Consider the following 454,268-nt stretch of genomic DNA (forward strand, 5'->3'; position numbering starts at 1 on the left):
CACATCGCAGGGGTGTATGCCCGCCATTTTGTAGAAATCAATTTCAGAATGACTCAGTTTGTTCATCTGCCCCAGCGAATCGAAATCGATAGCCGGCATGAATATGGCTTTCACTCCGGCTTCTGCTGCTCGCCGGTTTACTTCAGCACGGTCTTCATCAAATTTAGGGAGGTATATATGGGAATGGGTGTCTATCACGTGGTTGGTACTTGTTTAATTAAAATGCCACTAAAGATCCCGAATCCATTTCATGATGACAACCAAATATCCGGATCCATTCCGAGCGAGGAAGTATACCAAATTCAGCATCCTCAAAATCACCAGGCGCCTCATCTATACATAAGGGACACATTATGTTAACAAATTGTTGCTTTAGGTAAAACTGCCCAACATCGTATTGAATTAATCATTTTAAGCGTTATTTTGCGGGTTCTATCTTTTTCAGACCTGCTGTCTTTAAGCGGGCTTTGCATCGAAATTAACATCTAATCAATTATTGTTTATGTCTTCCAGTCCACTCATCCGCCCTGAGTTTGAAAAGTATGAGAAAGTGCCTGCCAATGTTTTTGATACGGCCAAAATCGCTTCTAAATATGCCGCTGATGAAATTGCTTCACTGATCCGAGATAAAGCGGCCAAAGGTGAGCAAGCGGTACTGGGACTTGCAACCGGTTCCACTCCAACCCAGCTGTATGATGAGCTGGTGCGGATGCATAAAGAGGAAGGGCTGAGTTTCGAGAATGTAGTCACCTTCAACCTGGACGAATACTACCCGATGGAGCCGGACTCCATTCACAGTTATGTCCATTTTATGCACGAGTATCTCTTCGACCATGTAGACATCAAAGAAGAAAATATCCACATCCCCGATGGCACACTGGATCGGGAAGACGTGTACGATTTTTGCCAAAAATACGAAGAGAAAATTGATGCCCTTGGCGGACTGGATATCCAGATTCTGGGTATCGGGCGAACCGGTCACGTTGGTTTTAATGAGCCCGGTTCATCCATCAATTCTAAAACCCGCCTCATTGCTTTAGACAGCCTGACGATATTAGATGCCGCCAGCGGTTTCTTTGGGGTGGAAAATGTTCCCCGCCGCGCCATCACCATGGGGGTTGGAACTATTATGAAAGCCGACCGCATCTTCCTGATGGCCTGGGGCGAAGGCAAAGCCAAGATTGTACAAAAGGCTATTGAAGGGGACATCACCAGCCAGATTCCGGCTACCTTCCTGCAGAAGCACGAGAATGTAGAATTCCTCCTCGATGATGCTTCTTCGGCAGAACTTACACGAACCAAAACTCCGTGGCTGGTCGGCCCTATTGACTGGACAGACGAGCTGCTTAGAAAAGCGGTGGTATGGTTAAGCCTCTATCTGGAGAAACCAATCCTCAAGCTTACGGACGAAGATTACAGTGAGCATGGCATGAACGATGTACTGATTGACATTGGCCGCGCTTATAATGTAAACATCCGCATTTTTAACGAGATTCAGCACACCATTACCGGATGGCCCGGTGGTAAACCTAACGAAGACGACACCTACCGTCCGGAAAGAAAATCACCCGGCAAAAAGCGCGTACTTATTTTCAGTCCCCACCCGGATGACGACGTAATTTCCATGGGCGGTACCTTTATCCGCCTGGTAGATCAGGGACATGAAGTTCATGTAGCCTACCAGACGTCCGGTAACATCGCCGTTTTTGATGATGAAGCCATTCGTTTTGCCGATTTCGTTACCGATTACCACGAAAGTTTTGGATTGGAGAATGAAGAATCAGCTGAGCTTTTTGAGGAAGTAAGAGCTTCCATCAAGAATAAGAAACCCGGCGAAGTGGATTCCGATGAAGTGAAAACCATTAAGGGAATGATTCGCCGCGGAGAAGCCAAAGCTGCCTGCCGGTATGTGGGCATCCCCGATGAGAATATGCACTTTCTGGATCTTCCGTTTTATGAAACCGGGAAAGTCCGTAAGAAGCCTATTGGCCCTGAAGACATTGAGATCACCAAAAATATTATACAGCAGGTGAAGCCCCATCAGATTTATGCAGCGGGTGACTTATCTGATCCACACGGCACGCACCGGGTGTGTCTGGATGCTGTTTTCACCGCTTTGCGTGAACTGAAGGATGAGCCTTGGATGCAAGAGTGCTGGACATGGCTATACCGCGGTGCCTGGCAGGAATGGGATATTGAGGACATCGAAATGGCGGTGCCACTCAGCCCCGAAGAAACAGACCGCAAGCGTAAAGCCATCTTCAAGCATCAGTCGCAGAAAGACCGACCTCTGTTCCCCGGAACCGACAAGCGGGAATTCTGGCAGCGTGCCGACGACCGTACCCGCGGAACCGCCGAACTCTACGACAAGCTGGGGCTGGCCGAGTACGAAGCGATGGAAGCCTTCGTGCGCTGGAAAGAGCTGGATTGACATTTTTAAACATTTAAAAGCGAAAGAGATATTTCTTTCGCTTTTTTTTTACCTATAATTCCGACTTCGACATTTTGAAGCTTAACCATGAAATCAACATCGGCATATGAATTTAATAGCTAAGCTAAAAAAGAATCCATGGTTTTGGATTCCTTCTCTCTACTACGCTCAAGGGCTCCCCTACATCATGGTGGTAGAGGTTTCGGTAATCATGTATCAAAACCTGGACATCTCTAATGCCGAGATTGGTTTATACACCAGTTTGCTCTACCTGCCGTGGATTATTAAGCCATTCTGGAGTCCACTGGTGGAGAACACCAAAACCAAGCGCTGGTGGACCATAGGCATGCAGTTTGTGATGGGAGCCGCCTTTGCCGGTGTGGCTCTTGTATTGCTCACTCCTTCATTCTTTGCCTTCAGCCTTATCGTGCTTTATCTACTGGCCCTGGCTTCCGCAACACATGATATAGCCGCAGACGGTTTTTATATGATTGCGCTTAATGAAGAGAAGCAATCCTTTTTTGTAGGGATCCGATCTACCTTCTATCGCATTGCCATTATAAGCGGTAAAGGGGCGCTGGTTATTTTAGCCGGTTACCTTATTGAAAGCGGAACCGATGTGGATTATGCCTGGGCCGTCACCTTTGGTATCCTGGCTGTGGTTATGACGGTTTTTGCCCTCTACCACACCCTTTCTATTCCCAAGCCGGCCGGTGACTATGCCGAAGAATATGACAGCCCCAAAGAACAACTGGCAGCTTTTTTCAAGGTATTCATCGATTTCTTTAAGAAGAAACAAATCTGGGTAGCACTTGCTTTTATCCTGTTTTACCGGTTTGCGGAAGGTCAGCTCGTGAAAATGGGGCCTCCTTTCTTTTTGGATGAAATTAAAGCCGGCGGACTTGGCCTTTCCACTTCTGATTTGGGATTCATCTACGGTACCATAGGCGTGATTGCCCTGACCATAGGTGGCATTATCGGTGGGGTGGTTATTTCAAGAAAAGGACTTAAATACTGGCTCTGGCCTATGCTTATTGCTATGAACGTGCCCAACCTGGTGTATGTAATTTTGGCCTACTTCCAGCCGGAATCCTATACTTTAATCAGTGCTTTTGTAGCCATTGAACAATTTGGATATGGGTTTGGCTTTGCCGCCTTCCTGATGTTCCTGATTTATGTAGCTCAGGGCGAGAACAAAACGGCTCACTATGCATTCGGAACCGGATTTATGGCCCTGGGGATGTTAATTCCCGGATCTATAAGCGGTTTTATGCAGGAATGGCTGGGCTACCTCAACTTCTTTATCTGGGTGATGATTGCCACCATCCCCATCTTTATTGTAACAAAGTTTGTGGATATCGATCCTGACTTTGGAAAGAAAAAAGACAAGCAGGAAGCAGAGAATAATTAATCATCGAAACCTATTTTTATTACAAGATAGTTTTACAAAGAATAAAACCTTTAAGGCGCTCCCTTGTAGCATCTTACAGCTAATTCCATCATTTTTACCTACTCCACTATGATCTGTAAATCGTTTAAAATTCAAAATATGAACTCTTCTATCTCATCTATAATCACCACCCTTCTGTTGGTGATTTCTTTATCCATAACAGCTATTGCTCAACCAGCTACAAACGGAGATCCCCAAAAATTGATAAGTGTGGAAGGATCTGATTTTATGAACCCGGTTTGGTCACCTGACGGAACCCAAATAGCTTTCACTTCATCCCGGCAGCAGGGACTTTGGATAGCAGATGCAGATGGTTCAAATATGGAGCAGATTACAGATGAATCGGCCGGATATGGCTTCTCCTGGTCATCTGATTCTGAATCTATTTTAACCCGGGTTTCAGAGTTTCAGAATAAAAGAAGGAAACTCGCTGTTAAGATTTACCACACCAACGGTAACGAACCTGAACAGCTGACGGAGTTCAGAGATCAAATGCCAACCATTCCAAAGTGGGCCAATTATGACCGACAGGTAGTGCTTATTTCTGATAATGATATTGAATCGTTCGACTCTGGCAAAGAAGTTTCTACTCAGCAAAAAGCTTCGGTCACCAAACCTTTTTATGTGTTGAAGTCGAACCAGATTGCTAAAGGTAAAGTCCCGGAAAACAGCACTGAGAATATCTCCCCTTTTGATGATGCCCAATACCTGAACCTGGAAGTATCGCCGGATGGTAAAAAACTGGCCTTTGAAGTGTACGGCGGTAACTTATTCGTAATGAATATTGACGGAACCAACCTTATGGATCTGGGTAAAGCCAACCGGGCAAAATGGTCGCCCGACAGCCAATACCTGGTGGCGATGGTAGCCGAGGATGACGGACACAATTACACCAAATCAGACCTATATGCTTTGAGCATTGATGGAGAAGAGCGGATTAACCTGACTTCATCAACGGATATAATAGCTATGAACCCTGACTGGTCTCCTCAAGGTGACCAAGTAGCCTTCGACAGCCCCGGTGATGGAAGTATTTATATCCTGAACATCAGCTATTAATTCGTCCCGTATAATCAATCAGCAACCATCCACACACGGCATTATGAAGTATTTTCTATCCCTTTTAGCATTTGCAACACTTATTAGTACGGCCCCGGTTAAAGCCCAGACCGTAACCGGACTTGAAGGCTTTTCTATTTTTCTTGATCCGGGGCACAGTCAAACCGAAAACATGGGTCTTTACAATTATTCGGAAGCTGAGAAAGTACTTCGTGTAGGACTGGCACTGCGTGAAATGCTGCTCACCCAAACCGACATCGACACCGTGTACATTAGCCGGACAAGTGATTCTCAGCAAGTTCCTCTGTCTCAGAGAGATGATCTTGCCAATGCTACCGGTGCCGATTTCTTTCACTCCATTCACAGTAACGCAGGCTCAAACACTGCAAACAACACATTGTTTCTACATGGCGGTTGGCGTTCAAATGGGCAAACCGTGGAGAAAACTCCGAACGGCGGAAAAGAAATGGGCGATATCATGGAAATTGAGCTCACCGATGCCATGAGAATACCTACCATCGGGAATTGGGCCGACCGTAATTTCTATCAGGGCAGCTCTGTTGATAATCACAGCAATCAGTTCCCTTACCTGTTTGTAAACAGAACAACCAACATGGCTTCTGTATTGAGTGAAGCCGGTTTTCATACCAATCCAACCCAGCAAAAACGAAATTTAAATGCGGACTGGAAACGACTGGAAGCACAATCCTTTTTCTGGTCTATTCTGGAATACCTGGATGTGGAACGACCTCCCGTAGGCATTGCTACCGGGTACATCACCGATACTGATGGCGGGCTTCCAATTAATGGGGCCGTTGTAACGGTTGGCGACTCTACCTATACCACCGATACTTTTGAATCCCTGTTTAACAATTACGCTGCAAACCCCGGCGATCTGCAAAACGGTTTTTACTATATAGAAGACCTTCAAAACGGGCCCGCTCAAATCATCGTTGAAGCGGAAGGATTTTACACCGATACCGTTGATACCAACATCATTTCTACCGATTTCACCTTTACCGATGTGGCATTGGTTTCCAATATCCCTCCCTTTGTGGCCTCTACTTCCATAGGGGATGACGATGAGATTAATCCCGGGGAAGCACTTCTGCTGAATTTCAGCCGGTCTATGGATCGAACTGCCGTAGAAAACGCATTATCCCTCACGCCTGATGTTGACTATACCCTCACGTGGAATTCAGATAAAAAGCTGAGTATATCCACGGCTAATTTTGACTTTGAAAGCAGTTACACCCTTACAATTGATTCTACGGCTACCGACAAATCATCCTATGCTCATAACATTGACGGCGATGCTGATGGTACGGAGGGTGATTCTTACATCGTTACCTTCGAGACCGGTCCGGTCGATATTATTCCTCCGGCTATTTCTGATATTCGCCCAACCAATACACAGCTGAACGAACTCCGGCCTATCATAAGCGCCACTTTTGATGAGCCACTGGATACCGCACTTTTTGATAACAAAACCATCGAAGTGAGCAAAAGCGACTACACCGTTCCCGGTGAAACCGTTTATTATACCATAGGCAATCGAAGTGTACTTAACTTTTTCCCTTCCGAGCGTCTCGATAAATCTCGGAATTACACCCTCACGTTCTCCAAATCGATCAGTGATACGGTTGGAAACAGTCTCGGATCTGATGTAGTACGAACCTTCCCTACCGGAGATCAGGACATTATAAATGAAACCGTTGTTGATGATTTTGAAGATGGAATTTCAGCCTGGTGGGAGCCCTCTCAAAGCGGAAGCACGGACGGTTATATCCCCGAAGAAACAAGCCTGGAAATCAGCACCACTGAAGTCAATCTTTTGACAAATAGTAGCCAGTCTATGAGGGTGAATTACGGCTGGGATACTACCAGCACTGCAAACCTGATTCGTCAATATCGAGGCAGTGTAACCACTCCTAAGTTTGCCAACGATCTTATACTTCAAACCTATGTATTCGGTGATGGGAATGGCAATAAATTCAGGTTCATGCTTCGCGACGGCAACGGAGAGCTCGAAGGGAGTTCCTGGTACACCGTTGACTGGCTGGGCTGGAAATTAGTCTCCTGGGATTTAAGTCAGGATAGCGTGGTTGCATGGGTAAATGGGAACGGAACGCTGAACGGCGACCTGTATCTGGACAGTTTCCAGATGACTTATACCGAAGGACAGCCCACAACCGGTTTTATCGTATTTGATGATCTCAGAGCAGTTGAAATGGGACTCGCTACTTCAAATGAACCCAACGATGAGCTTCTTTCAGATGTACCCAACCAAATTGAGCTGAAGCAGAATTACCCCAACCCATTTAATCCTTCCACTAACATCAGTTTTGGATTGCCCCAACAGAGTGACGTTAACCTGAAGATCTACGACATGTTGGGACGGGAAGTAGCCACCGTTTACTCCGGGGTCAAATCAAAAGGGTTTCATACTATTCAGTTTGACGCTTCAAGACTATCAAGTGGAGTGTATATCTATCGATTGGTTACGAAGTCCGGTACCATTTCCAAGAAAATGACTTTGCTGAAGTAAAAATCCCCGCTCACAAAATACTTAAAACTGGTGCCGCCGCTCTGCTGCGGCACCCGGTTGTGAGGCTCAGTCTCAGATATTAAGTAATTGTTAAGAATGAATTTAAGATAGAAACGCACTTATTTTGAGACAGAGCATCGTGACGAGATTAAGTTTTAACTTATGCCTGTTCTAATCTTCAGACCGCCAAACCTTGTATTGCTAATTTAAACCCTTTCCTAAAGCGGTCGGACGAAAGCAGAAGCTTATTCTTACTCATCTAACTATCATTATTTAAGGACTCTCTTACTTATTACCAAGCATCTCTTCTATTTATCAGGCATATCTGACACCGTTTCAAGGTATCCGTGCTGCAGGTAAAACTCTTCGAGTCCCTTCACAATTTGCTCGGCTATCTTTCGCTGGAAGTCTGGATCAGTCAATAGTATCTCCTCTTCCGGGTTTGAAATAAAAGCTGTTTCTACCAATACGTTCGGAAACTCAATGGGCGCATTCAGGGAGAAGTTAAAACTACCGGTCAGCCCGTAGTCTTTAAAGCCCAGCTCCATCATCTTATCATACATAATAGCGGCAAGCGGCTTAAAGGCGATATGCTTATAGAAAGAGCCGGTTCCCCTTACGTCAAGCGGATCACTTCCATACCCAATTGAATTGGTATGAATACTGACCAGCAGATCAGCATCTTCATCAAGAGTAATTTCTTTTCTCTCACTCATATACACGTAGCTGTCATCGGTTCGAGGCAAGACGACAGTAGCTCCACTTTCCTCGAGCAGCTCTTTCACCAGGTAAGACAGCTGCAGGGTAACATCTTTCTCCAGGTTACCGGCAGCTCCTAACGATCCGCGATTGTCACCGCCATGACCCGCATCAACCGAAATAGTTCTGCCATCCAGCGGACTATTGAAATTGGTGACAACCGGAGGCCTCTTTACTTCCACATTCAGTTGAGAACCCCAGCCATAGCCAACAGTATATCCCCAGTTCTGGCTGTGATTCAGCTCAATCTCCAGCCGGAAGCGGTCATCCTCAACCTGATTCCAGGTTACATTTCTGATGCCTTGTGAACTGTTGTGCTTAATCTTCCAATTGGTGTTGGAAGTGGCACCAAATACATCCACTATAATCACATTAGGGTCCAATTCCTGATATGTGATATACGGTAGCTTTTCAGAGAGCGTGAGCGTAATCATATCTGATTCATCTCTGCCCGACACCCTGATATTTCCTGTAAGGGATGTGGCCGGGGATGTGTACTCATTCTGAAGTTCAACAAACCGAACCGGTATCCAGGCGCTCAGGCTTTTGGATAACTGTACCCGGTAATTATCAGCTTTACGACCGGTGATATTGAGTTTTACTCCCGGTTCAAGAGAGCCATAACGAGCTCCCCCGAGGCGGTCGGTACCCATGCCAATGTTCAGGTAGGCATTTTCATCCATCACTTCCGCAACGCGGGGGAAGTTGTTAAAACTGACGGTATATTCACTTTTTTTCTTCTCATATCCGAACAAACCCTTTTTCATCTTAAAGGTGATATGTTTGTCCTTTACCTTATCACCGGGTTTTATGGTGTAGCTTCCTTTGTAAAGTCCTTCAATACCGGCAATTTCTTCGGGTACCTCCTTCATGGGGATATTATTCTTGAAGTAATCAATATTGAAGACCACTTCTTTTCCGGGCGTACCCAGAAATTGTACATCCAGTGTTTCTCCGGTTACCAGCCAAAGCTCGCTGGTTGGTTTCATCATCCGGTCTGAAATCACATTTCCCTTGGTATCTATTGGTTCCGGAGCTTCCGGGCGCACCAGGTACATGGTTTTAGTCAGCTCCTCGCCGTTCAGTTCTACTCTGAATTCTATTTGAGTGGTATCCGACCTGTGCTCCATCATATGTATGAATGCACCGCTTTCGTAAACCTTCACCGGCTTTCCGTTTATATATGCATTTGCAGCGGGGTTCGTGTTAGCTGCAACACGATATCGCGAAAAACTGTAGGTAACCGTATCGGTTTCCGGAATTACAATATTCAGGTAAAGGGAATCACTGACTGCAATGGTAGTGTCGGCCTGAACCGTATCAACCCTGACAGAATCGACCTGAGCTTGCAGGCATTGTGGAGTAAAATGTACAACCAGAAAAGCGGCTAATAAACTTAAATACTTCATGAATTACTTGTATAGATAATAGTTTTGTGATTTCTCTTTGAAGGAGGCTACATCTTTGGAAAGGTATTCCGAGATGTCTGAAACTTTATAGTTTTGGCTGAAGAGCATCCTAATTTGATCGGTTCCGGTAACTTTCTCAAACATACTCCATCGGTTTTTGCCCATTTCAAAAACATCCTTATCCGGATACATTTCTTTGTGAACCTGCATAAACCAAAACTGCAGCTTCATTAAATGAGCCTGCGTGTAGTCGCTGAAATGAATCTGAACACCATGTAAAGTCTTGCCCTGATCCCTTCCATAAAAAGGCTTAAATACAATGGGGCGAAATACCACTCCCGGTATATCCAGGGCATTCATGCGGTCGGCAAGCTCACCTTCATCAATCCACTCAGCGGCAAACACCTGGAAAGGAAGCGTATATCCAACACCTTCCGAGAATACTCCCAACTCTCCCATAATACCTGTGGCCACATAAAAGTAAGCGGAATACTCATGCGGAATATGCGGTGATGTGGGCACCCAGGGCAATCCCGTTTCATCAAAGGTCATAGAGCGGTTCCAGTCTTCCATTTCCACAACGGTAAGACTACATTGTTTGCCATCAGCCAGCCAGCCTTCTTTGTTGATCATTTTGGCTACTTCACCCGGAGTAAGCCCATAGATATAGGGAACCGGAAACTGACTCACAAAAGAAAAATATCCTTCTTCCACAATATTGCCTTCCACCTTTTCCCCACCCAGTGGATTGGGACGGTCGAGCACCACAAACTCAAGGTCATGCTCTGCGGCAGCTTCCATGGCCAGCCCCATTGTACTGATGTAGGTGTACGAACGAACGCCGATGTCCTGAATATCATAAACCAGCACATCCACATTCTCCAGCATTTCCGGAGTTGGCTTGCGGGTTGCCCCATATAGTGAAAACACGGTTACACCGGTTGCTTCATCCACATAGGTATCAACCTTGTCACCGGCGGCGAACTCTCCTCTTACCCCGTGTTCCGGCCCGTATAAAGCCGTGAGCTCCACACCCGGAGCGTTGTAAATAAGATCCACAGTAGATACAAGATCAGCATTGACTCCGGTGGCGTTAGTGATAACTCCAACTCTTTTTCCTTTCAATAATTCGAAGTTGTTTTCAGCCAACACTTCAATTCCGGTTTTAACTTGGTTAGTATGCTGAGTGAAGCCGTTTGAATATCCCAAAAAACTTACCAGCAGAACGAGCAGAGCTTTTTTCATCATAATAAGAGTGATCTTTTTTTCATTTTAAGCTGTTGAAGTTATACATTCTCAACCTGAACTTCAGGCACGAATGATTACTACTTGTAAAAAATAGAAACCCCTTCAAGCACATGCCCAACAGCAACCTAAGTACCGTAAGCGAACTAAGTCTTAAAGAAAAAATTGGCCAGCTTTTTTTAATGGGATTCAGGGGGAATGACATCTCTGAAGATTCGGAAGTTCTGAACATGATTAAAGAACACAAACCGGGCGGAGTTATTCTCTTTGATAAAGATATGGTTCATGACCAACCGGTTCATAATATCAAGTCGCCTGAACAGGTTCGAAGCCTTACAAAAGCATTACAAGCTTCTTCCGAAACCCCTCTTTTAATTGGTATTGACCAGGAAGGCGGACTTATAAACCGGCTGAAGCCCGAGTACGGATTTCCCGAAACCATCTCTCATCAGAAGTTAGGTGAGAAAGACGATGAAGAATACACTGAATTGCATTCCCGGCATATCGCCAAAACACTATCTGAAGCCGGTATTAACCTCAATTTTGCCCCGGTGCTTGATTTAAGCTCCAACCCCGACAGCTCCATCATTGCAAAGAGAGAACGATCGTTTGGAACTTCGCCGGAAAAAGTAACACGGCATGCACAAGCTTACATCAAAGGACATCGGCAGGAAAACATACAAACCTGTTGCAAACATTTCCCCGGACATGGCAGCGCAGAAGGTGATACGCACGCCGGTTTCGTTGACATCACAGACACATGGGAGGAAAATGAACTGGACCCATATGAGACCCTGATCAATGAAGGGCTTTGCACTATGATTATGACCGCACACATCTTCCATAATGATATGGATGAAGTTGTGCCCGCCACCCTTTCGAGAAATGTGTTAAAGAATCTGTTAAGAAAAAACCTGGGTTTCAGCGGAGTGATCATCTCTGACGATATGCAGATGAGGGCCATTTCCGATCATTATTCCCTCAAAGAATCACTGTTAGAAGGATTAAAAGCAGGCCTCGATATCTTCTGCTTTGGCAACAACCTGCTTAAAGAACAGGTGGAACTCAAGGATTGCATTTCTGCCGTGGAGCAACTTGTTGAGGAAGGAGAAATTTCGGAGGAAAGAATTGATGAATCTGTGTCCCGGATTTTGAAGCTGAAGGAAAGCCTCTAAGAACAAGCCCAAAAGTATGTTTCATGATAAAAATAGCTTCGTCCTTCAGGACGGGGATTATGAAATTTGAAGATAACCCAAGCATCTATAGGTATTAAGTTTAGATGCTTATCGCAGGGTTGGGCTTTCCACTTTAAAGGCATATAGCCAAAGCTTCGAACACCTATTTTACTTAATCTACATCAGGGCGAAGCTTTTCATTTTACTTTTTCTACCCCGCCCTGAAGGGCGGAGCTATTGCCGATTACTTCTCCTTGATCATCTGTCTTATGCCACTCAAAAAACCAAATTTAGAAAGGCAAAGCCATCACAGTCGGAGCAACCTTTCAGCGTCCGCAGGTCCTGAAAGCGTTGCGGGGATACGACCGTGTAGATATCGGATTGCTTAATTTACCGCCGAACGCTCCAAGGTCCTGCGGACGCTTGGAGGTTCTTCTTTCCTTTAAGCCTTGGATTCTTTCAGATGGTTCTCCACCAAACGTTCAATTGGTTTTCGGACAATGACGCTTAAATTCAGCCCTCTTTCTGATAAAACGCTTTCAAGGGTTTCACGGTGAATGGCGGCAATAGATCCTACAAAGCCGATTTCTTTTCCGGACAGGTCCCCGAAGTAGGCCAGCTGCTTATCGGCAAAATCTTCGAAACCGCTCCGCACAATATTCTTGATGAAATCATGATCAGCAAAATTACCCAGCAGATGAGAAAAGGACGCCACAAACCGATTTCCTTTCGGCTTTTTATACACCATTTCCAGGATGTTATCCAGCCTCATGTCGTGCCGTTGCTCCAGTTCATTCCTCAAATCTTCCGGCATAATGTTATAGTAGTAACTTCTCAAAATGCGTTTCCCAAAATATCCGCCCGAGCCTTCATCACCCAGCGTAAAACCCAGCGAAGGTATCTTGTTTACTATCTTTTCCCCGTCATAGATGCACGAGTTGGACCCGGTTCCCAAGATACAAGCCACTCCCGGCTTATCCCAGAAACAGGCTTTTGCAGCTGCCAACAGATCGGTATCTACCTGAATCTCGGCATTACTGAAACAGGCAGCGATTCCTTTTCTGACGACTTCCTTGCTCTTCTCTGTCCCACAGCCGGCTCCGTAAAAAAAGATTTTATCAACAGGCTTACTCTCCAAAACCTGTGCCAGTCCCTCGTCAATGGCATGGATGAGTTGCTCAAGCGACATGAAATACGGGTTCAGTCCGTCCGTATGGAAATACTCCTTATGCCCTTCATCATCTATTAAAATCCATTCCGTTTTGGTGGAGCCACTATCTGCTATCAGTATGTTCATGCATCTATTTTAATTGATTGGAGCGAAGATACTTAACACATTATTCCATTACCACTTTGGTTTCTTTTTTTATACTATTGGCGTTCACTAAATATTCTTTATGACTACTCTCAGCGGAATTTCATCAGGCAAACGGCTCGTTTCACTCGATTTCTTCAGAGGTGCTACCGTTGCCGCCATGATTTTGGTCAACAATCCCGGATCATGGTCACACATATACGGACCTTTAAAACATGCGGCCTGGCATGGATGGACGCCAACCGATCTCATATTCCCGTTTTTCTTATTCATTGTTGGCGTTTCCATTGTGCTGGCTTTTACCAAAGCAAAGGCAAAAGGTGCCGATGATTCTGATTTGTTGAAGAAGACGCTCATCCGGGCCGCAAAAATATTCGTCCTCGGACTGGCCCTTTCCGCTTTTCCCTATCTTACATTTATCCCGGATTTCGGACTCCACCAGAACCTGATTGATATTCGCATCCCCGGAGTTCTGCAACGAATTGCTATCTGCTATGCCGTGGGAGCTTTCCTGTTCCTTTACACCAAACCCAGAACCCAAATGCTTACGCTGGGCGGACTCCTTATCGGTTACTGGATTTTGATGATGGCCATTCCTGTTCCCGGTTATGGAGCCGGAGCCATTGATACCGCAGAAGGAAATCTTGCAGCCTATATCGATCAGTTGCTACTCTCCGGCCATATGTGGAAGGAAAACTGGGATCCCGAAGGCTTGCTTAGTACGCTTCCGGCTATTGGAACAACCCTGATTGGAATCTGGACGGGACGAATGTTGATGAGTGATAAAGAATCCGAATCTTCGCGAACCATACAGTTTTTCATTTGGGGCTTCATACTCATCATTCTTGGATATGCCTGGAGCTGGATTTTCCCTGTCAACAAGAATATATGGACCAGCTCTTACACCTTATTTACCGGCGGACAGGCCATGTGTATTTTCGGATTATGCTACTGGTTTATTGATGTAAAAAGTAAGCAGCGATTTACTGACTGGGGCGTGGCTTATGGAATTAATGCCATCACCGTCTTTTTCCTGAGTGGAGTTATTGCCCGAGTATTTAACATGATCCGGTTTTCATATGGCGGTGAATCTTATACCCTCAAAGGCTGGATTTACGAAGTGGTTCTCAGCTCTATAGCTTCGCCTATTAACGCTTCCCTGCTTTATGCAATCATGTGGATCGTGCTCTTTTACCTGCTCGCCGCCTGGATGAAAAAGAAGAATATCATCATCAAGGTGTAGCTTAAGATTCTTTTTGAGCCAATTTGAATCTCGCACTGCTGTGGATGTGGTTGGTTGTAAAACCCGGTCATCGCGAGGAGTTGTACGGTGAAACAGGACTCCCTTGCCTGGCGACGACGCGATCTCCATAAGCCACTTGGAATGTAGGTACAGGGAGATTGCCGCGTCGTTATGCATCCAGCCCGACATTCGGATTTATGGGCTCCTCGCAATGACGTCAGAGTTTTTACTTCTTCTTATCCCGAATTCGCTTTACTTAATGAGCATCATTTTCCGGGAAATGCTTACCTCGCTGGTTGAAAGCCGGTAGAGATATAATCCGGAGGATAGTGTTCCGGCGTCAAAACTAACGGTGTGATTCCCTGCGCTAAGCCTTCGATCCACTAAAGAAGCTACCTTTCTGCCAAGTACATCATACACATCAAGATCTACCTGGCTTGCATTCGGAATGCGGAAGGAAATATTGGTGGTAGGATTAAAAGGATTTGGATAATTCTGGTTCAAAGAAACATCATTCGGAACCTCAGAATCTCCGGTTTTTTCATTAGAAACTACCGTTCGGTTGGGATATACTACTTCAAGATTATCCAGGAAAATGGCTCCGGAATATCTTTCACCGCTTTGCTGATCGGAGGCCAGTTTGATGCCAATCTTTTTAATGGTGATCGGATAGTAGAAACTGCTGAATGGATCAACCGGGGTAATATCACTTGTTAGTGCCGGATAGATGTCAAACTGGGTGTTTTCGGCCCATTTTTTAACCCGGACGGTATATAATTCATCGTTGTTATCTGCCAGTTCCAGTTCAATTAAATGCCTTTTACCATCGGATCTTGCATCAAGGTTGATGGAATCTGGCACCCCAAATACCGGAATATCCGTTTCAAGGTATGCCCATATATTTGGATCGTTGTCATATACAAATTCATAATCCAGACGAACGGAGTGGGATCCTTCGGTAAACGTGCTGTCAACCACGGTGAGTTCAGAGTTTTGAAGATCTAAATTTTCTCCGCTCAGCGACCAGCCTTCAAGATCCTCAAACCCGCTGACGGTTTCAATTCCTCCCCCGATCTGCACCTCAACTTCAACCGTATCAGAAATACCATCATAGGTTCCGATTACGGGCGTGGTACCTTCTGTTTTACCAATAAACGTTCCATCAATCACCTCCCCTACTTCCTCGCTACCCACTTGCCAGCTGATGTCTGTATTACTTACCCCACGTTTTTGTCCGTCAAAATCAAAGGACTCATTAAAAAAGCTGAACTCATAGGAACTGTCAGTAGCCGCATATTTGGGGAAAAGAGAGAACTCGGTAATTCCTTTCACAATAACCATCGCTGTGTCTTTCATTCCCTCATAATCGACATAAACATAACCGGTATCCGGAGCATCGCCGGCTGTAAAATTGCCTTCACTATCAATGGTCGCAGTAAAGTTCTCGCTCAGGCTAAAGCTCAGTTTTTGAGGGTCGAGCTCAACCGGATAGTAGTTCTCATCGCTTCCCCGGGCTGTAAACGTAAACGTATTGCCCCTGTATAATTTTTTGAATGTGGGATCAAGCTTTAAATGCTCCAGTACTCCCGTTTTCTGCTTTAATGAAACCACCATCAGTGCATTCGCCACCGCGCGTTCTCCGCTTCCGTCAGAGGGATCATTGACTACCTGATTATGAACAACCATAGTTGTAGAACCGCCGCCATCAAGATTCAAAGCATTTTGCACTCCGAATCTTTTCATGAACTCACCCATTTCGGTCAGCGTCATACCGGCACTGGTACTTTGCCGGCCATCAACCGTTAGTAAATACAGTTTTGTTGAATCAGCATTAAAACCTACTGCCGTACGGGGATGTCGTTCCGGCCAGTCGCCCTCATTATTTCCATCATTCAGAAATTTCCCGCGTCCGCCTACAACTTCTTTGATATCATCGAAACCGGGCATCAGTTGGTGATGCACAACTACGGTATCTCCCGCTTCAAAGCCGTCCAGTATAGTTTTAGAAGTTCCGTGACCGGATAAAACAAAGGTTGAATCTGAAAGTGCAGCATCTCCCGAGGTTGTTTTCTCTTTCACCACCGCTTTTACTACCCCATTAACTACCCATTCATCCAGAGCGGTTAGAATAAGCTCTGTTCCAAACTCATTGGTTCCAGTCGAAGCTCCGTAATAGTGATTGTAATAGACTAAAGCGTCCGCTGTTCTGCTCTGATTTACACCCGTGATATCATATTCATTTCCATCCTGAGAAAGCTTTCCGGTGTAAGTGGTAGGATTTATGAACACCTTTTTTCCTTTAGTATATCCAAATACATCTCTGCTAATGGGCTTTTTTATGATCTCGCCTTTTATAACCTGTGCATTGGTCGGATTCCCTCCGCCATAAAAGTCACCATTCACCGCAGCAATAACCTGATGGCCTTCATAGGATTTTCGCTGTGCCATGGAGCTGGTTCGTTCATAACCTCCGAAGGTATCCTGAGCTTTAACGGTCTCCAGTTTGGTATCCGGCCGGGTCAAATCCACTTCAACCACATCAAAAGTCCAAGGAACGGAAGGAGCTTCAATGGTATAATGATACATGCCATCCCCGATTTGCTGAACACTCAGGGTGTCATACTTGATCTGGGCAAATCCGGTGAAGGAACAAAGGAGGAAGGTCAGAGATAGTATCGTTTTCTTCATAGCTGATAGATGTTAAATTGAATAATAAAGCAGGAAATAAACTTTCAGGAATTCCGAAATTTAAAGCGAATCGGGTTCCCCATAAAAAACCGTCATTGCGAGGAGCTCGTCAATAAGAATGTAAAGCCGTGATGCATAACGACGCGGCAATCTCCCTTAACCGATATCCCAAATAAATCAAGGAGATCGCTTCGTCGTCAAACAATAGAGTCCTGCTTCATCATATGCTTCTCCTCGCGATGACAGTCATTCTTCTTTTCCAATAATTAAAACTCACCTTAGTTCTCAATTTCGGCGCGGTAAAGGCTATCCTGCCTTTGCTCCAGTTGTTGTCTGGTCTGTATTCTTTCTCTTTCCACGGTATCCTCAGGCTCAAGCTGATGCTCCCATTCGTACTCCACGGGATACCACTTCAAAATGTCTTTATTACCAAGTTCAAACACCGTATATCCGGGTTTAAATCCTAACCAGTTTCCACCCCACCATGCGGCAGAAGCAGACTGAGACGTTGTGTACCACACATCATTAAATCTAAAATCCTCGTTGATATGAGTATGTCCCTGAAGCAACATTTTTACATTATGCCTCTCTAAAACATACCGCAGATCAATATTATCCTGCAAGATGAAAGGACTCATGGCCATCATCTCAAAATCGCTGTTGATTTGCCCTTTATGAGAAAAAGCAGGCATATGCGAAACAAGAATAGCCGGCATGTCTTTATGATCGCCAAGGTCGTGGCGGAGCCAGTCCATTTGTTCTTCCCCGATCATGGGTTTATAGGCCGGGCCGTTCTCCCCTTCAAACTCAAAAATGGAATTCAACACTACAAAGTGCCAACCTTTATGATTAAAGCTGTAGTAATCTTTCTCCATCCCCAGCTCCTCCATAATCATTTTCCGGCCTATGCCTGGATGATCTTTCGGAACTTTTCGTCGGGAAGAAAGCCCGAGCACATCATGGTTTCCAAGGCAATGATAATAAGGTACATTAAGCTCTTCCGTGATACTTCGATAAAGTCGTATAGATTCCTGATAAGTCTCAAGTTCGGTGTACAAACCGTCAAACACCATATCTCCGCCCATCAACACTAAATCAGGGGCAGGATCAAGCGCATTAATGGATTGGATACACTTTTTATATCCCTCATGTCCTTGCCTGCGAGAGGTGACGTGCTGGTCGGTCAGGTGGACAATTCGAAAGCTTTCTTCATCGGAATGTTTACCGTTGAACAAAGTGCCCATTCCCAGGGCACTCAGTCCTACGTTTTTTAAGAAAGATCTGCGGGTGGTCATTATTTAATCAGCGTCATTTTTCGGGTCAGGGAAACATCACCCATGTTAAGCTGATAGATATAAATGCCTGACGACAATTCGGAGGCATCAAAATTAACGGTATGTTCTCCGGCCGTCATATTTCGGCTGACCAGCTCGGTAACCTGCCTGCCAAGCATGTCAAAAACTTTCAACGTGGTGAAGCCACTATTGGGCAAATCGAAGGTAATTCGCGTTACCGGGTTAAAAGGATTCGGATAGTTTTGAGACAGGGAAATTTGCTCCGGTGTCTCCTCAACCTCCTCGTTTGAAACCACGATTCCACCTTCGGCAGCGGCTGTAGGTTCACTTTCTACATTGTTTCGGCTCACAGCTGTAACAAAGTACCAGTGACTTTCTTCGGATGGAGGAGCGATATCGGTATATGACGTCTCCCCGGTTACGGCAACCAGGTTATAAGGGCTTTCCATCTCTTCAACAGTATTTGGAGACGAACCGGCATCTACCCGGTAAACCGCATATTTAATCAGCGTGTCAACATGACCGGTAGCAGATGCTTTAGTCTGCATGTCAACTTCCGGCTTATCCCAGCTCAGCTCAAATACATATTCCTTTTCGGAATCCCGGTTTACCACCAAGTTTTGAGGGCTGTTCGGGGCCGTTGTATCTTTCCAGGCCATGGTGGGCTGCAGGGCTGCATACTTGTAGAAGTTCGTTTTCAGGGAATCCGCAAATCCTTTGGAAGAATAGGTGGTAATGTTGCTGGATCTGAAAAACACACTTCCGCTTATGTTTTCATTATTCCTGTTATGGCGAATTTGACGGGGTATTTCATCGGCATCAAACAAGGTATTGGAAAAGGTACTGCTGCTGGAACGATAAAGTCCATGCCCCGGATAGATATGGCGATCATTAGCCACGGCCTGTTCCGCCCACCAGTCTGCAAGCTTGCCATAATCCTGGGCCGTCCCGAATCGGGTAAATGCCCAGTACAACTGAGGGGTTATATAATCAATTGTTCGTTGTTCCAGCCATGCGATACCATCACCGTAGATTACGCTGTAGGCATCCATACCACTCGTGCCCTGAGGTATTCCGCTTTTCCAAATTCCAAAGGGACTGATACCGAATTTAACCCAGGGTTTTACCACCTGGATGCTGTCATGGAGCATTTCCACAAAGAGATCGATGTTATTCCTTCTCCAGTCGTCTTTGTCATCAAAGCCCCGCGGGTATTGGGCGAATGTACTATCATCAAGAGCTTCATTTTTATTTGAACTGCCCATGTGATTGGGAGGATATGGATAGAAATAATCGTCAAAGTGGATTCCATCCACATCGTAGCGGTTTACTACATCCATCACCACTTTTACATTGTATTCCATTACCTCCGGCAGGCCGGGATTCATAATGGCAATTTTGTCATTCATTACAAACAGCCACTCCGGATGCTTATTTGCTACATGCAGAGAATCGCGTGCGGTAGTTCCGGGAAGCTTATTTTTTGAGTTCGCATCGTAGTATCTGCCGAGAATAGGTTTCAGGCTTTCGTCGATGTTTTCATTGTTGAAAATCTTTTGTGAGAAATCATCAGGAATTGTACGCATCGCGCGGTAAGGGTTCAGCCATGCATGAAGCTCCATTCCTCTTTTATGAGCTTCTTCAATTACAAATTCTAAAGGATCCCAATATGGATCCGGAGCAACGCCTTCTTCTCCTGTCAAATACTTCGACCATGGTTCAGTATCTGAATCATACAGAGCGTCTCCTTCAGTTCTTATCTGAAAATACAAGGTGTTTATTCCCGCTGCTTTAAGGTCATCCAGGCGGTCAGTCAAACTTTCTTTTTGAAAACGTACGGGTAGATTTCCTGAGGCGGGCCAATCCAGGTTTATTACCGTTGCCATCCATGTGGCTCTGAATTCTTTTTTAGGGGGCTCATTTTGTTGAGCAAGCGTACTGCCGGCAAGTAAACTTACAATTAGCAGTAGTATTGATTTTTTAAACGACATGATATTCATTTTTCATAGGTGTAAAAAAAAAGGCAGCACAAGGCTGCCTTTTATCGGCTTATTGCCTGTTACTTAATCAGAGTCATTTTGTTCGTTAGTCGAACGCCATTAGCCTGCAGCGAATAAATGTAAACGCCGGAAGACAGGTTAGAAGCATCGAAAGAAACTACGTGCTCTCCTGCATTCATTCGGGTATTTACAAGAGTTGCCACTTCACGACCTGTCATGTCATATACTTTCAGAGTTACAGGACCTGCCTGGTTGATCGTATATTCAATGTTAGTCGTTGGGTTAAATGGATTCGGATAGTTCTGGCTTAAGCTATAGCCTTCCGGAATCTCATTCTTGTTCTCATCTTCGTTAGAAGTATAAACCTGATCGGTGGTAAACTTCTGAAGATCCACATCTGTTTCACCAGCACTGAATGAACCAATGTATGCAATGGTACCATCAGGCGAGAAGTCAAGAGCACGAGGACGTGCGTTGTCATAACCGGATGTTACATCAGCACCAGCTGCCCATTGGATACTGTCCAATCTTGTTTCGTCAGAACCCAATGTAGAATAGTCAAAGGCATACCAGGTTTGTGGTTGAATACCTTCAGCTGGTACATCATTCAATGAACCTGAACCAATCCACAGGTTATAGGTTTGTGGATGTAGATCGAAGCTTTCCGCTTTATAACCTCTTAAAACAGTATCTGGTACAGCACCAAAGCTACTGAATTCGTCGGGACGTGAGTATTCCAGCACAGCACCTAAGGTATATCCAGCCCACCAGACTTTGTTTCCATCAGGGGAAACCTGGAAGTCACGTGAAAAGCTTGAAGTAAGAGTTATGATCTCTTCAGGATTCTCGAGATTAGGATCGTACTTAACGATAGGAGCATCTGTTGCTACTACAGCAGAAACGTAAACATTACCATCACGGTCAGTAGAAGCTTCTGTAAGTGAACCAATTTCTGGAGCAACTTTAGCTAATACTTTACCATCTGAGTTCAGTTTGAATAATACGTTCCACTGAGAAATAATGATATTACCATCATAATCAGCTTCAATACCTCGACCGGATCGGGTATCATATCCTCCCGCTCCATCGTTTAATGAAGGATCCCAGTATCTACCCAGGGTATCGTTAGGTGTTTCTCCATCTTCCCATTCTAATACGGTAAGTGGCGAGAAATCAGCAGGTGTACCATCCGCATTGTAAACGTAAATGGCACGGGTACTTAATGTATCTGGCACCCCGTCATCCCCGAGATCTCTGTTAACAACTATAGTTTCAGTCGAATAAAATGACTGAACCCAAACTTTGCCTTCATTATCTACGGCTACACCATGTACCTCGAAGAAGAGATCATCTCCATCAGGGACAAATGTTGTGTCCTGCGTCCACTGTGCAAAAGCCAATGCCGGTAACAGCATAAAACTTAGCACCATTAATAGTTTATTCGTTTTCATCATATATCTCCTTTGTATCTTTTTATCGATAGGTCTTATTAGGTTATTGTTTTGGTTATCGTTTTAGTTAAAATCCGAAAATCCCGGCTCTTCTTCGGTCATTCATATCCAGGAAGTTAATGCTGTTTTCATCTCCACGAACCGTTACTACAGCAAATTCATCATCCCTCCAGGTTATGCTTGTGGCACCGGGCTTTAGCATTCCTTCGTAGAAAGCTTCATGTCGCCCATCAGGGAATACCCTTACCATACTTGGCTTCGATACATCATTTATTTCTCTACCCGTTGTTATAATTAATTCACCATTCGAAGCAAATATCATATCTGAAACAGAACCTCCGTAATGCTGTCCGTAGTCAAAATAGAGACCTCCCTGTGTCAGGTTTCCTCCTCCATCAATGGTAAATTTCCAAACTTTTTGTCCGCCATCAATTTCTCCACCTACAAATAGCTCGTTGTTATTGCTATAAAATGCAACCGAAGACAGCGCTCCTGCAAAGGGAGTCTTGGACTCATTTTTATTAGCCGTGTTGAATCTGTGAATTTGATCACTGTCTGCTCCTACAACCCACAGGTACCCGTTGTTATCAAATACAATATCACGAATCTTTAGGTTACCGGACGAAGAAGCCGCCCAAACACCTTCCTGCAGGTCATCACCGAATGTTTTACTGAAAATAGCTCTCAGGTTCTGCTGAGCCATAAATAAATCACCATTCGGCCCCACTTCCATCGTGCTGTAAGCAGTAAAGCGCATACTACTGTCAGCCGGATAGGGGTTATCATTGTCATCTAACTCTGTTGGATACCTGGTCATATCAGTAGTAACAGTTCCATCGGGAGAAATTCTCGTGTACCTGATAATCCCATTCGTGTTAATAATGGTATATATATTGTTCTGAGCGTCAACTGCTACGGGAGATGTTGGCGTGTTGCTGTCATCAACCCCCGGATATAAACCAAAGGGCTGGAACAGATCATATTGATACGCTTCGCTAAAAAATTCTGCTCCACGCACACCTACTCGAACATCCAAATCATCACCCCAAATAGTGCCCGGGCGAACCACCAATCGTGTTTTAGTCGCGCTTTTAACCACTCCTGCAGAACCGCCAAAGTTGATTACTACACTATCAACATCGGTTGCAAAATTTTCGCCTGTCACTATTACCGAATCTACCCCGGCCAGATATCCGTCCTCTGGGGTAATATTGGTTACAACGGGATTGGGTCGGGAAGGCTCATAGCCCGGATCGTACACACTATTGCCTTCTTTACAGGAGATCAATCCGGTAGCTAAAACTGCTAATAATACGAGATGATTTATTTTTCTGAACTTCATGCTTACTAATGTCATTTAAAATCCTATTTGAGCACTAAACCTGTTTACCTCTCCAAAAACACCGAACTGAGTATATGAGTAATCAACACTCAGCACTAATGGACCGATAGGCTGTTTGATACCGGCACCGAAAGTAAGCTGCTCTTCATCTTTCGGGAAACCATATCCTCCGCGAAGTACGAACCGATCAATAAACGTGTATTCCAGACCGAACAGAAGTTGTTCATCATAGTCTCTGGGGCGATTCGCATCTATACTTACCAATAATGAATGAACATCCGGGTCAAGATTCGTCAAGTCCAGCACATCCATGGAAACCCCAATCTTAAACGTAAGCGGAAGCTCAGCTCCTTCATCATCATAACTTACTTCCGGAGAGAAATTCCTAAGCGCCATTCCAAAATTCAAACTTCTGAACCCTGTTTTATAGAGCACTCCGAAATCCAGCACCCCGGTTCCCGCCGAAAATGATTGGGTCTCGTAGTTCCCTGCCCCATCCGTGCTAATTGCAGCACTTCCTAAGTTTTGATTACTGTATCTGAAGTTTGCACCAACTGAAAACTGGTCGGTCACCGCATTTGCATAAGAAAGGCCTACCGCAAAGGCTGTTGGATTGATGGTTCCAAGGTCAATATAGCCCTGCTCGTTGTCGGCTCTTGCCGTGGATAGGATGTCTCCGTAATCCACCGAAATAGCGTTTAACCCTATAACCCCGAATTTACCATCGGCCGGCTGATAAACCAGCGTGGCTGAATTGTGGTTGATGTCCGCTATCCATTGCACAGCCCCTACGCTTGCGGTGTACGTACCGTTTATATAGGCCATGGTTGCCGGGTTGTATAAGGCAGAGTAGGCTCCCATTTCAACCGAAGTAACGGCTCCGGATAGGGCAGAAGCTCTGGCAGAGGGCGATACACTTAAGAATTTCATACTTGTTTGCGCTCTTTTCTTTTGCCCGTATATATCTGAGGTACAAAGAAGCGCTAAAATACAGAGGAATATTGCTTTGGTTAATCTCACTTTTACACCTATAGTATGATTACAATTTTTCTTGTAGCTACTCTGCCGAATTCATCACTGTTGGGATCTTCGTTGATAATTCGGGCAATGTAAATGCCACTGGCTACTCTTTGACGGTAGTCGGTCTTTACATCCCAGTAAATGTCACCGCTGCCATTTGTGTTAGTCAAAGTCCTTATTTTTTCTCCCAGCTCGGTGTAGATTTCAATAGTACAGACACTCGGTACCTCAAAAAAGGCAACCCGGTCTTCACTGGCTACACTTCCAAATTTCAATTCAACGGGGGAATTGGCCCGATACGGGTTCGGAACTACTCGTATATCTGCCATCGCTTCACCGGCAGGTCGCAGCAAGCGCGCAGGGTCGTAGCTTTGCATGTAGTATCGGTTACTGACCAACTCTGTATTCGTTGGCGTTTGCCCGGTTCCATCGTTGTTCACGTTGCCGACACTTACTATATAGTAGTAGTAGTCGAGCCCGCGAATAGGGGGATCCAATAAATATTCAGGTCCGCGATCCACATCCCCGTCTTTAATAAAATTCTCACTCGGATCAGCTTCATACAACAGCCGGTATGTACTGTCTAACCGGCCGGAAGCACGGTAAATTCTAAATCCTGATAGGTTCGATGTATTTCCGGTGTATTCCCATTCCAGGTCAATTCCGTTACCTGCAGAGGTTACCGTAAATATACTTGGAGGCTCAGGCGCTTCGGGGATGGCATATCCGGATTCGTAATTCGCAATGGCCCGTTCAAATGTTTGAAACAAAGAGTCTCTTCCCTGGAAAACCACCCTGTTCTTTTCTTCAGCTGTGATATCGCCTCTCTTAAAAGCGGCACCTGTTTCATTGGCTACCTCCCGTGAAATACCTGATGAGGCTTCAGCTATGACGATAGTCACACTGTCTCCGAATGCAATGTCATAAGGTCCATATCCATAGGTATAAGCCTGCCCTCCACCTTCACCCAAAGAAGGATCGTTTGAAGGGTTCACAAAACCATCAAAACCACTTGGCTCTACCACGTAGGCATGTCGGGGTGAAACCCTGCCACGATTCATCATCTCGTACTCATCTTCCATTTTAGTAACGTTAAAAGCATCGTTGTTACTGTATAATGGATCATCATTATGCTCATACGACATGGTAAAAGGCTGACCTGGATCATCGGTAGGATCCGTTGAGGAGGCATCCGCATGCAGCGTTACGGTTCCTACAAAGTGATAGGCTGCCAGCCTTCCTGTGGTATCATCGGCTGATAAATAACCACCGGTGGTATTTGGTACAAAAATCGGGGCTCCGATATTGTCATAATTTGGATTGGCAAAACTTGGGAAATAGCCATGCCATGCAAAAGAAGCCCTGAAGTCTTCCGGTTCACCGGGTCGGGCACCGTCCCCTCGCTGATCATTCATGGTATTAATACCCCAGCCTGTTGCGTTACCGATGGTATATCGGGAAGCTTTAACCGGTGCCATTCGGTTCAGAAAGTAGGGTACAAAACCTGTGATATCCTGCCCCTGCATTTCAATCTCAGGGTCATCATCAGTGTTGCCTGTGTTTACAAAGGTATATTCAATAATGTGATAGTTATCGTGGTACTGCTGGCTAAACTGCTTGATGGTTCTTTTTACCGTAACACCAATCAGGGTGTTTGTAACCACGCGTATTTCACGGTCAGCTTCCAGGTTTGGATCTATACGATCGTTTTGTACACTTTTTGAAAATGAATCCAAACCATCTACAGTAACTGATGGTGGCTGAAACTTACTTACCGTTTCCATGCTCACAGGGTAAAATTCTCCAAGCCCGGTTACACGAGGGCCCACATGGACTACCCGGCTGCTGAAGGTAGTTCCGTTTTCGTCCGTATAGTCTGTTACTCCAAGCCAAAGTGCTTTCATGGCCTGGGCATCCTGACCTCTGTAAATAGCAGGCCATTGCCATCCGCCCTGCTGTTCCTTGATAAAGCCTTCTTCAATTTCAGAGCCAATACTGGAATAAAAATTGTGAAAAGACCCCGCCGATAACCATCTGTTTTCTACTTGCGAATAGGCATTAGCAGACAACCCAAAGGCTATTAGTAGCGAAGCACAGATACTCTTATACAAATTCTTTCTACTCATTACGCTTGTTTAATTATTACTGCTCTGTTATTTAAAACGAAAATCTTACACCAAAACGGATCGTCCTTGGATCAAGGAAATTGAAAAACCGTTGATTAGGCATATTGATATATGCTTTGTCGTCTAACACTTTATTGACAAAGCCCTTATCTGCTTCAACAAAAGATCCGTTTTCAAACTGGTAATACTTTCCTTCCTGGGTATTGTAGTACAAGGCCCGCCCGTTCGGGTTACTTATGGTTCCCAAATCAGTAGTAGCTTCAATCGGTACATACTCAACACTTGCAGGACGGTAGTCGCCTGGTTGATCGTTACCGGGAACACGCGAGCTCAATAAATTTATCTCTTCAAGCTTTCCTTTTGGCAGGTGAAGTGAAGCCATATAATCCAGGTAATCGTTACCGTCAATCAGGCCGGAATTGAAAATGCTGAAGTTTCTTCGGTTGATCACATTACTCACATCAGCAAAGAATCGAAGGTTAGATCCGTCCCCGAGGTCCACGCGTTTTGTCAATCGCAGGCTGGTTCCCCAGAAATCTCTGTATTGCAGGTTATCCACTATACCGGGAATTGAACCTCCTCCTGTATAAGTAAACTTATCCCCTGCCCTCCAGGTAACTAATGGCACAACCTGCCAGCTACCTAAGGGGTGGCCACCAAGAAATTCAGGTCCAACATCAGATGGTGTCTGGAAATACAATTGCAAGCGGGCATAAGGACGTGGTGTTGATCTGTTTATGTCATTATCAGCTGTTAAGCGCTCGTATTGACGTTGCTCAAATGGGTTTTCATAGTTTTCAAGCGTTCCAAAAAACCCAGTCGTTTGCACATCATAGGTGTAATTAATTTCACCCCAGAAAAATCTTCCTCTTTGTTTTCTGAGAGTAAATTCTATACCGCGGATATCTTCATATGAAAATGGCCGGCTAACCGTGTAGTTGCTGTTATCACGTCCTGTAAATGAAACCTGAATAGGCTGGTTGGTCAAATCTTTATAGTAACCGCTTATTCGTATCAAATAATTATCGAATAAGTTTTGCTCATATCCGAGTTCATAAGCAACGGTTTTAGGTAAACTATTACCCGGAGCAGCAATACGTGTTACGGTATTCGTAAAAGGCTCAACTCGGACCAGATACAGGTTTTCTGGATCCGGTAGCTGAACGAAATGTCCGTAATTAAAGAACAGCTTACTGCTTTCGGTGATTGGGAAAGAAACCCCTAAGCGTGGCTGCAGTACAACCTGAGGATCAACATCTGAAGTAGCTGCCGTGTCCAGCGCGGAAGCGTTTCCACTCGAAAATAAATCAGTAAAAGGCTCATAATCATACCACTCAACATTCGGGTCATTGTAGGTCAGGCGAAGCCCCAGGTTAGCTATCATACCACGGAACTCTAACTTATCCTGAACATATGCTCCTATTCGGTACGGAGTTGTATTCCAAACGGAGCGGGTACGGCCTGAAGGTAGCACCTTATCAAAAGAACCGTAGTTTACCCGGCTGTTGGTCCTGTTAAAATCAATTCCCGCCTTGATCAAGTTAAAGCGATCGACCTGGCTGGTGATGGCGAAATTCACATTCAGGTCAGAAACCTCACTACTATCCCGGGAGGTACTCATTCCAACTCCCATTCGCATACCGGACGCTAAGCCAAATGAGGTCTCATCAAAGAATCCAAATGGAGCTGCAGAAAAACCAACTCCTCCAAAACTAACAACATCGGAAGTATCGCGAAATCCACCGGGATTCGTGCTGTTACTTGAATAATAGTTGCTAACCTTTACTTCGTAAAATGTATTGTTGTTGATGGAGTGAGTAAACTGTGCCCCGAGATTTGCACTTACTCTTTCAGATGGCGCCCAGTAATCGGTAGCATATAATCTGGACTCAATGAAACTTACCCGTTCAATACTACCTGCAATACCGGACGGGGATACAAAGAAGCCCGGATTACCTGACTGACTGGCACCTGTACCTGTTTCCTTACTGTACAGTCCGTCAATCGACAATTTCATACCCGTTCCCACATTACTCGTTACTTTGGTCTGGAAAGTAGTTTGCTGATACCGGTCTCTTGAAAGCGGTACCATGTACATGGTCTGGGTTTGGCGAAGAGATGATGAAAACCGCAAGTCTCCTAACTTTTCACTTACAAACGGAACCGGGCCACCTACCGTCAAATCAATTTCATAATCAGGCTCGGTGATGGCAAAATCTTTTCTGTGCTGCCATAGAAAAGCCTGCTGAGCTGCCTCAGGTGTCAAATCATTTGTTGGATCGTCGTCAGCGAGAAGGTTCTGTGAAAAAGCATTCCACCCAATAAATGATGGATAATTCTGCTGGGTGTATCGGTCCCAGGTTCCGTTGTCTGTACCGGTCCAGGCCACTTCATCATCCATATAAGGACGAAGCCAGTATGAATTAGGACTGTTTATATCCTGCCCTACATTTTTCTTTTGTGGAGGGGTAATACGAATCAGCCCATCTACCGTATAACGATCAGGATTACCTTCTTTACTGGTAACATTAATCAAACCGGACCTGAGGTTACCGTACTCAGCATTAAAACCACCGGTTTGCAGCTGTACATTTTCAACTGAAGTAACACTTACTCCGGTAAACGGGCTGTTATCTCGCCCGGAACGAAGAGTAAATCCATTCAGGTTGAACGAAATCTCATCAGAGCCACTACCCCGAACGCTTAAACCTTCAACACCGGCTTGCAGACCAACCACATCAGAAACACTGGCTACCGGAAGCGCATCAATATTTTCTTTACTAATATTAGCCTGACTGGAAGAAACATCTTTCTTCACAACAGGTTGTTCAGCCACAACCACAACTTCTTCCCCTTCAAAGGTTTGTTCCGACATTTCGATATCAACCTCAGTAGTCAGGTTGATGTTTACTTCCACCTCTTCAATAACAACCGGAGTAAACCCCACAAATGAGGCTCTAAGGGTGTAAGTGCCCGGCTTCACGTTTAATATTTGATAATATCCATCCGGTTGAGTAGCTGTTCCCTGGGTTGTTCCTGCAATAATTACGTTCACCCCCGGAAGCGGTTCCCCTTCCATGTCAGTTACAAATCCGGTTATCTTACCGGTTTGCGCGAGAAGGGATTGAGAGATAAGCAAAAAGAAGAAGAATGATAGTAGCTTTTTAACATCCATAGACTGAAAAATTATTTTTAACAGTAGAAATCCCAAACAGGATTTTTCAGTGTTGACTGAAACCGCATAGTATAAAATTCCAATTAAGAAATAAACTTTTGTTGAAGGTTTTTTAGCAAACAGTGAAACTCACTGAATTTCGTTAATTCCTTTGCCTCGAAGCTGCTTCATTTAGTTACTTCTCTCTCTTACCTATATCCCTGATATCCCCACCACCCTTATAAAAAATTTTCTTCTATATAACTTCCAATCCTTGCTTATGCTTTAACCATCTGAATTTTAATTGACTTGCCATGAAAAATTTTTTCACCAATTACCGTTTATTAAACACTCAGCATTTCCCTAAAAGTTTAAATGAACAGCCAAATTTAAGCCCTTTATACTATTCGTTGTGCGCCGGTTCGATATCTTAAATTCCGTGTGGTTCCAAGGTTTTCTTCATAGAAAAAATTCTCAAAACCATACCAAGTAACATTTTTTAAATATTTCGCACATAAATTTTGAGCGTGCATGGTTAAAACCTATCCCGGATTTCAAGAAATCTCAGCTATTTTTGACGAAATGGATCACCTGATTCTATCTTGCAAATTGAGTTTTAGCATCAATCCGCTGATCTGGCTATCATTCGGCTCAATCAAATTCGAGCTATGAGCCTTACATATACCAACTACCTGAAAATCGACGAACTGCTTGAACTACAGCAGCTTAAATCAGACCCACCTGAACATGATGAAACCCTGTTCATCATTATCCATCAAACCTATGAGTTGTGGTTCAAACAGATATTGCATGAATTTGGGAAGCTCCGCAATAACCTGGAAGACGGAAACACCTGGGCTTCTCTTAAAACCATGCGGCGGGTTCTTACCATATTAAAAACCATGGTCTCCCAAATTGATATCCTGGAAACCATGACCCCTCTTGAGTTCAATAGCTTTCGAAAATTCCTGGGCCAGTCGAGCGGGTTTCAATCCCTGCAGTTCCGGGAAATGGAAATCGTTTGTGGACTCCGCTTCCCCTTAATGAAAGAAGCCCATAAAGATCAGCCCACACATATAAAGGTATTGGAGCAGCGGATGGAGGAATCTACGCTGTGGGAAAGTTTTTGTGCCTACCTGAGAACGCGGGGATATGACATCCATCCCGAACGGGAAAATGAAAAGGGATTGGTTCATGAACCTTCCGAAGAAATTCAGGATATGTTGGTTAAAGCCATGAAAAACGACCCCGAGGCGGCTGTAATCGCAGAGCTGTTTGTGGATTATGATGAAGGGCTGCAGGAGTGGCGCTACCGGCACGTTAAAATGGTGGAACGAACCATCGGCACCAAAAAAGGAACCGGTGGATCGGACGGTGCCAAATACCTGCATAAAACATTGAACAACCCCATTTTTCCTGACCTTTGGGCTATCCGTTCAAAATTTTGATTTATGCGAACATTTGGCATTTAAAAACAGTTAACTTAGCACCTTTATCTTCACGTACATCCCTTATTTTTTATGTCTGATATTGATTTTTTAGCCAATAAGCTCTCCCCTCATTATTCTCACTTCGATGTAGCAAACCGACTTCTTTTTACCGGTCACTCCCACCAGGCCTGGCCGGATGTAGCGCGGGAAGGACAAACCGAATATTTCGATGTGTGCGCAAAACATGTAGACAACAAATGGGACATCGCTTTTGAAAAGACGGAAATCCTCAGAAATTACCTGCGTGATTTTTATGATGACCCTGAAGGATTCTATTGTCGTGAAGAAAGCACTCATGTGCTATTCGTAAGCTGGATGAGCAGTCTGGATCTTAAAAATAAGCCCAAAATTATATCCACCGATGGTGAATTTCATTCGTTGTTTCGTCAGCTGCACCGGCTGGAAGAAGAAGGCCTGGAGTTTATTCGCGTAGCAACTGAACCCGATGAAAATTTTGCAGAACGTATTATTGATGAAATGGATGACCGGACATCGGCCATCATGCTTTCCCGCGTGTATTTTGAGACTTGTCTTATTAATACACACCTCACCGAAATTGCTGCAGCGGCCAGAGAAAAAGACATCCCCGTTTTAATTGATGATTATCACGGAACCAATGTTGTTCCTCTGTCTATCCGGGAAGCCGGGCTGGAAGACTGTTTTATCCTGATTGGAGGCTACAAATATTTGCAGTGGGGAGAAGCAAATTGCTTTCTTCGTTTTCCAAAAGATTGTGACTATCGTCCTGCTATTACAGGATGGTTCGCAGCGTTCAGCTCTCTCGACAAACCCCGAACCGATGCCCCGGTGGAATATGATAATGGCAACCAACGTTTTGCCAGCGGAACTTATGACCCTTCCTCCCAATTTCGAGCTGCCCGGGTGGTTGAGTTTTTCCGGGAACACGGATTATCTCCAACTGTTTTGCGCGAACAATACCTGGCGCAAGTCGGAATGTTAAGAGAACGATTTCTTGCCCATCAGTTTGACAAATCCGTGATTCGCCTCACCCACGAAGAGCCTCTGGAACGGAACGGCGGATTCCTTTCACTCACCTCTCCCCACGCCCGGGAAATAAGAGCTGCTCTTCTTGAAAAAGGTGTCTTCACCGATGCCCGTGGTGAAATTCTACGGTTTGGGCCTGCCCCCTATATATCCACTTCTCAGATTAATGAAGCCATAAATGAGCTTAGAACTGTTGTGAAAAATCTGCCCTGAAAATTTTTTTTGTAAGGAATCCCTTTTTAGTTGCTCTAACATGTATCACACATAAACAACTTTTGGGGGAAATATTTTAAATGAGTACATCTGAAATTTGTCTATCACATATATTGAACATATATTCAAATTGTTTGTTCAGAGGGTGACATGTTCTGTCATTCAGGCTTTGTAAGTTTGTTCCCGGGAAAAATTCCAAGCACCAAATTTCAAATTACAAAATTGATGGGTACAGCCAAGACATATGATTTACATCAACGGACATATAGCTTTGCTCATTCGATAAGAGATTTTGCTCGTAATGTTCCAAAAGATATCTGCAATATTGAAGATCTTAAGCAATTAGTAAGAAGTTCCGGTTCAGTTGGGGCTAATTACATTGAAGCTAATGAATCTCTGAGTGATAAAGACTTTATTTACAGAATTAAGATTTGCAGAAAAGAAGCAAAAGAGTCAGCCTATTGGCTAAGATTAATACATTTGTTTAATGATGCAGAACTTGAGCATAGAAGAAAGAAACTTACAGTAGAGGCTTCAGAGTTTGTAAAAATATTCTCGACAATCATTCAAAACCGAAGAACAAAATCATCTTAACGAAACGTATATTTTAAAACTTGGAACTTGAGATTTGGAATTTGGAGCTTGGGATTTGAAACTTGAACCACCCAAGCCATTAACACCACGGATTTTTATTAATAAAACAGGATACAATTATGTCTAAAGACGATCGAATGAAAGCCCTCGATATTGCCGTAGGGCAAATAGAAAAACAACACGGCAAGGGAACCATCATGAAGCTGGGTTCTGAAGCTATTCAGGATATTGATGTAATATCCACCGGCTCCATCATGGTTGATTATGCACTTGGGGTGCAGGGAATTCCACGTGGACGTGTAACTGAAATTTACGGGCCGGAAGCGAGTGGTAAAACCACCCTCGCCCTTCAGGTAATTGCGGAAGCACAAAAAGCCGGCGGATATGCCGCTTTTATTGACGCTGAACACGCCTTTGATCCACGCTATGCTAAAGCTCTGGGGATTAATGTAGAAGAGCTATTGGTCTCCCAACCCGATAACGGAGAACAGGCACTCGAAATCACCGAAACTTTGATTCGGTCAGGCGCACTCGATGTAGTTGTGGTTGACTCCGTAGCCGCGCTTGTGCCACGGGCCGAACTGGAAGGTGAAATGGGAGATTCTCACATGGGGCTACAAGCTCGGCTGATGTCGCAGGCGATGAGAAAGATTACCGGAATCATCAACAAGAGCCGGACGTCCTGCATTTTCATTAACCAGGTTCGGGAGAAAATCGGGGTAATGTTTGGTAACCCGGAAACCACCACCGGTGGTCGAGCCCTTAAATTCTACTCTTCTGTTCGTATTGATATTCGCAGAATTGGCTCCATCAAAAGTGGCGACGAAGTAATCGGTAACCGAACCAAAGTCAAAATAGCTAAGAACAAAGTGGCCCCTCCTTTTAAAGTGGTCGAATTTAATATCATGTATGGAAAAGGGATTTCCCGCATTTCCGAAATTCTTGACCTTGCCGTAGAGTACGACATTATCGAGAAGCGAGGCAGCTGGTTCCGTCATGGCGGTGAACCGATCGGTCAGGGTTCCGATGCAGCAATGCAGTTCCTGGAAGAAGATCCTGAATTAGCTGATAAAATTGAGCAGCAGGTTCGCGCTAAACTCCGCGGTGAAGAATTAGAGGAAGTTGAGGAGGAAAAGGGTAAGAAAAAAGACAAAGAAGCCGTTGAAGAAGAAGGATAAATATCAACGGTATTCGGAAGAAGCATTCAAGCTTCTTCCGGCCCCTGTTTCCGAAATTCAGGTTCAAAAGAAAAATAGCAGCCGGTACTCTATTTTCGTCAAGAACCAATTTCTGATTGGGGTTTCCGACTCTACTCTTACAAAACTAAATCTAAAGAAGGGCGTTGAAATAACGCCTTCTTTTTTGCAGCAAATTGAGAAGCAGGAAGACCAATGGGCTGCCCGTGAATACATGTTTCGAATTCTCTCACGGCGCGACCACTCCCGCAAAGAGTTAAAAGACAAAGCCTATAAAAAAGGCTACTCGGGCAGCTTCATCGATGAAATTCTGGATGAGTTCGAACAAAAGGAATACATCAACGATCGGAAGTTTGCAGAAAAGTATGCTGCTGATAAGTTTGAGTTCAACGACTGGGGTCCCTATAAAATCAGAACTCAGTTATTTAAAAAGGGTATTTCAAAATCAATAGCCGAACAGGTAATTAATACTACTTTTGGAGATCAGGCGATCAAAGAAAGCATGATGACTTTAATCACCAAAAGGAAAAAGAGATACCTAAGAGAGCCGGAAGAAAAACGCCGGAAGAAAGTTTTCGACTATTTAATGAGAAAAGGGTATGATTCAGAAAATATTTTAAAGCATCTGGACGAACTTCTCTCTCTCATTTCAGGAGAATAAGTTTTTTGGTAATCGAGTCTCCCCTTTCCATTTCCAACCGGTAGAAATATACACCACTGGCAAAGTCGGTGGCGTTCCACTCAACGTTATGTGTACCGGCATTTTTTAAACCATCAACTAATGTTGCCACACTTTGCCCTGTTAAATTAAAAATCTGGATTTTAATTTTTTCAGAACGGTCGAGACGAAAAGATATAGTTGTAGATGGATTAAATGGATTTGGATAATTTTGGTACAACTCTATCCCAGTAACTCTCCCTACTTCTCTTTCGTTACTAACCGGCTGAAAAGTACGTGAAAAGTTATATGTTTGAGTGTAATATCGGCTGCTTTTTAAACGACTGCCTATAGGAGTATTCCCAGTACTATCAACATTGGTTTCGCCAACAGCTACAATATAATAGTAGTAATTTGTACCACGAACGGGACTGTCTAAAAGAAAATAGCCCGGATAGTTTCTCCGGGATGATGGCTCGCCGTCAACAATCAAACGCTCATCATTGTCCGCTTTATAAAGTAGGCGATAAGTACTATCTACTTTCTCTGATGCCCGATAGATTTCAAAACGCTCAATATTATTGATCAAACTTTGGTCATATTCCCACTCCAAAACAATTCCAGTATCAGTTGAAGCAATCTCGAACTTTGATGGAGGTTTTGGTGCGGATGGTATTTGGTAGCCAGATTTAAAATTGGCTAAAGCCCGCTCAAAAGTTTGAAAAAGAGAATCCCTTCCTTGAAATACTACTTCGTTCTTTTCTACATCCGTTATTTCACCATTCTTAAATTTTAATCCTGTTTCATAGGCTAACTTTCTTGATATCCCGGCTGAAGCCTCGGCTACAACAATACGCACACTATCTCCCGGTTCCAGGGAATATGGACCATAACCCGATGTATACGAAAATCCTCCACCCTGCCCTAAAGATGGATCTGATCCCGGATCAGTAAATCCCTCATAGCCTTCCGATTCTACTTGAAATGCGTGTCGGGGTGAAGTCCTGCCCACGCTCATCATTTCATATTCCGAGTTCATTTTTTCAATATTAAATGCATCGTTGTTACTAAACAGAGGATGATCATTATGCTCTTCAGACATTGTAAAAGGTTGTTCTGGATCATCATCAGGATTAGAAGATGATGCATCGGCATGTAATGTTACTGTTCCAACAAAGTGATAAGCTGCAAGTCTGCCTGTGGTATCATCAGAAGCTAAATATCCCCCGGCCGTGTTCGGAGTAATGATCGGAGCTCCTATATTATCATAATTTGGGTACGCGAAATTAGGGAAGTAGCCATGCCAGGCAAAAGAAGCCCTGAAATCTTCTTTCTCTTCAGGATGTAGGCCATCTCCCCGGCGATCATACATTGTATTTATTCCCCAACCTGTGGCATTTCCGATAGTATATCTTGATTGTTTTACAGGAGCCATTTGGTTTTTAAAGAAAGGAATAAATCCTTCAATACTTTGATTTGGAAGTTCAATTTCGGAATCAGCATCTGTATTACCGGTATTGGTGAATATATATTCTATAATGTGATAGTTATCATGATACTGCTGACTGAACTGCATAACTTTACGCTCTACTGTCACTCCTATAAGTGTATTGGTTTTACTATAGAGTACGCGATCTGCTTCTAAATTTGGATCTACATCATCTATAACTGAATCATTTTTATCTTCCAGCTCATCAAAAAGATATACTTCCGGTTTAGGAAACTTTGAAATCAATTTAATCTCAACTGGAAAAAACTCACCTTCTCCTGATACTCGTGGTCCCACATGGACCACCCTGTTCTCATATTGTGTTCCTGCACTATCTGTAAAGTTTGTTACTCCTAACCAAAGAGCTTTAGATGCCTGGGCATCCTGTGCTTTATAAATCGCGGGCCACTGCCAACCAGCCTGTTGATTTGGAATGAAGCCTTCCTCTCTTTCAGAACCCATATTTGAATAGAAGTTGTGAAAACTCCCTACATCTAACCATTTATATTGAACCTGACCAAAAATTTCACCTGTCAATAAAGAAAAAAATATGACTGAAAAAGTAACTGCTTTTTTCACTATGTTTTGTTTAGTTGAAATGATACTCATTAAGTTTATTAATTTAATAGCACAACTTCTTTGGGAAATATCACATTAGAACGGGTAGTAAAATTTATTCTCGGGGCAGCGGCAGTAGCTGTGGCACTGCTCATTCTATACAACTACTCTACCCTTGTTGTGTTCCTGATCCTGGCAATGATACTCAGTTATATCCTGGATCCGTTTGCCAATCGGTTGCAATCAGCAGGGCTGAACCGGACGTTTGGAATTACACTGATACTGGCCACCGTAATCCTGATCCTTGTTTTTATTTCCACCAGCGTTATCCCGATTATCGCTAACCAAATGGCGGAACTGACCGCACAACTCAGTATTGAAAACATCCGGCGAATTGCGGTACAGGTTGAAAATCAGCTTACCAATAAATTTGAGTTTCTGCCGGACGGATTCCTGGAAGAAAATATTACCGCAGTACTTAATGAGCTGTTTAACGTAAACCAGATTTCGACCATTGTAAGCGACGCCCTCAGTATTTTCACCAACATTTTTTCGGCTGTATTAGTAGTACCTTTTGCTGCTTTCTTTTTTCTTAAAGACGGAAGTAAAATCCGCCGTGACCTCCTTCAGTTGGTTCCGAACAAGTATTTCGAGACCACACTCACCGTTATAGACAAAATTGAAAAGCGTCTTGGCCTTTATTTTAGAAGCGTGCTTTTCCAAAGTTTTCTGGTCGCCCTGTCTTCTTGGACCACACTGAGCGTAGCCGGACTGGATAACGCTATGTCGGTGGGGATCGCGGTCGGGCTGGCAAATACCATCCCGTACTTCGGACCTATCCTGGGATATTTTCTTTCCATCATCGTATCCATAATTGAAACCGGCAACTTCTCATTAGTGGCAGCTTGTATCCTGGCCATATTTGTAGTTCAGATGTTGGACAACATTGTATTTCAACCCATGCTCTTCTCACGATCGGCCGACATGCATCCGGTCGCGATCCTGTTTATTATTCTGATTGGTGCTGAAACGGCAGGAATTATCGGGATGCTGGTTGCCATACCTATAGCTACAGTTGTAAAAATCACCATTACCCAGGTAAGCTGGAGCTTCAACAATTACCAGGTATTCAGGCGCGATATTTCTCAATCAACCGGTCCGCCGGGTTAGCAAGAAAGTCCTTCATTACACCCAAACATTTACTATCTTCAACGCCCAATCAGGCACTGCAAAATCCATCACTACTTTCTTGAAGAATATTGTTGTTTTTGCCTCCGGTTCGGGCACCAATTTCCAGTCAATAATTGAAGCTGTTCAGCGTGGTGAGCTTTCTGCCCGCATCAGCGGCCTGATAACCAACAAACCCGGAATAGGCGCCATTGAACGGGCCGAAAAAAACGACATTCCCGTAAAGGTTATCAATCCTGAAGAACCTGGTTCTGAGCAGGATTTTGAAGAAGCACTTTTGCGACAATTAGAAGCCTGGGATGCAGACCTGATAGCTTTAGCCGGTTATTTGAAGAAAATTCCTTCCTCTGTCATCAGGAAGTATTCCAACCGAATTCTGAATATTCACCCATCCTTACTTCCAAAGTTTGGAGGTAAAGGGTTTTATGGTTCCAATGTACATAAAGCAGTACTTGAAGCCGGGGAAACTGAATCGGGTTGCACCGTCCATATTGTCACTGAAGAATTTGATGAAGGGCCCATCCTTGCCCAAATCAAAGTTCCGGTTCATGAAAACGATACTCCGGAAGATTTAGCTAAGCGAATATTAAAGGAAGAGCATCGGCTCTATCCCCAAACCATACAGAAGCACTTACAAAACTTATAAATTTCAAAACCCAAAACCGTGGCTCTTAAACCTCTCTCATCCCTTCCTAAAACACCTCTTAAAATCAACCGCGCACTGCTTTCTGTTTCTGATAAAACCGGTTTATCAGAACTTGCCAAAGCCCTTCATAACGCCGGCGTGGAAATTATATCAACAGGTGGCACAGCCAAAGCTATTGAAGCAGAAGGAATTCCGGTTAAAGATGTTTCCGAGGTTACCGGGTTTCAGGAGTGCCTGGATGGCCGGGTAAAAACTCTGCACCCTATGGTTCACGGCGGAATTTTAGCCCGTACTTCTCACGAGCCTGATGTGAATGAAATCAAAGACCTGGGAATCACTCCCATCGAATTGGTAGTTGTGAACCTTTATCCCTTCAAAGATAAAGTTGCTGAACCTGATGTTACTGCTGCCGATGCAACAGAATTTATTGACATCGGTGGACCAACCATGATCCGGGCGGCAGCCAAAAACTTTGCCCATGTTTCTATTCTGAGTTCTCCTGATCATTACGCTGATTTTATCGAGGAGCTGGAAGAAAAGATGGCGATTTCTTTTGAGACGCGTCAGAAACTGGCCAAAACTGCTTTTGCTCACACGGCTGATTATGACAGTGCTATTGCCAATTATTTTACGAGTTTGATTGAGGAAGAGCCTGCCCGTCAATTCAATACCTCCCTCCCGCTTTCACAGGAACTCAGGTATGGAGAAAACCCCCATCAAAAAGCGGCCGTTTATGGAAGTCAGGATGATTTTATTGATTGTTTTCATGGCAAGCAGCTCAGTTACAACAATTACCTGGATGTAGATGCCGCACTTAACATCATTTCCGATTTCGATAAGGATGAGCCCGCCTGCGCCATCATCAAGCATACCATTCCAAGTGGCGTGGGCGTGGCCGACAACCTGACCGAAGCTTATAAGAAAGCCTTCAGCACCGATAGGGTTTCTCCTTTCGGAGGCATCGTTGTTGTAAACCAGCAAATGGATATTGATACAGTAAAAGCCATTGATGAGATTTTTACTGAAATCATCATAGCACCCGACTATTCGGATGAAGCCCTGGAATTGCTACAACAGAAAAAAAACAGGCGATTAGTCAGGATCAAAAAGTCGGTTCGTGAAGTACAAGCTTCATCATTCCGGTCAATTTTTGGAGGATTGCTGAATCAGGATGCTGACTTGGCCCCTGCAAATCCGGATGATTTTGAAATTGTGAGTAAGCGAAAACCAACGGACCAGGAAATGAAAGACCTGCTTTTTTCGTGGAAAGTAGTTCGTCATATCAAGTCTAACGCCATCGTATATGCTAAGAACAGTCGCACTTTGGGAATCGGCTCCGGACAAACAAGTCGGGTGGATTCTTCGGAAATTGCTGTTGCCAAAGCCAATAAAGAAGGACTGGATTTAAGCGGATCGGCCATAGCCTCGGATGCTTTTTTCCCTTTTGCAGATGGTGTTGAAGCTGCAGCTAAAGCCGGGGCTAAAGCGGTGATTCAACCGGGAGGCAGTATCCGAGATGAAGAAGTAATTGCCAAAGCAGATGAATACGACATGGCTATGATCTTCACCGGAAAACGTCACTTTAAGCACTGATATTTACCGCTTAAAACTGACCTTACATTTCGGTTTCATAAATTTCCTAATATTCGTTGCTTATACATTCGCAAATACAATTTCAATATTGTATTTTCTCATGATTATATCATCCCATTAAAGTTCAATTCACTTAATCAGCGCAAATGTCAGATTCCAGCGGAGCAAACCCTTCACAGTCTTCAAAAAAACAAGCTCAGAAGGGCTTTTTAGATTTTCTTTACACCGATATAGCTATTGACTTAGGAACCGCAAACACGTTGATCTACTCTCGGGGAGAAGGTATTGTCTTAAATGAGCCTTCTATTGTTGCTCTCAATCAACAGAATGTTCCCGTTGCTACCGGCCACCAGGCGCGGTTGATGCACGAGAAAACGCACAACAAAATCAGAACTGTACGCCCGTTAAGAGATGGCGTTATTGCTGATTTTGAAGTTGCCGAGCAGATGATCCGCGGGATGATCAAGAAAGTGAAGATGAAGTGGTACTCCACCACCCGACAAATGGTTATTTGTGTACCCAGCGGAATTACGGAAGTTGAACGCCGTGCCGTACGTGACAGTGCCGAACATGCCGGAGCTAAAGAAGTTTACCTTGTGGATGAACCCATGGCCGCTGCAATCGGAATCGGGCTGGATGTTCACGAGCCGGTGGGAAGCATGATCGTGGATATTGGCGGTGGTACTACAGAAATTGCCGTAATTGCGCTATCAGGAATTGTTTATGCGCAGTCGGTTCGTTTAGGCGGTGATGAGCTCAACGAAGACATCATCAACTACTTTCGAAGAAATCATAACCTGTTGATCGGTGAGCGAACGGCAGAAAAAATTAAATGTGAAATCGGTTCAGCCGCCCCTCTTGATGAAGAGCTGGAGATGATTACCAAAGGGCGTGATCTTGTAAACGGTGTTCCAAGAACACGTCATATTACTTCCAAAGATGCACGCGAAGCCATTGCGGAATCGGTAAACACCATTGTTGAGTCGATCACGAAATCCCTGGAGCAAACGCCTCCTGAACTGTCGGCCGATATTCTGGATCGCGGAATTATGCTGACCGGAGGCGGAGCCTTGTTAAAGAATCTGGATAAGCTGATCATGGAAACAACCGATCTCCCTGTCCACATTGCAGAAGATCCATTAACAGCCGTAGTTCGTGGAACCGGTGCCATACTTGAAAATCTCGAATATTACCGTCCGGTAATTTCCTAATCCCCTGGAAATGAATGCGATTTAGATCATTCAATTTAAGTGATGCTAAAGATTACATAGTTACCGCTCTTATCCTGGTTTTTGCCTTAGCTATAATGATTGGCAGGCATCAGGGCGGCATTGACACCCTGCGAAAAATTTCCGTCACGGGCTTGAGTCTGCTCGAAGAACCTTTGGCTAACATCAGGGTTTACCGCCAAGCCCTCAACACTAATACCTACCTGCAGCGCCAGAATATTTTATTGCAGGATGAGCTCAGTCGGCTCCGGTCCATTGAGCAAGAGAATCGTGAGCTTCGACGTCTTCTGGGATACAGAGAGCGCAGTCAGTTTGAATTAGCACCTGTTTCTATTGTCGGGAAGCAGTTAACAGGATCAAATAATATCCTGACCATTGATGCCGGAAAATCTGACGGATTAGAAGACGGAATGCCCCTTGTTACTTCTGATGGATTGATCGGAAAAATTGTACTCACCGGAACTTACTACTCCCAGGTGATGCCCTATTATAATTCTCTGTTCAGGGTAAGCGCCCGCATTCAGGAGAATCAGGCTCATGGCATTGTGAGCTGGCCGGGTGATATTTATGGTGAACTTGTGATGGACTTTGTACCCAAGACTATTCCTATTGACAGTGGCTTTGTGGTGGAAACATCAGGAAACAGCAACCAATTTCCGGGCGGTATTCCTATTGGAAAGGTAATCCGGTCTGAACCGGAACCGGGACGTGAAACCCAACGTATTTATTTAGAACCCTTTGTGATGCTGGCTGATATTGCACAAGGCTTTGTCATCGAGTTTCAGCCTGATACGAGTATCGTAAACCTTCAACAAGATTATAATCAGCTTTTTGAATGAGTGCAGAAACCCTAAAAGACTTTTTTATTGGCTTATGTTTCATTCTGGCTGAAGTACTTATTTTTCAGCACTTGAGCTTATTTGGAACCACTCCCGACCCGCTGATTCTTTACCTGCTTTGGCTGGCCATGAAATATGATCGTATTAAGCTGGTGTTATTTGCTGCCTCACTTGGCCTGGTACAGGATGCCCTTTTTGACTTTTGGGGATTACACATGTTTGCCAAAACGCTGATGTGTTTTGCTTTCTTTAATTTCGTGAACCAAAGAAAAGAAGGGCGTTTATTATTGTGGCAGATTTTCCTTGTTATCACTGCGGCGGCTGTTTTCCATAACCTGATTTTCCTTGGATTAAGCAGTTTCATAGAAGCTTATACAACCGGATTTAGTCCTATAATTTTTACCCTTGGAAACAGTTTATATACTGCACTGCTGGGAGCCATGCTTTTCATTTTTAAAGGAAATTAGACACAGATGTCCACCGGTCAAACAAATCGAACAAGAACTTCTATCCGGGCGCTTCAGGTTATCATACTTGGGCTTACTCTGATTGTACTGGGGCGGATTTTCTACCTGCAGATTGTGGAGTACGAAGTGTACGCTGCACTGGGTCAGGAAAACTCCGTTCGGCAGGAATATGTAGATCCTGCCCGCGGTTTGATTTATGACCGGAATGGAAATCTTATTGTCGATAATGAACCAATATTTTCGATCACCATCACCCCTTCCCTTTTCGATAAAAGTAACATTCCACTGCTCGCTGATTTACTTGGTGTCTCTGACTCCCTCTTAACCACCAAGGTTCAGGAAGCTCAACAGTATTCCTGGCATCGTACTTCCCGGTTGTTTACAGAGATAGATTTCCCCACGTTCTCGGCTGTTCAGGAAAACCTGTGGCAGCTGCCCGGAATTGGTCATCAGATAGAGAGTAAACGTCACTATCCCACCGAGATGAAAGCCTCGCACCTCCTTGGATATTTACGGGAAGCCAATGAAAACGAATATCGGCAATCTGAGACCATCCGTCTTGGCGACAAAATTGGCAAAAGCGGCCTTGAGATGATCTATGAAGACTCATTGCGCGGAGAACTGGGCATCAGGTACCTCAAAGTAAATGCTTTTGGACAAGCTCTTGGAGAGTTTGAAGGGAATGAAATTGGCCGCAATCCCGAGCAGGGGAGCAATATCATCACCACTATTGATACGGAGCTACAGATATTTGCTGAAAAGCTGATGGAAGGTAAACGCGGAGCTGTGGTTGCTATGAACCCAAATACCGGAGCCATTCTTGCCATGGTCAGCTCTCCTACTTACGACCTTAGCAAACTCGCCGGACGGCTGGATCAGGATTACTGGCAGGCAATTAATGCGGATTCAACAACTCCCCTGTATAACCGGGCCATTTCAAGCCGTCAACCCCCGGGCTCTACCTTTAAGCCGTTAATGGGAATCATCGGTTTGCACATGGGAATCATCACCCCGCAAACAAAAATTTATAACAGCGGAGCTTATGTGCGCGGGCGGGCCTACCGAGATTTAGCTCCCGTTGGCGAGTATGACCTGAAAAAAGCCATCACTTTTTCCAGTAACACCTATTTCTTTTCGCTGATGGATAAGATCGCTTCTCAGGGTAAGCTTAATGAATGGAGCAGCTTGGTTAAAGATTTCGGTTTGGGTGTAGCCAGTAATGTGGATCTGCCTAACGCCAATTCGGGCCTCATCCCGGACAGCACGTACCTGAACAGACGGCTTGGGGAGCGCAGATGGGGTCTCGGAGACCTTATCAACTTTGGAGTTGGGCAGGGAATGGTTTCTGTCTCCCCTATTCAAATTGCTCAAATGACCAGCATCTTTGCCAACGGAGGGTATCGGGTAAAACCTCATTTAGTGCAGGTTTTCAAGCACCCGGACGGATCCATAAGCCGCTTACGTACCGAAAGCACAAGAATTGACTGGCTGCGAGATGAGTATCTTGAAGTGGTTAAAGCCGGGATGCGTGGTGTTGTTACAGAAGGAAGCGGACGCTGGTATGCCAATCATCCGAATATTGAAATTGCCGGGAAAACCGGGACGGCTCAAAATCCACATGGCATGGATCACGGATGGTTTACCTCCTACGCTCCGCTTGACAATCCTGAAATTGTCGTTACCGCATTTGTTGAGAACGCCGGCTTTGCTTCCACATCGGCAGCCCCCATTGCCTCTCTGGTAATTGAGAAGTATCTGCAGGGCGAAATAACCCGGCCTTACGTGTATGATTACGTACTTAACTTTGAGCCCAAAGAAGAGGAAGACGAACAACCTGCCCCACAACTAAATCAGCCCGCACAAAATGAATAACATCAGAGAATTTAGCTGGTCTGTGGTTTTCGCCTGGGTGGTGCTGTTCACCATTGGTATTGTAGCCATTTACAGTGCTACACAGGGCCCGGTGTCTCAGTTTTTACCGGAATACATCCAGGATAATTTTTATAAGCAACTCATTTTCGTTTCCCTGTCCGTTTTTATGCTGGCAGCGGTTCAGCTAATATCACCGAGAAACTTCATTCAGCTTTCTTATGCCTTTTATGCCATCTGCCTCGTGCTAATGGTGATAACCCTCTATTTTGGTACCGAAGTAAATGGTGCCAAAAGCTGGCTGCGTTTTGGGCCATTTAACCTGCAAACCAGTGAGTTAATGAAGATTGCCACGATCCTGGCTACGGCAAATTATCTTACAAGTCGCCGGGATATTTCTGCAGAGAATGTTCGTTACGCTGTTATTTCCGTGATCATAATTTTGATACCCACCATTCTCGTTTTCATGCAAAACGATCTTGGAACGGCATTGATTTTTCTGACACTGATTCCCGTCATGCTGTTCTGGTCCGGTTTACCGTACGGAGTTTCGCTCTTCATCATATCTCCGGCCATCATCGCTTATTTATCGGTTATAGAATGGTATTATGGTGTGATTGCAGCCGTAATTTTGACGGCCGCCATCTTCTTTATTCAGCGAAGAGTCTGGTTATCCATCACATCCCTCATCACTGGCTTGCTCACTACCTCAGGCGTACAGCTGGCACTTACGCAGCTGCTGCAACCTCATCAAATTGCCCGCATTGCCGCATTTACAAATCCTGCTTACGACCCTACCGGAGCTGGATGGAATGTAATTCAGGCGAAAACAGCCATTGGCTCAGGCGGATTAACCGGCAAAGGATTTTTAGAGGGAACCCAAACTCAGCTTAAATTTTTACCGGAGCAGTGGACTGACTTTATTTTTTGTGTGATTGGAGAAGAATTTGGCTTTGTAGGTGCCGCTATTGTAATCATCACTTTTTTGTTCTTATTCATACGCTTGTTGAACATGGCAGGAAGCCATAAGCACCCTTTTGCTCAGTTGGTAACGGTGAGTGTTGCCTCTGTCTTTTTTGTACATTTCTTTATCAATGTGGGGAGTGCCTCCGCCCTTCTCCCGGTAATCGGTTTGCCGCTTCCGTTTGTAAGCTATGGCGGGTCAGCATTTATCACCAACACCCTTATGCTGGCCATATGTTTAAATATGGATTTCTATAAACGGGATTTCAGCATCTACCGCTAAAGCAGATTTACTTTGAAGGTCGCTTTTTTGAAGTGCCTAACTTGAAGGAGGCCCGGTGATGTACGGTATAGCCAAATTCTTTCAATCCTTTTTTATGAGTGGCTGTAGGATAACCGACATTTGTATCCCAACCATATTCCGGAAATTCTTCGTGGAGTTTTCGCATCAAATCATCCCTGTAAACCTTTGCCAGAATGGATGCAGCCGCAATACTCATCGACCGGTCGTCCCCTTTTACCAAACATGTGTAAGGTATCAGCGAGCTAACGTATCGATTGCCATCCACCAGCAAATAATCCGGGGTGATTTTGGTGGAATCGACGCATTTCTGCATGGTGTGAAGTGAAGCCCAGAGAATATTCAACTTGTCAATTTCAGCAATACTTCCTTCCTGAACTGTCCACAGCAAGGCTTCCTCTTTTATTTGCTTTGCCAACCTGTTTCGCTCTTCTTCTCCAATCCCTTTACTGTCTCTTATCTCCGGTATGTCTGTATCAGGATGAAATACTACTCCGGCGGCTACAACCGGACCTGCCAGGCATCCGCGGCCTACTTCATCCAGTCCCATTACATGCGTGTAGCCTTCTGCCCACAACTGTCGTTCAAATTTTAACCGGTCGATGATATGCTTTTCTTCGTTCCTGATTTCGCATTGAATATATTCATGTATTCTATTCTTTTCTGAATTAATGGAACTCATTTGCTCCACTTAGTATTTGATATGAAAAAGGGATCTGATTATGCACTTTAAATATTTCGAGTGGGATGAGCGATTTGCAAAGACAAATGGGAAATCTCCGTTCGATACTTTGTGGGACTTGTTTCAACAGCTGCTAACTATATCCAGCGGGGAAGTGAAACAAGCCCTGAAATGGCTTACCGATCTCGATAATGAATATGACATTACCGGACAGTTTGATGACGGCTATTCTCTGGGTGATTTCATTGAAGAACTGAAGGAAAGAGGCTATATCGAAAATGATGATGGTGGTGCCGGTTTCATCATGACCAAAAAAACGGAGCGCAGCCTCAGAAAACGTTCACTGGAAGAAATATTTAAGGACCTTGAGAAAGGTGGTGTGGGCTCGCACAAAACGCCCCACACCGGTAAAGGATTGGAACGCCAGCCAGAGACCCGAAAATGGACGCAGGGCGATGACATCGGGCAAATAGACAGTGTGGGCACTATGTTGAACATGCTGAACCACAGCAGTATTGATGCCTTCAACCTACAGGAAGATGATCTGGAAGTTTATGAAACCGATCACTACACATCTAATGCTACGGTTCTGCTGATCGATTTGAGTCACTCTATGATACTTTATGGTGAAGACCGCATCACACCGGCCAAAAAAGTGGCTATGGCCCTTTCAGAACTTATCATGAATAACTATGCCAAGGATTCCCTCGACATTGTAGCGTTTGGCAATGAAGCCTGGAAAATTTCCGTGGATGATCTGCCTTATTTAAAAGTGGGGCCGTATCACACCAACACCAAGCAAGGTCTTGAAGTGGCACGTCATATTCTTCAGCGTAAAAAGTACGCCAACAAGCAGATCTTTATGATTACAGACGGTAAGCCGTCCTGTATGATTGAAAACGGAAAACTTTATAAGAACAGCTTTGGGCTGGATCGTAAAATCGTCAATAAGGTACTTGACGAAGCCGTGAAATGCCGCAGAGATCAAATTACCATCACCACCTTCATGATTGCGCAAGATCCTTATCTGCAAAGTTTTGTGCGGGAAATGACGGAAGCCAACAAAGGAAAAGCCTACTTTGCCTCTCTTGATAATTTAGGCGGATATATTTTTGAAGATTATATCCGGAACCGGAAAAAGAATGTGAAATAAAAAAAGCCGTCCAGAATTGAACGGCTTTCAAAGTATTGTTAGATACGTATTCGCTTAGTTGAATACACCCAGTTCCTGCATTACCGCATCGGTAATATCATATTTAGACTGGTATTCATCAGAAGCATAAAGAATAATCAGGTCACCGCTTGAGGTGGTTGTATTCAATACATAAGTCAGGCCTTTTTCTTTTGCTACCGCATCAATGGCTGTACCAATTTGTGTAAACATAGGGCCTAACAGTTCCTGACGGCGCTGCTGAAGTGCTTGCTCCGCTTCACGCTGAGCTGTGCTTAAATCCTGTTGCAGCTGAGCCAGACGCTCTTGTTCTCTTTGGTTAGCTTCTTGCGTTCTTACACCGGCTTTTTGCTCATACTCAGCAACCTGCTGTTGAAAATCCTGCTCTTTCTGAAGCAACTCCTGCTGCTTCTGCTCTGCAAAATTTTGCAGTCTTTTCTGGATCGCAGCCATTTCCGGCATTTTAGCAAGCACAGCTTGCGGATTTACGTAACCGATTTTCATTTCTGCTTCCTGTGCCTTAGCAACATCCATGGATGAAAAGGCAATCAAAAAGGAAACAAGTAATAAGCTTAATTTCTTCATTTGTATCGTTTTATTGGCTTTGATTATTTTAATTTTGCTATAATTTTGTCGGTGATGTCGAGCCCTTCATTTTCTGCGAAAAAGATAATGGCGTCTCCGTAGGAAGTACCTTCATTCAATACCAGATCAAGGTCCATCTCCTGCGCAACTTCTTCCATTGCTGCATTCATCTTTTCGATGATGGGGGCCATTAATTCATTTCGCTTTTGACGAATTTCATTCATCATGGTCTCTCGATCCTGCTCAAACTCCTGGTTCATTTCCATCAGCTCCTGCTCTTTAACCGCTCTTTCCTGCTGAGAAAGATTGGCCATAGAAGACTCATAGTTAGAGAAAATTTGTTGTAGATCGGTGGCTTTTGCAGCCAGTTCCTCATCTCTTTGATCAATCAGGGTATTAATTTGTTCGTCAACCTCTTCTACTTCAGGAAGTTGGCTAAGTACACGGGCGGGATTGGTGTAACCGATTTTCACCTGTGCCATAGCATCCTGGAGCGCAAAAACGCTCAGGAAAAGGATAATTGCGGTAATTCTTTTACTCATGTTTGTGGATCTGTCGTTTTTTCTAATTTAAAAGTTTTTTCAGTCAATTGTCGTTACTGTTCTTCTACCTCGATTCCCAGTTCCAACAAAATATCATCATTTAAATTGTATTCATTATTGGCATACACCATATAGATGTCGCCTGAACGGTCGAACACAAAATCAAAACTCTGCTGCTGAGCCACTGCTCGTACTGCTGTAAAAACCTGGCGTTGTATAGGCTCTAACAATTCACGCTGCCGGGAAAAATACTCTCCCTCCGGTCCAAATTTCTGGGCAAGGTATTGCTCTTTTTGTTTCTTCTTTTGAGCTATTTCCTGCTTTTTTTGATTACGAATTTCATCGGTATATAGTATTTCTTTGGCTTCATAGTCTTCCTGAAGCTGCTGAATCTCATTCTCCATCTCTTCTACCTGCTCCTTCCACTGGGTGCTCAGTAAATCCAGCTGCTGCTGAATTCCTTCATACTCCGGTATTTGCTGAAGGATGTAATCGGACTCATAAAATCCAATTTTTTGCTCCTGCGCCCATATAGACTGAGATAGTCCCGAAACCAGAGCAGCAATAAATAAATACTTATACAATCGCATTAGAACGGTGCTCCTATGTTAAATAAGAATTCCCAGTTCCCCGGCTGTACGTCAGCACTGTTTGGAACCGTCACGCCATCAAGTCGGTAACCGTAACTCAGGTCAACCAAGCCCAGCACGGGAAGGTATAATCGAACTCCCAAACCGGCCGATCTTTTTACACGGAAGGGATCGAAATCATTGAAGTCAAGATATGAATTACCTGCGTCGGTGAAAACGTAAGGAATAATCTGAACCTGTTCGTTGGAAACGGCCGGATATCTCATTTCCAGAGAGTATTTGCTATACATGGTTCCTGCCACTTTCTGGCCATCTACAATGGGTGAAATACTGGTTGTGGTACCACCGGGGTAACCACGCAGATCAATGTTATCATACAAAAAGCTTTGACGTTGTTGTAACTGCGTACCGCCCACTAAAAACTTATTCAGCTCACTTCGCTTGTCATCGGTAAAGTATCCGATGTATCCGTATTGCACCTGACTGGTTAACACCAGCTTTTCAACAATTGGGACGTGATGCTGATAGGCCGATGTCAATTTATAATACTCGGAGAATCCCGGCAGTGGAGGAGCCGCTTCAAACGAAAGCGTAAATTTAGAACCCGTCATCGGTGAAATAGGGTTATCAACAGAGTTTCTTTCCAGCACCTGCTCAAAAGTTAACAGGCTGGAAGTTCCGTCAGCGAGGAAAGAAGAGTTCCCTTCAATATTATATAACTGATAGCCGATAATTGACTGTGTAGAGAAATAATCATCCGGCCACTTCAAACGTTTACCCATAGATACGGAGCTTGAAAACAGCTCATTTCTTTCGGTGGAACCTCTGTAGTTCAGCAAGTTGTAGGATACATTCACCCCTACTGAAGTTGGTTTACCTTTGAACCACGGCTCCTGGAAACCGAAGCTGTAGCTCTGATAACCGGTTCCGGTAACCTGAACACCCAACGATAATTTTTGTCCATCACCGGAAGGGATTGGAGTCCAGCCGCCATCTTCAAAAGCACGTTTTAATGAGAAGTTATTGAAGTTAACCCGGGCAGAGAGAATCACACCAATACTCGGGCCACCGTAACCACCGGAAAACTCAAAGTTACTGGTACTCTGGCTGTCATCTAAGCGATAATTGATGTCAACGGTTTTATCTTCGCGGTTCGGCAGAATATCGGGTTGAATGTTTTGCGGATCAAAAAAGCCAAGGGTTCCGAGTTCTCGAATGGTTCGGATAACGGCATCTCTGCTATAGCGATTTCCGGGAGTGGTTCTCAACGTACGGCGTACTACGTCATCGTGAGTTCGTGTATTTCCGGAGAAACTGACGTGGCGAATATTGGCAATTTCATCCTCATAAATATCAAAGTGGATATCGAGAGAGTCTTCAGCAACCTTCGTTACATTTGGAACTGCCTGAAAAAATAAATATCCATTGTTCTGATAAAGACTGCTTACGCTGCTTTCGCCAAAGCTGTAATTTTCTTCAAATTTGTTCTGGTTGAAAATGTCCCCTTTCTCAAAACCCAGTACCTGTGTAAGCGTTTCATTGGAGTAAACCGTATTTCCGTCCCAGGTGATATCACGGACTTTATATTGCGGGCCTTCTTCAATAGTCACCACTACCTTGAGTCCGGTTTTATCTTTGAACAATCCGTCATGCTCGTACGTGTACACCGAATCTTTTAAAATTCGGGCATCGGTGAATCCATTTTCACGGTAGAAGGTTAACACACTTTCCTTACCCTCTTCAAATTCTTCTTCTTTAAATACCTTTTTGCCAAAAATTTTCCACCAGGCATCTTCCTTAAGTGGCTTTATTTGACGACGCAGCTTTCGGTCTTTGAACTCATCAGCACCTTTAAAAACAATGTCCTTAACCTCTAATCGTTCTCCCGGCTTGATGTCAAAAATGAGTCGAACACGGTCTTCCACCCCTTCCACTTCTTTTGTGCTGGTTTCAATTTCGGTGTACCAGTATCCTTTATCTTCGTAAAAACGTCGGATCGTGTTCTTGGCTTGACCAATAGCGGATTCAGTAATTACCGTTCCGGGGGTTAAGACCAGTAAATCTTCCAAATCACGTCGCTCTGAACGCTTAATGCCCTTCAACTTATACTCCAGGATGCGTGCCTGCTCCTCTACTTTAATAAGAAAACTGATTCCGGTAGAAGTTCGATCTGTAACAAAAATCTTGATATCTGAAAAGAGTCCTGACCGGTAGAGTCGGCTGATGGCTCTTGTCAGTTTATCGCCACCCGGGTAGGTAATGGAACTTCCCTCAACCAGCGTACTCGCATTTTTGATGAATTGCTCGCGGGTGTTTTTATTCCCTTCAACCGTTACCTCCATAATTTGATATTCGGCCGGGGTGAGTGTAGTGGGGTCGGTTAATTCAATATCCTGAGCCTGTAAAAGATGAGAAGTGAAGCCGAACGTCAATAAGGTTGCAAAAAGTAATCTTTTCAAAAGTAACAACACGCCTTTTGGTTAATGCTTATGATTTTTTGTTAACTAAACGAGATGAATATGAGTTTTCGTCTTTGGATGATGGAATTTTTCCAAACCTTCGGTCTCTTTGCTGATAGGAACGAATGGCTTCGTATAATTCATCTCTTCTGAAATCCGGCCAGTAGGTTTCCGTAATGTAGAGTTCGGAGTATGCCAGCTGCCATAATAAAAAGTTACTGATGCGATACTCCCCACTGGTACGGATTATTAAATCCGGATCGGGAACATCTGCAGTCGAAAGGTGATCACTTATCATTTGATCGTTGATAAGGTCGGGGTCTAAACGTCCTTCCTTTACATGATGGGCTATTTTCTTAACTGCCTCGGTGATATCCCATCGTCCGGAGTAACTCAGTGCCAGGCACAATTCCAGCAGCTTATTATCTTTGGTGAGCTCAATAGCCTCCTGAAGCTCATTCTGGCAATTTTTTGGAAAGCGGTCCATCTGGCCAATGGTTGCCAGCCTGATATCGTTTTTATTCAGGTTTTCAGCCTCTTTACGGAGCGAGGAAACCAGCAATCTCATCAAGCCCTGTACCTCTGCGGATGGACGTCCCCAGTTTTCTGTTGAAAAAGCATACAGGGTTAAATATTTAACACCCAGCTGAGCACACGATTCTGTTATGTCCCGAACCGAATCAACTCCAACTTTGTGGCCATGCAGCCTGATACTTCCCTTACTCTTAGCCCACCGACCGTTGCCATCCATAATTATGGCAATATGAAGAGGAATCTCGCCTGAATTCTTCAGGATTTCCTGATTCTTCTTATCGTCTTCAGTCTGTACGGTGTTTGTTAAAGTAAGCTCTTTCAAGTGATTTTTTGGGCTGTTTTTGAAGCTTTGAAAATTAGAGCTTTGCTTGTCCTTTATCAAGGTAAATAATCTTTTCAGGAAGTTAGTTTTTGTTCCATTGATATCATCTCTAAAAGGGCCAGAGCGGCTTCTCCGCCTTTGTTCCCTTTCTCACCGGCTCTTTCCATTGCCTGTTTAACATCATCGGTAGTTAAAACTCCAAACGCCACGGGTTTATTATGTTTTAAAATTAAATCGGTGATACCTCGGTTTACAGCATCACAAACGTAGTCAAAATGCGGTGTTCCTCCTCTTATCACAACTCCAAGGGCAATCACACCAGCTACGTCTCGGTTCTCCAGCACCTTTTGCACGGTTAACGGTATTTCATAGGAGCCGGGACATTTTACTACCGTGATGTCCGCTTCCTCTATCCCATTACCTTTAAGCGCTTTTAAAGCCCCGTCCAGCATCTTATCGGTAATCATGGAATTCCACTTTGATACCACGATGCCAATTTTCACTTTTCCGGGATTTGTGTCTCCTTCTATTAACTCTGCTGCCATACTAACTCTTAATTTCCGTAATGTTTTTTCGTTGTTCCGTCATTTTCTTCATTTTCTCAATATGCTTGTAGGCAATCGTAACCACACCCAAATTGGTATATCCGGTATCAACACCTTCATGGGTATCACTGCCTCCGGTCATCAATAATCCGTGCTCCTCACAAAATTCGGTGTACTTTTTCTGCAGCTTGAAATTATGGCTTGGGTGAATACACTCAACACCGTCAATGCCTGCATCTACAAAGGCCTGCATTTCATCAGTAGAATAAAACCTGCCGGGATGAGCAACCACACTGGCTCCGCCCACATTTTTGATGATCTCAATCACTTCCCGGTAATCAGGATAAGTGCTTTCAATAGAGCCCAGCTTTTGATTGCTCAGGTACCTAATAAAAGCCTCTTTAGGGCTGCTTACATATCCTTTCTGGGTAAGCACCCGGGCCAGGTGTGGCCGGCCGATATTCGCTCCGTTTGCTTCTGCCCAAACCTCATCATACTCAACATCAATTCCCGACTTCTTCACCGTTTTGATAATCCCTTTAATCCGATTTTTACGAGCTTTTTTCTGCTCTTTCAGAAATTCTTCCAGATAATTGGTATCGGGATCAAAATAGTAGGCAAGTATGTGAACTTCTTTTCCTCCCAGTACGGATGTAATCTCCACACCGGGAATGAGCTCAATATCCAACTCATTTGCTTTATCAACAGCTTTGAAATACCCCTGACAGGTATCGTGATCCGTTATCGCCAGGCTTGCCAGATTTTTATCCTTGGCCACTTGCACGGCTTCTTCAGGTAATAAACGGCCATCAGAGCAGGTGGTATGGATATGTAAATCTGCTTTGAGAGGCATTCTTTATTCCCCTGAAAGCAGCTTATTCATTTCCGTTTCGTTGGCAATAAACTCAAGTGCTTTGAGTACGTCCGGGTCGGATTTAAGCCCGGCCTCCACCCTTCCGGTTTGTCCCTCATATCGGGAAACTAACTCAAGATATAGGTTTCTGCGAATTTCGGCTTCATCTTCTGTAAACTGATTCTCCTTTTCTTGGGAAATAGCCGTTCTCAGTCCGTTTAATTGATTTTCGGCTCCTTCCACTCCCGCAAGCTGTGCAGACAATTCGTTTAGTAGTTTCTCGGAATCAGTGGTGAAATCAAAGCCATTCTCGGTAAGATAATTTCTGAATTCCTCAAAACCATCATCAGGTAATGCATCATAGTCAAAGGAATCATGCGTGGCTTCATATTCTGTGGCAAAATCGAAATACATTCCTTTTTGGAGCAAGGCTACCTCCAGAATACTCAGGTCGCCTTTTCCAGATTCCACATCGGGCTCAATGCCTCTTCCTTCATACACCGTTCTGCCGTTGCGGGTCTTGAATTCTCTTTTGGATGAGTCCTGATTCATAACCGCAGAATTTCGCCCCTGATGCGTGTACTGAATAGACTGAATACTTCTGCCACTTGGAATGTAATAACGCGAAACAGTGATCTTCAGGGATGTGTTATACGGCAATGGCTTAACCACCTGCACCAATCCTTTTCCAAAACTCTGTTCTCCGACTATCAATGCCCTGTCCAAATCCTGAAGAGCGCCGGCAACTACTTCTGATGCACTGGCACTTCCTTCATTCATCAGAACTACCACCGGTTTGTCGAACATAACAGGCTCTCGTGTTGCAAAGGTCTGATTATACTCAGCTACACGTCCGCGTATATCCACCACGGTAATGCCGGGCTCAATAAACTTGTCGATAATACCTACAGCTTCCTGTAAAATGCCACCGGGATTGTCGCGCAAGTCGATCACCAAACCATTCAGCTCCGTGCTTTCCGTTAAGGTAATCATGGCCTGTCTGACTTCCTCAGCAGAGTTACTGCCAAACTGAGTGAGTCTCACATACCCGGTGTTTTCTTCGTCCCCTATCAAACCAGAATAAGAAATATTGCTTACCTCAATGCGCTGGCGGGTAAGGGTGAAATCCAGCGTTTGATCAAGTCCAAAACGTTCTATGGAAATGGTAACATCTGAACCGACCTCTCCGCTTGTCAGCGCATTTACTTCTTCGGGTTGAAGTCCTTCGGTTGAAACTCCATCAACGGCAACAATCACATCTCCGGCCCTGATGCCAACTTGTTCGGCCGGTCCGCCTTCCGTAGGTGCAATCACAACCACTTCCCCATCACGATAACCGGCTTCAATACCGATGCCTGCATAATTGCCTCGCGACATGATTTCAGCCTGCTCGTTTTGGGATTCATTGAACATGACGGTGTAGGGGTCCAATGTTTCGAGCATGGCATCAATACCATTTCGCATAAGAATCTCGGGATCTACCTCATCCACATACTCCAGGGCCACATTTTCATAGGCATTACTGAAAATGCTAAAGTTCTTTTTGATCAGGAAATAGATGTCTGTCTGCTGTGCAGCAATCCCCGCCGAAGCAAGTATAATCAGTGCTGTGGCTAAGGTTGCTTTATATTTCCCTTTCCTGGTCATAAAATCAGTTGGCAGAAATTCTAAGAGTCTGGCCTACATAAATCCTGTTTCCAGAGATATTATTCAGGCTTCTCAATTGACTTAAGCCAACGCCAAAGCTTTCTGCTATTTCGCTAAGGGTGTCGTTTTGCTTAACGGTATAGGTGGTATAATTATCGCTATCGGTGGATGTTGCGGATGCGATAAAAATGTCTTCTCCACGGCGCTGCTTGCGTTCAATAGCCTGCTTCTCGGCGTAGCTCATTTCGTTTACTTTTTCATAATGGCTCTTCCGGCTGTTAGGCACATGAATGGTAAGCGACTGCCCCACCCGGATGGTATTCCCAATTCCATTCCATGTACGGATATTCCACGCTCTCACATCATACCACTCAGCAATATGCCCAACCGTATCACCTGTTTTCACTTTATAGGTCACGGCTGTTGAATTTGCAGGGGCGCTAACCTGAGATGAGGACGACCGTCTGGTAGTCACACTTCGCTGCTGGTTTGTGGGTTTGTTGGCCGAAATCTGTGTAGCACTTCCCTGAGGAAGAGGCACTACAATTTTCTGCCCCGGATAGATAGTACTGGAGAGGTTTTCATTGGAGCCATACAAACCGGCTACAGTAGTTCCATATTTACGGGCAATGATTCCCAGTGACTCTCCTCTTTGAACCGTGTGCATGGTTATGTTCTGGCTTCGGCTTTCTTTAGGAATCTCATTGTACTCAGCCAGAAATTCTTCCCTGTCCGTTTCAACAGGCAGTTTCAGTGGATACTTCCCTCCCGGAGGGGTTGCCCAGCGAAGCAGTTCAGGATTGTATTCTTTCAGTTCTTCAGTGGTGATACCTGCGGCAGCTGCTAAATCGGCTAATTCCATTAACCCATCAACTTCTACTACTTTGTAGGAATAGGGCTCACCGGGATAGCTTTTCTGGAATCCAAATTCTTCCGGGTTCATCCCAATTAGGGTTGTGGCAATAAAGCCGGGAACATACCCGCGGGTTTCTCTTGGCAGATATGGATAAGCTGCCCAGTAATCTTCAACTCCACCCGCTCTGTTGATGGCTCGTTTCAGCCCGCGCGGACTAATATTGTAGTTCGCCATTGCAAGGTGCCAGTCACCCCAAATATTGTACAAGTCTCTTAAGTGACGTGCTGCTGCACGTGTTGCTTTTTCGGGATCGCGACGCTCATCAATCCACCAGTTTGCTTCCAGTCCATAAACGGAGCCGGTTGCCCGGATAAACTGCCACATTCCGACAGCAGCAGCCCAACTTCGTGCACTTGGGTTCAACCCACTTTCAATAAAAGCCAGATATGTGAGTTCTTCGGGTACGCCCTCTTCTCTGAAAATCTTGCGCATCATGGGCTGGTACTTAACCGCTCGTTGTAACCACGTTTCCATTACTTCGGGCCTGCGAAGCGTGTAATAAACAAGGTGTCGGTTAACTTTGTCATTCTGAATAAGCGGAACATCCGTTTTATTCAGTGGAAGGTCTTCCGGGAAGTCATAATCTTCGTTCATCCAGCTGTCATCTTCGGAAAACAGTTCTTCCTGAATAGCAAAAATCTCTCCTTCAGGCTCATTAGCAACTTCCGTGATACCATAAAACTGCCGGTATTCTGAAATTACGGACCGGTACAGTTCGGTAAATCGCCGGTCGCCCCGGATTTCAGGATAATCATCCAACAGCCCCTGAGTGGCAGCTACGGCATCATTTATCTGAGCTTCTGCTTCCAGAGGATCGTTGCCGACCTGTGCTTCCATCGCTTTAATGTGTATGCGATAGATATCCGAAATGCGACTCATGATATCTTTCTGGAAGTTGTCCAGTTCCTGCATGGCTGGTTGCTGGGTTATTCCATCACCTTCCTGCAAACCTTGCATAGGGCTTTTATAATCCAAAAGCCGCAGGGGCATTTCTTTTAAATCGAGTGTTGCAGTGGTGTCCTGGGCAGAAATGCCGGGAGCAATAAACATACAACAGGTTATGGCAATAGCCGTTTTTCGTAACTTCTTAAGCATGTATTAGAGATGATTTTAAAATGATTGTATAAAGTACTAATTATTGTATAGAATTGGGAGAGTAGAACTCATGGCAACATCAACGTAAAAAACACCAAATTAGCGCCCTTCTTTATTAATTTTTCCGGATTGAATGATTTGCTTCTCCTGCCCGGTCCATTGTTGCGCCAATGGCCATCTGCGTCCTGTTCCAAAAGCTTTTGCGGACACTTTTAGCCCGGGTGGTGCCTGGAACCGCTTGTGTTCGTTCAAATCTACCAATCGGAGGGTTTTATCTACGGTGTGCTCGTCTAAGCCGCTGCTGATGATTTCTTCTCTTGATCGCTGCTCCTCCAGGTAGTATCTCAAAATGGTATCTAAAGTTCCGTAGTCGGGCAAAGAATCTGAATCTTTTTGATCCGGGCGTAATTCCGCACTTGGGGCTTTGGTAAGAATGGCCTCAGGAATTACTTCCTCCCCGTAATATTCTTCATTCAGCCAGCGGCAAATATCATAAACTTCGGTTTTGTAAACATCGGAAATGACGGATAATCCCCCGGCCATATCACCATACAGTGTGCAGTAACCGACGGCCATTTCGGATTTATTTCCTGTATTCAGCAGCATATATCCAAACTTATTCGCAATGGCCATGAGTAGATCACCACGGGTCCGGCTTTGTAGGTTTTCTTCTGCTACATTGAATTCAGTTCCCTCAAATACCGGAGCCAGCGCGTTCAGATATTCTTCGTAAATATTTTTGATGGGGATTTCGAGGAGTTCAACACCCAGATTCTCCGCCAGCCTTTCGGAATCGGATACACTTCCTTCCGATGAAAACTTCGATGGCATCGTCACAGCTTTTACATTCTCTGCCCCGAGTGCTTCTTTCGCAATCGTACAAACCAAGGCAGAATCAATTCCCCCGCTCAGGCCTAATATCACTTTATCGGCAGCCTTAGATTTCTTCAAATAATCCCGAACCCCCATCACAAGTCCTTCAAACATTACCTGCTCTTTGGCCGGTGTTTCAAAGTTTGCTTCCAAATCCGTTATAGCTTCAACCGACTGATCTTCTTCGTTGAAGATAATATCCATGTAGTCCGGTTCGAATCTCTTGGAGCGAGCTTTCATCTCTCCGGATCCGTCAAAAGTAAGGGAATCACCGTCAAACAGGAGTTCGGTTTGCGCCCCCACCTGATTCACATAAAAAAGTGGTGTTCCCAACTTCCGGGCGTGATTTTGAAGCATCCTTTTCCGGGACACCGGTTTATCCTTATTAAAGGGAGATGCCGAGATGTTGATAATGGCTTTTGCCCCTTTATTTGCCAGTACTTCGGCAGGATTTACATCGTAAATGTGGTACTGAATATCATTATCGTTAAACCAGATATCTTCGCAAACGGTAATCCCGAATGGGAATCCTTTAATAACAACCGGCTCGAATTCATTACCCGGCTCAAAATACCGCAGATCGTCAAATACATCATACGTCGGGAGCAGTGCCTTGTGAACCCGTGTCTTCTCTTCCCCATGCTGGGCTACAATAGCTGAATTGTAGCAAGACCGGCCTTTCCCCGTCAGGTTTTCTGTAATTGAGCCAAATATAACCGTTGTTTCTCCCGTACAATCAATGATTTCGCGATTCACCTTGTAAAGCAATTCGCGAAATACACGGCGCTCCATTAAATCCATAGGCGGGTAGCCGCACGTCACCAATTCGGGTAGCAATAACAGTTCTATTCCATCTTTCTCAGCTTCACGAATAGCTGACAGAATCAGTTCCTGATTTCCGGTTAAATCCCCGATTATCGGGTTCAATTGTTGAAGTCGTATGCGCACAGTCTCTTAATTAATTCGATTCAAGATAAGGAGTTTGGTGGTTAAGTGATAAGGTCATGAAATGATTAAGTGATTAGGCGATAAAGTGATATAGGTTGATGGATCTACTTACTCATCAATTCATCAATATTTACTTTTCACTTAACGTACACTGTTTTGGTGTTTACGAATTCGTGGATGCCATATAATCCTAATTCTCGTCCATAGCCGGAATTTTTAATACCACCAAATGGCAGGCGGGGATCGGATTTAACAAGTTCATTTACAAAGCAGCAACCGGCTTCCAGTTTTGTGGCTGCAATTTCTTCGGCATGTTTTACATCCTGAGAATATACCGAAGCACCTAAGCCATAATTTGTGTCATTGGCTACCTGAATGGCTTCTTCTTCATCCTTCACTTTAATGATACTTGCCACCGGACCGAACAACTCCTCCGAATAGGCCGGCATTCCGGGTTTTACATTCTTAAGGATAGTTACAGGATAAAAAGCTCCATCCCCTTCCGGTTTTTCTCCTCCCATAACCAGTTCAGCTCCATTCTTTATACTTTCGTTAACCTGTTCATGAAGCTGATCTCTGAGATCAACCCTTGCCTGTGGACCAACATCGGTGTTATCATCAAATGGATTTCCCACTTTTCTCGCTTCCATAAGCGCAGTGAATTCTGCCAGAAATTCATCATACACATCTTCCACTACCACAAAGCGTTTGGCAGCAATGCAACTTTGCCCGCTGTTCAGCAGCCTTGAGTTTACGCAGGTCTCAGCGCTGGCTTTAATATCTGCATCTTTAAGAATGAGGGATGGATCACTGCCACCCAATTCAAGTACGGTTTTCTTGAGCATTTCTCCGGCCTGGGCTGCCACCGCCTTTCCTGCCCGAGTGCTTCCGGTAAGGGTTACGGCAGCAATACCTTGATGCTGAATAACCTCCTTCATGTTGGATTTATCACGCACAATCGTTCGAAATAAATCCTTGGGAATTCCAGCTTCATGGATGAGTTCTTCAATCTTTAAGGCACATCCGGTTGTATTCTCAGAATGTTTAAGAACAGCACCATTTCCGGCCATGAGTGCAGGGGCCGCAAACCGAAATAACTGCCAGAAGGGGAAATTCCACGGCATGATGGCCAAAACCACTCCCAACGGATTGAAGGTAACATAGCTTTTGGAAGCATCTGTTTGAACCGGGTCATCCTTCAAAAATTCCCCGGCGTGTTCAGCATAATATTCACAAACCCAGGCACATTTCTCGGCCTCTCCGATTCCCTGCTCCAGAGGCTTCCCCATCTCTTCTGCCATCAGCCTACCCAACTTCTCCTTCTGCTCCCTCAGAATTCCGGCAATTTCATTGAGGGAAGATCCTCTTTCTTCAAAACCGGTTTTTTTCCAGTCAGCCTGAGCTGTATTCGCTTTTTGAATAATCTCATCCACTTCATCAAAGCCCATCTCATCATATTCTTTGATGACTTTTCCGGTGGCAGGATTTATAGTTTTCATGTAACTATTCTTTTGTTGAGTTTCTTAATAGGTAAAACAGCGTAGCGATAGTTTCAATTCCGTTTCTTCAAAAGATAAGGATTGAACCACGATTTTCAGGATTTCCGGATTACCAAGATTCAGGCGCATTTCAAAATCCATGATCATCCGCCAAACCCGCTTTATCCGCGTTCCATCACGAATGCTTTTCTACAGATTCCAAAATCTTATCCAGCACTTCATGCAGTAAATCGTCTTCGATAATTAATGGCGGTGCCAGGCGAATCAGGGTATTGGAGTGAAGGGTCCAACCCAGCAAAATTCCCATCTCAAAACAATCTTCAACAACCTTTTTGGTTAAATCCCAGTTTTTCAGCTGAAGGCCGAGCATGGCGCCTTTTCCACGTACTTCAACAATCCCCGGACCCCTCAATTTTTCTTTGGTGATTTGCTCTATTTGCTTCGCTCGCTGTAAATAATTGCCCGATAGCAGTTCTTTGAGGTTGGCATATGCGGCAGCAGCAGAAACCGGGTGTCCTCCAAAAGTCGTTACGTGATTCAGCGGTGGGTCATACTTAAAAGTTTGAAAAATTTCGGCGGATGAAACGAAGGCTCCCATCGGCATTCCTCCGGCCATAGCTTTAGCCAGACAAAGGATATCAGGAGTAACTTCGTATTCCTCAAAAGCAAACAAGCTTCCGGTCCGGCCAAAACCCGATTGAATTTCATCAAAGATAAGCAGTGCGCCGGCTTCATCACATCTTCGGCGGACTTCCTGCAGCCACTGCTTATCAGCGGGAATAATTCCGCCCTCTCCCTGAATGGGCTCCATGATTACAGCTGCGGTCTTATCATCGATCAGATCCAGATTATCTTCCGAGTTAAATGAAAGAAAATGGACATCCGGCAGGAGCGGCAGATAGGGATCCCTGTACACATCCCGGCCGGTGACACTCAGTGAGCCATGGGTATCACCATGATAGCTGTTCTTAAAACCAATAAGCTTTGTTCGCCCGGTGTATTTTTTTGCCAGCTTCAGAGCGCCTTCGGTAGCCTCTGTTCCGCTGTTTACAAAATAAACCTGATTCAACTGTTCAGAGAGATTTGAGGTTAGCAAATCCGCAAAATCAACCTGCGGTTTTTGCACAAATTCTCCATACACCATTACATGAAGGTGTTTATCCACCTGTTCGTGGATAGCATGAATTACTTTTGGATAGCGATGTCCCAGGCTGCTTACGGCAATGCCGGAAATAAAGTCCACGTACCGTTTATTGTCTGTGGTAAAAATGAAGGGGCCTTCGGCATGAGAAATTTCCAGCCCTATGGGAGCATCACTAGTCTGAGCTATGTACTTGAGGAATTTCTTTAACACTTCTGAATTTTAGCTAAGATTTTCCCTAAGATAGCTAAGTAATTCAAAATAAATGTAGTGGCTTACCGATTTCCGGTTTTGGGTTCATTCTTCTTCCACTCATCGAGTAGCTGCATAAATTCTTCCTGCATAGCTTTCCCTTTGTTGCGGGCATACCATAAATGCAGATTTTCAGAAGCAACCTTATTCTCGATTTCAGGGTTTGCCCTTTCGCTCATATATACTTCCTGAATTTCCTTTGGTCGTGGACCCCAGGTTCCCAAAACCTCCAGCGTTTCACTGTCCAGAGCAATCAGCTTGGGGATAGAGCGGGAGCCATTGGTCAGAAATTCATCCATTACTTCCGGATACTGGTCTCTCAGAATAAGTTTAAGCTCAATGTTATCCGACAATCCGGCCATTTTGTGTATGAAAGGCAACGACTGAGCCGCATCCCCGCACCAGCCTTCGGTAATAACCAGCCACGTCATCCGGTTTGGAAAGTTCTTAAGCTCCTGTGCAAGCTCTTCAGAGATTCTTGCTCTCTTATTCCATTTGGAGGTCCGGTGTATATTCAACTTGGTATATTCCAGCATATCAGGACGGTTATCCTCATTGGTTGTCCGGTCCTCATCAAATAATTGCTGTACCAGGTCAGTGTATTCCTCAAAAGAAATGGTGTTCTCAATGAGCTCTCTCGTTATTATCGAATCTACTGTTGTTTCCATACTTATTGTTAGTCGTCCTTCTTTAGATGTATTTGTTCTGTTGCTTCGCTTCCATAACTAATCGATTGTATAGAAGCTTCCACAAGCTGTTTTCTTACTTCAATCGTAATCAATGAAAACGAATCTATTTGGAGATTATATGAAGAAGAAAAAATCTGCTTATTCCCCATAACCCTTCCAGAGTTAAGCCCATTCGCTTGAATCAATCCAATTGCCATAACTCTGGAAGGGTTAGATAGGGCTGGGGATAAATCAACTGCAGGCTTCCAATATCAATTGAACTCAATTTTGAAAAAGAATTTGTAGCAACAACGTTCCACCTATAAAAGCGACAAAGCTGAAAGAAGCAAAGAACTTCATTTTCATCACGGTATCATATTCATCCTGATTTCCTTTCAACTTCCACACAAAGGTACTGAGCACGGTATAGGCTGTAAAAGTCACGCCTCCGAATATCATTCCCAATTGCTCATTTTGGTGATAAAGCATTACAGAAAGCAAGGTTGCTCCAAGTAAGAAAAGGATGGCAAAGAACCATTTCACCCCTTTCAACCCAAACCGAATCGCAAAGGTGCGATCTCCCCTTCCCCCATCTTCTTCTGTCTGATAAATCTGGGAAACCGGGTACAAACTCAATATTATCGCGGCCACTCCTAAAGCAATGATATCTTCCGAGAAGCTAATCGGGTAAGCTCCCGCAGCCAGATATCCCAGAAAGAAGGAGTTGGTTCCGGTGCTGACCCCAATGGCAACTATGCTAAGGATCGGTTTCCCTTTCCACCGGGCAAGCGGGGTTGAATACAGCCAAAAAAACAACATGCTGACTGCATAAATGATGGCATAATTCCATCCGACAGTAATTGCCCAGCCTAAACCGGCATATTGCATGATCAATGAAGCCGGCCACATCCATACATTCATTTTTGGAGGTGACTTTAGCCCGCCAATAGGACCTTCATCTTTATCCCACCAGGAGTTATAGGCCGTAGCCCCGCCAAATAAGAGCACATGCACGTTTAAAAACTGAAGCCAAAATTGGTCCCATGCTACTGCATCCACAAAGAGCGCTGCCATTAAGTATCCTCCGGAAAGGATAAAAAACTGGTAGTGCAGCCGAAGGTGAATGATAAAATTCAGAAGTTGCTTCAAATGTTTGATCTTTGATAATTCAGATAGAAAACTTCTCTGTTGCTCAATTTAACCTATTGAGTTTTTAATTCCTGAATAATCATTCCTTATCTTTCTGATATGTTAGCAGAGACAAAACAAATTGAGAATCAAAAACTGATTGCTGAGCCTGAGTGGCTGCAGGAAAAGGAAGCTCACGAACATCGTGTGGATGAGTTACTTAACAATTACCTGGAAGCGCGGTCTCGTCAGGAAAAGAATCCCGTCATGGATTTTCTTTTCGAATACTACGCCTTTCGTCCTTCGGGGTTGAGAAGATGGTCGCCCGGAATGGGAATATCGCTTTCCTTTTCAAATTTCGATTTGTTACCTGAAGTAAGTGAGCTTACTGTTGAAGGCGACATCGCTTTTATAGACCCCTCCCTGTTTCCTGAAAAACGTATCTCCTCTTTGAAATGGATGCTGCAGATGCTGGAGAACACGCAGAACAGCCGACCCTCATTTGGCTGTTTTGGAATGCACGAATGGGCTATGGTTTATAAAACGGATAATCCAAGGCATGATCAGGTTCCCATGCGTATGGAACCGGATGAGCTGGCCGAATTTGTGGAATCACGACCGTTGCTTTGCACCCATTTTGATGCCTTCCGCTTTTTCACCCAACCGGCAAAACCCATGAATCGCTTTGAGTTATCACGGGAGAAATTTCACGAGACCGAACAACCGGGGTGCATTCATTCCAATATGGATTTGTATAAATGGGCTTTCAAGATGTATCCATGGATTTCCAGTTCACTCATCCTGGATGCCTTCGAACTGGCGGTTGAGGCCCGACATATAGATATGCAAGCCAGCCCTTACGATTTACGAGATCAAGGGCTGGAGCCCATCAAAATTGAGACGGAAGCCGGCAGAAAGGAATACAAACAAAAGCAGGAAATGATCTTCCGAAAAGGACTCCCCATCCGCGAGAAAATCATTGAGAAGATGAGGGAAGTTTTAAAGAAAGTGGAATGATTAAGTGATATGGTGATGATCGAGCGATCACTCAATCACCATATTACCATGTCACTACCACCTATTGATGCCTGTGATACACTTTAGCGACCACTTTCCAACCGCTTTCAAATTTCAGCAAAGACAGGTAGTCCGTAAATACATGCTTCCCTTTATGATGTAATTCCAGTTCTACAGAAGCAGCATTTCCGGTCACGCTGATGTTTGTGAATTCCGGTTCCCAGACGTTATTCTCAGGATCGAATTCCGTACTTTCTTTTCGTTTCTTTGTGCTTTCAATCCATTTGGAGATTGGATACCTGCCAATTTCTTCCCCATTTACAGAAAAGATGGCAAAGTCTTTATGAAAGGTTTCCGCCATTGCTTCAGGATTTAATTCATTGAATGCCCCGTGGGCATAGCCGTTCAGAATTACTTCCTTAACAGCTTCTTCTTCCTTGGCAATATATTCGGTGGCGTTTATACCTACCAGCAGCAGAGCAAACACAAAAACAGAACTTAACAGTACAGACTTTCTCATGGTAATATAGATTTGGTGAGGGTTAACAATCTTTTATCACGTTCAACGAAGAAAATAGTTACAGGGTGTGGTGATGTGGTGATTTTTTGTATTCATCTCGCAACGAATGCCCGAGATCTTCATGCTTTAAAAGAAAATCGGATTCCACCTGCATAGTTGAAACTTAGACCCACTTCATCACTCATCACCCTATCACTCTCACTCCTCCCCCTTCATCTTGTACTGAAAAACCTTGTCGTTAACCTGGTGATCAATATCAGAATCCGGATCGGGGTATAAGTCATCAGGGTCGGTTGTTTCCCGGCGGGTAAGTTTTGATTTAATATCTTTCTGTCGCTCCATCAGTTCCAGCTTTTCCTCTCCGTTAGCGGCAGCGATTTTATCAGCCAGCTCATTTTGTTTATGCCGGTAAAAGTTTATCTGTGACGCTCTGATTGAGCTTTTCGCAGTTTTATAAGGATTCTTATCCTTCTCGTACTTCAGTCCTACTTTCTCTTCATGGCGATCACTGGCCGTATGCTGCTCCAAAAGAACATCTCCCACCAAACGAGGGAAAGGGTCATCCATACCGGAATAGGTATTTACAGAAATCTCTTTTTCTTCTTTGTATCGCTCAATGATATCCTCATAAAACGTCCGAAGTTCATCATCCTCAAAGAGCTTGGAATTCGTAAACGAACAAATGTATTCCACCATACTGCGTCCATAAGTAATCATCAGACGAATGAGCTCTTTCTCAAAGTGAGGTTTTTTCCTGGAGCGAGGTTGAGGCCTTCCTGAAAAAGGCTCGCCGGATGGATGCGGAGGTTCATCCATTGGCCCACCGTCCATTCCCTGATCCTGGGTTACACGATCATCCTGAAAACGCTGTCGGGCTTCTTCCCTTCGCTGTGAGCGCTTTTCTTCCCAGCGCTTGTCGTTCATCACCCGCTCCAGCTGCTCGTATAAATCGCTCTCCTTCACCTTCTGGAACTTCTGCATCTTCTGATGCAGGTACTGCACGTACACTTGTCGCTGAATGGAATCTTTGATGTTGGCAATCGACTCCAGTATCTCAGCGATCACCTTGGGTATTTCAGTAGGCTTTTCGAGTCGACCTTCTTCACCGGCCTTCAGCAACAGAAAATCTACAAAATCGCCGGATTCCTCTTTCTTCAGCTCTTCAAATGATTCCTTGCCGAACTGCTTCACAAAAGAATCAGGGTCCTGATCTTCAGGCAGCTCCAGCAGTTGTACTTCCATCCCCTCGGCCAGGGCGATATTGATACCCCGCTTCATCGCCGTTTGCCCCGCATCATCGGAGTCATAAATCATGACAATGCGTTCACCATAGCGATGCAAAATCTTCATTTGTCCGGATGTGAGCGACGTTCCACTGCTGGCCACCACATTCTTGATGCCATGCTCATGAAGGGTGATTACATCCGTGTAGCCTTCCACCAGAATCACTTCTTTATTCTTGCGGATCTCATTCCTGGCAAAATTGACCCCGTAAACAACCTCGCTCTTGTTATAGACTTTGGTTTGGGATGAGTTGATGTATTTCGCCGTTTTTTCATTGCCCAGAACCCGTCCCGCAAAGGCAATTACTTTTCCGGTAGGGTTGAATATGGGAAACATCAGTCTTCCACGAAAAGTATCGTAAAAGCCACTGCCGCGGTTACTTGGCTTAATCAGGTCTGCTTCCACTAAGTAATTCTCGTCAATGCCCGCATTCTTTGCTGCTTTCCATAGTTCCTCTCCTCCCGATGGAGAAAAACCCAGCCCGAACTTTTTATACACTTCCCGGTTATATCCCCGGTTTTCAAGGTACTTGATAGCCTTTTCAGCTTCCGGGTTCTCAATCAGGTTTCGATAATAAAACACACCCGCGAACTTGAGTGCATGGTAAATACCTTCCCGAAGCTGGGTATTCTCGCTGGGCTCTTCGTTATCTTCTTCGGGGATGAAGACTCCGTACCGCTCGGCGAGCTGACGAACGGCCTCATTGAAGCCAACCCCTTCCTGATCCATCACAAACTTAAATACATCCCCTGATTCACCACAGCCAAAGCATTTAAAAATCTCAAGGCGTGGAGTGACGTTAAAGGAGGGTGTTTTTTCATCATGATAAGGACAGAGCCCCACAAATCCACTGCCCGACCGCTTCAGCTTTACATAGTCTGAAACCACCTCCACGATATCTGCGGCTGCCCGTACTTCTTCTTTTTTCTCGTCACTTATCATAGTCAATGATGAGCATTTTCAAGCTGTAAATAAAGTGAAAATGTGTATTCATAGAGAAAATTTATTCCATCGGAATTTAAGTGAACCAAAATTCAGTTTAGAAGTAGTAATAGCACGGTCATTGGGAAGTTTTCCTCTGAAAAGCTAAAAAATAAAGCGTTGGCGTAGTCTGTTACTAACACGTACATTTAGAGCATAATTAGGTCAAAAATCATCTACAAATCGTTTTTATGAAAAGCAGGTTTTCCACAGCTTTTTTTATCGTGATCGGTTTTCTTCTGATTAATACTACAGCAGGGAATGCCCAAAGTTTGTCCGAGTTTCTTTTTGGGCAAACCGTTCAAAACTTCCCCGAAAAAACGATCGATAAATCTTCAGAAGAATATCTCGACTCCCTGATTGTACATACCACTTTGAAAGAAAAAATCGGGCAGCTCTTTTTTATTCCGGCCGAAGGTGAGTTTACAAACCGGGAAGACCGTAATTATAAACTGCTGGAAGAGATGGTGCAAAAACATCATGTGGGTGGCATCATCTTTATGCACGGTGATATATACGGGCAGGCCATCATGACCAACAAATTGCAGCGGATGGCCAAATTCCCCCTTTGGGTATCGCAGGATATGGAATTCGGAGCTGCGATGCGGGTGTCGGGTACAACCCGGTTCACCCCTGCCATGGGCGTTGCTGCCACCGGCGACAAGCGCAATGCCTTTATGATGGGAAAGATAACCGCTATTGAAGCCAAGGCATTGGGTGTTCACCAGATTTATGCTCCTGTTCTGGATGTAAACAACAATCCGGATAACCCGGTCATCAATGTGCGCTCTTTTTCAGGAGATCCTCAGATTGTATCTGAATTCGGTACTGCGTTTATGCAAGGCGTGCAAAGTGAGCGCTTGGTTGCCACCGCCAAACATTTTCCCGGCCATGGAGATACCGATGTTGATTCGCACAGCGACCTTCCCGTTGTCAATTATGACTACAACCGCCTTGATTCCCTGGAATTGATCCCATTCCGTGCTGCTATTGATGGTGGTATCGGAAGCGTGATGAGTGCTCATATCGCCTTTCCGAACCTGAACCCAACTGAATTCCTCCCCGCCACTCTCGATTCGGTTATCCTGGGAAGTTTGCTCATGGATTCTCTTAAGTTTGATGGCATGGTAGTGACCGATGGACTGGAAATGAAAGGCATCAGTTCCAAATTTTCACCCGGGCGGGCTGTTGTACAGGCTTTGAATGCCGGTGCCGACATTATGCTCATCAGCCCGGATGTTTATACCGCCATCAACGAAGTACATCAAGCCGTTGAAGATGGTGAAATCACTGAAGAGCGAATTAACAAATCGTTTGCCAAGCTGATGCTCTGGAAGCAGCAATACGGACTATTTGATTCGGAGAACCAGGCAGATGTCAATGAGCTGGATACCAAGATAAACACGGCATTTCATGAAGCTGAAGCCCGTCGCATTGCCCGGGAGTCTATCACGCTGCTGAAGAATGAGAATAATATCTTGCCTCTGCTCCCATCTGAATATCCGGAGATCATGGTGGTTTCGGTTGCCGATGACCGGTCCGGCCGAACGGGATCTGACTTTGTGAGAGAACTCCGCGACTATCACCCCGATGTTACTTTCCATATCTACGATGAAAGAACGAGTGAGCAGGATAAAAAAAGGATTTTGAATAAAGCCGGTGAAGTGGACCTGATCATCATCGGTTCATTTTTACACCTTAAAAACGGTCAAACCGTTCACCTGAATTCCGAGCAGCAGTATTTCCTGAACAACCTGGTAAAAAGCCGGAAACCCACCGTACTGGTTTCATTTGGAAACCCATATGTACTTTCAGATTTAAAGGATACCGATGCCCATGTATTAGGCTGGTACCATTCATCCCAACAGGTTCATGGTGTGGTTCCAGCCCTGTTTGGAGCCAGTAAAATCAGTGCCAGGCTCCCCATCGAAATACCAGGGCTTTACCCCTTGGGAGCCGGACTGGAAATGGAGCATACCACCCTGCGGTTTGGGGAACCGGAAGAAGTTAACCTGGATCATGAAAAGCTGTTTGAAGTGGACCGAATTATTAACCAGGCCATCAGAGATTCTGTGTTTCCGGGAGCCGTAGTTGGTATAGTAAAAGATGGTGTGCTGGCTTACAATCGCGGATATGGTTACCAGGATTACGAAAAAACAGAGGCCGTAAGAGATACGGATGTATTTGATTTGGCATCCATCACGAAAGTAATGGCTACCACAACCGCTATTATGAAACTGGTTGATGAAGGTGAACTTACCCTCGATGACCCTATTGCCAACTACATTGAAGAATTCAACACTGACAAGAAGAAGAACATTACCATCCGCGACCTCCTGCTCCATCAAAGCGGACTTCCGGCTTTCCGCGTGTATGTGGATTCACTTACGGAAAGAAGCCAAATTGTGGAGGCAATTAAGAATGAGCCTTTGGTTTTCGAACCCGGCTCTGATTATGTGTACAGTGACTTGGGGATGATTCTTCTGGGTGAAATTGTTTATGAAGTAAGCGGCAGCCGGCTCGACCGGTTCATGAGAAATGAATTTTATTTCCCGATGAATATGTATAGCACTTTTTTCAATCCGGCTTCAACCAGTCGCTGGCTGGTACCCAGAATATCACCCACTGAAATTGATACCGTTTTTGATCGCGGAAAAGTACGAGGCAGGGTGCATGACGAACGCGCCTACTTCATGGATGGCGTGGCCGGTCATGCCGGGTTGTTTTCATCTTCCATCGACATGGCCAAATACAGCAACATGCTGCTGAATGAAGGCGTGTATTCCGGCAAAAGATATCTGAAAGCTGAAACCATCCGCGAGTTTACCTCCAAACAATCGGAGCACAGTGGGCGCGGTTTAGGTTTTGACCGAAAAAGTCCGGGCGGTTTTTCAACTGCGGGGATGCTTGCCGGTGAGGATACTTTTGGTCATTTAGGCTTTACGGGCACCAGCCTTTGGATTGACAGAGAGAAAAATATGGCCGTTATTCTGTTAACCAATCGAACATTTCCGTACCGGTCGTATGGAAAGCGAATTAGTGAAATCAGGGCTAAAGTTGCAGATGCAGCCTTTTCCGCAATAACCAATTAGTATGAGCTGGAATCCACTTTACGAACAATCTTATGTACCCTACTCTTCGAACAAACACGCATGTGTGGTAGAAAGCAAATCCGGGAAATGTTACGCCGGGGTGAGAATTGAGAATATTTCATACCCACTCACTATTCCGGCAGCCCAGGCTGCTTGTGCCATCTGCCTTAGTGAAGGTGAGATTCCTGCTAAAATCTATACTGAAGATCCTTCATCTGAACAGCTGGATTACTGGGGCAAAGAGTTTGAGCTGGAAGTCATAGAAACCAACAACCCATCACAGGATAAACTGGAAGATCTCTTCCATCCCTCAAAAAAAGATTTTGAAGTACTGCCCAGATTAAAAACACTGCTGGACAATGCCGTTACTCCCAACTCCGACTTCCCGGTTTCTGCGATTTTATTTACAGAAGATGGATATTTCGAAGGCGTGAACGTGGAAGTAAGTGCATGGACACACGGCATCTGCGCAGAAAGAGTAGCTATTTCCAAGGCTTTTGCTGCAGGACGTACCGAGTTTACCCGTCTGGAAGTGCACACCCGAAAGGGAGAAATCAGCAGTCCATGTGGGGCCTGCCGCCAGGTAATCTCCGAGCTGCTTCCCTATCATGACATCGTTCTTCATCATTCTGATGGAACACAGTCGGAGCACCTTTCCCTCGACCTTCTACCCTTTAGCTTCAAGTCTTCTGCTCTCAAGAAATAACGGCAGTCCGTAAATGGAAATCAGATGAAATAGGTTAGTCATCAACAGAATGAATAGCTAATTTCAAGCTTTTATAATCAATCGCATATATGTCCATAAACTTTATCGCTGTACTCGACCACGAACATTTGGAGAATTCTGTTTTCCTGACGGCTTTTGCCAAGTCGCTGGCCAAGCTTGGCGACCGTAAGGGGCTCGTAGTACATGGTGACAGCCCCTACACCGACCGGCTCATACAAACAGGCATGATGAGAGAGGACGCCCGGCTCAGAGCCATTAAAGACCTCAACAAACGGCTGGTGGGATTATTTGCAGACCAGGGAATTCCCACTATAGGTATTCATGGATTTCAAAAGGGATTAATCACCAAACAGGAAGATGCAATCAGCCTGAACAAGAAAGCATTAGATGCTCATCATGCAGCCCCCAATTTGTTGATTTCAAGTCTTGTAGAGCAAAACGGAGGTCCTCAGCATGTTCCATTACCTCAATTCAGCCGGTCTTTATCCATTGAACTGAATAATGCAGATATCCTTTTGTTTTCAAAAAACGAGAAAGATGAAATCCTGATTTCAGAATCCAAAGAAAAGCTCTCATGGGGCAATTTACCGGCCGGATTCGCAGAAACCACCCTTCCCGATGAGTTTCGGAATTTTGATTATCCTGTAAAACTGACCACCGCTACTGATTTTACCAACTGGCCATCACTGAATAAAGTGACAAAAATCGAGTGACACGAAAAAAGTTTAAAATTTATACTAAAAAAGCACTTTTTAATTTGACTCAATATCCCCGATTGAATAGCTTCAACGCACTTTCTGAAAACAGAAAATTTTAACTAATTAATAATTTAACGGAGCTACATAATGAGTAGAGTTGAAGAAATCAAAAATCTCGTAGAAGAAACCACAGTAGAAATGGAAAAATTCTACGACAAGGGCAACAAAGCAGCGGGTACACGTGCGCGTAAGGGCCTTCAGGAATTAAAAAAATTAGCTCAGGAGATCCGTCTTGAGATTCAGGACATCAAAAACAAAGACTGATTTTTTACAGCTCTAAGTTTTTACAAAAGCCGCTTACACAAGCGGCTTTTTTTATATCCGAACATTCTGTATCTACCTCCTTATCATTAAAAATAAACGCCTAAAATGCGATCTCTGTCTTTCTTACTGCTTTTTTGTTTCCTCATTTCCTGTTCCTCCCCTCAACATCCTGAAACCCTCCCCGAACTGGAAAACCTCATTAACTCAAGGGTTTCTGAAATTGAAGGTACCTTCGGGATATCCTTTAAAAGTCTTCAGGATCCTGATTTTGTGATTAGCATCAATGAAGATGAACGCTTTCATGCCGCAAGTACCATGAAAACACCGGTTATTATGGAGTTGTACCGCCAGGCTGAGCAAGGACGGTTCTCGGTACAAGATTCAATCACCGTGCAAAATGAATTTGTAAGCATTGTTGATAGTTCCACTTTCACGATGTCTGTTTCGGAAGACAGCGAGCAGGATTTGTACTCCCTTTTGGGTAAAAAAACTTCCCTCTATCATCTCGCATATGAAATGATTACCCGAAGCAGTAATCTTGCCACCAACATTTTAATCGATTTTCTGGATGCTAAAAAAGTGACCGCCGCCATGCGTGAAATCGGGGCCGACAGTATTGAAGTTCTTCGCGGGGTTGAAGATATCAAAGCCTATGAGGCTGGCTTGAGCAACACGACCACCCCAAAAGATCTTCGAATTATGTTTGAGGAGCTTGCCAAAGGAGACTTACTGACGAAAGAATCTAAGCAAGAGATACTTTCCATACTGAAGCAGCAAAAGTATAACGACATGTTCCCAGTAAAGCTTCCTGAAGACACACCGATAGCGCATAAAACCGGATGGATTACCAATGTTCATCACGACTCGGGTATAATCTACATGCCGGATGGAGATGCATTCGTTCTCGTTTTCCTCTCAAAAAATGCCCCTGATCGAGAGGCGGTACTCGAAGCCTCCGCTGATATTGCCCGTTACTGCTACGATTTTATGAACAACCGGTGAGTATGAGTTCGATTAATAATGAGTCGAAAAGTAACGTACTTATGCTTTGCTTGAGTTCTTCAACATAATAATTCTATTAGCAAGCTTTGAGTGTCGGTCTGACGACTTAAAGTCCGTCTGACCGTTGTGATTTAGATTATCAGGCTCATTCGGGCCATCCATCAGACGGGCAACCCGTCAGATGGATCTCATAACCTGGTGAGTTTACGGTTTGAGGCTTTCCTTATCTCGAAATCAGGTTAATTAAGATTTCCACTTCGAAACATTCTTTGGGTTAAGCTTGTTGAAAGAATGAATATGAACAACTAATCCGGATATGTACAACGATTTAGCCGACGCGGTAGAATCACTGAAAGAAAAAGGATTTGATCATACCTTTGAACTTGGAAACGACTGCATTACCTGTAAAGAACTGGATGTAGAATACTCCACCGATGATCTCTCCATTAATGAAACCCACAAATTTGATCAGGGAACCGATCCCGGCAGCGAATCCACCGTTTATGCTATCGAATCTGACAGCGGCGTTAAAGGCACGCTTATCATGTCGTACGGTAAATATGTGGACCCGGAGAAAGCCGAACTTATCGACCGGCTTCTCAAATCTCATGAAGCCTGATTACATACCGCTGTACTTTTCGGGGATGGGATTGAACTCCGATTCGTGCGCCCAATAAATAGTAACCACCCACCAGCGATCTCCGTCATCAAAAAGCTGAATGCTGTTTATACCTTTGTTAAAAGGCTCAGCATCCGACTCACTGCGCTTAGATCCGTAGGTGCTAAACAGGTGCACTACTCGCCCATAATGGTGCTCTTCCCGATGGATTTCATATTCATAAAATCCATTCTCCACAAAATAAGGGTCCGTATTTTCGATGAATTCTTCAGGCGTCATCACCTGGTATACGTTTTTACCCTGCTGATTTCTTCCGGTGGGAATAAGTCTTGCCTCCGGAATCACTAAATTCCTGAAACGGTCCCAGTCTCTGGGTTCCCCCTTCTCCCCGGAAATAGATGCATACAGAGCTACCACAAGGTTATCGATGCTTTCCACATCTTTAGCGCGCTGCTCTTCACTTACCTGTGCAACAGCAAATTGCACTCCAAACAGTACTATGAGTAGTATGGTATATAGTTTTTTCATGATGTTTTTTTTAAAGTGTTCAGGCGTCAGCTTTCAGATCTTAGAATCTGACAGCTATTATGATTCTACACAATTTGACTGACGGCTGGTATCAACAATAAAGAATATTTTCCAGTCCCCTTCTTTCTTCACGAGCTGAAATGAATTCACCCCGCAGTGCGAGAACTTATCTCCTATATAAAATTCGAAAGGCGTCCATACCGTTGCAAGGTTTCCGTCAATATTAATATCGTAGCTGCCAATTCGTTCGTCCCATACCTGTTCTTTTGGGGAACCGATAGCATTTAAAAATGAGTCGAGATTGCCGGTGTTCACCATCACCTCTCCTTCCTGATTAGTTGCCACCCTCTTCATAATTGCATCTTTAGTGAAAGCATCGGCCACCATTGCGCTGTCACTTGCTCTCATTCCATCAAAAAGTTGTTCAATGGTCGCCCGGACATCTTTCACATCTTGGGTTTGGGCATTCACTGATTCAGGGACAGTAAACAGAAGGGCTGCAGCTATTAAAAGTAAAAAGTGCTTCATCGTAAATCGGTTTGGTTAAGGGTTGAACCGAATTACGGAATAATTTCTGACAAGTTTGTATAAAAATGTAATTCCCGGATAGAGCGAAAACAAAAAAGCCTTGATCTCACGACCAAGGCTTTCTCTTCTAAATATAAAATTTAAAACTTACTTACAGCAGCATGGAGAGTGGATTCTCCAACAGATTCTTCACTGTATTCAGGAATTCCGCTGCTTTAGCTCCATCCACAATTCGGTGATCACTGGAAAGTGTCACTTTCATACGCTTACCGGGAACTACTTCTCCATTTTCAACCACAGGTACATCACGGATAGCACCCACAGCTAAAATACAGGCATTTGGCGGGTTGATGATTGCGGTGAATTCCTCAATCCCAAACATGCCCAAATTACTGATGGTGAAGGTACTGCCTTCCATTTGCTCAGGCTGTAGCTTACGTTCGCGTGCCAGTCCGGCCAGTTCTTTGGTTTCTGATGAAATTTGTGCCAGACCTTTTTGGTCGGTATGACGGATAACCGGAGTCATCAATCCTTCATCAATAGCTACGGCAACGGCTACGTGAACATCACCGTGTTCTTTGATTACATCGCCATGCCATGAGCTGTTTACCGCCTGGTGACGTGTAAGAGCAATTGAGCAAGCTTTAACCACAATATCATTGAAGCTGATTTTAACTTCATTTGCTTCATTCATGGATGAACGAGCAGCCATTGCTGCCTTCATATCAATGTCGATAGTCTCGTAGAAATGCGGGTTGCTGAACTTGCTTTCGGACAAGCGGCGGGCAATGGTTTTTCTCATTTGAGATACCTTCACTTCACGGCTTTCAAGGCTCTTGAATGATGGAGCCGATGCGGATGCAGCAGCAGGCTGTGCAGATTCTTTAAAGTTCTCAATATCAGCCTTGATAATTCTGCCACCGGGACCGGAACCATCCACTCTGCCTAAATCAATTCCCCGGTCTTCAGCCATATTCCGGGCCAAAGGAGATGCCTTAATTCTTCCGTTATCGGAAGTTGAGTCTGTTGCAGGCTCAGATTTTGGCGAAGTCAAACCGGATGAACTTTCCGATGTAGTTTCTTTTTTCTCTTCAGAGGCCGTTTCTTTTACCTCCTCTTTGGAAGATGAAGAATCACTTCCTGCACCGTCAAGGATGTCTGAAATGTCTTCTCCTTCCTCACCCAGAACAGCCATCAGTCCACCCAGTGGAACGGCATCGCCTTCACCAACCAGAATTTTGAGAACGGTACCTTCATCAAAGGCTTCCACTTCCATGGTGGCTTTGTCGGTTTCTACTTCAGCAATAATATCGCCGGCCTGTACTTTATCTCCTTCGCTTACATTCCACGAGGCGATCACCCCTTCTTCCATGGTATCGCTGAGCTTCGGCATTTCAATCTTAATCGCCATAATTCTTCTAATCTAAACTGTTGAGTGAGTTGTTATTCGTATTTAAGCTTAATTCAATGTAATGGGTGTAAAAGTAAAAAGGCAAAAGGGAAAGGTGAAAAGTAAGTTGTATCCACTTTTCATCTTTCACTTTTTACTTTTGCCTAATTCCTGTAAGTAACCTGATTCACTGCCTCAATAACCTGCTTCGCATCCGGCAGCCACGCATCAAACAAAGGCTTGGAGAACGGAGCATTCACATCCGGCAGGGTAACACGCTGAACCGGAGCGTCTAAATAATCAAATGCCTCGCGCTGAATCAAGAAACCAATTTCGGCTGCAAATCCAGCAAACGGATGGGCTTCATCCACAACCACACATCGGTTGGTTTTTTTGATGGATTCAATAATCAAAGGCAGATCGAGTGGTTTAACGGTACGCGGATCTATGATTTCTACTTCCACTCCGTCTTTCTCAAGCTGGGCGGCTGCCTGTTTGGCTACGTGATACATCTTTCCGTGAGCCACAACCGTCACATCGCTTCCTTCTCGCTTAATTTTTCCTTTTCCAATGGGAATGGTGAAGTCGTCTTCATCAGAAACTTCTCCCTTCAGTCCATACATCTGCTCTGATTCCATGAACAATACCGGATTGTCATCACGGATCGCAGATTTAAGCAGCCCCTTGGCATCACCCGGCTCGGAAGTATAAATAACTTTCAACCCCGGGAAGTGGGCGTACATTGAATCGTAAGCCACAGAGTGTGTTGCACCTAACTGACCGGCAGAGGCGTTAGGACCACGGAATACAATCGGCATGGAAATCTGCCCACCCGTCATATACCCTGCTTTGGAAGCATGGTTTATGATTTGGTCAGCAGCAAGCACTGCGAAGTTAAAGGTCATGAACTCCACAATCGGGCGAAGGCCGTTCATTGCCGCGCCCACTCCAATCCCCGCAAAACCAAGCTCTGAGATAGGAGTATCGATAACCCTTTTGTAGCCGTATTTATCTAAAAGTCCTTCGGTAGCTTTGTAGGCTCCGTTGTATTCGGCAACTTCCTCACCCATAATGAAGACTTTCTCTTCACGGGCCATTTCCTCGTCAATTGCCTCTTTTATTGCTTCTCTAAATTGTAATTCAGCCATTACTTTATGTAGTCAGTTTTTAAAATTATTTGTGGAAATAAGGATCGTCTTCAGCAAACATGTCGTCGTAGAGTTCAGACTCTTCCGGGAAATCGGCATTGTCCGCAAAATCAACAGCTTCCAATACCTCGTCTTCCACTTTGTCCTCTATTTCCTGAATCTCATCATCACTCAGAATTTTTTCATCCTTCAGGTACGTCTTCAAACGCTCGATGGGATCCACCTTTTGATATTCTTCCAGCTCTTCCTTGGTTCGGTACTTCTGTGGATCCGACATGGAATGTCCGCGGTAGCGATACGTTCGAATTTCAAGGAAATAAGGCTCTGAAGTCTCGCGTACTTCTTCAGCAACCTCTTTCATGGCTTCATACACAGAAAATACATCCATGCCATTTACCACTTTCGCTTTCATTCCGTAGGCTTTGGCCCGGTCCACAATTTCAGTAACTGTATGACGGCGGGCCGCAGTACCCATGGAGTACCCGTTATTCTCTACCGCAAAAATGGCCGGCAGCTTCCACAGATTGGCAATATTAAAAGTCTCGTGCAGCGCCCCTTGATCTACAGCACCATCCCCAAAAAAGGTCGCAGAAATACGCCCATTCTGATTGTACTTGTTGGCGAATGCAAGTCCGCCACCAATTGGGATATGACCACCTACAATTCCGTAGCCACCCCAAAAGTGATTTTCTGTTTTGGCAAAGTGCATGGATCCGCCTTTTCCTTTGGAGCATCCTGCAGCTTTACCGAATAGTTCTGCCATGCCTTCTTTAGGAGTGATTCCCCGGCACAGTCCCCAGCCGTGATCACGATAGGCTGTTATAATATCGTCGTCATCATTCAGCGCATAAACCGTTCCGGTAGAGATGGCTTCCTGACCTATGTACAGGTGAAGAAATCCACCAAATTTTCCTTTCTGATACTGCTGCATGGCACGCTCTTCAAATCGTCGCTGAAGATACATTTGCTCATACATGGCCTTGAGGTTGTCTTCGCTCAAGCCAAGGGATTTGTGTTTCTTTTTAGTCGGGGATGGAAGGTCTACGCCTTTTTGGACGGCACCGTCTTTTTCATCTCCAATCCCCCGCGGGGCAAAATTTACTTCGTCTGTTTTCTTCTTAGCCATAATTAGTTTTAGTGATAACAGGATTCTTCAAAAGGTTGGAAATATATCCAATTTTTATGAAGATTTCGTGATTTGATTCTGCTTGAATAATTACATTCTGATTGAACGCGGATAACACTGATGTTTGGGATAATCACTGATCTGTAACTTGCACCTTAAAAATAGTTCAAGCGTCCGCTTGCACTTTGTAAACAACATCAATACTTAAATACAACACCGCACCAGCGTCTCGTTTGTAAGATAATCATGAAAACATATCCGCGATGATCCGTCCAATCCAACTCATCCGTGTTCCATTTCTTTGCACGTAATACAGATAACCAATCAGGAAATGGAATCGGTGATTATTTCATTCACTTTTTCCAAAGCTTCGCCCAATTTTTCAGGCTGGCGGCCTCCGGCTGTTGCCAGGTTAGGCTGACCACCACCACCTCCGCCTACGAGCCTTCCAAGCTGACCCACAATTGCGCCTGCTTTCAGACCTTTTTCCTTAATGAGATCTTCTGAAAGTGCTACCATCAGGTACACCTTCCCTTCTTCATCATCTTTTGATCCCAATACGATTGCGGTGTTTTTCTTTGTTTTCTGAAGACCATCGTACCCAAGCTGCTTGAGGACGTCCATATCGGCGCCGGCAATTTCACCTTTCACAAGTTTAATATCTGAATCCAGAGAACCGGCATTTTGAATCAGCTCGTCCAGTTTAGCTCCGGTATTCTGGAGCTGCATTTGTTCGAGCTCTTTTTCCAGCGATTTCTTTTCTTCGATGAGCTTCATTACATCAGCTGCCAGATCCTGTGATTGGCCAATCGCTCCTTTAACCTGCTTAAGCAGTCGTTTTTCATCACGGAGCAGACTATCTGCCCGCGTTCCGCAAACAGCCTCAATTCGACGGATGCCGGCGGCAACAGAAGTTTCCTGTGTAAACCGAAAATAGCCGATTTCACCGGTGGCACCCACATGCGTTCCACCGCAAAGCTCGACCGAATAATTTTCATCAAAGGTGATCACCCGAACGGTTTCTCCATACTTCTCACCGAACAACATCATCGCACCGCGATCTTTGGCCTCTTCAATCGGAACGTTTCGTTCTTCCTGCAACGGGATGTTTTCCTGAATTTTCTCATTCACCAACTGTTCAACTTCATCCAGCTGTTCATCCGTCATCGCCTCAAAATGGGAGAAGTCGAACCGAAGGTGGTTTTCATCCACCAACGATCCCTTCTGAGCCACATGATCGCCCAGAATTCCGCGTAGCGCAGCATGAACCAAATGGGTTGCTGAGTGATGTTTTTGAATTTCAATCCGGCGGTCTAAATCTATGCTTGCCTTCCAGCTTCCGCTCAGGTCTTCAGGAAGTTTATCTACATAGTGAATAAATTGTCCGTTCGACTTCTGCACATCCAGCACCTTGAGGTACTCATCGCCATTGGTGATGAGCCCCGTATCAGCAACCTGACCACCGCTTTCGGCATAAAAAGGAGTTTTATTCAACTGAATGGCAAACCGATCTCCCTCCTTGCGATAGGCAATAATATTCACTTCCGCTTCCGCATCGTCATATCCCACAAACTCAAATTCATCGGTTTCTTCAACCACATTCCATGATTTCGAGTCAGATTGATCCACCGAAAATTTCCCGGCAGCACGAGCACGTTCTTTCTGCTCTTTCATATGCTTGTTGAAGCCTTCCACATCCACTTCAACACCTTGTTCTCTGGCCATCAGTTCTGTAAGGTCGATCGGAAAACCATAAGTGTCGTGCAGCTTGAAAGCATCCCCACCGGAAAGCTTGTCTTTCCCTTCCACCATTTCGTTGAACAGCTCGATGCCTTGTCCCAATGTTTTCAGAAAGCTCTTTTCTTCCGAGCGTATCACATTCACGATGTATTCTTTTTGAGCCAGAATTTCCGGGAACACATCCTTGAATTGCTCCGCCAATACATCTACTAATTTGTAGAAAAACGGTTCTTTGAAATCCAATACATCCCAGCCGTAACGGATTGCACGACGCAAAATCCGGCGGATGACATACCCCCGGCCATCATTACCCGGAGAAGCTCCGTCAGCTATCGAGAAAGTTACCGCCCGGATGTGATCAGCTATCACACGCATGGCAATGTCTTTCTCTTCATCGTTGCCGTATTTCAGTCCGGCCATGTCTGCAATTTCATTAATAATCGGGGTGAAGACATCGGTGTCGTAGTTGGATGTCTTGCCCTGCAAAACGGCACAAATTCGCTCAAAACCCATTCCGGTATCCACATGCTGGGCAGGGAGTTTTTCAAGGGAGGCATCCGGCTTCCGGTTAAATTGAATGAATACCAAATTCCAGATCTCCATCACTCTTGGGTCATCCATATTCACCAAATCACGACCGGGCTTATTCTTTCGTTCTTCATCTGAACGCAGATCGATATGAACTTCCGAGCACGGGCCACAGGGACCTGTTTCCCCCATCTCCCAGAAATTGTCTTTTTTGCCGCACTTCAGAATGTGATCGTGATCTATGCTTGTCTCGCTTTTCCAAAGCTCGATGGCTTCATCATCAACAGGGAGTCCGTCTTCTTCGTCACCACCAAATACGGTAGCGTATAAACGATCGGGTTCCAGTCCCCACTCATCCACCAACAGCTCCCAGGCCCAGGCAATAGCTTCTTTCTTGAAATAATCGCCAAACGACCAGTTCCCCAGCATCTCAAATAGCGTGTGATGATAGGTGTCGTGACCTACTTCCTCCAGGTCGTTGTGCTTTCCGCTCACACGAATACATTTCTGGGTGTCGGCTGCGCGATTCCAGGTTTTCCCTTCATGCTTAAGGACTTCCTCTTCCCCAAGAAAAATGGCTTTAAACTGGTTCATCCCCGCATTAGTGAACAACAGGGTTGGGTCGTTTTTAGGTACAACAGGAGCACTATCAACAATAGCGTGATCTTTTTCAGCAAAGAAATCAAAAAATTCCTGACGAATCTGGGCAGAAGTCTTGTGCGACATTAATTTTGATGTGTGAGTGTTGGATTTTACAGAGCCTTGAAGATAGGAAAAATATGATTTGAACTCATGTGTGGTTTGAGATTCGTTATTCTGTTCATGGCTGATCAAAACTTCTGCATTGAATGTTCTTTATTCAATGTTCCTCTCCGGTTCTGCACATCTTTCGGGATTTACCGTTAGATTCAGGAAAAGCTAATATTATCTGCCGATTATGAAAACAATCCTGAATTACTTCTTCCGCGGAATGCTGGTCATTTTGCCCGTTAGCGCAACTGCCTATTTGGTTTACGCAACCCTGGTCTGGATTAATGATATTTTCAACAACCTGTTCTACAGCTGGTTTGATCTGGAGATACCCGGCTTAGGAATCGTTACCGGCTTCATTGCCATCACCCTTATTGGATTTGTACTTACCCAGACTTTTGTGAGACCCATCCTTCACCTGTTTGAAAAACTGCTCACAAAAACTCCTTTCGTCAACATTGTATATAATTCACTGAAGGATCTCACGGAAGCTTTTGTAGGAGATAAAAAGAAGTTTACCAAGCCGGTGAGTGTGGAATTCAGTGAACCGGTTGGCATGAAGCGATTTGGGTTCATCACCGAAGAGTCCCTGATACACTTTGGACTGGAAGATGAAGTGGCTGTCTATTGTCCTCACTCCTATAATTTCTCAGGTAATCTATATATCGTACCGAAAGATAAAGTCACCCCAATTAAAACCGACCCAACCAACTTTATGCGGTTTATCGTATCAGGCGGGGTGACTAAAATTCATTCTTAATCGACCGACCTTGTCAGTTTCAGAATGGCTACAACCAAATTTATGCCTGTAATTAATATACTTCTTCGAAGGTGCGGTCGCCGGGTTTAACGTTACGCTTCATTTCATCCCAGTCCCAATCGGCAGGATCCATATCGGCGTAGTCGCCCTTTAATACGAGGTAATCTTTAAAGCCTTTCTTGGCCAGCATCTTGTAGATTCCGGCTTCCATACCCTTGATTCCACAAATATAAATCAATGTGTTTTCTTGGCTTAGGATGGGATCCAGAATCTTTTCCTCATCTTCGATGGCTGTTTGTACATAATACTTCGAGCCGTCCGGGCGGCGGTCTTCCCGCGAAATTTTAGCGATATAGTGGAAATTATCGTTCTCCTTTTCCGTCTCCATAAAGTAATCGGGGTAAATCAGGTCGGTCCGATAAGCTGCACCGAAAACAAGGGCAATTTGATTCTGCATCCCCGCTTCCAGCATTTCCATAATCATCCCCCTGAATGGAGCGATGCCGGTTCCCGTAGCAAAAAATACATAATTGAAATCCTCCGGATTATCAGGCAGTAAAAAACGCTTTCCGGATGGACCGGTTGCTTTTACTTTATCTCCGGGCTTTAAGTCAGCCAGGTAATTGGAGCAAATTCCGGTATAGAGTTTTCCATCCAGTTCTTCGATTGTTCGCTTTACCGTTGTGGAAACCAGGTTAGATTTACCACCCTCTCCTTTTGTAGGAGAAGAAACCGAATATAGACGAAGCTTATGCGGGCGCCCTTTCTCATTTTCTCCCGGTGGCAGAATACCAATCGACTGTCCGATCCGAACCCGGCCTTCCAGTTCCGTGCCTGACACGTCAAAGGTGATATGCCTTACAAAATTCGGGCTGCTCTCTTTGGTACATACATAGTTCTCAACTACGGTAATCTCGGTGGGATCTTTGGGTGAGTAAATGTTTAATTCAACTTCAGGTAGTACGATTTCCGGCATATTTCTGATTTCGGTAAGAGTAAGTAAGGTTCATTATGGATTAAACAAAAAAATCCCGCACCGGTTAAGTGCGGGATTCGTAAAATAGGACTTTTTTAGATTAGAAATAAAACGTGAGTCCTGCTGAAATCACATTACCGCTGAATTCTTTATTAGACAAATCATCGCTTCCATCTAAGAACAGATAACGGTAATCAACATTCAATGCTGCCGATTCGGAAAGTGCTACATCAGCACCAAAGCCCAAATGATATCCTATTTTCACTTCAGCATCATCACCCGGGTTTACAAAACCACCGTCATAATCATAGAAGGTGTAGTAAGCACCCAGTCCGGCTAATCCATAAGGAGCCAAGTTCTCTGCCAATGGGGCAAATACTAATAAAGAACCGGTTACCGGTACCTGGCGAACGGTTAGCTCGCTTCCGCCTGTGGTTGTATAGCTTTGCTCTCCTCTGTACTCCAGAGAAAATTCAGCACCTACATATTTCCCTTTTGTTCGGGACTGAAGGCCGATAAACATAGTTCCGTCTTCAGCATCAGGGGCTTTATAAAAACCAATCTTGGGTCCAATACCGGAAGAGTTTTCGATTAGATATTGCTGAGCCGTAGCTTGTGTAAGCAGTGTTGAAATTATTATTAAAGAAAAAAGTGATAGTAATTTTTTCATTACAAGTTGTTTAGTTGTTTCTATTCACTACCTGTAAAGAAAATTAAGAAGAAAATGTTCCCTTAAAACCTTCTTACTTATTGATTACTAATGCGATAGCGGATCAGTTCATCAACGGTGGGTAGAGCTCCCCGTTCTTCCGTCAATCTCTCAGCGAGTGTGTGGGTGACCCCGATGTTTCTCATCCGGATCAGGTTTTCCTGGGTAAGTTCTTCCATCGTATATCCTAAATCCATCATGTTGCTGGTAAAGAATGCTGTTACATCAGCACGACGCAGATCTATTAAATCCTGAACCGTGAGTTCATAACCCAGCTCGGCCATCATACTGGTAAAGGTGCTGCTTACATCAGCATCTTGTAGTTCCACCAACTGCTCCAGCGTTACCTCAGGATAACCGGCATCTCTGATTTGCGAAGTATAGGTAGCCGTAACTCCTTCAGCCCTCAGGGCGATGAGTTCCTCATGCGTAAGGGTTCCGTAGCCCATTTCCTCCATCCAGGCCCCCATTCTATTCAATAAATCTTCATTGGGCTGGTTAAATTCCTGAACAATATTATCCAGCGGATTTAAATCTATGCCTGAAGAATTAAACTGCGAGCCGGCATAAAAAGTGAGGGTCGCTATAAATGCGAAAAGCAGTATATAATTGGCAATTTTTGAACTTGATTTGCTGCCGGATGAAGAGGAGGTTTCATCAATATCAAATTGCCCGTCTTGTTCCAGATCTTCTAAATCGTTTCGAAGGTTTTTGAATTTTGTACTCATAGTATTTGCCCATCTTTATTTCGGAATAACCTACGATAAAATCCCCGAAAAGATGCACAAAAAAGTTATCAGGGAACCAACTCTAAAGACCGGGTCAATTCACCAATCGTAAAGGGCTTGGAGATAAGATCCACACATTCGGTTGCTTTGGCGCGCTCGTAATTTACCTTATCGGAGTTTCCGGTCAGGTAGATCACTTCCGTGGTGATGTGCTCTTTGATTTGAGTGACGGCTTCAATGCCATCCATTTCTCCTTTAAGGCGAATGTCCATCAACACAATATCCGGTTGATGCTCTTTGGCTAACTCAATGGCTTCATCTCCGGAGGCAGCCTTGCCCACCAACGTATGGCCAAGTTTCTTGATCATGTTCTCAACGACCAATGAGATAATCATGTCGTCTTCTACAATAAGTATTTTCTTATTTGCCGATTCAGTCAATGTTTCGTCCTTTGTGCTTTTTGTATAGTCATTGCTCATAAAGTTAAGAGTAATGAGATTAACAAATGTTACTAATCTTAATAATCCGATATCGTAAAGAAATTTATATCCTTCGTGATACCAAATTTCTGAACTAACGGGCTCTCATATCTACCAGGAATCCTTCTTCTATATCCACATACGCTATCCAGCCGTTAAAGGCTGAATTTCCGCTGTATGAAACAGGGATTGCCCAGCATGTACGAATTTCCAGTTGTTGTTCACTCTCATTTTCTATCGGCAGGTACACCCGCTCGGGCTTCCCGCTGATATCATTTTCCTGCACTGTATAAATTGCTTCCTCTCCGGTAAAACGACGCATATCAATCTGCCATCCTACCATTCCGGATTGTACTTCTTCATATCCAAAGTTCACAAAATCAGGGCTTTCAAAATCGGAATACCAATTTCCCCAAATTCTGCTTACTCCCTCTGCATCTGTAACAACCGTGATATCGGTTCCAACTACTTTATTTGAATCTATCGTCTGCTCAGCAAAAGTGATTTTCAACTCTATCGGTACATTGTTAAGACCGGGGCCTTCACAGATGGTACATCCACTTATCGGCAATAATTCTGTAATCATAAGTTTTGAGGTATCATTTACCCCGGTATAAGTGCTATTTTTTAGCAAAGCTGCTTTTGCCGCCGCAATAAGGGAGTCAGTTTGATGAATTTCAACCCGCACAACATCCCGGTTTGCACACGGACTTTCTCCATTCTCAAAAAATATTTCACTATATCCGGTGAACCCATACTTGTTGAGCGTTGAACAAATGTGGCCGTCATTAGCGGCTTGGTATTCCTGATTCATCTTGTCAAGTTCAGAAAACTCAATAGCCGGAAAGGTGGTGGGATAGTCGGAAGCTTCTTCATCCACGGTGAGCAAATTGCAGGACACCATGCTCATAAAAAGAACAGTGAATAAAACTGATGATATTGTTTTTTGCACGTAAAAAGCCTGTCTGTTGATAATTAAAATTACCAAAATTAGATACTTGAAACAACATATTAGCCGGGCTGAAAATTAATTTATTCCAACTTTAAAGCCTTTATATTTTGGCATGAGTAAAAAAAGAAACGTCTGTATTATTGGTTGTGGAGTAAGCGGATTAAGCGTTGCCAAACTTCTGCAACAACACAATTGGAAGGTCACAATACTATCTGAATCTGATCCAAGAATAGCCCGGAACGACCCTACCTTCAGCAGCCTGTTTCCGGCTGCTTCGGTGATTCCACGCAGCGTCAATTCCGGAGAAATTGATTCCATATTCAAAGAAAGCCTCTCCCATTTTGATGTACTATATGAACGGCAATTCCCCGGGTTGAAAGTTCACGAACACTTCGAGCTTTTTGCTTTCGGGAAAGACTGCCCCGGCTACGCCCAACACATGGACGGCTTCTCTTCTCTTGAAGAATTTCGGGATTCTTTTCACCCTACACATTCCGGAATTACCATTCAGGCCGGCTGGAAATTCAACTGCTATTTCTGCGATTGGTCGCTCTACTACCCGGCCCTTTTGAATTCGGTACTTAAGGCCGGAGCCGAGCTTCAAATTCAATCACTGGGAAAAGAAGATTTAAAGGATCTTCCTTTCGATATCGTTATAAATTGTTCCGGGCTTGGGTCTGTAGAACTTTTTGATGACCCCAATGGACTTCTATATCGCGGGCATCTTCTTCAAATTTTAGACGCTCCCATTTTGAAGAATCCCAATGGAGATATCGTTTCGTATAACTTTTCTCCTGGAACAGAAATCTACCATACGGAATCAGGGAATGCGCAGGATGTTTACTTCTATCCCAGAAGCGATGGTTGGATTTTGGGGGGAAGTCGACAGGAAGGACGGTTGGACGAACATGGAAAATGGATCGGAGAACAAACCATCACCCCAAATAAGAGAATTGACGGCACCGTAATTCCCGAACAGATGTACACTCTTCATAAAGATATTTTGCAGGAAAGCTTTGGGATGGAAATCGACCGATTCACCAAAAGAAAGGTAAAGATTGGCTACCGGTATCTTCGCAAAAATGAAGATGGATTACGACTTGAAGCCGAACAAATGCACAACAGGCTTTTTATCCATAACTACGGGCATGGAGGCGCCGGGGTAACCCTAAGCTGGGGGTGTGCAGAAAAAGTTCTGAAATTGCTTCTGGAGCATGTCAGCTGATACTTTTGGTTTTATAATTCATCCAATGTCCTCGTATCAACAGCAAGCTGCCCACCAATGTAACTGCGGCTTCACCGTAATCTCCAAGCTGGTGATTAAAAAACCAGGCTACAAATATGATGGCAAGCCCCACGAATAAATATCCGGAGATAGATTTAAGGTTCTTACGGTTTTTGACAGACAAAATGACCGCCGGAGCTATTGCCAGAAAAAACACCAGGTGCGTGTATTCGTGAAAGTTATCCAGGGTAGGCCACAGAGGAATCAGCGAAACGAAAACCGGCACCAGCAAGCAATGAATGGCACATAAACCGGACAAACCTATACCTAACCGATCCCAGAACCCTTTTGATAAATTTATGATTTTCTTCTGCATGAAATACTTTTCCTGAGTCACATTAGGCACAACCAGAACAATAGCCGGAAACCATTCCGTTGAAATTTTCGGCCCTGTAACCCTCGGGCAGCTTAATCTGAATTTCCCGGGTCAGGCATTCTACCTTCCCACAGTTCTTGCACCGAAAATGGAAATGATCGTGGCTGTGATCGTTCACCTCACAGTTTTCACATAAAGCGAAATACTGTTTCCCGTTTTCCCCAATTACACGGTGTACCAACCCGTCTTCATAAAACCGGTTTAATACACGGTATATCGTAGCCCGGTCCACGTCGATGCTCAGTGCTTCTTCGATCATTTGATGACTCATGGCCGAATCGGCTGCCTTCAACGTTGATAAGATTTCCGTACTTGATTGTGTTTTTCTTCTCGGCATATTTCTTTATTGCGACTAAGTTGCAATAATACGGTTTATTCCACTTCCAGGCAACAGAACAGTTTGTGCCTCTTCAGGTTATTTGAATATGAACGAGCAATCATTCATACTTTCATGGTGATAAATGAAGTAAAAGAATGTTTGTGCTTCTTCCTATCATCCCTTTGATGTAATACCATCCAAATTCAATGTTAGCTGATAACAATACCTCCAAGCTATGAAGACCTCCCTATTTTCTGCTTTTTTACTCACATTCATTTTACTGAATGCCTGCACTTCTAAAAACCAATCCGAACAGCTTCTTCTAACCGGCCTCCATGTTATTGATATTGAAACCGGTGATATCGCTGAAAATCATTCCATACTTATTGAAGGAAACACCATTAAGGACATTTTTGAAGATGGAAGTAAAAATACGGAGGGTGCGAGATCGGTCTCCATGAAAGGTAAATTTGCCATTCCGGGCTTGTGGGATATGCACATTCATTTACGCGGTGGGCAGGACCTTATCGGTTCAAACAAAAAAATGCTGCCTCTTTACATTGCCAACGGAGTAACTACTGTTCGGGATGCCGGTGGTGACTTAACCTCCACTATTTTTGGATGGCGATCTGAAATTAAGACTGATTCACTGACCGGTCCCTATATCTATACATCCGGGCCAAAAATTGACGGCCCCGATCCAACCTGGGAAGGCTCTATTGAAGTGCAGAGTAGTGAGGATATCACCCAAGCTCTCGACTCTCTCCAATCCATAGGTGTCGATTATGTAAAGATTTATGAGAGCACGTTAAGCGGGGAGGCTTACCTGGAAATTATTCGTCAGGCTGAAGAACGCGGGCTTACCGTTACCGGACACATGCCTATGAGCATTTTTATTGATGATGCTATTACAGCTGGGTTGGATGGAATTGAACACCTCTATTATGTCTTAAAGGGTACTTCGGATCGGGAAGGAGAAATCACCAGTAAGGTGTATAATGGTCAGCTTGGGTTTTGGGATGCCGTAGCTGAATTGAATGACAGTTATAATGAAGATACCGCCCGTGTTTTTTATCAGACATTAGCCGATGAAAATGTATATGTGGTACCTACACTTCATATTGATGATGTTCTGAGCTTTCTTCATGAAGAAGATCACTCGGGGGATGAGTACTTGCAATATATTCCTGACGACATCCGACAAACGTATCAGCGCCGGGTTCGCTCAGCGCAGCGTAGAGATGCGGATGCCATTCAGTTTGAGAAAGAGCTGAATGATCTTTTCAAAAAAGTAACCCGCGATATGCAACAAGCAGGCGTGAAGTTATTGGCAGGCTCGGATGCGGGAGCTTATAATTCGTATGTATATCCGGGAATATCGCTCCACCGTGAATTGGCAGCTTTTGTGAAATCAGGAATAACTCCGTTGCAAGCCCTTCAGGCCTCTTCATATAATGGTGCTCATTTCTTTGGGGATTACAGCCGGGTTGGAAGTATCGATGCCGGCAAAAAAGCAGATTTGGTTATTCTGAATTCTAATCCATTATCCGATATACGCAACACTGTGAATATTCACGCTGTTATTGCCAATGGAGAGCTGTTGACATCCGAATCTTTGAACGAGTTGCCTCAAACTCAAGACTAACCATCACCTTTTACTAATACTGATTGGGGCTCACGAACCGATTAACATCCTCTTTGCGTTTTTTGCGGTGTTTGGTATCTCTACCGGAGACTCGTTCTCTCCACATTTTAAAGCTGGAGCGCTTCATTTCGGAGCGCATCAGCTCAATGGTTTCATCTTCGGTAAGCCCAAACTGAAACTCGATAGCATCAAAGGGAGTTCGGTCTTCCCATGCCATTTCTATTATTCTGCTTTTGTCGGATTGAGATAGGTTGCTGAAGTTTGCCATGGTTTATGCTTTTGTCAGCAATACAATTTAGCTGGTCATTTCAATCCATATTTAAGCAAGATATTCTCTGGGTTAAGAAATCGACTTCGTGGTTTCCAATATCAACTGCTGTTCCATACTTTTGAGCTCAACGTTCTGCGATTAACAATGTAACCCTTACTCCTTATTAAAGATGATCAGACCATACATTTTAGCTGAGACCAACTGGAAGAACCTGAAAGATGCCGACTTCGAGCTCGCTATCCTTCCCTGGGGCGCAACCGAGGCACATAATTACCATCTACCCTACGCTACTGATGTCATTGAAGCAGATCATATCGCTGCAGAATCAGCCCGAATCGCCTGGGAAGAGGGTTCCAAAGTCATCGTTCTGCCAACTATCCCTTTTGGGGTGAATACCGGGCAACCCGATATTTACCTTGATATGAACCTAAACCCAAGCACCCAGTTTGCCATTCTTAAAGATGTGATCACGGTATTAAACCGTCAGGGAATTCATAAACTTCTGATCTTCAACAGCCATGGAGGAAATAACTTCAAACCGATAGTAAGGGAACTTGGGCTGGAATTTCCCGACATGTTTCTTTGCGTAGCCGATTGGTTTAAATCGCTCGACAAAAAGCAGTTTTTTGATGAAGATGGAGATCATGCGGATGAACTTGAAACCAGTTTACTCTTACATCTAAGGCCCGATTTGGTTTTACCACTCGATGAAGCAGGTCCGGGCAGTGAACGAAAGAGCAAAATAAAAGCACTGACAGAAGACTGGGCATGGGCTGAACGGCCATGGTCTCAGGTAACCGACGATACCGGAATAGGTAATCCAAAAAAAGCTTCTGCCGAAAAGGGCGAAAAGTATTTCAAAGCGGTGACCCAAAAAATGGCCAGGTTCATGATTGAGCTCGCCCGGGCAGATAAAGACGATTTATATGAATAAAATTACCGCCGGTCTCCGAAAATTCGCAACAAGAAAATAAACATGTTAATGAAGTCGAGGTATAAGGCAAGGGCTCCCATAATAGCGCCTTTGCTTCCCTCCTCGGATTCTACATCCACTTCCAGGCTCATCTTTTTCATCTTCTGTGTATCGTAGGCAGTCAATCCCACAAAAACCAGCACACCTATGTAGGTTATGCCCCAGTAGAGCATTTCACTATGAACGAATATATTCACAACGGTGGCAATGATAATCCCAATCAGCCCCATAAAGGCAATGTTACCAATGCTGGAAAGGTCCTTTTTGGTGAAATACCCGTAGGCGCTCGTCACCCCGAATGTACCGGCCGTTATAAAAAACGTTGAAGCAATAGAAGCCGAGGTATAAACCAGAAATAAAATAGAGAATGTGAGCCCATTTAGTGCCGAGTACAACAAGAAAAGCCCGATGGCCATGCTTGCATTCATGCTGTTGATTCTTCCTGACAGCCAAACTACCAGACCGAGTTCAGCTATAATAATGCCAAAAAATAAAATCTGGTTTTGAGCCATAGTCTCCACAAAACCGGAATCGACCACACGCAGAGCCACAAAGCCGGTAATGGCAAGGGCAAGGGCCATCCAGCCATAAACTTTATTGATGAAACCGGACTGTATTGATTTTACCTGTTCTGCTGTAAGATGCTGTGTATTCATTGCTGCTTTTAATAAAGAATTAGTTCAGTTACTATTCACCTGTGATAACAAGTTCACAAAACCTTCAAAAATAAATTTTATTGTGCGGTTGAAAATACTAAAACTTCTTGCCGTTTGTGTACTCTGTATACTAATAATTGCAGGTTTAGTTTTTCTATTTGAATGGATTATCTAACAAAAAAAACTGAGGTTACTATGAAAAAGAATATGGGTTCTGCTGATAAAATTATACGCTTTGTTTTAGCGATTATATTTGTTGCTCTTTACTTCACAGGAACGGTTACCGGTACATTAGGCATCGTATTATTGGTACTGGCCGGAGTATTTGTGCTTACAAGCCTGGTAAGCTTCTGCCCCCTGTATGCACCATTTGGGCTGAAGACATGTAAGACATCGGTGGAGTAAAACAATTACGATCACCTGAACTGATTTTAATCAGTATAAAAAAGGGCGCACTATTGCGCCCTTTCTGATATATCTATGTATACATGAATAAGGTTATCAGGTACCGAACCAGTAGCTCAGTTTCACGAGAAATACATTGGTTGGTTTGGCACTGAAGAGGCCATCCAGATCTCTGCCGAGATCGAAATTACCCATTCTAACAAAGTCATCCCGTTGTTGCTGCCACACAAGAAACAGAGTCGATCCCGGGGCATATTCCCATCGGAATACCGCGTTACCTTGTACTGAACGGAAGTTAAAATCCGGATCACGGAAATTAAAAGCCGGCGAACCTCCTGCTCCATCGGGATCTACGGAGTACTCGTCTCCTGCTTTGCTGATGGTTCCCTTATCTTCCCCGTATCGGTCAAAATTATAAGTTCGCGGTTCAGCAAATTCCTTAAAGTGCGTGTATTCACCGCTGGCTATAAACGGACGCACATAAGTTTGCAAACTCATGGTTGGTGAGAAGGTCCAGTTTACCCTTACGCTGGTCATAAACCTTCGCTGCTTTATATCCGCAAATACATACCGGTTGCCATAGGTGTCGGTAGCGTTGGCATCTTGAACTTTGGTCACGTACTGATCCGTGTCCCGCTGATAACCAAACTCCGGGGAAACTGATATTTGAATAAATGTGGTAGGCAGAAAGGTAACCCCCATCCAAATATTATTATCAAATTCACCGGAAACATCCTGTCGCTGAAAAGTGCCAAAATGAAACGACACATCTTTATTTTGATTGGTACTCAGGTTCAGATTAAAATTCCAGTCCCTCGGCCGCTCCATTACAGGGCCACCACGGGTGGTGCGATCCATTAACTGATCACCGGATACATTTGCGTTGTAGTTGAAAGTCCAGAGGTTATCAAAGCGCATGAAGCCACCGGTTCCATACCAGTTGTTGATCATATCTCCATCATAATTCCATGCATTCCCTTTAAATAACCATGTCTCAAAGTATTGTAACAGCTTAGGGTCAGTCTCCCGGAAAATCAGCCCTCCGTTTATAGATCTGTAATCGGCTCTGTTTTGGAAGCCGATGTCATTCGTCTCATATCCGGGAGAAACATCCGAATAGGTTAAAGAAGTCATCCAGTTATCATCTCCCCCTCTTTTCTGGATACTTATTTCTGTCGCAAAACCGGACAAGCTTGTTTTATTTGGATTTACCGAAAGCTGATCCGAATCTACGCGGTCATAATGCCTGACCGGTGAAGTTTGGGCTCGCTGAATAGCTTCTTTTGAACCGTTTATCACACTATAGGAAAAAGCACCGCTTGTAATCCAGTTGCGGTCGTTGAAACTATGTTCAAAATCCACACCACCCAGATAGGCGGATGAGCGAAGGAAGTCCTCGAAGTAGGTTCCATCAATACTGCGGTTTACAGCGCTGGCGAAACCCCCGAAGTAGGTGTTGCCTGAATTAAAATCTTTCTTGGTTCGTGCCACCATATAGTTGGTGGCCGGTTCAACAGCAAAAGAGCTTTCATTTCCGGAAGGTGCCGTATATAGGGCTTCCTCTTCTAAAGTATAAGCGTCAAGAAAACCAATAGACCATCCGTTTTGGGTTTTTCCGCTCACTTTGGCGGCCGCTGCAATGGTCGTCAAATCCGGACGATCTACATAATCCGCATTAACTCCTGCCCTGTTTGGTGTCCCCTGGGGTGCTCTTCCAATCCTCCTGGAATAAAAGGTAACGGGATTTCCAAAGCGGCTGAATGTCTTGGTATTGCCGAATTGAAAGATATCATTCCCTTCAAGGAAAAAAGGCCTGCGTTCGGAGAAAAAGTTTTCGTTGGCCGTTAAATTAATCACTGCCGGATCAGCCTCAACTTGTCCAAAATCCGGGTTTATTGTCGCTGTCAGGGTGAGATCGGAGGTAAGGCCGTACTTAATATCGCCTCCGACTCCCGCTCCCAATTCATTCCGGCTGTAATAAGGATTATCTGTACTTATAGATGGAACACGGGTTAAATCAGCCGACACATAAGGAATAACTTCCAATCGGCGTGGCTCTTTCAGGTTCTGAATTCCATTAAGTCTTCCAAACTTGGAAACAATACCGGTTTCGTTCTGTGAGGTAGGTGCCCAAAAGGATATTTCGCCATTACGGGCAATCCTTCTCTGAAAATTAACCCCCCACGATTGCTCTTCATCATTGGAGCTGAAGCGCAACTGTGAAAGGGGAATTTTCATCTCTGCTGACCAGCCGTTTTCTAAAATTTTTGTTTCTGCCTGCCAAACAGCATCCCAAAGCTGATCTTCATCAGTATCATCATAAAGCAGGATATCTTTTTGCACACCCCGTGGATTTATTGCAAAGGTAAAAGCCGTTCTTTTGTCGTTGTAGCTGTCAAACAGTACATACACCCAGTCGCTGGCCTCATCACCATCACGCCGAAAAAGTGGGGCATTAATGGAATCCGGAGCCGAGTCGTAGGCCATTATTCCTACAAATATATATTCATTGGTATATAGCAGCTGAACCTCTGTATTTTCAGAAGCCGCACTGCCATCGTCCGGCGCGCGCTGCGTGAATTGAGTTGCAATCGGGACGTTCTTCCAAATAGACTCATTTAAAAGTCCGTCTAACACAATTTCATTTTCACCATCAATCCTGATGGCCTGCATGGCGGGATTATCCGCCGTTCCTCTTCTTACATCATCTGTTTTAATGGCAATAGTGTCTGTTTGTTTTTGATAGGAAGTCTGTGCAAACAAGTTGACACAAAGACATACCATTGCCATAGTAGTATATACGCGCTTCATAGTTTTGGGGATTTTTAAAGAGGAGTCCTATCCCTGCAAGCCTCTTGGCTTAAATGGCTTACAGCTCCAGTTATGGTTTCAACCTTTAGACGATTTGATTCTAAAAAGGTTGCTGTAAAAAATTATTTTTTACGAATTGAAATATCTCCATGCAATGTTTTGAACAGAAATTCGGGTCCGCCTCCATTCACTTTTCCAAATATCCATTTGTTCACGGCCACACGGTACTCTCCATCTTTGGTATTCACTTCCGGTTTAGAAGAAGTCCGGTCGATCTCCATATCGAAATTGGTGTACACATCGCCCCACTCCGTTTTCATTTTTGCGGTGAATTTGGCATCCGCCGGAAAGGATACTTCGATATCTCCATTCACCCCGGTAAAAGACATGGGTGCGTTTGCGGTAATCTCATTGAAATCAATTTCAATATCTCCGTTTACACTATTAACCAACACCGTACCGGAGATATCACTTAGCTCTACATCACCATTTACAGCACTAATTTCCAACTCACCCGAAAGGCCGGATACCGTTACATCACCCTGTACCGTGTTCAGCTTAAGAGAGAAGTTTCGTGGAACGTAGATAATCATTTCCAGGTCATCGTTCGGCATGGGGCCGGTGTTTACCCGTACCTCGTTATTGTCTTCGGTTACCTCAATACCTACGCCTCCGCCTGAAATTCGACGCATACCGTTTCTTATGGAATCTCTTTCGTCATCGGCATTATCACTGTCATAATTCACAATTACATTATTCTTGTCGTGTGCTCTGATCTCAACTTCATCGGAGAAGTTCGCCGCCACAATCAGTTTTCCGGGTTCACCGGGATTCGATAGCGGTATTTCCAGGTTATTCTGAGCAAGGGCCGGGATGGAAATCAGGCCAACAGTAAGGATGAAAAGCAATTTTTTAAATGATCTATACATGATTTTTCTCTTTATGATTTTCTTTGTTTGATATAAGCGTTTCCATTTAAAAGGCGGAACCGCAGTTCAGGACCGCCTTCGCCAATTTGAATAGGAGATGTTTGCTCGATGCTGTACCGGATTGTCCCATCCTGACTTTTATTTACCCGGTTAGGCAAGTATTCAATATTGTTGAAGTCGGTATATAGTTCACCGTGTAAACTTTTGAAGGTTACAACAGCAGACAAATTTTTTGGTGCGTACACTTCGATGGTACCATTCACTGTATGAAATTCAGAATCTTGTTCGGGGGCCTCAGCAAATTCAACCCGGATATTACCGTTCACGGTGTTGGCATCCACTTTTCCGGCCGCATCATTCACAAAAACACTTCCGTTTACATTATTCGCTTTTACCCCCGTAGTCATACCGGAAACTACAACCTCCCCGCCGTTGATGGTTGAAATCTCTGACATGAGATAATGCGGAATTTTAAGCTGAAGATTGAATTCAAAATTCAGCCGATCATCATCTCCATACCTGTTTTTCTTTCTTCTTTGGTAATTGTAATGGAGTTTATCCCCCTCGATTTTTACTTCCATTCCGGGCTGACGTACAAATATGAAAATACTGTTGTTCCCATCAAGCCGGTCCAGGTAAATCTCATCCGGATTAAAATCACCGATTAACCTCGGCTTACTTGTAACTATTTTTGTTCCTGTGATAATGATTTCATCTCCATCATACCCTTCGGCATTTAAATCCCCGTTAATATTCTTCATATGAAAGAAGGTCTCTGCATTAAACTCTGAGGCCGGTATTCTGATTTCAACATCCTCCTGCGCCCGTTGGGATGAAACCGATGTCTGGGCTTCAGCTGAAGTGCTCACCAAAAATATCCCAAGTAACAATATTGTCTTCATAATCTCTCTCACATCAGTGCAGCAATGCTGCTTTCCAGTTTTTGTTGAACCGTAAAATCAAGGTCACGTTCTTCGATCAGGCGTCTGAATTCAGGGGCGGAATTTCTCAGTTCCAGCTCCAGCATAGCATCGGCGAGTTCTGTAATCACAATGGGTGATTGTTGTTTAGCTATGGCCTTCACCAATCCTTCCCTCACCCGTTCATTACCACCCCATCTCTTTAAAGCTTCAATAGCCTGAACCCGAACATTAATGCTTGGGTCGTTATTCAGCGTAAATAGCAATGCATGAATAGCCTCTGTATCAACAGAAGTCATTTCACTGCTGATGGAAACCGCTTTAAGCCGGTCGGCAGCCGAAGCTCCTTCCAGCATATTCACCATCATCATTTCGCGCATATCCTCCACCTGCTGGCTGAGCTGTTCAATTTCAGAGTCACTGCTATTGAGTTGTGAACCGATGAAACCGCCCATAATCAGCAACACTACCCCGTACGCCAGTCGTGGCATGGTAAGCTCTGCGATAAATTGCTGAATCTGATTCTGTGCCATCTTCAACCAGGGCTCTTTAACGGATTGCTTTTCCTTCTCCAACATTGCGTAGAACTTCGAGCTCATTTCTTTTCCGGGAGCCGGAGCCGATATAGAACCCAGATCTTCGTGCAGTTTCTCGAGCTCACGAAACTCCATAAAGTCGATAGTGCCGTTGGCAATCAGCTCTTCCACCTGTGTCTTGCCGGCATCATCCAGATTCCCGGCCAGGTAGTCGGCTATTAATTGTTCGTGTTGTTCATTCATGGCTGCATTCCTCATTTAAGGTATTTACCAAATCTTTTAATTCTTTCATGGCCCTAAACATTTTTACTTTAATCGCCCCTTCGGTAGTATCCAGAATATCGGCGATTTCTTTGTACTTCAAGCCTTCAAAACGGCTCAATACAATAATCTCTCTTTTATCTTCATCAAGCCGGCTCAGTGCAATTTCAAGCAGTTCCTTTTTCTCTTTTTTATTGACCACTGCCTTCGCTTCTTCCTCATCCACTTCCAGTCGTTCTTCATCAATTTCTACCGGAATTCCTTCCCGCTGCTGCTTTCTGTAATGATCGATGTGAGCGTTCCGGGCAATACTGAACATCCAGGTGGTGAACTTACCGTCGCCGGTATAAGTGTCCCGATATTTTAACATGCGCTCAAAAACAGACTGAACCAGGTCTTCACAAAGCTCCGCTTCTTTACACATCCGGTAGAAAAAACTGAATAGCGGTCGATTATATCGCTCAAACAACAGACCCAACTTATCCAGGTCGCCGTTCTTTACTTTCATCATCAATGCCTTATCCGAAGTTGAATCCACCGTGTAAATTTCCCGAGCTTTATGTTTTCAACCTTATACACTGATGATAATAGAAAAGGTTACATATTTATTTTCGTTATTCGGAAATCGTTATTCGTTCTTGGTCGCTCTCTCGATTGGAAGTTTGGATATAGATTCAGCAAATAACGATTGACGAAAATTTCATCATTTAAAATTCATAATTCTAAAGCCGAGTTCTTATTTTCAGCTTCCTAATTTTGAAACGAATATCATCAATGAGCGATACTTCTATTTTTAGTTTTTTAGCGAAGCAACTGAATTTTTCACCTAAGCAAATCAGTACTGTAGCCAAGTTTTTGGATGAAGGAGCTACGGTTCCTTTTCTGGCTCGTTACCGTAAAGAAGCCACCGATGGACTGGATGAGGAACAAATCCGCGCTATCCGAGATGGCTTAGAAACCCAGCGGACCTTGGAAGCCCGTAAAGAAACGGTTCTTAAATCTATCAAAGAGCAGGATAAACTAACGCCTGAGCTGGAAGAGCAAATTAAGGCCTGTACGGATTTGACTACTCTGGAAGACATCTACCTTCCCTATAAACAAAAGCGTAAAACCCGGGGCGATAAAGCCAAGGAAAAAGGATTAGAGCCATTGGCTCAGCTTATCTGGGATCAGAAAATTGAGAAAGGTGATCCGGTTGAATACGCCAGGGAATACATCGATAAAGAAAAAGAAGTAGAGACAGTTGAAGATGCCTTCGGCGGAGCTACCGACATCGTAGCGGAATGGATCAACGAAAGCCTGGAAGTGCGGGAAATGCTGCGAAAGGTATTCGCCGAGCATGCTAATATCGTGACTAAGAAAAACCCGGCCGTCAAAGACCGAACGAATTACGAAGATTATTACGAGTTCTCTTACCGTGCCAGCAAAATGAAGCCTTACCAGATTCTGGCTATCAACCGCGGCGAAAAGGAAAATGTCCTGTTCGTAAACGTGGAACTTTGGGAAGAACGAACGCTCGAGAATATTGACGACCTGGTGATCAACAACGACCTGAGTATTTTCACGGAATACCTGCAGGATGCTGTAGAAGATGCTTACAAACGCCTGTTGTTCCCATCACTGGAACGGGAACTCAGAAGTGACCTTACCGACAAAGCCGATGAACATGCTATCGAAACCTTTGCGACCAACCTCGGCAACCTGCTTATGCAGCCCCCACTCGACAAAAAAGTAGTAATGGGCATTGATCCCGCTTTCCGAAGCGGTTGTAAAGTCGCTGTAGTGGATGAGCATGGAAAATACATGGAAGGAACCACCACCTACCCAACTCCTCCACAGAAAAAAGTAGCAGAAGCAGAAGCTGTTTTCGAAAAGCTGATTGATAAGTACGGGGTGAGCCTGATCGCCATCGGTAATGGAACTGCCAGTCGTGAGACCGAGCAGATTGTGGCCGACTTCCTCCAAAAACGAAAAGAGAAACACCCTGATGAAGAACTTCACTACCTGATTGTGAATGAAGCGGGAGCATCGGTCTATTCGGCCTCTAAAGTTGCCCGGGAGGAATTCCCCGAGCTGGATGCTGCACAACGTGGAAACATCTCCATTGCCCGACGGGTTCAGGATCCATTGGCGGAGTTGGTAAAAATTGATCCAAAATCGATTGGGGTCGGTTTATACCAGCATGATGTGAATCAGAATCAGCTGGCAGGTAAACTGGACGATGTGGTTGAAAGCTGTGTGAATGAAGTTGGGGTGAACCTGAACACGGCATCTGCTCCTTTGCTGTCTCACATCTCCGGATTAAGCAAACGGGTGGCTACCAACATCGTGAAACATCGGGAGGAAACGGGGATTTTTATGGACCGCGAGCAAATTCGTAGTATTGACGGTGTGGGCGATTTCCGTTTCCAGCAGGCGGCCGGATTCATGCGTATTCCTGAATCCAAGAACCCATTGGACAACACCGCCATTCACCCCGAAAGTTATGAGGCTGCTGAGAAGCTTTGTAATCTGTTTGGCATCAATCTCGAAAACCTTTCTTCAGAGAAGGATAAGATTGCATCCAAATTCAAAAATGTGAACCTCGGAGAAACAGCTGAACAAATCGGCGTTGGGGTTCCTACCCTGGAGCTGATTATAGAAAACTTACAGAAACCGGGACGTGACCCTCGTGAAAACCTTCAAAAGCCGTTACTTCGCACCGATGTGATGAAGATGGAAGACCTTAAAGCAGGTCAGAAACTGGAAGGTACCGTTCGGAACGTAGTTGATTTCGGAGCGTTTGTAGATATCGGAGTTAAACAAGACGGACTGCTTCACATCTCCAACATGGCCGAAAACAAGAAGATTGAAGACCCTCATGATGTGGTAAGTGTTGGAGATATTCTGAGTCTTGAAATCATTACTTTGGACCTGGAACGAGGTCGGATTGGGCTAAAACTCGTTAATGGTTAAATCGTTAGTAGAACCGGAGGTTCAGGCAGGTGTTCCAAACCAGAGGTTGGGAACGAGAATATTGTATCACTCTCGTTCCGAACGTTCCGTTCGGAATGCATGCCGGTACCTCTGGTTCCAAATAGCGAATTAAAGCTACCCCGCATAAATGGTTACAGGAATTAACCCCGTTTGCCCCAAATAATTTCTGGCTGATGAATACCGCCAATATTCAGGTCTGTCAATGAAACCACGCTTTACCGGATTGAAATGAATGTAATCCAATTTCTGAGCTACCATTTCATTATTCAATAGCTGCTTCGGATGAAACCCTTCTTCCCATACTTGGTAATCAGATTTAAGCTTATGCTTTAGTTTTCTGAATTCTATTTGAGCCAATAACTTAGAATTCCCATCTGCTTTCAAACAATCAATCATTCGTCTTGCCATAAATGACTTTGCGAGTCTTAATTTTTTAGCCAAATCTTCTCCCTCAACAATAGCATGAAAATGATTTTCCATGATTACGTATCCGTAAATAATTACCTTTCTTTCACTCTGAAGGAAAAGAAAGCCATCTAAAACAATCTGAGATAATTTAGGTTTTGAGAGCAATGGCAATCCATCTTTTATCATGCTGGTAATAAAGTATGGATAATGTTCTTCGTATATTTTGTATCGGCTTCGCCCCATGATTTTCTCTTTACTTTTTTCCAGTAAGAGTAATTTCGGGACGATTCCTTACAGAATTTTTAATGAGCCCTTATTAATCATGTTGAACCAGAGGTTCTGGCATGCATTCCCAACCGCCGGTTGGGAACGAGAATTCTCATTTGAGAATTCTTTTTTAGTAGTTGTTACTCATGACACTCGTTACGAACGGCCCGTTCGTAACACATGGCGGAACCACTGGTTCCATTCTGTTGACATTAATAACAAATAAAAATAAATCATCACCTCACGCATGGACAAAGCACAGCAGCTCGAAAAACAATACCACTTCCAGGTGTACAACCGCCTGCCGGTTACCCTCTCTCATGGAAAAGGAGCATTACTTTGGGATACCGAGGGAAACGAATACCTGGATGCTTTTGGCGGATTGGCTGTGAATAACCTCGGGCATGCTCACCCCAAAATAGTTGCTGCCATTAAAGAACAGGCTGACAAGCTGCTGCACGCCTCCAATTTCTTTTACAATGAGCCTCAGAGTCTGTTGGCTGAAAAACTGGCAACATTGTCCGGTTTAGACCGGGTTTTCTTTTGTAACAGTGGTGTAGAAGCCATGGAAGCCTGTGTAAAAATGGCTCGAAAGTGGGGTAAGAAAAACGGAAAGTCCGGAAATGTAATCACACTCAGTGAAGGATTTCATGGACGATCAGTAACAACCATTGCAATGGGCATGCCGAGCTATCGGGAGGGATTTGACCCCATGCCCACCGGATTTGATCAGGTTCCATTTAATGATTTTGAAGCCCTGAAAGCAAAAGTAGATGAAGATACCATTGCTATAGGATTTGAAACCATACAAGGCTCCGGCGGGGTAAATGTAATTGACGGTGAATTCCTAAAAAAAACCCGGCAGCTTTGCGATGAACTTAACATCCTTATGATTATAGATGAGGTACAATGTGGGATCGGTCGCTCCGGGAAGTTTTACGCCTACCAGCATTTTGATGTAATGCCTGATATTGTTGCTACTGCAAAAGCATTGGCAGGTGGAATTCCCATCGGAGCCGTTTTGGCAAAAGAAGAAGTGGCTTCAGCACTGGGATTCAGTGATCATGGCACCACATTTGGTGGAAATCCATTTGCCTGTCATGTCGCCAATGCAGCACTGGATGCCATTGAAGAAGAAGGACTCACCGAACAAGCAGCAGAAAAAGGAGCATTTATGATGAAGCTGCTCAGAGAAAGGTTATCCGGTTATCCCTCTGTTAAAGATATACGCGGACTCGGGCTTATGTTAGGGGTGGAACTCGATCGCCCCGCCCGGCCTGTAATAGATAAAATGTTTGAGCATAATATTCTGGGCAATGCCGCTCATGGAACCGTTGTAAGGTTCCTTCCTCCTTTGGTCATCACCAAAGAACAAATTGAGCGTATTGTGGATGAACTGGTTTGGGCATTGAATCAAACTGAATAATAGAACACGGATTAAGCGGAAAGAAGTTATTAATGGGTTTCCCTTTTCTTGCAAATATGTACCCGCCTGGTACTACCATCTAATAACATTTGTGTCGTAAAAGCTGTTAATGAATTTCAGCCCTTATTTTTGTACTATTATTCAGATCATTTCAGGAGATTGTCATGAAAGAAATTCAATCCAATCCTAATATTTTAGGCGGAACACCGGTTTTTAAAGGCACACGCGTTCCTATAGAAATCCTTTTTGATTACCTCGAAGAAGGCGCTTCCATTGATACCTTTCTGAACGACTATCCTACAGTGGAAAAGAAACAAGCTATCGCTGTTTTAGATATTGCCGGCAAAGTAGTTTCCTCTCAGGATTTTAAGTCAAAGTATGAAGCTACTTCTTGACGAAAATATCCCTCACCCTTTAAAGAAAGACCTTTCACAGCATGAGGTATTCACCGTGCAGGATATGGGCTGGCAGGGAAAAGAAAATGGGGCATTGTTAAAATTGATGCTGGCTAATGGTTTTGATGCTTTCATAACAGCGGATAAAAATCTTCAGAATCAACAAAACTTTATTAACTACTCTATCCCGGTTTTAGTTTTGAGCGTAAATCGTTTAACCTATCAGAACATTTCTAAGTTGCTAAAAAAGCTGATTGCTATCCTGAATTCCAAATTACCTAAGGGAGCAACTATAATTGAGCTTGAATAGTATTGTTTCAGCGAATCATGTACACCTAAATCCGGGTAATCCGAAAATCATGCAAATCAGGGTTCTCAAAACAATGATTTTCACCCCGGCAGACTAATCTTCCCTAAATGAATTTTTTCTTCCGTAACCCCCGGAATAGAAAATCCTTCCCCGGTCACTAACTCATTGGCAAAAAAGGCCATCATGGCAGCTTCTTTGGCATCGGCTGAAATTCCCAGATCTTCTATATCTTTGTATGTGGCATTGGGGTTTCGCTCTTTCAGATCATTCATCAACGTTCTGTTGTGAATGCCACCGCCACTTACAAAACACTCAAACTCCTGATCACCGACTATCTCATCAAAAGCCCGGCTGATACTTTGCGATGTAACCGCCGTTAGTGAAGCCACAAGGTCTTCCTTCTTCGCAAGCTCAATGCCATGCCCTTCCATCAGATTTTCGATGAATTCCAGCCTGAAATCTTCCTGACCTGTTGTCTTTGAAAATGCTTTTCTAAAATAAGGTTCAAGCAAAATATACCTAACCAGTTCAGAGTGAACCGTTCCTGAAGCCGCTACTTCGCCCTGATCGTCAAAAGGCTGATCGAAATATTTTTGCATGGCCTCATTGATGAGTGTGTTGGCCGGGCCGGTATCGCTGGTCAAAATTGGTTCTCCGGTTTTATGGGACGGCAACCAGGTAAAATTGGCGATTCCACCCAAATTCAGCAAAAGCCGGTGCTTCTCCTGATGTCGAAAAAGCACTTCATCAAATATTCCGGCCAGTGGTGCGCCTTCTCCCCCAACAGCAGTATGTTTTTGCCGGAAATCAAAAATAGTGATAATTCCTGACTTTTGAGCAATATGATCTCCATCTACAATCTGAAGGGTGGCGTGCTCTTCTTCCTCAAGTTGAGCAGGAGCATGGTAGATGGTTTGGCCGTGGCTGGCTATCAGGTCAACTTTGTCGGGATCAATACCCCAGTCATTCAGAGAGTCCAAAATCCAGGAAGCATATCTCCCGGCAAGTTCCGTATGCAGAATGGTTAATTCCCGGGCACGTACCTGTTCCTTTGATTGAATAGCACGAATTCGATCTCGCAAAGGGGTTGAATATTCCTTCGTTGTGAACTTTATCACTTCAATCTTTGAGTTATTTCCCGATCCGGACACCTTACACAAGCATATATCCAGTCCGTCCAGTGAAGTGCCGGACATCAACCCTACAATAAGCCGTTCCGGTTTCCGGGAAATTTCCCACAGTTTTGCCAAATAATTATTCATAGATTTAGGCTGAATTTATAAGCAAGAACCTACGGAAAATGAGCGAACCTACCGAAGACGAAATTAAAGCTTTTATTGAGGATGTGGAATTCCTTATTCAAACCCTGAAAGACAGTTTTGAGTCGACCGATTCACAGTTTTTCATCGACGAGCACAACGATATTCTATATGTGAAGCTGGAAGGATTGAATGACTACGAAGAGCATGAAATTGAAGAAATTGCAGCTCCGGTTTTAAGTGAATTGGACCTGGATTTTGAAGAAATTATTATACTGCCATTGTAATCAGAACGGCTGAAAAAGCGCTTTTTTCTTAATTTTTTGATACCTTCCAAAACAGTTTATTTGCGACAATCCCAATAGCATTATCCCATGAAATCAAGCAATTCTGGATATACCATGAGCTGCATTATGTGTGGCCGTGAAAATGACGAGAGAGAAACCAGCACCTATTGCACGTATTGCGGAGGAGTTCTGGATATTGAGTACAACAAATCCGAGAAGCACATTCAGTATCCGCTGAAAGAGATTTTACCAGATCCTCTCAAAAATCATTATTCATCGCTGAAGAAGCTCGATCGTCTTTCCGAGAAATATGATGCTGAACTGTACGCCAAGCTTGAATTTGAACATCCCACCGGATGCTTTAAGGACCGGGGAAGTTATATAGAAGTGCAAAAAGCCCTGGAACTGGGTGCTGATGCTATTTGCCTGGCTTCTACCGGAAATATGGCTGCATCAGTGGCTGCCTATGCCTGTTATTTTAAAATTCCTTGTTTCGTGTTTGTGCCGGAAAAAACACCGGAAGTAAAACTGGCACAGGCTACCATTTATGATGCCACCATCATAAAGATTAAAGGTGATTTTATGGCATGTGAGAAACTGTGTCGTGAGTTTGCCAAATCCGGAAATTACTACCTTGCCGGAGATTATGTTTTCCGTCAGGAAGGACAAAAATCATTCTCCTATGAGTTATATGAGCAGGGTGACACCGAATTCGATTACATCTTTGTACCCATTGGTGCCGGAACCAACTTCGCTGCCATCTATAAAGGCTACAAAGAGATGAAGGCAGCCGGGATGATTGATAAGATCCCAAGCTTTGTAGCAGTTCAACCCGAACAAAGTTCACCGGTGGTGGAAGGGATTTTTAAGAAGGATAAAATCGTCAAAGAGCAGGTAAATACCATGGCGGATGCGGTTGCCGTAGCCGATCCGCTTGATTTCTATAAAGTATTCCGCGGAATTGAGGAAACGGACGGACTTGCCTTTACCGCAACCGAGAATGAATTGCTCGAATCGATGCAGGAAATGACCGTTGAGGAAGGTTATTTCACTGAACCGGCTTGTGCCATTCCGCTTGCCACCTTCAAAAACAACCTGGATCAATTTAAAGGAAAGAAATGCCTGTTCGTGCTCACAGGTACCGGGCTCAAGAGTTCACATATCGTGGCCAAATACTCTCTCTCCTCTCCGGTACTCCCACCAAACCTCGAACGCATTCAGCAATATATTGAGTCCGGATTTATTGACATGCAAAAGAACAGCTGGGGTCAATCACGTAACACCGGCTTTGAGAACGTCAATATGGACGAGGGACATACCAAGCTGTATGATGAGTATGTGAATAACATCAACCGAAAAGGGAAAACCCTAAAAGAGGAAGAGATTAAGGTACTTCGTTCATTGGTTTATAATGAGGATGCAGATCTCGAATACCCTGTTGAGGTAGTGGATTACAAGCTTACCATGCGTAAACACGGACTGGTAAGTGCAGCCGTGAAGCTGAAAATTGAAGACAAAGACGAAATCATCTCCCTCGATCAGGGTGTTGGACCCATTGATGCCATTCTTACTGCTATCAAATCAGAAACGGATGGCTTCCTCCCGCTTGAAGTCATAAATCACGAAGTGGAAATCCTGAGTCCCGATACCGACTCATTGGTTATTGTAACCCTAACCCTTGAGAAAGAGGGACATCGCTTTACCTCTAAGGGCGCTTCACCTGACACCCTTGAGGCCGTAATTCAGGCGTTTGTGAAAGGATTGGCAATAGCTAACAAGGCTCTGGCAGTCTGAAAAGTGTTAAAGTGTTTACGTGTTAAAGTGCTGGGTTTTAAAGTAATTGGGTGTTTATCTATAAACGTTAACACGTAAACACGTTATCACATGACTACCGAAGAGCTTCTTCTAATTCCAGCGAAGCATTACTTCCTTCATCTCTGTATTTCACAATAATCGGGCAGGACATGCTGAGTCCATTTTCTTTAGCCCAATCGTTACTCACAGGACGGGTTCCGGGAATAACTACTGCATTTTCAGGAATAGCTGAACCGCGCTCCAGAACTTTCTCATTCACCGTATCATAAACAGGAACGGCTTTGGAAAGCGTAACTCCGGGTGCAATAACAGCTCCTTTCTTCACAAGAATTCCTTCCACAATTACAGATCCGGCCCCGATAAAGCAATCGTCCTCGATGATCACCGGATTCATCCCAACAGGCTCTAATACTCCACCTATCTGCACTCCGGCTGAAAGGTGTACATTCTTCCCAATCTGGGCACAAGAACCCACGAGAGCATGGCTATCAACCATTGAACCTTCATCCACATAAGCACCAACATTGATATAAGCCGGCGGCATAATGATTACACCGGATGAAACAAAAGCCCCTCTGCGAACGGATGAACCACCCGGAACCAAACGCACACCGTCCTCAGGACCAAAATACCGGGGAGGCAGGTTGTGTTTATCTACGAAACCCTCATAAATGCCTTCATAGGAAGTATTTTCACCATCTTTAAAGGAGGCCAGAATAGCTTCTTTCACTTCTACATTTGCCTCCCAGCCATTTTCGGTTTTGTTGGCTGCTCTTACGGTTCCTTCTTCCAGTTGATCTAAAATATCTTCGTAACTCATTCTATAGTTTTGTTTATTGAATTCATTGATTGTGACATTCCAAGCAGTCTTTAAGATCTTCGCTAACCAAACTTTTGAAGATTCTTCACTTGGCTCAGAATGACTAAATACTAATTTTATTGCTTAGCAAGCCACGCTGCTATATCCTCATCCGCTTGCGCCAGGTTGGCTTCCACTTCTTCAGAAATATCACCCAGCGACAATGGCAACCTAACAGTATCAGTAGCTATCCAGTTCTTTTTGCCAAGCAGAACTTTTACCGGAACCGGATTCGGGGCTTTAAATAAGGCGTCCGTTGCATTCTTCCATAAAGGGAATAATCCTTCCGTTTCTCCTTTCAGGCAAAGTTCCACATATTTGTGAGTAGCTTTAGGCCATACATTTGAAGCTACGGAAACCAAGCCTATACCGCCTTCTTTACTAAAAGCCGGAGTCATGCCGTCATCACCGCTGTAGAATTTAACATCGGGTGCTTCGCGGCGGAAAGCCTTGAACTCTTCTACACTTCCGCTGGCTTCTTTCACTCCCATCAGGTGATCAAATTCTTTACTGAGGCGGGCGGGAACACTCGGATGCATTTTTACCCCCGTTCGGGAAGGTACATTGTAAAGCATACAGGGAACATCCGTCTCAGCCATCAATTCACTGAACCACTCAAACTGACCTTCAGCTCCCGGTTTTGCATAAAGAGGTGTTACCAATAGTAATGCATCAGGTTTTATTTCATTGCAAAAGTGGATGAAATCGACCTGAGCAGGAAGGTTAAAGCCACCAACTCCAATCATAACCGGAACATCCAGATTCAGATCCTTGGTGAACTCGACAACCTCTCTTTTTTCTTCTTCATTCAGGTTCAGCCCTTCTCCGGTACTGCCCAAAATCAATACGCCATTGCCGGCCTCCTCCTGTTTTCTGAGAAGCTGTTCAAAGCTGTCATAGTCCACACTCCCGTCTGTGTTCATCGGAGTGACAATAGCCGTCCACAGTGGAAAATTTTCCATTATTTTTGTTCCTCCATTACTTGATCAAATAACTGCCCAAAGGTACGAATTCCTGCTTCCATCTTCGAATGGTTAACCAGTTGCTTTGCGGCCCAAATCGCCCCTTCTGCAAATAAAGCACGGTCTAAGGCCTTATGTTTTAGGGTGATTTCTTCTGTTTCTGTTTTCAGGGTCAGTTCATGAATTCCTTTAACATCACCTTCCCGGGCTGAGGTTACTTCTGCTTCCTTATCCAACCACTCCTTCCAGGACAGTGCCGTTCCGCTGGGGGCATCTTTTTTATGAACGTGATGCACTTCGTGAATATAAAATTCCGGGTCTTTCAAAATGTTTGATCCCGCCGAAATAGCCTCGATGCTTTTACGGATTACATTCATTCCCAGGCTAAAATTGGAAGCCATAATCCATTTCGCATTCTTGGCTTTTACCTGCTCCTCCAAATCGTTTGGCCACTCACAACCGGTACTTCCCCATGCGGCCGGGATGCCGGCCTCAATCACTGTGTCCAGTACATCGGGTACGGCATCTCCCGGCACAAAAATGATAACCGCATCTGCTACTTGAAGTTTCTCTACGGTGGGGGGATTCGATGAGTCAAAAGCTTCGGATAGTTCATCTCCCAAAAGCTCCACCACTTTTCCACCGGTCTTTCCTGTTCCAATAACTGCAATTTTCATAAATCTGATTCTTATTCAGTGATAAATTTCCCGTGCAACATCCGCACGATATCTTCAGCTTGTTTCTGCTCAACCAAAAAACAAAGATTATTCGGGCTGGCCCCATGACAAATTAACCGGACGTTATACTCTTCCAGGGCAGTAAATAGCGGGCCGCCAATTCCGGAGGTTTTCTGTAAGTCATTCCCTATCAGAGCAATCAATGCAAGCTCCTCTTCCACGATGACTTCCGCAAACCGGCCGAGTTCTTCCAGCACATCCTCATTTAACTCTACCTTGTTGGCCGCATTTACAGCCGTATCCAGGGTGAGCGCCACGCTTACCTCACTGGTACTTACCAGGTCAACCGAAATTTTATGCTCTGCCAGCACCTTAAACAAATGTGCCAGAAATCCATGCTGGTGAAGCATCTCCAAACTGTTTACCGTCAGTAAGGTCTGATCTTTACGAAGAGAAATTGCCCGAATAGGTGGCTTTTTCTCCGCATCTTTAACGATGTATGTACCGGGATTTTCGGGATCGGAGCTGGAAGCTACCCGCACGTTTACCCCTGCTCTCATTGCCGGTTTTAAGGTTGCCGGGTGCAGCACTTTCCCGCCAAAAACCGAAAGCTCAGCTGCCTCATCAAACGTGATCTCGTTAATCGGAAAGGCATCGGGCACAATGCGGGGGTCGGTGGTGAATACGCCGGCTACATCTGTCCAGATCTCCAAGGTGTCGGCACCTACGGTTTCGGCAAACAAAGAGGCTGAAAAATCGCTCCCGCCCCGGCCAAGTGTGGTTGTATTCCCAAATACATCCGAACCAATAAAGCCTTGGGTCAGATAAGTTTTCCCTACCTGAATATGTTTATCGGCCTTCTTTTTAATGGATGCGAGAATGGGCTCTGCATTCCCAAAGGTGGAATCGGTTTTCATCACATTGCGGGCATCCAGCCACTTGGCATCCACTCCGTTTTCTCTAAGTACTTCAACAAAAATCCGTGTGGACATCAACTCACCGAAAGCGTACAAGGCATCTTTCCAGCGCTTATCACGTCCTACAAAATCAAGATGTTCGCGCAGCCCGGAAAACTCGGTATAAAATGCATCTCTGAGCTTCTCTTCCTCTTTACATTGCTCAATAATGGCAAGATGGCGCTTCTCTATACTGCCAAGAAGTTCTTCCCGCTGGGTAGAATCTAACTGGCTTGCTGAAAGGGCTACTAAGTCGTTGGTGGTGCCGGAAGTCGCACTAATTACAATAAGCCGGCGGTCCGGATCAGACGCAACGATTTTGGCACTGCGCTGCATGGCATCGAACGTGCCTACACTGGTGCCTCCGAATTTGGATACAATCATTAATTCTAGAAAGTTTATTGATGAATGAGTGAGCGCAGAAAATAAAGACTCTTTACCCCAATCCCCTATAGAAAAGCTCTATTTAACCATTTTTTTACGGTTTTTAAGGGATGAATGAGTACATGCCTCATTCCCAAGAATTTTGTATCCTCACTCGACATTAAATTCAGAACAAATTTTACTTCATGGATTCAGCACTAATCACCAGCGATGCGGTTACCTTTGGACTATTGATGGCTATACTGGCCGGAATTTTCATTACCTCTCACAGTGATAATCCCAAATGGCAGAAATTCTACAAGTTTGTGCCTTCGCTGCTCTTGTGCTACTTCATCCCTTCGCTGCTGACTACTTTTGGGGTAGTTTCTGAAGCCGATTCCAATCTCTATTATGTAGCTTCCCGATATCTACTGCCGGCAAGTTTGGTACTGCTCACCCTGAGTATAGATCTCAAAGGAATTATGAACCTTGGGCCAAAAGCAGTCATTATGTTTTTGGCTGGAACCGGAAGTATCATGATTGGCGGCCCCATTGCCCTGCTTATTGTGGGAACCATCAGTCCTGAAATTGTAGGCGGAACCGGGCCTGATGCCGTTTGGCGCGGACTTGCAACCGTGGCCGGAAGCTGGATTGGCGGCGGGGCGAACCAAACCGCCATGCTGGAAGTGTTTGAGCCGAGTACCGATCTTTTCGGCGCTATGGTTACGGTGGATATCATCGTAGCCAACATCTGGATGGCTTTTCTGCTCTACGGTGCCGGCATATCCGAGCAGGTGGATAAGTGGTTTAAAGCCGATGCTTCTGCTATCGATGAACTGAAACACAACATCGCTGAATATCAGGCCAACATTGCCCGGGTTCCAACCCTGGTGGATTTCACTAAAATAATTGCAGTGGCTTTCGTGATCGTGGCTCTTGGCCACCTTGCAGGTGACACCATCGCTCCTTGGATTGATGAAAATGCACCGGCTCTGGCTGATTTAAGCCTGAACTCTTCCTTCTTTTGGATTGTAGTAGTAGCTACTACCGGCGGACTTATCCTGTCGTTTACCAAAGTTCGAAATCTTGAAGGTGCGGGAGCTTCTAAACTGGGAAGCCTGTTTCTGTACATCCTGGTAATGACCATCGGGATGAAAATGAACATTGCATCCATGCTGGATGCACCCGGTTTCTTTGTAATCGGTGCCGTGTGGATCCTGATCCACGTAGCCGTATTGTTGACGGTTGGAAAGCTCATTAAAGCGCCTTTCTTCTTTGTTGCCGTTGGAAGTCAGGCTAACGTAGGGGGAGCAGCATCCGCTCCTATTGTAGCTTCGGCCTTCCATTCAGCGTTAGCCCCGGTTGGTGTATTACTCGCCGTTCTGGGTTATGCTTTAGGTACCTATGGAGCTTACTTGTGTGCCATTATGATGCAGGCTATTGCGGGAATGTGATTCAGGAATTTCAGGACTGAACCTGGATTAGAAGTCCTTCTCCTTAATAAGAAGAAGACAGAAGAGGTCCGTTTTTGTTGATATACGCCGAATCGATCCTGTCCCAGAGTATGTAAATCTGATACACCACCGCACAAGTGGACACTTGCCCTATTGCGGGCTATTGCAGTTGAATGAGGTGGGAGGTTTTGGAAGGCTAATTCCAGGTTTTCTAATCCATAATAATCCGCTTCATCCGTGTTCGGTTTGGTAGTTTGAACAAGAAAGAATTCCTTTCAAAATTCAAGATAAGCTTTACTCTTCTTCGTATCTTTAGAGCTAATATTAATCCGACTAAATACCCTGTTTCTTGAAGAGAGCACTTAAGTTCCTGTTCACCTTTCTGGCTGCGGCCGCCTTAGTATTTGCTTTGGTCATAGGCCTCAATTATTCCGGCTTTGAAACCCTTTTTGAAAACGAAGAAGGAATGGCTGAAGGCAGCCAGTATATCGAGAATACCTACTCCCTTGCCGGTTTGGCAGAGTTTATAGGCGAGCATCCGGAGTGGGTTTCCATTACTTCATACAATGTTAACGACCCCGATTCCGGGATTTTTTATCAGGAGGATATTCCCCGCGCCCTTGGTGCCACCTCGAACCTGTTCCTGCTAATGGAATACGAACGGCAGGTTGCTGAAGGACTTCTGGATCCTGATGAAACCATAAGCCTGAAAGAAATTGAGAAATTTGCCCTGCCCGAGATCAGTGAGAACAATCACAATAAGCTAATTGAAGAATTTGAAGGCGGTACGGCCCCACTTGATGATGTGGTTCTGGCCATGCTCCAAAACAGCGACCTGGTTTCAGCGGATTATCTTTGGTTCCGACTCGGTGAAGAAAATATCAGAACCCTGATTGACACAGTAGGAATGCCTGAAACGACGCTGCCTCTTCCCTTCAGTGGTATGTATATGCGCATCAACCCGTCTCTGAATGATACAGCAGCATTGAGCAGCATGAGCTTTTCAGATTTTGCTGAACAATCCATTTCTGAAGCTAAAAAATTAAGGGATGATGAAGAATATAATCAGCAGGTGAAAAATCAGTTTAATGATGACCGGCTTTCTCTCACCTTTATGCAGGAACGGGATGCACTGGCATACTTTCCGCAGGCTACCACCAGGCAACTGGCGGATTTGATGACCCGACTCATAGAGAACCGGGTTCTATCTGAAGAAGTGTCTGAAGCCGTTAAAGAGAAACTCCGCTGGCCGATGGGGTCCGAACCTATTTCCCGCAGTTTCGAAGACTATGGCGCTATTTACGACAACCGGATGGGTCTGCTGGGAGGTATCGATTTTGGAACCTCAATTTATGATGGGCACACCTCGGTACAAGCGGTATTTTTTGATCAGCTTCCTGTTGGGTTCTGGGTGCATATGAGCGCCAACCACATGCAGGAAGATTACCAGCAAAGGCTGATTTGGGACCCTGCTCTCTACGAAACTACACAAAATGAAATGGCCGCAAACGATGAATAATTACCGACTCCTGTACTTCTTTTGGGCTGTTCCGGCTTATCTTTTATTTCTGGTTATTCAGCAAGGGCTGGTTTACCAAAGCTCCATTGATACCTATGAAAATGGAACCACCTATCTTGCCGAAGTCACTGACTTTGATATCAAACAGATTGCGGCTCAAAGTAATGGGTATGTTGATATTCGCTTCGAAACCGAGGATGAGTTGATTGAGCGGCGGCTTTCTCTGTCTGTACAAATGGCGCAGGAACTCATGAAGACCAATAACATCCCTATCCGTTATCAAAAAGGAGCCTTCCAGGAAATTGTGCTTTATCCCACTTTCAATATTCAAAAAAGCACATCACTTTTTAATATGAGTGTTGCATTCATCGGTTTGGTAGTGACGGTTATTTCCGGTTTTTTTGTAAACCGATATGTGCGCAGAAAAGTCGCAGACGAAAATGATGAGAAATTTGAAATCGAACGGGTAGATTAATGAATACCGGCACGCTTTATCTGATCCCTTCCACCTTAGGCAAAACTCCGGGAAACAATACCATCCCAGAGTACACGCTGGAGGTCTTAAGAAAACTCGATGTATTGATGGTGGAAAACCTGAAAACCGCCACTTCTTTCCTTCAATGGGTTGGAGATACCGTTCCGGAGTACGAGATAGATTTCTATCCCCTCAATAAAAACACACCCGAACAAGAAATACACTCGTTTCTAAAACCTCTGCTCAATGGCCGGGATGCCGGAATTCTTTCCGAAGCCGGAGCACCCGGAGTTGCTGACCCCGGAGCGCGATTGGTGAAACTGGCACATCAGTATCAGATAAATGTGGTTCCTCTTGTGGGGCCTTCTTCTATCCTGCTTGCCCTTATGGCTTCGGGATTCAACGGCCAGCAATTCTCCTTTCACGGTTACCTGCCAATGGATCAGAAAAAAAGGAAGTCGATGATTACCCAGCTGGAAGGTGAATCCAGGCGGCACGACCGCACCCAGATTTTTATGGAAGCTCCTTACCGAAATAACGAGCTTCTTAAAGATGCTATTTCCGTTTGTTCACCGGCCACCCGGCTTTGCACTGCCACTGATATCACACTTCCTTCGGAGGAAATTATTTCGAAGCATATTTCTGAGTGGGAATCTATGAAGCTACCGGATCTGGATAAGCGGCCAACTATCTTTTTGCTTTACGCTAAAGAATAAAATAAAAGCTCCAACGAATTTCGATGGAGCTTTTAATAATGATTGCTACTGTTCGTTTTCCGGTTAATGAGCTCCGGCTTCATTTAATAAATTTACAACGCCATCATGGTGATGCGTTATAGCTTGGTCTTTAGCTGACCATCCGCGGTCATCGTGAACATCCACATCTCCGCTGTTCTCAATTAATAATTGTACAATATCATAATGTCCGTTCGTCGAAGCCCAATACAAAGCCGACGTTCCCCTGTTGTCACGGTGATCGATTTCAGCACCGTTCTTAATTAAAAGCTCAACTATATTCATATGCCCGTGCTTGGCGGCTTTCAACAGGGCGGTTCGTTCATGGTTGTCTTTAGTGTTCACGTTTATACCATCTTGAAGAAGTGATTGGATGGTTTTAATATCGCCGCTTTCTGCGGCATCGAGAAATGCTGTCTCTTCATTCATAACGTATCCTCCTCTTATGAGAGTTTTAGATTGGCTCCTGAATTGTAATTTCCAGGTAGTCAAATGTCAAATTAGAAATACGGTACAAATTTAAAGATTGGATGAATTACCGCTTTATCAGGAAAGAAAAAAACCCGATATCTGTTTTGAGGGCTAATATGTTGAAAAAGCTACTTTTCTAAAGGTTTCGCTCTCGTTATTAAGATATCGGGCTTATAAAAAGCTACTTAACACAGTATTAAGACGAAGAAAATTCCTAATAGTTTCTTTTTTTCTGTTAAATAATTGTAATGCTACTTAAAACAACTTCAGTTGTGTGCCTGTGCTTTTTTTAAAATGATCTGTGGAGAGATATCGTTTCTTCTCATTGAGCCCCAACCTTTTAGTCTGCACTTTAAACAGATCGGAAATTTGTTTTGAAAAATTCCCCTTCCCTTTCATTCGTTCTTTCCATTCATAGCTGTTTAGTTTTCCATCGCGAATATCCAAAATCTTGCGCAGCACCTTCCTCTTTCTCTCCGGATAGTGCTGCCCCAACCATTCCTGGAACATGTCCTTCACTTTGTAGGGCAGCCGTAGAATGATATAATTTGCAAATGATGCCCCTGCTGCCGATGCTTTTTCCAGAATCTCCGCACACTCGTGATCGGTTAGTCCCGGGATGATCGGAGCCACGTTTACGCCAACAGGTATCCCCGCATCCGCCAGCTGACGAATGGCATCCAACCGGCGGTTCGGTCGTGAAGTCCTTGGCTCCATCACACCGGTCAAATCTTTATCCAGCGTAGTAACTGATATCGTCACGCTCACGCAGTTGTAATCATTCAACTCACAAAGAATATCGATGTCGCGGGTTATCAAATGATTTTTGGTGATTAGTCCTGCCGGATTTCGAAACTCAGCCATTACTTCCAGACAACCTCTTGTCAATTCCAGCTTTCGTTCCAAAGGTTGATATACATCCGTTACACCGCTCATAGCAATTACCTGGGGATTCCATTTTGGGGAACTCAGTTCTTTTCTGAGTAACTCGGGAGCGTCGTACTTCACCACAATCTTGGATTCAAAATCCAACCCGGATGAATACCCCAAGTATTCGTGAAAAGGCCGCGCATAACAATAGATACACCCATGCTCACACCCGCGATAGGGATTAATGCTGGCATTGAAACTGATGTCTTCACTCTTGTTGTAGGTGATTATAGTTTTAGTGTCATCCCTGATGAGCTGTGTTTTTGGGGATGGCTTTTCGCCCGTTTCTTCATCCACATCATAATCAATATAATTTCCTTCAAAACGATTGACGGGATTGTCGGATGCTCCTCTCCCCCTTAACGGATTTTGTTTGCCTTCCATAAATGCCTCCTGAATAATTATTACATATATTGTACATATAATATATGGTTTCAGAAGTTCTTATAAAACAAAAAGCCTCGTCCAATTAAAGACGAGGCTTAAACTATTTCTTTGAAGATCTATAAACGGCTGTTAACTGCTACAGGTTGTGTTGTTGAGATTCTCATCCCAGCAAGATTTCGCGCCTTCATTATAATTAGGTGAAATAATGAAACCGGTCATAGTTTCAGTGTTGTAGCTGATGGTTGTGGTTTCATCTTCTGAAACGTCCACAAACACAACGGTCTTTACGGTTCCGTCAAACTCATAGCTGATGGAATCGCCAAGGTTATCATTGCGGTCGCTTTTAACTTCCAGTTCAACCGAAGTTTCACTTTCAGTGCGCTCCCATGTTACTACCGATACTTCCCGACCCGATTCCAAATCGAAATAAGTCCAGCTGCCTGAAGTGGCATCAAAATCTGAAGTTCCGGTAAAGAACAACTGATTGTCGTATCCCAGTTCAGAATTGGTAACATAGAAATTCCACGTTACTTCTTCGGTAGATTCCACACTGGCTGTTAACCGAACTCCGTAATTCTCACCGTTGGCAGCCGTGGTGTAGCTCCACTCCCACTCATTGCCATTTACGGCTTCAGCTGATTTGTTTTGAGCGGCTGTCATCAAAGCCCTCGGAACGGCCAGGTTCGCTTCTAAAATAACTTTAGCTACTCCGGCGGCAAATAGTGCTGTATTGAAATTAGATTCAGCCGCTTTTGAAACTGCTTTGTTAGAAGCCGATTCCATCTCTGACATATCAACTTTCATTGACTCAGGCGGTGGCATTTCCGGTGGGTTTTTGTCGCTGTTGGTGGTATTACACGAAAACAGAAACAGGGAAACAGAAAGCAACAAACAAGTAAATGTGGTTATTCTATACTTCATAAATATTGATTTTTTAGATGTTCATTACCTTAAACCGGCTTCTAAAACTGATGTTCCCAATTTAATCAATCTGCTTGGAATATACCTTTTCGCCGGCAACCCAGGTCTCCAGAACATCTACCTTGTAAATATCCCTCGCCGGTACCTCAAAGTAATCCTGATCGATAACTACAAAATCGGCCCACTTTCCCTCTTCAATGGAGCCAAGTACTTCTTCCTGGTGAGCTGCATAGGCTGCATCAATAGTAAAAGCTTTGAGAGCTTGCGCTCTGCTCAGAGATTCATCCGGATACCAGCCGCCCGGAGGGTTCCCGTCATGATCCATTCTCGTTACAGATGAATAAAGGCCCCAAAATGGGTTAGATGGCTCAACGGGAAAGTCAGAACCGGCAGCTACAATAGTGCCCTGATCCAGAAATGTCTGCCAGGCATATCCGCCTTCAATACGTTCTTCACCCACACGATCAACAGCCATGTTCTTGTCGCTGGTGGCATGGCGGGGTTGCATGGAAGCTATGATATCCAACTCTGCAAATCGCGGAATGTCTTCAAGTGCTACAATTTGTGCATGTTCAATTCTGTGACGAAGTCCCTGGTTGCCAAGCTCATCGCGTACATGTTCAAAAGCATTCAGAATCACACGATTTGCCCGGTCCCCAATGGCATGTACGTTGGTTTGAAATCCGGCTGAAGCCGTGGTCATCATGGTTTCGTTAAATTCTTGTTGATCAGCAAAGAGCAAGCCCCGATTTCCGGGATCATCGGAATAAGGTTCAATCATGGCAGCTCCACGACTTCCGAGGGCACCGTCCGAATAGAGCTTCACGCTTCTGAGGGCTAACCGGTCGTTCGCATACGAATCAACCGGCCCGTTTTGAGAAAGCTCTTCAAAAGCGGTCATCCCACCAATCATGGCATAAATACGGGTTGTCATTTTTCCCTGACCGGCAAACTCTTTATAAATCTCCCAGTTCGTTGCGCTTACTCCGGCATCATGAACAGAGGTTAATCCCATGCTGGCCATTTGTTCCAAAGCCTCCTCCAGCGCACGCTTTCTTTCAACTTCAGTGGGGTCGGGAATAATTTCCATGATGTAGTTTTCAGCCGCATCCACAAAAACACCGGTTGCTTCCCCGTTTCCATCCCGAATGATTTTACCGCCCTGTGGATCCGGAGTGTCTTTACTTATTTGAGCCAGTTCCAAGGCTTTGCTGTTCACCCAACCTGCATGACCATCCACTCTGGAAAGGTACACCGGTCGGTCTGGAACTACGCGATCCAGATCTTCAGCGGTTGGAAATTCATTTTCCTCCCACAGAGTTTGATTCCAGCCACGTCCCTGAATCCAGTCCAGCTCCGGGTTTGCCTCTGCATATGCTTTGATGGTATCAAGTGTAGCTTCCAGTGACTCAATTCCGGCTACATTCACATTCAGCTCCTGAAACCCAAGCCCCATTACGTGTCCATGGGCGTCAATCAAACCGGGCAGTACCGTCTTTCCGGCTAAATCAATAATCTCTCCGCTGGCACCATCTGACAATTCTTGTCCACCCACCTTTTTAATTTTTCCGTCTTCGATAATCATGGTTGTGAAGGTGACCAGAGAATCATCGGAGAATGTGTAACCGTTGGCATTTACAAAAGTTTTTACATCCCCCGTATTTGTACAGGCACTGATTGAAATTCCGAGAGCAAAAAGTAGAATGAATAGCTTCTTCATGTTTATATGTTGGTTAGAATTTCTTGAATATAAGGAAAGAAGCGGGCTTTGATAAGCGTTTTGCAAGCTTTGATGTTTTTCGGATTAAGGTTGTATAATTTTCGTTATTAGCTGTTGATAATCATTTTGAATAGAATTATTTAGGTCACAACTAATGAGACGTAGTTCTATTGAATCATCTGCAACTTACATATGGCTTTTTCTTCTGGCTGATACTTTGTGCCACCGATTTAGGGTTTGCTCAATCCGACCGGGCAGACAGTCTCCGAAATGTTGTTAATGCCTCATTGGAAGATACCACCCTGGTTAATTCACTCATAGAGTTAGCTACTTTCTATCGTTTTTCGGATATGGATAGCACGCTGAAGTATGCTGACCAAGCAGCAATGAAAGCCGAAGAGGCTGATTTCGTCAAGGGTAAATTAAATGCCCGGTATTTACAGGCTATCGTTCATTACAACCGCGGCGATTACCAGAGAACGGCAGAGATAGCCCGTCAGTCATTACAAGAAGCGGGTAACGAAAAATTTCAACGCGAACGAGCTCAGCTCAACCAGCTTATTGGAATTTCATATTCCGCACGAGGAAGTTATCAGCCCGGACTCAGTTATTTCCTTGAAGCCTACAACCTTTTTAAGGAACTGGGAAATGATTTGGGCATCTTTCAGAACCTGAACAATATTGGAGTAAGTTACCTTAAACTGGAAGACTACCGGGAGGCTCTGAAGATCTTTTCTGAACTTGATTCCCTTCGTGCACTGGAGTCTTCCACCATTTCCATTCCTGTAAATCTTGGCTTCATCTATTATGAGCTGGATCAATTAGAGGAGGCTGAGCAGCAACTTATGCGGGTTATACTTTTTGAGGGTGCAGACTTTGACCAGCGTGCGATTGGCCTGTCTACTTTTAAGCTGGGTGAAATTCATCTTAGGTGGGGAAATTATTCCACAGCTCTGGATTATTTCAACCGGTCGATAAACAAATATGAAGAACTGGGAAATGAACTCGAAAAGGTTCAATCATTAAATGGTATTGCCAAAACCTATTTACAGCAAAGTGAATTTGATAAAGCTTTACGCTTTGGAAAGCAAGCCTTTGATATTGCCAGCGAACAAGGCGGACTTCCTGAAAAAAACATATCGGCCGAAACACTGTACCAAATTCATAACGCTGCAGGCAACTACCAAGATGCCCTTCATTTCCATGAAATGCACAAGAATCTTTCCGACAGCCTGAATAATGATGAGATAAACCGCGAGGTTGGTCGACTGGAAGCGGAATACGAATTCCGTGAAAAAGAACTTCAAATGAGAGAAGCGCAGCAGCTGCAAAACATAGAGAATGCAAGCCAGGTAGCAAACAGAAATACATTGATTCGTATTAGCCTGTCGCTTTTATTTATTGCTGTTGTTGTTGCTTACGCACAGTATCGAAACTCCCGGCTTCGTAAAAAAGCGAATGACTTACTCAGGGTAAAAAACGATCAGATTGAACTTCAGTCTAAACGCCTGGAGGAAATGAACGACATAAAGATGCATCTTTTCTCCATTATAGCGCATGATCTAAGAGTCCCGCTAAGTTCGCTTTATGGTTTTATCACCCTAAACCAAATGGATGAACTTTCTAAAGAAAGGATACAAGAGCTAATCCCCGAACTGGATGACAAATTCCGATATACTTCCAACCTGCTCAACAATTTATTGAACTGGGCAAGAAGTCAGCTCGAAGGTTACAAAGTTATTCCTGAGCCATTCAACCTAAAAGAACTGGTAGTAGAAAACGAGAAACTGCTGGCATCACAAGCCGAAGAAAAGCAGATTGGGATTCAAAATAATCTTAAAGATATCAGCGTATTTGCAGATAAGAATATGATTGGACTGGTGGTGTTAAACCTGCTCTCAAATGCCATAAAATTTACCGCGGAAAAAGGGAAAATTACCCTTTGGGCAGAACAGAACGACACTTTCATTCAATTTAACATCAAAGATTCCGGAATAGGCATTCCTGAAGATAAGCTTAACCTGCTGTTTGAAGAATCAAGTTTTTATACCACGGATGGGACTAATGCAGAGAAAGGTACCGGCCTTGGGCTGATGCTATGCAAAGACTTTATCAGAAAAAATAATGGAGCGTTTTGGGCTGTCAGTCAGGTTGGAGAAGGCAGCACATTCAGCTTTACAGTCCCCAAGAATAAACCCGCTTAGAGATTCCGCTCTTCCCAGAAAGCTGATTTAATATAATCCGGAGCCATGGTCATCTCTTCAATTTCCTGCCGGTCAAAAAACCCGATATTCCTTATTATCTGCTTTTCAGGATCCAGTTCAGGGTCATTACCAAGTACCAGCTCACCGCCCTTCTGATTCACTCTATGGTAGAACTCAATGGCGTGAATAGATCCGTGGATTACTTCATTGACATGAACCTGCTTACCAACAGATATTTGGATTCCGGTCTCTTCCTCAAATTCGCGGATAAGAGCATCTTCAAGCGACTCTCCAAATTCAACTCCGCCACCCGGTGGAATCCAGGTCCATTCGTTGGTAACCGGAGACATCAGTTCTACGAGCAGCAGTTTTTCGTCTTTCAGCAATAACCCACAAGATCGTACGCGCACCCGATTCGTGTAGGAAGCAGACATTATCAATTTTCAGCTACGGCTTTTTTAGCCTTGCGGGGCTTATATAACTTCGAAGATTTTGCATACTTGAGACTGGCTTTCACAAAATCCACGAAAAGCGGCTGCGGGTTGTTCACCGTACTTCTTAATTCGGGGTGAAATTGCACGCCAACAAACCATGGATGATCCGGTATCTCGACAATTTCCACCAAATCACGCTCAGGGTTCATACCCGCCAGAACCATTCCATTTTCCGTTAGTTTGTACCGGAGGTTATTATTTACCTCGTACCGGTGTCGGTGGCGTTCTTCAACCACTTCCTCTCCATACGCTTCATACGACTTGGTTCCTTTCTTAAGCTTGCAGGTATATTTACCCAGCCGCATGGTTCCGCCCATATTCTCGATATTCTTTTGATCGTGCATGATATCGATGATGGGGTATTCGGTGTCTTCATCAAACTCGGTACTGTTGGAATCTTCCCAACCACACACGTCCCGGGCATATTCGATAACCGCACACTGCATTCCCAGGCATATCCCAAAAAACGGAATATCGTTTGTTCGGGCGTACTCAACAGCAGCTAACTTTCCGGAGATGCCCCGCCCTCCAAAACCGGGAGCCACCAAAACACCGGATATATCCTTAAACTCTTTTTCAACATTCTCACGGGTCAGGTTGTCGGACTGAATCCACCTAATATTCACTTTACAGTCGTTGACCGCACCGGCATGAATGAAGGCCTCAACAATGGATTTGTAAGAATCATGGTGCTCAACATATTTTCCAACCAGTGCAATATTTATGTCGCCTGAAGGATTACAAACTGCTTCCACAAAACCAATCCAGTTATCCAGGTTTGGCTCTTCTGTTTTCAGCTTCAGCTTTTCGATCACCCTTTTATCGAGGCCTTCTTCCTGCATCAACAGGGGCACTTCATAAATACTACGGGCATCACGCGACTCAATCACATCTTCCAGATCTACATTACAGAACTGAGCTACTTTCCGGCGAATGGTTTCGTCGAGGTGGTGCTCGGTTCGACAGACCAGGATGTCGGGTTGAAGTCCGCTTTCAGACAACGTTTTAACCGAATGCTGGGTTGGCTTGGTTTTCAACTCTCCGGCGGCAGCCAGGTATGGAACCAGTGTCAGATGAATGGAAAGGGTGTTTTGGCGCCCGACATTATATCGTAACTGACGAACAGCTTCGATGTAGGGCAAGCTCTCAATATCACCGACGGTTCCGCCAATCTCTATAATCACAACGTCATAATTCCCCGACTGCCCAAGTTTGAGCACATGAGACTGAATCTCATCGGTGATATGAGGAATCACCTGAACCGTTTTACCGAGATAAGCTCCCTGTCGTTCTTTTGTAATCACATCATAATAAATACGACCGGTGGTCACATTATTACTTTGTGAAGTTTTGATATCCAGAAATCGCTCGTAGTGTCCAAGGTCCAGATCGGTTTCAGCACCGTCATCGGTTACGTACACCTCTCCGTGTTCGTAGGGATTCATAGTTCCCGGATCCACATTGATATAGGGATCCAGTTTTTGGACGGTTACTTTGAGGCCTTGCGCAACCAACAGACGACCGAGAGATGCACAAATGATTCCTTTTCCGAGCGAAGATGTAACTCCTCCGGTTACAAAAATATATTTGGTGGACATGCGGGAAATGAGTGTAGTTGATGGATATAAAATATAGGAGGTTCCCTACCCCCATTCAATGCAGAATGGCAAGAAAAGCTACTTTGTTTTCCACATGTTATCCACAACCCGCCTCAACAGGTCCGGCTTATCGGAGAAAATACCGCTTACTCCCCGTTTAATCATTTTTTCCATCTGCCTTTCTTTATTCACGGTATACACAAAAACAGGAATATTATGCCTTTGGGTATCTTCTGCCCATCTTTTTGTGAACTGACGCCTGCTGCAATTAAAAGCATCGGCCGTATAATCCTCAACCAATTCGGAAGGAAGCCGGCGAGTCGATTGCTTCTTTTCGTAGAGCAATGCTACTGAGATGTCCACATCCAGCTGTTTAAGGTGACTTATAGCCCGGTAATCAAAACTGGAGTACAAAACATAGTCCTCCATTTCATATTTCTTAACCAGATTCAGCGCCTTCTCTTCAATGCCCTCAAGGTAATCATCCGTCACGGCTTCGGTTTTAATTTCGATGTTGAGCGCTATTTTACCTTTGGCAAATTGAAGCACTTCTTCAAGGGTGGGAATGTGCTCGCCGGCATGTTCTCTACCAAACCAAAGTCCGGCGTCAAGTTTTCGTAGCTCTGTCAATGTATAGTCTGCTACAAGTCCGGTACCGTTTGTAGTACGGTCTAAGGTTTCATCATGAATAACAACCGGAACACTATCCTTGCTCAGCAAAATATCGAGCTCTATCATTTCGGCTCCCATCTCATACGCAGCACGAAAAGCAGCCATGGTATTCTCCGGGTAATAAGCGCTGGCTCCCCGATGGCCGATGATCACAAAATTGTCTTCGGAGCCGGAGTATAATTTCACAGGTAAGTTCACTGATGAGGGCTGGGAATTGATGGTTGTATGTACCAGCAATAATAAGGGGATTAAAGAAAAAAGAAATCTCAAATTAACAGAGGGTTTTTGAAATGCGCAGATTACCCCATGATAACAAGGTGAGTTGTTACTATCGTTAAAAAATTATTAACAATGAATTAATTTTGCGAGCTTATTACACGCTTTATGGCTTTATGCAAAAGCGAATCGAATGCACCTGAGTGAGTAATAATACTATACATGAAATATAAACCTACCATGGTGGTAATACTTCCAAACACCGTCATAATGGTAGCTAACCAAAATGGCTGAATACTATTGATTAATGAAAGCGCTACCACAGACGTCCCTAAAAAAATCTGAGTTATGGCCGACACAAAATGCAGTCCGTTTATGGAATGCACACGATCCATGAAATCAGAGATGCCTGTAGCTTTACGGTTGGTTATATTTAACTGTTCTAAACCATCGCTAACTAATGGGTTTTTATGTTTCTCTTCTTCAAACATGTCCTTTATTTTTTAGCTAACCTGTCTTCTGACACTCATTTATTATAATGAAACTAAAACGACTTTAAAATTTTTTATGGCGAAATCAGAAAACTTTTTCATCTATGGGCGCAACCCGGTAGAGGAAGCACTCCAAAATCAACCAGCAGAAATTGATAAAATTTACGTCAAGAATAATATCAAGCCTTCTTCCTATCAAAATATATCTGAGCTTGCAAGTACCAACGATGTCCCTTTGGTGAAGGTTCCCGGCCCGAAAATTTTCAGCCTTGTTGGCAAGGTAAACGATCAGGGCTTTGTTGCTCAAATGAGTACCGTAGCTTACACCCCTTTCTTCGACTGGGTGGAAACACTGATCATGTCGAACAACCCGGCCGTTTTACTTTTACACGGAATTGAAGACCCGCACAACTTTGGGGCTATATTACGCTCCGCTGCTGCTTCCGGGATGGATGCTGTCATCATTCCGATGCAAAATCAGGCGCCGGTTAATGCCACCGTGTTTAAAACGTCAGCCGGTACTGCGGGAAGAATTCCCGTCATCCGAATTCACGACATCAACCAGGGCATTAAAGATCTTACCGCAACCGGCTTTTCTATTGTTGGGCTGGATGGGTCAGGCAAGAAATCATTGTGGGAAGCCGACTTTCATAAACCCGTGGCTTTTTTGGTGGGAAGTGAGGGCGAAGGAATTCACCCCGAAAACTTAAAGCGATGCGATGAGGTGATACACATCCCCATGCAAAATAATGTCGAATCGCTGAACGCCTCGGTGAGTGCTGCTCTTGTCAGTTACGAATGGATGCGCCAAAACCCTGCAACTGATTCATAACATCAGTACAACAGGTATGGGGTCCGTTGCTCTTTGAATGCTTCGACCTCGGCTTGCCAGGAAGGGATCTCTTCCTTGTTTTCGATGATTGATTTCAGATCAATGCCATAGAGTTTATTGGCAAAGGCCTTCATCTCAAAGTTGGGGGTGTGAGCCTGAGCAAACTTCAGCAAGTCCAGCCCTAATCGTACCGGGTCTGTTTTATCGTAATTCCCCTGAAATGAAATCCGAATTCCGGTGCACTCCTGCCCTTCATGCTTGGGGTGTATAGCTTTTCCGGGAATGGATTGAGGTGTGAAAGTTACCGGGTCTAACCCTACAGAATGTTTTACCTCCAGCTCTTCGAGTTCCTCCGGCTTGAAACCAAAACCGGGGGCTCCGATGGTGAGAAACGGGTCTGCTGTTCCCCGCCCTTCCGAAAGGTTTGTTCCTTCAAAAATTACCGTGCCGGGGTAAACAAATGCATGTTCAAAAGCAGGCAGGTTTGGAGAAGGAGCAAACCACGGCAGTCCGGTATCGGGCCAACGCATGTCGCGCTTCCAGCCGGATGTTTTTATTACTTTGTAGTTTGGCTCGGCAGGTAAATCCAGCCACTGCTCTCCCACTGCCATTCGGGCTATTTCCCCCATCGTCATCCCATAGGCAATAGGCATAGGATATGAGCCCACGAAAGATTTATACTCCTCCCGAAGAATCCATCCGGCCACATAATTTCCTCCCAGCGGATTCGGACGGTCCAGAATCCACAGCTCTTTATCGTTTTCCGCTATGGACTCCATCACCAAGCCCATCGTAGAGTTGTAGGTGTAAAACCGAACGCCCATGTCGGGCAAATCAAACAACAAAAGATCGACACCTTGCAGCATTTCAAGGGTTGGTTTTTTGGTGGAACCATACAGCGAAAATACCGGCAACCCGGTTTCCTGATCTACTCCGTCCCTAATTTGTTCACCCGCACCGGCTTCTCCACGAAAACCATGTTCGGCCGCAAACAAAGCGGTGACATTCACCCCAAGGCTCAACAGGGTATCCACCATATGAACCCCATCAACCCGGGAAGTCGGGTTCATCACCAACCCGATTCTCTTCCCCGCTAACTCAGTCAGGTGTTCATCCAGTAACACTTCGGCACCGGTTTTCACGGTTCTGACCGTTTGCGGCTGTTGGGAATAACAACCGAGCAAAATCAGGCTTAGGAAAATCAAAAAGTAGTTATTCTTCATTGGTAGAATGTACTTGGAAATAAAAAAGCCTCTCAGAAAATCTGAGAGGCTTGAATGTAGTATGAATGCAGGAATTAATTAAGCTTGATTTGCCACTACTTCAGATTCCGCGAAGAAGTAAGCGCCTTCAATTTTTCCGTTTTCTACAGAGTCGGAACCGTGAATGATATTTTCTCCAACGCTGTCGGCGAAGTCGGCACGAATGGTACCTTCATCAGCTTCAGCAGGGTTAGTAGCACCTATCAATTCACGGAAGTCAGCAATTGCGTTTTCTTTTTCGAGGATCATTGGCACACAAGCGCCGCTGCTCATGAATTCGCAAAGCTCATCATAAAAAGGTCGCTCTTTGTGAACCGCGTAGAAACCGCCGGCTGTGTCTTTGGTAAGCCGTGTCATTTTCATTGCCAGGATAGAAAATCCGGCCTCTTGAATTCGTTTTGTTACTTCTCCGATCAGTCCTTTTCGTACGCAATCGGGTTTGAGAATAGTCAGTGTTCGTTCTTTTGCCATTATTATTGTCTATTAAAATTTTGTAACATTTAACTTTACAGAAACTCTATTTAGTAACGATAAAGATACGGGTTCATCCATCAAGTTTCGAACCTTTATATTAATAGAGTTATTCGGTTAGTTAAATGAAAGAAGGACAACAGCAATTTTATCACTGGCAATTTAGCCTGTCGGCGTCACCGGCAAAGCTGTGGCCTTACGTTTCGGATACCAACCGGATATTCCGAATATTAGGTGCCACCCCCGTCAGCGAAACCTCTCTTTCCCGAAGCACCCCCAAAGGTTCGTTAGAACTCAGTCACAACAAGCTCAAATCGTATGTAAGCTGGCGTCAAACTCCTTATATCTGGGAGTACCCTTACCGTTTTGGGGTGAGCCGTCACTATAAACTTGGAATCCTGAAAGAGCTCCGGTTTTCAACTGAATTTATTTCTTTGGATCATGAAACCCGGGTCAGTATCAAGATTTGGATACAGCCTACCAATCCCCTGTTTTCCTTCATCATAAAAGCATACGTCGAATATATAATTAAGCGACGGTTAGCCAAGTATCTGCAGCAGGTTGACGAAAGCATTTCCAAAAATCTGAGGCCCTACGAAATTTCAAAACCCAAAAAACTGGTCCGTGGTGCTGAGCGTAAAATTAAAACGATTAAAGCACAGCTAATTGAAAACAGCAAACGAAAACGTATTGTAAACCGGCTGTTTGATCTCATTCAACTTGCCGATGATGAAGAGCTGGAACGCATTCACCCCTATTCCCTTGCCGAGTATTGGGGAGAGAAAAAATACTCCGTGCTGAATGTTTTCCTTCATGCCGCTAAGCTGGACTTATTGGATTTCAGCTGGGATGTATGCTGCCCAAAATGTAAATCGCCCAAGCATACCTTTCGTAAGATGCGGGAAGCCCGGGTTCATCTGTATTGCAACGACTGTGAATCCGATTACATGATGGACTTCAACCGGAACACCCACCTGGTGTTCACTCCTCATCCGCTGATCCGTAAAATCACCGATAAAAAGTATTCTCTGGGTGGACCTCAATCCAAACCGCACCGTGTAACCCAGCAAAGTATTGATATAGGGAGCGAAAGGTATCCGCAAATACAACTGGAAGAAGGCACCTACCTGTTCCGGACCCATAATCATGAAGGCCACCTGATTTTGCACGTGCGGGAAGAAGGAGCCGACAATATCACCGTTTTTATTACGGATGAGGAACTGGACGGACAGGAAATCACCATTTCTACCAATCCCAACCTGATTATCAGTAACCGTTCTTCCAAGAAAGCCGTCTGTTTTATTGATAAACTGAATTGGAAAGAAGAAGCCATTTACGCCAGCGAGGTCAGTTCTTCGCACGATTTCAGAGAGTTATTCTCCCGCGAAACCCTGAAAGAAACGAGCAAGGTGAAGGCTTCGGAAGTAACCATGTTGTTCACGGATTTAATGAATTCTACCGAACTCTACGTTCAGGAAGGCGATGAATCAGCTATTGGCCGCGTGATGGGGCATTTTAAGATTATACAACAGATTGTAGCTGAGGAACGCGGGGGTATTGTAAAGACCATCGGGGATTCGGTGATGGCTGTTTTTTGGGAGCCGGTTTCAGCTCTTAAAGCCGTACAGCGCATCCAGCAGATATTTACGACCTCCACCTCTATGGGCGATGCCTTCAAAATCAAGGCCGGTGTCCATTTTGGGGATTGTACCGCTGTAAACCTGAACGGACGCATCGACTATTTTGGAACTACGGTCAACATTGCCTCCCGCCTGGTCGATATTGCCTCTGAAAAAGAAATCATGGTTTCGGAAGCGGTCTTCAATCACCCCGATGTGCAGCTGTATCTCGACAAACACTCCGACACCTTCTTCGTGAAAGAAAGCATGAAAGAGCTCAAAGGCTTTGACGACGAAGAATTCAAGGTGAAGCAGATCCGCCTGGAGCGCCCGCCGATGCGACTGGTTATTTAGGTTTGAGGCGGAGTTTCGTTGATATAATTATATGTTAGGTAAACGAAGCTATTTTCTTTCTTTCGCATTCTCCTCTAAGAATTTTACTAACTCTTCTTTTTCGAGATTCCCATTTGCTAAATCAATCATTACAGCATACAACCCCTTTTTCTCAGCTTGCAGGCGATAGCCATTAACGTACAGAAAAGTATAAATCGCCACCAAAGCTGTTCTCTTGTTTCCATCGAAGAATGGGTGATTCTTACAAATGTGAAATCCATAGGCAGCTGCCATCTCAAAAATGTTGCTATGAACATACTCCCCTCCATAACTTGCTTGTGGTTGGGCGAGTGCAGATTCCAACAAACCTTCATCTCGAATCCCCTGCTTGCCGCCGTATGTTTTAACCAGATCACTATGAAAAGCCAGAATAGTTTCTTTATCCAAGAATTTTATCATTTCGCCAGTTCTTTCAACACTTCTTTATAATCAGTGTTTGCCTGGCGATAGGCTTCTGCCCACTCTTCAAACTCGGGGTCTATTGGTTTGAGTTCTAAATTAGCACCTTTTTTTTCTATGGTTAATTTGTCACCACTTTTGAGATGAAGTTCATCTATCAATTGCTTTGGAAGCGTTACTCCTAAGCTATTTCCAATTTTTCTGATCTTTGTTTCCATAATTATAACCGTTAACCATTAATTGTTATAACAATGTTATAATTTATTTCGTAATAATTCAACGCCAAAGTTCATTAAATAGTAACGTTTCGGACTCGCTTAAGGTACGGAACTTTAATAATTAAACGCAGATTCACCACTTAAACGCTGAGACGTTATACCGGGCGCAATGGAACTTGATTGCCAGGAATTAATTTTGCTACTTCAACCAATTAATAATCCCTAGGCCGTTTAAACGCTAGGTCGTTAGGTGTATTTAACCATAGTTACATGAATAAACTCATCCTTATCATTTTGTTTTTTTTACCACAAGCTCTATTAGCTCAAGAGCTATCCAGAAAAGATTATCAAGCAGGAGAATATAGAACTGGCTTAACACTTGATTCTATTCTAGTACTTAAAGGTGAACCATTAGATCTAAAAGAATCTGATTGTAAACGATGCTATGAACCAGCAAAGAATACTATCGTACGATACGATGGAATGGAGCTTTGGTTCTCACAATCCGGGAAATCTGATAAGGCTTACTTGTATCTGTTTTCACTTACTAAAGATTCGCTATCAACACCCAGGAATATCTCGATTGGAAGTACAAAGGAAGAGATTGTTGCTGCTTATGGTGAACCTATTGATGAACTCTGGCATTGGTTTAAATTAAGTTGTGACAACATAGTCTCATATTACGAATCAGGTAAATTTGGGGATTATACGACAACAGGTATTTCTTTCTGTTTACAAAGAAATAAGGTCGTAGAAATTATGCTGGGGCAAGGCAGTCCTTAGTACACCTAACCGCAGGCCGTTATTCCTTTACAAAACAATTTCGTTGCATGGATACCGTTAATCCATTAATTTAAAGAATGATCAAATCATTTGGAGATAAAGCAACATCAGATCTGTTTCATGGAAATTCGAGCAGTAAAGTTCGAAAGTTACCTACTCAAATCCTTGATTCAGCCATTTACAAACTGGATATACTGAATGCGGCTACCTCTTTAGATGATTTAAGATCACCTCCGGGTAACAGATTAGAAGCATTACGCGGAGAGTATAAAGGATATTACAGTATTCGAATTAATGCCCAATGGAGAATCGTTTTTCGTTGGGAAGATTCCAGTGCTTTTGATGTAGCCATTATCGATTATCATTAGAAAAAGGTGAAGCCCATGATTCCACAAAACAGAACAACTACACATCCCGGTACAATTTTACTGAGAGAGTACTTGGAACCAATGGAATTAACGCAGAAGGAATTAGCTGACCATCTGGGTGTTCCCATCCAACGAATTAATGAAATTGTTCGGGGAAAAAGAGGCATATCTTCGGATACAGCTTGGCTGCTATCAAAAGCGTTAAATACCTCCCCTGAATTTTGGTTAAATCTACAAGCTATGCATGATTTATCCTCACACCGTCCAAGCAAAGAAATTACTCCAATTAAGGCTGCTCAGGCATAAAAAGGTGTTTTGAATCGGGCGCACCGAATAATCGGAACATATGGACGAGGTATTATGGAAACTTGATTGCAAAAAATTAATTTTGCTACTTCAATCATATCATAATCCCCGTGCCGTTTAAGTGCTGGGGTATTAGTGCAACAAAATAAATAGAATATGCCCAACGGATTTTTAAAGAAGAACATGAAAGAAAAAAATGACGAGCAATTACGTCATGTACTTCAAAATCCAAATCAATTCAGTTCTGAAGAAATAACTAATGCCGAAGAAATTTTAGAAGAGCGAACAGCCCATCCTGTTTCCTTGAATATAACCAACAAAGAAAACGGTAAGCCCTCCAGGTCCTATCGGGAAAAACCAATAAGTCCTAATTTTTCACTCAGAGCAATAGCAGTCTATCAATTATTGTCTTCCATTCTAATTTTGCCTCAAATGTTTTCAGTGACATTGGAACTTAATATTATTCAATGGGGAGTATTCATAGTAATTGTTCTTCTTTACCTGGCAACTTTGGTTTCTGCAATATTAATTTTTCAAAAAAAGCAATTAGGACTTTTGATAGGGTTAGTTACTGCTCTGCTCCAATCGCTCCAAATACATATTGGGGGCTTTATTTATTATGCAACTGGATTTATCTATGTATTCTTTTCAATTGGTAATTATACCGGATTTTCAGCAGGTATTATCCCTTCCTTTCTTGCCAGTTTTGAAGCCCAAACAGAATTAGCATTTGTTGGAATTAATATAGTTTCTGTAGTCGCATTTTACTTGCTTTACAAAGCATCAACATATTGTGATGAAAACGATGAATTTCCATTGCATTTGTATTAGGTGCACTAACAAGACGTTTTACGCTAAAACCAATAGTCATGAAGAGAATTACAACAGCTTTATTAATTTTATTTCTAACAACCGCACAATTTAGTTGTTCAGACAATCCAGCTGATTCTTCCGAGAATGAATTTTATACAAAAACCATTGAAAGAATTGCTGAGAATGAATTTGAAGAAGAACTTATTGAAAAAGCGGAAACAGAATACCCTCCCCGAGATAGTGTATTAGCCGCTGTTTCTCCCTGGCAACAAGAGTTGGTTCCTGAAACAGAGTATTGGTGGTATTCAAGATATGAGGGTGTGTATTTACCCTTTGCCTTAACTATTGATGCAATTGAATACTATGAAAGTTTTATTGATTCCCTTGCTGCTGAAGAACAAGACGATTATTATAAAACAGCAGAATTAGAATATGAAGCCAAAGTTAGTTTTCATGATTCTTTTAAGATTTATGAACAAGGATATACGAATCCAACACCTGACCAATTACTTGGTTCTTTTGAGGAAGTCTATGTTGTGGAAATGACTTTGGGATTTCGTTTTGAATGTTTTGTTCATTGTCTATTGGGTGCCAGTAAAAGTCGAGTTGCTGTATTCAATAAAGAAGGAAATCTGCTTGAAATATTTCATGATGGTGCGACCCCACAAATTGTAGCATAAATTCCAAAATACATTAGCATATATCGAAGGCGTTTTAAATCGGGACGGGGTGTGATAGAAACTGGAACTTAGCAGAGAGATTCAAAAAATTAAAAGCGTTTCCAACCTCCTTTCCCTCCTAAACCGTTTTTATAATTGCCCATCACTTCGCATCTTTGAGTAATACATACTCACTCAACTCAACATCTTCTTATGTCTGCAAAGCAATTACATCCATCCATTGCGGATAGTGTTCAGCCCATGAAACCCAAAAAGAATATTGCGCTGATTGCCCACGATCACCGTAAAGCGGATTTACTGGACTGGGCCGAATACAACCGCGATCACCTTTCCGAACATAACCTGTTTGGTACCGGAACTACCGGTTCACTGGTCTCTGATAAATTAGACCTGCCGGTTTTTACTTTTAAAAGTGGCCCTCTCGGGGGCGACCTTCAGATTGGTACTGCTATCGTTCAGAATGAAATTGATGTCATGATCTTTTTCTGGGACCCGCTGCAGGCCCAACCGCACGATGTGGATGTAAAGGCCCTCCAGCGTATCAGTATTGTGTATAACATCCCGATGGCCTGTAACCGGTCTTCGGCCGACTTCCTTATCACTTCACCCCTAATGAAAACGAAATACGATCGATTTATCGTTGACTACAGTCAGCGATTCAAAAAAGATTATCATGCCGAATAAACTCAAAGACGAGAAAAGCCCGTACCTTAAACAACATGCTGACAATCCTGTGGATTGGTATCCCTGGGGTGAGGAAGCCTTCCAAAAAGCCAAAGAAGAGAATAAGCCCGTCTTTCTTTCCATCGGGTATGCCACCTGCCACTGGTGCCACGTAATGGCTCACGAGAGTTTTGAAGACCCGGACATTGCCGAGCTCATGAACGAGGCGTTCATCAATGTGAAAGTGGACCGGGAAGAACGGCCGGATATTGACAGCACCTATATGACGGTGTGCCAGATGCTTACCGGACAAGGCGGCTGGCCTTTGACTATTATTATGACGCCGGATAAAGAACCGTTTTTTGCCGGCACCTACATCCCAAAAGAAGCACGGTACGACAGAATTGGCCTCCGACAGCTTATTCCCGGAGTGAAGGGTATGTGGAAGAACGAGCCCAAAAGAGTGGAGAAAGCCACGGCTAAAATCCGGGAAGGATTTACCCGATCTCAGGAGTTTGAAAGTGGAAAATTCCCCGGAACCGAAGCTGCCGACTTTGCGGCCGAGCAGTTAGCCCAACGATATGATGGCGAACATGGCGGCTTTGGATCGGCCCCGAAATTTCCCAGTCCCCACAACCTGATGTTTATGCTTCGGCAGTGGAAGCTGACCGGAAAAGACCGGTTCCTGGATATGGTAACGGATACACTGGAGAAAATGCGCCTGGGCGGAATCTGGGATCATATCGGTTTTGGCTTCCACCGTTACTCCACCGATCAGAAATGGCTGCTCCCCCACTTTGAGAAAATGCTGTACGATCAGGCACTTCTGATGATGGCTTATACGGAAGGGTGGCAAGCCACTCAAAACCCGCTTTTCAAACAAACGGTTTATGAGATTGCCGAATACGTGGAACGCGACTTGCTCCATCCCAAAGGCGGGTTTTACTCCGCCGAAGATGCCGACAGTGAAGGTGAAGAAGGGAAATTTTATGTGTGGGAAAAAAGTGAAATCGAATCCCTGCTTTCTGATGACGCCTCGCTGTTTACTGACCTTTTCAATATCACCGAAGAAGGAAACTTTGAGGATGAAGCCACCAGACAGCAAACCGGCAAGAATATCCCTCACCTGAATGCAGTACTAACTGCTGAACAGCTTTCCTGGTTTGAAGAAATAAGAACCACGCTTTTTGAGCAGCGGGATGAACGGGTACATCCCCTGCTGGATGATAAAATCCTTACTGACTGGAATGGGCTAATGATAGCCGCTTTGGCAAAGGCCGGTTTCGCTTTTGGTGAAGAACGATTTACCCGCCTCGCCGAAAATGCCTTTCAGTTCATCAAAGAAAATCTTAAAGAAAGTGACAAACTGCTGCATCGTTACAATGACGGCGACGCCGCTATTGATGCTATGGGCGATGATTACGCCTTTCTGACCTGGGGGCTGATTGAGCTGTACGAATCTACCGGAAGGCCGGAATACCTCAAAAAAGCCGTGCAGCTGAATGATCAATTCATTGAGCAGTTCTGGGATGAGGACAAAGGCGGATTCTATTTTAGCATTGCGGATGAGGACCAGGTTTATGGGCGCCAGAAACAAATTTTCGATGGTGCTATGCCTTCCTCTAACTCAGTAGCCATGACGAACCTGATCCGTTTAAGCAGGCTTACCGGAAACACTACGCTGGAAGATTATGCAGATAAGATCGGCCGGACTTTCTCTGCTGATTTAATCCGATCGGGCGCAAGTATTTGTCACAGCATGCAGGCCATTCAGTTCTTACATGCAGAAGCAAAAGAGATAACACTGCGTGGCGAGTTTTCAGAATTACAGGAAGTATTTGAGCTGCTCAGAAACCGGTTCACCCCTTTCAAAGTACTGCATTGGATTACTGATGAGCATCAGGAATCGGTGGCTGAAATTGCGGACTATGTGGCTGCCCAAAAAAGACTGGATGATGAGCCTACGTTATATATATGCAGGAATTTCGCCTGCGATCAACCCATTAATAATCCGAAAAAAATGAAGAAAGCTTTGGGTTAATGATCAGTTTTTCCTTTTATTTACGTCATAATTTTATCAGGATGTCAATCCAATGTTGAACGGCCTGCGTATATAATCACATCAGACATTTATGCTATTTTTTATTTTATCTACGATTGGTAAAGTCCTGACAAAGGACGAGGAAAGGGACCGGGACATTATGGCTCGCATTAAGGCGCGGGACGCTTCTGCCCTCTCCGAATTGTATGATCAATATAACAGACTGTTGTTTGGCCTGATTCTATCCATCCTCAAAAAAAGAGAGGAAGCGGAAGATACGCTTCAGGAAGTGTTTACACAGATCTGGGAAAAAGCTGAACAGTTTGATTTGGAACGAGGAACTGTGTACACCTGGATTGTTTCCTTAACCCGAAATAAATCGATTGACCGGTTACGGTCCAAGGTTTATAAGGAACAGAAGAAACAATCAACCAGCCTGGATAATGAGGACGTTTTTTATCCGCTGTATTCAGATGAAACAGATCCGTTGGAAAACACCATATTAACCGATCGCGCAAAAAAATTGCGGGATGCGTTGGACCAAATATCTGACAAACAAAGGAAGGTATTACAAGTGGCTTATTTTAACGGGATGAGCCAAAGTGAAATCGCAGACGAATACGACATCCCTCTCGGCACTGTTAAAACACGAATGAGAGACGGTATGATAAAATTAAGAGAGCTTTTAGCGAAGGAAATAGAATTATGAGCAACGACAATAACAGATTTACCGAGCTTTGTACGGGGCACGTGCTCAATGCGTTGAGCGATAGTGAAGAAAAGGAATTTCAGCGCTTGTTGGCTGAAGCCGATGAAGCCCAACTTACCCTTTATGATGAATTAAAAGCAGTAGCTGCCGAAATGGCTACGCTTGCCCCGGCTGAGCAGCCTTCCCTCTCCGTAAAAGAGAGCATTATGCAAATGGCAACCGGAGTGGCTGACAATCAATCGTCAAAGAGAACACAAGCCCCTGTCCATATTATGAGATGGTACCGGGCAGCTGTAGCAGCTTCCTTCATCTTTATCTTTACGTCTATTGGATTGTTGTTTTACTCGCAATCTCTGGAAGAAGACATGCGGGGCCAGTCTCAAACTATAGCTCAGCAAGAAACTACTATAGAGTTACTTGAAAGCGAAGTACAGCGGAAAGAAGAGCTGCTTACTATCCTTGAAGCCCGCGAAGTGGACCTCGTAATGATGGCCGGCATGGAAAACACCAACCCAAATGGTTATGGAAAAGTAGTTTGGGATAAACAAGGCGGCCGTGCCCTGCTTCAGGTAGCCAACATGCCGGTGGTTCCCAGCGATAAGGATTATCAGCTATGGTTTATCGTGAACGGCCAGCCTATCAGTGCCGGAGTATTTGCGGTTGATGACCCGCAACGGGATAACTTCTTCAAGATCGAGCAGCTGCAAAGCGATGCCCGAGAAGGTGCCTTTGCCATTACCATGGAACCTAAAGGTGGTGTACCACAGCCTACCGGCGATATGTACCTGCTTGGCAATATGTAATCCACCACAGCATATTAGAATAATTTTATCCGCGGATAAATCCGAAACATTATCCGCTTACACTTCTTTGATTTAGTACAAAACAATCTGTGCGGCGATTTATCTCGTACAGATTAGTCAAGAGACCGAATATCCTTATGGGTATTTCTTAATTCTAATAAAAACTAAATCAAATGAAGACGCTAAAACAGTTACCATCTTTTTTAACTGCTTTGTGTTTACTGATGTTTGGATTTACCTCCTTCTCAAACGCACAAACAGTATTTGAAGCACAACTAAGCGGAAGTAACGAAGCCACCCCTATTACTTCCACGGCCAGCGGTTCTGTAACCGCAACGCTGAACGGGAATGAACTGGTTGTAGAAGGCTCGTTCGATAACCTGAGCAGTGCCATAGCAACCGAAATTGCCGGTGGAGCTCATATCCATACCGGAATGGCGGGAGAAAGCGGCGCAGTACTTTTCCCACTAACTATAAACGCTGACGGAGACAGCCAGGGCGGAGCTTTTGTAGGTTCTGAAAACACCTTTACATTGACTTCCGGACAGGTTGATACCCTGATGATGCGTGGATTGTACATCAACATTCACTCCGAGAATTATGCCGCCGGAGAACTACGCGGACAACTTGTACCCGAAGCCGATGCTTACTATCGGTCTAATCTCTCCGGTGCTTTTGAAGTACCGGCTGCCAAAACTATGGCCAGCGGTTCCTTAGTATTTGAACTGGTTGAAGATTCTTTATTCGTATCCGGTTCTTTCTCCGACCTTGAAGGAGATTTTGATGCTACTGTTGCCGGAGGTTCTCACCTTCACATTGCCCCCGCAGGGTCTAATGGCAGCATTGCTCTTACACTGGATGCAGAGTTAGCCACGGATAATCGTTCCGGTGTTTACCTGGCTTCCGACAACCGGTTTGAACTTACCGCTAAGCAAAAAACAGCACTGATGAACCGTAGTTTCTACACCAACATCCATACCACAGCGTATGCAGGTGGAGAATTACGCGGTCAAGTAGTTCCGGTTGCTTCCACTACCTTTTTTGCACAGCTTTCAGGAAGTGCGGAGGTTCCATCAGCTACTACTGATGCTGCCGGATCTGCCGTATTGGAAGTACATAACGATACGCTAATTGTAACCGGTTCTTTTGCCGGATTGGAATCCTCCTTTAATGCACAAGTGGGATCTCATCTTCATGTAGGCCATGCCGGAGAAAATGGCGGCGTAGCCATCACCCTGGATGCGGACGTAAATACAGAACTTACGGCAGCTACCTATTCTGCAACGAACAACGAATACACTTTGACTGCTGAGCAGAAAACAGCTTTATTTGCACGCAATATGTATGTAAATGTGCATAGCGTTGAGAATCCTGCCGGAGAAATCCGCGGACAAGTGATGGGAGATGCAGCTGCATACTTTCATACCAATCTGTCCGGCGTACATGAAGTTCAGCCTATTATGAGTGATGCTTTCGGCGCTGCCGCTGTAGAGTACATGAGCAATGGCAACATCATGGTTAGTGGTGGATTTGAAGGATTAAGCAGCTCAGCTATTGAAATTGCCGGTACCAGTGGTCACTTACACTCAGGCAGTGTTGACGCCAACGGTGGAGTAGCTTTTGGATTGGATATTACCCTGAGTGAAAATGATACCGCAGGAACCATAATTCCCTCCGACAACATGTTTTCGTTGTCTTCCGAGCAACAAACCACACTTTTTGAAGAAGGCATATACGTAAATGTACACTCCGAAAATTTCAATGGTGGAGAGTTAAGAGGACAAGTTCTGTTTTCTTCCAACTTCACTCCATCGGCTCCGATGCTTACCGGACCCGCGGATGATGTAACGCTTTCTCTTGATGGTGAAGCATCCACCGCTTTTGAAGCCACCTGGGAAGCTGCTACCGATAGTAACGGAAATGAGCTGGCTTACATCTGGCAGCTATCTACGGATGCGGCATTCAGCAATGTTGTTGTAAACGCCAATGTTGGTGCTTCTACAACTTTTGAAACCACATTCGGCGCTCTGGATACGCTTCTTGCCGATCTTGGAATTGATGTAGGTGCTTCAACAACCGTGTACCACCGCGTGATTGCCACCGATGGCAGCGACGAAGCGACCAGTGAACCACGTTCTGCAAATGTTGAACGAGGAACGGTAACGTCCAATGAAGATACATTCTCCGGAACCCCCGAGCAGTTTGAACTGGGACAAAACTACCCGAATCCGTTCAACCCAACTACAAGCATTAACTTCTCCCTTGCTGAAGCAGGCCAGGCTTCCCTGACTGTTTATAACATGCTGGGACAAGAAGTAGCCGTAGTTGCCAATGAACGCTTCACTGCCGGTGAGCATTCCGTGAACTTTGATGCCAGTGCATTAGCATCCGGTATTTACATTTACCGCTTACAGGCAAATGGACAGACACTGACCAAGCAAATGACACTTATTAAATAAGCCCAACAGCTTATACCTCAACAAAAAAGGCGCTGTTCTTAACTGAACAGCGCCTTTCTTTTTCTCTTTACTTTCGGGGAAAATTTATTCCATCATCATGCTGAAAATGTATTCCTGCAGGCTTATTAGCTGAACGCCGGATGGAACTTCCACCATGGCTTTGGCAATGCTCGATCGGTTTACATTTTTCACATCCATTACAACCTTACGCTCATCTCCTTCAACCACTTCAATCATCAGGGGGAAGTTTTTGCCTTTAAAGATCACATCCTGAGACATGCCATTTAGTTCTTTGTCAATGTCTTTCGGCATTCCTTTCCACGGCTCAGCAAGCATTCCCCAGTTGATGTCGATTCCGGGAGTCAGCCACACGGAAAGGTAGTTTTCAGGGTCATCTGTACTTCTGATGATCAGTTCTGTTGTTTCGTACCCCAGAATAGTTTTGGTACGGTCAGTGTACTCATATTCGGCTTCAGGGGTATCCGATGAAGAGCTTTCCGATTCTCCGGACCAGCTGAACAGCATTTCAACAAGAGATTCTATTCCGGTTTTAGTTGCCTGCAGGGCTTTATCTTTCTCCGTCATGATGATAAAGTCTTTCATATCATTTCTGATCAGCAATCCGCCGGCACTTACTTTGCCCATCACTTCCAGGCTTTCCTCTCCTTTAATCATGATGCGATCAGCAGTAGCGTAAAGATTCAGTTCACTCACCTCTTTCTGTCCGTTGTCCTCCCCATAAAGGTTCATGGTAATATGCCCTTCAAACTGAGCATAAGCAGCTGAGGAGAAAAGAATGGCAAATAAAAATAATGCAGTAACAAATAGTCGTCTTGTTTTCATAGTGATATTTTTTGGTTAGATAGACGGATTGTTAAACGCCTCAGGATAAGAGTTGTTTCGCGGGAATATATCAGGCGGGAATTAAATCATCCATGCCTACACTCACTTTTTTGATCCAGCCGCCGGCTACCACATCATCCCCTTCGTAGCACACAATAGCTTGACCGGGAGTGATTGCTTCCCTTCCGGCCGGAAAGTGAACTTTCATTTCATTGTCGCTGATTTGGGTAAGCTGACCAATCGCACCGTCATCATTGTAGCGGATGGCGCCCGTAATCTCCATGTTGTCTTCAGGAATTTTGTCATACTTGATCAGATTCATTTCCCCGGCAATAAGCGTAGAGCTTACCAGGTCTTCCTTTTCACCGATGGTAATGGTATTGGTGGCCGGATCGATGTGCGTAACATACACCGGTTTGCCCATGGCTAAATCCAGCCCACGCCGCTGCCCGATGGTATAAAACGGATAACCTTCATGCTCGCCAACGATGTTTCCGTCCTTATCTACAAACTTGCCGCCGGACACCCGCTCTTCGAGTCCATCCACACGGTCTCTGAGGAAGCGACGGTAATCATCATCCGGTACAAAGCAGATTTCATACGAATCCGGCTTGTTAGCTACATTCAACAGTCCGTGGTCTTCAGCAATCTGCCGGATTTCAGTTTTGGGATAGTTTCCAAGTGGGAAAATAGTTCGTGCCAAATGTTTTTGAGCCACTCCCCATAAAGCGTACGACTGATCTTTTTTGGGATCGTGTCCCCGTGAAATTACATAGCGGCCATTTTCTTCCCGAACTTTAGCATAGTGCCCGGTTGCGATAAAATCACAGCCCAGGTTATCCGCTCTTTTAAGCAAAGCCGCCCATTTAATGTGCGTGTTACAAAGCACGCATGGGTTTGGTGTTCTCCCACCCAGGTAATCATCCACAAAACGGTCGATAACCCAGTCGCCAAACTCCTCGCGGATATCAACGATAAAATGTTTGAACCCATGATTCACCGCAATGTGTCGCGCATCATTCATAGACTCCACCGTACAACAGCCGGTTTCTTTGTCAGAATTTCCGCCGCTCCGGTGATAATCCCAGGTTTTCATGGTGATGCCGATTACTTCATAACCTTGTTCCTGCAACATCACAGCTGCTACAGATGAATCGACTCCGCCACTCATGGCTACTAATACTCTGCCTTTTTTACTCATAGAAAGGAAGTTTAAAAACACTTCTTGACGTTAAATGAACTCTAAAGATAAGGCTTTTTCAGGACGGTTGACAGAGGCCCATGAACATTGAACAAGGAATATCGAACATTCAACTTTGAACTTATACGTTCAGTGTTGGGTGTTCTTTGTTCGATGTTTGTTATGTCATATACAAATAGGGTTTCCAGGGCTCTTGAACGCCGCCGTTGGAGTCGCGGAAGAAGGTGATTGGGATCGGGCGGTACGGTTTCTTCTTCAGCGGCATACGGGCTTCTTTCGGCGTGCGGTTTCCTTTATGTACGTTACATTTATCACAGGCGGTGGTCAGGTTTTCCCAGGTATCTTTACCACCCCGGCTTTTCGGGATGATATGATCGATGGTAAGATCTGACTTTTTCCCGCAGTACTGACAGGTGAAATCATCCCTGCGCATTACATTTCTTCTGGAAAGCACAATTTTAGTGTAAGGAACCCGGATATAGTTTCGCAATCTGATTACAGAAGGGAACTGGAAAGACTCGCGGGGAGTACGCACCTCTTTCTCCGGATCGTCATGAAGCAGTTCCGCTTTTTCAAGGAAGATCAGTTTCATGGACCGCTGTACAGAACAAATACTAAGCGGTTGGTAGTCTTGATTTAAAACTAACACGTTGGCGTTCATAGTGCATCCGGTTTACGTTCTGTTGATGATATTTCAGTTGTTTACTTTCATGAAGAATGCAGAGTATGAAACAAAAAAAAGGCGTACTCACCAATGTGAGCACGCCTTAGTATGAGGTATTTGCCTTTAAATATCAATAGCCAATCAATCCCAACAACTGCTCTCGCACTTCATCGTTAATAGAAATTGCCAGTACGATAGATACAGCCAGACCAATCAATGCATAGGTCAGGTCTTTGAATGCCATCCCAAGCACTTTGCCCATAGGCCGCCCTTTCTCCTTTCCGTCCATAATGCTCATTCCGATTTCACGGCCGGCAAGCAGCCCCAGGAATACCCAGGTGGTACTCATAGGCACTGTACTAATTGTCAGTTTGTACACAAGCAAGATAGCGTACACAAAGTCGATGATGGTCGCAGAACGGACATCGGTAACCCGGGATTTCTCGGTCACGATCTCCTGAATCTTATCCCCTCTCAGGTAGAACAGCAGTCCAAGGCCGAAGAAAATGAAGAGTGCAAATCCAAGGAATTGAGAAAACTCTAACGACCGTGGTAAGTACACCGCGATGTTGGCAGCATCCTGCATAACCCAGACAGCCCAAAGCGTACCGGAAATAATCCACTGCAGCGGAAGCCAGAATTTTTTAGGCTCTCCTTTAAATCTTTTCTCAATAGTATTTGTAACTAATAACCATACTAAAAGTCCGGTTACAAGGGCAATTCCATATCCCTGTAAACTCTTGCCGAGCACCGAGGTAATACCCTCAGCAGAAGTAGCGAAACAGCTTAACAATAAGAAGGTAGTTGAAACCGGCATCCGCATACGGGTCAGTATCAACAAGAATACAGGCGCGGCTACCTGAAGAAATGAAAACTCAGTGGGTGCTTCCGAAAACCCTTTGGATGACAGCCGCTGGTACGTTACATCCCCGTCAAATATATACCAGCTTACAGAAACAGTGACCAGGAAAATTCCCCCGATCCACAACCAAAGCATCCACCATTTTTTGTCCATGTTGGAAGCCAGAAAGGTACCGATGGTTTGAATACTGTCGTTGGCAATGGCAGAGTATCCGGCAAAAATGAAACCGACCCACATGGCCAGTTCTGCATAAGGGAAAACCACACCGGAGATAAAAAAGAAAAGACCAATCAGGCCTATAAAAATTCGTTCCTGTTTAATTACATCATAAAAACCCGTTGGGATTAACCGTTCTATCGGACTTTGTTCACTTTCGTTCGGTTGTGTATTAGACATTGATATGAGTTAGTGTGCTGAATTTTGCCCAAGGGTACTAAGCTCATGTTAAGACAGTGTTACGAGAAGCCGATTTGCCCGATACTTAACAATTTTATAACAATGGCGATTTTCACCTAAAGTATTGGCTGGCTTTAAAACACATCATGAGCCAAATGGTCGATTATTTATCTTGACAAAAACTGAAAAGGCTTTCTGAAGACAGATTAACATTTCGATACTGAACTGCGCTGGTTTCTGCCAAAATTTCATCGTCTTTTTTCTATAAAGTTATACTTGTTTTCCATATTCCTTTTATATTTGGAACCGCTTTTTTGAGCGATTCAAGCTACAAAACCATCAAATACAGACGATGTCCACAAAAGACTCTATTGCCAGCGGTTATTACAAAGAACCGGTTCCTCATATTGCACACGACTCCCCCTTTGCTTCCATGATGGAGCGCTTTCGGTTCGCAGCGGAAATTCTCGATTTAGATGAGGGTGTTTTTAAATATTTATCCAGTCCCGAAAAGGTGGTCATGGTTTCCATCCCGGTAACCATGGACGACGGGCGCATCGAAGTGTTTGAAGGGTACCGCGTAATTCATAACAGTATTCTTGGCCCATCCAAAGGTGGAATCCGGTATTCTGAAGACGTCACCATTGATGAGGTAAAAGCTCTCGCAGCCTGGATGACCTGGAAATGTGCCGTCGTCAATGTTCCCTTTGGCGGAGCAAAAGGCGGCGTTCGGGTAAACCCAAAGAACTTATCCCAGGCTGAACTGGAGCGACTTACCCGACGGTACACCGCCAACATGCTGGATGTTTTTGGACCCGATCGTGACATCCCCGCCCCGGATATGAACACCAATGAGCAGGTGATGGCGTGGATCATGGACACCTACAGCATGAAACAAAAGAAAACAGAAAATGCTGTTGTTACCGGAAAGCCCATTATTCTCGGGGGCTCAAAAGGGCGAAAAGAAGCAACCGGCCGCGGGGTGGTAACCTGTACACTTGCGGCTTTAGGTAAACTTCGCATTTCCCCAAGCAACACAACCGTTGTAGTTCAGGGATTCGGAAATGTGGGTTCTGTTTCTGCACAGCTTATGTATGAGCAAGGAGCTGAAGTAATTGCTATCAGCGATATCAGCGGCGGTTATTACAACAAGAATGGTATCGACATTGAAGAAGCTATTCGCTATTCCCAAACGCACGGAAATTCGCTGGAAGGTTTTGACGGAGCTGAGCCCATCAGCAATCAGGATCTGCTTGAACTTGAATGTGATGTATTGATTCCTGCTGCTAAAGAAGATCAGATTAACAAAGAAAATGCTTCCAGGATCAAAGCCAAGATAATAGCAGAAGGCGCTAACGGTCCTGTTACCGCCAATGCCGATAAATTACTGGAAGAGAATGGGATTATGGTCATTCCTGACATCCTTGCAAATGCAGGCGGTGTAACGGTTTCCTATTTTGAATGGGTGCAGGATCGGCACGGTTATTTCTGGACGGAAGAGCGCGTAAACCGCCGCCTGAATCGCATGATGAGAGAATCGTTTGACAACTTGTTTATGGTGAGTGAAAAGTATAGTATTACGCTCCGTCAAGCGGCTTACGTGTATGCCATCGACCGGGTGGCCACGACGCTGAAACTGCGTGGTATATATGCTTAATAAATGAAATTACTACAGACCCTTACCCTACAGTCAACGTACGAGGAAGTTGAAAGAGTGGAGCATATGCTTGCTGCTCTTCAGGAAGAACTCGGCTTTAATGATGAATTTTATGCCCGCCTGATGCTTACCGTTTCGGAAGCAGCCACCAATGGTATTCTGCACGGTAACAAATTGGATGAATCCAAGATCGTGACCATTAAGGCCTACAAGGACGATAGTAAGCTTATCTTTGATTCAAAAGATCAAGGGGAAGGTTTTGATCCGGAATCTATTCCCGATCCCCTGGCTGAGGAAAATTTACTAAAAACCAGCGGCCGTGGTGTTTTCCTGATGGAAGAATATGCCGATGAAGTTTCCTATTCCGAGAATGGAACACGGTTGAAACTGGTCTTTACTTTGCCGGAGTGAATGTAACTAAGCGGGATTTTTTTGAGCTACTCTTCCAGCCCCTAAAGTTATTCAGAGCGATAGCACCTGTCTGCAGATAATCATTAATAGGTACAGATCCTTTTCCAAATGTGATGCTTTGAGGTAATCAAGAAAATCCAAAAATCCCATAAATCAAGGTTCAAAACTATGGAACCTTGATTAGCTTGATTATAGGATTACCGGGATTTTCATTCAGAATCCCGAGAATCAAAATAATGAATATTTACCATTAATTAGTTCTCAAGCTTCCTACATAGACCTAAAGAAGAAACCTATTTTTCCCCCGCGGAAAGTAACCGGCCGCTTAATCTAAGTAGCTGAGTTTCCGCAGACTTCGCTTCAATTTGGGCGGCAATTAACCGGTTTTCAGCATCGAGTAAACTCTGCTGAGCTTCCCGTAATTCAACCGAGTTGATGGTTCCCAACCGGAAACGCTCCAGGGCTATCTCCTGGCTTTGTTGAGCATATTGCAGGTTTTCTTTCTCCAGCTCAATCAGGGAAAGGGCATCGCTGTACTGAGCATAAATCTGACGAACCTGGGATGTAACCTGAAAGCGTACATCCTGCAGACGAAGCTCCTGGTTTTTCTCAGCAATCTTAGCGTTTTGTCTGCGCCGGTTTTTATTCATTCCGTCAAAAAGATTGATCCGAGCCGTTACGCCATAGGTAAATCCACTGGTTTCAGTAAAATCCGCAAAGCCGCTACTGGTTTCCGTCCGCTGGTAACCATAGCCTCCGTTTAAACTAATCTGCGGGAAAAACTCGCCGGAAATCTCACGGATTTCAGCTTCGGCAGCATTTTGATTCAAACGTGCAATTTGTAATTCACTATTCTGTTGCAGCGCCTCCTCAATGAGTGGCTCAAGCCTCAACTTCTCCCCCAAAACGATATTGCTACTTACATCATAACCGGATAAAGACGTGTCAGCTAAAACCTGCGTGAGTAAAATCTTGGCTTGCTTCAGGCCGGTTCCGGATCTGATGAGAGCGGCACGGTCAGCATTGAGATCAGCCCGGGATTGTATGAGGTCATATTCTGAACCTGACCCCAAATCAAGCCGTGTCTCGGCTATACGAATTCGTTCTCTGGATACCTCAACGGTATTCTCCAGCACATGATAGGCATTCTGCTGGCCTACAATCTGGTAGTAAGTGCTGATGATATCGGCCAGCACCTGCTCAAGCTGAAGCCGGGCTTCTGTTTCATCAATTTCCTCTTCCAGTGAGAGCCGGTCGGAAGTGGCAAACATGGTTAAACCGTCAAAAATGGTCCAGTTTGCATTCAACCCATAACTGAATATGGTAGTCCGGGCATTCTGGTCGTTTCGGTCTGGAATGGCATTGGTTGAATATTCGGCCTTATTATCTTCAACGCTTTCATTGAACGTACCATCGGCTGAGATCACCGGCAGAAAACCGGCATTACCCGGTGAATTATTGTTGGCCGAAATCCGCGCTTCGTTTTCAGCTATCCGGATGGCAAAATTATTCTCGAGTCCGGTACGGATTACCTTTTCAATGCTTAATGTATCCTGGGCCATCAACGGCTTTTGGAGGAGGCAAGCGGTACCAATAATCAGTATAAACAGGGACAGTCTTTTCATTTTAAACAGGAGCAGTATCTAATTCTTTTTCAGCTTTCTTGATCGTCTCTTCGTCAATTATATCATCATCGGATTTCACCGGCGAGAGGTAGGAGTACATGGCGGGAATCACATACAGGGTAAGTAAACTACCGATAATCAATCCCCCAATTACAGCAATACCCATTGAGGTTCGGCTTTCGGCGCCGGCACCAAGGGCCAGAGCAATAGGTAAAATTCCCAGTACTGTAGAGATACTGGTCATCAAAATCGGGCGGAAACGGGCGGCAGAAGCATCCAGAATAGCGTCCATAATGGAAAGTCCTTGTCGTTGTCGCTGGTTTGCAAACTCCACGATCAGGATTCCATTCTTGGTCACCAGCCCAATCAGCATAATCATCCCGATCTGACTAAAGATGTTCAGCGTCTCATTAAAATACCACATACTCAACAGTGCCCCGGCCAACGCCAGCGGTACGGTTAACATAATGGTAAACGGGTCACGGAAGCTTTCAAACTGTGCCGAAAGTACCAGGTAAACCAACGCCAGCGCGAGCAGAAAAATGAAGCCAAGGCTGGAGGAACTGTCAACAAAATCACGGGAAGGGCCGGCAAGGCTGGTTACGAACGTGTCATCCAAAACCCCTTCTGCTATTTCATCCATGGTTTCAATACCGTCGGCGATGGTGTTTCCGGGTGCCAAACTCGCTGATATAGTAGCAGAGGCGTACCGGTTAAAGCGATATAGCTGAGGCGGACTGCTTTGCTCAGCAACCGTTACCAGGTTATCCAGCTGAATGAGGCGGCCCGAGTTATTTCGAACATACAGACTCTTTAAATCCACCGGTTCATTACGGTTTGCCCGGCTTACCTGACCGATGACCTGGTACTGCTTTCCATTCATGATAAAAAAGTCGAATCGCTGACCACTCAAAGAAAGCTGCAAAGTCTCGGCAATATCCCGTACGGAAACGCCTAAATCCTGAGCACGTTCACGGTCAATAGAAACCTGAAGTTCCGGCTTGTTGAATTTCAGGTCCACATCCTGATAGGTAAACATCGGGTTGTTCCTCACTTCTTCCAGAAATTCGGGTATCACTTCTTTAAGCTTTTCGAAATTCTGGTTTTGCAGCACATACTGAACAGGTAAACCTCCCCTGCTGCTGCCAATCGTTTGTTCCTGAGATACAAAAGTTTGGGCTCCGCTGAGATTCGTTACCAGCTGAGATAAATCATTGGCAACATCGTCCTGTGAACGCTCTCTGTTTTCGGGCTCTTTAAGGATGGCAAAGGCAAAACCGGAATTCACCGAACTGGAAGCCCCAAAACCCGGAGAGGTTACCGAGATCACAGATTTAGCCTCAGGAACACTGTCCTGAACCAAAGTAATAAGCCGGTCCATATAATTATCCATATACTCGTAGGAAGCTCCCTCCGGGGCTTGGGCAAACATCCGCACTCTGCTTCGATCTTCAAGTGGAGCGATTTCCTGCGGAAGGGTCATCATAAAGAGATAAATCAAGCCGCCGGAAGCTGCAATCACCAGGAATGAAACCCAGCGGTTATTCATGAAGGTCTGTAGCGAATTCTTGTACGCCTTATTCATCGCAATGAAAAACGGCTCGGTCATTTCATAAAACTTGTTATGCCGCTCTCTCTTCTTAAGCAGTTTTGTGGAAAGCATGGGCGTAAGCGTAAGAGCCACAAATGAGGAAATAATCACAGCTCCGGCTATCACAACCCCGAATTCTCTGAATAACCGTCCGGTGATACCACCTAAAAACAGAATAGGCATAAACACCGAAACCAATGCAGCCGATGTTGCAATAACCGCAAAGAAAATCTCTTTGGAACCTAATATTCCGGCGATGGTAGGTTCCAGTCCTTGCTCAATTTTGGCGTAGATATTTTCCAGAACCACAATAGCATCATCTACCACCAAACCAATAGCTAACACGATAGCGAGCAATGTTAAAACGTTAATGGAAAAGCCAGCCATATACATCACAAAGAAGGCTCCAATTAATGCAATGGGGATTACAACGACCGGGATAATAGTGGTTCGCCAATCTCTCAGAAACAGGAAGATAATGGCGATTACCAGTAGAAAAGCGATAAATATAGTCTGCTGCACTTCATCAATGGATGCCCGAACATATTCTGTGGTATCAAAGCCGATGGCTGTTTCGATGTCGGCGGGCAGATCTTCTTCGATGGCATCTGCCCGCTTGTAAAACTCGTCAGCTATCTCAATTTGATTGGCTCCGGGCTGTGGGATCAACACCACTCCTACCATCGGTACACCATCCCGTTTCAGGATGGTTCGTTCGTTTTGAGGGCCTAATTCGGCATACCCCAAATCACGAAGCTTGATGTTGCTTCCGTTACGCTGACTAATGATCAGGTCGTTGAATTCTTCTACGGTAGTCATTCTACCCATCGTCCGAACCGTTAGTTCAGTCAGGTCACCCTCAATACGGCCTGAGGGTAGTTCCACATTCTCGCTGGACAGTGCATTTCGTACATCAAGGGGGGTTAAGTCGTAGGCTGCCAGTTTCATTGGGTCCAGCCAGAGGCGCATCGAGTAGGTTTTATCTCCCCAAATTTGCACGCTACTTACACCATCAATGGTTTGAACGCGCTCTTTAAAATAGTTAATGGCCACATCGGTAAGCTGAAGCAGGTTTCGTGAATCACTCTTTATGTTGAAAAAGAGAATTGGACGGGCGTCGGCATCCGCTTTTGAAACCACGGGGGGATCGGCATCGGGCGGTAAACTTCCCACAGCTCTTGATACTCTTGCCCGTACATCATTGGCTGCCGTTTCGAGATCCACATCCAGGTTAAATTCTACGGTTACCGTACTTCTTCCTTCCCTGCTTACAGATGTCAGGTTTTTGATACCGGCAATCCCGTTAATTTCTTCTTCCAGCGGTTCGGTGATCTGCGATTCAATAGCCTCTGCATTCGCCCCAATGTACGAGGTACTCACCGTAACAATGGGCGGGTCAACAGCCGGGTACTCCCTTACGGGCAGGTAGTTGAAGGATATAATCCCAAACAAAACAATTACGATGGAAAAAACGGTAGCTAATACCGGGCGACGAATACTCAGTGATGATAAACTCATGCTACTCCGTTTCTACATTACCAATATTAACCGGCATCCCGGGACGAACCTGTAATAATCCGCTTGTAAGCACCGAATCCCCTTCTGCAATACCCTCGGTAATTTGAACTTTAGCTTCATTCCTAAGTCCGGTTGAGACCGTTTGAGGCTGAACCACCCCGTTTTTCACCACAAATACTTTTTGTCCCTGAAGTTCAGGGACGATGGAGATGGATGGAACCATCAGGGCATTGTTAATAGTCGAAAGCGTAAGTTCCAGGTCTGCAAAAGCGCCGGGTAATAATGCACCATCTTGATTCGGACTTTTAGCCCGAACTTGCAAGGAACGAGTTTCGGTATCAATTCTTGGTTCTTTGGCATATACATTCGCCGTAAGTGTTTTATCCAAACCGGAAACCGTGAATGCTACTTTATTTCCAACTTCTACCATTGCCGCATATCGCTCGGGAATGGAGAAATCAATTTTAATGGGATCAATATCCTGCAAAGTGGCAATTCTTGTACTTGGGGTGATGTAGCTTCCGTCACTTACATACTTAAGGCCAATTTGCCCGGAAAACGGAGCGCGAATTTCAGTCTTGGCAATTTGTGCTTCAATCAGGGCAACTTCTGAACGCATTACGTTTACTTCGTTCAGCGTAGCATCATACTCTTCCTGGCTAATCCCACCCTTGTCAAGCAACTGGGTCTGGCGTTTTTCACGGTCTTCGGCAAGGTTTAACCTGAATTCAGCCCGGTTCAGTTGCGCCTGCAATTCACTGTCGTTGATTTTGATGAGCAACTCTCCTTTTTCTACATACTCACCTTCTTCCAAGTAAATCTCTTCAATCAGACCGGAGCTTTCACTGGCCAGTTCCACCTCTTCATTGGCAAGCAAAGTACCGGTGGTAAAAATATTGTTTTCAATGGTATCGGGCTTGGTAACATATACATCCACTGAAAGGGTATTATTGTCTGAATTGTTGGCTGCCGTATTATTTGCTGACCCTGTTAATCCCTCTAATTTGGGAATGGCCAACAGGCCCAGAGCGATCAATACGCCTGTAACTATAAGTATGCGTTTCATTTATACTGTTTAAGAATTCGAAAGTGTTGCTAAAGGTAACCTTTGTGCAGGTTCCAGCATTCTTAAATCATGAAAAGCCTTGTAAAAGATTGTTTGTAATCCAGAGCCTGATATCTGATCAGTGCAACAAAAAAAGCGATGCAGGAATATCCTACATCGCTTTTATAATCGTAAAACTACTTGCTTAAGCTACCTGAGCTTCAAGCTGTTTGCTGAGCTGTGATTTTGGAACAGCTCCAACTATTTGGTCTACTACTTCACCATTCTTGAAAATCAACAGGGAAGGGATGCTACGGATACCATATTTAACGGATACTTCCGGATTGCTATCCACATCTACTTTTCCAATTTTTGCTTTTCCTTCGTATTCACCGGCCAATTCTTCAACAATCGGACCTATCATTCGGCAAGGTCCACACCATTCAGCCCAAAAATCAACTAATACAGGTTTGTCTGAATTCAGTACTTCATCATCAAAATTGGAGTCGGTTAACTCGATTGGTTTTGACATATCTTTTATTTCTTTATTGAGTGTTCATCAATTCTGAACAAATATCGGAATAATTCATTCAACATTACACATTCTTTTAAATTATTGGGGTAATAGCGGGGGTTTATGAGTTGGAGGGGTGAGGATTTGAGTTACGAGTTGCTGAGTACATATTGGTCATTGGAATTTGGTGCTTGGCACTTAACCAACTTAACTCCCATGCACCAGCTGCACCGCCTCTTCACCCAACACATCGCGTAAACCCCGCAGTAAATCATCATTCGGTTCAACCACAAAATTTCGAACGTTCATTTTGATCGGCGCATTCGCCTCTTCACTGTGAACGGCCAGTTTAACCTGGGTGCTTCCCTTATTAATGGAAAACAGAGTTTCGATCTGCTTAAGATGGTCTTTCTCCAGGTCAGAGGTCTTCAAGCTTATTCTAAGATTCAACTGCTCCTGGAATTTCTCACGCAGATTTTCAACACGTTCAAATGAGTTTGCTATTACTTTGGGCTGACCGCTTCGTGTATCCACGGTTCCATCGATAAACAACACATTATCGGTTTGAAGAAGCCCCATGTACTTATCATAGGTTGAACTAAAAGCGATAACCTCGGTGGAATTATTAAGGTCTTCAACTTGAAGGAAAGCAAACGGACGGCCTTTCTTATCGGTAACCCTTTTTACACCTGTTATAATGGCGATGAACCGAATATCCTGCCGGTCGTTCATCTGACCAAAAACCTCATCACTGAGGTTCTGTTTTCCAAACAATCGAATTTCTTCTTTGAACCGGCTTAACGGGTGTCCACTCAGGTAAAACCCGATAAGATCCCGTTCCTTATTAAGCCGTTCAATTTGAGTCCATGGGTGAACTTCCTGCAGCTTCGGCTCCTGTAAAGCCGCGCTTCCGCTTTCCCCGCCAAACAGGTTCCCCTGATTCAGGCGAATCTCCTCTTGCTTGCGCACAGCATAAGCCAGAATGTCCTCCAGCGAATGATGCAACTGCGCCCGGTTTGGATTCAGCGTATCGAAAGCGCCGGCTATAATTAAACTCTCCAGCGTTTTCCGGTTGCAGACTTTGAGGTCAACCCGCGTTGCAAAATCAAAAATGGAGGTGAAATCCCCGTTTTCTTCCCGTTCTTCCACAATATGCTGTATGGCTGAAGAACCCACTCCTTTGATAGCCGACATTCCGTACTGTACGCGTCCTTCTTTCGGACGGAATTTACCCCATGCCGTATTGATATTCGGCGGGTCCACCGGAATATTCATACGCTGACATTCCTCAATAAAAGCCGACACCTTATCGATGTTGCTCATATTGTGAGTCATAACCGCTGCCATGTACTCAGCCGGGTAATTGGCTTTAAAATACATGGTGTGGTAGGCTACTACCGAGTAAGCCGCCGAGTGAGATTTGTTAAATCCATAACCCGCAAACATGGCCATCTTATCAAAGACCTGCTTGGCGGTTTTCTCATCATATCCTTTCTCAACCGCCTGTTTGACAAACTTCTCTTCTTCCGGCGGAAGGAGTTCCGGCTTCTTCTTACCCATGATTCGGCGGAGTACATCCGCTTCACCGAGTGAGTAGCCACCCATTCGCTGTGCCACCTTCATGATCTGCTCCTGGTAGATCATAATTCCGTAAGTTGGTTCCAGCAGCTCGATTAAATCCTCGTGATCGTATTCTACTTTCTCCCGTCCGTGCTTACGCTCGATATAATCCGGAATGAACTGCATAGGACCCGGTCGGTACAAGGCGTTCATGGCAATCAAGTCGTTGATGCTGGTCGGCTTCAGGTTCTTGAGGTGCTTGCGCATCCCGTCACTCTCAAACTGGAAAATTCCGGCCGTTCCACCCTGCTGGAATACTTTATAGGTAGCTTCATCATCCAGGGGAATATCATCCAGGTTATACTCCTTACCGTAATTTTCTTTCACATAACCGATGGCTGTTTTCAGGATAGACAGGGTTTTCAGCCCCAAAAAGTCCATCTTCAGCATACCGGCATTTTCAATTACACTACCGTCAAACTGCGTTACATAGAGATCTGCATCTTTGGCCGTACTGACTGGAATGTATTCGGTGAGTTTATCGGGGGCAATGATAACACCAGCAGCATGAATCCCTGTATTCCGTACCGACCCTTCAAGAACGTAAGCCATTCGCAAGGTTTCGGCTTCCAGCCCTTCCCCATCCCGAATATCGCGGAGTTCTTTTACCTCAGCAAAAGCATCATCAAGAGAAGTTCCGGGGCGTTCCGGCACCAATTTAGCGATACGGTCAGCATCGGCCAGCGGAAGGTCGAGCACCCGGGCAACATCCCGAACTGACGAACGAGCTGCCATCGACCCAAAGGTGATGATATGCGCCACCTGATCTTTGCCGTATTTATTCACCACATATTCGATAACCCGTTGTCGCCCGTCATCATCAAAGTCAATATCGATATCGGGCATAGACACACGCTCCGGGTTCAGGAAACGCTCAAAAAGCAGGTCATACTCCAGTGGATCGATATTGGTAATCCCGGTGCAATAGGCTACTACCGAACCCGCGGCAGAACCCCTTCCCGGACCTACGTAAACGCCCATATCGCGGGCAGCAGCAATAAAATCCTGTACAATAAGGAAGTATCCGGCGAAACCCATTTCCTGAATAATACCGAGCTCCAGTTCAATACGTTCTTCCACCTCATCGGTCATTTCCTCGTAGCGTGGCTTGGCTCCTTCATACGTTAGGTGACGCAGGTAGGCATCTTCGGTATCAAAACCTTCGGGAAGCTCAAAGTTGGGCAGAATCACATCCCGCTCCAGCTTAATAGGCTCAATTTTATCAACAATATCCTGCGTGCTCTCGATGGCGGAAGGCATGTCCACAAAGAGCTCCTTCATCTGGTCCTGTGTCTTGAAGTAGAACTCATCATTCGGGAATCCATAACGGTAACCACGGCCTCTCCCTTTGGGTGTGCTCATCAGTTCGCCATCATCAATACAAATCAGGGCATCATGGGCTTTGGCGTCTTCCTCTTCAAGGTAAAACACGTTGTTCGTGGCAACCAGCTTCACCCCATACTTTTCAGAATAGCTTTTGAATACTTCATTCACCCGTTTTTCTTCTTCCAGACCGTGATTCAATACTTCCAGGTAAAAATCATCCCCGAAGGTATCCATCCACCACTGCAATTCTTCTTCGGCAAACTCTTCTCCTTTGTTCAGAATCAGGTCGGCCAGCCAGCCCCGCACTCCTCCACTAAGGCAGATGATATCTTCCGAATACTCAGCAATTACCTCTTTATCGATTCGGGGATACTTATAGTAATACCCTTCCGTAAAACCGATAGAGCTAAGTTTGGAGAGATTTTTATACCCATTCATGTTCTTGGCAAACATCGGGATTTGATAGCGCCTGTCTTTATTATCACGGGTGAATTTCTTCTGAAGCCGGTCCTCAACCACATAAAACTCACAACCAATAATCGGTTTGATATCCGCAGCATGGGCCGCTGCCGCAAAGGCAAAAGCACCGTACATATTTCCGAGGTCGGCGAGTCCCACTGCCGACATTCCCTCAGCCTTAGCTTTGGCTACTAATTCTTTAATTCCGGCCGTTGCCTGAAGTACTGAAAACTTGGAGTGATTGTGAAGATGGGTAAAAGTCGCCTTCTCAATCAGCTCAGCATCAACCCCGTCTTGATCTCCACTTTTTTTTTGAGCCGCTTTTTCTTCGTCGGTTTGCTTGGTCTTGAAGCGGGACGGGGAAACCAGATCAATATACTCTTCCCGTTTTATATAACTTTGCGACGACTCATACAGCTTCGCATCCATCGGGAAATTGACCTTGGTCGCCCCAATTCTGACCATTTCCAGGAAACAACGGGCGGTAGCCTCTACATCAGCGGCGGCATCGTGAGCGTCTTCAAAGCCTTTATCAAATAAAGCATGGTGTAATTCTCCCAACGACGGCCATTTGTAATTACCACCGCGTCCGCCTTCGATTTTAGCTACATCCGTACCGTCATCTTTAGTATCAATCTTGGGCTTGTCGATAATGGCGGAGGGTATCTTCTTTCGAAGATATTCTGCCCCCATGATCTTTTCATCAAAACTGACATTATGCCCGATCAGGAAATGTGCCCTGTCTATATCCTTTGAAAATTCCTTCAGAACAAACTCAAGATCTACCCCTTCTTCATTTGCCCTTTCGGTAGAAATACCATGAATTTTTTCCGAGTTGAAAGGAATAGTAAACCCTTCCGGCTTCACGATATAGTTACCACTGTTGATAAGCTTTCCGGTATGATCGTGAAGTTGCCATGCAAGCTGAACCAACCGGGGCCAGTTATCCAAATCGGTGATGGGAGCAGAAAAGTCGTTCGGTAAACCGGTGGTCTCGGTATCAAATATCAGATACATATACTATAGGCTTGCACAAATTTAGATTAATTTTCTGGTAAATATAGTAAGTCCACAACCCGATTGTAATTAGTTTCCGGGTTTTGCAAAAATATCTGCGGTGGTTTCAAGTTATAGCTAAAGAAATCAAAGACAACCTACTGGTATTCTGTCTTATAATTCATAACATACTTTTCTAAAAATCTTTTGTAAGATTAGAAAAGTAAGATAATTTACAACCACAGTTACTCATAGCAGCACCAATCAAAAATTTAAAGACATGAAGACGCTCAATTATATTTTATTTACTCTGCTTGTCGCCTCATTTACATCAGTTGCTCACGGACAAGTTGAAGACCCTGTCGATTATCAAACGGTACCAATAACCAATCAGGCCGGAACACAAATTTACACTGAAGATTCCAAGGATGTTGTTGGTAGTCCACTTATAAAAGATTCTTTCAAAAACGGGCGCATTCTTTTCGACTCTAATAAGGCTTCGGAGATAATGCCCTTAAACTTCGATGCCTATCGAAATCAGGTTCTGTTTATTAAAGATGATCAAATTCGGGTACTGAACACCAATAATGTCAGAGGTTTTGTATTTGAAAAACCGGCCGACTTCGCTTCGTCTGATAAAGTTCAGGAAGTATTTACTCTGCAGCTTAGAAATGAGGAATTCGGTTTTAGGGAACCTACACCTGTACAGGTATTATACAATCAAAAAACAGGACTTAAACTTCTGGCTTTGCATAGATCAAACCTGATGAAAGGGAATAATAAAGATCCATTTACAGGAAAAGTTACTGACCGTTACATAAGTGATACAGAGTACTTTCTTCAGACCAGAGATGGTAAAATTACAGAACTTCGTCGCCTCCGCGACAAAGACATTATGAATGTACTGGGTAAGAAGTACAAAAAAGAGCTCAAATCGTTTATCAAAAAGAATGACCTTGACGGAAAGTCCCAAAAAGATCTGGTGAAATTACTTGCTTACTATGACACCAATATTGCGCAGAGTTCTTAACCTATTTTGGAAGGTGCATTAAAACCGAACCTTGAATTCGGTAAATGCATCTTTTTCTTCTTCCTCTTCCACATCAATGCTTTGAACATACGCTGAGCGTGGGCCTTTCTTGCACTTTTCGATGAGCTGATCTACAAGCTTCTCATCTCCTTCGAACACGGCTTCCACGCGACCGTCCGGCAGGTTCCTGACCCAGCCTTTTACCCCAAGCGAACGGGCTTTGGTTTTTGTGAAATGCCGAAAGCCTACCCCCTGAACGCGCCCGGATAAGAAAATATGTTTCTTCACAAATCTACCTTTTTGTATTTAATGTTCTATTTTAGGTCTGCTAATATTATAAAAAGGTTTCTTTACCTTAGAGTTCAATTATTATACAAAGAATATGACCTTAACCCAGCTCTCATACATCGTTGCTGTTGACAAACACCGGCACTTTGCCACTGCAGCTCAGAAAATCTATATCACCCAGCCGACCCTCAGCATGCAAATTCAAAAGCTGGAGGATGAATTAGGTGTACTTATTTTTGACCGCTCAAAAACACCGGTAGTTCCTACCGCAATGGGGGAAGAAATTATTGAGCAGGCCAAGCTGATCTTAAGCGGTGCCAAACATATTGAAGATATGGTTGCCGTTCAGGGAGATAACCTGAAAGGCACATTTCGGGTAGGTATAATCCCAACCATAGCTCCCTATTTGGTTCCCCTTTTTCTGAAATCTTTTGTGGATACCTATCCTGAAGTTGAACTTATTTTTGAAGAAGCGTTGACCGCTGAAGTCCTGAAAGGCCTCAATGAAGACTATTTTGATGTGGGTATCATAGCCACGCCTACCGACAAGCATATGTACGAGAAAGATCTGTTTCTGGAGCCTTTTCTGGGTTATGTAAGTGTGGATCATGAATTAGCCAAAAAAGACAAGCTATGCATTGATGACCTGTATAAAGAAGATCTTTGGTTGCTGAACGAAGGACATTGCTTTCGGGATCAGACCATCAAAATTTGCAAGCAGAACAACGAGAAGCTCAATAAAGCGCCGATTATTTTTGAAAGCGGCAACCTGGAAACACTCAAGCGACTGGTAGAACAAAACTTTGGGATTACCCTGATGCCCTACCTGGCTATGGATGATTACGACACAAAGTGTGCGAACGGGGTGGTTAAGCAATTTGAAGACCCAATCCCTTCCCGAAAAATAAGATTGGTGTACAGCCGCGAGTTTTTAAAGAAGAACCTGATCGAAGCTTTTGCCGACCTTATCAAGCAATCCATCCCCGAAGAACTCGAATCTCAGGAAGAAGCGATGGTTATTGAATAATGGAACATAGCTTAACGCTCTGGATCATTTTCAACATTTTTATAGTAGCCATGCTGATCGTGGACCTGATGGTCTTCAATCGCAATGAACACGAGATCACTATTAAGGAATCACTGATCTGGACGGGAGTCTGGATTTTCCTGGCGTGTGTTTTCGGAGTTGGGATTTACTTCTATATGGATCCGGCCAGCTCCCTCGACTACTTCACCGGCTACCTGATTGAAAAATCCCTCAGCGTGGATAACATATTCGTGTTTATCCTTGTGTTCTCCTATTTCGGCGTGCCGGCTAAATACCAGCATAAAGTACTTTTTTGGGGGATTTTCGGGGCACTAGTGCTTCGCTTTCTGTTCATCTTTTTAGGTGTGGCTCTTATAGAACGCTTTGAGTGGATCGTCTATATTTTTGGAGCTTTCCTGGTGTACACCGGAATCAAAATGGCATTTGAGATGGAGAAGGAAGTGCATCCCGAGCGCAATCCATTGTTAAAACTGACCCGCAAGTTCATTCCTGTTACCAATAAATTTGACGGCCCTCATTTCCTCACCCGTGTTGATGGAAAGCTGATGGCTACCCCGCTTTTTGTAGTGCTTATTGTGATTGAAACCACCGATGTGGTTTTTGCCATCGACTCCATCCCGGCCATCCTCGCCATCACTACCGACGAGTTTTTGGTTTACAGCTCCAACGCCTTCGCCATTTTAGGATTGCGTGCCCTCTACTTTGCCTTAAACGGAGTGATGAAGCTTTTCCATTACCTGCACTACGGGTTGGCGGCCATACTATCTTTTGTAGGAATAAAAATGCTGATCGCCGAATTCTACCACGTTCCCACTCCCTGGGCATTAGGTTTTGTTGGCTTGGCTCTGATCGCTTCTATTTCCGCTTCCATATTCTTCCCCAAAGAAGACAAGGAAATGCCCAAGGCTCCGGAAGAAGAATAAATTCAAATCACTTCAAAAATCGATAATTCGGTCGATCGTTAGTCGCAATTCATTAGATTTATGAATGATCGATCGACCGATTAGCGATTGGCGAAGTGGACAACATCATGGCAAGTATGAATACCCGTGTCGCAGTTTCCAGAGGAAATATTTTTCCAGGAATACTTTGGTGAAATCGAAAAGGACATTCGGGATCATGATGGCAATTTTGCGTGGTTTGAACAGCGTGTTGCTGAAAATCAGCACTTCTTTCTCACCGGCATCCATTACGCATAAGCCTGCAATTTTGCCCCATGGCTTTTCTTCCTGTTCATCGATACCACGGATCACATTCACCACATTGTTAGCTACTATTTTCCCGGTCACATCACTCGGATATCCGGTTTTTGGTACACCAAATGGCACTTTTCCAGGTTGGAAAGGCGGGGCAACATTTACGGCTAATCCGGCTGCCCATACATTCTCAATGGTTTCGTGCCTGTAAGTAGACAAAGTTGGGACGAATCCATTTTCGCCGGCATTCAGGCTCTTTGAATTCTCAATTAGGTCAACTCCGGTAAACGGAGGCATGAGCATGGTAAAGCGAGACTCAATTCTTGTGCCATCCGTTAGTTCAACGGCATCTTCAAATACCTCTTTGACGCCAACTTCAGTATGATAAGTAATGTGAAACATGTCCATGAACTTGCGCAGCATGGTTTCGCCTCCCGGCATTCCGTCAATACCAAAATGGCCAAGGAATGGCTCCGGTGTAATCCAGTGCAGATCTACTTTCTTTCTGATTTTTTTATCCCGCAACCATTTTTCAAGGTTGAATAGAAATTCATAGGCGGCTCCCATACAACCGGCTCCCTGTGTTGCCCCAACTACAATCGGACCGGGATTCTTCACAAACTCTTCCAGCTTTTCGCGGGTCTTCATGGCTCCCGTTGGAGTTCCAATGTACAAGCCGTGCTCTTTTAGTCCGGGTACGGCATCGAAACGAACTTTTGGTCCGGTAGCTATAATCAGGTGATCATAGGGGAACTCTCCGTGTTCTGTGTACACCACTTCTGCTTCTGTATCAATTTTTGTGGCGGTATCCAGGACAAATTTCACCCCTTTCTTTTCCAAAACTTCTTTTCTGGAAATAGAAATGTCTGAAATCTCTCTACGGCCTGTTGGTACCCAGATCAATGATGGGATATATAGGAAATCGGGATTGCGATCAATCAGCGTGACCTCAACTTCACCCCCAAGTTTCCGTTTGATTTCAAGTGCTGCAGTTGAACCGGCAAAATTACCGCCTACGACTAAAACTTTCATGACGACCTCCTGTACTTATAAAAGATTGGTTACCTATAAAAATAACCCAATTTGTGAATTTTAGATGAAGGTCAGGCTGGCAAGAAGGTCTTAACTCATACTCTTGTTTACGACATCAAAAAACTGACTGACCTAATAGAATTCGAAGGGATACTCTCCAACCCCATGAACATCTTTAAGGACACCGGGCTTCAGCTCAATAGCCATGCAATTTTCGAGTGGTATGTCGAAAAGAAGGCTGATATCATAATCAGAACAGGGGCGATAGCCGAATCTTGGATAGTATCCGGAATGACCTACTAAAACTACGGAAGTAAATCCCGCCTCCCGTGCTGCCTTATGCCCGGCTTTGATCAGCTGACCGCCAATCCCTTTGCCCTGATTGTTCGGCAGAACGGTAACCGGGGCCAGAGCCAATGACTCCCACTCCTCTTTTTCACTTTTGATTAGAATTCGTGTAAACAAGATATGACCAACAACTTCATTCTCCCATTCAGCCACCAGAGATAACTCCGGAATGAATGCCTCTGAGTTCCGAAGCCGCTCCACCAACAGGTGTTCGGTTTGATCGCTGTACTCCTCTCCTTCGAAAGCCTTTTTGATAAGCTGAAATACATCAGAATGATCAGCTTTGGTTTCTCTTCGGATGGTAATATTCATATAATTTTTTGCTGAAGATAATAGAAAAATGAGGTCACCTCCGAAAAGAGACTTCAACATCATAACTAAGTCATGCGTCCTCTTTCCCTGGCGCATGCCTTCCGTTTCAGCAAAGACACTGATTGAAATCTTAGGCAGTGACCAGCCAACATCTTTTTCACAAAGTGCGTTAGGGAAAGAGACAGAGATAGGGTCAGGCGGTTGCAGAAAGGTCCCATGAAGTTCTTTTCAGCTACTTCTTCTTTACCAGCCTGGATCCGCCCAGGATAACGGCGACAACTCCAACCACCAGCATAATAATGGCATTGGTAGAACCAGACCCGCCAAAGGCCTGATCAAGTTCTGAACCGAACGAGTTGTATTCCTGATATCCAAAATAAAGAAGAAGTCCGCCGGCGATAAGAAGTGCAGTAGCAACAATACGATTCATAAAAGAAGTATTTATTAAAGTTGTGCCCTATCTAAGAATTCCGGGAAACAACCGCAATAATGATTTAACTGATGGGATTGTTTTTTACCTATCTCAATACTCACCCATCACAATCCCTGACAAATAACAGAAAGCACCCTGCCACGAACTGTCACCCGCTCTTCTTAGTTTAGTGTGAAGGAACTGAAACTGCCAAACTGTGGGATTGTTATCCTGAGCGAAGTTGTATTCAATACGTTTGATTGTTTGCCGCGAAGGATCTCAAAATTTAACCTATCGAGTTGTTCAGAATTTGAGATCCTTCATGTTAACCATTTCAGCCCTAGTTGCCTTACGATGTACTCAGGATGACAATAGCCGAAAAATTATCACACAACCACGTCCTTGTCTGCACAGGGAGGACCATTATGCTCAAAATCATCAAAGGCGGAAATCATGGAATACTGCTGCCCCAGCTGGGAATCGGGCTGGACTATCGCGGTAAGCAGGCTGAATATGTCTTTGTTTCTCACGGTCACGCCGATCACATTCCGTGGAGCTCCAATGCCGAAGCGGTGTATGCCACTCAGCCTACTAAAAAGTTCATGAAACTTCGGGGCGCCAAGTACGAGGTGCAGGAACTCCCATTTAAGCAATCTATAAAAACCGAGAACGCCAGAATCACTTTCTATCCGGCCGGACATATACTGGGCTCCGCCATGACCTTCGTGGAAAGCGACTTTGGCAACCTGCTCTACACCGGCGATTACCGCACTCCACCCTCTCCCGCCACCGAAGGTTTCGAACTCCCTGATGCGCAAATCGACAGCTTTATAACCGAGGCGACCTTCAGTCTGCCCGTGTACCGCTGGGCTGATTATGAAGAGCTGAAGGCTGAAATCACCGGCTTTGCGAAGTCCGCTTTGGATGAAGGTTATACTCCGGTCTTTCTGGCATATAATCTTGGCAAGGCGCAGGAAATCATGCATTTGGTGAAGGATTTGAATCATCCCGTGCAAATACATGGCGCCGGGTTTAAACTCTGTGATGTGTATGAGGAGGAAGGCATCGATCTGGGTAATTATGAAACCTATGACCGGGAGACTTGTGAGGGAAAAATCCTGATTTGTCCGAGTTCGGCTATCAATAACGGTTTTGCATCCAACGTCCGTAAGAAGCGAATTGCCTACTGCAGTGGATGGGCAGCGATGGAGTCGAGACGCAGTCAGCTTACGGTAGATAAATTAATCCCTATTTCCGATCATCTCGACTTTTTTGAACTGATTTCTCTTTGCGAACAGCTTCAGCCCAAAATGACCTATATCACTCACACGCCCAATCCGGATGTAGTAAAGCATTATCTGGACCAGCGAAATATTCCGTCACAGTTTTTAGATATGGAGGGAGAACAGGATGATTAGGGGAATTCAAAATTTGAAATTTAAAATGAAAAATGAGTTAACATCTGTAGTTGTAGAGCCATCTGAAATTTGGGAAACGAACTCACATACATTAACCACTCCATCCTCAATTTTGAATTTTGAATTTTGAATTTTACAAGATCATAAACTCGTGGCAAACTCAAACATCCATACCTTCCACGCTTTGGCTGACATCGCCCAGCAGATCAATGAGACGCGGGGGAGTAATGCCAAGATTAAAATCTGTTCGGAATATTTTAAGTCGCTGGATGATGAAGGTTTGAGACGGGCTGCCCGGTTTTTAGGGGAAGGGGCTTTTTCGGATGTATCAGGGAAACGGGCTTCGGTGGGAAGCCGCACCTACTCTACCCTGGCTGCTGAAATTTGTGAAATTGATTACGAGAAGGTGTTCAAGCCTTCCAAAACGGCCACCGGTAGTTCTTCCGAAACCATCGAGAAGTTATTGTACAACATCCCGGAAGCTCGGGCAAAATGGACGGCCGAAAACCTGTCCCTGGAACAAGTGGAAGATCTGTTTAACCGGCTCTATGAAGTTTCATCCCGGGCCGATAAGCAGGAAATCCTGAAGGAAGCCTGGTTCCAAATGACACCGCTTGAGGTGAAGTATTTTCTGCGAATTATGGGTCGGGGTTCGTTGCGTATTGGATTTGAATCCAAGAGTATTGTTTCTGCTATTGCCAAAGCTTTCGGCCACAAAGTGGATGAAGTACGTTATGTCCATATGATTACCGGAAGCATCGGAAAAACGGCCGTACTTGCTAAAAACGACCGGCTTGATGAGGCAAAGTTCACGCTTTTCCAGCCCATTGCCTTTATGCTGGCCTCCCCGATTGAAAGCAGGGCTGTAGAGGATTACAGCACCTATATCGCTGAAGAAAAATTTGACGGCATGCGCTGCCAGCTGCATGTATCCGGAGACAAAGTTCAGATTTACTCCCGTGACCTGAATGAAATCACCCATTCCTTCCCGGAAATTGTGGAATTCTTTTCGGAAAGAGAATTACCGGAGCTGGTGCTGGATGGAGAAATCTGTGTATTCAAAGATGACACCATCCTTCCCTTCCAGCTGCTTCAAAAGCGCATGGGGCTGAAAAAGCCTTCAAAGAAAATCCTGGAACAGTATCCCTGCCTGCTTATTTCTTATGATGTGTTATTCTACGATGGAAATCCCATCTTCGACCTTACCCTCACAGAGCGTCGAACATTGCTGCAAGACCTTTCCGAAAAACATAATCTTCCCATCACCACGCAACAGGAAATAGAATCCAAGGCACACATTGAAGAACTTTTTGAGCTGGCCCTCGCCCATGGCAATGAAGGGTTGATGCTGAAGCAAAAGGATTCCAGCTATGAGTACGGGCAGCGAAGAAAGTCATGGCTTAAGGTGAAAAAGCCCGGCGGTTCCATCGATACCATCATGATGTACGCCCACGCCGGAAGCGGAAAAAGAGGCGGTACTTATTCTGATTTCACCCTCGGAGTTTCGGTTCGGGACGACGAGCGGTACGAAGAAGAGTTCATCCCTATTGGTAAAGCCTATGGTGGATACAGCGATGATGAACTAAAAAGAATGAACGATCGCATCAAAAAAATCACCGCAGAGAAATACGGGCCAACCCTGGGTTTGTATCCGGATATTGTGGTGGAACTGGAATTTGATGACATTCAGGAAAACAAGAGAACCAAAGCCAATTACACGCTTCGGTTTCCAAGGTTCAAGGCCATCCGTTGGGACTTATCTCCCGATGATGTAGATACCCTCAAAGATGTGGAGCGGCTGTATCAGGAAAAGATAAATCAGGAACGACTGAAACAGGATCAAAATCCTTCCTTCACAATTAACCGCGAAGGCTAATACTCAATTACATCACTTTCTTTGACAGCAATAACCGTCAAAAAAGATTTATGCGTGGTGTATCTCCTGACATTATAGATACCGTTGTAAATCAGGTTGGATTTGAAATAGGTAATTCCACCCGACTGAGTGTAGTCGCCTTCCTCAAGCTGTCGTTCAATGGATTGAACCGAAATACGAAGGGCTTTAGTCAGATCCTGAAGAGCGTTGTTCTTAGCTTTCATCCATGCCAGGCTTGGGTTGTAGGAAGTTGCGCGGGTTTTACCAACGGCGAACCAGGTATCTCCTACTTTTTGAGGACCTACAAACAATTTGGCCAGAGCAGGTACTTCAACATTAATATCGGAGGATTTATTTGCCGGTGCAGCTACACAAACCGCCTGCTCATCGATAATTACGGAATCCTGCTTTACTATATTCTCACCAAAAGTAAGAACGGTATCTCTGATGCTTAATTCCGGAAAGTTATATGTAGAATAGTCATTAGCTTGAAATTCTTCGATGTACACCGACATAAACAAGTTGCTATTCAACTCTTCGAGTGCCTTTTGGCAGGCATCTTCGAATTCTTCTTCCGCCGAATAGGAATAGACCGGTTCAATTCCAAAACCATGAACGGAGTCTGATTGGTAGATCAGAACGGGCTGTTCGTCTTCATCCAAAAAAAAAGTACTCTGCGAAAACACGTTTCCACAGAGTACTAAATTTATAAGAAGGGTCTGAATTAAAAGTAGGTGACTAAACTTCACGAAAGCTGCGTTTCTAATTTAGTCTTCTAATTCATGAAGTTTGTTTTGCAGTTCTTCAAACGCTTTGGAAGCCTTAAACTTGGTGTAAAGCTCTTCGTCTTTAGAAAGTGCATTTTCAAGTACGGAACGAGCCTGACCTACCGGCATACGAACCAGTACATAGCAACGCTGGTTTACGTTACCACCGGTTACTTCCGGATTCAGTTGCTCACACTCGGCACGGTCGCGGGTAACACCATTCATCGTGTTGTTCACGAGCTGCTCGCTGGCACTTGAGAAAGTAGCCGCGTAGTTAGCATTGGGTCCGCTTTGCACTTCTTCTTCAAAAGATTTTTGAAGGGCAGAAACTTTTACTTCCAGTTTCTGAGCCATTGCAGTGGTTGCGTTGTTCTGAGCCATTCTCAGCGCTGTTCCCTGACGGCTGCTTTCAGCCTGTCCCGGAGCGTAAAAGAATTCTTCAGTATCTGTTGGAGGAACCATGATCCAGTTAGGCATAGAGCTCTGGCTGGTTACGGCTTTTTCGCCCCCGCAAGAAACCATGAATGTAAATGCGAATAATGTTAAAAGAATAGATTTCATTTTCATATCAATTACCCCTTTGTGGTATTATTTGGTTTCGGGAATAATAAAATGAAATATCAACCAACACAAATCTTTTTAATTTGACTATCACACTATTTTGTCCAATTTTTGTCGTATATACTATTAAAAGTAACGTTGAGGTTTAAAGATGGGGTTTTTCGATTGCAATAATACAGGGAAAAAATATTTTCCCGCTTTTCTGATTTTATTCTTCTCCCTTTCACTGATTCCGGCCCTGGTTTCTGCTCAGGATACCGAGTACGAAAAATGGAAGAAACAGCAAGAAGCTGAATTCAAAGAGTATCAGGATAAATTCGATAAAGAGTTTATTGAGATGCTGGAAAAAACCTGGGAAGAAGTAGGTATCAACCAGGGGTCTGATTTCTACAAAGAAAGAAAGCCCATCACCATCCCAAAGGCTCCGCCTAAGCCGACCGTTGAGAATACCGCTCCCAAGGACGATACCCCGGTTCGCGAACGTATTAATATTGATATTCCCGATGCTCCCGAGCCTGAGCCTATTAAAATAGAAATGCCGCCCAAGGAGTCGATGTTTGGGGATATTGAAACCCGATCTACCAACATCAATTACTTCTCCTCTACCATTCCTTTTGAATACCCGACTCAACTCAGAGCTCTGTATTCTCCACGCGAATTTTCCATGAAAAAAACCGATAACAAGCGTATTGCCGAGTTTTGGGATAAAGTGAGCCGGATTAATCACGATCCCATTATATCCTACTCCAATAAAGTACGTGAGGAATTAAAGCTGAACGACTGGGGCTACGTGCTGCTGATCAACGATTTTGCCAATACGGTTTATGAAGGCTATGACAAGAAGCTGGTCAACCTTTACAATTGGTTTTTGCTAACCCGCGCAGGATATAAAGTGCGCATAGGGTACGACCAAAACGACGTTTACATCCTTTTTGCGGTAGAATACAACGTATTTAACACCAAGTACTACACGCTGGATGGCGAGCAATACTATGTGATTGACCTGAATGAAGACAAGCAGACACCAAGCTCTATCTTCACTTACACAGGTTCGCACCAAAGCCAGAGTAAAAAACTGGATCTGACCATTAAAGAATTTCCGAATTTGGGCGATACCAAGAATGTTGAGTCCCGAACTCTCGAATTTTCCTTTAATGATAAAGACTACAGTATCCCGGTTTCCATCAACAAGAATTTGATTACCTATTTCGAATATTTCCCGCTAACCGAGCTACCCGTATTCTTTACGGCTTCCCTTTCTGAATCGTCCAAAAAATCGATTTATGAGAAACTTGCTCCTGCCATCGCAGATATGAGCGAAGAAGAGGCGGTGAACTTCCTCCTCCGTTTTGTGCAAACAGCCTTTGATTACAAAACGGACCAGGACCAGTTTGATCGTGAGAAATACATGATTCCGGAAGAAACCCTTTTCTATCCTTATTCTGATTGTGATGACCGCTCTATCCTGTTTGCCAACCTGGTTCAGGAACTGGTGGGATTAGAAGTCGTTGGGCTGAGATACAGTAAGCATCTTGCTACCGCCGTTTCCTTCACCGGCAATAATGTGGAAGGCGACAGCCATTATCATTCAGGGAAAAAGTATATCGTTGCAGATCCGACCTACATAAATGCATCTGTTGGAATGACCATGACTCAATACAAAAACGAAAAACCAGAAATTGTAAGCTTACAATAACCACAATGCACTATTCAAAGAAAAATTCCATCAGTCAACTGATTCTACCGCTGCTCTTCGCTGTTTTTATTTCATCGAACGCATTTGCCCAAACTCCGGATATCGAAGCCATTAAAACCGGAGACGAGCATTACTGGGGTGAATTCTGTTCTCAAAATCAGAGTGAAAGCGAGTCTGCTGCTATCGATCAGCTGCTGTCAAAGATTGCCGTAAATATTGAGTCATCTTTCACTAATAAAGTATCCGAAAGTATCACCGACAATCAGGGTGAGTACAAGCAGGAAGTGGAAGGGATCGTTAAAACCTATTCATCGGCTCAGCTAAAAAACCTTAAAACCTTTAAGGAACCCCGTGATTGCGGAATCTATGTGTTCAGATACATTCAAAAATCATCGGTAAATGAGATTTTTGAAAACCGGAAACAGCTGGTAAAAGATATTTTTGATAAAGCCGAGGAGTTTGAAGAAGAAGGTAATTTTGCCAATGCGCTGAAATACTATTACTTCAGCATCGTGCTGTTGAATTCCATCCCGGAATCTACCCTGATGCATAATGGTGATAACTTGTACACCGAGCCGGGCTTCCGCATTCCCGACATCATTCAGTCGGTTCGGTTTGAAATCATTTCTGATGAGATGCTTACCAGTAAGGAGCGGGAAATCACCTTAGCCGTTTTAGTGGATGGGGAGAAAGCCGAGACGCTTGATTTCAGCTTTTGGGATGGCAGTAATTCCGTTTCAGCTAAATCTATTGATGGAACGGCTACTTTAAATCTGTACGGTTCCAGCACGCAGTTTAATTCGCTGAGAATCAATGTTAAATATTCTTATTACGAGAATAAGGATGAAATCAAAGAAGTGGGTGACCTGTGGGAGCTGGTGCGCCGCCCTCCTTTCAACTATCCGAAAGAGCTGGATCTTGATCAGCCAATCACTCAGCAGCAAAAAGAAGAGATTAAACAAAAAGTGGCTCTTGAGCCTATGAATGAAAGCTTTACGCTAAATACCTTTATGGAAGAGTTTGCCCAGACCGATGCGGTTGAGGAAGTTGAAGCTGTTGACGTTGAAGAACTGAAAGAAATTGTGCCTGACCATCTTAAAAATCTACAAGCCTACTTCAATGAAGAAAAAGAAACCGAGGAATGGAAGGAAGATGAGTTTCTGGATAACAAGCTGGCCAGTCTGGAAAAATTCAACAATCTGAGTATTTCCAATAACACCTCCAAGTCAGACATTAATAAGACGATGGAAGGCTGGGAATTCCGCCAGCTTTCATCTACCGCCCGCTACCCTTCTGTTAATATGCAGAGCAAAGAGTATCTGGTACCTGATTTTGACAGTACCGGGACTATGACTGACATCAACTTTGGAATTATGGACGGGATGTATGAAGAGTTCCGCCGGGCTTCAAAGTTTGGAAAAGATTGGGACAAGCGACAGGTAATGATCAAGTTTGTAGAAAAATACAGAACCGCTTACATGACCCGTGACCTGAACCAGCTTGGAACCATGTTTGCCGAACAAGCCGTAATTATCACCGGCCGGGTACTTAAGGTGGATGAAAGTGCCAGCAACAATTTTGCGTATGAGCAGAATCAACCTTCTCAGCCCGATGTGGAATACCTCCGCCAGACAAAGCAAGAGTTTTTAGAGCGTCAGAAAGTGTTATTCGCATCCAAGCCTGATATCCATCTTGGTTTTTCCACCTTCAATATTATCCGGAAAAATAACCAGGAAGGTATTTATGGAATCAGCATGCGCCAAAGTTATACCTCCACTAACTACTCGGATGAAGGATATTTATTCCTGCTGATCGACTTCAATGATGAAGAGCCTAAAATTTATGTTCGGGCATGGCAACCGAAGGAATGGTCGGAAGCAGCTCTGGTGGAATTAGGTAATTTTAACGTGAATTTTTAACTTAATTACTGGTGATTTAATCGTTTTTGGGGAGGGGAAGCCAAGGGCATTGCAATGATGCTTTAGGCAATTTAAGATTTTCAGGAATTTGGGGATTTCTGTTAATCAATTCTTCTCTATCTATAAAAGTATTGTGATATGGTTTTACCTGCTTGCGTTGGCTAAGCTATATCTAATCAATACTACATATATATGTAGTTATTGTTTTCATAAATGTTTGTAATGTCTTTGGCAAGGTGCTCCGGGGGACTGCTATGCCAGAGGCTTACCTGTGACTTTAATCTTAAGAAGTATCAAAAAAGTGCATACACAAAGATCTAAACTGTTATTTGTACCCATTATCTTATCTCTGTTATTTGGGGCAGCCTCGCTAAATAATCTATACGCTCAGGATGACAACGAAGAGATGTCATCACTTAGAATTGTAGGTGAAGCCAAGCGACTACCCAGCGAAATTATTGCCGACAGGGACGATAACCGTGATATAAACGGTAACCTCACGGCCGGGCTTCGCATTATTTCAGACCTCACAGGTTTAACATTCCGTTCTAATAACGGAATCCATAAGGTACAGCAGTTACCGGGATACAATCTTTTATATCTCTCTACCAATGAGCGTGTGGTTAGTATTTATAAAGACGGCTACCCTCCTTTTCAGTTGGTTTTAAACGATGAGGGAATCAGCCTGGAAGCCGGAGAAGTTTGGGAAATTCAGGTAACCGGTGATCAGAAGTCAACGATGGAGCCTGTTCAGTTTAGTATTACTCCTGAGAACAGTACGATTTTCATTGATGGTGAAGAATTTGAAGTACCCGGCACTGTGTTTGATACCGAGCTTACCACCGGCGATCACTTTGTGCAGATTCGTAAAGACCGCCACGAGTTTATTGATGACTCTATTTCTGTTTCTGCAGATCGGGTAAACACTTTCAGATATACCATGGACGAGATTAATCCGGTCACCGTTTTAATTAACTCAACACCCGAAGGCGCCTCCATTTATTTAAATGATGAGCCAGGAGCACGAGGCGTTACACCACTCAGAGTTAACATCTATCCCGGAAATTTAAAGATCCGCCTTACCTACCCCGGGTACTCCAATGTGGAGGATGAGCTCGAATTCACCGGAGAAAACAGAGAGCTTAACTACAACCTCCAGCGTTATATCGGGTATCTCACAGTTAATACCACACCCGAAAATGCTACTTTACTTATTGATGATCAGCCCCAAAGCCAGCGGGAAAACATCGAGCTGGTACCCGGAGCCCATATCCTTGAAGTGCGTTCTTCCGGGTTCGACCCCGTTCGGCGAACAGTTGATGTAGCCCAGGGTGATTCACTGGTTGAAAATATTACACTTGGGCAGATCACAGGTAACCTGTTCGTTATTGCTCAACAAGAGAATACAGAATTTACACTCCGAAAAGACGGACAGGTACAGGAAGAATGGGTGGGCTCAAAGACATTCAGGAACATACCCGTAGGTAACTATCAGCTAACCGCGGAACTGCTGAATTTTGACACTCAAACCCGGGAATTTGAAATTCGTCGAAATTCTGATGAAGAGATCAGTATTGATTTAAATCAAATTCAGGGACGTGGCACCCTCACCATAAACAGTGTATTCCCGGATGCTGAAATAGAGCTTAAGGGTCCCGGATTCTCACGAACTTATGATGAGGCTCCTATTCAACTCCCCTCCCTTCAGTTTGGCAGGTACCAGATTACGATTGAAAAAGATGGCTTTGACGATGTAGAAAAAGAGGTTCAGGTTAACTCGTTGAGCCAGGAAGTTACTTTTGTAGATGAATTTCAACCCCGCAGCAAAGGCAAGGCTGTATTTCGATCTATTCTTCCGGGTGCAGTAATTCCCGGTGTGGGTCATGGGTATTTAGGTAAAGGCAGGGGATTTCTCTACTTCCTGGCCGGTGGCGGTGCGCTCGCCTATAGTATTAAGTCGTATGTGGATTACAATAATGCATACAACAAATATCAAACAGCATTGGACTTATATAACAGCGCAGGATCAACTGCAGACTTTGCTAAGCTCAGATCAGATTATCGCGGTCATTATGCCACTGCCAATGATGCTCTTGATCAGATGAAGCTGGGCATCACAGCTTATGTGGCTGTGAAGGGTATAGAAATTGTGGACTTACTGCTCCAAAAGTCAAACAAGAAAAAACTTGAAGAAGCCAAGCTTCAGTTTAGTGCCCGAAATAACGGCATCAGCATGAGGGTAAATTTTTAAGACTATGGAAAACAGACTAATGAATTTTATTAAGAAGCATAAATCACTCCTACTCTTACTCCTGATATCAGGAGTAATGATTTCCTGCGATTCCATTATTAGTTCAATTAGTGAGCTGCCTGAAACGCCAGATGGTGGGGCGTTTAATGATAAAGATCCCTGTAGTGATAATTTTAAACTGCCAAACTTACGTTTTACAAATTCGGCCTATTCTTTTGACACCTCCTTCGAGGTAAATCAGCGGGACGTAACCCTGGAATGGGACGTAGTGAACGATCAGGGAACCACCCTCGAATTCGACTATAACTTTGAATACAGATATGCAGCGCCCGGGGAAAGTATTGCAAGTCAAAACTGGCAGGCGATTTCCTCTGGTCAGTCATCTTTTTCTATACCTGTATTAAATGAGACTTTCGGCGGAGAGCAGTATACGTATGAAATTTTTGCCGAATATATTCCCAATGACAGTAATTGCCAGCGAAAAGACACAACCTTCACCGGGCAATTTTCGGTAAACGCTATTCAAAGCCGCGGCTTCCTGTTTAACCCTTATCAAATCAGCAGTAACAATGACGGTACCTACACCGCGGAAATTTATTTGGATGAAATCCAGGAAAGTGATGACCTGACCGCTTTTTCATTGGTGCTTAACTATAGCGAGGCACTCCTGACCGTTACCAATGTACAGGTTTTTGGGGAAACCGGAAGCTTTTTAAATCCGGATGGCAGTAATACGCTTGTGTATGTGCAGCCGGAGATCACATCGAATTTTATAACTATAGAAGCAGGCATAGCCGGTAACAATGCTTCTATCTCAGGAGGCGGTGCCATTTGTGAAATCACCTTCACACCAACCGGAAGTTTCCAGGGAAATACCAGTTTAACCATCCATAACACTTCTGTGCTGAAGTCCTCCCAGGGCTTTGACATAGACATTCTGCAGTTCGATCAGGCAGAGGTAATTCAATAAGCTCAGGAGAAATATGGATTCAAGAAAATTAACTCACTCTACGTTTATCAACCGCGCAGTAACACGTTGTATTATGAAAAAAGGCCTTCTATTATTTGGGATCTTCACCTTTGGTGCTCTCACTTCTCCCACTGCTTTTGCACAGGATAAGGAAGCAGTTCCACAAACGATTTCCGCAACAACTTTATCCGGCAATACAGACATACTTTTAAATAGTCCGGTAGTACCGGAATCTCCTGACAGAGATTTGGTTGCTGAGAGCGAAGTATTCCCAACTACTGACACTGTATATACCTTCTCTGACGGCACCCTGCCTAAAAACTTCATTGCTTTTACGGGCGGTACTATGTTTGGGCGTGAAACCTCCACTCCATGGGCCTTAGAACAATCAGCCAATACCTTTGAAGCAGGGTATAGCTTGAAAAGTGGCGCCATCGACAGTTCCCAAAATTCAAACATGGGAATGTTTGTAGTTATCGGTGATGGCGGCGGCACCCTTCAGTTTAAATACCGTACAAGCACCGAAGCTAATTTTGATTACTTCTACCTTGAGATTTTCAACACGGTGGTTGACTCAGCTTCCGGTGATACAAGCTGGACAGACAGCCCTGTTTATGATCTCCCGGCCGGTCAGTATTATATTGATTTCTGGTTCTCAAAAGATGAATCCGTTGATGATCCCAATGGCATTGATGCTGTTTTTCTGGATAATATCGCCCTTACCGGCCTCGATGCTACCCCGGTCAGAATATCCAACGTACAGCCTGCTGCCGCTGCTCCTTTTTCAGAAGTATCCATTTATGGAAGTGGATTTTTTAACAGTTCAGGACACACTGTTAGATTTGGAGATACAGAAGCAAACATACTTTCCAAAACCGAGAATAAAATTGTCGTTCAAGTTCCTAACACCTCTGTTGGCATTCAGGACCTTGCCGTTACCAATTTCTTTGGCGGGGATACTTTAGCAAGTGGTTTTTCAGTATTGAATGCTGTTGATGCCAGTTTTGGTGCCCAGAATATTATTTCTACCCTTGCTGATGGAGCACAAGATATATATGCAGCAGATCTGGATGGCGATGGGGATCTGGATGTAGTATCTGCTTCTGAAACAGATGACACAATCGCATGGTATCCCAACAATGGTGATGGGACCTTTGCAGCTCAAAGTATAATATCAACTCTTGCTGATGGGCCTCAAGGTGTATTCGTTTCAGATATAGATGGAGATGGAGATCAGGACGTACTCTCTGCTTCTAAAGCTGACGACAAAATCGCATGGTATCCGAATAATGGAGATGGAACTTTCGCCCCCCAAATCGTCATTTCTACTCTCGCTGATGGAGCGAATAATGTTTATGCCACAGATCTCGATTCAGATGGTGATCAGGATGTAATCTCTACTTCAATTTTTGATAATGAAATTGCTTGGTACCAAAATAATGGAGATGGTACATTTACTACTCAATCCATTATCTCAACTTCAGTTGATGGAATTATTAGCTTAAATGCTACTGATATTGATGGGGACGGCGATCAAGATTTAATTTCAGGCTCTCTAAATGATGGTAAAACTGCATGGTACCCTAATAATGGAGATGGAACTTTCGCCTCCCAAATCGTCATTGGAACTAATGATGGCAACATTAGGAGTGTGTACTCAGGAGACATGGATGGAGACGGAGATCAAGATGTAATAAATGCTTCTGGTTCTGATGATGAAATATTTTGGTATGAAAATGATGGCAATGGCAATTTTGTTGCATTTTATGTTGTCTCAGGACTTGCTGATGGTCCGAACGATATATATGCTGTCGATATGGATGGGGATGGAGATCAGGATATAGTTTCTTCTTCTTTAAATGATAATAAGGTTGCATGGTATTCTAACAATGGAGATGGTTCATTTGATATCCAAACAGTTATTTCAACTCAGGCCAATCTACCTAGTAGCATACTTGCTGTAGACCTTGATAATGACGGAGATCAGGATGCGCTCTCTGCAAGTTTTACCGACAACAAAATCGCCTGGTACGAAAACACCGGTACCGAAATTGTTTCTTATGTAACTAAAGTTTCTAAAGAGGCAGCCGCTCCGGGTTCTTCCATTCAGGTGTATGGCTCCGGTTTTAATAGTTCCAGTTCAGTTTATATCGATGGCGTTCAGGCTACGGTGGAGTCCTCTCAATCCACCAAACTGACTGTTACTGTTCCCTCCATGAATACCGGTATTCATGACCTGATTGTCCAAACAGACGGAGATGTAGCGGAGTATTCAGGTAAGTTCACGGTCATAAAAGAGCAACCTGCATATTTCGAATTTGCGGAATCCTTCGATAATGGAAACAGCAGTTCAAATATTTCAGTTAGCCTGGATCTCGACGGGGACAGTGACTATGACGTGCTTGAAAATTATAGTTTAGGGGGGGGCGTTTACGAACTTATTCCTTTAATAAATGATGGTACCGGTTCATTCACCTATGGTACTTCTATTGCTAATACTTCTATTGTAGAACAGACAGCAGGAGATTTTAATGGAGATGGGCTTGAAGATCTTGTCTATTTCACAAGTCTTGGTACCGATTCCCTCATATTTTTACCGAGTAACGGCGATGGTTCATTCGGAACTAAAATCCACCTAACCGGATTTACCACTTCTTTCTTTAACTATCATATGGAAGCCGCTGATGTAAATTCAGATGGCAATTTAGATTTATTAGGCGGTAATTTAGGAAGTGGAGCACTTAGCTGGTTTGCCGGCAATGGGGATGGCACCTTCGGTACAGAACAAACTATTATCACTGGGTCAAGCCTGATCTATGATTTTACCCTATCAGATTTAGATTTAGACGGAGATTTAGATATTGTAACCGGCCAAAATGGTATCCTGAACTGGTTCGAAAATGACGGAACCGGTTCATTTACCCTTGTAGCCAGTCTGGGTTCATCTTCCTATCGAACGATAGCAACCTCCTACGTTAATCAAGATGCATATCCTGATATCATCACAGCAACATCCAGCGCAACGTACTATTTGATAAATAACGGAAACAGCACCTTTGGGTCACAAATTGCGATCAGCTCTCAATCCGGCAATGGAATTACTGATGAGCTGGAAGTTTTCGATTTTGATGGTGATGGTGATGAGGATATCCTGGGAAGTAATAGCAGCAACCTGTTCTGGATAGAAAAAACAGGTACCTTTGATTATTCTGAAATACAACCTATCCGAACCCCAGACGGTCTTCGACGAAAAACCGATATTAGAGATTTTGATAATGATGGTGATTTAGACATTATCGGAAGCCCTACTTCTAATGGTACACTGGAGTTTTATAGAAATATCGTTCCTGACCTGAAAATCACGGATGTAATCCCTTTGGGTGCTGCTCCCGGAGCAGAGGTCGAAATATTCGGTAATTCATTTAGCAAAGATCTTTCCGAACTAAGTATATCTGTAAATGGTGTTTCAGCTAATGTACTTAGTTCAGATGGAGAAGCTTCCTATGCGAAAAAAGTTGTAATCGAAATTCCAGTGACATCCGCAGGTCCGGCTGATCTTACTATTAACAGTGGTAGCCGAAGTACAACTGTATCAAATGCATTTACCGTTCTTAAAAGCGAAGGTGCTTATTTCGACGGACAAAATATTATCTACAACCAACCGGAACAACCTTATATTTCTGTGTTTGGTGACCTTAACGGAGATGGCTACAAAGATGTGGTAACATGGTCTAATACCAACGACAATCTGGATTGGTTTGAAAATGATCAGTCAGGCGGCTTCGGAAGCCGAACTCCTATAGGAAGCGGTACTTTTGTTTACAATATTGTAATCACTGATGTTGACGAGGATGGCGATAATGATATTGTTACTTTAGACGGAACCAACCGATCCGTACGAGTGTATCCCAATTCAGGATCCGGATTATTCAGCACTCCATATGATCTCTACGATTATCCTACCCAAAGCGGTTATACACCTACTTTAAAAGATTTCACCATGGTTGACATGGATGGTGATGGATTAAAGGATCCGGTTGTTAGTCTCTATTACACTGCTTCATCTGGCTTCAGCCCTTATTACACCAAAGTATTGTGGCATAAGAATAACGGGGATGGCACAGCTGAACTACCTAATGATATATTCAGTTTCAACAGCAGTTCCTTCTCATCAACTTACATTTCTGACTTTCATATCACTGACTTTGATGGAGATGGTGACCAGGATGCATTAATAGCATATGATAGTGGAAAAGGTATACGTGCTTTAATAAACGAGGGTAATAATAACTTTAGCAACACCGGAGCTGAAAACCGATATTATTATTCCAATGACCTGATTTCGGATATGAAATCAGTTGACCTCAACAAGGATGGCATTAAAGACATTGTTTTTGGTCGCCGTTATATTGGCACCTCCTTTTCCAATAACATTACGGTAACCCAAGGCACCGGATCCTCGAATCCACCACTTACTGTACTGCATGAAAGCTCAGGTTATCCGGATGAAATAGAAGTGCTTGATTTCAATGGTGACGGTTTTTACGACATTCTGTTTTCATCATTAGGTGGAGATGAAATTACACTTCTGATCACAGACGGAAGCTCGGTCACCGATACCGTAAACATAGCCACTTCTGCTACCATTAACGGACCACGATATATCGATGCAGCAGATATGGATAATGACGGAGATTTGGATGTGGTTTCCGCTTCCAGCTTAGACGACAAAATTGCCTGGTACGAAAATGAGATGCCTCCGGTTAACCTCTCGACCATAGCCGAAGCTCGGCAAACAGCTAATGGAGAAACCGTAAGGGTTCAGGGAATCATCACCCGAAAACATCAAAATGTATTTAAGATTCAGCAGAATGGTGCAGGATTACATCTGTATGCCACGGCCGATTTCAATGCTCCCCTCTTCAACGCAGGAGTCCAAATTGGTGACCTGGTAGAAATTACCGGTACGGTAGGTGAAGTGAATTCCATGAAGGAATTGATCAACATTTCTTCCGTTAACGTTATTTCAGCTGAAAATCCTCTTCCGGCACCGGTTGATATTGTACTTTCCCAGGTTTCCGACTTTGAACAGTATGAATCTGTACTGGTTACAGTCAATAATCTCTCGGTAAATGAAGCCGGACAAAACTTCGTAAATGAAACCGATTATGATATTTTTGAAAGCGGTCAGCTAAGTCCAATTCGCATGACAGTAGGCCCTGATTACACCACTGAAATTGCCGGACAGCTTATTCCCGATGATTTCGAATTCACGGGTATTATTTACCAGAGTTCTTCAAATGGAACTGACGGTTATGCTTTATACCCGATTAACAATAGTGATGTCAGGTACTATACTCCGGATAATGAATTTATTTCTATTGAAACCGCCAAGAACCTAACCGACAGTTCTTTTGCCAGAGTACGTGGAGTGGTAACCTCACCTAACTTCCAGGCATCTGCCAATAATACCGCTTTTTATGTTCAGGACGGTGACTTTGGGATTGTTGTCTTTAACGATGATATAGCAGTTTCCGGAATCGCCCCCGGGGATAGCGTGGAAGTGGAAGGCGAACTCGCTACCTTCAGCGGCCTTCGTGAAATTGTAGTCGGCGATGTAAATAATAACATCTCTGTTCTAAACAGTGGAAACGCATTACCTGACCCGATAACTATAACGTACAATGATTTTGTAAATGCCGGTGATCCATCTACAGATCTGCAAAACCTTCAGGGAAGATTGGTAAGAATTAATGACCTGATTACCGATCCCGGCACGTGGCCTTCCAACGCTTCGGCAACCAACACCAACGTCTCCGCAGAGACATTCGGTGGAAATACCATTGCGATTCGACTTTGGGCTCAAACCGAAGTAATTGGAGATACTCCTCCTGCCTACCTCGACCTCGTGGGTATTCTGGGTTCATTCAATGGAGCACAAATCGCTCCCCGTTTCTCCAGTGATATCATTCCGATTGAAACACCGGGCCCTTTGAATATGACGGCTACTGCCGGAGCTTCATCCATTGCTCTTGACTGGAGTCCAAGTCCGGCCCCAAATATCGGCGGATATAATGTGTACCGATCAACATCTTCATTCTCAGATTCAACCGCTGCAACACGTTTGAATACATCGGTAATTGGTGATACCACCTTTACGGATTCAACCCCGGTTGAGAATACCACCTATTACTACCGTGCTGCAGCCTACGATACCGTAACAGGCGCCTTATCGCAGTTAAGTGATGAAGTAGTTGTACCATTCAAAATTAAGAGCCTTTATGCACTGTCTGCAACTGCCGGTGACGCCGGAAGTTCACTCACCATTTATGGAGCGAACCTCACCAACAGTTCTCTCGATGTACAGGTTGGCGGACAAAGTGCCACCATTACCTCATCAGATTCAATTAAGATCTCCGTCACCATACCGGCTGTATCTCCGGGCACATATCAGGTTACGGTAGTCATAGACGGGAATACTTTCCTTAATGCGCCGGATATGTACACCGTGTTGGAAGATACTCCGGGGGAAAGCGGCTTTTTCCAGGATCCTACAACCCTTGCTACCCTGTCGGGCATACTTGAAGTGAAGATTGCCAATCTGGATAACGACCAGGATCTCGATATCCTAACCGCTTCGTACAATGAGAATTCATCTAACAATGTAGAGTACCTGGAAAACCTCGGTGGCCTGACTTTTTCCGCTCCTGAGGCCTTGGGAGAAACGGGTGACGCACGTGCTCGCAGCCTTACCTACGCTGATTTTGATGGGGACGGTATTTTAGATGTCGCCGCGGCATATAACAATGTGCTTGCCTGGTATCAAAATGATGGATCATTTAATTTCAGCAACGTTGACGGCTCGGTAATCGAGACCTTCCCGGTTATCTCTAACTATAACTCCCAGGACGTGATAGCTTTTGATGTCAACCTCGATGGGGATACAGATATCATTCATGTACATACCATTTCTGACGATATCTCGTACTATGAGAATAACGGCACCGGTACTTTTGTGCTTCAGCAATTGATAGACGGCAATGCACCTCTGGCTAATGATGTAAAAGCCGCCGATTTTGATGGGGATGGGGATTTTGACCTTGTTGCCTCGATTGAAGCTTCAAATCAAATTGTGCAGTATGTTAACAACGCCGGCACCTTTGCTGCTGCTTCGGTAATTAGCTCTTCAGTTGATAATCCACAAAACGTTATCACTGCCGATCTGGATAACGACGGTTTTATTGATGTGCTTTCAATTTCACAAACCGATTCTAAAGTGGCTTGGTACTCTAACAGTTCCGGTAACGGCACCTTTGGAGCTCAAAGTGTTATTTCCAGCGACCTGACTGATCCTTTTAATGCTACGGCTGCCGACTTAAACGGTGATGACCTCAAAGACGTCATCGTTTCTACCTTAAATGGTTACCTGGTTTGGTATAAAAACCTCGGGTCCGGCAGCTTTGATACTGCCGATACTCTGCTATCCGGTGCCGGAGAATTGCGATCTGTGGCTGCTGCAGACTTAACGGAAGCAGGTTTACTTGATTTAGTTGTTGGAGATTACACAGCTAATCAATTGCTCTTATTGAAAAATGTGGACACCCCTCCTGCCCCTCCAACCGGCGTAACGGTTTCCGGAAATATTGGCTCGGCCTCATTAAGCTGGAATGCCAATACTGAAACAGATCTCCTGGGCTATGATGTAGTTCGCAGTACCAATCCTGATGTTGATGGATTCACCTCGCTGCTCGGTACACCACAAACCGGAACTACCTACGAAGATACCGGCCTGAATAACGGCGTAACCTATTACTATCGAGTAGTTGCTATCGATTCAAGTAACACCCGTGTCGCTTCAGATACCGTAAGCATCAAAGCTATATCTACCCAGATTTCCGGAATTTACCCTACTTCCGGTATTGAAGGAACTCAGGTTACCTTATCAGGTATTGGGTTTTCTAACGTATCCTCTGAAAATCAGGTGCAGTTTAGCGGTACTAACGCTAATGTTATCAGCGCTGACTCTGCCTCAATTGTTGTAGAAGCCCCTGCTGGTTTATCCGGTTTTGTAAATGTTTCGGTAACAACCAATGGAATTGGATACACGTATCCTCAGAAGTATCTCTACCTCAATGAAAGTGAAGGAACCTTTGGTCTGTTCGAAACTCAAGGTGGGTTCTCAGGCAGAGGTAACATAGCTTCAGCTGATATTAACGGAGATGGTTTTGAAGATTTGATTGCCACCCGACCCGCAGACAATCTAATTTCATTACTTTTCTCTGATGGTGACAATCCTTTCAATAACGTACTAAGTTTGAATTATCCAGGATCGGTATCTCCGGGAATAATCCGGACGATGAATGTATATGGAAGTGATTTCCCGGATCTTGTATTTACTTCTAATGTGAACAATGAGTTCAGAGTTTTGAAAAATAACGGAGGAAGTACTTCTACTACCGGATTCCTGGATGAAACTACAGTTACCGTTAATCATACCGGCATTTCTGATATTTTCCCTGCAGATATGAACAACGACGGGTTTACCGATGTTGTCATTGCTTCTTCCGGAGATGGTAAAATCAGCTGGTACGAAAACCAAAGCTTCCAGTCAGCAGTCGCATTTGGCCCGGAGAACTCAGTGGTTGATAACAGCAATCTGATCAATTCTGTTTTTGCCGGAGACTTTAACGGTGACAACCTCACCGATATCGTTTCAGGTGAGAATGGCGGCCATGAAGTAGCTTATTATCAAAATAATGGAAACGGTTCATTTACCCGAACCGTAATCGGGTCCAACATCACCAATCCCGAAAAAGTAACAGCAGCCGATCTCGATAATGATGGCAATCTCGATGTGGTTTATGCTTCATCGGGAGATAGCGAGGTTGGGGCGTTTATCAACAATGGAGACGGCACCTTCGGAAGTAAGTCGGTAATAGGCACCGGTATTACCCAGGCTGTTGATGTTTCGGTTGGTGATCTTAACGGAGATGGACTGACGGATATACTCGCAACCTCACCGGACGACGGTCAGGGAATGTGGTTCCAAAACAATGGAGGCAACTCCTTCTCTTCAGCAATAGTGCTTACCAGCGATTTCAATGGAGCCGTCAGCATCCATCCTTACGACATGGATGGAAACGGTAACCTTGATATTGCCATTCGAGGTCAGTTCAGTGGCACATTGGGAGTTAGCCAGAACTTCCTGATTACTCCTCTGAGTGTCAACGATTTCAACCCAAATGGAAATGTACTGTATGTAAATAATGGCATAGAAATCGTTTTTGATACCGACATTAATACACTTAATAACTTCTCAACGGTATTTTCCGGTGCTGTAACCTTTATCAATGACGATGGCCAGACTATTACTCCGGGTGCTCTGAACGCAGAAGGTAACAGCCTGATTCTGGATAACAACAACTTCTACAGTCTGGACACTCTTACTGTCCGGATTTCATCACAAAACATGCAGGATAACAGCGGCGGTCAGTATTTTGTTGATGTTGATGGAGACGGACAATTTACATCAGCTGATGACACCTATTCCTCCTCTGAATTTTACGTCACCATGATCGGTGATTTTAACAATGACTTTGCGGTTGATTTCGATGACCTGAATTCCTTCAGCAATGGCTGGAGAGATAATGACTTTGGATTTGAAACTGCTCCGCTTGATTTCAGTGGTGGCTTAACCTTCCCGAATGCCCGTCTAAATACTGATAACGACTTCAACATCGAGGATATCGTCGCTTTTATTCGATTCTGGAACTTAACTCAGGACAGAAACAAAGCTGCCAAAGCACAGCACATAGCTGCTCTGATTTCCGGAATGGATAACGGTTCTGTAAGAGATGCGGCTTCTGCTCTGCGCTCCGGAGCTAAGCAAGCACTAAATTCGGGAACTGAGATTACAGTCGGTAATGACAATACTATTCAGCCGGCTTCACAGCAAAAATCCGCACTGTCCATTTCTGACACCCTGCAACATATCAGCTATACCAAAGTACAGCAGGCTCAGGAATACAGCAGTAACCCTGATGCTCCGCGTGAAGTCACCTACGCCTTTGCCCTCTCCCACCCCGACAGCGTGACTGCGCTTTCATTGGTGATCGATTACGATGAGGAGAAGCTCAGCGTTGCTGATATTACCGATCAGGAATTGTTCAACATGCACAGCAGCAGCGCCAATGTATTCCTCTCCCATGTGGATAGCGTCAACGGGATTATTACGCTGAACGTGGCCAACTTCGGAGCCCTTTCACCGGTTCAGGAAAGAGAAATTGCAACCCTGACCTTCCACTCCCTTAACGATCAGGATGCGGAACTGATCATTGCCTCCGACCTGAGAGCGAAAGGAAAACCAGCTCAGCAGCAAATTGCCCGAAAAGCGGTTAAAGTTGTAGAAGAACTGCCGGAAAGTTTCACTATGTCACAAAACTATCCGAACCCGTTCAACCCAACAACAACCATTCATTACGAATTAGCTGAGCAGGCAAAGGTAAGTATCACCGTGTTTGACATCCTTGGTCGAAAGGTGGAAACGCTGATCAACGAAAACGGCGTACGCCCGGGATACTACAAGCTGAACTGGGATGCCTCCCGGTATGCTTCGGGAATGTATATCTACGTCCTTAACGTGGAATCCGCTTCTGGTAAAGCCTACTCGCTATCGAAGAAAATGGTGCTGGTGAAGTAAGCTTAAAGCCCCTCGTATTCAAAACTCCTTAGAAATCTTTCGGGAATTCTAAGGGGTTTTTCTTTTGTCAGATATAAAACTTCAGTCTCCGAATAAATAATGAGTGGAAAAGTAACCAACTCATATCCTAAGATTGGTAAAATGGATTTATGAAAATCAAGGGAATCCGGTAATCCTGCAAATCATGGTTCAAAAAATGGATGAAATGTTATTCCCTTTCAAAAAGTTGATTTGATGTGTGCTTAATCGTACTCTCACTTTACTGAATTTCATTTTATCCATCACTTCATCCTTCATCCATTCCCTATGAGCTCCTGGACCCTAAAATCCATCCCTCCCCACGATTGGTTTCTCTGTCTCGATATCGAGTCTTACTTTGATCACGAACACGAACCTGAAAAAATATTTGAGGAAGGATTCACCCGTCCTATCCCCATTGGTGAAACCGATGCTATCGTAACGGTCTTTTTTAATGGCGATCCGGAAAGCCCGGAATTTCACATTGAAACGCAAGAGTCATTGTCGAAAGAGGAAATTGCAGAAGCCAATAAGAGCCTGACTAAGATCTTCGGTACCGATATGGATCTTCGTCCTCTTTATGATCAGGCTGAAAATGACCCGGTTCTCGGCGACAAACTTTCTAACCTGTACGGGTTAAAGCGCATGACCCGCGCCAATTTGTTCGAGGATATCCTGTACCGGATTGTGCAAATGCAGATGAACCATAAACCCACGGCCAAGAAAATGATGTACAGGATCCGGGAGACTTATGGAACGGCCCTGATGCTTGGGAAGAAATCGCTGCCGGCCTGGCCCCGCCCCCACCAACTGATGAAAGCCGATCCTGCCAACATTCGGAAATTAGGCCCCACTCTTCGCAAGGGACAGTATCTGGTTGGCCTTGCAAACGATATTGTTGCCGGAGAAGTGGATATGGAGCACCTGAGCACCTGCGATCCACAAACCTGCTACGATGAACTCACAAGTATTAAGGGAATTGGTCCCACCTCGGGGCAGGATTTAATGATGATGCGTGGACGCACCGATGCCGTTTTCCCATCCAACAAAAAAAGCGGTGAAGAAAAAGGATTGCGCCGCTGGATTATCTGGAGCTATGGAGAAGACCCGCATAACACTTCGGAAAAAAGATTTCAGGAACTCATACAAAACTGGAAAGGCTTTGAAGCCTCGGCCTTGGAGTTTTTGTACGCAAATTACATCCTCAAAGAAAAAGAGGAGCAAGCCAAAAAATAAAAAGTCTATAAATGCTATCTTGTCGGTCAAAATTACTGAACACAGACCTGACAGATTATGAAAAAGGCATTAATTGGCGCTCTTCTCCTATTTACCGTTCAATCCTTATACGGGTTCCAGGCAGAGCCAACCGTTTCCATCATCCCCAAACCTGTTTCAGTGGAATACGGAGACGGACTTTTTGAACTGGACAGACTTACCACCATTCATCTCTCCGAAGACACCGAAGAAATGCATTTTCTGGGCGAGTATCTGGCTGATTTACTTTACTCGGCTACCTGGATGGATCATTCCATCTCTTTTGAGGAAACCCGAACCGATACGAATACGGCTGTTTTCCTGATCATCGATAAAGATAACCAAGTTGAACACCCGGAAGGTTACACGCTGTCGGTTACGGAAGATGAAGTCAGAATTTCAGCTCGGGAAACCGCTGGTCTTTTTTATGGCATACAGACTATTCGCCAGCTTTTTGATCCGGTTATAGAACATAAACTCCCTTCGCTGGCTCCTAACAATCAGGAGTGGACACTGCCGGTTGTTACCATTAAAGATTATCCCCGGTTTCAGTATAGAGGTATGCACCTGGATGTAGCCCGCCACTTCTTCCCCACCGATTTTGTAAAGAAATACATCGATCTGCTGGCCATGCATAAAATGAACCGTTTTCACTGGCACCTGACCGAGGACCAGGGCTGGCGGATCGAAATCAAGAAATATCCCAAGCTGACCGAAGTTGGGGCCTGGAGGGATTCAACCCTGATTGGCCGATACGGAACGGGTATTTATGATAATGTGCGATATGGTGGATTTTATACCCAGGAAGAAATCAGGGAAGTAGTTGCCTACGCTGAGAAACGAAATATCACCATTATCCCGGAGATAGAAATGCCGGGACATTCTTCAGCGGCATTAGCAGCTTATCCTCAGTTTGGGTGTTTTGAAAAAGAATATCACGTGCAGCCTACATGGGGAATTTTTGAAGATATTTACTGCCCCAAAGAAGAAACATTTGAATTCCTGGAGTACGTATTAGCTGAAGTGATGGAGTTATTCCCGAGCACTTATATTCACATTGGCGGAGATGAAGCTCCCAAAAAACAATGGGAAGAAAGCCCGATTGCACAGGAAGTAATAAAGCGGGAAGGCCTGAAAGACGAACATGAACTTCAGAGTTATTTCATCAGCCGTATTGAGAAGTTTTTAAATGAACACGGCCGGCAGATTATTGGATGGGATGAAATACTGGAAGGTGGTTTAGCTCCCCGGGCCACCGTTATGAGCTGGCGGGGTGAAAAAGGCGGTATCGAAGCGGCTAAAATGAATCACGATGTCATCATGACTCCCTGGGACTCCAACTATTATGATCATTACCAAGCCGAACCAGAAACAGAGCCCTTGGCCATTGGCGGATTTACTACCCTGAAGGATGTTTATTTCTATGAACCTATTCCTGAAGAACTCTCTGCTGAAGAAGCCAAGTATGTGTTAGGGGCACAGGGGAATGTATGGACGGAATACATGCATTCCGGAGACAAGGTAGAATACATGGCTTATCCAAGGGCTACTGCTTTATCAGAAGTGCTATGGACTCCCGTAGAAAATAAAAACTGGCTGGAATTCTGGTCGCGATTACAAACCCACTTTGAGCGGCTGGATATTTTGGAAGTTAATTATGCGCCGCATTACAAGAAGTAGCATATATAACTTAGAGCCTTTTTATCCAGAACTCTGAGTTCAGGTTTCTTTTCCCAAAAAGTATTCTCCTTGAGTTATAAACCAGTACATCACCGTTTGAAAACGTCTCAATTTCTCCATAGGGAAAGGGTGAGTCGTAGTCATACCCCTCCGGCCCTGCATTATAGAACTTAGTCATAGAATCCGGATGTGCAATATTAACTCCAAAACTTGAGGCATAATACAAATATCCATTCGACATGATATCCATATTTGTTGGATACACACCCTCAAATGTTTTTATTCTACCATCCTGTAAATTATTATAACTATCAAGTTCTCTTAATTTTTCCCAGGTTTGCCCATCGTCATTAGAGATTAAAAGCCTCCGAACCGCAATTGAAATAATTCGGTCTTGCTCATCAACCTCCAAAAAATTGATGTCATCGTAATCTTTACCAATTGAGTTGGTTATTTTGTTCCAAGTCTCTCCTCTGTCACTGGACTTAAACATACCTCCCCGACAACCTGCGAAAATGTCACCTTTACTATTTGTAGCGACAACGTCAACAATACTTCCCCACCAACTGTTGCGATAAAAATTGGAATGATATTTGGATTTATCCGTCAGGTTAACCGTAACCACTCCTTCTAATTTGGATATGTACATATAATTATCATTATCAAAAGCGATATCATACATTTTAAAGGGCCCGATTACTTTCTCCCAATTTTTTCCATCTTTTGACCTATAGATTTCCTGTTTAGCTACCGTTATAGGAGACCCCCAAAAAACATCTTCAACATCTACTTCACCTATTGCATAATAGGTATCATTTCTTCTTTCTATTCTGCTAAAATAGGTTGAATCAGGTTTTCGAAACCGTTGAAACGTTCTTCCTGTATCAGTTGAGACATACCAGGTTCGTTTCAGCCCCACGTATAAATCACCGTTGCTGTCAGTATTTACTGTAGTGATTGAATCTGAAGTAAAATAATTTATTTCTCTCCATTCAAATGCTGGTATTTTCTTTTTTGAGGAATCCCCGCTGTTAAATAAGTCACAACCGGACACCAAAAGTGCAGAAAAAAAGGATATTAGAAGTAGTTTTTTCATGACCCGAAATATTCTCTCTAACCAAATATAGCAATCGGGGGATGAAAAGCAACAGAATTAGCTCAATTCAGGTTGTAAAACTCAACTACGTTCAAGACCCCTTTTTCTCTTCCTATAATCAGTTATGAACTTAATAACTATCAACAGAACTGTAAGCGGGATGATAATCCAGATCATCGCCCACTCCATTGTTTCTTTATATGGATTCTGCATAGCTATAAGTACAAGGTAGGCCATATACGCAGCGTAATAAAAGAGGAATCCGACGGCTTCCGGCCTTCCCAATTCCTTAGCCGGCCAAAAAAGCGGTAAACAGGCCACAGCAACAATCACCATAAACGGTAAGTCGAGCCTGATGGCATCCATGGATACGTCTAAAGCTCCGGGAGCAACAATAATGGTCAGGCTCAGGGTAAGCAGGATATTGTACAGGTTACTCCCCATCACGTTGGCAACGGCCGTATCAGAATCACCCCGCCGAACAGCCGAAAGAGAAGTAGCTACTTCGGGCAGTGATGTACCAATGGAAACGATGGTAAGCCCTATAATAAGCTCGGAAATACCAAGGATACCGGCAATTTCTACGGCTGATTCCACCATCCATCGGGAGCCCATCACTATAAGTACCAATCCTGCCAAAAGCAGAAAAATATACTTCCCATAAAAAAGTGTGGTTAACGGCTCGTCCAACTCCGGCTGTTCTTCTTTCTTTAGTTTATTATCCCGGCGATCTTTTTTGATTTGGCTGTACATGAATATAGAATAGGCAACCAAAGCCCCGAAAATAATGAATCCATCCACCGGGGTAAGTAAACCATCCATAGCCAAAACATAGAGCAGAATGCTGGCTCCAATAACTACAGGGACATCAATTTTGATAATCCGATTCGTTATACGAAGTGGCTTTACTAATCCCGCAATACCAAGAATCAATAGGATGTTCGCAATGTTACTGCCCAGAATATTCCCCAAAACAAGGTCCGGTTTACCTTCGGCAGCGGCCTGTAAACTGATAGCCAGCTCAGGAGCGCCGGTTGCAAAAGCTACGACCGTCAACCCCATTACAACCGGAGATACACTCCAGGCCAAGCCAAACTTATCTACCGATTTCAGGAACAATTCTGCTCCCACAATCAGCGTAACTAACCCTATGATGAATAATAAAACCGTCATTGTTGATGAATTTTCTTTTTTCTGAAACCGACTAAAACTACCACAAAAAACACTCTAAAACGTATGATGAACCGCTAAAATTTGTTTCAACCTTACACATGTCTCTAACTCTTTTCTTTAGGTTCATTTACCTATATTGCGCCACACTACCTAACCAAATATACTTCCTATGAAATTCCGCCATATTATTTTCACATTCTTCATTTCACTTCTGATTTCTTCTTCTGGATTTGCTCAACGAACTATCATCCATGCGGGTACACTCATAGACGGAGTTTCGGATGAAGCCCGGAGTGAGGTCAGCATCATTGTTGAAGACAACAAGATTATTGCGGTTGAAAACGGATATGTTTCCGGGAACAGAAATGATGAGGTGGTGGACCTGAAATCCAAAACCGTAATGCCGGGACTCATCGACCTTCACGTTCACCTTGAAAGTGAAACCAGCCCCCAAAAGTATTTAGAACCCTTCACCTTCGATGATGCCGATAAAGCCTTCCGCTCGGTCCAATACGCAAAAAGAACGCTAATGGCAGGATTCACGACCGTACGGGAACTCGGTGGATCGGGCGTAAACATTGCGCTTCGGGATGCCATTAAAGGCGGATTTGTGGATGGGCCGCGTATCATCACCGTAGGAAAATCACTGGCAACTACCGGGGGGCATGCCGACCCAACCAACGGCTGGAAAAAAGACCTGATGGGAAGTCCGGACCCGATTGATGGAGTACTGAATGGGGTGGCAGAAGCCCGTGAAGCCGTTCGTCAGCGATACAAGAACGGTGCGGATCATATCAAGATTACGGCGACCGGAGGAGTCTTGAGTGTGGCTAAATCCGGAGATGCTCCTCAGTTTTTCATGGACGAACTTACTGCTATTGTTGAAACAGCTAACGAGTATGGTATGCACGTGGCTGCCCATGCCCATGGAGCTGAAGGTATGAAACGAGCTGTTGAAGCCGGAGTACGTACTATAGAGCACGGAACCAAGATGACTCCCGAAGTCATGGATTTGATGATTGAAAAAGGAACCTATTACGTCCCCACTATTTCAGCCGGAAAATGGGTCGCCGAGAAAGCAAAGGTTGATGGATACTATCCTGAATTGGTAGTGCCCAAAGCCCTTGAAATCGGCCCGATGATACAAAACACCTTCGCTGATGCCTACAAACGCGGGGTGAAAATTGCTTTCGGTACCGATGCCGGAGTTTTCCCACACGGACTGAATGGAAAAGAATTCAAATACATGACCGAGGTTGGGATGCCCGCTATGGAAGCCATTCAAAGTGCTACTATGACAGCGGCTACCGTTCTGGGAATGGAAGCTGAAATCGGCTCTATTGAAACCGGTAAACTGGCTGATATTTTTGCTACCGATAAAAATCCACTCGAAGATGTAACAACCATGGAGCGAGTTTCTTTTGTGATGAAAGATGGTGTGATTTATAAATGAGTAATTAGCAGCACCATGTAGTCTTTTATTTTTTATGATCAATAAAAATTTCAAAAAACGACTCATCAACCGACTTCAATGGACTTTCCAGGTCGAGGGAATGAATGTAGTTATGTTTTTTGGAATTATGATCTTTCTCAACTTCCAGTACTCTCTGTACGACATCCTTTTCTTGTCTTATGGATTATTTGTGATGTGCTTTATCCTGTTCCAGGGCACCTATTATTGGTGGATAAAGTATTCCGTATTAACAGAACGGCCGGTTTTTAAAAGTACAGCCCTCTCCCGGTTCCGTAGTTTCAAGAGACAGAACCAACTTATGATAGCGCTGATACCCGTAGTTCTGGTCATTCAATGGTTTGTCTCAGGTAAAACTCTCTCGACCGATAACCTCATAGGCTGGGCGGTTTTCGCAAACCTGTTTGGCGTGTGTGAATACATCAACTATTACCACAAACAACTGATGTACGATAACCGAAATGACCTGAAATACCTTGTACAACACCGGAAGCTAAAAGAAGCTTCACTCCATAAAGATCTCAGGGAAAATAAGATCTGATCCTATAGCCAATTGATGTCAGGACCTCTAAACCGGGAGTTTAAATCGATTATGAATAATCGGATGATTTCGCAAAAGTCCGCCCAATTTTGTAAGATGTTTAAGCACATTCACTTAACCATGGAGTTATGACGGTAGAAGCCATTAAAGAACAGCTTAAGACAGCCAAAAACCCGGTAGCCAAATCTTTTCATATCGGAGATCACTTTAAAGTTCTCCTATTTGGCTTTAATAAGGGAATGAAGCTGGAAGACCACAAAGCCCATCACCCTACCAAATTGCTTGTTTTGGAAGGTGAAGTGATTTACCACCAGGAAAAGAAAGACATTCGCCTTAAAAAGCATCAGGAAGTGGACATACCGGCTGAAGTGTCTCACTCCGTAGCCGCCCTTGATGATGCCATAGTGCTACTGACCCAAGGTTAATTTACTGGCTTTACCCGTCCTTCGCCCCTATACCATTCTGAAATAATTCACGACTGTAAATTTAATTTGCGTAACCAATTAGTTACACATATATTCGTGTAACCAATCAGTTACTTAAATTAATTTCTATGTCTAAGGATGTTTTCCAGGCCATTGCTGACCCAACCCGCAGACAAATCATAGACTTGCTTGCCGGTCAATCGCTCCCCGTAAACGATGTAGCCGAGAAGTTTGACATGAGTCGCCCTGCTGTATCCAAACATTTGAAAATTTTGAATGAATGCGGTTTAGTGATAATCAAGCAACAGGGTCGCAAACGTTTTTGCAGAGCCGACACCCGAAAGCTTCAGGATGTAATGGAATGGACACAACGCTACCGCAAGTTCTGGAATGAAAAACTGGATACCCTGGAAGTCCTGCTGAACGACATCGATGAAACCTCAAGTTAATGGAGCAGCTATGAACAATAAGAAAGGTGTATTTACCGAACCGGGAACTGTACGTTTTGAACGGTTGCTGCCCGGCCCTGCTGAACGAGTTTGGGAATATCTCACCAGATCTGAATTGAAAGCAAAGTGGTTGTCGGCCGGTGATGTGGAGACAGAAGTAGGTGGGAAAGTTACCCATGAATTCAATCATACACGGTTATCTCCGGAGGAAGATCCGTGGCCGGAAAAGTATAAAGATCTCAAAGAAGGAGATACTTCTCATGGTGTGGTTATACAGTGTGAGCCACCTCATTTACTGAGTTATACCTGGGCTGAGGGTGATGGTACCGGCTCTGAGGTTACTTTTGAGCTTTTCCCCGAAGGCGAAAAAGTGAGGCTGGTTTTGACGCACCGACAATTACCGGATGAAAAAGAAGTACAACTCGGCGTGGGTGCAGGCTGGCATACACACCTTGGAATTTTGATCGATCTGATGGAGGGAAATACCCCTCAGGGATTTTGGAAAGTCCACATGCCTTTGGAAAAAGAGTATGAAAAATTGTTGTCCTGAAAGAAGTATTATCTAATGATGTGGAAGGTAGTAGCACTGGAGTCCGGAGAAAACAATCAACGATTCAGTATTTCAAAGGACGGAGCTAAGATTTCAAATCAGCAATTTCTCATGCTGTTAAAGAATGAAGCACCCTTTCGATCTTTCTATACTGAATACCTGATCAGCTTGGGTTACGAGGCCTTTTTCTGGGAGAACACGCCCATGATGACTGCCAACCTGCAGCAGGATTACCAATGCAATGTACTTAACAGTGAATTTCTCGCTAAAAAATCACCGGACTTTCACACCTTCAGCTCCTATTTCAAAAGAGACCGGGACGTGGTGAGCTTCAGGAATTTAGGGAATGATGCTCAACTCATTGCCCCCTGCCCTGTTGATGAGCATCCGGGATATGCTCATATCGGTACTTTTATCCGTGAAGCGCCGGAATCACAAGTCCATAAGCTTTGGCAATGTACCGGCACGGAGATGTTGGATATCATCGGAGAAGAACCGCGATGGCTAAGCACCTCAGGACTGGGAGTATTCTGGCTGCACGTTCGAATCGATTCGGTTCCAAAATATTATCAAACCGAAGAGTACAAATCTGTTGGCTAAATTAAATCGGCCCTCGCCAATTCTTTTCATCCCATTTGTATATTATCTGTGATGGAACCCAAAGAACTTTCGGAACAACTAAAGAAACCAACCGGCAAGAACGGACTCGAAGTTGCCAGGGCTTTAAACGAATCGAATCAGGGACTCTACGATCTGGCTTTTAAACTTCTTGAGCTGAAACCCAACCAAAACATTCTCGAAATCGGCTTTGGGAACGGAAAACACTTTTCTCAATATATTCAAAAGGAACCTGAGCTAACCCTGACCGGCGTTGATTATTCTGCCGACATGTGTGAAGAAGCCAAAGCAAGCAACACCACTCTGATTGATGAAGATAAGCTCACCATCCAATGCGCCGAGACATCTGCTCTCCCCTTCAGTAATGACGAATTTGATGTAATTATAGCGCATAACGTTATTTATTTCCTCAATCCACCTGAACCGCATCTTCAGGAAATTAAGCGGGTACTGAAACCGGGAGGCCTCTTCCTGATTGGACACCGGCCCCGGCATTCTATTGAACATCTTGAATTTACACGACACCATTTTGTACTGTATGAGGCAGATGAACTCGTCGAACTGATGAAGACAAACGGTTTTATGATTGCAGATCAACATTCCAACAGCTATCAAAAGTCGGCGGTGGATGGGACTTCATTTCAGGTAACTGACGCTTGCCTACTGGTGAAAAAGAAAACGCCTTCGTCCACTACAGACAAAGGCGTTTAAATTTCTAATCCGCTTTATGATCAGCTTATTTGATAAGCATCATCTTCCTGGTAAGCTGCTTGCCACCCGCGGTTGATAACCTGTAAATATACACCCCGCTCGAAAGGTTGGAGGCATCAAAGCTAACCGTTTTTTCACCGGCCGACTGATTCTTTCTCACAAGTGTAGCTACCTTTCGCCCCATTACATCAAATACCTCTAACTGCACAAAACCGCTTTCGGCTAAGCGATAACTGATCTGTGTAGTTGGGTTGAATGGGTTAGGGTAGTTCTGTTCCAGTGAGAAGTTTACGGGCTGCTCAGTGAGATCTTCCTCGTTGCTTACCAGTGTTGTGAACTGAAACCGTGTCCAGATTGGATAATGATCCGACGTTGAACTCAGGTAACTTCCGATGTACGTGGTATTCTCCACGCGTTCAGTTGCCACAATGTATTCATCCGTAAGTTCTGAGGTAATTGTTATATGGTCGATGAAAGAACCGGATGCCTGGGAAGCAAATCCCCGTTCTTCAAGACTTTTGGTAAGGATGGTATATTCTTCATCCTCATCAAAATTATCATAGGGGGAGTCCTGACCCGATGTAATAGATCCCTCAATAGTATCATTGTAATCACCTAAAAAGATGACATTCTCAGCTTCTCTTTCACTGTCAAGGTACTGCTTAAGTTCGGCTGATGCATTTTCTCTTTGGTTATAGGAATTGAAATCATCAAATGCTTTTGCGTGAATATTGAAAGCATAAATCTCCCGTGTTTCTCCTTCTACAGTGGCATTGAACCGGAAGAATAACGGATAGCGTCCATTTGCCCAGTTTGATTGGGTCATGCCGGAGGTTATCATCCCCGAGTCGAGCGAATCAATAGTGGCTCGTTTAAAGACAAAAGCTGTTTTTTGGGATTGGGAGAAATCTGCCATAAAACCACCATAACCTTCCAGCCCGGCAATCAGGTCAGCAAAGGCCGTGGAACTGGAAATTTCCTGAAAAGCATATAAATCGGCATCCACCTCCGTAATCACCGTAGCTACATTCGCCATTTGCTCTGCTTCATCATCAGGGCCTTGTCCTTGACCGGTGGCCCCAAACCATTCAATATTCCAGGTTGCCACTTCAAATGTCTGGTCTTTGGAAACTTCTTCTCCCGGATATTCAAATGGATCCGCATTTAAATCTTCCGTATCGCGTGGTAGCAACTGAAATGTGTCTCTGAACCTTCCTACAACACCCACAATGGTGGTAACGCCTTCAGGCGCCTCAGCTCCAACCAGATTGGTAAAACGGTCGATACGCAGCTCCCCGGTTCCACTGTTATCGGAAATGTCGTAATTCGTGTTCCCCTGTAAAGACCCGGTGTGATCAATATCCACAATCATGGAAACCAGCTGACTTTCAAAGTCACCGGAATTCATTTCTTCAACGGTAATCTCTGCAGGAGTGGTTTTATGAGTAGAGTCGGGGAAAAATTCCCAGGAGGTAGCATTTACCACCTGCAGCAGATCATTAAAAAAACCGATCTCTCCGGTTACTACGATGGAATCTCCGCGTTGGACATCCAGCGTAAATTCTTCCCGCATGTTGTCAAAATCGAACCAGGCAATGGCCCCGGTTTCATCCTGAAAATAAACGGGGCCTGAAAATTCATCGGTTACCGTCACATGCCCCGAAACGGTTACGGTAGTCCCTTCCGCCTGTTCACGGGCTTCAGAAATCGGAATGGGATCTTGGGCAAAAAGAGAGTTTACTGAAAAAAGAAGAGCAAAAAGAGTTAAAAGCGTATACCGTGTTTTCTTCATTGGGAACAGGATGGTTTGATGAATATTTAATCCTTAAAGATAGGACTTTTCAAAACCGAGTGCATATTGTAAGAGGCTTCACTTTGTAAATCCTTAGATCTTCTATCTCAAAATAGCCGGGACCATCCCCTAAAGGAATACCTATTGTTTATTCGGTGCAAAATTAGTAACTATAAACAACTGTTTATCAACCTTTAAGCATATGCGTATTCAGCTTCTTTCCCTAGCTCTAATTAGTGTTTTCAGCTTTGTCTCTTGTAACATTATCAGTGATGCTCCACAACTTTCCGGCTCAGAAGAAGTAGTGTATTTCTCTTCTTTTGAAAGTAAAGCAGAGCTGTCCGGCTGGAAAGGAGGCTATAAGGTAATAGAAGACTCTCCGAATGGCGGTGGCATTAAATCTGCTCATATTTCCGGTGGATGCGTTTACCCTCACTTTTACCGCACTCTCTACCCCACCCAAGCCGAACAATGGGGTATAAATGCCTGGGCTAAAAACTTATCGAATGGTGGCAGCATAACCCTTGAAAACCGCACGACAGATCAATCCATATATCTGAGCATTCAGGATGATGAATGGAAACAGCTCAGTTCCGATGATTTGTTAGCGGTTAAAGATGGGGATGAAGTTATACTCACCCTAAATGCCGGTGGATTTGTGTCGAGTTCTATGCTCGTAACCTCCGTCGAGGTAACAAAGGGATACTAATTTTATAAGAGTGCATTATTCCCAACAGCTTACTGATACACTTCCAGGTTCTCCATTGCCTTTAATAGGGCTTTGTACTCTTCTCTGCATTCTCCGCATTTCTCCAAGTGCTCTTTAACCAGTGGCTTGGCTTTTTCGGGAGATTTCCCCAACAGCTCCATCTCGGCAAACTCGTGAATCTCATCAAAGCATTCCCCACATCCCAGCTCATGCTCATGCGTAGCCTTTACGCTGCTTACTAATATTTTTATGATCTGTTTATTCAATTTCATTTTTATATATCTCTTGCCTTATCCTGATGAGTTGTCGCTTCCATTTCTTACATCTCCTCCAAAAGTTTTTCCGGATCAATACCTTCCAACTCCAGGCTGTTTTTCAACTTCAGGCGGGCATCGTGCACCAGCTTATAAATCGCATTTCGGTTCGTATCCATTTTATCCGCCACAACCGTTAACGGTATCTGATCTATAATTAAATACTGAAGCACCGTTTTCTGTTTTTCAGTGAGTTGCTCGTTCATCACTTTCATCACTTTCTCAACGGCCATCGACTCATGCGCAATCTGATCGGGCAAAGCTTCTTTCTCTTCAATCTCAACCGCATGCTCTTTCTCTCCTTTTGGATTCACGTAATCTTGCAGGGAAATATCATCGTATCGTTTCCTCCTGAGCTCGGTATAGCCTTCTCTCACTGCTATTTTCATGGCCCAGGTTGTGAATTTACTCTCTCCGCGAAAGGTATCCAGCTTGTCGAGAATTTTCAGAACGGAATCCTGGGCTATGTCTTCCACAAAATCGCCCAGATTTTTATCAACGTACTTATACAGAGAGGCTTTCAATCCCCTCACTAGGTAGGCTCTCAGCTTTGAGATGGCGGCATCTTCCGGCGGTGGAGACAGCGCTTCAATCCATTCTTCGTTTGTAAAAGAAGAAGCTGATTTCTTTTTAAACCAATTGAACATCCGGTAAAATCTTAATGACTAAGCACACAAAAGCCGCAGCCTGATGAAAATTCAAGATCAATTTACTGGATGTCTATATCATTTCACAACCCAATATTTGTTCGTCAAGCTACCGGTATTCCGGGTTTTCAAAGTTCCACCGAGTGCCATCATCCCACTCTTTTCGCGAGTTTCCATAAGCGGGATACCCGCCGTGTTCCTTGAGCATTTTTGCCAAATGAAGCAGGTTATAGGTCATAAAAGTGGTGTTTCTCTGGGTAAACTCGTTATCAAACCCAACCGGCCCGTTTTTACTTTCATCTCCATAGCTTGGTCCGGGTCCTGCTTCTCCGATCCAGCCTGCATCCGCCTGTGGGGGAATACTGTACCCGATATGCTGAAGGGCATACAATACACCCATTGCACAATGCTTTATTCCGTCTTCATTACCCGTTACAATACAACCTCCGGCTTTTCCGTAAAAGAGATATTGTCCCCTTTCATTCTGGAGTCCACTCATAGCATACAGCCGTTCAATAAGCTTGGTTGCTACCGACGACTTCTCCCCCAGCCAAATCGGCGTTCCGACTACAAGTATATCTGCAGCCTCCACTTTCTTCCAAAGCTCCGGCCATTCATCGGTATCTACTCCCTGCTCTTTCATATCAGGATACACACCATAGGCTACATCATGATCAACCAGACGGATACATTCAGCTTCCACGCCCTCTTTCTCCATGATGTTCATTGACACTTCAATCAGCTTTCGGGTATGACTTTCCCTGGGTGATTTTTTCAACGTGCAGTTAATATATAAGGCCTTCAGACTGGAAAAATCAGGATTTGCCATTGTTATTGATTTGATTGGAGTTGATACTTGGGATTTGATGGGCTATAAATTGAAAACCTTACCTGATTTTCATAAAAAAACCCCGCTCTTTATGGAGCGAGGCTTAGTTTAACAAAACAACTCCGGTTATCTCAAACCATTCGGGAGTCCTTTACAAATTCTGCTTACCGCATCATGGCTGTGCAAGCTTTCCATGTGTACACATCGGACTACAAAATCACGGATGCTGTTGTAGCTGTCCAATTCATCATAAAGAAGACGAGCGGCATCTTCCACGAATTTTTGATAAGCTCCGTTCAGTTCTGCAAACGCCTGTTCGTCTTCCCTTTTCACCATAACCTGTGTTTCAGTTTGAAGGGCTGTTCGACAGATATTGACCAAATCCTCTACGAAAAACTCATCCTTCAGCGCTACCGTCACATTAGCCACGCTTCGCTGGCTGTGAGGTATGGCAGCTACTTCACGGGTTTCACGAGCATGTTCAGACAACTCGTACGAGCACGGACATGCACTGCTGTATTCAAAATCGAGGTGCATGTATTTCTGAAACTGATTGTAATTGTCCAGCCGTCCCTCAAAGGAAACCTTGTAGTACTGGTACCCTTTCATGTCGGAACGCAGACTGTCTTTGAGCAGCGGATAGTTGAAACTGACTCTCAAAAAAGATTCCTGGCTATCTAAATCATCTTTGTATGCCCGTAAAATTTCTTCAAGTCGGTCGAGATGAAAAACCTTATCCTGGAACTTATAAAAGGTGCGCATGATCCGACTCATGTTAATCCCCTTCTTATCCATTTCAAGACTTACATATCCATCTACAGAAGCCTCAAGCGTAATGGGGTCGCCTTCTCTTCGTCTGAACTTCAGCGGAAGCTTGAAATTGGAAATGCCCACCTGCTGGATAGGGACATTTGCCCCTTCTATAAGAGAAGCCGGCCCATTCTGTAAATCAGGCAGGGATTCTTTGTATTCTTCCGTTACCGTGAAGGTAGGGTCATAAAATCGTTGTATTTCATTCTTAATCATATCTCTAACTGCTAATGATGAATAGTCTGTTATAGTCCTCTGTACGGACAATATTCGGCAATATTTCGTTCGGTTTCGTACAGCTTAACCTTGTACAACTTTCCGTCTTTGGAACAGGCGGCTTCCACATCAGGGCGCAATTCGTCGAAAAAAGCACGAACCAGGTTTTCCGTTGTGGGAATGATTCCCTGCAAAAAATCTACATCCAGATTCAGGTTTTTATGATCGCAGGGATCCAGAACCTTCTCTTTGATAATGGATTTTAATTTACCAAGATCAATGGTATACCCCGTCTCCGGATCAGGCTCACCGGTTACGGTAACTTCAATTATATAGTTATGGCCGTGCCAGTTTGGAAGGTTGCACTTACCAAACGTTTCCCGATTCCACTCCTCACTCTTATCGGGATTATGAAGGCGGTGGGCGGCATTAAAATGGGCTCTGCGTGTTACAAACGTCAATGTTCTGTACCTAAAATTTCATGTTGTTTGGTTAGCTAACATTTGGAAATTAGAAACAGTTCTGCAAGTAGAAATTTTTTTGCGAACCGATTTCTCTAACAACCCATCCGCTCCGACGCAGGGCATCAGAGTGAGTAATTACCAAAACTTCAGAGTAAATACTATTCAGGGGATTCGTTAATCCTGTAAATCATAGTTCAGAACCCGGGCAAGAGCTCTGTTTACAAGGCAAACAAGGCACAGGCCCACATTAACCTCAATGTATTATTTAGAGTACATTTTATGCAATAATTTTATATATACATCAAATATTGACGGTTTTCTGGGTGGTATAACACTGACTTCTCTGCTTATGAAAATTACGGGTACTTTTAAACGGGATGTTGATGAATTACAGAACATATTCGACTTCCTTAAAAAAAATTGGGCGGGTTATGAGGTCAATGAAAATGATCAACGAAAGATTGAATTATCCGTTGAAGAAATTTTCATGAACATGGTTCGGCATAATCCGAATGCAGAGTTTGATATTAAACTAATAGTTGAAAAAAAGAATCGTAAGATTATATTAAGCCTGAGTGATTTTGAAGAAAAGCCATTTGATATAACTCAAGCGAGAGATGTTAACTTTGAGGAATATTTCAGGCAAAAAAAATCCGGGGGATTGGGTATTCACCTGGTTAAAGAAATTATGGATGATATCAAGTTTGTTCATCGGAACGGGATATCGACCATAACAATCACAAAATTGATTTAGGGTTTTTACATGCTGAAGATTGAAGAAGTAAGTGAAAACGAGTTAAAGTTTATTGGTGAGTTTAGTGCAAGTCAGGAAAGCATTGCTTCTGATAAGCTTTCTGAGCATGAAGAGACTTTGACCATTGATATGGGGGAATTAAAATACATTTCAAGCATGGGGTTAGGGGTGTTGGTAAAAACAAACCACAGGCTGAATGAAAACGGGCACTCGCTCAGGTTAAAAAACCTGAACAGTCATATTAAAGATATTTTCAAATTTACCCGCCTTGACCAGGTATTTGATTTAATCGATTAGGTAAGGCGCGGCCTGTAAAGCAGGCCTTTATTACAGCTTTCAACGACTGAAAGCATTTTCCTAACTAATACATGTTATGGCTGATGTAGGTGACTATGATCTTATCAAACGTTGTCTGAATGGGGACAATAGTGCTTTTGACCTTTTGGTAAAGCGATATGAGCGCCAGATGTACAGAACAGCATGGGGTATTGTTAAAAACTCAGATACAGCCAAAGATATAACCCAAACTGGATTTCTGAAGTGCTGGAAAAAGCTGCATACCTACAACCCTGATTTTAAATTTTACAGCTGGCTGTATCGAATAATGGTAAATGAGTCTCTTAATCACCTAAGAAACAAAAAAACACATTCCAGCCTGTCACTGTATCATAGTAGCGGAGAAAACCCTTATTTAAAATTATTAAAAAAAGAGGAAAACAGAATTCTGGCGAAATGTATTGGTGAGCTGCCTACAGATTATCGGGTTGTAATCCAATTAAGACATTTCGAAGAACTAAGCTATAAAGAAATTGCAGGCATTTTGGACATAGAACCCAGAACAGTAAAATCGCGATTATACACGGCAAGAATTCAATTGCGTGAAAAACTGCTTTAGCTACTTTTTATATCATTTTTATCGGGATACAAAAACTTACCAACTTTTTCCAATTTGTGGTGTACTTAAAGTAAACAATACCAATTCGACAGTAGATATTAGATGGAACAGGAGCTTATATACTTAATTCAGGCTGAAATTGACGGGGAAAACTCAGCAGCACAAAGCCTGAAAGTGAAAAAAATTCTGGAAGAAGACCAGGAAGCAAAAGCTCTTTATGACGATCTATTAAAAATTTCAAAAAACATTAAAAAACTTGGATCGGAAATCGATCCTTCTGAGTCCATCTCAGCCCGGGTACAACAAGAAATAGTAAATGAATCATGGGTTTACGGGGTACAATCTAATTCTAACATCAATCATAAACATAATAATGGGGACACTATGTCTGAATCAAACAAACTATTTTCGGGTCAAAATATAGCCTCTGCGCTTGTAGGAGCAGCCGTTGCTCTTTTGGTAGTTTTTATTACCGGAATGCCACAACCAAATCAAAGTGATGTAAGCGGGACAATCGGAGGAGACCCGGTTGAACGTGCCGAAAGGTATCGGGGAACACAAATGACGCATGCAGATATTTCTCTGGATGACGAAGAATTTCAGCAGGTTTTACAAAGCGATGTTTTTATCGACTTGGTAGAATCGGGTGAGTTAAAGAAGCTCTCTCAAAATGAAGCTTTTGTCCAGCTAATGGCCAGTCCTGACTTTAACCAGCTGTTTGCAAGTCCGGAATTCAATCAACTGATAGCAAGTCCTGATTTTTCTCAGCTTATGTCAGAAGCCTCTTTCAATAAACTGATGGCAAGTCAAAGCTTTAATCAATTAATTGCAAGCGCAGCTTTCAATGAGTTAATGGCAAGCCCGGATTTCAGTCGTCTTGCAGCAAGCGCGGAGTTTAATGGGTTAATGGAATCACCTGAGTTTATACTGCTCACAGCCAGTCCCGATTTTAACCGGTTGGCAGAGAACCCCTCTTTCAACTCATTAATGGCAAGCCCTGACTTTAGTCAGCTTTTAGCAGTACCTGATTTCAGTCGCCTAATTGCGAACCCAAATTTTAGCCGCTTAATGGCAAATCCTGACTTTAACCAGCTTACTGCTGCTGCGGAATTTAATCAACTTGCAGCAAGTGCTGAATTTAACCGTTTGATGGCAAGCCCAAATTTCAGCAGCCTGATGGCTAACCCAACATTCACCCAGTTAATGGCGAATCCAGACTTCAACAGATTAGTTTCCAGTCCTGGTTTTAACAATTTAATGTCCAGCGCCAGCTTTAGCAGACTGATCGCCAGTCCTGATTTTAGTCGCCTGGTTGCCAGTCCTGAATTTAGCCAATTAATGGCAAACCAGGGTTTCAGCCGATTGGTTGCAAGTCCTGAATTCAGCCGATTAATGGCCATTCCCAGCTTTAACAGTTTGATGGCCAGCCCAGATTTCAGCCGACTCATGGCAATTCCGAATTTTAGCCAGCTCATGGCAAGTCCCGACTTCAACCGGCTTGTATCAAGTCGGGAATTTAATCAGCTCTTGGCTAGTCCTAATTTTAGTATGCTGATGGCCAGTCAAAACTTCAGACAGCTAATGGCGATGCCGAACTTCAGCCAATTGCTGGCAAGTCCGAACTTCAACCAGCTGATGGCAAGCCCTAATTTCAGCCGGTTAATGGCCAATCCTAATTTCCATAGAATGGTTGCAAGCCCTGAGTTTGATCAAAGGCTATAAAATTCATCCATTTATTCAAACATAGAAGCTAACTGCTGCGGCAAATCAAGAATGGCCCTTTAATCGGGGTCATTCTTTTGTTTTTTAAGTCAGGGTTGATTAAATAGGTGCGGGGTTAACAAAAAAATTAACGGAGTACATTTTGGGTTATGCAAGCAAATTTATTTTGGGAGGTCTCATACTCTTATTATTTCAATCCTTTGCCTTCGGGCAGTACAAAACGGTAAAAACGGAAGATCTGAACCTTGTTTATTATAATTTCGGGCATGAATACCTCATCAACCACACAATCCGAAGCTACACCAACGCACTCGATTTCCATAAAGATAAGTTTAACTACCAGGTTACTGAGCCGGTAACGGTGATAATGTCCGATTTTGGTGACTTTGCGCAGGGTGGTGCCTCAGCCGTACCTAATAATGTGATTTTGATGGGAATAGCTCCCTTCCATTATGCATACGAGACCAACCCCGCTAATGAACGAATAGGTGTGCTGATGAAGCACGAGTTGGTTCATATAATCGCTCAGGAGAAATCATCTTCAGCTGATCGTTTTTATCGTAAACTGTTTGCCGGTAAAGTTTTCCCTGATCGGGACAACCCCGTTTCTATGCTATACAGCTACCTGACGGTGCCCCGGATTTTTTCCCCAAGATGGTACCATGAAGGTATTGCTGAGTATATGACCACGTGGATGTCGGGCGGCATCGGACGAGTAATGGGCGCATATGACGAAATGATGTTCCGGACTATGGTGCGCGACTCTTCCTATATTTATGATGCCGTTGGGCTGGAGTCAGAAGGCACCACTACCGACTTTGAAGCCGGTGCAAATTCCTACATGTATGGCACCCGCTTTATGGCTTACCTGTCTTACCAATATGGACCGGAATCTTTACTTGAGTGGGTTTCCCGGGATGACGACAGTAAAAGATTTTATGCCCGACAATTTGAGCAGGTTTACGGAAATTCATTAGATGATGAATGGTCTGAATGGATAGAATGGGAAAAAGAATGGCAACAAAATAATCTGGCTAACATCAGAAGGAATCCGGTTACAGAGAGAACCTTACTCTCAGAAACACCCATTGGAGGTGTTTCTTCAGCTATCTATGCAAAAGAATTGAATAAAATTATTTTTGCAGCTGATCTCCCGGGCCAGATTGCACATATCGCTTTGTTAGATCCAAGAACGGGGGGAATGGAGCGTGTTGCAGATATTAATGGATCTGCTCTCTACTTCGTTAGTTCATTAGCCTATAATGCTGACGGCCAAACGATATTCTATACCAATGATAATAACGGCTGGCGTGATTTATTTGCCGTAAACATAGAAACCGGCAACTCAAGGCAATTGATAAAAGATCTGCGCGCCGGAGATCTGGTGTTCAATCCCAATGACCGATCTCTTTGGGGAGTCAGGCATTTAAATGGCATTGTATCCTTAATTCGCATCCCGGAGCCATATACAGAATGGAACCGAATCCATTCCATGCCTTATGGTGAAGATCTCTTTGATATCGATATCTCTCCCGACGGCAAATATTTGAGTGCTGCTATCGGTGATGTGCAAGGCCTGCAAAAGCTGGTCATGATGAGTACCGACTCTTTAATGCAGGGGAAATTTGAGCCTAAGGAAATCTATGATTTCGAAGTGAGTTCCCCCGCCAGTTTTAAGTTTTCTAAAGATGGAAAGTTCTTGTTTGGTTCCAGCTATTACTCCGGTGTATCAAATATTACCAGATATGACATCGAAAACGATCAAATGGAATGGCTTACCAATGTAGAAACCGGTTATTTCAAACCTATTCCCATTACGGATGACACCCTCATGGCGTTCGAATATACGGGAAAAGGATTCTTACCTGTACTCATTGAGAACAAGCCTGCGGAAAGAGTAAGTGCCATTAATTTTCTTGGGCAAGAAATAGTTGAAAAGCACCCCGTTGTTATAGACTGGATGCTTCCCCCGCCTTCTCCCGAAAAGTATAACGTGGATGAATTACGGACGGGACAATCCGATTATACACCTTTCTCAAACATGGCTTTAACCTCGGCCTACCCTATTATTCAGGGATTCAAAGACTATGCCGCAGCCGGAATGCGATTCAATTTCAACGACCCACTCAGGTTTCACAATTTGGGCATTGCACTATCTTATTCCCCCTATTCCAGTCTGGCCGGTGATGAAAGATTCCATGCTTCTTTTTCCTATGAAGCTCAAAAGTGGAGATATTTCGGTAACTATAACGGAGCTGATTTCTATGACCTTTTTGGCCCTACCAAACAGTCACGTAAAGGGTATTCCATTGGATTGGGAAGAAATTTTCAACTGATGGACGAGGTTGATAAAACGCTTACGGCTGATTTAAGTACCGCTTACTATGGTGGGATGGAACGACTGCCAAGTTTCCAGAATGTAATTACCTCTTTTTCTGAATTCGTTTCTCTTTCGGGCAGTTTATCTTATAAAGCCATGTTGGCATCATTAGGAGCAGTGGATTATGAAAAAGGATGGGGTTGGGAGCTGCAGACCTATCACAATTATGTTGAGGGCACTTTATTTCCGAGGGTAAATCAAAATTTGGACTATGGAATTGCATTGCCTATTCACCACTCTTCCATTTGGCTAAGGTCTTCGGCAGGCATTTCATTCTCCCCCAGAAGAGAGCCTCTTGGCAACTTCTATTTTGGAGGATTTGGTAACAACTGGATTGATTACAAACCCAGTAAAAGATACCGATCGCCACAGGCTTTTCCCGGTGCGGATCTAAACCAGGTTGGCGGTACCAATTATGGAAAACTGATGGTGGAATGGTCCCTCCCACCTGTGCGATTTAAAAGGGCCGGTTTTATGAACCTATATGCTAACTGGGCACAACTTAATCTATTCACCACAGGATTACTCACCAACATAGATGATGATACCTTTTTGCAACGATATTACAATGCCGGGGCACAGTTAGACTTCAGGTTATCCGTCATTTCCATCTTGGAATCTACCTTTTCAGTAGGTTATGCCTCTGCCTGGAACGATATTGCAGGCACCCGCAGTGATGAACTGATGATTTCATTAAGATTGATGAGATAAAATAAAATTTGCGAGCATGATCCAGGTTTTAGAGTTTAGTTTTGCCCTTTTGCCCATAGTCATTTTTCTGATTGGCATGTGGATGCTTGACAGCTTTCAGCTTATAAAAACAAGAGAAGTGATAATCACCATTCTCTTTGGATTCTTAATAGCCGGTATAGCTGTACTGTTTCATGGAACCATTCTGAATAATACAGGTATTGACAGAGCGGCGTTATCCAGGTATATAGCACCGGTTAGTGAAGAGTTTTTAAAATTTCTCCCTGTTATTTTTCTGATTGTGACTCGTAGGGTCGGGTTTATGGTAGATGCTGCAATTTTTGGCCTGGCTGTAGGAGCCGGATTCGCCATTATTGAAAACCTGTATTACCTTAGAGCATTAGAAGAAGCTACTTTGATCACCTGGTTTGTACGGGGATTCGGCACAGCTATAATGCATGGTTGTACAACAGCCATCGCAGCTATCATCAGTAAGGATTTATTCGATACTAAAGACTGGCCGGCTATGCTTTCATTTGTCCCCGGTTTCCTGCTCGCTGTGGTACTGCATGCTTTATTTAACATGTTTCTGCTGCCACCTACTACTTCAGCCTTACTCATCACCATTTCTTTACCGCCTGTTTTATACCTCGTATTCAAGAAAAGTGAGGCTCACACCCGCTCCTGGCTCGGCACCGGGCTCGACAGTGACATGGAGCTGTTACAAATCTTATTAGCCGGCAATATCTCACAGACAAGAATTGGAGGATATATTCAATCTATACGTGATAAGTTTCCGCCGGCAGTAGTAGGCGATATTATTTGCTACTTACGCGTTTACCTGGAGCTATCCATTAAAGCAAAAGGCATTCTGATTATGAAAGACAGTGGTGTGGAGTTACCTCCCGATCCAGATGTTGAAGCTCAGTTTGAAGAACTTGAATACCTGGAATCACAAATTGGAAAAATTGGGCTTCTTGCCATCCAGCCTCTTTTAAAGATTGACAACACGGATCTATGGCAGCTATCTCTAATGCGTTAGACTATTATTTGGGCCTCCTTGCGGATGCGAACTGTACAATACTTACAAACTAATATCCGCTCCGACGCAGAGCATCAGAGCCAGTACTAATCATTGCAATCCTATCATCCTACAAATCATGGTTCAAAACCCGAAATCCACAATTAGCAGAAATCAGATAAACTACCCTCGTTACGTGTATCAGTAGCTTGCTCGCTTGCTGTTAGCAAATCTTACCAGCGATAGCATCACAGGCACTTCAATCAAAACACCAACAACGGTTACTAAAGCTGCACCAGACTGCAGTCCGAATAAAGCGATAGCCACGGCAACTGCAAGCTCAAAAAAGTTACTGGCCCCGATCATAGATCCCGGTGCACAAACCTGATACGGCAACCCGATCCACTTTCCCCCAAACCATGCGATTCCAAAGATGAAATATGTCTGGATGATCAGAGGGATGGCAATGAAGATGATATCCAAAGGCTGTGATATAATGCGTTCTCCCTGGTAAGCAAACAGCAGAATCAATGTGATCAATAATGCTGAAATGGAAACAGGTTTGAACTTTGGCAGGAAGGTTTCGGTGTACCACTGCTTCCCTTTTTTAGCGATGGCCACTTTGTGTGTCAGATAACCCGCTACTAATGGAATCACCACAAAAACGATAATGGAGGCTGCCAATGTATTCCACGGAATGATAATATCCGTAATACCCAGCAACAGACCAACAATAGGAATGAACAATACCAATATCAGCAAGTCATTTACCGAGACTTGCACCAGGGTATAATTAGGATCTCCGTCCGATAAATAGGACCATACAAACACCATAGCCGTACAAGGAGCGGCTCCCAGCAGGATTGCCCCGGCAATATATTGGTCAGCCAGCTCAGGACTCAGCCATGCAGAATACAGCTGATCAAAGAATATCCAGGCAAAGAATGCCATGGTAAAGGGTTTTATAGCCCAGTTGATGATAACAGTCCACACTACTCCTTTCGGTGACTTTCCGATCTCTTTGAGCGAAGCAAAATCAACCTGTAGCATCATGGGGTAAATCATCAGCCAGATCAAAACAGCTACGGGTATGTTGACTTTGTAAATCTCCCATCGGCTGATGACTTCGATGGAATCCCCGGCCAGATATCCTACCCCAATTCCAATTCCGATACACAGCAATACCCAAACTGTCAGGTATCGCTCAAAAAAGTCCATGCTCTTTTCCGAATTTGACATCTTAACAACAAGCCCCCGCTTTCACTTCTCTGTTTAAACTTGGTTTGCATACAGTGGGTTTTACCGACAATGCCATAATAAGCATTTCTGAATTTTCCTTTACATCTTGTATAGAATATCGAATAGTGGGATGAGCGGAATCGCCGAACTCAATAAACAATTCAGCTTCATCACGGTATTCTTGTTTTTCCCCCACAAGCCCGATGATCTTAAGTGCCTTGTCGGTTGTCCATTCAGCCTTATTTTCAGAGTTCTCATTCACCCAAAGCTGAATTACCGTTTCATTGTATGAGTGCTCGTTTCCGCCACAATCCACTGAATCTACCGAATGGTGTTGTATTTCGGTGATGTGAAGATCACCGGATATTACCGTTGAGTCCGGAAGACTGAATTGCAGCTCTTTTCCTGTGTTATTTACCAAAGTGGTTATAAAAGTTGAAGTATTCATTTTATCGTATTTTTGCGATTAATATGGATAAATTTTTTTAGACGTTGCTCATCATATAAAACATCTCTTTAGCAATCTGAAAACATCGTTCATCATAGGTTTCTTTCTCTTTATCGGTGCCGTCTGATTCTTTTGGATCACGATAGGTAACAGCAATCCTGAATTCGGTACCGGGCACAAACGGGCAATTTTCATCTGCATCGGAACAGGTCATTACAGCCGCAAAAGATGCATCCGGGTTGACATCATCATCGAATTTCTTGGAAAAACAAGTAAGCGATTCTGCCTCATCACTAAATGTGACCTGATACCGGGGATTGTCTCCACCGGGATTTTCAACCTCAAAACCGGCTCTTTCAATAGCTGCCACCGCCCTCGGATTAAAGGCTATTGCTTCTGTCCCGCCTGAATAGGTTTCAATATTATCGATCCCATAATAATGCGCAGCCGCTGCAGTCCAGATCTGGGCGAGGTGACTCCGCCGGCTGTTATGCGTACAAATGAAGTTCAGTTTGGCTACCCGGTCATTCTCTGTTTTTTTCCTGATATAATCAGACAGTTTCTTCAGGTTTTCCTTTCTTTTGTCAGGAATGGAATCGTAACCGGGTTCCAGCTTTTGAATGTATTCTTTCAGTTTATGATACATCAGTTAACAAACTTAGCAGCATCCCGAACCGGGCTCACAAGCATTTGCATTGGCATTTCCGAGCATCGTCACGGCTTCCTTTTTCGCAGATTTACCTTCCCCGGCTTTCCGGGCAAATACAGTGATGCTGTAAATACCGGTTCCGCCTGAGTTAAATTCGGCTATTTCGTCCTCAGCTAAATATTGACTTAGAATATCCTCGGGAATCTCAATCGGTTTTTCTTTCTGGATGGTGATGTCTTCAAATCCGGCTTCTTTGATATAGCCCAGATAGGTTTCTTTTTGGATGGCGCCGGCTACACATCCTGCATACATTTCGGCATCTTCCCGAAGGGCTTCCGGGAGATCTCCCTCCAATACAATATCAGAAATACTGAAATGTCCGCCGGGTTTAAGCACCCTGTGAATTTCGGTAAAAACTTTTTCTTTGTCGGGAACCAGGTTCAATACACAGTTGCTGACCACTACATCGGCTACATCATCAGAAGCCGGCAGTTCTTCTATATCCCCATATCGAAATTCCACATTATTAAACCCGAGCTTGTCTGCATTTTGCCGTGCTTTAGCAATCATCGGTTCTGCAAAGTCAATTCCCAACACCTTCCCTTCTGCCCCTGCCTCATGCCTTGCTACAAAACAATCATTTCCAGCCCCGGAACCCAGGTCAATTACATAGTCCCCTTTCTTGATTTGCGCGAATTGTGTTGGCAGCCCGCAACCCAAACCTAAATCTGCATCAGCATTATACCCCTCCAGTTCACTGTAATCATCCGTCATGATGTTATATACTTTGGTAGATTCTCCCCCTGCACCACAACATGAACGAGCGTTATAATCTTTAGCCTGCTCACTGATCTGGCTGTACTTCTGGCGAACTGTTTCTTTTAGCTCTTCGGGTGATTTTTGATGTGATTTCATAATTGGGAAATTTTGAATTGGGGGATTATGAATACTTTTTCAACAGCAATTTGGGTTTTGGGTCGTCAGATCTTTTAACAGTGATTCCATCACGGTTTTCAATTCAGCTACATTTTCTTCATCCAGGCAATAACAGGTTCGGACTCCGTCGATCTCACCTTTTATAATTCCCGCAGACTTCAATGCTTTCAAATGCTGGGAAACGGTGGATTGAGCCAGGGGCAGCTCTTCGGTGATATCTCCACATATACAGGTATTTCGTTTTGCCAGTATTTCCAGAATAGCTATACGTGCGGGATGAGCCAGAGCCTTTGCAAACTCAGCAGCTTTCACCTGTTTTTCGTCGAATAATTGTGCTTTTGTGAGTGCCATAATCGTATATCGTAATTATACGATTAATGGTACGGGAATATCTGCTGAGTGTCAACAACTTTGTTACCAAGATTGATACCGAAAATGTCATTTCACTGTAAATGTCCGAGAACCAGACTCCTGCCTCCGCAGGAATGACAAAGAGGTTAAGTAATCCCAGTAATCCTTAAATCCAATATCTGTAGTCAAAAAAAAGAGAGCCCCGGTTCCCCGGAGCTCTCTCTGATCAGCACACCTCACAGTGATGTGAGACGTTTATGTGAGTAGGAATAGGTTAATTACTTAATCAGTGTCATCTTACGCGTTATAGCCACATTTCCACTGGTTAAGCGATAGATGTATAAACCACTTGAGAGATTGCTTGCATTAAAGTTCAGGGTATTCATACCTGAAGAGAACATTTCTCTGTTTGCAAGCGTAGCAACTTCACGTCCCAGCATGTCATACACCTTCAGTGTTACCTGCTGCGCTTTTGGCAGTGTAAAGCTGATTTGTGTAGTTGGGTTGAATGGGTTCGGATAGTTTTGGTTCAGAGAAACCGCATTTGGCACTTCGGCAACCGGTTCTTCTGTATCCGTAACCACGCCGTCTCCCAGGAAGCCGTAAGCATCCAGAGCAGTCCATCCTGCTGCCCAGTTAGTACCATCGAAGGCACCAACGTAATTTGTGCTGTAGAACCAGCTGTCTCCCATCGAGCCGGCTGCACCATAGACAGGGCTTGTTGGAACAGGACGAGGATCCAAACCTCCGTCAGTAGTTCGGCTGATACCAATCAGTTGTGGGTCGGTCACTGAGTTTCCGTTTTCATTCAGCATGGTGGCTTCGTAATCGTTGGTGGCAATTTCAGCAATAGTTGAACCTGTACCGAAGTCGAAAAAGAAGCTGTTGTTGATGTTGAGTGAGTCTGCTTCCAGTCGGGCACGTGAATCGAAGTCATCTACGCCATCTACATCTTCCACGCGAAGAGCATTGCCCGGGTGGTCGGTGAATACAGAGTTGGCGTAAAGAGCACCGGTGTTATCACGAAATTCCAGCATTTGTCCCGGATCTCCGGATGGTGTTGAGGATGAACCCGGTCCAATATAGGTAGCATTTGCAATTACAGGGTAAGCAAATGGCGTACCGGTTTCATCTCCGCCGGCTCCGTCCATTTCAGCTGAACGACCTGCTTGGTCACTATCCTGAATTACAAACCAGAACTGACCTTTTCCACGGAAGCCCTGATCCCAGTCAAAAGCGTCATCATTGTTGAAAGCGGAAATCAGGTAACGGGTGTTTACCGTTCCACCGAACCACTCGTATCCGTCATCACCTGAGGCAAATGACTCAACATACTCGATAGTTGTACCGGCACCTACTCCACCTAAAGTCAGTCCCTGAATCTCATTACCTGAACTTGATCCAATGTTGATCCCTGTGTGTCGGATCGATACATAACGAAGTACACCGGAATCATCCATGTCGTCTGTACCGCCATATCCTACCAGTGCAGGATCAGACTCAATCTCATTCACACCTTCGATGGTCGCTTCAACAGTATTATTGGTTGATGCTCGGCCAAGAATTACAATACCACCCCATTCTCCAACATCATCTTTGGTTAAGTTGGCATCCTCTTCAGCTGTAAATACAATAGGGTTGCTTGGAGAACCTTCAGCAAAAATTCTGGAATCGCGAGTAATTACTAATCCGGAAGCATCAAGGTCCTGACCGGCTGCTCCTCGAACAGTGGTTCCGGCTTCGATATAAAGATCCGCACCATTGGTTACGAAGATCATCCCGTCCAGAAGATATTCATTGTCTGCGGTCCAGTATGTATCCTCGGTAATATTGGCTGAAACAGTTACCGTTCCAGCTGTCCCTTCAGCTGCCAGATATCCGTATTGATCCAGGGCAGTCCATCCGGCTAACCAGTTGTTACCGCCAAAAGCACCTTTGTAAGCTACATTACTGAAGAAAGCATCATTTGGAATTTCTGCTCCCTCAAGAACATCAGCATTACCCGGACGCGGGTCTAAACCTGCATCATCGGTTCGGCTAATTCCCCCTAACTGAGGATCTGTAACGCTATTGCCGTTTTCATTCAGCATGGTGGCTTCGTAATCGTTGGTAGCCATGTCGGCCAGGGTGTTTCCTGTACCAAAGCTGAAGAATACACTATTATTGATGTTCAAAGAATCTGCTTCGAGACGAGCTCTTGAATCGAATTCATCAACTCCGTCCACATCTTCCACACGAAGGGCGTTACCCGGGTGGTCGGTAAAGATAGAGTTAGTATAAAGAGCACCGGTGTTGTCACGGAACTCAAGCATTTGTCCAGGATCTCCGGATGGAGTGGAAGAAACTCCCGGCCCTACATAGGTAGCGTTGGAGATAACAGGATAGGCGAATGGAGTACCTGTTTCATCTCCTCCGGCTCCGTCCATTTCAGCAGAACGTCCGGCCTGATCACTGTCCTGAATCACAAACCAGAACTGACCTTTTCCACGAAAGCCCTGGTCCCAGTCAAAGGCATCATCATTATTAAAAGCAGACACCAAATATTTGGTATTTACTGTTCCACCGAACCACTCGTATCCGTCATCACCTGAGGCAAATGACTCAACGTATTCGATGGTAGTACCGGCACCTACTGCACCTAAAGTCAGTCCTTGAATTTCATTACCTGAACTGGAACCAATGTTGATTCCTGTATGTCGAATAGATACATAACGAAGAACACCCGAATTGTCCATGTCGTTATCTCCACCGTAGCCTACAAGAGCAGGATCAGATTCGATCTCATTCACACCTTCGATGGTCGCTTCAACTGTATTATTTGTTGATGCGCGACCAAGAATTACAATACCACCCCACTCACCAACATCATCTTTGGTTAAGTTGGCATCATCTTCTGCTGTGAAGATAATTGGGGAATCTGCAGTGCCTTCAGCGAAGATTCTGGAACCGCGGGTAATTACCAGCCCGGAAGCATCAAGGTCTTGCCCTGCCGCTCCGCGAACAGTGGTTCCGGCTTCGATATAAAGATCCGCACCGTCGGTTACGAAAATCATACCATCGAGCAGGTATTCGTTGTCAGAAGTCCATTCGGTGTCTTCCGTTATGTTAGAACTGACAGTCACTGTTGTTTGCGCCATCGCAAGAGCGGGAACAATCATCAGTGCTGCAATAAGTAGCGTTACTTTTTTCATTTGTACGTTTTGGTTATTTGGGATTTAAGTTAAAGCCTCTTTAAATCTTGTATTTAATGCCCAGAGAAAATGTACGTCCACGCTTATATCGCTGATAGAAATATTCGTCACCATTAAAGGATTGTGACTGAATGATATACGGGTCCAGAATATTGCCCACCTTAAAGCTGAGCTCGAAATGATCAGCAATGGTTTTGTTGGCGGTGAAGTTGAGAGAGCCATATCCTCGTTCATAAATATCCGGGGTGGCGCCCTCAGAGATAATCCCCAATCGGTCTCCAAAGTAGTTGTAGCTCACCGAGGAGTTGAACTCGATGTCAGGGTTTGAGTACCCCAAATCAAAATTGAAGAGGAAAGGAGATTGGCCCTGCAGTTCCCTGGTATCTTCTGCATCAGGTTTTGCATTTCGAATTACAAGCAGTTCTAATTCAGGAATATCCACATAAGAGCGTACAAGCGTATAGTTGGTAGCTAATGAAAAGTGACGCAGATTCTCGGTAAGGAAGCCCAGGTTCTTGCGGATTTCAAGTTCGAGCCCGTACACACGACCTTCTTCTACGTTCTGAATGGAAAGTGCATCATTCCCGATATCTGTTCTGATTACCCGCTCTAAAGGATTTTTCAGTTCTTTATAGAACCCACTTACAGCCAGTATTTCACCCGGACCAGTGAATAATTCCCAGCGAATATCATAATTGGTAATCAGCGTGCGCTTCAGGTTTTCATTCCCCTGAAATAATAATCCTCCTACAAAGTCGAAGGTGATATAAGGTGCAAGCTCTCTGAATGTCGGGCGTGCTACCGTTTTGGTATAAGCTGCCCGGATGTTCATATTATCGGTGAGGCTGAAAATACCGTTCACAGAAGGCAGATAATCGGTATTGGAGATTGAACCAACAGCGAGCGATGTATCCTGACTTACCACTTCAATATCAGCCTGCTCAAGCCGCACTCCCCCAATTAGCCTGAACCAATCGGTAACGGGCAATTCGGCCATGAGGTAAGCAGCAGAAACGGTTCGAGTGGCGTCATAATTACTTCTTGGGGTGGAAGCATTCTGCACATAGTTTCCGAATTGTGGCCGGCCACTGTTGCTGTATCTTAAGATTCCCAGTGAATCAAAAAACGCATCCACATTCCCTTCCACATCGTTCAGGGTGAAGTTCTGTGTGTCGGTATAGAAGTCAAATCGTTGTTCTCTGAAATCACGATCAACATCAACAAGGTTACCACCAAACTTGATGTTACCTGCCACTCCGTTGAAGGAATTAAAAGGAATGGTTACATCCACACCAACTGAACGGTTTGACTCTTCCAGATTTCGGTAGAAACGTCCTGGTCGCTGGAAGTTATTGGTTGGGCTTGAATGGAGAATTGCCCCTGATGGAAAAGTATCCACCTGGGTAGTGAAGTAACGCAAATCAGGTTCATCCTGAATATTTGTTGCGCTTGCGGCTTTCCACTCCACCGTAGTTTTGAGAAAGTTCTCGAAATAGCTCTTCCCGCTTAACTGGAATGAAGACAGACTTCGCTCCGTATATTGAACCACACGCGTTTGGAAAAGAGCATTGGGGATGTCGTACTGAAAACCTTCTAAATAGCGGCCTTCGCCGGTACCGCTTTGAGTTCTCAGGAAACGTGCGGAAACTTTATGCGCATCAGACAGTCGATACGATAGTGTTGCCATTCCACCCCAGTCCACATTGCGCTGGCCTTTGATGTCAGTCACATCAAGCCGGCGAAACAGCTGCTCAGAATCGTCGAAATTACCAACCAGGTCGTATCTTGATACCACTCCGTCATCATAACCTGAATACCCCTGGCTGTATGAAAAGCTGGCCGTGTATCCCAGGTCGTTTCCTAAAAAGGGAACCTGATTCCCTACGGAAATACCATAACTCTGGTCCATCACCCCATACTGCTCACGGGGACGAAATTCGTTGTTGAAAGCATTTGATAAACGATCGAGCGTTTCTGCAGCTTCCGGATCATTGCGGGTATCACGCAGGGTTGGAAATTCCTGTCCGCTTTTTATAAAGTCCCGGACTTCCTGAGGGACTCCTCTTCTTCCTCCGTCAAAACCCAAATAATCGGTGCTGCTTGCATCTCCTACAACAAGGTCTGTAAATGTAGATTTGGTATTAAACCCTGTTGAGGCAGAAGCCTGGAATGAGAATTGCTCCGGAAAATCCTTGGTTGCAATATCTACCAACCCCCCACTGAAGTTACCCGGCTTATCGGGTGTAAATGTTTTCAGGGTTACGATATTCTCCAGAAGATTGCTTGGGAATATATCGAGCTGAAAAGATTTCCTGTTAGGATCTGCAGAAGGCAGTTCTGATCCATTCAGGTGGGTACTGGTGTATCGGTCTCCCAATCCCCGGATGAATACATATTTACCATCCACTACAGAAGCCCCAACAACTTTCTTTAGGGCTCCGGCTGCATCTCCGCTACCGCTGCTGGAGATACTTTCAGCAGAAATAGCATCGCTGAATGAAATGGCTTTTTGGCGCTGCCTGAGCAACCCGGCTTCATTATCCAAAATAGCTTCGGCCGTAATAATTACGTCGTCAAGCTTTTCGGTTTCGGGTTGAAGGGTAATATCCAGCTTGGTTACTTCGCCGGAATTTACCTCTACGCCGGTAATGGTTTGTTTTTGAAAAGAAATATAACTGACTTCAAGGGTATAACTGCCCGGCTCAATATTCTTGATGGTATATTGGCCATCAAGGTTTGTGGAAGTACCAATGGTAGTTCCCTGAAGTACTACATTAACTCCGATAAGAGTTTCGCCGCTTTCGGCATCTACTACGGTACCGGTGATGGTACCTGCATCCTGCGCTTTTAGGTTAAACGAAAAAGAAAGCGCAAAACAAACGAGTGCTGATATTATGTGTGTTTTCACGTGTGCTGATATGTTTTAGTTTTGCTTTCATAATGCACTGCAAAACTAAACCTCAGCCTTTGCGCTACTGTTAAGGAGGCGTTATCCTTTGTTTACCTGTAGATTATCTCAATGTTAATAGCCAATCTTTCAGGCCTTGGACTCTTCACTCTCTTTTTTGTCTGAAGAATCTTCTGTGTCGTTTTTTGTCTCTTCTTTTGCCTCTTGAGTATCCTCAGATTCAACTATCTCAGCATCAGCCACATCAGATTTTTCTTCGTCCTCTTTCTGAACTCCATTTTTCTTGGAATCAGAGCGTGGCTCGAAAATTCCATCCGGATATTTTCCGTGCGGACGATCACCCAGCAAGTCCCTCAGGGCGTGGTGGTCAAGAACTTCTCTTTCAAGAAGTGCTTCAGCCAGTTTCTCGAGCTCATCCTTATGCTTCTTGAGCAACTCGATGGTTCGGTCATGATTCAGGTCAATAATTCTGCGGACCTCTTTATCGATTTGCTCACTGGTCTGCTCTGAATACTTTTTATTGAATCCGTAGCTGTTTTCAGGGTTCTGGGAATCTTTCAGAGAAATATATCCAAGTTTCTCACTCATACCGTATTCGGCAACCATAGCAAACGCCATTGTTGTGATACGCTCAAGGTCGTTTTGTGCACCGGTTGAGATTCGGCCAAAGATAATTTCTTCAGCTACTCGTCCACCAAGCAACGCACAGATTTTATCATTCAATTCCTCGGTTGTCATGAGGAATCGTTCTTCCAGAGGAGTCTGTAAAGTATAACCCAATGCGGCTAAGCCACGTGGTACAATACTTACTTTCAATACCGGATCGGTATGCTCCAGGAACCAGCCTACAACAGCATGACCGGCCTCGTGATATGCCACAATCTTTCGCTCGTCTGGACTAATCAACTTATTCTTACGCTCTAATCCGGCAATTACTTTCTCAATAGAATCCTGGAAGTCTTCCATCTCAATGCTGCTCTTCTCTCGTCGTGCAGCCAAAAGGGCAGCCTCATTACAGAGGTTGGCCAAATCAGCACCGGCAAAACCCGGAGTTTGAGATGCTAACACTCTCAAGTCAATATTATCCGACAGCTTCAATTTTTTGGTGTGAACCCTCAGGATTTCGACCCGACCGTTTAAGTCCGGCTTGTCAATCATAATCTGACGATCAAAACGACCGGGGCGTAACAAGGCTGAATCCAGAATATCCGGACGGTTCGTGGCCGCCATCAGAATTACTCCTTTGTCAGAGTTAAATCCATCCATTTCACTGAGCAGCTGATTCAACGTGTTTTCCCGCTCATCATTGGAACCCATTGCCATTCCTCTTCCACGGGTACGACCAATGGAATCAATTTCATCAATAAATATAATACATGGGGCTTTTTCCTTGGCTTGCTTGAACAAGTCACGAACTCGGGCTGCTCCCACTCCAACAAACATTTCCACGAAGTCTGACCCACTTAAGCTAAAGAATGGCACGCTGGCTTCTCCAGCAGTTGCTTTTGCAAGCAATGTTTTACCGGTTCCGGGAGGGCCCACCAACAGCACGCCTTTAGGGAGTACACCGCCAAGCTTGGTAAACTTCTGAGGGTTTTTCAGGAATTCTACAACCTCTTCAACTTCAGCTTTTGCTTCCTGAAGTCCGGCCACATCTTCAAACGTAACTTTGGTTTCTTTTTGCTGATCGTAGAGAGAGGCTTTGTTCTTTCCAATGTTGAGAACTTGTTGTCCGGGATTCATTTTTCTGAAAATGAATATCCAGATTACAATCAATAGCGCAATTGGGATCAGCCAAACGAAAATACCGCTAAACCAGTCTTCTTCAATCCGAACGTCATACTCAACAGCATTGGCGTCCAGTACAGGGCGAATTTCATCCCCGCGCAGCATGGTGGTTCTGAATTTTCTAAAATCTTCAACGCTTTCTGTTGAAAACGGAAGATTGTTATTGTCTTCCTGAGCCGGCCGGTTTATAATTCCATCGGATATGGCTTTATCAGAATAGACCCCGGTTACATCCACTCCATTGGTGATTGTTATTTCATTTACATATCCATTTTCAACATGTTCGAGAAACTTGCTGTATTTAATTCTGTTTCCGGTGTCGGGAGAAAAGAAAAGTATTTGTGCAAGTAGAAGTACGAAGAATAATACAAATATGCTCCAGGTGGGAAATTTAGGGGAGTTACCGCCTTTTTTGCCGTCTGGCTTTACTGATTTTTTTTGATTTTGGTCTTTCTGCGCCATTAAAACAAGCTTATAAAATTATCTTAGACTATAATATAACGAACCTTACACTCAGATGAGTTTACCAGATCGAATTATCTTTATTGAACCGAACTAACTCTTGGCAAAAAACGTGCCACTGAGTTTATTATGACAAATCATCAAATGAGACCACGTCGCCCTCTGCCGTCTGCATTTTCATGCCCTCTTCTTTAGGAACCATGCGCCCTATTACTACAAAATCATTAAAATGATTAACGAACTCTTCCACTTTCTCTTCCGACAAAGTGAACATAAGTTCCAAATCCTCTCCGCCAAACAGCGCGTAGCGATCTACGTCTTCTTGCATTTCGTCGGCTACCTGACGGGTTTCGATTGCTATAGGCAATGCCGCCTGATAAATGTAGGCTCCGAGATCAGATGCCTCGGAAATGGAATTTACTTCACTAACCAACCCTTTGGTGATATCAATCATGGAGGTGGGTATAAAGTTCTGCTCTCTTAACGTATCCACAAGATCTTTTCTTGCTTCAGGTACCAATTGTCTCTTTACCACAAACTGATAATCTCCCAGCTCGGGCTGAATAGATTCATCGCCATGCTCCTCCCAGAATTTCTTTTCACGCATTAGAATCCGTAGTCCGGCAAGGGCTCCGCCAAGATCTCCGGTTATACAAATGGCATCGCCTTCATTGGCACCTTTACGATATGTGATGTGTTCTTCATCTACTTTACCATACACGCTAATGGAAACCACCAGGTTGGCGTGATTGGCTTTCAGGTCGCCACCAACAACTTCAACCTCATGGAGCTTACCGGCTGCATAAATTCCCTGATATAAATCTTCAACCATTTGGACAGACATTCGGTTGGGTACGGCAAGATTTACCAGAACTGCCTCCGGTTTGCCATTCATGGCATAGATATCACTTACGCCCGCTGAAAGTATTTTATAGCCAAGGTGATTAAAAGGAGTATAAGTAGGATCAAAATCTACGCCCTCAACGTAGGTATCGCTGGAAAGAAGGGTCAGGTTTCCGCCATCTTCTTTGATAACGGCAGCATCATCTCCAATAGATTGCGTTACCTTTTCGTTTTTGAAAGCATCATAGTTTGAAATCTTTTCAAGAAGCCCTTTGCTTCCTATGCTTTGTATCGTTTGAAATTCTTCAGACATAAAGAGAGGGGTTAAAATAAAAAAAGGCACCTGCACCATTGGGTACAGCTGCCTTAATCTTTAAAAAATATAATTAAGGTTCGCGACGTGTAGAGTAGTTTATACGAAACGTGCTGGCCTGCTTCAATTCTTCCTGAACGTCGGTGAGAAGTCCGAACTCGGAGTTCTCATCCACACGTAAAGACACAATCAATTTAGGCTGTTCGCGAAGCTTGTCGTACATCAGCGTTCTTATTCCGCCAATATCTTCAACGATAGCATCATCAATCTGAACCTTATCTTCACCAAGTTTATTACCCGGAAGTCGTTCCGGTCCGATGTATACATAAGAAAGAAGTCGCTTTTGCTCAATCTTTTCAATGTTTTCGGCCTGGGTGAGGTTAACGCGAACCTTTAATGTTACTTCTCTCAATACGGTGGTTACCATAAAGAAGAAGAGTAACATAAATACAACATCCGGCATGGCGGAAGTTGGCACTTCCTGCTTACTGCCTGCATTTTTCTTTTTAAAATGAGCCATGATAGATTATTCGTTAGGTTCTGCTATTGAGATTTTCTTCGGATACATATCCTTTACCTGCTCTTGCTGAGGACTGTCTTCTGTGAGTGCTCCATACGGCACACCATAGTTTGCCCTTGAAGCTTCGTCTCTGAGATCCTTGTAAGCGCCCATTACCTCATCTAACATATCAACATAAATGCGGTAAGGAGTTTCGCGTTGGGTTCTGATAGAAACAATCGCCAAATCGGGAGTCTCTGCCAGATTCGGATCTTGTGTTGGATTCTTAATGAACTCAATCAACCGGGCTTTTACTTCACCAAGCTGATAGAATTCTTCATCCATCACAATTCGTCCTTCCTGATTTACAAGAATGTTCATCAGGTTTCTTTCTTTAATGGGTGGTGGTTCCACATCATCTTCTAATGGTGGAGGTAGCACCAACCCGATTCCGGTATCAACGTTAATCGTTGTTGTTACCAGAAAGAAGATCAGCAAGAGAAAGGCGATATCGGCCATGGAAGATCCATTGATCTCCGCACTTTCTCTTTTTCTTTTTTTAAGTAGCATATTGCGTTCCTACTAAAACTTAAATGTTCCGCGAAGTCCGGTAAGGACTATCGCTGCAACCATACCAAGCATCATTAGAGCTGCTGTCATCACTCCGGCATCAGAAAACTCGCCGGATATTGCATATGCAATTCCGAAGACAACAAATGGGATGGCCATCATTCCAATCTTTTTGTAGTCCTGCTTGCCCATTACCAGGCTTCGTACTCCGGCACCGGCCATAGTGACCACGCCGAGAACGATTAACCCGAGAGCAAGTCCGACACTAATTGCAACCATATCTATATCCTTTTTATTGTTTGGATTCTAATTATGCGTCAGTGTCGCTGGTAGATGGAGGAACTAAATCTTTTCCTTCATTCAGCATAATAATGGAGTCAATCAGGGTGATTGAACTTTCTTCCATTTCTGCAATCAGTCGGTCAATTTTAGACACGCAATAGTTGTATCCAATTTGAAGAATAATACCCGCAATCAAACCTCCGGCGGTTGTCAAAAGAGCTGTCTTAATACCACCGGCAACAATACTTGGTGAAATATCAGCAGCAGCTTCAATATCATCGAAAGCCTCAATCATACCTACTACGGTACCAAGGAATCCGAATAGCGGAGCAATTGCAATGAAAAGTGATAACCATACAAGGCCGCGCTCGAGGAAGCTCATTTCAATAGAGCCGTAGGCTGAAATTGCTTTTTCGGCGGCTTCAATACCTTCGTGAGAACGCATTAAACCAGCTTGAAAAACTGACGCTACAGGACCTCGGGTTTGTGCACAAAGTTCTTCAGCAGCTTCGATACCACCGTCTTGAAGAGCTTCTTGTACGTTAACGATAAATTTACGTGTGTTGATGTCAGCAAGGTTGAGAGTAATGATCCGCTCAAGAAAAATGGCGAGACCGAGGATCAATGTAACCAATACAGGCCACATCCATCCACCTTCATTACCTTCGTTAAATTTTGCTACTACAACATTAAAAAACCCTTCGTCAGCAGGGGCTTGTAAGAGAAAAAGAGCAATCGACGATATCATGTCTACTCCACTAATAGTTTAATTGTTAAAGGCTAAGATTAATGAAGCGAAAGAATAGTTCATTTTATACTAAATGTCAAAGTAACATCCGTCATAAAAAGTCATTTTTACGTAATGTTACCCACTTTCCGATTCACTCCTTTAACTTACAGATTTTTAAGGAGTTTTATCAAAAAGTTGCACTCATAACTAATTTTATAGTATGTATGGCAGCACGGTCTGAGACGGTTCTCCCGTCATAATTAAAACTTATTCGAATTAAATTACTTGCACGGTATGTACTATTGAGCGACCATATCAGATTTGCCCCCTCCCCGGTTCCCTCCGTCAGCTCATAGTTTCCGTAGGATGATGAGCTTCCATTCACTGTCGTATTTCGTAATTCCAACCTGATATTAGATTGTAGTTTCCTCCATAAAAAAGTCCGGTGGGTTGTAGAAATCTTGAGCAGATCTGCCGTCACATTTTCGATTGGAAACCGATCTTCTTTTCGGGCATAAGAAATCTCCAGTCCTGCGTTCCATGATCGATTGATGGTCCCGTTTACCCCCGGTTTGAGAGAAAGCGTTCTGATATCATAATTCCTGTTTTGAAGCCGGCTGCTTTCGCTTCGGTTTGTACTTCCCAAAGCATCAAGGGAAATCCGAATGCGATCGGTAATATCTAATGCCGTATTCAGGTATGTCAAGTCCATGTAGCTTTCAATCGACTCGGTACTTCTCTGATTCAGGCTCCGGTTTTGTGAATATCCCAGGCGCAGGTCGGCTCGATTCACTCCATTCAATAGATTTAATTCTTTTTCCCAAAGCAGCCTGCCCTGCACGGTGTTGGAGTCATTTCGGAACGAGCTCAGCTTCAGCAAATAAACATCGGCCAAATCACGGGTTGTAGAATTTTCGGTAATGTCTATTCTCGATCTTAACCTGATTTCACGAAGCCAGCTTCCTTCCTCCAAAAAGACTAAAGGCTGAATAGTATTAAGCAACCGGGCATTCAAGTCTATGACCGGCAACAACTCATCGGAGGGTAAAAACTGGCGAATGAACGTTCCTTCATTAGGGCTCACTTCCAGGAAAAACTCATCCACCTGTTGAGTGCCGTCTCCGTTCAGATCATCCCATACATACTGCCCAATTTCAGGACCTACTTCGATATAGGTTTCCTGTAATAAAGCACGCCGCTGAGTGTTAGCCTCGTAGAAAAACTCCCCATCCAGCAACTCATTATTGGTTGAATAGTTTGTAACCGATTTAATAAGTAAACCCTGCCGGTTTCTCCCACCTTCTGCTTCAAAAGCGTCGGTAAACTGTTTATCCCTCAGGCGCACTTCGTTGGTAGTCCCAAAATTACTGCCGGGCCGGTAGCTTACCCGGTATCGCTGCTCAATGGCTCTGGCTTCATCCTGCAGCCGGTTATCAAGCACGCCCTCCTCTTCGCGATATGCTACAGATGCATCCAGTTCCAGATCTGAAAATGTCACCCGTAATCCCGGCCCCACATCGTAGAAGTTCCGGGAAAGTTGAGTGAGTGAATCTGTTTGGGGGGTACGTTGTTCCCTGTTCTCTTGTTCAAAGGATACGTAAGGAGTAATAAGGGTTGAACCAGCATCAAATCCTTTACTTACTGACCCGTTTTGCCTGAACCAGTTACCATTCTGATTCAAAACTTCATCTTCACTTTGCACCCAATCCTGATTGTAAATCAAATCCAATATTCCTTCTTCCGAACTTGAGATAGCGGAAGCCTGACGAATCCCATAAAACCGATCCCTTTCAACAATTCCCAGCTCACCCCCAATTGTTGTTTGCCCCGTTGGACTCACACTCAAACTCGCCTGATTGATCACTTCCTTACTTTCTCCGGTTCGGGTGATATTCCATTTGCGGTCAAACTCAACGTCACGGGTGCGTTCAAAAAACTGAAATCTCCTGCCTGAATATCTTCTGCTCACGGAGGCATTAATTTTGCCAATAGCTGAATTTGCTTCCGAAATCCTCAAACCGGATTCATAAGCCATATCAGTATTTTTGGCGTCATCAAGAGAGGAAAAACGGTTTGCATCAAAATCACTGGCCGCCCATTCCCCGAATAACTGAATGTTATCGCTGATATTGAAGCTCCCATAAATAGCCGCCATTTGTTGTTTTTGGGGAGCCGGAAGCTGGCGAAAAGGTTCATAACTGCCAAGCCCGGGGCCAACCCATTCATATAATAAGCCATTAACCTGACTGCTCACCCGGCGGTAGCTGCCCTCTCCTTCTCCTACATTGGTAAACTGTACTCTGTAAATTGCATCCTCCGAGCCGGGCTGATTTTGATAGATCGTGTAGCTTTGTCCATCCAAAACAGTATCCACCTCTACATACATAACGAACCGATCCCGTTCTTCTTCGGTAGCAACTCGAGCTCCACTTACTACCGCGTCATCAAGGTCATCTCCAACATCCTGAAGTAATTCAATATCATTTTGGGTGAGCACTTGTTGAGACAACAGGTCATCACCATCTGCCTGGCGAATAACCGATGCCCCGATGCTCATTCTCCCATCTAAAAAACTCCCGCCACCTTCTGCAGCTACCATCGTTCGGTTGAAATCCTGATCTACATACTCATACTCAATCACAATTCGGGTTTCATCTTTGATAAGCAGGTTGTTGGTGAAGGTGACTTCCCCTAAGCCATAGTCGATAATATAGTCATGCTCTGCTCCCCGCTGCACCTGTTGTCCGTTTACATAAACCCGCTCGGTTCCGGCAAGGATAATCACAAACTCCTGATCGTTACGGCCGGTTAGCCGATAAGGTCCCTGAAACCCATCTTGTCCTGAAAAACTCATGGATTTATAAGTACCCCTCACCACCGAAGCCGCACCGCTATAATCGCCATAGTCCGAATTCACATATCCGGTGGCTCCCTGAAGCCTTCTGTTGAGTCGGGCAAACGTACTTTGTTCCAGGCTGATGTCCACATCCCCCATTTCCACTGTTGTGTTCGGGGCTTCCACCTGAATAAACACCTTATCAAATTCCCGGAGGTTTTGCGTGGTACCATCGGGCTGAATGGGAATGCTTTGATCGGTTAAAGAGGCGTTGATGTTTATATTCTCGGTCAGGGCTCCGCTGAGTTCAAAATTCAATCCGCTCTCGAGCGCAAAATCCTGATTGGAACCTACAATAATGCCTCTGCTCAAGCTTCCCGATTGCCTTAGATTGGATTCGGCTAAAGCGGGTTGTTGTTGCCGGCTTGCAATTTCTTCATCCAGAGAATCCGGATCAGCAAATAACTTACTATCCAGTTCTATCGGTTTTCTGGGTTGATAGGTTCTGGAAATAGTAAAAGGATATTCCTGATAGCGAACTACTACCTGCCTGTAATCGGGAAGATCATTTTCCGGAAAAGAAAGCAATCCTGATTGTTCATCGAAAGTCCATTTTTCTGAGCTAAGCTCCATTCCATCGCCAGTGATATTTATGCTTGATGGAATCACCCATTCTCCTAAAAAATAGGAGGAATCCGGGTCAAAGGGTTGCAGTAATTTTTGCTTATCGATGGGATTTTGTGCCTGTACGGAACCCAAACTTGCGAAGCACAACAACAGTGTGCAGGCCAGATAGTGAACGAATGTTTGGGTCGCAGGGGCAGCCAGGGGAATCTACATTTATTTGGGTGTGATTAAGGCTAAAGCTTTCCGTGGAAAGGGTCAACAATCAGCGATTATTAAATGCCTGAAGTCCACGATCCAGAAATGCCACAAACTCATCTTTCTTGCTGTACCCTAAACTTTGGGTAATTACCCGCCCCGATTCAGGATCAACAATAGCGTAAGTTGGAAGGGCTACGTTTCCGGTCAGCTCAAACTGGAACATCTGATTTTCTGGCCCGTCCGGACCGCCATCGGTGTATAGTTTAACCAGCTCCATCTGATCGAAGCGCTGTACAACCTCATCCAGCGGAAAAATATTTGATTCCATAGCGCGGCAATTAGTACAGGTATATCCCGTGAAGTCGATAAAGATGGGTATCCCTTCTTCTTTGGCTGCCTCCCGGGAGGCTTCATAATCTTTTGACCAGCCTTCATCGGCACTGGTAGCTGCTCCCGTGCCCGGAGTTGTTCCGATTGATGCCACTAAACTTACATCCGTAGCTTGTTTTGGTGGAAGGAATGCATCCCAGATGCCCAGTGAAGAACCCAACAGTCCCGGAATTAAGTAGAAACTGAACAGCAGAAAAGGAATCGAAAGCAGCATTCTTCCGGTAGAAATACTTTCGGGCTTTTGCTCATGCTTTAGCGAATATGTGCCCAACAGGTATAAGCCAGTGAGTAAGAAAATGGCAATCCACGCGGCGATGGTCAGCGGGCGGGAAACGACTCCCCATTCCCAAACCAAATCTACATTAGAAAGGAATTTAAAAGCCGCTGCAAGTTCTATAAAACCCAGGAGTACTTTCACAATATTCATCCATGAACCGCTTTTGGGTAACGATTCCATCCATTTGGGGAAAATGGCCAGGATCACAAAAGGACTGGCAAATGCGGCTGAAAACCCAATCATCCCAATGATGGGATAAAACCACTCTCCGCCGGTAGTGGCAGCAAACACACCGCCCACAAAGGGTGCAGTACATGAAAATGAAACGGCACTGATAGTTAGTGCCATAAATAATATCCCGGCAATGCCGGAGCTCTCATTACTTTGCCGGTTCAGCCAGTTTGTTAACTGATGAGGCAGCCGGAGTTCATACATCCCCAGCAAACTGAAGGCAAAAGCGACCAGCACAAAAGCAATAAACAGGTTCACCCATGGGTTGGAAGCAAAATTCTGCGCACCGGATACTCCAAAAATAGCCGCAAGCAAAACACCCAGAATCGTGAAAGTGATGACTATTGCAATCCCGAATAAAACAGCACCTCCAATTCCCTTACCTGAACCTTCCTGTTTAGAGAAATATGAAACCGTCAATGGAATCATTGGAAAGACACACGGCGTAAGCAAGGCTGCAAACCCGGCCAGAATAGCCACCCAAATAAAGGAGAAAATCCCGTCTCCACCCAACGAAGACTCTTTAATTTCACTCCCGGATGAACCTGACTCTTCTTTATAAACAGCTTGTTCAACAGGACTTTCTGAAATCCCGGTTACCGTTACTCCCGCAATAATCGATTTTGATTTGGGCGGAAGACAGACCCGGTCGTCACATACCTGGTAAAAAACTTCGATATCCAGGTTTTGTGATCCTGTCTGATTGGTTTTGATAGCAACGGGAACGGTAAAACTGGCGAAACTACTGTGCCAGCCTAATTCAGCCTCAAAGTTGGGGTCGAACTCAATATCGGCCTTTGACTCTACTACATCACCGGTGATTACGAAATTGGTGGACTTAGCCGAAAACTCCGTTGGGAAAGGGCCGGCGTCTTTGTCGTTTAGAATAGAATATAGGTGCCAGTCACCTTCGATAGAGGCATCAATTTTTATCTCAAAAACTTCACCGGCCAGCACTTCTTCCGGGGCTTCCGAAACGCTGAATTTAACAGGGTCAGGAATTTGGGCATGAATAAAAAATGGGGATAACATCATGATGATGATCCCCATTAATAGTGTTTGAGTTGATTTCATTAAACCTAATTTCTTTGAGTTAGCCGTCACGGTTATTATCTGCAATCTGTATGTTCAATCAATTCCGGCATCACTACGTTTCCTTGTAATAAATGCGTTTGTTCTTGGATGACTGCGCAACCGTTTATCTTACGAATGCTAACTCAATTTATCCGAAATTAGTGTGTCGAAATCGAGTCAGTAAGTTATCACTCGTCTTTAACAACCCAGAACTTAACCTGTGGATTTAGATCTCCAACAAGGTTTACAGTGGCTGTGTATTCACCAAGTGCTTTCACGTCCTGATCAAGCGAGATGTCTTTCTTGTCAACAAGAATTTCACGCTCTTCCAGAGCCGCTGCAATGTCAGCATTGGTTACGGTTCCGTGAATTTTGTCTTCTTCACCGGTTGTTACAGGGATAGTAAGTGAAGTTACTTCCAGCTGCTTAGCCAGTTCTTTAGCTTCCTTAACGGTAAACTCAGCCTGACGAGCTGCTTCCTTCTTCAGTCTTTCAAGTTCCTGAATCGCTCCTTTGGTTGCCATAACGGCTTTTCCTTGAGGAATCAGGTAATTACGTCCGTAGCCGTCTTTTACATCAACAACTTCGCCGGACTGTCCTAATTTTTCTACGTCTTCTCTAAGTATGATTTTCATAATTCTGTCAACTTAAAATTTTATCTAAGGTTTTCAGCTACGTATGGCATAAGAGCTAAAAATCGGGCTCTTTTCACGGCCGTTGTTAACTGTCGCTGGTGCTTTGCACTGGTACCGGTAACACGACGAGGGAGAATTTTACCCTGGTCGTTAGTAAAACGCTGGAGAGTATCTACGTCTTTGTAATCAATGTACTCAACTCCGGCACGTGTAAATTTGCACTGTTTTACCTTACGTTGACCTTTCTTTGGATGTGATGGATTCTTAATCATAATTCAAAATCTTTAGGTGTGGGTTCTCTTTAATTAATCGTCGTCTTCTTCCGATTCGTCTTCATCTTCAATCGCGAAGATATCCGGCACTTCATTTTTCTTTTGAAGTTCACGGTGACGTAGCATTTTGGCGTCATATTTCAGCGTCAGGTATCGAAGAATGTCATCATCGATTCTTAATTGACGTTCAACGCTGGCAATAGCTTCAGCGGGTGCTGTGAAATACATATTCACATAATAACCACTGCCTTTTTTATCGATGTTGTATGCGAACTGACGTAAGCCCCACTCATCTACTTCATCAATTTCTCCGCCGTTCTTTTCGATCAGATTGGTAACTTTATCGACGGTTTCTTTGAACTTATCCTCTTCGAGAACAGGATTTATGATATAGGTAAACTCGTAATAGTTTTTGCTCATTTTGATATGTTTTTCTTTGGTTGCTTCCTAAGGTGAAAGCAGTCGCTCTGGCACTTTGCCGAGCAACAGAAGACTCTTAAGATACGCTTTTTTTGTTGTCTATTCCAACCTCTCAAAAAGGTTTATTTTACTGATCCAATAGGTTTGACAGGTATTGGCCGTTACTCAATTTATATACTTCAAAATCACTGTCCAGTGTAATAATTGATTCAAGGTCGCGAGCCTCAGCTGTAACAATCAGGGATGCATCCGCGAAATCTGCTTGTAAATCAGCATACCTCTCCATCACTTCTCTTACTTTTATGAGCTGCCACTGTTCAAGGTTTACAACTTCGATACCTCCTTCCGCTACCCAATCCAAAAAGTTCAACTGTGTTTCTTTGTTAAAATCGAGCATGTAGGATACTTCCGTTAAAACCGGCCACGTAGAAATCAGCCTCCCCCTGAAATCTCTCATAAATTCCAATACTCTGGAATGATGCTGATCATCGCGATCAAACAGAGCAATTACAGGACCCGCATCAATCATTGTGCTTATCACGGATCTTATCTTTTATGCGGGATTTATAGGTTACGGATCGGTTTGCTTCACCGCTCCCATGCTTTCCAAAGTAGGCTGCGCCCGCTTCATAGGGTTTGTTATATTTCTTCTCTTTTGCCATATACTCCACCAAGGCTTCTTTTATAATATTGGAGCGGGATACATTTTTTTGATCGGCCAACATCTCCAGCTCTTTCTCTAAATCTTCCGGCAAACGAACTGATCTCATGACATTATATTAATTGTTTTACAAAATGTATTACAATTTTCGATTATGCACAAATCTCTCGCAGATAAATTAACACAGTTCGATTAGCTCCACCGGCCCGATGTGTCAGTACATCAGCTTGGCGGGTGGGGTTAGTTACTGAATGAAAAGCGACTGATTATCAGGGAGCGACTGAAATGGCAGGTGTCGAATAGCCACCGAAAGTGTTCAGCAGATCCATTAACCCGCCGGTAGGCAGCAGCGGCTCCACTCCATAATAAAGTGTCAAAATAGCGAGAATAGCGATGGTTCCCTTATAAAGCAGTGTGGGCTTGAATAGCTCAACTGGCTGATGTTCTTCACGGAAGTACAAGTAAACCATAACGCGAAGATAATAATACACACTGGCTGCACTGGCCAACACACCTACAATTGCTAACCCAACCATCTCGGCATTAATAGCTGCAGCAAATACATAATACTTTCCTACAAAACCCACCAGTGGTGGAATACCGGCCAGAGAGAATAGGAATACGGAAAGAGAAATTCCCATCATTGGTTCTTTGTAGCCCAATCCGGCAAGGTTTTGAACCTGGTTGAAATCAAGGCCTTTGTTGCGCTCGTAATAAGCAATCACTCCAAAAGCTCCCACATTCATCAGGGTATAGGCGAACAGGTAAAAGAGCACGGCGCTGTACCCCTCAAATGTGCCGGCAGCTAAGCCAACCAGTGCATAACCGGCATGTGCCACACTTGAATAGGCAAGCATGCGTTTTACATTATCCTGCACAAGGGCAATGATGTTACCAAATATCATAGTTACAATTGCGATAAGGCTGAGCACCGATTGCCAGTCCAATCCTTCCATAATCGGAAGTGCTCTTGCAAGCACCAAAATAAAAGCTACAAACGTACCCGCTTTAGAGGCCGTAGCCATGTAAGCTGTTAAAGTAGTTGGCGTTCCCTGATAAACATCGGGAGTCCACATATGGAATGGCACCGCTGACACTTTGAATAAAAATCCTACTAAAAGAAGTCCGGTTCCGGCAAGGAATAATAAATCGGTACTTGCAGCTGCGCCTATTTCAGGAATGTTTGTTGTACCGGTAGCTCCATAGAGTAGAGCCATTCCATATAAAAGGAACCCTGTTGAGAAGGCACCGAGTAAGAAATACTTCAGAGCTGATTCGGCTCCGGCTTTTTCGTCTTTAATCAAACCGGCCATCACATATAAACAAATAGACATGGTTTCCAGGCCTACAAATAGCGTAATCAGGTCGTTGGAACCGGCAAGGGCAAGCATACCGGATGTAGCAAATAACATCAGTGCATAAATTTCACCGTAGTAATGTCCGATGCCTCTCAGGTAGTCTTCACTAATGAAAACACAAAACACAGCACCGGTGAGAATAACCATATTCCCGAATGCTACCGGTCCACCGTAAACCAACATCCCGGAAAAAGCCGTATCCAGGTTGGTGCCTAATGATTGCACACTTACAATGAGTGCAGCAATCAGGGAAAGTGAGGTAATCCAGAAATTTAACGGGCTGTCTTTTTTGAGTGATTCAACCACGATTACTACTAAACCGGCTACAGCAGTAATTACACCGGGTAGAAAAGCTTGTATGTCGCCTAAATAATCCATTCGCTAATTTTATAAAACGCTTTCAATTGCTTTGGCAAGATCCACATCTTTCTGTGTGACCTTATCACCCGCATCATGTGTATTCAAACTGATATTTACTGTGTTATACACATTAAATAGTTGCGGATGATGTACCTGTTTTTCAGCTTCTACTCCAACACGGACAATAAATCCGAGTGCTTCGCTGAAGTCTTTAAATGAAAATTCTTTTTTTATAACGTCATCGCCAAACTCCCACCCTTCTAAGGAATTCAGAGCTTCGCGAATGTCCTGTTCTGAAAGTGGTTGTGCCATTTTACTTGGATGCCATTTGTGATTCAACTTGATCTACGTCATAGAATCTTGCAGTCCAGTCAGGAAGGTCTTCATCAAGTTTGGACTGCTCTATTACAGCCATACTTTTTTCCTGAGATGCTTCAATTAATTCCTCAACCTGAGCTTCTGAATATTTTGTGAAATCAACAGGGTGGATTCCAATCCAAAACATGAAAATAACTAAAGGAACCAAAAGCCCGATTTCACGACCATTCAGATCTACTAATTTCTCATTTTCTTCATTGGTGATTGGGCCAAACATCACGCGCTGGAACATCCATAACATGTAAACGGCCGCTAAAATCACACCGGTTGCAGCCAGTATTGCAAATACTTTATTGTTATAGAGCTCAGAGAAAAACGAGCCGTTCAGTATCAAAAATTCACCTACAAATCCATTCAGTCCCGGAAGCCCGATGGATGCCAGCGTTGCAATCATAAACATTACGGTAAATACCGGAACCTTCTTCGCGATGCCTCCGAAATCTTTAATCATTCGGGTGTGTCGGCGATCATATATCATCCCAACAATAAGGAAGAGCGCGCCGGTTGAAAGTCCGTGATTAATCATCTGAATGATGGCTCCCTGAACAGCAACAGTGTTCAGAGCAAAAATTCCCAATACAACAAAACCTAAGTGACTAACCGATGAGTAGGCCACCAATTTCTTCACATCTTTCTGAACCATGGCCACCAGTGCACCATAAATGATTCCGATCACGGCAAGGGTAGCCATCCATGGGGCAAATTCCATAAAAGCATTCGGGAAAATCGGCAGACAAACGCGGATCAATCCATAAGTACCCATCTTAAGCATAATGGCAGCAAGCACAACTGATCCTGCTGTTGGTGCCTCGGTGTGTGCATATGGTAACCAGGTATGGAAAGGAAACAGCGGTACTTTAATACAAAACGCCAATGCAAAGGCCAGGAATAAATACGTCTGCTCAACCAGACCAATGGTGTACATATCACCGGACAGAAATCTCCAGTCGGTAGTAAAGGTGGTTCCGCCTCCCATTGCAGCACCGGCATCGTAACCCAGGTAAATCAACCCAACCAACATGATCAATGAACCAACCAGCGTATAGATAAAAAACTTAACCGTGGCTTGTATTCTTCCGGCTCCACCCCAGATTCCAATCAGAAAGTACATGGGAATGAGTGAAAGCTCGAAGAAAACGTAGAATACCATCAGGTCGAGAGAAGCAAAAACACCGAGTGAAGCCGTTTGAAGCAATAATAACATGCTCAGGTACCCGGCCAGGTGCTTTTTAACTGAATTCCATGAAGAAAGAATTACGATTGGCCCCATGAAAGTAGTCAGCATAAATAAGAGCAGACTCAATCCATCTAATCCTACCAGGTATTTAATATCCAGAGTTTCCATCAGTCGCCCGCCCTCAGTCAAGAACTGAGGAGTTCCCGAAGCAGCCACGTCAAAACTTAACATTAATGGCAATGAAGCCACAAAAGTAAGGACTGTCACTAACAGGGCAATCCACTTACGGGAGGTTTCATTCCTGATCAGTAAAATCAGCGGAATGCCTAACAGCGGTAAATAAATAACGATATTTAAAAGAGTTTCCATCTACTAATCAGTGACAATTACATTATCATTAAATAAAGGATCACAATTACGCCAATCACAAATGCCAGCGCATAACTTGAAACCACCCCGGTTTGAACGTATCGGAATAAGCTACCAAACAGACGAACCGTTCCGGCTGTGGCGTTTACAATTCCGTCCACTACTTTCATGTCGAACACGGCTAATACTTTATCCGAAAATTTCACAATAGGATCTGAAATTAATCCTTCATACACCTCATCGAGGTTGTACTTGTCTTTCCAGGTTTGGTAAAGCCCGCCAAATCGATCGGCGAGTTTTGCGTCCGATTCAAGCTGCTGATTGTTGTTGTACATTCTGAAGGCTGTCCAGGTACCGGCAATGGCAATCACGATAGAAAACGCCATGATACCCCATTTGATCGGCTTGCCAAGAATCAGTTCATAATCAGCATTAATATTGTACAGCCAGTTATGCAGTAAATTTATATGTGCAGTTTCTCCGGTGAAAGTTTCTACAACAAAATTAGGTACACCTAAGAATCCACCTACAGCTGCCAGGCCTGCCAAAGTCCAAAGAGGAATGGTCATGGTTGCAGGACTTTCGTGCAGATATTTTTCAGCTCCGATAGCTTCTTTAAAACGCTGCCCCAGTTTGAACTCCCCATGGAAGGTTGTAAGTGTAAGTCGGAACATATAAAAAGCGGTAAGGAACGCGGTAATCATTCCAACACCCCACAGTGCCATGTACATATAGCTTCCAAATTCACCGGCTCCGGCGTTGGCGGTCATCGCTAAAATTTCATCTTTCGAAAAGAACCCGGCCAATGGGGGAATACCGGCAATAGCAATAGTTGAAATCAGAAAAGTCTTGTAGGTAGATGGCATGTATTTTCGAAGGCCACCCATATTTCTCATATCCTGCGGGTCGAAATGCACATCTTTGCCTTCGTGCTCAAGTTCATGCTCTACATGGTGCATGGCATGGATAACAGATCCTGAACCGAGGAACAGGCAAGCTTTAAAGAAAGCGTGGGTTACTACATGGAACATTGCAGCAGTAAAAGCTCCGGAACCTAACGCCAGGAACATATACCCCAACTGTGAAACCGTAGAGTAAGCAAGCACACTTTTAATATCGTTTTGAGTAATGGCAATGGTTGCAGCAACAATAGCTGTTAATGCACCAATAACGGCAACAATCAGCATTACTTCCGGTGACATCACAAACATAGGCGACATACGGGAAATCAGGTAAATCCCTGAAGTTACCATGGTAGCCGCATGGATTAATGCAGAAACCGGAGTCGGACCAGCCATCGCATCGGGCAGCCAAACAAACAATGGAATCTGAGCAGATTTACCGGTTGCACCGATAAACATCAACAGACCAATGGTGAATACATATTCACCGGAAAAAGCATCAAGGTTACCCAGTATCACATCAAAATTCAGGCTTCCCACTGTTTGGAAAACCATAAACATGGCAATCAAAAAGGCAAAATCACCGATACGATTGTATATAAAAGCTTTTTTGGCAGCATCGGATTTAGCCATATCGGTGTACCAGAAGCCAATCAAAAGGTAAGAACAAACACCTACACCCTCCCATCCAAGAAACAGCAACAATAAGTTATTACCCAGAACCAGGTTCAACATCGCAAAGATGAAGAGGTTCAGGTAAGCAAAAAACTTCCAGTAACCTTCATCATCCGCCATATACCCCATTGAGTACAGGTGAATAAGAAAGCCGACACCGGTTACCACCAATGTCATAAGTATAGAAAGCTGGTCGAGGCGATAAGCAATATCAACGCTGAAGCTACCCACTTCCATCCAGGTAAACAGCTTATACACTACTGCTTCGGAGTCAGCATTAATATTAAGGAAGAAATAAACCGCAATAGCAAAAGGTACAAATACGGCCAGATTAGCAATCAATCCAATGAGTTGCTTCTTATTTCTATAGTTCTCTGCGAACAGGCCGATAATTCCGTTGATCAGAAAACCAGCTAATGGAAGAGCAATTATGAGTGAAAACAGCGCCGTAGCGGATTCCATTTATTAAACTTTGTTTTGATTTCAGTAAAAACAAAGCCGCGACAGGCACGGCTCCGAAATGGATGGCAAAGATACAAAAAACTATAGGAAGGTAAAGACAGATTTAGGGGATTTTTCTGAAATTTAAATTAGTTCTGCCTTTGGCCGATAAACAAAAAATTGAATGAATCGCGGTGGCTCGAACCAAGCATTAGTTTGCTTATTTGAATTTGTGGATGCCCGACAACCAACTCTTAATATATAACCCAAAACAAACATCAAATTTACCCAATTTAAATTTCAGGTAATTATCAGAATTTGTATGTTTGGAGCCATTAAAAATTCCCAAAATCCTAATTCATCAGAATCTTGAAGTCTTTTTCAATTCAAAGCCCGATTGTATCTTTTCTGACCCTGATGGGGTTTTGGTATGTCATGAGCGGTTTTTTTGATATCACGCACACCATTATGGGTGTTATCAGCGTGACTATTGTAATGGCATTCAACTATAAGTTAAAAGCACATTCTTTTTACGATAACGAGAGTGATGTAATTAAAGATCTTCGGTTTTTATATCTGCCCTGGTATTTTATTTGGTTATTCTGGCAGATCATCGTTTCCGGAATTCATGTTGCAAAAATTTTACTGAGCCCTTCGCTGCCTATTAAATCATCCGTGGTTCGTTTTAAGGTGAATTATCCCAACCCTCATGCTAAAATGATTTTGGGTAATTCTATTACACTCACCCCGGGAACGCTAACGGTAGACATTAACGACGACGAATTTATAGTACACGCAATTTCCCCGGTTTCCTTTGAGGGAATTGCCAACGATAAAATGCCCCAACAGGTACTCAAATTATTTACTACAGAAATGCACGATGTGGTGTCAGACTTTGAAGTGATTCACAGCAAGGAGGACTTATAATGGATTCCTTCTTTCTATATAGCGCCGTTATTTTGACCGCTATTATTGTTGTTCCCGCCTATCGGGTAATGAAAGGCCCAACCGTTTTTGACCGGTTGGTAGGTACCAATGCCATTGCCACAAAAACAATTGTTCTTATTTGCCTGATTGGATACGTATTCGGCCGCATCGATATGTTTATAGATATAACTCTGGCCTATGCCATTCTTGGATTCATCGGCTCGCTGACGATTGCAAAATATTTCTCATCCGAAAAAGTAGATGTCCGATTTGATGATTGATTTCACTTCCATATTAACCATTGTATTTGTTGTAGCAGGCATCTTCTTTTTGTTGGTGGGAAGTATCGGCATCATCCGACTGCCGGATTTTTACTCCCGTACGCACGCCACCAGTAAAAGTGATACCCTTGGAATGATTCTCATTATTATAGGCCTCATTATTTTTGAAGGACTCACGATCAACAGTGGGAAATTAGTTCTGGTGCTCTTATTTATTTTGCTTGCCAACCCTGTTGGAGCCCATGCACTGGCCCGGGCAGCTTATAATTCGGGACTCAAACCCCTGTTCCCCGATAACAAAAAAGACAAAACGGAAGGCTAATGTACTGGGAACTTGAACTCATATTATTCATCTTTTTGTTAATAACCGGCTATATAGCGCTGGAAGCGAATGATTTACTTATATCCGTAGTCATGCTTACTGCATTCAGCTTTCTAATGGCTCTTTTATTCACCACCATGGGAGCTGTAGATGTTGGATTTACCGAAGCAGTGGTCGGCGCCGGGGTTACAGGAATTCTATTAATTGTTGCCATTTATCAAACCACATTTAAAACAGAAGATTGAAGTATCTGAAGCTACTTATAATTATGGCATTTACTACCGTGCTGCTCTTTGCAGCATCGGACTTGCCCTATCGTGGAAACCCTGACAACCAGATGAACCAGGAAGTCAGCATGACCGGCACTGAAGTTCCGGGCAACTATTACATTCAGGAAGCTTACAATGATGCCCACACCCCAAACATCGTAACCGTAATATTGGGCGACTATCGTAGCATTGATACTCTGGGTGAGCAAATTGTAATCTTCACAGCTGGGCTCATTACTTTTTTGCTGCTTAGAAACCGAAAAGAAGAAGCAGAGGGAGAAAACGATGACGAATAAAGAACACAGCCCCATTATTTTGTTGGGTTCCCGTTTTTTGAGTCCTTATATCATGCTCTTCGGTTTTTATGTGATCTTTCATGGTCACTATTCTCCCGGAGGAGGATTTCAGGGTGGAACACTGCTTGCCGCTTCTCTTTTATTGATTCGCATTGCCAGTGGCACCGAAATTGCCGCCCTTCAGTTTAAGGACTATTTAGCCACCCCCTATGCTGCACTTGGTGTACTCATTTATTTCGGAACCGGGTTAGTAGCCATTTTCACCGGCGGGTATTTTCTGGATTATGAACAACTACCTATTCCCGGCCTCGAAGCTGCAGACCTGCGCTATTGGGGGATCCTGATTATTGAATTAGGCATTGGGTTAACGGTAATGACCGTGCTTGTACTTATTTACGATAATATGGTAAAAGGAGAAGATTATGCTTGAATTCTTTTTAGGCCACTATGCTTATTGGTTTACCATTATTCTGTTGGCTTTGGGCTTATATGGAATGCTCCTGAAAAAGAACCTGGTAAAGAAAACCATTGGGCTTTCCATTTTCCAGGCCGGTGTCATCCTGTTTTTTGTTTCTGTAGCCATGAAAGAAGGCGCAACGGTGCCAGTTAAAGCTTATGATTTACCCGTTAGTGAAGTCTCAAATTACATGAATGCGCTTCCCCACACGTTAATGCTGACTGCCATTGTAGTTGGTGTGGCAACTTTGGGAGTCGCCTTTGCTCTGTTGATCAACATTTACAATCGCTACGGCACCCTCAACGAAGAAGAACTTTTAGATAAGATTCAATGATTGGATCCGAAATACCGGCGTTAATACCCGTTACATACATCTTTTTTGCGATTCTGATTCCTGTCGTCGGACTCTGGAGGCGTGAAATTACCTGGCATTTGAGTCTGCTGGGAACAGGAATAGCTACCTTCTTTTCCGCATGGGGATTTTGGCACCTCATACAAACCGGTGAAACAATTCGCTACTTTTTTGGAGGTTGGGCGCCTCCCATAGGTATTGAGTTTGTGTATGATGGCCTTGCGGCTTTCATAGTTCTGGTAATCAATGCCATTGCCTTTTTTGTACTCATTCACTCCAAAGAAATCAGCAAGGTTGAATTTCCCGGCAAAAAGATGGCCTATTACACCGTTTCTATGCTGCTGATGCTGGGCTTCAACGGAATGGTGCTTACCGGAGACCTCTTTAACCTTTATGTATTCCTTGAGATTTCCTCTCTTTCCAGTTATGCCCTGATTGCCATTGGTGAGAAACGAGCTCCCTTTTCAGCTTTCCGCTATTTGATTATTGGTACCGTTGGCGGATCACTCTATTTATTGGGGGTTGGATTTTTATATACCGTAACCGGCACGCTGAATATTATTGACATGCACGCCATGCTTCCGCAAGTGATTGGTCATTCTTCAGTAATCGCTGCATTGATTCTGATGATCATTGGTGTTGGGGTGAAAGCCGCATTGTTCCCGCTTCATGGCTGGTTGCCGGATTCTTATACCTTTGCCTCTTCCACCTCTTCTGCTTTGATTGCTCCCATCGGAACTAAAGTTGCAGCTTATATTCTATTCAGGATTGTACTGTTTTTATTCGGAGTTGAACTGATCGACGATCAACTTCCGGTTACCACTATTATCGGGATTTTTGCAGGGATCGGCATTCTCTACGGTTCCATCATGGCTATTGCCCAAAGCGAATTAAAGAAAATGCTGGCATACAGCTCGGTTTCACAAATCGGGTATATCATCATGGGGATAAGCCTTGCTAATCCGTTTGGATTTATAGGAGCCGTGCTTCATATCCTCAATCACGCCATGATGAAAGCCCTTCTCTTTCTTGTTTCAGGAAGTATGAGACTCAAAGAAGGGCATTCACTCATTACAAAATTTGACAATTCATACCGAAAGAAATACCCATGGACGATGGCTGCTTTTACAACAGCTGCTATTTCTATGGTAGGACTTCCCCCACTCGCAGGATTTTTCTCAAAATGGTACCTGGCATTGGGAACCATTGAGAACAGCGATTGGCTGTTACTCGCAGTAATACTGATCAGTTCGCTGCTAAACGCGGTGTATTTCTTCCGGATTTTGGAAAAAATATATCTCAATAATCCCGACGCGGAAGAAGCCACCGAAACGGAAGCCGTTCAGAATAACGAAGTAAGCTTCAGCATGATGTTTCCTATGGCCGTAATGGCGATCGGGCTACTACTGGTTGGTATTTTCAACGTGTATATCGTAAATGTAATTTTCACCATGTTTCCGGCAGGATTTTAAATAGATAAATAAACGATGGATCTTACGTACATCCCTTTATATGCTGTTCTTGTATCGCTGGCTGCGGTGCCGTTCATCTTGCTGAGTTCGAAGAAACCGAACCTTCGCGAGTTCTGGACCATCCTGGCCGGGGTCATCAAATTCCTGTTGGTACTCACGTTACTTCCCTCAGCCCTTCAGGGAAATACCATAGAGCTGGAGCTGCTTGAGATCGCCCCGAATCTCCCTCTCGTGCTCAAAGCCGATACCTTCGGAGTATTCTTTGCGCTCATTGCATCTGGATTATGGATCTTTACCTCCTTCTATTCCATCGGCTACATGCGCGGTCATCATGAGAAAAAACAGACCCGCTATTTCGCCAGTTTTGCCATATGTCTGAGCTCTACCATCGGTATTGCCTTTTCCGGCAATCTGTTGACCTTCATCATTTTTTATGAGATGCTGACGCTGGCGACCTATCCCCTGGTTATTCACAGTGAGACCAAGAAAGGAATTGCTGCCGGCCGCAAGTATCTGACCTATACGTTAACCGCCGGATTACTTTTGATTGCTGCAGCCGGGATCACCTATTCCCTCACAGGGACACTTGATTTTCAGGCCGGCGGAATCTTTGAAGGCGTTGAGCTTTCTCAAACCATGGCAGTGACTATTTTCATCCTTTTTCTCGGAGGTGTTGGGGTGAAAGCAGGTATTATGCCGTTGCATAGCTGGCTTCCATCCGCGATGGCGGCTCCAACCCCCGTTAGTGCTTTATTGCATGCCGTAGCCGTGGTAAAATCCGGTGTATTTGGGGTGATCCGTGTAGTCGGATTTATATTCGGCCCGGAAGTTATGGCTGAATTCGGCCTGAATGAAATTCTGATGGTACTGGCCGGAATCACCGTATTGGTGGCTTCCCTCCTCGCTTTTGCCCAAGATAATTTAAAACGACGACTGGCATATTCTACCGTAGGGCACCTTTCCTACATCGTACTGGGAGTTGCTCTGCTAACCGAGACAGGCTTGATCGGTAGTATTATGCATATTTCCTTTCATGCCACCATGAAGATCACCCTCTTTTTCTGTGCAGGGGCCATCATGGTGAATCTCCATAAAAAGAATATCAGCGACCTGAACGGAATCGCCAAAGTAATGCCGTGGACCATGGCCGCGTTTGTAATTGGGTCGATGGGCCTGGCAGGAATTCCCCCTGTAAACGGTTTTGTAAGTAAATGGTACCTCGCCTCCGGAGCATTGGAAGGCGGAATGCTTATCCCTGTCATTATATTAGTAGTCAGTGGTTTATTAAATGTGGGATATTTCTTCCCGATCATTCACCGTGCATATTTCCGAAAAGGAGGCCCTGAGTTGGAAGGCCATACGGAAGCTTCACCATTTATGGTGGTTCCGTTGTTTGGTACAGCCGTTCTCTCCATCTTATTCGGTTTGAACCCTGACCTCTTCTTTAACTTTTTTGATATGGCCACTTCGGTAGCATCCACAATTTTTAATCCACTGTAATTATGAAAAACTGGCACTGGATAGCACTTGGTATTTTACTCATTACGAGCTTAATCCTCGAGTTTACGTATCTCGCGGATTACGCTTCTCATTGGTGGAACCATGTCCCGGCATTTTATGCACTTTGGGGCGGACTTGGATGTGCAGCTTTGATTTTCATTTCCAAAGGATTAGGTAAAATTTTCATCTTAAGCGACGAAGACTACTATGATGCTTGAGCTTCTTTCTGTACCTGCTGTGATACTTATTTTAGGAGCTTTTGTGCTTCCACTGATACCGGAGCGTTTCCGAAGTATAGCCTTTATCACTTTCCCATTGGTTGCACTCGTAATGGTCTGGACCATGCCGGAAGGGAATCTTCTTCAAGTGCCTTTTGCAAGTTATGAATTAGATCTTTTAGCCGTTGACGGCCTGAGCCGAATATTCGGAATTATCTTTGCATTAATAACTGTAATCGGTGGAGTATATGCGTTCCACATTAAAGATCTTGGACAACAGAGTTCAGCCCTTGCCTATGCCGGGGGTGCTTTAGGGGTTACTTTTGCCGGAGATTTCTTCACTCTTTTTATTTTTTGGGAAATCATGGCCGCGGCTTCCTCTTACCTGATTTGGGCCAGAGAAACCAAAGAATCTGCCAAAGCAGGAATGCGCTACCTGTTGGTTCACATTTTTGGCGGGGGACTATTATTCACCGGAATTTTATTGCACCTGAGCAGCGGTGGCTCTTTATACATAGAAAGTATTGAACCTGCTTACACTGCAGCAAACATTTTTATGTTACTGGGTGTGGCTTTGAACACAGCCGTTCCCCCACTTCATGCATGGCTTGCAGATGCATATCCCAAAGCGACTATAACCGGTGCAGTATTTATGTGTGCACTTACCACCAAGTCTGCCGTTTACGTTATGATCCGCCTTTTTCCCGGCTGGGAGATCCTGATCTGGGTTGGTGTGATTATGGCCATCTATGGTACTATTTATGCCCTACTCGCTAATGATATCCGCGAGATTCTGGCCTACAGTATTATAAGTCAGATAGGGTATATGGTAACGGCAATAGGGATTGGAACAGAATTGGCGCTGAATGGAGCAACGGCTCACGCCTTCAATCACATCATTTATAAGTCTCTGCTTTTCATGGCGGCCGGAGCTGTTATTCATGCTACCGGAACCAGTAAGCTGAGCGAAATGGGTGGATTTGCCAAAAAAATGCCATTGATCGTTGGGCTTTATATGATTGGAGCGCTATCTATTTCAGGGATGCCCTTCCTGAACGGTTTTGTAAGTAAAACCATGATCTCAGGAGCACTTGGAGATGCACATTTAGAATGGCCTATTTTACTCTTACTTATAGCTACCATTGGAACCTTCCTTCATACCGGACTTAAACTTCCATACTTCACCTGGTTTGCTGAAAAGAAAACTGATTTTGAAGTTTCATCCATCCCAACCAATATGAAAGTAGCTATGGGACTGGGCGCTTTATTTTGCATTCTGTTTGGCGTGGCTCCACAGCTACTATACAGCCAGCTTCCATATCCAACCGACTTCCAGCCATTTTCTATCTATAACTTTGTAGAGATGACACAAATACTTGTTTTAGCATTTGTTGGATTCTGGTTCCTGAAAAACCACCTCAATATATCTTCTACCATTTCACTCGATACCGATTGGTTTTATCGCCGACCTGCAGGTGTAGTTCGTACGGTCTTTGTTGAGTTTCCTAATAATCTTTTTGGCCTTGCTGAAACATTTTCCCTGCAAATTGCTGACAGGCTTTCAGGTCTTTCCGAAAACCCAATCAAGGTGCTGCTTCCCTCATTTGTCTTTAGTGGCAGAGAGATCAAATCAGACGGTTTTACTGCATCTATGAGTGCTGCTCTTGCTTTTATTTTGTTTGGATTTATTGTAGCTGCATTATTTGTATTACTTTGAGGTTAATACCTGCCGTTTGCCTTTATCCTCGCAATTCTTTTTCGGTATAATCTCTGCTTTCTTTTTTCATCATTAAAACTGGTTGTACAATAGTTGAACATTTCCATCAAACATAAATTCTACCTTTGCCTGTTGCTTTTTTTTGTTGGTTTGATCCCAAACTCACTCCTTCAGGCTCAGGCTCCAAGTCCGTCTGCACAAATTGCCGCACAGCAAGATAGTATCGAGTTCGCCTTTTTGCCCGCCATCGCTTACGACAGTGACCTTGGGGTGATTGCCGGAGGAATAGCCAGCCGGTACCATTATCGCGGAGATATGAAGCCCTTCTATTCTTTTTTGAACATGTATGGCCTCATCACCACCAAAGGATTGATCTCGGTATTCGTGGAATACGACAAGCCCCACATCTTCGGCTCTGATAAACGGTTTTATACCGAGACTTTTGTATCGCGGTTTACCGGTAATCAGTATTACGGGATTGGGAATTATGGCAAACTACCTGATGCGTTAAAAGACAGTAGCGACTATTACTTCTATAACTCCTTCTCCCTCGGCTTTGATATCATGTTGCGGAAGCCATGGCTGCAAAAAGCGAGTGGCAAACAGCTGGATGTATATGGAAAAGCCGTATTTGAATATGAAACTCCGTGGGGTAATGATGATGCTCAGTTATTGGTCGCAGACCAACCCAAGGGCATCAACGGCTCCCATATTTCGGCGCTGGGCGGAGGTGTTGTCTGGGAAGGACGCAATAATGAATTCAACCCCACAACCGGAACCTATGCCCGCGCAGGAGCTGAGATTGGAAGTAAACTAATTGCCAGCTCCTACAATTACCTGCTGCTTGAAACGGACACCCGTGCTTACACTTCATTCACCCTTCTGCGTGAAATCACCTTTGCAAACCGGCTCTCATTTAAACACACCTCCGGAACGGTACCCTACTGGAAAATGCCGGCCTTGGGTGGCGGAGATATGATGCGTGGATATCCCGAGTACCGATTCCGGGATGACAACTCTGTCCTGCTGAATTCAGAATTAAGAACCTGGCTTTTTGAAATTCCGTCTATCACCTCGAAGTTCGGTGTATCCTTATTCACCGACATCGGCCGGACGTTCCCGAATGGCGAATCTGTTGATACCATCGTAAACGACCTAAAATATACATACGGTTTCGGTATTACTGCATCCTTCTTCACGGAAGACTTCATACTCAGAACAGATGTCGGATTCTCAGAAGAAGAGTATGGAATCTATGTCACCGCCGGATATTTATTCTGATTGAGTTTTTTTTTGGAGAGTCTCTAAGTTCGATACTTTAGTATTCACACCCAGTATGAGTTAAAAAAGAAAGAACCTCCAAGCGTCCGTAGGACCTTGGAGTGTTCGCCGGTCGTTTAAGCTCACCGATATCCAGCCAAGCCAACGCAACGCTTCCAGGACCTGCGGACGCTGAAAGGTTGTTTTTAATGAGTACCAAGATGATTCGCGTATCCATCACAAATGGTTCAATTGTCGCCCGACTGGTCCAACTGGTTCAAACGTCCGCTTGGACCAATTAGCAATTTCCTTCCCCTGCCTTCAGTAACTCTTCCATCTTTCTACAAACTTATCTACATAAAAAAGCCCTCCTGAAATCAGGAAGGCTTTAACCAAAACAACACAAAAGGTTGTTGTGTCGTATAAAATCGGTTTACTACCAGCGCAGTAAGTTAATCTTGCCAACATCCACCGTAAGGTTATTCCGGAAAATGGCAATGATAATAGCTAACCCTACCACAGCTTCAGCAGCTGCTACAGCCAGGGCAAAAAATACAAGCACCTGACCGTCAATATTTCCATGGTGGCTGGCAAAAGAAACCAGCGATAAGTTCACGGCATTCAACATCAGTTCCACACACATAAAAATTACAATGGCATTACGCCGAACCAGTACACCAATAATACCAATGGTGAACATGATCGCACTTAATCCTAAAAACCAGTCAATTCCAACCATAATTAAATCTCGTCTGTTCTTTTAATTTTATGCTGTGCAATCATCAATGCCCCAACTACGGCTGCGGTAAGTAAAACGGCCGTCAGTTCGAATGGCAGCAGGTAATCGGTGTAGAGCACATCACCAACAGCTTCCACCGTTCCTATAGTAGCCATCTGCTCGGAAATTTGTGGGAGCATGTCTGTAACTCCGGCAAGGCTGTAAAAAATTTGCCCCATCACTACCATTGCTAATAAAAACGTCAGCAAATATTTCACGCGGAATTTGTCAAATAACTTCTCTTCATCTTCCACATTCAGTAACATGATTACGAACAGGAACAATACCATGATGGCTCCGGCATATACCAGAATTTGAATAACCGCCAGGAACTGAGCATTCAGTATCAGAAAGATTCCGGCCAGTGAAACCATGTTCAAAACAAGGAACAAGGCACTGTTTACGACATTTTTGTTGATGACCATAGCCAGGGCAGAACCAATGGCTAAGACTGCTAACATGATGAAAAAATAAACGATCATAAATAATCTGTTTTGTGAGCGCCAAAGGTAGCCATATTTGCTTCCGGCTTCAAGAACTGACGGCGCTATTTTTTCGATTTAATGAATTTTATTCCAAAAAACATCAGATAATGAAGTAGATGAGTCCGGCACCGCCTACCAACCAGCAGTAATATGAAAAATAATGAAATCCTTTTTTCTTGAGTATCATGATCAGGTACTTCAATGCAAAATACCCGGAAATAAATGAGGTCAGGAATCCAACCACCAGGCTTATCATTTGGGCGTCACTCACACCTACTTCCATCATCTCCTTGAACTGAAGCAGCATGGCTCCGGCTATTACCGGAATCACCATCAGGAATGAAAAGTTGGCGGCTTCTTCCCTCTTCACTCCTAAATACAAAGAGACTGAAATGGTTGAGCCGGCTCTGCTCACACCGGGAATCATGGCAAAGGCCTGTGCCAATCCAATTATAAAGCTTTTGGGAAGATTAATGTTTTTCGTAGTGTCTCCGGCAAATCGGGTTAGAAACAAAATCAAGCCGGTTACCATTAACATGATTGAAACCAGCAAGGGATCCATAAATATTTCTTCGATATAATCTTTCATAGTGAATCCAATTACCATGGCAGGAATCATACTCACCAAAATGAAACCGATCAGTTTTACCTGAGGATCTTCCTTCTTCTGAGTCGGTGCTTTCAGAAATCCTACTCCCGACATCAGTAAATCTCCCAATAGTTTCCGGTAGTAGAGCAGAATGGCGCACAAGCTCCCAAAGTGAACTACGACCTCGTAGGTAATGCCGGCTTCAAGGTCACCGCCCAAAATGTATTTACCTAATACTAGATGCCCCGAGCTGCTGATAGGAAGAAATTCTGTGATTCCCTGGATGAGTCCTAATAAAAAAGATTGTAAAACGTCCATTTATTATATTTGTTCACTTTTTGAAGGCGAGAAAATAATCATATCATCAGCTAATACTAAAAAAAGAATTTACGAAATGAGCGAATACGCAATTGACATGGAAGCGCTGGGCGAGAAAATCGAAAAGAACAGCGCCTTTATTGAAGACATTCGAAAAGAGTTAGACAAAGTTATTATCGGGCAGCGGTATATGATTGACCGGTTGTTGGTGGGGTTATTGACCAACGGACACGTACTGCTTGAAGGAGTTCCCGGCCTGGCCAAGACCCTGACGGTCTCCAGCCTGGCTACGGTTTTGGATACCGCTTTCCAGCGCATTCAGTTTACGCCCGACCTTCTCCCTGCCGACCTGATCGGTACGCTCATTTACAATCAAAAAGAAGCGGAGTTCCTGGTTAAAAAAGGCCCGATTTTCGCGAACATCATTCTGGCGGATGAGATTAACCGTTCTCCGGCTAAAGTACAAAGTGCACTCCTCGAAGCCATGCAGGAAAAGCAGGTTACCATTGGTGAGAATACTTTTAAGCTGGATGAACCTTTCCTGGTACTGGCTACTCAAAACCCTGTGGAACAGGAAGGAACGTATCCGCTGCCGGAAGCACAGGTCGACCGTTTTATGCTGAAGCTGAAAATTGACTACCCGACCGAAAAAGAGGAAATGTTGATTATGCGTCAGCAGGCCAAAACCGGCAAAAAGGAAGAACTAAATAAAGTGGTGAGTCCTGCCAAAATCTTAGAGGCTCGTGCTACCATCAACGAAATTTATATGGATGAGAAGGTGGAACAATATATCGTTGACCTGGTTTTTGCCACCCGTAAACCAAAAAACTACAACCTGGATGATCTTGAGGATTTAATAAGCTTTGGAGCCTCTCCGCGAGCCACTATCAACCTGAACCTTGCCTCCCGGGCGCAAGCTTTTATGGAGCACCGTGCGTACGTTACACCGGAAGATGTGCGGACTATAGCGATGGATGTATTAAGGCACCGCATTATCCCTACTTTTGAAGCGGAAGCCGAGGACATCACTCCGGAAGATATTGTGACGAAGATCATGAACAACGTTCAGGTTCCGTAGGAATATTGAACATTCAACATTGAATTCAGAACATTGAATTTTAAGGGCGCCGGTTGGCGCCTTTTTTTATTCAATGAGTCATCGCGAGGAGCCCACATGCCTACCTTAAATCTCTTAGTATTTCGACGTGGCGATCTCCCTGTTCTATTTCTGACACTTTTTTAATTAACTAACCCGTTCTACTCCCCGAAAAATTCAAAAATCGGACGTTCGGTCCATCAGTTAATCGCAGTTCTTGTTGATTTGTGAAAGATCGAACGACCGATTTGCGAAGGACGATATTAGCTAGTTTCAAAGGTTCATCGTCCTAACTCAGTTCGGAAAGCATAAATTTCGATACGAGTATTAAATCAATCCCTAATATTGAATCGTAATATCTAAGTTTGGCAAATAAACTAAACTTTCATTCTTGTCCCAGATCATTTTTTCATAACTATGACCATAAAATTTTGACGGTACTTCAATAGTATATTCTTTAAGTATCGTAAACTTTGAAACATCAACTGAAAAACCTTCATCCCAACTGTTTTTACTTATGACGCTTAAACTTTCGGCATCACCTTCAACAGCTAACCTCATTAACGAGTCCCTCTGTAAATAGATCTTACTAAGAGAATCTGGAATACTATATAATTGGAAGTGAACTTTATTTAAATCCTCTCCTATGTTTTCTCCAAAAGTAGCATAATTCTTAAAATCTTGTGAAAAAGAGGCAACAACACCACCATTAAAAACATCATTTCTACTACATGAAGACAGTAAAATTATTAGTAATACTCTCAATATAATTTTCATAGTACCAATTTTATCTAGTAACTAAGATTCACGCCTCCTAACTCAATCCGGGAAGCTTTGGCTTCCAATAATCATAATCTAAAAATTCTATTCCAATAAAAAAGCCTCGTTCAACTTAATGAACGAGGCTTAATAACTTTTAGAAAGCTATTCGAGAATTATTCTTCTTCGTCAGAAGATTCGTCCTCTGTCTCTTCAGCTTTTGCTTCATCCTCAGCCTCTTTCTTCTTGGCTTTGGCAGCATCCGCTTTCTTCTGAGCTTCGGCTTTCTCTTTTTCTTCCATGTCTTTCTTCAAAGCTGCTAGGCCTGACATTTCACCGAGTGTTGGAGCACCGGTTTCTGTGTTAGCACTTTCAACTTTTTTCTTGGCTTTCTTGGCTTTGTTCTTGTCAGAATCAAGCTGACTCAATTCGATGTTTTTGTTTCCTTCATCGAAGTTCAGAACAAATGCATCTTCAACTTTGTCGCCTTCTTTGTATTCGGCTTCGGTTGATTTGGCATAGCTTAAGAATGCTTCAGCACCTAATGGAAGTTTCACGAATACGCCTTTGTCGGTAGTTTTAACAACTTCACCTTCAACGGTGTTACCCGGTGCGTACTCTTCTGCATATTGTTTCCATGGGTTGTCTTCCACTTGCTTGTGGCCAAGGGTGATTCGACGGTTGTCGAAGTCAACACCAAGAATTACAACCTCGATTTCCTGATCTTTGTCAACCACTTCATTTGGATGGTCAACTTTCTCAGTCCAGCTCAGGTCAGAAACGTGAATCAAGCCGTCAATACCGGGCTCGAGCTCAACGAATACTCCAAAGTTGGTAAGGTTGCGAACAACGCCGGTGTGCTTGGATCCAACAGGGAAACGATCGAGGATGTCTGCCCATGGATCATCTTCAAGCTGCTTAACACCAAGAGAAATTTTCTTCTCTTCTTCGTTGATGTTCAGAACAATACATTCTACGATGTCATCTTTCTCAACTAACTGAGACGGATGCTTGATGTGCTGTGTCCACGACATTTCAGAAATGTGGATCAGACCTTCAACACCTTTCTCGAGCTCAATAAATGCACCGTAATCAGCGATAGAAACAACGCGACCCTGTACTTTATTTCCTTCAGGGAACTTCTCGTTGATAGCGTCCCATGGGTGTGGCTGAAGTTGCTTCAGACCCAGAGATACTCGTTTACTTTTCTCGTCAAAGTCGATAACAGCAACGTTCATGCGCTGGTCGAGCTGTACAATCTCGTGCGGATCGTCAACACGTCCCCAAGAGAGGTCCGTAATGTGAAGCAGTCCGTCAACACCACCAAGGTCGATGAATACACCGAAGTCAGTAATGTTTTTAACAGCACCTTCGAGAACCTGACCGGCTTCGATGGTTTCGAGAATTTCTTCACGCTGCTCTTCAAGATCAGACTCAATAAGAGCACGGTGAGATACAACCACGTTTTCAGCAGCCATATTCAGCTTAACAACCTGGAACTCCATGGTTTTGCCTACATAGGCGTCGAAGTCACGTACAGGTCGTACGTCGATTTGAGAACCGGGCAGGAATGCGTCGATGCCTAATACATCTACAACCATACCACCTTTAATGCGTCGCTTGATATATCCTTCAATAATATCACCATCGTCATGAGAAGCTTCAATTTTCTCCCATGCTTTCAGGATATCTGCTTTACGGCGGGATAGAATTAACTGTCCTTCTTTGTCCTCAACGCGATCAAGGAATACTTCTACTTCATCGCCGGGCTCCATTGCTTCCAGAGCTTCGTTAGAAAACTCATTTACCTGGATGATACCTTCAGACTTGAAACCGATATCTACAACAACGTACTTCTCATCTACTGAGACAACACGGCCGTGTACAATTTCTTTTTCTTCAATTTCATTGAGGGTGTCTTCATACATATCCACCATCTCATTGTACTCATCATCGGAGTATTCATCGGATGGACGCTGGAGGTCTTCAAGATTGTACACCTCTCCTTCCACGTCTCCGGAGTACACATGAGTCATTGTTTCTTTTCTCTCTTCAGCGGCTTGCTCTTCGGCTGTAGTTTCTTCTTGTACTTGCTCTTCCGCTTCAGCTACTGCTGTTTCCTCAGCCGTGTTTTCAGCTGTTTCTTGTTCTGCTTGTTCTTGTTTTACTTCGTCAGTCATTATGTTTGGTTATTGGTTTACCTCACAATTGACTTTCAATTGTGGGATAAGTTTATGGTTAATTGTTTTTCTGTGTTGATATCAATCGTTCTATTTTTTCACTGATGAAAGCGACTTGCTCCTCAAAGCTCATTTCGGATGTATCCACCAAAATGGCATCATCGGCTTTTTTGAGCGGATCAGAATCCCGGTTAGAGTCTTTCTCATCCCGCCCGGCAATGTTTTGCTTCACTTCTTCAAGCGTCACATCTTTGCCCTGAGCTTTCACTTCCTGATATCTTCGCTGTGCTCGTGTATCCAAATCGGCAACCATAAAAAACTTTAAGGCTGCGTCCGGGAAAACAGCGGTTCCTAAGTCCCTTCCATCGGCGATGTATATATCGCTTTTAACAACTTCGCGCATTAAATCATTTATATGTGCGCGCACATCCGGGTTAGAAGCCACCTCACTTACATGCTCAGAAACTTCCATGCTTCTTATCTGATCGCTAACATCACGACCATTTAAATACGCATGAAACTTTTCATTCTTGAAGTGAAAGCTAATCTCACTTTCTCTCAGTGTGTCAAAGAACTGTGGTAAATCTTTATTAACGTCCAGGTATAACAAGGTAGCAACGCGATACAACGCTCCGGAGTCAAGAAATTGAATCTGAAGGTTGGCCGCTACGGCCTTTGCTGTTGAACTTTTGCCCGATCCTGCGGGTCCATCAATTACCACTATCATAACAGATCAGCTAAATTAAACTTATCCTGTTAATTATTCAATCATTTCTTGTTTAATATTTTCATAACTCTTAATTTTGGTTTCTCGGAAAAATCCGGGGAAAAGATAATTTCAAAAGCATATTAGCAATGCCAATAACTGAACAAGCCAAAAAAAGAGTACGACAGGCTGAAAAACACAGAGATCATAACCGAAGCCGAAAGTCTAAAATGAGATCTTTGGTTAAGAACGTGTACGAGATTGAAGATAAAGCCAAAGCCGAAGAAGCTTTAAAAGAAGCTGTATCGTACCTCGACCGTATGAGTGTGAAGGGTATTATTCACAAGAATAACGCAGCCCGCAAAAAAGCTCAGTTAACTAAATACGTTAACAACCTATAAAGATATAGCTGGATGGCCAACGCCGAATCGAAAGCTCTACTCGTCATTTTAGATGGATTCGGGTTGGCTGAAAACCCAGATGTCAGCGCAGTGGATAAAGCTGACACGCCTTTCATCGACTCCCTTTTCCAAAATCATCCGCACGCCAAACTTTCTGCCAGTGGAGAAAATGTAGGTCTCCCCGATGGTCAATTCGGAAATTCTGAAGTCGGACACCTTAATATAGGTGCCGGCAGAATCGTATGGCAGGAACTTTCCCGAATCAATAAAGCCATTAAAGACGGTTCGTTCTTTGAGAACGAAGAACTGCTGGAGGCTGTAGAAAAAGCCAAGTCCAGGAACAAGATCCATATTATGGGTCTTTTTTCTGACGGGGGCGTTCACAGCCATAACGAACACCTGTTTGCTTTACTCGAGCTCTGCAAAAAGCATGGCATCGAAAATGTAAACGTGCATGCTTTCACCGATGGGCGTGATACCTCCCCTAACGGTGGAATTGAATACGCAAAAGAGTTTGAGGCCAAAGCACAGGAAGTTGGCGTTGGCCGGCTGTCTTCCATCATAGGAAGGTATTACGCTATGGACCGGGATAACCGCTGGGAGCGTATCAAGCTGGCCTACGACCTGCTTGTACATGGAGAAGGAGAGAAATTTGAGTCGGCCTCCAAAGGTTTTAAAGCTTCATACGAGGCAAAGGTATCCGATGAATTTATAAAGCCGATTTTGCTGGATGATAGCCCCGAATCACGCATACAGAAAGGTGATGTGGTGATTTTCTATAACATTCGTGGTGATCGGGCCCGTCAGATTTCCCGAGCTTTAAATGAAGACGGGTTCAGTGAATTTGAGGTGGAAGACCTGGATCTTCATTACACCACCTTTACTTCCTATGATGAAACTTTTGAGTTTGCACGGGTAGCCTATCCCCCGCAGGAACTCTCAAATACCATGGGTGAATGGATCAGTAATCAGGGACTGAGACAATTTCGAATTGCAGAGACGGAAAAATATCCGCACGTGACCTATTTCTTTAACGGCGGAGTGGAAACTCCGAACAAGGGAGAAGAACGAATCGTGATTCCAAGCCCGAAGGTAGCCACCTACGACCTTCAACCCGAAATGAGCGCAGAGCAGGTTGCGGACACTTTGTGCGAGCAGCTCTCAACTGAAAAACATCATTTTGTTGTGCTCAATTTTGCCAATCCCGATATGGTTGGCCATACCGGTGTGATGGAAGCCGCTATAGAAGCTGTAGAAACGGTCGATAAACAACTGGAGCGCGTGATCGAAACCGCAAACAAACACGGTTATCGCTCGCTCATAATTGCAGATCATGGCAATGCCGACTGCATGATTAAGGAAGATGGAAGTCCGCACACGGCGCATACTACCGCTCTGGTACCGGTTATTATTGTTAATTATCCGGAAGAAATCAGCTTAAGCGACGGAATACTAGCGGACGTATCCCCTACGCTCCTAAAGCTTATGGGGATTGAGCAACCAAAAGAAATGACCGGCAAATCGTTATTTTAATTTCAGCGATTCGCATTTAGTTTGCATTTACTTTTCCGCGCTACTACCTTCGAGTAGTAATGAACTAAAGCAGTGTTTCACACGTTTTTTTATCTGAATATTCACAGATTTATTTAGCAATTATTTAAGGAACTCGTCAGATGGAGGGAAATTTTTCAAGCAAAGTTCGAGATGTAATTCAGTTTAGCCGTGAAGAAGCTTTACGGTTAGGGCATGATTATATCGGAACGGAGCATTTAATATTAGGTATCGTACGGTTAGGTGATGGAGTGGCAGTCCGGATTCTCAAAAACCTGGATTGTGATCTTTTCAAACTAAAAAAGACCATTGAAGACACCGTTCGAGGAACCGGTGGATCTGTACAGGTTGGCAACATTCCACTCACCAAACAAGCCGAAAAAGTACTACGGATCACTTATTTGGAGGCTAAGCTTTACAAAAGTGATACCATCGGCACCGAACACCTTCTGTTGTCTCTCTTGAGAGATGATGAAAATATCGCTGCACAAATACTGCAACAGTTCAGCATATCTTACGATGCAGTTCGCGAAGAACTGGATCTTATCATATCCGGAAAATCTCGTGATGACCATAGCGATTCCTCGTCTATGACTGCGAGTGCTTCTACATCCAAAGGATCCGGTTCCGGATCAGGGAGCTCAAGGGAAAAGAAAATGGAAAAATCAAAAACACCAGTACTCGACAACTTTGGCCGTGACCTTACCGAGATGGCTGAAGAAGGTCGCCTCGATCCAATCATCGGTCGTGAAAAAGAAATTGAACGTGTGGCACAGGTACTGAGTCGCCGTAAAAAGAACAATCCGGTGCTTATTGGTGAACCGGGTGTTGGTAAAACCGCCATTGCTGAAGGACTGGCAACTCGCATCATAGAACGCAAAGTATCACGCGTTCTCTATGATAAGCGCGTTATTGCCCTGGATCTGGCTGCACTGGTAGCAGGCACAAAATACCGGGGTCAGTTTGAAGAACGCATGAAAGCGGTAATGACTGAACTCGAAAAAACAGACGATGTTATTCTGTTTATTGATGAACTTCACACTATTGTTGGAGCCGGTGGAGCAAGCGGATCGCTGGATGCATCCAATATGCTTAAACCAGCCCTTGCGCGTGGTGATGTTCAGGCTATTGGTGCCACTACCCTGAATGAATACCGTCAGTTTATTGAAAAAGACGGTGCACTGGAGCGGCGTTTCCAAAAAATAATGGTTGACCCGACAACACCGGAAGAAACCACAGAGATTTTAAATCAGATTAAACCCAAGTATGAGAAACACCACAGCGTTCGCTTCACTGATGACGCGATTGATGCGTGCGTGAAACTCACCGATCGATATGTATCCGATCACTTCCTCCCCGATAAAGCCATTGATGCTTTAGATGAAGCCGGGGCTCGTGTTCACTTATCCAATATCACGGTTCCGCAGAACATCATTGATCTGGAAGAGGAAATTGAGACCACCAGCGAAGAGAAGAACTCGATGGTGAAAAAGCAGCGCTTTGAAGAAGCTGCCCGTCTCCGTGATAAAGAAAAACGACTGATTGAAGAGCTTGAAGTTGCTCAACGCCAGTGGGAAAAAGAGTCTGAAAACATTGTTTATGATGTTAATGAAGAAGACGTTGCTTCCGTAATTGCCATGATGAGTGGCGTTCCTGTTAACAAAATCACCCAGAAAGAAGGCCAGAAACTGCTCAAGATGAAGAAAGAGCTGAGCGGCCAGGTGATTGGACAAGACGAAGCAATTGTGAAATTGACCAAAGCTATCCAGCGTACCCGCGCCGGACTGAAAGATCCAACCCGACCCATCGGTTCATTCATATTTCTCGGGCCGACCGGTGTTGGTAAAACAGAAATGGCCAAGGTTCTTTCCAAGTATTTATTTGATAAAGAAGACACACTCATTCGCATCGACATGAGTGAGTATATGGAGAAGTTCTCCGTTTCCCGACTGGTAGGAGCTCCTCCGGGCTACGTTGGATATGAAGAAGGCGGAGTGCTCACTGAAAAAGTACGCCGTAAGCCATATAGCGTTATTCTTCTGGATGAAATTGAAAAAGCCCATCCGGATGTATTCAACATCTTACTACAGGTGCTGGATGATGGAATCCTGACCGACAGCCTCGGCCGTCGCGTTGACTTCCGTAATACGATTATCATTATGACTTCCAACATTGGAGCACGTGATATACGGAATATGGGTAAAGGCATCGGTTTTGATACTGATGACTCTGCTTTCGATTACGCTAAGATGAAATCAACCATCCAGGATGCTCTTAAAAAGGTATTCAATCCTGAATTCCTGAATCGTATCGATGACGTGATTACATTCCGTCCGCTCGAGAAAGACGATATCTTCCAAATCATCGACCTGATGAATGAAGATCTCTTCAAGCGCATCAAGGAGCTGGGTTATGAAATTGAAGTGACCAAAGCTGCCAAGGAATTCATCACTGATAAAGGCTTCGATCAGAAGTACGGAGCACGACCACTGAAGCGTGCTATCCAGAAGTATATCGAAGATCCTTTAGCCGAAGAGTTGCTCGAGAACGAACATAATGAAGGTTCTCTCATCAAGATTAAGATGAACAACTCTCGTGACGGACTCGAGTTCGACTGGAAAGAAGCGGAACCTTCTGCCTCCAAAAGCGAGAACGGCGAAGAAGCTAAGGAAGAAGAGGATACATCAGAAAAGCCGAAAGAAGCTTAAGCTGAGATTCTTCTTAAAGAAACTAAAGCCGGTGCATAATATATGTACCGGCTTTTTTATTGAGTACACTTTCCGGAATTAATGCTTACTTGATACTAATTCTCCCAAGCCCGGATTAAGGAGATCGCGGGTCTAAGCCCGCGATGACGGTTCAGAGATATTAGATTAGATTAAAAACTAACGCTCAGGTTAAGCGCTTTACTCAATCCGGTTAAAGAATAGCTATTCGAACCGGTACGATCTAAGCTCACAGAAAGCAAATCAGAGATACCCAACTGCCCGTTGTAGTCTTGACGCTCAATGGCTCTTGCTTCTACATTGATGGCATGAAATTCCACTCCCGATAATACTGAACCGGCTATATCGGCGGTTAAGGCAATGATCGTGTTGTCTTGCGGTACATATTCCGCGAAATGGAGCATAGAACGGAAGCTCGTGCTTCCTTCTCTTTCTCCGTCAATCAAAGAATACACTCCCACCCTGCTATTAGATCGGATCGTTACAAATTCTCCATCTTTAGAAAACCTCAGATCAGCTACCGTCTGATTAAAGGAAAAAGTCTCAAGTTCATTTCCAAAACGATCCATCACATCAACTTTATCGTCTTCACCGTCTTTGTAAGAAACAACGGCTATAAACTGACCATCCTCAGAAACTTTAACGAAACGTATAGCACGATCTCCGCTGTAAAAAATATCAGTGGTTGTCCAGTTCGGCTTAACAATACGTGCACGGGATCCTTCGATCTGATCACGAACTATCTTGGGGTTATACAAAACCACGGTTTTAAAAGCAGGGTCGGCAGCCAGCTCTGAAACCGATTCACCTTCTGTACTTTGAGAGCTATTGGAAATCGATTGTTCAATGCTTCCCGATTCATCAAAAAACAGGAAATTGGCAATATTCTCGCGAACAATAAATCCGCCATTCGGCTTTACATAGACTTTTGCTGAATTGTCACCTGACTGAAGTTCATAAGCGGATGAATTATACAATTCCTTACCACCACCTTCATAAACGGTAATGCCGTTTATGCCCAATGCTCCGGATAAAGCCGTAAGGGAATTCAGGTCGGAAGAAGCAGCTCCTGATGTGAAACCAAGAGAGGTTTTGGTCATGCTGATTTGATGTCCGGCTACCGTAAATTCACCGGCACTGTTACTGCGGGTGGAAGATGATTCGGATATGCGAAGCGACTGTGAAAAAGCCGTAACAGAAACCAATGTAAAAACAATAAAGGGAATAGTATATTTCATGGGTGATTTTTGATTTAATGCACTGCAAAGAACGGGATTTTTCAACAATATTTCTTCTTTTTCAAAGGCTTTTTCTCAAAATTCATATCTTCAGCAAAAATCTGAAAACAAACTCTTTATATGGGCTATCATCTAATTACAGGCGGATGCGGATTCGTCGGAAGAAACTTTGTAAAACGACTTCACAAAACCACTGACGATACCATCTTTTTTATTGATGATTTATCCGTCGGCACTCACCCTTCTGACTGGCTTCCGGATGGCACTCCGGCCCGTAAAGAAAACGGACTCGAGTTTTTCGGGGATGATGAGCGCATGGTATTCCTGAAGCAGGATGCCCGCTATTTTATCCGGGCCATGCTGGATAACGAGAACCACATCAAAGACACTTACGGGCTGGACGTAACCCGTTTCAAAGATGTATTTCACTTTGCAGCCATTGTGGGTGGAAGAGCAAAAATTGATGGCGACCCCATGCTTGTGGCCCTCGACCTTTCTATTGATGCAGAATTCTTTCTGTGGGTATGCCGTCAAAAACCCAATCGTGTTCTGTATCCAAGTTCCAGCGCGGCTTACCCGGTTGACCTTCAAACCGAAGAAGATGCCATTGCACTGAGTGAAAGTGATATCGATTTCAAAAATATGGGTCAGCCCGATATGACGTACGGCTGGTCTAAATTAACCGGTGAGTATCTCGCGCACATTGCTGCTAAATACTATGGAGTATCTGTTACTTGCATCCGGCCATTCTCAGGTTACGGAGAAGACCAGGATCTATCCTATCCTATTCCGGCTATCGCTCGTCGTGCCGCTCTCAAAGAAGATCCTTTTGAAGTTTGGGGAACCGGACAACAAGGGCGCGACTTTGTGCATATTGAAGACGTAATGGATTGCACCCTCCACGCGATGGAAAGAATTACCGATGGCCGGGCTATTAATATAGGTAGTGGCCGATTGATCACCTTCCTTGAAATTATCGAGATTTTCACTGAATTCGCCGGTTATGATCCTGAAATCAAAAAATTACTGGATAAACCGGTAGGCGTACATTCCCGATATGCCGATATGAGCTACGTGAATGAAGAACTCGACTGGAAGCCCAAACTATCTCTGCGGGAAGGGATGCGTCGCGTTTATGACGTTGCCGTAGAAAAATACGCTTAAGCTGATGGCTAAAATTGTATGTTTCGGGCCGGGACCAAAATTTAAAGGCGGGATTTCCAACTACAACACCTCGCTGGCTAAAACGCTGGACAAAGATCCGGATAATGAAGTCCACATTGTTTCGTGGACCAATCAGTATCCGTCAATCATTCCACGGGAGTTTGTAGATAAATCCAGCCAATCCGATTTTCTGGAAGGCACGCGTATAAAGGTGAAGTATATCACCAACTACAACAATCCTTTCAGCTGGAAAGAAACGGCAAAATACATCAAATCGCTGAAACCGGATAAAGTCATTTTTCAATGGGCGATTTCTATTCAGGGAATACCCATGGGATCAATATCCAAATGGCTGAAGAAACATTGCCGGGCAGAAATCATTTTTGACTTACATTTTGTGGTTCAGAAAGAAGACAGCACCATCGATGAGCGACTCACAAAAAGAGGCATCAAACATGCCGACACCTATATCACTCACGCCTATAAAACGGTGGATGAGCTGAAGGCCCTTTATCCCAACCGAGATTTCACCGTCAATGAAACCGGCGAACGGTCGGAATCTGAAGCCACCACAGTGATTAAGCTATTTCACCCGGTTTATGACTTATATGAACCGGATCCCGACTTTGACACGGAAGCGTTCAAGAAAGAACTGGGCTTAAAGAAGCATGTTTTTCTTTTCTTTGGATTCATTCGAAAATACAAGGGATTACATAACGCCATTCGAGCCTTCAAACAAGTTGCCGATCAGCGGGATGATGTCTCTTTACTGATCTGCGGAGAAGAATTCTGGGCTACCCTGGATACGTCAAAAATCACCACAAAAATTAAGCGTGGTTTATTTGCTGTCGCTCAAAAGTTGTTTCTCAAGAACAAGGAAAGCGAACAGGATTACCGCCCCCTCCAACTGATTGAAGAATTAGGGTTAGAAGAAAGCACCGTGGTTAAAAACGAGTTCATCCCCAACGAAGACGTTAATAAATACTTTCAGGTAAGTGACTGCAGTGTGCTCTACTACCTCACCGCAACTCCATCCGGGGTGGAATCACTGACCTATAATTTTGAATTGCCCATTCTGGCCACCAATGTCGGACATTTCCCGGAAACCATTAAAGATGGTTTTAACGGTTACCTGGCTGAAGACGGCAATATTGACTCCATGGCAGAACAAATGCTTAAATTTATCGAGCATCCACTTCCTGCAGAAAATGTTCGGAAATCTGCTGAGAATATGAGCTGGGAAAACTACGTTACAGCTATCCTGAAAGATCTCCCTAAATAAATGCCAATTTTTAGAAAAAAGTAATTTATTCATTTGGCAACCGTCTGAAATAAGTCCTATATTTGGAGTCTTTCGAAGAACGGGGAGTGGCGCAGTCCGGTAGCGCATTCGCTTTGGGAGCGAAGGGTCGCAAGTTCAAATCTTGTCTCCCCGACTAAAGAAAGATTTTTCGGTTTTGTGATCGGAAAATCTTGTTTTTTTGACATATTGTAAGTTGAGCGCCCGTAGCTCAACTGGATAGAGCAACGCCCTTCTAAGGCGTAGGTTACAGGTTCGACTCCTGTCGGGCGTACTAGCTTTTAGCTTTTGCTTAAGGCGACATGGCCGAGTGGTTAGGCAGAGGTCTGCAAAACCTCGTACGGCGGTTCGAGTCCGCCTGTCGCCTCTAAAGAGGTTTACACAAGTTGCTCTTTTTTTGACTTATTGAATTTTTATTAATGCCGCGTTCGTCTAGGGGTCCAGGACGCCGCCCTTTCACGGCGGTAGCACGGGTTCAAATCCCGTACGCGGTACTATTAATGGAGCTCGTAGCTCAGTTGGTTAGAGCGCTAGGTTGTGGCCCTAGAGGCCGTGGGTTCAAATCCCATCGGGCTCCCTTTTATATTAGCTGTGGATTGACACATCATCCACGGTTTTTTTATGGACTTTATTTTATGCCGCGTTCGTCTAGGGGTCCAGGACGCCGCCCTTTCACGGCGGTAGCACGGGTTCAAATCCCGTACGCGGTACATACCACATAAAAGCCCTGTGAACTTCACTTCACAGGGCTTTTCTATTAGTGGTTTGCTCTTCCATCTTTCCACTTACTATTTATTTGGTTTAACTGCTCATCAGCTCTTTAATGTCATCCGGATCGCCTACCATCAGGAATTCATCTTCCTCACTGATTAGGGTATTTCCATGCGGGATGATGAGTTCACTTCCCCGGTAAATAATGGTGATCAAACTTGACCCCGGTAGGTTTATGTCACGGATTTTTTTACCTGCGAATTCCATGAGCTGCTTGCTTTCATTCACTTTCAACTGGATAAAATGACCTTCACTCAGCAAGCACTCCCTGAGTTCGCGTTTGTTACCGGATTGCATCCATCGCTTTTTGAAGCCGGATGACTGAACAATTTCAGCCAGATGCCCAACCAAACGGATATCCAATCCTTCCTCTTCTTCAGGGACCAAGAGAATGGCGTACATATACACATTGCCGTCAATTCCTGTTATTTCAAGATCCAGCGATTGCTTAATTCGGAAAACAACCAATTCAGGAGCTGAAACATTAGCCATCGCATGATGACTGCAAATTACCCCGCTGCTCAATTTATTGAAGCGATGCTTGTAGTTTTCAGTTAGCTCATTCAACAGCATCTTTTTTTCAACCTTCAGCCGGCCAGACAGAATTTCAGAGGCTTCTCTTAACAATTCATCCACTTTCGTGTTATCCGAATCCACATCTACAATAATGCTTCGGGCAATAGTTTCTTTGTATGAAAGATGTTCCCCGGTGTTTTTCTCGTTGAGGATGTTCAAAAGCTCGAGCTCTAGGTCATCGTACCTTTTCTTACCCAATCGCTCATGAACGTGAAATATGGCTCCTCTCCGGTTTATCTGGCCTTTTGTATAGTAGATGTACCAAGCCACGCACATCACAACAATAAAACCGGTAAGAGATACCGCGAGGATTCCCATTTCTGCTACCAACCAAACAGAGATTAACATCCCGGCAATTTGAACCCACGGATATAGCGGTGATCTGAAACCCGGCCGGTAACTGTTGATGTTACTTTCGCGCATTACGATAACCGCTAAACACATAAACCCAAACAGCAGAAGTTGAAACGCACTGGCAAGCTTGGCCACCGATTCCACATCAAAAATCAAAAGAATCAGGATCATACAAATTACCGTTACGATAATGGCATAGTAAGGAGTGCCCTGCTTACCGATATCGCTGAACTTTGAGCTCATAAGCTTATCTCTCGACATAGCGAAAGGATACCGTGAGGCAGACATAATACCGGCATTTCCGGTTGAGGCAAAGGCAGCAACAGCCGCAACCACGATGAGCAGCATGCCACCTGAACCGGGTAACCAGTTCATGAATTTTGCTCCTGCATCGGCTACTGGTGTCAGGCTTGAATAGAACTCTTCTGCCGTCAAAACCTGCTGCATTACATACACTCCGGCAACATAGATCAGAGAGGCGGTTGTGAGTGAAAGAATCATCCCGAGAGGAATATTCCGGTCCGGATTCTTCACTTCTTCAGCCACACTGGTAACCTTGGTAAGCCCGGCATAAGACACAAAAACCAGTCCTATGGTGGATATAAAACCATGCAGGCTATTGCTAAAGAATCCATCTTCAGAATCCGATATGCTGATATCCAACCCGGCAGCTGAGACTCCCTGTATGATGAAAAGCCCCATAATTATTACCAATACTGTGACCAATATTCTCTGAAGAAGTGTTGTTTCTTTCGCTCCAAAAATATTCAGGAACCCAAATATCAGAGTCAGTATAAGGGCGAGCATCGTAAATGAAACATCTACAAAAAGTGCCAGGTACGCTCCCATACCAATAAGAGCAAAGGAGCTTTTAAACATCAGGGCAACCCACGATCCTAACCCGCCAATGGTACCTACCATCGGACCCAGGCTTCGGTCCAGAAAGTAATAGGTTCCCCCCGATTTTGGCATAGCCGTAGACAATTCTGCAACGCTGAGCATGGCGGGTATAATCAGAATTCCGGAAGCCAGGTAAGCCAAATACACCGACTCCCCTGTTTGGGCTGCCGCAATTCCCGGAAGCAAGAAGAACCCGGAGCTGAACATAGCACCGGTACAGATGGCAAATACATCGTAGAGGCCAAGTTGTTTTTTAAGTTTATTATCAGACATAGTAAACACCTAAAATTTGCGGGCGTACGTACCCACTAATAGTTTTTATTTCTTAGTTCGTTTGATGGAAGATGTTGACCGTTCGTTGATTGGTAACAGCTTATTATTCCTTTCGAAGATATTTTTCCTCAAATGAAATGCGTTACAGAAGCAGTCGGGATTAGATTAGCCGAAATAGCGTTCCAAGAATCCCTGAAAATGGTAAAAAAAGCTGGTGCCCAAACTTAGGAAAAGGATCTGGCAAAGATAAGAATGGCACGAACCTTTCAGCTTAAGCTGATGACTTTTTGGACAAAATGAATATAAGTGAACCGATACTGACGTAGCCATTGGCTGTTAATTTTAAAAAATTGCAGTTTAGCTAAATCAGGAGCAAACCTTATTCTGAATCCAACAGATGAGTTGACGCCCAATAATGAAGACGCTCCTTATTTATGATGAAACTAAATAACGGAAAAATATATTACCTGACAAGTGTCAGTTTCTACATTTTGATGCTTTTAACAAAAAGTTAATACATCAACTGCCTGTAAATGACTGATTTTACATTCTTATTTTCAGATAATTTCAGTTTTTCTTCAGCTCTAAACCAAGATAGTAGCGCATTGGTTCACTTTGCCCTGACTCACCATACACAAACAACTGATAGGTGTATTTTCCTTCATCAAGAAAATCTTCCCCAACGTAATCGATCGGTTGCAATATGGCTTTCTCTCCATCAATTTCTGATTCGATGTAAGCGTAGCGATAGGCTTTATTCACCTTTCGGTAGTCGCTGCCCTGAGCCGGGTCTAATGTTCCATAACTCACTTCTTCGTCAGGAAATGAAACCCTGATATTTTCGAGGGTGTACTCCGATGAATTTTGTATCCGGATCTGTACATCTTTATTGGAATCAAAGATGCTTCCGTCACACCCGGCCATCAGGATAAACAGGAATGTTGAAATGAAAAGCAGATTACTTTTTAGGTTCATAAGTGTGGTGATTGAAGTTGAACGACACAATATAAACGCTTCCGCAATCTGATAATTATACCGGCTAAATAACTTCTCTGATCCTCGGTTTCTGATCCTTCACATTGTTTTTGTTGATCATTTCACCCAATAATCCGGTTGAGAAAAACTGTACACCTACCACCATCAGCAAAATTCCGAGAAATAAGAGCGGACGATCACCAATACCCTGCCCATATACAAACTTTAGCAGCGCCATATACAGGTTGATACCGCCGCCGGCTAAGAGTAACAACACCCCTACAGTTCCAAAAAAGTGCATGGGCTTTTGTAAGTATCGCTGCACAAAAGTAATCGTAATCAGGTCAAGAAATCCATTCATAAACCTGGACAGACCGAATTTGGTTTTGCCGTACTTGCGAGGGTGGTGCGTAACCACTTTCTCTGTAATCCGGGTGTATCCTTCCCGCTTTGCCAGCATGGGAATATATCTGTGCAGTTCTCCGTACAGATAGATATTCTTAACTACTTCAGCTCTGTACGCCTTGAGGCCGCAATTAAAATCATGCAATTCAATCCCGGCAACTTTACGGGTAACAAAATTGAAGAATTTGGACGGGATGGTTTTTGAAATAGGATCGTGGCGCTCTTTTTTCCAACCACTCACCAAATCATATCCGTCTTTAAGTATTTGTACCATCTCGGGTACTTCATTGGGATCATCCTGGAGATCAGCATCCATGGTTACAACATATTTTCCCTGTGCTTTCTCAAAGCCGGCCTGCAGGGCTACGCTCTTCCCATAATTATGGCTGAGTGCGATTCCATGAATGAAGTCTTTCTTGGCTCCCATTGTAAGAACTTGTTGCCATGATTTATCCGATGAGCCGTCATCAACAAAAATAATTTCATAGCTGTAATCAGCCGATAATGCCTTGCTAATTGCCTTTTCCAGTTCGGGTAATGATTCCTCCTCATTATAAACGGGAACCACGATACTTATGTCGATATTATTTTCTGATGGTGTATCTTCCAAAATGTATTCTTTTATATATGTTCAGAAATGGTTTACTTTCACGCCATTAAAAACGTTCTAAAATACACTTTCTGTCTGCTATGAAAAAATTGTATTACTCGATGGGAGAAGTCAGTAAGCTAACCGGACTTGAGCCCCACGTATTACGAAACTGGGAAAAGACTTACACGGAGCTGAGCCCCAAGAAAAACAGCGCCGGAAACAGAGTGTATAAAGAGCAGGAACTTGCCCTCATCTTCAAGATCAAAGAACTACTACACGACAAAAAATACAGTTCCGAAGGTGTGCAGGAAATTTTACGTGAAGGCGAAATCAAAGACGCCCCTCCCCTCAGTGCCGAAGCTCGTAAAGACCTGAATGAGATCAAGGTTTTTTTGAATGACTTACTGGAGAGATTGTAATAGGGGTTAAATTTCAAGTTCCAAATTCCAAATTCCAAGTCCCATTTCGTTAATCGTTAATCGTTAATCGTTGGTCACTGGTCACTGGTCATTGATCACTGATCACTGATCACTGATCACTGATCACAACTTCCCCTCTTCTAAGTACCAAAATCATCAGAAACTGAGTACATACCATTACGGCTACGCCTACTAAGTGCAGAACCTGCAGCACTCTGGGCATTGCCAGGTAGTTGAGACCTATACCAATCAATACCTGCAGAAATACCAACACAACATTCAGGTCACCAAGCTTTTTAACCCATCCTTCCGCATTGTGTTTCTTCATCAGGTAAAACAGCCACCCTGCAGCCACTACCAGTAACCAGGAGAAACTTCGGTGAATGGGGAATACGCCTTCCATATTTTCAAGCCAGGTTCCACGGGGAGGAACAACCGGTGCATTTTTTATTACATCGATGGCCTCACGAACCTGAGTTCCCAGTACCAGCTGGATCATAGTAAGCCCGAATAATACCCACAATGTCCAAAGTAATTTCTTTCGGAAGCCTTCCTCAATCCTGATCTTAAACAGGTCGCTGGTTGCCTCAAAGGTTGCATAAAGGAGCACCGTCACAATTACCATAGCTACAAGCATATGCGCGGTTATCAAGCCTTCATGCAGTCCGGTTCTAACTACTACTCCACCAAGCCATCCCTGGAATAAAACGAGCACAAAAGCGGCAATGGAACTGTAAAAAACTGTTGGCTTTTCCTTTCTGTACCTGATGGAGAGTAAAAAGGTAGCCGTAATCAGCAAGCCAATCACAACTCCCACTAACCGGTTCACATACTCAATCCAGGTCTTCCACACATTAAATTGGGATTCGTCAAAACCCGCCGGAAGGTCGGCTAAACTTGTGGGAGGTATCCACATACCAAAGCATTTAGGCCAGTCGGGACAACCCAATCCTGCCCCGGCAGCTCGCACAAGTCCACCCACTAAAATTAAGAATAAAGTAGCCGCAACGGTTGTTATGGCTGTTTTCTGAAAAGCGTTCAATTTCATAGCTGAAATACTGTGAAGTATGAGGAATAATATTTAAATTTGGTGTCTGTAAACGTATTTATTTCGACCTATCAAATTTACATGAATTCAGCCGAAGATAACATTCTCATCAAGAGATCTTTTACGGATGTTATTACCGATTATTACCAACTCACCAAGCCGGGCATTACTATGTCGGTACTGGTTAGTATGCTGGTTGGTTATATCCTTGGCAGTGGAGCTAACATCAATTTTGTGACGCTCATTCACGCTTTGGTTGGTACTTATCTGATAGCAGCAGGAACCGGGGCTCATAATCAATTTATTGAGCGTGCTTCCGACGGCCTGATGAAGCGGACTTCCAAACGACCTTTGCCCGATCGCCGCATTGACTCTAAAAGCGGAATGATCTTTTCCCTGAGCCTCATTTTTTCAGGCTTATTGTACTTAATTCTCTTAGTTAACCCGGTGGCAGGTGCCGTATCCTTTGCAACCGCACTGATTTACCTCGGCGTTTACACCCCTATGAAAAAAGTTTCCCCGATTAATATTGCTATCGGAGCAATCCCCGGGGCCCTGCCACCGGTTGGCGGATGGGCTGCAGCAACCGGTAATATTGCCGAGCCAGGCATGTGGCTGCTGTTTGGGATTATGTTTTTCTGGCAGGTTCCACACGTACTGTCCATTGCCTGGTTGTGCAAAGATGACTACTCCAGCGCCGGATTAAAGATGTTGCCCCGCAAAGATGAAAAAGGCTATAAAACTGTTTTCTGGTCTTTGATTTGCGCCCTTTCCCTCTTCCCGGTCACGTTCGCTCTTTATCAGTTTGATATTTCCGGGATGATTTTTCTTGTGGCCGGGCTCATATTCGCATTAGGATTTCTTTTCTACACCATCAAGTTTGGGATGGATCGAACCAAGGCAAATGCCAAAAGGATGATGTTTGCATCCATTGCCTATCTCCCTCTTGTGTGGATTGCCGTTTTTGTGGACCGCTTTTTTGTTTAGAGAAGCATATCAGTTAATCTTTACTACCACATTTCCGGTTTTTTCTCCTGTTTCAACGTAATTATAAGCCTCTTTTACTTCATCCAGCTGATATATACGATCAATCACCGGGTTGAATTTACCTTCTTCCATCAACCCTTTTATAAATTTAATGGACCCAGGTATATCTACGGGAACAGGAAACTTCACTTTTCTCCCACTTGAACCCGACGTTATCAGAGCCAATAACGGGTTCTGAATGTACGCCCCCAGCTCAGATGATAGGTAGGTTCCGTCAGACTTTAGAATTTGCTTGCACCTGCCGAAAGAGCTTTTCCCTACCGCGTCGAAAATAAAATCAAACTGATCACCCAACAGAGTAAAATCTTCTTGGGTATAATCTACAACAGCATCTGCCCCTAAGGACTTCATCAGGTCTAAATTTTTCGTATTACCAACTGCTGTAACAGATACCCCCATACTATTCAGTAACTGCACCATTGCTGAACCAATAGCTCCGGTGGCACCATTTACCAATACTTTATCTCCTTCTGACAGCTCCACTTTATTTATAAAGTTATACGCATAATGTGCTCCTTCCATTGATGCAGCAGCCTTTTCATAGGAAATGCTCTTGGGCATTTTAGAAATATATCCATCTTCACTAATGACTAAATATTCAGCCTTTGACGCCAGTCCCAAATCACCAAACCCGAATACCTTATCACCTTTCTCAAAAGCTGTTACTTCTTTACCAGTAGCTTCAATCACCCCGGAAAAATCCGTTCCCGGAACCTTCATTTTAGGAGAGGTTAGTCCGTGAAAGAAACGCATGATAAAAGGCTTAGCTCTGAGAATTGCACAATCCGTTCTATTGACTGTTGATGCAAACACTTTAACCAAAACCTGCTTAGGCCCCGGAACAGGCTTTTCTATTTCTCTAACCTGGAGGATTTCCGGTCCCCCATACTGTTCATGCAAAATTGCTTTCATTTCTAATTATCTCGTTGAATATAAAAACCGCAACATGTCAGGGACTCGTTTTGCCCATGCCCGCTCGTTATGAGCCGCTCCTTCTTCGATAATAAAATGAAGGTTTTCGTCTGACCATCCCTTTTTTACCAAAATCTGCTGCAAAACTTCCGCACTTTCCACCGCGCCCTCTCCTTCTGCGGTTCCCATATCCAGCCAAATATGTTGATCGGTTGAGCCCTTTAATTCGTCTACTTCATTGATGATCATTCTTCCATCCCACCAAACGGACGGAGAAACCACAAGCAGCTTGCTGAATACATCCGGGTATTCAAGTCCAAGGTATAGCGTAATCAACCCACCCAGTGAAGAACCGCCCAGGGCGGTGAACTCTTTCCCCGGTTTTGTCCGGAAATTCTCATCAACAAATGGTTTCACTTTATTCAGGATAAACTCTCCATATACATCCCCTTTACCACCTATTGACGGCTTGCTTGCAATCAGTTTATAGCCCTGGCCTTCTGATGCTTCAAAGCTAAAGGTGATCCCAGCCTGAGGAAGGTAAAAGCTATGTTCAGTTTTGGGGATCAGAGACTGCCAGGATTCCCCGCCCGGAATCATGGCATAGAGTGTGTCTGCTTTCGTTCTGAACCGGATGGTGTCTCCTTCTACCGTTTTAAAATCTCCGGAATAAACACCAGGAAGTGAGGATACTTCTGCAGGTGAAACTCGCTTCAGTTCATGTCTCCAAATTTGCTCGCTGGGGGTGTATTCATCAATGCGATCTTGCGTATTTCCAATCCCCACAATAATTACCGGGGCAATTTCGCCGGAGCCGATCAGCTCTTCAGCAGCTTCATCTACTTTCCATTCCTGCCCGATCTCAGAAGCATCAAACAGAGCCTGACCGTCATGCATATATAGCACCGGGTAACGCCGGTCACTTTCCTTATAGTTCGGAGGAAGGTAAATGTATAAATCCCTGGGCAGCAGATTTTCACTCTCAAAGTCTCTGATAATCTCAACATGCCCCGTTATGGTTACCGGCGCTTCGGGTGGCCGGTCTCCCCATGCTAACGCCACGCTGTTTTGCATTCCTTTATATATCATGACTTCATGATTACGCCCGGCCTGCCATCCTTCATCCGGGTTCTCCACTCCATCCACTTTTATTTTAAAGGAAACCAACAGACTATCAGTATTTAGTTTAAAGGGCACAGCTACTTCATAAACACCGTCTTTATTGGGGTCAGCAGCCTGATAGGTCGTTCCCCAGCTCAGCGGAGGCTGGTCTCCGCGAATGCCAACCTTTTCGGAACCCGGCTCGAACCAGCCTTCAGAAACAGGCCCGGTCATATCTATCGAGAAAAAAAGAGTATCAGCAGTTTGAGCAGAAGCACCGGTTGTGAAAATTAAACTGAATAGCAGTATCCTGAATTGAGCGTGAATAAGAAGATGGCGCATAAGTAGTTTTTACGGTAATGATTAATCAGCGGAGAATATACGGGATATATCAAAATGGGTTACCTATTTTTCCGACCCACAACATCATAATCCTAAACTTTTATAAACATATAATGGAACACGGATAACACCGATGTTACGGATGATCACTGTTTGAAGAATACAGAAAACACACTTTCATTCCGTGATTATCTGCTCAATCCCTTCATCCGCGTTCTATCCTCCTCCAACATCGCATGGAACACGGATAATACTGATGGTACGGATGATCACTGGTTGAAGAATACAGAAAACACACTTTCATTCCGCGATTATCTGCTCAATCCCTTCATCTGTGTTCTATCCTCCTCCAGCATCGCATGGAACACTGATAATACTGATGGTACGGATGGTCGCTTTTTCATGAATAACAAGAAAACAAACCTTTAATCAGCGGACATCAGCTAAATCCGCCTCATCCGTGTTCCATCACCCCTTTCCGTGAATGGCGTTGTAATCTTTAATGACGGTCTGCAGGAATTCATCTCCGCTCATTCCATGGTCTTCTACCCCTAAACGGTCTTCTATTTTCTTGCGGGTTTTTTGAAGCATAAGGAACCAGTTGTCATAGTCGTAATGAGAACGGGAGTCGAGCACTTCCCGGATAATGCGAATATCGTTATCTGTGAGTTCGGCAACCTGTTTAAACCGGGGCTCATAAGCATCCGCCACTTTCGAATAGAGCGTGTTATCCAGGTTCACTTTTTTTCGTTCTTTGATTACGCAGGTCTTACCCAGTATATCCCCGATGCGCTGCCCCTTCCCATTCAGCAAAATAGCCACAAAAGCCAGAACGCCACTTGTCATTGAGATTTCCACAAGCCTGAACATCCAACGAACCAGATACCCCCCAAGATTGGCACGCGTACCGTCAATTTTAACCACCCGGATTCCCACAATCTTTTTTCCCAGACTGTAGCCATTGGAAACCACTTCTGATACCAGATGATAGAGTATCAGCGGAAGAACGAGTACGATGTAAAGCACCCAAACGGAATCCTCAAAGCTTCCGGTTGAGGAGGGACCGATATCATTCATATACCCCCAGATCCAAATCACGACCAGGTAGTATATCCCGATAAAAAAGGCGTCCAGGAAAAAGGCCAGGATGCGCTCACCCACACCGGCCGGCTCATAACTGAGTTTTACATGTTGCGAGGTTTCAATACCTACCATAATGCTGATTTATTGGGATTTCTGTGGTTTCGTATTGGTTTTGATTTGTTATCTTCTTGCACACAAACGAGCGCCAAGTTAGGCTCATGTATGTTAAAACGAAAGTGAATTTACTGAATGAGAGAAGTTGCCTTTTTACGGAAGAATGCAGACAAATGGAAGGAGTTTGAAAGTCTGCTTAAGGATAAATCTCAGGATGACCCCGACAAACTCGCCGATCTCTATATCGAGCTAAGTGCCGACCTGGCTTATGCACAGGCAAATTACCCCGGCAGTAAAACCGAAGAGTACCTGAATCAGCTTTCGGTGGCCGTACATGATGAAATCTATCGCTCCAAAAAAGAAGAGACCAACCGCCTCATCACCTTTTGGACGCGGGAACTGCCCGGGCTTTTCGCGACCAAACAGAAAGAATTACTCTACAGCTTTATCGTATTTACGGTAGCTATTGGCATCGGTGTTTTATCCTCAATGAATGATCCTTCGTTCGTTCGCTACATTATGGGAGATGCCTACGTGAACATGACCATCAGCAATATTGACCGAGGAGACCCGCTGGCTGTTTATAAAGAAGCTGAAGAGATGAATATGTTTTTTGCCATCACTGTAAACAATGTCCGCGTTTCTTTTTATGCCTTTGCAAGCGGTTTACTTACCTCGCTGGGAGTTGGAATGGTGCTGCTCAACAATGGAGTGATGGTAGGCGCTTTTATCCACTTTTTTGCCAAATACGGGCTGGTGGCCGAAGCTCTTCGGGTTATTTTCATTCATGGCACACTGGAACTTTCAGCTATTGTAATTGCAGGTGCTGCCGGTTTCGTGGTCGGCAACGGCTTTCTTTTCCCCGGTACCCGTTCCCGTAAACATTCCTTTATAAAAGCCGGACGTGAGGGGCTGAAAATGATTATTGGCCTGGTCCCTGTATTTGTAGCTGCCGGATTGCTGGAATCGTTTGTAACCCGCTATACCGAAATGCCTATCTGGTTGAGCTTATTCATAATTTTGAGTTCCTTGGCTTTCATTCTCTGGTACTTTGTTTATTTACCCATCACTCTAAAAAAGAAACAATGAGCGACTTCAAACTTCAACAATATCGCGACCTCGGGGGTATCTTAACCGATTCTTTTACCTACATCCGGGTGCACTATAAAAGCCTGGGCAAGGCGCTGGGACTTCTGGTTCTGCCTTTCTACATCATTTCCGGTTTATTGGTTGGAAGCGGATATTCCAGTTTTTTCACTGTGATGGACAATCCCGATGCCTCAGCTGATGCCCTCTTTAGCGGAGATTTCCTGATTGGAATGCTTCTTCTTGCCTTTTCATCCGGTGCGTTACTCACGGTTTCTTTAACGCATATCAATCTTGCACAGGATACGAATGATGTTCGGTTTGAAGATATTTTCAACAATTTCGGACGGAACTTTTTTACGCTTCTTGGCCTCTACATCCTGATTATAATCATTGTATTCTTCGGTTTTATGTTTCTTATTCTCCCGGGCATCTACATTGGGATAAAACTTTTTGTAGCCCCTGCGGTAGCCGTCATTGAACAGCGAAATCCTTTTGAGTCAATCAGCCGTTCGTGGGATTTAGTACAAGGCCACTGGTGGTTCACTTTTGCCACTTACCTTGTGATGAACATCATCACGTCTTTCATGTCCTATGTCCTCATTATCCCAATGTCCATACTGTTTGGGTTTCTGGCAGCTTCAGGGGCTGATAACTCGGCAATGATTGGAACCGGAATGGGACTTTTTTACGGACTGCTTATAGTTGTAGCCTCCCTGTTTTCGGTACTCATGCTGATTGCGATGGCCCTGCAGTATTTCAACCTCATTGAGCGAAAAGAAGGAAAAGGATTACGCGCGCAAATTGAGGAGTTGGGTTGATCCGAAGACTGCTGTTTATATTTCTGTTCCTGATTCCGGCTGCAGCAACAGCTCAGGATTCTTCTACGGTTCAACACTTCGAACCGGACAGCAGCGAAGTGTATGTGCGAACCGTTGAACCGTCAACCTTAGACAGTTTAACAAACGAAGAGGTCTTTGCTTATAACGAAGAGGCTGAAAATCCTGAGACGTTATGGAGCCGGATACAGCGGTGGTTTATTCAATTACTTCAATGGATTTTCAGCAGCCCGTGGGCGTCTGTCACCGTGCGGGTTATCTTTTTCGCTATCTTCGGAGCCGTTCTTTTTGCCCTGATAAACCATATGCTGGGTGGGAATCTTACCTCCTCCTTCTCAAAGAAAAAATCGGGTCAATCTCTGGCGATGAACATTGGCGAATCGGAGCTCTCCAAAACAAATTATGAGGAAATGCTGCAGGCGGCTCTCGCTGGAAGCCGCTACCGGGATGCCGTTCGAATTTTGTACCTGAAAGCACTTCAGCAGCTGAATGAAAATGAATTGATCAACTGGAAGCCGGATAAAACCAATCACGATTACATGCGGGAATTAGGTAGTCACCCCGCCGGCAACTACTTCAATAAACTTACCACCTATTACGAATATGTGGAATACGGCGATTTCAATATTGAACAAGCCGGATATGAAACGGTAGAGAGCGTTTACCAACAATTTAAAAATCAGGCTCACGCATAGTGTTTAAGAAAGAGCGCACATATTATTTCATCCTGGGCGGCCTGATTTTTATCTACGTCCTGGCCCAGATTCTTCGCCCAAAACCCCTGAACTGGACCGAAAGCTATTCCTCGGAAGACAAAATTCCCTATGGTGGTTACCTGATGCATGCCTTACTTCCGGCTGCCTTTCCGGATGATGAAATCAGCCTGAATCAATCACCCATTTTTGAATACTCCGATTCCACTAACCCCCAAAAGAACTGGATTTTCATCAATAAGAGCTTTGGCATCGACCGGTGGGAAACAGACATTTTGTTATCACAGGTTGAGCAGGGAGCCAGCGTATTTATAGCCGCACGTACATTCGAACAGGCTTTTAAAGACAGCCTCGATATTGGCACGTACCTGAATAATCCGTTATTGGCGGGAGGTTCTATGTTGGATGAAGACACCGCCCGAGTCAATTTCACCAATCCCCGGCTCAAAGAGAAATCCGGTTTCCCCTACTACCGCAGCACCACCGAAACCTATTTCTTCAAGGTTGATTCCACCCTGAAGGTTACTTCACTGGGTGTGAATGACGAAGGAAATCCGAACTTCATCCGGGTTCAGTTTGGAGAAGGAGAGCTGTTTCTTCATTCCAACCCTACCTTGTTTACCAATTATTTTGTGCGGGATGAATCCGGAGCCGATTATGCCTTAAAGGCCCTTTCCTACCTGCCGGAACGGGAAACCATTTGGGATGAGTATTATAAAGATGTCCGCCTTGCCGGCGGAAGTGTGGTACGCTACGTGGTCTCTGAAGAACATCTGAGCTGGGCATGGTTTATTAGTTTGAGCGGTGTATTGCTGTTTATGGTATTCAGGGCTAAGCGGAAGCAACGGATTATTCCGACAATTGAAACACCAAAAAATTCAAGCATCGAATTTGCCCGGACGATCGGAAGCCTCTATCTCGAAAAAGGAGATCACAAGCTGATTGCTGATAAGAAAATCCGGTTTTTCTTTGATTATATTCGATCCAACCTCGGGCTGGATACTTCCGAAATTGATGATGAACTAAAGCATGACATCGCCCTTCGATCCGGCATTGAAGAGATCGAAATACAAGGCCTTTTTGATCTGATTGACAAGATCTCCGGTCAGCATGACCTCACCCAAAAAGAATTAAAACTATTAACCGAACGAATTGACCAATTCTATAACCAGAGTCAACGATGAGCACTGAAGAGAAAGACACTCACAGCCAACAATCAACCGAAGAAAAAGCACCATTTGAAAGCCGCACTGATTTATCAGGAGTGGAAAAACTGGTGAAAAGTATCCGGGAGGAAATAGGTAAAATCATTGTAGGTCAGCATCGTATGGTCGATTTGTTGATTGCGGCCCTCCTCGCCGACGGACACGTTTTAATTGAAGGCGTTCCCGGTGTGGCCAAAACCCTGACCACCAAGCTGCTGGCCCAAACCATCAGCTCTAATTTTTCACGCATTCAGTTCACACCCGACCTGATGCCTGCAGATGTAATCGGTACATCGGTTTTCAATCCAAAAACCACAGACTTTGAGTTTAAGGAAGGACCGGTTTTTTCGAATCTCGTGCTTATCGATGAGATCAACCGCTCGCCGGCGAAAACACAGGCGGCTTTGTTTGAAGTGATGGAAGAACGGCAGATTACCGTGGATGGTAAAACCTATTTCATGGAGCCTCCATTTATGGTAATTGCCACACAAAACCCCATTGAACATGAGGGAACCTACCGGTTGCCGGAAGCTCAGCTCGACCGTTTTCTGTTCCGGATTGATGTCCCCTATCCTTCATTAGAAGAAGAAGTAGAGATTTTATCCGGCAGTTACTCCCGCAAGAACAAGCTGGATATCAGCTCACTGGATAAAGTGATTTCCGCCGAAGAAATTGCCAAACAACGAAATGTAGCGGCATCGGTTCATGTGGAGCCTGAGCTGATGAAGTACATTGCCCAAATTATTCAGAATACAAGAAACAGTAGTTCGGTCTCAATCGGTGCTTCGCCACGTGCCTCGGTGTTTGTAATGAAAGCCGCACAAGCCTGGGCTGCTATGAACGGGCGCGACTTTATTACTCCTGAAGATGTGAAAGAGGTAATAAACCCTGTTCTCCGCCACCGAATTACCCTAACCCCGGAAAAAGAAATGGAGGGAATGAAACCCGATCAGGTAATACAAATTATTCTGGAGAAGGTGGAGGTGCCGAGGTAATTTTACTAAAGTCCCCTCCGGGGAGGGGATTTAGGAGCGGGTCAATGTTTGAATAGGTAATTAAGTTGACTCAAACATTGGCCCTCTCCTTTGTTTCCTCTCCTATGGAGAGGAAGACGCTTTTTCAGAAGGCAAGTTATAGAAAGACTTACTAATAAAACATGAACCCACTAACCATTTTAAAGCAACTCCATCTCAGCAACCTGTTTTTCCAGGCACTGGCCGGGGTGGCTCTGACTTTTCTGGTCGGCTACTTTGTGCCCCCTGTCGGCGCCTTTGCTGAAGTTATTTTCTTTGGGTTTGTAGTGATTTTTGGCATTGATTTGCTCCTCTTGTTTAGCAAAGTAGAACCGGCTGCCGGAAACAGGATAGTCCCACAACGACTTTCCAATGGAGATGAAAACACGATTCGGCTACAATTATCCAATCAGCTCAACTTTACAGCCCAGGCAGAAATCATTGATGAAATTCCCCATCAGTTTCAAATCAGGGACTTCAGCATTTCCACTTCCCTTCCATCGGGAATAGAAAAAGAATTTACTTATGAGCTGCGCCCGACCGAACGAGGGGAGTATGACTTTGGGGATATCAATTTATTTATAAATTCGAGAATTGGGTTTGTGCGGAGGAAAGTCAGCATTGCTGCCTCGCAAACGGTTCCTGTTTATCCCTCCTTTATACAGATGCGCAAATTTGAGATGTACGCCATTTCAAACCGGTTGACGGACATTGGCATCAAGAAGATCCGCAGAGTCGGCCACACCATGGAATTCGACCAAATCAAGGAATATGTGCGGGGCGATGACGTCCGTTCCATTAACTGGAAAGCTACGGCCCGGGCCAACGACCTGATGGTAAACCAGTACCAGGATGAGCGATCCCAGAACGTGATTAATGTAATTGATATGGGCCGCGTTATGAAGATGCCTTTCGACGGCCTGCACCTGCTCGATTACGCCATCAATACCAGCCTGGTGATTTCAAATATCGCACTTATTAAGGATGACAAAGCCGGTTTGGTTACTTTTTCCAATGATGATTCCATAGTCGTAAAACCGGAGAAAAAGCGAACACATATTCAGCGCATTCAGGAAGCTTTGTATAACCTGAATACCAACTTTATGGAATCCGATTATGAGCGGCTGGTTGTTTCCCTGAGAAAGCATGTAAATCAGCGAAGTCTTGTTTTACTTTATACCAATTTTGAGACCTTTTCTTCGATGGAGCGGCAGCTACCCTACTTGCAGCGAATTGCCAAAGACCATTTACTGGTTACCATCTTTTTTGAGAATACCGAAATGACCAAACTGCTGCATGAAGAGTCTAAAACCATCGGGCAGATTTACACAAAGACGATTGCAGAGAAATTCTCCTTTGAGAAAAAACAGATTGTAAAGGCCCTGAACCAACGAGGTATTCAAACTATTTTAACCCCTCCGAAAGAGCTTTCGGTGAATGCCATCAATAAGTATTTAGAGTTGAAGGCGCGGGGGCTTATTTAGCTGACAGCTTTCGGACTTCAGCTATCAGTTTAAGCAGCTCCTAAACCAGAATTGGTTCCGACGCAGAGCGTGCGGAACCAGTAAAACTGATAGCTGAATGCTGTCTCCTGATAGCTCTCTCAATATATCGCCGGAAAACGCTCGGTATCTGCTTTGTGCATAATCTCGTAAATGGTCTCAAAGATATCCTCGGCGTTGGGCTTGCTGAAGTAATCTCCATCGGAGGCATAGGCCGGACGATGATCGTGGGCCGTCAGGCACTTAGGCTCTGAGTCGAGCTGAAAGTAGCCGCCCTGCTCTTCCAATACTTTGTGCAGGATGTAGGCAGAAGCTCCACCGGGAACATCTTCATCCACAATCAACAGTCGGTTGGTCTTGCTGAGTGATTTTCCAATTACATGATCCAGGTCGAAAGGCATCAGGGTTCTTACGTCAATCAGCTCAATGGAAATACCGGCATCCTCAAGCTGTGGAATAATGCTTTCCACAATGTTGAAGGTTGATCCATAAGAAACAACCGTCATATCTGATCCCTCATTAATAACTTCTGGCTTGCCTAACGGTGTGGTAAATTCACCTAAGTTAGTCGGCATATTTTCTTTGAGGCGATAGCCATTCAGGGGCTCAACGATGATAGCCGGGTCGTCTCCCTGAAGTAAGGTATTGTAGAATCCGGCCGCTTCAGTCAGGTTTCTGGGAACACATAAATGAACTCCACGAGCGCCGCTTGTAATCATTCCCATTGGGGAACCGGAGTGCCAGATTCCTTCCAGACGGTGACCGCGGGTTCGTACAATCAACGGAGCAGCCTGCCCGCCCTTTGTTCGGTAGCGGAGTGTAGCCAAATCGTCGGAAATTCCCTGGAAACAGTACAACAGATAATCCAGGTACTGGATTTCAGCAATCGGGCGAAGTCCCCGAATCGACATTCCGATACCCTGTCCTAAAATGGTTGCTTCTCTGATACCGGTATCACTCACACGGATTTCCCCGTATTTATCCTGCATGCCTTCAAGGCCTTTGTTAACATCACCAAGCTTTCCGGAATCCTCTCCAAATACCAGCGTATTCGGATATTTCTCAAAAATGGCGTCAAAATTTTCACGGATAACCAACCGGGCATCCACACGCTTAGGATCTTCAGGATATTCCGGCTTAACCTCTTCAACCTTTAACGGAGAATTTGGTGTTTGGCTATATAGATGTGAATTGTAACGATCCCGGTTTACTTCCCGATATTCTTTAACCCACTCAGCCAGCTTTTCACGGGCAGATGAATTGTTTCCGGCCGTAACCGCCAGCGATTTACGGGCTGCTGACAGAATATCTTTGCGGATGGCATTCGGGTAGTTCTTCAGTTTCTTGGCAAACTCTCCTACCTTTTCTACACCAGATTCCTCTTTCAGGTTGTCAATCAACTCTATAGCCGTTGACTTTTCCTGTTTGATGGGTTCAAAAAAGGCTTTCCATGCCGCATTTTTAGCTTCATTTACCTCGTCCTGAGCTTCATCTTCCAGCTCATCCAGTTTCTCGGATTTGGCAATGCCATTATCTAAAATCCACTGGCGCAGCTTTTCCAGGCAACAATATTCTTCTTCCCACTGCAGTCGCTCTTCCGACTTATATCTTTCATGCGAACCGGAAGTGGAGTGCCCTTGTGGCTGAGTAACTTCTTGCACATGAATCAATACCGGCACATGCTCCTTCCGGGCAATCTCTTCTGCTTTCTGATAGGTTTCAATCAGTGCCTGGTAGTCCCAAGCTTTCACCCTCAGAATTTCGTAACCGTCCTCATCTTTTGTGCGCTGAAATCCTTTCAGCACTTCCGAAATATTCTCTTTTGTGGTCTGATATTTCTTAGCCACCGAGATTCCAAATCCATCATCCCAAACCGACATAATCATCGGCACCTGAAGCACACCGGCTGCGTTAATAGTTTCCCAGAATACCCCTTCCGAAGTACTGGCATCCCCGATGGTTCCAAATGCTACTTCATTTCCTTTATTGGAGAACTTTTTCCACTCTTTGCCCTTGAGTGCTTTCTCGTTGCGGTACACTTTGGAAGCCTGTGCAAGCCCCAGAAGGCGGGCCATCTGCCCAGCTGTAGGAGAAATATCGGATGCTGTGTTCTTTGACTTGGTTTGATCTTTCCAGTTGCCTTCTTTATCCAGCAAACGGGTGGCAAAGTGTGAGTTCATTTGCCGTCCGGCAGAATTCGGATCTGCTTCCACATCAGCGTGAGCGTATAGTTGCGCAAAAAGTTGCTGAGGGGTTACCTCTCCGATTGCAAGCATAAAGGTTTGGTCGCGATAGTAGCCTGACCGGAAGTCTCCGTTCTTAAATACTTTGGCCATCGCGATCTGCGGGATTTCCTTACCGTCTCCAAATATCCCGAACTTGGCTTTTCCGGTGAGCACTTCTTTTCTACCGATTAACGACATATGCCGGCTTACCCAACCCAGCTTGAAATCGGCTAAGATTTCCTTTTTCTGAGCAGCGGTAAACTTATTCTTCGTCGTCTTTTCTTTTACTTGAGCCATTATACAATTTTAGTTCTGAATATTTAGGAAAGCACCCTTCCAAAAGGGGCGATATAATACGGAAAAGCGCTTTTTTATGAAACAGCCTCCAGCGCTCTTATCGTTCTTTTTCTATTAAATCTACTTAGACTTAGAGCTAATCGAATGATCCAGCCTCTAACCCTTACAGGGTTTAACTACCAAGCCTTTACCAATTTAGGCGAATGGTAACCCCGGAAGGGTTACCGTAAAAATCTACTACTCGGTAAAACCGCCTTTCGTCATTTTTATAGGATCAAGAGCTTTCTCCAGTTCCTCATCCGACAGGTCGGTCATCTCTTTGGCAACTTCTTTGAGTGCCCGGCCTTCAGCAAATGCTTTCTTAGCAATCTTGGCCGCTTTGTCGTACCCAATAATTGGATTAAGTGCTGTAACCAGGATTGGGTTTTTCTCAACCATCGAGGCAATATTCTCTTTACGTACCGATAGTTTTGAAACCGAACGGTCGGCCAGATTCCGGGCCGCATTTGCAAGGATTTCTATCGACTGTAACAGGTTGTGTGCCACTACGGGCAGCATCACGTTTAGTTCAAAGTTTCCTGCTTGTCCGCCTACGGTTACCGTGGCATCGTTACCAATTACCTGAGCGCAAACCATCGTCAGAGATTCTTCAATAACCGGATTCACTTTTCCGGGCATAATAGAAGATCCCGGCTGAAGGGCCGCCAGCTCAACTTCTCCGATTCCACTGTTCGGGCCAGAATTCATCCATCGCAGGTCGTTGCCGATTTTCATCAAACTAACAGCGATGGTTTTTAGCTGCCCGCTGAGTTCAACAGGTGCATCCACGGTTGCCTGGGCTTCAAAATGATTTTCAGCTTCGGTAAACTTCTCTCCGGTCAGCTCTGAAATTTTAGCTGCGAATTTCTTCCCAAAATTTTTGTGGGTATTGATTCCTGTTCCAACAGCGGTTCCTCCCTGTGGAAGTTCGCAGACTCTTTCCAGGGCCGATTCAACCCGCTTAATCCCCAGCTCAACCTGTCGGGCATATCCGCTGAACTCCTGCTCGATAGTTACCGGCATGGCATCCATGAGGTGAGTTCTTCCGGTTTTAACTACATCCGCATATTCTTTTCCTTTTTCGATAAAGGTTTTGTGGAGATGCTCAAGTGCAGGAATCAGGTTGTTGTTCACCGCTTTCACGGCAGCCACACGAATGGTGGTTGGAATCACGTCGTTTGAGCTTTGCCCATAATTGATATGATCATTTGGATGAATATTCACATCCAGGTTTTTCTTCAGCTCATTGGCGCGCCGGGCAATCACCTCATTCGAGTTCATATTGGTGGAAGTACCCGAACCGGTTTGGAAAATATCGATCACGAATTCTTTGTCGTGCAGTCCGTCAACGACTTCCTGAGAGGCAGCCTGAATTGCCTTGGCAACGCCTTCATCCAAAAGATCCAGTTCAGCATTTACAGCCGCAGCCGACTTCTTCACATATCCAAGGGCCTCAATAAACTCACGGCTGAATTTAATTCCGCTGATTGGAAAATTATCGTGGGCACGCTGGGTTTGTGCTCCATATAAGGCGTCTTTTGGAACTTTCACTTCACCCATTGAATCTTTCTCGATACGATATTCACTCATTCTTCTGCTTTCTTCTTTAAAGGTTGAGAATTCACGCCCCAAAATGATTCAAAAACGCTAAGCGTTCGGGGCAAATAAAAATTTCTTTATAGCCTTAAGAAGATAAGGAAAAACTATGTAGATGTTGTGAATTGGATGTTAAAAAGAAGGGATGCCTTAAGAAGTAATGAAGAAGTGCTACAGCTCTTTAGCATACATCCGGTAGGTTTTATCCAAAGTACCGCCAATGCGTTCTGCAACGCGAATCATTTCAGGATTAGATTCCAGAATCCAGCTTAGTTCAGAGATAGTTTTACCTTCGGTTTTCAGCCCGTTTTGGATAGATCGCTGATGAAGGAGAGCATCGATACCTTTGCCCTGCCATTCCGGTAAAACTCCCATTAATGCCGTCCGGAGTCCTTGCACCCTGCTTTTCCCCCACAGCAGCTTGATAAACCCAAATGGAAAGAGCTTTCCATTCATGTCTTTGAGAATCTCATTGATATTGGGAAGTCCGATGGAGAAAGCTACCGGTTCACCTTTGATCTCAGCAATGTGGGCGTAATCTGTATCCACAATCATTTTCAGGTCTTTGCCCGCAGCCTGAAATTCTTCTTCTGTTAGTGGGATGAAACCCCAGTTATCTTTCCAGGCCTTGTTGAAGATCTCACGGACAATCTTAATCTCTGAATCCATTTTCTTCAGGTTCACAGGACGAATTTCGATATCGGGAAGTCTTTTTTTAACAATTTCCATCGCCCGGCTCATCCGATCTACCGCCACAGTTTCCGTGTCAACGATATAGGCATACATATCCATCTCTTTTTGGAATCCGGCGTTTTTGATCAGCTCATCATAATAGGAGAAGTTGTAAGGCATCATGATGTACGGATCTTTATCAAAGCCATCTATCAAAACACCGATGGTATCCATCATACTCGGGCTGGCCGGCCCCACCACTTTATTCATCCCTTTATCGCGAAGCCAGTCTTCAGCTACCCGAAAAAGTAAGTTTGTAGTGTGCTGATCGTTTATGCTTTCAAAGAAGCCGAAATGTCCGGTTTTTGTGCCGTGAAATTCATTGAAACGATGGTCAATAATAGCTGCAATCCGGCCTACGTCTTTGCCATCTTTCTCAGCAAGGAACAAAGCTATTTCAGCATTGTTAAAAAAGGGATTTTTATTGGTATCAATCAGTTTTTTCTGATCCATACGCAAAGGGGGAACCCAGTGCTCTTCACCTTCATAAAAGGGATATATGAAGTTCGTGAACCGTTTCTTTTCCTCTTTAGTCGAAACAAAGGTTACCCCGGAACTATTCATACAGCCTTGGTAAGATTAAGGGTTTATTCGGTTGCTGAATGGCCATTTCTGTCAATCACGCCGTGTTTTAAGCCCACTTTACGAAATGCCTCCAGAATTTGATCGAGATGTTCGTCTGTATGACTTGCCATATAACTTGTTCGCAGCAGCGACTGCCCTTGTGGCACAGCCGGTGGAACAACCGCATTCGTATAAACGCCTTCCTCAAACAGATCTTTCCAGAATTTGAAACAGTCCATCATTTCCCCAATTACAACAGGGATGATTGGACTCTGACTGCTCCATACATTAAATCCTAAGCCTCGCAGTTCTTTACGCATGTAATTGGCAATTTCTTCCAGGCGGTCCAATCTCCAGGTTTCTTCCTGAAGAATCTCCAGAACTTTAAGTACCGTTGCCACATTAGCGGGTGGCATGGATGCACTAAATATATGCGCCGGTGATTTATGACGTATGTATTCAATTACAGGACGATCACCTACTAAAAACCCTCCAAGGGAGGCAAATGATTTTGAGAATGTTCCGCTAATTAAGTCGACTTCATCGGTCAATCCAAATACAGATGCTGATCCTCTTCCACCGTCTCCAACTACTCCAACAGCATGAGCATCATCAAGATATAATCGGGCATTAAATTCCTTGGCCAACTTAACCAGTTCGGGTACTTTAGCCAGTGTTCCTGACATTGAAAATACCCCATCAGTTACAATGATTTTTCCGGCGTCAGGATCGGCTCTTTCAAGGAGTTTTCGTAGCTGATCCATGTCGTTATGCTTATAACGCATGGTCTTAGCGTTCGAAACAAGAGTACCCACTACAATACAGGCGTGGTTGTCTTTATCCGAGAAAATAATATCGTTACGATCGGCAATGGTCTGTATAGCGCCTTCATTGGTTTGATAACCAGTACTGAAAAGCACACACCCTTCTTTGCCCATAAACTTGGCTAGCTTATCCTCCAGTTCGAGGTGACTGTCGAGTGTACCGTTTAGATAGCGAGAGCCGGTACATCCTGTACCATATTTTTTGAGGGCATCCTGAGCTGCTTTAATGGTGCGCTGATCGTTGGTGAGGCCCAAATAATTATTAGACCCGGCCATAATTACTTTTTTACCTTCGATTTCAACAATTGTACCATCCGTTGCTTCGAGAGGTTTAAAGTACGGATACAGCCCCATTTCTTTGACTTCATCCGCTTTTGTGAAATTAAAAGCCTTCGAAAAAATGTCTGATTTTGTGGCGCTGGATTTTTGGTCGGCCATTCGGTAATTCCTTAACAAAGATTCTAAATAAACAGCGAAATATAGCCAGTATTAAATTTCTATCAAATTTTCGCTAACTCGTGGTTAAGAACTGGTCGCTGTAAAATAAGTTTAATTTCGTGCTGAAGATAAGAAATATATCGGTCTGCTACTGAATTCTAAACAGTGTAAATAACATCAAAATTCACAGAATTCAAAAATTCCACTTTCAGCGTTTACAGAACCGTATTTTTCTGTTCTACCAATTGTTCATATTTCTTAAACAGAAGTTTAAAGTGGTCATCCATCGTTCCTATGTCTTCACTTGCCGCCAGTTTACATGCAGCAACCAGCTCGTCCCGATCTCTGGAGATAATATCCAGCAGGGCTTTTTTAAGGGATGAAGAATCCCCGGCTGTAAATGTCTCAGCAATATCGGGATTGGCAATATCACCGGCTCCCCCTCTTTGGGGAACAACCACCGGCAAGCCACTGCATACCGCCTCGGCTACCACAATACCATAGGTTTCTGCTGAGGAACCGTGCACAAAGTAATCGCATGAAGCAAGGATGTTCGCCAGCTCATCCCGGTTTTCTGTAAAACCCATCAGCTTAACGTGCGGGCTTTGATTCGCTTTAAAATCTACATACTTACGGATGGGGCCATCCCCGAAAACAATCAGGGCCATGGGCTCTTCTTCGGCAGCTGCATGAAACCCGTCGATAAGAGAACCCAGTCTTTTTTCAGGATGGTGGCGACTGATGGCAATCATCAACTTTGCGGATTCCGGTAACCCAAAATCGGATAACAGTTTTTTCCGAAGCTCGGGATCTCTTCGGCTTGGTGAAAAGAAGTCTTTATCTATTCCAAATGGAACCGGAATGGGATTGTTCACTCCATAATTGTCAATCCGCTCGCCCAGCCATTCTCCACTTACAATGGTGGCATCAAAATTACTACTGAGCCGTTGCAGGTATTTCCAGTAGAATCCGAACAGCTTATCAACGCGGTCAAAACCCAGCATATTCCCGAATATAGTATGCGGATAAGCCGCAACCGGATCCTGGTGAAAAATGAAGGTCTTGACGGCATCACCTTTCCAGCGCCCGGCAAACCAGCCACCGGTCCACGGCGAAGAACCTTCAACTACATCGGGCTTTTCACGATCCAGAATTTCATGCACGGCTTTTTCTCTCCATAGAATGTAGTAGCGCCAATCTACCGGCAGTCGCGGGCCTTTCACCCAAATCACCCTCCCGCCATAGCGCTCTTCTTCACCCCAGTCTTCGCCGGGAGCTACAATTACAATATCATGGCCATGCTTTTTTCCGGCTTGCAGCTTCTGATTGATGTAGGTTTTCACCCCTCCACCCTGATCTGTATAAAACTCTGCGACGTCTATGATTTTCATGGACTAAATTTCTTTATAAATAGGTTTGCGGAACCGGGAGTTTTAAAGCTTCTTTATAATTTTGGACCAGCTGACCATTAATTTCATCCCACTCATATTCGAGTGCTTTTTCCCGGGAGGCTTTTCGCATTTTGTCGCGAAGGCTTTGATCCGAAACAATGATGGATAATTTTTTCACGAAATCCACTTTATTCTCCGGCTCAGCTAAGCCACCGTTTACCCCGTGTTCTACTAATGATTTACTTCCGGTGGCATCTGCAACCAGGCAGGGCAAACCACTGCTCATGGCTTCCAGTGTAACATTTCCGAAGGTTTCGGTATGGGAGGGAAATAGAAAAACATCACTGCTGGCATAAGCTCTTGCCAGGTTTTCACCTTCCAGAAAACCGGTGTAATGGGCTTCCGGCATTAATTTCTGCAGTTCGGCCATTGCAGGTCCGTCGCCAACCACAAGAGGTTTTACTTTTGGATTTTTTGAGGCCACTTGCTGTACACTGTGCCGGAATGTATCCAGCTCTTTTTCCCACACCAGGCGCGATACAAACGTGACAACAATATCATCGTCTTCAAACCCTGCTGCTCTGCGCCAATCCATATCCCGTTTTTCAGGAGAGTATAGTTTTGTGTTTACCCCGCGGGCCCAGATTTTCATCCCATCCTCGAAACCATGATTTTTCAATTCATCAATCATCGATTGTGAAGGCACATACACGTGTGTGCAGGAATTATAGAACCAGCTCAAATACCTCCACGCCAGAAATTCTATAGGCGTAAGGCCATAGTATTTAAAGTAGCTGGTGAAGTGAGTGTGATAGGAACCCACTACCTGCACATTGTTTTTCTGTGCCCAAAGTAAGGCCTTGTATCCGGCACGATCGGGCGTTGCGATGTGAACCAGGGTGGGATTGAATTCATCTAATTCCCTTTTTGCCTCTTCCGAGATCCCAATCGGTACCCGGTACTCTCCCCGCCCGGAAACCGGCATACGGATGGATGGCACCGAAACCAGTCGTCCGTTGTGATTAAGCGCAGGCTCCTTTACCGTTGGCCCGAAAACCAAAACCGGTATCCCCTGCTCTTCCAAAAACTTCACCAACCGATTCAGGGTAAGTGAAACACCGTCTTTAATGTGATTGTAGTTGCCTGTAAAAAGGGCGACTCGTAATTCTTTCATAAAAATTTAAAAGCAGAGGGTAGATTTGTATCTTATTTGCTCTGCGATGATCCTCGCTGTAAACTCTTTTTTATTCCAAACGATTCGCCAAATATAAGGAAATAAATGAAAGCCTTTGTAACCGGAGGAACAGGTTTTATAGGAAGCCATTTAGTTGAAGCTCTAATCAAATCTGACGACTACGATGAAGTACGCTGCCTGGTAAGAAGTGATGAGAAATGGCTGAGTGGCCTTGATTTCAAAAAAGTGCCGGGAGACCTTCAAAATTTAAATGCCTTATCAAAAGGACTTGAGGGTGCTGATGTATTATTTCACATTGCAGCCATTGTAAAAGCTCCCACCAAAAAAGAATTTACCCACGCCAATGTTGATGCCACAGAGGATCTTGTCCGCCTGGCTCAAAAGAAAGGTGTCAGGAATATGATGATTTTATCCTCATTAGCGGCTGCCGGTCCTAGTAACGGTTCACCCAAAACAGAAGGGGAACCTATGAACCCCGTGAGTATGTATGGGGAATCAAAGAAAGAGATGGAGGCCCGTATTCATAAAGCGGTGAGTGGGAAGGACAGTATAAAAATCATCCGCCCGCCTGCAGTATATGGACCCCGTGAAGACCAGATTTTCTCATTCTTCCAGGCGTTCTCAAAAGGTATCTGCCCGATAGTGGGCGATGGGAACAATCCCCGCCTTTCGATGGTGTATGTTAGTGATTTAGTGAACGGGATTATGCAGGCTGCTCATAAAAAAGATACAGGCGTCCATACTTATTTTATTTCCGGGGAAGGCACCCATTCCTGGAACGAGATTCGTGCTGTCACCTCCAAAGTAATGGGCAAAAAAGCGATCCCGTTCAAAATTAAACCCGGATTGGTTAAAAAAGCGGCAGGTGTAATAGAAAACGTGGCATCATTAATTGGAAAATATCCCGTTATTAACAAGGAGAAAGCAAATGAGCTGATATTGGAATGGACCTGCACCTCCGATAAAGCTCACAAAGATTTAGACTATACTCCTGATGTTTCGCTGGCTGAGGGAATCTCCCGAACCATCCACTGGTACAAAATGCATAACTGGTTATAGTGATATGAAACTTATTTCAAGGATTACCCTGATACTTACCTTTGTGTTCATCTGTATTTCGCAGGCTATGGGGCAGCAAAAACTGGTGCAGAATTATGCCCGGATGATGGAAATCCCGGATGTAAAGACGATGGAAGCTTCTCCTTCTCATTTGTATGTGCTATCCGAAAGTGAAGGCATGGCTGTATTCAGAGCCTACCCTGATTCGCTGCAATGGCTTTATACTTCTTCCGGTATGCAGCGTCGCGGAAATATCATTATGGCCGACATCCGTTTTGCTTACCTGTTCGGAGATTCGAGAAGACTCACCGTTCTTGAACCTACCTCGGTATTAGGGGTTTATTCATCCACCATCTTGCCCGCTCAGCCCAAAGCTGCCGCCCGTTTAAAAAACAGTTTATATATAGCATTGGGAGAAGAAGGTTTGGGCCGTGTTTCTCTGGAATCCCCGGAAACAGTGGACTCTGATCCCGAGATTGTGGCCGGGAGTTTCATGAACGGAGCAAGCGTTATGGATTTAAGCTCATCCAACCTAAGCAATCAGCTTTTTGTACTTACCGATGCTCCTTCCCTCCTCGTTTTCAATCAACAGGATAACACCCTGCAAAACTCAGCCAATATTTCGTTACGCAGGCCTTTGGAGCACATCTTTGTAGATCAGGAACAGGTTTGGGGAAGCACTGCTACCGGAGAGATTTTTGAGATAAGATCCACCGGAATCGGGAAAAAAATTGGCGTTACCAATGAGTCCGTTAATCACATTTCCAGCTGGAATGGACGGCTTTTTGTGAGAACGGTATCCGGCCGGGTTTGGGTGACTGATGAATCCGGTCTTCTCGGCACATGGAAGGATGATACCAGTGCAGGAAATTACCTCGCCAACAGTGCAAACCGAATCTGGATTTCAGAAAATGACAATATCTCTGAAATTATGATGCGCGAGCAATCATCCGCAACCAACACCTCCGCTTCTGATGAGTTCAGCATAAAGCATATTCCCAAACAGGTAATAACCTATCCAAATCCGCTTATTTTAGCTTTTGAAATGGAAGGGAATTATCCGGCAGATCAGGTTGAGTTTTCATATCGATCCAATGCACAGAATGCCAAAATCCGAAAGCAGGGATTTTTCTGGCAGCCGACCATTAACCAGGTTGGAAATTTCTGGTTCAGTATTGTAGCCACTAATTCCGAGGGGCAATCCGACAGCACTCGCTTTGTTGTAGATGTGCGCTCGTTTAATGCTCCTCCCCGGTTCAGCCCGGTTCGCTCTACTTCTATAGCCGTCAATGAAGAATACACGCTCCAGTTTAACGCAACTGATCCCGAAAACCCGCAAAATTCATTGGTCAGATACATCGGTGTTGATATGCCGGATGGAGCTACCATTAACGAGAAAACCGGGGAATTTACCTGGACACCAACCGAACGACAAGTAGGCGAATCCACGTTTAAAGTCATTGCTACCGACAGGCTCGGAGCAGCATCTTCCATTGATGTGACCCTGAATGTGCTCAATATTTCCCGCGGCGACGAATAACAATTTTAGAACGCAGTTTCTCTTTTGAATAACAACGACTTTTCTCATCACCTGCTAAGCTGGTACCAGGATCATAAACGCCAAATGCCCTGGCGGGGTGAAGCCGATCCCTATAAAATTTGGGTATCGGAAATAATGCTCCAGCAAACGCGGGTGGATCAAGCCACACCTTACTTCCAGAATTTCATATCCCTGTTTCCCACCGTTTTTGATTTAGCAAACGCTGAACAGCAGGAAGTGCTGAAAGCCTGGGAAGGATTGGGATACTACAGCCGTGCAAGAAACCTTCATTCCGCTGCCAAAACGCTTGTTCAGGATTATAACGGCAAACTTCCGGAAAGCTATGATGAAATCATCAAGCTGAAAGGAATTGGACCTTACACTGCTGCAGCTGTTACCAGTATTGCCTTCAACAAACCCAATGCGGTAGTAGATGGAAACGTGATTCGTGTACTTACCCGATATTTTGGGGTTGAAGAGGACGTCCGAAGCACCAAAACGAAGAATAGAGTCCAGGATTTTGCCACCGAGCTGATCGATGAAGATAATCCGGCCGATTTCAATCAGGCTATGATGGAATTGGGTTCCGTTGTTTGCAAACCCACCAATCCGGAATGTTATAAATGCCCGATTCAGTCAGGTTGTGTAGCTGCCAAAACCGCGAAAACGGATACCATCCCCTACAAATCTCCGGCAAAAAAGAAACCACACCACACCATTGGCGTTGGCATTATTGAAGCCGAAGACGGAAAGTTGTTGATAGCTTTAAGGCCTGAAGATGCTATGCTGGGCGGACTTTGGGAATTCCCCGGAGGCAAGCAAAAAGAAGGAGAAGAAATTCAGGAAACCGTAGAGCGGGAATTGGCGGAAGAGCTGGGCGTAGAGGTAAAAGCATACAAGGAATTGATGAGACTGAAACACACCTACTCTCATTTCTCCATCACCATGCATGCGTGGATGTGTAAGCTGGTTTCGGGAAAACCTCAGCCCAAATCGAGCCAGGAAATTCGCTGGGTGGAGCGCAATGAACTTGAAAGGTATCCCTTTCCAAAGGCGAATAAAGTATTAACCGAACGACTGATGGGTAAAGGCCAGGGTGAGCTGGGTATTTAGTTATTTGACGGCTATACCTGCTATATGCGGCCTGATGGGAACAAAAAAGGTGGGGAGTTGGAATTCATCCTGCTTTATCTCGCTGAATCCGGCCATCAGGATAATCCGCCCGGTATCACGGGTAACATTGCAACCGTCAAAAAACCACTTCCATGAGCTTTTTACCATACGCTGAATCTTGCATACCCAGCTATGCTTATGCGCCCTTACATGCTCCAGATACACAAACTTCCCTTCCGGCTGAAGAATCCTTTTCACCTCAGATAATACTTTCGGCATGTTCTTTACTGAGCAAAGCACCAAACTGCTTATCACCATTGGAGCAGAGGCATCTGATAGTGGTATTTCCTCAGCAACCGACTCATAAATTTCCAGATTTATCCCATACTTTTCGGCCTGGTATTTGAGAACATCCTTAAACCCGGCATTGGGTTCCACTACTTTAACTTTGGTTCCCTTTCTTAAATACCTGAAATTAGCTCCATATCCCGCACCAATCTCTACAATTACATTTGGATGGCTTTTGAATAAAATTTCTTTACGGCTACCGTATTGTGAATGCATATAGTTATCCACAGCGGCGAAAAACCGATTTTTTAGAAACTGAATCAATTCGCTTTGTTTTTGTTTGAAAGAGAAAGAGGAACGATCTCCACCCTGTGTTTATCGTCCTTCATAACCAATACTTTATAATAAATAATTCAAAGCAGCAGATTGCCCCGAAAAAGAAAGAAATTTAAAACGCTTTCCAGGAATAAACTCACCGAGCTTAAACCATTTCTGGATGAATTGGTTGAAAAGATCGAGGAGCCGGACTACATCAATGAAGACCCGGTTCAGTTCATGCATGCCTTTGATGATAAGCGGGATCAGGAACTTGCCGGTTTTTTTGCAGCAACCATGGCCTGGGGGCGCCGGGATATTGTGAATGCAAAAGTTGAAGAACTGCTTCAGCGCATGCAGTACAAACCTGCTGAATTTATTGAACATTACTCGGAAGATGATTTTTCAGCCTTTGATAGTTTTAAGCACCGCACCTTCAAGCCAATCGATATGCACTGGCTAACAAAAATCCTGCAAACCATTCTGCTAAAGTACGGTTCCTTCGAACGGTTTTGGAAACACTGTGCCGACGAAGCTAAATGCCAGAAGAGAGAATTGATTGCTGTTTTCCATGAGAAGTTTTTCACCTTTCATCCCGAAATGCCTCAACGAACCCGAAAGCACGTATCCAATCCCGAGAAAAACAGCTCGGCCAAACGACTATATATGTATCTGAGATGGTGCATTCGCAAAAACAGTCCGGTAGATCCGGGTATTATGGATTTCATCTCCCCTGCAGAGTTAAAAATCCCCCTGGATGTACACGTAGCCCGGCAGGCCAGAAAACTGGGGTTATTATCCAGAAAGCAAAACGACTGGAAATCGGTGCTCGAGTTGAATACAAGGTTGAAATTTCTCGATCCTGAAGATCCGGCAAAATATGATTATGCCCTGTTCGGGATTGGTGTTTTGGGATCTGAAATACCTGAAAAATACATCATAAACAGAAAGGTGGATTGATATACGCAAGATACTTCCAATTCTCGGTATGAGTGTGTATATTTGGTGCTCCCAATTAAGGGAAACAAATTAAACGAAAGGATGTGATACTTCATGTTAGGAGTCGAAGTTAAAGACAACGAAAGTGTTGACCGCGCAATTAATCGCTTCAAGAAACTGGTAACAAGATCACGTGTTCTTAATGAATACAAAGATCGTCAACAGTATACGAAGCCATCTGTTGAGCGACGCGAAGCTTTGAAAAAAGCGAAACGTGAACAACGACGTCGCCAGCGCGACAACTTCTAAACGAAGTTAACTCATTTGAGCCCTCAGGTTTTTAACCGAGGGCTTTTTTTATGGCCTGATGTACATACCGAACCCCTTCCCTCTCTTTTGTTCCGGGTAATATTACCTGCTTGTATCCCAATTTTTTTGCCTCTTTCTCGCGCTGCTCCAGGTGAGGCACCGTCCGGATTTCTCCTCCCAAACCCACCTCGCCTATAAACGCCATATTTTGAGAAACCGCTTCATCCATTAAACTGGACACCAATGCACAGCATACTCCTAAGTCACCGGCCGGGTCGTTAAGCCTGAATCCTCCGGCAATATTTAAATACACATCGTGATTAGAGAAATTCTTCCCTACTCTCTTTTCCAGAACGGCGAGCAATAAAGCGAGCCTGTTTCGGTCAAAACCATTTGCCGTTCGTTGGGGTGAACCATATGACGACGGTGTTACCAGAGCTTGTACTTCAATCAAAAGCGGACGGGTTCCTTCCATGGTGCACACTACCGCATTTCCGCTAACCCCGGCTGTTTTGTCAGATATAAACAGTTCGGAAGGATTAGAAACTTCAATGAGCCCATCCGATTTCATCTCAAAGACGCCCACTTCCTGTGCAGCTCCAAAACGGTTTTTCAGGCTTCGTAGCAATCGGTAGGTATATTGTTTGTCGCCTTCAAACTGTAGCACGGTATCTACCATATGCTCCAGCACTCTCGGGCCCGCTATGTCTCCTTCTTTGGTTACATGTCCAATCACCAGTGTTGTAATATCTTTTTTCTTGGCCAGCTGCTGAAATAAAGCCGCACACTCTTTCACCTGTTGAATACTCCCCGGCATACTCGATAGCTCAGTTCGATATACCGTTTGAATGGAATCCACAATTAGTAAGTCCGGCTTCATCTTTTGCGCTTCGGCGATGATGTTATCGACCTGGGTTTCATTGTAGATAAGTAGCTTGTCGGATTCAACACCCAGCCGTGCTGCCCGCTGTTTTATCTGCCCGGCCGATTCCTCCCCGGCACAATATAAAATGGTTAAATCAGGATTGGCTTTAGCGATTTGAAGGGTGAGTGTACTTTTCCCCACTCCCGGTTCCCCCCCGATAAGCACGTAAGATCCGGGTAAAAATCCCCCCCCAAGTACCCGATCCAGCTCAGTAATATTACTTTTAAAGCGGCTCTTTTCAGACGTTTCTACGTCATCTAATCTTTGAGGTGCAGCGGATGATTCCAGTCCTTCTACTTTGGCTTTGTGGCCGGATGAAGATTTGTTCTTACTTACCGTTTTTTCAACAAAGGTATTCCACTCTCCGCACGATGGGCAGCTTCCATTCCATTTTGGTGATATGTATCCGCAGCTGGAACATTCATATTGCGTTTTCACCTTGGCCATGAATTAATCCTGCGCTTTAATTTCAACAACTTTTTGATTCACATACCAGGTTGTAGCCATCATCCCCAACCCGATGCTAATGTAATAGCTGATGATCCTCCACAGGAATACAGCAAGCCCGATAAACCCTTCTCTCGAAATCAAAGGTCCCTGGAACAGCACAAAAAGTCCTTCAACCCCTCCGCTGCCACCGGGAGTAGGGACTACCAAAAATGCCAGGTTCATTGCCAGGCTCCTCAGCACCGAAAGTACTTCAGGCGCCGGCAGCAGGCTCAATACCACGATAGTCGGCAACGCAATTCTGGCCAACCACGACATCGTTGAAAGGAAGAAAGCCTTCAACAAAAAACTTAATGGTTTCTGCCCCAACTGCTGTGCATACTCTTCCAGATTTTCCGCTTCTTCTTCCACCTTATCTCCCATCCTCCGGAGCACCGGCAGCTTGAACACAAACTTCACGACCCTTTTAATGGCAGTGGGATTTACCAAAACGCCATAGGCAAGCAAGCCCGCATAGCTCAGCAATCCCACATACAGTAATCCCATTGAAACATCCCCGACCAAACCAATTTCAGGGGGAACGACTTCATAGAAGATGCCGGAAACTAACAGAATCGGAATAGCGAGGGCGAACCAGATTTGATCAAGCAATACACCATAGAGAATAATGGCACCTGAATCACCGAGCTTGAGTCCTTCTTTGGTCATGGCATAGGTTGCCATAGGGGCTCCGCCGATGGTTGAGGGTGTTACCGCGGAGGTAAAATCCCAAGCCAATACAACCCGAACAGAAGCATACCAGTCTAATTTCTTTTCAGAAAGAAACCGGATTTTAGCCGCTGAAAACCAAACTCTCAATAATGAAACAACGAGAGCGATAATCAGACCCGGCAGCCGGCTTTTGGATAGAAATTCTAAAACCCCCGGAGTGTACGTCCAATAAATAACCCCCGCCATGGTAGCAAGACTCAATAATATGGAAATAATCAGGTACTTCCTGGAAATCAGGGATTGCGGCTGGCTGATATTTACGGATTCAGAACTCAATTAAAAAATTTTAGGTAAAGGTGGGCTTGAATAAAAAAAGCCTTACAGGGTAACCCTGCAAGGCTGTAATTATTATGCACGATCAGGCGAGGGTGATTTCATCATTCAGGTAAACGTCCTGAATCATGTTCAGAAGTTTCACCCCTTCTTTCAGTGGTCGTTGGAATGCTTTACGTCCACTTATAAGTCCCATACCACCTGCTCTCTTGTTGATGATGGCTGTTTTAACCGCATCAGCAAAGTCGTTGGAACCGGAAGCACCGCCTGAGTTAATCAATCCGGCACGTCCCATAAAGCAGTTCGCTACCTGGTAGCGGGTCAAGTCAATAGGGTGATCGGATGATAATTCGGAATAGATACGCTCGTCCAGTTTACCATAGCTGGAATCACCGGAGTTCAGCGCTTTGTAACCACCGTTATTATTCGGCTGTTTCTGCTTAATGATATCAGCTCCCAGTGTAGTACCGATGTGGTTGGCCTGTCCGGTTAAGTCTGCCGAAGAATGATAGTCAACACCATCTACTTTAAAGGCTGAGTTTCGGGTATAGCACCACAAAATAGTAGCCATACCGAGTTCGTGAGCGTAGGCAAAAGCCTGTGCTACTTCCTGAATTTGTCGGTTTGATTCTTCGGAGCCGAAATAAATGGTTGCCCCAACAGCAGCAGCACCCATGTCATAAGCCTGATCAATGGTTCCAAACATAATCTGATCGTAGGTGTTTGGATAGGTTAACAGCTCGTTATGGTTAATCTTAACCACAAAAGGAATTTTGTGAGCATATTTTCGGGATACAGAAGCTAAGGCTCCAAAAGTAGAAGCAACGGCATTACATCCTGCTTCCATAGCCAAATTCACGATATGATCCGGATCAAAGTAATCAGGATTTTTTGCGAATGAGGCACCGGCTGAGTGCTCAATACCTTGATCTACCGGCAGAATGGATACATATCCGGTTCCGCCTAAGCGTCCATTATTTAAAAGTCTTTGAAGGTTTTGCAACACCCGGTTGTTGCGGTCAGAATGGTACCAAACGTCATCGACGTAGTTGGCGGTTGGTTTTATAATACTATCCTGACTTATCGTCTTGCATTTGTGGTTGAGAAGATCCGAAGCTTCGTCTCCAAGAAGTTCTTCGATACTGTTAATTCCAAGTGACATATTAAGTTTTCCCTTATTAGAATTAGTTTTTTTATGAGTGAGTAAGTGGGCTGAAAATATAAGCCTAAAAGAGGGAAATGGCTAAAGGGAAGTTATATGAATTCATAGCGAAAGATAAACCGAGTCTTTATAGTTTTCGAACAATTCATCGTTGAATAGACTATCTAATCCTTTTATACCGATTGCAAGCTTATAAATCCTTCTGAAAAGCTGTATCTTTGATTTAAAATTAAGCCAAAACCATTTTATAGTAATGAATATCGGTCCTATTGAACTGCCAAATCAACCCCTGTTTCTTGCCCCTATGGAAGATGTTACGGATTCCCCGTTCCGACAGCTCTGCCGACGTAAAGGAGCAGATATTGTATTCACGGAATTCATCAGTTCAGAAGCCATTATAAGAGCTTCCGATATTGCCATGCAGAAAATGGATTTCGAAGAAATGGAACGTCCGTTTGGTGTTCAGATTTTTGGCGGACGGGAGGAAGCGATGGAAGGAGCGGCAAAAGTGGCTGTTGACCAAAACCCGGATCTGGTCGATATCAACTTTGGGTGCCCGGTTTATAAGATTGTGAAAAAAGGAGCCGGAGCCGGCTGCCTGAAAGATCTTGCCATGATGGAACGAATGGCCGGTACCGTGGTTGATGCCGTCCAAGACCGGCCGGTTACCGTTAAAACCCGCCTGGGATGGGATGACAACACCATCAAAATCCAGGAAGTGGCCCTGATGCTTCAAAAACTTGGTGTTAAAGCCCTTACGGTTCATGCCCGCACTCGCTCCCAAAAATACAAAGGGGATGCCCGGTGGGACTGGCTGAAGAAACTTAAAAATACACCCGGACTCGAAATTCCCATCATTGGGAATGGAGATGTGACTTCTCCCGAGCTCGCAAAAAAAATGTTCGAGGAAACAGGAGTTGACGGCGTAATGATTGGCCGGGGAGCTATTGGCAACCCCTGGATATTTGAACAAACCCGGCATTACCTGGAAACCGGGAAGCTGCTTCCGGAACCAACCGTTCGTCAACGTGTTGAGCTCTGTGCTGAACAATTACGCCTTTCCGTTCAACAACACGGTGAGCGCTATGGGGTCATCATCATGAAAAAACATTACGGACAGTACCTGAAAGGAGTTCGTAACGGAAAGAATTTACGGATGCAGCTTATGGAACACGATGAGATGGATCCTATACTGGAACTCCTGCTCAACTTTGACGAAACCGAGATTCATGCAGTAGCGTGATTTTCATATCATATTAGTGATGAGAAGTGAGTAGTGAGCAATCAATGCAAATACTCAATACTAATCTTTCCAATATGAATCTTTTCCTTACCCCGGACGTACCTTGCTAAACCTTTGAACCAAAAATCATCCCATGTTAGCACGATTGGCCCGACTTTTTAAATCATTGCTTGGAGCTTCAGCTGTAGCCGCCTCTCCCCTTAAAGCCATCACCGGTATCGTTATCAGTATTATTCTACCCTATTTACTGTATGCATTCCTCGGAGGATTTGGGATTGCATTAGCCCTGGTAGGTTTGGTTTGGGGAATCGTTTGGTTGACTAAAAAAAAACAATAATTAAAGAAGCTAAATACCTGCTACTCTACAAATAATCCCTTCCAATAAACGGCTTCAGTACCTCCGGCACTCTGACCTTCCCATTCTCTTCCTGGTAAGCCTCCAAAATTGCTGAAACAACACGCGGTAATGCCAGCCCCGATCCGTTCAGCGTGTGCAGCGTCTCAATTTCCTTTTCATCTTTTCGGTAGCGGAGTTGCATCCGGCGTGCCTGGAAACTTTCAAAATTGGAGCATGAGCTCACTTCCAGCCAGCGCTGTTGGCCCAGACTCCATACCTCAATATCATACTTTTTACTCTGTGTGAAGCCCATATCGCCGGTGCACATTAACAAAGTGCGGTATGGAAGTTCCAGTGCTTCGAGCAGTTTTTCAGCGTGTTCCCGCAAGCTTTCCAGTTCATCATAAGAATCTTCCGGATTTACAATTTTCACCAGTTCCACTTTATCAAACTGATGCAGCCTGTTCAATCCACGAACGTCTTTTCCGTATGAACCGGCTTCCCGTCTCCAACAGGGAGTATGGCAGACATATTTCAGCGGCAGCTCTTTTAGCTCAATAATCTCATCACGATGGAAGTTTGTAACCGGCACTTCAGCCGTTGGAATCGTAAAAAACTCATCCCGCGGAATCACATACATCATGTCTTCCTTATCGGGAATCTGTCCTGTTCCTCTCGCTGAGTCTTCATTCACAAAATAAGGAGCCTGAAGCTCGGTATATCCTGCCTTTCCTGCTTCATTGATGAAATAATTTATCAATGCTCTTTGTAGTTGAGCAACCCCACCTACATAAAAAGGGAAACCGGCACCCGTTACTTTCACACCTCGCTCAAAATCAACCCAGCCGTGCCGTTCAGTCAACTCCCAATGCGGTTTTCGCCAATCATTCTCGTTGGGCTGGCCCCAGGTTTTGAACGTCTCGTTATCATCTTCCGTGGCACCAACCGGAACGCTCGGGTGAGGAATATTCGGGATGCGGAGCAGCATGTCATCCCTTTTTTCACGAAGCTCTTTAACCTCTTCTTCAATTTCCTTGATCCGCTCCTTCATCTGAGAGGTTTTCTTGATGATCTCCTGGGCTTCTTCCTTCTTTCCCTGCCCCATCAGCTTTCCGATTTCCTTGGCCTTGGTGTTGCTTTCGCTTCGAAGCAAATCTCCCTCATGTACTTTAGACCTCCAGTCTTCATCCACGGACAGAACTTTTTCTACTACAGAAGTATCCTTCTCCCCCTTATTGATAATCGCCTTTTCTACCAATTCGCGGTTTTCTTTGATGAAGTTGATGTCGAGCATGTTTAGGTACGGTAAATTTCTTTTGATTTAAGCATCAAAGATAAGAGGTATTCGACTTTTTGTTACACCTTTTTTGAGCTTAATAATTCCCAGTAAACAGTTCCGCTGGAAGCGCTTTTCTTATTGATTACCTAAATAATTAAGGTTATCATCCAACAATCAAAGAATTTTTAGGGAGTTTAAGATAAAATATGAGTCATTTATTAGACGATACCGATCTGGCTATTTTAAACCATCTTCAGGAGCATGGCCGGGCACAGCGAAACACCATTGCTGAATTGGTAAACTTGTCGGTTCCTTCGGTTTCCGAACGAATGAAAAAACTGGAAGAACGCGGACTTATCGAAGGATATAAAGCCATCCTTAACAGCAAGAAATTTCACTTCGATATTACAGCCTTCATCTTTGTGCAGGTTGACGGTTCGGAAAACTATCAATCCTTTGTAGAGAGAGCTGCTGAAGAAAGAGAAATTTTAGAGTGCCATTCTATTACCGGAGACGGTTCACACTTCCTGAAAGTAAGAACAAAGAATACCGGTTCTTTTGAGAGCCTGCTTTCCAGAATTCAGGCCTGGGAAGGTGTCAGCAAAACCCGCTCAAACCTTGTTTTATCCAGCTTTAAGGAAACAAGGTCGCTACCTGTAGAGCATGCTGTGGAGCTTATTAAGAAATAGAAGAGCGCTAATTTCCCTTCACATTTCATTTACTTACTAAGGCAGGAATCGTTAACTTACGTCATTCTGACAGTATGTAATTCTAAAGGTATCAGTACTATCTATGCAGCTTGCCTGACACTGAGCTGATACTTTAATTCTATTTTCTTTATGGATCGAGAAGTTTTTCAAGAACAGTTTGGTTTGCTTGGTAAATCAGAAGCCATGCGGCAGGTTATCGACAAGATTATGCAGGTCGCTAAAACTGATATCACCGTAACTTTACAGGGCGAAAGCGGGGTCGGTAAAGATGTTACCGCCCGGGCCATCCATGCCATGAGCGACCGAAGCCGTAACAACCTGGTTATAGTAAACTGCGGGGCCATCCCCGAGGGAATTATTGAAAGTGAATTATTTGGCCATGAAAAGGGAGCTTTTACCGGTGCCGAAACTTCCCGCGAAGGATACTTTGAGAAGGCTAACGGCGGCACCATCTTTCTGGATGAAATTGGCGATACTCCAAAGAATGTACAGGTAAAACTACTTCGTGTACTTGAAAACGGCGAGTTTTTCCGGGTAGGGTCCAGTAAAGTGCAAACTACCGACGTGCGTGTTATTGCTGCAACCAACCAAAATCTGTGGCAGATGGTGCAGGACGGTTCTTTTCGGGAAGACCTGTACTACCGCCTCGATACCGTTCAGATAAAACTCCCCCCTCTGCGCGACCGGCAAGAGGATATCATCCCTATCTTCCGGAAGTTTGTAGAGGAGTATTCGGCCCGATATGATTCCGTGTTTAAAGGTTTTTCTGATGACGCCCGGGAGCTGCTTATTTCCTATCGCTGGCCGGGAAACATCAGGGAGCTGAGGAATGTAGCCGAACAGCTGGTTGTACTCGAAAAGTCCCAGTTTATAGATACAGATAAGCTTCAAAAATATCTTAAAGGCCGGCAAAGACAAGGCAGAACCGATAACCTGCCCATGGTAGCCGACGATGCTTATCAGGCAGAAAGCAAAGGTCCCGGCAGTGACTTTGACCATAAAGACCGCGAGCTGGTTTACCGGGCATTGGTTGAGTTGAGAAACGATATTGCCGACGTTAAAAAGATGTTTGCCAATTTCCTTTACTCCACCTTTTCAAACAAAGGCCTGAAGGCTTTACCGGCTTCCGTGCGCGACGAGATGGATAAAGCGGAAGTATCCGGTGTGAATGTTGATCTTGGTGACCACGCTACATTGGGAATGCAATCTATGCCCGAGCAGCCTGAATTAGATGAAGAGGAAGAATCGGAGCTTGTTGATTTCCTCCAGAACAATGAAATCCCCTCTATAGAGGAAGCAGAGAAATTTCTCATTCATCAGGCCCTGAAACGGTTTGATGGAAACCGCCGAAAAGCATCCGAAACGCTGGGTGTAAGTGAACGAACCTTATACCGCAAATTGGATCAGTATGGCCTGGAATAGAATACTACTTTTAGTAACGGCTATCTTCTGCCTGAGCTTTAGCAGCTGCCTTCGTTACAGCTTTACCGGAGCCTCTATTCCTCAGGGCGTTAATACGATTTTCATTCCTTTCTTTCCGGATCAATCAAACAGCGGACTTGGGGATTTAAGCAACCGACTGAATGAAGCACTCATAAACAGGTTCGTAAATCAAAGCAAACTTCAGCTGGCAAATAATGAAAGTGATGCCGATGCCGTGTTGGACGGGGTGATAACCGGCTACACCAACCGCCCTTTCAGTATTGGAGGTGATGAACAGTCTGACCAAAACGAGGTTACAATTACCGTTCGGGCAACCTTTAAATATGCCTCCAAAGAAGAAGCGGAATGGACCAACACCTTTTCCGGGAAGTTCACATACGATCCTACTGATGACCCCATTAACGGGGAAAACGAAGCCGCAAACAGTGCTCTCGAACAAGCAGCAAATAACATGTTTAATGATGCCGTGAGTAACTGGTAATTAGCTTTGATTGTAACCCTACTTCACTTTATTATTGTTCAGTCTTAATACAGCCCATGCAACAACTGCCATTCAACATACCAAAGTCATTGTCTTCTTATGTAGAGAAGTTCGGGGATAATCCGGAGGAGATTACCCGGAAACTCAGGAAGCACCTAAAGAAAAGAGGTCCCGATGCGGTTGGCCATTTTCTACTATCATGGTTCTACCATCTGCAGGACAACAAAAAGGATGCTATTAAAGAGGCGTTGAAAGCAAAAACCTATGCACCCGGCAGTCCGTTAATGGAACATTTACATTATTTCCTGGTCCACCCCGAAAAATTCGAAGCCGCTATCCCTACTACTTCTTACACCTCTTCTAAGCTTAAATTACAACAGGGTTCACGTACTTCACCTATATTGGATTTGGACAGGCTCATCGGAATGCTGGAAGCGGTGGAATCAAAACGTATTCAAATTCCTACCGATGATGAGGATTTTGATGATTCCGACCTGAGTAAGGAGTCCGAAGAAATCGATGATGTGGTTACCGAAACGCTGGCCAAAATTCATTCAAAGCAAGGCCGGAAATCAGAGGCTATTAAAATGTACGAACGGCTCATCGATAAGGATCAGGACAAGGCAGAGCATTATCAAAAGCAGATTGATAAGCTCAAGAATAAGCAGGAATCAGCCGACTGATTGAACCCTACTTCCTATTTAACAAAGGGATTATGCTGTTTCTCGTGAGCGATTGTAGTCTCAGGACCGTGCCCAGGGTAAACGGTAGTATTTTCAGGTAAAGTGTATAGCTTCTCTTCGATACTTTTTGACAGCAACTCAAAGTTACCTTTATATAAATCCGTTCGGCCGATGCTTTCTTTAAACAGAGCATCACCGGCTATAACCAACTCCTGTTCCCGAAAATAGAGAGAGATGTGATCGGGGGAATGTCCGGGTGTGTATAAACAGTCAAATTCAAAATCGCCTATAGAGAATGAGCCCTCCGTCGGCAGAGCCTCCGGCTCAAAACCAAAGCCGGTTTCATTGATCCCAAACATCTGGGCCTGACTTCCAAAATTTTCCCACAGAAACCGATCTTCTGAGCACAGATAAACCCGTGCATCAAAGTCATTTCTCAATCGGCTTATTCCCAACACATGATCAACATGGGCATGGGTAAGCAAAACCGCCTTCAGCTCACCGGTCATTTGTTCCTTCATCTTTTGATACTCGGTCTCGTTTGAGAAACCGGGATCAATAATCAGATGCTGCCCGTTTTTGGTGAGCAGATAGGTGTTTTCGAGAAAAGGGCCGACTTCAAATTTTTGAATTTCCATAGGCTACATAAAAAAAGGATGCACCTTTGCAGATACATCCTTCTTAAAAAACGATTGCTAAAATTACTTGTCGTCGCCTTTACCGTATCGACGCTTAAAGCGGTCAACACGTCCGGCTGTAGACGTAAAAGTGTTACTCTTGGTGTAGAATGGATGGTTTTTAGAGTCAACCTCGCTGCGATACACTCCGTCTTTGGTATCCATAGTGCTGCGGGTTTGTACCTCGGTACCATCGCTCATCACTACCGTAATTTCTTTGTAATCTGGATGAATTCCTTTTTTCATGGTCTTATACTTGCTTGAAATTTGCAAAGGCCCTAAATATAAGGCTAACAAAAACTGAATTCAATCTAATTATCACTCAAATTCATCGTAGCCTTCTTCGTCTATATCTCCCAGCGAGGAGAACATAGAACCTAACATATCGGTGTACAATGTTTGGTCGTCCAGATCTTGCTTGCTGAGCATCGAATTCTGATACAGCGCTTCCAGCACAAAGTCCATCCAGATTAATAATTCGGATGAATCGGCTTCGCGAACCTGAGATTGAACCAACTCCTTCAGCCCTTCCACTCTGTTCAGCGACTTCTCATATTCTTTGTTTGAAATGGTGTCCGATATACTGATTTCATTGCCGTCAGCAAACCAATCCATAATTTCTTTGTAGGTCGATTTCTTGTCTTCGGCTTTAGCCTGTGGATCGGGAAAGTGTGTCTTAAACATCTTACTTACTGCTTTGCCCAGAATATGTTTTGCAACGCTGATAGCTCCTTCCTGCTCACCTTCATACACCAGTTCAATTTTGCCGGTGAGAGCGGGAACCATATGATATAAATCGGCGATTCGAACCGTTGTCTCTTTCTCATTATTTAGAATGGCCCGGCGTTCTGCGGAGGATACAACCTGTTCCAGAGCGGTGATGGTCATCCGGGTAGAAACCCCACTTTTTTGATCAACATACTCGGATTCGCGTGCTTCAAAAGCGGCTTTTTCAATTACTTCACGATATAAATCGGGAATGTGAATTTTGATTCCACTTTCCCGTTCCTGCCAGGCTTCCTGTCGGGTAATATCTATTCCCACGCCCAGCTCTTTAGGATAGTGAGTAATAATCTGAGAGTCGATTCGGTCTTTGAGTGGAGTAATTATATTTCCACGGTTCGTGTAATCCTCAGGATTTGCAGAAAATGCCATCGACACATCTAAAGGTATTCTGACATTGAACCCCCGAATCTGAATATCCCGCTCCTGCATGATGTTCAACAACGCCACCTGTATTCTGGGTTGAAGATCGGGCAGCTCATTGATTACAAAAATCCCACGGTTGGTTCGGGGAATCAGCCCAAAATTGATCACATTTTGATCAGCAAGCGTCAATTTCTTAGTAGCTGCTTTAATCGGGTCAATATCGCCAATTAAATCTGCAACGGTTGTATCCGGGGTGGCCAGTTTCTCACCATAACGGTAAGAGCGGTGAAGCCAGTCAATGGGCGTATCATCACCCTTTTCCTCAACTAATTCTTTGGCGTATTTCGACAGTGGGTTAAGCGGATCGTCATTGATTTCCGAGCCTTTAACAATGGGAATATACTCATCCAGGAAATTAACCAGCAGCCTTAACATTCGGGTTTTTGCCTGCCCCCGCAACCCAAGAAGAATCATATCGTGCCGGGAAAGAAGTGCGTGCTGAACTTGTGGAATTACTGTTTTATCGTATCCGAGTATTCCGGGGAAAAGCTCTTCACCGGACCTCATCTTCTGTATTAAATTCTTGCGTATCTCTTCCTTAACTGATATTGATTCCCAACCACTTTCCTTTAGTTCACCTAATGTACTCGCCTTCATTCTGATCCTTCGATGTGCTATGATTTTTACTTCCTGTTTTCATAACCCACATTAAAGAGTCTTCATTCAGCTTCTTCGAAATTCTCGAAAATATTTGTAATCGCCCGGGCTTTTATCAGCGTCTCCTCCCACTCCGCCTTTGGGTCCGAGTCGCTGGTGATTGCCCCTCCCACCGGATAAACCAGCTTATCACCCTCCGAAATAGCCGTTCTGATGACCACATTAAAATCAAAATCCCCGTTTGGCCTTATATAACCCATGGCCCCGGAATAGATTCCGCGTTTGTAATCTTCGTACTTCTCGATGGCCTTCATGGAAGCAATCTTTGGCGCTCCCGTCATGGATCCCATAGGAAAGCAACTTTTTATAATCTCGATGCTATCGGTGTGAACGGGCACGGTACACTCAACCGTTGAAACCATTTGATGCACCGTCTCAAAGCTCTGGATTTCAAACAAATTTGATACCTTCACGCTTTGGGTTTCCGCCACCCGACTGAGATCATTTCTCACCAGGTCAACAATCATCAGGTTTTCCGCCCTCTCTTTCTCTGATTGGCGAAGTTTTTCGACATCAAGCAGTGCCTTGTCTCCGGCTTTCCGTGATGCAGTTCCTTTTATAGGTTGTGACCAAACACGATTAGCTGTCCTGGCTAAGAATCGCTCAGGAGATGAACAACAAATTGAAAGGCCTACGATATTTGCATAGCCACCAAAAGGAACCGGGCCTGCTGCTTTCATGGCTTCATACAAATCCCAGCTATCGCCTTTTATTTCAAATTCCAGGGGGTGAGACAAGTTTATTTCATAATACCTGCCTTCATAAATGTCTTTCTTTGCCTGCTCTACCTTCCTGATATATTCAGATTCTGAAATCTGTCTTTTTGGGGTGATGGATATTTCTCCGGGCTCTAAGCCTTTTCGCAATGCCTCATTCAGCTCGCCCTTCACAAATTTTACCTTGCCGGCTGCATCAATCTCAATTAAGGTCCCGGGAACCATGAAGTATAAATCAGGTGCGTTTATCAGCTCTTTATTATCGGACTGCAGGTTCTCAACATTGTTTTTTAGATCATATCCCAGATAGCCAAACAACCATTCGTTATGCTCTTTTTTGAACCGGCTCAGATAATCCCAGGGATCGCCTTTAAACGCTTGTACCGACTCCCCGTCCCATACCTCGATCTCGCTACCACGGGCTTTAATCCATGCCGAAGGCTGCATCGCCAGATAGCTTTTCGTGCTTGCCGGGTGACCGGGCATTTGAGATTCAAGCAGAATGACATCCCCCGCATCTCGTGATCTGCGCACTAAAGCCGATATGTATAGTTCTGCTTTTTTCATATAAAATAGGCGACCGATTATAAGGCTTCTTTCACTCTTTTTGAACGTTTTTTCGTATCATTGTCGCGATGATTTACAAAAAGCTTCTCAAACCCCTTTTATTTAAAACAGATGCGGAAAAAGCTCACGACTGGGCCCTCTCTATTGCATCCAAAACCAATAACTCGCCACTGCTGCAAACACTGGCAGCAAGCCTGTATAACGAAACCCGCACGGAGTTAGAACAGGAATTGTTTGGCCTCACGTTTCCCAACCCGATTGGCCTGGCAGCCGGTTTTGATAAAAACGGGACAACTCCCAGGGCAATGCAAGCTCTTGGTTTCGGCTTTGTGGAAGTAGGCAGCATCACCGCCCAACCATCTGACGGAAATCCAAGACCGCGCGCCTTCAGGCTTCCCAAAGATCACTCCTTAATCAACCGGATGGGATTGAATAACGAAGGAGCTGATGCTATCACCAAACGACTTTCTTCACTGAATTTGGATATTCCCCTGGGCGTGAATATTGCCAAAACAAACGATGCTTCCATTCATGGTGATGCTGCCCTGCAGGATTATTTATACAGCTACGAAAAGGCACAACCGGTTGCCGATTACATAACCATCAACATCTCGTGCCCCAATACCGGGGAGGGAAAAACTTTTGAAGACCCGGAAGCGCTCAGAGATTTACTCGCTACCCTTGAGCCCGGAAAAGAAGGGCAAAAGCCATCTTTAGTCAAGTTTACGGTAGATATCGAAAGAGAAAGCCTGGAAAATCTGGTCGGGATTTGTGAGGATTTTGGAGTGGCCGGTTATGTGGCTACCAATACTTCTTCCGTTAGGGATCAATTAGCAACCGGTGAAGATGTGTTGAATAGAATCGGCAATGGCGGATTAAGCGGAAGGGCGATTCAGCAAAGAAGTACACAAGTTGTACAGTGGCTGGCTGAGATCACCCAAAATGAGAAGCCGATTATTGGCGTTGGTGGAATTGACAGCCCGCGTGCAGCCATCGAGAAAATAGAAGCCGGAGCTTCCCTGATTCAGATTTATACCGGACTGGTTTATGAAGGCCCGGGATTGGTTAAAAGGATTAAAAGACAGCTTTAAATACTGCTGATCAATTATTGACCGGGAATGTAACCTTACACTCTACCGAAACAGCCTGTCCTTCGCTCATAACCGGCTCAAAACTTAATCCTGACTCAATCCCCTGCTCAAAGGCTGAAACGAGCTCAGCGGGCGCATTTTCGGTCTCCAGTGTAAACTCATCCACAACACCACGCCTATTCACCCGAAATAAGTAGGTTAACTCATTAACCTCGATGTCTTTCGGGATGGTTAGATTACTCAGGAACGACTGCATCCCACCCCTTACCGTTAGCTCTGCCCCGATACTTTCACAACTCGTATAACCTTCGGCCGGTGATGTCTCCTCTTCAGCTATAATTTCAGGTTGCTCTGCCGGTTGTATCTCTTCTTTAACAACCGGCACGGCAAGTTCTTCCTTTATTCTGTTCACCTTTCCCACATAGTCAGAATCTGTAAATATTTCTAAAAAGGTGTCGGCTGCTGTACGGGCGCTGTCCCACATCGCTCCTTCATAAGGAAAAGATTCGGTAAACACGGGTTTGGTTAAGCTTGAGTCTACCAAAGACTGCAAATCCTGACGCATGTCTTCGGTGATGGTGGTGTCGTTTAGCGTGGCCTCAGCTGAATCCTTCTCCATTTGAAAGGCGGCTCTTTTTTGCTCCCATACATCATTCCGTTCAACCCAATCAGAAATTTTTGAACGGTAGTCCGGATTATCTTTTCCGGCCATCATATAAGACTGAATAGCCTCATAAAGTGCCTTGGGGGCAATCCGGTGTGTTGAATTATTGAGCGATAACTGTTTTAACCGGCTCGCCTTTTCAAGGTGTGATAGCGAGTCTTCCGAGTTGATTTCGTTATACACTTCGAAAGGACTTTTTGTGTTTTCCTTTTCCCCGAGTGTTAACGGGATTCCAAATTTCTCAGATACCCGGCGGGCATATTCCGTTTCAGGATATTCTTCGATAAGTCGGCGGGCATAATAACGAGCCTCGTCTTCGTTTTCCTGAATAGAATAAAGCTCGGAGAGTGAGTACAGAGAAACCGTATTGATGTTCACTTTAGAAGGATTCTCAATGGCCTTCTGGAAATAATAGGTGGCACTGTCAGGTGAGTTTAACGACAGAAAAAACAAGTTTCCCAATTGATACTGATAGGATGCAATAAGTTCCTGTACCGAATCCTGCTCCTGTGGTGTAAAAGGAATCGCACTCAAATCAATCTTTACATTAACCTGCTGTTGGTTTGATGCCGCACCGGAGCCTGCCACTGCACCATCGGCCTCATTCGAGATGGCTGAATAATCAATCATGCTTTCAACCCGCCAGTTATCAGCTAAAGGCCGGTCGCCCCAAATAGCATAAAATTGCTGACGTACATTTTCCTGAACAACCGGGTTATTAGAATTCAGAAATCCATTACTCATGTTATTGGTAGCGTCCGATTCATCCTCATTTCTGTTTACCGTCACCAGTTGGTTTTGCTGTTGTTCCTGCTGCTCTTTCAGCCGTTCCAACTCGGCTATTTTCTTCTTCCGCAGTTCCACTAACACAGAGTCGAAGGCTTCCGGAGAAAGGCGTCCCAGACGAAGAAGGCTATCCTGCAGAGCTATTTCAGATTTGAACCGGGCATAGTTACCAAAAGATTCTGCCAGCTCTTTTGCCTGAAAGTCTTCTGGAAGTTTTTCGGCGGCTACATTCTTCTGAGCTGCAGAATCATAGTATGCAGCGGCTTCTTCAAAATTATCATAGGAAAAACGGTAAATCTCGGCCAGGCCATAATAAGCCCGGGCAGCAATATCCGGGGTCGGCTGACGAAGGTTATTATGAAGCACGTTGTTGTACAGCTTTTCCGCACGTTTGTAATTATTGCGTTCGTGCTCTGTTCTGGCCAGTTCGAAATCGAGCTCAGCCTTGTATTCAAGATTCTTATCATCCCGAACCATGTCGTCAAAAATCTGAAAGGCTACTTCATTGCGACCAAGTGCGCGGGCCACTTCCGCTTTTTTGCGCTGAGACAAATACTGGATCCGGTATTCCACATAATGATTCTGAACTTTGTTATACGCATCAAAAGCAGCTTCGGGATTACCTAAGCGTTCGTAAACCTGCCCAAGTAAAAAGTATCCTTTCTCCCGGTATTCTTTCTTTTCAAGGTTTGGAAGAGCTTCCGAAAGTACGTTTGCCGCCACCTGCCAATTTTCCATCTTAACGTGATGTTGGGCAAGCAAAGCCTTTGCTTCCGCACGGTAGCCTTCATTCCATTCCCCCTCAAGAAGTGTCAGCTGTTCAGATAGAAAGGCGATCCCTTCATTGTACAGCTCCATATCCAGCAATACTCTTCCCTGCCATAAAATAGATTTTTGCTGCATATCAGGGTTCTCGGTAGTCACGAACAACTCTTTAAACTTCTGATCTGCCGAGAAATATTCCTGCCTGAAATAATACGACTTACCGATTAAGCCGATGGCATCGTCCACCCATTTCGTTTCTTCGTAGCGTCGAAGTACATCGGCTCCTTTCTGAATGGCTTTATCAAAATCCGAAGCTCCTGCATTTACCGGTTTGGGGTGAATCCGGATGGGCTGAAGCGGATTATACTCGCGCTGCTGATCCAGGTTTTTTTGAAGCCCCGACTGGTAACTCTTCTGGGCATTGTAATAGGTGTTATAATAAGCGTTGAAATTCTTCCATTTTGATTGGAACGAGGTTTTACACCCTGTCAATAGAATCAAAACAAAAGAAATAAAAAGGAGTCTGCGCATCATCATGTTGTTGCTTTAACGCACTGCTTTATTCAATCGTACTTACTTTGATCATGTTTGTGCGGCCACGTTTGGCGATAGGCATGCCCGTAGCTACAATCACACGGTCACCATTTTTAACCATGCCGTTTTCGTGAAGGTAATCCTCCATCATCCGAACGCTTCTGTCAGTGTCAAAAAGTTCATCCAGTCGTACCGAATATACGCCCCACACAAGATTTAACTGGCGGCGCACTTTTTGGCTTTCGGTAAAAGCAACAATGGGTACTTTGGGACGAAATTTAGCGATTCGCCGGGCCGTGTTTCCAGAATGGGTGATCGTGCTTATGGCTTTTGCCTCTACATTATCAGCAATGGTAACGCAGGAATAGGCTAATGATTCTATTACCTGTTTTTCTTTCCATTCCGGTTTTCGATAGCCTAGGCTGTTGTAAATTTGCGGGCGCTTCTCTTCCACCGAGCGGCAAATCCGATCCATCACATTCACAGCTTCCATCGGGTATTTACCGGCCGCTGTTTCTCCGGAAAGCATTACGGCGTCGGTTCCATCCAGTACCGCATTGGCAACATCTGAACTCTCAGCACGAGTTGGGCGTGGATTATTGATCATTGAATCCAGCATTTGTGTAGCCGTAATTACCGGCTTACCGGCCATCCGGCATTTCTCGATAATCATTTTCTGAACGATGGGAACCTGTTCTGTGGGTATCTCAATTCCCAAATCGCCGCGGGCTACCATAATGCCATCTGCTTCTTCAATAATCTCATCGATTACATCCAGAGCTTCCGGTTTTTCAATTTTTGCAATAATGGCTGCCTGACTTCCCGCTGCTCTCACTCGGGAAATTATATCCCGAACGTCTTTCGCTGATCTAACAAACGACAGGGCGATCAGGTCCACATCCTGCTTAATCCCGAATTCCAGATCCTTTAGGTCTTTTTCGGTTAAGGATGGAATTGAAATCCTCACATTGGGAAGGTTAACACCTTTTCGTGATTTCAGCTCGCCACCAATTACCACCTTTGCCTGCAGGGAATCCGGCTTTTTCTCGATCACCTTAAATTCAAGCAGGCCGTCATCAAGAAGAATGGAATTACCGACTTCGGCTTCATGCAGCAGGTTTTTATAGTCGATGGGGATTACGGAACTGTCTCCGGTTACATCTTCCCCGGTAATTTTCACGATGGAGCCAGTTTCCAATTCAACCCCACCGTTTTTCATTTGGCCCACTCTGATTTTAGGGCCTTGCAAATCCATTAAAACCGGAACGCTATATTCATATTTCTTAGCTGTTTTCCGGATATGTTTAATCACTTTGGCATGATCTTCATGGGTGCCGTGTGAAAAATTCACCCGGGCGACGTTCATACCGTGTAATAAAAGTTCTTCTATCTTGTTAAGAGTGTTACAGCTGGGGCCAATAGTACATACAATTTTTGTTCGGCGCCTTGCAGATATCATATAGAGTGTTTATTTAAAGTGAGCAAGTGTTTTAACATAGTTAAGATAGGTTAAATGTTACAATCATTGTGAATTGTTTTTTAAAAAAGAGGCCTCACCATGAAATTACTACCCAGAGATTTTTTTTACTCCCTTTCCCTCATAGGTTTACTACTACTGATTTCAGGTTGTAACAGTTCTTATATAGAAGATGTTAAACGAGGGTCTGATTATGCATACCAACCCGGTCATCCTGAATTGAGAACTGAAATAGCCGGAGTAATCAGTTCCAGTCAACAACTTAAATTATTGGTTTCAGGAAGTATCCCCAAAAACAGCCTGGTATTCAAAAAAGACGAAGACAACTTACAGGCTAAAGTGAGCATTGAAATTGAGATCAGAAACACAGACCAAAATAAGGCTGAGTCTTTTAACTACCCTATTAAATTGGACCGTACTTTAGCCACCAGCGGCTTTGAAGACGACATTTACCTGTTTAACAAAGAGTTTAATATATCCCCGGGCAAATATTCCGTGACCGTAGCAGCTACTGATGAGGCTACCGGTAAAACTACCATAAGAAGTGGTGAAGTAAACCTGCCGGATTTAGAAGAAGAAGTAACGAATATTACCAATATCCGGATTTTTGCTAAAGCGGAAGAGCTCAATAATAACTTTTTCCCGGTTACAACTTACGATGTAAGCCTTGCCGCCGACAGCCTTAAATTTGAATTTCAGTTATTCAATTCTACCTCCGACCCGGTTACCCTGCAGGCCCGGTTAATTAAATTCCGCTCAGACAGTTCCTATTCCTCCCCCATGAGCTTTGTGAACAGATCTTCTTCAAGCATTAAATATAAAGGCATTGACTACCGTGACTTTGAAGTTATACAAAGCACTCAACGACAGCTTAGCCAGCCCGGTAATGTGACCATCGAGTTTGCTTTTGAGAATCTTCCAAGGGGCAATTATCGGTTTGAGGTGAGTCCAAACCTAAACGATAAGGAAACCCTGTACAAAGCCCGGGACTTTTCCATTAAAAGTAACAACTACCCATCCGTTAAATCTGCAGAAGAACTTGCTGCTCCACTCATCTACCTGATGCCGGACAAGGAGTACGAAGAACTTATGGCTATCGAAAACTCCGACTCTTTGAAAGCAGCGATCGACCGTTTCTGGCTAAGTAATATTCAAAATTCAGCCCTAGCCAGAAATATAATTTCCCTTTACTATCAGAGAGTGGAAGAGGCTAACAAGCTTTTCTCTAATTTTAAAGAAGGCTGGAAAACAGATATGGGTATGGTTTACATTTTATTGGGCCCGCCGCTTTATCAGAATCGAAGCTTAAATGAGATTCAGTGGTCTTACAACTATAATGCGAGCTTACCGGAATACACGTTTTATTTTAAACGGAGCAAATCAAAATCCGATTTCTATCCTTTCGACCACTACATACTTCAACGAGACAACACCTATTTTCAAATAGAATACAGAGTAAAACAACTCTGGTTGTCAGGTAGTATTATCAATTCAAATATTTGATACACTACAATACTTAGACAGGCCTGAACTCTGGTGGCTATAAAAATAATATCAGCGAATGCTGGGGTCTTTTCAGGTAAATAAGCGAGTCGTTAACGACATCGCAGAAGACAAGAACTGAATGTAAGGGTACATCCATTTCAAGTATTCGGACCCTAAACTGCCTTTTCCGACGGCTAAATTTCGTTAGGGTGACGGTGCAAATAGTAAACAATTGGGCAAGATTGAGTCGTGAAGATTTTTTCATGAATCCCATTTGGGGGATTTTACAGAGTGATTACCTGATTGTAGTAAACGACTCTTTCTCTATTACCTCTCCGTTCCCAACTTAACAACGATATCCCTTTCTAAATTATTAATACCCTGAATTCGAGATGAATATAGCTTACAACAGTAAGTACTCAAGTCAGATTGCAAGGCATAAAAAAAGCTGCCCTCGTTAGAGAGCAGCTCTTAAATATCAATTGAATGAATTGATTAGCTAAGGCTTATTGATCCCACCATACATTGGTAGTTGGTGCATCAGGACCTTGAGCATCAACAGCGGCGTTGTAGTTCTCCGTATTGTTAGTCGCCTCAGAAGTTGGGTACGTAAAACGTACAGGTATTTGATTCAATACCCCCCACTCGTTTGGCTCTAAATCAGGATAACCTAAACGTCTCCATTCAGACCATGCTTCGTAGCCGTTTGGAAACAATGCCAGCCATTTCTGGTAACCAATCTGCTCTTCCCAAGTTGTAGAACTGTAAGCAACTTCAGGATTTGCAAGATAAGCGGTAAAATTAGCTTGATCGAATACGCCCCACTGGTTCCATGAAGCTTCGATACCTGCATTGTAATGATCGGCAGCTACTCCGGTAATCCAACCACGCTCAACGGCTTCTGCTTGCGCAAACTCCATTTCAGCTACGGTAATAATTGGAAGTGGAGCGTCTTGCTGCCCAACTCCTGGGCCACCGGCACCAATAGCAGAACCCGGGAATGAAATTGCCGAGTTCGGAAGGTTACCAGCATTCTGCAAGAATGGTATTCCTTCAATTTCATCGAAGGTCACTTCACTGTCTCCATTGTCTTCATCCGGAGCAGGATTTGCATATACCAGGATTCGGTAGTCATTCAGGGCCTTCATGGTATCCGCTATCGTTTTATGGATAGCATAGTCAGTTCGTGTTCGGAACCGGCTGTACCATGGGTTTTCGTTATCCGCATTAGATAAATACGGATACATAACATCTTCCTGAATAATGCCATCACTAACGGCATCTGCGAATTCTGTTGAGCCTAAAGAAGCATTTGCTTCAGACAGGCGCAGTGCAGCACGCGCACGCAGACTGTTTGCAAAAGCTGCCCACTGATCCATATCACCTTCAAAGATGATATCTCCCACAACAGCTGCGGAATTTGGATCAATCTGCTCAGCCGCTGCTTTCAACTCTGCAATAAGATCAGAGTAGATAGCGTCTTGTGCATCGTATGCAGGCTGAAGGTTTTCTCTACCCTGAAGTGCTTCAGAGTAAGGAACCATTCCCCAACGATCAGTGATCATCATGTAGAAATAGGCCTTCAGAATACGAGCCACAGCAATCTGGTTGGCATTGCTACCACCGGAAAGTACGTTGCCGGCTGTTTCAGGGTTAGAATTTAGATCAATAATGGTCTGCAGATCCTGTAGCGGACCTGTGTACCATCCGTTAAAGTTGGCATTTACGTTACGGTACTCCTGGTCGTCAGTGTACTGAGTTTCCCCAATATACTGCACCCAAAGAGTTCCCATTACGGCGCCAACCTTACTATCCATGCTTTTCTGAGCATTCGTAAGCAATAACTCAGTTCTTACCTGTGATGGGTTATTTGGATCCGTATTGATGTTTCCAAAATCATCACAGCTCGCAAATAGAACGGTCACTAATGTAACAAGAACTATGCTTTTTACGGCTTTCATATAATTTTTATTTAAAAAGTTCATAATAATCTATCTCCTATGATTTAAAATCCTACGTTGATATTAAATCCGAAGGAGCGTGTTCCCGGTATGGTTCCACCTTCCCAGAATCCAAATCCATTTGCGTTGTTCTGGATAGCTGACGGATCAACACCGGTAACGCTTGAATAGATTAATAATGGATTCATAGCTACAAGCGAAACGCTTGCACGAGACAGAGGCAGTCGCTCAATGGTACTAACAGGAATGTTGTACGTTAGAGATACTTCTCTAAGCTTAATGTAGCTTGCATCTTCCAGCCATTCTTCTTTGTTGAAGAACTTGTTCAGCCAGTAAGTTGGCGCATCTACAAGATAAGCAACCTCATTACCATTGGAGTCAACTCCTTCCAGAAGCATACCACCTGAAGCAGAGTTTGCACTTCCTACAGGTACGGAAACCACTTCATTTCCATTAGCGTCAAGAACCGGATCACGTACAGGGTTACCCAAATTGTTGTTTCCAACAGTTTCCTGGGTCAGACCGGAGTAAGCACCGAACATTCTTGAGATAGAATAGAATTTTCCGCCTTTCTGGAATTGTACAAAAGCTCCTAATGAGAAGTTCTTGTAGTTTACATCAAGGTCGAAACCACCATTCCAATCAGGAAGAATATTTCCTAAGTCTTTGTTGGTTTCCAGCTCATAAGCAGTTCCGGAAGCATTAACGATTGGCTTACCGTTCTCATGACGGAGTGTACCACCGTATCCACCGGAAGTAATGGCTCTACCCCACTCTTTGCCTTCTTCAGCATACAACTGAAGACCGAAGAATGCACTTTCAAGCAGTCGGGTATCAATACCTTCGGCAAGTTTAACTACACGGGATGTACTTGCTGACCAGTTAACGGTCATATCAACAGACAGATCTCTGGACTCAATTGGAGTGGTTCCAACAGCAACTTCCCAACCGGTAGTTTCAAATTCACCGGCGTTAACCAAGGTGGCGTTATATCCACTTGATCCGGGTGCATCCAGCTGAATGATTTCATCTTCACGTACAGAGTTGTAATAGTTAACGTCTGTGCGCAGTCTCCCGTTAAAGAAGCGCAAGTCAACACCAAACTCGTAGTCGGAAGAAATCGCCGGCTTCAAGTCAGGGTTAGAAAGCACATTTGGGATAGACTGTGTAGGCTGACTTCCGTATGGAGTAGCACTATTGAATGTCTGCAGGATTCGGTAAGGATCCAGATCACTTCCTACCTGTGCAATAGAAGCTCTCAGCTTACCAAAGCTCAGGATATCCTGATTGCTGAACAGATCAAATTCAGTGAAGATTAAACTTCCTGAAAGTCCGTAATACAGATATGAGTTATTGTCTTCAGGCAGTGCAGAAGACCAGTCATTTCTCAGAGAACCTTCAACATAGATGAAGTCTCTGAAACCAAGGGTAGCTGTACCAAATAAACTGCGAACTTCTTTCTGCTCTTTATAACTTGTTACATCCGGTCGGTTAACCGAAGCATCAATATTGAAGAAGTTAGGAGTGGAAAGACCACCAACAGTTTGCTGGATTACAGAGCTGTAGTCCTGTGTAAGAATATTACTTCCTAAATAACCGGAAACAGAGATGTCTTCAAAGTCTTGGTTGAAACGAGCACCAAGCTCATAGTTCACTTCGCGGCGAGAACGCTGAGCAATGTAGTACCAGTCTTCTTCAAGACCTCCACTGCCAATACGATCTTCTACAGTGAATGAATACTGATCAAGGTGTAATTTACCAAGCAGTTCAATGTTCTCATTCACGTTATAGGAAAGATTGTAGTTTCCATATACACGATCCCGGTCATCCTGCTGTACGTTTTCATATACAGAGAAATATGGGCTATCCCAGTAAAGCGGACGAGTATTCGTGTTGGATCGAATATTCCAGGACATCTTAGTACCGTTATCCTGCTCGTACTGCTTCAGGTAATCCATTCGTAGCTGTCGCTGGAACCACTGATTCATAGACTGAGCAGGGTTACCCTGAGCAGCTGAATATCCGGTTGCAGGTCGGCCTTTACCTTGTGTGTTCACATAGTTGAATGCGATACTTGAAGTCAGCTTGTTATTGTGATTCAATGACCCATTGAAGTTAATGGCTGTCTTATCAAGATCGGAGTTCGGATACACGCCGGTTTGATTGGTATGGTTCACGCCTGCGCGATACGCTGCATTACTTGAACCACCGGAGATAGAAAGCTTGTTCGAAATACGAACACCGGTTTCGTAGAAGTTACGAACATTATCCGGGTTGGCTTCCATAGGAATTTCTGTTCCATATTCGCTTTGTCCGTCTCCGTCAAAGTCATGATCAAACCAAGACCACCATGGGCGATACATAGTACCATCCATTCTTGGACCCCAGCTCTCATCAGCTGCATAGTTTAACCCATTATAGGTTTGGCCATCCGCTGGATCAGTGTACTGCAAGAAGTCCTGCGTATATCCACCACCGTACTGGTTTTGGTAATCAGGCAGAATGTACACGTTTTCAAAATGTGTACTGTTAGAAAAGTCGATGCGTACCGGTTGGTCAGCACCCATTTGTCCGTTCTTGGTAGTAATAAGAATTACACCGTTAGCAGCACGGTTTCCGTACAGTGCAGATGCCGCAGCACCTTTAAGTACCGAAACGTTCTGAACACTGCTCAGGTCAATATCGGATGCAAGGTTACCAAGGTCACGACCTCGGGCAGACCCACCACCTGATACTAAGAATGAGCTGTTATCAACGGGTGTTCCATCTACTACGAATAGTGGCTGGCCATCAGATAGTCCGTTAACACCACGGATTCGGATACGCTCAGATCCACCCATAGTCGGGCTTCCTACAACCTGAACACCGGCAACTTTACCACCAAGAGCGCCAACAACGCTATTTTGGTCAACTTGTGCAAGTTGTTCAGCGTCAACGTCCTGAACGGAATAACCGATAGATTTCTGCTCACGGCTCACACCAAAAGCAGTTACTACCACGTCTTCAAGTAGCTGAAGATCTTGTGCCAGTTCAAAATCGAATGTGTTATTGTTTGCATTGACGGTCATTTCCTGTTCAATGGTGATGTAACCTACCGAACTCACACGAAATGTGTAGGTTCCGTATTCAACACCACTTATTGAATATTCGCCATCAATATTAGTAGCAGCACCAGTAGCCAAATCCACAATGTATATTGCAACCTGTGGAAGAGGATCGCCAGTTTCTGCATCAGTTACTGTCCCGGTTATGGTTGTCGATTGCGCAAAGGCTGCCGACATAAAAACCATGGACATAATCGTACTGAAAAGTAGCTTTTTCAACATATTATACCTCTATTGTAATGTTTCTGTTAAAGAATGTAAGCGATGATAACCAAATGACATCCTTGATTCAACCTTAATTTACGTTCTTAGTGGCTAACAATAATTATGATGTATGATTAGCTCATTGTTCTGTAGTCTCTTAGGAAAAATATACTGTGAATGAAATATATTCAGGCTGATATTGGTTATGATAAATGATGCCTTGTAATTACTTTTCAACCACCTTTACAGGATTGTCTCTACCGATTAGAACAAAATTATAACTGAGTAAATACCACATGATTCGCTTCTATAGAATTACCTCCTTTGTTCTTAGCTTACTTATACTTTTGGTTTTTCAGGGTTGTTCAAATCAATATGTTGATGATATTGACCGGGGATCGGGCTATAATTATCAGCCCGGTTTGCCGGAGCTAAGGCTGGCAACTTCCGGCCAGATCACTGAATCAAACACTCCCAAAATCATTGTTTCCGGAAATGTTGTGTATGGCAGCCTGGTCTATTCCCAAAAAGACAGTGTATTTGAAGCGAGCATCCTGGTAGAAATCCTGATCAGAAGTACCTCTGATAAAAATGAACCTCCTAAAAGAAGAGAATTTGTTCAAACGGTAAGAAGAGCAGACCAAAGCATCATTAACAACCAGGAAGTGTTTCGGTTTGAAGAGTCATTCACCGTTTCTCCCGGCACATACGAAATTCAAACCATGGTAACGGATCAAAAGTCCGGCAAGAGCACCCTGCGAACCAGTAAAACCGAGCTCCCAGATCCTTCTGATAATATTTCCCACATCACGGAAATCAGGATTTTGGGCAAAAATACGGATAGCTCACAGGAAAGCTTTAACCAGGCAACCACCTATGATATTCCTTCAAAGATAGATTCTTTGAAATTCGTATTTCAGGTTACCAATAATAAGCCCGATGATCCTCTGGATATAGAATCACGGCTTCTTAAGTTCAAATCGGATACCACCATTGCACGGCCCATGCACTTCAATAACTATTCGCCGTCCAGCATACAATACCGGGGTATCGAGTATGATGATTATGAGGTCATTCAAACCTCAACACGTACGCTTAACCAGACCGGCAGCGTTTTAATCGAATTTGAATTTGTAAATCTTGACCGGGGAAATTACCGGCTCGAGGTTACTTCCAACAAAGGGGAAGAGAATGAACTTTATAAAGCCAGAGATTTCAGCATCAAGAGCCCCAACTACCCTTCTTTAAGAACAGCCAAAGAGCTGGCTCGACCTCTTGCCTATTTAATGGAGGAAAAAGAGTATGAAAAACTGATGGGCATTGAAGATCCGGAAAAAATGAAAAAAGCCATCGATCGGTTTTGGCTCTCCAATATCCAGAACTCCAATATGGCCCGGAATGTCATCACCATGTATTACGAACGCGTGGAGGAGGCCAACAAGCAATTTTCTAATTTTAAGGAAGGCTGGAAAACAGACCCGGGGATGATCTATATTTTATTTGGCCCGCCCTGGTACAGCGATAGCTTTTCAGATCAAATGGTTTGGTCTTATTCCTACAACCAAAACGATCCGGAAAAAACCTTTCTGTTTAATCAGTCTAAACTGAAATCAAAGTATTATCCTTTCTTTAACTACCTGCTTCAGCGCAATGGCTTTTATCACCAGGTACAATATCAGCAAATAAACCGCTGGCTGAATGGAAGTATTTTGACTACTAACTTGTAATTCTTGAATTTTTGAAGCCCCATATCCTCATATTATGAATTCAACCAGCCCACATAACTCCTTTCGATACCAACTTAAGAGTATTTTGGGTTGTTTGATGTGTTGCGCTGTCTTTGTTTCATGTTCATCAAGCTATTCCGGGAAAGCTGACATAGGCAATAATACTGTTCCTGAATTGGGGCTGCCGTACATTACCGTCACTACTTCATCCAATGTAACTGAAACGGGCCAAACCCAAGCCCTTGTATATATCTCAATATTTGAAAACAGCCTGATATTCAAAAACCAGCGTGACTCCCTGGTAAGCCGTATCTCTATTAGCCTTGATATAATTAGAGAAAATGATAACGCTGAAATAAGTAAAACGTATCAGATTTTATTAGGAAAAGATCCGGATACCAAGTATTACGAGCAGAATACAATTTACCGACGTTTCCAATATGACCTGCCTCCGGGTGAATATAATGTTAAAGTTGGAATTACTGACCTGCATTCCGGAAAGCAAACTACCAAAGGTAATGATCTGTACGTGCCTGACCCGAATGCAAGATCTGTGTCTATCAGCAATGTACGGTTCTATGAAAAGCCTTCCCCTGAGGAAAATTTTCTTGCAGTAAACAGATATAATGTCAACACCGGCTTTGACTCACTCAAATTCACTTTCCAGGTCACCAATGGCAAAGCAAGTGAGTTACTGGATATAGAGTCTAAACTAATTCGCTTCGAAGCAGATACAAAACCTGCCCGGTCTATGAGTGAGCGCTCCTTAAGAAGATCGAGTATAGAATATAAAGGTCTGGATTTTACAGACAGAAATGTTGTTCAATCTAATGCACGCAAGCTTGAGGCTATGGGAAGTGTTACTATAGAGAACAGTTTTACCGACTTAAGCAAAGGAAACTACCGATTCGAAGTAAAAGTAGAGACTTCCTCCGGAGAAACCTTTTTTGAGGTTCGTGACTTCTCTATAAAGAGCAAAAACTTCCCCTCGTTAAAATCGCCAAAAGAATTAGCTGAACCCCTTATATATATAATGAGAGAAAATGAGTACAACGAACTCCTGAAAATCGGTTCTGAAGACTCCTTAAAATCAGCCATAGATGAATACTGGCTTAGCAATATAAAAAATGTACCGAAGACCAGAAGAATTCTTCAACTCTATTATGAGCGAGTTGAACAGGCAAATATTCAATTTTCAAATTTTAAGGAAGGTTGGAAAACAGATCCCGGAATGATCTATATCTTATTTGGCCCACCTTTGTATATAGACAGTGGATTTGGTGAAATGACCTGGTTCTATGAATTCGACAGTGGCAATCGAACCCCACGCATCTTTTTTGAGGACAAGCGCTATGGTAACACCAAGTTTCCATTTGAGAACTTCATACTCAAAAGGTCTTCAGATTTGTTCAATTTGCAGTACCGCCAAATACAAGCCTGGCGAGACGGTTCTATTCTATATCTAAGCCAATAATAAGGTTATAGAGAGTTAACATTTCAGTAATTTCTGTTTTGTTTTTAATACCCAATCTTTTGATATTGAGTTTTAATTGATATTAAGGTGTTTAGATTGAGTAATCGATCGTTTCACTTTGTATCTATCCTATAACTAAAATCAAAGCTACTATGTTTAAAAAGCTACTATTCATGGCATTCGCCATGTTTTTGTCTGTTTGTGCGTATGCGCAAACCGGGACAATTACAGGTGAAGTCACCGATGCTGAAACTGGTGAAGCCCTCATTGGTGCAACCGTATATATTGAATCTATTCAAAAAGGTGCCCAAACAGACATTGATGGTATGTACACTATCAGCAGTGTACCTGCCGGCACATATACTATTAACATTTCTTACGTTGGATACGAATCTTTTACTTCTGAAGTACAAGTCGGATCCGGAACGGTAACTCTGGACGCTCAACTAAGTGTAGACCTCGTGGGTCTGGATGAGGTTGTGGTAACAGGTTTTGGTACTATCGACCGAGCCTCTTTCTCCGGTACTGTTTCTTCCGTAAGTTCTGATCAACTTGAAAACGTACCTGTTGCTTCTATTGACGGTGCGCTTCAAGGGAAAGCAGCCGGTGTTCAAATTACAGCAAGTTCTGGTACTCCAGGTGCTGTACAAGACATCCGAATTCGCGGAATCAGTTCTATTAACGCCGGAACAGACCCACTATTTGTAATTGATGGTGTGCCCGTTATTTCCGGAAACATCAGTACAAACGGCGCTACCAGTAGTCTTGGATTCCTGTCTACGCTTAACAGCTCCGACATCGAATCTATCACAGTATTGAAAGATGCTGCTTCTACTGCTCCTTATGGTGCCCGAGGTACTAACGGTGTAATTGTTATCACCACCAAAGAAGGCCGCAGAGGAAGTACAACCTATTCTGTTTCTGCCCAGCGTGGTTACAACAACAAAGCTGTAAATGGACCAGACCCACTTAATGCTGAGCAATGGGATGAAATTTACCAGCAAGCATATGGAGCTGCTTCTCCTTGGGACGGCCAAACCAATAGCAATTGGGAAAAAGCTGCAACCAACGAAAACGCGCTTCAGCAAGAGTATTCTCTTTCTGCACGTGGTGGTAACGACGTAACCAACTTCTATGCTTCCGGTAGTATTTTTGACCAGGAAGGTACCACTGTTGGTACAGAAATTAACCGTGCAACCGGTAAATTCGACATTACTCACCGATTGGATGAAAGAGTAAGAATTAACAACCGTACAACCGGTTCTTTTGTTGAGCAAGATGGTATTCTTGAAGGTGCTGGTTACTTCGGTAGCCCGGTTCTGGCTAAGTATTTCATGCTCCCTATCGATCCTGTTAGAAGCCCTGATGGTTCTTACAATATCGATAATCTGTCAAACGCTATTTACAATCCTCTTTACACTCAAGAGAACGATATTGACAGAAACAGAACAGCCAGAATTCTGAATAACACTCAGATTGATATTCAAATTCTTGAGAACCTTAAGTTCGGTTCTAAGTTTGCTATCGATTACCTGGTAAGTGAAGAGAAAAACTACAACAACATCTTTTACGGTGATTCTGACGATGAAAGCGGTCGTGTTGATGACTACTGGTTACGTAACTTTAACTATGTATTCCAGAATAACATTACCTACAATTTCACGCCTAACGTAGATAACTCTTTCGTATTTAAGCTATTCTCTGAAATTCAGAAGAATAGCCGATACGAAGTTGGTGGTTCAGGTGAAGGTATTGCCGCACCGGGACTCATTAACCTTGCTACAACAGCAAACCCTGTTGCTGCATTTTCTGAGTCAAGCGACTGGGCTGTAGCCTCGTTCACAGGTCTTGTGAATTATGGTTGGTCAGACAAGATCTTTGCAGATGGTAGCATCCGTTATGAAGGAAACTCCCGATTTGGTGAAGACTACCGATGGGGTACTTTCTACTCTATTGGACTTGCTTATGTGTTAAGTGAGGAAGACTTCATCCAGGATTTAGGCTTTATTGACTTCCTGAAAGTAAGAGCTTCTTACGGACTGACTGGTAACTCAGCGGTAGGTCTTAATAACTACCAGGCAACCGTTAACTACGAAGGTTCTTATTACGGTAGCCCAGCTATCCAAACAGACAACCTTGGTAATAACAAGTTGTCTTGGGAGAAAGCCAATTCTTATGACTTAGGTCTGGAATTTGAATTAGTTGACAAAGTATCAGGTTCTGTAACCTACTTCAGAAAGAACAGTTATGACCTGCTATTTAACGTACCTCTTTCACGTACGACGGGTCACAACAGCCAAACTCAGAACATTGGTGAATTATACAACCAAGGTTTAGAGATTGAAGCTAACGTTGATGTTGTAAGAACAAGAGACTTTGCATGGAATATTGGTGGTAACCTGACTTTACTTGAAAATGAAGTTACCAAGTTGCCAGCTGATGCCAATGGCGAAGACATCGAAATTACTACCAGCACCAGATACAGAGCTGTTGAAGGGTTTGCCGTAGATTCATGGTACATGCGTGGATGGGCCGGTGTAGATCCTGCTAATGGTGATCCTCTATGGTACACCGACGGAACCAAGTCAGCTACTACCAACGATTACAATTCAGCTGAAGCCTTCTCTCAAGGTGCCAACGCACAACCAACTACTTTTGGTGGGGTTAATACCCGCGTAGATGTTAAGAACTTCTATGTAAGTGCTGATCTGTATTACAGCTTTGGAAACAAAGTTTATGACACATGGGCGTTTATTAATTCTTCTGACGGCCGTTTCACATTCTTGTACAACCAGTATGCCTCTCAGTACGACCGATGGCAACAACCGGGTGATGAGGCGTTAAACCCTCGCCCAACTTCTGGTAATGCAAGACTTACTGCTGCTACCTCTTCACGATTCCTCTATGACGGAGATTACCTCCGACTGAGAAATCTTAATGTTGGGTACAACATCCCCTCAAGAGCTTTACAGCAGATCGGTCTTAAATCAGCTACGGTATATTTCTTAGGCCAAAACCTATGGACTCATACCTTTGACGATTTATTAGAATTTGATCCTGAAGTTAGAGCTGATGGATTCTTAGATCTAAACGCGGCGCCATTAAAGTCCCTGACTTTTGGTATCAAAGCTAACTTTTAAAAACTACCATAATGAATATTTTGAATAAATTATTAACAATACTTTTTGTGGCAGTTTTGTTTACAGGATGTAACGATTTTCTTACACCTTCTGTAGATCAAGCAAAAGAAACTGCCGACGCAATCAACACTCCCGATGACCTGCAAGCCATGGTTTACGGAGCACTTGATGATATGAATGGAACCGACCTGTACGGTCGTGACTGGATCGTTGCTAACGAAGTGAGATCTGATAACATGTGGAGTTCTTCCGCTTCTAACCGATTTGGAGCTCCAAGCCAGCATGTTTATACAACTAATAATGGTTATGCTCTAAGCTTCTGGGATACTCCTTATGAAGCCATTGCCAATGCAAACATTGCAATCAATGCTGAGCTTGAGTCATCTCCTGAAGTAGATCACATCAAAGGACAGGCCTACTTCTTACGTGCCCTGTTACACTTTGACCTTGTACGTACTTTCGGGCAGCAGCACGCTGGCGGTACCGCCGGTGTTCCTATCATTACTACTTATAATGAAGGAAACCTGCTTCCTGCAAGAGCAACTGTTCAAGAAGTCTATGATGCTGTAATCAGTGACCTCGAAACCGCAGAAGATCTGATTGATCCATCTATTGCCGGTGATGTTACTGTACCTACTTACTGGGCAATTAAAGCCCTGCAATCACGAGTATTATTAACTACTGGTGATTACCCAGGTGCAATTGCAGCAGCAGATGATGTAATTGACAACGGACCATTTACTATTCCAGCAGATTCAACTGCACTCGCAGCTGCCTGGGCTACTGATGAGTCATCAAATAGTATTTTTGAGCTCGGTTATACACCAACGAATAATGCTGGTAATAACAGTATTGCCCGAATCTATCAAAACACCAACTACGGTGATGTTGAGATGAATCAGGCGACGTATGACCTCTATGCTACAGATGACTACCGATTTGGTTTAGTAGCTGTAGAAGATGTAAGCGGAGACAACCAGTACCGTTTAGTTGGAAAATATCCTGACGAAATCAACGGTGATGATAACATCCGTATGCTTCGTATAGAAGAAGTTATTCTGAACAAAGCCGAAGCTCAGGCTCGCAACAACGCCACAGGTCTTGAAATTGCGACTACCTTGAACCAATTAGCTGATAACCGTTACCCGGTATCACCTTATGTTGGTACAGCTTCATTAGCTGATGTACTTCTTGAAAGACGTCTTGAACTACTTGGAGAAGGAGACTACTTCCATACCCAGATGAGAGACGAACAAGACATTGCTCCTGATGAAGATCCGGGAGGATTTCAAACACTGGTTTATCCTGACTTCCGTTCAGCATTCCCAATCCCACAAGTTGAGATGGATGCGAACTCAAGCATGGTTCAAAACACAGGTTATCAAGGAAACAACTAATAGTTAAATTAGTTTACATTTCTTTAAAGCCCTCACTTCGGTGAGGGCTTTTTTTTTGATCTATATCTTCTTTATCTGTCAGTGCAATTAGTATTCACTTCCAACTTCTTCCTGCCCTGTATAACCCCGGTTTAGAAAAGTGAGGGTAAGCTAATATTGCTTTTCCTGATTTCTCATATACTTAGAAGGTACTTTTTTTTGATCAGCAGACTATCGGCTTGCTCCTGATCTTTCAAATCTAAAAAACCCTTTTTCAAAACTTGAGTACAATAGAAACCTTCTGAACTCCCAAAGCCACATGTTGATATCCCACTCGGAAATATAAATACTCCCAATTCAGAAATAGCCCCTTTTCCCCTGGAGTCTGTTTTCCGACTTCCAGATATGGAGCCACTTCCAACCCCGGTGTTAACATCTTAAAGTCATCAAATGTATAAGTTGGGCGTTGCCAACTATCATCAGCGTTTTGTCTGGCTTGTATTCCCGAATAACGGTCAACCTTCACCGTAACACGACCGCCGACATTTACTTTTATTCGTTTGGTTTTCTTTACGCGCGTGGCCTGCTTTCGATATGTTAAACCGAGGGAATATAGCTTCTGAATTTCCACTGCTTTATCTGCAGGTTCTTTGTCAGGACCGTTGATGTTGTAATACGGGTGCATAAACCCCCTATAAATAGAGATGTGATAATTATCCTTACCCTTATATTTCCCTACATCAATACCTGTCAGAACCGTTCCTTGCAGGTGAAATGTGAAAAATCCATCCGCAATTAATCCCAGGTTATTATTTGCCATCACATCATATGCTCCATGAACAGAGGCATAGTAACCTGTAGGAGTATTATCCTGTGCTTGAATAATACCAGGGGTTGAAAACAGCAATACTGAGCTGAAGAATGAAATAGCTATTATTTTATACATATCAATCCTCCCTTAGGTGCCACGGCTGGTAGGCTACCAGTTTGGAGCTGGTTTGAACTAATAGTTTATTCTCAGAAACAGTCAGGTGCCAGATGTAACCCCCGCCTTCCGGTCCTTGTTGCTCGTGTACCAAGTCCCCAGTTTCGACGTCCAGAACAAAAATACTCCCATGGTCGGAATGATAGACATAGCCTTCCAGATACTCCTGTTGTACAAAGGCAGAACCCTCCCAGCTATATTCCCAAGCTAACTCGCCAGTACTTTTATCCAATGCAAAAAGTCTCGCATCTCCTGCGAAAAACAGATGCTTAGGGCCAATAGTAAAATTCCGGGTCCATTTGCCTGAGTCATCGGTAATAAATTCCCAAATGATCGCCCCTGTTTTGGCATCCAAAGCCACAAATACATTCCGGGGAGAATTACCGGCAGCCCCAGCATATACTACTCCATCTTCTACGATAGGAGCAGCATAAACAAATCCACTATTCTCCGTATTATAGGCCCACAGGCTGTCGCCGGTATTAGCGTCTAAAGAAGTTATGCGGCCGAAGCTAAGCCCCCCGTGTACTGTTTTAGCTTGCCCTGCAAATAATTTCTGACTATTGCTTCCAACATGTGCTACCGGCATTCCCAGATTTTTTATGTATTCAACACCTCCATTTACATTAACTGTGTACAATTGACTGCCCAAACCGACAATGGCATAGCCATTATTAAATATAGCATGTGTGCCAATCTTGAAAACCGTCAAAGGAGAATCTATCGGTACTGTCCATAAACGATCTCCAGTACTTTTGTTCCAAGCAATTAACTCATCAAAGTGATTTGTAAAAAGCTGATTCTCATTCTCTAAAAGTTTAGCCCCCGCCAATAAATACACCCCAAAGTCTTCTTTTTGCCAAATCAAAGTTCCATTCTCAACCGATAATGCTGTAATATGAGCATCACCACTCATTACAACCATTCCATTATTCGTTACTAATGGAGGGTGGTTAGGTGCATCAACATGTTCATAGGAATATTCCCATAATTGAGGAAGGACAGGATCTTCATTCTTGGGTTTATCACTCGTTGTAAAACAAGATTGAGTAAAAAATATCAGGAAAACGAATTTTAAATATTTCATAGCCGTAAAATTAACCTCTCTCAAATAGGAATTATTTTTTTATACACCTCAATCTTCTCTTAAGTGCCAGGGTTGGTAGGCGATCAGTTGACGGCTGGTTTGGGCAAAAATCTTATCCGTTGAAGCGGCTACATGCCAAAAGTAGGTGCCATCCGGGACAGATTCCTTATGTACAACCTTTCCAGTATTATCATTTATTACTAACATTTCCTTGTCACGAACATGATATACAAAACCTTCTAAGTATATCGGCTTATTGAAGTCACTTCCCTCCCATTCTACCCTCCAATCAATATTACCAGTTTCTTTATCTAATGCCGCCAGGCTGCCACTTGTATTTACATAATAATAGTCTGGACCCAGAGCAGAGTTAAATGTGTATACCTCTTGAGTCTGTCGCCAAATTTCTTCCCCGGTTTCTGCATTTAAAGCAATAGCTATTTCACCTGGAGAGTTACCATTAGTGCTAGCATATAGCATACCGTTTTCTAAAATAGGTGCTACCCAGGTAAAACCTCCCTGATCTGTTTCAAAAGACCATAGGCTGTCTCCAGTTTGTGCATTATAACAAACAATTTTACCTCTAGTTAAAGCGCCTGTAATCGTTTTAAATTGTCCCAAATAAAGCCTATTACCTTCATATCCCACTCCATTTGTTACAAATGGAATATCTATTGTAAATTCAATTCCACCATCCTTATTCAGTACGTATACGTCTAAGGTGTCTCCAACTAAAGCATAACCGTAATCCGTAACTTTATTTCGACCCCTATCAAATAATACAATATCATCCTCTGCACCTATTGAAAAAATCTTTTCACCTGTATTTACATCCCAAGCTTTGAATTCTCTCCATTCAGCTGATAGAATTCTATTCTCATCTGAAAGAATAGAAACAGTATTCGAAGCCCGTTCTTTTGGAGCTTCATTTTCCCATAATAATCTTCCTGTGGATATATCTAACATTTTTAGACCAATTGCCCCTGTGTATATTAAAAATCTATCTTTAACAACTTTTGGTACAGCTGAAGGAGCATCGATTATTTCATATTCATGAATCCAAAGTGTGCTCAATCCCTGTTCTTTTTCGATATTTCCAGTACTATTTTTACATGAAATCATTACCATAATTAGGACTATTTTTGAAATACAATTTCTGAGTTTCATAGTTCGAAAAATTTATAGCCAGAATAGATATCTATTCTGGCTATTTTGGTTAATAATTAAAAGTTGCGAAGTAAATCAGAAAGCCAAGTTTCCGTTCTTTTCATTGCTGGGTTTTCACTACCCTTCGCAAAAACAATACTGCCATCACTTCTTTTTAGGGTATAAGCTCTATCATAATTACGAAGTTCAAAATGGTTGTAGCCTCCATCCTCGTCAGTGTCATTCATATAAAAATTATGAGTACTTTCAAGATTATCTCCCTCACTCCAAACAACACTATTTATATTTACTACCCAATCACTCTTGTCAGGCAACTTAACTTCTTGGGTTACATAGCGAATCTCCCCATCAGGATTTTGAGAACAATCTTCAACAAATGACTGAATGTTGAATTGTCCGGGAAATTTTTCACTCAATCACTCCTTAAATGCCACGGCTCGTAGGCAATAAGCTGCCGGCTGGTTTGTGCAAAGATCTTATTGGAGGAAGCCGCTACATGCCAGATAGCAGTTCCATCCGGGGTAGGCTCACGGTGTACTACTTCACCTGTTTCATCATTTATGACCTTAATTTCGGAGTAATCTGTAAAATAGACATACCCTTCCAAGTATACAGGCTTAGTGGAAGCTGTCCCCAGCCATTCCTCCCTCCATTTGAGTTGACCGGTCTGTTTATCTAATGCGGCCAGTGAGCCACCCGTATTTACATAATAATGCAGCGGGCCTAAAGCAGAATTGCGAGTAAAAATATAATCGGACTCAAAGCGCCAAATCAGCTCTCCAGTTTCCGCATCTAACGCCACAGCTTCATTTTTTGGAGAATTGCCAAAGGTACTGGCAAACAGAATTTTGTCTTCTATAAAAATTGATTCATTAAAACCCCCATTCTCTGTTGTATAAACCCATAAGCTATCTCCAGATTGGGAATCAAATGCTCTTAGCTTACCTAAAGTAAGAGCACCATTAATTGTCTTTGATTGTCCTAAATAAACATTTTTATTTGCATAACCCAAGGCCAACGAACCAAAATCAACATCTATGTTAAACCGTGTTTTTCCTGACGAATCAAAAATATAAGCATCTAAAGTGTCGCCAATAAGTGCAAAGCCATTGTCAACGACTGAATTCCTTCCACGTGAAAAAACAGATACCTGATCTTGTTTATTAATCTCTAAGATTTTTTCGCCTATTCTCACGTCCCATCCTAACACTTTATTCTTATGGGCAGATACAATTCTATCATCTGTGTACAGCAATACTTTTGTATTTAATGCATTTTCACCATCAACTTCGCCTGACCATTTCATTTCTCCATCTGAAACTCTTACTGCTCTTATACTTACCTCTCCAGTAAAAACTATTACCGAATCATCAATTATCAGCGGTTGAGCCGAAGGAGAGTCAATAATATTTGTATCTTTTTCCCACAGGATTTTTAATTCCACATCCTTCTCTTCAATCTTAGCTGGATTTTCTCCAAAACAAGAACTTATGAAGAAGAGGATAATTACTAATTCTAAAGCTTTCATAATTTTTGATTAGAATGAGGCAAGAGTGAATCACTCTTGCCTAAATTATTGTTTTATTAATTCGATGAACTTCCAAATCTATCAATTATCCAGTCTCTCACCTCGTCCATTGCAGGATTTGGGTCTCCGGCTTTGAATACAACAAGACCATTTTCTTTCAACTTATATTGCCTTGCATAGTTACGTAATTCAAAGTGGTTATATCCACCCTGATCTAATCCATCAGCATTTAAGTGTACATCCTTCATGTAGATATTATTGAGATCATCAAAAGTGTCATTTGAATGCCACAATGCATTGTGAATATTTACGACCCCATCGTTCTTATCTGCTATATATTGGTAGTAAGTTGTATTTCGAAACTCACCTTCTGGGTTTTGTGAGCAGTCATCATCAAATGATCGAGTACTAAATTGGCCTGGAAATCTCCCTCCACCATCGCTGCATGGCGGAATAAAGATCCGAACTGTATGACTTATCCTTCTGGTAGATTTTATAATTTCAGACCAGGTTTTACCAAGATCGTCGATTTCCCTTTTCGCATCTTTCCACAAGCCTTTTCTATACTTTGCATCAATTACATCAGATTTGGATTCTTTACACTTGCTCAAATTATAAAAGTATCTAATCTTACAGGCACTATATATTGTTTCATAACGATTTAGTAAGCGATCATAACTATTAACATGCCGCTTCACATATTGATTGTTTAACAAATCAACTTTTTTGAGCATACCATCTTCATCCTTTAGTTCATCATCTCCTTCAAATATTTGTCCTGCCATACGAATTGGTGCTTTGTCTTTTTCAGCACCTATGATGGAAAGATAATTAGGTGGATGATTAGCTAAATCATTCTGAGAGTATTTGTTGATCTTGACAATCTCAGAACCATCTCGACCAATAAGTGCTTCAGCGTTCTCTTGCTCAACAACGGTAGCATAACCGAAAGCTGAGTCTTTAGCAGTCTCTAAATAGAATGGTATGGCATCAATTTGAGAGCCAAAATTGTTACCACCAAAAAGGTCATATACCATTACACCTATATCTATATATGGTCTTGTATGCTTCAAAGCTTTTCTAAATGTGTCTTCCATAGTTTGGAATCTCTCCCTGACATCATCAGGACTGACTTCTGTAGCTGGAGCACCCTGCGAAGGGCCACCTATAGAAACTACTGCAACAATATTGAACCCTGCAGATTTTAATTCAGGAGGGAATATTCATCTTTTAGCTCTGGCGTTTCATAATCTACTGCAGCAAAGCCATCTATGATTTCGCCTTCCCAGTTTTCTGGCACTTCACTCACATCCGTCCACTTCTCTGAACTTCCCTGAAATCCATGAATAAATACCCCAATTTTCTTTTGGGCATAAACATTTTCCAAAGCCAAGAGGCTAAGTACGAGTATTAATATGGTGTTTAAATATTTCATGATATCCCCACTTATTTAATTACTTTTATATTCTCTCTATGCATAACGGTTCGCTGGGTTATGCCCCATTTACCGTTTATCACTCCATAGTCATACTTCTCTGAATACGCCAACATCTGGGTGTTACCCACATTTTTATACATATTAAAAGACACAGACTCATATTCTCCATCGGACCTTAGAATTGCTGACCCAATAATATTTCCATTTCGCAGGTCCATTAGAAGCTGGTATGCAGCTAAACCATTTTCTTGAGCCTCAACAGGTGATTTTATGTTATACTTTGCATAAAATTCATCCACTATACTAAATGAAATACCATCATTGGCAAGGCTCTCTATGTTACTTTGAATGGATTGTTCAACATCTGAGGTATCAGTTGTTGCGGATACCAATAATTCTAAAGAAGCAGGATCGACCCAGAATTCTTCTGGATCATAAGTGCTTTCATATTTCAGTTTTCCAGATTTGGTATATGATCTAACCTTTCCATCTTTCACTTCAGTTTTCACCACAGGATCGTGATCAGCCGACTTCGCCGGCATAGTAGCTTTATGCTGATTGTATGCCTCCTCCGGCATATTCATCTCCCCGTCTCCTTCAAGAAACTCGGTAATCGATGTCATGTAACCTTCTTCATCGTAGGCTATTATTTCTCTTGTCTTCTCATAGTCGACAAGTAATTCACCGCCATTAGATTGACTCTTGTTCAGCCCTGCACTTATTCCTTGTGGCCATAACCTGGAATAGGTGATCTCGGTTTGATCATAGACTTCCGCATATTTAACGTTAATATTCAATCCTTCAATTGTTTGTCCCTGCTGAGAGGCTTCCTCAAAAGGACTATTAACCTGCTTACATGCATACGTAAGTACAATACTTGTCACGAACAGCACCACCAACATTCGTAACTGTTTAGTTGAGTTTAGATGTGTTTTCATTGTATTTTTGCTTTGCAGTTAATTCCATCAAGTAATTGATGGAGTTTTTGTTTACGGTGAGGGGTGGGGTCCAATCCCGCCCCTCACTATTATTTATGGATTATTCCATATGCTCTTTGTTTATTTTTAAATTCATTTAATAAGCATCATTCTTCCTGTGAATTTTTTAGTCACATTGCTTCTCTCTCTTTTTAATACAGCCTGAACAAAGTATACTCCGCTAGCCAGACCATTCAGAGTAATTTTCTGAGAATGACTTCCTGCCTCAAATACCCTTAAAGGCACACTCTTCACTTTCCTTCCCAATACATCAGTCACTTCCCAGCCCACGATTGCTTTCTCAATCAGAGTAAAAGGAACATTGGTAGTTGGGTTAAATGGGTTAGGATAGTTATTACCCAGAATAAACCCATTTGGGATATCTATACTCCATTCCATCTCATCCCGATATGTAGTTTTACCGTCCTGAGATTTATAACTATTTATAAAGGTGTACTGGCCATCGACCATAACCGGAAATTCAAATACTGCTTCATCCGTTGTTAGAGCTGTTAGGTCTCCTGCTCTAAAGCTTCCATCTGGCATATGGGCAACCATTTTAATTGAGGTCGTATCAAAATGAAATACTGGTTGTACGTATATCTTTACATTATCAAAGCTATACTCAACGTCATTAATAGAGGAAATCTCTTGAATCTTTACTTCAGGGAGAACCACTCCCACTTCAATTGCCGGGTTCCAATTGTTTAGAGATTTTCCACCGATCTCATGATTTGATAATGACTCCCATCCATATTGGAGGTCAGATTCTTTAGAATAAAAAGTGGCATTTTCATTTCCACGGTCAAGACCAAATGCTATAAAATTCTCATCATCTGAATCATTACTGAGAATGACCATAAGTGTATCCTGTACATCAGATAAATCATCATAAAGCTCAAAAAAGGAGAAAGCCTCTTCAACCAATCTACCTGCCTCTCTCTTAACCTCAATGTTTACAGGCTTTGTTATTGGCTTGTCTGGCTTATCTCCTTTTACATTGTAAATGAGTATTTCAAAATCCCTCTCTGTGTCTCCATCAACTCCTGACCCTTCAAGCTCCGATTTAAATAGTGTCCAAAGCTTTATCTGTTTAAGCCAATAAGTAGATTCTTCCGGCGGGATGATTACAGCAAGCTTTTCATTAATACCATCCAACATCAAATAAGAAGCGTTTTGGAAAAATATATCAGGAGTGAAGTCTCCATAACTCCATTGCAGTTCTATTCCAGAAAGTGAGCCATCCCCGAGAAGACTAAAAGATGAAATATCAGAAGATTGTTCCTCTCCAAAATTAGAAACAATGATATCTATACTACCAAATTCAGCATCCGTGGATTCAACCTTAATAGAAGATGATCTGAGTTTCTTAACCTCTTTCTCATCTGTTCCGGGGTAACTGGAAATTGAACTAAGCCATACATTATTCTGAAATTCTTGTCCGGTACTAAAATCAAGTTTTTTAGCTAATGAATAGTGTAATGGTAAGTTCACTAATTGAGGCAATTGACCACTTAATACACCTGGCAAAGTTTGAAATTTGATTGCAGTTTCTAAAAACTGATTTTGTCTTAACTCATGTTTATAACCAAGCGTCGGGTTTTGATTATTGTCATTAAGAAGTAATGCTAACCCCCAATTTTGAAATACTTCCTCAAATACAAGTTCAGACTCAGCTTCTATTACACTTTGGTACCCTTTGATTCCTACTTCTTGGTTCTGAACAAACTCCTTCAGGCTTAGAGCTCCTAATTGTTCAATCAGATAATGCGTCCATAAAGATGCCCTTGAGTAATCTGGTAACGGGTTATCATAGTTCCAACTTGTAAGCTTTCTGTAGGGACTTTTTTGAAAGGCGTCCGTTGATCTTGGTTCAAATCCACAAATGATTTCAACTGCTTCCGAATACCCTTCATTTACAAATACCAATTCAGGAGTATTTCCTTCATACCCTGCATGTATTAGATGTTGGCTCTCATGTGCAAATGTTGATAATGCCCTTTCTAAATAAATTTCACCGTCATACAATAGAGTTGGAAACAGGTCTAAATATACGATGTCCCTAAAATTCGAGTATTCAAACTCGAATAAATTAACCGGATCAAAAAACCCGGCTACATAACTACCTGTCTGTTGGAATTCGTCATGTATATCCAGTAACAGTACATCCAACTCTCCGTCACCGTCAACATTAGGGAACTCTCCCACGTATTCCTCTAATATCTCTATTATGCCTTTTGAAGAATCAACTGAAAGTCTTGGTGTTCCTTCATGCAAATAGGAATCAAAGCCATTGAGGATTTTTTCCAAATCGTTTGATTTGCTAAGCGCATCATTCGCAGACTTCTCTATCCATAAACTAATCCCATTTCTATTATAGGTCTTAACAAAGATCTCTGAATACCATTTTTGACCCGATAACGATAATAAGTCCCGAACGAAAAAGCTTTTCTCCTCACCAATTCCATATGTATATCTTCTGCTCTTTTGCTTGGTAAGCTTTTGCTTTGCCCTATAAAACTTACTCCTAATATCTTGATAGTAACTATCAGCAATAAACTTAGATGTGATTTCTACTTTGTTAAAATCAGTGTGGCCATAGTCATGCCTTACCTCTTTCACATTACCCTTAAAATCTACCGCTTGTGCAACAACATTTATTTTTAAAGTAATATGAAGAGAAACGATTACAATAAGCCCTATTATATGCTTCCTTCTCTTCCCCATTTCTCTGACCAACTAATTGTGGTGTACAGGTAAGACCCCTAAAAAACTATTTTTACTTACCCCATTGTACCCAAGAGGAACCTGCTTCTCATTTGTTACACTTATTTTGAAATTTTTTTATTTCCCGTTTAAAACTCCTAAACGCATAAGCATAAAAACGATACCTGCTATTGAAGGAAAGTGAGTTTTTCTCATTCCTTTTTCGGCATTTTTGCTAAATGTATACTATCTTTTCGACCTCACATCTTTAGGGTGTGACCGGAGTATTGGTCAATCTATTTAGAACTGTTTTAAATAGATGACATTCTGTCCTTTTTATTCAATTTAGAATGAAAAAATTGATAGATTTGCCCGGCCTAAGAACGGGAGCAATCCTGCTCTATACGTAAACTTAAATCAGCAATCTTTATGGCGCAGATTTTCCCCAAGTGGACAAATCAGGTTCCCCGAAAAATTTTAATTGGATTAATCGTGGTACTGAACGCAATCATTTTTGGTGTTTGGTACTTCTTCTCTCCTGAATACACTGACGTTGGCTACGCTCCGGAACAACCCGTTCCTTATAGTCACAAATTACATGTGGATCAGCTTGGCCTCGACTGCCAGTACTGCCACACCAGTGTTTGGGATTCCAAGCAGGCTAACATTCCTGCCACACAAACCTGTATGAATTGTCACAATCAAATTAAGACCGACAGCGATAAGCTGGCGCTGGTTCGTGAGAGCTGGGAAACCGGAAAAGCTATTGAATGGGTTCGCGTGCACAACCTGCCTGATTATGCTTATTTCAATCACTCTGCCCATACTAATGTGGGCGTAGGCTGTGAAAGCTGCCACGGAAGAATTGATAAAATGGAAGTTGTTTACCAGACCGAGCCGCTTAGCATGGGCTGGTGCCTGGATTGCCACCGTGAGCCGGAAAAGTATGTACGTCCCGTTGATGAAGTTACAACCATGGGTTACCAGGTTGAAAACCAGTTAGAAATTGGCCGTGAGCTGGTAGATAAAAAGAATATTCATGCTCCAACTTATTGCCAGGGTTGCCATTACTAATGAATGATTTAGAATCTACAGATCGACAGATGAGTGAAGAAGTGAAAGAAACTACGTATTGGAAGAGTTTAAACGAACTAGCCAATAATAAGGAATACCAGAAATTTGCCGAGCGCGAGTTTCCTGAGAACGCCACCGAACTTTCGGATGGTGTATCACGTCGTGGATTTTTACGTGTTATGGGAGCTTCCGTAGCTCTGGCCGGGCTCGCCGCTTGCCGCCGACCGGTTCAAAAAATCCTTCCTTATTCCAAGCAGCCTGAAGATGTAGTTCCCGGCGTACCTTTATATTATGCAACAGCAATGCCTGTTCAGGGCAACCTGGTTGGTTTGATTGCTGAAAATCATGAAGGCCGGCCTACCAAGCTTGAAGGTAACGACATGCATCCTGCCAGCCGTGGCGGAACCAGTATTTTCAATCAGGCAGCCATTCTTGGGCTGTACGATCCTGATCGATCACGATCACCTTTACAAAATGGCGAGAAAGCAACCAAAGCTGACTTTGAAGCCTTCGCCAACTCTCATTTTGCGAATACCGGTCAGCGTATCGCTTTCATTTCTGAAGCAAATTCCTCTCCTACTTACAACAATATTAAGGAGCAGGCCCTTTCGAAATTCAATAATGCAACCTGGGTTACTTACGAGCCATTTGGCGAAGACAATGTATTAGAAGGTAACCGAATTGCTTTTGGCGGACGACTGAGAACCCATTACAATTTTGAGAATGCGGATGTCATCGTTTCTTTGAATGATGATTTCATGAGTTCAACGCATCCAAACAGTGTTGAATACGCCAAACAAGTTTCTTCCCGAAGAAAGGTGACCGATACAGACGGTGAAATGAACCGTATTTATTCGGTGGAAGATTCTTTCTCACTCACCGGTTCTTATGCCGATCACCGACTGAGAGTTAAAGCCAGCCAAATAGAAGCCTTTACTTATGCGCTGGCTGCTGCACTTTCTACCCGAGTTAATGGATTGAGTGCTTTCAGCGGTTACTCCAACGAATTTTCTGATCACAAGTGGATTACAGCTCTTGCTGATGACTTGGCTGCCAACGCCGGACGTTCAGCACTTACACTGGGAAGCCAGCACAAACCTGAAGTGCACGCTGCGGTTGCCGCAATTAATAACGCATTAGGAAACACCGGAAGTACGGTTCACTATTTAGAAGTACCACACCTTGATGATCAAAACAGTACTGAAGCTTTTGCCAATGTGGTTTCTGAAATGAAAGCCGGCAACATCGACACCGTTGTGATGGTGGGTGTGAACCCGGTATTCAACGCCCCGGCTAATCTTGACTTTGAAAACGCCCTCTCTAATGTTGAAACCGTAGTCAATCTATCTGATTACGTTGATGAAACTTCCCTGAAATCTACCTGGCACGTAAACCGTGCACATTTCCTGGAAGCATGGGGAGACGGTTATTCTTATGGCGGAGCACGTTCAGTGATCCAGCCGCAAATCAGGCCTTTGCATGAAGGTTTAAGTGAAATTGAGTTTTTAAATACCATCGTATCCGGTTCTATTACTGCCGGTTATGATCTTGTAAGAGACACCTTTCAGGGATACTACCGTTCCGGTTTTGATAACCGATGGACCAATATCCTGCATGACGGTATTGACACTACCGGCAACTTTAACGAGGTAAATGTTCGGTTAACCTCCGGATTTACTTCCGCAATGAACCGCGCTACATCCAATGTTACTTCTACTTCCGGTATGGAAGTGGTTATTCGTCCTGATGCTACTTTGTACGACGGACGTTACGCCAACCTTGGATGGCTTCAGGAGCTTCCCGACCCAATGACGAAAGTTACCTGGGATAACGTGGCGCTTATGAGTCCTGCTACGGCAGAGAAACTCGGTATTGAAGAAGCCAGTGCCGGACAAGATGATTACGATGTTGTAGAAATTACTGTAAATGGCAAGAGCATTAATATTGTAGCCTGGATTCAGCCGGGACATGTTGATGATGCCATTACTTTAACCACCGGTTATGGACGGGAAGGAATTGGCCGGGTAGCCAGTTCCTATATTGATTACACCGCAGGTGGGGTGGATGTTTATCCGTTGAGAGGTACAGATAATATGCTGTATGCCTCAGCCAGCGTTTCCAAGACCGGTGACACCTATGAAATTGCCTGTGTTCAGGATCACCACAGCCTTGAAGGACGAGATATGTATCGTCAAGCTTCGATTTCTGAATACAAAGACAATCCGGACTTTGCTTCCTTTGCCTCGGTTCACACCTATGAAGTGCCGGGAATGAAAGAAGCGGAAGAAATGGGCGAAGATCAGCCTATTTCTCTCTTTGACGAGCAAACCTACCCCGATCATGAACCACAATGGGGAATGGCTATTGACCTGAACTCCTGTTTTGGTTGCGGTGTATGTGTAATCGCTTGTCAGTCGGAAAACAATATCCCTGTTATCGGGAAAAAAGAAGTGAAAATGGGCCGTGAAATGCACTGGATCCGTAATGACCGCTATTATGTGGGTGATGATCCGGATTCACCACAAGCGGTTCACCAGCCGGTACCTTGTATGCATTGTGAGCTTGCCCCTTGTGAGCAGGTTTGCCCGGTTGCGGCAACTACCCACAGTGACGACGGCATGAACCAAATGACGTATAACCGCTGTATCGGAACCCGATACTGCGCCAATAACTGTCCTTATAAAGTTCGTCGATTCAACTTCTTCAACTATCCAAAAGAATACTTAACTACGGGCGACGATCCTGATATCATCCAAATGGCGATGAATCCGGAAGTAACCGTACGTTTCCGTGGTGTGATGGAGAAATGTACGTATTGCGCCCAGCGCGTGAACCGTGCAAAAATTGAAGCCAAGAACAAAACCGGTTCTCCAAAACCGGCAGATGGCGCTGTTAAAACAGCTTGTCAGCAAGCATGTCCTGCCGATGCCATTTACTTTGGTGATTTAACCGACGATAACAGCGAAGTTGCGAAAATGAAGCGCAACGAACGAAACTTCCAGATGCTCGAGGAGCTTAACACGCGTCCAAGAACATCTTATATGGCTAAACTTACGAATCCAAACCCTGCTTTGGCTTAAGATATTAATCAGGAATACATCCAAAACATGAGTAAATACCAATACGTACCGGAACCCGCTCTTGTAAAAGGCGACCATGACTTTTCGAGCCTTACGAGACTGATTACCGATATAAATTTACGCCCTACTCCAAAAGCATGGTACCTATGCATGATTGCCGCAAACGGCCTGCTTTTTGTTATGGTTGCCGCCATTGGCTACCTGATCTGGGAAGGAACTGGAATTTGGGGACTTAACAATCCCGTTGGTTGGGGTTGGGCCATCATCAACTTTGTATGGTGGGTTGGTATTGGTCACGCCGGCACCTTGATTTCGGCGATTTTATTCCTCTTCCGGCAGGACTGGCGTACCGCTATTAACCGTTTTGCGGAGGCTATGACCATTTTTGCGGTAATGTGTGCCGGTGTATTCCCGGCTATTCACGTTGGTCGTATCTGGGTTATTTACTGGGTGTTCCCGGTTCCTAACTCTATGGCTATGTGGCCGAACTTCAACTCTCCCCTGCTTTGGGACGTGTTTGCGGTTTCCACCTACTTCACCGTTTCCCTGTTATTCTGGTATGTAGGACTTGTTCCTGACCTTGCAACCATTCGTGATCGTGCAACCGACAAAATCAGAAAGGTTGTGTACGGAATTTTCTCTCTGGGATGGACCGGCTCAAACCGCCACTGGTGGAATTACGAGAAAGCTTATATGATTTTGGCCGGTTTGGCTACTCCGCTGGTACTTTCGGTACACACCATTGTATCCTTTGACTTTGCCGTTTCCATGATTCCGGGATGGCACACTACCATTTTCCCTCCTTATTTTGTTGCCGGTGCTATTTTCTCCGGTTTTGCGATGGTACTTACCCTGATGATTGTTGCCCGCAAGATTTACGGAATGAAGGAAATCATGACGGATGATCACATGGAAAAAATGAATATTGTGATCCTGGTTACCGGTTCCATGGTAGGTTTTGCCTACATGATGGAGTTCTTTATCGCCTGGTACAGTGGCGTTGAATATGAAAAAGCTATTTTTCTGTTAAGAGCAACCGGTCCTTATGCTTGGGCATACTGGGCAATGATGACTTGCAATGTGTTGTCTCCTCAGTTCTTCTGGTCTAAGAAACTACGCCGCAACGTTGGCTTCACCTTCTTTATTTCTATTGTGGTGAACATCGGTATGTGGTTCGAACGATTTGTAATTACGGTAACTTCTCTGGCAAACGATTACCTGCCATCGAGCTGGGATTATTTTTCACCAACCATTTGGGACGTATTAACTTACGTTGGAACATTTGGCCTGTTTTTCACCATGTTCCTCTTGTTCCTGCGCTTCCTGCCAATGGTTGCACTCGCAGAAATTAAAGCAGTGATTCCGCTGGCTGACCCTCACAATTACGATGAGGAAACCAAGGAATTTGAAGCCCCAAAAGTAGAAGTGCCGAAACCTCAAGCTGAGAAGGTTTAAGATTATGAGTACAACAGAAAAGAATAATTTATACGGCGTTATAGCTGAGTTCAGAAATCCCAAAGAGCTGATTGATGTTGCTAAAACAATGTCAAAATCAGGGTTTAGCAAGTTCGACACCTTTAGCCCATTCCCCATTCACGGAATGGATAAGGCTATGAACCTGAAGAAATCGAAGCTTGGATGGATTGTACTTGGTCATGCCTGTATTGGTTTTTTTGGAGCACTGGCTATGATGTATTACATGGCTGTTGTTGATTATCCGATGAATATTAGTGGTAAGCCATTATTTAATGCCCCTGCATGGGTTCCCATCACTTTTGAATTGACAGTGCTTCTGTCTTCCTTCGGAGCTGTTTTCGGGATGTTTTTCCTGAACGGACTTCCGAAACTGAATAATCCTCTGTTCAACGTTGAGCGATTTAAGAAAGCAACCGACGACGGCTTCTTTGCCTGCATTGAAGCTGAAGACGACATGTTTGATGCCGATAAGGTTAAAAAACTATTCGAAGAAGCCGGTGCTACTCACATTGAGGAAGTTTATGAATAAAACGAATACTCAAATATCATTTCCAGGAATGAACATTAAAAGAATGTTTAAGGTTGCGGGCGTCTTTGCGCTCGGAGTCACTTTATCGGCCTGTCAGGGTCAGCTTTCTGAAAAGCCCCCTATTCACCCTAACATGAATATGGACCAGCAGCCGAGAGTAGAAGCACAGGAAGAAAATAACTTTTTTGCGGATGGTCGTGCCATGCGCCAGCCGGTGGACGGAACCGTTGCCCGTGGTTTGGCTAAAACAGACCTTGCCTACTACGAAGGAATTGAAGAAAACGGTGATTTTATTGATTACATCCCGGTTGACCTGACCAAATCATTCCTTTACAGAGGTAAAGAACGCTACGAAATTTATTGTGCACCCTGCCACGGACAAACCGGTGCCGGGGATGGTATTATTATGGAAGGGAATTACGGATACGTTCCGGCACCTTCATACCACGATCAAAGAGTAAGAGAATTATCTGACGGTGAGTTGTATTCCGCTATTTATAACGGCGTACGTACCATGCCTTCCTACTCCACTTTGGTTCCTGTTGAAGACCGCTGGGCTATTGTAGCTTACATTCGCGCCTTACAGGAAAGCCAGAATATCAATGAGCAGGAAATTCGGGAATATCCGGTTGATGTAGATGCTATGCAGGCTGCCTTCGCAGATAAGCAAGCCCGTCAAGATTCCATTGCTGCGGCAAGCACACCTGAAGATGCCCCTGAGCCAACGGTAGATATGGGTAAAGAAGTAATTACAGCGAATGGATGTGCTGCCTGCCACAACGAAGACGGAACACCCGGAGGCATTGGGCCAACTTGGGCCGGACTGTTTGGAAGTGAAGGTGAGGTAATAACTGCTGACGGCGAGACAATCACCGTTACCAAAGATGAAGATTACATTCGCGAGTCCATCGTTGCTCCTGAAGCTGCAAAACCTGTTGATTATGCACAGGGTGTGATGGCTTCTTACAGCTACCTCGCCGACCATGAAATTGAGTCGATCGTGCTTTACATCAAAAATCTATCTGAAAACTAAGAACTTTGCTTAATACACTTACACAATGAGTCATAAGCCTACAATAACAGATTCTTTACAATTTCCAGCCGACAGCAAAGTTCCTCGTGCCCTATTCGGTGTTGGTGCCGTTGGCCTGATTGCCAGCCTTGTTGGCTACTTTTTGGATGCCGACCAGTTTTTCTTCTCGTACCTGGTTAGCTTTGTCTTTTTTACCGGTATTGCTTTAGCCGCCCTTTTGATGGTCATGCTGCACCATATCACCCGATCTTCATGGGGGGTATTGGTTCGAAGAATATCGGAGTCGTTTACGGCCAACCTTTGGATATGGGCCATATTTGTGGTCCCTGTAATACTTGGGATTCATAATTTGTACCACTGGAGCCATGAAGATGCCGTTATGGCCGACAAAATTCTTAAAGGGAAATCAGCTTACCTGAATACACCCTTCTTTATTGCCCGTCAGTTTATCTACTTTGCCATCTGGGGATATCTTGGTTATAAACTGCATAAGGTTTCCGTAGAGATGGATAAAACCAATGACTGGGGATTAACCAGCTTGTTGCGCAAAGTAAGTGCCCCGGGTATTCCTTTGTTTGCTCTTTCTATTGCATTTGCCAGCTTCGACTGGTTGATGTCGCTTGACCCTCACTGGTTTTCAACCATGTTTGGCGTGTACTTTTTCTCTATCAGTTTCCAGGCTTTTTGGCCTATTATGATTCTGCTGATTTTCTTTATGCAGAGCAAGGGGATTTTGAAAAACACCATTCGACAGGTGCACATCTATGATCTTGGTGCCTGGTTCTTTGCGTTCACAGTATTCTATGCATACATCGCATTCAGTCAGTTTTTACTTATTTATTATGCAAACCTTCCGGAAGAAACCCTGTGGTATTTCCATCGGCTGGAAGGCAGCTGGAAATATATTGCTTACGGCTTGTTGATCTTCCGTTTTGCGCTACCATTCCTGGTACTTCTTAATCGCGAAGCCAAGAAGAATCGCACTATTTTAGGAATTGTATCGGCAATCGTATTAATTATTCACTTTGCAGAAATCTACTGGATTGCCATGCCGGTATTATTTAAACATGGCATCCACTTCAGCTGGATGGACATTACTACTTTCCTTGGATTAGGAGGCATTTTCTTTGGACTGTTCTTTAACAAATTCAAGCAGCACGATATGGTGCCGAAGAATGATCCAAAACTGGAAGACTGCCTATCCAAATCGTATCACCAATAATCGAATTTACCGATGTCAGAAAAGTATAGCTCAGAATTTAAAGCAAAAGTAGCACTCGAAGCTGTAGCTCAGGGGCGTTCTGTGATTGAGAAAATTGCTCAAAAACATGACGTTTCAGAAGATGATATAATTGAGTGGGCTGCTCAGCTTCAGGATGAAGCTTCTCAGATTTTTACCACCGAAACGGCACATGCCGACGAGGACGTAAACGAGGAAGTTGACATCACAACTGAAAATGAAGAGTTTGCCGGTGCCGTAGAACACGGCGTGATGAGTGACACCCTCAACTATAACAAGTTGATCTTCTGGTCTACCCTGGGAACCGCACTCGTTATTATTTTTGTTATCGGTTTAGTCTATTTTTCTCAATACAGCCTTTTTGAAGCCCAAAAACAGGTATCAGCCCAAAGCGGTTATTCAGAAGTACAAGAATTAAAAGCTGAACAAGATCAAGAGCTGAATAGCTTTGGAGTGGTGGACCTTGAGGAAGGTATTTACAGAATTCCTATTGACAGCGCTATTAGTAGAATAGCCACAGACTGACACCAACCATCATGAGACGTTCTACACTGTTAGCAATTATCATGCTTGCAGTGTTTCTGACTTCACATTCTGCCCAAGCGCAGGTAAATCGTGAAACGCCGGATGCGCTGCAAGATCTCGGTATTGATGAGCATTTGGGAGACTACATCCCTCTTGATGCCAAGTTTGCAACCTCCGAAGGTGACAGTGTTGTGCTTGGTGATTTACTGGAGGAAGGAAAACCTGTTTTATTGAACCCGCTCTACTACGAATGCCCGATGTTATGCGGGCTTGTGATAGACGGAGTGATTAATGTTGTTGATGAACTGGCCTGGAAGCCCGGTAAAGAATTTATTGTAATCTCGATCAGCATTGACCCTGAGGAAAATGCTGAACTGGCAGCTAAGTCGAAAAAAAATTACCTGGCCGGTATGGACTCCACCACAAAAGCAGGGTGGCACTTCCTAACCGGAAAGAAAGATCAGATTGACAAAGTAATTGAAGCTGTTGGATTTGAATACAAAGAAATTGAGAAAACCGGAGAGTTTGCCCATAGTGCGGCAATCATGCTCCTGAGTCCACAAGGCAAGATTACCCGTTATTTGTACGGCATCTCCTACGACTCATTCAATGTTCGCAGTGCCTTGTATGAATCTGCGGACGGAACGATTGGTAACACCGTCGATAAACTTGTGATGTACTGTTATCAATACGATCCGGATTCCGGCAGTTATGCGCCGGTAGCAATTAATATTATGAAGCTTGGCGGCTTGGCTACACTGATAATTCTCGGTATATTCCTCGGCGTGCTTTGGCTTCGCGAAAAACGCAAAAAACCAACCTCAAAAACTGAATTTAACTAATGGGCAGTTTATTCGATTTTATGCTCCCGGAGCTTAAATCTCCGATGACGGGAGCAAGTACCGATGCGCTGATGGCATTCATCCACATCGTCAGTTTTATCATTCTTGCCGGTGTCTCCATTGCAATGATCTATTTTGCAATTAAGTACAAGCGCAAATCAGAAAATGATAAAACACCGCTTATCACCCACAACAACACCCTGGAAATTACCTGGTCGGTAATACCCCTTCTGCTGGTTTTTGTTGTTTTTGGATGGGGATACAAAGGATGGCTGAATCTCAAAACCGTACCGGATAACGCATATGAAATTCAGGTTTCAGCCTACAAGTGGGGCTGGACTTTCAAATATGAAACCGGAGCACAGGTTGGTAACGAAGTTCATGTACCTGCAGGTCGGCCGGTTAAATTGGTGATGCAATCTCAGGACGTACTACACTCCTTTTTTGTACCTGATTACCGAATCAAGCAAGACGTGCTGCCAAACCGATACACCTATGTTTGGTTCCAGGCTGAAGAAGCCGGTGAATCACAGGTTTTCTGTACCGAATATTGCGGTACCTCCCACTCTGATATGTTGGCTAAAGTAATTGTGCACACCGAAGAAGACTTTAAAGCCTGGCTGGATGAGCAAGGAACCGGCGGTGGCGGAACTCCCGTGGAACGCGGTGAGCAACTTGCCACCTTACAAGGTTGTGTAAGCTGTCACTCTGTAGATGGATCTGATGGTATTGGACCTACCTGGCAGGGCCTGTGGGAGCAAGAACGTAATTTCGAAGACGGTTCTTCCGAAGTTGCCGATCAAAACTATATCAGAGAATCCATTCTCGACCCCGGCAGCAAAATTGTTGAAGGATATCAAAACCAAATGGTTAGCTATGAGGGTCGCCTTAGTGACGACGACATCTCCGACATTATTGAATACATTAAAACGTTAGAAGAATAACATGGCAACAACTGAAGTAACACCTTCCTCTTCAGGGAACGTACGAACATTAAAAGTTAAGCGGTTTAAGCCGTCCGAAGACCCTAAGAATACATACCTGACCGATGAAAAAGGTCTTTGGGCCTGGATGACGACAGTAGATCACAAGAAAATCGGACTTATGTACCTGGGTTCGGTTGCCTTCTTCTTTCTGCTGGGTGGAGTGCTTGCTCTCTTATTAAGAACCGAGCTCCTGACCCCTGCAAAAACGTTCATCGAAGCCGATACATACAACCAGTTCTTTACCCTGCACGGTGCCATTATGGTATTCTTTGTGCTGGTTCCCTCTATCCCGGCCGCATTAGGTAACTTTGTACTTCCCATGCAGCTTGGAGCCAAGGATGTAGCCTTCCCCCGGCTTAACCTCGCCAGTTTCTATATTTACGTGATTGGAGCCATCTTCACCTTTATTGCTTTAGCAAATAATGGACTGGACACCGGCTGGACGTTCTACACACCCTACAGTACCACCTCTTCATCGAGTGTGATTTGGGTAACCTTGGGAGTCTTTATACTTGGTTTCTCCTCTATTTTAACCGGTACAAACTTTATTTCTACCATTCATAAGATGAGAGCTCCCGGTATTACCTGGGGCAAACTCCCATTGAATATCTGGGCGCTGTATGCAACCAGTATCATTCAGGTATTAGCAACGCCCGTATTGGCGATCACGCTTTTACTGTTGACTATGGAGCGTTTCCTGGGAATCGGAATTTTTGACCCTGCTCTTGGCGGTGATCCCGTACTGTTCCAGCATTTCTTCTGGTTCTACTCACACCCTGCTGTATATATTATGATTGTCCCGGGTTTTGGAATCATTTCTGAAGTAATTACCACCTTTTCCAAGAAACACATCTTCGGGTACTGGGCGATTGCACTTTCGTCTCTTGCTATCGCATTTATTGGATTCCTCGTTTGGGGACACCACATGTTTACCTCCGGTCAGTCTGCCGTGGCAACTACCGTATTTTCATTCCTGACTTTCCTCGTTGGTATTCCAACTGGTATTAAGATTCTAAACTGGATCGCTACACTGTATAAGGGGTCAATCGAGATGAAGACTCCAATGCTTTATGTATTTATCTTCCTGTTCTTGTTCTCCATTGGAGGATTTACAGGGATTATGCTTGGTGCTCTTTCAGCCGACATTCACCTGCACGACACATACTATGTGGTAGCTCACTTTCACTATGTAATGATGGGTGGAACCCTTATTGCTCTGTTGGCCGGACTCCACTACTGGTGGCCTAAGATGACCGGTAAGATGTACAATGAATTTCAGGCAAAAATCGGAGCCGTACTTATATTCGTCGGCTTCAACGTAACCTTTCTCCCGCAGTTTATTATGGGATCACAAGGAATGCCGCGACGTTATTACAACTACATCGATCAGTTTACAATTTTCCATCAAACCTCAACCATTGGATCATATATCCTTGGTGTTGGGTTTCTGCTTATCGCATATTACCTGATGAAGTCATTATTTACAGGTGAGAAAGCCGGATCTAACCCCTGGGGTAGTCGTGGACTGGAATGGCAGGCAACTTCACCGCCCGACTTCCACAACTTCGACCATACTCCGGTTATCATTAACGGACCATATGATTATCACAAACCGATGGAAGAATTCCAGCTTGGTCTTGCGGACTCTCATAACGGTCACGACCCAAGCCATGAGGCTGCAGAAGTGACTGCTGCCCGGAAGAAGGTAGAATCCAACTAAAAATTTAAATTCAAACAACACAACTCGGGAAGTAAATGGCGAATCATTCGACTTCACACCCCACGCATGTGCAGCATCACTTTGTTGACTCCGATCAGCAATTTGACACCGCAAAAATGGGTATGTGGGTGTTCTTGGTAAACGAAATCCTATTCTTTGGCGGATTATTCTGTGCTTATATTATATATAGAGCATGGTATCCTGAACTTTTCACCGAAGCAGCCCTTGAGCTGAATACCTTTTGGGGAGCCGTAAACACGGTGGTTCTGATCGGTAGTAGTTTGACGGTAGCGATGGCTATACGTTCCGTACAGAAAGACCAGATCAAAGGGCTTAAAATCAATCTCTTGATTACAATCGCTCTGGCTGTAGTGTTTATGGTGATTAAAGCTTTCGAGTATGCCCACAAATTTGAACTGGGAATCTTTCCGGGCGAATATTACACCTACGAAGGACTTGAACATGCTCAGGCAGCTATCTTCTTCAGCATCTATTACATGCTGACCGGCGTTCACGCCCTTCACGTAATCATCGGAATCGGGCTCATTTACTGGATTTACCTGCGTGCTAAGAAAGGAGAATTCAGCAGTGAATATTATACTCCTGTTGAGATCACCGGCCTGTACTGGCATTTGGTTGACCTCATCTGGATCTTCCTGTTTCCACTCCTCTATCTCATTGAATGACAGAGATTGATATTATCACCACCTAAGAACTTAGAATACAGATATTATGAGCGCACATAATCACGAACATCACGTTTCTTCAGCAGGCCAGCTTTGGGCCGTTGGTACCGCATTGCTGATTTTGACTATCATTACCGTAGTACTGGCGAAATTTGTTGCCATTCCACCTCCCTTCGATGTAGTTACCGCCATGGCTGTTGCATTGGTAAAGGCATTTTTGGTAGCCGCATTTTTCATGAATCTGTATTGGGATGTTAAGTTCAACGCCATGCTGCTTATCATGGCCGTTTGTTTCTTTATACTGATGGTAGGCATTACTTTGCTGGACACCATGTACAGAAACGATGTGGTTCCTTCTTTTTAGATAACGGAACAGATTAAGAATTCTGAAGCCCCGTGCTAATCGCTCGGGGCTTTTTTTATGTTGTTTTTTTCCTGGCGTAGAGACACAAGATTTTGTGTCTCTACGCCAGGAACGTCACCAAATCCATTTAACCTTGTAAATAAAGGTAGCCCATTCTGAATACTCTTCGCTGATTGTTATATTCGGATTCAACCAAAAACATTGTACATGAGCTTATCAAGAACCACCTTTGGATCCTTTGAATTATATACCATCGAAACGGGAGACTTCCGCTTAGACGGCGGTGCTATGTTTGGCGTAGTTCCCAAAACGTTATGGTCGCGAGGGTTGCCGGCGGATGAGAAAAACCGCATCCCCATGACCATGCGCTGCCTGCTTATAAAATCCAAAAACACCGGTAAGCTTTACCTTATTGACAACGGTGCCGGAACCAAGTTCAATGATAAAATGGAAGATATTTACCAGCTCGATTACAGCGTCAAGAACCTGGAGAACTCTTTTGAGCATCACGGGTTTTCTTTTGAGGATGTAACCGACATCATTTTTACACACCTACATTTTGATCATTGCGGAGGCAGCAGCTTTTATAATGACGATGAAGAGCTGGAGTTAACCTTCCCGAATGCACAATATCATGTAGTGAAGAAGCACTGGGAAAATGCAACGAACCCCAATGCACGGGAAAAAGCCAGCTTTCTGCATGAAAACATCCAACCGCTTAAAGAATCCGGTAAGTTGAATCTGGTAGAAGAAAATCACGAATATGAAGCCGACCTTTCCGCCATTAATGTTGACGGGCATACCATTGGTCAACAGTTGCCGAAAATTGAATCTACTGAAGGGTCGATTGTTTTCGTAGCGGATTTATTGCCTACCCATGTCCACGTTCCCCTTCCCTGGGTAATGGGGTATGATATGTATCCGGTTCAAACGCTCAGTGAAAAAGATGCGTTTTTAAAACAGGCCGCGGAAAACAATTGGAACTTGTATTTAGAGCATGATGCCCATCAGGAAATCATCCGCATTGAGCACAATGACGGACGGTTCTCAGTAGCTGAAACCCTGACGCTGAATGACTTCTGACTGCAATAAATAGTCTTACAAGAAGTTTTTATCACACACTTCTCTTTCTTATAGTAGCACATGGCAAATACCGGCAAGCAAACATCCAGTCAAAAAGTTGAAACCCTCCTCAGGGAGGCTTATCAGTCTGTACAGTCTAAACAAAGGCTGAGTTTACTGCTACGATCTGCTTTGATTGTACTTGCCGGCTTTACCGCTTTTATTATCACCGAACATGTGTTTTACCTCTCCGTTGCTTCCAAATCGGTAGTACTTGGCGTGTTAATTTCAGCCGCAGCTTTTTCTTTATGGAAAGGCTTAAGCAGCTCAAATCCAGCCAGTTTCAGGGAGTTTTACCGCGAATTTAGCCGGGAAAGCAACTTACCGGAACTTAAGGACACCCTCGATTTAGAAAAATCATCGTCAGGAAACCGAGCGCTGGTAGATGCCGCTATTCTTCAAAACCTGGGTAAAATTGAAACTCAACGGCTTCAGAATACTTTAACCGAATACACAAAGAGTTCTGACAGTCATAAAAGTTATTCGCGGTTATTCACACTTTCTATCGCCACGCTGGCAGTACTTGGAATCACTGCCTTTAATTTCAATGCTGCAACTCAGCGATCTTTTACGTTTTGGGAATCCTACTCCAAGCCCAATCCTTTTCTATATACCGTTTCCCCGGGTGATGTGACCGTTGAACAGGGAAGTCCGTTTCAGGTAGAGGTTCAATTCACCGGTGATCTAATTCCGAGAGACGTAAGTTTGCGTATAAAAACATCGGTTGAGGAAGAGTTCAGAACGCGGGCTATGGAGGCCTCCGGCACCTACTTCCGGTCAATTCCTCAGGATTTGAACAACAAGATGCAGTACTACGTGGAGATGGATGGCTACCAAAGTGAGCTGTTTACCGCCGATGTGCAATTGCGTCCACGTTTCAGTGAACTACAGGCCACTGTTATACCGCCGAAATACACCGAGCTTGATTCATCCATTATTTCCTATCCTATTTCTCAGCTCAGGGCGTATGAAGGTTCAACCGTTAAGCTGTCCGGTTCGCTTAATAAAATGGCATCTTACTTGCAGATGTACACATCTACCGAGCTCTTGGATTTATTTGTGGAACAAGACAGTACCTTTAGCTATGAAATTGAGGTATCTCGTCCCGACACCCTTCGCTTTCACATTGAAGATGAAAGCGGACTTACCAATCAGAATCCATTTCAAATCATTGTAGTACCACAGGCTGATGAATATCCCCTGGTGGAATTGCTGGAACCGGAAGAATCCATTCAACAAGTAAACCCCACTGAGCTGGAACTTTTATATCGGGCAACCGACGACTTTGGTTTGACTTCAGCCAACCTCAATTATGAACTCAGGCGAGCTTATGTGGAAGAGCCTGTCACCGGCTCCCTCCCTCTGAAAAAGCCACAAGAAGGTGCTCTTCAACCCTATGTTTGGGACCTTCAACCCTTTGAATTAAAACCGCAGGATGAACTTACCTTCTGGATTTCTGCAAGTGATAATGACCGGTACAACGGCTTTAAATCTTCGAATTCCCAAAAGCTGAAGCTGACCGTCCCCTCTATGGTAGATTACTTTGAAGACGTGGATAAAAAGGAAGACGATGTGGAATCCGAACTCGAAGATATCTCAAAGTCTTTTGAGGAAACCCAGCGTCAGTACGAGGAATTCAAAGAAAGAATGAAAGACAATCCAGAGAATACCGGCTACGAGGAAAAGCGGGAACTGGAGCAGGTTCAGAAACAGCAGGAGGAAGTTCAAAAGAAAATTGATGAACTGAATAAGAAGTTTGAAGAGCTCAAAGAGGAGATGAGCAGGGACAATATGCTTTCAGAGGAAACTCAGAAAGCCTACGACGAGCTCCAAAAACTGATGGAGGAGATTGATGATCCTGCCTTTCGTGAAGCCATGGAGAAACTGCAGGAACAACTGGGACAAATGAACCCGGAGCAGCTTCGGCAAGCGATGGAAAATCTCGAGTTTAATGAGGAATTATATCGGGAACGACTGGAACGGACCGTCGAACTTTTCAAGCAACTGAAGCTCAATTCCGATCTTGATAAGCTGGCGAAGTCCTTCGAAGACATGGCCCGGAAAGAAGAAGAACGAGCTCAGAAAGAGGAAACAGACCCGGGTATATCAGCCCAAAACCGAGAGCAGCAACTGGAGCAATCCTTAAAAGAAAATGAGAAGCTTAAAAACCAGGTGGATTCTCTTTCTAACAACACCTCTGCCAAGAATGAAAAAGCTGTTAGTGAATTTCAGGAAGAAACCCGGCAGGAACTGGAACAACTAAGTGATGATTTAAAGGAAGAAATTGAGTCCGGGGACCAATCAGGAGAACAAGGAGAACAAGGAGAACAAGGAGAACAGAATACGGATCAAAATTCTCAAAGCCAGCAGGACAATCAGAATCAACAGAACAACCGGCAACAGAAATATGAGCAGTTGGCCAAGAATACCCGAAGCATGATGCAGAACATGGGCCAGCAGCAGATGAACATTAACATTGCCGGTTTGCAGTACGTCTTATATTCTCTGCTGAATTTATCCCTTGAACAGGAAGATTTAACCACCCTTGCTTCAGCCACTGAAAACCGAAGTCAGGCCTATGTGAGCTATGCCCGCAACCAGCGAAATGTGGAGGAGATATTTAAATCCGTCTCTGATTCCCTGTTTCAACTTTCAGCTGAAATACCCCAGTTCTCCAATCAAATTAACCGCAAAAAACTGGAGGTTGAGAAACGACTGCAGCGATCTCTGGAGCAAATGTCGGAGCGAAACCGAAGTCAGTCGTCGGTAGCTTCCCGCCAGGCTTTGGGAGGTATAAATGATATTTCTTTTATGATTGCAAACCTGCTTGAGCAGCTTCAGAACTCCCAAAGCGGTGGTGGCGGAGGTGGAATGAGTATGCAGCAAATGATGGAGCAGCTCCAGCAATCCGGACAAATGCAGCAGCAGCTAAACCAACAGCTTCAGGATATCATTAACGACATGCAGGGAGAGCGGCTCAATCAAAACCAGATGGAGCGATTGAACCAGATTGCCAAGCAACAAAACCGAATTCGCAAACAACTCCAGGAGCTGCAACAGCAAGGCGAGATGGACGGAGATCGCATTGGCAGCGAGCTTGAACGTATGATTGAAGACATGGAGGATACCATCAACGATCTACGAGGCGGTTCCGCAGATCCTACCATGGTGGAGAGGCAGCAAAATATTTTATCACGCATGTTGCAGGCCGAGCAAGCTATGCAGGAACGGGGCGAGGAAGAAAAACGGGAAGGCAATCTGGCACAGGAGTTTGAACAATCCCGTCCTCCTGAAATGACGCTTGAGGAGCTTCAAAAAGAAATCAGAAATCGTCTGAACGACCCGAACTTCACCAAATACTCCCCGGACTATCAACGACTGATTGAAAACTATTTCGAGCTGCTAAAAAGCCTTCAGGAACAGCAAGAAAGTATCAACTGAATGCTGCCCTTCATTTGAACCATGATTTACAAGATTAACCGGTTTTCCTTGATTACCCTATTAATCCTACCAATCCTTAAATCTCAAAAATCATGGTTCAAAACCCGAATCCCATTCCGCTATTCTCTGCAAAACCCAGTAAAAATCTTACTAAGGAGTCCTTTCCCCTTACCAAGGGGAAAGATAGAAAGGGGTCTGCTTGTCATGGCATAACCTTTTGATTCAACCACCATGCATTAGAACCATGATTTACAAGATTAACCGGATTTTCCTTGATTACCCCTATTCAATCCTAAGAATCCTTAAATCCCAAAAATCATGGTTCAAAGCACGAATCCCTTTCTTCTAAACTCAGCTAAACCCAGCAAAATTTTACTAAAGCGTCCTTTCCCCTTACCAAGGGGAAAGACAGATAGGGGTCTGCTTGCCAAGGCTACCAAGTTTAAGCTTCAAGCAGAAACCAGACTCTTATTATAAGCTATAATCTCTTCATAAGTTTCCAGGACGCCTTCGGTTGTTTCTTTGGTGACGTAGTCAACAGCGTCCTTTACAAACGACTTGGCGTTTAATGGAGCAAATGATTTTCCAACAATTTCCAAGCCCGGCATATCTCCGCTGCTATCACCGATGTAGGCGACTTCATTCAGGTCAATTTCAAGAAGTTCACAGAGTAAGCGAATACCCACGCCTTTGTTGGCTTTTTTCAGAATGATGTTAACCGAAATATCGGTAGCGTGAACTTCAAACATTGGGTATCGCTCAGGCACATAATTCAGCACTTCCTGATGCATGAGGGCGACCTTTGAAGGGTCAGGATTCACCAACCCCACGTCTGTGTACTTGGCAAATTCCGGATAGGTGCCTTTGTAATTCTTGACCAACGTACCGTTTATCCAGTCCTGGATTTCTGCAACGGCTGCTTTGGCTTCATCATTAAAATGAGGGTTCCATGTAATTTCATTAGTGTTGAAATCATACATTCCCCCTCCGCTTTCAAAAACCATAGGGATGTTCACGTCCAGCCACTGGGCAACGCATTCTACATAAGGGAACGGACGACCGGAGCAGATGGTCAGAGCCGGAATTTCCTCCACTTCTCTGCTACGCTGATTTAGTTCTTTAATCTTAGTTACCGCCTCCCAGTTTGGACTTACAAAGGGATGAGAAATACAGCCGTCTAAATCGGTGATGAATAGCTTAATCATGAAATAAAATAGATAAGTGTGAGTAAGATTAAATTAAGGGTACATAAGAATTACCGGCCAAAGTCATCTTCAAGCCGGACGATATCGTCTTCATCCGAGGGATTTTCTGCATCCACATGCTGCCATATTTCTGCGATAATCCCCCATTTGTCAAGGCCAACTAATCGGTGGCGTTCGCCCTTTTCAAGGGTTATCAGGTCTCCTGACTTATATTCAAGCACTTCTCCCTGTTCATCCGACTTACTTCGAACTATACCTACAGGGCCTTCAACTACCTGCCACATTTCAGCCCGGCGATGATGATACTGCCAGGAAAGTCTTTTACCAGGTTCCACCAAAAGAATCTTGGGGCTTAGTTTGCCGGAGATATTCACATCACTCATCTCAACGTCATCATCAAAATAGGTATCGATAAATTTTTGAGCCTGATCCTCATCAATAACAAAAAAACCACCCCAGGGACGATTCAAGTCATGAGCTTTTATCTCAAACCCCTGTTCTTCCAATTTCTTTTTCGTCTTGTTGAATAGCTGTTCTTTCTTTGTTGAACTCATTTTAAAACTATCATTTATCATTTGAAGAAGAATAAGAGGGAACCAGCACATAGATGCATAAAAATAAAAGTGCCAATGCTCCCATCCACTGGTACTGGTTTTTGTAATCGGCGTACTCCTGACTGGCAAATTCCCCCTTCTCCAATTCATCCATCCGTGCAAGAAAGGAGTCAATACCATCATTCCCCCGCTCTATGGAGTAATACTCTCCGTGTCCGGCGTTTGCGATACTTCTGAGTATTTGAGGCTGAAGCTCGGTGGTGACCACCCTCCCATCATTATCCCTTTTATATCCAATTAACTCCCCGGTTCCTTCCTCGTAAAGAGGAATGGTGGTTCCGTCTGTGGTTCCAACACCCAGAGTATATACCGAAATATCTTCCTGAACCAATGCGTTCAAAGCCTCATCATACGACTGGCCATGATCTTCCCCATCCGAAATGATAAGCAGCACCTTAGCCGCTTCCGTCGCATTTTCTTCCAGAGCATTAAACGCTTGCAGTGCCGTTTCCATAGCTGATTTGAAATCGGTAGCTGAACTCGGCATTTGTTCAGTATCGGCAATATCCAGGAAAAGACGAAGAGCAGAATAGTCCAGCGTCATCGGGCTTTGAAGATAAGCTTCACCGGTAAAAACAATCAGCCCGACACGGTCACCACGAAGTCGTTCAATCAGCCGGTTGATTTCAAATTTGGCTTTTTCCAGTCGGCTCGGGCGGACGTCCTCCGCATTCATACTGGCTGAAAGATCCAGAGCCACCAGCATATCTATTCCCTGGCGTTTTACTTCCCGAACTTCGGTTCCGATTTTAGGTCCGGCCAGTGCTGCGATCAAAAAGAACATTCCTGCCAGCATGGAGATATTTTTCAGCCGGTTTCCCAAAGGCCAAAATCCTTTTCGGAGTGTAGAAAATAATTCACTGCTGAAATACTGTTTCTTCCAGTTGCGCACCCTTCGGGATTGCCACCACATCAATGCAATGAGGGCAGGAATCAATACAAGAAGCCATAAAAATAAAGGTTGTTCCCAGATCATAGATTCAAACTTTTAGGCTCCTAAGATAGAGATTTCAAAGCGTTTGTTGCAGTAATAAAATTATAAAAAGTTGAGGGCCTGTAAGGCTGCTCTTCTTTGAACCTTGATTTACATGATTAACTGGATTTCCTTGATAACCCCAATCAATCCTGCCCATCCTTAAATCCAAAAATCATGGTTCATACACGAATCGCATTCTTTTATACTTAGCAAAATCTTACTAAGGCGTCCTTTCCCCTTACCAAGGGGAAAGACAGATAGGGGTCTGTATGTAGTGGCACTGGCACCTAATCCTACCATCACATTTTTGAACCATGATTTACATGATTAACCGGATTTCCTTGATTACCCCAAGCAATCCTGCCAACCCTTAAATCCAAAAAATCAAGTTTCAAAACACGAATCCCATTATTCTATACTCAGCTATAACCAGCGAAATCTTACAATAGCGTCCTTCCCCTTCTTAAAAGGGGAAAGACAGATAGGGGTCTGCTTGCCAAGGCTACCTTTACTTTTTCACCGCACCACTCACAACCTCAACCACCTTCTCAATCTCTTCCTCTTTTAGTTCCGGAAAAATGGGGATTGAAATGGCTTGTTTGGTGGCACAATGAGAAACCGGGCAATCTTTCGGCTGATATCCCAGGTAAGCAAAACACTCCTGCTCGTGAAGGGAAACCGGATAATATACCGAGTGACCAATATTATGTTCTGATAAAGCCTTTGCTATTTGATCTCTATTACTGGATCGAATAGTGTACTGATGGTAAATATGCCGGCCATTGTTCTCTTTTGAACCGGTTGTTTCTATCGGGGTGATGATTTTATTCGGGTTGAGTGAACACCCGCTGCCCCCCATTTCCACACAACTTTTCGAGCAATCTCCCAATTCACCGGAAACACCTGCCTCTTCAAAAAGCCGGTTATATCGATGAGCAATTTCTCTTCTTCGTTCCGACCATTCATCCAGATATTTGAGTTTTACGGAAAGAACGGCGGCCTGTATTGTATCCAACCGACTGTTGATGCCCACTAAACTATGGTGATACTTCGGTTTGGCTCCATGAAGTCGAAGGATATCCAGTTTTTCAGCAAGCTTCTCGTTTTTCACAGTGACAAGTCCCGCATCTCCAAAAGCCCCCAGATTTTTACTGGGGAAAAAACTAAAACATCCGAAATCACCCACACTTCCTGCCCGCCTACCTTTATATTCAGCTCCGATAGCCTGGGCGGCATCTTCAATTACCGTAAGATTATATTCTTCGGCGATATTCATGATCGGATCCATATCCGCCATTTGTCCGTACAGGTGTACCGGGATAATGGCCTTAATCTTTTCCCGATCCGGATTCAGTTTTTTAAAGACCGGATGCTCTCCTTCCATAAAGCGCCGTACCTGCTTCGGGTCCAGGTTATACGAATCCTTCTCGATATCCAGAAAAACCGGGATACCTCCAATCCTTGAAATAGCACCGGCCGTGGCAAAAAAAGTAAACGGCGAGGTTAACACATAATCGCCGGGCTGCAAGTCGATGGCCATAAGGGCCAGCAGCAAGGCATCTGAACCTGAAGCACAACCATACGCATGATTAGCCTTACAGTATGCCCCTACTTCATCCTCAAATTCTTTGACTTCATCCCCCATGATGAAATATTGGCTTTCCAGCACCTCATCGATAGCCGTTTTAATCTCCCCTTTAATAGAGTCATATTGCCGATTTAAATCAAGTAAAGGTATAGACATGACGTATTATCCCTGAGCCGCTTTATAAATTTGTTCAATGATACTTACTACTTTCATTCCTTCAAAGGCATTGGCCGTGGCTTCGCTTTTGCCGTTCAGCGTTTCCACCACGTTTTCAATCACATAATGATGGTTGGCTGCACTTCCTTTAAAGGGTCCGTAGTCGTTAGGTGGATTAGTTTTGGCCAGCTCCGGCATTTCATAATCTTCAATATGGCAATATTCCACCTCATTCATATACTGACCTCCAACTTTGAAGCTTCCCTTTGTACCAATTACGGTGATACTGCTTTCCATATTTTTATCCCAGCAGGAAGTGGAATAATTGATGCTACCCATCCCTCCCTTCACAAACTCAAACTGGGCAAAACCGGAATCATCAAAGTCTTTCAGGTTAGGATGAGTGAAGTTTTTAATAATCGATTTTGGCTGTTTAATATCCCCGAATACCCAATACATCAAATCCACAAAATGACTGAACTGTGTAAATAAAGCTCCGCCGTCCAGATCTTTAGTTCCGCGCCAGCTGTTGTCTCCGTAATACCGTTCATCCCGGTTCCAATAGCAGTTCACCTGAACCATCAGCACATCGCCAATCCTTTTTTCTTCAATCACTTTCTTCATCCATGCTGAGGGCGGGCTATATCGGTTCTGCTTAACTACAAACACTCTTTTTCCTGAAGCCTCTTGAGCTCCTATCACATCCAGGCAACCCTCCTTAGATAAACCCATCGGTTTTTCAATTACCACATGATAGCCGGCATTCAAGAGCTTCACCGCATATTCAGTATGAAAACCATTGGGTGTACAAATACAGACCACATCACTTTCACCGCTATCTTCTCTCAGAAAAGAGGAAACTGAATCATGTTGTACAGCCTCAATCCCAAGCTCTGAAGCTCCCTCCATTTGCTTGGCAACTGTATCTGTAATCGAAATTAACCGGCTATGTTCATATTCATGAATTATTTTGGCATGACGTTTACCAATTCTGCCGAATCCAATAACTGAAAAGCTTATTTCTTTCATAAAATCATTTTGGAATTAATGCATTCGAAGGTAACGAAATTGTTGAATTCAAACCATCTGAGAAACTATACTATCAAAGCTATTATTCTGTACTTGATGATTTATTTCTTACCTGCCCGAGTACTTTTATTGGAGTCCTTTCCCCTTATCAAGGGGAAAGACAGATAGGGGTCTGTATGTATTGGCACGGTCACCTAATTCAACCATCAAATTTTGAACCATGATTTGCAGGATTATCGGATTTCCTTGATTACCTCAATCAATCCTAAGAATCCTTAAATCCCGAAAACCAAGGTTCAATACACGAATCCCTTTCCTCTAAACTCAGCTTAAACCGGTAAATTCTTACTAATGCGTCCTTTCCCCTTACCAAGGGGAAAGACAGATAGGGTCTGTATGTATCGGCACAGTCACCTAATTCTACCATCACATTTTGAACCATGATTTGCACGATTATCGGATTTCCTTGATTACCCTAAACAATCCTAAGAATCCTTAAATCCCGAAAATCAAGGTTCAAAGTGAATCACGCCACCGGAAGACATTGCTTGAACTACATGACACTCATTAAGGCGTCCTTTCCCCTTACCAAGGGGAAAGACAGAAAGGGGTCTGCCCGCTAAGGCTCAAACTCTAATTCCCAACAATATCTTCTTCCTGATTCAGCACCCCGCTTTATTATATAGTCATTGATTTTGTTCTTTTTAATGTTACTCTTTCATCCAAAAAACCTTATCATTAAGGCTCTTAAACATTCCCCATTTAAAGGACATTATCTTACATGTTAAAGCGTATTATTACACTCCTGTTTGTAGCTTTAATAACTATATCAGCACAGGCACAAAACTTCGGCATTGATTTTGAAAACATCAGAGTTGACGACTTAAGCAATCAGCAGGTCATGCAGCTCTACGAACGTATGCAGGAACGAGGACTTACGATTTCAGAAGTTGAGTCTTTGGCACTTGCACGTGGAATGAATCCTTCTGAGGTGAGCAAACTCCGGTCAAAGATTAACAGTGTTCGATCTTCTATGAGCGGATTGAATCAAGAGTCGGAAGCTTCCAATCAAGGGCGACTAAGATCCGGAAACTCATCTAAAAACTTAACAAATCGTTCGCAGGGGCTGAGGCCTGACACTCTCGATGTACTCTTAGATTCCACCGAAAGAGATACTTCTGACGTATTTGGATCGGATATCTTTTCCAGCCAAAGCATCACTTTTGAACCTTCATTGAATATCCCCACCCCAAAAAATTATACGCTGGGACCCGGAGATGAACTTTTTATTGATATTTGGGGTGCTTCTGAAACCACCTATCAGCTGGTAATAAGTCCTGAAGGCTCCATTCAGATAAGCAATGTAGGGCCAATCGTAGTCAGTGGCCTCACCGTTGAAGAAGCCAAAGAACGACTGGTGAGTAAACTGGCTACTATTTATTCCGGCCTGAAAGGTCCTGATAAAACCACCTACATGCAGGTGACCCTGGGGGATATCCGAAGTATAAAAGTCAGTATAGTCGGAGAAGTTAAAGCTCCCGGCACCTATACACTCAGTTCTCTTTCTTCTGTATTTAACGCCCTTTATGCGGCGGGTGGACCTAATAAAGACGGAAGTTATCGCTCCATTAAAGTACTGCGTGATGGCAACGTCTACCAGAACGTTGATTTGTACAAGTTTTTGGTATCCGGTGACCTTTCGGACAACATCATTCTCAAAGATCAGGACATCATTAAGGTGAACCCTTATGTAAACCGCATTACAGTAAAAGGTGAAACCAAAAATGTCGGACTTTTTGAAACTCTTGAGGGAGAAACATTCAATGACCTACTGGAATATGCCGGAGGATTCAATCAGTTTGCCTACAAGAAAAGAGTGAAGCTGGAGCGTAAAACCGACACGGAAAAACGAATTGTGGACATCGCCTATCCGGAGAATGGAAATACCGTACTTCGATCCGGAGACATCGTAACGGTTGGAAGAATTCTGGACCGATTTGAAAATAAAGTAACGATTAAAGGACCTGTTTTCCGTCCCGGAGAGTACCAGCTGGAAGAAAATCCTACTCTGAGCAAGCTCATTGAAAATGCGGAAGGTCTGATGGGGGATGCCTTTATGGAGCGCGCAGTGATTTACCGTACTCAAAAAGATTACAGCATTGAAGCTATCCCGGTGAACCTGAACCATCTAATGAATGATACTTCGTCGTCAGAAATAACTCTGGTTAAAGATGATGTAGTACAGATTTCATCCATATTTGATTTAAGAGAACTGAGAACGGTTAAAATCAGTGGCTCTGTCCTTAACCCGGATACGTATAAATATGTTGAGAACAGTTCTCTGAAGGATCTGATTTACCAGGCAAACGGGTTCAAAGAAGAAGCCGCTCCCTATAATATTGAGATTGCCCGCCGTATTCCAGACACCGGATCTGGTGAAATGACCAACCAGATCGCCGAAATCATTACGGTTAACATTGAAAACGGACTGGCTTACGATGAAAAACTGGATGAAGTAGAATTGCAGCCCTTTGATCAGGTTTTTGTCCGAAAATCACCTTCCTATGAAGTTCAGCAAACGGTTCAGATAACCGGTGAGGTTCTGTATCCGGGAGAATACACCATCAGCAGCCGGAATTTCAGGCTTAGCGACCTGATTGAAAAAAGCGGTGGGCCAACCGGTTTTGCTTATGTCGAAGGAGCTTCGTTAACAAGGAATTACGGCAGTGGCACGGAAGACTTATCCATTAACTTGGAAGATTCCGTTACTACTCAACAGGTTGAATCCCTCTCTCAGGTGGGTATCCAACTTCAGGAAGCCCTCAATAATCCGAATTCGGAATATGACCTGTTGCTCCAGCCAGGCGATGTAATTGAAATACCTAAGCGTTTACAAACGGTACAAATTCGGGGCGAGGTACTGTACCCTATAAATGCCCGCTATGAAGATCGTCGTTCTTTCAGAAGTTATATCAGTGCTGCCGGTGGCTTCACCGAACAGGCGAATACAAAGAAAGCATATATCGTTTATGCCAACGGAGAAGTAGATCGCACTAAGAAATTCCTGTTCTTTAAGTCATACCCAAAAGTTAAGCCGGGATCGGTACTTATCATTCCTCCTAAGGAGCAGCGAGAGCGTCTTTCTCCACAAGAGCGTATTGCCATATTCTCAACCATCGTTTCCATGGCGGCTATTGTTACCAATACCATTTTCCAGATTCGACGGAATTGATTAATAAGTCATCGCGGGCGTAGCCCTCGATCTTAAATTATTAATACAAACTAATTCATATTAGCGAAGGGCTGAACCCCTTCGCTTGTTTACTGGAAGATAACCAAGTCTTTTAAACACCCGTCATCCCGTACCTGACTGCAATATTTTTTTGTCCCGCACATTGATGTGGGATCTTGTTGCTTGAAAGGACCATAACATTTATGTATATCCCAATCCTTCTTAAGGAGTGACTTACTTACGTGGCCTACTTCTCCTCTTAGCATTTGAACCCTGATTTGTGAGATTAATAGATTTCCTTGATTACTCCTACTCTACCCTGCCAATCCGTTAATCATAAAAACCATGGTTCAAAGTAATGCACTTTCCACATCAACTTCCCAGAAACAACCAATGAATCTTACCAAGGCGTCCTTTGCCCTTCACAAAAGGGGAAAGACAGAAAGGGGTCTGTATGTGATGGCAACGATATTGTAAACTAACTCGATTTATGAAGATTCTTCACTCCGCTTACGCTTCGTTCAGAATGACAGGTGTGGTTAAGAACACTCTTATGCTGCTATCGCAGCAATGCCTTTCAGGCATGTTTGTTAACCTTACCCATATAAACAACTTCAACATTGAATGTTGAATGTTCACTATTCAATGTTCTATACCCCCTAATCTGTCCCAAACAAGTCTCGGGTGTAAACCTTTTCTTTCACGTCCCGGATCTCATCCACCATCCGGTTGGCCACAATCACTTCGGAAATTCTCTTGAATTCATCCAAATCTCTGATCACCCGTGAGTGATAAAACTCATCTTCTTCCAGGTAGGGCTCGTAAACAACCACTTCAATTCCCTTCGCTTTGATTCTCTTCATAATCCCCTGAACCGCACTTTGCCTGAAATTATCCGAGCCTTGCTTCATGACCAAGCGGTACACCCCCACAATTTTAGGATCATTCTTCCAGATTTGGCGGGCTACGAAGTCCTTACGGGTTGAATTGGCATCCACAATAGCGCGAACCAGGTTATTAGGCACATCCTCAAAGTTAGCCAGCAACTGTTTGGTATCCTTAGGCAGGCAATATCCTCCATATCCGAAAGAAGGATTGTTATAATGGTCTCCAATTCGTGGATCCAGTCCAACCCCCTCTATGACCTGGGCTGTACTCAGATCATGCGTCTCACAATAGGAATCCAGCTCATTAAAATAAGCCACACGCATGGCCAGGTAAGTATTGGAGAAAAGTTTAATGGCCTCAGCTTCGGTATTGTCGGTAAAGAGAACCGGAATTTCATCGTTATCTTTGGCCGCTCCTTCAATCAGTAAGTAAGCAAACACCCTTGCTCGTTCCGACTGCTCTCCAACCACAACGCGTGATGGATATAAATTATCGTGAAGGGCTTTGCCTTCCCTCAAAAATTCAGGTGAAAACAGAATATTATCTGTTCCGAATATCTTCTTGACCTCCATAACAAATCCCACCGGAATTGTTGATTTGATTACCATAACGGCATCCGGGTTTATCTGCAATACATCCTTTATTACTGCCTCTACCGACTTAGTATTAAACTCATTGGTCTCCGGGTCATAGTCCGTTGGAGTTGCAATAATGATATACTCCGCACCCTTGTAAGCTTCTTTGGGATTCAAGGTTGCCGTTAAGCTTAAATCATCTCTCTCAGAAAAGAACCGTTCAATATCTTTATCTGCTATTGGAGATTTACGTTTATTAATAAGTTCTACCTTTTCCTCATCGACATCTAAGGCAACCACTTCATGATTTTGTGATAACAACACTGCAAGTGAAAGGCCAACATAACCGGTACCGGCAACAGCAATCTTCATGTTCAATATTTTTCTGATTTATGATAAGGCCACAAATATAGAAGTTTTATGACTTTCAAACTTATACTAAACTTGGTATTGTCTGTGGCACATAAAAACACTTGAGGTGAAATTGTTAATCTATGAAAGCTGAAAAGTACCTGATTAAGGCCGTTCTGATTGCAGCATATATGCTTTTTCATATATACCTTCTCCGGCCGGTACGTACAGCAGTTTTTCAATATCAGGTTGATGAAAAACTGGTTGAGTCGGTTCAAGAAAGTCAATACCTATCCTTTCAAAAGCTGGATACCCGCCTGGCTGTTTTTGAATATTCAGAAGGGAATTCCGAGAAGTTGTTCTTTTACAAAGTCCCCTTTGGTTCTTTCTTTTTCCTGGGGATGATCGGACTTATTTTGATTGGAGCAGACAAAAAGTTTTTCATTGTTTTGATGTCTGCTCATAGTGTTATCCTGATCTCTGCCTCATTTGTTCTTATGATAGATATAGATCAAAACCTCATTGCTCTCCATATCCTGGATTTTCTCTCAACCTACCTTGCTCCTTTATCTGCTCTTGGTGTTATCCCGCTTTCGCTGTTTTATAAAAAAAATAATTATTCATCCTACGTTCAGAACTCATTAGCGAAGGGCTGAACCCCTTCGCTTGTTTACTGGAAAACTGACTTCCATTTTTCAACAATCACCCCATCACCCCGGCATCACGTACCTGCCTACCGGCAGGCACGCGTAGCGGAGATACGGGATCTCCATAATCGACATCAATCCCCAATCAAGGAGATCGCGGTTCTGGGACCGCGATGACATAAAATAGAGCTGTCATCCCCCTGCGTATGCCGGTATCTGCTTCTCAAAAAGGATGAGTACGTTAATGCCCATCCCAATTCGATTCCTCGATCTCACTTTCCGATAATCGGGACACTTTCGCAAGGAGACTTACTTAAGTGGCCTACTTCTCCTCTTAGCATCTGAACCATGATTTGTGGGAATAATGGATTTCATTGATTACTCCTACTCTATCCTGCCAATCCGTTAATCATAAAAGTCATGGTTCAAAGTAATGCACTTTCCATATCAACTTCCCAGTAACAACCAATGAATCTTACCAAGGCGTCCTTTCCCCTTCACCAAAGGGGAAAGACAGAAAGGGGTCTGTATGTGATGGCAAGGCCGTTTTTCGTCAACTCGATTCTGGAAGAATGACAAGGATGGTTAATAACATTCTTATGCTGCTATCGCAGCAATGCCTTCATGCATAAGAGTCATTCTGAGGGTACTCCCGAAGAATCTTAACAAGCTTAAACAAACGCACTGTTTATTGGTCATCGTGAAGATCCTTCTACCGAGCATTCGGGGTCAGGACGACTCATTGGCGTTGATTGGATCAGTTGCCATATGAGGGAGATTGCCGCGTCGTTACACATCCCAAGCCAATATTCTGCATCGCAGGCTCCTCGCAAAGACAGCCTTTTTATAGAATAATAGAAAAGGCAACCAAGCCTATTTAAAGCTTAGAACCACTAACACCTCACCCCTAAAACCTAACACCTCGCTAAGCTTTAAAAATATGTTTCTCGTCCTTAGGCTTCACTCCCTTCATGGCATTCCGTGTATCAATGATACAATCATTCCATTCGGAAAGTTCTGAGTAATCTATACCAGAGTGATTGGTAGAAATGATCACAGCATCAAACTCAGAAACGATTTCCTTGTTCCATTCTATGGATTGATGTCCGGTCCATTCGGCATGTTCGCGCGTGGGTAGTACTTCAGGAATAAACGGATCATAATAAGATACTTCAGCCCCCACCTTTTTTAGTAAGTCAAAAATCTTGAAGGTAGGTGATTCCCGCATGTCATCTACATCAGGTTTGTAGGCCAGACCAATGACCAGCACCTTACTTCCGTTCATTGCTTTTTTATGAGCATTCAACGCCAGCATGGTGCGGTCGATTACATACTGGGGCATAGTTGTATTAACCTCACCGGCAAGCTCAATAAACCGTGTGTGCTTTTCAAACTCACGGGCCTTCCAGGTCAGGTAAAAAGGATCGATGGGGATACAGTGGCCGCCTAATCCCGGTCCGGGAGTAAATTTCATAAACCCAAAAGGTTTGGTTCCTGCTGCGTCCAACACTTCATGAACATCTATGCCCATAGACTCATAAACTACCTTAAGCTCATTTACCAAGGCAATATTAACCGACCGAAATATATTCTCAGTTAGTTTTGTTGCCTCAGCAGTCTTACAATCAGTTACCGGCACTGTTTGAACAATAGCCGTATCATACATAGCCGTAGCTAGTTGCAGGGCTTCTTCCCCATGGCCACCTACTACTTTCGGAATTTTAGCCGTATTAAAATTCGGGTTGCCCGGATCTTCTCGCTCAGGGCTATAAGCCACGTAAAAATCCTCTCCCGCTTTAAGCCCTGAGTTTTTTTCCAGAATAGGAATCATCAATTCCTCGGTAGTGCCCGGCCAGGTAGTGGATTCCAAAATCACCAGCTGTCCCTTTTTCAGGTACTTGGATACGGTATCCGTAGTCTGTTCCACATAACTCATATCCGGTTCCCGATGATGATCAAGTGGTGTTGGTACACATAAAAGAACAGCATCCGCTTCATCAAGATGGGAGAAATCGGTCGTAGCCTCACAGCGATCGGATTTAGATAGCATTTCCATCATCTCTGACCCAAGGTGTTTGATGTAGGGAATTCCATTTTTCAGTTTATCTACCTTCTGCTGGTCTATGTCATACCCAATTACCGGGAGACCCGCCTGATGAAAGGTCCACATTAAAGGTAACCCTACATACCCCAAACCAATGATTCCAACTCTGTATTCTTTGTCTTCAATTTTTTGAAGCAAGTTGCTTAAGCCCATTTTAGTAATTTCTTTTACTGACTTTAATTTTAAGACAAATAATGTACAGAGATTTCAATTCTTTAAGAAGCTGAATTAGTAAAGTATATTATTCCTTACCCACCTTCGCGAAGGGCTAAACCCCTTCGCTTGTGTACCAGATAACAGCTTTCCCCATCCAAAAAAAGTCATTCTGAGTGGAAGCGAAGAACCTATGCCATGAGATGATTACCAAAAGGTTTTTGGCTAAGATCTTCCCCAGAGTATTCAGGTTCAGGATGACCCGGTGGCGTTGATTGGATTAGTTACCATATAAGGGAGATTGCTTCGTCGTTATTCATCCCAAGTCTGCATTCGGCAACACGGACTCCTCACAAAGACGGGCTTTTATTGGAGTAGAAAAGGATTTTAACGGATATTTAAAGCTTAGAACAACTAAAACCTTTCCCCTAAAACCTAACACCTAACACCTCTTCTAAGCTAACATATCCTCAGCTTCTTCCATCTTTTTATTAACCCCGTTCTTAAAACCGGAATAGGTAGGTACGAAGTTGTAAATAGCTTCTTTGATAAGTTCTTTTTTCCCGGTTTCAGCAACTTTCTTAAGCTCATTTAGACGTTGTTCAAGATTGTCTAACACACCATGCTTTCGGGCCATAAAGATCTTCTCGTGGCGAGTCATATCCGTGCCTTCTTCAGCGGTAAGTAGTTCTTCATATAATTTTTCTCCGGGACGAATGCCAGTATGCTCAATCTTAACATCCAAATCAGGTTCAAAGCCACTCAGTTTGATGAGGTCGCGGGCCATTTGCTCGATATTAACCGGATCGCCCATATCCAATACATAGACTGCCCCATTATTATTAAGAGCACCAGCTTGTAATACTAGCTGTGAAGCTTCGGGGATGGTCATGAAGTAACGCACCATGTCGGGGTGAGTCACGGTCACAGGACCGCCTTTACGAATCTGATCTTTGAAAATTGGAATCACACTGCCCCGGCTACCAAGTACATTACCAAAACGTACAGAAACAAAAATCTCACCGTTGTTAGCCTGACTCGAACCCCATTCCACAATATGTTCTGCAATACGCTTGCTGGCCCCCATGACTGAAGTCGGGTTCACTGCTTTATCAGTGGAAATGTTTACAAAGTGAGACACATGATGTTCAACGGAAAGGTTAACAAGGTTTCGTGTTCCCATCACATTATTGAAAATAGCCTGAGATGGGTTTTCTTCCATTAAAGGTACATGTTTATGTGCAGCGGCATGAAATACTACTTCCGGTTGCTCATTTTCGAAAATCTTATCAAGAGTCGTAAGGTCACGGACATCACAAATACGGATACAGTAATCCAGTTCTGGTATTTCATTATCAATTTCTCGTACCAGTTGGTGAATACTATTTTCCCCTCTTCCCAGCAGAATTACATGCTTGGGATTGAATCTTGAAATCTGTCTTACAATTTCGGAACCTATAGAACCTCCCGCCCCTGTAACCAGGACACGCTTGCCTTCTATGTAAGATCGAATTTCCTGTGTTTCAAGCTGAATGGGTTTACGGCGAAGTAAATCCTCCACATCTACATTTCGAATCTGACTGATTGAAACTTTTCCACTTAATAAATCATATAATGGAGGAATAATTCTATAACTGGCATTAGTTTGACGTGATTTCTCTACAACTCTTCGAATAACTTCACCCGATTCTGATGGCATGGCTATGATAATTTCATCAATGTTCAACCTGCGAACAATATTCGGAATATCAAACACAGTTCCTTTAACCGGGATCCCCAGTAACTTTTGATTCCGCTTTGAAAGGTCATCGTCCACAAAAGCCACCGGCTGCATTTGGGCATCCTTATTTTTGAGCATTTCTTTTGCAACCATCATTCCACTTTCACCAGCACCGGCTATTAATATGCGGCGAGTTTCACCGTTATTTTTAATACGTGGTATTCTATACTTGATAAAAAAGCGGGTACCAGCTCGAAGAGAAGTAAGGGCAAGAATAGATAAAAAGAACTCAATAATGGGAATGGATAACGGAACATTGACAACAGAATTCCCCAGCAACACAATCATAGTATAGGGAACCGTCAAAATAGAAACCATTGCCACAATATGGAAAACATCATTGAAGCCGGTATTTCTCCAGGACTGTCTATAGCTGCCCATGTAGTAAATGAGTGCGGCTTTAACTATAAAAAGAATGCCTGTGGCTTGAAAAGCTGTTGTAAGATATCCTCCTAAATCTCCATCCAGTCGCAATAAAAATGCCAGAAGTGTGATTCCGGTCCATGTAGCTACATCTGCAACCCCTTTAAAAAAGCTTTTGTGCTCGAATAATTTATTTTTCATCATCCATAATTGTATTCTACTCTTTTACCCTCGAGAGACACAATAATACAAATAATATTGTAAAAAAGAATTAAAGAGTTTTAACCCGCTGATCTTTAGTTATTTAGTGTAGTACCAACCTTCTCGTGCCATGGTTCTCTTGCACCCATCTTTTAAGATATTACTTGCACTTAATAAGCACTATCATACCAAATTTACATCTTATAATTAGTCAAATAGACAATTAAGTTTGCTTTCAAATTAATACTTTATGCGCACCACTAAGAGGTTATCTGACTATAAACTTATATAGTATTTCTTTTTTAGTTCTTCATATTCTATTGGATAATTAAATTGTTTTTTACCAAAGGCAATTTTAACAATTGTTGAAATTGTCTTTAAACAGATTTTCAGATCATAAATAATGTTTTTTTTATCTGCATAAAGAACATCAACCCCTACTTTAACTTTAAGTATTTTATCCAGATAAATTTCTTCGGCATTATCTCCTTCTATCAATTCTTCCAAATGAGTATAATTAAATAAACTTCCGGGACTTGCTAAACCAGGCTTAACTTTTAATGACTTTCTCAAAAAATCATCATAGTAATTTTCTACAATCTCTACATTTTCAGGTCTTGGCCCAATAAAAGCCATGTCTCCTTTTAAGATATTTAAAAGCTGAGGAAGCTCATCTAGCTTTGTTTTTCTGATCAATTTACCAAAACCGAATATTCTATCATCATTCTTGGAAGTTATCTTTGAACCGGCTTTAGAGTTTTTCATAGACCTAAATTTATAGATGGTAAATACTTCACCGCCTTTACCTACTCTTAGAGCTTTAAATAAAACTGAACCAGGGTCACTTATATATATACAAATAGAAACGATAAGTAATAAAGGAGAAAGAAAAAGAATAAGTGTTAAAGCAAGTATAAATCTAATCGACTTTACCATTTCTCAGGGTCCTTCGAATTGTCATAAATGTTTCCGCTGACTCCATTAGACACTGATTACCCCATGCATAGGCTTTGTTTCTCAGTGCTTCAAGAGATCTTGGATGCGGGTATTCCCTCAACTCGGTTTTATACTCACCCATAGCTTTAATTTTAATATCCAGAGTAGAAGAAATATCTATCCAGGTGTCGGGCACAAAATTTCGGGGATAGCCCCATTCAGTTGAAGATGCCGTATCAAAAGCATAAACAACTTCTATAAATTCTTCAGTTGGTCTTGTTGCTACTAATATAGCTTCAAATAGTATTTTGTGATCCTGATTCACATCTCCTCCATATTGGCAGTAAACGATATTTGGCTCTACTTCTCTAATTATTCCTAATATCGGATCAATTAGGTCAGTAAGAACTATAGTTTCCAGCTTTTGATCTGGAAATTTTAGCGATCTTACATCTTGGACACCTAATACCTCAGCCGCTTTATAAATTTGACCCTGATGTTCCTGAGTTTTGTCATTGTATCTTAAAGAATCCCCTTCACAGACTATCACTGAGGTTACGTGATCACCTTTTTCGGTATGCAATGCTACTACACCACCACAACCTAATATTTCATCATCGGGATGTGCAGCAATTACTAAGACTTTATTCTTATCCATTAATATTAACTCCTTTGGGAAATTTTTTATGTAAGGATTCGCCTTTAAAAATCTCTCCTTCAAGTTCTACTTCATGAAAAACAATTGAACCATCCTCTAACTTAACTCTAATACCACAAAGTTCTTCTGCAAATGAATATATATGCTCTATTATATCACCCACACGAAACTTCTTCTCCATGATTGCCTTTAAATCAGTGTTTGGGGAAAATGAGGCTTTCCAGACTATAAATTTTTGGTTATTAAAAACAAAATAAGCTCCTGGGTAAGGCTTTGTTAGTGCTCGGATAAAATCATACAAGACTTGAGAATTTGTATTAAAATTTACTTTTCCATCCTCTGGCCTTCTTCTTGGTAAAAGATCAGAATCATCATGTTTTTGCGCCTTCCCAATTCTTCCATTTTTCAGAATGTCTGCTAAATTTGATTCTACCATTTCTTTATTGGATTTAGCCACCTTGAGATAAAGTGTCTCACATGAGTCATACTGATTTATTTCAAATGACTTTTGATCAATTATTTTTCCACTGTCAACCCCACTATCAAGCCACATTAACGTATTTCCGGTTTCATCTAAGCCATTGATCAACGCCCAATTTATCGGAGCACTACCACGATACTTTGGTAAAAGTGAAGCATGAGCACCTATTACTCCTATTGTAGGTATGTCAAGTGTCTCTTGATCCAATATTTGCCCCCATCCTAATACCATCAAAATATCCGGTTCAAGTTTTTTAATTAAGGCTTTTGTTTCTTGATCATTTATGTGATTACATTCAAAATATTTGACGGATAATTCTTCACATAAGGTCTTATAATTATATGTACCACTTTTATTCATGCTTGACGAGTCCGCAAGCGATAAGCAGCCTGCTAATTCAACTCTATCATTTTTTTTTAGAAAATTAAGTGTTTCAACCCCTTCTCTGTGAAAACTCACGAACAGTACTCTCATTTTTCAACAACTGTTTTGTATCCTTCTTCTATCGTCTTACAAACAAAAAGAGCTTGCTCCTCTGACAACTGAGGGTAAATTGGTAAACTAATCTCTTGTCGATATAGTTTTAATGCATTTTCGTGCGAATGAATATTTTTCATGTCTTTAAAATACGTCAATAAAGGCAGTGGTTGAAAATGCACATTAACTGAAACTTCTTGTTTTGCCGCATAATCAATTATGGCATCTCTTTCTGTTTCAGTTACTTTTAATCTCACCGGATAAAGATGGTAACTTGATTCGATTTTAGAATCATACTCAGGAGCAGACGCCCATTCCTTTGCCTCAAAAAAAGTATTATAAATTGAATATATAGATTTTCGCTTATCTAAAAGCTCATCATATTGTTCAAATTGACCTAATGCTAAAGCTGCATTTAAATCAGGCATGTTACATTTCATTCCTGGTTCTACAATATCATATTTCCAGTTACCACCTTTGGATTTTGTAAAAGCATCTTTCGTCTGCCCATTAAGTGAAAACCTTCTCAACTCTCCATACAATTGTTCATTTTCAAAAGGTCTAGGCAAATTTAAAGCGATAATTCCGCCTTCGGCAGAAGTAACATTTTTTACAGCATGAAGTGAAAAAATGGTGATATCACACAATGCACCGGAATACTTATTGTCAAATTTGGCCCCTAAAGAATGAGCCGCATCGCTTAGTATTAAAATTCTGCCTAGATCTTTTTGCTTTTTGTTTCGAGGCCTAAATTTTTTAATTATATCCTTCTCTTCAACAAGCCTGTTTAAAGATTCATAGTCTGCTGTAATACCTGCGATATCAACAGGCATAATAATTTTTGTCTTTTCTGAAATTACCTCTTTAACTGCCTTTTCATCTATCGTAAAATCATCTTTGACATCAACCATTACAGGTACTCCTCCAGCATGTATTACTGCAAGAGCTGTTGCTGCATATGTATAGGCGGGAATTATTACTTCATCTCCTTCTTCAATACCCCACCATTTCATGAATAATATTGCACCAGAAGTCCATGAGTTCACTCCCAAACATGCAGGAATATCATATTTCTTTGCAATGCTTTCTTCCAATAATTTTGTTTTTGGTCCGGTGGTTATCCATCCAGATTCTAATACATCACTAACATGTTTTTTAACAATGGAGTCTATGAAGGGAGGAGAGAAATCTACTTTCATGAAATTTCAGTTATTTTGTGCTGTGAATCTTTAATGATATCACTAATTAACTCTATTTGTTCTTTGGTGAAAGTACCTTTGTACTTTCCTTTATTCTTATCAGTTATCTTTTCGTAATTAATTTTGTCCTTGTTAAAGTCTTCGTTAATAAAGGTGAGAATTTTTAAAAATTCATCAGAGGGTTTTTCTACTATGTTCTCGTAAGTAACAACCGTTTTTTGCCCAACGGGAATTTGATCATAAGCCAGTAACATAGAATCAACACAATACTTCCACTGAGTAGCAACTTTTACTTCTAATTTTTCATTTTCCGATAGCTCGTTCAAATCAGGTACATCTACTCCCCAATAATAGTTATCATTATTTTGACCTTTTAAGTATCTGGTTATGTATGAAAATCCATATCTCAAAAGGATATCAACTGGCACAGTTTTAGCTTTTTCAAATAAATACTTTTTTCCCGGCACTTTATCCCATTGCCTTATAACTGATTCAATGGTATCTAAACCATTTCTGAATAAAAAAATAAATTTTGCTTCCGGAAAATTTTTATAGATGTAGGGAACCCGAACTGTGTTACCGACTGTTTTTTCAATAAGATAGTTATTCCCCGACCTGAACTTTTCTAGGTATTCCTTTATGTAGGTATTTATCTTTGAATCGTAATCTTTTGTAGTTAAAACATCCCCTTCCTTATTATAATTACCATACTTCCAAATATAATTAATATCGTATGGTACTTTATTAATTTCTGGATGTGAAGCTATTACATCCCTAATAATCTTAGTTCCCGATCTGGCAGGTCCAATTAGAAAAATATTTTTACCACTATAGTCTTTCAATCATTCCCTCCCACTTTAATAGTGTGTTTTGCTCACTAAAGATCTTACGTGCATTTTTTTTGATATAATCTCTATCAAAATCATACTTTAATGCTTTTTCAATTGAAGATCCTAAATTCTCTTCTTGGTTATAATCATAATTAACTCCAAAGTTGTTTTCTACCACTAATTTACTAATCCTACTTTTCGTGGAAGAAAAAGTACAAATTGGTAAACCTTCGACTAAGTATGAAATAATTTTACTTGGAAAAGCCACATTTTCAATGCCTTCAATTACCGGTGCGATACCTAGATCACAATTCAAATATATTTCTGGCAATAACGATTGATCAATATATCCTGTGAAAAATACATTTTCTGATCCAAACTTACTTTCCAGTCTATTTTTTTCACTTCCCTCCCCAACCATTAACAGACTGCAAGAATTTTTATTCAGTAAATTTTGTATTTCAGTTAAAGTAAATTCAAGATTTTGATATCTACCAACGTTACCCGTAAAAACAATAATGTTTTCGTGCAGCTCTAAGAATGATTTTATTTTTACTGGCAATTCAGAGGAGACTTCACCTGAACTATTATTAAAGTTAAAATTATTGATAACCTTGATATTATCACCTTTAATACCTCTTTTACTTATTAAAAATTGCTCCATATCCTCGCTTAAAACAATAACCTTTTCTGCATCTTTCATCACTTTAGAATCTAACCAAGTTGCAATTTTTAAGAAAAGCTTGTTAACTGATTTATTATTGTATTTTAAAATTTCTGGATAAATATCTTGGCAGTGATACACATACTTTAATCCTCGCATTTTACAAGCCAATCTTACAAAACCTGAAATTAGCAAGGGTGGTGTTGTCGCAACCTGAACTAAATCGTATTCCTTTTTCCCTTTCTTAATTATGTGTCCAAAAACCAAGAGAGAAAATAGTATTGAGTTAATTAGCCTTAACAATACATTCCTATCCATCTCCGGTAACATTTTATGCCTTCTTACTTCATACCTATTCAATACCTCTCTTTTACTACATTTTTTTTCTTCACTGCCATAGTAAGATGGACATGTGGTAAGTATTTTAACCTGATGCTTTTCTGAAATATAATCTGCTATCTTTTTTAACAGTTTAGCATAGGTTGGAGTATCCGGATAAAAATACCGGTGAACAATCAGAACTCTTTTACGATGCATCACTTACTCCAAACTACTCTATTCACATAGTCTGTGTAACTCAATAATATTCTAATAATCTTATCAGAAACATTTGGCATGGAGTAATCTGATACTAATCTGAACTCACGCTGCGTTCGGCTTTGAGAACTAAGCTGCTCCAATGCCTGCATAATCCGTTCCGTTTTTAAGCCCACCATCATAACCGATGCTTCTTCCATGGCTTCCGGGCGTTCATGAGCTTCCCTGATATTTAAAGCAGGGAAATTAAGTATAGATGATTCCTCCGAGATAGTCCCGCTATCAGATAAAACTGCAAAGGCATTCTTTTGAAGAGCATTATAATCACTGAAACCTAACGGTTTCATGAATTGTACCAGCTTGTGAGCCTTTACCTTTTTCTCTTCCAGCATATTCCTTGTTCTGGGATGCGTGGACACAATGATAGGATATGCATATTTCTCTGCGATCTGATCCAGGGAATCGATCAACCCTTTAAAGTTTTTCTCACTGCTGATATTTTCCTCACGATGAGCCGAAACCACAAAATATTTGTGTTTTTCCAGATCCAATCTTTTTAGTACATCTGAATTATCGATCTTCGACATAAAGTGATGAAGCACTTCATACATGGGTGAACCAGTTTTGATAACCTGATCAGCGGGCAAGCCTTCCCGAAGTAAATACTCTCTTGCAATAGAACTGTACGTTAAATTGATGTCTGAAATATGATCCACGATCTTCCTATTGGTCTCTTCCGGCACCCGCTGATCAAAACAACGGTTACCAGCTTCCATATGAAAGATGGGAATTTTTCTTTTATTAGCCGGAATGGCACACAGACAACTGTTCGTGTCCCCAAGCACCAAAAATGCATCGGGTTGAACTTCATCAAGAATGGGGTCGATCTTTATAAGGATATTCCCGATCGTTTCCGTGGCATTACTTCCGGCTGCTTCCAGAAAATGATCCGGCTTTCTCAATTCCAGATCTTCAAAAAATATTTGATTTAATTCGTAATCGTAGTTTTGTCCGGTATGTACGAGGGTGTGGTCTATAGCAGGTGATTCGTCTAGTTTAGCCAGCACTCTTGAAAGGCGAATGATTTCGGGGCGAGTACCGACAACGGTAAGTACTTTTAATTTCTTCATTTAGTAAAGGTATTAAACTTCTTCGTAATAAGTGTCTGCATCGTCAGGATCATAAGTTTCATTGATCCAGAAAATGGTATATAATTCATCATCTCCTATATTGGAGATGTTATGGGTAAACCAAATAGGCATATCCACATACCCCGGTTGATCTCCATCCAATTCATAGGAATACACCTTATCAGTTCCGATCAATCTAAGCTCTATTTGAGCCTTCCCTTTTATTACTGCAAAACGCTCGATCTTTCGGGTATGATAGTGGTTACCCCTTGTGATTCCCGGAACGGTCGTTGAAAATGAGGCCTGTCCCCCAATACCCAATCGAATGATCTCCACAAAAGCACCCCGGTCATCTGAATGCTTGGTTAGGTGAACCGGAAAATGTTCATCCATATCAATGTAGCATCGGAAGGTGTTGAATAGATTTAAACTGAAGGTATCTTCTAGTTCAGGAATTTCACCTTTTTCAAAATAGGTTTTCTTAAACTCTGACAGCAGTTCTAATATTTCAGACACTTTTACTGTGGTATCCGCAGGAACGAGATGATTTGAATCATCTGTTTTCTGCCCTATACTATCTATGATCTTTTCTACCAGGCTACCTACGTAGATCAGATCCAATTCACCGTCTTTATGGATCTCTGGCTGTTCGCCATGCGTGAGCTGATGACAAAATGTAGCCACCACAGAATTATAAAATGGCTTGCCAAATGGGCCATATACGTTAGGAATAACCAAACCGGTAAACACTGCATCTTCTTCTGTAGCCCACTTTGCTAATACCTCTCTGCCCTCTTTCTTGGACTGTCCATACAAATTATCCCGCTCTTCCTGAGTAGACGAGGACATCAAAATATGTGGGGTGGAATTCGTATTCCGGCAGGCTGTGATCAGTTTTTGCACCAATTCAATATTTGTATCATAAATGACCTGAGGATCTTCGTGGCGATTCATGGCAGCCAAATGAACAATGGTGTCACACGATTTCACAAAACTGTTCAGTTCATCTTCATCATCAAAAAAGCTTTTCTTAAACGGTACCACTTTAAACTTACCGGGAAATATGTTTAAAGTTCTAAGTAAATGTTGCCCAATAAAACCGTTCTGACCTGAAATTCCAACTTTTATCATCATCCCAAATTTTTCACGTCTTCTTGAATAGAATTTAATTTTAAAAGGAGCTTTTTGATCCCTTCTACACCCTGACGATCCGTATTATGTGAGTTGTAGTCTTCGATCTCCGAAATATGTTCATCCCCTTCCGTAAAATATTTTCCATAATTCAGGTCACGGTTATCGGCCGGAATACGGAAAAAATCTCCCATATCCTCTGCTTTCATCATTTCTTCCCGTGTACAAAGCGTTTCGAAAAGCTTTTCCCCATGGCGTGTACCGATAATTTTGGTTTCTACATCTGAATTATATAATTCCTTTAAAGCCTGGGCTAAATCTCCGATGGTACCGGCGGGTGCCTTATTGATAAACAAGTCTCCAGGATTCCCATTCTCGAAAGCAAATAACACTAATTCCACTGCTTCTTCCAACGACATAAGAAAACGGGTCATTTTTGGATCAGTTATGGTTAACGGGTCTCTGTTTTTGATCTGATTAACAAACAACGGAATTACTGAACCACGGGAAGCCATTACATTCCCATATCTTGTAAGACATACCGTAGTATGCCGGAGGTTTCTTGATGCGGCCACAGCTACCTTTTCCATCATCGCTTTTGAAATACCCATTGCATTAATGGGGTAAGCTGCTTTATCGGTACTTAAACAAATTACTTTTTCTACTTCATTATTCTCTGCAGCATCAATTACATTTTGTGTACCCATTACATTGGTTTTTACGGCTTCCAAAGGAAAAAACTCACAAGAGGGAACTTGCTTTAAGGCCGCTGCATGGAATACATAATCGACCCCTCGCATAGCTTTTTCGATACTGTCATAATTTCTAACATCACCTATATAGAATCTGAGCTTATCATTATTTAAGCTTTTCCTCATATCATCTTGTTTTTTTTCATCCCGTGAAAAAATACGAATCTCTGAGAAATCAGTAGTATTTAAAAACCTGTTAAGCACTGCGTTTCCAAATGAACCCGTTCCTCCTGTAATTAGTAGAGTTGAATCTTTTTTCATTATAAAAATCGTCTGTGTTGTTTGTAGCTTTTCTTTGACCAGTTAAATTTTTTCCTATTATTCACTTTTGCTAAAGATACCGATTCATCATGATAAATTTTTAAGTCAGGATCATAAATAGTTTTTCCACCATTTGATTTTATTTGATTACTTAAAAAAGCTTCTTCTCCATTTAAAAATGGTGGTGTATCAAGTATTTTAGCCTGAGAAAAGAAGTGATTAGTTAAAATATAAAAGGATCCATTTCCCATGTGTATCTCACCGGAATATTCGTATGGTTTATTGTTCTTTTGAATATTCTTCCTGAATAGCATACTAAGTATTTTCGCTAAATGGTATGAAGAGTAGTATATATCAAGCTTCAGTTTTTTAAAAAAACTATACGGCTTGAGTACATGAGGATTTTGATGAATACCACTTCGATTTATTATATCAGGTGAAATACAATAAACAGAATTTTTATAATTTTTATTTTCAATTATTGAAATGATATCATTTCTAAATTCGATATCATTATTCCCAATAAAAATATAATCAAATAAAGTTGGCTCGATTTTTTTTAAGACATAATTAATTGACTGAAAGTACCCAATATTATCTATGTTATGCACTTGTAACTTTATACTCTCATACTCTCCATAATCATCAAAACCATCAAAATTATTTATAATATGAATATCAATTGGATGTTTATAATTTGAAATACTCTTCAATAATTTGATAGAATATTCTTTTGAATTATGATCCACAAATATTCCACAGAACTTATTTTCTACCATTTAATCCTTTCTCTTAATAAGAACATTAAAATTATTATTGGTCCTATCACTGATGAAACCCAAACCATGTTAGAATTTAAAAAAGAAGAGTACGAATAACTGAACATCATATACCAAGCCACAGTTCTTATTAATACTTTATGCTTATAACTTGTAGTAAAAATAATATTTAAAATATACCCTAATACATTGAAGTATACTAGAGAACCAAGTATTCCAATATCCTGTATTATAGCTCGAAAATGAGTGTAAATATTTGATTTGACATATTCATTTTCGAATGAAACCGCATACATTCCTTCATGAGGAATGTTTCCCTCATAACCAAATAAATTGTAGATAGACTTAAAAGTGTAAAAGAAAAGACTATCTTCATTTTTTAAGTAATTCATTTTATGATCAAGCCCAATTTGGCTTTTAAAAAAGTCGTCAAAAGCGAATAAGTGACCCGAAGAATATGACCTTATTCCCTTTATTAAGTAATTATACAGAGCATCCCCCCCTAAAGAATTAGCCCTAGATATAAATGCGACTATTACAATTGCAAGTATAAAAACAAACGATCCAATAGCAATATATATAGTCTTCTTAGTTATTTTTAACTTCTCTCCTTTCTCATACTGCACAAGAATAAAACCAGCTATATACAGAACAATACTAACAAATATAAACCCCTTATTTCCAAATATAATGAAATACATTAAAGAGGGTATTAGATAATAATATGAAAACTTTTTCTTCTTAGTTATCCCATATATATATCCTGAAAGGAATGAATTTGGATATATAAATATAGTTGAAACCACTGAAAAAATACTCCTATCTAATGTTTCAGCATATTTGGCTGCTACTAATGTACTAGTCACTTCAAATGGAGCTCGTATATAATCAAACAATGTATACCCATTAAAATATAAATGAATAATAATGAACACTATAGAAATGTTTATCAATAAAACATTTGCCCGCATTAAATATTTGATTTTAAGAAAAGCCTTTTTCTTGATCTTAATTTTCGGAAAAATTATAGAGGGCAACACAAACAAGAAGTTGCATAGTAATATATATATCGAAGTATAAAATGAAATACTATAATTTAGCACTAAAAGTAGTGGAATTATAGTTGTTAATGACCATATGATTAAATAGAATGAAAATGGATTAAATAAAGTCTTATGCCTTTGATACAAAACCATAATCAAAGGAAAGTGCAAAGAAAAAATAAATATGTTAATTATCTTAACCACTTAGAGCCTCTATTCAGCAATAAAGATAATGTTATCTCTGGAACTACATATGCTAAAACAATAAAGATAAATGTAGTTTTTGAGAAAAAATAAATAATGCTTAATCCAGTTATGCCAGATAATATAATTGTTGTAGTAGTAAAGAAGGCAGTATTACTTATAGATATTTTTATATAATTATATAAACTAAAATAAATTAAACTACTACAGGCTAGGACATAGAATAACTCCATCAACTCTAAAAACTGCAGATTATATAATGCAATAACTAGCAATAAGAAAAGCCCATGTGCTAAAACGTGTATGCTTATATTTCTTAATAAATATTGCCTCAAATTCTTCACTTCCAGTTTGTGGTAATTATTAAGTATTACCTGATTTAAAGGTCTTATTCCCGAAACCAACATCCTTATCATCTTATCGATTAGATTATATAACTCAATCTTAGAGGCTCCTACACCAAGCATATTCATTAACGGTATATTCAATTCTTTAATGAATACACTAGAAGTGTATATTGGGAAAAATTTTAAATTCTTTTTTAAGTAATAAAGCAATGATAATATGCTGATTTTACTTCTAATATGTTTGAAGAAGAAGTAGGTACTCACAACAAACATTCCTGAATAATAGAATGCTAAAAACTCAATATTCTTTGTATCAAACACAATAGAAAGGGTAACTACAGCTGAAACTACGAAAGAAAAAAAATACTTATTTGCTATTGACTTGAGCTTATCAGCACTCAAGTAGTAATAAGCGTTGATAAAGATGAATGATAGAATCTTCAGTAAGAATAATACAATTAAATGAATCCTTGGATTTTGGAGCAAATAGATCAACACTATCAGCCCCGGTATTAGAAGCCCTAACCTTATAACTGTTATACTTGTTGCAACTTTTTTTTTAGCCTCAATTTTTAGCTTTTGGTTTATATATTCCAACCCTTTTATTTCAAAACCAAAATTTACAAGTATAGTTAATAGGACAAAATAAACATCAACTAATATAATTTCCTTAATCAATACTACATCAAAATCTATCCTTAAATAAGAATACATTAATAGTGATGACACACCATTGATTGATTGAATTTTCGCATTATCAATAGCCTGATTATTAGTTAAATAAGCTACTAAATCTTTTATTTTTTTCATCCTTATCAGATACAATATACTTATTTAAATCAGGCCATTTAATTTTCAAATCCTTACAACGATAATGCAATCCTTCTTCATCGTCTGGGTAATAATAGTCAGTACATTTATAATTAAAATCAGCTACTTCTGACAACACACAAAAACCATGTGCAAACCCAGGTGGTATATACATTTGTAAATGATTACTTTCACTTAATTCTTCTGCATGCCATTGGCCAAATGTAGGCGACTCTTTTCTAATATCAACAGCTACATCAAACACTTTCCCCGATCTGACACTGACTAATTTCCCTTGGGGATGTTCTTTTTGAAAATGTAAACCCCTTAGCACACCTCTTGTTGAACGAGACCAATTATCCTGCACAAAATCTTCTTTTATGCCTATATCTTTGTAACGTTTTCTCTGCCATGTTTCTAAAAAGAACCCACGCTCATCTTTAAAAATTCTTGGCTTTATTACTAATAAACCCGGCAACGGTTTTTTAATTATTTCAAGCATTATTCCTTAACTAAATTAAGTAAATATTCACCATAGCCACTTTTCACCAGTGGCTTTGCTAATTCTTTGAGCTGCAAACTATCTATATAATTCATTCGCCAAGCCACTTCTTCCGGGCTTGCTATTTTTAAACCTTGTCGCTGTTCTACCGTCTGTACAAAGTTCGAAGCTTGTAGCATTGAATCATGCGTTCCAGTATCCAACCAAGCTGTTCCACGTCCCATAAGTTCAACAGTGAGTTCTTCATGTTCTAAATAGATCCTATTTAGATCTGTTATCTCTAACTCTCCTCTGGGAGATGGTTTTAGGTTCTTTGCCCGATCTACTACCTGGTTATCATAATAGTATAGACCAACCACTGCATAATTAGATTTTGGTTGTTTTGGTTTTTCCTCGAGGCTTAGCACTTTCCCATTTCCATCAAATTCAACTACTCCATACCGTTCCGGATCATGCACATTGTATCCAAACACTGTTGCTCCGGATTCTAATTCAGCCGCTTTTTGGAGTTTCTGAGAAAGTCCTTGTCCGTAAAAAATGTTATCACCTAAAATTAGGGCGACACTATCATCCCCAATAAACTCTTCCCCAATAATAAACGCCTGAGCCAATCCTTCTGGTTTGGGTTGTTCAGCATAGCTTAAGTCAACACCCCATTGAGATCCATCGCCTAATAGATCTTCAAAACGAGGTAGATCTTCAGGAGTAGATATCACCAATATCTCTTTGATACCGGATAGCATTAAAGTTGATAACGGATAATAGATCATAGGTTTATCGTACACCGGTAGTAATTGCTTACTGACTACAAGCGTATTTGGATGTAAACGTGTTCCGGCTCCACCGGCGAGTATAATTCCTTTCATTTTGTAAATTCTAAATTGAGTAATTCTAAATTTTAAATTATTTAGGCTGTACCAAGTCTTTCGAGATCATAGTTGTTTTCTGTGACAGCTTCGCACCAATCAATATTTTCCAGATACCATTGAATGGTTTTCTTGATCCCACTATCAAAGGATTCTTCGGGGGTCCAGCCTAATTCACACTCAATTTTGGAAGCATCAATAGCGTAGCGGAAGTCATGGCCGGGACGGTCGGTGACGAAAGAAATTTGATCTCTGTAACTATCACCGGCATCTTTTGGCACTAATTCATTCAGTGTATCACAAATGGTGTGTACCACTTCAATGTTTTGTTTTTCGTTGTGTCCGCCGATGTTGTAGGTTTCACCTGGCAAGCCCTTAATCACTACTTTTAGTAATGCCCGGGCATGGTCATCTACATACAACCAATCCCGAACATTTTCACCGGTTCCATATACCGGGATATCTTTCCCCTGTAATGCTTTTAAAATAACAACCGGAATCAATTTCTCAGGAAACTGATAGGGACCATAGTTGTTTGAACAGTTGGTAATCATAGTAGGTAAACCGTAGGTATGATGCCATGCTCTTACCAAATGATCAGATGAAGCTTTACTGGAAGAATAGGGTGAGCGAGGATCATATGGGGTTTCTTCAGTAAAAAAGCCTTCATCCCCTAATTCACCATACACCTCATCTGTTGACACATGTAGAAAACGGAACTCTTCTTTTTGAATTCCTCCTAACCCTAACCAATACTGCTTGGCCTCCTCCAATAAAGTATGCGTACCATTCACATTCGTTCTAACAAACTCCGCCGAACCATCAATGGAGCGATCTACGTGAGATTCAGCTGCCAGATGCATTATAGCATCGGGTTTAAAGTCATTAAAGATGCGGTCAATCTCACCGGCATCACAAATATCCACAGGTTCAAATTGATAGCGGTCTGAATCTGAAACAGATTCCAGTGATTCTAAATGCCCGGCGTAGGTTAGTTTATCAATATTTAGGACTTCATGACCTGTTTCTCTAATGATCATTCTGATTAGAGCTGACCCTATAAATCCTGCCCCACCTGTAACTATAATTTTCATTTTTTTTCTTTTAATATTTCTCATCACCGAAGATCAACAATCTCGGTTGTTCAATTTCAAAAACTTCACTTGGCTGATAAACAAGCGTTCGAATCTTTCGACCGATCAGATCTTCTGCTTTTGCCACCAGTTTTGTCAAATAAGTACTGTCAATATTCTTACCTATTATCGTTACATCCACAATGGAAGTATCTAACCCCCTAGCCAGATCCCCGGTCAAATAAACGGCATTTACATCCCCCAGTTTTTGTACCACCTGCTCAATGATCTGATCGATCCCAAAATGCTTAAAAGCGATCTTTTGGAGCTCGCCAAACATAGGGAACTTTGTGTTTACTTTGTACACTATTTTGTTTCCTTCCTTATGTCCGGCAATGAGACCGGCTTCTTCAAAGCGGTTCAATTCCACCCGTACCGAATTGGTACTTTCATCAAACTCCTGAGCCAGTCCGCGCAGGTACGCGCTGCTGTCCGGGTTCAGGAAGAAGCGAAGCAGAAGCTTCAGTCGGGTTTTGGATTGTATGAGGGTATCGAGCATTGGACCCTTTCGGGAATTAAGAATTTAAAATTTAAAAATAAAAATGGGTTTCTGGGTGGCTTTGAGTATTGGGCTATCATTCGGCTAATCGGTAGTATTACAGGATTGCCTACCCCAAAAACAATCCCTACCCATTTTTAATTTTAAATTTTTCATTTTGAATTTCGCCCGCACCGCGTTGCAGTTAAGCGAGTAATTCTGTTACTCAATAATACGCAGGATAATTTACACGATCAATGGGTGTTTGGGGATTTTTTAAGGAGGGCTACATTCAGTACTTCGTAAATCGGTCGTTCGGTCCATCGATCTATCGTGAATCAATTCTTTCACAAGCGCTGCTGAAGATCATAAACTTATTCTTGGAGATTGCTTCGCCTCATCCGCCTGCCTGTCCGGTAGGCAGGCTCCTCACAAAGACGGACTTTTAATTAGGCGTTCCCTTGCCTTTGGCGTGAGCGGCATAATGCAAGCGAGCGTTAGGGAAAGGGACAGGGATAGGGTTTTGTTAGAAATGGCAGGTGGGCGTTGTTCAACTTAGTTGCCATTTCAGGGAGATTGCCACGTCGTTAATCATCCCAACCTTACATTCAGCAACACGAACTCCTCGCAAAGACAAGCTTTATTGCATGTCATCCCGCACGAAGCGAAGCGGAGATGCGGGATCTCCTTGACAAACTTTTGATATCGATAAGAGAGATCGCGGATAAAGTATTTCCGCGATGACGGGTTGTTCTGATATCCGAATCTATATCACCTCGTGAAGATCCTTCTCCGCCAGCCGGCGGATCAGGATGACCCGGTGGTTGGATTGAGAGGGGAAATTTCAACAAGAGTCCTTCCCCTTGTTGAAGGGGAAGACAGAAGGGGTCGAAGATTCGGGCAACCAAGCTCAATCCACCTCCGCACAGGTGGAGCGTTGTTTGAGATCCTAAACCTATTCTTCGAGATTGCTTCGTCGCATCCGTTCCTCCCAAAGACGGACTTTTAATCAGGCGTTCCCTTACCCTGCGGCGGTGGCGAAGGTTTTATTAGTTTTATCGATGTGCCGGAGGGCAAGGGACAGGGATTGGGTTTACTGATAGCTGAAAGCAGTCAACCAACAGCTAAACTCCCTTCCAGTAAGCAAGCGAAGCCGTTCAGGGCTTCGCGGTATCAGGACTCGCTCCCAAAAGGATTAGAAGCCAAAAACTGACGAACAAAAATCCAGCCTATAGATGCGATACCACTTAGCATCACAAATACAACCAGGACCATAGCCCCGCTGGTTTCATCGTTTACCGGAACCTGCACCGGCTGCAGCACTTTAAACACCGGGGTTTCTTCCTGTACTTTCAGTTTGGCTTCTTCAAACTGTTGGGTCAGGGAATTATAGAGGTTAAAAGCAATGTCATATTCTGACTGCAGTCGCTGTCGCTCGGTTTGAGCTCTGGCTGTTAAATTACCTTGGTTACTGTCATCAAAATCAGCCAGTTCCAGCTGAGCTTCCCGAAAACGCTCTCTCGCATCATTCAACTGTTCCTCAATAAAATCCAGATCCCGGATTACTTTTTCGGTACGGTATTCCACCAGGTATTCGGTCAGTTCATCGATGGTGAATTTAGCCACGCTTGCCGCTAATTTTGGATTTGACATTTGAGCCCGAACGGTAACCACTCCTGATTCTTCATCCAAACTGGCTGAAACTCTTTGTCTTAGGACTTCAATAACGTCCATTTCGTTTTTAGTCAGCTCAACAATTTCATCCTGGTTACTGACTCCCGTACTTACAGTCTCTTCTTCACTTTTAAATGCACCAATTATGGTTCCGGGAAGACCAACAGTAAACATTTTCAAATAGCCTAAGACCCCGGGTGTCTGCACTTCTAAGTAATAATTGTAAATAGATGTTGTGGTATCATAATCCGGGAAGTAAAACTGCTGCCGGGCCAGTTTATCCTGAAAGCTCAGACTCTGTACAATTTTGGGATAAAGGTCTACCCGTATGGCATTGCTTGAAGCATTGTATGTACCTCCACTCAAGCCAATTAAACCACCGTACTGCTGAATTAAACTTGATGCACCTCCCAAATCTCCTTCTTTAGCGTATTCCGGCATCAGCGTGGCATCACTTACATACTCTTTGGGGCTAAGCAGAGCTACCAATACTCCCAAAACCACACCCACCGCTACAAAACGGTAAATAATTTTCCGGTTATCCCATATGGTTTTAGCCAGTTCAATCAGGTCAATTTCATCTTCTTCGTAGCCTTCATAGCCATGGTCGGCAGGAACCAGCCGATATTCCTGAATGGGAAAGTTTTCCGGGCTTTTTTTCTTTCCCGGCTTGTTGTCCCCATGTTCTTGATTTGAATTGTTCTCTTCGCTCACTTTCTACCAAATTTTGTTAAGCCATGATGATACGAAGTTTGGGCTTCTATTTAAAGAGGTATTTGTTGGCTAGATTTAAGATGTAAGATGTGAGATATGAGATTTTAGAAGTGAGTCTTGAGTATTGAGTTTGGTAGAGCAAAAAGGCCTTTTGTCGTTCCTGTAGACGTGAGGTAATTCGAGGACAGTTCGCAAATCGATCACTCGGTTCATCGGTCATTCGCAAATCAATAGTTGGGAGGTGTAGCACTAAGGTGGAAAGACAACATCCTAAAGATTTTCTGGCTAAGATCCTTCGATATCTCAGAATGACTCGATTTTTTAATAGATAAGAATGCTACCAAGGAGTCCTTTCCCCTTTTGAAGGGGAAAGACAGATAGGGGTCTTTCGCTATGGGATCTAACCTTTATTCAACTAAAATACCATTGTGCTTCGGAGCTCAAAAATTGGGTTTTCTAAAACGGGCAACATAGTCTAAGCTACCACCGCACAAGTGGACACTTGCGCTATTGCAGCGACATGTCATCCTTGATCATACCTCCTAAACCCATAAAGGCGTTCCCTTGCCCTTGACGCGAGCGGCATCATGCAAGCGAGCGTTAGGGAAAGCGACAGGGATAGGGTTTACTGATAGCTGAAGCCTGTCATCCGACAGCCTCTTTACACGTCCCCACATTAACACTTTCCCACGTTAAACCATCGCCTCGGGAGCTTTTTCAGGCCTTTCCCCATCACCAAATGGCTTGCTCGGCGTCTCATTCATGTACTCATCCAGGGTAAACTCATCCACCTGAATAGCATCGTTTCGGGCCTGTTCGGTTTTTTTGACCAGCTCGCCTTCTTCTTTAGTCAGAACTCCTTTCTCGACGGCTAAATCTGCAATTTCGAGATAGGGTTCTTTAGGCAGTTCTTTGGCTTTGATGGCTTTATACAGCTTCTTGAATGCCGGCCAGGCTTGTTCTACCAATTCCATGGTTTGCTCATATCGACCAATGGCGGATTCATCATCTTTGGGAAGGAAAATTCCGTCGGTTACATGATCCCGGTCTTCCCCGCGGGTTTGCATAGCTTGTGCAACTTTATGACCCAGCTTGTCAGAAGGATAGGTTCCGATGGGGTTCAATCGACCCCACACTCCCGCCAGGCGGAATACCCAGCTTAAACCGGGCACTTTAATTTCACGAAGTATGCCTTCAAAGGCCTGCTGAATTTTCCAGAAGCTGTATTCCATCGCCCATTCAAAATACGGTCTGTCCGCTTCTCTTCTTCCTTCAGCTTCAAATCGTTTGAGCGCTCCGGAAGCCAGATACATATAACTCAGGATATCGGCATAACGACCGGCTATTTTTTCTTTCATCTTCAGGGCTCCGCCATACGATCCCAACGCAATATCTGCGAAGAAAGCAAAGGAGGCGGATGTCCACGCCAGCTTGCGGAAGTATTTCGCTGATGGTCCGCTTACCGGTGAACTTGCCAGCCGCCCTCTTGTGATACTCAGCAGGAACGCTCTGGACTTATTCCGGGCTACATGACCAATATGCTTCCAGAAGTTATCATCAAAAGCCTTCACGTCTTTGTTCATCAGTGCATCGATTTCATTATAGGCATAGGGATGGCACCGAATGGCTCCCTGACCAAAGATCATCAAGGTACGAGTCAGGATGTTGGCTCCCTCTACCGTTATAGCTATCGGCATGGCCGTGTAACTGCTGGCAAAGATGTTTCGGGGACCACGGGAAATCCCGGCTCCTCCCACAATATCCATGGCATCATTGACAATCTCTCTTCCCAATTCGGTAAAATTGTACTTGGCAATGGCCGTGACTACAGCCGGTTTTTGTCCGCTATCCAGTCCGCCGGTGGTATATCTGCGGGCGCCTTCCATCAGGTAGGTGTAACCTCCAATTCGGGCCATCGGCTCTTCAATGCCTTCAAACTTCCCGATATTCAGTCCAAACTGTTTACGGATAGCCGTATAAGCTCCGATGGCTCTGGTGGCTACTTTCGCTCCTCCGACACTTTGCGCCGGCAGTGAGATTCCTCGTCCTACAGCCAGTGACTCCATCAGCATGCGCCAGCCATTTCCGGCACCTTCTTTTCCACCAATGATGGCATCTATAGGTACTACCACATCTTTGCCGTCAATCGGGCAGTTGTAGAACGGAATTCCTAGCGGATCATGTCTGCGGCCCAATACCACCCCTTCGGTATCTGATGGAATAAGTGCACAGGTAATGCCCCTATTTTCTTCGTCTCCGATCAGATGATCGGGGTCTTTCAGGTTGAAGGCCAACCCAATCACCGTAGAAATAGCGGCCAATGTAATGTAGCGCTTTTCAAAATTCATTCGCAGATACAGCTCTCCGTCATCACCTTTAAACACCACTCCTTCCGAACGCATGCTTCCGGCATCAGACCCGGCATTTGCTTCTGTAAGTCCAAAGCATGGCATCTCTTCTCCGGTTGCCAGTTTGGGCAGGTAATGATCTTTTTGTTCTTCGGTTCCATAATGCAGAAGCAATTCTGCCGGACCTAAGGAGTTAGGCACCATAACCGTTGTAGCTAATGGTCCGCATCGTGAAGCCAGCTTTGCCACGATAGCACTGTGAGCCGTCGCAGAGAACTCGAGTCCGCTATACTTTTTGGGAACAATCAACCCAAAGAACTTCTCTTTTCGCATAAAGTCCCAGACTTCATCAGTAAATCCCTTTCGAACCATCACATCCCAGTCCGTCACCATTTCACAAAGTTTCTCAACAGGTCCGTCCACAAACGCTTGCTCTTCTTCGGTCAGGTCGGGATAATCTTCATCGAGAATACGTTTGAAATCAGGCTTTCCGGAGAACAATTCGCCTTCTACCCACACATTTCCCGCTTCGATGGCAGTCTGCTCAGTTTCGGATATCTTGGGAAGAAAATTCAACGCATCCAGAAGCTTCATAATCGGGCCACTCAGAACCACTCTCCGGATGGGTTTGATATTAAACACCAGCACTAAAACGGTGTATGTGATATACAGCCAGGTGGGAGCATCCAATCCCACTAAGCCTGCGTAACCCGCTACGGCCCACAGCCAGAGGGGAGCTCCGGTGTAGCCTAAAATCAGCATCAGCAGTACAGCAGATCCTATCGATGCCCACAGCGGGATTTCACTGAAAAACCCAACTAATTCCATTATTGCTTCCATAATCTTTCCTCGTTTATAATACTGTTGTTCGAATCAGAAATCCCTGAACCACATGCTCTATGGATTCCTCAATAAATTGTTCTCTGTCGATCCGGCTGTCCAATCTCTTGTTGAGTACAACCGAAACCACACCGTGTAATTGTGCCCATATTGAATAAGCGGCAACAACCGGCTGATCCACTTCCATCAGTCCCTGATCCACACTTTCCTCAATGGTTTTCACCAGAAGCTCGTAGGCACGGCGGGCTTTTCGAAACTTCTCCTTTGGATAACGTGCCATTGAATCAGACCGGACTTTGTAAATGATCTCGTACTTCTCCGGGTTCTGAAGGCCAAACTCCACATAACTTTTTGTAATGGCCTTAAATCGCTCAATGCTATCGGCCTTAGGCAATGCCTTCGATTCGATGAACCGGCTTAAATCTTCCACCGATTCTTCAATCAGCGTATGAAGTAAATGATCTTTGCTTTCGAAATAGAGGTAGATACTTGTTGCGGAAACATCAGCCTTTTTGGCAATTTTCCGCATCGAAAGTGACTTATATCCTTCCTCGTATAATAAATGCCTGCTTATCTCTAAAATCTGATCACGTAAAGGTACTTCTTCGCTCATTCGCTTCCTTAGGTTAACGGTGTTAACTTCCGTAATGTAAACATTCCACAGCGAAAATCAAGATGGGGTTTTTATTGGTTGTGAATCGTTACTTTAAGACAGAGCTCGCTATTATTCGTCATCTCAAATGAAGTCTACTAGCGCTGTTGAGTATCCCAAACCTTTTCTTTGAGATTGCTTCGTCGTTATCCATCCCAATCTTAAATTCGGCAATATTCACTCCTCTCAAAGACATTCTTTTAATATTTGATTTGGTTTACCTTCCTAAGATTTTACCAAAGAGTCCTTTCTCCTTGCGAAGAAGAAAGACAGAAAGAGGTCGGAAGGAAAGGGCAATAAAAACGGACAGCACGCAAACCGATCCATCGGTCATTCGCACATCATTTACTTTCCCGCACCACATGAGGCAGAGCCTCCACCCATCGTTGCGCAGCAGAGCGGCGCAACTAGTACCAAGCCATTCATGGCTTTTCATACTGACAGCTGTCTCCTGATAGCTGACAGCTTTTCAAACCCTAAACTTCAAATACTTGATTGTCTTCCCTTTTTCCAGGTGCATGCTTTCGTAGTAGGTAATGATGGAAAGCTCGGGATCATCGGGGCGGTTTTTGTGGACATTCGGCTCATCATCCAGCAGCTCAAGTCCCTCTTGGTCAATAATTTCTTTGGTGTATTCATACAGTACATCGCTGTCTGTTTTCAGGTTAATGACCGCGCCGGGCTTCATCACTTTTTGATATACTTCCAGAAACTTGGGAGCCGTAAGCCGCTTTCTCTCTTTTTTGATATAGGGATCGGAAAACACAATCCAGACTTCATCCACTTCATCTTTGCCAAAAAATTGGTCGAGGTGATCGATATAACATCTGAGAAACCGAACATTATTCAGATTCTTTTCCAGGGCTTCGGTAGCTCCCACCCACATTCGGTTACCTTTTATGTCCAGTCCGACATAGTTTTTATCAGGGTGAAGCTGGGCAAGACCGATCGAATACTCTCCCTTTCCGCAGGCCAGCTCTAAAACAATGGGTTGATCCTTTTCAAAAACTTCGGAATTCCATTTCCCCTTTGGTCCTGGGTTGTCCTCATCAAAATCGGTATAAACGAGCGTGTTCTCGAGCTTGGGAAGCTCCTCCATCCGCTCTTCTTTAATCTTGGGCATAGCAGGTACTATTCTAAACTTAACTTACTAATTAGACTTCTTAATCTTGTGCGGGTTTATCAGTTCCAAGTTCTCTATGAAATTAAAATCAGAGATATTTCTGGTTACCAAAATGAAATCATTATTAATAGCTGTAGCTGCTATTAGTGCATCCGGTAATTTTATCCTGTAGCTTTTTCTAATCTGAATGCATAAATCAATGATTCCCTCACTTAAACCGAGTACTTCAGAATCCCCAACAAAAGACTTAAAAATCAGCTCTTCCTCCTAAGAAATCAATTATGGCATTACTGTCGATCAGATATCCCGATCTTCCCATTCTTCTCGACTTTCATTAACGTAATTATTCATCTTCTTGGAGGTCTCTGATGATATTGCCCCTGCATATTTCACTGATAGCTTTTCACCCTGATGCAGATCTACATCATCATTCTCCATAATTTTAAGAATATCCAAATCCTCAAGATCTTTTAGAATCTTTAACGCTTTATTGTCTTTTATTTGAACCTTTATCGTTTCCATTTTTCACTATGCATTCTTTTATTCAAAGTAACGAAACGGCAGTAAAAATCATATAACTGACCATTCTCTGAAAACAAGCACATTATCCTTTAGTATCGCTCCATAGGCTTTTATAAACTTCAGGTTTAACCATATCTCTACCTGTACAGGAGTCCTTTCCCCTTACCAAGGGGAAAGACAGAAAGGGGTCTGATTGATGAAGCAATCAAGTCATTTTTGGTATCGGTTTTAAGACCAAATCCATATAATTCACCTTTGATATCATCTCAAGGCGAAAGTCTTTTTATGTCCCACTTATTTCCTGTCAGCTGATACTTAATACGGTCATGAAGCCGGCTTCTTCGGCCCTGCCAGAATTCTATCGTTTCGGGGATTACCCGGTATCCACCCCAGCTTTCCGGCATTGGCACTTTTCCTTCCGGATATTTTTCTTCAAGATCAGCAAACTTCTTTTCCAGAAATTCTCGGTTTGGCACTTCCGCACTTTGATTGGAAGCCAACGCGCCAAGCTGACTTTTGTAGGGCCGCTGTTTAAAATATGCTTCACTTTCTTCTTTAGGAATCTTCTCAACAGTTCCATCAATACGAACCTGCCGCTCAAGCTGTAGCCACAAAAAACAAAGGGACGCGTTGGGATTTTGCTCCAGCTCCTTCCCTTTATCACTGCCATAGTTGGTGTAGAAGATGAAGCTGTCGTCTTCCAATCCCTTCAACAGCACAATGCGTGTATGTGGTTTTTGATTTGCATCCACGGTAGCAAGGGCCATGGCATTGGGCTCGGGAACCTCAGCACCTACCGCTTCTTCCATCCATCGCTCAAATTGTTTAAATGGATTTTTATTTACGTCCGACTCATCCAGTGAATGCTTCGAATAGTCTTCTCGCAGTTTCTGCAATTTTTCGTTTTTCATTTCTTCTTTATCATCCAAAATATTCCGGTTCATTACCGGGTTTCCATTTAATGTTACAGCCCATACTTGGCACTTGTTGGTCTTCGGGGATTTGCTCGCCGGACAACAAGGCATCCAGGGCATTTCGAAGATCTTCACCTGTAACAGGAGTGTCTTTAGAAGGTCGGCTTTCATCAAATTGCCCCCTGTAAACCAGCTTACGGTTTTCGTCAAATACAAAGAAATCCGGCGTACAAGCTGCTTTGTATGCTTTAGCCACTTCCTGACTTTCATCATACAAATACGGGAAAGGATAATCTTTCTGAGCCATTTTCTCCGGACTGTCTTGCGGGTATTTTTCTACATCATTCGAGCTTATGGCGATAAAACCTATTCCACGGGCTATATATTCGTTAGCTACATTCACCAATTCATCTTCAATATGGAGTACATACGGACAGTGATTACAAATAAACATTACCACAAACCCTTTGCTTTGATCGGCATAGCTTAGTGATAGATTCCCGCCGTTCACACTTGGAAGGGTGAAACCCGGTGCCTCTGTTCCTATTTCCAGCATGGTTGATGGTGTTGCAGACATAATGCTCCTGACTTTTGTCGATTAATGGTTTTAACTTCAGTGCATGAAATCCATTACAAAGATATTGAATGATCGAGACAAAATTTTGTTCGAAAAAGCATTGAAGTTCTACTTCTATACTCGACAACAAGATGTCCGTAAGCTTAATTCGCAATTACAGCAACGCTTCTCCTATGCGGGTCAGGTCGCTTACTCGCTGATAGTAACCTATATTCGTGAAGGAAATTTGAAGTTGGAGTACATGGATTTTCTGAATGAAGAGCTCAAGACAATGCGCGGGCTGGATTCCGAATTCATGGAACCACTCATGATCAAGCCCCACGAAATCGATGAGATTGAATTCAGTCAGGAAATCTCCATTAAAGTGTTTGATGAAGATAATGATACCGACATCCGGATCATCTACAGCCCGGATCAGAGCGTTGCAAAGCTTGAACCGATGAACTAGCCCGTCATCCTCACAACGGGCATCGCGGGTCCGGGTCCGCGATGACGGGGTTCAATCCCCAACTAACTCCTGGTGCAGTGTCTCATCCCGGATAATCCCTCTTTTCTTCAGTTCGGTGAGAATGAGTTCAGTCACATCACTTTGGAAAGGGAATTCATACCGGATATCCAGTACATAGGCCTTTACCTTCAACTTCAGCACAAACCGGCGTTCGTGCATTTCATTTTCCGTCATAATGCTGATGGGCTTTTTCAAGAATACGAAACGGGAAGCGATTACGGCCTTATATGCCACTTCTTTCACTTCCTCTACAGGACACTCAGCCGGCAGGAAGATATTTGTGACCACCAAACAATCGAGGGCGCCGGTGTTGGCATTAGATACGGCGGTTCGAATCAGTTCCCCATTGGGAATGGTAACCACAGAATCACCGGGAGTGACTATGCGGCTTGATCGCAGCCCGATTTGCTGTACTTCCCCATAATGATCGGCAAACTGGATTTTGTCCCCCACCTGAAACGGCCGGTCCAGAATCAGCATCACCCCGCCAAATAAATTCTTGAGCACGTCCTGCGAAGCAAGCCCAACCGCAATACCCACCGATGCCATCACCGTGATTATGGTTGCATAAGGCGGCTGAATGATGCCGGCGATCGCTACATAAATAGCAAGGGTCCATAACACCACCCGGACAATAGGAACCATCCGTTTTATGCGAAGCCTGTATTTTGAAATACGCTCCGAAAAATTTCCCAGAATAGTACTGATGAACGATGTCACATAATAAGTAGCAATAAAAAACAAGATAATCATGAGGACTTTCGGCCACGATATCACCTGTTCAAGCTGAGCCAGCGCCTGCTCTGCATCTCCTGAAACCTGGGTGGTGTCTTCTGAAAGTCCGGCCTGCTGTTCCAACCTCATGGTGAGTGAGTCGAGACGGGACAATCGCTCATTAATTAGAGAATCAATCTTCTGGGTAAGCGTAGTATCCTGAATCTGGGCTGAGGCCGTATCTTCCTGAGCTGTATTTTGGGCTGACAACGGATTCAACAAGCCGCCGTTCAGCAGAAACAGAACCAAAAGCATCCAAATGTTTTTATGCAGTGCCATAGTTTAATGTATGAAATTAGCTTCTTTCAAAACCCGAACTACCTGCCTGTAAATCAGGTGATTCAGCATATATCCATGCTCAGTCTTGAACAAAATAGAGCGGGATGTTAATCGGGATACCAGCAGTTTGCTATCTCTCAATGGCTGATTAAGCACTTTTGCGAGGTGTTCAGGCATCAGTGAGTCGTGCAGCACAAAAGCGGCCAGGGCAAACAACTCGGTACTGTCGAGTTCATCAATTCGGTTAATGGCCGTAAAGTCGAAGGGGTCGATGTAGAAATGGCTGTCGTCATATTCCCGTATCGACCGAATCCAGAATATCATGGCAATGGAAGAATTCCCTTCACTCAATTTTGCCAGTTTTTCAAAGTACCGATCCTGCAAATACTCCTGGGTTTTTTCTTCGTCATCCATCAGCTTGCGGAAATTGCGGCTTTTCTTTGTGGCATCATCCGGTAAAAATTTAAGCTGATATCCACTTGCACGGTGCCTCTTCAGGATCAGCTCTTCAATCTGCTGGGCATTCAGGTTATCCGTTTCTACCGCGTGGGTAAAATAGTCAGCAATATTCAGCACCTTGTCTAAAAACAGCCAGCCATACCGGGTTGTGCTGGCTATCCACATGATTTCCTTGTTCGTTTCGGAAATCAGAAGCAGCAATTGCTCCATTGCTTCAAAACCCGAAATATTCCTAACGTAGCAATTCTGAATGTTCTCAAGGATGATCACAACTCTCTTTTTCTTTCGCTTTATGGCGGCAATGAGATCTTCTATGCTCTCCGTCTCATCCAGCTTCAGAGCATCACTTACCTGCTCCATAATTTCATCGGCCGTCCAAATCGTGTCCTCAAAATTGATTTCAATCACATCATGCTTGGTCAGCACTTCTTCCATCAGCAAAGAAATAAACAGGCTTTTTCCACTTCCTTTCTCCCCTACAATGGCAAAAGTTGAAGGGAAATTATTCTGCCACAGCTCATACCCCTTTTTGAACCGGTCAAATTGTTCGGGCTTGCGAATGTAGAAACGCTCGTCTATTTCTTTATTAAAATCAAAAAGCCGGCGATAGATAAATGGAAGCCCGGCGATCTGCTCATCCGTCTCTGACAAGAAAGTAGCCAGGTCGGTTTTATCGCCTTCCAGTTTTTCCTTTTCAGCAAAGCCCAGAAACTTTCGGACAGCTTCCGAATACTGTTTAATTTTTTTCCAGACAAACCGGCCGAACAGCTCCCCTTTTTCCGAAATTCGTGCCCACCAGACCTGAAGCTTCGTCTTCCAGTCCACAGCGGCCTGCTTGGCTTTATACTCAGCTCCTGCCAGGCGGACTTCACTCACATCCTGCTTTTCGAGCAGCATGGCCAGTTTCACAAACGCTGCGTGTTGTTTTTCCTGAAGCTTGCCTTCCAGCGATTCTCTTTGTTCCCGGACATCCTCCTGCAGTTCTTCGAGCTTGGTTTTTGCTCGCTCTAATCCTTCACGGGCAACCTGAATGGGTTCTTCTTCGTCCGACTTTTTGACCTCATCCGCAATCTCCAGGTTGGTATATATAATCTGGGAAATTTCCTGCAGGCTTTGCATCACCTTCATTAAAAACTGTTCAGCCTTTATCTCCTTGGGCATGAACTCCTTCACCATGTGATTACTGATCACACGCTGAACCAGCACCTGCCAATCAACCTGCTCAAATTCATAAACCGGAGGAAGGTGCGTCAAATCCAGCTTCTCGATGAGCGTTGCTTTTTCGGGCTGCTCGTTTGTCCACTCCGGGATGGCTGATGTAAACCGTTCAAACTTTGTGCCTAATACAGCGTCTTCGGTAAACTCGCCCAGTGGCTCCAAAATCTGCTGATCTATAAATCCGATCATTTTTTCCTGATGCTCACTGCTTAGCTGTCTCACCTGCTTTAACGGCCGGTCTTCTGATTCATCAAAAATGGAAATGGCTTCTTCAAGCTGTTCCATCAATTGCTTGCAGGGCGATTCAATATGGTCCTCAAAAAACTCCGTGATCGCCTCACTGAAACCTCCGGTCCGCTCCTCCATCATTTCATGGAGTTGCATAAACTTCATAGAGAGGAGCACCCTCTGCACCAACACATTCAGCAGCTCGCCCCAAACTTTGTCGTCATTCTGCCGTCGGGTCTGTATGCTGTTCTGCCGGTGAACGATCTTTGTTTTGGTGTATTCACTTACCGGTCGCTCAAAGGTGCCTGTCAAAGAAACTGCACGTTCAATTTCATCACCCACGCTTTGCAAATGCTCCTGCAGTTTTTGGGTGTTAACCGATTTCAGTTGTTCCAGTTTCTGCAGGGCTTCTTGAAAAAATATCTCCAGATCTTTTTGAGTAGGAGTGATTTCGGCCGGTTCCCCGGGGACTAATTTTTCTCCTTCACCTTCTTTCTTTTCATAGGTGATTAACCCTCCGGAATGCAGCGTCCAGGCGTCTGCTTCCATCAAAACTTCGGCTTTCAGCTTCTGGATTTCATTGTTCCATTCTCGCATCCATTTGTCCAGACGAAGAACATGAATCCTGACTACAAATTGCAGTGGAATTGTTTGTTTCCACACCGGTGGTTTCTTTTCAGACCCACCAAATACTTTACGAACTCCGTTGGACGTGGCGTTAACCCCGCGCTGTATTCCCCTTGCCGAACGCTTAAAAACCTTTCCGAACTTTGTCATCCCGGAATCATCGTTCTGGGACTCAAACCGGCTTTCCTGCTGAGGTAATACTACCTCTTCCTGAATTTGAGAGAGCACCGGCTTCAGGTTTTCAAGCCATTCTACGTTATTATCAGGCTTGCCGTCAGTTTCTGCCTTTTCAATATCAGCCTGAACCTTTTCGGTAAATTTCCGCAATGCCTTTTCTGTCTCATCTGCTTCAATGCCCGACTGAGTTTGTTGGAGTAAATCTTGCAGCTGCTGAACTTCTGCTTCCAGCCCGCTCTCCAGCTTAGCTTTCACTTCAGAAAGCCACTCATTGCGAAGCTGTTCTAAGATTGTATCCCGGGAATAGTCGGATTTCATAAAGGTTAAATGGATTTCTTGGTGCAGCCTGAAACTAAGCCGTTATTATTTGAAAACAATATATCTATTGTGTGTGCAGAAGGTATCATTAAAACTGAATTTTCACACTTTATCCTTTTTTTGGAACTCTTTCAATGGTTTGGAGAATATCTTACATTACAAGCATCATCTACAAGGCAAATGACTTACCGAAATCATAACTCCGGCCTCAATATGCGCATACCTCATATTTACAGAGCGCTACCATTGTTGTTCATATTTCTTTTTTCTTTCGCCAGCGTTTTTGCCCAAACCCAGCTTCACCGGGTTTCAAATACCGCTCGCAGCGATGGAATGGGCTATGTAGTCCGGTACCACCTTACCGCACCGGTCGATTCTTTTGATATTCTGCAACCTGCCCCCGATCTCATTCAAATGGTTTTATATGATGAGGAGATCGACACTACAGGTTTAGAACTTCCTGAGGAAAGCGAAAAGCTGAAAGAAGTTCGTCTATACAAACTCAAATACGGCTACGGCATAGATATTTATCTCGGAAACGGAGCTTATTACAAATCGAATGCCTACCTGGACCAAAACGGTTCTGATATATTGGTGAACCTGGAAGTTGCAGATCAGCGGGAAGTGGAACGGTATTCCCAACAATTTTTAGCCCGGAACTGGTATGAAGAGATTGTGGATGAAAGCGCCCTGGAAGTCGCCCCACCTGATACAGCTCCAAAAAACGATTTCTATTACGATGTAAAAGATAAGCTTCGGTTTGATAAGATCGTCATTGATCCCGGACACGGTGGCTGGGACCCCGGTTCTATCGGGTATAAAGGAGTGAAGGAAAAGGAAATCACTCTCGCAGTTGCTAAAAAATTAGGGGCTTATATCAATGAGCATCTCCCCGATGTAGAAGTGGTTTATACCCGCACCGATGACTCTTACCTCGGCCTGGCTGAACTTGGTCATTTTGCCAATCTTGCTGAGGCTGATTTATATGTATCCATTCACTGTAATTCGTATCGCAATCAGTATGTGCGGGGAGCCGAAGTTTATTTTCTCGGACTTCACAAAAGTGATGCTTCCTTCGAAGTAATGAAGCGGGAGAACAGCGTATTCAAAAACGAAACGGACAAAGAACTTACCGAAGAAGATTTATTGGTGTATGAACTGGCCCACAGCGGATACATCGCTACCAGCGAGAAAATTGCCTATATGATTGAGGATCAGTTCAAAAACCGGGCCCAGCGTAAATCAAGAGGGGTAAAACAGGCGGGTTTCCAGGTGCTTTTTGAGGCCTCCATGCCGGCTGTTTTGGTGGAATTAGGTTTTATCACCAATCCGGCCGAACAGCGATTCCTCACCAGCGACTATGGCCAAAGCATCATGGCTTCAGCAATGTTTCGGGCCATCCGGGATTACAAAGTGGAATACGATCAAAAGCAGGCGTACAACACCACTTCTTCATCTTCTAATCAAAAATAAGCATGTCATCCAAGCCTTTAGTTATTGGTGTAGCCGGAGGAAGCGGTTCTGGAAAAACAACGGTTATCAATTATATCTGCAAAGAGTTTGCCAAGGATAATATCCTGCGGCTTGAGCACGACTCCTACTACCGGGAGCTGGATCACCTTCCTTTTGAGGAACGGGTAAAACAAAATTTTGACCACCCGGCCTCCCTCGAAACCGAACTCATGATCCGTCACATCAAAGCCTTAATGGAAGGTTACCCGGTGGAAGTTCCGGTTTATGACTTTGAAAAGCACACCCGCAAGGATGAAACCATCACTGCTACCCCTTCAAAAGTAATCCTCATTGACGGAATTCTGATATTCTCGGAACCTGACCTGTTAAACCTGATGGACGTTAAAATCTTTGTGGATACCGATGATGACGTCCGTTTGCTGCGCCGGTTGAAACGGGATATTCAGGAACGGGGTCGCTCGGTAGATGGAGTACTTACCCAATACGAAAAGTTCGTTCGTCCCATGCATCTTGAGTTCGTAGAGCCCAGCAAGCGCTATGCTGATATCATAATCCCCCGCGGCGGTAAGAATAAAGTGGCCCTGGAAATGGTTTCTGCCCTTATTCGCGGCAAGATGAATACATAGACACTTCAGCGTTCGTTATTCGCTGTTCCTTGTTCGATGTTCCAACCGCCTCATCCCATCAAATACCAGAAAGGGACGTACTTTGGATTCTCTGTCTATCAATTGCTTAATTGTCTGTGCATCTCCCCCGGTGATGAATAATTCAAAATCACCGAATTCCTTTTCGTATTGCTGAAGAACTCCTTCAATTGCCATTTTATAGAATCCGGCCTGCCCCCATTTAAGTGAGTCGATGGTGCTTTTACCGGGCCAAGTTTCGGGAATTTCCATTTCTACATTTGGCAATGCCGGTGCTTTTTGAGGCAGAATTCCCCCAAAGGCTGACAACCCTGGTGCTATCAACCCGCCATGATACACATCATCCTGATCCATGTAATCGATAGTGAGTGCGGTTCCGGCATCAATCACCACAACCGCATCGCTAACCTGATCGGTGGCTCCATAGCAAGCCAAAAACCGGTCGATTCCCAGCGTCTCAACCGTCTCATAGTCAAGCAACTCCCGCGGGATATCGCTTGTAGTAAGTTCAAGCAGGTTTACATGACTTAGTTCTGAGCGGATCGCCTTCCGCACATCATCCCGCACACTCGATAAAACGATATGTGAAAACGACTCAGGATGATCATCAATCCACTGTACCAACTCGGAAGCAGTGTACTTTTCTTTGGCGTGAATGGCTTCCCAGTTCACCCCTTTTTTATAGGCTCCCTTGATGGAAGAATTTCCGGCATCGAGGTAGAGGGCTTTTTTTGATGAATTGGAATCGATTTTGCTCATCTTTTTGTAGTACTTTTAAACCATTGAATGTAAACAAAATACCATTTTTACAATGAACCTTGATTCAAAAATCGCCATCGTTACCGGAGCAAGCAGCGGCATTGGAGCTGAATTCAGTAAAATGCTTGTCGAAAACGGAGCTGAAGTGTATGGACTTGCGCGCAGCCTCGATAAGATGAAGAACCTTCAAAAATCACTGGGCGATAAGTTTCATCCCGTGAAAATGGACATCACCAATGCGGATGCTCTGGAAGAATGGGTGGATGATACCTTTGATTTGAATCACATCCCTGATATTCTGATTAATAATGCCGGTGTGATGTACTCAGCCAATGTCGATGACCTTTCCATGAGCGAGTGGCACACGATGATCAACGTGAACCTGAACGGAATTTTTTACCTCACCCGTCTCATCGTGCCCCTGATGAAAAACAATGAGAATACCTGCCACATCATTAACATTTCTTCCATTGCGGGTCTTTTAGGAAACCCAACCATCTCAGGATATAACGCCAGCAAATTCGGCGTCCGTGGATTCAGTGAAGCCTTGTTTAAGGAACTTCGCTATGATGGAATTAAAGTCACCTGCGTATTTCCTGGCTCAATCGATACCGAGCTTTTCGAAAAAATTGACGGCATCGACAATCATCCGAATATGATGAAAACAACCGACATATCAAGCACAGTAAAATTCCTTCTTGAAACGGACGACAATTTCCTGATCAATGAGATCACAATGCGTCCGCTTAACCCCAAAGATCCGACCAATTAGGAAGCGACACATGAAAAGGTTACTCAAGCAGGTTGTTCTTCTTCTTTTGGCAGTTATGATCGGATATGGTTGCATGGGCCCGGATAAAGCTCCGGAGCCTGAAAACCTGATCAGCGAACAGAATTACATCGACCTTTTGATTGAGATGCAGCATATCTCTACCTATCGCGATGCCCAACCCGACAGCGTTAATGCTGATTCGCTGAAAGCGCTGGTGTACGACAAGTTTGGCATTACCGAAGAGCAGTTTTTAGCTTCCCACACCTTTTACCAAAAACAAGTGGAAAGGCAATTAATGCGGGTTCAGGAAGTGATCCGTCAGCTGGAAAACGAAGAGCAGTATATTCAGGCGCATATTGATTCGGTTAAGGCTACGAAGGGGGAATAGGTTTTAGGGGCAAGGTTTTAGTCGCAAGGGGTTAGGTTTTAGGTGTTAGGGGTGGGGTGGCAAGGGCTTCTTGTCGAGGTAATAGTTCATTAATTTTGTAAGGAATTGGGTTTTCAGAGCTCTTACTGGTGAACAAAGCCAAAAGAATATCTCTGATGAAAAACTTTAAAAAGCTTATCGTTTGGCAGAGAAGCATGGAAATGACTTCTATTGTACATGCCATTATAAAAGAACTGCCAAAAACCGAACGATATACCTATCGGGATCAGATTATAAGATCATCCATTTCGGTTCCCTCCAATATTGCAGAAGCATGCAGCAGAGAAAGCAGAAAAGATTTTAAACGGTTTCTGAGAATCTCACTTGGCTCCAGTTTTGAGCTTGAAACCCAATTACTCTTGTTGAAAGAAAATCAAATTATGAAAGGGCAAAAGCTTGATTCTGCTTTAGAACACAATACCGAAATCCAGAAAATGCTTCACACTCTTCTAAAGAAATAACCCCACCCCAAACACCTAACACCTAACACCTAACACCTAACACCTTGCGTCTAAAACCTAACACCTACCCACCTACAACAAACAATAGTATCCCGGCTTTGAGGGAATGGTAGTCACTTTGTCTTCTCGGATTAAAAACTGAAGGGCTTGCTGCACTTTTCGCTTAGACTGCCCGGTTGAACTGCATAATTGAGAAACAGTCCGCTCCTCCGATTCAAGTTCATCATAAACAGCTTTAATCTCCTCATCAGTTGGGCTCACCTCTTCTGAAGCCGTCGTTTTTAGGCAGTTGTCACAATGTCCGCAGGGCTCTGCACCGGTGTCGCCAAAGTAATTTCTAAGATATACTTCCCGGCAACGGACGGTCAGGATATAACCATGCATATGCTCGAGCTTTCGGAACAGATTATTACGGTGCGACTCCACTTCTTTCTTCGTCATCGGCAATTTTTTGGAACGGGCTTCCAGTACTTTGACCAGGCTTCGTTGTTTATGCATCTCAAAAACCAGCACCTGATCGTTTTGCATCAGCACGTTTAATGCTTTAACCAATACATTTCTGCGAATCCCCAATTTATCCAGCACATACTCTTCATCCAGCTGTACCATTTCTTTGAAAGCCAAACTCCCAAACATTCGCTCCAACTTATCGGTGAATTCAGCCTTCTCATCGTTTTTGCACTTTTCCCGGAAGGTTTTCATCGCATTTTGGCTGAGGGTGAACTGCACGCTTACGGCCGGCTTCACTTCTTCCTGCATGGCAATTACATCAAACTGATCAAGCAAACGCATAGCTGCCCGTGCTTTTCCGTATTTAACTTTTCCTCTCTTTTTAATCTGCTCGATATCAAACGACATAGACTCTTCCATTTGCGAGCCTACCGCCAAATGAAAGCTGTCGCATAAAACCTGATATACATGATCCAATTCATCGAGAGTCGGATATCCCTGATCAATACGCTCATCCGCTTTGTGGTAGTCCGATTCCCGGTACAATAAAATGGGAAAGCTTTCTTCCCCATCCCGGCCGGCCCGACCTGCTTCCTGGTAGTAAGCCTCCAGCGAATACGGCATTTCCTCATGAATCACATACCGGCAGTTGGGTTTATCGATGCCCATGCCAAATGCATTGGTAGCAGAGACTAATGGTGTTTCCCCGGAGATCCATCGCTGCTGTATAGCTTTTCGTTCTTCTGATTCTACCCCTGCATGATAGGCTTCCGTTTTTATTCCCATGCATGAAAACCGCTCCGCAAGTAGCTCACAGTTCTTGCGGGTTCCGCCATAAATAAGTCCATCCCCTTTTTGAGCCCCTTTCTTTACCGACTCCTCCAGCTTCTGTTTTTTATTGGGGGATTTAACCACCCACCATTTTAAATTCGGACGAGAGAAACCCCGGGAAATGACGTTTGCATCTTCGAAACCCAGGGAATCTACTATGTCTTTTTGCACTTCCGGTGTGGCCGTTGCCGTTAAAGCAATCCACCGAGTTTGATCAGCAATAGATTCCAGCGATTCTCTTATATCCCGATAGCTGGGTCGGAAATCATGCCCCCATTCACTAATACAATGCGCCTCATCAATCGCCACCAGGTCGATATTCAAACGGGGTAATTCGGCCTCCCAAAGATTGGTTTTCAATCGCTCCGGGGCACAATACAGCAGCTTGTACATTCCATTTCGGGCATTCACTAAACGCTGCTCAACCTCATAAGACGGGATGGTACTGTTAATAAACGTAGCTGAAATTCCTTTCGCTTTTAATTGTTGAACCTGGTCTTGCATCAGGGCCACAAGTGGTGATATTACCAGGGTCATCCCCTCAAAAACAGTAGCCGGAACCTGGTAGCATAGCGATTTTCCCCCACCTGTTGGGAAAAGTACCAGTGTATCTTCCCCATCAAAAACAGAATGGACTACCTCATCCTGACCGGGACGAAATCCGTCGAACCCCCAAATTTTTTTTAAATTTAATTCTGCTTTCTGAAAATAATCCTGCAATTTTAGCCTGTTAGATTTTTTCTCTGTTTTACTTCAAAATACAAACCAATGCGAACAAAATTTCTATTCCTGTTTTTAATTATTTCCACTTTGTTTTCCTGCGGTGTTGTCTTCAACAACGACAGTATTGAATATCGGGAAGAGATGCGAAGTTTTGTTCAGGAAATTTCTGAGTACGCTAAAAATCAGGATCCCGGCTTTGCCGTTATCCCCCAGAACGGGCATCCCCTCCTTCTAAAAAACGGAAATATTGCCACTGATTACCTCAACGCTGTGGATGGCCTGGCCCAGGAAAGTCTTTTTTTCGGGTATAGTAATGATGATCAGCCTACACCGGCTACCGAGACCAATCAGCTTCTGAGGCTGCTCAACATCGGTAAGGAAGCCGGCAAAACAATCCTGGTAACCGACTACTGCTCTACACCATTTAAAGTAACTAATTCCTATAACCAGAATTCGGCTTTAGGCTATCTCTCCTTTGCGGCTCCCGATCGGAATTTAACCGAAATCCCGGATCAACCAAATCCTATTCCCGGTGTTAACGACGAGCAGATATCAAATTTATCTGAAGCTCACAATTTCCTTTATTTGCTGAATAAATCAGAATTTGATTCACGGTCAGGTTTCATCAAATCTGTGCAAAACACGAATTATGATATCATCGTGATGGATGCTTTTTATGGAAGCCGAATGTTCACTCCAAGTGAAATAGAACAGCTTCGGCAGAAAAAGAATGGCGGGGAACGAATGGTGATTAGTTATATGAGCATCGGGGAAGCCGAAGACTACCGCTATTACTGGCAGGACGGCTGGAGCACCGGTAATCCTGAGTGGCTGGTTCAGGAAAACCCAAACTGGGAAGGAAACTTTAAGGTGATGTACTGGCATCCCGAGTGGAAGTCCATCATTTATGGAAACGAAGATTCCTATCTGCAAAAAATACTCAATGCCGGCTTTGACGGCGTTTACCTTGATATTATTGACGGGTTTGAGTTTTTTGAATAAATATTGGTTTTAAAGAGAATTTTAAATTAGCCTATATAATCAGACCGAATAACCTACTATTATGAAGAACTTCATTCCAGCAATACTTTTTATGGCATTCATGATTATCACCGGATGCTCCCAGGGTGATATCATCAAGTCAAACTACACCATCAAATCCGGTTCTTCATTTGGCATGTGTGTGGGTCCTTGTTTTCAGGAGGTTTCAGTAAACGAATCCCAGGCTGTTTTGAGAATAAGGGAGAACAAGGGTGAAGGCGGACTTTCTGAATTGAAAGTGGAAAATAAGCGCGCCGTCTCTCCTCAGGAGTGGGGTGAAATTCAGTCGCTTGTTAATCAGGAGGCCATTACTGCATTACCTAAAGTAATTGGTTGCCCTGATTGTGCCGATGGAGGGGCCGAGTGGATAGAAATCCAAAGTCCCGGTTTAGTGAAAAAAGTGACTTTCGAATACGGTCAGCCCCCGGCTCAAATCAAAGAGTTGGTTGACAGACTCAGAGAAACCCGTGAAAGTTTAAGTCCTCAGGAATAAGGTATAATCCCATTTATTTATGAAAACCATGACCTGTAAACAACTGGGCGGAGCCTGTGATCAGGAATTTACCGCAAAAACCTTTGAAGAAATTGCTGAGTTAAGCCGGCAGCACGGAACTGAAATGTTTAAACAGGGTGACGTTGATCACCTTCAGGCTATGCAAGAGATGTCTGAAATGATGAATGATCCGGAAGCTATGCAGCAGTGGATGGAGAAGAAACGGCAGGAGTTTGAAGCACTTCCCGATGAAAGCTGATTAATTGCCAACCAATAAAAAAGGCCGGCGTCACTCAACTCCGGCCTGGATGGTCCTGTCTGGTTTCTAACTTACCAGTCTTTGTCTTTCTTATCTTTCTTTTGCTTCTCAGCAGAAGCCAGTGCCTCTTTTATGCTTGGAGGTAAAATTACCTGGTCAATAACATGAACAACACCATTACTGGCATTCACATCAGCCATAATTACTGTAGCTCCGTCAACCGTGGCTTTGCCGTTCATAAGGGTAATTTTAGCTTCACTTCCCTGAACCGTACCGGCCATCATACCGTCTTCCAGGTCGCCAGACATTACTTCTGCAGGTACTACATGATAGGTAAGTACGGCCGTCAACTTATCTTTGTTTTCCGGCTTCAATAGCATATCAAGTACGCCTTCCGGCAGGGCCTCGAATGCGGCATTCGTCGGTGCAAAAACAGTGAATGGTCCTTCACTCTTTAGCGTCTCTACCAACCCTGCAGCTTGTACAGCTGTAACAAGGGTTGAAAGTTCATCAGTGGCAACAGCAAGATCAACGATGTCACTGTCCTGTGCCTTTATATTAGTTGAAAGGAGCATTGCAAAAATTAGTGCAAAAACTCCGGATACTCTCTTCATGAATTTCATAGTGTTTTAGGTTTATTATGATTGAATAGTCAGCTTCATAAACCTATAACCAGAACTTTCATTCCAAATTGAAAGAAAGAAATTTTCTCTTTTACAACCTTTTAACCATCAGAGCCACCCTCTTTTCTCCTTCTTCCGTTACTTGCTCTGCTACTTTATTGAACCCCAACGCTTTATGAAATCCCAACGAGTTTGGATTAGGAGGTTCAAGATTCACTTCACAGGTTATATACTTTTGATCTGAGTTTTCGGCAAGATATTGATATAGAGCTGTACCTAACTTTCTGCCTCTGAACTTCCCCGAGATTACGATGCGATCCACATAATCGAAATCATCATAATTAGTGCAGAAAAACTTGTAGTTCAGGCTTTCATAGTCCAGCCCTTTTTGAAGCACAATCATGAATCCCGCCAGCTCTCCCTCTTCTTCTACAATTAGAAATGGATTTGCCTTGTTCTGGTAATACTCCATCTCCGAAAGCTCCTCACTGGTTACATGAGGGACAGAGGCTTCGTTCATAACGAGAACTGCCGGAAGATCTTCTTTTTTAGCAAACCTGATATTCATCAACAAAAAAATTTGGTAATTGACAGCTGAAATTTCGACGTTCTCTAACCTAAATCATACTAATTTTAATAGCCACCTATGGACTGTAAAAAATCTCACTTCCAGCTCGATGAATCCGTTACTTACCTGAACTGTGCGTACATGTCGCCACAGCTGAAAGTTGTTGAAGAAGCCGGGATTTGGGGAGTACAGCGAAAACGCAATCCCTTTAAGATTTCACCTGAAGAGTTTTTCGGTGAAACGGATCAGCTCCGTGAAGAATATGCCAAGCTTATTAATGCAAAAGATCCAAAACGCATCGTAGTTATTCCTTCTGTTTCTTACGGGATGGCTAATGTTGCCCGAAATGCTCCCATAAACAAAGGAGACAACATCATTGTAGTCGGTGAGCAATTTCCGAGCAATGTCTATCCGTGGCGGTCAGTGGTTCAGGAAAAAGGGGGTGAAATCATCACCATCACTCCCCCCAAAGAACATGAGAACCGGGGTAAAGTTTGGAATGAAAAAGTTTTGAATGCCATCAACGATCGGACCAAGCTGGTAGCCATGGGAAATATTCACTGGGCCGATGGCACATTGTTTGATTTGAAAGCGATCCGAAAACAAACCCGTGAAGTGGGAGCCTGGCTTGCCATAGACGGAACGCAATCGGTAGGAGCACTGCCCTTCGATGTTTCTGAAATTCAACCTGACGCCCTGGTCTGCGCCGGGTATAAATGGCTGATGGGACCCTATTCTATCGGGCTTGCCTATTATGGTCCTGCACTGGATGAAGGAAAACCGGTAGAAGAAAACTGGATCAATCGCTACGAGAGTGAAAACTTTGCAAACCTGGTTAATTACAACGATCAATATCAACCGGGTGCTTTACGCTACGAAGTTGGTGAACACAGTAACTTCATACTGGTGCCGATGATGCTTAAAGCCGTTCAGCAGCTTAATGAATGGGGCGTGGAAAGTATCCAGCAATATTGCCGGGATTTGATTGCCGGACCTGTTGAAAAACTAAAAGCGGCCGGATTCAAAATTGAAGATCCTGAGTACAGGGCGTCTCACCTGTTTGGAATTCGGTTAGGGGAAGGACATGATATGGGTCAGATTAAATCTGCCTTCGAGGAGCAAAACATCCTTGTTTCCTTCCGGGGAGATTCCATCCGGGTTTCACCAAATGTGTTTAATACTGCTCAGGATTTCGATAAGCTTGTTGATGCGTTAATCTCAAACTAAATTTGGGTTATTCAGGAAGATCTGAGAGCTTTATCCTTTCATAAGCACCGCGTTTTTTATCCTCGGGATGAGGTTCAATTCCTAAAATCGTGATCTCTTTTCTATTTGGACCATAAACCCAGAATATCCTTCCTGCGGCCGGGGTATTATTCTCTAAGTAAGATTGGAAGACTTTCTGACCGAATTTCTTCGAGAGCGGTTCAATTTCATGAGAGTTTAAACCTGGGTGTCTGGGATTAGCTGCAAGAAACTGAATAGCTTTAGCTAATTGCTTAAATAAAATTTCTTCATCTTTAGAAAGGCCCCTTGACTTCTTTCTTAGTTTTAGATCGTTCCAAAAATCCTCCATTTCCGGAACTCCAAATCTGATTGTAAACATTTTACTCCTTCAGAAGCTTCTTTAACTCCTCCATATCAATTGGTTCAGACACTTTTCCATCATTCAGATTCTCAATTGCCTTTTCTATCATTTTATAAGACTTCTTGGAGACCTCATCAGGATGTACCAATACTCTGGGACTTAAAACAACAGTACCATCCTCATGCTCTATAACATGGTAGTACTCTGTTTCAGCACCACGTATTGTGACACGTTTTTTGGAGTCTAATTTTGCTTCGTATGTATTTTTTTTGTTCAAGTACAATCACCAGCAACTTATTTCAGTGGAGTAAACCTAAGATATAGAAAGGTGGGATATCCCACAAGTTAAATTTCAGGATGATCTAAAACAAAAAAGGGTACGTATTAAAAACACGTACCCTTTTCAAAATTTGATGGTTGAAGAGTGTACATCAATCTCCGCTCATCACCGCTTTCATGTAATCGCGGCGCATTTCGGCGATTGCTGAAATAGAGATCCCTACCGGGCAAACGGCTTCACATTCTGCATAGTTGGAGCAGTCGCCAAAGCCCTCTTCTTTCATTTGGTCAACCATAGCTACTACGCGGTCTTTACGCTCAACTTCGCCCTGCGGCAGTTTGTTTAGGTGAGCAATTTTGGCTCCGGTAAATAACGATGCAGAAGCATTCGGGCAAGCAGCAACACACGCTCCACAACCAATACAGGTAGCGTAGTCAAAGGCCGCTTCCGCTTTATCTTTTTCAACCGGAATGGCATTTGCTTCGGCAGCAGAACCTGTTTTCACAGATACATATCCGCCAGCTTCAATGATCCGGTCAAAAGCACTGCGATCTACTACCAAATCTTTAATAACCGGGAAGGAAGCAGCTCTTGGTGGCTCAATGGTGATATGATCACCGTCGCTGTAATTACGCATGTGCAACTGACAAGCAGCAACACGATGTTTCGGTCCGTGTGCACGTCCGTCTATTACCAGATTACAAGATCCGCAAATTCCCTCACGGCAGTCGTAGTCAAATTCAACCGGCTCTTTGCCTTCCAGCATCAGCTCTTCGTTGAGCACGTCAAGCATTTCCAGAAAAGACATATGCTCGTTGACATTGTCGAGCGTGTACTCTTCAAAATATCCCTGCGCATTCGGGCCGTTCTGCTTCCAGTATTTAAGATGAATGGTCATTTCTTTACTCATAGTGCAATAATTTTTGCCACAAAAGCTCTAAAACACGAAGGGTATAATCTGTAAGAAATCATACGTTGAATCATGTTATTGCTCTTCCGGTTTAACATTAAATTTTGTGTTTTCGTGATTTAGTGGCTCTATTTATAACTACGTTGTTTTAGCTCAACGAATTCAAATTCAAGATTCTCTTTATGAAGGGTTTCTTCCAGTTTGCCATTCAGGCCTTTGTATTCCCAGGCAGCTACGTATGAAAAATCCTCATCATTACGCAATGCTTCCCCCTCTTCGGTTTGATACTCTTCGCGGAGGTGACATCCGGCTGATTCTTCACGCTGTAACGCATCTTCAGCCATCAATTCTGCCAATTCAAAGAAATCGGCTACACGACCGGCGAATTCCAGGTATTTGTTATAATTGTTTTTCTCTCCGGGTACTTTCACATTCTTCCAGAATTCTTCCCGGAGTTCGCGAATTTCCTCGATGGCAGATTTCAAGCCTTCGGCATTTCGGGCGATCCCGATTTTGTCCCAAACGATCTTACCTAAAGATCGGTGGAAGTCAATAATTGTACGGTCACCATCAATATTCAGGAGTTTATCGATTTGAGACTGAGCAGCATTTTCGGCTTCCTCAAAAGCTTTGTGATCGGTTCCGTATCGTTTGCCCGGCTCTTGTTTTGCAAGGTAATCACCAATGGTATAAGGCAGAACGAAATATCCGTCCGAAAGTCCTTGCATCAATGCGCTTGCACCGAGTCGGTTTGCGCCGTGGTCGGAGAAGTTTGCTTCTCCGGCAGCATAAAGTCCCGGAATGGTTGTCTGTAGATTGTAATCAACCCAAAGACCTCCCATGGTATAGTGAACAGCCGGGTAGATTCTCATCGGGCGCTCATATGGGTTTTCACCGGCGATGTTTTCATACATCTCAAACAAGTTACCATACTTAGATTCGATGGTTTCTCGTCCATCACGTTTGATGGCATCACGGAAATCGAGATACACGGCCAGGCCTGTTTCACCAACACCCAGTCCGTCATCACAAACCATCTTGGCATTACGGGAAGCCACATCCCGAGGCACAAGGTTACCAAAACTTGGGTAGCGCTCTTCGAGATAGTAATATCGTTCGTCTTCGGGAATATCGTTCGGATGGCGATCGTCCCCTTTCTTCTTAGGTACCCAAACCCGGCCATCATTTCTCAAACTTTCACTCATCAGTGTCAGTTTTGACTGATAGTCGCCGGAAACCGGAATACAGGTTGGGTGAACCTGAACGTAACATGGGTTGGCAAAAGCAGCTCCTCGTTTGTGAGCTCTCCATGCAGCTGTTACGTTTGAATTTTTAGCGTTTGTAGAAAGATAGAATACGTTTCCATAGCCACCGGTAGCAAGAACCACCGCATCGGCTTCATATCTGTTTAGTTCACCCGAAACCAGGTCACGGGTAATGATACCACGCGCCTGGCCGTCAATTACAACAACATCCAGCATTTCATGGCGCGGGTGGTATTTGATATTTCCGTTGTGAACCTGACGCATCATTGCCTGATAAGCACCGAGTAGCAACTGCTGACCGGTTTGTCCGCGTGCGTAAAATGTTCGGGATACCTGTGCTCCACCGAAAGAACGGTTAGCCAGGTTACCCCCATACTCACGGGCAAAAGGAACACCCTGAGCTACGGCCTGATCAATAATTTCGTTGGATACCTGGGCAAGGCGATACACATTAGATTCGCGAGAGCGATAGTCGCCGCCTTTGATGGTATCATAAAAAAGACGCCAGATGCTGTCTCCATCATTCGGATAGTTTTTGGCAGCATTAATTCCACCCTGAGCCGCAATACTGTGGGCACGCCGGGCTGAATCCTGAATACAGAAGCTTCTAACATTATAACCCAGCTCAGCAAAACTGGCTGCTGCAGCACCACCAGCCAATCCGGTTCCTACAACAATAATTTCAAATTTCCGCTTGTTGTTGGGCGCCACCAATTTGATGTCCTTGATGTGCTTATCCCATTTTTCTTCTAACGGTCCGCCGGGTACTTTTGAATCTAATTTCATAATCCTAAATCTATAGTCTTAAACTTAATCTCTTTAATAAGCGATGAGTGAACCTTGTCCGCCGGTAAGGAAGATGTATAGCGGTATGAATATAAAGCCAAGCATCAATACGATGGCGAATATGTAAGCGCCAAGCTGAACTTTCTTGGAAGTTTCACCGTGTCTCATTCCCAGTGAGGTGAATGCACTCCAGGCACCATGGGAAAGGTGAAGAATAACCAGTGATAGCACCGCAATGTAGCCAAATGCAATCAGCGGCTTCTGGAATTCAGCAATTACCAATGCCCTTAAATTTCTTGCTTCAACCCCACCAGCCGACTCAAGAATTACTGTACCTTCATCAGGACTGAATAATCCATATTTAAAATGCATGATATGAAATACTAAAAACACCAATATTATGATCCCTGTCCAGATCATGCTTCTGGAAGCCAGCGACTGATGGCTGGGGCCGCCTTTGGTTTGATACTTATCATACCCTTCCGGCCGGGCTTTTCTGCGCTGAAGCCAAATCGAAATACCTAAAATTGCATGGTAAAGAAAAAAGAATGCCAGTCCGGCTTCAATTATGTAAAGAAGAGGCCCTAAACTTACCAGCGTGTGAGTGTAAACGTTAAATGCTTGAGATTCCCCAAAAATTGTGAGGTTACCGGCAAGGTGTCCGATCAAAAACAACATAAGCCCGATACCCGTGATACCGGTCATGATTTTTCGGCCCACCTGAGAATTCAGTGCTTTGATAAAAGAAGGCATGTAATTGCGTCTTAGATAATTTCAATTTGTGCTAATAAAACAGCGGGTAACTGAGCTTAGTTTCAATTTATAGTGAAACTCCAGCAAAGCTTGGCTGCGCCGTGAAAATCGCTTTTTCCAGTCTGAATAACAAGGCAGATTACTTCTAAATAAACCCTTCATTGGTTACTTAATCTTCTAATACCATAAACCCCACTTGTTTGCGCGAACCTCTGACTCCGCTCCCGGATTTTGAATTTGAAACATGACTTTCGCCCATACACCTGCTACCTTTGCAGCACATTAAGCCCAGACCATGTTTAGCATAAAAAACTCCATAGAAAGCAGTTTTCGTGAGCGAGGCTCCAAGTTCCTCGGCTTTCTGTTTTCGGCCGAAACGGAAGACGCCTTTTCAGATCAGTTGAATTCACTCAAATCCAAATACCCGGATGCCACGCACCACTGCTATGGCTGGAGAATGAACCCGGCTCAACCCAAAGAATTCAGCACCGACGATGGAGAGCCTTCCGGCACAGCAGGCCTCCCTATTCTGAATCAACTTAAATCTTTCGAGGTAATCAATGCGGGAATTGTAGTGGTCAGGTATTATGGTGGCACTAAACTGGGGAAGTCCGGATTAATTGAAGCTTACGGGTTGGCTGCCAGGCAATGTCTCGAAGCAGCCTCATTAATTTCCATTAAACCGGTCCGGCTTTACGAAATTCAGTACCCCTACCCTGTAGAAAACAACATTCAGCAGCTGATAAACAGCTTTGGGTTGAAAGTGATGGAATCAGAGTACCTGGAGCACATCACCCTGAAAGTTGCATGTTCCATAGAAACAGCCGCACGCTTTGAAAAAGAACTTGCAGGAATGGAGCATCTCAATATTACTTTTAAGAAACTGGAAGAACATTTCATTGCCGGTTAAGAAACTTACCATCCAAACCCCTATTTTCTAAAAAAAGGATGTTATGAAAATTTACACCAAGAAAGGCGACAGCGGAAATACCTCCCTCTTTGGCGGGCAGCGTGTATCCAAAAGCTCTAAGCGTATAGATGCTTACGGCACTGTGGATGAACTGAACTCCATTTTAGGAATGGCGGCAGCTTACGGTTTATCTGAGAAGGGCGCTGAACTTATTGAAACCGTTCAGCAGCAGCTTTTTGTATTGGGAGCCGATCTTGCAACCCCACAATCCAAAGAAGTACGGATTGAACGAATTGGCCAATCGGAAGTTGAGTTTCTGGAGAAAGCCATTGATGAAATGGAGGAAACCTTAGAGCCGCTCAAAAATTTTATTTTGCCGGGGGGCGCAGAAGCCGGTTCTACCCTTCACTTTGCCCGAACCGTTTGTCGCCGGGCTGAGCGCATTACGGTAGAATGCCGGCACGAGGAAGAAATATCAGAAGTGGCCATTATGTACATTAACCGCCTCTCTGATTTCCTGTTTGTGCTGGCTCGGTTTGAAAACAAAGAAGCCGGAACAGAAGAAAAAACCTGGATTCCAGCCCGATAAGCATGTCCCTGACCAATAAGGCAAAAGCATACATCCGGAAGCATCACAAAAAGAAAAGTGCTGCCGAAATTGCTGAAAAGTTAAATCAGAATAAGGAAGACGTTCAGGCTTATATCAATGAAATCAGCGAACCTCTTCCGTTTAAAAAGAAAGCTGCTTTCTACGCCATCACGTTATCCATCCCTGTTCTCTTCTTTATCATTTTAGAAGTTGTTTTGCGCGGAGTTGATTACATGGGCAATACGGAACTGTTCATTGACCCGAACATTCCACAGGGTGAATACTATATGCCCAATCCGAATTTTGCGGCCCGCTATTTCTTTTACACCAAAACCATTCCAAATCCCTCTTCCGATGTATTTCTTCAGGAAAAACCGGAGGATGCTTTTCGGGTTTTTGCCATGGGCGGTTCCAGTGCAGCGGGATATCCTTATGGATATAACGGAACCTTCTCCAGAGTTGTAAAAGACATGCTGACCGACGCCATTCCCGACCGCAAAGTGGAAGTTGTGAATGTGGCAACCTCAGCCATCAACACGTACACCCTTTTCGATCAGGTGGATGAAATCCTGGAACAGAAACCGGATGCTGTAATGATTTATGCCGGTCATAACGAATTTTACGGAGCTCTCGGGGTCGGTTCTAATGAGAACCTGGGAGCCTTTCCCGGTTTTGTACGCTTTTATTTAAAACTTCAGCGGTTCAAAACTTTCATGCTGTTGCGGGAAATGATTGTGAATTCCGGACAGTGGATCGCAACAACATTAAGTGATGAGGAACCAACCACTGGCACGCTGATGGAGCGGATAATCAGCGATCAATCTATAGAGCTAAACGGACCAGAATATGAACTGGCTATGATTCAGTTTCGGAGTAACATGGAAGCGATCGTTCAAAAGTTTGCCGATGCGGATGTACCGGTTTACCTCTCAACCATTGCCAGTAACGTAAAAGACCAGCCGCCTTTTGTTTCAATTGAAGAGGATCAAAATCCTCCGGCTGATGAGATTTACCAGGAAGCAACATCAATGTACCAAAGCGGCGATACTACTTCAGCCAAAGAGCAATTTGAGTACGCCAAAGACCTGGACGGACTCAAATTCCGGGCCCCTTCGGATATCAACAAGATCATAAACTCACTGCCCGCTTCTTATCCCAATACAACATTAGTTCCGGTTCATAGTGCTTTTGAAGAAGCCTCCACGGATGGCATCATTGGGAACAGCCTGATGCTGGAACACCTTCATCCCAACCAAAAAGGATATTTTTTAATGGGAAAAAGTTTTGCAGAAACCCTATTGGGTGACTTGGCAAAACAGGGATTTGCTTCTCCTGGGGGATTAACCACTGATTCTTACTTTGATGAGATGTATATCTCAGACTTTGACAACAGAATTGTGCACCACCGGCTTCGAACTCTTAAGCAAGGATTTCCTTTTGTGATTGACGGCAGAGAAACCCCCTATCAGTTTAATTATGAGCCGGAAGGAATGGTTGACAGCCTCGCCTTTGGAGTGGTTCATAAAAACATTCGGTGGGATGCAGCCAAGGTGGAGCTGGGGAATTACTTCCAAAATCAGGGAGAGATTGACAAAGCGCTGCTTGAATACAAAGGGCTGATTCGAAATCAACCCTGGAACGACTCTCCCTACGTTTTTGCCGCCCGGATGCTAATCAATCAAAATAATTTTACTGATGCAGAACCTTATCTGAGGAAAGCTTATGAACTGGCTCCCCGTGAGGCTTTCATCACCAAAATGCTGGGCTCTATTGAACTGAACAAGGGTAATGCGGAAGAAGCTATCCGTTTCCTGGAAGAATCCCGGCAAATCAATCCTAAAGACCCGCAGATGTTGTATAATCTTTCCGGGGCTTATGGAACCAATCGTGAATTTGATAAAGCGCTGGAAATTGCGAACCGGGTAATTGAACTCAATCCCAACTATCCCGGCATTCAGCAGTGGAAGCAGCAACTCGAACGAATTTTAAACTCAAGAAGAAACTAATTCATCATGGCATTAATGATATCCGTCTCGGGCATCCGGGGCATTTTTGGAACCGATCTCACCCCGCAAAACTTAACCCGATTTACAGCTGCCTACGGAACCTGGCTGAAAGGCGGAACCGTTGTTGTGGGAAGAGATTCCCGTGTGACAGGTAAAATTTGTGAAGACATCATCGCGGCCACCCTGGCATCGGTGGGTTGTGATGTTATCAAGGTCGGCGTTGTGCCTACCCCTACGGTAGCGATGGGCGTCCTGAAACATAAAGCCGCGGGTGGAATCATTATTTCTGCCAGCCATAACCCGGCTCAGTGGAATGCGCTCAAATTATTGAACAGCAAAAGTGAATTCCTGGATGCCGATCAGGGGAATGAGGTTATTCGCATTTCGGAAAGTGAGCAGTTTGAATATCAACCGTACGATAAAATTGGCGTTATTCGGGAGGACGGAGATCTACTGGATCACCACATCGAAAAGATATTAGACCTGCCATACATCCATGCTGACAAAATTGCTGACAGGGATTTCTCTGTGGCCGTTGATGCAGTAAACGGCGCCGGCTCTGAAGCCATCCCAAGGCTGTTAGAAAAACTGGGAGTGAAAACGGTTCATAAAATCCACTGCACCCCTAACGGTTTGTTTCCCCATAACCCGGAACCATTGCCCGAACATCTCACCGAAATCTGTGATTTGGTTAAAGAGAAACAGGTTGATCTGGGAGTGGTAACCGATCCCGATGCCGACCGGCTTGCCCTGGTAGATAACAACGGGAAGCTTTTTGGAGAAGAATATACCCAAGCCGCAGCCTTTGATTTTATACTAAACAAAAAGCCCGGCCCTTGTGCCACCAACCTGTCTTCATCCCGGGTTTCTGATGATGTTGCCCGCGAGTATGACCAAACCTGTTACCGCTCTGCAGTAGGTGAAATTAACGTAGTAAAAGTGATGCAGGAACAAGATGCCGTTATTGGTGGTGAAGGAAACGGCGGAGTTATTTGTCCGGATCTGCATTACGGCCGGGATGCACTGGTCGGAATAGCCATGGTGCTGCAGCTGCTTACCGAAAAAGACATGAGTTCATCCGAATACAGAGCCACGCTGCCGGATTACTTCATGAGCAAGAATAAAATCCAGCTGGATGAGCTTGGCAAAGATGCTGATGAAGTGCTCGAAATGGTTGAGGAACACTTCTCCAGTCTGGATCCCAACACAGTAGACGGGGTGAAAATAGACTTTGCCGAAGGCTGGGTTCATCTTCGGAAATCAAATACCGAACCTATTATCCGTATTTACTCAGAAGGGAAATCACCGGAAGCAGCCAAAGCATTTGCCGGGAAGATTTTTGATTTGTTGAAGTAAACGGATTTTTGAAAAAGGCATAAAAAAACCGACTACCCTGCTCAGGATAGTCGGTTTTCTTTATTGAGTAGTCTTTTATTTAATCAGCATCATTTTCTTTGTTGCTGTAAAGGTATTGCTTTCTAACCGGTAAATATACATTCCACTTGCTAAGCTGGAAGCGTTAAAAGAAATCTGGTGATGCCCGGCTGATTGCCGCTGGGAATTAATCAGTGTAGCTACTTCCCTTCCTAACAAGTCATACACTTTAAGTGTCACCTGGTTGTTGGCGGGTAAATCGTATCCAATAGTTGTTGTTGGGTTGAAAGGGTTGGGATAATTTTGTTTCAACTCAAACTGCTCTGGCGTAGTTGAAGCTACATCTTCAACAGATACTGCTCTTTGAGTATTAAACTCGTAAATACCTGCTCCTGTGTATGTTCCTACCCATGTGGTACCATTTGCATTATGGCTAATGTCATAGATTCTTCCTGCAGGAAGTTCGTGAGTTACCCAGCTTTCTTCGGCAACTTTGAATATGGCAACAGTCGTTGAACAATCAACCCAAATATTTCCTTCAATATCGGCCTCTAATGCTTCGGCGCCACTCCAACAACCTACATCGGCAGGCATACTAAATCTTGCAAGATCATCTCCATCCCACTTCATCAATTTGAAAGCATTAGACGTATCTTGAGCTACAAACCAAAGATTATGCTCATTGTCTGTAGCCAATTTCGAATACCCGATTCTAATTATACTTGTATCAGGTTGCCAGACTGACCAATTTTGTCCATCGTAACGAATTAACTCGTTAGATGTAAAACCAGCTGATAGTGCATATATCATATCATCCGGACCTTGCGCAAAATCTAAAATTACAGTACCAATGGTAGAAGAATCCCGAGGAAAAAGGGTGTAATCTGTGCCATCAAACATTAAAATTCCTGCAGATTCTGAGTAGCTCGTATCCTCATAACTGGTAGAATAACTTCCCATCCAGATATTTCCATCCCGATCTTCGTAAATACCTTCTCCATAAAAGCCGCTGTACTCATCAACAATAGAAATCTCCCCATCTTTTAGGTAACTCATATTTCCATTGGTACCAAACCAAACAGTGCCATCTGATGCCGCATATATTTTCCAGGAATACCGATCTGATAAGCCATCACTTTCATCGTAGTACGTCCACGTGTTTCCATCATAATAGGTAGTGCCAAAAAAACCACCGGACCAAAATCCACCATCCGAATCAGCTTCTACCGCAAATGCAGGGTTCCCCGGAAGGCCATTATCGGTATGAGAAGACAAATATTCCCAATCTCCTCCATCGTGTATAAAAGCGCCGGGGCGATGATTAAAGATATCTACTCCATTTTGATTGGAAGCAATTTGTCTTATTCCTTCAAGCGTTTCTCCTTTATCTGATACTCCGGTTAGTTCAGACCAAGAAGAACCGTCATACATGTACACAGCTTCTCCGCCACAATACAATTGATTACCAGAGCCAAATGTAAGACTACTACATTCACCCGAAGGAATATCAGTTTCATCAAAGCTTGTCCAATTAGTTCCGTCAAAGTGAGCTACTACAGTTGCTGAATCGGGATGAAAGGCCACCCAAATATCTCCATTCTGATCCGTTTCCAGTCCAATTACATTATTTACCGGCAGACCACTATTACCACTCGTATATATGTGAGTCGGTGATAAACTGGCAGAAGAATATACTATTACGCCGTCAGAAGTTGCTGCCCATACATCACCAGCTCCATCTACAGTGAAGTCTCTGACTCCATCTTCAGCATCAACCAATTCTTGTACACTTGTTACTGTATCTGTTACAGAATTGGTTTCGGGATCAAGAACAGCAATCACGCTGGTGTAATACGTAGTATCGAAATCAATGCCACTGCCAACATATTCAGTCTGAATGTACGGCCTGCTGGCCAGCCACATAGCACCATTCCCATCAAATGCGATATTTCTCACACGATCTGAGAGGGTATCTTCAGTATTGAATGTTAGTGCATCTACACTGGTTAGATCGCTGTTAAACTTTTGTAAACCTGTGTCTATACCCACCCAAATATTTCCCTCGCTGTCTTCAGCAAATACATTTACGCGAGCCTCCAGCTCTTCTCCTGCATCTAAGTGACTCCAAACTCCATTATCCAGTATATCTACTGCATAATTGCCATGAAAATTCGCTTGAAAAAAATAACGCCCTTGACTATCCACAAAGGTGTTATCTATAAAAAATGAAGACAACTCATTATCGCCAGTATTGCGTGGTGTATACTGCATGTTATAGTTGTCAGTTATTTTAGACCGTTGAGCAACTCGAGTGAATATATTGGAAGACCTATTTTGATACGCTTCCGCATTCATCAATGCTTTTCTTTCCTCTATCATCTCTTCAAAAGACGTGGTCTTCTTCTGCGCCTGTGAAGCTGTAACGCAGAATACAGAGATAATTATAGTTGAAAGTAGAAACTTTAAATGATTCATGTGTACCCCTTTTTTATTAGATCTAAATATCTATATCAGAATATTCCGATAGAATTTAGAAATCCCCTTAATAATTTAACGATTGTAAAAAAAACAACTTCAACCTATTAAAAAACGCATGGTTGTGTAGTTTTTATGCTTTTTCTACGTCCAGTTGTGCTTTGAAAAGTAGCAATTTCATGCGTATAACAAGAGGAACCGAAAGATGGCGCTTCCATGTTGTTGAGCAATCTCTCCTTTGATCAAAAATTAAATAGAAACCAATAAATCGACTCCAGTATTAAGACCAAGTAGCTTAAAGAAACTAAATCGCCTTCATTTATTGTTCTAACTAATGCAAATACAATGATTTTGTTAGAACAATAATTAAATATTACACCTAATTTGTCTGAAGAAAAACAGGAAAAGCAGAGAGAAAAGAAAAAGAAAACCGGGAAATGGTCTCCCCAACAAAGACCGGGTAATTTCAGCTGGACCAGCGCCCTGCTCTGGCTGATCGTTATTGCACTGTTTTATAACTGGTACATGTCTGGAGATGGGTTTACCGGCTCCGCTGAAATAGAATATTCTGAGTTTAGAAAACAACTTAATAATGGAAATGTAGAGCGCGTCCGGGTTCAGGGAGATTATATTCAGGGAGAATTCAAGTCTCCACAGGTTTTGAATATATCTGAAGACGATACCCTTCAGTCAAAAAACTTCTCCACCTACATCCCCTCTTTTGGTGATGACAACTTATACGCCCAACTTGAGAAATATGATGTAGCCATTTCCGCCCGTCCAGAATCTGACTATGACTGGTGGTACATCGTCCTGATCACCCTTCCCATACTGTTCATTTTATTTATGGGCTTCATGTTTTACCAGCGGATGAAATCTCAAAGCCAGGGAATTTTCAATATCGGGAAAAGCAAAGCCAAACTGCAGGAACCGGAGAAACAAGACACTACCTTCGATGATGTGGCAGGCCTCGACAATGCCAAAAAAGAGCTCCAGGAAATTATAGAGTTTTTAAAAGAACCGGACCGGTTTAAGGAAATCGGAGCTAAATTACCCAAGGGATTGCTGATGGTGGGGCCTCCCGGTACCGGTAAAACCTTGATGGCTAAAGCCGCAGCGGGTGAGGCCGATGTCCCATTCTACAGTATTTCCGGTTCCGATTTCATGGAAATGTTTGTTGGGGTTGGAGCTAAGCGGGTCCGCGATATGTTTGAAAAAGCGAAGAAAACCTCCCCCAGCATTATTTTCATTGATGAAATTGACTCCATTGGCCGGAGGCGCGGTGCCGGACTTGGCGGTGGACATGATGAGCGCGAGCAAACCCTGAATCAATTACTCTCGGAGCTGGACGGTTTTGAGCCCACCGAAAGCGTAGTGGTTATGGCCGCAACCAATCGTCCGGACATTTTGGATAAAGCACTGCTTCGACCCGGAAGATTTGACCGGCGAATCACTGTAAACCTGCCCAAACAATCGGCCCGGCACGAGATTCTTAAAATTCACGCCAAAGGAAAGCCGTTCGCAGAAGACGTGGATTTAGAGCAGATTGCCCGGAGTACACCCGGGTTCAGCGGTGCCGACCTGGAAAACCTGCTTAATGAAGCCTCGCTGTATGCCGGCCGAAATAAACGGAAGGAAATTGTGATGGATGATATCGACCAGGCTCGTGATAAAGTGCTGATGGGACTTGAACGAGATGGCATCACCATTGATGACGACGAGAAGAAAATGCTGGCCTATCATGAGGCAGGACATGCGCTGGTGGCAGCTATTTTGCCCCACTCCGATCCCATCCACAAGGTCACAATCATACCCCGGGGCAAAGCAATGGGCGTAACCCAGCAGCTGCCGGAGAAAGAGAAATACATTTATAAAAGAGAATATCTCCTCGACCGATTAGCGGTAATAATGGGTGGAAGAGCCGCTGAAGACCTCATTTTTGAAACATCAACCAGTGGAGCTCAGGACGACCTGAAGCAGGTCGCTAAACTTTCCCGAAAAATGGTGCTGGACTTAGGCATGAGCGACCGTTTCGGACATGTCTCCTTCGGGAGCGAAGAACAGGAAGTATTTCTGGGAAGGGATATGAGTCGCCAGCGGGAATACAGCGATTCCACCGCCCGGGAAATTGACGAAGAAGTTCAGAAAATATCAGAAGAGGCATTCAACCGTGCCCTGAATACTCTTAAAGAAAACCATGAAGTATTAGATAAAGTCGCCAATCTGCTTCTTCAAAAAGAGGAGATTTCAGGTAAAGAAGTAGATGAGTTGCTTGAGAAGTCTGAATCAGACAAAACACAATAATCTGTTACCAAATTAATTCTTACTATTGGTGAGAACAGCAAAATTAAATTCCACAGTTGTGAAAACAAACCTGACTTTCCTGGCCGTATGTATTTTGGCTTTGAGCAGCAATGCTTTTGCCCAGAATACCGATACTTTAGAGCAAAAACTACCTGATGATATCGTATATACGCAGCAGGACGTTGCCATCTTTTCGGACATCATCCAACAGTTTGAGCCCCAAAAAGATCAGCCCATCCATAAGCTGATTCCGGATATCGGGCGGTATTTTTTGGGGAATGAGTATGTAGCACATGCCCTGGAAGTAACCGACGAAGAGAAGCTGATTGTCAATTTGAGGGATTTAGACTGCACTACCTATGCAGAAAACCTCCTTGCTTTGGCTCGAACCTTAAAATCTGATCAGGCAACCTTTGAACGATACACTCTGGAACTTGAAAACATCCGGTATCGTGATGGGAAGAAAGGAGATTACCCTACCCGTCTGCACTATTTCAGCGACTGGATTTATAATAATGCCGCCAACAATCTTGTAACCACCCCGGCCGACAGTTTTGGTACCCCGCTGGACGTGGAGGTTAATTTTATGTCAACGCATCCCGATAGCTACAAGCACCTTCAACGAAACCCTGCTTTCATTTCTGTTGTTGCTGATCAGGAGAAGGAAATATCCGGCAAGAATTATTTCTATATCCCCAAGGAAGAAATTGAAGACAAAATGCATCTGTTACGTGAGGGGGATATCATCGGGCTTACAACCAGCATTGAAGGCCTGGATGTAGCTCACGTTGGTGTTCTGGTAGAAGTTGAAGGCAAACTGCACCTGATGCATGCTTCACAATCGAACCTGAAGGTTGAAGTTTCTGATGAGCCGCTGAGTTCCTTCCTCAAACCAAATTCAAAAAATACCGGAATCATGATTGCACGTCCGGTGGATACTATAAATTGATTTAAACACGCTTAAGAATGCTTACCTGGAAAGACCTTAAAGATTTTGCAAAAAATGGTACTCCCAATCCAAGCCGCCGAGTTGAGAAGACCGAGGAAGAATGGAAACAGGAACTCACGGATGAACAATTCGCCATCACCCGGCTAAAAGGGACGGAACGCCCCGGATCCAGCGACATGTGCTATCGGTTTGATCCCGGTTTATATGCCTGCGTTTGCTGCGGCACCGAACTCTTCGACGGGACTTCTAAATTCGAAAGCAGCTCCGGATGGCCTTCCTTCACCCAGCCTGTAGAAGAAAGTGCTGTGAAATATGAAATGGACACCTCACACGGCATGGTACGAATAGAAGCTCTTTGCAATGTTTGTGACGCGCATTTAGGGCACGTTTTTCCCGACGGACCTGAACCCAGTGGTCTTCGCTATTGCATGAATGCCGTTAGCCTGGAGAAAGTAGAGGAAGATAAATAAGGTTATTTCTCTATTTCAGGAAGGTAATCGCCGGGAACCATTTTACATACCGGAGTATATCGCCAAACTCCCTTTATTTCTACAGCTCGTGGACTTTCAAAGAAACCGGTATCTGAAAACTCCACATTCTCAGAGTTTAATGTTATCCAGGATGTTTGATGTTTATACATGTCCAACCCCATGATATTATTAGGATCTACCACCTCTTTATTGACGTATTCTATCCTCATCTCATCTTCAAACTTCAAAATGTTATTCCCGTTCAGATTATTCGGAAAAACCACTTCGTATTTTTGCTTCTCAACATCCGTAACGTTTGAGGAAGAGTAAGCCATAGCTGATGTATTGTTAACAAACTGCCCCGAATAAAGTCGGTACCCAAAATATAGCGGAGATTTATCGCTGGCCATGGCTATCAAAAAGTGGCGTAATGAACCATTAAAATATGTGAGGCGATTTTTCTCCCAGGTTTCTGCTTGTTCCTGATTCTTCGGGGTCATTTCTTCGAAGAAATAATCCGCATCTATATTTAAACCGATAATTCCACTGTATTCTTTCGAAACATATTCGTTTAGAGTTATGCTAATCTTATAGCCAAGGTCTCTATTCAAAACGGTAAGATCAATGGGCCCCTTAACCCACAGCGTTTCTTCATCGTAATCTGTGAAAGTAAGTGCCTGGGGATTCACAAGCTCACAGTCTAAATTGTCATTAATATAATAGCTAATGAACTTATTAATTTTCTGTTCTTTACTTGCAATTTCCTTCTGCCTATTACTCTTTTCGCTCTGCCCTTCATCAGGAAATGATGATACTTCATTAGAGTCAGTATACCCTCCTCTGCTTAGCTGATTCTCAAGAACAAAATCGTGAATCCTTCCATCAGAGTTCTCGATCGCAGCTCTTGTTTGATCTCCTTCAAACCCAGCTGCCTTTACATGTATCTCATAATATCCCCTTGGTACAGCTAATGAGAAAACGCCATCCTTATCTGTAAAAGTATGAATGGTTGTACCCTCTACCCAAACTTTTGCATCTGCAATAGGCTCACTGCTTTCTTTCTCTAAAACTGTTCCTGTAAACTGAGTTTTAGGCAGTGAGGCCGTTTCACTGATTACTTTATATCCACTGGTGCAGGATACTGTGATGAAGGAAATAATAATTAGGAAGAGCAGATATCTGCTTTTAATATACATATGTTGTTAATACTTAGCTTTGTGGAATCAATTTATAATAGTAATAATCAGCGCTTTAATAGTGTTTACTATCGTTTATAGCGTTAAGAAATTAGCATTTCTTTCGCTCCTCATTTTCGGGTTTTTCAATATTTTAAATATAAATTTAAACTCAGCTTGTTCACAGAAAACCCGATTAAAAGAGGCTGATTGCCAGCCCTAATGTAAATCCGGCCCTGAACAGGTGTCCGTTACCGGCGTTATTTTTCTGAATACCTGTCAGATCGTAGCCGGCTTTAAAACCACCAAAAGCTGATGTGTTTTCATCCAGGCTATAGCGGATTTGAACCCCGGCTTCTCCCATCAAAATAAAAGATTTCATTTCATCCGAGATATCCAGCTCTAACTGTGCAACCCCGTCTTCATCCCGGAACAAGTAACGTTCGTTATTTACCGCGGTTACAAATGTGGGGCGAAGACTCCCTTGAAAACCTGCCTCAACATCACCAAAACGCAACGAGTAACCGGCTTCTACCGGCACATCAATCAGCATAAATTCGTAATCCATAGGGATGATTGCCGGAAGTTGAGGTCCTCCCTCTCGTTGATATGGATCTGAATCATAATCTCTGCTCAAATTCACCTGCGAAAACCCAACACCTGTCTGGATGTGAACTTTGGGATTGATACGGTAAATCAGTCCCACACCTCCCTGAAACCCCGAACCGAAATTAGATTCATATTCATTGCTTTCATGCTGAATGATGTTGCCGAAATTCGGTCCTGCTTCAATGCTCAGTTCAATCTTTTGCTGTGCAAAACCGGAACTGATACATATAAACGCGAGCACAGCAACTAAAACAATTCTCTTTACCACGGGTTTTCCAGATCTTCTTTTGTGTAGGTATGTTCGCGGTAGTTATACATACTTCCTTTGGTGTCTTTCAACAACAGCGGATCATTCCCGAACAACCGAAACAACAGGGCAATGGGGGTTACTACGAGATAATAAACCAGCGAAAGTAATACCCGGGAATTGAACCAACCCAGTCCTTCAGCCAGTTTGTACCATCCCCAAACTATTCTATCGCCAATGGGCGGGATAAAAGACAACAACCCAACTATTAAAGCAAGGTAGGCGATGACTTCACTATCAAAGATAGCGGCCAGTACCAGAAACCCGGTTACAATCACCAACTGTGTTTTGGGTGTTGACGGATCTTCCTTGATAAATTCGAGAGATCGAGGTTCCAGCATATTAAAACAGGGTATAAATGAATGGAGCGATGGATGAACCACCTCCAATCACAATTAAAAATCCGAGCAAAAGCAACACAATGATAACCGGAGCCAGCCAGAATTTCTTTCGCTGCTTCATGAAGTTCCATAAATCTTTCAGTGTTTCCATATATCAATCCTTCTCAAACGTAATTTCCTTTTCCCATTCTGGTTGTTCGGTTTTATCAAAGATAAAATCACCGACTACAAGATAATCCATTTCCGTATTCATAAAACACCGATATGCATCTTCCGGTGTGCAGACAATCGGTTCACCCCGAACATTAAAGCTGGTGTTGACCACCATCCCCACTCCGGTACGTTCCTTAAATGCACTTAACAGCTTCCAGTATCTTGGGTTCGTTTCTTGATGGACCGTTTGAATACGAGCTGAAAAATCGATGTGAGTAATGGCCGGAAAAGCAGACCGCTCAAAGGCCAGTTTTTCTCTGAGTGGTAGTTGGTGATAGTTCTCCGGAAGCTCTTTACGATGTTCCTCTTTCACCTCCTGAACCAAAAGCATATACGGTGAGTCTGATTTCAACTCAAAATATTGTCCTGCATCTTCTGCCAGCACCGACGGCGCAAACGGCCTGAACGATTCCCGGTATTTGATCTTCAGATTCAGCTTTTTCTGCATCTTTGGATTTCGGGGATCTCCTAAAATAGATCGTGCACCTAAGGCACGGGGACCAAATTCCATCCGTCCCTGAAACCATCCAACCACATTCCCTTCATCCAGCCATTCTGCTACTCTGGGATAGAGCTTTGGTTCATCCAATTTCTCATAAACAGGTTTGAATTTTTTGGTCTGCTGTAGGATTTCAAATTCATGAAAATCCGGCCCCAAATAACTGCCCTGCATGGCTTCAGGTTGCTGAGGCTTCCTGCCTTTCCCAAAATAAATATGATGGGCTGCAAGTGCTGCCCCAACCGATCCGCCCGCATCTCCAGCCGCCGGCTGAATAAAAATGTCATCAAAAATCCCTTCATTCTGAATAACCCCGTTGGCCACACAATTAAGAGCAACCCCTCCGGCAAGGCAAAGATTCTTTGAGCCGGTCAAACGCTGGGCCTCCTTTGCCATTTTCAGCACCACTTCTTCGGTTACTTTCTGAATGGCAAGGGCAAGATTCGCTTCATGCTGCTGCAGCTCCGCTTCTTCTTCCCTCTTTGGGAAGCCAAAGAGTTCTTCCCACTTCTTTTCCTTCACCATTTTTAGTCCGGTGGCATAATCAAAGTAATCCTGATTCAGATAAATGGAGCCATCGCCATTGAGCTCAATCAAATCTGTCTTAATTTTAGAAATGTACTCTTCCACCATTTTGGAATTCGGATTCCCATAAGGAGCCAGTCCCATAAGTTTATACTCCCCGGAATTCACCCTGAATCCCAAAAAATAGGTAAAGGCCGAGTAGAGCAGTCCCAGCGAATGCGGAAAAGTTAACTCCCGGTGAATGGTGATTTCAGAACCCTTTCCTGAGCAAATGGAGGCGGTGGCCCACTCTCCCACTCCATCGATGGTGAGAATGGCCGACTCTTCAAAAGAGGATGGATAAAAGGCACTGGCTGCATGACTCAGATGATGTTCGGGAAACAGCAGCTTCAGCTCTTTTCGGTCATAATCTCCGATCTTAGCAAGCTCCTCGTGCATCACCCGTTTCATGAACATTTTTTCCTTTAACCAAACAGGCATCGCAGTTATAAAAGACTTCACCCCGCGCGGAGCAAAAGAAAGGTAGGTTTCCAACAGACGTTCAAACTTCAGCAACGGCTTATCATAAAAAGCGATGGCGTCCAGTTCACCGAGCTTAATGTCAGCAAAATCCAGGCAAAACCGAATAGCGTTAGACGGAAATCCCTCATCGTGTTTTTTTCGGGTGAACCGTTCTTCCTGGGCTGCGGCTACAATCCTTCCATCCTGAATTATACAAGCCGCCGAGTCGTGATAAAAAGCTGAAATTCCTAAAATAGTCATATCAAAAATTGAGTGGCTGCCAAGATAACAAAACTTCGCTTTCATTGAATGGATTAGTGTTGAGTGATAAAGTGATGAAGTGATATCGTGATATAAAAAATTCGTAAATCGAACCTGGCAGGTGAGTAGTTCAGGTATAGATCTTTCGGAGGTATCCTCAAGATGACACCACTCCTCACCTCATCACTTTATCACTTCATCACCCTACCACTCCCCAATTCGAGTAAAGTTTTTAAAGGGGCTATACTTTCGTATTTTCTCGCTCAATTTTCATCATTAAGATTATCATGATTATATCAATGACCGGCTTTGGTCGCGGAGAAGCCTCTGAAAATGGCATCACGGCCACGGTTGAAATTAAATCACTAAACAGTCGCTATCTGGATCTGAGTATTCGCCTGCCTCAGCGTTTGCAAGACAAAGAACTTGAAGTCAAGGAACTGGTTCAGAAAACGATTAATCGTGGTAAACTGAATATTACTGTTTACCTGTCGGAATCAGAAACGGGTGAGCCTTCCATCCGGGTGGATGAAAAGAAAGTGAAAGGTTATTGCCGAATTCTGGATAATCTCAGGGAAGCAGCCGGCATCTCAGATCCCATTTCCATCAAAGACATAACCCAGTTTGGTGATGTGTTTATTAATGAGGAAGAAGATGAAGAAGTGCTGGAGCAAAAATGGAAAGTGGCTGAAAAAGCACTTTCAGAAGCGGTGGAATCTCTCCTGAAAATGAGAACCCAGGAAGGCAGTCAGCTTAAAAACGACCTGGTGGACCGCATCGAGTTTATCGATGAAAATCTGGAAATTATCACCACGGAAACGGCCGGGCGAGCTGAAGATGCACGGGATAAGCTGCTGGAACGGATCAACAACCTGATTGAGGAAGATAAAATTGACCCCGAACGACTGGAATTGGAAGTAGCCATTCTTGTTGATAAAATGGATGTAACGGAAGAGATTGTTCGTCTGCGCTCACACCTGAAATTCTTTATTGAAGCCGTTGAACAACCTGAACCGGCCGGCCGACGACTCAACTTCCTGACCCAGGAGATCAACCGTGAGCTCAACACCATCGGTTCCAAAGCTAACAACTCCGACATTGCCCAGTATGTAGTAAAATGCAAAGAGGCGCTGGAGCAAATCCGTGAACAAGTCCAAAACGTGGAATAAAATAGATTATAGTTCTGAGTAGTGAGTATTGAGAATTCCCCTCAATACTCACTACTCAAATCTCGCTACTATATAGTATGAAAAAAGGTAAAGTCATCATATTGGTTGCACCCAGCGGAGGCGGAAAAACGACCCTCGCGCGCCGGCTATTTAAAGAATTTGAAGAGCTTAAGTTTTCTGTTTCGGCAACCACCCGTCCTGCCCGGGAAGGAGAAGTGGACGGAAAGCACTATTATTTCCTCACTGACGTCGATTTTGACCAGAAAACAGCCGAAGGCGAATTCCTGGAATGGGAAGAATTCTATGGGGGAAAGAAATACGGCACACTGCGTTCAGAAGTTGATAAAAAACTAAATTCAGGCTATTTTGTTCTGCTTGACATCGAAGTAAAAGGTGCGGTGAATATCAAAAAGATTTACGGAGACGAAAGTCTCAGTTTATTTATTAAACCGCCTTCAATTGATGTTTTGAAGCAGCGCTTACTTGCCCGCGGAACCGAAGATGATGAAACACTGGCTTTGCGGCTCGAACGTGCCAAAGAAGAACTTACATATGCTGATCAGTTCGATCAGGTTATTATAAATGACAATTTGGATACGGCTTATGCAGAGGTTAAGAAAGCCGTTGTCAAATTCATGAATCAAAACTGATACCATCCATGGCAGTCCAAACATTAGACATTGAAAAACTGAAATTCAAAACAGGTAACAAATATGAGTTACTTGTGATCCTTTCCAAAAGAGCACGCCAGATTGCAGCTCAGGAGAAATTAGAACTGGACGAAAAACTCCAGTATTTCGAAGGATTTGAAGAAGAAGACGAGTTTTCTTTCAACGAAGAGCAGGAGAACATCTCCAAAGCTTTCGAAAAGCTTCCACACGCTACTCAGCGTTCTATTGTGGAAATGCAGGAAGACCAAATTTATTACCGACATCCTGAAAAAGAGGATTAATCATGCTCTCCGGTAAACGCATCATTCTTGGTGTTACCGGAGGAATTGCAGCCTATAAAGCTGCTTTTTTACTCAGAGAATTTCAAAAAGCGGGAGCCGAAGCCCGCGTCACCATGACGCCTTCAGCCACCCGCTTTGTTGGTTTAGAGACTTTTGCTTCCCTTTCCGGCCATGAAGTGGCCGTAGATATTTTCCCCGATGAAGGAGACTCCAGCGACTGGACCCGCCATATTAACTGGGGCGAATGGGCTGATCTTTTTGTGATTGCTCCCTGCACGGCCAACACGCTTGCCAAAATCGCTACCGGCCTTTCTGACAATATGCTGACAAGCACCGTACTGGCTGCACGATGCCCCATTCTAATTTGTCCGACCATGGACGGAGAGATGTATGAAGCACCGGGCGTCTCAGATAACCTGAAAAAGGCACAAGAAAACGGATATCACGTTTTAGAGCCGGAATCCGGTTACCTGGCCAGTGGATTGGAAGGTAAAGGTCGCTTGCCTGAAATTGAAGCCATTCTTGAAAAATCTTCTGATATCATCGGATCTATTGAAGGGCCGCTGGAAGGACAAAAAGTGGTTGTAACTGCCGGTCCCACCCGTGAACACATAGACCCGGTTCGATTTATTTCAAATCCAAGTTCCGGAAAAATGGGCGTGGCTATGGCGGAGGCTGCTCAAAGCCTGGGCGCAGACGTAACGTTGATTCACGGCCCTCTTTCAATTCCCACACCGGAAGACATCCACTCCGTTAAAATTACCAGTACGGCCGATTTATTTGATGCTGTTAAGCAATATGCTGCTGCAGATGTGATCATCATGGCAGCGGCTGTTTCTGACTTCACCCCCGAAGAAGTGCACCAAAATAAAGTGAAGAAAGATAAAGCCGACAATGAGATTAAGCTGAAGCAAACCCCGGATATTATTTCATGGCTGGGTGAGCATAAACCAAAAGGACAGATTCTGATCGGTTTCGCCATGGAAACAGAAAACCTGATCGAGAATGCAACTACCAAGCTGAATAAGAAGAACGCCGACTTTATTATCGCTAATTCTTTAAACGACAAAGACGCCGGCTTCGAAGCTGATACCAATTCGGTCCACCTGCTGAGCAAAGACTCTGAGCAAAAATTTCAGGGAAGCAAAAAAGACATTTCGATTGAGATCCTGAATACGATTTTTAGAAGTTGAGAGTGATGAAGTGATTAAGTGATAAGGTGATATTAAAAGTTCATAAATTGAACCTGGTATGCTAATCTCAAAAAGCGCAAGTGTCCACTTGTGCGATGTTGTATCAAAACATATGTAGCTAAAGCCCCATCCAAGCGGACGCTTGAATTAGATCGAGATCTCCTCAAGATGACATCACTCATCACCTAATCACCCACACATCCACTTGTACACCCGGTACGTTTTAGCGATTTCGCAGCCCAGTGCTTCCAGGCTACGGCGCATGATCCAGTTCTTTTCGCTGACGAAACCGCCTTCCAGCACCTTCAGGTTCGGATAGTGTTCTCGCGTCCACTTAAATCCCTCAACAAACACCAGCGCTTCCAGTCCCCTCCCCCGAAAGCGAGGATCGGTTCCAAAAGCCAGCGGGCGGAATTTTTCGGCTCTTCTTTTAAAACCAATCAAATGGTACAGCTGCCACCATTTTAACGTCCCGCCGGTCTTAGCTGATATTTCATGAAGATCCGGAACACTGACCAGGAATGAAGCCGGTTCACCATTAACAAAGGTAATGGGAGATGTTTCAGGCATCAACACCGGTTTCAGCTTTTTAATCATCTGCCGAATGGTTTCCCGCGAAATTCCTATAAATTCATCTTCCCGCTCCTGCACCACCTGATCACTAAATGCCCGGTTGTAAATTTGCCGGATCATTTCCCCGTCCCGTTCCAGGTTCTTTTTATCAATTGGACGAACTTCAATGTGATCTTTTGATCTCAGCCGCTCTGTTATTCTGAGTAATCGTTCGGGCAAAGGCTGTTCTAAATCCAGCTGATACATGTACACATCATCAAACTTTTCGGGATTCGTTTCCTCTATCAGCTCTTCATAATATGTATGATGATAGAGCATACCATATACATTGTGATCTTCAAACCCTCCGATTTGAATGCCCCAAAAAGTATCATTCTCTCCAAAATTAATGGGACCGCGAAATCCTGCATATCCCCTTTCCTGGTGCCATTTTTTTGCAAAGCTGATAATTGCTTCTGCTATGCCCGGAATATTTTCCATTTCCATGAAACCAATTCCCCCAAGCTTTGGGTCATATCGCTCATCTTTTTCAGGATCGATAAATACAGCAAACCGGCCGACAACTTCACCATTCTCCAGAACCAGAAATCGCTCACATTCTCCCCCTTTCCGGAACCGTTCATTTTTTTTCCGATTGAATACATTTTCAACCTCAAACCGAAAAGGCGGCCGATACCAGCTGTTATCTTTATACAGCCGTTCGGGTAGATGATGGAAATCGTTTATATGTTGTTGTGTTTCAATTTTTTGAATCTGAAAAGACATATCTTTTTTTCGGCAGAAGTTTATAGATTCAGCCTAAGGTAAATCTAAGAAGTTAAGAACCCAACCCGGTTTATGCTGGATAAGAAAAACGGAAAGAAGTTAGTCACAGTGTTGCTAGTGCTGTCATGTATCGTAAGCGGAATTATTCTGGCAGCTTCGCCTGATTACAAGAACTATCAAATTGAAAATGCTCGTGAGCTCGACTCGCTCCTGAATGTTCATATTCAGGATGCCCAAATCAAGGCTGAGCAAATAAGGGTATCGAGCATAAGAATTGATACCATCTTCACCAGAAAGGAATATCGTATTGAGGTGCCATCGAGATTTTCAAAAACGCTTTTTCATGTTGATTTACATAAGGATTTGTTCAAGTATGACATGCAGGCGCCGGCCAAAGTGCATTTTCCTTCCCATGATATGGATATTTACATTTATGATCAGGGAACCGTTTTGAGATCCATCCGTTTAACCACTAACCCTGAACTGGACAGTTTAGCTACCCCAAAAGAATAACATGCCCGACCGATCCACCCTTTTAAAACGATTTGAGCTGAAGGAGTTTCCACAGCCGGATATGGTACAGCTTAAATACCCTGTGTTTATGTGCCACGGTTACGGAGCTATAGGTTCGGTGATAAAGTCAGGCCCTATGCACGACCCGTGTATGCAAATCAGGGCCCATGGAGTACCGGCTATCGCTCCTAATGTTGTGCCTTATGCCCGGATCGAAACGCGGGCTAAAAACTGGGTTTTACTCATTGATAAATTTTGCAAAGAGTATGGTTGTGAAAAGGTTAATGTGGTTTCGCACAGCATGGGCGGACTCGATATGCGTTGCGCCCTATCCAAGTTGGATATTGCCCATCGGGTTGCAAGCCTCACCACCATTGCTACTCCCCACCACGGTTCCAGCCTGGCAGATTTAGTTTTGAAAGCCCCGGAATTGGTTACTGAAAAACTCAGTGAAATGTTCGATTGGTTTGGAGATAACATGTATCCGAAAACAAAAAGTGATGCCCTCGGGTCACTGGAGCAACTTACGTGCGGATATGTGACCGATGTTTTCAATCCGGAACACCCCGATGCCGAAGATGTAGCTTACTATTCTTACACCGCAGCTGTTGGAAAGGGAACCAAATTCTCTATCAACCCAATGCTGAAATTTCAAAACAGCCAGATTTTTGAAAAAGAAGGCGAAAATGATGCTTTTGTTTCTGTTGAAAGCGCAAAATGGGGAACACACCTTGAAACGGTTCCTCTTTCCCATTTGGCTCAGATGCACTTACAAATGAATAAGGAATCACAAAAGATCTACGAGAAGTTTTGGTTAAACCTGCTGAAACGGTTGGCTAAAAGCGGGCACTGATCAGTCTCACAAAATAGTAAGCATACTGCCGTATTCTTCGACCTCTTCTGTCTTCTCCTTATCAAGGAGAAGGACGCTTTTTAAAAGATTAATTACCTAAACAAAACTCACAATCATTAAAAGGCAATCAAGTCTCTCTTCTTGGGAAGGAGCCCTGATTATCGGGAAGAGAAGTCGGAAAAAATATAGAAAAGCTACTCAGCATATACTCTTTTCACCAACTACATGGAGGAGGCTAAAATCTCCTTCGAAAGTGCGAGTAAATTTTACCTGGTTAAGACGCTCTGCGTCGTAACCGACTTTATTAAATCCGGTCGGGAGTGATTACTACTCTTGCAGGTCGCTGTCTTCTTTTCCCTCTAACAAATCATAAGCAGTAAGATCGTACTGAATAGGCGTAACCGAAGCCAGCCCTTCATTCAGCACATGAATGTCCGAATCTTTTCCTTCGTCCAGTAATTCGAATTTACCGGTCAGCCAGTAGTAAGCTCTGTTGAATGGATCGGTTCGGCTTTCATATTCTTCGACATATCGGCTATCGGCCTGGCGTGTCCATTTGATGTCGGTAAATTCACCGGCAGGAGCGTTTACGTTCAGCGTAACCCCTCTTGGTAACCCGTTTTCCAGTACATGTTTTATCACCCGTCGGGCGGCTTCCTGACATCCGCGAAGGTTGGCATCCTCATTGAAATCCGTACAGCTTACTGCAATGGATGGATACCCCAAAATGGTTCCTTCAGTCGCGGCACTTACGGTCCCGGAATACATGATATTGATGCCGGCATTACTTCCATGGTTAATTCCGCTAACCACTAAATCAGGCTTTCTGTCCAAAAGCTGGCCATGAGCTAATTTCACACAATCAGCCGGGGTACCGTTTACGGCCTCTCCTTCGTATTTATCTGCCACAGTGAACTTACTTGACCGAAGCGGAACCTGAATGGTTATGGAATGTCCTACCGCGCTTTGCTCTTTATCAGGTGCTACGATATATACATCCCCGAATTCGGCAGCTACTTCGGCAAGCGCTTTAATACCGGGTGAGAAAATTCCGTCGTCGTTACTTACTAAAATAAAAGGTCGCTCTTTTGAATCGCTCATCCGCCGTACTGTTCTTCTTCGTTTGGAAAATCTTTGCTCTTAACGTCTTTGATATAATTCTGAACAGCGTCAGTCATTACTGTATTTAAATCCGCATATCTTCTCAGGAACCGAGGATTGAATTCCTTGTTGAGTCCGAGCATATCATGGATAACAAGAACCTGGCCGTCACAACCGGCTCCGGCTCCGATTCCTATGGTTGGAATTGAAATTTCTTCCGTAACCCTTGCAGCAAGTTTTGCAGGAATTTTTTCTAATACGATTGAAAAACATCCGGCTTCTTCGAGTAACTTGGCGTCCCGGATCAGCTCTTCAGCTTCCTGCTCTTCGGTGGCGCGAACTTTATACGTTCCAAATTTATAAATGCTTTGTGGGGTCAACCCAAGGTGGCCCATCACCGGGATGCCTGCTTCCACAATTTTCTTCACCGAATTTATGATCGGTTTACCGCCTTCCATTTTAATAGCGTGGGCTCCGGCTTCTTTCATCATGCGTCCCGCACTGATCAAAGCCTCTTTCGTGGTTACCTGATAGCTCATAAAGGGCAGATCAGCTATAACCAAAGCCCGATCCACACCGCGAACTACGCACGAGGTATGGTAGATCATGTGGTCCAGAGTCATCGGAACCGTGGTTTCGTGACCTGCCATTACGTTACTGGCTGAATCTCCCACCAAAATGATCTCAATTCCGGCCTGATCAATAATCTGAGCCATGGTAAAATCGTAGGCGGTAAGCATGGAAATCTTCTCGCCTTTTCTTTTCATATCAACCACCGTCTGGGTTGTAATCTTTACCGGGCGATCCGAATTTTTTTGAGTGCTCATGCTTTATCCTTCGGCACCAATGCTGCCGATGCTTCCAGTTCACAGGCTACTTCACCATCAACAGTGGCCCTGCCTTTCATGGTTACGAAATTACGTCGCATAGAGCCCATTTCCACTTCCAAGATCAGTTGATCTCCGGGAACTACCTGTCTTCTGAACTTGCAGTTATTGATTCCGGTGAATACCATCAGGGTCTCATCAGGGTTTTCCGCTTTCTGGGTCATCAGCATGATAGCGCCGGCCTGAGCCAATGCCTCAACCTGCAACACCCCGGGCATGATAGGCTGACCGGGAAAGTGGCCGTTAAAAAACTCTTCGTTAGCCGTTACGTTTTTGAGGGCTTTGATTTTTTCTTCCTCAAGCTCCAGCACCCGGTCTACAAGTAAAAATGGATATCGGTGAGGGAGAACTTTTTTGATGTCTTCTATCTTCATAAAACTTGTTTGTTTTGTTAATCCGCCACAAAAATTCTAAATCACGAAATGTTAAAGTCCTAATCTCTTATAGTGCTTTAGAGATTTAGTGGCCTGAATGAATTTTTGAATATACAATTATTGAACCACTCCTACATAAACGTATGCGATGCCACCGGTTAGCTTAACGGCTCGCTTCTCTTTGAAAGAACCCGATTCATCCATCAAAGCTAAAAAGTTATCACCGGCCGGGAATTCTGCACTGGTCCGTGGCAGATAGGTATAAGCTTCCCGATTTCCGCTGAGCCATCCGCCAATAGCCGGCATAATATGCTGACTGTAGAGTTCGTACGGATATTTCATGAGTCCTTTGGGTTGTCCGAATTCCAGCACCGTTACCCTTCCACCCGGTTTCACCACACGTGCCAGTTCTTTAAGAGCAACTACCGGGTCATCCACATTTCGGATACCGAATGCGATACTGGAGATATCAAATTTGTCGTCTTCATAGGGAAGGTTCATTGCATCGGCGACTTCAAAATCGATTTTCAGGCCGGCACTTTCTGCTTTTTCAGGAGCCGGCTCAATCATGGGCGCACAGAAATCGGTTCCCAGTACATAACCGGATTCCCCCACCACCTTTTTAAATTCGATCGCCAAATCACCGGTACCTGTCGCACAGTCAAGAACGTGATCCCCTTCGTGAGCTCCGCTTTCCAATACCGCTTTTTTTCTCCATGCGTGATGCACCCCGAATGATAATACGCTGTTTACCCGATCGTAATCATCGGCAATGTCGGCAAACATGGATCTTACTTTTTCACTCATAAATATCAGTTAATTTTGCTTTCGGTCATAAAACCCAAAGCAGGCTGAAATGGTTCTTTTACAGACTTAGAATATAAGGAAATAATGTAAGCGGGATGATAACAATAAATCGGTTACACCAGCTCCATCAGGTGGTCGGTTTTATTGAGCTCCACGGCTTTAAACTTTCCATCGTGCCAGGTAAGATGGTTGATGGCCCCGTTTTGATGTTCAATTTTGTGCATGTTTTGTAACCCATGCCCCAACCATTCGGATAATAAAATGCGGGTTAGTCGGCCATGAATCATAAACACAATGCTTTCCTCGGTTGATGACTCCAGGACCTCCTCTACTTTGGTATTGGCTCTTGCATAGGTTTCGCGGGGAGATTCTCCATGTTTAGGAGCATAATCTACATTCCCGCTTTTCCATTTTTCATGTACTTCCATGACCTCATCTTTAATCTCAGTGAAAACCTTTCCCTCGAGAACGCCAAAATTAATTTCATCCAGTTCCGGGAACTTATGGACATCCAGCTTTCTTTGGGATGCCAAAGGTTGAGCCGTTTCGTGAGTTCTGCGTAATCCGCTTGCTACAATTCTATGTACTTCAAAGGGTTCAAGAGCATCACGAATAGCCTCGGCCTGCAATCGTCCCAACTCATTGATGGAAGCATCCAGGCTCCTCCCCTGAATGATATGCTGTTTATTGTTATCCGTCTCTCCGTGACGAATGATGAATAGTTGCTTCATTTATATGTGGCTTATATCTGAATAAGTGGATGTAAAGGTTATAAAAAGCCCTCTTGAGTGCAATTATATAATTGTGGTGCTGATATTCAGTATTCCTTTTTTCCTGAGGCGTCATCCAATAGGCAATTCTATGATCAAAATTTTCCCAGGCCATGTTGGCAATGCTTCTGGCTGTATATTTAAACTGGCCTCCTTTTTTCTGCCTGATTTGGACTTCCATTTTTACATCATAAAGTGGACCAATATGCAGAAAATTAATGCTGTATATCCGCCTTCTTAATCGAATGTTTGACACGGATACAATTAAATCAGCTGAAGTAGAATCACCGGTTATTGAAAAATGAGTAAACTGCGGATAGGAATGCATGAGCTGTTCGAGTATCAGGCTCGCCACAGAATCTACTGCAGATGATTCATCGATCTTTGCTTTTGTAGGTTCTGAAAAGAACTTTGTCCGGTTTTCAAACTCATAATACTCGGTAGTCAAAAACACTTTTTTCTGTTCAATTTCAGGCTTTAACCCATTCCTGAACCCTGAACAGCCGGTTATAATCAATAAACCCAAAATCAGGATTTTACAATCCTTCAGAGATCCTGCCGTCAACTCTTCTTCCCTTTATGATAATTGGCAATACGGATAAGCTCTTTCTCCATGTCTTCGATTTTACCGGTTAGGATGCCGTGCTTCATTCCATATCGGATGAGCAGCATATTCAGAACACGGTCCGGTTTGGGGACTTTTGGTTTATCGAAGAACTTATTTCGAACAAATTGAATAAGAAGAGACAACAACCCCACTTTGAAAAGAAAGAACAGTCCTAATCCATACCAAAGTGCATTAAACTCAACGCTTATCCCGACACCGGCTATTAAGTCGTTAAGACTAATTCCAATCAGGAATACCCCGGAAACGGTATAGATGAATCCGTCTTTATTCAGCAAGCGGGCAATCGGCGTAGAAATCACATTCACAAACACACCGGTATTGAAGTACCACAAAAAATAAACGCCCAGCGAAATTATAAAAGCCCATAACGCATCAACGGTAGCATAAACGAGGATGAAGTAAAGCATCAATGCCAGCCCGTTAGAGCTTTTCACCCAGGCATCGGCTTCCTGAATGATTTGTTCCAGGGGTTTTTCTTTCAGCAAGCCCGGCACGTATTTCTCAATTCCATCCCGTGTAATATGATACCAGTTTCCGTTGGAGGTGGTTATTCCATCCGGAAGCTCAAGCATCTGCCATTCAAAACGTCCTCTTTTAAAATTTTCCATGTCCAAATATAGGCTTTAATAAAGAAGGTTTCAGGCCTGGGCTACCGTAGCTATCATAATTTCTTTACAACCGGCTTTCTTCAGTTTGGATGCCAGCTCAAAGGTAGTGGCTCCGGTGGTGAACACGTCATCAATCACAATGCAAACGGCATCCTCAATGGCTTCGGGATTCTGAACCTGAAAAGCCCCGGAAATATTCTTCCTTCTCTTTTCAAGAGAAAACCCGGTTTGTGTGCTCGTATTCTTAGTCCGGATGACCGTTTCCTGCCTTACAATATGAAGATTCGTCACCTCGGCTACACCTTTTGCAATATGGAAAGCCTGATTATAACCCCGCATTCTTCTTTTCTTTTTATGAAGGGGAACCGGAAGCAGCAAGGCCTTCTTATTTTTGATTCCGTTGACAAACAGAGGATTACCGAGCAGGCTTTTACCAAGCTGACGACCCACATCTTCGCCAACTCCGATCAACCGGTTATATTTAAGCTGATGCAAAAGCTCCTGCAAATGCCCGCCTTTGTCAAAATTCCAGAGCGCATGCTGCAGGCTTATCCCTTCCGGAAGCAGGATATCACTTGAAGCTTGTTTTCCACCCCGGTAAGCTTCCTCAAATTTATCTTTTAGACACACCGTACATACAAAGTTTTCATTCGTCGATAGCTTCAGCCCGCAAACCGTACATACTTTGGGAAATAAAACTTCTAAAACGCCCTCTTTAAATTTTGTAAGCAACATAATTTTTCCGCATCAATTAAAGCTAAAAGTTTGCTTTTCCTATCACATTTAATTACTTAGCTTCTTATAATTTTGTAAGCAGACCTAAATTATTTTATATGTCTCTGGGAAAAGACCTTGCCTCTATACGTAAAAGCCAAAACCTCTCATTAGAGGATATACAAAATGCTATTAAAATTCCTCTTAACACGCTGAAAAGCATTGAGGATGACAGCATATTTTCTGACAAGGGCAAGAACAAAACTTATGTTCGCAGCTTTGTACGAAGCTATGCCAAGGTTTTGAAAATTGAAGATGATGAAATTGTTCAAGCGCTCGATGAAGTGGAAGAAGGCACCTACACAGGTAGCTTGATTGGAGACTCCACGGAAGACGAAATTGAATCACAGTTTGATTTAGCCCCCAAAGACACCCTCCCTTCTGAAAGCCCTGATGATGACAAACCTGCTTTTGAGGAAACGAAACCCAAGCCGGAACCCAATGAACCGAAAAGAACTCCACCACCCCCCGAAGAAGACCCGATTAACTGGGCAGATATGGGCCGTAAGTTTACAACAGCGAGTAAAGACTCCAGAGTTTGGTTGGTGATATTGATTTTAGTGATTGTAGGTGCTCTTGGCACAACCGGATATATCTTCTGGGATGATATCGGCTCGATCTTCCAAAGTGAAACCGCAGAAACCGAGCAGCCAACAACCGGACAATCTGATCAAAATGCCATTCCACCTGCTCCGGTAGATTCCACCGCTATCACAGAGAATAATGAAACTGAAACAGGTGAAACGCCAGCTGCTGAAAACGAGCAAACATCGCCGGCGGGCCCCATTGAACTGGGAGATACGCTTACCATCTCTGTTTATGCCGCCTACGGTCAACTTGAACCCGTTCGGGTGACCAGCGACTTGAACTGGCGTACTAACCCTTTTTGGATGGAGCAAGGTGAGTCATACTATTTCGATTTCAGTGACACACTGCTTGTTCGCGGTCAATATAGCCGGTTATTGTTGATGTTCAATGGACATGTAATTGAAAACCCACGGCAGAATTATTTCAATTCAGCGTTCAACTCAATCATGATAACACGGGATGTGCTCGATCAGCCCCGATACCTTGCTCCTCCCCCAAGCGAGTTTCCGCTCAGCGTAGGCCCACCAGATAGCACCGTGTACAGAATCAGATTATAGCAGCATTTAAAATGACTAAGAAAGAAGCCCGGGAACGCGTAAACGAACTTCGTGATCTTCTTGACCAGGCCAACAAAGCCTATTACCAGGATGCTCAGCCTTTTATGAGCGACAAAAAGTTTGATGAAACACTCAAAGAACTCGAACAGCTGGAAAAGGAATTTGAGCTTCACGATCCGGAATCTCCAACACAAAGGGTCGGGGGTGAAGTTTCTTCCGTTTTTGAAACTGTTCAGCATCCGGTCCCACTCCTCAGCTTAGACAATACCTACAACGAGGAAGAACTGAATGATTTTGACGGACGGGTTAAGAAAATACTCGGCCATGAAGATTATGAATATATGGTGGAGCTTAAATTTGATGGCGCCTCACTCCGGCTTCGATACGAAAATGGTGAATTAGTCCTGGGTGCCACCCGCGGTGACGGTCAGCAGGGGGATGACATCACCAACAACGTGAAAACTATTCGCGATATCCCTCTTACTTTACAGGGAGATTATCCACGGGTTGTTGAAGTTCGTGGAGAAGCCTACATGGAGCGCGAAGCTTTCGCACGAATGAATCAACACCGGGAAGAACAAGGACTCGCTGTTTTTGCAAATCCCAGAAATTCCACCGCCGGATCTTTGAAAATGCAGGATCCGAAAGCCGTCTCACAGCGTCCCATCCGCTTTTTTGCTTTTGATTTGCTGCTGGATGAAGAAGACGATTCCTTAACTCAGTTCCGTAAAGCTGAACTTTTAGCAGAATTTGGGCTACCTGTTTCGGAATATTATGAAGTCTTTTCATCTATCGATGAAGTTCATAGCATCATCAAAGAGTGGGATGATTTGCGCCACAAGCTTCCTTATGAGACAGACGGTGTGGTAATAAAGGTAAATCAAAGCCATTTGCGGGAAGAACTGGGAACGACTTCTAAATTCCCTCGCTGGGCCATCGCCTACAAATTTGAAGCCGAGCAAGCCACCACTACTATTAACGACATTACCCTGCAGGTAGGCCGGTTGGGAACAATCACACCGGTTGCTGAGCTGGAAGCTGTTGAACTGGCCGGCACTACTGTGAAACGAGCTTCTCTGCATAATGAAGATGAAATTCAGCGAAAAGACATTCGTATCGGTGATACCGTTGTGGTTGAAAAAGCCGGGGAAATTATCCCACAGGTAATAAGTGTAGTCAATCCGGATCGTGAGGATCGAAGTGAGCCGTTCAAGTTTCCGAAAACCTGTCCTGCTTGCGACTCTGAGCTCATCAAATACGAAGATGAAGTTGCCTGGCGTTGTGTGAACCCTACTTGTCCGCCACAGGTTCGCATCCGCATCGAGCATTTTGCTTCCCGGGATGCCATGGATATTGAAGGATTGGGCGAATCTGTTGTTGATCAGCTGGTTTCTGAAGGACTGATCAAAACCTATGCTGACTTATATGACTTGCAGAAAGAGCAGATTGTGGAACTGGATCGTATGGCTGAAAAGAGTGCGCAGAACCTGATAGACGCCATCGAAAAAAGTAAGGAACAACCCTTTGAGCGGGTTATTTACGCGCTGGGTATTCGCTTTGTCGGCAAAACAGTGGCTAAAGATTTAGCCAAAGCATTTAAAACCATGGAGAAGCTGCAGTCACTTAGTGAAGAAGAACTGACCGATGTAGATTCTATTGGACCCAGAATAGCCGAGTCGGTGGTTGACTTCTTCAGCAATGAAAAGAACCGGGCGATTGTACAACATTTGGGCGAGAAAGGCCTTCAGTTTGAACAGGAAGAAGAAGAGCTGGCCTCCAACATATTTGAGGGCAAAAAGTTTGTTCTTACCGGTTCACTCCCAACCTATACAAGAAAAGAAGCCACTGATCTCATTGAAAAGCACGGCGGTAAAACAGCCTCTTCGGTCAGCGGAAACACAGACTATGTATTAGCCGGGGAATCAGCCGGAAGCAAACTTGATAAAGCTAATCAACTCGGAGTCCCTGTTTTAGATGAAGCCAAATTCCGGGGATTAATCGGTGAGTGACAAAGTGATAAGGTGATAGGGTGATGTTTTGTTTAATCACTTCATCACTTTATTACCAATTCACTCTTCCACTCCCCACTTTATCCCTCCCTAAAATTCCCTATCTTCCCGAAATTCACCTAAGCCCTGCGGTATATGGACATTAAACCTTTGGATACGGAACAGATTGGTCTGAAGACGCTTGAGAAACATCTCATGCGTTCCAAAAGTGAAGTTTCCCTGAAAATTGGTTTACCGAAAGAGATCTCTTTTGACGAACGACGCGTTTCGCTGACTCCCGGTGGTGTTTCCATCCTGAAGGCAAACGGACACGAGATTTTCATCGAAAAGGGAGCCGGAGAGGATGCCAACTTCCCCGATCGCGAGTATGCCGATGCGGGTGCCGAAATCGCCTATTCCCCCGAAGATGTTTTTAAAAAATCGGATTTAATTCTCAAAATAGCACCGCTCACTAAAGATGAGTTCGAGCTTTTGCAACCGGGACAAGCTTTGATTTCAGCTCTCCACATGGGCAGCCAAACCGAAGATTACCTGAAAGCTCTTACCGAAAAGTCCATAACCGGGATTGGCTATGAGTTTATCCGGGGGGAAGACAAGGAATTTCCCATCGTGCGTATGATGCATGAAATTACAGGGTCAATGTCGGTACAAATTGCAGCTCACTACCTCGAGAGCATGAGCGGCGGACAAGGTATTATGTTGGGCGGAATTTCCGGGGTCCCGCCTGCCACCGTGGTTATTTTGGGAGCCGGCATTACCGGCGAATATGCAGCCCGAACAGCTCTCGGTTATGGCGCACAGGTTTTTGTAATGGATACCGATTTAACCGCTCTGCGACGGCTTGAAAACGCCCTCGACCGGCGAATCATTACGGCTGTAGCTAATCATCAGTATTTAAGTACCGCCCTTAAATTTGCGGATATTATCATTGGCGCAGCCATGGCCGAAGGTGAGCGTTCGCCCTGCTGGGTAACCGATGAAATGGTGGCCGGAATGAAGGCCGGAAGTGTAATCGTGGATACAGTTATTGATCAGGGTGGATGTGTGGCTACCAGCCGGCCTACCACCCATTCCAATCCTGTTTATTCTGAGCATGATGTCATTCATCATTGTGTGCCCAATATTCCGGCAAATGTACCCCGAACAGCTACCTACGCCCTTAATAACGTACTGGTACCATACATTTTAGCGATTGGAAACGCCGGTGGAGTTAAGGAATGTCTGTGGGAAAATGTAGCCCTAAGAAACGGCACTTATTCCTATAAAAAGCATATCACCAAGAAAACTCTGGCCAAAATGTTTGACATGCCGTACCGGGAGATCGAAATGCTTATTGCCTCCCAAATTTGAAATTATGAATTTTGAATATCTGCTTTATGAAACATTCAAAATTCATAATCCCTAATCCCTAATCTCTAATTACCTCATGTCAGAATTAGCTGAATCGAATTACAAACGCATTTCTATCATCAACTGGTTGCTTACCGTACCTATGATGGTGCTTTTTGCGTGGCCGTATTATTTTGGAGCAGGCTTAATTGGCATGGATATCCTTTTCAGGTACATCGGCGCCTTTTTCTTTGCGGTTCCTTTTATGCTTACCATCCTGCACGGACATGTAACCATGGCTTTGGGCTCTGTTCACCGTCATCATTATTATGACTGGATGACCAATGAAAAACCTCTCACCTTTGGACTCTTCTTTCATCCTATGTTTGTCAGAACCCGGTTTCGACTGATTATTCTGATGATCAGTGTATTACTTCTGCCCGCAGGTTATTTAATCGGTTTATAATAGTAGGAACGTATCACATGATACGCTCCTACTGAAATTAATATGCCGTGCCTTTCTTGATATCTTCTACCACACTTGGATCCAGCAGCGTTGAAGTATCTCCAAGATTATCGAGATCATTGGCAGCAATCTTCCGAAGAATGCGGCGCATGATTTTACCGGAACGGGTTTTCGGTAATCCGGCAACAATCTGGATTTTGTCCGGCTTGGCGATAGGACTGATGATTTTTGTAACCAGATCATTCAGCTCTTTTTTGAACGCCTCCGGATCCTTGATTTCTTCATCACAAATCATGAAGGCGAAGACACCCTGCCCTTTGATGTCGTGCGGATAACCCACAACAGCCGTTTCCACTACCTTCTTATGCTCGTCAAGGGCATTTTCAATTTCAGCTGTACCCAGACGGTGGCCGGAAACATTAAGCACATCATCCACCCTTCCGGTAATGCGGTAATAGCCGTCATCATCTCTGCGACAACCATCGCCGGTAAAGTAATAGCCCTTATAGGTACTCAGATAGGTTTGAATATACCGGTCATGATCTCCATACACCGTTCGGGCTATAGATGGCCATGGGTGTTTGATACACAAATTTCCGGATACATCATTTCCTTCAATCTCATTTCCATCTTCATCCATTAACACCGGGAAAACTCCGGGCAATGGAAGTGTCGCAAATCCCGGTTTGGTTGGAGTGATTCCGGCCAATGGTGAAATCATGATTCCTCCCGTTTCGGTCTGCCACCAGGTATCTACGATCGGGCATTCTCCACCGCCGATATGTTCATCATACCAATGCCAGGCTTCTTCGTTAATTGGTTCGCCTACCGTGCCAAGCACTTTCAACGAACTCAGGTCGTACTTCTTCACATAATCAATATCGTAAGACATAAGCGCACGGATAGCGGTCGGTGCCGTATAGAAATGTGTTACCTCGTATTTCTCTACAACCTCCCAAAGCCGACCGGCGTCCGGATAAGTCGGGGTTCCTTCAAAAATAATTCCCGTTGCTCCGTTAAAAAGCGGTCCGTAAATAATATAACTGTGACCGGTAATCCAACCGGCATCGGCCGTACACCAGTAAATGTCATCGGCTCCAACCTGGAATACCTGACGGAACGAATAACTGGTGTACACCATATAGCCTCCGCAAGTGTGTACCACACCTTTTGGCTTGCCTGTAGAACCGGAAGTATATAGAATGAATAACGGGTCTTCGGCATCCATCTCAACCGCTTCATGTTCTCTGGATGCATTACGAATCAGGTTATGCCACCATTCATCCCGTCCTTCTTTCCAGTCAATTTCACGGTTGGTGCGCTGGCATACAATCACGCTTTCAATAGAAGGGCTGCTTTCCAGTGCTTCATCAGATATATCTTTCAATGGAACGTGCTTGTCGCCACGGCGAAGTCCGTCATTGGTAATCAGCATCTTCGCCTCGCAATCGTTGATTCGCTCTGACAATGATTGAGCTGAAAAGCCGGCAAATACGATAGAATGGACGGCTCCAATACGGGCACAGGCAAGAGCTGCAATAACAAGCTCCGGGGTCATCGCCATATAAATAACAACACGGTCCCCTTTTTCAACACCTTTGCTCTCCAGCACATTTGAAAATCGGCATACATCTTCATGCAGCTGTTTATAGGTGATGGTTCGACGAAAGGAGTCCGGGTGATTCGGCTCAAATATAAATGCTGTTTTATTACCGATGGTATTCAGGTGACGGTCTAAGGCGTTTTCAGTGATATTCAGCTTACCACCTTCAAACCACTTAATATTCGCGTCTTCAAAACTTCCGCTTTGGGTTTTATCCCACCGCTTTCGCCAATAGAACGTTCCGGCCTCATGGTCCCAGAATTTCAACCGGTCTTTTTTACTTTCCTCAAAATTCTCTTTGTACTCGTCGAACGATTTTATATTAAGCCACATTTTTTATTCAGTTTGGTTATTCAATTTTGCTGATGTTGAAGGTTTTTTTGCGGATAATCAAGTCAAACTCTCGTTTTGAGAAGATTTAACCTTTTTATGCACATAGATGAGTAAAGGCAAACAAATTATTGAACACTGGTTTGAAGCGCGGGGCTGGAATATCTTCCCTTTTCAGCAGGAGGTTTGGGATGCCTTTCTTGATGGTAAAAAGGGATTACTAAACGCCCCAACCGGAAGTGGTAAAACCTTCGCCTTGTTCATGCCGAATCTTATCAAATGGATTGATGAACACCCTGAACAGTACCGCAAGAAAGACAAAAACGGGCTGAAAGTTTTATGGATCACCCCGCTTAGGGCATTGGCTAAAGACATTCAGAAAGCTCTTCAAAGCTCGGTTGATGAAATAGGAATCCCCTGGGAAATCGGGCGACGCACCGGAGACGTGCCTCAATCCGTAAAGCAAAAGCAAAACCGGAAGATGCCGGAAGTTCTCATCACCACTCCGGAAAGCGTTCATATCTTATTAGCACAGAAAAACTATGAACGGCATTTCAAAAATCTGGATACGGTAATTGTAGATGAATGGCATGAATTACTGGGTTCGAAACGAGGTATTCAAACAGAGCTTGGACTATCAAGGCTAAAAGGACTTCGTCCAGAACTACAGGTATGGGGAATTTCAGCTACCATAGGGAACCTTGACGAAGCACAGGATGTGTTGATGGGACCTAATCATGAAGAAGCCGTCATCATTAAGGCAAACGTTCCGAAAAACATCGAAGCCATCTCCGTCCTCCCCGATGAAATGGAAAACTTTCCATGGTACGGTCACTTGGGGTTGAAACTGCTTCCAAAAATTCTCCCGATTATTGATGAAAGCCGCTCCACCCTAATTTTTACCAATACCCGTGCCCAATCAGAAATCTGGTTCCAAAACCTGCTGGAAGCCCGGCCAGATTTAGCCGGAGCCATCGCCATTCATCATGGCTCGCTCGATCGCAAGGTAAGGGATTGGGTTGAAGCTTCCCTGCACGAGGGCATTTTAAAAGCGGTCGTTTGCACCTCCAGCCTGGATTTGGGAGTTGATTTCAGCCCTGTTGAAACCGTGATCCAAATCGGAAGTCCCAAAGGAGTAGCACGATTCATGCAGCGAGCCGGCCGCAGCGGACATCAACCCGGTTCCACCAGCAGAATTTATTTTGTTCCCACCCATGCCCTGGAGTTGGTTGAAGCTGCTGCCTTAAAATCGGCCATCCACTCCGATGAAATGGAAAGTCGCGAGCCGATTCTAAAACCCTATGATGCATTGATTCAGTACCTGGTAACTCTTGCTGTTTCAGATGGATTTTATCCCGATGAAATTTTCACAGAAGTAAAAGACACCTTCGCCTATCAAACGTTATCCGAAAAAGAATGGAAGGATATTCTGCTATTCATCACCGTTGGCGGAAAATCACTGAGCAGATATAACGAATATTCAAAAGTAGAAATTGATGAGGACGGACTGTATAAGGTAACCAGCCGGAAAATCGCCCGCCGGCATCGTATGAGCATTGGAACCATTGCCAGCGATGCCATGCTACGGGTAAAATACATGAGCGGGAAATCACTGGGAGCCGTTGAAGAATGGTTTATTGCTCAACTTAATGTTGGAGATACCTTTTGGTTTGCAGGCCGTAATCTCGAGCTTATAAAAATGAAGGACATGACGGTCTATGTTCGAAGAGCAAAGGGCACTTCTTCCAAAGTTCCCAGCTATATGGGAGGGCGCATGTCTCTTTCTTCTAACATGACCCATATTCTTCGCAAAAAAATGCATCAGGCCGTTGCAGGTGGTTATGATGATGTCGAGCTCAAAAAACTGGAGCCGCTTTTTGAAATTCAGCGGGATTGGTCTGTTTTACCTGATGAAGATCAGTTTCTGATTGAAAAATCTTTTTCCCGTGAAGGATGCCACGTATTTTTCTTTCCATTTGAAGGGCGTTATGTGCATGAAGGAATGTCGGCCCTGATTGCCCACCGCCTCTCCAAGATGACTCCCATTACGTTTTCGATTGCCATGAATGATTACGGCTTCGAATTACTTTCCGATCAGGATATTCCCATCGAAGCAGCTTTGGAAAAGGACCTGTTTTCTGCAGATAACCTTGTGGAAGACATCATGGCCAGTATCAACAGCGCTGAGTTGGCCAAGCGCAGGTTCAGAGAAATTTGTCAGATAGCAGGCTTAGTATTTCAGGGGTTTCCGGGACAACCGAAAACCAACAAACATCTTCAAATGTCGAGCAGCCTCTTTTTTGATGTGTTTATGGAACACGAACCTGATCATTTGCTCATTCAACAGGCTTTTGATGAAGTGATGAGTATTCAGCTTGATGAGGTAAGGCTACGCAAAGCCCTGAAAAAGATTTCCGAACAGACAATTGTTTTCAATCTTACCGAGCGATTTACTCCTTATGCTTTTCCTATTATGGTAGACCGCCTTAGAGAAAAGCTTAGCTCCGAGAAACTGACGGACCGCATCAAAAAAATGCAGCTGCAATTAGAAAAACATGTGAAATGAGTTTCAAGAACGCACAACAGTTTAAACTTAAAAACCAAACATTAAAGCTGCTCCCGCAAAAAGCCTTGTTCTGGAAAGACCAAAAAATGCTCGTGGTGTCCGATGTACATCTCGGGAAATCAGGCCATTTCCGTAAACATGGAATCGCGGTACCAAACTCTGTTAATGAGTCCAACATCACCCGATTAAATGAACTTGTTGAGAAGACCCAGCCTGAAAAAATACTCTTCCTCGGCGACTTATTTCACAGTGAATCGAACAACGAAATCGAGCAATTCAAAGAATGGAGGCAGGCCCATGCGGCTACGGAAATGATACTTACTATCGGAAACCATGACCTCTTAACCGGTTTTGAATATGAAAAGATGGGGTTGAATTGTGTGAACCAATTTCACGCTACTCCATTTACTTTCCTCCACGATGAATCCGAAAACCGGGGCTCGAACTCCTATTGCATATCCGGGCATATTCATCCGGCCGTTAAGCTCAAAGGGAAAGGACGGCAACAGCTTTATGTACCCTGCTTTTACTTTGGCAAACAAGCTGCCTTACTCCCGGCCTTTGGAAGTTTTACCGGCAGTTACAGAATAAATCCCGCACAGAATGAATCTGTTTTTGCGATTGTTGAGCAGGAGATAATACAAATATCCGTCAATTCTTAGCCTTGACTAAAAATGTGTTACAAGCAAATTTTGCCTTTTATTTTCCTTTTTTTGGGAGCCTTTTTTCTCATTTCCCCCGAAATGTTACACGCACAAAACAGTACTTTTGACGCTCAATTTCACGCACAAAAATCATATGATCTGCAAAAAAAAGGAATGATTTTTCTTGGAAGTTGGGCAACTTTGAACATTTTATCCGGCTCAACAGGGTATTTTCTGAGCGAGAAATCAACTAAATATTTTCATCAAATGAATGCCGGGTGGAATCTTGTAAACGCGGGAATTGCCGGCTTTGCTCTTTATAATATTTCCCAAATGGATGTAGCCTCCCTCAGCTATACTCAGTCTCTAAATGAACTTCAGAAACTGGACAAGTTCTTGCTCTTAAACACCGGGTTAGATGTGGGGTATATGGCAACCGGAGCCTGGCTATGGGAACGGGGTATACGAAAGAAGTCCTCCCGACTTAAAGGGTATGGGAAATCATTGATCGTACAAGGAGGATTTTTGCTTGCCTTCGACCTGGTGCTATACTTTCTGCACAGTCCCATCACTTCAGATCTGATGCAGTTAACGGAAAGCATCAATGTAACGACCTCGGGATTTAGAATTAATTTCTAAACCTATTGATTGGATTTACGCTTATAACAGTGGTGTAGCCGGCTTAGAATTCGGTGCTTGCGCGTACGCACGTTGGCGTTAGAGAGGTCGAACTCCTGAACGGCATCATCAGTGCTGGCATCGGGTTTATCCATGAAATACTCGATAAATTCACGCGATTTTTTACGAAGCTCGCTCAGGCATTCTTCCAATATGCGCTGCCGTTCTTTATCCAAAAGATTCTTGAACTGCTCTTCGGACTCATATACTTCATTAAAAGCCTCATCGTCGTAATTAAACTTGTGCTGCCGCTTTACATAGCGAAGATACTCGTGCCGGCAGGCTTTGATCAGGTAACTGAAAATATATTTACTGTTCTTGATGTTGTTTTTTCGGACCTGTTCAAACACATCCAGGAAAGCCTGCTGCACACATTCTTTTGCAGCGTTTGCTTCAGCACTCATTACCACCTGAAGATAGTCCTCAAGCCTGGGTATCACTTCCGATAAAAGCTCACTGGCTTTTTCATCATTCCCTTTCTGGAGCGCTTCCACTAATTCTGAATAATCAACTCTGAGTTGTGCCAAACTAACCAACCACTAATTAAAATTTTCAGCACTCTTTGTGCCTTTTCCTTATGCGATAACCAGCATATGATTACCACATCTTATAATCCATCAAAATGTTTACAGCTTCAATAATAAGTGATTTTTTTTGAATTATTAATCCTTTTTAATCTTTTAGTGGCGGCTATAAATATTAAAATTTAGATTAGATGTGTAACAAATAGGTTAAAAAACACTCTTCTACTGGAGTATAGATGTGTTTTGAAGCCAAAATATTGACTTTAAATAAAATTGTAACAAATAGAGTTCAAGACACTCTTGTACTTAACCCAAATTTTAATCAACAAACCATTACTACTATGAAATCTGTTAAATCTCTTTTCGCCCTCATCGCTATCGTTTCTCTGTCTTTCGGATGTGCTTCGGTTACCGACGCTTCCCTTAACGACGAACTGTCCAGCCAGCCTACTGTTGAAACCACTACTACCGACAACGGCGTGTTCTCCGGCGGCGCAGATGTGAAGCCTATCGTTGAAAAACCCTGGTAGTCACCACCACCCAACAACCACTTAACTCAATCAACTACAAAACCTTTACTGTTATGAAATCTGTTAAATCTCTTTTCGCCCTCATCGCTATCGTTTCTCTGTCTTTCGGATGTGCTTCGGTTACCGACGCTTCCCTTAACGACGAACTGTCCAGCCAGCCTACTGTTGAAACCAC

The 454,268-nt window shown here is 43.8% G+C and carries 391 protein-coding genes and 6 tRNA genes (1 of these 397 only partly in view); 180 read left to right on the plus strand and 217 right to left on the minus strand.

Annotation, left to right across the window (positions count from 1 at the left end):
• Positions 1–198: the start of a TatD family hydrolase gene (locus tag NM125_RS10370; protein WP_255134850.1), read on the minus strand. 561 nt of this gene lie to the left of the window's left edge; only the first 198 of its 759 coding nucleotides appear in the window; its start codon is at positions 196–198; the stop codon falls past the left edge of the window.
• Positions 199–502: 304 nt separating this feature from the next.
• Here NM125_RS10370 and nagB point away from each other — a divergent pair, with 304 nt between their 5' ends.
• The 4 genes from nagB to NM125_RS10390 all read left to right on the plus strand — a co-directional run bounded on the left by nagB (position 503) and on the right by NM125_RS10390 (position 7,488).
• Positions 503–2,431: a glucosamine-6-phosphate deaminase gene (nagB, locus tag NM125_RS10375; RefSeq protein WP_255134851.1), complete on the plus strand. Its 1,929-nt coding sequence runs from the start codon at positions 503–505 to the stop codon at positions 2,429–2,431.
• A gap of 106 nt (positions 2,432–2,537) precedes the next feature.
• Positions 2,538–3,842: an MFS transporter gene (locus tag NM125_RS10380; RefSeq protein ID WP_255134852.1), complete on the plus strand. Its 1,305-nt coding sequence runs from the start codon at positions 2,538–2,540 to the stop codon at positions 3,840–3,842.
• A 138-nt stretch (positions 3,843–3,980) separates the two neighbouring features.
• Complete coding sequence (locus NM125_RS10385; RefSeq protein ID WP_255134853.1) at positions 3,981–4,940, plus strand: hypothetical protein; 960 nt, start codon at positions 3,981–3,983, stop codon at positions 4,938–4,940.
• Positions 4,941–4,983: 43 nt separating this feature from the next.
• Positions 4,984–7,488, plus strand: a complete 2,505-nt coding sequence (locus NM125_RS10390) for an N-acetylmuramoyl-L-alanine amidase (protein WP_255134854.1) — start codon at positions 4,984–4,986, stop codon at positions 7,486–7,488.
• Positions 7,489–7,796: 308 nt separating this feature from the next.
• On the opposite strand, the gene NM125_RS10395 is transcribed toward NM125_RS10390, so the two are convergent.
• On the minus strand, positions 7,797–9,656 hold the full coding sequence (locus NM125_RS10395) for an N-acetylmuramoyl-L-alanine amidase (protein ID WP_255134855.1): 1,860 nt from the start codon (positions 9,654–9,656) through the stop codon (positions 7,797–7,799).
• Between the two features lie 3 nt (positions 9,657–9,659).
• A complete protein-coding gene (locus NM125_RS10400) occupies positions 9,660–10,907 on the minus strand; it encodes an exo-beta-N-acetylmuramidase NamZ family protein (protein ID WP_432419288.1) in 1,248 nt (415 codons plus the stop codon).
• A 107-nt stretch (positions 10,908–11,014) separates the two neighbouring features.
• Here NM125_RS10400 and NM125_RS10405 point away from each other — a divergent pair, with 107 nt between their 5' ends.
• A complete protein-coding gene (locus NM125_RS10405; protein WP_255134857.1) occupies positions 11,015–12,076 on the plus strand; it encodes a glycoside hydrolase family 3 protein in 1,062 nt (353 codons plus the stop codon).
• Positions 12,077–12,518: 442 nt separating this feature from the next.
• Here the strand turns inward: NM125_RS10405 and NM125_RS10410 are convergent, their stop codons facing one another.
• Complete coding sequence (locus NM125_RS10410; protein ID WP_255134858.1) at positions 12,519–13,373, minus strand: BadF/BadG/BcrA/BcrD ATPase family protein; 855 nt, start codon at positions 13,371–13,373, stop codon at positions 12,519–12,521.
• Between the two features lie 100 nt (positions 13,374–13,473).
• Between NM125_RS10410 and NM125_RS10415 the strand changes: the two genes are divergently transcribed.
• Positions 13,474–14,634 (plus strand): acyltransferase family protein, encoded by a 1,161-nt coding sequence (locus NM125_RS10415; RefSeq protein ID WP_255134859.1) that lies wholly within the window; start codon positions 13,474–13,476, stop codon positions 14,632–14,634.
• 252 nt (positions 14,635–14,886) lie between these two features.
• Here the strand turns inward: NM125_RS10415 and NM125_RS10420 are convergent, their stop codons facing one another.
• The 8 genes from NM125_RS10420 to NM125_RS10455 form a co-directional block, all read right to left on the minus strand.
• Positions 14,887–17,322: a phosphodiester glycosidase family protein gene (locus tag NM125_RS10420; RefSeq protein WP_255134860.1), complete on the minus strand. Its 2,436-nt coding sequence runs from the start codon at positions 17,320–17,322 to the stop codon at positions 14,887–14,889.
• A gap of 278 nt (positions 17,323–17,600) precedes the next feature.
• On the minus strand, positions 17,601–18,617 hold the full coding sequence (locus tag NM125_RS10425) for a metallophosphoesterase family protein (RefSeq protein ID WP_255134861.1): 1,017 nt from the start codon (positions 18,615–18,617) through the stop codon (positions 17,601–17,603).
• Positions 18,617–20,608, minus strand: coding sequence for a family 10 glycosylhydrolase (locus NM125_RS10430; protein WP_255134862.1), 1,992 nt, complete (start codon positions 20,606–20,608; stop codon positions 18,617–18,619). The genes NM125_RS10425 and NM125_RS10430 overlap by 1 nt, the downstream gene beginning before the upstream one ends.
• Positions 20,609–20,676: 68 nt before the next feature.
• The gene (locus tag NM125_RS10435; RefSeq protein ID WP_255134863.1) at positions 20,677–22,071 is read right to left on the minus strand and encodes a T9SS type A sorting domain-containing protein; all 1,395 of its coding nucleotides are present in this window, start codon (positions 22,069–22,071) and stop codon (positions 20,677–20,679) included.
• A 64-nt stretch (positions 22,072–22,135) separates the two neighbouring features.
• Entirely contained in the window at positions 22,136–23,410 is a 1,275-nt protein-coding gene (locus tag NM125_RS10440; protein ID WP_255134864.1) for an IPT/TIG domain-containing protein, read from the minus strand.
• A gap of 15 nt (positions 23,411–23,425) precedes the next feature.
• Complete coding sequence (locus NM125_RS10445; RefSeq protein WP_255134865.1) at positions 23,426–24,430, minus strand: PorV/PorQ family protein; 1,005 nt, start codon at positions 24,428–24,430, stop codon at positions 23,426–23,428.
• Between the two features lie 8 nt (positions 24,431–24,438).
• On the minus strand, positions 24,439–26,556 hold the full coding sequence (locus tag NM125_RS10450) for a T9SS type A sorting domain-containing protein (RefSeq protein WP_255134866.1): 2,118 nt from the start codon (positions 26,554–26,556) through the stop codon (positions 24,439–24,441).
• 31 nt (positions 26,557–26,587) lie between these two features.
• Positions 26,588–29,731, minus strand: coding sequence for a TonB-dependent receptor (locus NM125_RS10455; protein ID WP_255134867.1), 3,144 nt, complete (start codon positions 29,729–29,731; stop codon positions 26,588–26,590).
• A 647-nt stretch (positions 29,732–30,378) separates the two neighbouring features.
• Here NM125_RS10455 and NM125_RS10460 point away from each other — a divergent pair.
• The 5 genes from NM125_RS10460 (at position 30,379) to NM125_RS10480 (ending at position 34,869) form a co-directional block, all read left to right on the plus strand.
• Positions 30,379–31,158, plus strand: coding sequence for a tryptophan 2,3-dioxygenase (locus NM125_RS10460; protein WP_255134868.1), 780 nt, complete (start codon positions 30,379–30,381; stop codon positions 31,156–31,158).
• Positions 31,159–31,230: 72 nt separating this feature from the next.
• Positions 31,231–32,418, plus strand: coding sequence for a kynureninase/PvdN C-terminal domain-containing protein (locus NM125_RS10465; RefSeq protein WP_255134869.1), 1,188 nt, complete (start codon positions 31,231–31,233; stop codon positions 32,416–32,418).
• A 150-nt stretch (positions 32,419–32,568) separates the two neighbouring features.
• A complete protein-coding gene (locus NM125_RS10470) occupies positions 32,569–33,012 on the plus strand; it encodes a four helix bundle protein (RefSeq protein WP_255134870.1) in 444 nt (147 codons plus the stop codon).
• A 119-nt stretch (positions 33,013–33,131) separates the two neighbouring features.
• Positions 33,132–34,190 (plus strand): recombinase RecA, encoded by a 1,059-nt coding sequence (gene recA / locus NM125_RS10475; RefSeq protein ID WP_284700201.1) that lies wholly within the window; start codon positions 33,132–33,134, stop codon positions 34,188–34,190.
• Entirely contained in the window at positions 34,174–34,869 is a 696-nt protein-coding gene (locus tag NM125_RS10480) for a regulatory protein RecX (RefSeq protein WP_255134871.1), read from the plus strand. Before recA ends, NM125_RS10480 begins: the two co-directional genes overlap by 17 nt.
• Here NM125_RS10480 and NM125_RS10485 read toward each other — a convergent pair.
• On the minus strand, positions 34,853–36,964 hold the full coding sequence (locus tag NM125_RS10485) for a T9SS type A sorting domain-containing protein (RefSeq protein ID WP_255134872.1): 2,112 nt from the start codon (positions 36,962–36,964) through the stop codon (positions 34,853–34,855). The two genes, NM125_RS10480 and NM125_RS10485, sit on opposite strands and share 17 nt — an antisense overlap.
• Positions 36,965–36,994: 30 nt before the next feature.
• Here NM125_RS10485 and NM125_RS10490 point away from each other — a divergent pair, with 30 nt between their 5' ends.
• From NM125_RS10490 to rodA, 8 genes are all read left to right on the plus strand, one after another.
• Positions 36,995–38,083, plus strand: a complete 1,089-nt coding sequence (locus NM125_RS10490; RefSeq protein WP_255134873.1) for an AI-2E family transporter — start codon at positions 36,995–36,997, stop codon at positions 38,081–38,083.
• Between the two features lie 79 nt (positions 38,084–38,162).
• Positions 38,163–38,747, plus strand: coding sequence for a phosphoribosylglycinamide formyltransferase (purN, locus tag NM125_RS10495; RefSeq protein WP_255134874.1), 585 nt, complete (start codon positions 38,163–38,165; stop codon positions 38,745–38,747).
• 18 nt (positions 38,748–38,765) lie between these two features.
• Positions 38,766–40,340, plus strand: coding sequence for a bifunctional phosphoribosylaminoimidazolecarboxamide formyltransferase/IMP cyclohydrolase (gene purH, locus NM125_RS10500; RefSeq protein ID WP_255134875.1), 1,575 nt, complete (start codon positions 38,766–38,768; stop codon positions 40,338–40,340).
• Between the two features lie 146 nt (positions 40,341–40,486).
• On the plus strand, positions 40,487–41,551 hold the full coding sequence (locus tag NM125_RS10505) for a rod shape-determining protein (RefSeq protein ID WP_255134876.1): 1,065 nt from the start codon (positions 40,487–40,489) through the stop codon (positions 41,549–41,551).
• A gap of 14 nt (positions 41,552–41,565) precedes the next feature.
• Complete coding sequence (mreC, locus tag NM125_RS10510) at positions 41,566–42,408, plus strand: rod shape-determining protein MreC (protein ID WP_255134877.1); 843 nt, start codon at positions 41,566–41,568, stop codon at positions 42,406–42,408.
• Positions 42,405–42,875: a rod shape-determining protein MreD gene (mreD, locus tag NM125_RS10515; protein WP_255134878.1), complete on the plus strand. Its 471-nt coding sequence runs from the start codon at positions 42,405–42,407 to the stop codon at positions 42,873–42,875. The genes mreC and mreD overlap by 4 nt, the downstream gene beginning before the upstream one ends.
• A gap of 6 nt (positions 42,876–42,881) precedes the next feature.
• Complete coding sequence (gene mrdA / locus NM125_RS10520) at positions 42,882–44,747, plus strand: penicillin-binding protein 2 (RefSeq protein WP_255134879.1); 1,866 nt, start codon at positions 42,882–42,884, stop codon at positions 44,745–44,747.
• Positions 44,740–45,990, plus strand: a complete 1,251-nt coding sequence (gene rodA, locus NM125_RS10525; RefSeq protein ID WP_255134880.1) for a rod shape-determining protein RodA — start codon at positions 44,740–44,742, stop codon at positions 45,988–45,990. The genes mrdA and rodA overlap by 8 nt, the downstream gene beginning before the upstream one ends.
• Positions 45,991–45,997: 7 nt before the next feature.
• On the opposite strand, the gene rnhB is transcribed toward rodA, so the two are convergent.
• Positions 45,998–46,558, minus strand: coding sequence for a ribonuclease HII (rnhB, locus tag NM125_RS10530; protein WP_349294195.1), 561 nt, complete (start codon positions 46,556–46,558; stop codon positions 45,998–46,000).
• A gap of 172 nt (positions 46,559–46,730) precedes the next feature.
• Between rnhB and NM125_RS10535 the strand changes: the two genes are divergently transcribed.
• On the plus strand, positions 46,731–47,843 hold the full coding sequence (locus NM125_RS10535) for a vWA domain-containing protein (protein ID WP_255134882.1): 1,113 nt from the start codon (positions 46,731–46,733) through the stop codon (positions 47,841–47,843).
• A gap of 54 nt (positions 47,844–47,897) precedes the next feature.
• Here NM125_RS10535 and NM125_RS10540 read toward each other — a convergent pair whose 3' ends face one another.
• The 14 genes from NM125_RS10540 to NM125_RS10605 all read right to left on the minus strand — a co-directional run bounded on the left by NM125_RS10540 (position 47,898) and on the right by NM125_RS10605 (position 64,479).
• Positions 47,898–48,446, minus strand: a complete 549-nt coding sequence (locus tag NM125_RS10540) for an OmpH/Skp family outer membrane protein (protein ID WP_255134883.1) — start codon at positions 48,444–48,446, stop codon at positions 47,898–47,900.
• Between the two features lie 23 nt (positions 48,447–48,469).
• Complete coding sequence (locus tag NM125_RS10545; RefSeq protein ID WP_255134884.1) at positions 48,470–48,988, minus strand: OmpH/Skp family outer membrane protein; 519 nt, start codon at positions 48,986–48,988, stop codon at positions 48,470–48,472.
• A gap of 53 nt (positions 48,989–49,041) precedes the next feature.
• Positions 49,042–49,578 carry an OmpH/Skp family outer membrane protein gene (locus NM125_RS10550; RefSeq protein WP_255134885.1) on the minus strand — a complete coding sequence of 179 codons (537 nt, stop codon included), beginning with the start codon at positions 49,576–49,578 and terminating at the stop codon, positions 49,042–49,044.
• Positions 49,578–52,037: an outer membrane protein assembly factor BamA gene (bamA, locus tag NM125_RS10555; protein WP_255134886.1), complete on the minus strand. Its 2,460-nt coding sequence runs from the start codon at positions 52,035–52,037 to the stop codon at positions 49,578–49,580. Before bamA ends, NM125_RS10550 begins: the two co-directional genes overlap by 1 nt.
• 28 nt (positions 52,038–52,065) lie before the next feature.
• Positions 52,066–52,893, minus strand: a complete 828-nt coding sequence (gene uppS / locus NM125_RS10560) for an undecaprenyl pyrophosphate synthase (protein ID WP_255134887.1) — start codon at positions 52,891–52,893, stop codon at positions 52,066–52,068.
• A 74-nt stretch (positions 52,894–52,967) separates the two neighbouring features.
• Positions 52,968–53,438, minus strand: a complete 471-nt coding sequence (gene ribH, locus NM125_RS10565; RefSeq protein WP_255134888.1) for a 6,7-dimethyl-8-ribityllumazine synthase — start codon at positions 53,436–53,438, stop codon at positions 52,968–52,970.
• 1 nt (position 53,439) lies between these two features.
• Positions 53,440–54,291: a PHP domain-containing protein gene (locus tag NM125_RS10570; protein ID WP_255134889.1), complete on the minus strand. Its 852-nt coding sequence runs from the start codon at positions 54,289–54,291 to the stop codon at positions 53,440–53,442.
• 3 nt (positions 54,292–54,294) lie between these two features.
• Positions 54,295–55,938 carry a S41 family peptidase gene (locus NM125_RS10575; RefSeq protein ID WP_255134890.1) on the minus strand — a complete coding sequence of 548 codons (1,644 nt, stop codon included), beginning with the start codon at positions 55,936–55,938 and terminating at the stop codon, positions 54,295–54,297.
• Between the two features lie 4 nt (positions 55,939–55,942).
• On the minus strand, positions 55,943–57,949 hold the full coding sequence (locus NM125_RS10580) for a LysM peptidoglycan-binding domain-containing protein (RefSeq protein WP_255134892.1): 2,007 nt from the start codon (positions 57,947–57,949) through the stop codon (positions 55,943–55,945).
• Positions 57,950–58,048: 99 nt separating this feature from the next.
• Complete coding sequence (locus NM125_RS10585; RefSeq protein ID WP_255134893.1) at positions 58,049–59,770, minus strand: NAD+ synthase; 1,722 nt, start codon at positions 59,768–59,770, stop codon at positions 58,049–58,051.
• A gap of 137 nt (positions 59,771–59,907) precedes the next feature.
• A complete protein-coding gene (locus NM125_RS10590; protein ID WP_255134894.1) occupies positions 59,908–61,269 on the minus strand; it encodes an NAD-dependent succinate-semialdehyde dehydrogenase in 1,362 nt (453 codons plus the stop codon).
• A 175-nt stretch (positions 61,270–61,444) separates the two neighbouring features.
• Positions 61,445–62,623 carry an aspartate aminotransferase family protein gene (locus NM125_RS10595; protein WP_255134895.1) on the minus strand — a complete coding sequence of 393 codons (1,179 nt, stop codon included), beginning with the start codon at positions 62,621–62,623 and terminating at the stop codon, positions 61,445–61,447.
• Positions 62,624–62,685: 62 nt separating this feature from the next.
• Complete coding sequence (locus NM125_RS10600) at positions 62,686–63,330, minus strand: thioredoxin family protein (RefSeq protein WP_255134896.1); 645 nt, start codon at positions 63,328–63,330, stop codon at positions 62,686–62,688.
• Positions 63,331–63,612: 282 nt separating this feature from the next.
• The gene (locus NM125_RS10605) at positions 63,613–64,479 is read right to left on the minus strand and encodes a UbiA family prenyltransferase (RefSeq protein ID WP_255134897.1); all 867 of its coding nucleotides are present in this window, start codon (positions 64,477–64,479) and stop codon (positions 63,613–63,615) included.
• Positions 64,480–64,578: 99 nt separating this feature from the next.
• Between NM125_RS10605 and NM125_RS10610 the strand changes: the two genes are divergently transcribed.
• On the plus strand, positions 64,579–65,475 hold the full coding sequence (locus NM125_RS10610) for a 3-methyladenine DNA glycosylase (RefSeq protein WP_255134898.1): 897 nt from the start codon (positions 64,579–64,581) through the stop codon (positions 65,473–65,475).
• A gap of 61 nt (positions 65,476–65,536) precedes the next feature.
• Here the strand turns inward: NM125_RS10610 and NM125_RS10615 are convergent, their stop codons facing one another.
• Positions 65,537–65,995, minus strand: coding sequence for a nuclear transport factor 2 family protein (locus tag NM125_RS10615; RefSeq protein ID WP_255134899.1), 459 nt, complete (start codon positions 65,993–65,995; stop codon positions 65,537–65,539).
• Positions 65,996–66,193: 198 nt separating this feature from the next.
• The gene (dnaG, locus tag NM125_RS10620; RefSeq protein WP_255134900.1) at positions 66,194–68,221 is read right to left on the minus strand and encodes a DNA primase; all 2,028 of its coding nucleotides are present in this window, start codon (positions 68,219–68,221) and stop codon (positions 66,194–66,196) included.
• A gap of 230 nt (positions 68,222–68,451) precedes the next feature.
• Here dnaG and NM125_RS10625 point away from each other — a divergent pair, with 230 nt between their 5' ends.
• The 6 genes from NM125_RS10625 to NM125_RS10650 all read left to right on the plus strand — a co-directional run bounded on the left by NM125_RS10625 (position 68,452) and on the right by NM125_RS10650 (position 74,722).
• Entirely contained in the window at positions 68,452–71,352 is a 2,901-nt protein-coding gene (locus NM125_RS10625; protein ID WP_255134901.1) for a serine hydrolase domain-containing protein, read from the plus strand.
• A gap of 1 nt (position 71,353) precedes the next feature.
• Positions 71,354–72,058 carry a cytidine deaminase gene (locus NM125_RS10630; RefSeq protein WP_255134903.1) on the plus strand — a complete coding sequence of 235 codons (705 nt, stop codon included), beginning with the start codon at positions 71,354–71,356 and terminating at the stop codon, positions 72,056–72,058.
• 89 nt (positions 72,059–72,147) lie between these two features.
• Positions 72,148–72,792, plus strand: coding sequence for a hypothetical protein (locus NM125_RS10635; protein ID WP_255134904.1), 645 nt, complete (start codon positions 72,148–72,150; stop codon positions 72,790–72,792).
• 132 nt (positions 72,793–72,924) lie between these two features.
• Positions 72,925–73,101 carry a histone H1 gene (locus tag NM125_RS10640; RefSeq protein WP_255134905.1) on the plus strand — a complete coding sequence of 59 codons (177 nt, stop codon included), beginning with the start codon at positions 72,925–72,927 and terminating at the stop codon, positions 73,099–73,101.
• A gap of 105 nt (positions 73,102–73,206) precedes the next feature.
• Positions 73,207–74,103: a serine hydrolase gene (locus NM125_RS10645; protein ID WP_255134906.1), complete on the plus strand. Its 897-nt coding sequence runs from the start codon at positions 73,207–73,209 to the stop codon at positions 74,101–74,103.
• Positions 74,104–74,419: 316 nt separating this feature from the next.
• Positions 74,420–74,722 carry a hypothetical protein gene (locus tag NM125_RS10650; RefSeq protein ID WP_255134907.1) on the plus strand — a complete coding sequence of 101 codons (303 nt, stop codon included), beginning with the start codon at positions 74,420–74,422 and terminating at the stop codon, positions 74,720–74,722.
• On the opposite strand, the gene NM125_RS10655 is transcribed toward NM125_RS10650, so the two are convergent.
• The 6 genes from NM125_RS10655 to alaS all read right to left on the minus strand — a co-directional run bounded on the left by NM125_RS10655 (position 74,723) and on the right by alaS (position 82,436).
• A complete protein-coding gene (locus NM125_RS10655; protein ID WP_255134908.1) occupies positions 74,723–75,250 on the minus strand; it encodes a hypothetical protein in 528 nt (175 codons plus the stop codon).
• A 57-nt stretch (positions 75,251–75,307) separates the two neighbouring features.
• Positions 75,308–75,778, minus strand: a complete 471-nt coding sequence (locus NM125_RS10660; protein WP_255134909.1) for a nuclear transport factor 2 family protein — start codon at positions 75,776–75,778, stop codon at positions 75,308–75,310.
• A 151-nt stretch (positions 75,779–75,929) separates the two neighbouring features.
• Positions 75,930–77,189, minus strand: a complete 1,260-nt coding sequence (locus NM125_RS10665) for a pyruvate dehydrogenase complex dihydrolipoamide acetyltransferase (RefSeq protein ID WP_255134910.1) — start codon at positions 77,187–77,189, stop codon at positions 75,930–75,932.
• Positions 77,190–77,332: 143 nt separating this feature from the next.
• Positions 77,333–78,316, minus strand: coding sequence for a pyruvate dehydrogenase complex E1 component subunit beta (locus NM125_RS10670; RefSeq protein ID WP_255134911.1), 984 nt, complete (start codon positions 78,314–78,316; stop codon positions 77,333–77,335).
• Between the two features lie 25 nt (positions 78,317–78,341).
• Positions 78,342–79,442 carry a pyruvate dehydrogenase (acetyl-transferring) E1 component subunit alpha gene (gene pdhA, locus NM125_RS10675; protein ID WP_255134912.1) on the minus strand — a complete coding sequence of 367 codons (1,101 nt, stop codon included), beginning with the start codon at positions 79,440–79,442 and terminating at the stop codon, positions 78,342–78,344.
• A 324-nt stretch (positions 79,443–79,766) separates the two neighbouring features.
• Entirely contained in the window at positions 79,767–82,436 is a 2,670-nt protein-coding gene (alaS, locus tag NM125_RS10680) for an alanine--tRNA ligase (protein ID WP_255134913.1), read from the minus strand.
• Positions 82,437–82,647: 211 nt separating this feature from the next.
• Between alaS and NM125_RS10685 the strand changes: the two genes are divergently transcribed.
• Positions 82,648–83,220, plus strand: coding sequence for a DUF502 domain-containing protein (locus NM125_RS10685; protein WP_255134914.1), 573 nt, complete (start codon positions 82,648–82,650; stop codon positions 83,218–83,220).
• 52 nt (positions 83,221–83,272) lie between these two features.
• On the opposite strand, the gene NM125_RS10690 is transcribed toward NM125_RS10685, so the two are convergent.
• The 5 genes from NM125_RS10690 to NM125_RS10710 all read right to left on the minus strand — a co-directional run bounded on the left by NM125_RS10690 (position 83,273) and on the right by NM125_RS10710 (position 87,016).
• Entirely contained in the window at positions 83,273–84,196 is a 924-nt protein-coding gene (locus NM125_RS10690; protein WP_255134915.1) for a ferredoxin reductase domain-containing protein, read from the minus strand.
• 100 nt (positions 84,197–84,296) lie between these two features.
• Positions 84,297–84,866 carry an outer membrane protein gene (locus NM125_RS10695; protein WP_255134916.1) on the minus strand — a complete coding sequence of 190 codons (570 nt, stop codon included), beginning with the start codon at positions 84,864–84,866 and terminating at the stop codon, positions 84,297–84,299.
• Positions 84,867–84,943: 77 nt separating this feature from the next.
• Positions 84,944–85,633, minus strand: a complete 690-nt coding sequence (locus NM125_RS10700) for a hypothetical protein (protein ID WP_255134917.1) — start codon at positions 85,631–85,633, stop codon at positions 84,944–84,946.
• Positions 85,634–85,701: 68 nt separating this feature from the next.
• On the minus strand, positions 85,702–86,112 hold the full coding sequence (locus NM125_RS10705; protein WP_255134918.1) for a response regulator: 411 nt from the start codon (positions 86,110–86,112) through the stop codon (positions 85,702–85,704).
• Positions 86,113–86,206: 94 nt separating this feature from the next.
• A complete protein-coding gene (locus tag NM125_RS10710) occupies positions 86,207–87,016 on the minus strand; it encodes a hypothetical protein (RefSeq protein ID WP_255134919.1) in 810 nt (269 codons plus the stop codon).
• 160 nt (positions 87,017–87,176) lie between these two features.
• On the opposite strand from NM125_RS10710, the gene NM125_RS10715 reads away from it, so the two are divergent.
• Positions 87,177–88,289: an FAD-dependent oxidoreductase gene (locus NM125_RS10715; protein ID WP_255134920.1), complete on the plus strand. Its 1,113-nt coding sequence runs from the start codon at positions 87,177–87,179 to the stop codon at positions 88,287–88,289.
• On the opposite strand, the gene NM125_RS10720 is transcribed toward NM125_RS10715, so the two are convergent.
• Positions 88,282–88,665 carry a MerC domain-containing protein gene (locus tag NM125_RS10720; RefSeq protein WP_255134921.1) on the minus strand — a complete coding sequence of 128 codons (384 nt, stop codon included), beginning with the start codon at positions 88,663–88,665 and terminating at the stop codon, positions 88,282–88,284. The genes NM125_RS10715 and NM125_RS10720 overlap by 8 nt on opposite strands.
• Before the next feature lie 22 nt (positions 88,666–88,687).
• Positions 88,688–89,062 (minus strand): Fur family transcriptional regulator, encoded by a 375-nt coding sequence (locus NM125_RS10725; RefSeq protein WP_255134922.1) that lies wholly within the window; start codon positions 89,060–89,062, stop codon positions 88,688–88,690.
• Between the two features lie 217 nt (positions 89,063–89,279).
• Between NM125_RS10725 and NM125_RS10730 the strand changes: the two genes are divergently transcribed.
• Entirely contained in the window at positions 89,280–90,689 is a 1,410-nt protein-coding gene (locus NM125_RS10730; RefSeq protein ID WP_255134923.1) for an amidohydrolase family protein, read from the plus strand.
• A 13-nt stretch (positions 90,690–90,702) separates the two neighbouring features.
• Here NM125_RS10730 and NM125_RS10735 read toward each other — a convergent pair whose 3' ends face one another.
• Positions 90,703–90,957, minus strand: a complete 255-nt coding sequence (locus NM125_RS10735; protein ID WP_255134924.1) for a TIGR03643 family protein — start codon at positions 90,955–90,957, stop codon at positions 90,703–90,705.
• Positions 90,958–91,132: 175 nt separating this feature from the next.
• Between NM125_RS10735 and NM125_RS10740 the strand changes: the two genes are divergently transcribed.
• Positions 91,133–91,894, plus strand: coding sequence for a creatininase family protein (locus tag NM125_RS10740; protein WP_349294196.1), 762 nt, complete (start codon positions 91,133–91,135; stop codon positions 91,892–91,894).
• Between the two features lie 2 nt (positions 91,895–91,896).
• On the opposite strand, the gene NM125_RS10745 is transcribed toward NM125_RS10740, so the two are convergent.
• Positions 91,897–92,589: a Bax inhibitor-1/YccA family protein gene (locus tag NM125_RS10745; RefSeq protein ID WP_255134926.1), complete on the minus strand. Its 693-nt coding sequence runs from the start codon at positions 92,587–92,589 to the stop codon at positions 91,897–91,899.
• Between the two features lie 195 nt (positions 92,590–92,784).
• Between NM125_RS10745 and NM125_RS10750 the strand changes: the two genes are divergently transcribed.
• A complete protein-coding gene (locus tag NM125_RS10750) occupies positions 92,785–92,994 on the plus strand; it encodes a YgaP family membrane protein (protein WP_255134927.1) in 210 nt (69 codons plus the stop codon).
• A gap of 96 nt (positions 92,995–93,090) precedes the next feature.
• Here NM125_RS10750 and NM125_RS10755 read toward each other — a convergent pair whose 3' ends face one another.
• The 5 genes from NM125_RS10755 to NM125_RS10775 form a co-directional block, all read right to left on the minus strand.
• Positions 93,091–95,805, minus strand: coding sequence for a DUF5916 domain-containing protein (locus NM125_RS10755; protein WP_255134928.1), 2,715 nt, complete (start codon positions 95,803–95,805; stop codon positions 93,091–93,093).
• 122 nt (positions 95,806–95,927) lie between these two features.
• Positions 95,928–96,734, minus strand: a complete 807-nt coding sequence (locus NM125_RS10760) for a DUF4097 family beta strand repeat-containing protein (protein ID WP_255134929.1) — start codon at positions 96,732–96,734, stop codon at positions 95,928–95,930.
• An 11-nt stretch (positions 96,735–96,745) separates the two neighbouring features.
• Complete coding sequence (locus tag NM125_RS10765) at positions 96,746–97,636, minus strand: DUF4097 family beta strand repeat-containing protein (RefSeq protein ID WP_255134930.1); 891 nt, start codon at positions 97,634–97,636, stop codon at positions 96,746–96,748.
• 8 nt (positions 97,637–97,644) lie between these two features.
• Positions 97,645–98,433, minus strand: a complete 789-nt coding sequence (locus NM125_RS10770) for a hypothetical protein (RefSeq protein ID WP_255134931.1) — start codon at positions 98,431–98,433, stop codon at positions 97,645–97,647.
• Positions 98,426–98,962: an RNA polymerase sigma factor gene (locus NM125_RS10775; protein WP_255134932.1), complete on the minus strand. Its 537-nt coding sequence runs from the start codon at positions 98,960–98,962 to the stop codon at positions 98,426–98,428. Before NM125_RS10775 ends, NM125_RS10770 begins: the two co-directional genes overlap by 8 nt.
• A 263-nt stretch (positions 98,963–99,225) precedes the next feature.
• Here NM125_RS10775 and NM125_RS10780 point away from each other — a divergent pair, with 263 nt between their 5' ends.
• Positions 99,226–101,406 (plus strand): Tex family protein, encoded by a 2,181-nt coding sequence (locus NM125_RS10780; protein ID WP_255134933.1) that lies wholly within the window; start codon positions 99,226–99,228, stop codon positions 101,404–101,406.
• Positions 101,407–101,541: 135 nt separating this feature from the next.
• Here NM125_RS10780 and NM125_RS10785 read toward each other — a convergent pair whose 3' ends face one another.
• Positions 101,542–102,078: an REP-associated tyrosine transposase gene (locus tag NM125_RS10785; protein WP_432419287.1), complete on the minus strand. Its 537-nt coding sequence runs from the start codon at positions 102,076–102,078 to the stop codon at positions 101,542–101,544.
• A gap of 271 nt (positions 102,079–102,349) precedes the next feature.
• On the opposite strand from NM125_RS10785, the gene NM125_RS10790 reads away from it, so the two are divergent.
• The 3 genes from NM125_RS10790 (at position 102,350) to NM125_RS10800 (ending at position 104,233) form a co-directional block, all read left to right on the plus strand.
• Positions 102,350–103,528, plus strand: a complete 1,179-nt coding sequence (locus NM125_RS10790; RefSeq protein WP_255134935.1) for an aspartate aminotransferase family protein — start codon at positions 102,350–102,352, stop codon at positions 103,526–103,528.
• Between the two features lie 164 nt (positions 103,529–103,692).
• Positions 103,693–103,923, plus strand: coding sequence for a DUF433 domain-containing protein (locus NM125_RS10795; RefSeq protein ID WP_255134936.1), 231 nt, complete (start codon positions 103,693–103,695; stop codon positions 103,921–103,923).
• Positions 103,907–104,233: a DUF5615 family PIN-like protein gene (locus NM125_RS10800; protein WP_255134937.1), complete on the plus strand. Its 327-nt coding sequence runs from the start codon at positions 103,907–103,909 to the stop codon at positions 104,231–104,233. Before NM125_RS10795 ends, NM125_RS10800 begins: the two co-directional genes overlap by 17 nt.
• 80 nt (positions 104,234–104,313) lie before the next feature.
• On the opposite strand, the gene NM125_RS10805 is transcribed toward NM125_RS10800, so the two are convergent.
• Entirely contained in the window at positions 104,314–105,495 is a 1,182-nt protein-coding gene (locus NM125_RS10805) for an anhydro-N-acetylmuramic acid kinase (protein ID WP_255134938.1), read from the minus strand.
• 38 nt (positions 105,496–105,533) lie between these two features.
• Here NM125_RS10805 and NM125_RS10810 point away from each other — a divergent pair, with 38 nt between their 5' ends.
• Both NM125_RS10810 and thrC read left to right on the plus strand, forming a co-directional pair.
• A complete protein-coding gene (locus tag NM125_RS10810) occupies positions 105,534–105,779 on the plus strand; it encodes a hypothetical protein (protein WP_255134939.1) in 246 nt (81 codons plus the stop codon).
• An 87-nt stretch (positions 105,780–105,866) separates the two neighbouring features.
• Positions 105,867–107,573 (plus strand): threonine synthase, encoded by a 1,707-nt coding sequence (thrC, locus tag NM125_RS10815; RefSeq protein WP_255134940.1) that lies wholly within the window; start codon positions 105,867–105,869, stop codon positions 107,571–107,573.
• 94 nt (positions 107,574–107,667) lie between these two features.
• Here thrC and NM125_RS10820 read toward each other — a convergent pair whose 3' ends face one another.
• The 4 genes from NM125_RS10820 to lysC are packed head-to-tail and all read right to left on the minus strand — an operon-like array spanning position 107,668 to position 111,432.
• On the minus strand, positions 107,668–108,471 hold the full coding sequence (locus tag NM125_RS10820) for a 2,3,4,5-tetrahydropyridine-2,6-dicarboxylate N-succinyltransferase (RefSeq protein ID WP_255135376.1): 804 nt from the start codon (positions 108,469–108,471) through the stop codon (positions 107,668–107,670).
• 59 nt (positions 108,472–108,530) lie between these two features.
• Positions 108,531–109,415: a 4-hydroxy-tetrahydrodipicolinate synthase gene (gene dapA / locus NM125_RS10825; RefSeq protein WP_255134941.1), complete on the minus strand. Its 885-nt coding sequence runs from the start codon at positions 109,413–109,415 to the stop codon at positions 108,531–108,533.
• Positions 109,415–110,092, minus strand: coding sequence for a dihydrodipicolinate reductase C-terminal domain-containing protein (locus NM125_RS10830; RefSeq protein ID WP_255134942.1), 678 nt, complete (start codon positions 110,090–110,092; stop codon positions 109,415–109,417). The genes dapA and NM125_RS10830 overlap by 1 nt, the downstream gene beginning before the upstream one ends.
• 11 nt (positions 110,093–110,103) lie before the next feature.
• On the minus strand, positions 110,104–111,432 hold the full coding sequence (lysC, locus tag NM125_RS10835; RefSeq protein ID WP_255134943.1) for a lysine-sensitive aspartokinase 3: 1,329 nt from the start codon (positions 111,430–111,432) through the stop codon (positions 110,104–110,106).
• A gap of 185 nt (positions 111,433–111,617) precedes the next feature.
• Between lysC and NM125_RS10840 the strand changes: the two genes are divergently transcribed.
• From NM125_RS10840 to NM125_RS10855, 4 genes are all read left to right on the plus strand, one after another.
• Positions 111,618–112,865: a DUF819 family protein gene (locus tag NM125_RS10840; RefSeq protein WP_255134944.1), complete on the plus strand. Its 1,248-nt coding sequence runs from the start codon at positions 111,618–111,620 to the stop codon at positions 112,863–112,865.
• Positions 112,866–113,214: 349 nt separating this feature from the next.
• The gene (locus NM125_RS10845; protein ID WP_255134945.1) at positions 113,215–114,384 is read left to right on the plus strand and encodes a serine hydrolase; all 1,170 of its coding nucleotides are present in this window, start codon (positions 113,215–113,217) and stop codon (positions 114,382–114,384) included.
• Positions 114,377–114,859: a hypothetical protein gene (locus tag NM125_RS10850; RefSeq protein ID WP_255134946.1), complete on the plus strand. Its 483-nt coding sequence runs from the start codon at positions 114,377–114,379 to the stop codon at positions 114,857–114,859. Before NM125_RS10845 ends, NM125_RS10850 begins: the two co-directional genes overlap by 8 nt.
• Positions 114,859–115,575, plus strand: a complete 717-nt coding sequence (locus NM125_RS10855) for an SAM-dependent methyltransferase (RefSeq protein ID WP_255134947.1) — start codon at positions 114,859–114,861, stop codon at positions 115,573–115,575. Before NM125_RS10850 ends, NM125_RS10855 begins: the two co-directional genes overlap by 1 nt.
• Positions 115,576–115,638: 63 nt before the next feature.
• Here the strand turns inward: NM125_RS10855 and NM125_RS10860 are convergent, their stop codons facing one another.
• The 4 genes from NM125_RS10860 to NM125_RS10875 form a co-directional block, all read right to left on the minus strand.
• Complete coding sequence (locus tag NM125_RS10860; protein WP_255134948.1) at positions 115,639–116,085, minus strand: ankyrin repeat domain-containing protein; 447 nt, start codon at positions 116,083–116,085, stop codon at positions 115,639–115,641.
• Between the two features lie 234 nt (positions 116,086–116,319).
• On the minus strand, positions 116,320–117,378 hold the full coding sequence (locus NM125_RS10865; RefSeq protein WP_255134949.1) for a PA0069 family radical SAM protein: 1,059 nt from the start codon (positions 117,376–117,378) through the stop codon (positions 116,320–116,322).
• Between the two features lie 132 nt (positions 117,379–117,510).
• On the minus strand, positions 117,511–118,302 hold the full coding sequence (locus tag NM125_RS10870; protein WP_255134950.1) for a hypothetical protein: 792 nt from the start codon (positions 118,300–118,302) through the stop codon (positions 117,511–117,513).
• Positions 118,303–118,363: 61 nt separating this feature from the next.
• Positions 118,364–120,022: an amidohydrolase gene (locus NM125_RS10875; RefSeq protein WP_255134951.1), complete on the minus strand. Its 1,659-nt coding sequence runs from the start codon at positions 120,020–120,022 to the stop codon at positions 118,364–118,366.
• 170 nt (positions 120,023–120,192) lie between these two features.
• Between NM125_RS10875 and NM125_RS10880 the strand changes: the two genes are divergently transcribed.
• Complete coding sequence (locus NM125_RS10880; protein ID WP_255134952.1) at positions 120,193–122,226, plus strand: sensor histidine kinase; 2,034 nt, start codon at positions 120,193–120,195, stop codon at positions 122,224–122,226.
• Here the strand turns inward: NM125_RS10880 and NM125_RS10885 are convergent.
• The 4 genes from NM125_RS10885 to NM125_RS10900 all read right to left on the minus strand — a co-directional run bounded on the left by NM125_RS10885 (position 122,223) and on the right by NM125_RS10900 (position 125,697).
• On the minus strand, positions 122,223–122,660 hold the full coding sequence (locus NM125_RS10885; protein ID WP_255134953.1) for an NUDIX domain-containing protein: 438 nt from the start codon (positions 122,658–122,660) through the stop codon (positions 122,223–122,225). The genes NM125_RS10880 and NM125_RS10885 overlap by 4 nt on opposite strands.
• Before the next feature lie 2 nt (positions 122,661–122,662).
• The gene (gene pyrG / locus NM125_RS10890; protein ID WP_255134954.1) at positions 122,663–124,318 is read right to left on the minus strand and encodes a CTP synthase; all 1,656 of its coding nucleotides are present in this window, start codon (positions 124,316–124,318) and stop codon (positions 122,663–122,665) included.
• A gap of 78 nt (positions 124,319–124,396) precedes the next feature.
• Positions 124,397–125,176, minus strand: a complete 780-nt coding sequence (locus NM125_RS10895) for a glycerophosphodiester phosphodiesterase (RefSeq protein ID WP_255134955.1) — start codon at positions 125,174–125,176, stop codon at positions 124,397–124,399.
• 170 nt (positions 125,177–125,346) lie between these two features.
• Positions 125,347–125,697 carry a hypothetical protein gene (locus tag NM125_RS10900; RefSeq protein WP_255134956.1) on the minus strand — a complete coding sequence of 117 codons (351 nt, stop codon included), beginning with the start codon at positions 125,695–125,697 and terminating at the stop codon, positions 125,347–125,349.
• Positions 125,698–125,773: 76 nt separating this feature from the next.
• Between NM125_RS10900 and rlmB the strand changes: the two genes are divergently transcribed.
• Positions 125,774–126,529: a 23S rRNA (guanosine(2251)-2'-O)-methyltransferase RlmB gene (gene rlmB, locus NM125_RS10905; protein ID WP_255134957.1), complete on the plus strand. Its 756-nt coding sequence runs from the start codon at positions 125,774–125,776 to the stop codon at positions 126,527–126,529.
• A gap of 2 nt (positions 126,530–126,531) precedes the next feature.
• Here the strand turns inward: rlmB and NM125_RS10910 are convergent, their stop codons facing one another.
• Together NM125_RS10910 and ndk are read right to left on the minus strand one after the other, a co-directional pair.
• Complete coding sequence (locus tag NM125_RS10910; protein WP_255134958.1) at positions 126,532–127,752, minus strand: exo-beta-N-acetylmuramidase NamZ family protein; 1,221 nt, start codon at positions 127,750–127,752, stop codon at positions 126,532–126,534.
• 78 nt (positions 127,753–127,830) lie between these two features.
• On the minus strand, positions 127,831–128,262 hold the full coding sequence (gene ndk / locus NM125_RS10915; RefSeq protein ID WP_255134959.1) for a nucleoside-diphosphate kinase: 432 nt from the start codon (positions 128,260–128,262) through the stop codon (positions 127,831–127,833).
• Between the two features lie 125 nt (positions 128,263–128,387).
• On the opposite strand from ndk, the gene NM125_RS10920 reads away from it, so the two are divergent.
• Positions 128,388–130,235, plus strand: a complete 1,848-nt coding sequence (locus NM125_RS10920) for an adenylate/guanylate cyclase domain-containing protein (protein WP_255134960.1) — start codon at positions 128,388–128,390, stop codon at positions 130,233–130,235.
• Positions 130,236–130,283: 48 nt separating this feature from the next.
• Here the strand turns inward: NM125_RS10920 and NM125_RS10925 are convergent, their stop codons facing one another.
• Both NM125_RS10925 and NM125_RS10930 read right to left on the minus strand, forming a co-directional pair.
• On the minus strand, positions 130,284–130,661 hold the full coding sequence (locus tag NM125_RS10925) for a type II toxin-antitoxin system death-on-curing family toxin (RefSeq protein ID WP_255134961.1): 378 nt from the start codon (positions 130,659–130,661) through the stop codon (positions 130,284–130,286).
• Between the two features lie 8 nt (positions 130,662–130,669).
• The gene (locus NM125_RS10930; RefSeq protein ID WP_255134962.1) at positions 130,670–130,891 is read right to left on the minus strand and encodes an AbrB/MazE/SpoVT family DNA-binding domain-containing protein; all 222 of its coding nucleotides are present in this window, start codon (positions 130,889–130,891) and stop codon (positions 130,670–130,672) included.
• A gap of 270 nt (positions 130,892–131,161) precedes the next feature.
• Here NM125_RS10930 and NM125_RS10935 point away from each other — a divergent pair, with 270 nt between their 5' ends.
• The 10 genes from NM125_RS10935 (at position 131,162) to NM125_RS10980 (ending at position 140,516) form a co-directional block, all read left to right on the plus strand.
• On the plus strand, positions 131,162–131,674 hold the full coding sequence (locus NM125_RS10935; protein ID WP_255134963.1) for a hypothetical protein: 513 nt from the start codon (positions 131,162–131,164) through the stop codon (positions 131,672–131,674).
• A gap of 77 nt (positions 131,675–131,751) precedes the next feature.
• Complete coding sequence (locus NM125_RS10940; protein ID WP_255134964.1) at positions 131,752–132,042, plus strand: type II toxin-antitoxin system RelE/ParE family toxin; 291 nt, start codon at positions 131,752–131,754, stop codon at positions 132,040–132,042.
• 15 nt (positions 132,043–132,057) lie between these two features.
• Complete coding sequence (locus tag NM125_RS10945; RefSeq protein ID WP_255134965.1) at positions 132,058–132,348, plus strand: HigA family addiction module antitoxin; 291 nt, start codon at positions 132,058–132,060, stop codon at positions 132,346–132,348.
• Between the two features lie 183 nt (positions 132,349–132,531).
• Complete coding sequence (locus NM125_RS10950) at positions 132,532–133,179, plus strand: hypothetical protein (protein WP_255134966.1); 648 nt, start codon at positions 132,532–132,534, stop codon at positions 133,177–133,179.
• A 38-nt stretch (positions 133,180–133,217) separates the two neighbouring features.
• On the plus strand, positions 133,218–133,841 hold the full coding sequence (locus tag NM125_RS10955) for a hypothetical protein (protein ID WP_255134967.1): 624 nt from the start codon (positions 133,218–133,220) through the stop codon (positions 133,839–133,841).
• A 240-nt stretch (positions 133,842–134,081) separates the two neighbouring features.
• Complete coding sequence (locus NM125_RS10960; protein WP_290966817.1) at positions 134,082–134,525, plus strand: methylglyoxal synthase; 444 nt, start codon at positions 134,082–134,084, stop codon at positions 134,523–134,525.
• Positions 134,515–136,545, plus strand: coding sequence for a thioredoxin domain-containing protein (locus tag NM125_RS10965; RefSeq protein ID WP_255134969.1), 2,031 nt, complete (start codon positions 134,515–134,517; stop codon positions 136,543–136,545). The genes NM125_RS10960 and NM125_RS10965 overlap by 11 nt, the downstream gene beginning before the upstream one ends.
• Positions 136,546–136,636: 91 nt before the next feature.
• A complete protein-coding gene (locus NM125_RS10970; protein WP_255134970.1) occupies positions 136,637–137,254 on the plus strand; it encodes a sigma-70 family RNA polymerase sigma factor in 618 nt (205 codons plus the stop codon).
• A complete protein-coding gene (locus NM125_RS10975; RefSeq protein WP_255134971.1) occupies positions 137,251–138,057 on the plus strand; it encodes an anti-sigma factor in 807 nt (268 codons plus the stop codon). The genes NM125_RS10970 and NM125_RS10975 overlap by 4 nt, the downstream gene beginning before the upstream one ends.
• 173 nt (positions 138,058–138,230) lie before the next feature.
• Positions 138,231–140,516 carry a CHRD domain-containing protein gene (locus NM125_RS10980; RefSeq protein WP_255134972.1) on the plus strand — a complete coding sequence of 762 codons (2,286 nt, stop codon included), beginning with the start codon at positions 138,231–138,233 and terminating at the stop codon, positions 140,514–140,516.
• 84 nt (positions 140,517–140,600) lie between these two features.
• Here NM125_RS10980 and NM125_RS10985 read toward each other — a convergent pair whose 3' ends face one another.
• The 4 genes from NM125_RS10985 to NM125_RS11000 form a co-directional block, all read right to left on the minus strand.
• Positions 140,601–141,359 carry a DUF4412 domain-containing protein gene (locus NM125_RS10985; protein WP_255134973.1) on the minus strand — a complete coding sequence of 253 codons (759 nt, stop codon included), beginning with the start codon at positions 141,357–141,359 and terminating at the stop codon, positions 140,601–140,603.
• Between the two features lie 70 nt (positions 141,360–141,429).
• Positions 141,430–142,560 (minus strand): tRNA 2-thiouridine(34) synthase MnmA, encoded by a 1,131-nt coding sequence (gene mnmA, locus NM125_RS10990; RefSeq protein WP_255134974.1) that lies wholly within the window; start codon positions 142,558–142,560, stop codon positions 141,430–141,432.
• A gap of 160 nt (positions 142,561–142,720) precedes the next feature.
• Positions 142,721–143,221: an HNH endonuclease gene (locus NM125_RS10995; RefSeq protein WP_489886129.1), complete on the minus strand. Its 501-nt coding sequence runs from the start codon at positions 143,219–143,221 to the stop codon at positions 142,721–142,723.
• 133 nt (positions 143,222–143,354) lie between these two features.
• Entirely contained in the window at positions 143,355–144,482 is a 1,128-nt protein-coding gene (locus NM125_RS11000; RefSeq protein ID WP_255134976.1) for a hypothetical protein, read from the minus strand.
• Positions 144,483–144,834: 352 nt separating this feature from the next.
• Here NM125_RS11000 and NM125_RS11005 point away from each other — a divergent pair, with 352 nt between their 5' ends.
• Both NM125_RS11005 and NM125_RS11010 read left to right on the plus strand, forming a co-directional pair.
• The gene (locus tag NM125_RS11005; RefSeq protein WP_255134977.1) at positions 144,835–146,139 is read left to right on the plus strand and encodes a Glu/Leu/Phe/Val family dehydrogenase; all 1,305 of its coding nucleotides are present in this window, start codon (positions 144,835–144,837) and stop codon (positions 146,137–146,139) included.
• Between the two features lie 3 nt (positions 146,140–146,142).
• Positions 146,143–146,550 (plus strand): ATP-binding protein, encoded by a 408-nt coding sequence (locus tag NM125_RS11010; RefSeq protein WP_255134978.1) that lies wholly within the window; start codon positions 146,143–146,145, stop codon positions 146,548–146,550.
• Positions 146,551–146,843: 293 nt separating this feature from the next.
• On the opposite strand, the gene NM125_RS11015 is transcribed toward NM125_RS11010, so the two are convergent.
• From NM125_RS11015 to dnaE, 5 genes are all read right to left on the minus strand, one after another.
• Entirely contained in the window at positions 146,844–148,175 is a 1,332-nt protein-coding gene (locus tag NM125_RS11015) for a TolC family protein (RefSeq protein WP_255134979.1), read from the minus strand.
• A 1-nt stretch (position 148,176) separates the two neighbouring features.
• The gene (locus NM125_RS11020) at positions 148,177–151,284 is read right to left on the minus strand and encodes an efflux RND transporter permease subunit (protein WP_255134980.1); all 3,108 of its coding nucleotides are present in this window, start codon (positions 151,282–151,284) and stop codon (positions 148,177–148,179) included.
• A gap of 1 nt (position 151,285) precedes the next feature.
• Positions 151,286–152,350: an efflux RND transporter periplasmic adaptor subunit gene (locus tag NM125_RS11025; protein WP_255134981.1), complete on the minus strand. Its 1,065-nt coding sequence runs from the start codon at positions 152,348–152,350 to the stop codon at positions 151,286–151,288.
• Positions 152,351–152,534: 184 nt separating this feature from the next.
• Entirely contained in the window at positions 152,535–152,861 is a 327-nt protein-coding gene (gene trxA, locus NM125_RS11030; RefSeq protein WP_255134982.1) for a thioredoxin, read from the minus strand.
• A 189-nt stretch (positions 152,862–153,050) separates the two neighbouring features.
• Complete coding sequence (dnaE, locus tag NM125_RS11035; protein ID WP_255134983.1) at positions 153,051–157,265, minus strand: DNA polymerase III subunit alpha; 4,215 nt, start codon at positions 157,263–157,265, stop codon at positions 153,051–153,053.
• A 259-nt stretch (positions 157,266–157,524) separates the two neighbouring features.
• Between dnaE and NM125_RS11040 the strand changes: the two genes are divergently transcribed.
• Entirely contained in the window at positions 157,525–158,274 is a 750-nt protein-coding gene (locus NM125_RS11040; protein WP_255134984.1) for a hypothetical protein, read from the plus strand.
• Between the two features lie 18 nt (positions 158,275–158,292).
• Here the strand turns inward: NM125_RS11040 and NM125_RS11045 are convergent, their stop codons facing one another.
• Entirely contained in the window at positions 158,293–158,562 is a 270-nt protein-coding gene (locus NM125_RS11045) for an acylphosphatase (protein WP_255134985.1), read from the minus strand.
• 94 nt (positions 158,563–158,656) lie between these two features.
• Between NM125_RS11045 and NM125_RS11050 the strand changes: the two genes are divergently transcribed.
• Positions 158,657–159,589 carry a hydrogen peroxide-inducible genes activator gene (locus NM125_RS11050; RefSeq protein WP_255134986.1) on the plus strand — a complete coding sequence of 311 codons (933 nt, stop codon included), beginning with the start codon at positions 158,657–158,659 and terminating at the stop codon, positions 159,587–159,589.
• Positions 159,589–160,533, plus strand: coding sequence for a TerC family protein (locus NM125_RS11055; RefSeq protein WP_255134987.1), 945 nt, complete (start codon positions 159,589–159,591; stop codon positions 160,531–160,533). The genes NM125_RS11050 and NM125_RS11055 overlap by 1 nt, the downstream gene beginning before the upstream one ends.
• Before the next feature lie 105 nt (positions 160,534–160,638).
• On the opposite strand, the gene NM125_RS11060 is transcribed toward NM125_RS11055, so the two are convergent.
• The 3 genes from NM125_RS11060 to NM125_RS11070 all read right to left on the minus strand — a co-directional run bounded on the left by NM125_RS11060 (position 160,639) and on the right by NM125_RS11070 (position 162,928).
• Positions 160,639–161,838 (minus strand): NAD(P)/FAD-dependent oxidoreductase, encoded by a 1,200-nt coding sequence (locus tag NM125_RS11060; protein WP_255134988.1) that lies wholly within the window; start codon positions 161,836–161,838, stop codon positions 160,639–160,641.
• Between the two features lie 132 nt (positions 161,839–161,970).
• Complete coding sequence (locus tag NM125_RS11065) at positions 161,971–162,498, minus strand: GNAT family N-acetyltransferase (protein WP_255134989.1); 528 nt, start codon at positions 162,496–162,498, stop codon at positions 161,971–161,973.
• Positions 162,499–162,730: 232 nt separating this feature from the next.
• Positions 162,731–162,928: a DUF3185 family protein gene (locus tag NM125_RS11070; protein ID WP_255134990.1), complete on the minus strand. Its 198-nt coding sequence runs from the start codon at positions 162,926–162,928 to the stop codon at positions 162,731–162,733.
• Between the two features lie 407 nt (positions 162,929–163,335).
• Between NM125_RS11070 and NM125_RS11075 the strand changes: the two genes are divergently transcribed.
• Positions 163,336–164,328 carry a hypothetical protein gene (locus NM125_RS11075; RefSeq protein WP_255134991.1) on the plus strand — a complete coding sequence of 331 codons (993 nt, stop codon included), beginning with the start codon at positions 163,336–163,338 and terminating at the stop codon, positions 164,326–164,328.
• A gap of 151 nt (positions 164,329–164,479) precedes the next feature.
• Complete coding sequence (locus NM125_RS11080) at positions 164,480–166,204, plus strand: ATP-dependent DNA ligase (protein ID WP_255134992.1); 1,725 nt, start codon at positions 164,480–164,482, stop codon at positions 166,202–166,204.
• Here NM125_RS11080 and NM125_RS11085 read toward each other — a convergent pair.
• Positions 166,201–166,866 carry a hypothetical protein gene (locus NM125_RS11085; protein ID WP_255134993.1) on the minus strand — a complete coding sequence of 222 codons (666 nt, stop codon included), beginning with the start codon at positions 166,864–166,866 and terminating at the stop codon, positions 166,201–166,203. The two genes, NM125_RS11080 and NM125_RS11085, sit on opposite strands and share 4 nt — an antisense overlap.
• Positions 166,867–166,971: 105 nt before the next feature.
• Positions 166,972–167,532, minus strand: a complete 561-nt coding sequence (locus NM125_RS11090) for an LPP20 family lipoprotein (RefSeq protein WP_255134994.1) — start codon at positions 167,530–167,532, stop codon at positions 166,972–166,974.
• A gap of 151 nt (positions 167,533–167,683) precedes the next feature.
• Between NM125_RS11090 and NM125_RS11095 the strand changes: the two genes are divergently transcribed.
• The 7 genes from NM125_RS11095 to NM125_RS11125 all read left to right on the plus strand — a co-directional run bounded on the left by NM125_RS11095 (position 167,684) and on the right by NM125_RS11125 (position 188,019).
• Complete coding sequence (locus NM125_RS11095; protein ID WP_255134995.1) at positions 167,684–169,228, plus strand: hypothetical protein; 1,545 nt, start codon at positions 167,684–167,686, stop codon at positions 169,226–169,228.
• A 5-nt stretch (positions 169,229–169,233) separates the two neighbouring features.
• Entirely contained in the window at positions 169,234–171,147 is a 1,914-nt protein-coding gene (locus NM125_RS11100) for a hypothetical protein (protein WP_255134996.1), read from the plus strand.
• A 301-nt stretch (positions 171,148–171,448) separates the two neighbouring features.
• Positions 171,449–173,398, plus strand: a complete 1,950-nt coding sequence (locus NM125_RS11105) for a PEGA domain-containing protein (RefSeq protein WP_255134997.1) — start codon at positions 171,449–171,451, stop codon at positions 173,396–173,398.
• Positions 173,399–173,474: 76 nt separating this feature from the next.
• A complete protein-coding gene (locus tag NM125_RS11110) occupies positions 173,475–174,368 on the plus strand; it encodes a hypothetical protein (RefSeq protein ID WP_255134998.1) in 894 nt (297 codons plus the stop codon).
• Positions 174,369–174,441: 73 nt separating this feature from the next.
• Positions 174,442–185,067 (plus strand): FG-GAP-like repeat-containing protein, encoded by a 10,626-nt coding sequence (locus tag NM125_RS11115; RefSeq protein WP_255134999.1) that lies wholly within the window; start codon positions 174,442–174,444, stop codon positions 185,065–185,067.
• A gap of 306 nt (positions 185,068–185,373) precedes the next feature.
• On the plus strand, positions 185,374–186,321 hold the full coding sequence (locus NM125_RS11120; RefSeq protein WP_255135000.1) for a DNA-3-methyladenine glycosylase family protein: 948 nt from the start codon (positions 185,374–185,376) through the stop codon (positions 186,319–186,321).
• 57 nt (positions 186,322–186,378) lie between these two features.
• Entirely contained in the window at positions 186,379–188,019 is a 1,641-nt protein-coding gene (locus NM125_RS11125) for a beta-N-acetylhexosaminidase (protein WP_255135001.1), read from the plus strand.
• Between the two features lie 10 nt (positions 188,020–188,029).
• On the opposite strand, the gene NM125_RS11130 is transcribed toward NM125_RS11125, so the two are convergent.
• A complete protein-coding gene (locus tag NM125_RS11130) occupies positions 188,030–189,115 on the minus strand; it encodes a WD40/YVTN/BNR-like repeat-containing protein (RefSeq protein WP_255135002.1) in 1,086 nt (361 codons plus the stop codon).
• Positions 189,116–189,196: 81 nt separating this feature from the next.
• Complete coding sequence (locus NM125_RS11135) at positions 189,197–190,288, minus strand: calcium/sodium antiporter (RefSeq protein ID WP_255135003.1); 1,092 nt, start codon at positions 190,286–190,288, stop codon at positions 189,197–189,199.
• Positions 190,289–190,457: 169 nt separating this feature from the next.
• Between NM125_RS11135 and NM125_RS11140 the strand changes: the two genes are divergently transcribed.
• The 7 genes from NM125_RS11140 (at position 190,458) to NM125_RS11170 (ending at position 195,053) form a co-directional block, all read left to right on the plus strand.
• Positions 190,458–191,741, plus strand: coding sequence for an amidohydrolase family protein (locus NM125_RS11140; protein WP_255135004.1), 1,284 nt, complete (start codon positions 190,458–190,460; stop codon positions 191,739–191,741).
• A 34-nt stretch (positions 191,742–191,775) separates the two neighbouring features.
• Positions 191,776–192,300: a hypothetical protein gene (locus tag NM125_RS11145; RefSeq protein WP_255135005.1), complete on the plus strand. Its 525-nt coding sequence runs from the start codon at positions 191,776–191,778 to the stop codon at positions 192,298–192,300.
• A gap of 128 nt (positions 192,301–192,428) precedes the next feature.
• The gene (locus NM125_RS11150) at positions 192,429–192,725 is read left to right on the plus strand and encodes a cupin domain-containing protein (protein WP_255135006.1); all 297 of its coding nucleotides are present in this window, start codon (positions 192,429–192,431) and stop codon (positions 192,723–192,725) included.
• Positions 192,726–192,853: 128 nt separating this feature from the next.
• The gene (locus tag NM125_RS11155; protein ID WP_255135007.1) at positions 192,854–193,174 is read left to right on the plus strand and encodes an ArsR/SmtB family transcription factor; all 321 of its coding nucleotides are present in this window, start codon (positions 192,854–192,856) and stop codon (positions 193,172–193,174) included.
• Positions 193,175–193,184: 10 nt separating this feature from the next.
• Positions 193,185–193,724 carry an SRPBCC family protein gene (locus NM125_RS11160; RefSeq protein ID WP_255135008.1) on the plus strand — a complete coding sequence of 180 codons (540 nt, stop codon included), beginning with the start codon at positions 193,185–193,187 and terminating at the stop codon, positions 193,722–193,724.
• A gap of 15 nt (positions 193,725–193,739) precedes the next feature.
• Positions 193,740–194,324 (plus strand): DUF6940 family protein, encoded by a 585-nt coding sequence (locus NM125_RS11165; RefSeq protein WP_255135009.1) that lies wholly within the window; start codon positions 193,740–193,742, stop codon positions 194,322–194,324.
• A gap of 51 nt (positions 194,325–194,375) precedes the next feature.
• Positions 194,376–195,053 (plus strand): class I SAM-dependent methyltransferase, encoded by a 678-nt coding sequence (locus tag NM125_RS11170; RefSeq protein WP_255135010.1) that lies wholly within the window; start codon positions 194,376–194,378, stop codon positions 195,051–195,053.
• Between the two features lie 25 nt (positions 195,054–195,078).
• Here the strand turns inward: NM125_RS11170 and NM125_RS11175 are convergent, their stop codons facing one another.
• The gene (locus NM125_RS11175) at positions 195,079–196,845 is read right to left on the minus strand and encodes a T9SS type A sorting domain-containing protein (RefSeq protein ID WP_255135011.1); all 1,767 of its coding nucleotides are present in this window, start codon (positions 196,843–196,845) and stop codon (positions 195,079–195,081) included.
• Between the two features lie 202 nt (positions 196,846–197,047).
• Here NM125_RS11175 and NM125_RS11180 point away from each other — a divergent pair, with 202 nt between their 5' ends.
• A complete protein-coding gene (locus NM125_RS11180) occupies positions 197,048–197,554 on the plus strand; it encodes a hypothetical protein (RefSeq protein ID WP_255135012.1) in 507 nt (168 codons plus the stop codon).
• 29 nt (positions 197,555–197,583) lie between these two features.
• Here the strand turns inward: NM125_RS11180 and NM125_RS11185 are convergent, their stop codons facing one another.
• The 5 genes from NM125_RS11185 to NM125_RS11205 form a co-directional block, all read right to left on the minus strand.
• Entirely contained in the window at positions 197,584–197,826 is a 243-nt protein-coding gene (locus tag NM125_RS11185; RefSeq protein ID WP_255135013.1) for an anti-sigma factor, read from the minus strand.
• Between the two features lie 47 nt (positions 197,827–197,873).
• Positions 197,874–198,515: an RNA polymerase sigma factor gene (locus tag NM125_RS11190; RefSeq protein ID WP_255135014.1), complete on the minus strand. Its 642-nt coding sequence runs from the start codon at positions 198,513–198,515 to the stop codon at positions 197,874–197,876.
• 109 nt (positions 198,516–198,624) lie between these two features.
• Complete coding sequence (locus tag NM125_RS11195) at positions 198,625–199,344, minus strand: flavodoxin family protein (protein ID WP_255135015.1); 720 nt, start codon at positions 199,342–199,344, stop codon at positions 198,625–198,627.
• Positions 199,345–199,470: 126 nt separating this feature from the next.
• Positions 199,471–200,370 (minus strand): GTP cyclohydrolase FolE2, encoded by a 900-nt coding sequence (gene folE2 / locus NM125_RS11200; RefSeq protein WP_255135016.1) that lies wholly within the window; start codon positions 200,368–200,370, stop codon positions 199,471–199,473.
• A 29-nt stretch (positions 200,371–200,399) separates the two neighbouring features.
• On the minus strand, positions 200,400–200,831 hold the full coding sequence (locus NM125_RS11205; protein ID WP_255135017.1) for a 6-pyruvoyl trahydropterin synthase family protein: 432 nt from the start codon (positions 200,829–200,831) through the stop codon (positions 200,400–200,402).
• Positions 200,832–201,090: 259 nt separating this feature from the next.
• Here NM125_RS11205 and NM125_RS11210 point away from each other — a divergent pair, with 259 nt between their 5' ends.
• The 6 genes from NM125_RS11210 to NM125_RS11235 all read left to right on the plus strand — a co-directional run bounded on the left by NM125_RS11210 (position 201,091) and on the right by NM125_RS11235 (position 208,317).
• Entirely contained in the window at positions 201,091–201,588 is a 498-nt protein-coding gene (locus NM125_RS11210) for an ATP-binding protein (RefSeq protein WP_255135018.1), read from the plus strand.
• Positions 201,589–201,597: 9 nt separating this feature from the next.
• Positions 201,598–201,885 (plus strand): STAS domain-containing protein, encoded by a 288-nt coding sequence (locus tag NM125_RS11215; protein WP_255135019.1) that lies wholly within the window; start codon positions 201,598–201,600, stop codon positions 201,883–201,885.
• A gap of 76 nt (positions 201,886–201,961) precedes the next feature.
• Positions 201,962–202,483 carry an RNA polymerase sigma factor gene (locus NM125_RS11220; RefSeq protein WP_255135020.1) on the plus strand — a complete coding sequence of 174 codons (522 nt, stop codon included), beginning with the start codon at positions 201,962–201,964 and terminating at the stop codon, positions 202,481–202,483.
• A 102-nt stretch (positions 202,484–202,585) separates the two neighbouring features.
• Positions 202,586–204,205: a hypothetical protein gene (locus NM125_RS11225; protein WP_255135021.1), complete on the plus strand. Its 1,620-nt coding sequence runs from the start codon at positions 202,586–202,588 to the stop codon at positions 204,203–204,205.
• Positions 204,206–204,371: 166 nt separating this feature from the next.
• Positions 204,372–207,296: a TolB family protein gene (locus NM125_RS11230; protein WP_255135022.1), complete on the plus strand. Its 2,925-nt coding sequence runs from the start codon at positions 204,372–204,374 to the stop codon at positions 207,294–207,296.
• Between the two features lie 16 nt (positions 207,297–207,312).
• Positions 207,313–208,317 (plus strand): PrsW family intramembrane metalloprotease, encoded by a 1,005-nt coding sequence (locus NM125_RS11235; RefSeq protein ID WP_255135023.1) that lies wholly within the window; start codon positions 207,313–207,315, stop codon positions 208,315–208,317.
• Between the two features lie 180 nt (positions 208,318–208,497).
• On the opposite strand, the gene arsB is transcribed toward NM125_RS11235, so the two are convergent.
• The 24 genes from arsB to nuoL form a co-directional block, all read right to left on the minus strand.
• Positions 208,498–209,535: an ACR3 family arsenite efflux transporter gene (gene arsB, locus NM125_RS11240; RefSeq protein WP_255135024.1), complete on the minus strand. Its 1,038-nt coding sequence runs from the start codon at positions 209,533–209,535 to the stop codon at positions 208,498–208,500.
• A gap of 1 nt (position 209,536) precedes the next feature.
• Positions 209,537–209,983, minus strand: a complete 447-nt coding sequence (locus NM125_RS11245) for a DUF6428 family protein (protein ID WP_255135025.1) — start codon at positions 209,981–209,983, stop codon at positions 209,537–209,539.
• Positions 209,984–210,020: 37 nt separating this feature from the next.
• Positions 210,021–210,629, minus strand: coding sequence for an arsenate reductase/protein-tyrosine-phosphatase family protein (locus NM125_RS11250; protein ID WP_255135026.1), 609 nt, complete (start codon positions 210,627–210,629; stop codon positions 210,021–210,023).
• Between the two features lie 12 nt (positions 210,630–210,641).
• A complete protein-coding gene (locus tag NM125_RS11255; RefSeq protein ID WP_255135027.1) occupies positions 210,642–211,547 on the minus strand; it encodes an arsenite methyltransferase in 906 nt (301 codons plus the stop codon).
• 39 nt (positions 211,548–211,586) lie between these two features.
• Positions 211,587–211,919, minus strand: a complete 333-nt coding sequence (locus tag NM125_RS11260; protein WP_255135028.1) for an ArsR/SmtB family transcription factor — start codon at positions 211,917–211,919, stop codon at positions 211,587–211,589.
• 278 nt (positions 211,920–212,197) lie between these two features.
• Entirely contained in the window at positions 212,198–215,110 is a 2,913-nt protein-coding gene (locus tag NM125_RS11265) for a T9SS type A sorting domain-containing protein (RefSeq protein ID WP_255135029.1), read from the minus strand.
• Positions 215,111–215,150: 40 nt separating this feature from the next.
• Positions 215,151–218,018, minus strand: coding sequence for a TonB-dependent receptor (locus tag NM125_RS15985; protein ID WP_255135030.1), 2,868 nt, complete (start codon positions 218,016–218,018; stop codon positions 215,151–215,153).
• Positions 218,019–218,147: 129 nt separating this feature from the next.
• Positions 218,148–220,268 carry an ATP-dependent zinc metalloprotease FtsH gene (gene ftsH / locus NM125_RS11275; protein ID WP_255135031.1) on the minus strand — a complete coding sequence of 707 codons (2,121 nt, stop codon included), beginning with the start codon at positions 220,266–220,268 and terminating at the stop codon, positions 218,148–218,150.
• 127 nt (positions 220,269–220,395) lie between these two features.
• Positions 220,396–221,424 carry a thiamine-phosphate kinase gene (gene thiL / locus NM125_RS11280; protein ID WP_255135032.1) on the minus strand — a complete coding sequence of 343 codons (1,029 nt, stop codon included), beginning with the start codon at positions 221,422–221,424 and terminating at the stop codon, positions 220,396–220,398.
• Positions 221,425–221,497: 73 nt separating this feature from the next.
• Positions 221,498–221,944: an ExbD/TolR family protein gene (locus NM125_RS11285; RefSeq protein WP_255135033.1), complete on the minus strand. Its 447-nt coding sequence runs from the start codon at positions 221,942–221,944 to the stop codon at positions 221,498–221,500.
• 6 nt (positions 221,945–221,950) lie between these two features.
• Complete coding sequence (locus NM125_RS11290) at positions 221,951–222,493, minus strand: ExbD/TolR family protein (protein WP_255135034.1); 543 nt, start codon at positions 222,491–222,493, stop codon at positions 221,951–221,953.
• A gap of 12 nt (positions 222,494–222,505) precedes the next feature.
• Entirely contained in the window at positions 222,506–222,772 is a 267-nt protein-coding gene (locus NM125_RS11295; RefSeq protein ID WP_255135035.1) for a hypothetical protein, read from the minus strand.
• A 31-nt stretch (positions 222,773–222,803) separates the two neighbouring features.
• Positions 222,804–223,523, minus strand: coding sequence for a MotA/TolQ/ExbB proton channel family protein (locus tag NM125_RS11300; protein WP_255135036.1), 720 nt, complete (start codon positions 223,521–223,523; stop codon positions 222,804–222,806).
• A gap of 169 nt (positions 223,524–223,692) precedes the next feature.
• Positions 223,693–227,100 (minus strand): DUF8818 domain-containing protein, encoded by a 3,408-nt coding sequence (locus NM125_RS11305; protein WP_255135037.1) that lies wholly within the window; start codon positions 227,098–227,100, stop codon positions 223,693–223,695.
• 130 nt (positions 227,101–227,230) lie between these two features.
• Positions 227,231–229,138, minus strand: a complete 1,908-nt coding sequence (locus NM125_RS11310; RefSeq protein WP_255135038.1) for a protein-disulfide reductase DsbD family protein — start codon at positions 229,136–229,138, stop codon at positions 227,231–227,233.
• 188 nt (positions 229,139–229,326) lie between these two features.
• Positions 229,327–229,773, minus strand: a complete 447-nt coding sequence (gene rplI, locus NM125_RS11315; RefSeq protein ID WP_255135039.1) for a 50S ribosomal protein L9 — start codon at positions 229,771–229,773, stop codon at positions 229,327–229,329.
• A 20-nt stretch (positions 229,774–229,793) separates the two neighbouring features.
• Positions 229,794–230,045, minus strand: a complete 252-nt coding sequence (rpsR, locus tag NM125_RS11320) for a 30S ribosomal protein S18 (protein ID WP_255135040.1) — start codon at positions 230,043–230,045, stop codon at positions 229,794–229,796.
• Positions 230,046–230,078: 33 nt separating this feature from the next.
• Positions 230,079–230,465 (minus strand): 30S ribosomal protein S6, encoded by a 387-nt coding sequence (rpsF, locus tag NM125_RS11325; protein WP_255135041.1) that lies wholly within the window; start codon positions 230,463–230,465, stop codon positions 230,079–230,081.
• Positions 230,466–230,592: 127 nt separating this feature from the next.
• Positions 230,593–230,994 (minus strand): type II toxin-antitoxin system VapC family toxin, encoded by a 402-nt coding sequence (locus tag NM125_RS11330; protein WP_255135042.1) that lies wholly within the window; start codon positions 230,992–230,994, stop codon positions 230,593–230,595.
• Positions 230,987–231,235 carry a CopG family ribbon-helix-helix protein gene (locus tag NM125_RS11335; RefSeq protein ID WP_255135043.1) on the minus strand — a complete coding sequence of 83 codons (249 nt, stop codon included), beginning with the start codon at positions 231,233–231,235 and terminating at the stop codon, positions 230,987–230,989. Before NM125_RS11335 ends, NM125_RS11330 begins: the two co-directional genes overlap by 8 nt.
• Positions 231,236–231,395: 160 nt before the next feature.
• Positions 231,396–232,862, minus strand: coding sequence for an NADH-quinone oxidoreductase subunit N (locus tag NM125_RS11340; RefSeq protein WP_255135044.1), 1,467 nt, complete (start codon positions 232,860–232,862; stop codon positions 231,396–231,398).
• Between the two features lie 9 nt (positions 232,863–232,871).
• Positions 232,872–233,156 (minus strand): 4a-hydroxytetrahydrobiopterin dehydratase, encoded by a 285-nt coding sequence (locus tag NM125_RS11345; RefSeq protein WP_255135045.1) that lies wholly within the window; start codon positions 233,154–233,156, stop codon positions 232,872–232,874.
• 1 nt (position 233,157) lies between these two features.
• Positions 233,158–234,768, minus strand: a complete 1,611-nt coding sequence (locus NM125_RS11350; RefSeq protein ID WP_255135046.1) for a complex I subunit 4 family protein — start codon at positions 234,766–234,768, stop codon at positions 233,158–233,160.
• Between the two features lie 17 nt (positions 234,769–234,785).
• Entirely contained in the window at positions 234,786–236,807 is a 2,022-nt protein-coding gene (nuoL, locus tag NM125_RS11355; RefSeq protein ID WP_255135047.1) for an NADH-quinone oxidoreductase subunit L, read from the minus strand.
• Between the two features lie 348 nt (positions 236,808–237,155).
• Between nuoL and NM125_RS11360 the strand changes: the two genes are divergently transcribed.
• The 12 genes from NM125_RS11360 (at position 237,156) to omp85 (ending at position 245,878) form a co-directional block, all read left to right on the plus strand.
• Positions 237,156–237,713, plus strand: coding sequence for a Na+/H+ antiporter subunit E (locus tag NM125_RS11360; RefSeq protein ID WP_255135048.1), 558 nt, complete (start codon positions 237,156–237,158; stop codon positions 237,711–237,713).
• Positions 237,713–237,994 (plus strand): MrpF/PhaF family protein, encoded by a 282-nt coding sequence (locus NM125_RS11365; RefSeq protein WP_255135049.1) that lies wholly within the window; start codon positions 237,713–237,715, stop codon positions 237,992–237,994. The genes NM125_RS11360 and NM125_RS11365 overlap by 1 nt, the downstream gene beginning before the upstream one ends.
• Complete coding sequence (gene mnhG / locus NM125_RS11370) at positions 237,975–238,316, plus strand: monovalent cation/H(+) antiporter subunit G (protein ID WP_255135050.1); 342 nt, start codon at positions 237,975–237,977, stop codon at positions 238,314–238,316. The genes NM125_RS11365 and mnhG overlap by 20 nt, the downstream gene beginning before the upstream one ends.
• Positions 238,316–238,561 (plus strand): Na(+)/H(+) antiporter subunit B, encoded by a 246-nt coding sequence (locus NM125_RS11375; protein ID WP_255135052.1) that lies wholly within the window; start codon positions 238,316–238,318, stop codon positions 238,559–238,561. The genes mnhG and NM125_RS11375 overlap by 1 nt, the downstream gene beginning before the upstream one ends.
• Positions 238,562–238,584: 23 nt before the next feature.
• A complete protein-coding gene (mbhE, locus tag NM125_RS11380) occupies positions 238,585–238,881 on the plus strand; it encodes a hydrogen gas-evolving membrane-bound hydrogenase subunit E (RefSeq protein WP_255135053.1) in 297 nt (98 codons plus the stop codon).
• On the plus strand, positions 238,871–239,311 hold the full coding sequence (locus NM125_RS11385; protein ID WP_255135054.1) for an MnhB domain-containing protein: 441 nt from the start codon (positions 238,871–238,873) through the stop codon (positions 239,309–239,311). The genes mbhE and NM125_RS11385 overlap by 11 nt, the downstream gene beginning before the upstream one ends.
• The gene (locus NM125_RS11390; protein ID WP_255135055.1) at positions 239,304–239,672 is read left to right on the plus strand and encodes a cation:proton antiporter subunit C; all 369 of its coding nucleotides are present in this window, start codon (positions 239,304–239,306) and stop codon (positions 239,670–239,672) included. The genes NM125_RS11385 and NM125_RS11390 overlap by 8 nt, the downstream gene beginning before the upstream one ends.
• Entirely contained in the window at positions 239,669–241,162 is a 1,494-nt protein-coding gene (locus NM125_RS11395) for a complex I subunit 5 family protein (RefSeq protein ID WP_255135056.1), read from the plus strand. Before NM125_RS11390 ends, NM125_RS11395 begins: the two co-directional genes overlap by 4 nt.
• Positions 241,163–241,177: 15 nt before the next feature.
• Positions 241,178–242,662 (plus strand): monovalent cation/H+ antiporter subunit D family protein, encoded by a 1,485-nt coding sequence (locus tag NM125_RS11400; protein ID WP_255135057.1) that lies wholly within the window; start codon positions 241,178–241,180, stop codon positions 242,660–242,662.
• Between the two features lie 2 nt (positions 242,663–242,664).
• Positions 242,665–242,880 (plus strand): hypothetical protein, encoded by a 216-nt coding sequence (locus NM125_RS11405; RefSeq protein WP_255135058.1) that lies wholly within the window; start codon positions 242,665–242,667, stop codon positions 242,878–242,880.
• Positions 242,870–244,597: a Na(+)/H(+) antiporter subunit D gene (locus tag NM125_RS11410; RefSeq protein WP_255135059.1), complete on the plus strand. Its 1,728-nt coding sequence runs from the start codon at positions 242,870–242,872 to the stop codon at positions 244,595–244,597. Before NM125_RS11405 ends, NM125_RS11410 begins: the two co-directional genes overlap by 11 nt.
• Positions 244,598–244,729: 132 nt before the next feature.
• Positions 244,730–245,878: an Omp85 family outer membrane protein gene (omp85, locus tag NM125_RS11415; RefSeq protein WP_255135060.1), complete on the plus strand. Its 1,149-nt coding sequence runs from the start codon at positions 244,730–244,732 to the stop codon at positions 245,876–245,878.
• A 415-nt stretch (positions 245,879–246,293) separates the two neighbouring features.
• On the opposite strand, the gene nuoK is transcribed toward omp85, so the two are convergent.
• The 3 genes from nuoK to NM125_RS11430 form a co-directional block, all read right to left on the minus strand.
• Complete coding sequence (nuoK, locus tag NM125_RS11420) at positions 246,294–246,596, minus strand: NADH-quinone oxidoreductase subunit NuoK (RefSeq protein WP_255135061.1); 303 nt, start codon at positions 246,594–246,596, stop codon at positions 246,294–246,296.
• Between the two features lie 2 nt (positions 246,597–246,598).
• Entirely contained in the window at positions 246,599–247,117 is a 519-nt protein-coding gene (locus NM125_RS11425; protein ID WP_255135062.1) for an NADH-quinone oxidoreductase subunit J family protein, read from the minus strand.
• A 103-nt stretch (positions 247,118–247,220) separates the two neighbouring features.
• Positions 247,221–248,027 carry an undecaprenyl-diphosphate phosphatase gene (locus NM125_RS11430; protein WP_255135063.1) on the minus strand — a complete coding sequence of 269 codons (807 nt, stop codon included), beginning with the start codon at positions 248,025–248,027 and terminating at the stop codon, positions 247,221–247,223.
• A 76-nt stretch (positions 248,028–248,103) separates the two neighbouring features.
• Between NM125_RS11430 and NM125_RS11435 the strand changes: the two genes are divergently transcribed.
• The gene (locus tag NM125_RS11435; RefSeq protein ID WP_255135064.1) at positions 248,104–249,105 is read left to right on the plus strand and encodes an AAA family ATPase; all 1,002 of its coding nucleotides are present in this window, start codon (positions 248,104–248,106) and stop codon (positions 249,103–249,105) included.
• A 357-nt stretch (positions 249,106–249,462) separates the two neighbouring features.
• Here the strand turns inward: NM125_RS11435 and NM125_RS11440 are convergent, their stop codons facing one another.
• From NM125_RS11440 to cmk, 3 genes are all read right to left on the minus strand, one after another.
• Positions 249,463–249,900, minus strand: coding sequence for a hypothetical protein (locus tag NM125_RS11440; RefSeq protein WP_255135065.1), 438 nt, complete (start codon positions 249,898–249,900; stop codon positions 249,463–249,465).
• A gap of 158 nt (positions 249,901–250,058) precedes the next feature.
• Positions 250,059–252,062 carry a 30S ribosomal protein S1 gene (rpsA, locus tag NM125_RS11445; protein WP_255135066.1) on the minus strand — a complete coding sequence of 668 codons (2,004 nt, stop codon included), beginning with the start codon at positions 252,060–252,062 and terminating at the stop codon, positions 250,059–250,061.
• 58 nt (positions 252,063–252,120) lie between these two features.
• Entirely contained in the window at positions 252,121–252,789 is a 669-nt protein-coding gene (gene cmk / locus NM125_RS11450) for a (d)CMP kinase (protein ID WP_255135067.1), read from the minus strand.
• Positions 252,790–252,917: 128 nt separating this feature from the next.
• Here cmk and rpsT point away from each other — a divergent pair, with 128 nt between their 5' ends.
• From rpsT to NM125_RS11465, 3 genes are all read left to right on the plus strand, one after another.
• Positions 252,918–253,169, plus strand: coding sequence for a 30S ribosomal protein S20 (gene rpsT / locus NM125_RS11455; protein ID WP_255135068.1), 252 nt, complete (start codon positions 252,918–252,920; stop codon positions 253,167–253,169).
• A gap of 12 nt (positions 253,170–253,181) precedes the next feature.
• The gene (gpmI, locus tag NM125_RS11460) at positions 253,182–254,702 is read left to right on the plus strand and encodes a 2,3-bisphosphoglycerate-independent phosphoglycerate mutase (protein WP_255135069.1); all 1,521 of its coding nucleotides are present in this window, start codon (positions 253,182–253,184) and stop codon (positions 254,700–254,702) included.
• 140 nt (positions 254,703–254,842) lie between these two features.
• Complete coding sequence (locus tag NM125_RS11465; RefSeq protein ID WP_255135070.1) at positions 254,843–257,428, plus strand: ATP-dependent Clp protease ATP-binding subunit; 2,586 nt, start codon at positions 254,843–254,845, stop codon at positions 257,426–257,428.
• Between the two features lie 170 nt (positions 257,429–257,598).
• Here the strand turns inward: NM125_RS11465 and NM125_RS11470 are convergent, their stop codons facing one another.
• Positions 257,599–258,684, minus strand: coding sequence for a hypothetical protein (locus tag NM125_RS11470; RefSeq protein ID WP_255135071.1), 1,086 nt, complete (start codon positions 258,682–258,684; stop codon positions 257,599–257,601).
• A 120-nt stretch (positions 258,685–258,804) separates the two neighbouring features.
• Between NM125_RS11470 and NM125_RS11475 the strand changes: the two genes are divergently transcribed.
• The 8 genes from NM125_RS11475 (at position 258,805) to NM125_RS11510 (ending at position 261,858) form a co-directional block, all read left to right on the plus strand.
• Positions 258,805–259,848: an NAD-dependent epimerase/dehydratase family protein gene (locus NM125_RS11475; protein WP_255135072.1), complete on the plus strand. Its 1,044-nt coding sequence runs from the start codon at positions 258,805–258,807 to the stop codon at positions 259,846–259,848.
• Between the two features lie 4 nt (positions 259,849–259,852).
• Entirely contained in the window at positions 259,853–261,130 is a 1,278-nt protein-coding gene (locus tag NM125_RS11480; RefSeq protein ID WP_255135073.1) for a glycosyltransferase, read from the plus strand.
• 80 nt (positions 261,131–261,210) lie between these two features.
• Positions 261,211–261,284, plus strand: a tRNA-Pro gene (locus NM125_RS11485).
• A 64-nt stretch (positions 261,285–261,348) separates the two neighbouring features.
• Positions 261,349–261,422, plus strand: a tRNA-Arg gene (locus NM125_RS11490).
• A 22-nt stretch (positions 261,423–261,444) separates the two neighbouring features.
• Positions 261,445–261,515, plus strand: a tRNA-Cys gene (locus tag NM125_RS11495).
• Positions 261,516–261,569: 54 nt separating this feature from the next.
• A tRNA-Glu gene (locus NM125_RS11500) sits at positions 261,570–261,642 on the plus strand.
• 9 nt (positions 261,643–261,651) lie between these two features.
• Positions 261,652–261,725, plus strand: a tRNA-His gene (locus NM125_RS11505).
• Positions 261,726–261,785: 60 nt separating this feature from the next.
• A tRNA-Glu gene (locus NM125_RS11510) sits at positions 261,786–261,858 on the plus strand.
• A 91-nt stretch (positions 261,859–261,949) separates the two neighbouring features.
• On the opposite strand, the gene NM125_RS11515 is transcribed toward NM125_RS11510, so the two are convergent.
• The 3 genes from NM125_RS11515 to NM125_RS11525 form a co-directional block, all read right to left on the minus strand.
• On the minus strand, positions 261,950–264,022 hold the full coding sequence (locus NM125_RS11515; protein ID WP_255135074.1) for an amino acid permease: 2,073 nt from the start codon (positions 264,020–264,022) through the stop codon (positions 261,950–261,952).
• Between the two features lie 567 nt (positions 264,023–264,589).
• Positions 264,590–264,997, minus strand: a complete 408-nt coding sequence (locus tag NM125_RS11520; RefSeq protein ID WP_255135075.1) for a hypothetical protein — start codon at positions 264,995–264,997, stop codon at positions 264,590–264,592.
• 64 nt (positions 264,998–265,061) lie between these two features.
• Complete coding sequence (locus tag NM125_RS11525; protein WP_255135076.1) at positions 265,062–266,012, minus strand: glycosyltransferase family 2 protein; 951 nt, start codon at positions 266,010–266,012, stop codon at positions 265,062–265,064.
• Positions 266,013–266,092: 80 nt separating this feature from the next.
• Between NM125_RS11525 and NM125_RS11530 the strand changes: the two genes are divergently transcribed.
• A complete protein-coding gene (locus tag NM125_RS11530) occupies positions 266,093–266,413 on the plus strand; it encodes a MerR family transcriptional regulator (protein WP_255135077.1) in 321 nt (106 codons plus the stop codon).
• Between the two features lie 109 nt (positions 266,414–266,522).
• On the opposite strand, the gene NM125_RS11535 is transcribed toward NM125_RS11530, so the two are convergent.
• Complete coding sequence (locus tag NM125_RS11535) at positions 266,523–267,461, minus strand: COX15/CtaA family protein (protein WP_255135078.1); 939 nt, start codon at positions 267,459–267,461, stop codon at positions 266,523–266,525.
• A gap of 81 nt (positions 267,462–267,542) precedes the next feature.
• Between NM125_RS11535 and cyoE the strand changes: the two genes are divergently transcribed.
• Positions 267,543–268,448, plus strand: coding sequence for a heme o synthase (gene cyoE / locus NM125_RS11540; RefSeq protein ID WP_255135079.1), 906 nt, complete (start codon positions 267,543–267,545; stop codon positions 268,446–268,448).
• 9 nt (positions 268,449–268,457) lie between these two features.
• Here the strand turns inward: cyoE and NM125_RS11545 are convergent, their stop codons facing one another.
• Both NM125_RS11545 and NM125_RS11550 read right to left on the minus strand, forming a co-directional pair.
• Positions 268,458–269,420: an NAD(P)-dependent alcohol dehydrogenase gene (locus NM125_RS11545; protein ID WP_255135080.1), complete on the minus strand. Its 963-nt coding sequence runs from the start codon at positions 269,418–269,420 to the stop codon at positions 268,458–268,460.
• A gap of 6 nt (positions 269,421–269,426) precedes the next feature.
• Positions 269,427–270,863 (minus strand): alpha/beta hydrolase, encoded by a 1,437-nt coding sequence (locus NM125_RS11550; protein WP_255135081.1) that lies wholly within the window; start codon positions 270,861–270,863, stop codon positions 269,427–269,429.
• 153 nt (positions 270,864–271,016) lie between these two features.
• Here NM125_RS11550 and NM125_RS11555 point away from each other — a divergent pair, with 153 nt between their 5' ends.
• Positions 271,017–271,292, plus strand: coding sequence for a hypothetical protein (locus NM125_RS11555; RefSeq protein WP_255135082.1), 276 nt, complete (start codon positions 271,017–271,019; stop codon positions 271,290–271,292).
• Between the two features lie 39 nt (positions 271,293–271,331).
• On the opposite strand, the gene NM125_RS11560 is transcribed toward NM125_RS11555, so the two are convergent.
• Positions 271,332–272,078, minus strand: coding sequence for an RDD family protein (locus NM125_RS11560; protein WP_255135083.1), 747 nt, complete (start codon positions 272,076–272,078; stop codon positions 271,332–271,334).
• Positions 272,079–272,195: 117 nt separating this feature from the next.
• On the opposite strand from NM125_RS11560, the gene NM125_RS11565 reads away from it, so the two are divergent.
• The 6 genes from NM125_RS11565 to NM125_RS11590 all read left to right on the plus strand — a co-directional run bounded on the left by NM125_RS11565 (position 272,196) and on the right by NM125_RS11590 (position 278,400).
• Positions 272,196–273,149 carry a stage II sporulation protein M gene (locus NM125_RS11565; RefSeq protein ID WP_255135084.1) on the plus strand — a complete coding sequence of 318 codons (954 nt, stop codon included), beginning with the start codon at positions 272,196–272,198 and terminating at the stop codon, positions 273,147–273,149.
• Positions 273,146–273,967 (plus strand): hypothetical protein, encoded by an 822-nt coding sequence (locus NM125_RS11570; RefSeq protein WP_255135085.1) that lies wholly within the window; start codon positions 273,146–273,148, stop codon positions 273,965–273,967. Before NM125_RS11565 ends, NM125_RS11570 begins: the two co-directional genes overlap by 4 nt.
• Positions 273,964–274,680 carry a DUF4129 domain-containing protein gene (locus NM125_RS11575; RefSeq protein ID WP_255135086.1) on the plus strand — a complete coding sequence of 239 codons (717 nt, stop codon included), beginning with the start codon at positions 273,964–273,966 and terminating at the stop codon, positions 274,678–274,680. Before NM125_RS11570 ends, NM125_RS11575 begins: the two co-directional genes overlap by 4 nt.
• Positions 274,680–275,882, plus strand: coding sequence for a DUF4350 domain-containing protein (locus NM125_RS11580; RefSeq protein WP_255135087.1), 1,203 nt, complete (start codon positions 274,680–274,682; stop codon positions 275,880–275,882). Before NM125_RS11575 ends, NM125_RS11580 begins: the two co-directional genes overlap by 1 nt.
• Positions 275,879–276,898 (plus strand): AAA family ATPase, encoded by a 1,020-nt coding sequence (locus NM125_RS11585; RefSeq protein ID WP_255135088.1) that lies wholly within the window; start codon positions 275,879–275,881, stop codon positions 276,896–276,898. The genes NM125_RS11580 and NM125_RS11585 overlap by 4 nt, the downstream gene beginning before the upstream one ends.
• A 161-nt stretch (positions 276,899–277,059) precedes the next feature.
• Positions 277,060–278,400 (plus strand): DUF58 domain-containing protein, encoded by a 1,341-nt coding sequence (locus NM125_RS11590; RefSeq protein ID WP_255135089.1) that lies wholly within the window; start codon positions 277,060–277,062, stop codon positions 278,398–278,400.
• A 119-nt stretch (positions 278,401–278,519) separates the two neighbouring features.
• Here NM125_RS11590 and NM125_RS11595 read toward each other — a convergent pair whose 3' ends face one another.
• The 6 genes from NM125_RS11595 to NM125_RS11620 all read right to left on the minus strand — a co-directional run bounded on the left by NM125_RS11595 (position 278,520) and on the right by NM125_RS11620 (position 287,698).
• A complete protein-coding gene (locus tag NM125_RS11595; protein WP_255135091.1) occupies positions 278,520–280,940 on the minus strand; it encodes an alpha-ketoacid dehydrogenase subunit alpha/beta in 2,421 nt (806 codons plus the stop codon).
• 237 nt (positions 280,941–281,177) lie between these two features.
• Complete coding sequence (locus tag NM125_RS11600) at positions 281,178–282,569, minus strand: class II fumarate hydratase (protein WP_255135093.1); 1,392 nt, start codon at positions 282,567–282,569, stop codon at positions 281,178–281,180.
• Positions 282,570–282,746: 177 nt separating this feature from the next.
• Positions 282,747–283,871 (minus strand): GNAT family N-acetyltransferase, encoded by a 1,125-nt coding sequence (locus NM125_RS11605; RefSeq protein ID WP_255135094.1) that lies wholly within the window; start codon positions 283,869–283,871, stop codon positions 282,747–282,749.
• 23 nt (positions 283,872–283,894) lie between these two features.
• Positions 283,895–285,133, minus strand: coding sequence for an aminotransferase class I/II-fold pyridoxal phosphate-dependent enzyme (locus NM125_RS11610; protein ID WP_255135095.1), 1,239 nt, complete (start codon positions 285,131–285,133; stop codon positions 283,895–283,897).
• 215 nt (positions 285,134–285,348) lie between these two features.
• On the minus strand, positions 285,349–286,524 hold the full coding sequence (locus NM125_RS11615; protein ID WP_255135096.1) for a glycosyltransferase: 1,176 nt from the start codon (positions 286,522–286,524) through the stop codon (positions 285,349–285,351).
• Between the two features lie 13 nt (positions 286,525–286,537).
• Entirely contained in the window at positions 286,538–287,698 is a 1,161-nt protein-coding gene (locus NM125_RS11620) for a glycosyltransferase family 4 protein (protein ID WP_255135097.1), read from the minus strand.
• A 105-nt stretch (positions 287,699–287,803) separates the two neighbouring features.
• Between NM125_RS11620 and NM125_RS11625 the strand changes: the two genes are divergently transcribed.
• Genes NM125_RS11625 through mutY form a run of 3 tightly spaced genes read left to right on the plus strand, consistent with a single transcriptional unit; the run spans position 287,804 to position 291,431 of the window.
• Positions 287,804–288,778 (plus strand): NAD-dependent epimerase/dehydratase family protein, encoded by a 975-nt coding sequence (locus tag NM125_RS11625; protein ID WP_255135098.1) that lies wholly within the window; start codon positions 287,804–287,806, stop codon positions 288,776–288,778.
• Positions 288,779–288,782: 4 nt separating this feature from the next.
• Positions 288,783–290,318 (plus strand): Ig domain-containing protein, encoded by a 1,536-nt coding sequence (locus NM125_RS11630; RefSeq protein ID WP_255135099.1) that lies wholly within the window; start codon positions 288,783–288,785, stop codon positions 290,316–290,318.
• Between the two features lie 24 nt (positions 290,319–290,342).
• Complete coding sequence (gene mutY, locus NM125_RS11635) at positions 290,343–291,431, plus strand: A/G-specific adenine glycosylase (protein ID WP_255135100.1); 1,089 nt, start codon at positions 290,343–290,345, stop codon at positions 291,429–291,431.
• Here mutY and NM125_RS11640 read toward each other — a convergent pair whose 3' ends face one another.
• Complete coding sequence (locus tag NM125_RS11640) at positions 291,432–291,995, minus strand: class I SAM-dependent methyltransferase (protein ID WP_255135101.1); 564 nt, start codon at positions 291,993–291,995, stop codon at positions 291,432–291,434.
• Positions 291,996–292,145: 150 nt separating this feature from the next.
• Here NM125_RS11640 and NM125_RS11645 point away from each other — a divergent pair, with 150 nt between their 5' ends.
• Positions 292,146–292,994 carry a TIGR02757 family protein gene (locus tag NM125_RS11645; protein ID WP_255135102.1) on the plus strand — a complete coding sequence of 283 codons (849 nt, stop codon included), beginning with the start codon at positions 292,146–292,148 and terminating at the stop codon, positions 292,992–292,994.
• A gap of 93 nt (positions 292,995–293,087) precedes the next feature.
• A complete protein-coding gene (gene rpsU, locus NM125_RS11650; RefSeq protein WP_255135103.1) occupies positions 293,088–293,282 on the plus strand; it encodes a 30S ribosomal protein S21 in 195 nt (64 codons plus the stop codon).
• A 31-nt stretch (positions 293,283–293,313) separates the two neighbouring features.
• Here rpsU and radA read toward each other — a convergent pair whose 3' ends face one another.
• From radA to NM125_RS11665, 3 genes are all read right to left on the minus strand, one after another.
• On the minus strand, positions 293,314–294,654 hold the full coding sequence (gene radA / locus NM125_RS11655; protein ID WP_255135105.1) for a DNA repair protein RadA: 1,341 nt from the start codon (positions 294,652–294,654) through the stop codon (positions 293,314–293,316).
• Between the two features lie 3 nt (positions 294,655–294,657).
• Positions 294,658–295,701: a lysylphosphatidylglycerol synthase transmembrane domain-containing protein gene (locus tag NM125_RS11660; protein WP_255135107.1), complete on the minus strand. Its 1,044-nt coding sequence runs from the start codon at positions 295,699–295,701 to the stop codon at positions 294,658–294,660.
• Between the two features lie 82 nt (positions 295,702–295,783).
• Complete coding sequence (locus NM125_RS11665) at positions 295,784–296,860, minus strand: class I fructose-bisphosphate aldolase (protein WP_255135108.1); 1,077 nt, start codon at positions 296,858–296,860, stop codon at positions 295,784–295,786.
• Positions 296,861–297,113: 253 nt separating this feature from the next.
• Between NM125_RS11665 and dusB the strand changes: the two genes are divergently transcribed.
• Together dusB and NM125_RS11675 are read left to right on the plus strand one after the other, a co-directional pair.
• Positions 297,114–298,103, plus strand: a complete 990-nt coding sequence (gene dusB / locus NM125_RS11670; protein WP_255135109.1) for a tRNA dihydrouridine synthase DusB — start codon at positions 297,114–297,116, stop codon at positions 298,101–298,103.
• 133 nt (positions 298,104–298,236) lie between these two features.
• Positions 298,237–298,440, plus strand: coding sequence for a hypothetical protein (locus NM125_RS11675; RefSeq protein ID WP_255135110.1), 204 nt, complete (start codon positions 298,237–298,239; stop codon positions 298,438–298,440).
• Between the two features lie 25 nt (positions 298,441–298,465).
• Here NM125_RS11675 and serS read toward each other — a convergent pair whose 3' ends face one another.
• Positions 298,466–299,734 (minus strand): serine--tRNA ligase, encoded by a 1,269-nt coding sequence (gene serS, locus NM125_RS11680; protein ID WP_255135111.1) that lies wholly within the window; start codon positions 299,732–299,734, stop codon positions 298,466–298,468.
• 191 nt (positions 299,735–299,925) lie between these two features.
• Here serS and NM125_RS11685 point away from each other — a divergent pair, with 191 nt between their 5' ends.
• The 4 genes from NM125_RS11685 (at position 299,926) to NM125_RS11700 (ending at position 303,036) form a co-directional block, all read left to right on the plus strand.
• Positions 299,926–300,408, plus strand: coding sequence for an Lrp/AsnC family transcriptional regulator (locus NM125_RS11685; protein ID WP_255135112.1), 483 nt, complete (start codon positions 299,926–299,928; stop codon positions 300,406–300,408).
• 150 nt (positions 300,409–300,558) lie between these two features.
• Entirely contained in the window at positions 300,559–301,851 is a 1,293-nt protein-coding gene (locus tag NM125_RS11690) for a sigma-54 interaction domain-containing protein (protein WP_255135113.1), read from the plus strand.
• Positions 301,838–302,353, plus strand: coding sequence for an LPS assembly lipoprotein LptE (gene lptE / locus NM125_RS11695; protein WP_255135114.1), 516 nt, complete (start codon positions 301,838–301,840; stop codon positions 302,351–302,353). The genes NM125_RS11690 and lptE overlap by 14 nt, the downstream gene beginning before the upstream one ends.
• Before the next feature lie 56 nt (positions 302,354–302,409).
• Positions 302,410–303,036, plus strand: a complete 627-nt coding sequence (locus tag NM125_RS11700; protein WP_255135115.1) for a tetratricopeptide repeat-containing protein — start codon at positions 302,410–302,412, stop codon at positions 303,034–303,036.
• Positions 303,037–303,050: 14 nt separating this feature from the next.
• Here NM125_RS11700 and NM125_RS11705 read toward each other — a convergent pair whose 3' ends face one another.
• The 4 genes from NM125_RS11705 to NM125_RS11720 all read right to left on the minus strand — a co-directional run bounded on the left by NM125_RS11705 (position 303,051) and on the right by NM125_RS11720 (position 306,862).
• A complete protein-coding gene (locus tag NM125_RS11705) occupies positions 303,051–303,674 on the minus strand; it encodes an MBL fold metallo-hydrolase (protein WP_255135116.1) in 624 nt (207 codons plus the stop codon).
• A 63-nt stretch (positions 303,675–303,737) separates the two neighbouring features.
• Positions 303,738–303,959 carry a 50S ribosomal protein L31 gene (rpmE, locus tag NM125_RS11710; RefSeq protein ID WP_255135117.1) on the minus strand — a complete coding sequence of 74 codons (222 nt, stop codon included), beginning with the start codon at positions 303,957–303,959 and terminating at the stop codon, positions 303,738–303,740.
• A gap of 72 nt (positions 303,960–304,031) precedes the next feature.
• Positions 304,032–305,519: a sigma 54-interacting transcriptional regulator gene (locus NM125_RS11715; RefSeq protein ID WP_255135118.1), complete on the minus strand. Its 1,488-nt coding sequence runs from the start codon at positions 305,517–305,519 to the stop codon at positions 304,032–304,034.
• A 62-nt stretch (positions 305,520–305,581) separates the two neighbouring features.
• Positions 305,582–306,862, minus strand: coding sequence for an anthranilate synthase component I family protein (locus NM125_RS11720; RefSeq protein WP_255135119.1), 1,281 nt, complete (start codon positions 306,860–306,862; stop codon positions 305,582–305,584).
• Positions 306,863–306,930: 68 nt separating this feature from the next.
• On the opposite strand from NM125_RS11720, the gene NM125_RS11725 reads away from it, so the two are divergent.
• The gene (locus NM125_RS11725; RefSeq protein WP_255135120.1) at positions 306,931–307,953 is read left to right on the plus strand and encodes a quinone-dependent dihydroorotate dehydrogenase; all 1,023 of its coding nucleotides are present in this window, start codon (positions 306,931–306,933) and stop codon (positions 307,951–307,953) included.
• A 10-nt stretch (positions 307,954–307,963) separates the two neighbouring features.
• Here NM125_RS11725 and porW read toward each other — a convergent pair whose 3' ends face one another.
• A complete protein-coding gene (gene porW / locus NM125_RS11730) occupies positions 307,964–310,705 on the minus strand; it encodes a type IX secretion system periplasmic lipoprotein PorW/SprE (protein WP_255135121.1) in 2,742 nt (913 codons plus the stop codon).
• Positions 310,706–310,727: 22 nt separating this feature from the next.
• Positions 310,728–312,161 carry a pyruvate kinase gene (gene pyk, locus NM125_RS11735; protein ID WP_255135122.1) on the minus strand — a complete coding sequence of 478 codons (1,434 nt, stop codon included), beginning with the start codon at positions 312,159–312,161 and terminating at the stop codon, positions 310,728–310,730.
• Positions 312,162–312,260: 99 nt separating this feature from the next.
• Between pyk and NM125_RS11740 the strand changes: the two genes are divergently transcribed.
• Positions 312,261–313,682: a GWxTD domain-containing protein gene (locus NM125_RS11740; protein WP_255135123.1), complete on the plus strand. Its 1,422-nt coding sequence runs from the start codon at positions 312,261–312,263 to the stop codon at positions 313,680–313,682.
• A 488-nt stretch (positions 313,683–314,170) separates the two neighbouring features.
• Here NM125_RS11740 and NM125_RS11745 read toward each other — a convergent pair whose 3' ends face one another.
• A complete protein-coding gene (locus NM125_RS11745) occupies positions 314,171–315,625 on the minus strand; it encodes a SusD/RagB family nutrient-binding outer membrane lipoprotein (protein WP_255135124.1) in 1,455 nt (484 codons plus the stop codon).
• Between the two features lie 44 nt (positions 315,626–315,669).
• A complete protein-coding gene (locus tag NM125_RS11750) occupies positions 315,670–318,951 on the minus strand; it encodes a SusC/RagA family TonB-linked outer membrane protein (RefSeq protein ID WP_255135125.1) in 3,282 nt (1,093 codons plus the stop codon).
• A gap of 278 nt (positions 318,952–319,229) precedes the next feature.
• Here NM125_RS11750 and NM125_RS11755 point away from each other — a divergent pair, with 278 nt between their 5' ends.
• The 4 genes from NM125_RS11755 to NM125_RS11770 all read left to right on the plus strand — a co-directional run bounded on the left by NM125_RS11755 (position 319,230) and on the right by NM125_RS11770 (position 326,671).
• Complete coding sequence (locus NM125_RS11755) at positions 319,230–320,660, plus strand: GWxTD domain-containing protein (RefSeq protein ID WP_255135126.1); 1,431 nt, start codon at positions 319,230–319,232, stop codon at positions 320,658–320,660.
• 34 nt (positions 320,661–320,694) lie between these two features.
• Positions 320,695–322,134 carry a GWxTD domain-containing protein gene (locus tag NM125_RS11760; RefSeq protein ID WP_255135127.1) on the plus strand — a complete coding sequence of 480 codons (1,440 nt, stop codon included), beginning with the start codon at positions 320,695–320,697 and terminating at the stop codon, positions 322,132–322,134.
• 152 nt (positions 322,135–322,286) lie between these two features.
• On the plus strand, positions 322,287–325,274 hold the full coding sequence (locus NM125_RS11765; RefSeq protein ID WP_255135128.1) for a SusC/RagA family TonB-linked outer membrane protein: 2,988 nt from the start codon (positions 322,287–322,289) through the stop codon (positions 325,272–325,274).
• Positions 325,275–325,321: 47 nt separating this feature from the next.
• Positions 325,322–326,671, plus strand: coding sequence for a RagB/SusD family nutrient uptake outer membrane protein (locus NM125_RS11770; protein ID WP_255135129.1), 1,350 nt, complete (start codon positions 325,322–325,324; stop codon positions 326,669–326,671).
• Between the two features lie 253 nt (positions 326,672–326,924).
• On the opposite strand, the gene NM125_RS11775 is transcribed toward NM125_RS11770, so the two are convergent.
• From NM125_RS11775 to NM125_RS11815, 9 genes are all read right to left on the minus strand, one after another.
• Positions 326,925–327,596, minus strand: a complete 672-nt coding sequence (locus NM125_RS11775) for a hypothetical protein (RefSeq protein ID WP_255135130.1) — start codon at positions 327,594–327,596, stop codon at positions 326,925–326,927.
• A gap of 1 nt (position 327,597) precedes the next feature.
• Positions 327,598–328,722 (minus strand): outer membrane protein assembly factor BamB family protein, encoded by a 1,125-nt coding sequence (locus NM125_RS11780; RefSeq protein WP_255135131.1) that lies wholly within the window; start codon positions 328,720–328,722, stop codon positions 327,598–327,600.
• 48 nt (positions 328,723–328,770) lie between these two features.
• Positions 328,771–329,889 carry an outer membrane protein assembly factor BamB family protein gene (locus NM125_RS11785; RefSeq protein WP_255135132.1) on the minus strand — a complete coding sequence of 373 codons (1,119 nt, stop codon included), beginning with the start codon at positions 329,887–329,889 and terminating at the stop codon, positions 328,771–328,773.
• A gap of 56 nt (positions 329,890–329,945) precedes the next feature.
• Entirely contained in the window at positions 329,946–330,305 is a 360-nt protein-coding gene (locus tag NM125_RS11790) for a hypothetical protein (protein WP_255135133.1), read from the minus strand.
• Positions 330,302–331,417, minus strand: a complete 1,116-nt coding sequence (locus NM125_RS11795) for an outer membrane protein assembly factor BamB family protein (protein WP_255135134.1) — start codon at positions 331,415–331,417, stop codon at positions 330,302–330,304. The genes NM125_RS11790 and NM125_RS11795 overlap by 4 nt, the downstream gene beginning before the upstream one ends.
• Positions 331,418–331,473: 56 nt before the next feature.
• Positions 331,474–332,514 carry a hypothetical protein gene (locus NM125_RS11800; RefSeq protein ID WP_255135135.1) on the minus strand — a complete coding sequence of 347 codons (1,041 nt, stop codon included), beginning with the start codon at positions 332,512–332,514 and terminating at the stop codon, positions 331,474–331,476.
• 107 nt (positions 332,515–332,621) lie between these two features.
• On the minus strand, positions 332,622–332,852 hold the full coding sequence (locus tag NM125_RS11805) for a hypothetical protein (protein WP_255135136.1): 231 nt from the start codon (positions 332,850–332,852) through the stop codon (positions 332,622–332,624).
• 11 nt (positions 332,853–332,863) lie between these two features.
• Complete coding sequence (locus NM125_RS11810; RefSeq protein ID WP_255135137.1) at positions 332,864–333,793, minus strand: hypothetical protein; 930 nt, start codon at positions 333,791–333,793, stop codon at positions 332,864–332,866.
• A 132-nt stretch (positions 333,794–333,925) separates the two neighbouring features.
• A complete protein-coding gene (locus NM125_RS11815; protein ID WP_255135138.1) occupies positions 333,926–336,559 on the minus strand; it encodes a T9SS type A sorting domain-containing protein in 2,634 nt (877 codons plus the stop codon).
• Between the two features lie 408 nt (positions 336,560–336,967).
• Here NM125_RS11815 and NM125_RS11820 point away from each other — a divergent pair, with 408 nt between their 5' ends.
• The 14 genes from NM125_RS11820 (at position 336,968) to NM125_RS11885 (ending at position 354,656) form a co-directional block, all read left to right on the plus strand.
• Entirely contained in the window at positions 336,968–337,612 is a 645-nt protein-coding gene (locus NM125_RS11820) for a cytochrome c3 family protein (protein WP_255135139.1), read from the plus strand.
• Positions 337,612–340,692 (plus strand): TAT-variant-translocated molybdopterin oxidoreductase, encoded by a 3,081-nt coding sequence (locus NM125_RS11825; RefSeq protein WP_255135140.1) that lies wholly within the window; start codon positions 337,612–337,614, stop codon positions 340,690–340,692. The genes NM125_RS11820 and NM125_RS11825 overlap by 1 nt, the downstream gene beginning before the upstream one ends.
• Before the next feature lie 27 nt (positions 340,693–340,719).
• On the plus strand, positions 340,720–342,147 hold the full coding sequence (gene nrfD, locus NM125_RS11830; protein WP_255135141.1) for an NrfD/PsrC family molybdoenzyme membrane anchor subunit: 1,428 nt from the start codon (positions 340,720–340,722) through the stop codon (positions 342,145–342,147).
• Between the two features lie 4 nt (positions 342,148–342,151).
• Entirely contained in the window at positions 342,152–342,697 is a 546-nt protein-coding gene (locus NM125_RS11835; RefSeq protein WP_255135142.1) for a DUF3341 domain-containing protein, read from the plus strand.
• 28 nt (positions 342,698–342,725) lie between these two features.
• Positions 342,726–343,730 (plus strand): c-type cytochrome, encoded by a 1,005-nt coding sequence (locus NM125_RS11840; RefSeq protein ID WP_255135143.1) that lies wholly within the window; start codon positions 342,726–342,728, stop codon positions 343,728–343,730.
• 25 nt (positions 343,731–343,755) lie between these two features.
• Positions 343,756–344,952, plus strand: a complete 1,197-nt coding sequence (locus NM125_RS11845) for a hypothetical protein (protein WP_255135144.1) — start codon at positions 343,756–343,758, stop codon at positions 344,950–344,952.
• A 12-nt stretch (positions 344,953–344,964) separates the two neighbouring features.
• Entirely contained in the window at positions 344,965–345,495 is a 531-nt protein-coding gene (locus NM125_RS11850; RefSeq protein WP_255135145.1) for a transposase, read from the plus strand.
• A gap of 11 nt (positions 345,496–345,506) precedes the next feature.
• The gene (locus NM125_RS11855) at positions 345,507–346,337 is read left to right on the plus strand and encodes an SCO family protein (protein ID WP_255135146.1); all 831 of its coding nucleotides are present in this window, start codon (positions 345,507–345,509) and stop codon (positions 346,335–346,337) included.
• A complete protein-coding gene (coxB, locus tag NM125_RS11860; RefSeq protein WP_255135147.1) occupies positions 346,337–347,281 on the plus strand; it encodes a cytochrome c oxidase subunit II in 945 nt (314 codons plus the stop codon). Before NM125_RS11855 ends, coxB begins: the two co-directional genes overlap by 1 nt.
• Position 347,282: 1 nt before the next feature.
• Complete coding sequence (ctaD, locus tag NM125_RS11865) at positions 347,283–349,043, plus strand: cytochrome c oxidase subunit I (RefSeq protein ID WP_255135148.1); 1,761 nt, start codon at positions 347,283–347,285, stop codon at positions 349,041–349,043.
• Positions 349,044–349,078: 35 nt separating this feature from the next.
• Positions 349,079–349,729 (plus strand): cytochrome c oxidase subunit 3 family protein, encoded by a 651-nt coding sequence (locus NM125_RS11870; RefSeq protein ID WP_255135150.1) that lies wholly within the window; start codon positions 349,079–349,081, stop codon positions 349,727–349,729.
• Between the two features lie 46 nt (positions 349,730–349,775).
• Positions 349,776–350,093 carry a cytochrome C oxidase subunit IV family protein gene (locus NM125_RS11875; protein ID WP_255135152.1) on the plus strand — a complete coding sequence of 106 codons (318 nt, stop codon included), beginning with the start codon at positions 349,776–349,778 and terminating at the stop codon, positions 350,091–350,093.
• Positions 350,094–350,300: 207 nt separating this feature from the next.
• Entirely contained in the window at positions 350,301–351,176 is an 876-nt protein-coding gene (locus NM125_RS11880) for an MBL fold metallo-hydrolase (RefSeq protein WP_255135153.1), read from the plus strand.
• A gap of 60 nt (positions 351,177–351,236) precedes the next feature.
• Complete coding sequence (locus NM125_RS11885; protein ID WP_255135154.1) at positions 351,237–354,656, plus strand: coiled-coil domain-containing protein; 3,420 nt, start codon at positions 351,237–351,239, stop codon at positions 354,654–354,656.
• A gap of 449 nt (positions 354,657–355,105) precedes the next feature.
• Here NM125_RS11885 and NM125_RS11890 read toward each other — a convergent pair whose 3' ends face one another.
• The 5 genes from NM125_RS11890 to NM125_RS11910 form a co-directional block, all read right to left on the minus strand.
• Complete coding sequence (locus NM125_RS11890) at positions 355,106–355,861, minus strand: HAD hydrolase family protein (RefSeq protein WP_255135155.1); 756 nt, start codon at positions 355,859–355,861, stop codon at positions 355,106–355,108.
• A 50-nt stretch (positions 355,862–355,911) separates the two neighbouring features.
• A complete protein-coding gene (locus NM125_RS11895; RefSeq protein ID WP_255135156.1) occupies positions 355,912–356,415 on the minus strand; it encodes a cupin domain-containing protein in 504 nt (167 codons plus the stop codon).
• Between the two features lie 10 nt (positions 356,416–356,425).
• Entirely contained in the window at positions 356,426–357,451 is a 1,026-nt protein-coding gene (locus NM125_RS11900) for a vWA domain-containing protein (protein ID WP_255135157.1), read from the minus strand.
• A 508-nt stretch (positions 357,452–357,959) separates the two neighbouring features.
• Entirely contained in the window at positions 357,960–359,195 is a 1,236-nt protein-coding gene (locus NM125_RS11905; RefSeq protein WP_255135158.1) for a DegT/DnrJ/EryC1/StrS family aminotransferase, read from the minus strand.
• A 6-nt stretch (positions 359,196–359,201) separates the two neighbouring features.
• Complete coding sequence (locus tag NM125_RS11910) at positions 359,202–360,224, minus strand: Gfo/Idh/MocA family protein (protein WP_255135159.1); 1,023 nt, start codon at positions 360,222–360,224, stop codon at positions 359,202–359,204.
• A 781-nt stretch (positions 360,225–361,005) separates the two neighbouring features.
• Here NM125_RS11910 and NM125_RS11915 point away from each other — a divergent pair.
• Positions 361,006–363,456 (plus strand): SLBB domain-containing protein, encoded by a 2,451-nt coding sequence (locus NM125_RS11915; RefSeq protein WP_255135160.1) that lies wholly within the window; start codon positions 361,006–361,008, stop codon positions 363,454–363,456.
• A gap of 659 nt (positions 363,457–364,115) precedes the next feature.
• Here the strand turns inward: NM125_RS11915 and NM125_RS11920 are convergent.
• Complete coding sequence (locus NM125_RS11920; RefSeq protein ID WP_255135161.1) at positions 364,116–365,291, minus strand: nucleotide sugar dehydrogenase; 1,176 nt, start codon at positions 365,289–365,291, stop codon at positions 364,116–364,118.
• A 122-nt stretch (positions 365,292–365,413) separates the two neighbouring features.
• Here NM125_RS11920 and NM125_RS11925 point away from each other — a divergent pair, with 122 nt between their 5' ends.
• Entirely contained in the window at positions 365,414–365,926 is a 513-nt protein-coding gene (locus tag NM125_RS11925; protein ID WP_255135162.1) for a hypothetical protein, read from the plus strand.
• Positions 365,927–366,842: 916 nt separating this feature from the next.
• Here the strand turns inward: NM125_RS11925 and NM125_RS11930 are convergent.
• From NM125_RS11930 to NM125_RS12050, 26 genes are all read right to left on the minus strand, one after another.
• A complete protein-coding gene (locus NM125_RS11930; RefSeq protein WP_255135163.1) occupies positions 366,843–368,174 on the minus strand; it encodes a nucleotide sugar dehydrogenase in 1,332 nt (443 codons plus the stop codon).
• Positions 368,175–368,628: 454 nt separating this feature from the next.
• Positions 368,629–370,521, minus strand: coding sequence for a polysaccharide biosynthesis protein (locus NM125_RS11935; protein WP_255135164.1), 1,893 nt, complete (start codon positions 370,519–370,521; stop codon positions 368,629–368,631).
• 273 nt (positions 370,522–370,794) lie between these two features.
• Positions 370,795–371,454, minus strand: a complete 660-nt coding sequence (locus NM125_RS11940) for a sugar transferase (protein WP_255135165.1) — start codon at positions 371,452–371,454, stop codon at positions 370,795–370,797.
• Positions 371,438–372,112, minus strand: coding sequence for a PIG-L deacetylase family protein (locus NM125_RS11945; protein WP_255135166.1), 675 nt, complete (start codon positions 372,110–372,112; stop codon positions 371,438–371,440). The genes NM125_RS11940 and NM125_RS11945 overlap by 17 nt, the downstream gene beginning before the upstream one ends.
• Positions 372,105–373,067 carry a methionyl-tRNA formyltransferase gene (locus tag NM125_RS11950; RefSeq protein ID WP_255135167.1) on the minus strand — a complete coding sequence of 321 codons (963 nt, stop codon included), beginning with the start codon at positions 373,065–373,067 and terminating at the stop codon, positions 372,105–372,107. Before NM125_RS11950 ends, NM125_RS11945 begins: the two co-directional genes overlap by 8 nt.
• Positions 373,064–374,269 carry a DegT/DnrJ/EryC1/StrS family aminotransferase gene (locus tag NM125_RS11955; protein ID WP_255135168.1) on the minus strand — a complete coding sequence of 402 codons (1,206 nt, stop codon included), beginning with the start codon at positions 374,267–374,269 and terminating at the stop codon, positions 373,064–373,066. The genes NM125_RS11950 and NM125_RS11955 overlap by 4 nt, the downstream gene beginning before the upstream one ends.
• Positions 374,266–375,111, minus strand: a complete 846-nt coding sequence (locus tag NM125_RS11960) for a sulfotransferase family protein (RefSeq protein WP_255135169.1) — start codon at positions 375,109–375,111, stop codon at positions 374,266–374,268. Before NM125_RS11960 ends, NM125_RS11955 begins: the two co-directional genes overlap by 4 nt.
• Positions 375,098–376,300 (minus strand): glycosyltransferase family 4 protein, encoded by a 1,203-nt coding sequence (locus NM125_RS11965; RefSeq protein ID WP_255135170.1) that lies wholly within the window; start codon positions 376,298–376,300, stop codon positions 375,098–375,100. The genes NM125_RS11960 and NM125_RS11965 overlap by 14 nt, the downstream gene beginning before the upstream one ends.
• Positions 376,300–377,430 (minus strand): non-hydrolyzing UDP-N-acetylglucosamine 2-epimerase, encoded by a 1,131-nt coding sequence (gene wecB, locus NM125_RS11970; protein WP_255135171.1) that lies wholly within the window; start codon positions 377,428–377,430, stop codon positions 376,300–376,302. The genes NM125_RS11965 and wecB overlap by 1 nt, the downstream gene beginning before the upstream one ends.
• Before the next feature lie 12 nt (positions 377,431–377,442).
• On the minus strand, positions 377,443–378,561 hold the full coding sequence (locus NM125_RS11975; protein ID WP_349294197.1) for a polysaccharide biosynthesis C-terminal domain-containing protein: 1,119 nt from the start codon (positions 378,559–378,561) through the stop codon (positions 377,443–377,445).
• The gene (locus tag NM125_RS11980) at positions 378,561–379,574 is read right to left on the minus strand and encodes a polysaccharide biosynthesis protein (RefSeq protein WP_255135173.1); all 1,014 of its coding nucleotides are present in this window, start codon (positions 379,572–379,574) and stop codon (positions 378,561–378,563) included. The genes NM125_RS11975 and NM125_RS11980 overlap by 1 nt, the downstream gene beginning before the upstream one ends.
• Positions 379,574–380,353: a glycosyltransferase family 2 protein gene (locus tag NM125_RS11985; RefSeq protein WP_255135174.1), complete on the minus strand. Its 780-nt coding sequence runs from the start codon at positions 380,351–380,353 to the stop codon at positions 379,574–379,576. Before NM125_RS11985 ends, NM125_RS11980 begins: the two co-directional genes overlap by 1 nt.
• Positions 380,347–381,549 (minus strand): O-antigen polymerase, encoded by a 1,203-nt coding sequence (locus NM125_RS11990; protein WP_255135175.1) that lies wholly within the window; start codon positions 381,547–381,549, stop codon positions 380,347–380,349. Before NM125_RS11990 ends, NM125_RS11985 begins: the two co-directional genes overlap by 7 nt.
• A 38-nt stretch (positions 381,550–381,587) precedes the next feature.
• Complete coding sequence (locus NM125_RS11995) at positions 381,588–382,757, minus strand: hypothetical protein (protein ID WP_255135176.1); 1,170 nt, start codon at positions 382,755–382,757, stop codon at positions 381,588–381,590.
• Positions 382,720–383,259, minus strand: coding sequence for a dTDP-4-dehydrorhamnose 3,5-epimerase (gene rfbC, locus NM125_RS12000; RefSeq protein WP_255135177.1), 540 nt, complete (start codon positions 383,257–383,259; stop codon positions 382,720–382,722). Before rfbC ends, NM125_RS11995 begins: the two co-directional genes overlap by 38 nt.
• The gene (gene rfbA / locus NM125_RS12005) at positions 383,259–384,134 is read right to left on the minus strand and encodes a glucose-1-phosphate thymidylyltransferase RfbA (protein WP_349294198.1); all 876 of its coding nucleotides are present in this window, start codon (positions 384,132–384,134) and stop codon (positions 383,259–383,261) included. Before rfbA ends, rfbC begins: the two co-directional genes overlap by 1 nt.
• A gap of 32 nt (positions 384,135–384,166) precedes the next feature.
• Positions 384,167–385,219 (minus strand): dTDP-glucose 4,6-dehydratase, encoded by a 1,053-nt coding sequence (gene rfbB, locus NM125_RS12010; RefSeq protein WP_255135179.1) that lies wholly within the window; start codon positions 385,217–385,219, stop codon positions 384,167–384,169.
• 10 nt (positions 385,220–385,229) lie between these two features.
• A complete protein-coding gene (locus tag NM125_RS12015) occupies positions 385,230–385,757 on the minus strand; it encodes a helix-turn-helix domain-containing protein (RefSeq protein WP_255135180.1) in 528 nt (175 codons plus the stop codon).
• Positions 385,758–386,909: 1,152 nt separating this feature from the next.
• A complete protein-coding gene (locus NM125_RS12020) occupies positions 386,910–388,124 on the minus strand; it encodes a Wzz/FepE/Etk N-terminal domain-containing protein (protein WP_255135181.1) in 1,215 nt (404 codons plus the stop codon).
• Between the two features lie 692 nt (positions 388,125–388,816).
• Positions 388,817–391,312, minus strand: a complete 2,496-nt coding sequence (locus NM125_RS12025; RefSeq protein ID WP_255135182.1) for an acyl-CoA dehydrogenase — start codon at positions 391,310–391,312, stop codon at positions 388,817–388,819.
• A 13-nt stretch (positions 391,313–391,325) separates the two neighbouring features.
• Positions 391,326–391,925 carry a TetR/AcrR family transcriptional regulator gene (locus NM125_RS12030; protein WP_255135183.1) on the minus strand — a complete coding sequence of 200 codons (600 nt, stop codon included), beginning with the start codon at positions 391,923–391,925 and terminating at the stop codon, positions 391,326–391,328.
• A 508-nt stretch (positions 391,926–392,433) separates the two neighbouring features.
• Positions 392,434–393,087 carry a tRNA (guanosine(46)-N7)-methyltransferase TrmB gene (trmB, locus tag NM125_RS12035; protein WP_255135184.1) on the minus strand — a complete coding sequence of 218 codons (654 nt, stop codon included), beginning with the start codon at positions 393,085–393,087 and terminating at the stop codon, positions 392,434–392,436.
• 27 nt (positions 393,088–393,114) lie between these two features.
• The gene (locus tag NM125_RS15990) at positions 393,115–393,345 is read right to left on the minus strand and encodes a PIN domain-containing protein (protein ID WP_349294199.1); all 231 of its coding nucleotides are present in this window, start codon (positions 393,343–393,345) and stop codon (positions 393,115–393,117) included.
• 39 nt (positions 393,346–393,384) lie between these two features.
• On the minus strand, positions 393,385–393,609 hold the full coding sequence (locus NM125_RS12040; protein WP_255135185.1) for a hypothetical protein: 225 nt from the start codon (positions 393,607–393,609) through the stop codon (positions 393,385–393,387).
• Positions 393,610–393,875: 266 nt separating this feature from the next.
• Entirely contained in the window at positions 393,876–394,520 is a 645-nt protein-coding gene (gene pdxH / locus NM125_RS12045) for a pyridoxamine 5'-phosphate oxidase (protein WP_255135186.1), read from the minus strand.
• Between the two features lie 10 nt (positions 394,521–394,530).
• A complete protein-coding gene (locus NM125_RS12050) occupies positions 394,531–395,100 on the minus strand; it encodes a thioredoxin family protein (RefSeq protein WP_255135187.1) in 570 nt (189 codons plus the stop codon).
• Between the two features lie 43 nt (positions 395,101–395,143).
• Between NM125_RS12050 and NM125_RS12055 the strand changes: the two genes are divergently transcribed.
• Positions 395,144–395,548 (plus strand): hypothetical protein, encoded by a 405-nt coding sequence (locus NM125_RS12055; protein WP_255135188.1) that lies wholly within the window; start codon positions 395,144–395,146, stop codon positions 395,546–395,548.
• 51 nt (positions 395,549–395,599) lie between these two features.
• Here the strand turns inward: NM125_RS12055 and NM125_RS12060 are convergent, their stop codons facing one another.
• Positions 395,600–396,661 (minus strand): mechanosensitive ion channel family protein, encoded by a 1,062-nt coding sequence (locus NM125_RS12060; RefSeq protein ID WP_255135189.1) that lies wholly within the window; start codon positions 396,659–396,661, stop codon positions 395,600–395,602.
• A 3-nt stretch (positions 396,662–396,664) separates the two neighbouring features.
• Positions 396,665–399,688 (minus strand): AAA family ATPase, encoded by a 3,024-nt coding sequence (locus NM125_RS12065; protein WP_255135190.1) that lies wholly within the window; start codon positions 399,686–399,688, stop codon positions 396,665–396,667.
• 180 nt (positions 399,689–399,868) lie between these two features.
• Between NM125_RS12065 and NM125_RS12070 the strand changes: the two genes are divergently transcribed.
• Together NM125_RS12070 and udk are read left to right on the plus strand one after the other, a co-directional pair.
• Positions 399,869–401,161, plus strand: a complete 1,293-nt coding sequence (locus tag NM125_RS12070) for an N-acetylmuramoyl-L-alanine amidase family protein (RefSeq protein WP_255135191.1) — start codon at positions 399,869–399,871, stop codon at positions 401,159–401,161.
• 2 nt (positions 401,162–401,163) lie between these two features.
• Positions 401,164–401,787, plus strand: coding sequence for a uridine kinase (gene udk / locus NM125_RS12075; protein ID WP_255135192.1), 624 nt, complete (start codon positions 401,164–401,166; stop codon positions 401,785–401,787).
• 15 nt (positions 401,788–401,802) lie between these two features.
• On the opposite strand, the gene NM125_RS12080 is transcribed toward udk, so the two are convergent.
• Entirely contained in the window at positions 401,803–402,564 is a 762-nt protein-coding gene (locus NM125_RS12080) for a type III pantothenate kinase (RefSeq protein ID WP_255135193.1), read from the minus strand.
• Between the two features lie 52 nt (positions 402,565–402,616).
• Here NM125_RS12080 and NM125_RS12085 point away from each other — a divergent pair, with 52 nt between their 5' ends.
• The 3 genes from NM125_RS12085 to NM125_RS12095 all read left to right on the plus strand — a co-directional run bounded on the left by NM125_RS12085 (position 402,617) and on the right by NM125_RS12095 (position 404,224).
• Positions 402,617–403,336: an SDR family oxidoreductase gene (locus NM125_RS12085; protein ID WP_255135194.1), complete on the plus strand. Its 720-nt coding sequence runs from the start codon at positions 402,617–402,619 to the stop codon at positions 403,334–403,336.
• Positions 403,337–403,346: 10 nt separating this feature from the next.
• Complete coding sequence (locus NM125_RS12090) at positions 403,347–403,724, plus strand: DUF4296 domain-containing protein (RefSeq protein ID WP_255135195.1); 378 nt, start codon at positions 403,347–403,349, stop codon at positions 403,722–403,724.
• 155 nt (positions 403,725–403,879) lie between these two features.
• The gene (locus tag NM125_RS12095) at positions 403,880–404,224 is read left to right on the plus strand and encodes a four helix bundle protein (RefSeq protein ID WP_255135196.1); all 345 of its coding nucleotides are present in this window, start codon (positions 403,880–403,882) and stop codon (positions 404,222–404,224) included.
• Positions 404,225–404,296: 72 nt separating this feature from the next.
• Here the strand turns inward: NM125_RS12095 and NM125_RS12100 are convergent, their stop codons facing one another.
• Complete coding sequence (locus tag NM125_RS12100; RefSeq protein ID WP_255135197.1) at positions 404,297–406,225, minus strand: RecQ family ATP-dependent DNA helicase; 1,929 nt, start codon at positions 406,223–406,225, stop codon at positions 404,297–404,299.
• A gap of 48 nt (positions 406,226–406,273) precedes the next feature.
• Between NM125_RS12100 and NM125_RS12105 the strand changes: the two genes are divergently transcribed.
• The 3 genes from NM125_RS12105 to NM125_RS12115 all read left to right on the plus strand — a co-directional run bounded on the left by NM125_RS12105 (position 406,274) and on the right by NM125_RS12115 (position 408,021).
• Complete coding sequence (locus NM125_RS12105) at positions 406,274–407,230, plus strand: endo alpha-1,4 polygalactosaminidase (protein WP_255135198.1); 957 nt, start codon at positions 406,274–406,276, stop codon at positions 407,228–407,230.
• 91 nt (positions 407,231–407,321) lie between these two features.
• Positions 407,322–407,762 (plus strand): hypothetical protein, encoded by a 441-nt coding sequence (locus NM125_RS12110; protein WP_255135199.1) that lies wholly within the window; start codon positions 407,322–407,324, stop codon positions 407,760–407,762.
• Between the two features lie 28 nt (positions 407,763–407,790).
• Entirely contained in the window at positions 407,791–408,021 is a 231-nt protein-coding gene (locus NM125_RS12115; protein WP_255135200.1) for a hypothetical protein, read from the plus strand.
• Positions 408,022–408,092: 71 nt separating this feature from the next.
• Here NM125_RS12115 and NM125_RS12120 read toward each other — a convergent pair whose 3' ends face one another.
• Both NM125_RS12120 and NM125_RS12125 read right to left on the minus strand, forming a co-directional pair.
• Positions 408,093–408,644, minus strand: a complete 552-nt coding sequence (locus NM125_RS12120; protein WP_255135201.1) for a fasciclin domain-containing protein — start codon at positions 408,642–408,644, stop codon at positions 408,093–408,095.
• A 91-nt stretch (positions 408,645–408,735) separates the two neighbouring features.
• On the minus strand, positions 408,736–409,212 hold the full coding sequence (locus NM125_RS12125; RefSeq protein WP_255135203.1) for a GNAT family N-acetyltransferase: 477 nt from the start codon (positions 409,210–409,212) through the stop codon (positions 408,736–408,738).
• Positions 409,213–409,290: 78 nt separating this feature from the next.
• Here NM125_RS12125 and NM125_RS12130 point away from each other — a divergent pair, with 78 nt between their 5' ends.
• Positions 409,291–410,439, plus strand: coding sequence for an aminotransferase class V-fold PLP-dependent enzyme (locus tag NM125_RS12130; RefSeq protein ID WP_255135204.1), 1,149 nt, complete (start codon positions 409,291–409,293; stop codon positions 410,437–410,439).
• 7 nt (positions 410,440–410,446) lie between these two features.
• Here NM125_RS12130 and NM125_RS12135 read toward each other — a convergent pair whose 3' ends face one another.
• The 5 genes from NM125_RS12135 to NM125_RS12155 form a co-directional block, all read right to left on the minus strand.
• Positions 410,447–410,818, minus strand: coding sequence for a hypothetical protein (locus tag NM125_RS12135; protein WP_255135205.1), 372 nt, complete (start codon positions 410,816–410,818; stop codon positions 410,447–410,449).
• 1 nt (position 410,819) lies between these two features.
• Positions 410,820–411,077: a hypothetical protein gene (locus NM125_RS12140; protein WP_255135206.1), complete on the minus strand. Its 258-nt coding sequence runs from the start codon at positions 411,075–411,077 to the stop codon at positions 410,820–410,822.
• A gap of 154 nt (positions 411,078–411,231) precedes the next feature.
• A complete protein-coding gene (locus tag NM125_RS12145; protein ID WP_255135207.1) occupies positions 411,232–411,990 on the minus strand; it encodes a succinate dehydrogenase/fumarate reductase iron-sulfur subunit in 759 nt (252 codons plus the stop codon).
• A 128-nt stretch (positions 411,991–412,118) separates the two neighbouring features.
• Positions 412,119–414,041 (minus strand): fumarate reductase/succinate dehydrogenase flavoprotein subunit, encoded by a 1,923-nt coding sequence (locus tag NM125_RS12150; protein ID WP_255135208.1) that lies wholly within the window; start codon positions 414,039–414,041, stop codon positions 412,119–412,121.
• A 33-nt stretch (positions 414,042–414,074) separates the two neighbouring features.
• Positions 414,075–414,794 carry a succinate dehydrogenase cytochrome b subunit gene (locus tag NM125_RS12155; protein ID WP_255135209.1) on the minus strand — a complete coding sequence of 240 codons (720 nt, stop codon included), beginning with the start codon at positions 414,792–414,794 and terminating at the stop codon, positions 414,075–414,077.
• Between the two features lie 295 nt (positions 414,795–415,089).
• Here NM125_RS12155 and NM125_RS12160 point away from each other — a divergent pair, with 295 nt between their 5' ends.
• Genes NM125_RS12160 through glmM form a run of 4 tightly spaced genes read left to right on the plus strand, consistent with a single transcriptional unit; the run spans position 415,090 to position 419,655 of the window.
• On the plus strand, positions 415,090–415,704 hold the full coding sequence (locus NM125_RS12160) for an IMPACT family protein (RefSeq protein ID WP_255135210.1): 615 nt from the start codon (positions 415,090–415,092) through the stop codon (positions 415,702–415,704).
• A 43-nt stretch (positions 415,705–415,747) separates the two neighbouring features.
• On the plus strand, positions 415,748–416,293 hold the full coding sequence (locus NM125_RS12165; RefSeq protein WP_255135211.1) for a cob(I)yrinic acid a,c-diamide adenosyltransferase: 546 nt from the start codon (positions 415,748–415,750) through the stop codon (positions 416,291–416,293).
• A gap of 2 nt (positions 416,294–416,295) precedes the next feature.
• Positions 416,296–418,299 carry an SGNH/GDSL hydrolase family protein gene (locus NM125_RS12170; RefSeq protein WP_255135212.1) on the plus strand — a complete coding sequence of 668 codons (2,004 nt, stop codon included), beginning with the start codon at positions 416,296–416,298 and terminating at the stop codon, positions 418,297–418,299.
• Between the two features lie 6 nt (positions 418,300–418,305).
• Entirely contained in the window at positions 418,306–419,655 is a 1,350-nt protein-coding gene (gene glmM, locus NM125_RS12175; protein ID WP_255135213.1) for a phosphoglucosamine mutase, read from the plus strand.
• A gap of 75 nt (positions 419,656–419,730) precedes the next feature.
• On the opposite strand, the gene NM125_RS12180 is transcribed toward glmM, so the two are convergent.
• Positions 419,731–422,148 carry a two-component regulator propeller domain-containing protein gene (locus NM125_RS12180; protein ID WP_255135214.1) on the minus strand — a complete coding sequence of 806 codons (2,418 nt, stop codon included), beginning with the start codon at positions 422,146–422,148 and terminating at the stop codon, positions 419,731–419,733.
• Positions 422,149–422,532: 384 nt separating this feature from the next.
• On the opposite strand from NM125_RS12180, the gene ftsH (NM125_RS12185) reads away from it, so the two are divergent.
• Genes ftsH (NM125_RS12185) through msrB form a run of 3 tightly spaced genes read left to right on the plus strand, consistent with a single transcriptional unit; the run spans position 422,533 to position 425,871 of the window.
• The gene (gene ftsH, locus NM125_RS12185) at positions 422,533–424,452 is read left to right on the plus strand and encodes an ATP-dependent zinc metalloprotease FtsH (protein ID WP_255135215.1); all 1,920 of its coding nucleotides are present in this window, start codon (positions 422,533–422,535) and stop codon (positions 424,450–424,452) included.
• 58 nt (positions 424,453–424,510) lie between these two features.
• Complete coding sequence (locus NM125_RS12190) at positions 424,511–425,401, plus strand: N-acetylmuramoyl-L-alanine amidase-like domain-containing protein (RefSeq protein WP_255135216.1); 891 nt, start codon at positions 424,511–424,513, stop codon at positions 425,399–425,401.
• 17 nt (positions 425,402–425,418) lie between these two features.
• A complete protein-coding gene (gene msrB / locus NM125_RS12195; protein ID WP_255135217.1) occupies positions 425,419–425,871 on the plus strand; it encodes a peptide-methionine (R)-S-oxide reductase MsrB in 453 nt (150 codons plus the stop codon).
• Positions 425,872–425,873: 2 nt separating this feature from the next.
• On the opposite strand, the gene NM125_RS12200 is transcribed toward msrB, so the two are convergent.
• The 5 genes from NM125_RS12200 to NM125_RS12220 all read right to left on the minus strand — a co-directional run bounded on the left by NM125_RS12200 (position 425,874) and on the right by NM125_RS12220 (position 430,302).
• On the minus strand, positions 425,874–427,067 hold the full coding sequence (locus NM125_RS12200) for a carboxypeptidase-like regulatory domain-containing protein (protein ID WP_255135218.1): 1,194 nt from the start codon (positions 427,065–427,067) through the stop codon (positions 425,874–425,876).
• Between the two features lie 175 nt (positions 427,068–427,242).
• Positions 427,243–427,923 (minus strand): outer membrane beta-barrel protein, encoded by a 681-nt coding sequence (locus tag NM125_RS12205; protein WP_255135219.1) that lies wholly within the window; start codon positions 427,921–427,923, stop codon positions 427,243–427,245.
• The gene (locus NM125_RS12210; protein ID WP_255135220.1) at positions 427,917–428,303 is read right to left on the minus strand and encodes an SxtJ family membrane protein; all 387 of its coding nucleotides are present in this window, start codon (positions 428,301–428,303) and stop codon (positions 427,917–427,919) included. Before NM125_RS12210 ends, NM125_RS12205 begins: the two co-directional genes overlap by 7 nt.
• 1 nt (position 428,304) lies before the next feature.
• Positions 428,305–428,454 carry a DUF5989 family protein gene (locus NM125_RS12215; protein ID WP_020403364.1) on the minus strand — a complete coding sequence of 50 codons (150 nt, stop codon included), beginning with the start codon at positions 428,452–428,454 and terminating at the stop codon, positions 428,305–428,307.
• Between the two features lie 3 nt (positions 428,455–428,457).
• Positions 428,458–430,302 (minus strand): carbamoyltransferase family protein, encoded by a 1,845-nt coding sequence (locus NM125_RS12220; protein ID WP_255135221.1) that lies wholly within the window; start codon positions 430,300–430,302, stop codon positions 428,458–428,460.
• 287 nt (positions 430,303–430,589) lie between these two features.
• Here NM125_RS12220 and NM125_RS12225 point away from each other — a divergent pair, with 287 nt between their 5' ends.
• The 4 genes from NM125_RS12225 to coaBC all read left to right on the plus strand — a co-directional run bounded on the left by NM125_RS12225 (position 430,590) and on the right by coaBC (position 433,616).
• Positions 430,590–431,471 carry a YicC/YloC family endoribonuclease gene (locus tag NM125_RS12225; protein ID WP_255135222.1) on the plus strand — a complete coding sequence of 294 codons (882 nt, stop codon included), beginning with the start codon at positions 430,590–430,592 and terminating at the stop codon, positions 431,469–431,471.
• Positions 431,472–431,548: 77 nt separating this feature from the next.
• Positions 431,549–432,121 (plus strand): guanylate kinase, encoded by a 573-nt coding sequence (gene gmk, locus NM125_RS12230; RefSeq protein ID WP_255135223.1) that lies wholly within the window; start codon positions 431,549–431,551, stop codon positions 432,119–432,121.
• Between the two features lie 8 nt (positions 432,122–432,129).
• Entirely contained in the window at positions 432,130–432,423 is a 294-nt protein-coding gene (locus NM125_RS12235; protein WP_255135224.1) for a DNA-directed RNA polymerase subunit omega, read from the plus strand.
• Between the two features lie 2 nt (positions 432,424–432,425).
• Positions 432,426–433,616 carry a bifunctional phosphopantothenoylcysteine decarboxylase/phosphopantothenate--cysteine ligase CoaBC gene (gene coaBC / locus NM125_RS12240; RefSeq protein ID WP_255135225.1) on the plus strand — a complete coding sequence of 397 codons (1,191 nt, stop codon included), beginning with the start codon at positions 432,426–432,428 and terminating at the stop codon, positions 433,614–433,616.
• Positions 433,617–433,805: 189 nt separating this feature from the next.
• Here coaBC and NM125_RS12245 read toward each other — a convergent pair whose 3' ends face one another.
• Positions 433,806–434,954 carry a hypothetical protein gene (locus tag NM125_RS12245; protein ID WP_255135226.1) on the minus strand — a complete coding sequence of 383 codons (1,149 nt, stop codon included), beginning with the start codon at positions 434,952–434,954 and terminating at the stop codon, positions 433,806–433,808.
• A 72-nt stretch (positions 434,955–435,026) separates the two neighbouring features.
• Between NM125_RS12245 and NM125_RS12250 the strand changes: the two genes are divergently transcribed.
• Both NM125_RS12250 and NM125_RS12255 read left to right on the plus strand, forming a co-directional pair.
• Positions 435,027–435,467 carry a hypothetical protein gene (locus NM125_RS12250; RefSeq protein WP_255135227.1) on the plus strand — a complete coding sequence of 147 codons (441 nt, stop codon included), beginning with the start codon at positions 435,027–435,029 and terminating at the stop codon, positions 435,465–435,467.
• Between the two features lies 1 nt (position 435,468).
• A complete protein-coding gene (locus tag NM125_RS12255; protein ID WP_255135228.1) occupies positions 435,469–436,320 on the plus strand; it encodes an esterase/lipase family protein in 852 nt (283 codons plus the stop codon).
• Between the two features lie 327 nt (positions 436,321–436,647).
• On the opposite strand, the gene surE is transcribed toward NM125_RS12255, so the two are convergent.
• The 8 genes from surE to NM125_RS12295 form a co-directional block, all read right to left on the minus strand.
• Positions 436,648–437,421 carry a 5'/3'-nucleotidase SurE gene (surE, locus tag NM125_RS12260; RefSeq protein WP_255135229.1) on the minus strand — a complete coding sequence of 258 codons (774 nt, stop codon included), beginning with the start codon at positions 437,419–437,421 and terminating at the stop codon, positions 436,648–436,650.
• Positions 437,418–438,248 (minus strand): 3-methyl-2-oxobutanoate hydroxymethyltransferase, encoded by an 831-nt coding sequence (gene panB, locus NM125_RS12265; protein WP_255135230.1) that lies wholly within the window; start codon positions 438,246–438,248, stop codon positions 437,418–437,420. The genes surE and panB overlap by 4 nt, the downstream gene beginning before the upstream one ends.
• Positions 438,245–438,682 carry a 3-hydroxyacyl-ACP dehydratase FabZ gene (fabZ, locus tag NM125_RS12270; protein ID WP_255135231.1) on the minus strand — a complete coding sequence of 146 codons (438 nt, stop codon included), beginning with the start codon at positions 438,680–438,682 and terminating at the stop codon, positions 438,245–438,247. Before fabZ ends, panB begins: the two co-directional genes overlap by 4 nt.
• Positions 438,683–438,799: 117 nt before the next feature.
• Positions 438,800–439,489 carry a bifunctional demethylmenaquinone methyltransferase/2-methoxy-6-polyprenyl-1,4-benzoquinol methylase UbiE gene (ubiE, locus tag NM125_RS12275; protein WP_255135233.1) on the minus strand — a complete coding sequence of 230 codons (690 nt, stop codon included), beginning with the start codon at positions 439,487–439,489 and terminating at the stop codon, positions 438,800–438,802.
• Between the two features lie 113 nt (positions 439,490–439,602).
• Positions 439,603–440,220, minus strand: a complete 618-nt coding sequence (locus NM125_RS12280) for a histidine phosphatase family protein (RefSeq protein WP_255135234.1) — start codon at positions 440,218–440,220, stop codon at positions 439,603–439,605.
• Positions 440,180–440,824, minus strand: coding sequence for a hypothetical protein (locus NM125_RS12285; RefSeq protein WP_255135235.1), 645 nt, complete (start codon positions 440,822–440,824; stop codon positions 440,180–440,182). The genes NM125_RS12280 and NM125_RS12285 overlap by 41 nt, the downstream gene beginning before the upstream one ends.
• Positions 440,821–441,495: a hypothetical protein gene (locus NM125_RS12290; RefSeq protein WP_255135236.1), complete on the minus strand. Its 675-nt coding sequence runs from the start codon at positions 441,493–441,495 to the stop codon at positions 440,821–440,823. Before NM125_RS12290 ends, NM125_RS12285 begins: the two co-directional genes overlap by 4 nt.
• Positions 441,496–441,525: 30 nt before the next feature.
• Positions 441,526–442,230: a ComF family protein gene (locus NM125_RS12295; RefSeq protein WP_255135237.1), complete on the minus strand. Its 705-nt coding sequence runs from the start codon at positions 442,228–442,230 to the stop codon at positions 441,526–441,528.
• A gap of 98 nt (positions 442,231–442,328) precedes the next feature.
• Between NM125_RS12295 and NM125_RS12300 the strand changes: the two genes are divergently transcribed.
• The 4 genes from NM125_RS12300 (at position 442,329) to NM125_RS12315 (ending at position 447,218) form a co-directional block, all read left to right on the plus strand.
• The gene (locus NM125_RS12300; RefSeq protein ID WP_255135238.1) at positions 442,329–443,414 is read left to right on the plus strand and encodes a helix-turn-helix domain-containing protein; all 1,086 of its coding nucleotides are present in this window, start codon (positions 442,329–442,331) and stop codon (positions 443,412–443,414) included.
• A gap of 11 nt (positions 443,415–443,425) precedes the next feature.
• Positions 443,426–445,423 (plus strand): NAD-dependent DNA ligase LigA, encoded by a 1,998-nt coding sequence (ligA, locus tag NM125_RS12305; protein WP_255135239.1) that lies wholly within the window; start codon positions 443,426–443,428, stop codon positions 445,421–445,423.
• 135 nt (positions 445,424–445,558) lie between these two features.
• Positions 445,559–446,773 carry an alanine dehydrogenase gene (locus tag NM125_RS12310; RefSeq protein ID WP_255135240.1) on the plus strand — a complete coding sequence of 405 codons (1,215 nt, stop codon included), beginning with the start codon at positions 445,559–445,561 and terminating at the stop codon, positions 446,771–446,773.
• A gap of 76 nt (positions 446,774–446,849) precedes the next feature.
• On the plus strand, positions 446,850–447,218 hold the full coding sequence (locus NM125_RS12315; protein WP_255135241.1) for a hypothetical protein: 369 nt from the start codon (positions 446,850–446,852) through the stop codon (positions 447,216–447,218).
• A gap of 37 nt (positions 447,219–447,255) precedes the next feature.
• Here the strand turns inward: NM125_RS12315 and acs are convergent, their stop codons facing one another.
• Positions 447,256–449,154 carry an acetate--CoA ligase gene (acs, locus tag NM125_RS12320; RefSeq protein ID WP_255135242.1) on the minus strand — a complete coding sequence of 633 codons (1,899 nt, stop codon included), beginning with the start codon at positions 449,152–449,154 and terminating at the stop codon, positions 447,256–447,258.
• Positions 449,155–449,260: 106 nt separating this feature from the next.
• Between acs and NM125_RS12325 the strand changes: the two genes are divergently transcribed.
• The 3 genes from NM125_RS12325 (at position 449,261) to NM125_RS12335 (ending at position 453,000) form a co-directional block, all read left to right on the plus strand.
• A complete protein-coding gene (locus tag NM125_RS12325) occupies positions 449,261–451,717 on the plus strand; it encodes a ligase-associated DNA damage response DEXH box helicase (protein ID WP_255135243.1) in 2,457 nt (818 codons plus the stop codon).
• On the plus strand, positions 451,714–452,379 hold the full coding sequence (gene pdeM, locus NM125_RS12330; RefSeq protein WP_255135244.1) for a ligase-associated DNA damage response endonuclease PdeM: 666 nt from the start codon (positions 451,714–451,716) through the stop codon (positions 452,377–452,379). Before NM125_RS12325 ends, pdeM begins: the two co-directional genes overlap by 4 nt.
• A 156-nt stretch (positions 452,380–452,535) precedes the next feature.
• Positions 452,536–453,000 (plus strand): DUF6992 family protein, encoded by a 465-nt coding sequence (locus NM125_RS12335; RefSeq protein ID WP_255135245.1) that lies wholly within the window; start codon positions 452,536–452,538, stop codon positions 452,998–453,000.
• 2 nt (positions 453,001–453,002) lie between these two features.
• Here the strand turns inward: NM125_RS12335 and NM125_RS12340 are convergent, their stop codons facing one another.
• On the minus strand, positions 453,003–453,566 hold the full coding sequence (locus tag NM125_RS12340; protein ID WP_255135246.1) for an RNA polymerase sigma factor: 564 nt from the start codon (positions 453,564–453,566) through the stop codon (positions 453,003–453,005).
• Between the two features lie 338 nt (positions 453,567–453,904).
• On the opposite strand from NM125_RS12340, the gene NM125_RS12345 reads away from it, so the two are divergent.
• Positions 453,905–454,093 (plus strand): hypothetical protein, encoded by a 189-nt coding sequence (locus NM125_RS12345; protein WP_255135247.1) that lies wholly within the window; start codon positions 453,905–453,907, stop codon positions 454,091–454,093.
• The last annotated feature ends 175 nt before the right edge of the window (positions 454,094–454,268 follow it).

It is taken from the genome of Gracilimonas sediminicola (assembly GCF_024320785.1).
Lineage (GTDB): Bacteria > Bacteroidota > Rhodothermia > Balneolales > Balneolaceae > Gracilimonas > Gracilimonas sediminicola.

Bases quoted from the DNA above. Each gene is read 5' to 3' on its own strand.
- NM125_RS12055 (WP_255135188.1), top strand. From the start codon at position 395,144: ATGAAATCCATTACAAAGATATTGAATGATCGAGACAAAATTTTGTTC.
- NM125_RS12210 (WP_255135220.1), bottom strand. From the start codon at position 428,303: ATGCTGGAACCTCGATCTCTCGAATTTATCAAGGAAGATCCGTCAACA.
- NM125_RS10610 (WP_255134898.1), top strand. From the start codon at position 64,579: ATGTTAGCAGAGACAAAACAAATTGAGAATCAAAAACTGATTGCTGAG.
- NM125_RS11900 (WP_255135157.1), bottom strand. From the start codon at position 357,451: ATGATCTGGGAACAACCTTTATTTTTATGGCTTCTTGTATTGATTCCT.
- NM125_RS11805 (WP_255135136.1), bottom strand. From the start codon at position 332,852: ATGAAATATTTAAACACCATATTAATACTCGTACTTAGCCTCTTGGCT.
- NM125_RS10695 (WP_255134916.1), bottom strand. From the start codon at position 84,866: ATGAAAAAATTACTATCACTTTTTTCTTTAATAATAATTTCAACACTG.
- NM125_RS10385 (WP_255134853.1), top strand. From the start codon at position 3,981: ATGAACTCTTCTATCTCATCTATAATCACCACCCTTCTGTTGGTGATT.
- NM125_RS12180 (WP_255135214.1), bottom strand. From the start codon at position 422,148: ATGAATCATTTAAAGTTTCTACTTTCAACTATAATTATCTCTGTATTC.
- NM125_RS11220 (WP_255135020.1), top strand. From the start codon at position 201,962: ATGGCTGATGTAGGTGACTATGATCTTATCAAACGTTGTCTGAATGGG.
- NM125_RS10995 (WP_489886129.1), bottom strand. From the start codon at position 143,221: ATGAACGCCAACGTGTTAGTTTTAAATCAAGACTACCAACCGCTTAGT.
- NM125_RS10855 (WP_255134947.1), top strand. From the start codon at position 114,859: ATGAATACCGGCACGCTTTATCTGATCCCTTCCACCTTAGGCAAAACT.
- NM125_RS11390 (WP_255135055.1), top strand. From the start codon at position 239,304: ATGCTTGAATTCTTTTTAGGCCACTATGCTTATTGGTTTACCATTATT.
- NM125_RS10470 (WP_255134870.1), top strand. From the start codon at position 32,569: ATGTTCTGTCATTCAGGCTTTGTAAGTTTGTTCCCGGGAAAAATTCCA.
- NM125_RS11640 (WP_255135101.1), bottom strand. From the start codon at position 291,995: ATGCATTCACAATACGGTAGCCGTAAAGAAATTTTATTCAAAAGCCAT.
- NM125_RS11070 (WP_255134990.1), bottom strand. From the start codon at position 162,928: ATGAATCGTATTGTTGCTACTGCACTTCTTATCGCCGGCGGACTTCTT.
- NM125_RS10885 (WP_255134953.1), bottom strand. From the start codon at position 122,660: ATGTCTGCTTCCTACACGAATCGGGTGCGCGTACGATCTTGTGGGTTA.
- surE (WP_255135229.1), bottom strand. From the start codon at position 437,421: ATGAGCGATTCAAAAGAGCGACCTTTTATTTTAGTAAGTAACGACGAC.
- NM125_RS12090 (WP_255135195.1), top strand. From the start codon at position 403,347: ATGAAAAGGTTACTCAAGCAGGTTGTTCTTCTTCTTTTGGCAGTTATG.
- ndk (WP_255134959.1), bottom strand. From the start codon at position 128,262: ATGGCAAAAGAACGAACACTGACTATTCTCAAACCCGATTGCGTACGA.
- NM125_RS12255 (WP_255135228.1), top strand. From the start codon at position 435,469: ATGCCCGACCGATCCACCCTTTTAAAACGATTTGAGCTGAAGGAGTTT.
- NM125_RS11630 (WP_255135099.1), top strand. From the start codon at position 288,783: ATGAAACTTATTTCAAGGATTACCCTGATACTTACCTTTGTGTTCATC.
- NM125_RS10635 (WP_255134904.1), top strand. From the start codon at position 72,148: ATGTCCATAAACTTTATCGCTGTACTCGACCACGAACATTTGGAGAAT.
- NM125_RS11950 (WP_255135167.1), bottom strand. From the start codon at position 373,067: ATGAGAGTACTGTTCGTGAGTTTTCACAGAGAAGGGGTTGAAACACTT.
- cyoE (WP_255135079.1), top strand. From the start codon at position 267,543: ATGAATTCAGCCGAAGATAACATTCTCATCAAGAGATCTTTTACGGAT.
- NM125_RS11625 (WP_255135098.1), top strand. From the start codon at position 287,804: ATGAAAGCCTTTGTAACCGGAGGAACAGGTTTTATAGGAAGCCATTTA.
- NM125_RS11110 (WP_255134998.1), top strand. From the start codon at position 173,475: ATGATTTCCTGCGATTCCATTATTAGTTCAATTAGTGAGCTGCCTGAA.
- trmB (WP_255135184.1), bottom strand. From the start codon at position 393,087: ATGCCCAAGATTAAAGAAGAGCGGATGGAGGAGCTTCCCAAGCTCGAG.
- NM125_RS11520 (WP_255135075.1), bottom strand. From the start codon at position 264,997: ATGAACCTAAAAAGTAATCTGCTTTTCATTTCAACATTCCTGTTTATC.
- rplI (WP_255135039.1), bottom strand. From the start codon at position 229,773: ATGAAAATCATACTTAGAGAAGACGTAGAAAAATTAGGACAGTCCGGC.
- NM125_RS11330 (WP_255135042.1), bottom strand. From the start codon at position 230,994: ATGATTGATGCGGGTCCTGTAATTGCTCTGTTTGATCGCGATGATCAG.
- NM125_RS12105 (WP_255135198.1), top strand. From the start codon at position 406,274: ATGCGAACAAAATTTCTATTCCTGTTTTTAATTATTTCCACTTTGTTT.
- NM125_RS11060 (WP_255134988.1), bottom strand. From the start codon at position 161,838: ATGAAAGTTTTAGTCGTAGGCGGTAATTTTGCCGGTTCAACTGCAGCA.
- NM125_RS10965 (WP_255134969.1), top strand. From the start codon at position 134,515: ATGCCGAATAAACTCAAAGACGAGAAAAGCCCGTACCTTAAACAACAT.
- NM125_RS10700 (WP_255134917.1), bottom strand. From the start codon at position 85,633: ATGAGTACAAAATTCAAAAACCTTCGAAACGATTTAGAAGATCTGGAA.
- NM125_RS11425 (WP_255135062.1), bottom strand. From the start codon at position 247,117: ATGATCGTTTATTTTTTCATCATGTTAGCAGTCTTAGCCATTGGTTCT.
- NM125_RS11145 (WP_255135005.1), top strand. From the start codon at position 191,776: ATGATCAATAAAAATTTCAAAAAACGACTCATCAACCGACTTCAATGG.
- NM125_RS11705 (WP_255135116.1), bottom strand. From the start codon at position 303,674: ATGGAAATTCAAAAATTTGAAGTCGGCCCTTTTCTCGAAAACACCTAT.
- cmk (WP_255135067.1), bottom strand. From the start codon at position 252,789: ATGATAGTGGTAATTGATGGACCCGCAGGATCGGGCAAAAGTTCAACA.
- NM125_RS10955 (WP_255134967.1), top strand. From the start codon at position 133,218: ATGAAGAGAATTACAACAGCTTTATTAATTTTATTTCTAACAACCGCA.
- pdxH (WP_255135186.1), bottom strand. From the start codon at position 394,520: ATGAAAAACGAAAAATTGCAGAAACTGCGAGAAGACTATTCGAAGCAT.
- NM125_RS11440 (WP_255135065.1), bottom strand. From the start codon at position 249,900: ATGAAAATTATATTGAGAGTATTACTAATAATTTTACTGTCTTCATGT.
- NM125_RS10630 (WP_255134903.1), top strand. From the start codon at position 71,354: ATGAGCTGGAATCCACTTTACGAACAATCTTATGTACCCTACTCTTCG.
- NM125_RS12115 (WP_255135200.1), top strand. From the start codon at position 407,791: ATGACCTGTAAACAACTGGGCGGAGCCTGTGATCAGGAATTTACCGCA.
- NM125_RS11385 (WP_255135054.1), top strand. From the start codon at position 238,871: ATGACGAATAAAGAACACAGCCCCATTATTTTGTTGGGTTCCCGTTTT.
- rodA (WP_255134880.1), top strand. From the start codon at position 44,740: ATGAATAACATCAGAGAATTTAGCTGGTCTGTGGTTTTCGCCTGGGTG.
- NM125_RS10450 (WP_255134866.1), bottom strand. From the start codon at position 26,556: ATGAGTAGAAAGAATTTGTATAAGAGTATCTGTGCTTCGCTACTAATA.
- NM125_RS10580 (WP_255134892.1), bottom strand. From the start codon at position 57,949: ATGCTTAAGAAGTTACGAAAAACGGCTATTGCCATAACCTGTTGTATG.
- NM125_RS11430 (WP_255135063.1), bottom strand. From the start codon at position 248,027: ATGGACGTTTTACAATCTTTTTTATTAGGACTCATCCAGGGAATCACA.
- mnhG (WP_255135050.1), top strand. From the start codon at position 237,975: ATGTCCGATTTGATGATTGATTTCACTTCCATATTAACCATTGTATTT.
- NM125_RS10415 (WP_255134859.1), top strand. From the start codon at position 13,474: ATGACTACTCTCAGCGGAATTTCATCAGGCAAACGGCTCGTTTCACTC.
- NM125_RS10975 (WP_255134971.1), top strand. From the start codon at position 137,251: ATGAGCAACGACAATAACAGATTTACCGAGCTTTGTACGGGGCACGTG.
- NM125_RS12040 (WP_255135185.1), bottom strand. From the start codon at position 393,609: ATGGAAACGATAAAGGTTCAAATAAAAGACAATAAAGCGTTAAAGATT.
- NM125_RS11065 (WP_255134989.1), bottom strand. From the start codon at position 162,498: ATGAATATTACCATCCGAAGAGAAACCAAAGCTGATCATTCTGATGTA.
- NM125_RS11170 (WP_255135010.1), top strand. From the start codon at position 194,376: ATGGAACCCAAAGAACTTTCGGAACAACTAAAGAAACCAACCGGCAAG.
- trxA (WP_255134982.1), bottom strand. From the start codon at position 152,861: ATGTCAAAACCAATCGAGTTAACCGACTCCAATTTTGATGATGAAGTA.
- NM125_RS10655 (WP_255134908.1), bottom strand. From the start codon at position 75,250: ATGAAAAAACTATATACCATACTACTCATAGTACTGTTTGGAGTGCAA.
- NM125_RS11075 (WP_255134991.1), top strand. From the start codon at position 163,336: ATGCTCAAAATCATCAAAGGCGGAAATCATGGAATACTGCTGCCCCAG.
- NM125_RS10745 (WP_255134926.1), bottom strand. From the start codon at position 92,589: ATGAATACACAGCATCTTACAGCAGAACAGGTAAAATCAATACAGTCC.
- NM125_RS11160 (WP_255135008.1), top strand. From the start codon at position 193,185: ATGAACAATAAGAAAGGTGTATTTACCGAACCGGGAACTGTACGTTTT.
- recA (WP_284700201.1), top strand. From the start codon at position 33,132: ATGTCTAAAGACGATCGAATGAAAGCCCTCGATATTGCCGTAGGGCAA.
- NM125_RS11785 (WP_255135132.1), bottom strand. From the start codon at position 329,889: ATGAAACTCAGAAATTGTATTTCAAAAATAGTCCTAATTATGGTAATG.
- dnaG (WP_255134900.1), bottom strand. From the start codon at position 68,221: ATGATAAGTGACGAGAAAAAAGAAGAAGTACGGGCAGCCGCAGATATC.
- NM125_RS12215 (WP_020403364.1), bottom strand. From the start codon at position 428,454: ATGGAAACACTGAAAGATTTATGGAACTTCATGAAGCAGCGAAAGAAA.
- rpsF (WP_255135041.1), bottom strand. From the start codon at position 230,465: ATGAGCAAAAACTATTACGAGTTTACCTATATCATAAATCCTGTTCTC.
- NM125_RS11940 (WP_255135165.1), bottom strand. From the start codon at position 371,454: ATGGTAAAGTCGATTAGATTTATACTTGCTTTAACACTTATTCTTTTT.
- pyrG (WP_255134954.1), bottom strand. From the start codon at position 124,318: ATGTCCACCAAATATATTTTTGTAACCGGAGGAGTTACATCTTCGCTC.
- NM125_RS12120 (WP_255135201.1), bottom strand. From the start codon at position 408,644: ATGAAATTCATGAAGAGAGTATCCGGAGTTTTTGCACTAATTTTTGCA.
- dusB (WP_255135109.1), top strand. From the start codon at position 297,114: ATGAATATCGGTCCTATTGAACTGCCAAATCAACCCCTGTTTCTTGCC.
- NM125_RS11700 (WP_255135115.1), top strand. From the start codon at position 302,410: ATGCAACAACTGCCATTCAACATACCAAAGTCATTGTCTTCTTATGTA.
- NM125_RS10900 (WP_255134956.1), bottom strand. From the start codon at position 125,697: ATGTTTGAAGAAGAGAAACATAAAAACCCATTAGTTAGCGATGGTTTA.
- NM125_RS11685 (WP_255135112.1), top strand. From the start codon at position 299,926: ATGAGTCATTTATTAGACGATACCGATCTGGCTATTTTAAACCATCTT.
- NM125_RS11800 (WP_255135135.1), bottom strand. From the start codon at position 332,514: ATGGAAGACACATTTAGAAAAGCTTTGAAGCATACAAGACCATATATA.
- NM125_RS12310 (WP_255135240.1), top strand. From the start codon at position 445,559: ATGGACATTAAACCTTTGGATACGGAACAGATTGGTCTGAAGACGCTT.
- msrB (WP_255135217.1), top strand. From the start codon at position 425,419: ATGCTTACCTGGAAAGACCTTAAAGATTTTGCAAAAAATGGTACTCCC.
- NM125_RS11935 (WP_255135164.1), bottom strand. From the start codon at position 370,521: ATGATGAAAAATAAATTATTCGAGCACAAAAGCTTTTTTAAAGGGGTT.
- NM125_RS10875 (WP_255134951.1), bottom strand. From the start codon at position 120,022: ATGAAGAAGCTATTCATTCTACTTTTTGCTCTCGGAATTTCAATCAGT.
- NM125_RS10425 (WP_255134861.1), bottom strand. From the start codon at position 18,617: ATGACCACCCGCAGATCTTTCTTAAAAAACGTAGGACTGAGTGCCCTG.
- NM125_RS11155 (WP_255135007.1), top strand. From the start codon at position 192,854: ATGTCTAAGGATGTTTTCCAGGCCATTGCTGACCCAACCCGCAGACAA.
- coxB (WP_255135147.1), top strand. From the start codon at position 346,337: ATGGGCAGTTTATTCGATTTTATGCTCCCGGAGCTTAAATCTCCGATG.
- pdhA (WP_255134912.1), bottom strand. From the start codon at position 79,442: ATGGCTAAGAAGAAAACAGACGAAGTAAATTTTGCCCCGCGGGGGATT.
- NM125_RS11920 (WP_255135161.1), bottom strand. From the start codon at position 365,291: ATGAAGATTGCTGTTGCCGGTACCGGTTATGTTGGCCTTTCACTTGCA.
- NM125_RS10665 (WP_255134910.1), bottom strand. From the start codon at position 77,189: ATGGCGATTAAGATTGAAATGCCGAAGCTCAGCGATACCATGGAAGAA.
- NM125_RS10380 (WP_255134852.1), top strand. From the start codon at position 2,538: ATGAATTTAATAGCTAAGCTAAAAAAGAATCCATGGTTTTGGATTCCT.
- NM125_RS11300 (WP_255135036.1), bottom strand. From the start codon at position 223,523: ATGATATCGTCGATTGCTCTTTTTCTCTTACAAGCCCCTGCTGACGAA.
- ctaD (WP_255135148.1), top strand. From the start codon at position 347,283: ATGGCAACAACTGAAGTAACACCTTCCTCTTCAGGGAACGTACGAACA.
- NM125_RS10790 (WP_255134935.1), top strand. From the start codon at position 102,350: ATGGACAAAGCACAGCAGCTCGAAAAACAATACCACTTCCAGGTGTAC.
- NM125_RS11905 (WP_255135158.1), bottom strand. From the start codon at position 359,195: ATGTCTATACCTTTACTTGATTTAAATCGGCAATATGACTCTATTAAA.
- NM125_RS10795 (WP_255134936.1), top strand. From the start codon at position 103,693: ATGAAAGAAATTCAATCCAATCCTAATATTTTAGGCGGAACACCGGTT.
- NM125_RS11570 (WP_255135085.1), top strand. From the start codon at position 273,146: ATGAGCGACTTCAAACTTCAACAATATCGCGACCTCGGGGGTATCTTA.
- gmk (WP_255135223.1), top strand. From the start codon at position 431,549: ATGAAAAAAGGTAAAGTCATCATATTGGTTGCACCCAGCGGAGGCGGA.
- NM125_RS12245 (WP_255135226.1), bottom strand. From the start codon at position 434,954: ATGTCTTTTCAGATTCAAAAAATTGAAACACAACAACATATAAACGAT.
- ribH (WP_255134888.1), bottom strand. From the start codon at position 53,438: ATGGCAGCAGAGTTAATAGAAGGAGACACAAATCCCGGAAAAGTGAAA.
- NM125_RS11100 (WP_255134996.1), top strand. From the start codon at position 169,234: ATGCACTATTCAAAGAAAAATTCCATCAGTCAACTGATTCTACCGCTG.
- pyk (WP_255135122.1), bottom strand. From the start codon at position 312,161: ATGATATCTGCAAGGCGCCGAACAAAAATTGTATGTACTATTGGCCCC.
- nagB (WP_255134851.1), top strand. From the start codon at position 503: ATGTCTTCCAGTCCACTCATCCGCCCTGAGTTTGAAAAGTATGAGAAA.
- rpmE (WP_255135117.1), bottom strand. From the start codon at position 303,959: ATGAAAAAAGGAATTCATCCAGATTACAAAGAAATTACGGTAGTGATG.
- NM125_RS10440 (WP_255134864.1), bottom strand. From the start codon at position 23,410: ATGAAGTTCAGAAAAATAAATCATCTCGTATTATTAGCAGTTTTAGCT.
- NM125_RS11265 (WP_255135029.1), bottom strand. From the start codon at position 215,110: ATGAAAAAAGTAACGCTACTTATTGCAGCACTGATGATTGTTCCCGCT.
- NM125_RS11615 (WP_255135096.1), bottom strand. From the start codon at position 286,524: ATGAAAATCATAGACGTCGCAGAGTTTTATACAGATCAGGGTGGAGGG.
- NM125_RS10405 (WP_255134857.1), top strand. From the start codon at position 11,015: ATGCCCAACAGCAACCTAAGTACCGTAAGCGAACTAAGTCTTAAAGAA.
- nuoK (WP_255135061.1), bottom strand. From the start codon at position 246,596: ATGGTTGGAATTGACTGGTTTTTAGGATTAAGTGCGATCATGTTCACC.
- serS (WP_255135111.1), bottom strand. From the start codon at position 299,734: ATGCTCGACATCAACTTCATCAAAGAAAACCGCGAATTGGTAGAAAAG.
- NM125_RS10760 (WP_255134929.1), bottom strand. From the start codon at position 96,734: ATGTATAGATCATTTAAAAAATTGCTTTTCATCCTTACTGTTGGCCTG.
- NM125_RS11140 (WP_255135004.1), top strand. From the start codon at position 190,458: ATGAAATTCCGCCATATTATTTTCACATTCTTCATTTCACTTCTGATT.
- NM125_RS12160 (WP_255135210.1), top strand. From the start codon at position 415,090: ATGTTTAGCATAAAAAACTCCATAGAAAGCAGTTTTCGTGAGCGAGGC.
- NM125_RS10945 (WP_255134965.1), top strand. From the start codon at position 132,058: ATGATTCCACAAAACAGAACAACTACACATCCCGGTACAATTTTACTG.
- NM125_RS12145 (WP_255135207.1), bottom strand. From the start codon at position 411,990: ATGAGTAAAGAAATGACCATTCATCTTAAATACTGGAAGCAGAACGGC.
- NM125_RS12060 (WP_255135189.1), bottom strand. From the start codon at position 396,661: ATGGCACTGCATAAAAACATTTGGATGCTTTTGGTTCTGTTTCTGCTG.
- NM125_RS12220 (WP_255135221.1), bottom strand. From the start codon at position 430,302: ATGACTATTTTAGGAATTTCAGCTTTTTATCACGACTCGGCGGCTTGT.
- NM125_RS10910 (WP_255134958.1), bottom strand. From the start codon at position 127,752: ATGAAGAATAACTACTTTTTGATTTTCCTAAGCCTGATTTTGCTCGGT.
- NM125_RS11775 (WP_255135130.1), bottom strand. From the start codon at position 327,596: ATGTATAAAATAATAGCTATTTCATTCTTCAGCTCAGTATTGCTGTTT.
- NM125_RS10685 (WP_255134914.1), top strand. From the start codon at position 82,648: ATGAAAACAATCCTGAATTACTTCTTCCGCGGAATGCTGGTCATTTTG.
- NM125_RS10765 (WP_255134930.1), bottom strand. From the start codon at position 97,636: ATGAAGACAATATTGTTACTTGGGATATTTTTGGTGAGCACTTCAGCT.
- NM125_RS11055 (WP_255134987.1), top strand. From the start codon at position 159,589: ATGGAACATAGCTTAACGCTCTGGATCATTTTCAACATTTTTATAGTA.
- NM125_RS11725 (WP_255135120.1), top strand. From the start codon at position 306,931: ATGATTTACAAAAAGCTTCTCAAACCCCTTTTATTTAAAACAGATGCG.
- ubiE (WP_255135233.1), bottom strand. From the start codon at position 439,489: ATGAGTGAAAAAGTAAGATCCATGTTTGCCGACATTGCCGATGATTAC.
- NM125_RS11125 (WP_255135001.1), top strand. From the start codon at position 186,379: ATGAAAAAGGCATTAATTGGCGCTCTTCTCCTATTTACCGTTCAATCC.
- NM125_RS11820 (WP_255135139.1), top strand. From the start codon at position 336,968: ATGGCGCAGATTTTCCCCAAGTGGACAAATCAGGTTCCCCGAAAAATT.
- NM125_RS10625 (WP_255134901.1), top strand. From the start codon at position 68,452: ATGAAAAGCAGGTTTTCCACAGCTTTTTTTATCGTGATCGGTTTTCTT.
- NM125_RS11350 (WP_255135046.1), bottom strand. From the start codon at position 234,768: ATGGAAACTCTTTTAAATATCGTTATTTATTTACCGCTGTTAGGCATT.
- NM125_RS12315 (WP_255135241.1), top strand. From the start codon at position 446,850: ATGTCAGAATTAGCTGAATCGAATTACAAACGCATTTCTATCATCAAC.
- NM125_RS11995 (WP_255135176.1), bottom strand. From the start codon at position 382,757: ATGAAAAAAATAAAAGATTTAGTAGCTTATTTAACTAATAATCAGGCT.
- NM125_RS11310 (WP_255135038.1), bottom strand. From the start codon at position 229,138: ATGAAATCAACTCAAACACTATTAATGGGGATCATCATCATGATGTTA.
- rpsU (WP_255135103.1), top strand. From the start codon at position 293,088: ATGTTAGGAGTCGAAGTTAAAGACAACGAAAGTGTTGACCGCGCAATT.
- NM125_RS11435 (WP_255135064.1), top strand. From the start codon at position 248,104: ATGAGCGAATACGCAATTGACATGGAAGCGCTGGGCGAGAAAATCGAA.
- NM125_RS11910 (WP_255135159.1), bottom strand. From the start codon at position 360,224: ATGAAAGAAATAAGCTTTTCAGTTATTGGATTCGGCAGAATTGGTAAA.
- NM125_RS11115 (WP_255134999.1), top strand. From the start codon at position 174,442: ATGAAAAAAGGCCTTCTATTATTTGGGATCTTCACCTTTGGTGCTCTC.
- NM125_RS12130 (WP_255135204.1), top strand. From the start codon at position 409,291: ATGGACTGTAAAAAATCTCACTTCCAGCTCGATGAATCCGTTACTTAC.
- arsB (WP_255135024.1), bottom strand. From the start codon at position 209,535: ATGTCAAATTCGGAAAAGAGCATGGACTTTTTTGAGCGATACCTGACA.
- NM125_RS11825 (WP_255135140.1), top strand. From the start codon at position 337,612: ATGAATGATTTAGAATCTACAGATCGACAGATGAGTGAAGAAGTGAAA.
- NM125_RS11855 (WP_255135146.1), top strand. From the start codon at position 345,507: ATGAGACGTTCTACACTGTTAGCAATTATCATGCTTGCAGTGTTTCTG.
- NM125_RS12125 (WP_255135203.1), bottom strand. From the start codon at position 409,212: ATGAATATCAGGTTTGCTAAAAAAGAAGATCTTCCGGCAGTTCTCGTT.
- NM125_RS11050 (WP_255134986.1), top strand. From the start codon at position 158,657: ATGACCTTAACCCAGCTCTCATACATCGTTGCTGTTGACAAACACCGG.
- NM125_RS11250 (WP_255135026.1), bottom strand. From the start codon at position 210,629: ATGTATCATAAACTGAAAGAATACATTCAAAAGCTGGAACCCGGTTAC.
- NM125_RS11885 (WP_255135154.1), top strand. From the start codon at position 351,237: ATGGCAAATACCGGCAAGCAAACATCCAGTCAAAAAGTTGAAACCCTC.
- NM125_RS10485 (WP_255134872.1), bottom strand. From the start codon at position 36,964: ATGAGTATCATTTCAACTAAACAAAACATAGTGAAAAAAGCAGTTACT.
- NM125_RS12235 (WP_255135224.1), top strand. From the start codon at position 432,130: ATGGCAGTCCAAACATTAGACATTGAAAAACTGAAATTCAAAACAGGT.
- NM125_RS11285 (WP_255135033.1), bottom strand. From the start codon at position 221,944: ATGGCTCATTTTAAAAAGAAAAATGCAGGCAGTAAGCAGGAAGTGCCA.
- NM125_RS11340 (WP_255135044.1), bottom strand. From the start codon at position 232,862: ATGGATTATTTAGGCGACATACAAGCTTTTCTACCCGGTGTAATTACT.
- NM125_RS11890 (WP_255135155.1), bottom strand. From the start codon at position 355,861: ATGATTAAGCTATTCATCACCGATTTAGACGGCTGTATTTCTCATCCC.
- NM125_RS12110 (WP_255135199.1), top strand. From the start codon at position 407,322: ATGGCATTCATGATTATCACCGGATGCTCCCAGGGTGATATCATCAAG.
- NM125_RS11535 (WP_255135078.1), bottom strand. From the start codon at position 267,461: ATGAAATTGAACGCTTTTCAGAAAACAGCCATAACAACCGTTGCGGCT.
- NM125_RS11180 (WP_255135012.1), top strand. From the start codon at position 197,048: ATGCGTATTCAGCTTCTTTCCCTAGCTCTAATTAGTGTTTTCAGCTTT.
- NM125_RS12300 (WP_255135238.1), top strand. From the start codon at position 442,329: ATGTCTCTGGGAAAAGACCTTGCCTCTATACGTAAAAGCCAAAACCTC.
- NM125_RS10800 (WP_255134937.1), top strand. From the start codon at position 103,907: ATGAAGCTACTTCTTGACGAAAATATCCCTCACCCTTTAAAGAAAGAC.
- NM125_RS11395 (WP_255135056.1), top strand. From the start codon at position 239,669: ATGATTGGATCCGAAATACCGGCGTTAATACCCGTTACATACATCTTT.
- gpmI (WP_255135069.1), top strand. From the start codon at position 253,182: ATGGCCAACGCCGAATCGAAAGCTCTACTCGTCATTTTAGATGGATTC.
- alaS (WP_255134913.1), bottom strand. From the start codon at position 82,436: ATGTCGCACAAGACTTCTGCCCAGATTCGTCAGGAATTTTTTGATTTC.
- NM125_RS10540 (WP_255134883.1), bottom strand. From the start codon at position 48,446: ATGAAGAAATTAAGCTTATTACTTGTTTCCTTTTTGATTGCCTTTTCA.
- NM125_RS10710 (WP_255134919.1), bottom strand. From the start codon at position 87,016: ATGGTGTCCTGCAATTTGCTCACCGTGGATGAAGAAGCTTCCGACTAT.
- NM125_RS12280 (WP_255135234.1), bottom strand. From the start codon at position 440,220: ATGAAGCAACTATTCATCATTCGTCACGGAGAGACGGATAACAATAAA.
- NM125_RS11740 (WP_255135123.1), top strand. From the start codon at position 312,261: ATGAAATTACTACCCAGAGATTTTTTTTACTCCCTTTCCCTCATAGGT.
- ftsH (WP_255135031.1), bottom strand. From the start codon at position 220,268: ATGGCGCAGAAAGACCAAAATCAAAAAAAATCAGTAAAGCCAGACGGC.
- NM125_RS10590 (WP_255134894.1), bottom strand. From the start codon at position 61,269: ATGAAAACTATAAATCCTGCCACCGGAAAAGTCATCAAAGAATATGAT.
- NM125_RS11470 (WP_255135071.1), bottom strand. From the start codon at position 258,684: ATGAAATATACTATTCCCTTTATTGTTTTTACATTGGTTTCTGTTACG.
- NM125_RS12225 (WP_255135222.1), top strand. From the start codon at position 430,590: ATGATTATATCAATGACCGGCTTTGGTCGCGGAGAAGCCTCTGAAAAT.
- NM125_RS10755 (WP_255134928.1), bottom strand. From the start codon at position 95,805: ATGAAGCGCGTATATACTACTATGGCAATGGTATGTCTTTGTGTCAAC.
- NM125_RS11365 (WP_255135049.1), top strand. From the start codon at position 237,713: ATGGATTCCTTCTTTCTATATAGCGCCGTTATTTTGACCGCTATTATT.
- NM125_RS11925 (WP_255135162.1), top strand. From the start codon at position 365,414: ATGAAAGCTGAAAAGTACCTGATTAAGGCCGTTCTGATTGCAGCATAT.
- NM125_RS11130 (WP_255135002.1), bottom strand. From the start codon at position 189,115: ATGAAAAAACTACTTCTAATATCCTTTTTTTCTGCACTTTTGGTGTCC.
- NM125_RS11245 (WP_255135025.1), bottom strand. From the start codon at position 209,983: ATGAATACTTCAACTTTTATAACCACTTTGGTAAATAACACAGGAAAA.
- NM125_RS10650 (WP_255134907.1), top strand. From the start codon at position 74,420: ATGTACAACGATTTAGCCGACGCGGTAGAATCACTGAAAGAAAAAGGA.
- NM125_RS12200 (WP_255135218.1), bottom strand. From the start codon at position 427,067: ATGTATATTAAAAGCAGATATCTGCTCTTCCTAATTATTATTTCCTTC.
- NM125_RS12345 (WP_255135247.1), top strand. From the start codon at position 453,905: ATGAAATCTGTTAAATCTCTTTTCGCCCTCATCGCTATCGTTTCTCTG.
- NM125_RS11335 (WP_255135043.1), bottom strand. From the start codon at position 231,235: ATGAGATCAGTTCGTTTGCCGGAAGATTTAGAGAAAGAGCTGGAGATG.
- rlmB (WP_255134957.1), top strand. From the start codon at position 125,774: ATGGCGAAATCAGAAAACTTTTTCATCTATGGGCGCAACCCGGTAGAG.
- NM125_RS11620 (WP_255135097.1), bottom strand. From the start codon at position 287,698: ATGAAAGAATTACGAGTCGCCCTTTTTACAGGCAACTACAATCACATT.
- NM125_RS10550 (WP_255134885.1), bottom strand. From the start codon at position 49,578: ATGCGATTGTATAAGTATTTATTTATTGCTGCTCTGGTTTCGGGACTA.
- NM125_RS11750 (WP_255135125.1), bottom strand. From the start codon at position 318,951: ATGTTGAAAAAGCTACTTTTCAGTACGATTATGTCCATGGTTTTTATG.
- rpsT (WP_255135068.1), top strand. From the start codon at position 252,918: ATGCCAATAACTGAACAAGCCAAAAAAAGAGTACGACAGGCTGAAAAA.
- NM125_RS10920 (WP_255134960.1), top strand. From the start codon at position 128,388: ATGAAAGAAGGACAACAGCAATTTTATCACTGGCAATTTAGCCTGTCG.
- NM125_RS10850 (WP_255134946.1), top strand. From the start codon at position 114,377: ATGAATAATTACCGACTCCTGTACTTCTTTTGGGCTGTTCCGGCTTAT.
- NM125_RS10840 (WP_255134944.1), top strand. From the start codon at position 111,618: ATGGATTCAGCACTAATCACCAGCGATGCGGTTACCTTTGGACTATTG.
- NM125_RS12080 (WP_255135193.1), bottom strand. From the start codon at position 402,564: ATGAGCAAAATCGATTCCAATTCATCAAAAAAAGCCCTCTACCTCGAT.
- NM125_RS10570 (WP_255134889.1), bottom strand. From the start codon at position 54,291: ATGCCTCTCAAAGCAGATTTACATATCCATACCACCTGCTCTGATGGC.
- mreD (WP_255134878.1), top strand. From the start codon at position 42,405: ATGAGTGCAGAAACCCTAAAAGACTTTTTTATTGGCTTATGTTTCATT.
- lysC (WP_255134943.1), bottom strand. From the start codon at position 111,432: ATGATTGTATCCAAATTCGGAGGCACCAGTGTAGGCACGTTCGATGCC.
- NM125_RS11715 (WP_255135118.1), bottom strand. From the start codon at position 305,519: ATGAAGGCGAGTACATTAGGTGAACTAAAGGAAAGTGGTTGGGAATCA.
- NM125_RS10455 (WP_255134867.1), bottom strand. From the start codon at position 29,731: ATGGATGTTAAAAAGCTACTATCATTCTTCTTCTTTTTGCTTATCTCT.
- NM125_RS11590 (WP_255135089.1), top strand. From the start codon at position 277,060: ATGAACCCACTAACCATTTTAAAGCAACTCCATCTCAGCAACCTGTTT.
- folE2 (WP_255135016.1), bottom strand. From the start codon at position 200,370: ATGATTAAGAATGAAATACAACGATTTTATGACCCTACCTTCACGGTA.
- NM125_RS10970 (WP_255134970.1), top strand. From the start codon at position 136,637: ATGCTATTTTTTATTTTATCTACGATTGGTAAAGTCCTGACAAAGGAC.
- NM125_RS11665 (WP_255135108.1), bottom strand. From the start codon at position 296,860: ATGTCACTTGGAATTAACAGTATCGAAGAACTTCTTGGAGACGAAGCT.
- NM125_RS12290 (WP_255135236.1), bottom strand. From the start codon at position 441,495: ATGGAAAATTTTAAAAGAGGACGTTTTGAATGGCAGATGCTTGAGCTT.
- rnhB (WP_349294195.1), bottom strand. From the start codon at position 46,558: ATGGGACTGGATGAAGTAGGCCGCGGATGCCTGGCAGGTCCGGTTGTA.
- NM125_RS11020 (WP_255134980.1), bottom strand. From the start codon at position 151,284: ATGAGTTTATCATCACTGAGTATTCGTCGCCCGGTATTAGCTACCGTT.
- NM125_RS10935 (WP_255134963.1), top strand. From the start codon at position 131,162: ATGAATAAACTCATCCTTATCATTTTGTTTTTTTTACCACAAGCTCTA.
- NM125_RS11480 (WP_255135073.1), top strand. From the start codon at position 259,853: ATGGCTAAAATTGTATGTTTCGGGCCGGGACCAAAATTTAAAGGCGGG.
- thrC (WP_255134940.1), top strand. From the start codon at position 105,867: ATGAAATCAAGCAATTCTGGATATACCATGAGCTGCATTATGTGTGGC.
- NM125_RS11010 (WP_255134978.1), top strand. From the start codon at position 146,143: ATGAAATTACTACAGACCCTTACCCTACAGTCAACGTACGAGGAAGTT.
- NM125_RS11795 (WP_255135134.1), bottom strand. From the start codon at position 331,417: ATGAAAGCTTTAGAATTAGTAATTATCCTCTTCTTCATAAGTTCTTGT.
- NM125_RS11025 (WP_255134981.1), bottom strand. From the start codon at position 152,350: ATGAAACGCATACTTATAGTTACAGGCGTATTGATCGCTCTGGGCCTG.
- NM125_RS11565 (WP_255135084.1), top strand. From the start codon at position 272,196: ATGAGAGAAGTTGCCTTTTTACGGAAGAATGCAGACAAATGGAAGGAG.
- ligA (WP_255135239.1), top strand. From the start codon at position 443,426: ATGACTAAGAAAGAAGCCCGGGAACGCGTAAACGAACTTCGTGATCTT.
- dnaE (WP_255134983.1), bottom strand. From the start codon at position 157,265: ATGTATCTGATATTTGATACCGAGACCACCGGTTTACCGAACGACTTT.
- NM125_RS11165 (WP_255135009.1), top strand. From the start codon at position 193,740: ATGATGTGGAAGGTAGTAGCACTGGAGTCCGGAGAAAACAATCAACGA.
- NM125_RS11870 (WP_255135150.1), top strand. From the start codon at position 349,079: ATGGCGAATCATTCGACTTCACACCCCACGCATGTGCAGCATCACTTT.
- NM125_RS11990 (WP_255135175.1), bottom strand. From the start codon at position 381,549: ATGGTTTTGTATCAAAGGCATAAGACTTTATTTAATCCATTTTCATTC.
- NM125_RS10950 (WP_255134966.1), top strand. From the start codon at position 132,532: ATGAAAGAAAAAAATGACGAGCAATTACGTCATGTACTTCAAAATCCA.
- NM125_RS12070 (WP_255135191.1), top strand. From the start codon at position 399,869: ATGACTTACCGAAATCATAACTCCGGCCTCAATATGCGCATACCTCAT.
- NM125_RS11605 (WP_255135094.1), bottom strand. From the start codon at position 283,871: ATGAATAGTTCCGGGGTAACCTTTGTTTCGACTAAAGAGGAAAAGAAA.
- NM125_RS11290 (WP_255135034.1), bottom strand. From the start codon at position 222,493: ATGCTACTTAAAAAAAGAAAAAGAGAAAGTGCGGAGATCAATGGATCT.
- NM125_RS10640 (WP_255134905.1), top strand. From the start codon at position 72,925: ATGAGTAGAGTTGAAGAAATCAAAAATCTCGTAGAAGAAACCACAGTA.
- NM125_RS11215 (WP_255135019.1), top strand. From the start codon at position 201,598: ATGCTGAAGATTGAAGAAGTAAGTGAAAACGAGTTAAAGTTTATTGGT.
- NM125_RS11980 (WP_255135173.1), bottom strand. From the start codon at position 379,574: ATGAAAAAAGATTCAACTCTACTAATTACAGGAGGAACGGGTTCATTT.
- NM125_RS11345 (WP_255135045.1), bottom strand. From the start codon at position 233,156: ATGGCACAACCACTTTCAGAACAGGACATTCGCGAAGCTCTGAATTCC.
- NM125_RS11515 (WP_255135074.1), bottom strand. From the start codon at position 264,022: ATGTCTGATAATAAACTTAAAAAACAACTTGGCCTCTACGATGTATTT.
- acs (WP_255135242.1), bottom strand. From the start codon at position 449,154: ATGTGGCTTAATATAAAATCGTTCGACGAGTACAAAGAGAATTTTGAG.
- NM125_RS10535 (WP_255134882.1), top strand. From the start codon at position 46,731: ATGCACTTTAAATATTTCGAGTGGGATGAGCGATTTGCAAAGACAAAT.
- NM125_RS11745 (WP_255135124.1), bottom strand. From the start codon at position 315,625: ATGAAAGCCGTAAAAAGCATAGTTCTTGTTACATTAGTGACCGTTCTA.
- NM125_RS11720 (WP_255135119.1), bottom strand. From the start codon at position 306,862: ATGAAAAAAGCAGAACTATACATATCGGCTTTAGTGCGCAGATCACGA.
- NM125_RS11150 (WP_255135006.1), top strand. From the start codon at position 192,429: ATGACGGTAGAAGCCATTAAAGAACAGCTTAAGACAGCCAAAAACCCG.
- rpsR (WP_255135040.1), bottom strand. From the start codon at position 230,045: ATGATTAAGAATCCATCACATCCAAAGAAAGGTCAACGTAAGGTAAAA.
- NM125_RS11550 (WP_255135081.1), bottom strand. From the start codon at position 270,863: ATGCGCCATCTTCTTATTCACGCTCAATTCAGGATACTGCTATTCAGT.
- NM125_RS12155 (WP_255135209.1), bottom strand. From the start codon at position 414,794: ATGCCTTCTTTTATCAAAGCACTGAATTCTCAGGTGGGCCGAAAAATC.
- NM125_RS12030 (WP_255135183.1), bottom strand. From the start codon at position 391,925: ATGAGCGAAGAAGTACCTTTACGTGATCAGATTTTAGAGATAAGCAGG.
- NM125_RS11465 (WP_255135070.1), top strand. From the start codon at position 254,843: ATGGAGGGAAATTTTTCAAGCAAAGTTCGAGATGTAATTCAGTTTAGC.
- NM125_RS10775 (WP_255134932.1), bottom strand. From the start codon at position 98,962: ATGATGAAAGTAAAGAACGGCGACCTGGATAAGTTGGGTCTGTTGTTT.
- NM125_RS11175 (WP_255135011.1), bottom strand. From the start codon at position 196,845: ATGAAGAAAACACGGTATACGCTTTTAACTCTTTTTGCTCTTCTTTTT.
- rpsA (WP_255135066.1), bottom strand. From the start codon at position 252,062: ATGACTGACGAAGTAAAACAAGAACAAGCAGAACAAGAAACAGCTGAA.
- NM125_RS10985 (WP_255134973.1), bottom strand. From the start codon at position 141,359: ATGAAAACAAGACGACTATTTGTTACTGCATTATTTTTATTTGCCATT.
- NM125_RS12025 (WP_255135182.1), bottom strand. From the start codon at position 391,312: ATGGAAGCAATAATGGAATTAGTTGGGTTTTTCAGTGAAATCCCGCTG.
- NM125_RS10870 (WP_255134950.1), bottom strand. From the start codon at position 118,302: ATGAAGTATAGAATAACCACATTTACTTGTTTGTTGCTTTCTGTTTCC.
- NM125_RS11015 (WP_255134979.1), bottom strand. From the start codon at position 148,175: ATGAAAAGACTGTCCCTGTTTATACTGATTATTGGTACCGCTTGCCTC.
- NM125_RS11765 (WP_255135128.1), top strand. From the start codon at position 322,287: ATGTTTAAAAAGCTACTATTCATGGCATTCGCCATGTTTTTGTCTGTT.
- NM125_RS11810 (WP_255135137.1), bottom strand. From the start codon at position 333,793: ATGAAAACACATCTAAACTCAACTAAACAGTTACGAATGTTGGTGGTG.
- NM125_RS11755 (WP_255135126.1), top strand. From the start codon at position 319,230: ATGATTCGCTTCTATAGAATTACCTCCTTTGTTCTTAGCTTACTTATA.
- NM125_RS10980 (WP_255134972.1), top strand. From the start codon at position 138,231: ATGAAGACGCTAAAACAGTTACCATCTTTTTTAACTGCTTTGTGTTTA.
- dapA (WP_255134941.1), bottom strand. From the start codon at position 109,415: ATGGAAAATTTTCCACTGTGGACGGCTATTGTCACTCCGATGAACACA.
- NM125_RS11195 (WP_255135015.1), bottom strand. From the start codon at position 199,344: ATGGCAAATCCTGATTTTTCCAGTCTGAAGGCCTTATATATTAACTGC.
- NM125_RS10785 (WP_432419287.1), bottom strand. From the start codon at position 102,078: ATGGGGCGAAGCCGATACAAAATATACGAAGAACATTATCCATACTTT.
- NM125_RS11135 (WP_255135003.1), bottom strand. From the start codon at position 190,288: ATGACGGTTTTATTATTCATCATAGGGTTAGTTACGCTGATTGTGGGA.
- NM125_RS10930 (WP_255134962.1), bottom strand. From the start codon at position 130,891: ATGGAAACAAAGATCAGAAAAATTGGAAATAGCTTAGGAGTAACGCTT.
- NM125_RS11895 (WP_255135156.1), bottom strand. From the start codon at position 356,415: ATGAGTTCAACAAAGAAAGAACAGCTATTCAACAAGACGAAAAAGAAA.
- NM125_RS11600 (WP_255135093.1), bottom strand. From the start codon at position 282,569: ATGAGTGAATATCGTATCGAGAAAGATTCAATGGGTGAAGTGAAAGTT.
- mreC (WP_255134877.1), top strand. From the start codon at position 41,566: ATGCGATTTAGATCATTCAATTTAAGTGATGCTAAAGATTACATAGTT.
- wecB (WP_255135171.1), bottom strand. From the start codon at position 377,430: ATGAAGAAATTAAAAGTACTTACCGTTGTCGGTACTCGCCCCGAAATC.
- porW (WP_255135121.1), bottom strand. From the start codon at position 310,705: ATGATGATGCGCAGACTCCTTTTTATTTCTTTTGTTTTGATTCTATTG.
- thiL (WP_255135032.1), bottom strand. From the start codon at position 221,424: ATGTCTGAAGAATTTCAAACGATACAAAGCATAGGAAGCAAAGGGCTT.
- NM125_RS11260 (WP_255135028.1), bottom strand. From the start codon at position 211,919: ATGGCACTCACAAAAGCACAATTATTCGACGAAAAACAGGTGAAAGCT.
- NM125_RS11945 (WP_255135166.1), bottom strand. From the start codon at position 372,112: ATGGATAAGAATAAAGTCTTAGTAATTGCTGCACATCCCGATGATGAA.
- NM125_RS11955 (WP_255135168.1), bottom strand. From the start codon at position 374,269: ATGAAAGTAGATTTCTCTCCTCCCTTCATAGACTCCATTGTTAAAAAA.
- rfbB (WP_255135179.1), bottom strand. From the start codon at position 385,219: ATGAAAATTATAGTTACAGGTGGGGCAGGATTTATAGGGTCAGCTCTA.
- NM125_RS12170 (WP_255135212.1), top strand. From the start codon at position 416,296: ATGTCCCTGACCAATAAGGCAAAAGCATACATCCGGAAGCATCACAAA.
- NM125_RS11545 (WP_255135080.1), bottom strand. From the start codon at position 269,420: ATGAAAGCAATTTTGCATGAACAGTATGGGGGACCGGAAATCCTCCAG.
- NM125_RS10725 (WP_255134922.1), bottom strand. From the start codon at position 89,062: ATGCCGAGAAGAAAAACACAATCAAGTACGGAAATCTTATCAACGTTG.
- NM125_RS11815 (WP_255135138.1), bottom strand. From the start codon at position 336,559: ATGGGGAAGAGAAGGAAGCATATAATAGGGCTTATTGTAATCGTTTCT.
- NM125_RS11835 (WP_255135142.1), top strand. From the start codon at position 342,152: ATGAGTACAACAGAAAAGAATAATTTATACGGCGTTATAGCTGAGTTC.
- NM125_RS10770 (WP_255134931.1), bottom strand. From the start codon at position 98,433: ATGAATGAACAACACGAACAATTAATAGCCGACTACCTGGCCGGGAAT.
- NM125_RS10465 (WP_255134869.1), top strand. From the start codon at position 31,231: ATGTCTGATATTGATTTTTTAGCCAATAAGCTCTCCCCTCATTATTCT.
- NM125_RS10395 (WP_255134855.1), bottom strand. From the start codon at position 9,656: ATGAAGTATTTAAGTTTATTAGCCGCTTTTCTGGTTGTACATTTTACT.
- NM125_RS11475 (WP_255135072.1), top strand. From the start codon at position 258,805: ATGGGCTATCATCTAATTACAGGCGGATGCGGATTCGTCGGAAGAAAC.
- NM125_RS10830 (WP_255134942.1), bottom strand. From the start codon at position 110,092: ATGAAAATTGCAGTTATTGGAACAGGAAAGACCGGTGGAAAAGTGGTG.
- NM125_RS12085 (WP_255135194.1), top strand. From the start codon at position 402,617: ATGAACCTTGATTCAAAAATCGCCATCGTTACCGGAGCAAGCAGCGGC.
- NM125_RS10805 (WP_255134938.1), bottom strand. From the start codon at position 105,495: ATGAATAATTATTTGGCAAAACTGTGGGAAATTTCCCGGAAACCGGAA.
- NM125_RS11930 (WP_255135163.1), bottom strand. From the start codon at position 368,174: ATGGGCTTAAGCAACTTGCTTCAAAAAATTGAAGACAAAGAATACAGA.
- NM125_RS11120 (WP_255135000.1), top strand. From the start codon at position 185,374: ATGAGCTCCTGGACCCTAAAATCCATCCCTCCCCACGATTGGTTTCTC.
- NM125_RS10960 (WP_290966817.1), top strand. From the start codon at position 134,082: ATGAAACCCAAAAAGAATATTGCGCTGATTGCCCACGATCACCGTAAA.
- NM125_RS10390 (WP_255134854.1), top strand. From the start codon at position 4,984: ATGAAGTATTTTCTATCCCTTTTAGCATTTGCAACACTTATTAGTACG.
- NM125_RS11880 (WP_255135153.1), top strand. From the start codon at position 350,301: ATGAGCTTATCAAGAACCACCTTTGGATCCTTTGAATTATATACCATC.
- NM125_RS11595 (WP_255135091.1), bottom strand. From the start codon at position 280,940: ATGGCTCAAGTAAAAGAAAAGACGACGAAGAATAAGTTTACCGCTGCT.
- NM125_RS12015 (WP_255135180.1), bottom strand. From the start codon at position 385,757: ATGCTCGATACCCTCATACAATCCAAAACCCGACTGAAGCTTCTGCTT.
- NM125_RS11985 (WP_255135174.1), bottom strand. From the start codon at position 380,353: ATGGTAGAAAATAAGTTCTGTGGAATATTTGTGGATCATAATTCAAAA.
- NM125_RS10615 (WP_255134899.1), bottom strand. From the start codon at position 65,995: ATGAGAAAGTCTGTACTGTTAAGTTCTGTTTTTGTGTTTGCTCTGCTG.
- NM125_RS11225 (WP_255135021.1), top strand. From the start codon at position 202,586: ATGGAACAGGAGCTTATATACTTAATTCAGGCTGAAATTGACGGGGAA.
- NM125_RS11095 (WP_255134995.1), top strand. From the start codon at position 167,684: ATGGGGTTTTTCGATTGCAATAATACAGGGAAAAAATATTTTCCCGCT.
- NM125_RS10460 (WP_255134868.1), top strand. From the start codon at position 30,379: ATGAGCCTTACATATACCAACTACCTGAAAATCGACGAACTGCTTGAA.
- NM125_RS11405 (WP_255135058.1), top strand. From the start codon at position 242,665: ATGAAAAACTGGCACTGGATAGCACTTGGTATTTTACTCATTACGAGC.
- NM125_RS10735 (WP_255134924.1), bottom strand. From the start codon at position 90,957: ATGGCAAACTTCAGCAACCTATCTCAATCCGACAAAAGCAGAATAATA.
- NM125_RS11400 (WP_255135057.1), top strand. From the start codon at position 241,178: ATGGATCTTACGTACATCCCTTTATATGCTGTTCTTGTATCGCTGGCT.
- pdeM (WP_255135244.1), top strand. From the start codon at position 451,714: ATGAGTTTCAAGAACGCACAACAGTTTAAACTTAAAAACCAAACATTA.
- NM125_RS10865 (WP_255134949.1), bottom strand. From the start codon at position 117,378: ATGGAAGGCAAACAAAATCCGTTAAGGGGGAGAGGAGCATCCGACAAT.
- NM125_RS11185 (WP_255135013.1), bottom strand. From the start codon at position 197,826: ATGAAATTGAATAAACAGATCATAAAAATATTAGTAAGCAGCGTAAAG.
- NM125_RS11410 (WP_255135059.1), top strand. From the start codon at position 242,870: ATGATGCTTGAGCTTCTTTCTGTACCTGCTGTGATACTTATTTTAGGA.
- NM125_RS11040 (WP_255134984.1), top strand. From the start codon at position 157,525: ATGAAGACGCTCAATTATATTTTATTTACTCTGCTTGTCGCCTCATTT.
- NM125_RS12095 (WP_255135196.1), top strand. From the start codon at position 403,880: ATGAAAAACTTTAAAAAGCTTATCGTTTGGCAGAGAAGCATGGAAATG.
- NM125_RS10715 (WP_255134920.1), top strand. From the start codon at position 87,177: ATGAGTAAAAAAAGAAACGTCTGTATTATTGGTTGTGGAGTAAGCGGA.
- NM125_RS10690 (WP_255134915.1), bottom strand. From the start codon at position 84,196: ATGCCGGAAATCGTACTACCTGAAGTTGAATTAAACATTTACTCACCC.
- NM125_RS11375 (WP_255135052.1), top strand. From the start codon at position 238,316: ATGTACTGGGAACTTGAACTCATATTATTCATCTTTTTGTTAATAACC.
- NM125_RS12250 (WP_255135227.1), top strand. From the start codon at position 435,027: ATGCTGGATAAGAAAAACGGAAAGAAGTTAGTCACAGTGTTGCTAGTG.
- coaBC (WP_255135225.1), top strand. From the start codon at position 432,426: ATGCTCTCCGGTAAACGCATCATTCTTGGTGTTACCGGAGGAATTGCA.
- NM125_RS10750 (WP_255134927.1), top strand. From the start codon at position 92,785: ATGAAAAAGAATATGGGTTCTGCTGATAAAATTATACGCTTTGTTTTA.
- NM125_RS11965 (WP_255135170.1), bottom strand. From the start codon at position 376,300: ATGCATCGTAAAAGAGTTCTGATTGTTCACCGGTATTTTTATCCGGAT.
- NM125_RS10660 (WP_255134909.1), bottom strand. From the start codon at position 75,778: ATGAAGCACTTTTTACTTTTAATAGCTGCAGCCCTTCTGTTTACTGTC.
- NM125_RS10730 (WP_255134923.1), top strand. From the start codon at position 89,280: ATGAAGACCTCCCTATTTTCTGCTTTTTTACTCACATTCATTTTACTG.
- NM125_RS10575 (WP_255134890.1), bottom strand. From the start codon at position 55,938: ATGACCAGGAAAGGGAAATATAAAGCAACCTTAGCCACAGCACTGATT.
- NM125_RS12165 (WP_255135211.1), top strand. From the start codon at position 415,748: ATGAAAATTTACACCAAGAAAGGCGACAGCGGAAATACCTCCCTCTTT.
- NM125_RS10720 (WP_255134921.1), bottom strand. From the start codon at position 88,665: ATGCAGAAGAAAATCATAAATTTATCAAAAGGGTTCTGGGATCGGTTA.
- NM125_RS12295 (WP_255135237.1), bottom strand. From the start codon at position 442,230: ATGTTGCTTACAAAATTTAAAGAGGGCGTTTTAGAAGTTTTATTTCCC.
- NM125_RS10410 (WP_255134858.1), bottom strand. From the start codon at position 13,373: ATGAACATACTGATAGCAGATAGTGGCTCCACCAAAACGGAATGGATT.
- NM125_RS12135 (WP_255135205.1), bottom strand. From the start codon at position 410,818: ATGTTTACAATCAGATTTGGAGTTCCGGAAATGGAGGATTTTTGGAAC.
- NM125_RS10810 (WP_255134939.1), top strand. From the start codon at position 105,534: ATGAGCGAACCTACCGAAGACGAAATTAAAGCTTTTATTGAGGATGTG.
- NM125_RS11295 (WP_255135035.1), bottom strand. From the start codon at position 222,772: ATGGTTGCAATTAGTGTCGGACTTGCTCTCGGGTTAATCGTTCTCGGC.
- NM125_RS11005 (WP_255134977.1), top strand. From the start codon at position 144,835: ATGTCCACAAAAGACTCTATTGCCAGCGGTTATTACAAAGAACCGGTT.
- NM125_RS10670 (WP_255134911.1), bottom strand. From the start codon at position 78,316: ATGGCTGAATTACAATTTAGAGAAGCAATAAAAGAGGCAATTGACGAG.
- NM125_RS10600 (WP_255134896.1), bottom strand. From the start codon at position 63,330: ATGGAAACAACAGTAGATTCGATAATAACGAGAGAGCTCATTGAGAAC.
- nuoL (WP_255135047.1), bottom strand. From the start codon at position 236,807: ATGGAATCCGCTACGGCGCTGTTTTCACTCATAATTGCTCTTCCATTA.
- rfbC (WP_255135177.1), bottom strand. From the start codon at position 383,259: ATGCTTGAAATAATTAAAAAACCGTTGCCGGGTTTATTAGTAATAAAG.
- NM125_RS10645 (WP_255134906.1), top strand. From the start codon at position 73,207: ATGCGATCTCTGTCTTTCTTACTGCTTTTTTGTTTCCTCATTTCCTGT.
- mnmA (WP_255134974.1), bottom strand. From the start codon at position 142,560: ATGAGTAAAAAAGGCAGAGTATTAGTAGCCATGAGTGGCGGAGTCGAT.
- NM125_RS11915 (WP_255135160.1), top strand. From the start codon at position 361,006: ATGTTAAAGCGTATTATTACACTCCTGTTTGTAGCTTTAATAACTATA.
- nrfD (WP_255135141.1), top strand. From the start codon at position 340,720: ATGAGTAAATACCAATACGTACCGGAACCCGCTCTTGTAAAAGGCGAC.
- NM125_RS11850 (WP_255135145.1), top strand. From the start codon at position 344,965: ATGTCAGAAAAGTATAGCTCAGAATTTAAAGCAAAAGTAGCACTCGAA.
- mrdA (WP_255134879.1), top strand. From the start codon at position 42,882: ATGTCCACCGGTCAAACAAATCGAACAAGAACTTCTATCCGGGCGCTT.
- NM125_RS11840 (WP_255135143.1), top strand. From the start codon at position 342,726: ATGAACATTAAAAGAATGTTTAAGGTTGCGGGCGTCTTTGCGCTCGGA.
- NM125_RS11585 (WP_255135088.1), top strand. From the start codon at position 275,879: ATGAGCACTGAAGAGAAAGACACTCACAGCCAACAATCAACCGAAGAA.
- NM125_RS11235 (WP_255135023.1), top strand. From the start codon at position 207,313: ATGATCCAGGTTTTAGAGTTTAGTTTTGCCCTTTTGCCCATAGTCATT.
- NM125_RS11530 (WP_255135077.1), top strand. From the start codon at position 266,093: ATGAAAAAATTGTATTACTCGATGGGAGAAGTCAGTAAGCTAACCGGA.
- NM125_RS11255 (WP_255135027.1), bottom strand. From the start codon at position 211,547: ATGAAATCACATCAAAAATCACCCGAAGAGCTAAAAGAAACAGTTCGC.
- NM125_RS12335 (WP_255135245.1), top strand. From the start codon at position 452,536: ATGATTTTTCTTGGAAGTTGGGCAACTTTGAACATTTTATCCGGCTCA.
- NM125_RS10545 (WP_255134884.1), bottom strand. From the start codon at position 48,988: ATGAGTAAAAGAATTACCGCAATTATCCTTTTCCTGAGCGTTTTTGCG.
- NM125_RS11780 (WP_255135131.1), bottom strand. From the start codon at position 328,722: ATGAAATATTTAAAATTCGTTTTCCTGATATTTTTTACTCAATCTTGT.
- NM125_RS12150 (WP_255135208.1), bottom strand. From the start codon at position 414,041: ATGAAATTAGATTCAAAAGTACCCGGCGGACCGTTAGAAGAAAAATGG.
- NM125_RS10705 (WP_255134918.1), bottom strand. From the start codon at position 86,112: ATGAGCAATGACTATACAAAAAGCACAAAGGACGAAACATTGACTGAA.
- NM125_RS10435 (WP_255134863.1), bottom strand. From the start codon at position 22,071: ATGATGAAAACGAATAAACTATTAATGGTGCTAAGTTTTATGCTGTTA.
- NM125_RS12050 (WP_255135187.1), bottom strand. From the start codon at position 395,100: ATGTCTGCAACACCATCAACCATGCTGGAAATAGGAACAGAGGCACCG.
- NM125_RS11760 (WP_255135127.1), top strand. From the start codon at position 320,695: ATGAATTCAACCAGCCCACATAACTCCTTTCGATACCAACTTAAGAGT.
- NM125_RS11845 (WP_255135144.1), top strand. From the start codon at position 343,756: ATGAGTCATAAGCCTACAATAACAGATTCTTTACAATTTCCAGCCGAC.
- fabZ (WP_255135231.1), bottom strand. From the start codon at position 438,682: ATGAAGATAGAAGACATCAAAAAAGTTCTCCCTCACCGATATCCATTT.
- panB (WP_255135230.1), bottom strand. From the start codon at position 438,248: ATGAGCACTCAAAAAAATTCGGATCGCCCGGTAAAGATTACAACCCAG.
- NM125_RS11610 (WP_255135095.1), bottom strand. From the start codon at position 285,133: ATGGCCGACCAAAAATCCAGCGCCACAAAATCAGACATTTTTTCGAAG.
- udk (WP_255135192.1), top strand. From the start codon at position 401,164: ATGTCATCCAAGCCTTTAGTTATTGGTGTAGCCGGAGGAAGCGGTTCT.
- NM125_RS11690 (WP_255135113.1), top strand. From the start codon at position 300,559: ATGGATCGAGAAGTTTTTCAAGAACAGTTTGGTTTGCTTGGTAAATCA.
- NM125_RS11210 (WP_255135018.1), top strand. From the start codon at position 201,091: ATGTATTATTTAGAGTACATTTTATGCAATAATTTTATATATACATCA.
- NM125_RS12325 (WP_255135243.1), top strand. From the start codon at position 449,261: ATGAGTAAAGGCAAACAAATTATTGAACACTGGTTTGAAGCGCGGGGC.
- NM125_RS11875 (WP_255135152.1), top strand. From the start codon at position 349,776: ATGAGCGCACATAATCACGAACATCACGTTTCTTCAGCAGGCCAGCTT.
- mbhE (WP_255135053.1), top strand. From the start codon at position 238,585: ATGGCATTTACTACCGTGCTGCTCTTTGCAGCATCGGACTTGCCCTAT.
- NM125_RS10505 (WP_255134876.1), top strand. From the start codon at position 40,487: ATGTCAGATTCCAGCGGAGCAAACCCTTCACAGTCTTCAAAAAAACAA.
- lptE (WP_255135114.1), top strand. From the start codon at position 301,838: ATGGCCTGGAATAGAATACTACTTTTAGTAACGGCTATCTTCTGCCTG.
- NM125_RS12065 (WP_255135190.1), bottom strand. From the start codon at position 399,688: ATGAAATCCGACTATTCCCGGGATACAATCTTAGAACAGCTTCGCAAT.
- NM125_RS10430 (WP_255134862.1), bottom strand. From the start codon at position 20,608: ATGTCGTTTAAAAAATCAATACTACTGCTAATTGTAAGTTTACTTGCC.
- NM125_RS11975 (WP_349294197.1), bottom strand. From the start codon at position 378,561: ATGATAAAAGTTGGAATTTCAGGTCAGAACGGTTTTATTGGGCAACAT.
- glmM (WP_255135213.1), top strand. From the start codon at position 418,306: ATGGCATTAATGATATCCGTCTCGGGCATCCGGGGCATTTTTGGAACC.
- NM125_RS11675 (WP_255135110.1), top strand. From the start codon at position 298,237: ATGTTAGCACGATTGGCCCGACTTTTTAAATCATTGCTTGGAGCTTCA.
- NM125_RS10420 (WP_255134860.1), bottom strand. From the start codon at position 17,322: ATGAAGAAAACGATACTATCTCTGACCTTCCTCCTTTGTTCCTTCACC.
- radA (WP_255135105.1), bottom strand. From the start codon at position 294,654: ATGGCCAAGGTGAAAACGCAATATGAATGTTCCAGCTGCGGATACATA.
- NM125_RS11560 (WP_255135083.1), bottom strand. From the start codon at position 272,078: ATGGTAGGTATTGAAACCTCGCAACATGTAAAACTCAGTTATGAGCCG.
- NM125_RS11000 (WP_255134976.1), bottom strand. From the start codon at position 144,482: ATGTCTAATACACAACCGAACGAAAGTGAACAAAGTCCGATAGAACGG.
- NM125_RS11090 (WP_255134994.1), bottom strand. From the start codon at position 167,532: ATGAAATCTATTCTTTTAACATTATTCGCATTTACATTCATGGTTTCT.
- NM125_RS11190 (WP_255135014.1), bottom strand. From the start codon at position 198,515: ATGTTCAATTGGTTTAAAAAGAAATCAGCTTCTTCTTTTACAAACGAA.
- NM125_RS10780 (WP_255134933.1), top strand. From the start codon at position 99,226: ATGAGCGATACTTCTATTTTTAGTTTTTTAGCGAAGCAACTGAATTTT.
- NM125_RS10940 (WP_255134964.1), top strand. From the start codon at position 131,752: ATGATCAAATCATTTGGAGATAAAGCAACATCAGATCTGTTTCATGGA.